Origin of the sequence: Paenibacillus sp. TCA20, assembly GCF_000732325.1 — a bacterium.
Taxonomy (GTDB): domain Bacteria; phylum Bacillota; class Bacilli; order Paenibacillales; family Paenibacillaceae; genus Paenibacillus; species Paenibacillus urinalis.
Map to the genome: position 1 here is coordinate 57672 of NZ_BBIW01000003.1, position 461373 is coordinate 519044.

Annotated in this window: 444 protein-coding genes, 4 tRNA genes, 1 other RNA gene, 3 pseudogenes, 2 riboswitches and 3 other annotated features (2 of these 457 running past the window's edge); of the genes and pseudogenes, 393 read left to right on the forward strand and 59 right to left on the reverse strand. The window is 46.4% G+C overall.

Annotated elements, in window-relative coordinates; translation table 11 throughout:
• From grpE to TCA2_RS06615, 10 genes are all read left to right on the forward strand, one after another.
• Positions 1 to 446 carry the 3' portion of a nucleotide exchange factor GrpE gene (gene grpE, locus TCA2_RS06570; protein WP_047910801.1) on the forward strand. 151 nt of this gene lie to the left of the window's left edge, so the window shows 446 of its 597 coding nt (coding positions 152–597); its start codon lies beyond the left edge, outside the window; its stop codon occupies positions 444 to 446.
• Positions 447 to 603: 157 nt separating this feature from the next.
• Positions 604 to 2454, forward strand: coding sequence for a molecular chaperone DnaK (dnaK, locus tag TCA2_RS06575; RefSeq protein WP_047910802.1), 1851 nt, complete (start codon positions 604 to 606; stop codon positions 2452 to 2454).
• A 146-nt stretch (positions 2455 to 2600) separates the two neighbouring features.
• Positions 2601 to 3722, forward strand: a complete 1122-nt coding sequence (dnaJ, locus tag TCA2_RS06580; RefSeq protein ID WP_047910803.1) for a molecular chaperone DnaJ — start codon at positions 2601 to 2603, stop codon at positions 3720 to 3722.
• A gap of 163 nt (positions 3723 to 3885) precedes the next feature.
• The gene (locus tag TCA2_RS06585; protein WP_047910804.1) at positions 3886 to 4248 is read left to right on the forward strand and encodes a hypothetical protein; all 363 of its coding nucleotides are present in this window, start codon (positions 3886 to 3888) and stop codon (positions 4246 to 4248) included.
• A gap of 25 nt (positions 4249 to 4273) precedes the next feature.
• Positions 4274 to 4465, forward strand: a complete 192-nt coding sequence (locus TCA2_RS06590) for a YfhD family protein (RefSeq protein WP_047910805.1) — start codon at positions 4274 to 4276, stop codon at positions 4463 to 4465.
• 198 nt (positions 4466 to 4663) lie between these two features.
• Complete coding sequence (prmA, locus tag TCA2_RS06595; protein WP_047910806.1) at positions 4664 to 5626, forward strand: 50S ribosomal protein L11 methyltransferase; 963 nt, start codon at positions 4664 to 4666, stop codon at positions 5624 to 5626.
• Between the two features lie 3 nt (positions 5627 to 5629).
• Positions 5630 to 6307 (forward strand): site-2 protease family protein, encoded by a 678-nt coding sequence (locus TCA2_RS06600; RefSeq protein WP_052511804.1) that lies wholly within the window; start codon positions 5630 to 5632, stop codon positions 6305 to 6307.
• An 89-nt stretch (positions 6308 to 6396) separates the two neighbouring features.
• Positions 6397 to 7161 (forward strand): 16S rRNA (uracil(1498)-N(3))-methyltransferase, encoded by a 765-nt coding sequence (locus tag TCA2_RS06605; protein WP_047910807.1) that lies wholly within the window; start codon positions 6397 to 6399, stop codon positions 7159 to 7161.
• Between the two features lie 2 nt (positions 7162 to 7163).
• Positions 7164 to 8504 (forward strand): tRNA (N(6)-L-threonylcarbamoyladenosine(37)-C(2))-methylthiotransferase MtaB, encoded by a 1341-nt coding sequence (gene mtaB, locus TCA2_RS06610; protein WP_047910808.1) that lies wholly within the window; start codon positions 7164 to 7166, stop codon positions 8502 to 8504.
• A gap of 130 nt (positions 8505 to 8634) precedes the next feature.
• Positions 8635 to 9066, forward strand: coding sequence for an NUDIX hydrolase (locus TCA2_RS06615; RefSeq protein ID WP_047910809.1), 432 nt, complete (start codon positions 8635 to 8637; stop codon positions 9064 to 9066).
• Between the two features lie 2 nt (positions 9067 to 9068).
• On the opposite strand, the gene TCA2_RS06620 is transcribed toward TCA2_RS06615, so the two are convergent.
• Positions 9069 to 10043 (reverse strand): Na/Pi cotransporter family protein, encoded by a 975-nt coding sequence (locus TCA2_RS06620; protein WP_047910810.1) that lies wholly within the window; start codon positions 10041 to 10043, stop codon positions 9069 to 9071.
• A gap of 129 nt (positions 10044 to 10172) precedes the next feature.
• Here TCA2_RS06620 and TCA2_RS06625 point away from each other — a divergent pair, with 129 nt between their 5' ends.
• The 31 genes from TCA2_RS06625 (at position 10173) to TCA2_RS26880 (ending at position 47908) form a co-directional block, all read left to right on the forward strand.
• Positions 10173 to 11555: a class I SAM-dependent rRNA methyltransferase gene (locus TCA2_RS06625; protein WP_047911212.1), complete on the forward strand. Its 1383-nt coding sequence runs from the start codon at positions 10173 to 10175 to the stop codon at positions 11553 to 11555.
• A 344-nt stretch (positions 11556 to 11899) separates the two neighbouring features.
• Entirely contained in the window at positions 11900 to 15427 is a 3528-nt protein-coding gene (gene addB / locus TCA2_RS06630) for a helicase-exonuclease AddAB subunit AddB (protein ID WP_047910811.1), read from the forward strand.
• On the forward strand, positions 15411 to 19589 hold the full coding sequence (gene addA / locus TCA2_RS06635) for a helicase-exonuclease AddAB subunit AddA (protein ID WP_047910812.1): 4179 nt from the start codon (positions 15411 to 15413) through the stop codon (positions 19587 to 19589). The genes addB and addA overlap by 17 nt, the downstream gene beginning before the upstream one ends.
• 31 nt (positions 19590 to 19620) lie before the next feature.
• The gene (locus tag TCA2_RS06640) at positions 19621 to 20808 is read left to right on the forward strand and encodes an exonuclease SbcCD subunit D (RefSeq protein WP_047910813.1); all 1188 of its coding nucleotides are present in this window, start codon (positions 19621 to 19623) and stop codon (positions 20806 to 20808) included.
• Positions 20805 to 24239 carry an AAA family ATPase gene (locus TCA2_RS06645; RefSeq protein WP_047910814.1) on the forward strand — a complete coding sequence of 1145 codons (3435 nt, stop codon included), beginning with the start codon at positions 20805 to 20807 and terminating at the stop codon, positions 24237 to 24239. Before TCA2_RS06640 ends, TCA2_RS06645 begins: the two co-directional genes overlap by 4 nt.
• A gap of 137 nt (positions 24240 to 24376) precedes the next feature.
• On the forward strand, positions 24377 to 24709 hold the full coding sequence (locus TCA2_RS06650; RefSeq protein WP_047910815.1) for a hypothetical protein: 333 nt from the start codon (positions 24377 to 24379) through the stop codon (positions 24707 to 24709).
• A 462-nt stretch (positions 24710 to 25171) separates the two neighbouring features.
• On the forward strand, positions 25172 to 25531 hold the full coding sequence (locus tag TCA2_RS06655) for a histidine triad nucleotide-binding protein (protein ID WP_047910816.1): 360 nt from the start codon (positions 25172 to 25174) through the stop codon (positions 25529 to 25531).
• 266 nt (positions 25532 to 25797) lie between these two features.
• Entirely contained in the window at positions 25798 to 25971 is a 174-nt protein-coding gene (gene rpsU, locus TCA2_RS06660) for a 30S ribosomal protein S21 (RefSeq protein WP_005547957.1), read from the forward strand.
• 16 nt (positions 25972 to 25987) lie between these two features.
• On the forward strand, positions 25988 to 26431 hold the full coding sequence (locus TCA2_RS06665; RefSeq protein ID WP_047910817.1) for a GatB/YqeY domain-containing protein: 444 nt from the start codon (positions 25988 to 25990) through the stop codon (positions 26429 to 26431).
• Between the two features lie 163 nt (positions 26432 to 26594).
• Positions 26595 to 27911: a nodulation protein NfeD gene (locus TCA2_RS06670; RefSeq protein WP_047911213.1), complete on the forward strand. Its 1317-nt coding sequence runs from the start codon at positions 26595 to 26597 to the stop codon at positions 27909 to 27911.
• A gap of 78 nt (positions 27912 to 27989) precedes the next feature.
• Entirely contained in the window at positions 27990 to 28994 is a 1005-nt protein-coding gene (floA, locus tag TCA2_RS06675) for a flotillin-like protein FloA (RefSeq protein ID WP_047910818.1), read from the forward strand.
• A gap of 14 nt (positions 28995 to 29008) precedes the next feature.
• Positions 29009 to 29545, forward strand: coding sequence for a hypothetical protein (locus TCA2_RS06680; protein WP_047910819.1), 537 nt, complete (start codon positions 29009 to 29011; stop codon positions 29543 to 29545).
• A gap of 120 nt (positions 29546 to 29665) precedes the next feature.
• Positions 29666 to 29959: a sporulation protein YqfC gene (gene yqfC / locus TCA2_RS06685; RefSeq protein ID WP_047910820.1), complete on the forward strand. Its 294-nt coding sequence runs from the start codon at positions 29666 to 29668 to the stop codon at positions 29957 to 29959.
• Complete coding sequence (gene yqfD, locus TCA2_RS06690; protein ID WP_047910821.1) at positions 29956 to 31161, forward strand: sporulation protein YqfD; 1206 nt, start codon at positions 29956 to 29958, stop codon at positions 31159 to 31161. Before yqfC ends, yqfD begins: the two co-directional genes overlap by 4 nt.
• A 6-nt stretch (positions 31162 to 31167) precedes the next feature.
• On the forward strand, positions 31168 to 32139 hold the full coding sequence (locus TCA2_RS06695) for a PhoH family protein (RefSeq protein WP_047910822.1): 972 nt from the start codon (positions 31168 to 31170) through the stop codon (positions 32137 to 32139).
• A gap of 17 nt (positions 32140 to 32156) precedes the next feature.
• Entirely contained in the window at positions 32157 to 34388 is a 2232-nt protein-coding gene (locus tag TCA2_RS06700; protein WP_047910823.1) for an HD family phosphohydrolase, read from the forward strand.
• 86 nt (positions 34389 to 34474) lie between these two features.
• Complete coding sequence (ybeY, locus tag TCA2_RS06705) at positions 34475 to 34969, forward strand: rRNA maturation RNase YbeY (protein ID WP_047910824.1); 495 nt, start codon at positions 34475 to 34477, stop codon at positions 34967 to 34969.
• Positions 34969 to 35334, forward strand: a complete 366-nt coding sequence (locus tag TCA2_RS06710) for a diacylglycerol kinase family protein (RefSeq protein ID WP_047910825.1) — start codon at positions 34969 to 34971, stop codon at positions 35332 to 35334. Before ybeY ends, TCA2_RS06710 begins: the two co-directional genes overlap by 1 nt.
• A 50-nt stretch (positions 35335 to 35384) precedes the next feature.
• Positions 35385 to 35792 (forward strand): cytidine deaminase, encoded by a 408-nt coding sequence (locus tag TCA2_RS06715; protein WP_047910826.1) that lies wholly within the window; start codon positions 35385 to 35387, stop codon positions 35790 to 35792.
• Positions 35793 to 35828: 36 nt separating this feature from the next.
• Positions 35829 to 36731 (forward strand): GTPase Era, encoded by a 903-nt coding sequence (gene era / locus TCA2_RS06720; protein WP_047910827.1) that lies wholly within the window; start codon positions 35829 to 35831, stop codon positions 36729 to 36731.
• Positions 36732 to 36867: 136 nt separating this feature from the next.
• Complete coding sequence (locus tag TCA2_RS26515; protein WP_081872295.1) at positions 36868 to 37017, forward strand: YqzL family protein; 150 nt, start codon at positions 36868 to 36870, stop codon at positions 37015 to 37017.
• 36 nt (positions 37018 to 37053) lie between these two features.
• Positions 37054 to 37806 carry a DNA repair protein RecO gene (gene recO, locus TCA2_RS06725; protein ID WP_047910828.1) on the forward strand — a complete coding sequence of 251 codons (753 nt, stop codon included), beginning with the start codon at positions 37054 to 37056 and terminating at the stop codon, positions 37804 to 37806.
• A gap of 351 nt (positions 37807 to 38157) precedes the next feature.
• The gene (glyQ, locus tag TCA2_RS06730; protein ID WP_047910829.1) at positions 38158 to 39039 is read left to right on the forward strand and encodes a glycine--tRNA ligase subunit alpha; all 882 of its coding nucleotides are present in this window, start codon (positions 38158 to 38160) and stop codon (positions 39037 to 39039) included.
• Positions 39039 to 41114, forward strand: a complete 2076-nt coding sequence (gene glyS / locus TCA2_RS06735; RefSeq protein WP_047910830.1) for a glycine--tRNA ligase subunit beta — start codon at positions 39039 to 39041, stop codon at positions 41112 to 41114. The genes glyQ and glyS overlap by 1 nt, the downstream gene beginning before the upstream one ends.
• A 164-nt stretch (positions 41115 to 41278) precedes the next feature.
• Complete coding sequence (locus TCA2_RS06740; protein WP_047910831.1) at positions 41279 to 41737, forward strand: DUF188 domain-containing protein; 459 nt, start codon at positions 41279 to 41281, stop codon at positions 41735 to 41737.
• A 47-nt stretch (positions 41738 to 41784) separates the two neighbouring features.
• Positions 41785 to 43605 (forward strand): DNA primase, encoded by a 1821-nt coding sequence (dnaG, locus tag TCA2_RS06745; RefSeq protein ID WP_047910832.1) that lies wholly within the window; start codon positions 41785 to 41787, stop codon positions 43603 to 43605.
• A gap of 44 nt (positions 43606 to 43649) precedes the next feature.
• Positions 43650 to 44780, forward strand: a complete 1131-nt coding sequence (gene rpoD, locus TCA2_RS06750) for an RNA polymerase sigma factor RpoD (protein WP_047910833.1) — start codon at positions 43650 to 43652, stop codon at positions 44778 to 44780.
• Positions 44781 to 45008: 228 nt separating this feature from the next.
• On the forward strand, positions 45009 to 45779 hold the full coding sequence (locus tag TCA2_RS06755; protein ID WP_337999880.1) for a class I SAM-dependent methyltransferase: 771 nt from the start codon (positions 45009 to 45011) through the stop codon (positions 45777 to 45779).
• The gene (locus TCA2_RS06760) at positions 45755 to 46870 is read left to right on the forward strand and encodes a Nif3-like dinuclear metal center hexameric protein (RefSeq protein WP_047910834.1); all 1116 of its coding nucleotides are present in this window, start codon (positions 45755 to 45757) and stop codon (positions 46868 to 46870) included. Before TCA2_RS06755 ends, TCA2_RS06760 begins: the two co-directional genes overlap by 25 nt.
• 62 nt (positions 46871 to 46932) lie before the next feature.
• Positions 46933 to 47342, forward strand: an RNA gene (rnpB, locus tag TCA2_RS26095) — RNase P RNA component class A.
• A 212-nt stretch (positions 47343 to 47554) separates the two neighbouring features.
• The gene (locus TCA2_RS26880; protein ID WP_047910835.1) at positions 47555 to 47908 is read left to right on the forward strand and encodes a hypothetical protein; all 354 of its coding nucleotides are present in this window, start codon (positions 47555 to 47557) and stop codon (positions 47906 to 47908) included.
• Positions 47909 to 47959: 51 nt separating this feature from the next.
• Here TCA2_RS26880 and TCA2_RS06770 read toward each other — a convergent pair whose 3' ends face one another.
• Positions 47960 to 49843, reverse strand: a complete 1884-nt coding sequence (locus TCA2_RS06770) for a S8 family peptidase (protein ID WP_047910836.1) — start codon at positions 49841 to 49843, stop codon at positions 47960 to 47962.
• 260 nt (positions 49844 to 50103) lie between these two features.
• Between TCA2_RS06770 and TCA2_RS06775 the strand changes: the two genes are divergently transcribed.
• The 6 genes from TCA2_RS06775 (at position 50104) to thiI (ending at position 54863) form a co-directional block, all read left to right on the forward strand.
• Positions 50104 to 50598 carry a YpuI family protein gene (locus tag TCA2_RS06775; protein ID WP_047910837.1) on the forward strand — a complete coding sequence of 165 codons (495 nt, stop codon included), beginning with the start codon at positions 50104 to 50106 and terminating at the stop codon, positions 50596 to 50598.
• Positions 50599 to 50752: 154 nt separating this feature from the next.
• On the forward strand, positions 50753 to 50968 hold the full coding sequence (locus TCA2_RS26525; protein WP_081872296.1) for a DUF1540 domain-containing protein: 216 nt from the start codon (positions 50753 to 50755) through the stop codon (positions 50966 to 50968).
• A 62-nt stretch (positions 50969 to 51030) separates the two neighbouring features.
• Positions 51031 to 51405: a hypothetical protein gene (locus TCA2_RS06780; RefSeq protein WP_047910838.1), complete on the forward strand. Its 375-nt coding sequence runs from the start codon at positions 51031 to 51033 to the stop codon at positions 51403 to 51405.
• Positions 51406 to 51582: 177 nt separating this feature from the next.
• Positions 51583 to 52341, forward strand: coding sequence for a lytic transglycosylase domain-containing protein (locus TCA2_RS06785; protein WP_047910839.1), 759 nt, complete (start codon positions 51583 to 51585; stop codon positions 52339 to 52341).
• Positions 52342 to 52486: 145 nt separating this feature from the next.
• On the forward strand, positions 52487 to 53638 hold the full coding sequence (locus TCA2_RS06790; RefSeq protein ID WP_047910840.1) for a cysteine desulfurase family protein: 1152 nt from the start codon (positions 52487 to 52489) through the stop codon (positions 53636 to 53638).
• Between the two features lie 4 nt (positions 53639 to 53642).
• Positions 53643 to 54863, forward strand: a complete 1221-nt coding sequence (thiI, locus tag TCA2_RS06795) for a tRNA uracil 4-sulfurtransferase ThiI (protein ID WP_047910841.1) — start codon at positions 53643 to 53645, stop codon at positions 54861 to 54863.
• Positions 54864 to 55024: 161 nt separating this feature from the next.
• On the opposite strand, the gene TCA2_RS06800 is transcribed toward thiI, so the two are convergent.
• Positions 55025 to 55708 carry a TerC family protein gene (locus TCA2_RS06800; RefSeq protein WP_047910842.1) on the reverse strand — a complete coding sequence of 228 codons (684 nt, stop codon included), beginning with the start codon at positions 55706 to 55708 and terminating at the stop codon, positions 55025 to 55027.
• 147 nt (positions 55709 to 55855) lie between these two features.
• Between TCA2_RS06800 and TCA2_RS06805 the strand changes: the two genes are divergently transcribed.
• The 6 genes from TCA2_RS06805 to TCA2_RS06830 all read left to right on the forward strand — a co-directional run bounded on the left by TCA2_RS06805 (position 55856) and on the right by TCA2_RS06830 (position 62661).
• The gene (locus tag TCA2_RS06805) at positions 55856 to 56521 is read left to right on the forward strand and encodes a TerC family protein (protein ID WP_047910843.1); all 666 of its coding nucleotides are present in this window, start codon (positions 55856 to 55858) and stop codon (positions 56519 to 56521) included.
• 246 nt (positions 56522 to 56767) lie between these two features.
• Positions 56768 to 57268, forward strand: coding sequence for a LiaI-LiaF-like domain-containing protein (locus TCA2_RS06810; RefSeq protein WP_047910844.1), 501 nt, complete (start codon positions 56768 to 56770; stop codon positions 57266 to 57268).
• Positions 57269 to 57489: 221 nt separating this feature from the next.
• Positions 57490 to 59331, forward strand: a complete 1842-nt coding sequence (gene typA / locus TCA2_RS06815; RefSeq protein ID WP_047910845.1) for a translational GTPase TypA — start codon at positions 57490 to 57492, stop codon at positions 59329 to 59331.
• A 58-nt stretch (positions 59332 to 59389) separates the two neighbouring features.
• Entirely contained in the window at positions 59390 to 59692 is a 303-nt protein-coding gene (locus tag TCA2_RS06820; RefSeq protein WP_047910846.1) for a YlaH-like family protein, read from the forward strand.
• 187 nt (positions 59693 to 59879) lie between these two features.
• A complete protein-coding gene (locus TCA2_RS06825; RefSeq protein WP_047910847.1) occupies positions 59880 to 60956 on the forward strand; it encodes an LCP family protein in 1077 nt (358 codons plus the stop codon).
• 373 nt (positions 60957 to 61329) lie between these two features.
• The gene (locus TCA2_RS06830; protein WP_047910848.1) at positions 61330 to 62661 is read left to right on the forward strand and encodes a PhoH family protein; all 1332 of its coding nucleotides are present in this window, start codon (positions 61330 to 61332) and stop codon (positions 62659 to 62661) included.
• A 92-nt stretch (positions 62662 to 62753) separates the two neighbouring features.
• Here the strand turns inward: TCA2_RS06830 and TCA2_RS06835 are convergent.
• A pseudogene (locus TCA2_RS06835) lies at positions 62754 to 63917 on the reverse strand (IS3 family transposase).
• A 217-nt stretch (positions 63918 to 64134) separates the two neighbouring features.
• Between TCA2_RS06835 and TCA2_RS06845 the strand changes: the two are divergent.
• Positions 64135 to 65415, forward strand: coding sequence for a hypothetical protein (locus TCA2_RS06845; protein WP_047910850.1), 1281 nt, complete (start codon positions 64135 to 64137; stop codon positions 65413 to 65415).
• Between the two features lie 35 nt (positions 65416 to 65450).
• Here the strand turns inward: TCA2_RS06845 and TCA2_RS06850 are convergent, their stop codons facing one another.
• Both TCA2_RS06850 and TCA2_RS06855 read right to left on the reverse strand, forming a co-directional pair.
• Entirely contained in the window at positions 65451 to 66536 is a 1086-nt protein-coding gene (locus tag TCA2_RS06850; RefSeq protein WP_047910851.1) for a hypothetical protein, read from the reverse strand.
• Positions 66537 to 66695: 159 nt separating this feature from the next.
• On the reverse strand, positions 66696 to 66932 hold the full coding sequence (locus TCA2_RS06855) for a DUF2626 domain-containing protein (RefSeq protein WP_047910852.1): 237 nt from the start codon (positions 66930 to 66932) through the stop codon (positions 66696 to 66698).
• 284 nt (positions 66933 to 67216) lie between these two features.
• On the opposite strand from TCA2_RS06855, the gene TCA2_RS06860 reads away from it, so the two are divergent.
• The 37 genes from TCA2_RS06860 to TCA2_RS07040 all read left to right on the forward strand — a co-directional run bounded on the left by TCA2_RS06860 (position 67217) and on the right by TCA2_RS07040 (position 109045).
• Positions 67217 to 67861, forward strand: coding sequence for an RsfA family transcriptional regulator (locus TCA2_RS06860; RefSeq protein ID WP_047910853.1), 645 nt, complete (start codon positions 67217 to 67219; stop codon positions 67859 to 67861).
• Between the two features lie 147 nt (positions 67862 to 68008).
• Complete coding sequence (locus TCA2_RS06865; RefSeq protein ID WP_052511806.1) at positions 68009 to 68959, forward strand: ketopantoate reductase family protein; 951 nt, start codon at positions 68009 to 68011, stop codon at positions 68957 to 68959.
• A gap of 5 nt (positions 68960 to 68964) precedes the next feature.
• Positions 68965 to 69351: a DUF3397 domain-containing protein gene (locus TCA2_RS06870; RefSeq protein ID WP_238546315.1), complete on the forward strand. Its 387-nt coding sequence runs from the start codon at positions 68965 to 68967 to the stop codon at positions 69349 to 69351.
• A gap of 155 nt (positions 69352 to 69506) precedes the next feature.
• The gene (locus TCA2_RS06875) at positions 69507 to 71171 is read left to right on the forward strand and encodes a peptide ABC transporter substrate-binding protein (protein WP_047910854.1); all 1665 of its coding nucleotides are present in this window, start codon (positions 69507 to 69509) and stop codon (positions 71169 to 71171) included.
• Positions 71172 to 71364: 193 nt separating this feature from the next.
• The gene (locus TCA2_RS06880) at positions 71365 to 72297 is read left to right on the forward strand and encodes an ABC transporter permease (protein ID WP_047911217.1); all 933 of its coding nucleotides are present in this window, start codon (positions 71365 to 71367) and stop codon (positions 72295 to 72297) included.
• Between the two features lie 3 nt (positions 72298 to 72300).
• On the forward strand, positions 72301 to 73251 hold the full coding sequence (locus tag TCA2_RS06885) for an ABC transporter permease (RefSeq protein WP_047910855.1): 951 nt from the start codon (positions 72301 to 72303) through the stop codon (positions 73249 to 73251).
• A 12-nt stretch (positions 73252 to 73263) separates the two neighbouring features.
• Positions 73264 to 74259, forward strand: a complete 996-nt coding sequence (locus TCA2_RS06890; RefSeq protein WP_047910856.1) for an ABC transporter ATP-binding protein — start codon at positions 73264 to 73266, stop codon at positions 74257 to 74259.
• Positions 74256 to 75194: an ABC transporter ATP-binding protein gene (locus TCA2_RS06895; RefSeq protein ID WP_047910857.1), complete on the forward strand. Its 939-nt coding sequence runs from the start codon at positions 74256 to 74258 to the stop codon at positions 75192 to 75194. The genes TCA2_RS06890 and TCA2_RS06895 overlap by 4 nt, the downstream gene beginning before the upstream one ends.
• A gap of 221 nt (positions 75195 to 75415) precedes the next feature.
• Entirely contained in the window at positions 75416 to 77050 is a 1635-nt protein-coding gene (bshC, locus tag TCA2_RS06900) for a bacillithiol biosynthesis cysteine-adding enzyme BshC (RefSeq protein WP_047910858.1), read from the forward strand.
• Between the two features lie 13 nt (positions 77051 to 77063).
• Positions 77064 to 78329 carry an adenosylhomocysteinase gene (locus TCA2_RS06905; protein WP_047910859.1) on the forward strand — a complete coding sequence of 422 codons (1266 nt, stop codon included), beginning with the start codon at positions 77064 to 77066 and terminating at the stop codon, positions 78327 to 78329.
• A 276-nt stretch (positions 78330 to 78605) separates the two neighbouring features.
• On the forward strand, positions 78606 to 79043 hold the full coding sequence (gene mraZ, locus TCA2_RS06910) for a division/cell wall cluster transcriptional repressor MraZ (RefSeq protein WP_047910860.1): 438 nt from the start codon (positions 78606 to 78608) through the stop codon (positions 79041 to 79043).
• A 47-nt stretch (positions 79044 to 79090) separates the two neighbouring features.
• Positions 79091 to 80041 carry a 16S rRNA (cytosine(1402)-N(4))-methyltransferase RsmH gene (gene rsmH, locus TCA2_RS06915; protein WP_047910861.1) on the forward strand — a complete coding sequence of 317 codons (951 nt, stop codon included), beginning with the start codon at positions 79091 to 79093 and terminating at the stop codon, positions 80039 to 80041.
• A 24-nt stretch (positions 80042 to 80065) separates the two neighbouring features.
• A complete protein-coding gene (locus tag TCA2_RS06920; protein WP_047910862.1) occupies positions 80066 to 80488 on the forward strand; it encodes a hypothetical protein in 423 nt (140 codons plus the stop codon).
• A 29-nt stretch (positions 80489 to 80517) separates the two neighbouring features.
• Positions 80518 to 82806: a penicillin-binding transpeptidase domain-containing protein gene (locus tag TCA2_RS06925; RefSeq protein ID WP_047911218.1), complete on the forward strand. Its 2289-nt coding sequence runs from the start codon at positions 80518 to 80520 to the stop codon at positions 82804 to 82806.
• Positions 82807 to 82913: 107 nt separating this feature from the next.
• Positions 82914 to 84896 carry a stage V sporulation protein D gene (locus TCA2_RS06930; protein ID WP_047910863.1) on the forward strand — a complete coding sequence of 661 codons (1983 nt, stop codon included), beginning with the start codon at positions 82914 to 82916 and terminating at the stop codon, positions 84894 to 84896.
• Between the two features lie 92 nt (positions 84897 to 84988).
• Positions 84989 to 86476, forward strand: a complete 1488-nt coding sequence (locus TCA2_RS06935; RefSeq protein WP_047910864.1) for a UDP-N-acetylmuramoyl-L-alanyl-D-glutamate--2,6-diaminopimelate ligase — start codon at positions 84989 to 84991, stop codon at positions 86474 to 86476.
• A complete protein-coding gene (murF, locus tag TCA2_RS06940) occupies positions 86476 to 87885 on the forward strand; it encodes a UDP-N-acetylmuramoyl-tripeptide--D-alanyl-D-alanine ligase (protein WP_047911219.1) in 1410 nt (469 codons plus the stop codon). The genes TCA2_RS06935 and murF overlap by 1 nt, the downstream gene beginning before the upstream one ends.
• Positions 87886 to 87897: 12 nt before the next feature.
• Positions 87898 to 88866: a phospho-N-acetylmuramoyl-pentapeptide-transferase gene (gene mraY, locus TCA2_RS06945; RefSeq protein ID WP_047910865.1), complete on the forward strand. Its 969-nt coding sequence runs from the start codon at positions 87898 to 87900 to the stop codon at positions 88864 to 88866.
• 3 nt (positions 88867 to 88869) lie between these two features.
• Complete coding sequence (gene murD, locus TCA2_RS06950; RefSeq protein ID WP_047910866.1) at positions 88870 to 90291, forward strand: UDP-N-acetylmuramoyl-L-alanine--D-glutamate ligase; 1422 nt, start codon at positions 88870 to 88872, stop codon at positions 90289 to 90291.
• A gap of 49 nt (positions 90292 to 90340) precedes the next feature.
• Positions 90341 to 91438, forward strand: coding sequence for a stage V sporulation protein E (gene spoVE / locus TCA2_RS06955; RefSeq protein WP_047910867.1), 1098 nt, complete (start codon positions 90341 to 90343; stop codon positions 91436 to 91438).
• Between the two features lie 5 nt (positions 91439 to 91443).
• Entirely contained in the window at positions 91444 to 92550 is a 1107-nt protein-coding gene (gene murG / locus TCA2_RS06960; protein ID WP_047910868.1) for an undecaprenyldiphospho-muramoylpentapeptide beta-N-acetylglucosaminyltransferase, read from the forward strand.
• Between the two features lie 274 nt (positions 92551 to 92824).
• A complete protein-coding gene (gene murA, locus TCA2_RS06965) occupies positions 92825 to 94096 on the forward strand; it encodes a UDP-N-acetylglucosamine 1-carboxyvinyltransferase (protein ID WP_047910869.1) in 1272 nt (423 codons plus the stop codon).
• Positions 94097 to 94221: 125 nt separating this feature from the next.
• Positions 94222 to 94992: a cell division protein FtsQ/DivIB gene (locus tag TCA2_RS06970; protein ID WP_047910870.1), complete on the forward strand. Its 771-nt coding sequence runs from the start codon at positions 94222 to 94224 to the stop codon at positions 94990 to 94992.
• A 342-nt stretch (positions 94993 to 95334) separates the two neighbouring features.
• Entirely contained in the window at positions 95335 to 96606 is a 1272-nt protein-coding gene (gene ftsA, locus TCA2_RS06975) for a cell division protein FtsA (protein WP_047910871.1), read from the forward strand.
• 82 nt (positions 96607 to 96688) lie between these two features.
• The gene (gene ftsZ, locus TCA2_RS06980; RefSeq protein ID WP_047910872.1) at positions 96689 to 97807 is read left to right on the forward strand and encodes a cell division protein FtsZ; all 1119 of its coding nucleotides are present in this window, start codon (positions 96689 to 96691) and stop codon (positions 97805 to 97807) included.
• Positions 97808 to 98008: 201 nt separating this feature from the next.
• Positions 98009 to 98974 (forward strand): sigma-E processing peptidase SpoIIGA, encoded by a 966-nt coding sequence (gene spoIIGA / locus TCA2_RS06985; protein ID WP_047910873.1) that lies wholly within the window; start codon positions 98009 to 98011, stop codon positions 98972 to 98974.
• A gap of 12 nt (positions 98975 to 98986) precedes the next feature.
• Complete coding sequence (gene sigE / locus TCA2_RS06990; protein ID WP_047910874.1) at positions 98987 to 99709, forward strand: RNA polymerase sporulation sigma factor SigE; 723 nt, start codon at positions 98987 to 98989, stop codon at positions 99707 to 99709.
• A gap of 102 nt (positions 99710 to 99811) precedes the next feature.
• On the forward strand, positions 99812 to 100594 hold the full coding sequence (gene sigG / locus TCA2_RS06995) for an RNA polymerase sporulation sigma factor SigG (protein ID WP_047910875.1): 783 nt from the start codon (positions 99812 to 99814) through the stop codon (positions 100592 to 100594).
• Positions 100595 to 100801: 207 nt separating this feature from the next.
• The gene (locus tag TCA2_RS07000) at positions 100802 to 101137 is read left to right on the forward strand and encodes a YlmC/YmxH family sporulation protein (RefSeq protein ID WP_047910876.1); all 336 of its coding nucleotides are present in this window, start codon (positions 100802 to 100804) and stop codon (positions 101135 to 101137) included.
• A 95-nt stretch (positions 101138 to 101232) separates the two neighbouring features.
• Positions 101233 to 102102 carry a peptidoglycan editing factor PgeF gene (gene pgeF, locus TCA2_RS07005; RefSeq protein ID WP_047910877.1) on the forward strand — a complete coding sequence of 290 codons (870 nt, stop codon included), beginning with the start codon at positions 101233 to 101235 and terminating at the stop codon, positions 102100 to 102102.
• Positions 102103 to 102108: 6 nt separating this feature from the next.
• Complete coding sequence (locus TCA2_RS07010; RefSeq protein WP_047910878.1) at positions 102109 to 102798, forward strand: YggS family pyridoxal phosphate-dependent enzyme; 690 nt, start codon at positions 102109 to 102111, stop codon at positions 102796 to 102798.
• 5 nt (positions 102799 to 102803) lie between these two features.
• Positions 102804 to 103271, forward strand: coding sequence for a cell division protein SepF (locus tag TCA2_RS07015; protein WP_047910879.1), 468 nt, complete (start codon positions 102804 to 102806; stop codon positions 103269 to 103271).
• A gap of 7 nt (positions 103272 to 103278) precedes the next feature.
• Complete coding sequence (locus tag TCA2_RS07020) at positions 103279 to 103548, forward strand: YggT family protein (protein ID WP_081872297.1); 270 nt, start codon at positions 103279 to 103281, stop codon at positions 103546 to 103548.
• A 35-nt stretch (positions 103549 to 103583) separates the two neighbouring features.
• Positions 103584 to 104366, forward strand: a complete 783-nt coding sequence (locus TCA2_RS07025) for an RNA-binding protein (protein ID WP_047910880.1) — start codon at positions 103584 to 103586, stop codon at positions 104364 to 104366.
• Between the two features lie 136 nt (positions 104367 to 104502).
• Positions 104503 to 105012 carry a DivIVA domain-containing protein gene (locus tag TCA2_RS07030; RefSeq protein ID WP_047910881.1) on the forward strand — a complete coding sequence of 170 codons (510 nt, stop codon included), beginning with the start codon at positions 104503 to 104505 and terminating at the stop codon, positions 105010 to 105012.
• 81 nt (positions 105013 to 105093) lie between these two features.
• Positions 105094 to 105368: a binding site (T-box leader), on the forward strand.
• A 69-nt stretch (positions 105369 to 105437) separates the two neighbouring features.
• Positions 105438 to 108527, forward strand: coding sequence for an isoleucine--tRNA ligase (gene ileS / locus TCA2_RS07035; protein ID WP_047910882.1), 3090 nt, complete (start codon positions 105438 to 105440; stop codon positions 108525 to 108527).
• 233 nt (positions 108528 to 108760) lie between these two features.
• On the forward strand, positions 108761 to 109045 hold the full coding sequence (locus TCA2_RS07040) for a DUF5665 domain-containing protein (protein ID WP_370510325.1): 285 nt from the start codon (positions 108761 to 108763) through the stop codon (positions 109043 to 109045).
• Positions 109046 to 109086: 41 nt separating this feature from the next.
• On the opposite strand, the gene TCA2_RS07045 is transcribed toward TCA2_RS07040, so the two are convergent.
• On the reverse strand, positions 109087 to 109821 hold the full coding sequence (locus TCA2_RS07045) for a TraR/DksA C4-type zinc finger protein (RefSeq protein ID WP_047910884.1): 735 nt from the start codon (positions 109819 to 109821) through the stop codon (positions 109087 to 109089).
• A gap of 224 nt (positions 109822 to 110045) precedes the next feature.
• On the opposite strand from TCA2_RS07045, the gene lspA reads away from it, so the two are divergent.
• The 21 genes from lspA (at position 110046) to TCA2_RS07145 (ending at position 134413) form a co-directional block, all read left to right on the forward strand.
• Complete coding sequence (gene lspA / locus TCA2_RS07050; protein ID WP_047910885.1) at positions 110046 to 110537, forward strand: signal peptidase II; 492 nt, start codon at positions 110046 to 110048, stop codon at positions 110535 to 110537.
• Between the two features lie 4 nt (positions 110538 to 110541).
• Positions 110542 to 111483, forward strand: a complete 942-nt coding sequence (locus TCA2_RS07055) for an RluA family pseudouridine synthase (RefSeq protein WP_047910886.1) — start codon at positions 110542 to 110544, stop codon at positions 111481 to 111483.
• Positions 111484 to 111701: 218 nt separating this feature from the next.
• Positions 111702 to 112955 (forward strand): LL-diaminopimelate aminotransferase, encoded by a 1254-nt coding sequence (locus TCA2_RS07060; RefSeq protein ID WP_047910887.1) that lies wholly within the window; start codon positions 111702 to 111704, stop codon positions 112953 to 112955.
• 805 nt (positions 112956 to 113760) lie between these two features.
• Entirely contained in the window at positions 113761 to 114315 is a 555-nt protein-coding gene (gene pyrR, locus TCA2_RS07065) for a bifunctional pyr operon transcriptional regulator/uracil phosphoribosyltransferase PyrR (RefSeq protein WP_047910888.1), read from the forward strand.
• Positions 114312 to 115226 carry an aspartate carbamoyltransferase catalytic subunit gene (locus tag TCA2_RS07070; protein WP_047910889.1) on the forward strand — a complete coding sequence of 305 codons (915 nt, stop codon included), beginning with the start codon at positions 114312 to 114314 and terminating at the stop codon, positions 115224 to 115226. Before pyrR ends, TCA2_RS07070 begins: the two co-directional genes overlap by 4 nt.
• A 107-nt stretch (positions 115227 to 115333) precedes the next feature.
• Positions 115334 to 116638 carry a dihydroorotase gene (locus TCA2_RS07075; RefSeq protein WP_047910890.1) on the forward strand — a complete coding sequence of 435 codons (1305 nt, stop codon included), beginning with the start codon at positions 115334 to 115336 and terminating at the stop codon, positions 116636 to 116638.
• Positions 116639 to 116734: 96 nt separating this feature from the next.
• Positions 116735 to 117877: a glutamine-hydrolyzing carbamoyl-phosphate synthase small subunit gene (gene carA, locus TCA2_RS07080; RefSeq protein WP_047910891.1), complete on the forward strand. Its 1143-nt coding sequence runs from the start codon at positions 116735 to 116737 to the stop codon at positions 117875 to 117877.
• 1 nt (position 117878) lies between these two features.
• Positions 117879 to 121097, forward strand: a complete 3219-nt coding sequence (carB, locus tag TCA2_RS07085) for a carbamoyl-phosphate synthase large subunit (RefSeq protein WP_047910892.1) — start codon at positions 117879 to 117881, stop codon at positions 121095 to 121097.
• A 106-nt stretch (positions 121098 to 121203) separates the two neighbouring features.
• Complete coding sequence (pyrF, locus tag TCA2_RS07090; RefSeq protein WP_047910893.1) at positions 121204 to 121944, forward strand: orotidine-5'-phosphate decarboxylase; 741 nt, start codon at positions 121204 to 121206, stop codon at positions 121942 to 121944.
• Positions 121941 to 122582 carry an orotate phosphoribosyltransferase gene (gene pyrE, locus TCA2_RS07095; protein ID WP_047910894.1) on the forward strand — a complete coding sequence of 214 codons (642 nt, stop codon included), beginning with the start codon at positions 121941 to 121943 and terminating at the stop codon, positions 122580 to 122582. The genes pyrF and pyrE overlap by 4 nt, the downstream gene beginning before the upstream one ends.
• A gap of 261 nt (positions 122583 to 122843) precedes the next feature.
• Entirely contained in the window at positions 122844 to 123617 is a 774-nt protein-coding gene (locus tag TCA2_RS07100) for an ABC transporter ATP-binding protein (RefSeq protein WP_152557676.1), read from the forward strand.
• The gene (locus tag TCA2_RS07105) at positions 123580 to 124686 is read left to right on the forward strand and encodes an efflux RND transporter periplasmic adaptor subunit (protein WP_047910896.1); all 1107 of its coding nucleotides are present in this window, start codon (positions 123580 to 123582) and stop codon (positions 124684 to 124686) included. The genes TCA2_RS07100 and TCA2_RS07105 overlap by 38 nt, the downstream gene beginning before the upstream one ends.
• Entirely contained in the window at positions 124686 to 127646 is a 2961-nt protein-coding gene (locus TCA2_RS07110) for an ABC transporter permease (RefSeq protein WP_047910897.1), read from the forward strand. The genes TCA2_RS07105 and TCA2_RS07110 overlap by 1 nt, the downstream gene beginning before the upstream one ends.
• Position 127647: 1 nt before the next feature.
• A complete protein-coding gene (locus TCA2_RS07115) occupies positions 127648 to 128502 on the forward strand; it encodes an ABC transporter ATP-binding protein (protein ID WP_047910898.1) in 855 nt (284 codons plus the stop codon).
• 21 nt (positions 128503 to 128523) lie between these two features.
• Positions 128524 to 129999 carry an ABC transporter substrate-binding protein gene (locus TCA2_RS07120; protein ID WP_047910899.1) on the forward strand — a complete coding sequence of 492 codons (1476 nt, stop codon included), beginning with the start codon at positions 128524 to 128526 and terminating at the stop codon, positions 129997 to 129999.
• Between the two features lie 123 nt (positions 130000 to 130122).
• Complete coding sequence (locus TCA2_RS27135; RefSeq protein ID WP_170862441.1) at positions 130123 to 130287, forward strand: hypothetical protein; 165 nt, start codon at positions 130123 to 130125, stop codon at positions 130285 to 130287.
• A gap of 92 nt (positions 130288 to 130379) precedes the next feature.
• Positions 130380 to 130453 (forward strand) — tRNA-Met (locus TCA2_RS07125).
• Positions 130454 to 130498: 45 nt separating this feature from the next.
• A tRNA-Ile gene (locus TCA2_RS07130) sits at positions 130499 to 130572 on the forward strand.
• Between the two features lie 670 nt (positions 130573 to 131242).
• Entirely contained in the window at positions 131243 to 132547 is a 1305-nt protein-coding gene (locus tag TCA2_RS07135; RefSeq protein WP_047910900.1) for a hemolysin family protein, read from the forward strand.
• A gap of 77 nt (positions 132548 to 132624) precedes the next feature.
• Positions 132625 to 133695: a hemolysin family protein gene (locus tag TCA2_RS07140; RefSeq protein ID WP_047910901.1), complete on the forward strand. Its 1071-nt coding sequence runs from the start codon at positions 132625 to 132627 to the stop codon at positions 133693 to 133695.
• 433 nt (positions 133696 to 134128) lie between these two features.
• Positions 134129 to 134413 carry a hypothetical protein gene (locus TCA2_RS07145; RefSeq protein WP_047910902.1) on the forward strand — a complete coding sequence of 95 codons (285 nt, stop codon included), beginning with the start codon at positions 134129 to 134131 and terminating at the stop codon, positions 134411 to 134413.
• Between the two features lie 7 nt (positions 134414 to 134420).
• Here the strand turns inward: TCA2_RS07145 and TCA2_RS07150 are convergent, their stop codons facing one another.
• Together TCA2_RS07150 and TCA2_RS07155 are read right to left on the reverse strand one after the other, a co-directional pair.
• A complete protein-coding gene (locus TCA2_RS07150) occupies positions 134421 to 134642 on the reverse strand; it encodes a DUF2905 domain-containing protein (RefSeq protein ID WP_047911221.1) in 222 nt (73 codons plus the stop codon).
• 155 nt (positions 134643 to 134797) lie between these two features.
• Positions 134798 to 135016, reverse strand: a complete 219-nt coding sequence (locus tag TCA2_RS07155) for a hypothetical protein (protein WP_047910903.1) — start codon at positions 135014 to 135016, stop codon at positions 134798 to 134800.
• A 490-nt stretch (positions 135017 to 135506) separates the two neighbouring features.
• Here TCA2_RS07155 and TCA2_RS07160 point away from each other — a divergent pair, with 490 nt between their 5' ends.
• The 6 genes from TCA2_RS07160 (at position 135507) to TCA2_RS07185 (ending at position 139676) form a co-directional block, all read left to right on the forward strand.
• On the forward strand, positions 135507 to 135908 hold the full coding sequence (locus TCA2_RS07160; RefSeq protein ID WP_047910904.1) for a hypothetical protein: 402 nt from the start codon (positions 135507 to 135509) through the stop codon (positions 135906 to 135908).
• 243 nt (positions 135909 to 136151) lie between these two features.
• A tRNA-Leu gene (locus tag TCA2_RS07165) sits at positions 136152 to 136237 on the forward strand.
• A gap of 101 nt (positions 136238 to 136338) precedes the next feature.
• Positions 136339 to 137007 (forward strand): uracil-DNA glycosylase, encoded by a 669-nt coding sequence (locus tag TCA2_RS07170; RefSeq protein WP_047910905.1) that lies wholly within the window; start codon positions 136339 to 136341, stop codon positions 137005 to 137007.
• A 27-nt stretch (positions 137008 to 137034) separates the two neighbouring features.
• Entirely contained in the window at positions 137035 to 137454 is a 420-nt protein-coding gene (locus TCA2_RS07175; protein ID WP_047910906.1) for a hypothetical protein, read from the forward strand.
• A 261-nt stretch (positions 137455 to 137715) separates the two neighbouring features.
• Positions 137716 to 138129 (forward strand): WGxxGxxG family protein, encoded by a 414-nt coding sequence (locus TCA2_RS27520; RefSeq protein WP_052511808.1) that lies wholly within the window; start codon positions 137716 to 137718, stop codon positions 138127 to 138129.
• A gap of 593 nt (positions 138130 to 138722) precedes the next feature.
• Positions 138723 to 139676: a hypothetical protein gene (locus TCA2_RS07185; RefSeq protein WP_205052600.1), complete on the forward strand. Its 954-nt coding sequence runs from the start codon at positions 138723 to 138725 to the stop codon at positions 139674 to 139676.
• An 85-nt stretch (positions 139677 to 139761) separates the two neighbouring features.
• Here the strand turns inward: TCA2_RS07185 and TCA2_RS07190 are convergent.
• Positions 139762 to 139834: transfer RNA gene (locus TCA2_RS07190), tRNA-Val, on the reverse strand.
• A gap of 136 nt (positions 139835 to 139970) precedes the next feature.
• Here TCA2_RS07190 and TCA2_RS07195 point away from each other — a divergent pair.
• From TCA2_RS07195 to TCA2_RS07225, 7 genes are all read left to right on the forward strand, one after another.
• Positions 139971 to 140192, forward strand: a complete 222-nt coding sequence (locus TCA2_RS07195; protein WP_047910908.1) for a hypothetical protein — start codon at positions 139971 to 139973, stop codon at positions 140190 to 140192.
• Positions 140193 to 140310: 118 nt separating this feature from the next.
• Positions 140311 to 140754, forward strand: coding sequence for a GNAT family N-acetyltransferase (locus tag TCA2_RS07200; protein WP_047910909.1), 444 nt, complete (start codon positions 140311 to 140313; stop codon positions 140752 to 140754).
• Between the two features lie 122 nt (positions 140755 to 140876).
• The gene (locus TCA2_RS07205) at positions 140877 to 141116 is read left to right on the forward strand and encodes a DUF3892 domain-containing protein (protein ID WP_047910910.1); all 240 of its coding nucleotides are present in this window, start codon (positions 140877 to 140879) and stop codon (positions 141114 to 141116) included.
• Positions 141117 to 141306: 190 nt separating this feature from the next.
• Positions 141307 to 141510, forward strand: a complete 204-nt coding sequence (locus TCA2_RS27525) for a hypothetical protein (RefSeq protein ID WP_047910911.1) — start codon at positions 141307 to 141309, stop codon at positions 141508 to 141510.
• A gap of 27 nt (positions 141511 to 141537) precedes the next feature.
• Positions 141538 to 141732 (forward strand): hypothetical protein, encoded by a 195-nt coding sequence (locus TCA2_RS07215; protein ID WP_047910912.1) that lies wholly within the window; start codon positions 141538 to 141540, stop codon positions 141730 to 141732.
• Between the two features lie 186 nt (positions 141733 to 141918).
• Positions 141919 to 142476, forward strand: coding sequence for a copper amine oxidase (locus TCA2_RS07220; protein ID WP_047910913.1), 558 nt, complete (start codon positions 141919 to 141921; stop codon positions 142474 to 142476).
• 126 nt (positions 142477 to 142602) lie between these two features.
• On the forward strand, positions 142603 to 142905 hold the full coding sequence (locus tag TCA2_RS07225; protein ID WP_047910914.1) for a DUF1292 domain-containing protein: 303 nt from the start codon (positions 142603 to 142605) through the stop codon (positions 142903 to 142905).
• A gap of 76 nt (positions 142906 to 142981) precedes the next feature.
• On the opposite strand, the gene TCA2_RS07230 is transcribed toward TCA2_RS07225, so the two are convergent.
• Together TCA2_RS07230 and TCA2_RS07235 are read right to left on the reverse strand one after the other, a co-directional pair.
• Positions 142982 to 144457 (reverse strand): aminotransferase class I/II-fold pyridoxal phosphate-dependent enzyme, encoded by a 1476-nt coding sequence (locus tag TCA2_RS07230; RefSeq protein WP_047910915.1) that lies wholly within the window; start codon positions 144455 to 144457, stop codon positions 142982 to 142984.
• Between the two features lie 128 nt (positions 144458 to 144585).
• Complete coding sequence (locus TCA2_RS07235) at positions 144586 to 145218, reverse strand: YktB family protein (RefSeq protein WP_047910916.1); 633 nt, start codon at positions 145216 to 145218, stop codon at positions 144586 to 144588.
• 325 nt (positions 145219 to 145543) lie between these two features.
• Between TCA2_RS07235 and TCA2_RS07240 the strand changes: the two genes are divergently transcribed.
• Both TCA2_RS07240 and gndA read left to right on the forward strand, forming a co-directional pair.
• On the forward strand, positions 145544 to 146143 hold the full coding sequence (locus TCA2_RS07240; protein WP_047910917.1) for a hypothetical protein: 600 nt from the start codon (positions 145544 to 145546) through the stop codon (positions 146141 to 146143).
• Positions 146144 to 146392: 249 nt separating this feature from the next.
• Positions 146393 to 147805, forward strand: a complete 1413-nt coding sequence (gene gndA / locus TCA2_RS07245; RefSeq protein WP_047910918.1) for an NADP-dependent phosphogluconate dehydrogenase — start codon at positions 146393 to 146395, stop codon at positions 147803 to 147805.
• A gap of 54 nt (positions 147806 to 147859) precedes the next feature.
• Here gndA and TCA2_RS07250 read toward each other — a convergent pair whose 3' ends face one another.
• A complete protein-coding gene (locus TCA2_RS07250; RefSeq protein WP_081872300.1) occupies positions 147860 to 148186 on the reverse strand; it encodes a hypothetical protein in 327 nt (108 codons plus the stop codon).
• 151 nt (positions 148187 to 148337) lie between these two features.
• On the opposite strand from TCA2_RS07250, the gene TCA2_RS07255 reads away from it, so the two are divergent.
• Positions 148338 to 148850, forward strand: a complete 513-nt coding sequence (locus TCA2_RS07255; RefSeq protein WP_238546316.1) for a shikimate kinase — start codon at positions 148338 to 148340, stop codon at positions 148848 to 148850.
• A gap of 76 nt (positions 148851 to 148926) precedes the next feature.
• Here TCA2_RS07255 and TCA2_RS07260 read toward each other — a convergent pair whose 3' ends face one another.
• Complete coding sequence (locus tag TCA2_RS07260; RefSeq protein WP_047910919.1) at positions 148927 to 149235, reverse strand: rhodanese-like domain-containing protein; 309 nt, start codon at positions 149233 to 149235, stop codon at positions 148927 to 148929.
• Between the two features lie 151 nt (positions 149236 to 149386).
• On the opposite strand from TCA2_RS07260, the gene aroA reads away from it, so the two are divergent.
• From aroA to ptsP, 4 genes are all read left to right on the forward strand, one after another.
• Entirely contained in the window at positions 149387 to 150676 is a 1290-nt protein-coding gene (gene aroA, locus TCA2_RS07265; RefSeq protein WP_047910920.1) for a 3-phosphoshikimate 1-carboxyvinyltransferase, read from the forward strand.
• Positions 150677 to 150776: 100 nt separating this feature from the next.
• Complete coding sequence (locus TCA2_RS07270; RefSeq protein ID WP_047910921.1) at positions 150777 to 151202, forward strand: CoA-binding protein; 426 nt, start codon at positions 150777 to 150779, stop codon at positions 151200 to 151202.
• Between the two features lie 184 nt (positions 151203 to 151386).
• Positions 151387 to 153273, forward strand: a complete 1887-nt coding sequence (locus tag TCA2_RS07275) for a glucose PTS transporter subunit IIA (RefSeq protein ID WP_047910922.1) — start codon at positions 151387 to 151389, stop codon at positions 153271 to 153273.
• Positions 153270 to 155012: a phosphoenolpyruvate--protein phosphotransferase gene (gene ptsP / locus TCA2_RS07280; RefSeq protein ID WP_047910923.1), complete on the forward strand. Its 1743-nt coding sequence runs from the start codon at positions 153270 to 153272 to the stop codon at positions 155010 to 155012. Before TCA2_RS07275 ends, ptsP begins: the two co-directional genes overlap by 4 nt.
• A gap of 122 nt (positions 155013 to 155134) precedes the next feature.
• Here ptsP and TCA2_RS07285 read toward each other — a convergent pair whose 3' ends face one another.
• A complete protein-coding gene (locus tag TCA2_RS07285) occupies positions 155135 to 155662 on the reverse strand; it encodes a type 1 glutamine amidotransferase domain-containing protein (RefSeq protein ID WP_047910924.1) in 528 nt (175 codons plus the stop codon).
• Positions 155663 to 155890: 228 nt separating this feature from the next.
• Between TCA2_RS07285 and TCA2_RS07290 the strand changes: the two genes are divergently transcribed.
• The 4 genes from TCA2_RS07290 (at position 155891) to TCA2_RS07305 (ending at position 158725) form a co-directional block, all read left to right on the forward strand.
• Positions 155891 to 156334, forward strand: coding sequence for a hypothetical protein (locus TCA2_RS07290; protein ID WP_047910925.1), 444 nt, complete (start codon positions 155891 to 155893; stop codon positions 156332 to 156334).
• A gap of 127 nt (positions 156335 to 156461) precedes the next feature.
• On the forward strand, positions 156462 to 156809 hold the full coding sequence (gene ytxJ / locus TCA2_RS07295) for a bacillithiol system redox-active protein YtxJ (protein WP_047910926.1): 348 nt from the start codon (positions 156462 to 156464) through the stop codon (positions 156807 to 156809).
• Positions 156810 to 156908: 99 nt separating this feature from the next.
• Positions 156909 to 157913, forward strand: coding sequence for a catabolite control protein A (gene ccpA, locus TCA2_RS07300; RefSeq protein WP_047910927.1), 1005 nt, complete (start codon positions 156909 to 156911; stop codon positions 157911 to 157913).
• Between the two features lie 116 nt (positions 157914 to 158029).
• Complete coding sequence (locus tag TCA2_RS07305; RefSeq protein WP_047910928.1) at positions 158030 to 158725, forward strand: 5'-methylthioadenosine/adenosylhomocysteine nucleosidase; 696 nt, start codon at positions 158030 to 158032, stop codon at positions 158723 to 158725.
• Between the two features lie 76 nt (positions 158726 to 158801).
• On the opposite strand, the gene TCA2_RS07310 is transcribed toward TCA2_RS07305, so the two are convergent.
• Positions 158802 to 159434 carry a GNAT family N-acetyltransferase gene (locus tag TCA2_RS07310; RefSeq protein WP_047910929.1) on the reverse strand — a complete coding sequence of 211 codons (633 nt, stop codon included), beginning with the start codon at positions 159432 to 159434 and terminating at the stop codon, positions 158802 to 158804.
• A gap of 287 nt (positions 159435 to 159721) precedes the next feature.
• Here TCA2_RS07310 and acsA point away from each other — a divergent pair, with 287 nt between their 5' ends.
• Positions 159722 to 161446 (forward strand): acetate--CoA ligase, encoded by a 1725-nt coding sequence (acsA, locus tag TCA2_RS07315; RefSeq protein ID WP_047910930.1) that lies wholly within the window; start codon positions 159722 to 159724, stop codon positions 161444 to 161446.
• Between the two features lie 111 nt (positions 161447 to 161557).
• On the opposite strand, the gene TCA2_RS07320 is transcribed toward acsA, so the two are convergent.
• Entirely contained in the window at positions 161558 to 164641 is a 3084-nt protein-coding gene (locus TCA2_RS07320; protein ID WP_047910931.1) for a transglycosylase domain-containing protein, read from the reverse strand.
• Between the two features lie 136 nt (positions 164642 to 164777).
• Positions 164778 to 165054: a binding site (T-box leader), on the forward strand.
• Positions 165055 to 165124: 70 nt separating this feature from the next.
• Here TCA2_RS07320 and tyrS point away from each other — a divergent pair.
• Positions 165125 to 166375, forward strand: coding sequence for a tyrosine--tRNA ligase (gene tyrS / locus TCA2_RS07325; protein ID WP_047910932.1), 1251 nt, complete (start codon positions 165125 to 165127; stop codon positions 166373 to 166375).
• Between the two features lie 153 nt (positions 166376 to 166528).
• On the opposite strand, the gene rpsD is transcribed toward tyrS, so the two are convergent.
• Positions 166529 to 167128 carry a 30S ribosomal protein S4 gene (rpsD, locus tag TCA2_RS07330; RefSeq protein WP_047910933.1) on the reverse strand — a complete coding sequence of 200 codons (600 nt, stop codon included), beginning with the start codon at positions 167126 to 167128 and terminating at the stop codon, positions 166529 to 166531.
• Positions 167129 to 167587: 459 nt separating this feature from the next.
• On the opposite strand from rpsD, the gene TCA2_RS07335 reads away from it, so the two are divergent.
• The 5 genes from TCA2_RS07335 to TCA2_RS07355 all read left to right on the forward strand — a co-directional run bounded on the left by TCA2_RS07335 (position 167588) and on the right by TCA2_RS07355 (position 172595).
• On the forward strand, positions 167588 to 169618 hold the full coding sequence (locus tag TCA2_RS07335; RefSeq protein WP_052511810.1) for a diguanylate cyclase domain-containing protein: 2031 nt from the start codon (positions 167588 to 167590) through the stop codon (positions 169616 to 169618).
• Positions 169619 to 169816: 198 nt separating this feature from the next.
• Positions 169817 to 170572, forward strand: a complete 756-nt coding sequence (locus TCA2_RS07340; protein WP_047910934.1) for a hypothetical protein — start codon at positions 169817 to 169819, stop codon at positions 170570 to 170572.
• A gap of 123 nt (positions 170573 to 170695) precedes the next feature.
• Entirely contained in the window at positions 170696 to 171811 is a 1116-nt protein-coding gene (locus TCA2_RS07345; RefSeq protein WP_047910935.1) for an aminopeptidase, read from the forward strand.
• A gap of 100 nt (positions 171812 to 171911) precedes the next feature.
• Positions 171912 to 172157 carry an HPr family phosphocarrier protein gene (locus TCA2_RS07350; RefSeq protein ID WP_047910936.1) on the forward strand — a complete coding sequence of 82 codons (246 nt, stop codon included), beginning with the start codon at positions 171912 to 171914 and terminating at the stop codon, positions 172155 to 172157.
• 141 nt (positions 172158 to 172298) lie between these two features.
• Positions 172299 to 172595, forward strand: a complete 297-nt coding sequence (locus TCA2_RS07355) for a YlaN family protein (protein ID WP_047910937.1) — start codon at positions 172299 to 172301, stop codon at positions 172593 to 172595.
• A 79-nt stretch (positions 172596 to 172674) separates the two neighbouring features.
• On the opposite strand, the gene cax is transcribed toward TCA2_RS07355, so the two are convergent.
• Entirely contained in the window at positions 172675 to 173736 is a 1062-nt protein-coding gene (cax, locus tag TCA2_RS07360) for a calcium/proton exchanger (RefSeq protein ID WP_047911226.1), read from the reverse strand.
• Positions 173737 to 173899: 163 nt separating this feature from the next.
• Between cax and TCA2_RS07365 the strand changes: the two genes are divergently transcribed.
• Positions 173900 to 174262: an Asp23/Gls24 family envelope stress response protein gene (locus tag TCA2_RS07365; RefSeq protein WP_047910938.1), complete on the forward strand. Its 363-nt coding sequence runs from the start codon at positions 173900 to 173902 to the stop codon at positions 174260 to 174262.
• A 118-nt stretch (positions 174263 to 174380) separates the two neighbouring features.
• Here TCA2_RS07365 and ftsW read toward each other — a convergent pair whose 3' ends face one another.
• Together ftsW and TCA2_RS07375 are read right to left on the reverse strand one after the other, a co-directional pair.
• Positions 174381 to 175652: a putative lipid II flippase FtsW gene (gene ftsW / locus TCA2_RS07370; protein ID WP_047911227.1), complete on the reverse strand. Its 1272-nt coding sequence runs from the start codon at positions 175650 to 175652 to the stop codon at positions 174381 to 174383.
• A gap of 13 nt (positions 175653 to 175665) precedes the next feature.
• Positions 175666 to 176013, reverse strand: coding sequence for a YugN family protein (locus tag TCA2_RS07375; RefSeq protein ID WP_047910939.1), 348 nt, complete (start codon positions 176011 to 176013; stop codon positions 175666 to 175668).
• A gap of 164 nt (positions 176014 to 176177) precedes the next feature.
• On the opposite strand from TCA2_RS07375, the gene TCA2_RS07380 reads away from it, so the two are divergent.
• From TCA2_RS07380 to TCA2_RS07420, 9 genes are all read left to right on the forward strand, one after another.
• On the forward strand, positions 176178 to 177368 hold the full coding sequence (locus tag TCA2_RS07380; protein ID WP_047910940.1) for a M20 family metallopeptidase: 1191 nt from the start codon (positions 176178 to 176180) through the stop codon (positions 177366 to 177368).
• A 99-nt stretch (positions 177369 to 177467) separates the two neighbouring features.
• Entirely contained in the window at positions 177468 to 177902 is a 435-nt protein-coding gene (locus tag TCA2_RS07385) for a CBS domain-containing protein (RefSeq protein WP_047910941.1), read from the forward strand.
• Positions 177903 to 177991: 89 nt separating this feature from the next.
• Positions 177992 to 179677, forward strand: coding sequence for a DNA repair helicase XPB (locus TCA2_RS07390; RefSeq protein WP_047910942.1), 1686 nt, complete (start codon positions 177992 to 177994; stop codon positions 179675 to 179677).
• 1 nt (position 179678) lies between these two features.
• Positions 179679 to 181571: a helicase-associated domain-containing protein gene (locus TCA2_RS07395; RefSeq protein ID WP_047910943.1), complete on the forward strand. Its 1893-nt coding sequence runs from the start codon at positions 179679 to 179681 to the stop codon at positions 181569 to 181571.
• Positions 181572 to 181691: 120 nt separating this feature from the next.
• A complete protein-coding gene (locus TCA2_RS07400) occupies positions 181692 to 182132 on the forward strand; it encodes a YlbF family regulator (protein ID WP_047910944.1) in 441 nt (146 codons plus the stop codon).
• Between the two features lie 87 nt (positions 182133 to 182219).
• Positions 182220 to 182486, forward strand: coding sequence for a YlbG family protein (locus TCA2_RS07405; protein ID WP_047910945.1), 267 nt, complete (start codon positions 182220 to 182222; stop codon positions 182484 to 182486).
• A gap of 259 nt (positions 182487 to 182745) precedes the next feature.
• Positions 182746 to 183183 carry a hypothetical protein gene (locus TCA2_RS07410; protein WP_047910946.1) on the forward strand — a complete coding sequence of 146 codons (438 nt, stop codon included), beginning with the start codon at positions 182746 to 182748 and terminating at the stop codon, positions 183181 to 183183.
• Between the two features lie 143 nt (positions 183184 to 183326).
• Positions 183327 to 184241: a selenium metabolism-associated LysR family transcriptional regulator gene (locus tag TCA2_RS07415; protein WP_047910947.1), complete on the forward strand. Its 915-nt coding sequence runs from the start codon at positions 183327 to 183329 to the stop codon at positions 184239 to 184241.
• A gap of 48 nt (positions 184242 to 184289) precedes the next feature.
• Positions 184290 to 185138: a PHP domain-containing protein gene (locus TCA2_RS07420; protein ID WP_047911228.1), complete on the forward strand. Its 849-nt coding sequence runs from the start codon at positions 184290 to 184292 to the stop codon at positions 185136 to 185138.
• Between the two features lie 161 nt (positions 185139 to 185299).
• Here the strand turns inward: TCA2_RS07420 and TCA2_RS07425 are convergent, their stop codons facing one another.
• Complete coding sequence (locus tag TCA2_RS07425; protein ID WP_047910948.1) at positions 185300 to 187045, reverse strand: NFACT family protein; 1746 nt, start codon at positions 187043 to 187045, stop codon at positions 185300 to 185302.
• 264 nt (positions 187046 to 187309) lie between these two features.
• Between TCA2_RS07425 and TCA2_RS07430 the strand changes: the two genes are divergently transcribed.
• The 4 genes from TCA2_RS07430 to TCA2_RS07445 all read left to right on the forward strand — a co-directional run bounded on the left by TCA2_RS07430 (position 187310) and on the right by TCA2_RS07445 (position 193935).
• Complete coding sequence (locus tag TCA2_RS07430; protein ID WP_047910949.1) at positions 187310 to 190099, forward strand: calcium-translocating P-type ATPase, SERCA-type; 2790 nt, start codon at positions 187310 to 187312, stop codon at positions 190097 to 190099.
• Between the two features lie 172 nt (positions 190100 to 190271).
• Complete coding sequence (gene dapF / locus TCA2_RS07435; RefSeq protein ID WP_047910950.1) at positions 190272 to 191105, forward strand: diaminopimelate epimerase; 834 nt, start codon at positions 190272 to 190274, stop codon at positions 191103 to 191105.
• Positions 191106 to 191234: 129 nt separating this feature from the next.
• The gene (locus TCA2_RS07440; RefSeq protein WP_047910951.1) at positions 191235 to 191921 is read left to right on the forward strand and encodes a copper homeostasis protein CutC; all 687 of its coding nucleotides are present in this window, start codon (positions 191235 to 191237) and stop codon (positions 191919 to 191921) included.
• Positions 191922 to 192069: 148 nt separating this feature from the next.
• Entirely contained in the window at positions 192070 to 193935 is a 1866-nt protein-coding gene (locus tag TCA2_RS07445) for a bifunctional homocysteine S-methyltransferase/methylenetetrahydrofolate reductase (protein WP_047910952.1), read from the forward strand.
• Between the two features lie 129 nt (positions 193936 to 194064).
• Here TCA2_RS07445 and TCA2_RS07450 read toward each other — a convergent pair whose 3' ends face one another.
• Entirely contained in the window at positions 194065 to 194457 is a 393-nt protein-coding gene (locus TCA2_RS07450) for a thioesterase family protein (protein WP_047910953.1), read from the reverse strand.
• A 201-nt stretch (positions 194458 to 194658) separates the two neighbouring features.
• On the opposite strand from TCA2_RS07450, the gene TCA2_RS07455 reads away from it, so the two are divergent.
• The 16 genes from TCA2_RS07455 to spoVM all read left to right on the forward strand — a co-directional run bounded on the left by TCA2_RS07455 (position 194659) and on the right by spoVM (position 210085).
• A complete protein-coding gene (locus TCA2_RS07455) occupies positions 194659 to 195546 on the forward strand; it encodes a YicC/YloC family endoribonuclease (RefSeq protein ID WP_047910954.1) in 888 nt (295 codons plus the stop codon).
• Positions 195547 to 195664: 118 nt separating this feature from the next.
• On the forward strand, positions 195665 to 195925 hold the full coding sequence (gene remA, locus TCA2_RS07460) for an extracellular matrix/biofilm regulator RemA (RefSeq protein ID WP_006209218.1): 261 nt from the start codon (positions 195665 to 195667) through the stop codon (positions 195923 to 195925).
• A gap of 13 nt (positions 195926 to 195938) precedes the next feature.
• Complete coding sequence (gene gmk, locus TCA2_RS07465; RefSeq protein ID WP_047910955.1) at positions 195939 to 196520, forward strand: guanylate kinase; 582 nt, start codon at positions 195939 to 195941, stop codon at positions 196518 to 196520.
• A 10-nt stretch (positions 196521 to 196530) separates the two neighbouring features.
• On the forward strand, positions 196531 to 196764 hold the full coding sequence (gene rpoZ, locus TCA2_RS07470) for a DNA-directed RNA polymerase subunit omega (protein ID WP_047910956.1): 234 nt from the start codon (positions 196531 to 196533) through the stop codon (positions 196762 to 196764).
• 125 nt (positions 196765 to 196889) lie between these two features.
• Complete coding sequence (gene coaBC, locus TCA2_RS07475; protein ID WP_047910957.1) at positions 196890 to 198101, forward strand: bifunctional phosphopantothenoylcysteine decarboxylase/phosphopantothenate--cysteine ligase CoaBC; 1212 nt, start codon at positions 196890 to 196892, stop codon at positions 198099 to 198101.
• The gene (gene priA / locus TCA2_RS07480; RefSeq protein WP_193746008.1) at positions 198088 to 200670 is read left to right on the forward strand and encodes a primosomal protein N'; all 2583 of its coding nucleotides are present in this window, start codon (positions 198088 to 198090) and stop codon (positions 200668 to 200670) included. Before coaBC ends, priA begins: the two co-directional genes overlap by 14 nt.
• A gap of 100 nt (positions 200671 to 200770) precedes the next feature.
• Positions 200771 to 201253, forward strand: a complete 483-nt coding sequence (gene def / locus TCA2_RS07485) for a peptide deformylase (RefSeq protein WP_047910959.1) — start codon at positions 200771 to 200773, stop codon at positions 201251 to 201253.
• A 12-nt stretch (positions 201254 to 201265) separates the two neighbouring features.
• Positions 201266 to 202228, forward strand: a complete 963-nt coding sequence (fmt, locus tag TCA2_RS07490) for a methionyl-tRNA formyltransferase (protein ID WP_047910960.1) — start codon at positions 201266 to 201268, stop codon at positions 202226 to 202228.
• Positions 202225 to 203673: a 16S rRNA (cytosine(967)-C(5))-methyltransferase RsmB gene (gene rsmB / locus TCA2_RS07495; RefSeq protein ID WP_081872301.1), complete on the forward strand. Its 1449-nt coding sequence runs from the start codon at positions 202225 to 202227 to the stop codon at positions 203671 to 203673. The genes fmt and rsmB overlap by 4 nt, the downstream gene beginning before the upstream one ends.
• A gap of 169 nt (positions 203674 to 203842) precedes the next feature.
• Positions 203843 to 204895, forward strand: coding sequence for a 23S rRNA (adenine(2503)-C(2))-methyltransferase RlmN (rlmN, locus tag TCA2_RS07500; RefSeq protein WP_047911230.1), 1053 nt, complete (start codon positions 203843 to 203845; stop codon positions 204893 to 204895).
• Positions 204896 to 204910: 15 nt separating this feature from the next.
• The gene (locus TCA2_RS07505; RefSeq protein WP_047911231.1) at positions 204911 to 205687 is read left to right on the forward strand and encodes a Stp1/IreP family PP2C-type Ser/Thr phosphatase; all 777 of its coding nucleotides are present in this window, start codon (positions 204911 to 204913) and stop codon (positions 205685 to 205687) included.
• A complete protein-coding gene (gene pknB, locus TCA2_RS07510) occupies positions 205684 to 207879 on the forward strand; it encodes a Stk1 family PASTA domain-containing Ser/Thr kinase (protein WP_047910961.1) in 2196 nt (731 codons plus the stop codon). Before TCA2_RS07505 ends, pknB begins: the two co-directional genes overlap by 4 nt.
• A gap of 110 nt (positions 207880 to 207989) precedes the next feature.
• The gene (gene rsgA / locus TCA2_RS07515; protein WP_047910962.1) at positions 207990 to 208898 is read left to right on the forward strand and encodes a ribosome small subunit-dependent GTPase A; all 909 of its coding nucleotides are present in this window, start codon (positions 207990 to 207992) and stop codon (positions 208896 to 208898) included.
• Positions 208899 to 208900: 2 nt separating this feature from the next.
• Entirely contained in the window at positions 208901 to 209563 is a 663-nt protein-coding gene (rpe, locus tag TCA2_RS07520) for a ribulose-phosphate 3-epimerase (protein ID WP_047910963.1), read from the forward strand.
• A 7-nt stretch (positions 209564 to 209570) separates the two neighbouring features.
• Positions 209571 to 209834, forward strand: a complete 264-nt coding sequence (locus TCA2_RS07525; protein WP_047910964.1) for a hypothetical protein — start codon at positions 209571 to 209573, stop codon at positions 209832 to 209834.
• Positions 209835 to 210004: 170 nt separating this feature from the next.
• Positions 210005 to 210085, forward strand: coding sequence for a stage V sporulation protein SpoVM (gene spoVM, locus TCA2_RS07530; RefSeq protein ID WP_006675261.1), 81 nt, complete (start codon positions 210005 to 210007; stop codon positions 210083 to 210085).
• A gap of 141 nt (positions 210086 to 210226) precedes the next feature.
• Here spoVM and rpmB read toward each other — a convergent pair whose 3' ends face one another.
• Positions 210227 to 210415 (reverse strand): 50S ribosomal protein L28, encoded by a 189-nt coding sequence (gene rpmB / locus TCA2_RS07535; protein WP_047910965.1) that lies wholly within the window; start codon positions 210413 to 210415, stop codon positions 210227 to 210229.
• Positions 210416 to 210715: 300 nt separating this feature from the next.
• On the opposite strand from rpmB, the gene TCA2_RS07540 reads away from it, so the two are divergent.
• The 4 genes from TCA2_RS07540 to TCA2_RS07555 all read left to right on the forward strand — a co-directional run bounded on the left by TCA2_RS07540 (position 210716) and on the right by TCA2_RS07555 (position 215813).
• On the forward strand, positions 210716 to 212488 hold the full coding sequence (locus TCA2_RS07540) for a DAK2 domain-containing protein (protein WP_047910966.1): 1773 nt from the start codon (positions 210716 to 210718) through the stop codon (positions 212486 to 212488).
• Between the two features lie 25 nt (positions 212489 to 212513).
• A complete protein-coding gene (locus TCA2_RS07545) occupies positions 212514 to 213377 on the forward strand; it encodes a DegV family protein (protein WP_047910967.1) in 864 nt (287 codons plus the stop codon).
• Positions 213378 to 213394: 17 nt separating this feature from the next.
• Positions 213395 to 215440, forward strand: a complete 2046-nt coding sequence (gene recG, locus TCA2_RS07550) for an ATP-dependent DNA helicase RecG (RefSeq protein ID WP_047910968.1) — start codon at positions 213395 to 213397, stop codon at positions 215438 to 215440.
• Positions 215441 to 215525: 85 nt separating this feature from the next.
• Positions 215526 to 215813 carry a stage VI sporulation protein F gene (locus TCA2_RS07555; RefSeq protein WP_047910969.1) on the forward strand — a complete coding sequence of 96 codons (288 nt, stop codon included), beginning with the start codon at positions 215526 to 215528 and terminating at the stop codon, positions 215811 to 215813.
• Between the two features lie 101 nt (positions 215814 to 215914).
• Here TCA2_RS07555 and TCA2_RS07560 read toward each other — a convergent pair whose 3' ends face one another.
• From TCA2_RS07560 to TCA2_RS07570, 3 genes are all read right to left on the reverse strand, one after another.
• Positions 215915 to 216589, reverse strand: coding sequence for an SOS response-associated peptidase (locus tag TCA2_RS07560; RefSeq protein ID WP_047910970.1), 675 nt, complete (start codon positions 216587 to 216589; stop codon positions 215915 to 215917).
• 131 nt (positions 216590 to 216720) lie between these two features.
• On the reverse strand, positions 216721 to 217062 hold the full coding sequence (locus tag TCA2_RS07565) for a YolD-like family protein (RefSeq protein ID WP_047910971.1): 342 nt from the start codon (positions 217060 to 217062) through the stop codon (positions 216721 to 216723).
• Positions 217059 to 218300 (reverse strand): DNA polymerase IV, encoded by a 1242-nt coding sequence (locus TCA2_RS07570; protein ID WP_152557678.1) that lies wholly within the window; start codon positions 218298 to 218300, stop codon positions 217059 to 217061. The genes TCA2_RS07565 and TCA2_RS07570 overlap by 4 nt, the downstream gene beginning before the upstream one ends.
• 917 nt (positions 218301 to 219217) lie before the next feature.
• Between TCA2_RS07570 and TCA2_RS07575 the strand changes: the two genes are divergently transcribed.
• The 9 genes from TCA2_RS07575 (at position 219218) to TCA2_RS07615 (ending at position 230492) form a co-directional block, all read left to right on the forward strand.
• Complete coding sequence (locus tag TCA2_RS07575; RefSeq protein ID WP_047910972.1) at positions 219218 to 221440, forward strand: hypothetical protein; 2223 nt, start codon at positions 219218 to 219220, stop codon at positions 221438 to 221440.
• A 16-nt stretch (positions 221441 to 221456) separates the two neighbouring features.
• Positions 221457 to 222653 (forward strand): HEAT repeat domain-containing protein, encoded by a 1197-nt coding sequence (locus TCA2_RS07580; protein WP_047910973.1) that lies wholly within the window; start codon positions 221457 to 221459, stop codon positions 222651 to 222653.
• A gap of 31 nt (positions 222654 to 222684) precedes the next feature.
• Positions 222685 to 224070 carry a glycosyltransferase gene (locus TCA2_RS07585; protein WP_047911233.1) on the forward strand — a complete coding sequence of 462 codons (1386 nt, stop codon included), beginning with the start codon at positions 222685 to 222687 and terminating at the stop codon, positions 224068 to 224070.
• Positions 224071 to 224107: 37 nt separating this feature from the next.
• The gene (locus TCA2_RS07590) at positions 224108 to 224929 is read left to right on the forward strand and encodes a PleD family two-component system response regulator (protein WP_047910974.1); all 822 of its coding nucleotides are present in this window, start codon (positions 224108 to 224110) and stop codon (positions 224927 to 224929) included.
• Between the two features lie 57 nt (positions 224930 to 224986).
• The gene (locus tag TCA2_RS07595) at positions 224987 to 226351 is read left to right on the forward strand and encodes a nucleotide sugar dehydrogenase (RefSeq protein ID WP_047910975.1); all 1365 of its coding nucleotides are present in this window, start codon (positions 224987 to 224989) and stop codon (positions 226349 to 226351) included.
• 8 nt (positions 226352 to 226359) lie between these two features.
• Positions 226360 to 227292 (forward strand): hypothetical protein, encoded by a 933-nt coding sequence (locus tag TCA2_RS07600; RefSeq protein ID WP_047910976.1) that lies wholly within the window; start codon positions 226360 to 226362, stop codon positions 227290 to 227292.
• A gap of 229 nt (positions 227293 to 227521) precedes the next feature.
• Entirely contained in the window at positions 227522 to 228739 is a 1218-nt protein-coding gene (locus tag TCA2_RS07605; protein ID WP_047911234.1) for an MFS transporter, read from the forward strand.
• A 147-nt stretch (positions 228740 to 228886) separates the two neighbouring features.
• Positions 228887 to 229528: a cell wall hydrolase gene (locus tag TCA2_RS07610; protein ID WP_047910977.1), complete on the forward strand. Its 642-nt coding sequence runs from the start codon at positions 228887 to 228889 to the stop codon at positions 229526 to 229528.
• Between the two features lie 313 nt (positions 229529 to 229841).
• Entirely contained in the window at positions 229842 to 230492 is a 651-nt protein-coding gene (locus TCA2_RS07615) for a cell wall hydrolase (protein WP_047910978.1), read from the forward strand.
• A 137-nt stretch (positions 230493 to 230629) separates the two neighbouring features.
• Here the strand turns inward: TCA2_RS07615 and TCA2_RS27380 are convergent, their stop codons facing one another.
• The 3 genes from TCA2_RS27380 to modA all read right to left on the reverse strand — a co-directional run bounded on the left by TCA2_RS27380 (position 230630) and on the right by modA (position 233563).
• Positions 230630 to 231490 carry an NlpC/P60 family protein gene (locus TCA2_RS27380; protein WP_052511812.1) on the reverse strand — a complete coding sequence of 287 codons (861 nt, stop codon included), beginning with the start codon at positions 231488 to 231490 and terminating at the stop codon, positions 230630 to 230632.
• Between the two features lie 5 nt (positions 231491 to 231495).
• Positions 231496 to 231633, reverse strand: a riboswitch (cyclic di-AMP (ydaO/yuaA leader).
• Positions 231634 to 232040: 407 nt separating this feature from the next.
• Positions 232041 to 232718, reverse strand: a complete 678-nt coding sequence (gene modB, locus TCA2_RS07625) for a molybdate ABC transporter permease subunit (RefSeq protein WP_047910979.1) — start codon at positions 232716 to 232718, stop codon at positions 232041 to 232043.
• Positions 232715 to 233563, reverse strand: coding sequence for a molybdate ABC transporter substrate-binding protein (modA, locus tag TCA2_RS07630; RefSeq protein ID WP_047910980.1), 849 nt, complete (start codon positions 233561 to 233563; stop codon positions 232715 to 232717). The genes modB and modA overlap by 4 nt, the downstream gene beginning before the upstream one ends.
• Positions 233564 to 233722: 159 nt before the next feature.
• Between modA and TCA2_RS07635 the strand changes: the two genes are divergently transcribed.
• Positions 233723 to 234691 carry a helix-turn-helix transcriptional regulator gene (locus TCA2_RS07635; protein WP_047910981.1) on the forward strand — a complete coding sequence of 323 codons (969 nt, stop codon included), beginning with the start codon at positions 233723 to 233725 and terminating at the stop codon, positions 234689 to 234691.
• A 68-nt stretch (positions 234692 to 234759) separates the two neighbouring features.
• Here the strand turns inward: TCA2_RS07635 and TCA2_RS07640 are convergent, their stop codons facing one another.
• Complete coding sequence (locus TCA2_RS07640) at positions 234760 to 235968, reverse strand: right-handed parallel beta-helix repeat-containing protein (protein WP_047911236.1); 1209 nt, start codon at positions 235966 to 235968, stop codon at positions 234760 to 234762.
• 345 nt (positions 235969 to 236313) lie between these two features.
• Positions 236314 to 237279, reverse strand: coding sequence for a GNAT family N-acetyltransferase (locus TCA2_RS26090; protein ID WP_052511814.1), 966 nt, complete (start codon positions 237277 to 237279; stop codon positions 236314 to 236316).
• A 217-nt stretch (positions 237280 to 237496) separates the two neighbouring features.
• On the opposite strand from TCA2_RS26090, the gene TCA2_RS07650 reads away from it, so the two are divergent.
• Positions 237497 to 239473 (forward strand): ATP-dependent DNA helicase, encoded by a 1977-nt coding sequence (locus TCA2_RS07650; protein WP_047910982.1) that lies wholly within the window; start codon positions 237497 to 237499, stop codon positions 239471 to 239473.
• A 149-nt stretch (positions 239474 to 239622) separates the two neighbouring features.
• On the opposite strand, the gene cysK is transcribed toward TCA2_RS07650, so the two are convergent.
• Together cysK and TCA2_RS07660 are read right to left on the reverse strand one after the other, a co-directional pair.
• Entirely contained in the window at positions 239623 to 240585 is a 963-nt protein-coding gene (cysK, locus tag TCA2_RS07655) for a cysteine synthase A (protein WP_047910983.1), read from the reverse strand.
• Between the two features lie 154 nt (positions 240586 to 240739).
• Positions 240740 to 241126: a hypothetical protein gene (locus TCA2_RS07660; RefSeq protein WP_052511816.1), complete on the reverse strand. Its 387-nt coding sequence runs from the start codon at positions 241124 to 241126 to the stop codon at positions 240740 to 240742.
• A gap of 170 nt (positions 241127 to 241296) precedes the next feature.
• Here TCA2_RS07660 and TCA2_RS07665 point away from each other — a divergent pair, with 170 nt between their 5' ends.
• Positions 241297 to 241698 carry a VOC family protein gene (locus TCA2_RS07665; RefSeq protein WP_047911238.1) on the forward strand — a complete coding sequence of 134 codons (402 nt, stop codon included), beginning with the start codon at positions 241297 to 241299 and terminating at the stop codon, positions 241696 to 241698.
• Positions 241699 to 241764: 66 nt separating this feature from the next.
• Here TCA2_RS07665 and TCA2_RS07670 read toward each other — a convergent pair whose 3' ends face one another.
• Complete coding sequence (locus TCA2_RS07670; RefSeq protein ID WP_047910985.1) at positions 241765 to 241995, reverse strand: hypothetical protein; 231 nt, start codon at positions 241993 to 241995, stop codon at positions 241765 to 241767.
• Positions 241992 to 243029 carry a nucleotide-binding protein gene (locus TCA2_RS07675; protein WP_047910986.1) on the reverse strand — a complete coding sequence of 346 codons (1038 nt, stop codon included), beginning with the start codon at positions 243027 to 243029 and terminating at the stop codon, positions 241992 to 241994. Before TCA2_RS07675 ends, TCA2_RS07670 begins: the two co-directional genes overlap by 4 nt.
• A 662-nt stretch (positions 243030 to 243691) precedes the next feature.
• Between TCA2_RS07675 and TCA2_RS07680 the strand changes: the two genes are divergently transcribed.
• From TCA2_RS07680 to TCA2_RS07700, 5 genes are all read left to right on the forward strand, one after another.
• Positions 243692 to 244474: a YitT family protein gene (locus TCA2_RS07680; protein ID WP_370510324.1), complete on the forward strand. Its 783-nt coding sequence runs from the start codon at positions 243692 to 243694 to the stop codon at positions 244472 to 244474.
• Between the two features lie 205 nt (positions 244475 to 244679).
• Positions 244680 to 245894, forward strand: a complete 1215-nt coding sequence (locus tag TCA2_RS07685; RefSeq protein WP_047910987.1) for an amidase — start codon at positions 244680 to 244682, stop codon at positions 245892 to 245894.
• A complete protein-coding gene (locus TCA2_RS07690) occupies positions 245891 to 246784 on the forward strand; it encodes a fumarylacetoacetate hydrolase family protein (RefSeq protein WP_047910988.1) in 894 nt (297 codons plus the stop codon). The genes TCA2_RS07685 and TCA2_RS07690 overlap by 4 nt, the downstream gene beginning before the upstream one ends.
• A 26-nt stretch (positions 246785 to 246810) precedes the next feature.
• Positions 246811 to 247860 (forward strand): ring-opening amidohydrolase, encoded by a 1050-nt coding sequence (locus tag TCA2_RS07695; protein ID WP_047910989.1) that lies wholly within the window; start codon positions 246811 to 246813, stop codon positions 247858 to 247860.
• On the forward strand, positions 247857 to 248882 hold the full coding sequence (locus TCA2_RS07700; protein ID WP_238546318.1) for an amidohydrolase family protein: 1026 nt from the start codon (positions 247857 to 247859) through the stop codon (positions 248880 to 248882). The genes TCA2_RS07695 and TCA2_RS07700 overlap by 4 nt, the downstream gene beginning before the upstream one ends.
• Here TCA2_RS07700 and TCA2_RS07705 read toward each other — a convergent pair.
• Positions 248858 to 250546: a PucR family transcriptional regulator gene (locus TCA2_RS07705; RefSeq protein WP_047910991.1), complete on the reverse strand. Its 1689-nt coding sequence runs from the start codon at positions 250544 to 250546 to the stop codon at positions 248858 to 248860. The genes TCA2_RS07700 and TCA2_RS07705 overlap by 25 nt on opposite strands.
• Positions 250547 to 250815: 269 nt before the next feature.
• On the opposite strand from TCA2_RS07705, the gene TCA2_RS07710 reads away from it, so the two are divergent.
• From TCA2_RS07710 to TCA2_RS07765, 12 genes are all read left to right on the forward strand, one after another.
• On the forward strand, positions 250816 to 251898 hold the full coding sequence (locus tag TCA2_RS07710) for an ABC transporter substrate-binding protein (protein ID WP_047910992.1): 1083 nt from the start codon (positions 250816 to 250818) through the stop codon (positions 251896 to 251898).
• Positions 251898 to 252671: an ABC transporter permease gene (locus TCA2_RS07715; protein ID WP_047910993.1), complete on the forward strand. Its 774-nt coding sequence runs from the start codon at positions 251898 to 251900 to the stop codon at positions 252669 to 252671. The genes TCA2_RS07710 and TCA2_RS07715 overlap by 1 nt, the downstream gene beginning before the upstream one ends.
• A gap of 1 nt (position 252672) precedes the next feature.
• Entirely contained in the window at positions 252673 to 253464 is a 792-nt protein-coding gene (locus TCA2_RS07720) for an ABC transporter ATP-binding protein (protein ID WP_047910994.1), read from the forward strand.
• A 1-nt stretch (position 253465) separates the two neighbouring features.
• Positions 253466 to 254116, forward strand: a complete 651-nt coding sequence (locus TCA2_RS07725) for a cysteine hydrolase family protein (RefSeq protein ID WP_047910995.1) — start codon at positions 253466 to 253468, stop codon at positions 254114 to 254116.
• Positions 254117 to 254545: 429 nt separating this feature from the next.
• Entirely contained in the window at positions 254546 to 254923 is a 378-nt protein-coding gene (locus TCA2_RS07730; protein ID WP_047910996.1) for a VOC family protein, read from the forward strand.
• 855 nt (positions 254924 to 255778) lie between these two features.
• Entirely contained in the window at positions 255779 to 256042 is a 264-nt protein-coding gene (locus tag TCA2_RS07735; protein WP_285849985.1) for a CD3324 family protein, read from the forward strand.
• A 21-nt stretch (positions 256043 to 256063) separates the two neighbouring features.
• Entirely contained in the window at positions 256064 to 258265 is a 2202-nt protein-coding gene (locus tag TCA2_RS07740; protein WP_238546319.1) for an ABC transporter ATP-binding protein, read from the forward strand.
• Positions 258265 to 258765, forward strand: a complete 501-nt coding sequence (locus TCA2_RS07745) for a DUF1854 domain-containing protein (protein WP_047910999.1) — start codon at positions 258265 to 258267, stop codon at positions 258763 to 258765. Before TCA2_RS07740 ends, TCA2_RS07745 begins: the two co-directional genes overlap by 1 nt.
• A gap of 506 nt (positions 258766 to 259271) precedes the next feature.
• Positions 259272 to 260687 carry a pyruvate kinase gene (gene pyk, locus TCA2_RS07750; RefSeq protein WP_047911000.1) on the forward strand — a complete coding sequence of 472 codons (1416 nt, stop codon included), beginning with the start codon at positions 259272 to 259274 and terminating at the stop codon, positions 260685 to 260687.
• Between the two features lie 206 nt (positions 260688 to 260893).
• On the forward strand, positions 260894 to 261757 hold the full coding sequence (locus TCA2_RS07755; RefSeq protein WP_047911001.1) for a DUF421 domain-containing protein: 864 nt from the start codon (positions 260894 to 260896) through the stop codon (positions 261755 to 261757).
• 122 nt (positions 261758 to 261879) lie between these two features.
• Positions 261880 to 262764 (forward strand): phosphotransferase, encoded by an 885-nt coding sequence (locus TCA2_RS07760; protein ID WP_047911002.1) that lies wholly within the window; start codon positions 261880 to 261882, stop codon positions 262762 to 262764.
• A gap of 24 nt (positions 262765 to 262788) precedes the next feature.
• On the forward strand, positions 262789 to 263715 hold the full coding sequence (locus TCA2_RS07765; protein WP_047911003.1) for an ROK family protein: 927 nt from the start codon (positions 262789 to 262791) through the stop codon (positions 263713 to 263715).
• A gap of 21 nt (positions 263716 to 263736) precedes the next feature.
• On the opposite strand, the gene TCA2_RS07770 is transcribed toward TCA2_RS07765, so the two are convergent.
• On the reverse strand, positions 263737 to 264156 hold the full coding sequence (locus tag TCA2_RS07770; RefSeq protein WP_047911004.1) for a DUF2188 domain-containing protein: 420 nt from the start codon (positions 264154 to 264156) through the stop codon (positions 263737 to 263739).
• A gap of 82 nt (positions 264157 to 264238) precedes the next feature.
• Between TCA2_RS07770 and TCA2_RS07775 the strand changes: the two genes are divergently transcribed.
• Positions 264239 to 265036, forward strand: a complete 798-nt coding sequence (locus TCA2_RS07775; RefSeq protein ID WP_047911005.1) for a lipid II flippase Amj family protein — start codon at positions 264239 to 264241, stop codon at positions 265034 to 265036.
• Positions 265037 to 265180: 144 nt separating this feature from the next.
• On the opposite strand, the gene msrB is transcribed toward TCA2_RS07775, so the two are convergent.
• Together msrB and TCA2_RS07785 are read right to left on the reverse strand one after the other, a co-directional pair.
• The gene (gene msrB, locus TCA2_RS07780; RefSeq protein ID WP_047911006.1) at positions 265181 to 266152 is read right to left on the reverse strand and encodes a peptide-methionine (R)-S-oxide reductase MsrB; all 972 of its coding nucleotides are present in this window, start codon (positions 266150 to 266152) and stop codon (positions 265181 to 265183) included.
• Between the two features lie 92 nt (positions 266153 to 266244).
• Positions 266245 to 266868 carry a TVP38/TMEM64 family protein gene (locus TCA2_RS07785; RefSeq protein WP_047911007.1) on the reverse strand — a complete coding sequence of 208 codons (624 nt, stop codon included), beginning with the start codon at positions 266866 to 266868 and terminating at the stop codon, positions 266245 to 266247.
• A gap of 153 nt (positions 266869 to 267021) precedes the next feature.
• Between TCA2_RS07785 and TCA2_RS07790 the strand changes: the two genes are divergently transcribed.
• Together TCA2_RS07790 and TCA2_RS07795 are read left to right on the forward strand one after the other, a co-directional pair.
• Positions 267022 to 267963: a Gfo/Idh/MocA family protein gene (locus TCA2_RS07790; protein WP_047911008.1), complete on the forward strand. Its 942-nt coding sequence runs from the start codon at positions 267022 to 267024 to the stop codon at positions 267961 to 267963.
• A gap of 39 nt (positions 267964 to 268002) precedes the next feature.
• Positions 268003 to 268302, forward strand: a complete 300-nt coding sequence (locus TCA2_RS07795) for a hypothetical protein (protein WP_047911009.1) — start codon at positions 268003 to 268005, stop codon at positions 268300 to 268302.
• On the opposite strand, the gene TCA2_RS07800 is transcribed toward TCA2_RS07795, so the two are convergent.
• A complete protein-coding gene (locus TCA2_RS07800; protein ID WP_047911010.1) occupies positions 268299 to 269120 on the reverse strand; it encodes an AraC family transcriptional regulator in 822 nt (273 codons plus the stop codon). The two genes, TCA2_RS07795 and TCA2_RS07800, sit on opposite strands and share 4 nt — an antisense overlap.
• Before the next feature lie 146 nt (positions 269121 to 269266).
• Here TCA2_RS07800 and TCA2_RS07805 point away from each other — a divergent pair, with 146 nt between their 5' ends.
• From TCA2_RS07805 to TCA2_RS07845, 9 genes are all read left to right on the forward strand, one after another.
• Complete coding sequence (locus TCA2_RS07805) at positions 269267 to 270358, forward strand: Gfo/Idh/MocA family protein (RefSeq protein ID WP_047911011.1); 1092 nt, start codon at positions 269267 to 269269, stop codon at positions 270356 to 270358.
• A gap of 56 nt (positions 270359 to 270414) precedes the next feature.
• Positions 270415 to 271497 carry a Gfo/Idh/MocA family protein gene (locus TCA2_RS07810; protein WP_047911012.1) on the forward strand — a complete coding sequence of 361 codons (1083 nt, stop codon included), beginning with the start codon at positions 270415 to 270417 and terminating at the stop codon, positions 271495 to 271497.
• Positions 271498 to 271580: 83 nt separating this feature from the next.
• Positions 271581 to 272549, forward strand: a complete 969-nt coding sequence (locus TCA2_RS07815; RefSeq protein ID WP_047911013.1) for a sugar phosphate isomerase/epimerase — start codon at positions 271581 to 271583, stop codon at positions 272547 to 272549.
• A gap of 21 nt (positions 272550 to 272570) precedes the next feature.
• Positions 272571 to 273299 carry a ThuA domain-containing protein gene (locus TCA2_RS07820; protein WP_047911014.1) on the forward strand — a complete coding sequence of 243 codons (729 nt, stop codon included), beginning with the start codon at positions 272571 to 272573 and terminating at the stop codon, positions 273297 to 273299.
• Positions 273300 to 273656: 357 nt separating this feature from the next.
• Complete coding sequence (locus TCA2_RS07825; RefSeq protein ID WP_047911015.1) at positions 273657 to 273974, forward strand: helix-turn-helix domain-containing protein; 318 nt, start codon at positions 273657 to 273659, stop codon at positions 273972 to 273974.
• 51 nt (positions 273975 to 274025) lie between these two features.
• On the forward strand, positions 274026 to 274589 hold the full coding sequence (locus TCA2_RS07830) for an NAD(P)/FAD-dependent oxidoreductase (protein WP_047911016.1): 564 nt from the start codon (positions 274026 to 274028) through the stop codon (positions 274587 to 274589).
• Between the two features lie 160 nt (positions 274590 to 274749).
• The gene (locus TCA2_RS07835) at positions 274750 to 275457 is read left to right on the forward strand and encodes a hypothetical protein (protein ID WP_052511818.1); all 708 of its coding nucleotides are present in this window, start codon (positions 274750 to 274752) and stop codon (positions 275455 to 275457) included.
• A 135-nt stretch (positions 275458 to 275592) separates the two neighbouring features.
• Positions 275593 to 276291: a hypothetical protein gene (locus TCA2_RS07840; RefSeq protein WP_047911017.1), complete on the forward strand. Its 699-nt coding sequence runs from the start codon at positions 275593 to 275595 to the stop codon at positions 276289 to 276291.
• A gap of 208 nt (positions 276292 to 276499) precedes the next feature.
• Complete coding sequence (locus TCA2_RS07845; RefSeq protein WP_052511820.1) at positions 276500 to 276883, forward strand: nitrite reductase (NAD(P)H) small subunit; 384 nt, start codon at positions 276500 to 276502, stop codon at positions 276881 to 276883.
• 80 nt (positions 276884 to 276963) lie between these two features.
• Here TCA2_RS07845 and TCA2_RS07850 read toward each other — a convergent pair whose 3' ends face one another.
• Positions 276964 to 277680 carry a Crp/Fnr family transcriptional regulator gene (locus TCA2_RS07850; RefSeq protein ID WP_047911018.1) on the reverse strand — a complete coding sequence of 239 codons (717 nt, stop codon included), beginning with the start codon at positions 277678 to 277680 and terminating at the stop codon, positions 276964 to 276966.
• Between the two features lie 236 nt (positions 277681 to 277916).
• Here TCA2_RS07850 and adhE point away from each other — a divergent pair, with 236 nt between their 5' ends.
• The 16 genes from adhE to TCA2_RS07925 all read left to right on the forward strand — a co-directional run bounded on the left by adhE (position 277917) and on the right by TCA2_RS07925 (position 300408).
• Positions 277917 to 280529: a bifunctional acetaldehyde-CoA/alcohol dehydrogenase gene (gene adhE / locus TCA2_RS07855; protein ID WP_047911019.1), complete on the forward strand. Its 2613-nt coding sequence runs from the start codon at positions 277917 to 277919 to the stop codon at positions 280527 to 280529.
• Positions 280530 to 280954: 425 nt separating this feature from the next.
• On the forward strand, positions 280955 to 283216 hold the full coding sequence (pflB, locus tag TCA2_RS07860; RefSeq protein ID WP_047911020.1) for a formate C-acetyltransferase: 2262 nt from the start codon (positions 280955 to 280957) through the stop codon (positions 283214 to 283216).
• 73 nt (positions 283217 to 283289) lie between these two features.
• Positions 283290 to 284033 carry a pyruvate formate-lyase-activating protein gene (pflA, locus tag TCA2_RS07865; protein ID WP_047911021.1) on the forward strand — a complete coding sequence of 248 codons (744 nt, stop codon included), beginning with the start codon at positions 283290 to 283292 and terminating at the stop codon, positions 284031 to 284033.
• 186 nt (positions 284034 to 284219) lie between these two features.
• The gene (locus TCA2_RS07870; RefSeq protein ID WP_047911022.1) at positions 284220 to 285602 is read left to right on the forward strand and encodes an ABC transporter substrate-binding protein; all 1383 of its coding nucleotides are present in this window, start codon (positions 284220 to 284222) and stop codon (positions 285600 to 285602) included.
• A 156-nt stretch (positions 285603 to 285758) separates the two neighbouring features.
• Positions 285759 to 286643 (forward strand): carbohydrate ABC transporter permease, encoded by an 885-nt coding sequence (locus TCA2_RS07875; protein ID WP_047911023.1) that lies wholly within the window; start codon positions 285759 to 285761, stop codon positions 286641 to 286643.
• 2 nt (positions 286644 to 286645) lie between these two features.
• Positions 286646 to 287473 (forward strand): carbohydrate ABC transporter permease, encoded by an 828-nt coding sequence (locus tag TCA2_RS07880; RefSeq protein ID WP_047911242.1) that lies wholly within the window; start codon positions 286646 to 286648, stop codon positions 287471 to 287473.
• Between the two features lie 43 nt (positions 287474 to 287516).
• Positions 287517 to 289337: a sensor histidine kinase gene (locus tag TCA2_RS07885; protein ID WP_047911024.1), complete on the forward strand. Its 1821-nt coding sequence runs from the start codon at positions 287517 to 287519 to the stop codon at positions 289335 to 289337.
• Entirely contained in the window at positions 289328 to 290920 is a 1593-nt protein-coding gene (locus tag TCA2_RS07890; protein ID WP_047911025.1) for a response regulator, read from the forward strand. The genes TCA2_RS07885 and TCA2_RS07890 overlap by 10 nt, the downstream gene beginning before the upstream one ends.
• Positions 290921 to 291088: 168 nt before the next feature.
• A complete protein-coding gene (locus TCA2_RS07895) occupies positions 291089 to 293389 on the forward strand; it encodes a copper amine oxidase N-terminal domain-containing protein (RefSeq protein ID WP_047911026.1) in 2301 nt (766 codons plus the stop codon).
• Between the two features lie 162 nt (positions 293390 to 293551).
• Entirely contained in the window at positions 293552 to 294013 is a 462-nt protein-coding gene (locus TCA2_RS07900) for a Fur family transcriptional regulator (protein WP_047911027.1), read from the forward strand.
• Positions 294014 to 294015: 2 nt separating this feature from the next.
• Positions 294016 to 294267: a membrane protein insertion efficiency factor YidD gene (gene yidD, locus TCA2_RS26540; protein WP_081872308.1), complete on the forward strand. Its 252-nt coding sequence runs from the start codon at positions 294016 to 294018 to the stop codon at positions 294265 to 294267.
• Between the two features lie 76 nt (positions 294268 to 294343).
• Positions 294344 to 294628: a binding site (T-box leader), on the forward strand.
• Between the two features lie 81 nt (positions 294629 to 294709).
• Positions 294710 to 296707: a methionine--tRNA ligase gene (gene metG, locus TCA2_RS07905; RefSeq protein ID WP_047911028.1), complete on the forward strand. Its 1998-nt coding sequence runs from the start codon at positions 294710 to 294712 to the stop codon at positions 296705 to 296707.
• A 201-nt stretch (positions 296708 to 296908) separates the two neighbouring features.
• Positions 296909 to 298009 (forward strand): metal ABC transporter solute-binding protein, Zn/Mn family, encoded by a 1101-nt coding sequence (locus TCA2_RS07910; protein WP_081872309.1) that lies wholly within the window; start codon positions 296909 to 296911, stop codon positions 298007 to 298009.
• 57 nt (positions 298010 to 298066) lie between these two features.
• Entirely contained in the window at positions 298067 to 298816 is a 750-nt protein-coding gene (locus TCA2_RS07915; RefSeq protein WP_047911029.1) for a metal ABC transporter ATP-binding protein, read from the forward strand.
• Between the two features lie 21 nt (positions 298817 to 298837).
• Positions 298838 to 299641: a metal ABC transporter permease gene (locus tag TCA2_RS07920; RefSeq protein WP_047911030.1), complete on the forward strand. Its 804-nt coding sequence runs from the start codon at positions 298838 to 298840 to the stop codon at positions 299639 to 299641.
• Between the two features lie 53 nt (positions 299642 to 299694).
• Positions 299695 to 300408, forward strand: coding sequence for a cytochrome c biogenesis CcdA family protein (locus TCA2_RS07925; RefSeq protein ID WP_047911031.1), 714 nt, complete (start codon positions 299695 to 299697; stop codon positions 300406 to 300408).
• A 93-nt stretch (positions 300409 to 300501) separates the two neighbouring features.
• Here TCA2_RS07925 and splB read toward each other — a convergent pair whose 3' ends face one another.
• Positions 300502 to 301572, reverse strand: a complete 1071-nt coding sequence (gene splB, locus TCA2_RS07930; RefSeq protein WP_047911032.1) for a spore photoproduct lyase — start codon at positions 301570 to 301572, stop codon at positions 300502 to 300504.
• A gap of 204 nt (positions 301573 to 301776) precedes the next feature.
• Here splB and mntR point away from each other — a divergent pair, with 204 nt between their 5' ends.
• Positions 301777 to 302202 carry a transcriptional regulator MntR gene (gene mntR, locus TCA2_RS07935; RefSeq protein ID WP_047911033.1) on the forward strand — a complete coding sequence of 142 codons (426 nt, stop codon included), beginning with the start codon at positions 301777 to 301779 and terminating at the stop codon, positions 302200 to 302202.
• A 136-nt stretch (positions 302203 to 302338) separates the two neighbouring features.
• The gene (locus tag TCA2_RS07940) at positions 302339 to 303925 is read left to right on the forward strand and encodes a family 10 glycosylhydrolase (RefSeq protein ID WP_047911034.1); all 1587 of its coding nucleotides are present in this window, start codon (positions 302339 to 302341) and stop codon (positions 303923 to 303925) included.
• Positions 303926 to 304021: 96 nt separating this feature from the next.
• On the opposite strand, the gene TCA2_RS07945 is transcribed toward TCA2_RS07940, so the two are convergent.
• The gene (locus tag TCA2_RS07945; protein WP_047911035.1) at positions 304022 to 304351 is read right to left on the reverse strand and encodes a hypothetical protein; all 330 of its coding nucleotides are present in this window, start codon (positions 304349 to 304351) and stop codon (positions 304022 to 304024) included.
• A gap of 9 nt (positions 304352 to 304360) precedes the next feature.
• Positions 304361 to 305365: a DUF1385 domain-containing protein gene (locus TCA2_RS07950; RefSeq protein ID WP_047911036.1), complete on the reverse strand. Its 1005-nt coding sequence runs from the start codon at positions 305363 to 305365 to the stop codon at positions 304361 to 304363.
• 287 nt (positions 305366 to 305652) lie between these two features.
• Here TCA2_RS07950 and TCA2_RS07955 point away from each other — a divergent pair, with 287 nt between their 5' ends.
• From TCA2_RS07955 to TCA2_RS07975, 5 genes are all read left to right on the forward strand, one after another.
• Positions 305653 to 306141 (forward strand): YqhR family membrane protein, encoded by a 489-nt coding sequence (locus tag TCA2_RS07955; protein WP_047911037.1) that lies wholly within the window; start codon positions 305653 to 305655, stop codon positions 306139 to 306141.
• Positions 306142 to 306274: 133 nt separating this feature from the next.
• Positions 306275 to 306730, forward strand: coding sequence for a type II 3-dehydroquinate dehydratase (aroQ, locus tag TCA2_RS07960; RefSeq protein WP_047911038.1), 456 nt, complete (start codon positions 306275 to 306277; stop codon positions 306728 to 306730).
• A 31-nt stretch (positions 306731 to 306761) separates the two neighbouring features.
• Complete coding sequence (locus TCA2_RS07965) at positions 306762 to 307832, forward strand: Xaa-Pro peptidase family protein (RefSeq protein ID WP_047911039.1); 1071 nt, start codon at positions 306762 to 306764, stop codon at positions 307830 to 307832.
• A gap of 23 nt (positions 307833 to 307855) precedes the next feature.
• The gene (efp, locus tag TCA2_RS07970; RefSeq protein WP_047911040.1) at positions 307856 to 308413 is read left to right on the forward strand and encodes an elongation factor P; all 558 of its coding nucleotides are present in this window, start codon (positions 307856 to 307858) and stop codon (positions 308411 to 308413) included.
• Between the two features lie 270 nt (positions 308414 to 308683).
• Complete coding sequence (locus TCA2_RS07975; RefSeq protein WP_047911041.1) at positions 308684 to 309937, forward strand: aspartate kinase; 1254 nt, start codon at positions 308684 to 308686, stop codon at positions 309935 to 309937.
• Positions 309938 to 310025: 88 nt separating this feature from the next.
• On the opposite strand, the gene TCA2_RS07980 is transcribed toward TCA2_RS07975, so the two are convergent.
• A complete protein-coding gene (locus tag TCA2_RS07980) occupies positions 310026 to 310763 on the reverse strand; it encodes a 2-phosphosulfolactate phosphatase (protein ID WP_047911042.1) in 738 nt (245 codons plus the stop codon).
• A 278-nt stretch (positions 310764 to 311041) separates the two neighbouring features.
• On the opposite strand from TCA2_RS07980, the gene spoIIIAA reads away from it, so the two are divergent.
• From spoIIIAA to TCA2_RS08115, 26 genes are all read left to right on the forward strand, one after another.
• The gene (spoIIIAA, locus tag TCA2_RS07985) at positions 311042 to 312028 is read left to right on the forward strand and encodes a stage III sporulation protein AA (RefSeq protein WP_047911043.1); all 987 of its coding nucleotides are present in this window, start codon (positions 311042 to 311044) and stop codon (positions 312026 to 312028) included.
• Positions 312021 to 312539, forward strand: coding sequence for a stage III sporulation protein SpoIIIAB (gene spoIIIAB / locus TCA2_RS07990; protein ID WP_047911044.1), 519 nt, complete (start codon positions 312021 to 312023; stop codon positions 312537 to 312539). The genes spoIIIAA and spoIIIAB overlap by 8 nt, the downstream gene beginning before the upstream one ends.
• Before the next feature lie 17 nt (positions 312540 to 312556).
• Positions 312557 to 312760 (forward strand): stage III sporulation protein AC, encoded by a 204-nt coding sequence (spoIIIAC, locus tag TCA2_RS07995; protein ID WP_047911045.1) that lies wholly within the window; start codon positions 312557 to 312559, stop codon positions 312758 to 312760.
• Positions 312761 to 312794: 34 nt separating this feature from the next.
• A complete protein-coding gene (gene spoIIIAD / locus TCA2_RS08000; protein ID WP_047911046.1) occupies positions 312795 to 313184 on the forward strand; it encodes a stage III sporulation protein AD in 390 nt (129 codons plus the stop codon).
• A 94-nt stretch (positions 313185 to 313278) separates the two neighbouring features.
• A complete protein-coding gene (spoIIIAE, locus tag TCA2_RS08005; protein WP_238546327.1) occupies positions 313279 to 314400 on the forward strand; it encodes a stage III sporulation protein AE in 1122 nt (373 codons plus the stop codon).
• Between the two features lie 4 nt (positions 314401 to 314404).
• Entirely contained in the window at positions 314405 to 315145 is a 741-nt protein-coding gene (gene spoIIIAF / locus TCA2_RS08010; protein ID WP_047911047.1) for a stage III sporulation protein AF, read from the forward strand.
• 32 nt (positions 315146 to 315177) lie between these two features.
• Positions 315178 to 315819: a stage III sporulation protein AG gene (spoIIIAG, locus tag TCA2_RS08015; protein ID WP_047911048.1), complete on the forward strand. Its 642-nt coding sequence runs from the start codon at positions 315178 to 315180 to the stop codon at positions 315817 to 315819.
• Positions 315820 to 315875: 56 nt separating this feature from the next.
• Positions 315876 to 316622: a SpoIIIAH-like family protein gene (locus tag TCA2_RS08020; RefSeq protein ID WP_047911049.1), complete on the forward strand. Its 747-nt coding sequence runs from the start codon at positions 315876 to 315878 to the stop codon at positions 316620 to 316622.
• A gap of 140 nt (positions 316623 to 316762) precedes the next feature.
• Entirely contained in the window at positions 316763 to 317245 is a 483-nt protein-coding gene (gene accB, locus TCA2_RS08025) for an acetyl-CoA carboxylase biotin carboxyl carrier protein (RefSeq protein ID WP_047911050.1), read from the forward strand.
• 71 nt (positions 317246 to 317316) lie between these two features.
• Positions 317317 to 318660: an acetyl-CoA carboxylase biotin carboxylase subunit gene (gene accC, locus TCA2_RS08030; RefSeq protein ID WP_047911051.1), complete on the forward strand. Its 1344-nt coding sequence runs from the start codon at positions 317317 to 317319 to the stop codon at positions 318658 to 318660.
• 113 nt (positions 318661 to 318773) lie between these two features.
• Positions 318774 to 319187 carry an Asp23/Gls24 family envelope stress response protein gene (locus TCA2_RS08035; protein ID WP_047911245.1) on the forward strand — a complete coding sequence of 138 codons (414 nt, stop codon included), beginning with the start codon at positions 318774 to 318776 and terminating at the stop codon, positions 319185 to 319187.
• A gap of 96 nt (positions 319188 to 319283) precedes the next feature.
• The gene (amaP, locus tag TCA2_RS08040; protein WP_047911052.1) at positions 319284 to 319826 is read left to right on the forward strand and encodes an alkaline shock response membrane anchor protein AmaP; all 543 of its coding nucleotides are present in this window, start codon (positions 319284 to 319286) and stop codon (positions 319824 to 319826) included.
• A gap of 13 nt (positions 319827 to 319839) precedes the next feature.
• Complete coding sequence (locus tag TCA2_RS08045; protein ID WP_047911053.1) at positions 319840 to 320073, forward strand: DUF2273 domain-containing protein; 234 nt, start codon at positions 319840 to 319842, stop codon at positions 320071 to 320073.
• A gap of 146 nt (positions 320074 to 320219) precedes the next feature.
• A complete protein-coding gene (nusB, locus tag TCA2_RS08050; protein ID WP_047911054.1) occupies positions 320220 to 320672 on the forward strand; it encodes a transcription antitermination factor NusB in 453 nt (150 codons plus the stop codon).
• A gap of 66 nt (positions 320673 to 320738) precedes the next feature.
• On the forward strand, positions 320739 to 321596 hold the full coding sequence (folD, locus tag TCA2_RS08055; protein ID WP_047911055.1) for a bifunctional methylenetetrahydrofolate dehydrogenase/methenyltetrahydrofolate cyclohydrolase FolD: 858 nt from the start codon (positions 320739 to 320741) through the stop codon (positions 321594 to 321596).
• 66 nt (positions 321597 to 321662) lie between these two features.
• Entirely contained in the window at positions 321663 to 322973 is a 1311-nt protein-coding gene (gene xseA, locus TCA2_RS08060) for an exodeoxyribonuclease VII large subunit (protein ID WP_238546328.1), read from the forward strand.
• Positions 322963 to 323217 carry an exodeoxyribonuclease VII small subunit gene (gene xseB / locus TCA2_RS08065; protein ID WP_047911056.1) on the forward strand — a complete coding sequence of 85 codons (255 nt, stop codon included), beginning with the start codon at positions 322963 to 322965 and terminating at the stop codon, positions 323215 to 323217. The genes xseA and xseB overlap by 11 nt, the downstream gene beginning before the upstream one ends.
• On the forward strand, positions 323214 to 324116 hold the full coding sequence (locus TCA2_RS08070; protein ID WP_341180734.1) for a polyprenyl synthetase family protein: 903 nt from the start codon (positions 323214 to 323216) through the stop codon (positions 324114 to 324116). Before xseB ends, TCA2_RS08070 begins: the two co-directional genes overlap by 4 nt.
• Positions 324117 to 324249: 133 nt before the next feature.
• Positions 324250 to 326157: a 1-deoxy-D-xylulose-5-phosphate synthase gene (gene dxs / locus TCA2_RS08075; protein WP_047911058.1), complete on the forward strand. Its 1908-nt coding sequence runs from the start codon at positions 324250 to 324252 to the stop codon at positions 326155 to 326157.
• Between the two features lie 135 nt (positions 326158 to 326292).
• On the forward strand, positions 326293 to 327117 hold the full coding sequence (locus tag TCA2_RS08080) for a TlyA family RNA methyltransferase (RefSeq protein WP_047911059.1): 825 nt from the start codon (positions 326293 to 326295) through the stop codon (positions 327115 to 327117).
• Between the two features lie 118 nt (positions 327118 to 327235).
• Positions 327236 to 327721, forward strand: a complete 486-nt coding sequence (locus tag TCA2_RS08085; protein ID WP_047911060.1) for a hypothetical protein — start codon at positions 327236 to 327238, stop codon at positions 327719 to 327721.
• Between the two features lie 25 nt (positions 327722 to 327746).
• Entirely contained in the window at positions 327747 to 328196 is a 450-nt protein-coding gene (ahrC, locus tag TCA2_RS08090; RefSeq protein ID WP_047911061.1) for a transcriptional regulator AhrC/ArgR, read from the forward strand.
• A 141-nt stretch (positions 328197 to 328337) separates the two neighbouring features.
• Positions 328338 to 330059 (forward strand): DNA repair protein RecN, encoded by a 1722-nt coding sequence (gene recN, locus TCA2_RS08095; RefSeq protein ID WP_047911062.1) that lies wholly within the window; start codon positions 328338 to 328340, stop codon positions 330057 to 330059.
• Between the two features lie 119 nt (positions 330060 to 330178).
• The gene (spoIVB, locus tag TCA2_RS08100; protein WP_047911063.1) at positions 330179 to 331519 is read left to right on the forward strand and encodes a SpoIVB peptidase; all 1341 of its coding nucleotides are present in this window, start codon (positions 330179 to 330181) and stop codon (positions 331517 to 331519) included.
• A 191-nt stretch (positions 331520 to 331710) separates the two neighbouring features.
• Entirely contained in the window at positions 331711 to 332520 is an 810-nt protein-coding gene (gene spo0A / locus TCA2_RS08105) for a sporulation transcription factor Spo0A (protein WP_047911064.1), read from the forward strand.
• Positions 332521 to 333044: 524 nt separating this feature from the next.
• The gene (locus tag TCA2_RS08115) at positions 333045 to 333518 is read left to right on the forward strand and encodes a hypothetical protein (RefSeq protein ID WP_047911066.1); all 474 of its coding nucleotides are present in this window, start codon (positions 333045 to 333047) and stop codon (positions 333516 to 333518) included.
• 161 nt (positions 333519 to 333679) lie between these two features.
• On the opposite strand, the gene TCA2_RS08120 is transcribed toward TCA2_RS08115, so the two are convergent.
• Positions 333680 to 334273, reverse strand: coding sequence for a thymidine kinase (locus TCA2_RS08120; protein WP_081872313.1), 594 nt, complete (start codon positions 334271 to 334273; stop codon positions 333680 to 333682).
• A gap of 199 nt (positions 334274 to 334472) precedes the next feature.
• Here TCA2_RS08120 and TCA2_RS08125 point away from each other — a divergent pair, with 199 nt between their 5' ends.
• Positions 334473 to 334691 (forward strand): hypothetical protein, encoded by a 219-nt coding sequence (locus TCA2_RS08125; protein WP_047911067.1) that lies wholly within the window; start codon positions 334473 to 334475, stop codon positions 334689 to 334691.
• Positions 334692 to 334742: 51 nt separating this feature from the next.
• Here TCA2_RS08125 and TCA2_RS08130 read toward each other — a convergent pair whose 3' ends face one another.
• Positions 334743 to 335117 carry a potassium channel family protein gene (locus TCA2_RS08130; protein ID WP_047911068.1) on the reverse strand — a complete coding sequence of 125 codons (375 nt, stop codon included), beginning with the start codon at positions 335115 to 335117 and terminating at the stop codon, positions 334743 to 334745.
• Positions 335118 to 335198: 81 nt separating this feature from the next.
• A complete protein-coding gene (locus tag TCA2_RS08135) occupies positions 335199 to 335489 on the reverse strand; it encodes a DUF2627 domain-containing protein (RefSeq protein ID WP_047911069.1) in 291 nt (96 codons plus the stop codon).
• Positions 335490 to 335644: 155 nt separating this feature from the next.
• Between TCA2_RS08135 and lpdA the strand changes: the two genes are divergently transcribed.
• From lpdA to lipB, 5 genes are all read left to right on the forward strand, one after another.
• Complete coding sequence (lpdA, locus tag TCA2_RS08140; RefSeq protein ID WP_047911070.1) at positions 335645 to 337066, forward strand: dihydrolipoyl dehydrogenase; 1422 nt, start codon at positions 335645 to 335647, stop codon at positions 337064 to 337066.
• Between the two features lie 166 nt (positions 337067 to 337232).
• On the forward strand, positions 337233 to 338261 hold the full coding sequence (locus TCA2_RS08145; protein WP_047911071.1) for a thiamine pyrophosphate-dependent dehydrogenase E1 component subunit alpha: 1029 nt from the start codon (positions 337233 to 337235) through the stop codon (positions 338259 to 338261).
• Between the two features lies 1 nt (position 338262).
• Complete coding sequence (locus TCA2_RS08150; protein ID WP_047911072.1) at positions 338263 to 339249, forward strand: alpha-ketoacid dehydrogenase subunit beta; 987 nt, start codon at positions 338263 to 338265, stop codon at positions 339247 to 339249.
• A 74-nt stretch (positions 339250 to 339323) separates the two neighbouring features.
• Positions 339324 to 340712, forward strand: a complete 1389-nt coding sequence (locus tag TCA2_RS08155) for a dihydrolipoamide acetyltransferase family protein (protein WP_047911073.1) — start codon at positions 339324 to 339326, stop codon at positions 340710 to 340712.
• Between the two features lie 66 nt (positions 340713 to 340778).
• Positions 340779 to 341477: a lipoyl(octanoyl) transferase LipB gene (lipB, locus tag TCA2_RS08160; RefSeq protein ID WP_047911074.1), complete on the forward strand. Its 699-nt coding sequence runs from the start codon at positions 340779 to 340781 to the stop codon at positions 341475 to 341477.
• A gap of 103 nt (positions 341478 to 341580) precedes the next feature.
• Here the strand turns inward: lipB and prli42 are convergent, their stop codons facing one another.
• Positions 341581 to 341682 carry a stressosome-associated protein Prli42 gene (gene prli42, locus TCA2_RS26885; protein WP_090723921.1) on the reverse strand — a complete coding sequence of 34 codons (102 nt, stop codon included), beginning with the start codon at positions 341680 to 341682 and terminating at the stop codon, positions 341581 to 341583.
• A 109-nt stretch (positions 341683 to 341791) separates the two neighbouring features.
• On the opposite strand from prli42, the gene TCA2_RS08165 reads away from it, so the two are divergent.
• Positions 341792 to 342919 carry a M20/M25/M40 family metallo-hydrolase gene (locus TCA2_RS08165; RefSeq protein WP_047911075.1) on the forward strand — a complete coding sequence of 376 codons (1128 nt, stop codon included), beginning with the start codon at positions 341792 to 341794 and terminating at the stop codon, positions 342917 to 342919.
• 96 nt (positions 342920 to 343015) lie between these two features.
• On the opposite strand, the gene mciZ is transcribed toward TCA2_RS08165, so the two are convergent.
• Positions 343016 to 343183 (reverse strand): Z-ring formation inhibitor MciZ, encoded by a 168-nt coding sequence (mciZ, locus tag TCA2_RS26545; RefSeq protein ID WP_081872315.1) that lies wholly within the window; start codon positions 343181 to 343183, stop codon positions 343016 to 343018.
• Between the two features lie 96 nt (positions 343184 to 343279).
• On the opposite strand from mciZ, the gene TCA2_RS08170 reads away from it, so the two are divergent.
• The 10 genes from TCA2_RS08170 (at position 343280) to TCA2_RS08215 (ending at position 352214) form a co-directional block, all read left to right on the forward strand.
• Entirely contained in the window at positions 343280 to 343861 is a 582-nt protein-coding gene (locus TCA2_RS08170) for an NUDIX domain-containing protein (RefSeq protein WP_238546320.1), read from the forward strand.
• Positions 343862 to 343864: 3 nt separating this feature from the next.
• Complete coding sequence (locus TCA2_RS08175; protein ID WP_047911077.1) at positions 343865 to 345070, forward strand: endonuclease Q family protein; 1206 nt, start codon at positions 343865 to 343867, stop codon at positions 345068 to 345070.
• Positions 345071 to 345148: 78 nt separating this feature from the next.
• Positions 345149 to 345766 carry a stage II sporulation protein M gene (gene spoIIM / locus TCA2_RS08180; RefSeq protein WP_047911078.1) on the forward strand — a complete coding sequence of 206 codons (618 nt, stop codon included), beginning with the start codon at positions 345149 to 345151 and terminating at the stop codon, positions 345764 to 345766.
• 126 nt (positions 345767 to 345892) lie between these two features.
• The gene (locus TCA2_RS08185) at positions 345893 to 346354 is read left to right on the forward strand and encodes a Fur family transcriptional regulator (protein ID WP_047911079.1); all 462 of its coding nucleotides are present in this window, start codon (positions 345893 to 345895) and stop codon (positions 346352 to 346354) included.
• A gap of 285 nt (positions 346355 to 346639) precedes the next feature.
• The gene (locus tag TCA2_RS08190) at positions 346640 to 346882 is read left to right on the forward strand and encodes a DUF4227 family protein (protein ID WP_047911080.1); all 243 of its coding nucleotides are present in this window, start codon (positions 346640 to 346642) and stop codon (positions 346880 to 346882) included.
• 56 nt (positions 346883 to 346938) lie between these two features.
• Positions 346939 to 347832: a site-specific tyrosine recombinase XerD gene (gene xerD / locus TCA2_RS08195; RefSeq protein WP_047911081.1), complete on the forward strand. Its 894-nt coding sequence runs from the start codon at positions 346939 to 346941 to the stop codon at positions 347830 to 347832.
• A gap of 55 nt (positions 347833 to 347887) precedes the next feature.
• Positions 347888 to 349081 (forward strand): phosphopentomutase, encoded by a 1194-nt coding sequence (deoB, locus tag TCA2_RS08200; RefSeq protein WP_047911082.1) that lies wholly within the window; start codon positions 347888 to 347890, stop codon positions 349079 to 349081.
• 39 nt (positions 349082 to 349120) lie between these two features.
• Positions 349121 to 349948: a purine-nucleoside phosphorylase gene (locus tag TCA2_RS08205; RefSeq protein WP_047911083.1), complete on the forward strand. Its 828-nt coding sequence runs from the start codon at positions 349121 to 349123 to the stop codon at positions 349946 to 349948.
• A gap of 24 nt (positions 349949 to 349972) precedes the next feature.
• Positions 349973 to 350830: a purine-nucleoside phosphorylase gene (locus TCA2_RS08210; protein WP_238546321.1), complete on the forward strand. Its 858-nt coding sequence runs from the start codon at positions 349973 to 349975 to the stop codon at positions 350828 to 350830.
• A 49-nt stretch (positions 350831 to 350879) separates the two neighbouring features.
• Positions 350880 to 352214 carry a pyrimidine-nucleoside phosphorylase gene (locus TCA2_RS08215; protein ID WP_047911084.1) on the forward strand — a complete coding sequence of 445 codons (1335 nt, stop codon included), beginning with the start codon at positions 350880 to 350882 and terminating at the stop codon, positions 352212 to 352214.
• A gap of 78 nt (positions 352215 to 352292) precedes the next feature.
• Here TCA2_RS08215 and TCA2_RS08220 read toward each other — a convergent pair whose 3' ends face one another.
• Positions 352293 to 353309 (reverse strand): cation diffusion facilitator family transporter, encoded by a 1017-nt coding sequence (locus TCA2_RS08220; protein WP_081872317.1) that lies wholly within the window; start codon positions 353307 to 353309, stop codon positions 352293 to 352295.
• A 329-nt stretch (positions 353310 to 353638) separates the two neighbouring features.
• Between TCA2_RS08220 and TCA2_RS08225 the strand changes: the two genes are divergently transcribed.
• The 27 genes and pseudogenes from TCA2_RS08225 to TCA2_RS27855 all read left to right on the forward strand — a co-directional run bounded on the left by TCA2_RS08225 (position 353639) and on the right by TCA2_RS27855 (position 380709).
• Entirely contained in the window at positions 353639 to 354826 is a 1188-nt protein-coding gene (locus TCA2_RS08225) for a D-alanyl-D-alanine carboxypeptidase family protein (protein ID WP_047911085.1), read from the forward strand.
• Positions 354827 to 354939: 113 nt separating this feature from the next.
• Positions 354940 to 355293 carry an anti-sigma F factor antagonist gene (spoIIAA, locus tag TCA2_RS08230; protein ID WP_047911086.1) on the forward strand — a complete coding sequence of 118 codons (354 nt, stop codon included), beginning with the start codon at positions 354940 to 354942 and terminating at the stop codon, positions 355291 to 355293.
• Positions 355290 to 355745, forward strand: coding sequence for an anti-sigma F factor (spoIIAB, locus tag TCA2_RS08235; RefSeq protein WP_047911087.1), 456 nt, complete (start codon positions 355290 to 355292; stop codon positions 355743 to 355745). The genes spoIIAA and spoIIAB overlap by 4 nt, the downstream gene beginning before the upstream one ends.
• A gap of 11 nt (positions 355746 to 355756) precedes the next feature.
• A complete protein-coding gene (gene sigF / locus TCA2_RS08240; RefSeq protein WP_047911088.1) occupies positions 355757 to 356512 on the forward strand; it encodes an RNA polymerase sporulation sigma factor SigF in 756 nt (251 codons plus the stop codon).
• Positions 356513 to 356676: 164 nt separating this feature from the next.
• The gene (locus TCA2_RS08245; protein WP_047911089.1) at positions 356677 to 357321 is read left to right on the forward strand and encodes a stage V sporulation protein AA; all 645 of its coding nucleotides are present in this window, start codon (positions 356677 to 356679) and stop codon (positions 357319 to 357321) included.
• A gap of 2 nt (positions 357322 to 357323) precedes the next feature.
• Positions 357324 to 357746 carry a stage V sporulation protein AB gene (locus tag TCA2_RS08250; protein ID WP_047911250.1) on the forward strand — a complete coding sequence of 141 codons (423 nt, stop codon included), beginning with the start codon at positions 357324 to 357326 and terminating at the stop codon, positions 357744 to 357746.
• A 40-nt stretch (positions 357747 to 357786) separates the two neighbouring features.
• Positions 357787 to 359345: pseudogene (locus tag TCA2_RS08255) on the forward strand (spore germination protein).
• Between the two features lie 150 nt (positions 359346 to 359495).
• Positions 359496 to 360827 (forward strand): diaminopimelate decarboxylase, encoded by a 1332-nt coding sequence (lysA, locus tag TCA2_RS08260; protein ID WP_047911090.1) that lies wholly within the window; start codon positions 359496 to 359498, stop codon positions 360825 to 360827.
• Between the two features lie 216 nt (positions 360828 to 361043).
• Positions 361044 to 361478 carry a peptidylprolyl isomerase gene (locus TCA2_RS08265; RefSeq protein WP_047911091.1) on the forward strand — a complete coding sequence of 145 codons (435 nt, stop codon included), beginning with the start codon at positions 361044 to 361046 and terminating at the stop codon, positions 361476 to 361478.
• Between the two features lie 233 nt (positions 361479 to 361711).
• Positions 361712 to 361857: riboswitch (FMN riboswitch) on the forward strand.
• Between the two features lie 226 nt (positions 361858 to 362083).
• Entirely contained in the window at positions 362084 to 363184 is a 1101-nt protein-coding gene (gene ribD, locus TCA2_RS08270) for a bifunctional diaminohydroxyphosphoribosylaminopyrimidine deaminase/5-amino-6-(5-phosphoribosylamino)uracil reductase RibD (RefSeq protein ID WP_047911092.1), read from the forward strand.
• Positions 363185 to 363205: 21 nt separating this feature from the next.
• The gene (ribE, locus tag TCA2_RS08275) at positions 363206 to 363877 is read left to right on the forward strand and encodes a riboflavin synthase (protein ID WP_047911093.1); all 672 of its coding nucleotides are present in this window, start codon (positions 363206 to 363208) and stop codon (positions 363875 to 363877) included.
• Between the two features lie 33 nt (positions 363878 to 363910).
• Positions 363911 to 365155 (forward strand): bifunctional 3,4-dihydroxy-2-butanone-4-phosphate synthase/GTP cyclohydrolase II, encoded by a 1245-nt coding sequence (locus tag TCA2_RS08280; protein ID WP_047911094.1) that lies wholly within the window; start codon positions 363911 to 363913, stop codon positions 365153 to 365155.
• Positions 365156 to 365194: 39 nt separating this feature from the next.
• Positions 365195 to 365662, forward strand: a complete 468-nt coding sequence (gene ribE, locus TCA2_RS08285; protein ID WP_047911095.1) for a 6,7-dimethyl-8-ribityllumazine synthase — start codon at positions 365195 to 365197, stop codon at positions 365660 to 365662.
• Between the two features lie 82 nt (positions 365663 to 365744).
• Positions 365745 to 366551 carry a ScpA family protein gene (locus tag TCA2_RS08290; RefSeq protein ID WP_047911096.1) on the forward strand — a complete coding sequence of 269 codons (807 nt, stop codon included), beginning with the start codon at positions 365745 to 365747 and terminating at the stop codon, positions 366549 to 366551.
• Positions 366520 to 367155, forward strand: coding sequence for an SMC-Scp complex subunit ScpB (scpB, locus tag TCA2_RS08295; RefSeq protein ID WP_047911097.1), 636 nt, complete (start codon positions 366520 to 366522; stop codon positions 367153 to 367155). The genes TCA2_RS08290 and scpB overlap by 32 nt, the downstream gene beginning before the upstream one ends.
• Positions 367156 to 367278: 123 nt before the next feature.
• Positions 367279 to 367977, forward strand: a complete 699-nt coding sequence (locus TCA2_RS08300; RefSeq protein WP_047911098.1) for a DUF2953 domain-containing protein — start codon at positions 367279 to 367281, stop codon at positions 367975 to 367977.
• A gap of 104 nt (positions 367978 to 368081) precedes the next feature.
• A complete protein-coding gene (gene ytfJ, locus TCA2_RS08305; RefSeq protein ID WP_047911099.1) occupies positions 368082 to 368540 on the forward strand; it encodes a GerW family sporulation protein in 459 nt (152 codons plus the stop codon).
• A 119-nt stretch (positions 368541 to 368659) separates the two neighbouring features.
• Entirely contained in the window at positions 368660 to 369853 is a 1194-nt protein-coding gene (locus TCA2_RS08310) for a D-alanyl-D-alanine carboxypeptidase family protein (protein WP_047911100.1), read from the forward strand.
• Positions 369854 to 369887: 34 nt separating this feature from the next.
• Positions 369888 to 370535, forward strand: a complete 648-nt coding sequence (locus TCA2_RS08315) for a nucleoside recognition domain-containing protein (RefSeq protein WP_047911101.1) — start codon at positions 369888 to 369890, stop codon at positions 370533 to 370535.
• Positions 370536 to 370541: 6 nt separating this feature from the next.
• On the forward strand, positions 370542 to 371075 hold the full coding sequence (locus TCA2_RS08320) for a spore maturation protein (RefSeq protein ID WP_047911102.1): 534 nt from the start codon (positions 370542 to 370544) through the stop codon (positions 371073 to 371075).
• Positions 371076 to 371209: 134 nt separating this feature from the next.
• Positions 371210 to 371959: a pseudouridine synthase gene (locus tag TCA2_RS08325; protein WP_047911103.1), complete on the forward strand. Its 750-nt coding sequence runs from the start codon at positions 371210 to 371212 to the stop codon at positions 371957 to 371959.
• Between the two features lie 208 nt (positions 371960 to 372167).
• Complete coding sequence (locus TCA2_RS08330; protein WP_047911104.1) at positions 372168 to 372695, forward strand: redoxin domain-containing protein; 528 nt, start codon at positions 372168 to 372170, stop codon at positions 372693 to 372695.
• Between the two features lie 24 nt (positions 372696 to 372719).
• Positions 372720 to 374396 carry a cytochrome c biogenesis protein ResB gene (locus tag TCA2_RS08335; protein ID WP_047911105.1) on the forward strand — a complete coding sequence of 559 codons (1677 nt, stop codon included), beginning with the start codon at positions 372720 to 372722 and terminating at the stop codon, positions 374394 to 374396.
• Entirely contained in the window at positions 374393 to 375661 is a 1269-nt protein-coding gene (gene ccsA, locus TCA2_RS08340; protein WP_047911106.1) for a cytochrome c biogenesis protein CcsA, read from the forward strand. Before TCA2_RS08335 ends, ccsA begins: the two co-directional genes overlap by 4 nt.
• Before the next feature lie 87 nt (positions 375662 to 375748).
• Entirely contained in the window at positions 375749 to 376465 is a 717-nt protein-coding gene (locus tag TCA2_RS08345; RefSeq protein ID WP_047911107.1) for a response regulator transcription factor, read from the forward strand.
• A complete protein-coding gene (locus tag TCA2_RS08350; protein WP_047911108.1) occupies positions 376466 to 377923 on the forward strand; it encodes an ATP-binding protein in 1458 nt (485 codons plus the stop codon). It abuts the gene before it with no gap.
• A 200-nt stretch (positions 377924 to 378123) separates the two neighbouring features.
• Positions 378124 to 380709 carry a collagen-like protein gene (locus TCA2_RS27855; RefSeq protein WP_052511822.1) on the forward strand — a complete coding sequence of 862 codons (2586 nt, stop codon included), beginning with the start codon at positions 378124 to 378126 and terminating at the stop codon, positions 380707 to 380709.
• Between the two features lie 89 nt (positions 380710 to 380798).
• On the opposite strand, the gene serA is transcribed toward TCA2_RS27855, so the two are convergent.
• Positions 380799 to 382394, reverse strand: a complete 1596-nt coding sequence (gene serA, locus TCA2_RS08360; protein WP_047911109.1) for a phosphoglycerate dehydrogenase — start codon at positions 382392 to 382394, stop codon at positions 380799 to 380801.
• A 655-nt stretch (positions 382395 to 383049) separates the two neighbouring features.
• Between serA and TCA2_RS08365 the strand changes: the two genes are divergently transcribed.
• The 55 genes and pseudogenes from TCA2_RS08365 (at position 383050) to TCA2_RS08630 (ending at position 428331) form a co-directional block, all read left to right on the forward strand.
• The gene (locus TCA2_RS08365; protein ID WP_047911110.1) at positions 383050 to 383643 is read left to right on the forward strand and encodes a CPBP family intramembrane glutamic endopeptidase; all 594 of its coding nucleotides are present in this window, start codon (positions 383050 to 383052) and stop codon (positions 383641 to 383643) included.
• Positions 383640 to 384032 carry a hypothetical protein gene (locus TCA2_RS08370; RefSeq protein WP_047911111.1) on the forward strand — a complete coding sequence of 131 codons (393 nt, stop codon included), beginning with the start codon at positions 383640 to 383642 and terminating at the stop codon, positions 384030 to 384032. The genes TCA2_RS08365 and TCA2_RS08370 overlap by 4 nt, the downstream gene beginning before the upstream one ends.
• Positions 384033 to 384143: 111 nt before the next feature.
• Positions 384144 to 384494, forward strand: coding sequence for a hypothetical protein (locus TCA2_RS08375; protein WP_047911112.1), 351 nt, complete (start codon positions 384144 to 384146; stop codon positions 384492 to 384494).
• A gap of 200 nt (positions 384495 to 384694) precedes the next feature.
• A complete protein-coding gene (locus TCA2_RS08380; RefSeq protein WP_047911113.1) occupies positions 384695 to 385312 on the forward strand; it encodes a genetic competence negative regulator in 618 nt (205 codons plus the stop codon).
• Between the two features lie 39 nt (positions 385313 to 385351).
• A pseudogene (gene prsW / locus TCA2_RS08385) lies at positions 385352 to 386046 on the forward strand (glutamic-type intramembrane protease PrsW).
• Positions 386047 to 386155: 109 nt separating this feature from the next.
• Positions 386156 to 386305, forward strand: a complete 150-nt coding sequence (locus tag TCA2_RS27150) for a hypothetical protein (RefSeq protein WP_177178677.1) — start codon at positions 386156 to 386158, stop codon at positions 386303 to 386305.
• An 83-nt stretch (positions 386306 to 386388) separates the two neighbouring features.
• Positions 386389 to 387732, forward strand: coding sequence for a germination protein YpeB (ypeB, locus tag TCA2_RS08390; RefSeq protein ID WP_047911114.1), 1344 nt, complete (start codon positions 386389 to 386391; stop codon positions 387730 to 387732).
• 121 nt (positions 387733 to 387853) lie between these two features.
• Positions 387854 to 388507, forward strand: coding sequence for a flagellar brake protein (locus TCA2_RS08395; protein WP_047911115.1), 654 nt, complete (start codon positions 387854 to 387856; stop codon positions 388505 to 388507).
• A gap of 70 nt (positions 388508 to 388577) precedes the next feature.
• Complete coding sequence (locus TCA2_RS08400) at positions 388578 to 388811, forward strand: DUF5359 family protein (RefSeq protein WP_047911116.1); 234 nt, start codon at positions 388578 to 388580, stop codon at positions 388809 to 388811.
• A 97-nt stretch (positions 388812 to 388908) separates the two neighbouring features.
• On the forward strand, positions 388909 to 389613 hold the full coding sequence (cmk, locus tag TCA2_RS08405; protein WP_047911117.1) for a (d)CMP kinase: 705 nt from the start codon (positions 388909 to 388911) through the stop codon (positions 389611 to 389613).
• Entirely contained in the window at positions 389610 to 390200 is a 591-nt protein-coding gene (locus TCA2_RS08410) for a 1-acyl-sn-glycerol-3-phosphate acyltransferase (RefSeq protein ID WP_047911118.1), read from the forward strand. The genes cmk and TCA2_RS08410 overlap by 4 nt, the downstream gene beginning before the upstream one ends.
• Positions 390201 to 390329: 129 nt before the next feature.
• On the forward strand, positions 390330 to 391550 hold the full coding sequence (rpsA, locus tag TCA2_RS08415) for a 30S ribosomal protein S1 (protein ID WP_047911119.1): 1221 nt from the start codon (positions 390330 to 390332) through the stop codon (positions 391548 to 391550).
• A 216-nt stretch (positions 391551 to 391766) separates the two neighbouring features.
• A complete protein-coding gene (gene der / locus TCA2_RS08420) occupies positions 391767 to 393089 on the forward strand; it encodes a ribosome biogenesis GTPase Der (protein WP_047911120.1) in 1323 nt (440 codons plus the stop codon).
• Positions 393090 to 393101: 12 nt separating this feature from the next.
• Positions 393102 to 393722 (forward strand): glycerol-3-phosphate 1-O-acyltransferase PlsY, encoded by a 621-nt coding sequence (gene plsY / locus TCA2_RS08425; RefSeq protein WP_047911121.1) that lies wholly within the window; start codon positions 393102 to 393104, stop codon positions 393720 to 393722.
• Positions 393715 to 394755: an NAD(P)H-dependent glycerol-3-phosphate dehydrogenase gene (locus tag TCA2_RS08430; protein ID WP_047911122.1), complete on the forward strand. Its 1041-nt coding sequence runs from the start codon at positions 393715 to 393717 to the stop codon at positions 394753 to 394755. Before plsY ends, TCA2_RS08430 begins: the two co-directional genes overlap by 8 nt.
• Before the next feature lie 118 nt (positions 394756 to 394873).
• Positions 394874 to 395149 (forward strand): stage VI sporulation protein F, encoded by a 276-nt coding sequence (locus TCA2_RS08435; protein ID WP_047911123.1) that lies wholly within the window; start codon positions 394874 to 394876, stop codon positions 395147 to 395149.
• A gap of 153 nt (positions 395150 to 395302) precedes the next feature.
• Complete coding sequence (locus tag TCA2_RS08440; protein WP_047911124.1) at positions 395303 to 395482, forward strand: DUF2768 family protein; 180 nt, start codon at positions 395303 to 395305, stop codon at positions 395480 to 395482.
• A 105-nt stretch (positions 395483 to 395587) separates the two neighbouring features.
• Positions 395588 to 396199 carry a hypothetical protein gene (locus TCA2_RS08445; RefSeq protein WP_052511824.1) on the forward strand — a complete coding sequence of 204 codons (612 nt, stop codon included), beginning with the start codon at positions 395588 to 395590 and terminating at the stop codon, positions 396197 to 396199.
• Between the two features lie 43 nt (positions 396200 to 396242).
• The gene (locus TCA2_RS08450) at positions 396243 to 396596 is read left to right on the forward strand and encodes a 2Fe-2S iron-sulfur cluster-binding protein (protein ID WP_047911253.1); all 354 of its coding nucleotides are present in this window, start codon (positions 396243 to 396245) and stop codon (positions 396594 to 396596) included.
• A 35-nt stretch (positions 396597 to 396631) separates the two neighbouring features.
• Positions 396632 to 397393 (forward strand): hypothetical protein, encoded by a 762-nt coding sequence (locus tag TCA2_RS08455; RefSeq protein ID WP_238546322.1) that lies wholly within the window; start codon positions 396632 to 396634, stop codon positions 397391 to 397393.
• A 702-nt stretch (positions 397394 to 398095) separates the two neighbouring features.
• Positions 398096 to 399574, forward strand: a complete 1479-nt coding sequence (gene spoIVA, locus TCA2_RS08460; protein WP_047911125.1) for a stage IV sporulation protein A — start codon at positions 398096 to 398098, stop codon at positions 399572 to 399574.
• Positions 399575 to 399922: 348 nt separating this feature from the next.
• The gene (locus TCA2_RS08465; RefSeq protein WP_047911126.1) at positions 399923 to 400195 is read left to right on the forward strand and encodes an HU family DNA-binding protein; all 273 of its coding nucleotides are present in this window, start codon (positions 399923 to 399925) and stop codon (positions 400193 to 400195) included.
• 83 nt (positions 400196 to 400278) lie between these two features.
• Complete coding sequence (gene mtrB, locus TCA2_RS08470; protein ID WP_047911127.1) at positions 400279 to 400503, forward strand: trp RNA-binding attenuation protein MtrB; 225 nt, start codon at positions 400279 to 400281, stop codon at positions 400501 to 400503.
• 113 nt (positions 400504 to 400616) lie between these two features.
• Positions 400617 to 401156: a hypothetical protein gene (locus tag TCA2_RS08475; protein WP_052511826.1), complete on the forward strand. Its 540-nt coding sequence runs from the start codon at positions 400617 to 400619 to the stop codon at positions 401154 to 401156.
• A gap of 147 nt (positions 401157 to 401303) precedes the next feature.
• Positions 401304 to 402164, forward strand: coding sequence for a heptaprenyl diphosphate synthase component 1 (locus TCA2_RS08480; protein ID WP_047911128.1), 861 nt, complete (start codon positions 401304 to 401306; stop codon positions 402162 to 402164).
• A gap of 25 nt (positions 402165 to 402189) precedes the next feature.
• Entirely contained in the window at positions 402190 to 402918 is a 729-nt protein-coding gene (locus TCA2_RS08485; protein ID WP_047911129.1) for a demethylmenaquinone methyltransferase, read from the forward strand.
• On the forward strand, positions 402911 to 403777 hold the full coding sequence (locus TCA2_RS08490; protein WP_047911130.1) for a UbiA-like polyprenyltransferase: 867 nt from the start codon (positions 402911 to 402913) through the stop codon (positions 403775 to 403777). Before TCA2_RS08485 ends, TCA2_RS08490 begins: the two co-directional genes overlap by 8 nt.
• Positions 403778 to 403780: 3 nt before the next feature.
• Entirely contained in the window at positions 403781 to 404383 is a 603-nt protein-coding gene (locus tag TCA2_RS08495) for a UbiX family flavin prenyltransferase (RefSeq protein WP_047911131.1), read from the forward strand.
• A 56-nt stretch (positions 404384 to 404439) separates the two neighbouring features.
• The gene (locus tag TCA2_RS08500; protein WP_238546329.1) at positions 404440 to 405243 is read left to right on the forward strand and encodes a menaquinone biosynthetic enzyme MqnA/MqnD family protein; all 804 of its coding nucleotides are present in this window, start codon (positions 404440 to 404442) and stop codon (positions 405241 to 405243) included.
• Positions 405240 to 406214, forward strand: coding sequence for a polyprenyl synthetase family protein (locus TCA2_RS08505; protein WP_047911133.1), 975 nt, complete (start codon positions 405240 to 405242; stop codon positions 406212 to 406214). Before TCA2_RS08500 ends, TCA2_RS08505 begins: the two co-directional genes overlap by 4 nt.
• A gap of 140 nt (positions 406215 to 406354) precedes the next feature.
• Positions 406355 to 406798: a nucleoside-diphosphate kinase gene (gene ndk, locus TCA2_RS08510; protein ID WP_047911134.1), complete on the forward strand. Its 444-nt coding sequence runs from the start codon at positions 406355 to 406357 to the stop codon at positions 406796 to 406798.
• Between the two features lie 36 nt (positions 406799 to 406834).
• Complete coding sequence (locus TCA2_RS08515) at positions 406835 to 407635, forward strand: protein-glutamate O-methyltransferase CheR (RefSeq protein ID WP_047911135.1); 801 nt, start codon at positions 406835 to 406837, stop codon at positions 407633 to 407635.
• A gap of 67 nt (positions 407636 to 407702) precedes the next feature.
• Positions 407703 to 407882: a hypothetical protein gene (locus TCA2_RS08520; protein ID WP_047911136.1), complete on the forward strand. Its 180-nt coding sequence runs from the start codon at positions 407703 to 407705 to the stop codon at positions 407880 to 407882.
• Positions 407883 to 408066: 184 nt separating this feature from the next.
• Positions 408067 to 409236, forward strand: a complete 1170-nt coding sequence (aroC, locus tag TCA2_RS08525) for a chorismate synthase (RefSeq protein ID WP_047911137.1) — start codon at positions 408067 to 408069, stop codon at positions 409234 to 409236.
• Positions 409237 to 409238: 2 nt separating this feature from the next.
• Entirely contained in the window at positions 409239 to 410342 is a 1104-nt protein-coding gene (gene aroB, locus TCA2_RS08530) for a 3-dehydroquinate synthase (protein ID WP_047911138.1), read from the forward strand.
• Complete coding sequence (gene aroH, locus TCA2_RS08535; RefSeq protein ID WP_047911256.1) at positions 410342 to 410719, forward strand: chorismate mutase; 378 nt, start codon at positions 410342 to 410344, stop codon at positions 410717 to 410719. The genes aroB and aroH overlap by 1 nt, the downstream gene beginning before the upstream one ends.
• Positions 410720 to 411173: 454 nt before the next feature.
• Entirely contained in the window at positions 411174 to 412724 is a 1551-nt protein-coding gene (gene trpE, locus TCA2_RS08540) for an anthranilate synthase component I (RefSeq protein WP_047911139.1), read from the forward strand.
• A 16-nt stretch (positions 412725 to 412740) separates the two neighbouring features.
• Positions 412741 to 413790: an anthranilate phosphoribosyltransferase gene (trpD, locus tag TCA2_RS08545; protein ID WP_047911140.1), complete on the forward strand. Its 1050-nt coding sequence runs from the start codon at positions 412741 to 412743 to the stop codon at positions 413788 to 413790.
• The gene (trpC, locus tag TCA2_RS08550; protein WP_047911141.1) at positions 413780 to 414583 is read left to right on the forward strand and encodes an indole-3-glycerol phosphate synthase TrpC; all 804 of its coding nucleotides are present in this window, start codon (positions 413780 to 413782) and stop codon (positions 414581 to 414583) included. Before trpD ends, trpC begins: the two co-directional genes overlap by 11 nt.
• Positions 414580 to 415266, forward strand: coding sequence for a phosphoribosylanthranilate isomerase (locus TCA2_RS08555; protein WP_047911142.1), 687 nt, complete (start codon positions 414580 to 414582; stop codon positions 415264 to 415266). Before trpC ends, TCA2_RS08555 begins: the two co-directional genes overlap by 4 nt.
• Positions 415263 to 416459, forward strand: coding sequence for a tryptophan synthase subunit beta (trpB, locus tag TCA2_RS08560; RefSeq protein WP_047911143.1), 1197 nt, complete (start codon positions 415263 to 415265; stop codon positions 416457 to 416459). Before TCA2_RS08555 ends, trpB begins: the two co-directional genes overlap by 4 nt.
• A gap of 8 nt (positions 416460 to 416467) precedes the next feature.
• Complete coding sequence (gene trpA, locus TCA2_RS08565) at positions 416468 to 417274, forward strand: tryptophan synthase subunit alpha (RefSeq protein ID WP_047911257.1); 807 nt, start codon at positions 416468 to 416470, stop codon at positions 417272 to 417274.
• A 49-nt stretch (positions 417275 to 417323) separates the two neighbouring features.
• On the forward strand, positions 417324 to 418421 hold the full coding sequence (gene hisC, locus TCA2_RS08570) for a histidinol-phosphate transaminase (RefSeq protein WP_047911144.1): 1098 nt from the start codon (positions 417324 to 417326) through the stop codon (positions 418419 to 418421).
• Between the two features lie 9 nt (positions 418422 to 418430).
• Positions 418431 to 419543 (forward strand): prephenate dehydrogenase, encoded by a 1113-nt coding sequence (locus TCA2_RS08575; protein WP_047911145.1) that lies wholly within the window; start codon positions 418431 to 418433, stop codon positions 419541 to 419543.
• Positions 419544 to 420473: 930 nt separating this feature from the next.
• Positions 420474 to 421067 (forward strand): RNA polymerase sigma factor, encoded by a 594-nt coding sequence (locus TCA2_RS08580; protein ID WP_047911146.1) that lies wholly within the window; start codon positions 420474 to 420476, stop codon positions 421065 to 421067.
• The gene (locus TCA2_RS08585; RefSeq protein ID WP_047911147.1) at positions 421064 to 421687 is read left to right on the forward strand and encodes an anti-sigma factor; all 624 of its coding nucleotides are present in this window, start codon (positions 421064 to 421066) and stop codon (positions 421685 to 421687) included. The genes TCA2_RS08580 and TCA2_RS08585 overlap by 4 nt, the downstream gene beginning before the upstream one ends.
• The gene (locus TCA2_RS08590; protein WP_047911148.1) at positions 421684 to 422283 is read left to right on the forward strand and encodes a histidine phosphatase family protein; all 600 of its coding nucleotides are present in this window, start codon (positions 421684 to 421686) and stop codon (positions 422281 to 422283) included. Before TCA2_RS08585 ends, TCA2_RS08590 begins: the two co-directional genes overlap by 4 nt.
• Before the next feature lie 104 nt (positions 422284 to 422387).
• A complete protein-coding gene (locus TCA2_RS08595) occupies positions 422388 to 423479 on the forward strand; it encodes a hypothetical protein (RefSeq protein WP_047911149.1) in 1092 nt (363 codons plus the stop codon).
• Between the two features lie 51 nt (positions 423480 to 423530).
• Positions 423531 to 423710: an IDEAL domain-containing protein gene (locus TCA2_RS08600; protein WP_047911150.1), complete on the forward strand. Its 180-nt coding sequence runs from the start codon at positions 423531 to 423533 to the stop codon at positions 423708 to 423710.
• Between the two features lie 219 nt (positions 423711 to 423929).
• Entirely contained in the window at positions 423930 to 424382 is a 453-nt protein-coding gene (locus tag TCA2_RS08605; RefSeq protein WP_047911151.1) for a DUF2487 family protein, read from the forward strand.
• A gap of 185 nt (positions 424383 to 424567) precedes the next feature.
• Complete coding sequence (locus TCA2_RS08610) at positions 424568 to 425110, forward strand: ubiquinol-cytochrome c reductase iron-sulfur subunit (protein WP_047911152.1); 543 nt, start codon at positions 424568 to 424570, stop codon at positions 425108 to 425110.
• A gap of 15 nt (positions 425111 to 425125) precedes the next feature.
• On the forward strand, positions 425126 to 425797 hold the full coding sequence (gene qcrB, locus TCA2_RS08615; RefSeq protein ID WP_047911153.1) for a menaquinol-cytochrome c reductase cytochrome b subunit: 672 nt from the start codon (positions 425126 to 425128) through the stop codon (positions 425795 to 425797).
• Positions 425798 to 425816: 19 nt separating this feature from the next.
• A complete protein-coding gene (locus TCA2_RS08620; RefSeq protein WP_047911154.1) occupies positions 425817 to 426695 on the forward strand; it encodes a menaquinol-cytochrome c reductase cytochrome b/c subunit in 879 nt (292 codons plus the stop codon).
• Between the two features lie 73 nt (positions 426696 to 426768).
• A complete protein-coding gene (locus TCA2_RS08625) occupies positions 426769 to 427437 on the forward strand; it encodes a DUF1405 domain-containing protein (RefSeq protein WP_047911155.1) in 669 nt (222 codons plus the stop codon).
• A 48-nt stretch (positions 427438 to 427485) separates the two neighbouring features.
• On the forward strand, positions 427486 to 428331 hold the full coding sequence (locus tag TCA2_RS08630) for a sporulation protein YpjB (RefSeq protein ID WP_052511828.1): 846 nt from the start codon (positions 427486 to 427488) through the stop codon (positions 428329 to 428331).
• A gap of 92 nt (positions 428332 to 428423) precedes the next feature.
• Here the strand turns inward: TCA2_RS08630 and TCA2_RS08635 are convergent, their stop codons facing one another.
• Positions 428424 to 429290, reverse strand: a complete 867-nt coding sequence (locus TCA2_RS08635; protein ID WP_047911156.1) for a YitT family protein — start codon at positions 429288 to 429290, stop codon at positions 428424 to 428426.
• Positions 429291 to 429488: 198 nt separating this feature from the next.
• Between TCA2_RS08635 and TCA2_RS08640 the strand changes: the two genes are divergently transcribed.
• The 24 genes from TCA2_RS08640 to TCA2_RS08755 all read left to right on the forward strand — a co-directional run bounded on the left by TCA2_RS08640 (position 429489) and on the right by TCA2_RS08755 (position 453144).
• A complete protein-coding gene (locus TCA2_RS08640) occupies positions 429489 to 429818 on the forward strand; it encodes a nucleotide pyrophosphohydrolase (protein WP_047911157.1) in 330 nt (109 codons plus the stop codon).
• Positions 429819 to 429868: 50 nt separating this feature from the next.
• On the forward strand, positions 429869 to 430405 hold the full coding sequence (locus tag TCA2_RS08645; protein ID WP_047911158.1) for a tetratricopeptide repeat protein: 537 nt from the start codon (positions 429869 to 429871) through the stop codon (positions 430403 to 430405).
• Positions 430406 to 430426: 21 nt separating this feature from the next.
• Positions 430427 to 431230 carry a 4-hydroxy-tetrahydrodipicolinate reductase gene (dapB, locus tag TCA2_RS08650; RefSeq protein WP_047911159.1) on the forward strand — a complete coding sequence of 268 codons (804 nt, stop codon included), beginning with the start codon at positions 430427 to 430429 and terminating at the stop codon, positions 431228 to 431230.
• A 64-nt stretch (positions 431231 to 431294) separates the two neighbouring features.
• Positions 431295 to 431723, forward strand: a complete 429-nt coding sequence (locus TCA2_RS08655; protein ID WP_047911160.1) for a methylglyoxal synthase — start codon at positions 431295 to 431297, stop codon at positions 431721 to 431723.
• 78 nt (positions 431724 to 431801) lie between these two features.
• Positions 431802 to 432968: an N-acetyl-alpha-D-glucosaminyl L-malate synthase BshA gene (bshA, locus tag TCA2_RS08660; protein ID WP_047911161.1), complete on the forward strand. Its 1167-nt coding sequence runs from the start codon at positions 431802 to 431804 to the stop codon at positions 432966 to 432968.
• A 28-nt stretch (positions 432969 to 432996) separates the two neighbouring features.
• On the forward strand, positions 432997 to 434310 hold the full coding sequence (locus TCA2_RS08665; protein ID WP_047911162.1) for a CCA tRNA nucleotidyltransferase: 1314 nt from the start codon (positions 432997 to 432999) through the stop codon (positions 434308 to 434310).
• Entirely contained in the window at positions 434300 to 435280 is a 981-nt protein-coding gene (locus TCA2_RS08670; protein WP_047911163.1) for a biotin--[acetyl-CoA-carboxylase] ligase, read from the forward strand. The genes TCA2_RS08665 and TCA2_RS08670 overlap by 11 nt, the downstream gene beginning before the upstream one ends.
• Positions 435281 to 435721: 441 nt before the next feature.
• The gene (gene panB, locus TCA2_RS08675; protein ID WP_047911164.1) at positions 435722 to 436600 is read left to right on the forward strand and encodes a 3-methyl-2-oxobutanoate hydroxymethyltransferase; all 879 of its coding nucleotides are present in this window, start codon (positions 435722 to 435724) and stop codon (positions 436598 to 436600) included.
• Complete coding sequence (panC, locus tag TCA2_RS08680; protein WP_047911165.1) at positions 436597 to 437493, forward strand: pantoate--beta-alanine ligase; 897 nt, start codon at positions 436597 to 436599, stop codon at positions 437491 to 437493. The genes panB and panC overlap by 4 nt, the downstream gene beginning before the upstream one ends.
• The gene (gene panD, locus TCA2_RS08685) at positions 437486 to 437869 is read left to right on the forward strand and encodes an aspartate 1-decarboxylase (protein WP_047911166.1); all 384 of its coding nucleotides are present in this window, start codon (positions 437486 to 437488) and stop codon (positions 437867 to 437869) included. The genes panC and panD overlap by 8 nt, the downstream gene beginning before the upstream one ends.
• Before the next feature lie 92 nt (positions 437870 to 437961).
• Positions 437962 to 438591 (forward strand): hypothetical protein, encoded by a 630-nt coding sequence (locus TCA2_RS08690; RefSeq protein ID WP_047911167.1) that lies wholly within the window; start codon positions 437962 to 437964, stop codon positions 438589 to 438591.
• Between the two features lie 132 nt (positions 438592 to 438723).
• Positions 438724 to 441594, forward strand: coding sequence for an ATP-dependent DNA helicase DinG (gene dinG / locus TCA2_RS08695; protein WP_047911168.1), 2871 nt, complete (start codon positions 438724 to 438726; stop codon positions 441592 to 441594).
• A gap of 44 nt (positions 441595 to 441638) precedes the next feature.
• Positions 441639 to 442298, forward strand: coding sequence for a redox-sensing transcriptional repressor Rex (locus TCA2_RS08700; RefSeq protein ID WP_047911169.1), 660 nt, complete (start codon positions 441639 to 441641; stop codon positions 442296 to 442298).
• Positions 442285 to 443586 carry an amidohydrolase gene (locus TCA2_RS08705; RefSeq protein ID WP_047911170.1) on the forward strand — a complete coding sequence of 434 codons (1302 nt, stop codon included), beginning with the start codon at positions 442285 to 442287 and terminating at the stop codon, positions 443584 to 443586. The genes TCA2_RS08700 and TCA2_RS08705 overlap by 14 nt, the downstream gene beginning before the upstream one ends.
• A gap of 31 nt (positions 443587 to 443617) precedes the next feature.
• A complete protein-coding gene (locus tag TCA2_RS08710) occupies positions 443618 to 444139 on the forward strand; it encodes a DUF5590 domain-containing protein (protein ID WP_047911171.1) in 522 nt (173 codons plus the stop codon).
• A 173-nt stretch (positions 444140 to 444312) separates the two neighbouring features.
• Complete coding sequence (locus TCA2_RS08715) at positions 444313 to 444840, forward strand: hypothetical protein (protein WP_047911172.1); 528 nt, start codon at positions 444313 to 444315, stop codon at positions 444838 to 444840.
• Positions 444833 to 446335, forward strand: coding sequence for an AAA family ATPase (locus TCA2_RS08720; protein ID WP_047911173.1), 1503 nt, complete (start codon positions 444833 to 444835; stop codon positions 446333 to 446335). The genes TCA2_RS08715 and TCA2_RS08720 overlap by 8 nt, the downstream gene beginning before the upstream one ends.
• A 136-nt stretch (positions 446336 to 446471) precedes the next feature.
• A complete protein-coding gene (locus tag TCA2_RS08725) occupies positions 446472 to 447341 on the forward strand; it encodes a 3-hydroxyacyl-CoA dehydrogenase family protein (protein WP_047911174.1) in 870 nt (289 codons plus the stop codon).
• Positions 447338 to 448543, forward strand: a complete 1206-nt coding sequence (locus TCA2_RS08730; protein WP_047911175.1) for an acetate/propionate family kinase — start codon at positions 447338 to 447340, stop codon at positions 448541 to 448543. Before TCA2_RS08725 ends, TCA2_RS08730 begins: the two co-directional genes overlap by 4 nt.
• Positions 448544 to 448584: 41 nt before the next feature.
• Positions 448585 to 449880 carry an asparagine--tRNA ligase gene (gene asnS, locus TCA2_RS08735; protein ID WP_047911176.1) on the forward strand — a complete coding sequence of 432 codons (1296 nt, stop codon included), beginning with the start codon at positions 448585 to 448587 and terminating at the stop codon, positions 449878 to 449880.
• A 17-nt stretch (positions 449881 to 449897) separates the two neighbouring features.
• Positions 449898 to 450605, forward strand: coding sequence for a DnaD domain-containing protein (locus tag TCA2_RS08740; RefSeq protein WP_047911177.1), 708 nt, complete (start codon positions 449898 to 449900; stop codon positions 450603 to 450605).
• 153 nt (positions 450606 to 450758) lie between these two features.
• Positions 450759 to 451367 carry an RNA polymerase sigma factor gene (locus TCA2_RS08745; protein ID WP_193746010.1) on the forward strand — a complete coding sequence of 203 codons (609 nt, stop codon included), beginning with the start codon at positions 450759 to 450761 and terminating at the stop codon, positions 451365 to 451367.
• Positions 451360 to 451830 carry a hypothetical protein gene (locus TCA2_RS08750; RefSeq protein WP_047911178.1) on the forward strand — a complete coding sequence of 157 codons (471 nt, stop codon included), beginning with the start codon at positions 451360 to 451362 and terminating at the stop codon, positions 451828 to 451830. Before TCA2_RS08745 ends, TCA2_RS08750 begins: the two co-directional genes overlap by 8 nt.
• A 30-nt stretch (positions 451831 to 451860) precedes the next feature.
• A complete protein-coding gene (locus TCA2_RS08755) occupies positions 451861 to 453144 on the forward strand; it encodes a hypothetical protein (protein WP_052511830.1) in 1284 nt (427 codons plus the stop codon).
• 136 nt (positions 453145 to 453280) lie between these two features.
• Here the strand turns inward: TCA2_RS08755 and proC are convergent, their stop codons facing one another.
• The 4 genes from proC to TCA2_RS08775 form a co-directional block, all read right to left on the reverse strand.
• Positions 453281 to 454141, reverse strand: coding sequence for a pyrroline-5-carboxylate reductase (gene proC, locus TCA2_RS08760; RefSeq protein ID WP_047911179.1), 861 nt, complete (start codon positions 454139 to 454141; stop codon positions 453281 to 453283).
• Positions 454142 to 454161: 20 nt separating this feature from the next.
• Complete coding sequence (locus TCA2_RS08765) at positions 454162 to 455409, reverse strand: glutamate-5-semialdehyde dehydrogenase (RefSeq protein ID WP_047911180.1); 1248 nt, start codon at positions 455407 to 455409, stop codon at positions 454162 to 454164.
• A 70-nt stretch (positions 455410 to 455479) separates the two neighbouring features.
• Complete coding sequence (gene proB / locus TCA2_RS08770) at positions 455480 to 456586, reverse strand: glutamate 5-kinase (protein ID WP_047911181.1); 1107 nt, start codon at positions 456584 to 456586, stop codon at positions 455480 to 455482.
• 345 nt (positions 456587 to 456931) lie between these two features.
• Positions 456932 to 458137, reverse strand: a complete 1206-nt coding sequence (locus TCA2_RS08775; RefSeq protein WP_047911182.1) for a pyridoxal phosphate-dependent aminotransferase — start codon at positions 458135 to 458137, stop codon at positions 456932 to 456934.
• 117 nt (positions 458138 to 458254) lie between these two features.
• On the opposite strand from TCA2_RS08775, the gene TCA2_RS08780 reads away from it, so the two are divergent.
• The gene (locus TCA2_RS08780) at positions 458255 to 459097 is read left to right on the forward strand and encodes a carbon-nitrogen family hydrolase (RefSeq protein WP_238546323.1); all 843 of its coding nucleotides are present in this window, start codon (positions 458255 to 458257) and stop codon (positions 459095 to 459097) included.
• Between the two features lie 408 nt (positions 459098 to 459505).
• On the opposite strand, the gene TCA2_RS08785 is transcribed toward TCA2_RS08780, so the two are convergent.
• Entirely contained in the window at positions 459506 to 460420 is a 915-nt protein-coding gene (locus TCA2_RS08785; RefSeq protein ID WP_047911183.1) for a LysR family transcriptional regulator, read from the reverse strand.
• A gap of 193 nt (positions 460421 to 460613) precedes the next feature.
• On the opposite strand from TCA2_RS08785, the gene TCA2_RS08790 reads away from it, so the two are divergent.
• Positions 460614 to 460946, forward strand: coding sequence for a DUF3889 domain-containing protein (locus TCA2_RS08790; protein WP_047911184.1), 333 nt, complete (start codon positions 460614 to 460616; stop codon positions 460944 to 460946).
• A gap of 175 nt (positions 460947 to 461121) precedes the next feature.
• Positions 461122 to 461373 carry the 5' portion of a 3-isopropylmalate dehydratase large subunit gene (gene leuC / locus TCA2_RS08795; RefSeq protein ID WP_047911185.1) on the forward strand. It continues 1170 nt past the right edge of the window, so the window shows 252 of its 1422 coding nt (coding positions 1–252); it begins with the start codon at positions 461122 to 461124; its stop codon lies beyond the right edge, outside the window.

The window sequence follows — 461373 nt, forward strand, 5'->3', positions numbered from 1 at the left end:
AAGAATTAGACAGACTGAAGGCACTTGCTGAAGAGAATGAGAAGCGCTACTTGCGTGCCCAGGCTGATTTTGATAACTTCCGCCGCCGTACTCAGAAGGAGAAGGAAGATCTGGCGAAATATGCATCGATGAAGCTGATTACAGAGCTAGTGCCTGTAATTGATAACTTCGAGCGTGCCATTGCGACAGCTCCGGCGAACACCGAATCCGATTCCTTTGCCAAGGGCGTAGGGATGATCTTCCGTCAGCTGGAAAGCGTGCTTCAGGCTGAAGGTCTTACAGCGATGCAAACCGTTGGTGAGGCGTTTAACCCTGAATTCCATCAAGCGATCATGCAAGTTGAGAGCGACGAGCATGAAGAAGGCGTTGTTGTGGAAGAGGTACAGAAAGGGTACATGCTGAAAGACAAGGTACTCCGTCCTGCGATGGTTAAGGTAAGTATGTAACGTAAGGATTTTGCATAATAACTCGAAGAACTTTTTGTTCATACCGAATTGTGCATAAATTCCGAACATAAGGAACACTACGTTTTTTCTACATGATATCAAATGAATTTAGAACAGGCCTTGTGCCTTGCATAGATTAAGAAGGAGGAAATTTTCCATGAGTAAAGTTATCGGTATTGACCTTGGTACTACAAACTCTTGCGTTGCCGTAATGGAAGGCGGCGAAGCAGTGGTTATTCCGAATCCGGAAGGTGCGCGTACAACCCCTTCGGTTGTCGGCTTCAAAAAAGACGGTGAGCGTATCGTAGGTGAAACAGCAAAACGCCAAGCGATCACGAACCCTGACCGTACTATTATCTCTATCAAACGTCATATGGGTACAAACCATAAAGAAAACATTGACGGGAAGGATTATTCTGCACAAGAAATTTCAGCAATGATTCTGCAAAAGCTGAAATCCGATGCAGAGGCTTATCTCGGACAAACTGTCACTCAAGCTGTTATTACAGTTCCGGCTTATTTCAATGACAGTCAGCGTCAAGCAACGAAGGATGCGGGTAAAATCGCAGGCCTGGAAGTGCTGCGTATCGTCAACGAGCCGACTGCAGCAGCTCTTGCTTATGGTCTTGAGAAATCCGAAGATCAAACGATCCTCGTATATGACCTTGGCGGCGGTACTTTTGACGTATCCATCCTTGAGCTTGGCGACGGCTTCTTCGAAGTAAAAGCGACAAGCGGAGACAACAGCCTTGGTGGAGACGATTTTGACCAAGTTATTATTGATTACCTTGTAAGTGAGTTCAAGAAAGAGCAAGGTATTGACCTTGGCAAAGACAAAGCCGCAGTTCAACGTCTGAAGGATGCAGCAGAAAAAGCGAAAAAAGAATTGTCCGGCGTACTGACTACGACGATCTCTCTTCCGTTCATTACTGTTGCTGATGGCGTGCCACAGCACTTGGAAGTCAACTTGACTCGTGCTAAATTCGAAGAGATCTCTGCTCAGCTGGTTGAGCGCACACTGGGTCCTACTCGTCAAGCGCTTAGCGATTCTGGTTTGACAGCAAACGATATCGACAAGATTGTACTGGTTGGTGGTTCTACTCGTATTCCTGCCGTTCAGGAAGCGATCAAGAAATTGACTGGCAAAGAACCTCATAAAGGCGTTAACCCCGATGAAGTGGTTGCACTTGGTGCGGCAGTTCAAGCGGGTGTCCTGACGGGTGATGTGAAAGACGTTGTTCTTCTTGACGTAACGCCACTGTCCCTGGGTATTGAAACTGCAGGCGGCGTATTCACGAAGATGATCGATCGCAATACAACGATCCCTACAAGCAAGTCTCAAGTATTCTCTACTTATGCGGATAACCAGCCTAGCGTTGAGATCCACGTACTGCAAGGGGAGCGCGAGATGGCTGCGGGCAACAAAACGCTTGGACGTTTCATGCTTGGTGATATTCCTCCAGCTCCACGCGGCGTACCGCAAATCGAAGTTACATTTGACATCGATGCTAACGGTATCGTTAACGTATCTGCAACGGATAAAGGGACGAACAAATCCCAAAAAATCACGATTACTTCTTCAAGCGGCTTGAGTGAAGAGGAAATCGAGAAAATGATGAAGGATGCAGAGCTGCATGCGGAGGAAGATAAGAAACGCAAAGAGCTCGTTGAAGTGAGAAATGCAGCTGACCAGTTGATCTACACTGTGGATAAGACAGTTAAAGATCTTGGCGACAAGGTCGATGCAGGTGAAGTAGAGAAAGCGAATGCTGCAAAAGAAAAATTGCAAAAAACGCTGGAATCTGACAACGTGGAAGACATCAAGTCTGCTACGGAAGAGCTTACCGAAATCGTTCAACAGCTGTCTGTCAAACTGTATGAGCAGGCTGCACAGGATGCACAGGCGCAAGGCGGAGACGATGCGAACGCAGGTGCGGGTGCAGGCGGACGCGACAATGTCGTAGATGCTGACTACGAAGTGGTTGACGAGGACAAAAAAGATAAATAAGCCTTGAAGTCCTTAATAGGATGACAGGATGTTATAAGCCTTACAAGTGACAAGCATGGGAAGGTCAGAGCCGGAGTTCTTCGCGCTTTGATCCTTCCTTTTGTCACGTATATGCGGTATTGTTATAAAGTTATGGGGGTGGAAGAGTGGCAGATAAGCGCGATTATTATGAGGTGCTTGGTGTTGGCAAAAGTGCCGGCGAAGATGAGATCAAGAAGGCTTACCGAAAGCTTGCGCGGCAATATCATCCGGACGTCAACAAGGAAGCAGATGCGGAAGCCAAGTTCAAAGAGGTTAAAGAGGCATATGACGTTCTGAGTGATGGGCAGAAGCGTGCCCGCTACGATCAATATGGTCATGTGGATCCGAACCAAGGAATGGGCGGCGGCTTTGGCGGTCAGGATTTCGGCGGCTTCGGCGACATTTTCGATATGTTCTTCGGCGGTGGCGGAGGTCGGCGTGATCCCAATGCTCCGCAGCGGGGGAATGACCTTCAATATACGATGACCATTGAATTCAAGGAAGCGGTATTCGGCAAAGAGACGGATATCACCATTCCGCGCACAGAGAGCTGTGATACTTGCCATGGTTCAGGAGCGAAACCAGGAACTCATCCGGAAACCTGTACTGTCTGCCGTGGCAGCGGTCAGGAAGAAGTGGTGCAGAATACCCCGTTTGGCCGTATGGTTAACCGTCGTGCCTGCTCCAACTGCGGTGGTTCAGGCAAGACGATTAAGGATAAGTGCAGAACTTGTCAAGGCAGCGGCAAAGTTCGTAAACAGCGTAAGATCAATGTCCGGATTCCGGCAGGAGTGGATGATGGTGCACAGCTCCGTATGAGCGGTGAAGGCGAAGGCGGACTCCGCGGAGGACCAGCAGGGGACTTGTTCATTGTTATCCGTGTGAAATCGCATGATTTCTTTGACCGGGAAGGCAATGACATTTATTGTGAAGTACCGCTTACTTTTGCACAAGCAGCACTTGGTGATGAGATTGAGATCCCGACGCTTCGCGAGAAAGTGAAGCTTAAAATCCCGGCAGGTACCCAGACAGGAACCTATTTCCGTCTGAAGGGCAAGGGAGTTCCGCATTTGCGAGGCTCTGGTCAGGGAGACCAGCATGTTAAAGTGGTCGTCGTTACACCGACCAAATTAAACGATGAGCAGAAGGATCTGCTTCGGGAATTTGCTGGGCTCGGCGGAGAACAGATGGATGAGCACGAGCAATCATTCTTTGATCGGGTTAAACGTGCTTTTAGAGGTGACTGATATAAGCAAGAAGGATTGTCCATGGTTCATGGGCAGTCCTTTTTTTGCGTTGTCTTCTGTATAGCTCTCATCCATTTGCGGCACTCTATATTATGGCTCGAACATCAGCTTCGAGCTGCGGCGATTTCATATAATGTGAAGTGACTAAAGGCGGTGTTATCTTATGGATAAGAACATTCTTGCATATTTCAATACCCCGGAGCAGGCAGAGCAGGTTGCAGCCAAGCTGAGCAGCTTGAAGCTGGAGAGTATGTCAATCGATCGTTTCAGCCGCTATCCAGGCGAAGGAAGCAATGAGCCCATATTAAACAGTGCAATAGACAGTTTGTCCTCTGCGACACTGCACGGCTCCTTTACAAGTGCATCTTCCGGGATTTTGGCTGCTGCAGACCCATCGGCCAGCGGTATGAGTGATGGAGGTGCAGGTGGTCCGACAGGCAAGGACATTTTGCTCACTGTCGTTGTAGATGAATCCGTGCATCATGAGGCACTGCGAATTATTGAGGAATCCGGTGGTCTAATTTAATTCAGTAATCAAGGAGGAATAAAGAATGTCTTCTAATCGCAGAAAAGATAGAGTGTTAAAAAAATCCGAGAAGATCAGTGAGCTGGCTTCCGCAAAGAATGAGGATGTTGAATTCAGTAGTGCAGAGGCCGATCAAGAGGATATAGAAGCTCTTCGCCGCAGCGAGGCGGCAGATCAGCGGCAGACAAAAAAGCTGGACGATTACAGATATGAGTAATGCATGGAAGCATCGGAGTCTCGGGTAGAGAGCTCTGATGCTTTTTTGTGTGTTTTTGCGCAGAGGAGCACTATATTTTCGTTGGAAAATGGAAATAACTGTGGAGAAATAAGGATGAGTTTACTCTCGTTCTTTGTGCTCGCTATTGTTTGTATAGTACAATAGAGGGTATGAATACAGGGGAGGAAGCAGCAAATTATGATATGGAATGAAATAACAATACATACAACGGAAATAGCGCAGGAGATGATCTCAAACTTCTTGCATGAAGCAGGTGCAGGCGGAGTAGCCATTGAAGAATCAGGCACGCTGGACAAGATCAGAACGACAAAGTATGGGGAATGGTATGAATACCCTCTAAATGATATTCCCAAGGGCGAAGCCATTATCCAGGGGTATTTTGCCGATACGACGGATATGGATGCCGTGATTGCTGAGATTGAGCCGAGAATCAAAGAGCTTGCCGATTATGGAATTGATGCAGGCAAGGCTGAGATTACCGTGAAGCAAGTGGATGAAGAGAGCTGGGCTACAGCGTGGAAGCAGTATTTTAAACCGCTTAGAGTATCTGAGACGCTGACGATCAAACCGTCCTGGGAAGAGTATACGCCCGAAAGCGCTGCGGAGAAATTAATTGAAATTGACCCTGGGATGGCATTTGGTACTGGAACGCATCCTACTACCTCTCTATGCCTTCGTACACTGGAAAAATATGTGCAAGGTGGAGAAGAGATCATTGATGTAGGAACAGGCTCGGGTATTCTGGCCATCGGCGCCATGAAGCTGGGGGCGAAGCACGTGCTTGCACTTGATCTCGATCCTGTGGCGGTGTCTAGCGCGAGAGAGAATAGTGCTCTAAATGGTCTATCTGATCACATTACGGTATACGAGAGTGACCTTCTGTCCATTTTGAACAAGCAGGACGGTTCCCTTGGTGTTACATTACCTGTTCATATCGTTGTCGCGAATATCTTAGCAGAGGTTATCCTTCTCTTCATTAATGATGTTTACGAAGCGCTTCAGCCGGGCGGCCTGTATATTGCTTCAGGCATCTGGAAGAACAAAGAAGAAGCTGTTCTTACCGCACTGCGGGAAGCAGGCTTTGAGATTATTGATATTCAGCGCGACGAAGACTGGCTAGCGATTGTTTCGAGGAAATAAGGGATGAGTATGGATCAGTTTTTCTTTTATCCGCTTGAACAGCTGCCCTTTTTTATTCTGACGATTCTTATTGCGTTTACGGTGCATGAATTTGCTCATGCTTACTTCGCCAATAAATTCGGTGATCCTACAGCGAAAATGCTGGGGAGAATGACCTTGAATCCGGCGGTGCATTTCGATTTCTTCGGCTTGCTGCTGCTTGTAATCGCCGGCTTCGGCTGGGCAAGGCCGATTCCGGTGAACCGGGATAATTTTGACCGAAGACGGATGATGAGTGTGGTCGTCTCTGCGGCAGGGCCTGTGAGCAATTTGCTGCTTGCCGTGATCGGTACTATTATTTATGCGCTCTTGATCCAGTTCGGAGTCATGGATTCCATTGAGAATCAGCGTTTAGTGTTTGCGATCTCGACCTTCTTTTCTATTTTTAACGTAACGAACTTTTTCTTATTCTTCTTCAATCTCGTACCTTTGCCTCCACTCGACGGATATCGAATTGTAGAGGAGCTTGTGCCGACACGTATTCGAATCAAGCTGCAGTCGCTGGAGCAATGGTCGATTCTTATATTTCTCATTATCGTCATTACGCCGCTGAACCGATGGACCATAACGCCTCTATATGAATTGTCGATGAGCTGGTATACAGGTATAGCCCAGATGGTGATGACCTTGTTTGGCGGGTAGTCAGCGACGATAAAAAGTTGTAAGATGTTATGTGGTTATTTTCTAGTTTTTGAGAATGATAGTTGGTTAAGCAGGGGGCCTATCGATCCATGCAGCGTTATTTTATTGAACAGGATCAATTCGACGGACAGACAGCCACCATTCATGGAGATGATGCCCGTCATATTACCAAGGTGATGCGGGGCAAAGCCGGGGACAAGCTCATTGTGAGTGACGGAGTTTCCCGTGAAGCTATGGTCCAGATCACACACATAGAGGCTTCACAGGTGCAGACAGAGGTCGTGGAGTGGCTTCCTATGGACCACGAACCGCGAGTATCGGTCACCATTGCACAAAGCTTGCCGAAGGGCGACAAAATGGAGCTCGTTATTCAAAAATGTACGGAAATCGGTGCAGTCAGTTTTATCCCTTTCTTATCCGAACGGACCATCGTCCAATATGATGCTAAAAAAGAGGGGAAACGCCTGGAGCGTTGGCGCAAAATAGCGAAGGAAGCGGCCGAACAGAGTCACCGCAATCGCATCCCGGCCGTATACGAATCGAGGTCGTGGAAAGAGCTGCTCGCTTCTTTTGACAGCTATGATCTCGTCTGCTATTGCTATGAGAAGGAAGACGGCCTGCAGCTGAGAGATGTAATTAAGCCGTTAGCAGCCGGATTGTCTGCGGATGAGAGTGCCTCTGTACTTGTTGTTGTGGGTCCGGAAGGTGGATTTACGACAGGGGAGGTACAGGCGGCAGAGACCGCAGGAGCGAGATCCGTCGGTCTTGGCAAACGTATTCTTCGTGCCGAAACAGCAGGCATGGTCGCTTTGACTTGTATTTTATATGAAACTGATGAAATGGGAGGAATGTAATTATGCCATCCGTGGCGTTTTACACCTTGGGATGTAAAGTAAACTTCTACGATACTGAAGCCATTTGGCAGCAATTTAAAGAACAAGGATATGAGCAGGTGGACTTTGATTCACAGACGGCTGATGTGTACCTGATCAACACCTGTACCGTTACCAATACGGGAGACAAGAAGAGTCGTCAAATTATACGGCGTGCGGTTCGCAAGAATCCGGATGCGATCGTGGCAGTAACAGGCTGCTATGCACAGACTTCACCGGCAGAGATTATGGACATTCCTGGTGTCGATCTCGTTGTAGGTAATCAGGATCGGGACAAAATCATTCCTTTTGTCAATCAGATCAAAGAAACACGCGAGCCGGTAAATGCAGTACGAAATATTATGAAGAACCGTGTATTTGAAGAGATGGACGTACCCGATTTTGCCGATCGCACGCGTGCTTTTCTTAAAATCCAGGACGGGTGCAACAATTTCTGTACCTTCTGCATCATTCCATGGGCGCGCGGACTGTCTCGCAGCCGGGATTCAAGAAGCATTATTACGCAGGCGCATCAGCTGGTAGAAGCAGGGTACAAGGAGATTGTCCTGACAGGAATTCATACCGGCGGCTACGGTGATGATCTGGATAACTATGATTTGTCGAGTCTTCTGTGGGATCTGGATAAAGTGGATGGGCTGGAGAGAATCCGCATCAGCTCCATCGAAGCCAGCCAAATTGATGAGCGGATGCTGGATGTGTTGAACCGTTCCTCGAAGATGTGCCGTCACTTCCATATCCCGCTTCAAGCGGGAGACGATGCAGTTCTTAAGCGTATGCGCCGCAAGTATACGACTGAGCAGTTCTATAATAAAATGGGGCTGATTCGTCAAGCGATGCCGGATGTGGCCATTACAACCGATGTGATCGTCGGCTTCCCTGGAGAGACTCATGAGATGTATCGTAACGGCTATGACCTTATGAAGGCCATTAATTTCTCGGAAATGCATGTCTTCCCTTACTCCAAGCGGACAGGGACTCCCGCAGCACGCATGGAGGATCAGGTCGATGATCAAGTGAAGAACGAGCGTGTAACAGAGCTCTTGGCGTTGTCAGATCAAATGAAGCTCAGCTATGCTGAGAAATTTGTTGGACAAGTGCTGGAGGTTATACCGGAAGGAAGAGGAGACCTGGCAGAAGGTCATCTTCATGGGTATAGCGATAACTATATCCAGCTTGAATTTGAAGGTGCCGATCATCTCGTTGGTGAGGTGTGCCGTGTGAAGATGACGAAGGCCGGACTTCATTCAAGTGAAGGTCAGCTTGTTCGGGTTATGGAAAATGGGCCACAAAAAGCAGCCCTCTAAGTTAATACGGACAGCATTGGATCACGGAGACGAACAAGGATTTCGTTTTCTTTTGAAGGGGTATTGGATGAGGTTCCCTGAGGAAAGAATTCGGAATCCTTGTTGTTCAAGGAGAGGAGCTAAGTTTCAGATGGCAAGAAAAGAGATTTCCGCCGGCGGCGTCGTATTCCGGCATATGGGTGATGAGCTTCAGATTCAGCTTATTACGGACCGCTATGCTAGAATATCTCTTCCAAAAGGCAAGATGGAGCCGGGTGAAACGGTTGAACAAACGGCGCTTCGTGAAATTGAAGAGGAAACAGGACTTAAGGGAAGAATCGTTGCACCTGTGGACATTATAAAATATACCTATCATCATGCTGTACACGGCAAAGTAGATAAAGAAGTGCATTACTATCTGGTTGAAGCTGTGGGCGGGAAGCACAGAGCACAGATTGAGGAGATCAAAGCAGTTGCATGGTATGCTCCCCTTGAAGCATGGAGCAGACAGCAGCATCAAGGCTACGATAACAATGATCGAATACTGCAGAGAGCTCTGAGGCAGCTCGGTATTCAGGTTTAGCGCTAGGACTTAGGCTCCAGCCGTTTCCAAATCTTAAGGTAGCATAACGGGAGAGCCAGTAAGGAACAGACAATATTAAAAATCGTCTGCGCATGTGCGATTTGTGCGCCTGGTTCAGTCGTGAACAAGGCAGCTGCCTGGTAGAGTAGTGAGATCAGAGGAGCGAACAGCAGAGCTCCTGCAACATTCAGAATAATGTGGGACCATGCTACGAATTGACCTGCCTTGCTGCCTCCTATGGCGGCCATCCAAGCGGTAACACAGGTGCCGACATTGGAGCCGAGTACAATAGCAATTCCGACCTCGGGAGGCAGGGTGCCGGTGGCAGCAAGGCCGATGGCCATGCCGATAACGGCAGCACTGCTGTGCACGAGCGCAGTCAGGCATGCACCAGCAGCCATTCCCCACCATACACTGTGGCTGGCCTGCTGGACAAACCATGGGAATAACCCGCCTTGCTCTAGGGCGGGCCCGATTCGCTGCATCATGACGATACCGAGCATAACCATGGAGAATCCGGCTCCAGCGAGACTGATATATCCAGCTGTATGTACGGCATGGGAATGCCGGCTGTGTACGACCGATTTTAATTCGCCGAGGATGACACAGATGATCCAGCAGCTAATGAAGAAGAGCAGCATGGGTAATGCATACTTGCCAATCTTTAGACTGAGCAGCTCGGTCGTTACCGTAGTCCCGACATTGCTGCCCAGAATGATACCGAGGGTACGAGCATATCCAAGCAAATTTGCATTTACGAGGCCGATGGTCAGTACGGTGACCGCTGTGCTGCTCTGCAGCAGGGCGGTTATTCCTGTGCTGAAGAGCATGCCTTTTAACGGAGTTGCGGTGGCCCGGTCAAGCGAGCTTGATAGTAGCGGGCCGCTGAGCTTATAGAGTGAAGCCTCCATCAGCTTCATGCCTAGAAAGAATATGGTTAATCCATATAATAGAGGAAACACAATAGAATGTAACATGATATTACAAGGGCACCTTCTCTCTAATCATGACTTTGTCTACTGTCCATCTTATGTTTGTAGCAGGACAACCATGACTTTCTTGTGTGAGTGAGGGGTTACTTGATGATAAAAGGAGTTGTAGGCATTTTGGCATCGGTTATTCTTACAAAGAGCCGTAAAAAAAGAGTAGAGCAGGGGCATCCCTGGATCTACAAAAATGAAATTGAGTCGGTAGAGGCAAGTGCGGAGCCAGGACAATTGGTTGAGGTGAAGAATCATCAAGGCCGTTACTTGGCAACAGGGTATTATAATCCGGCATCCCAAATTACTGTACGGGTCGTTTCCTATGAACCGGTCACGACGATGGACAAGGCCTTCTTTGTCCGTAAATTTGATCAAGCGCTGCAGCATCGTGACCGCTTTGTTACCGGGGGTGATGCTTATCGTCTCATCTATGGAGAGGCAGATTATGTTCCCGGGCTTGTGGTGGATCGATTCGGTGACGTGCTTGTCGTTCAGATCCTGACTCTAGGTATGGATCTGTGCCGTGAGGCGATCGTCGAGGCTTTGGTCGAGGTTGTACAGCCGAAGGGCATCTATGAGCGAAGCGATGTCAGTGTAAGAGAGCTGGAGGGGCTTGAACAGGTCAAAGGTCTGCTCTATGGAGAATGCCCAAGACATGTAACCGTTACGGAGAACGGACTTAAGATAAAGGTTGATATCGAGCAGGGACAGAAGACCGGTTATTTCTTCGATCAACGGGAGAACCGCGCAGCCATTGAACCGCTGATGACAGGCTGGGGTGGCAGAAGTGGAATTACAATTCAAGAGGTAGAACAAGATGGGGTGAAGACCCTCGCTCCAATCAACAAGAGCGGTAAAGTCGTAACCTTCCCTTATTGGGACGGTGCAAATGTGCTTGAATGCTTCTCGCATACAGGCAGCTTTACACTGAATGCCTGCAAATTCGGAGCTAAGCGGGTAACCTGTCTTGATATTTCGGAGCATGCGATTGAAAGTGCCAGAGATAACGTGAAGCTGAATGGCTTTGAGGATCGTGTTGAATTTGTAGTTGATGACGCTTTTCAGTATTTAAGAAATCAGGTTAAAGGTTTGGAGGAGCGTGCTGCAAGGGCAAAAGCTGACAAAAAGGTAGATACGTCGCTTGCCATGACGGCAGGAGGTGGACGTACCTTTGATGTAGTCATCCTCGACCCTCCTGCTTTTGCCAAGACAAGAGGGGCAGTCAAAGGCGCGGTTCGGGGCTACAAGGATATCAATCTGCATGGCATGAAGCTCGTTAATGAAGGCGGCTATCTTGTAACAGCAAGCTGCTCCTACCATATGCGTCCCGATTTGTTCCTTGAAACGATTCAGGATGCAGCTGCCGATGCAGGCAAAATATTAAGACTTGTAGATTGGCGTGCTGCGGGTAAAGACCATCCTCAAATTTTGGGCGTAGAAGAGGGGCATTATTTAAAATTTGCTATCTTCGAGGTTCGATCGAAAACGCCATCCGGCATAAATTAATCATAGAAGAAGCATCCTTATTCTCTTTGTAGAAAGAGTGTTCGGATGCTTTTTTTTACTGTACGTATGTTGATGTAACGACGATAAATTGAAAGTTTGTAGGAACTTATGCATGTGCTTCGATTGGAAGAAATTTAGCATGGTTTGACTTACTAGAATTACCAAACGCATGTTCCTGTTGAGTGAGATATGTTATACTTGTGCTTAGACTTTATAAGGTTTTTGGTCTCTTTTAGTTAAATATTTAGGGTGCAAAAAGGCTGATAGCAAATACATACATGTCAGTATGCTGATGATGTAGTTTCAAATATAGCTTCGAATATAGAAAGGGAGGAATTCAATAAATGCCGCTTCATATGATGATTGGACGAGCCGGCAGTGGAAAAAGCACGGCCATTATGAATCAAATTACGGCTCAGCTGCATGAGAACCCTGCAGGAAATCCTATAATCCTTATCGTTCCGGAACAGGCTTCCTTCCAGGCAGAATCCGAAATGATTCGTTCTCAAGGCGTGAACGGCTCCGTCCGAGCCCAAGTGCTTGATTTTCGCAGGCTCAGCTTGAGAGTAATGCAGGAAACGGGAGGCTCGGCTCTTATTCCGATTCGGGCCGAAGGCAAGAAAATGCTGCTCTACAAAATTATGCAAAAGCGCAAGGATGAGCTTAAAATATTCTCTGCATCGGGTACACAAATGGGATTTGCCCATCAACTAAGTTCCCTGTATGCGGAAATGAAGCGATACGGAACTCAGGAACAATCTTTGAAGGAAGAGCTTGAGCGAGTAATGGAGGTGCCTTTCGCAGGTGCGATTCTGCATCACAAGATTCATGATATTTTAACCGTATACCGGGACTTCGAGGAAGAAGTATCCCGATTATACATGGATGAAGAAGATACACTGGACAAATTGGCAGAGCGAATCCCGTCCTCGGATTATGTGAAGCAGGCTGATGTTTGGATTGACGGCTTCCGCAGCTTTACTCCGCAGGAGCTCTCCGTTATCAGACAATTACTGCTGAATGCGAACTCCGTAACCATATCGCTGACTCTGGACAAGCCTTATGATGCGATGAATATGCCGAATGAAATGAACTTGTTCTACTCTGCAGGCATGTCTTACGTCAAACTGAAAGGAATCGCTGAAGATACAGCAATAGAATGTACTACAGATCACTTACCGACCGATCCCTCTCCCTCGCCTCGTTATGCAGCTTCGGCGCTTGCGCATCTGGAAGCAGGCTTCGAGGGCCGCCGCGTCCGTATGAAGGATGCAGGTCATGAAGGAATTCATGTTTTTGCGGCCGAGAACAGAAGAGCTGAGGTCGAAGGCGTCCTGCGAGAAATCAGACGATTGGCAAGAGAAGAAGGAGTTCGTTACCGGGATATGGCAGTCCTTGTCCGCAATCTCGGTGATTATGGGCATATCGTCGCACCCTTGTTCAAGGATTACGATGTTCCCTATTTCCTGGACGAGCGCAGAGATGAGCTGCATCATCCGCTTGCCGAGTTGATCAGGTCCGCTCTGGATGTCATCAATAGACGATGGAAGTATGAGGACGTATTCCGGGCGGTGAAGACGGATCTGCTGCTGCCTCTCGATGGGTCCGTTAGTCGATACGATATGGATATGCTGGAGAACTACGTGCTGGCATCCGGAATTTCCGGCTATAGATGGACAGACGGCAAGCCGTGGAAGGGAGTGCCGAGTTTGTCCCTCGAAGAAGATGGGCCAGCTGGTTCTGAGCTTAATCGCAGCCGGTTCCTGTACTTAATGGAGAAATGTCGTGAGACGATTGTATCCCCATTGTTTACCTTTGAGAAGAGGTTCAAAAAAGCGAAGACGGCCAAGGAGCAATGTATCGCTCTATTCAAGCTGCTAGAGGATGCAGACATCGCTCGTAAACTGGATGCACTGAGCAGCAAGGCGCTGGAGGAAGGAAGTCCTGAGCAGGCTCGGGAGCATCGGGGGATCTGGACCGCGGTTCTGGATTTGCTGGATCAAGTCGTGGAAATGATGGGCACCGAGCATTTGGATGCCGAGCTGTTTGCAGGAGTCATAGAGACAGGACTGGCTGAGCTGAAGCTGGGACTGATTCCTCCTGCACTGGATCAAGTGCTTGTCGGAAGTCTGGATCGATCTCGGACAGGTAAGGTCAGTCATGTATTTATTCTTGGTGCAACAGACGGTGTCATGCCGCAAATCCAGCAGGAGGAAGGAGTTCTAACGGCTTCGGAAAGATCCGTGCTTACGGAGTATGGCATGCAGCTAGGTCCTGACGTGACACGCAAAATGCTGGATGAACGCTTCTTAATCTATGCTGCGTTTACCCAAGCGAGCCACAGTCTATGGATCAGCTATCCTCTTGCAGATGAAGACGGCAAGTCCCTCCACCCTTCAGAAATGATTCGTCATTTGAAGCGGATGTTTCCTGGGCTGGAGGAGCGTCCGCTGCTCTCCCGGCCGGGACAAGCACCCGAATGGAAGGAGCAAGCAGGCTTCCTGCTTCGTCCCGACCTAACAATGTCCTATCTGATGGGTGAGCTTCGGGAATGGCGAAGAGGAAAGAACATCGAGGAGTCCTGGTGGGAGGTATATAACTGGTACCTCGCACATCCGGAAATGCAGGTTCGACTTGAACGAATGCTCGAATCTGTATTTTATAAGAACCGTACTCGCACGCTCACGAAGGAGACGAGCTTCAAGCTGTACGGAACACAGCTCAAGACCAGTGTATCTCGTATGGAACGGTTTGCCTTATGCCCTTTCTCTCATTTTGTCTCGTTCGGTCTGAAGCTGAAGGAGAGACAAGTGTATCGTCTTAAGGCCCCTGATATCGGACAGCTGTTTCATGCGGCACTCAGCAAAATGGCGATGAAGCTGAAGGAGCAGAACTTAAGCTGGGCGAACCTCAGCCGTGAGGAGTGCGTTTCCTATGCAGAGGAGACCGTGGATGTACTAGCACCTCAGCTGCAAGGTGAAATTTTGCTGAGTACACAGCGTTATGGATATATTTTTCGCAAGCTCAAAAATATCGTAAGCCGAGCTTCCATTATACTGGGTGAGCAGTCTAGAAGGGGCAGCTTTGAACCCTTGGCACTGGAGCTTGATTTTGGTCCGGACAAGCCGCTGCCCCCGCTGACATTTACATTAGATAATGGCGTTGTCATGCAAATTGTAGGCCGAATTGACCGGGTAGATGTAGCCGAAGGAGAAGATGGCGAAATTTTACTTCGGGTTATTGATTATAAATCCAGCCAGACCGATCTGAAGCTGCATGAGGTGTTTTACGGTCTGTCGCTGCAGATGCTCACATATCTGGATGTATTGCTGACTTACGCGGAGGAGTGGATCGGAACAGAGGCTCATCCTGCGGGCGTGCTCTATTTCCATGTGCATAATCCTCTCCTTCAATCTGCCAATGGCATGGGCTCCGAGCAAGCTGAACAGGAGCTGCTCAAGCGATTTAAGATGAAGGGATTATTGCTCGCGGATCGGGAAGTGATCGGGAAGATGGATACCTCTCTGGAGAAAGGATACTCTTCAATCCTTCCGGTCGCCGTAAAAACGGATGGTGGATTCTACAGCAGCTCGTCAGTTGCGACAGAGGAGCAGTGGGATATGCTGCTGAGCTCGGTACGCGGGACGATTCAAGATATCGGAACACGAATAACGAATGGAGATGTGTCGATATCTCCTTATCGCATGCAGCAGCAAAGTGCCTGTACGTTCTGTCCGTTGAAATCGGTATGCCAGTTTGATGAGAGCATGCCAGGCAGTGAGTACAATTTACTCAAGAGACCGGACAAGAAGCAGGCTTGGGATTTATTTAACAGGGAAGGAGGAGAACAAGCATATGAACATGATTCCTAAGCCGGAAGGAAGCTTCTGGAGCGACGACCAATGGAAGGCGATTGCTTCTTCTGGAGAAGACATGCTCGTGGCTGCGGCTGCGGGCTCAGGGAAGACCGCTGTACTGGTCGAGCGGATCATTCGTAAAATATCAGATCCTGAAGCAGGGTACAGCGTGGACAGGCTGCTCATTGCGACTTTTACCAAGGCAGCAGCTTCGGAGATGCGGGAGAGGATTCGTGAAGCACTGGAAGCATTGCAGGAGCAGAGCCCAGGAAGCGAGCATCTAGCCAGACAGCTGACGCTGCTTGGCAGAGCTCCAATTACTACGCTTCATTCCTTCTGTATGGAGATCATTCGGCGATATTATCAGCTGATTCCTCTGGATCCCTCATTCCGAATTCTGAACGAATACGAAGCAGAGCTTATGCGTCAGGAGCTGCTGATGGAGCTGTTTGAAGAAAAGTACGGAGAGGAAAGCGAAGGAAGCGATTTTCGCAGGCTTGTGGATTGGTTCAGTGGAGAGCGCAGCGATGACGCCATGTATGGACTTGTCCAGAGGCTGTATGATTTTGCCCGCAGTCATTCATGGCCCGAACACTGGCTCTCCGAGATGGCAGCCGCATTTGAGGTGCAATCATTGGATGAGCTGAGCAATACGGAGTGGGTAGCAAGCATTATGAGAGATGCAGAGCTGGCTCTGGGCGGAGCATCAGATCAGCTCAAGCAGGCACTTGCTATTGCACAGGAGCCGGAGGGTCCGGCAGCTTATGCGGAGACCTTTACCGAGGATCTGGAGATGGTGGAGCGGCTGCTGAATCAGGTTCGGAGCGGATCATGGTCCGAACTGTATGATGTGTTCAACAGCGCAGCCTTTGGCAAGCTCAAATCGGTACGTAAAGGTCAGGCTGATCCGGGTCTTCAGGAGAGAGCGAAGGATCTGAGAGAATCGGTGAAGAAGACCGTGACGGAGCTGAAATCGGTCATGTTCGGCAGAACACCGGAGCAGTTTCTGATCGAGCTGTCGAAGATTGCACCACTGATGAAAAAGCTTGCCGAGATCGTCATCCTATTCGGAGAACGATTTACTCGAGAGAAGCAATCCAAAGGGGTCGTTGATTTCAGCGATTTGGAGCATTATGCGCTCCAGATCCTGCGTCATACCGATTCCACTCCTGAACAGTCGTATCCTTCGGATGCAGCAATAGAATACAGGCAGCAGTTTGACGAAGTACTCCTGGATGAATATCAGGATACCAATACGGTTCAGGAGGATATTGTGAGCCTCATCTCCCGTGAGCATCCCGGGAACAGGTTCATGGTTGGTGATGTCAAGCAGAGCATATACCGCTTCCGTCTAGCTGAGCCCGGCTTATTCCTGGACAAATACAGAAGGTATGACCATGACGGAGGCGGAGAAGGTCTGCGTATTGATCTGGCACGCAATTTTAGAAGCCGCAAGGAAGTCGTCGATGCGGTCAACATGCTGTTTAGACAGATTATGAATGCCGGTGTGGCAGAGATTGAATACGATGACGCTGCCGCACTGACCTTTGGTGCCTCATTCCCAGAGACATCCGAATCGTTAGAAGAAGAGTATACACCGGAGCTTGTACTCATTGATCGTGCCGGAACAGGCTCTCTGGAAGAGGCCGAGACGATAGAAAGCGATACAGCAGATGCCTCGTCTGAGCAAGTTGAACAGCTGGAGATGGAAACGGCGGAGCTGGAGGCGTCCTATATAGCGGCCCGCATTCACCAGATGGTCGGCAATACGGGAGAAGCAGCGCAAATCTATGACAAGCATACCAAACTCATGAGACCGGCGAAGTATGGAGATATCGTTATTTTGCTTCGATCAGCCAGAATATGGACGCCTCTGATGATGGAGGTGCTGAAACGGGAAGGAATACCGGTTACCGGTGATCAGAGCAAGGGATTTTTTGAAGCTACGGAAGTAGAAATTATGCTGTCTCTTCTGCAAATTGTGGATAATCCCCAGCAGGATATTCCGCTGGCTTCGGTGCTTCGGTCTCCAATTGTAGGGCTGGATGAAGAGGAGCTTGCTCTGGTTCGTCTGTCTGGCAAAAATATATCGTTCTATGATGCGATGATGAAGACCATTGCAGACGCAGGAAATTCAGGTGTAGCTCAGGCGAACGATAATACGATAACCGAGATTCGCGAGAACAGTGAACGACAGACAGCACAGCTGGAAATGGAATTCGCTCTCAGAGAGGCTGGTGCAGCGACAGAGGCGATAGATATTTCAGTAGATCGTAAGGAAGATCGTGCAGATGGATTTATTGAAGAACCGTCAACAGAACGATTCGTAAATGAACAGGCAGCTGCGCTGCTGGATACAACGAAAGCTGGGGAAGAGGCTGAAGATAGTCCTCCTCTGCATGAACGTACGCCTGCAGCTGGTGTCGCGCTAGTAGACAAGCTTCGGGAATTTAGCGAATCGCTTGAGCAATGGAGGAATGATGCACGTAATGGGAGCTTGAGTGAGCTGATCTGGCGGATTTATCAGGACACGGGTTATCTGGACTGGGTCGTGGGTCTGCCTGGCGGGATGCAGCGCAGCCGCAATCTGCAGGCACTGTATGACCGGGCCAAGCAGTACGAGAGCTCGACTTCCAATCGGGGCCTATTTCGGTTTCTCACGTTCGTTGCCAGACTGAAGGACCACGGCGGTGATCTCGGTACAGTCAGTGGATCAGGGGATACAGAGCAAGCAGTTCGCATTATGACGATCCATCGAAGCAAAGGCCTCGAGTTTCCGATCGTTTTTGTAGCAGGAATGTCCAAAATGTTCAATCAGCAAGATCTGAACTCTCCATTCATGATGCATAAGGAACTGGGCTTTGGTCCGAGATTCATTGATGAGGATAATCGGGTCGGCTATCCAACGCTCGCTAATCTGGCGATCCGGAGGCGTGCACATGCTGAGCTGCTGGCCGAGGAGATGCGGGTGCTGTACGTGGCGCTCACTCGTCCTAAGGAAAAGATGATTCTGATCGGAACAGTCAAGGATGCAGCTGCCCGGGCACTTGCCTGGTCGCAGATCAAGGATCTGCCAACGATGCTCCTGCCGGAAACTCTTCTTGCTTCGGGAAGAAGCTATATGGACTGGGTAGGTCCGGCATTGTTCCGTCATCCGGACGGGAAGCCGCTTCGGGACATGGCTGGGATGGAGAATATGGAGAATATGCCACATCGGATCTTCGGCGAGGATGCAGCGCATTGGATCGTTTCCATTGTGCCCAGCCAATCGGTTCAAGGCTTAGCCAGTGGAGTGCTGCCTGATGAAGAAGGAATCGATGAGGAGCGGATGCTTCGCACAGCCGCACTTTTGGAGCGCAGACCTGTGTTGACTAAGCTGGAGGAGAAGGAAGACACAGCTCAGATGATCGATCATGCTCTCTCCTGGACGTATCCATACATGGCAGCAGCGAGGACTCCGGCCAGTACTTCTGTTACCGAGATGAAGGCACTTCTGGCATCACAGGACCGCCCTTCATTGGAGTGGATGGACGAGCTGGAGCTCCATGGTGCTCGCGCGGAGTCCAGAGAGACACTCCATCTGCGGCGGCCGAAATTTATGAGCGAGGCTTTGCTCACACCAACCGAAAGAGGTACGGTCTATCACACGATTATGCAACACATGCCGATGATCTCAGAAATGAATCTTGATCTGATTAAGGAGACCATCGGAAGGTTGATAGAGATCAATATTTTGCTGCCCCATCAAGCAGAAGCCGTTGAGCCGGAACAAATATTCAGGTTCTACGAGAGTGAGCCTGGACAACAGCTGACAAGAGCGGCATGGATTAGAAGAGAGATGCCGTTCAGCTACGGGCTTCCGGCAGATGAGACAGATGAAGGTCTATTCATGCCTTCCTCTCATGAGGAGGCTTCAAGGCTGCAGAGTGAGCTAGGTCAAGAGACGGTTCTGATCCGCGGTATTGTGGATTGCTTGTATGAGGTGGATGGCAAACGTGTGCTGCTGGATTATAAGACAGACAAGGTGCTCGAGCATAAGGGCGGTGTTGCCCAGCTGGCGCATGGCTACCGATTCCAGCTTGATCTCTATGCACGAGCGTTAAAGGATATTTTAGATTATGAAATTGATGAAAAATGGCTTTATTTCTTTGATGCGGATACGGCAGTGAAGCTCTAGAAATGCGGCGTAAAGGAGTGAGAGAGACAATATGCGGATATTGCATACGGGGGATTGGCATTTCGGTAAGACGCTGGAAGGCAGAAGCAGGCTTAAAGAGCAGGAAGCATTTGTGGACGAGCTGGTTACTCTTGCGGATGAGGAACAGGCAGACGTCATCCTAATGGCAGGTGATGTATATGATTCCGTCAATCCGCCTGCGGCAGCAGAGGAGCTCTTCTACGACGCCTGTGCCCGTCTTACGTCAGGAGGAAGACCTCTTGTGGTCATCGCAGGGAACCACGATCAGCCGGAGCGTGTCGCTTCGGTCTCTCCTCTGGTAAACAATCGAGGCATTACTCTTGTTGGGATGCCAACCTCCGAGATTATAACGGTTAATGCCGCGCGAACGGGGGAAGTCGCAAGAGTCGCGGCACTTCCTTATCCTTCGGAGTCGAGGCTAAACGAGCTGCTCACAGATGACGCTGAAGAGCAGGGAATGCGTAAGGCATATAGTGAACGCGTCGGTGAGCTGATGCGGCATCTGGGCAGCTCTTTTCGGCAGGATACTGTTAATTTAGCGATGAGCCACATCTATGTCCTTGGCGGTCTTGAATCCGACTCCGAAAGACCTATTCAGGTAGGCGGTGCTTACACGGTGGATCCTTCGGCACTGGCCATAGGCGCACAATATACTGCGCTCGGACACCTGCATAGGCCGCAAATGGTCAAAGGTGAAGGGATGATGCGTTACAGCGGATCTCCACTTGCGTACAGCTTCTCCGAATCCGGACAGACCAAATCGGTTGTTATGGTTGATGTTGCACCCGGAGGTATACCTGCAGCAAGTGAGGTATATCTGAGCAGCGGCAAGCCGCTTGTTCGGTGGAAGGCTCAGGAAGGTCTCGCTCAGGTATATCATTGGCTGGAAGAGGGCAGAGACGCGAATGCCTATATTGATCTGGAGATTTCGCTGAGTGAGGCGATGTCTCTCGGAGAGATTCAGAAGCTTCGCAAGGCCCGTGAGGGGATTATTCACATCCGTCCGGTATACCCCGAAATGCTGACAGAGGAGCTGCGTTCAGCTCGTTCCGAGCTGCCTGTGCATGAGGTGTTCCGCCGATTTTACCAGCGGCAAACCGGGGGGGCCGTGCCTGATGACAGCCTGGTTCGACTATTCCTTGAACTGGTCCATGAGGAGGAGTCGTCAGCAGAAGGGGAAGAGGGGGCCGTGTTATGAGACCTGTCAAATTGAAGCTGTCTGGTCTGCAGAGCTATCGTGAAGTGCAGGAAATTGACTTTAGAACATTGACAGAAACGGGGCTGTTCGGCATATTCGGTCCGACGGGAAGCGGTAAATCCACCATTCTTGATGCGATTACCCTTGCGATGTACGGTAAAGTGGAACGGGCGGTGAACGGAACACAGGGAATTATGAATCAGGCGGAGGACACACTATTTGTCTCCTTCAGCTTTGAACTGCAGTCAGAGAAGGGTGTACAGCATTTCCGTGTGGAACGAAGGTTCAAACGGACGGGGGACGTCTCGATCAGCAATACCGTGAGCCGTTTTGTTGCTGTTACGGAGGAAGGCGAGGAAGTACTGGCAGATAAGCTTGCGGAGGTCAATCGAGCGGTAGAAGAGATGATTGGGCTGAAAATGGATGATTTCACACGGGCTGTAGTTCTTCCTCAGGGCAAGTTCGCAGAATTTCTATCCCTTAAAGGAGCGGAGCGCAGGCAAATGCTGCAGCGCCTGTTTCATCTGGAGAAGTATGGAGATCAGCTTGCGATCAAGCTGAGCCGCAAGGTAAAAGAGAACGATAGTGCACGAAAAACGCTGGAAGCGGAGCAGCAAGGACTGGGTCTTGCAAGCAGGGAGGCTGTGGAAGAGGCGGAGCGCAGGCTCAGCGAATCTGTACTCCTGGCCGAGAATGCCCGCAAACAGCTTGAAGAGCTGAACACAGCGGCTGAAGGTATGGGCAAAGTAAGAGAGCAAATGCTGGAGCGCACTAAATATCGGCAGCTTCTTGATGGGATGTCTCAGCAGGAGGCTCATATTACAGAGCTTGAGAAACAGCTTGATCTGTCTTCCAAAGCCTCAGTGCTTATTCCCATCCTGGAGGAGCTTGAGAAGACACAGGCCGAATCGGTTAAACGTCAAGCAGCTGCGGAGGCAGCCAAGTTGCAGCTTGATCAGTGTGAGCAGGCTGTCTTGGAATGTTCAAAGGCAGAGGAGCAGGCGGCGAGGGACTTGGCTGAAGAAGAGCCCAAGCTGCTGGTTCGACTGGAGCAGCTTGAACAAGCACAGGAGCTGGAGCGGGAAACAGACGCGGCCAAGAAATTCTTGGCACAGCTTGAGCAGCAGAGAAATGCAGAGGAAGCATTATATGAACAGACCCGTCAGGCATTTGTAAAAGAGCAGGACCTTCATACACGTGGACAGCAGAGACGAAAGGAACTGCAGGACGGACTTGCTTCCTGTGAAGTGAAAGCACAGGAGAGAAAGGAAGTATTAGGGGCCGTAGCCGCGAAGCATAAGCTCGATACGGCTGCCGAGAGGCTGAAAGAATCGCGTGTGCAGGGCCAGCAGGCCGATCTCAAGCTGAATACAGCAAAAGATGAGCTGGAACAGACGGCTGCTGAGGAAGTGAGGCTTGCTGAAGAGCAAGCGCAGCTGACTATTCAGCTGCGTGAGACTCAAGAAGCGCTTGCTCTAAGCGGGCAACAGCTTGATCGGGAAGTTGAGGAGCTCGGTAAGCTTGAAGAACGACTGCGAAATGAACTGAAGGAGAATGAGCGGAGGAATCTGTCCGCCCGTCTGGCAGCTGAGCTGACGGATGGCGTGCCGTGCTCAGTCTGCGGTTCGGTCCATCACCCGAATCCGCAGGAGCTTGTTCACGAGCCGGGCGATGCTCGTGAAGAGGACCTCGCACAGCTGCGCGCCATCTCGGCTGAGCTCTACGAGCTCCGCCTCGGCCTGCGCCAGCAGCTGCATGAGCTGCGCGGACTCCTCGCGCAGCTAGACCCCGGGACCGCGGACATGGACGCGGTCCCTGCCCCGCAGGCGGAAGCCGCGCCTGCGGCAGAGATCGCCGCAGCGGAGCTTGCTGCTGCGGCGCCGGAGGCGGTGGTGCGCGGCTATGCTACACGCACCCGCACTTACCGCGAGGCGGCGGATCACTTCGCCGCCTCCCTGACCGCGCTGCGCACAGAAGCCGCGCAGCAGGAGACGCGCGCTGCCACGGCACGTCAGCGCAAATGGCTGGCGCAAGCGGCATATGACGCTTGCATCAGCCAGCAGGCGGAGGCAGCAGCACGCATCGAGCTGCACACCGCCGAATACGAGGCCATTCGCGCAGATTGGGCGCGTGAATGGCCTGGCATCGCACCAGAGGAAGCGATAGAGAGGTATGAATTGCTTCAGGAGAGGGATGCTGCAGCAGAGGAGATCAAGCTCAGACTGGATAAGAGTGTCTCCTTCCTTGAAGAGAAGGCATCTGCCATGAACGAGCTTCAGCAGCAGCTGGCCTCCATTGACAAACGGCGTGCGCAGCTCGAGGCCGAATGGCAGGGCAAGAAGGAGCTGCTCACCGAACGGGAAACGCGTCTCCGCCATTTAGTGCAGGAGGAACGCGCAGAGTCCCTTCTTAAGGCAGCGGCAGCAAGGCTGACTGCCATACGCGAGGCTGCCAAATCCGCCAAATCCGCGCTCGTCACAGCAGAGCTTAAGAAGCAGGATGCGATGAAGCAGGCGGTCATGTCCCGACAGGCAGCAGACTCCGTTCAGGAGCAGCTGGCAGTTGTTTCAGGGAGGTACGAAACGGAGCTTGGCCGTTCGCCATTTACGGTAGACAGGGAAGTAAGATCAGCTTACATGTTACCGGAGACGGTTCAAAAAACAGAAGCTGCCGTTCAGGAGTTCCGTGAACGGGAGAAAGAATTAACCTTACGACTGAAGGATCTTGAGCATAAGCTGCAAGGTGCCATGCTGACAGAAGAAGAATGGCTGTCCATGAGTGAGCAGCTTCGCTTTGCCAAAGCTCGAGATGAAGAAGCGATGCGAGTAAAAGCCAGGGCAGAGCGGGATCTTGAGGATATTACTCGTCGTCATACGCGCTGGATGGAGCTTGAAGAAGGGCGTAGTGAGCTGGATCAGTACGGCGAGCAGCTGTCCAAGCTGCAATCGGTATTCCGGGGGAATACTTTCGTGGAATATATTGCCGAGGAACAGCTGATACAGGTCAGCAGAGATGCGTCCGCAAGGCTGCGTTATTTGACCAAACAGCGTTATGCGCTTGAAGTGGATTCAGGCGGCGGCTTCGTCATTGTGGATGATGCCAATGGCGGTGTGAAGCGTCCGGTCTCCACCTTGTCTGGAGGAGAGACGTTCCTGACCTCTCTATCTTTAGCTCTTGCACTGTCAGCACAGATCCAGCTTCGCGGACAATATCCGCTCCAATTCTTTTTCCTCGATGAAGGATTTGGAACGCTGGACTCTGAGCTGCTCGATACGGTGATTACCTCTCTTGAGAAGCTTCATAATGATCAGCTTGCGGTCGGCGTTATCAGCCACGTCCCTGAGCTTCGGGCAAGACTAGCCAGGAAACTGATTGTGATTCCGGCAGAAGAGGCCGGCAGCGGCTCCAAAGTGGCTATTGAACAGCTGTAATCTGATCATCAATGGGTTGAGCATGAATTAATATGGATGTAAAATGTCTATTCTTCTCCTTAAACAGTGGCAATTCGCCCAGCTCTGAATATGTTATGGGTAAGAGTCCATTGTTTATAAGGAGGAGTGTTAGTCTCATGGAGAAACAAGACAAGAAGAAAATGTGTTCCGATCATCTATATCGTTATGTGTCGGTGTGGATGGAGGATGGAACTGTGCATGACGGCATCGTGGAAAGTGTGGACGAAGAAAATGTATATTTGGCCGTGCCGATGACTTGTGATACTTATCAGCAAGCACCTGCTCACGGAATGCATGCGTATTGTGGATGTATGCCTTCCCCGTGCGGTGATTACAGAGGATTTTTTCCATACGGTGGTGGATATGGTTACGGCAGACGCCGCCGCTTCAATCGGCTGATCCTTCCACTATTTGCACTCACTGCTATTTCTTTACTGCCTTATTACTAAAAGCTCTCATCATTTGCTGCAGCTTGTATACAGACAAAGAGCCCTCTGCTTATGCAGGGGGGTTTTTCTATTCATGAAGACGCGTTGATGACGGACTCGAATTTGGGACGGTTTGTGCTTCACTCGATTCTTGAAACGAGAGGCACGAACTTGTATGATAAACTTGTCTATTAGATAGAATGAACTAATGAGTCCTTGCACTATGCCCTAAGCCCGGCTCAATATCGAATGTTAATGGATAATTTGATAGTTCATTCTAACTTGCATACATATGGCTGTACCTAGATTGAAATGACCCGCTCAGCTAGATGACAGGTGGTGAGATCCGCTGCAATTGGTACGGCTTTATATCGTTCAAGATCGTTCAAGCTTGCGGGTTATATAAGTCCACCACCTTACTTGTACTTGTGGTTAACGGGCTTTCTCATCGTCCAATTCAAATTATAGATGGAGGTAACTATTATGGACTGTTTATTTTGCAAAATCGTTGAAGGCACAATTCCGTCAAATAAAGTACTGGAGAATGAGCAGGTAGTTGTATTCCACGACATCCAGCCTGCAGCACCGACACATGTGCTTGTCATTCCGAAGAAGCATATCGCTTCAATGAATGAGGTGGAAGGGGAAGACTTTGCTCTGATCGGAGAGATACACAAAGCAGCTCAAGAAGCGGCAAAGCAGCTGGGTATTGCGGAATCAGGTTATCGCCTGATCAACAACTGCGGCCAGGATGGTGAACAGACCGTTCATCATCTGCATTATCATGTGCTTGGCGGTGCACGCCTCGGGGCGCTTACAGGTATTTCTAAATCACACAGCTAAATCTAACGTGGATTTGAAGGATTTGATTAGACCTGAATCTAGACTTAATGTAGATATATAGATGCAAATCGATATTGTTTGTCTATATATAGTCTTGAAACTACTGTTTTAATCCATCGAGAAATGGCCTCATTAAGCCCAAAAAACTACTTTTTCAGCGTGTATTCTTATAGAGGTTGACACACTAACGAATTTTCACCTATAATTAAGTTTGATGAACCGTGTTATATGCTCTTGGACGGTCTGGTCGGAGGGAGGGAAAACTGGTGTCTGAAACTAAAGTTCGCAAAAACGAGACAATTGATGCTGCACTTCGTCGCTTTAAACGTTCCATCGCTAAAGATGGTGTTTTAGCTGAGGTGAAGAAACGCAAGCATTATGAAAAGCCAAGCGTAAAGCGCAAGAAAAAGTCCGAGGCTGCTCGTAAGAGAAAGTTTTAGGAGGAATTAGAACAACATGAATCTTAGCGAACGATTGAACGAAGATATGAAGCAAGCGATGAAGAGTCAGGACAAGTTCACACTCTCCACCATTCGATTGGTTCGTTCGACGATTAAGAATCTTGAAATAGATTTGAAAAGAACTTTGGATGACAACGAAGTGCTTGATATCCTCAGTCGTGAAATCAAACAGCGCAAAGATGCCCTCCAAGAATTTGATAAAGCGGGTCGCACAGAACTTGCGGAGAATGCCAAAGCGGAAATTGATATAATCAGCAAGTATCTACCCTCACAGCTTACCGAAGAAGAAATTAAAGTCATTGTACAGCAGACCATCCAGGAAACCGGTGCTTCTTCGAAAGCCGAGATGGGTAAAGTGATGTCAGCCCTTTTGCCTAAAGTTAAAGGCAAAGCGGATGGCAAGCTGGTGAGCCAAGCAGTTCAACAATTTCTGCAATAACATAACCGTAAACACTCCCTGTTTCAGGGAGTGTTTTTTCTTTTTTGAAACGTAACACTTGCATGAAGCGTAATATACGACATATGGTGACATTATAGACTTATACAGGAGGGAGGTTATAAATTTGGCAGTCACTTTGAAAAAGTGGAATTTCTCTGTTGTCATGATGGCTGTTGTATTGCTTGCTATGTTTTCCGCTCTATTCTTGGCTCCAACTGCACAGGCTGCGAAATCGGGAGCCGTGTATGTGATACCGGTTGATCAGCCTATTGAACGCGGGCTCCACAAGTTTATGGAACGTGGGTTCAAGGAAGCTGGGGAGATGGAGGCAGGTCTTATTGTACTGCAGATTAATACGCCGGGCGGATTGGTTCAGACGACGAAAGAGATCGGTGATATGATTCAGAGCAGCAGTATCCCGGTGGCGGCTTTTATACATGGTGATGCAGCATCGGCAGGCAGCTATATCGCATTAACGGCGGATCATATCGCAATGTCACCTGGCAGCACAATCGGTGCAGCAGCACTTGTGGATGCCAGCAATAACTATATCGAGGATCCGAAAGCAGTCGCTACATGGAAGGCTAATATGCAGGCAGCTGCGGAGAAGAACGATCGGAACGGAGAAATTGCACAAGGCATGACAGACCTTAACATGGTCGTTGAAATGCCGGAGATTAACAAGACGAAGCAGCAAGGACAGGTTATTTCTCTGACCGCAAATGAGGCACTTAAGGTAGGTTATGCAGATAAGATTGCTTCGACCCCTGCTGAGGTTGCTGCATGGCTTGAATATTCCTCGGATAATCTATTTGTAATGGAGCAGACCACGTTTGAGAAGATATCCACTTTCCTTACACATCCGGTGGTATCGACCATTCTATTGTTCCTCGGTATCGCGGGTATACTGATCGAATTGTTTGTTCCTGGATTCGGTGTTCCAGGTATTGTGGGCGTTATTAGCTTTGCACTGTACTTTGGAGGCAGCTACGTAGCGGGCATCGGTGGATCGGAGACCTGGTTCCTCTTTATCATCGGTCTGGCATTGCTCATCGCTGAATTGTTTGTTCCAAGCTTCGGTATCCTGGGCATATTAGGCTCTGTAAGCTTGATTGCAGGTGTCGTTCGAGCCGCGTACGATACGGGTACGGCTTTGTTCTCCCTTGGGATTGCCGCAGCGGCCGCAATAGCGGTTGTTATTATTGTCGCAATTATATTCAAGGAACGCGGGATATGGAACCGATTTATTCTCAGAGACAGCATGACAGCAGAGCAAGGCTACTCTTCTATTCGGACTAGAGAAGATTTGATCGGCAAGAACGGAATAAGTTTGACAACACTCCGCCCTGCCGGCACAGCTGTCATTGATGGGGAGAATGTAGATGTGGTCACTGAAGGCAGCTTTATTGCAGCGAATGAACAGATAACCGTTCACAAAGTAGAAGGAACAAGGGTTGTCGTTAAGCGTATAAACCTTTAATTATGGGGCCGCCTTGATAACAATGCAAAAGGTCATACAGCAAAGTCAAAAATAATATGTTTGTGGAGGAATTTAAACATGGATTCAGGTATCGTACCTATTCTTCTGATCGCGGTTGTCGTGATCATCGTTCTGAGTGTATTCTTCAGCTTCTTCCCGGTTATGCTCTGGATTTCGGCTCTCGCATCCGGTGTTCGTATCAGCATTATCACGCTTGTAGCCATGAGACTTAGACGGGTAACGCCGAGCCGGATCGTAAATCCAATGATTAAGGCAACCAAAGCGGGTCTGGGACTCAATATTAATCAGCTGGAGAGCCATTACTTGGCCGGGGGTAACGTAGACCGTGTCGTGAACTCCCTTATTGCTGCCCAGCGTGCGAACATTCCGCTAGAATTTGAACGTGCTGCAGCGATTGACCTTGCAGGACGTGACGTTCTCCAGGCGGTTCAAATGAGCGTTAACCCGCGTGTTATCGAGACACCGGTCGTTTCTGCCGTAGCAAAAGACGGGATCGAAGTGAAGGTTAAAGCACGTGTTACCGTTCGTGCGAACATTGACAGACTCGTCGGTGGTGCGGGTGAAGAAACAATTATCGCCCGTGTAGGGGAAGGGATCGTAAGTACGAATGGTTCCTCAGACTCTCACAAAGATGTGCTGGAGCATCCGGACCGGATCTCTCGTACTGTGCTTGAAAAAGGACTTGATGCGGGTACTGCGTTCGAGATCCTATCTATCGATATTGCTGATGTCAGCGTAGGAAATAACATTGGTGCGGATCTGCAAACGGAGCAAGCTGAGGCTGACAAGCGGATTGCCCAGGCAAAAGCAGAAGAGCGCCGTGCCATGGCCGTTGCTCAAGAGCAAGAGATGAAGGCTCGCGTCGTAGAGATGAGAGCGCGCGTTGTTGAATCCGAGTCTCAAGTACCGCTTGCGATGGCTGAGGCTTTCCGTAATGGCCAGATCGGTGTAATGGATTATATGAACTACCGCAACATTGAAGCAGATACTCAAATGCGCGGCTCCATCGCAAGACCTGAGGATCGCCAGGGAGATAACGACGAATCAAACCCTAATAAATAAGGTGGTGGATGTAAATGAACCTTATCGAATGGGTGATGAATAACTTCATTTTTGTGCTGGGTGCTATATTCGCATTGGTATCCTTTATAGGAAAAAGTAAGAAGCCAAATGACGAACAGCATCCTTCTCAGAGGGCTCCACGTCCCCATCCTGCTCAGGACACTCGTCAGCAGCAACATCAGTCTGATTCCAGGTATGAGGAAGACGATGAAGAAGATGAGGATGAGGCTTACGAGGATGATTCGTCTCCTTATTCCAATCAGCCTCAGCCTGCATATGCTGCAGCTCAGAATGAGGCGCTTGAGAGTAAGCTGCGAGAGCTTGAAGTCGAGAAGATGCGTATGGAGCGTGCCAGGCTGAAGCTGGAGCATAAGGCTCAGCGTCAGTCTCAGCGTCAGGGTGCCTCCAGGATGCAGGCTGCTGCGCCGGCAACAGAGTCTAATAAGAACGATGCCCCTTTAAGCTCAGATGAGATCCGTAAAGGAATCATATGGGCAGAGATCTTAGGGCCGCCGCGTGCTAAGCAGTCCTTTACGAGGCAGCGGAAATAAGGCAGATTAAGCCGTTTTTTCTCTTATGAGAAAAGACGGCTTTTTTGTGTTTCGATGCTTTCATAAAACGGAATTTCACTGCATATGGTTTAGAGTACAGGAAGGGGGAAGACCAGCCCAATGACCCGAATCAGCCGCAATTTGCGCAAATGGACCAGCGAAGTACTCGATTTGCCGCAGGATGTTCTTTTTGATACGCCCAGGCTAACCCTGATTGGAAGTAATCAGCTATACATAGAGAATCATCGCGGTGTGGTTCACTTCTCTGAAGAACGGCTCGTGCTGGATTTATCAAGCGGGAGGCTTGAGATCAGCGGGAATAATCTGATGATTCGCACCATTCTCCCGGAAGAAGTAGCAGTGGAAGGGCGAATTACGAATATACAGTACCTGGGAACGGGGGATGAAAAATGAAGACGCCGAGTCTAGCTAACTTAAGAGGAAGTGTTCATATTGTTCTCCTGGGTGGAGACCTTGAAGCGATGATTAACCAGATGGCTGTCAGAGGTCTTCAGGTTTGGGAGATTCGTTCGATAGGTGAGAGCAGCGCCAGCATGAATATTCTACTTCGGGATTTCTTCAAGCTGCGCCCGCTTTTACGGCGGACAGGCTGCCGTGTTCGTGTGAAGAAGCGTATCGGCTTTCCTTTTTTCCTGGCTCGATTACTTAGAAGAAAGATGTTTGTTGCGGGGGCCTTTCTGTTCTTTGCCATCTTGTTCTCGATGTCATCGCTTGTATGGGATGTAGAGGTGAAGGGGAATGTGAAAATAACGGAGGAAGAGATTCTGGCTGCAGCCAAACAAGAGGGGCTGTATCCGTTTCAGTGGTCCTTTCGGCTCCCGACGCAGGACAAGCTGGCTAGAGATCTGATCAAGCAGCTGCCGGCTGCGGCATGGATCGGAGTGGACCGGGAAGGGACCAAATTCACCATACAAGTTGTCGAGGCAGACGAGCCTGAGAAGCAGCCCTTGTTAAGTCCCAGGCATATTGTGAGCAAAGCAGATGCGGTAATTACAGAAATTTATGCTGAGCAGGGTCGGCCTGTAGTACAGAAGAATACACGTGTTAAAAAAGGGGCTGTTCTCATCTCCGGCATTCTGGGTGACGAGGAGAACAGTGAATTGGTTGTAGCCAAGGGTGATGTGAAGGGACTCGTATGGCACGAATATAACATTGAGGTGCCGCTCGTTCAGAAGCAGGTCACTTATTCAGGTGAATCCAAGGAACGGAGATATATCGTCATTGGCGACTGGGCGATTCAGTATTGGGGGTATGATAAAACCCCGTACAGTAAATACGAGACGATCACGGATGTTGAGCCGCTTATGTGGAGGTCGTTCAAGCTGCCGATTGGCTGGATGACGGAGACCGACAGGGAGACGAATTATAGAGAGCTTACTCCGAGTGAGGAAGAGGCTAAGCAATATGGAATCACAGCGGCAAAAAACGATATTTTAGCGAAAAATGGGAAGGGAACGAAGGTTATAAGCGAAAAAATTTTGCATGAGAAGAAAGAGAATGGTAAAGTTTATATGAAAGTGCTTTTCGAAGTAGAAGAAAGTATAGCGGAAGAGCTTCCGCTCGTTCATAACCCAAGTCCAAGTCAAGGAGAATGAGGCTATTTGTCAGTAAATAATTACAGCATTCGAATCTCGCTTCAGAACGCGGGAGAAGGGCAGTCGTTATTTGGACCACAGGACGCTTTTCTTAAGATGATGGAATCGCAGATTCCGGCGACTGTCGACTCCCGGGAAGCAGAAATAACAATTAGAGGCAAGGAACAAGAAGTAGAGATCATGGGACAGCTGTTTGAGGTGCTGCTTGCGTTGATCCGGAATGGCCACATCTTATCCGAAAGAGATGTCCAGTACGCCATTGAACTTGCTAAGGATATGCGGGCAGATCAGCTTCTTGATCTATTTAAAGGTGAGATTACGAATACATATCGCGGCAAGCCGATTCGAGTAAAGACGATTGGCCAGAAGCATTATGTAACGACGATCAAAAAACGTGATATCGTGTTCGGCATTGGCCCGGCAGGTACAGGTAAAACGTATCTTGCTGTTGTTCTAGCGGTTGCAGCGCTGAAGGAAGGCTCTGTCAAAAGGATTGTGCTGACGCGTCCTGCCGTGGAGGCTGGCGAGAACCTCGGCTTCCTGCCAGGTGATCTGCAGGAGAAGGTGGATCCTTACCTTAGACCCTTGTACGATGCTTTGTATGACGTTATGGGACCCGATCAGACGGCCAAAGCGCTTGAACGCGGATTGATCGAGATCGCTCCGCTTGCTTACATGCGTGGACGAACACTTGATGATTCATTCATTATTCTCGATGAGGCGCAGAATACAACGCCGGAACAGATGAAGATGTTTTTGACACGGCTTGGTTTTGGATCAAAGATGGTCATTACCGGTGATGTGACGCAAATCGACCTTCCCCGCGGGAAAAAATCAGGACTCATTGATGCTAAGGCAATTCTCGAAGGTGTAGAAGAGATCGGTTTTGTCTATTTTACTGAGCAGGATGTCGTGCGGCACACACTTGTACAAAAAATTATTACTGCATATGACCGAGCCGCCGAAAATCAAGAATAGGAAGGGATTGTCGTGGGATGACCCTTAAGGAATTGTCGAAGGACAAATCTTTTCAGAATAGAAAGCTTGGATGGAAGAATAGCAGAGGGATCCGCTATCTTCTGTTTTTGTTTCTGATGATTCTGTTTTACGTCAGTCTGGCTCCTGGTCTTCTGCCTGAAAGATACGATATTGCGCAGGGAACTCGCAGCGAGAAGGAAATTAAGGCTCCGATGCAGATCCAGGATAATCAGGCAAGAGCGATTGCAGCTGAGGAAGCGGCAGAAGCCGTTCAGCCGGTTTATCAGATTGTATCCTTACGAAATGAGAACTTAGTGACCTCCATATTGGACCGGATTGACAGGCTCAATCAGGATGATATTTCCCGAGAAGATAAAATTGGGATCTATAAGGATGAAATTCCCCAAAGACTTAGTGATTCGATTACGAATTATATCAACAACAACCGGGGAACAGGCACTTATTCGGATGCACTTCTTGATGAGATTCATAGAGTAACTCAGGAGCAGTCCTACCGGATACCGGAGGAAACGTATATCAAGATTGCCCGGCTGTCCTCGGAACAGATTCAGGAAATGAAGCCTGTTGCCCGTGAGCTCGTATCGAGATTGATGGTTGATCAGATTACGGATGCTTCAACTCCGAGAGCCAAGGTAGCTGAGATGGTGAATACCAGCTCCTTGACGGATAGAACTGCACGTGAGGTCGTACAGGAGCTTACTCGGTTTGTTATAACGGCAAACAAGTTCTATGATGAAGAAGCAACGAAGGAAGCCAAGGCAAGGGCAAGAGAGAACACACCTCAGGTCTTCATTGAAGAGGGCGAAACACTTGTAGCCAAAGGTGAGATTATTACCGAAGAAGTGTACAAGCTATTGGAAGACAACAAGCTGCTTCGCGACGAAGTCAACTATTGGCCTCAGCTTGGATTGCTGCTCTTATCGTTTGGTTTGTCACTTGGAATTATGATCTACATGAAACAAATCAGCAGTCCAGAATTCAAATACAATAACGCTCAGCTTCTGATGCTGTTCTGCATCTTCGCAATTACGATCGGGTGCATGCACATCGTCAGCTTCTTACAAAATGATAACCGTGCCTATGTCGGCTATTTGGCTCCCGTAGGGATTGGTGTCATGTTGATTACGCTGCTGCTGGATATTCCGCTCGCTTACGTGTGTGCTATTATTTTCGGCATACTGAGCAGCATTATTCTGAATACACAGCTGAACGAGAATTTTGATTTTAATTTTGGGATGTTTACGATTATTATCAGCTTTGCAGCTATATTTGCAACGGATAAGGCGAGTCAGCGCTCGACCCTGCTCAAGAGCGGTATCATCGTTTCACTCATCGGCTCGCTCGTTGTGTTCATGCTGGCCATCCTTGGTAATGCAGAATGGGATCGTACGGCAGCGATGTACAGTGTAGGCTTTGCTTTTGCTGGCGGTATTCTGATGGCTGTCCTTGCCATCGGACTGATGCCATTCTTCGAATCTTTATTCGGCATTTTGTCAGCGCTGAAGCTGGTGGAGCTGTCGAACCCGAACCATCCGCTGCTGCGTAAGCTGCTGACAGAAACTCCAGGAACCTATCATCATAGTGTAATGGTCGGTAATTTATCAGAGGCTGCTGCAGAAGCGATTGGTGCAGACGGGCTGCTATGCAGAGTCGGTTCGTATTATCATGATATTGGCAAAACGAAGAGACCGATTTATTTTATCGAGAATCAGAATAATATGGAGAACCCGCATGATACGCTGGATCCGAAGCTTAGCAAGTCCATTATCATTTCGCATGCTAGAGACGGTGTGGAGATGCAGAAGGATTACAAGCTTCCTAAACGAATAAGAGATATTGCGGAGCAGCACCATGGGACAACGTTCCTCCATTATTTCTATCATAAGGCGCTGAAGCAGGCCGAAGAAGCTGGCGTAGAGCCGGATTTTACGGAAGAAGATTTCAGATACCCGGGACCTAAGGCTCAGTCCAAAGAAGCGGCCATTGTAGGCATCGCTGACAGTGTGGAGGCTGCAGTAAGGTCACTTCGGAAACCTACGGTCGATCAGGTTGAATCCATGATCGAGAAGATTGTTAAGAGTCGATTGGACGATCATCAGCTTAACGACTGTGACCTTACCATGAGGGAGCTTGATATTATTTCCAGGACGCTGAAAGAGACGGTCATGGGGATTTTTCATTCGAGAATTGAGTATCCTGAAGAGATTAAGAAGCCAAAAGAAAGTTAATACACATCGAATCCATTTCATAATACCTTTAGCTCTGCAGTTATGAAATGGATTCAATCATTCATTGAAACAAAGGAGCATGCCATATGAGTGTGCAGCTTGCATGGGATAATAATCAAGAACAATATAATATCAGTGACGAGCTGATCTCCCTTCTCACTCAGCTGCTTGAAAAAGCAGCCGAGATGGAAGGGGTAGATGAAGGTGAGGTTGCCCTTACCTTCGTCGATGATGAGGAAATTCATGAGCTGAATAAGGAGTACCGTGGAATTGACCGTCCTACCGATGTGCTTTCATTTGCGATGAATGAAACGCTGGATGAAGAGCTTGATATTGTATACGAGCTCGAGGAAGGCGAATCAATGGACGTTCCAGATGTACTTGGCGATATCATCATTTCAGTCCCTACGGCCATCGCGCAGAGTGAGGAATACGGTCATTCTGTGGAAAGAGAGCTTGGATTTTTATTCGTGCATGGCTTTCTTCACCTGCTCGGGTATGATCATCAGGATGAAACGAGCGAAGCGGAAATGATGGGTAAACAAGAAGCTGTCTTGGCAAGTGTCGGGTTGACACGCTAATGAAGCAACGGTCCATAGTGGATGTATTCCGAAATGCGATGGAAGGGCTGATGTATGGTTTTAGAACCCAAAGGAACCTGCGGGTTCATGCGGTTCTTGCTCTCATCGCCGTTACTGCCGGATGGCTTCTGGATATTTCACGTACGGATTGGATGTTCGTTTGTATGGCAATAGGTTTTGTAATGGTGACCGAGCTGCTCAACACAGCGATTGAGCTCGTTGTTGACCTTGCATCCCCTGAGATTCACCCGCTGGCCAAAGCCGCCAAAGATACCGCTGCCGGAGCTGTACTGCTGGCGGCGGTTTTTGCCGTCATTATCGGATTTTTTGTTTACCTTAAACCCTTCTTCAGATGGATTATGTAATTCATATCTATCGTCATATAAGTCCACAATAATCGAAAAGAGGTACAAATATGGATGCACATCAGCTCATGCAGGAAGCGATTGAAGCACGAAAGAAAGCTTATATTCCCTATTCCCAATTTGGCGTAGGTGCTGCGCTATTAGGAGAAGATGGGTATATATATCATGGATGTAATATTGAAAATGCAGCTTATAGTCCGAGCAATTGTGCAGAGCGTACCGCACTGTTCAGTGCGATTGCGAATGGTCATGTTCCCCGCAAGTTCAAAGCACTGGCTGTCGTAGGCGACACGGAAGGCCCTATTGCACCTTGCGGGGTATGCCGGCAGGTTATACTGGAACTGTGTGACAGCAATATGCCTGTATACCTGGGTAACCTCAAGGGCGAAATTCAGGAGACCACGATTAGCGAGCTGCTGCCCGGCGCTTTTGGACCGGAAGCTCTGGAGAAAGCATAAAAAGGATAAGGGTATTGACCCTTTTTGGAGGAAAATATGTCTAAAACCGCTTTTAAATCCGGATTTGTTGCCATCATTGGCAGACCCAATGTAGGAAAATCCACGCTGATGAATCAAGTCATCGGGCAAAAAATAGCCATTATGTCGGATAAGCCTCAAACTACGCGTAACAAAATTCACGGGGTATATACGGCAGAGGATAACCAGATCGTATTTTTGGATACACCCGGAATTCATAAACGTCAGTCCAAGCTGGGAGATTTCATGAATCAAACGGCATTTAATACGTTCTCCGAAGTAGAGGCCGTATTATTTCTGGTCGATGCTTCTGAAGGCATGGGCGGCGGGGACCGCTTTATTGCCGAACAGCTCAAAAATGTCCGGACGCCTGTGTTCCTCGTACTGAACAAGATTGATCAGGTAGAGCCTGAAGCACTGCTACCTCTCATTGATCAATATCGCAATCTGCTTGATTTTGCAGAAATTGTGCCGATCTCAGCCAAATTCGGAAATAATGTCAATACACTAATGGATCAGATCAAAAAGTATTTGCCTGAAGGTCCGAAGTATTATCCTGACGATCAGATTACAGATCACCCGGAGCAATTTGTCATTGCAGAGCTCATTCGTGAAAAAATTCTGCATATGACTCGTGAGGAAGTGCCGCATTCCATTGCCGTCACCATTGAGGATATGCGCGTGCAAGAGAATGGAACGGTGCAGGTATCTGCTGTCATTTTCGTAGAGCGCGATTCGCAAAAAGGAATTATTATCGGCAAGCAGGGCTCACTGCTCAAAGAGGTCGGAAAGCGTTCCAGACAAGATATTGAAAGACTGCTCGGTTCCAAAATATTTTTGGAGCTGTGGGTAAAGGTGAAGAAGGATTGGCGTAATCAAGAGCGTGTACTTAAAGATTTAGGTTTCCATCGGGACGCATAATTTCGGTCATCATGCATGTCAGCCCAGCCTCTCGTCAGCAAGCAATTCCAGTTAATGTATCGCATAGAAACAACAGCCCTGCACATCCTATTCGTAGATGCTTATCACGTCATTTCCGAAGAGAGGATGAATACTTGTGCGAGATTTTTCGTGGACGTATTTTGCAAAGACTGGAGATGTCGATGCCTATCTGCTATACAAGGAATCCTGTGCATGCACGGGGGAAGCAGGGGCAGAAGCTGACGCAGAGGGAGAGGCTTATGATGAATTTCAGACCGAATCTTAAAAGAGTACAGCATGACTTTCTATTGGGGGATGAGACATGCTATATAGGCTGGAAGGCATCGTCATCCGCAGTATGGACTACGGTGAGGGGAACAAAATTATTACGCTTTGCACCGAAAGTGGAGGCAAAATAGGTGTTCTGGTTCGTGGAGCCAAGAAACCGAAAAGCCGACATGCCGCGTTGACACAGGTCTTCACTCACGGAGAATATGTATTTTTTCGCAATCACGGGCTCGGAACGTTAAACCAAGGTGAGATTATTGAATCTCACCATTTGCTGCGTGAAGATATCGTCAAAGCTGCCTATGCTTCTTATGCTTGTGAGCTGCTCGATCGTGTGCTGCAGGATGAGGAGACGGGAAGCTTTTGGTTTAAGCAATTAAAGGCATGCCTTACGGCACTGAATGAGGATAAAGATCCCGCTGTTATTATATCTCTTTATGAAATGAAAATATTGCAATCCGCTGGTTATGCGCCTGAATTAACGGCCTGCATATCCTGCGGAAGAGAAAGACCGGACGAGGAATACTTTATAAGTCCAGGCCTCGGGGGCACACTGTGCAGAGCGTGCAAGCATTTCGATCCGCCTGCAATGTCCATTTCACCAAGGGCGCTGAAGCTGCTTCGATTATTTGCCTTGGTCGATCTGCAGCGTCTGGGTAACGTCTCTGTTCGCGATGAGACCAAGCTGGAGATAAAGAAGATTATGCGAGCTTTCATGGATCAGCAGCTTGGACTCAATCTGAAATCCCGTAATTTTCTCGATCAAATGGACAAATACGGCTTCTAATGGTGTAATACCGTTGTGCCCAGCTTGACAACGACCTGACATATAAGCTATTATTCATAGTAATATCTCTTTACGAGACATGTGTTGATCGAGAAAGTACTAGATAAAGGGCCTTTGGCTAATGAGCGAGTCGGAGATGGTGGAAGTCCGGCAGGTCTGGTTTAGGAAATGGCACTCGTGAGCATGAAATGGATACGGAAAAGTGGATTGTGCTCGACAGAGTGCAGTCAAGTAGGGTGGAACCGCGGGAGTAGCTCTCGTCCCTATGTCTGAACATCAGGCGTAGGACGGGGGCTTTTTGCTGTCCTTGCGCTTCTTGTAATCATTCACCTTGCAAAGGAGAGAAATGAAATGAACTTTCAGCAAATGATATTGACGCTGCAAGATTTCTGGGCACAGCATAATTGTATTATTGTCCAGCCTTATGACACGGAAAAAGGCGCCGGAACGATGAATCCGATGACTTTCCTGCGTTCGATCGGTCCTGAGCCTTGGAAGGTAGCTTATGTAGAGCCTTCTAGACGGCCGTCGGATGGCCGGTATGGAGAGAACCCGAATCGACTGTACCAGCATCATCAGTTCCAGGTGATCATCAAGCCTTCACCAGATAATATCCAGGAGATCTACCTGGAGAGCCTTCAGGCTCTTGGCATTGACGCTAAGAAGCACGATATCCGGTTTGTTGAGGACAATTGGGAGAACCCTTCACTTGGCTGTGCAGGACTAGGCTGGGAAGTATGGCTGGATGGAATGGAGATCACTCAATTCACTTATTTCCAGCAGGTAGGCGGTATTGAAACGCATCCAGTTTCCGTCGAAATTACGTACGGTATGGAGCGTCTTGCCTCTTATATTCAAGATAAAGACAACGTATTTGATCTAGAATGGGTTGATGGCATTACATACGGCGACGTATTTAAGCACCCGGAATTTGAACATTCCAAGTATACCTTTGAGGTATCCGATGTGCGCATGCTGTTCACGCTGTTCAATATGTACGAGGAAGAAGCCAAAAAAGCGATGGATCAGCATTTGGTATTCCCAGCTTACGATTATGTTCTTAAATGTTCCCACACGTTTAACCTTCTTGATGCACGAGGGGCAATCAGTGTTACTGAACGCACAGGATATATTACCAGAGTGCGGAATTTGGCTAGACAAGTAGCGGCTACCTATCTGGAGGAACGCGAGAAGCTTGGATTCCCGCTGCTCAAACAAGGAGGTGCACAATAATGTCTAGAGATTTATTGTTTGAGATCGGTCTTGAGGAAGTGCCTGCACGTTTTGTTCGGGGAGCAATTGATCAGCTCGAAGACAGGCTTGTTAAATGGCTGGACAGTGTAAGAGTTACTCATGGAGAAGTTCTGGCTTATGCCACTCCACGTCGTTTGGCTGTTATCATCAAAGACGTTATTGAGAAGCAGGAGGATGTAGAGGAAGAAGTTAAAGGTCCTTCCCGTAAAATTGCGCTCGATGACAGCGGAAACTGGAGTAAAGCTGCACTTGGTTTTGCAAGAAGCCAAGGTGTAGATCCGGAGCAGTTTACATTCAAAGAACTGGGCGGCGTAGAATATATCTATGCTACGAAGAGCAGTAAAGGTATCCAGACTTCAGAGGTGCTTGCTGACGGACTGCTTCAGGTGCTGCATGCGATGACCTTCCCTAAATTTATGCGCTGGGCTTCGTATGACTTGAAATTTGTTAGACCTATTCGCTGGATCGTGGCGATGTTCGGTTCGGATGTTGTCGACATTGAGATTGCAGGTGTGAAGTCAGGGAATGTATCGAGAGGACATCGTTTCCTTGGTTCCGACACGACGATCTCAGAGCCGTCTGCCTATGCAGAGGCCCTTCGTGAACAGCATGTCATTGTTGACATTGAAGAGCGTCGTGCCCTTATAGTGAGTCAGATCGAAGCTTTGGCCGCTAAGAAGAATTGGACGATTGCGATTAAAGAAGATTTGCTGGAAGAAGTACTGTTTCTCGTTGAAACTCCGACTGTGCTCTATGGATCATTTGAAGCATCGTTCCTGGATATTCCTCAGGATGTGCTCATTACTTCGATGAGAGAGCATCAGCGTTACTTCCCGGTTCTGGACGAGAACAGCAAATTGCTGCCGTATTTTGTTACAGTTCGCAATGGGGGAGCAGAATCCCTTGACGTCATTGCAAGAGGGAACGAAAAAGTATTGCGTGCCCGTCTGTCTGATGCGAAGTTCTTCTACGAGGAAGATCAGAAGCTGCAGATCAAGGATGCACTCTCCAAGCTTGAAAGCATCGTATTCCAAGAGGAGATCGGTACGGTCGGAGACAAGGTGCGCCGTATTCGCAAGATCGCTGATACGCTTGCAGCCAAGCTTCAGGTGTCTGCGGATCAAGTCGAGCTGGTTAGCCGGGCAGCGGATATTTGCAAATTCGATCTTGTCACACAGATGGTGTATGAATTCCCTGAACTGCAAGGTGTCATGGGTGAAGATTATGCACTGCGTGCTGGCGAACGCCCTGAAGTAGCTAAAGCGGTATTTGAGCATTACCAGCCAAGAAGCGCTTCTGATACTGTCCCTGCTTCTGTTGTAGGTTCAATTGTAAGCATAGCGGATAAAATAGATACGATTGTGGGATGCTTCTCTATCGGCATTATTCCTACCGGTTCTCAGGATCCGTATGCACTGCGTCGTCAAGCCGCAGGTATTGTACAGATCGCCTTGGATCATAGGCTGCCGATTACACTTGATGAGATTTTTGAGATCGGAATCGAAATTCATGAGAACATGCGAGTAATGAAGCGTTCCAAGGATGATATCCATAAGGATCTGCAGGAGTTCTTCGCCCTTCGAGTTAAGAAGCTCCTGTCTGAAACGATGCGCTATGATGTAGTAGATGCAGTGATCAGCGCGGGGTATGACGATATCGTATCTGTCGTAAACCGTGGTACGGCACTGACGAATACGGTGGAGACAGCTGCTGAATTTAAAACGACCGTAGATTCGTTTAACCGTGTAGGCAACCTTGCAGCCAAGGCATCCAATGCCTCTGTGACGGAGGAGGTTTTTGTCGAAGCAGGTGAACGTACATTGTATGAAGCATGGAGCTCCACAGCGCAGGCTTATCGCGAGGCTTTGGCTGCGAGAGATGCAGAGAAGGCGCTGAGCATTGCAGCTGAATGGAGAGAGCCGATCACTTCCTTCTTCGACTCTGTTATGGTTATGGCTGAAGATGAAGCCATTCGAGCCAATCGATTGGGTCTTCTTGCATCCATTGACAAAGACTTGAAGTCCTTTGCGGATTTTTCTAAGCTCGTCTGGTAATTAAATTCCTGATATTAGCTTAAAAAGGTAATGCGGTAAGAAATAAATATACGGAACGGGGGATAGGCTCCGTTCCGTATTTGTCCTTTATTTTCCATGTGGAGATTAGAGCAGGAATTACGATGCACGAAGGCGTATATAATAATATCCCGGACAGGTGATGAATATTGCATAGGAAAATTGTGGTGGACGCGGATGCATGTCCCGTAAAACGTGAAATTCAGACTGCCGCAGCATCATTTCAGATTCATGTGCTTATGGTGTCCTCCTACGACCATCGGCTCGAAGGCGGGGAAGGAACTACGATCGTACATGTTGACCGGAGTGACCAAAGTGCTGACCTGTATATTGCTAATCATATCAAGGCACAAGATATTGTTGTAACCCAGGATTATGGACTTGCTGCCTTAGCTCTGGCCAAATCCTGCAGCGTAATCACATTCCGAGGCAGAATAATCGACGATCAGGATATTGATTTTTTGCTCGATACTCGGCATTCGCACGCGAAGGCTAGGAAGAGAGGCCAGTATGGCAAGGGTCCAAGGCCTATGACAGATGAGGACAGGAAGTTATTTCAACATAAACTGACAAATCTTTTGAAGGATTTGCAGGAGATTGTGTAAGTTTAGCGAATAATTATTTACGTGTTAAAGAGATGAAGGTGGTTAAGATGAGTGCCGGACAGGGTAACATACCGGAAAGTGTTATCGAATCAGTGCTGAGTCAACATGATATCGTCGACACGGTAAGTAAGTTTGTACATCTGACCAAGCAAGGTAAGTATATGAAAGGGCTTTGTCCATTTCATTCAGAGAATACCCCTTCCTTTACGGTTACACCAGAACGCCAAATCTTCTATTGCTACGGCTGCGGCAAGGGAGGCAACGCCATCAAATTCAGGATGGAAATCGAAGGATTAACCTTTCCCGAGGCTGTTAAGACGATGGCAGAAGAGAGCCATATTCCTCTTGGGGAGTGGCAAGGGCGTGATGTCGCACATCATAATCCTGAAACAGAACGATTGCTGCAGGCTTATGAGCTTACTGCTAAATTATACCATTATTTATTGAAGAATACGGAGTACGGTAAGGCAGCAATTGAATATTTGCGTAATCGGGGTATGAATGACAAAGCGATTGACCATTTTCAGATTGGCTATGCTCCGGCCGGTTGGAATACACTTGTGCAGTTTCTAACGAAACGAGAGTTTCCGCTTGCTGAAATGGAGAAGGGCGGATTAATATCAGCCCGTAATGAAGGCGAAGGGTATGTAGATCGGTTTCGAGACCGTGTCATGTTCCCGATTAAGAACAGCAGTGGCAAAATCATTGCCTTTGCAGGCCGAATCATGGGTGATGGTCAGCCGAAGTATCTTAATTCGCCGGAGACGAGGCTCTTTAATAAGAGTCGTGTCCTCTACAATATGGATCATGCGAAGGCTTCGATCCGCAAGAAAGGACAAGCTATACTGTTCGAAGGCTACGGCGATGTGATCTCTGCTTGGGAGCATGGAATCCAGAATGGGGTTGCCGGAATGGGGACTGCCCTGACGGAAAATCAAGCCCGTATGCTTAAATCTCTCAGTGATGAGGTAATTATCTGTTATGACGGTGATCGCGCCGGTCAAGCTGCCGCACTCAAGAATTTACCGATCCTGGAGTCGGCAGGGATTCAAGCAAAGGTTGCGCTCCTGACAGATGGTTTAGACCCTGATGAATTTATTCGCAAGCATGGTGGAGACCGCTTCACTCATCAGATCATTGAAGGTGCTGTTCCACCGATAAAATTTAGACTTATAAACTTGAAAAAAAACCATATACTGCTAGAAGAAGGTGGCCGAATTGCTTATTCGCGTGAAGCCATCAAGCTGATTGCTCCACTCTCTTCTCCCACAGAGAGAGAGGTGTATTTGCGGGAGCTTGCTTCCGAAGTGCATGTGGATTTTGAGACATTGAAGCAGGAATGCAATCTCGAAAGGCAGCAAATGCAAAAAAACGAGCATTATGGGGATAATAACGACAAAAGGTGGAATAATGGTAGGCAACAAAATAGGCAGATTCCTACACCTAATTTACTTCCTGCCTATCATACGGCCGAACGAAGGCTTCTGTCCTGGATGCTTCAAGATGATGAGGCGGCCAGATATGTTGGTGAACGTCTTGGTGAAGCCTTTAACATTAGCGATCATGCAGCTATCGCTGCTTATCTATATGCTTATTACGCGCAAGGCAAACCGCCGGATTTAAGGATGTTTATGTTATCTCTTCAAGACGATCGTCTTGAGAAAACGGTAAGCTCCATTTCCATGATGGATGCGCCTGAGCAGTGGGATCACGGAGCACTGGATGATTGTATTAAAGAGGTATTAAAGTATCCGGTATTACAGCAGATCGATTCTAAAAAAGAGGAAATGATTGCTGCCGAACGATCCGGAGACTTTTTGCGTGCAGCACAAATCGCAAGTGAGATTATAACCCTAGAGAGACAATGATTGTAATTATCATACCATGTTTCTAGGGAGGAGGGAGTCGAAGTATGGCGAATGATCAGCATGCTGAACTAGAAACAGAATTGACGCTGGATCAAGTGAAAGACCAGCTGATTGAACAGGGCAAAAAGAGGTCGTCTTTGAATTACAAAGAGATTATGGAGAAGCTGTCTCCATTCGATCAAGACCCTGAGCAAATGGATGAGTTCTATGAACAGCTTAGTGATTTAGGAATTGATGTGGTAAATGAGAGTGATGATGATAACCCACTACGGCCTAATGATGACTCTGAGGATAAAGAAGGTGATGATTTTCATTTTGATGATGATCTGAGTCTTCCTCCTGGTATCAAAATTAATGACCCAGTCCGCATGTACTTGAAGGAAATCGGACGTGTTCCGTTGCTGTCGGCAGACGATGAAGTTGAACTCGCTAAGCGAATTATGAATGGAGATGAGGAAGCGAAACGTCGACTGGCTGAAGCCAACTTACGTCTCGTTGTCAGCATCGCCAAGCGTTATGTAGGCCGCGGCATGCTCTTCCTTGACCTGATTCAGGAAGGGAATATGGGTCTGATTAAAGCGGTGGAGAAGTTCGACCACAATAAAGGCTTTAAATTTAGTACCTATGCAACTTGGTGGATTCGTCAAGCGATTACTCGTGCAATTGCTGACCAGGCTCGTACCATTCGGATTCCTGTTCATATGGTGGAGACCATTAACAAATTGATTCGAGTGTCCAGACAACTGCTGCAAGAGCTAGGGCGCGAACCGACACCGGAGGAAATCGCGGCTGAGATGGACCTAAGTGTGGAAAAGGTACGGGAAATTACGAAAATTGCGCAAGAGCCTGTGTCGCTTGAAACACCGATCGGTGAAGAAGACGACTCTCATCTCGGAGATTTTATTGAGGACCAGGAAGCACTTGCTCCGGCTGATGCTGCTGCGTATGAATTGCTGAAGGAGCAATTAGAGGATGTACTTGATACACTCACTGAACGTGAAGAGAACGTCCTGCGTCTCCGTTTCGGGCTTGATGACGGGCGTACACGTACACTTGAAGAGGTAGGTAAAGTGTTTGGTGTAACGAGAGAACGGATTCGTCAGATTGAAGCGAAGGCACTTCGTAAATTGCGCCATCCAAGCCGCAGCAAACGGCTTAAAGATTTCCTTGAATAGTTAGATTAAGGGCCTTCTGCTGTGCTTGCGGCAGGAGGTCTTTTTGTTTAGATCAAGGAGTTTTTTTCTTTTTTTGGATATATTTCCTTCGATTTCTTATTACCCATTATTTTAGCTTTTTTTGATGATGATTGCAAACATCGAAACGTGGCATTGCCTGATTGGTGCGCGAAGTCACCGTTAGGTTTGCAATAATTACATTTAGTATAGAGTTGGGCGGTGCAATGCATGTTGAAATTGTCGAAAAGATTGCAGCTATTACATGATCTAATGGATCCGGGACGGAATCTTGCCGATATCGGTTCAGACCATGCTCTCTTGCCAGTCGCTTGTATTCAAAGCGGTCAGGCAGCCACAGCCATTGCCGGAGAGCTGAATGAAGGCCCATACGAGGCAGCGAAGAGACAAGTGGCAAGCAGCGGTTTACAAGCCAAAATCGAAGTCAGACGGGGAGACGGTCTGGATGTGATTGAGGCCGGCGAAGTGGATACAATCACGATCGCAGGGATGGGCGGCGCACTGATCGCTAATATCCTGGAACGCGGCAAGCCTAAGCTTAAGGGAGTCACACGTCTTATTTTGCAGCCTAATGTTGGTGAAGATATTTTGCGAAGATGGCTGTTCGATAATGACTACGTCATTGAAGCAGAACGAATTATTGAGGAAGACGGCAAAATCTATGAAGTCATTGCAGCTGTACCCGGGTATTTCAGCCACATCTCAAATGATGAAGTATATGAGCCGAAGCTGATCGGAACAGCTGACCATGAGATTGAGCTGACTTCAAACGAACTGCTCAAGATGGGGCCATTCCTGGTAGAGCAAGGTGGATCTGTATTCGTTAAAAAATGGGAGCTCGAAATAGATAAGATCCAAAAGGTGCTGACTTCCTTATCTAAATCTGATCTTCCTGAAGCAAAAGAGAAGGCAGAGGAGCTCCAGCAGGAATTGAAACGAATTGAGGAGGTGCTCACATGTATGCAAAAGGACAAACCGTAATCTCTTATATGGAGGAGCTTGCTCCTAAGCATCTAGCCGTTCCTGATGACCGTATCGGTCTTCAGCTCGGAACGCTGGCAAAAGAAATCAAGAAAGTGCTGGTTGCACTTGATGTGACAGATGAGGTCGTTGAAGAAGCGATCCGTTTGGAAGCAGATCTTATTATCGCACACCATGCCATCATCTTCAGACCACTCAAATCGCTGAATACCGATTCGCCGATGGGCAAGCTGTATGAGAAACTGATCAAGCATGATATCGCCGTTTATATTAGTCATACGAACCTAGACGTAGCAGAGGGCGGCATCAACGATTGGATGGCAGAAGCGATTGGTATACAGGATGTCGCACCACTAGAAGATCTGCACACGGATCATTTGTACAAGCTGGTTGTATTCGTACCAAAGTCTCATCACCAAAAGGTGCTTGATGCCGTACTAGGCGCGGGTGCGGGGGCAATCGGGGACTACAGTCATTGCAGCTTCAATATTGACGGATATGGCACTTTTGTTCCGGGTGATGCTACGAAGCCATTTATCGGCAAGCAAGGGCAAATGGAGCGGGTAGAAGAGGTTAGAATTGAAACGATTGTTCCGCATAGCATTTGGAATAAAGTCGTGCAGGCGATGCTTAAGGCTCATCCCTATGAAGAAGTGGCTTATGATCTGTACCATATGGATATGAAGGGCAGAACACTTGGGTTGGGACGGGTCGGCAAGCTGTCTGAGCCTGTTCTGCTTAAGGAGCTAGTGGATATCGTGAAGAAGCAGTTCGAAGTGAAGCAAGTACGAGTTGTGGGCGATCTGAATCGTCAGATTAAGAAGGCCGCTGTGCTTGGCGGCTCCGGCAGCCGATATGTGAATCATGCGCTGTTTAGAGGCGCGGATGTCATAGTTACAGGCGATATTGACTATCATACGGCTCAGGATGCGCTGATGGCGGGGATAGCTATTATAGACCCCGGTCATAATATCGAAAAGATCATGAAGCCGAACACGGTGAAATGGCTTAAAGAGAAGCTGGAGAAGGGCCGTTATGCAACAGAGGTGCATGCATCTGAGATGAATACAGAGCCTTTCCAATTTGTATAGTCGATCCCAGTAATTTCACTTGAATGATAAAGCGAGTCCTAGTATAATATGAATGTTGTCGGAAAGTTTGACAGACAATCGCTGGTGGCCTTGTTGCCACGAGAGGAAAGTCCGGGCTCCACAGGGCAGGATGCTGGATAACGTCCAGTCAGCGCGAGTTGAAGGATAGTGCCACAGAAATGGACCGCCGATGGCTGGCTATATGGCTAGCACAGGCAAGGATGGAACCGAGGTGTAAGAGACCCCGAGGAACGCTGGTGACTTCGTTCCTGGTAAACCCCATCTGGAGCAAGACCTAAAGAGACACTGTCTTCCGTAAGGAAGGCAGCCTTAGCCCGAGGTGTGTCTAGGTTGGTCGCTTGAGCTGTTCAGCAATGAATGGCCTAGATAGATGATTGTCGCTTGTGGTGGGAGGGTAGTTCCCGTTATGACCACGAAGAGCACAGAACCCGGCTTACGTAAAACTTTCCAAACTGCAACACAGCATATGCGATGATATAACGGTAATTTGCCTGCCTAGTGCAGGACATATTACCGTTTTTTGTTATGTAGCAGCTCGCCTTTTTCTATGCCAATATGAACGAATAGACGTTTTTCTTAATTATTTGACCTATGGACGAACATCCAAGCCATTAAGGGAGTGAGGAATAGATTATACTATCACTTGAAAAGGAGTTGTTCAATATGTCTCAACGTAGTGGTCATCACATGAAAAAATGTTTCCCTCCTCTTAAGCCTATCGTTTGTGATCCTGTAAATGTAGTGAAAAATCATTATCATCCTCAAATCCAGCCTGTAATTCACCCTGTACAAATCATTAACAAACATCATCCGGTACCAGTTCCAGTTCATGAGTGGGTCGTTGCTGAAACTGAAGAAGTGGTAGGCGGCATGAGCACAGGCATGAATGGTATGAATGGTGTTGCTGGAACAAGCACAATGAACGGTGTAGGCGGCATGAGCACAATGAATCACGGCATGGGTGGCATGCATGGCAAGGGCTGTCATCATGACCGCAACAGAAGAGGCCGTAGATAATTAAACAACGCAAAGAGCAGACGAGATGAACTCGCCTGCTCTTTTTGTTTATTACTTCATAAATCTGTTGATTGTATCCTCAAGCTTGTCGCGAACATTCTGAGGCCATAACTGAAGGGGGGCCTGCTCTCCAGATGCTCCTGCAGCTTCCAGCGCCTTGTACACATCGATTTGACCGTAGCCAAAGTATTTATCGTATCCCGGGTCTCCCAGGTCGATGACACTGCTGCGCATCAGATCCATTACTTCTTCGTTAGACAGATCAGGATTATAGGAACGGATTAATCCCGCCAGTGCGGCAACATGAGGGCTTGCCATCGACGTTCCTGACAGGGCAGCATACTGATTGCCCGGATAGGTGCTGGCAATGCTTGCCCCGGGTGCCATGACATCCACGTAATCACCATAATTTGAGAAGTCCGCCCGGTTCATAGATGCATCCGTGGCAGAAACAGCAAATACTTCGGGATAGGCGGCCGGATAGCCAGGCCGTTCGGTATTGTCATTACCCGTCGCTGCAATCAGGACGACATCATGGTCATAAGCGTATTTGATCGCATCATGCAGGAATTCAGCATCTGCATAATTACCAAGGCTCATATTAATCACTTTTGCACCGTGATCGGTCGCCCAGATGATTCCCTCAGCTACGGCATAGCTTGTGCCCGACCCGGATTGGTCGAGTACTTTAACTGGCATGATTTTGTTATACCAGGTCATGCCTGCAACACCTTCATTATTATTCACCTTGGCAGATACGATTCCTGCAACATGGGTACCATGTCCGACATCATCGTAAGGCTCTGCTTCCCCATCAATAACGTTGTATCCCTCGACCAGCTGCCCTTCCAGATCAGGATGATCAAGATCTACGCCTGTATCAATAACAGCAACAATGACATCCTCACTGCCTTTGGACAATGTCCATCCCTTGTTTGTTTCGGTCGCAGGCAGGTTCCATTGATAACGAGAGAACAACAGGTCGTTCGGAATATTGTCAGCCAGCTCATTTTCAGGTACCGTTTCGTTGGTTAAATATAAATAGTGGGGCTCGGAATATACGGGATTCCATTTGTTCTTAAAATAAGCCTGCAACTTAGCAAAATCCATCTTTTTAGATCGAAAAACATACGCCTGGCCAACTTGATGCGTATGATCCAGATCAATATCTTTCTCGATCTGTTTAAGCTTCTCTGATGTCAATTTCTCATTGAATCTAACGACGATCTCATCTTCATAATAATGACTTGCGTTCTGATTATCGTGTCCTGTCTTGACGGTGATATCCTTTAAGGTGTTAGGAAGAACAGATTCTACGCTGTATTTGCCTTCTTTGGGATAAGGGATCATCCTTAGGTTCCGGCGCTGATGCTCTTCCACATCATTCAGGATATGCTGACTCATAACTGCGATAACCGCATGCTTGCCGTCAGAAGATGGTTCGCCAAGAACAAAATACTTATCCTTATTGAGCGTAAGCGAAGTGGATTCATACGATTTATGCTTCTGAAGAGCTTGCTTGGCGGAGTCAATACTTGCTTGAAGCTGTTTATTCTTCTGTAATGAATCCGTATTCTTCTGAATACTGAAGGATTGCTGCTTGTTTTGCTCCAGATCCATCCAGAGCAAGGTATGAATGTGACTATGAGTTTTTTCCAATTGATCCATATAAGCTGACAGTTCTTTACGATCTGAAGCCTTTAATTCCTCCAGCATTTTTTGAAGATGCATTTGGGCATCCATCCGGGATAAACGGTCAGTTGCTTGAACGTCCTGTGCTTTGATTCGTTGTTTGAGCAGCTGCTCCTGCTGTGGCTCATTAGGGGTCTGCTGCTGTTCAGCGGTATTCTCTTCCCCGGGAAGTAACAGGGTGGTCATCACCAGAACGGCAGCGGCGGCGCCAATCGCCCAATATGTCCAATTGCTTCTAGCCATTATTTTAGTACTCCTCCTGCTGTCTAATAGTAGTTATAGCGTGAGAAGATGAGGCAGTTTTTATACGAAATGATTTGCAGCTCTGACGAAAATGAACTGGGGAATGGAAATCGCAGTTATAGGGGTTATTTAAGTACCGCTCGTCACATTTTTATGGTAGGATAGTAGCTGAGAAATAATGGTCAGTAGATGCAGTTAAATCTTGGCCGGTCATAAGAAGTCTATATGAGGGACTTATTCTTTAAGGGGGAACTACCTTTATGTCAGCAAATGTGCAGAAGTTGTGTGAATCGGCACGAGAGAAATTGAAACCCGCAATTGAAAAACTGGAAACATTTCTAAACGAGAACTCACTTGCTCAGCTTGCCGCTGACCAGGATCAGGAGACGATTCCATTTTACAAAGGATTTCTTTCCGACCTTCGGCACCTGCTCGTCTTTTCTGAGGTATCGTATGAGAAGCTCGGAACAGCACTCCGTCGTGCGAATTTTGACGTTGATTTTGCGGAAAAAGCATTGTATAACCTTTATCATCAGGGAATTAACAGCTTCTTCTATCCAAAGAATGAATGCTACTCTGAGGATGGACGTTACGCATATACAGGTCAAGACGCCATTCGTTTTCGGATTAAGCCGGTAAGACCTGCTCGCGATATCATCATGGAAATTACGAAGACTTATGAAGAGCTGCGTGATGACCTGAACTATTACGAAAGTGATTATCTGACTCAGCGCAGAATGAAGAGCAGAGCTTAAGCGCTGCTGAGTCGATTTTTGAATACAAGTTATACCTTAGGGCCGTGTACACTACACGGCTTTTTTCATTTGCAAGCAAAAGGCAGCGTTGCATGATAATGCTGGAGTATAAGGGTCAGGCGATGAGGGTACCATACCATTTGAGGTGATAATAATGACTATACCCATCGTAAAATGCAGCGTATCAAACTGCAGTTATTGGGGAGAACAAAATGTTTGCAAAGCAGATCTGATTATGATTGACATTGATGCGCATGCCAGAAACCATCTCAAGGAAGAGTATGCTGGAGAAACATTTGATTCCGAACATCAAGATTATGCAAGCACTTCTTCAGCGACTTGTTGTCACACGTTTAAACCCAAGGCATAGTCAACCGAATCTTTGCGGCTTCATAACCTGACAGGCTTCTAATGCTTCGGAGGTGCGAAAAAATGGACAAACCGAACCAGGAAAACAAAGGAAAGGGAAATCGAGATCGTATCGATTTTCCTCGCAAAGAGCATCATGACCATCAGGAGGAGTACGCAGCTGAGATCAGCCCATCAGTAAGGGTTGATTCCACCGGGGAGACTTCTAGGGCTCGTGAGCGAGATGAAGACACAACGTCTAAACGAATAGGATATCTGGCTCTTGCCGTATCCATTGTGTCCTTGTTTTTATGGTCTTATGTGGTAGGTGTCATAGGTATCGTTCTCGGGTATTATGCCTTCAGCAAAGGGAGACGTACAGCTGGCGGCTGGGCAATGGGCATCGGGATTGCGGCTCTGGTGAGCTATGCGTTCCTAGTGATGTTCACTTACTATTAGAAAAGTAATGCAGGCAGCTCTTCGATTCATGCGGGGCTGCCTGATTAGTTTATTCACATGAGGAAAAACAAGACTTGGCATGCAGGATGGCAATTGTTACAATAGATCAATGGATAATGAATGAATTTTATTAAAATTTAGATATGGGTAGATAGTATATTGGAGGCCTGTTTACATATGCAAATCGATCCTGTAGGAAAATCGCTGTGGTATGATGTTTCCTTTTCTTCAGGAACCAATTCCAAATTGGCAGATTCTTCTGCAACTTCTGCGCCTGAATTCGCTGAGATATGGGCTGAAATTAAACGAGATCCATCAACGGATCGTCAAGAAGACAACAGCACTAACAGCTCTTATATGTCGTCAACGGACGGACTGCTGTGGATTAACCTCAGAACGGGTAAAGTATCCGGCGGTTCAAGCGATATGAATACAAACACGAATGTAAATGCAAGTGCCGTATCCGCTTCGAATTTAGGCATCGCATCTTCTTCATCGGATCAGCCTTCACAGCTTGGAAGAACGGCCTATGAGTCATTGATCAAGGAAGCCAGCGCTAAATACGGCGTACCTGTGTCCCTCATTAAAGCAGTTATTGATACAGAGTCCGGATTTAATTCGAACGCGGTATCGGGAGCCGGAGCTAAGGGCCTGATGCAGCTCATGGATGGAACCGCAGCAGGATTGGGTGTAACGAATCCATTCGATCCAGCACAAAATATCGATGCTGGAACAAGATATCTGTCATACCAGCTAGAACGGTTTGACGGTCAAGTGAAGCTTGCTCTCGCTGCTTACAATGCGGGCCCAGGCCGGGTAGGCCAGCTGCAGGTTAACACGGATGAGCAGCTGATGAATGTACTCCATTTATTGCCTAAGGAAACGCAGGACTATGTTGCTAAAATAGAAAAAGCAGAAGCAGGATACAGAGCATAAGCTGCTATTTATTTCAGTCCTTCTGCTTCATTAAAGTTATCGGATCTGAACAAAAGATCAACTTGGACAGTCGGTATGAGGCTTCGACTGGCTTGTCCATTTTTGATCTTTTTCACGTTTAAGAAAGGAGGCAGGTTGACAAAATATGCAATACTTTGATTATGCGGCTTCAGCTCCGCCATATGAAGATGTAATTCGAACCGTGTCAGAGGTAATGAAGCTGCATTATGGGAATGCCTCCTCAATTCATGCTTACGGAGAAAATGCAGGGCGACTATTGAATAAATCTCGTTTTGTTTGTGCTGAGACTTTGAATGTAAAACCGGATGAAATTATATTCACATCTGGTGCTACGGAGAGCAATAACCTTGCCATAAAAGGAGCGGCGCTGCGATACCAATCCAGAGGACGTCATATCATTACGACCAGGACGGAGCATGCCTCTGTGTATGAAAGCATCAGGTTTTTGTCCGAAATCGGGTATGATATTACTTATGTGCCGGTTGATGCGCTTGGCAGAGTAAAGACGGAGGATGTATTAAATGCGATCAGCAAAGAAACGATTCTGGTAAGTCTGATGCATGTCAATAATGAGACGGGAGCCGTGCATCCTGTCGTTGAAATTGGGCGGGCTCTTAAGCAGAACCACCCGAAAATTGTGTTCCATGTGGATGGGGTACAGGCTTATGGTAAAATCCCTGTTCAGTTAGCAGAGACGGGCATTGATCTGTACAGTATCTCGGGACATAAAATCCGTGGACCTAAAGGTGTGGGACTCTTATATATTCGGTCTGGACTGGAGCTGACGTCCTTAATGTCAGGCGGTTCTCAGGAGCAGGGGATGCGCGCAGGAACCGAGAACATTCCGCTGATCGTAGGCATGTCCAAAGCCATACGTCTTGCCGGGGAACGTCAATCCGAGCTGAAGGCACAATTGGAAAGACTGCAGCTCCTGCTTCTTGAAGAAATCAGACAGCATCCGGAGTGGGTACTCAACAGCTCGGAAGAAGGGGCCCCGCATATTGTGCATTTCTCTTATCCTGGCAAGAAGGCCGAAGTGATGCTGCACATGTTAGAGCAGCTGAATGTCATTGTTTCCACGCAATCGGCATGCTCGTCCAAACAAGCCATTCCAAGCCGGGTGCTGCTCGGTATGGGCAAGTCAGAGGAGATTGCTGACAGCGGAATTCGAATTAGTCTGGGAGATGAACACACAGAGCAAGATATATTACAGCTGATTCAAGCGATGAGACAGATGAAGGAAAGGCTTGCTTCTTTTGAAGGGTGGAATAGGTAAACCGATGAAATATGATATGCTATTGCTCCGTTTTGGAGAGTTTACACTGAAAGGTAAGAACCGAAAGCGGTTTGAGAGAACTGTTATTAAACATGTAAAGTCCAAATTAAAGGCCTATCCGGGAACCTCAATAATTGAGGAATATGGGAGAATGTACGTAGACCTGGGTGGGAATGATCATCATGCTATAACAGATAGTTTACGCAAAGTATTCGGAATTGTCTCCATTAGTCCGGTTAAGGTAACCCCTTCTGTAGCAGATGAGATCGTGGCAGCCTCCCTTGGTTTTATGGAGGAGCTCAATCCGCAGCAAGGAACGACCTTCAAGGTAAATGCGAGAAGGGTCTGGAAAGCGTTCGAGCATTCTTCTCATGAAACGAACCATTTGGTGGGAGCTCCGATCTTAAGACAATTCAGTGCACTTAAAGTGGATGTGAGAAATCCGGATATTGAGCTTAAGGTTGAGATTCGCGAGGCAAGAACTTATTTGTATTATGAATCCGTTCCTGCCGTCGGAGGTTTCCCTCGCGGTTCTAATGGCAAAGCCATGATGCTGCTATCAGGGGGAATTGATTCACCTGTTGCCGCCTGGTCTTCCATGCGCCGGGGACTAGAGCTGGAGATGGTTCATTTCTTCAGCTTCCCGTTTACAAGTCAAAAAGCAAAAGATAAAGTTATCGAGCTGGCAAGGATTCTAGCTGATCATGCCGGTGAAGTGAAGCTTCATCTGGTTCCTTTTACTGAGGTTCAAACCTCCTTTACGAAAACGGGGCAGGATAATTTGATGATTACGCTAATGCGCCGTTCCATGCTTCGAATCGCAACTCAGCTGGCCGAACGGGAAGGGGCACTCGCTATTGTAAGTGGAGATAGTCTTGGACAGGTAGCGAGCCAGACGCTTGGAAGCATGAATGTCATTGGGAGAGCGACTGATCTACCATTGTTAAGACCGCTTGTCATGATGGATAAGAGTGAAATTGTAAAGATTGCTGAGGACATTGGTACGTACGCAACTTCCATTTTACCTTATGAAGATTGCTGCACCTTGTTTGTACCCAAGTCACCGACAACGAACCCGAATTTGCGGATTGTCGAAAAGATTGAAGCGTCTATTCCGGAGCTTCCTGAATTCATTGCGAGGGCAGTGGAGCAGACTGAGACACTGGTACTGCGCAGTAACGACGACACAGCTATGCCTGATTCGATACAGGAAGACTGGTTCTAAGGGTCCTCAAGTTCTAAGATAAGGTGTAATATCAATAATAAAACGAAAAGGCTTATCGCTGATATTATCAGTGATAAGCCTTTTTTTGTTCTTGCGATTCCCTTTGATGATAGAAGCTTGTCCAGAACTAATGTCTTCTGTTATCTTTGCTTGTTCTCATCTTATGAATAGGAATGTTCTCTCTTCATATTCTGCTGTTTCCGATAACCAGCGAACAGAACACCGCCGATGACAAGAACAATAAATAGGATCCGCAGAACGGGATGAGAGATAAAGAAGGTCTCAAATCTTCGTTCTTCTGTAATCATATTCGAGGCGGTATAAGCGAGTACAGCAGCGCCTATATACATGACCCAAGGGAAACGATCAATGAGCTTGATAAACAAGGTGCTGCCCCATACGATGACAGGAACACTGATCAGCAGACCCAAAATAACGAGAATCAGATTCTGCTCTGCTGCCCCAGCAACAGCGATTACATTATCAATCCCCATGGCCGCATCAGCGATGATAATGGTACGTACAGCCGACCATAACGAGCTGCCGGCTTTGATATCACTATGTTCATCGGCACCTTGATCAGCCAAAAGCTTGTAGGCAATGCCCACGAGCAGCAGCCCGGCAACCAGCAGCAGCCATGGAATTTGCAGCAGCCACAGCACGATGATTGTCGCCAAGATCCGAATCAGAACCGCGCCGCCAGTACCATAGACAATGGCTTTCTTCTGTACACTTTGCGGCAAATTACGGGCAGCGAGTCCAATGACGATTGCATTATCCCCCGCAAGGATTAAATCGATAAAAACAATTTGTAGCAAGCTGATTAAAAACTGACCGATATCCAATTCTTGTCACTCCTTTACTCTAACCATGATTCCGAATCCTCCGATTGCATAAATCGGAGTTCATTATATTCCTCTGATATCGCAGCGTCAAGCATAGCTCGGACAACCTGGGCATACATCTAGTGTATGGAGGTGTTTACCCTGTTCATGGACGATGTTTGGCTTATACTGCAGATACTGATGATTAACCTTGTTTTAAGCGGCGATAACGCAGTTGTCATTGCAATGGCCAGCCGCAATTTGCCTGAGCAGAGCCGGAATCGAGCAGTATGGTGGGGAGCATTTGGTGCGGTTTTGTTAAGATGTATTTTAACCTTTATCGCGGTGCTCATACTCGGCATTCCGTTTATACAAGCGGCTGGCGGACTTATGCTACTGTATATTGCGTTTAAATTGTTGTCTGAAGAAGACGGGAATGTGAACGTCAAACAATCTACAACCTTATGGAGTGCGGTATATACGATACTCGTTGCAGACTTTGTCATGAGTCTAGACAATGTGCTGGCCATAGCTGCAATCGCAGACGGTGATCTGGCGCTCATCGTGATCGGTATCGCGATCAGCATCCCTATTGTTGTATGGGGCAGCGGAATTATTGTTAAGCTGCTTCACCGCTTTCCGATATTGGTCTTTGCCGGTTCAGCTATTTTAGCTTATACCTCCGGAGAGATGGTCCTTCGTGATCCGAAGCTGGGGTTATGGCTGCAGGAGATTTTTGCAGGCTATGAGGCCTTGCTGCCCGCACTGTGTGTTATTTTGGTTATGCTCGGAGGTGCATTTCTCAAAGTGTTAAGATATCGGATAGATACATAAATGAATGATAAAAGAATGACGAACCGGCAATCGCGATGGACTGCCGGTTTTTTGTATTGTTAAGAGAAAGTGTGGAAGAGGCTGGAAATGTAATGTTCTTATCAAATATGAAGCATGACAGTAGTTTTTTGCAAAAACATCGGATAAACTAGAAATATATACGCTAATACAGTTCCTAGTGAACGTAGATCTTGAACTACCTTGGATAGAAGCAGAGATCATCATACAAACGGGGTGAAGTGTGAAGTGAAAGGAAGAAACGAAAGGTTGGTTGGCATCTTTATCGTCATTGCCGGTCTTGTCATCTTACTTGGTCAATTGGGCTTTTTCAGCTTTCTTGGACGAAATTTCTGGCCGCTGATATTAATCATTCCAGGAATCCTTCTCCATCTTTTTTACTTCTTTAGAAATACGAGTGCCGTTATTTTGGTGCCGGCAGGAATTTTAACGGTGTATGGTATTTTCTTCCTCATATGCAGCATTTGGGGATGGCATCTGACCGCATCTCTATGGCCTGTCTTTATAACAGGGGTTGCGCTGGGATTGTTCGAATATGCTTTATTTGAATACCCGCGGCCTGCAGTGATCTACCGGACATCCATTATTTTGCTTGCTGTGTCGATCGTGCTCTTGTTCATAACCATGCTCACAACCGGATTTATATATGTCATCGCTGCTATACTGATCTTCGTGGGAATTTGGCTAATCTTCGGAAGACCTAAACCGACCCGGCGGCGCTTTAGATAAGCTACTTGATTTTTAACATTTTTCGTCTATAATATAAGGGATATATGTGCGTCGGAGTTATCACCCGGCGCTTCTTTTGTGAGTAGGTCGTTATATATGACAAGAATCGAACTTTATGACTTTGCATCATGAACTTGATTCAAGAATCAAACTTCATGACTACATTATCATGAATTTTGATTCAAATAGAAATGATTTTGGAAAGGATATGGATATAAACCATGCATGTAAGAGAGAATATTCGCAATATTGCGATCATTGCCCACGTTGACCACGGCAAAACAACACTTGTAGACAAACTGCTTCAACAATCCGGAACCTTCCGCGAACATGAGGCCGTACAAGAACGCGCCATGGACTCCAATGATCTGGAACGTGAACGCGGGATTACGATCCTTGCCAAAAATACTGCGATCAATTATAAAGATTTCCTTATCAACATTGTGGATACACCAGGACACGCCGACTTTGGCGGCGAAGTAGAACGGATTATGAAAATGGTTGACGGCGTACTGCTCGTAGTCGATGCGTATGAAGGCTGCATGCCGCAAACCAAGTTTGTATTGCGCAAAGCTCTGGAGCATAACCTGACGCCAATCGTTGTTGTTAACAAAATTGACCGCCCGGCAGCTCGTCCGGCTGAGGTTATTGATGAAGTGCTTGACCTGTTCATCGAGCTTGGCGCTAATGATGAGCAGCTTGACTTCCCGGTTGTATATGCTTCTGCACTTAACGGTACTTCAAGCATGGATCCTGAGAAACAAGATGATAACATGATGAGTCTGTATGAGACGATTGTAGAACACATTCCTCATCCGACAGAAAGTGTTGACGAGCCGCTGCAGTTCCTCGTAACACTGATGGATTACAATGAATATCTGGGTCGTATTGCCATTGGACGCGTAAACAGAGGCGTTATTCGTCAAGGACAGGCTGTAACAGTTATTCAACGTGATGGATCCTTTAAATCTGCACGCATTGAGAAATTGTTTGGATTCCAAGGGCTGAAGCGCGTAGAAGTAGCTGAGGCGGGTGCAGGGGATATCGTTGCTATTGCAGGTATTAAGGATATTAATATTGGTGAAACGATTGCTGATCCAGCTAACCCTGAAGCGCTGCCGGTTCTTAAGATTGATGAGCCAACGCTTCAAATGACTTTTCTTGTGAATAACAGTCCTTTTGCTGGACGCGAAGGTAAATGGGTAACGTCCCGTAGACTTCGTGACCGTCTGTTCAAAGAGCTTGAAACGGACGTAAGTCTTCGCGTCGAAGAAACAGACAGCCCGGATGCTTATGTTGTATCTGGCCGTGGTGAGCTTCACCTAGGTATCTTGATTGAGAACATGCGCCGTGAAGGCTATGAGCTTGCGGTATCCAAACCGGAAGTTATCATTAAAGAGATTGATGGTAAGAAAATGGAGCCGATTGAGCGCCTAATGATCGATATTCCTGAAGAGAGCATGGGTGCGGTCATGGAGAGCCTGGGTTCCCGTAAAGCCGAAATGGTCAATATGATCAATTCTGGTAACGGCCAGGTTCGTCTTGAGTTCCTGATCCCTGCACGCGGCTTGATTGGATATCGTACGAACTTCTTGACACTTACTCGCGGCTATGGCGTAATGAACAATGCATTTGACAGCTATGGTCCACTCGTAGGCGGCCAAGTTGGCGGACGTCATCAGGGCGTTCTCGTATCCAGTGAGAATGGTACATCAACCTTCTATGGTATGATTGGTGTTGAAGACCGCGGTATGTTATTCCTTGATGTGGGTACGGAAGTTTATGAAGGAATGATCGTTGGTGAACACAATCGTGACAATGACATCGTTGTAAACATCTGTAAGGAGAAACAATTGACTAACGTTCGTTCCGCAACCAAGGACGATACAGTGAAGATGAAGACTCCTATAATCTTCTCCTTGGAGCAAGCTCTGGAGTACTTAAATGATGATGAACTGTGTGAGATCACACCGAAGTCCGTTCGTCTTCGTAAGAAGCTCCTGAATAAGAGTGAGCGTGAGCGTGCAGAGAAGCATCGCAAAATGTCCCAAGCTAATCTATAATATGTAAATAATACGCTTGGAAAAGAGAGCATGAACTTGAAAGGAGCTGAACGCCGCCATGCAGGCATGGTTTGCGTCACACCCGATCGTAAGTTATGTGGTTATATTTGTACTGATTACTTATGTCTACAATAAGGTATTTCGCCCGCAGCAGAAAATGCCATTACTCAAGGAGATATTACTGTACATTTTGATGGCCATCGGCTCCTTCATGCTGCTCGTTTTCCAAATTGATAAATTGCCGATTATTCAATGCTTGCTTGTCGCAGTAGCACTGATGCTGCTGGTCAGAATCCGTTATTTTGTGGAAGCAAGGCAGAAGAAAAAAGCGGAGTCTTCTGGAGAGACTAGTAAGATGTAGCTTTAGTAAAGACAACTTCATATGCGCACATTAGAGAGACCGCCCTAATCAGCGGTCTTTCCGTTCTTCTTGGAGCTGTAAAACATATTGTCATTTTGGATGATATGTCCAGATTTGAAATGCGCCAGCGGTGGCGGTAATATGTAAGAGCAACCATAGAAATGTATAAAGGTGTTGAGTTTATAATATGAGTATGGGATCTAATGGATTGCCTCCACGGAATAGAGGCGGCAAGAACAACGAGAACAATGCAGCGCAGACAACGCCCAAGCAGAAAGTGAAAGTGAAGAAGAAGAGTCCAGTAAAGACATTTATGAAGTTGGTATTATCCCTCATTGTTATAGGATTGATCGCAGGTATAGGCTATTTGTACATGGTATTTAATGATGTGATCGACACAGGGAACAACGACCCCGTAGCAGCTGAAGATTCAGCCAAGGTGAAGCCGCAGACGATGCTGATCTTAGGAACAGACTATCGAGAGGAGACAGGTACTCATCTGTCTGACGTGGTGATGGTAGCCTCACTGCATCCGGAGACGAAATCTGCGACCATAGTATCACTGCCGCGTGACACGCTGGTTCAGCTCGAAGGTTATACGGAGAGGAAGCTGAATGAGTTCTATCCTCGCTTTAGAGCTGCGGCGAATGAATCAGGTATTTCAGCTGAGGAAGAAATGCGGGTTATGCTCGGCAAATACTTGGATGTGGACATTAATTACGTCACCGTGCTGAACTTCAAGGCGTTTGAAGAGATCGTGGATGCCTTGGGCGGAGTCGATGTGAATGTGAATCAGAACATGTGCTATAGGGATACCGCGGATGATACCGATATTAATCTCACTGCGGGTCAACAGACCTTGAACGGAGAAGATGCACTAGGCTATGTACGCTACCGTAAATCAAACTGTGATCCCAAAACGCCGGCTTCCGACGATTTCTCCCGTAACCAGCGTCAAAGCGAAGTTCTTCACTCGCTGATGGATCAAATGAAGTCTCTTGGCGGTGTCACGAAGATTGGTAAAGTCGTGGGTGCTGTCGATGACAATATGACGACAACGGTAGAAAGTGATCAGGTTAAGAATTTCATTTCAACCTATTGGAACCTTCCAAAAGAAAGTGTAAACTTTGTGCCGGTGACAGGAACATGGAACAGCCCCTATGTATATATTAATCAAGGGGAGTTAGACCAAGCGAAGCAAGCACTAGCCAAAGAGCTGGCAGGCGAGCATACATCTGCAGCTGCTGAAGCTTCGGAGAAATAAAGCATCTGCAAAATATCTGTTCAAACCATGGAGAAGTAGTGATATAATGTGGATGTATCCCATAGATGGAAATTCATTAGCGGAGGTCCTGTCTATGTCCAATTATGCTAATCGAATGGAATATCGCTCTCTTCATATGAATATGCTGACAAATGCACTGTTTTGTCATGAATACAAGCCCGGTGAACGCTGTTCACTGGGCTTTTTGTATTTCATGTGATGAACGATCATATTCCACGGATATTTTCAGGAAATTGTACAATTATTTGCTCCCGGTCGAATACATTTAGATATGGGATACACGATTGTCCTTATCGCTGCCCATAGCTTGCCCTAGCTGTGCTTAAAAGACGCCGCCTTGGAGGGGATACCAATGAAAAAAATTTTTGTGTTGGATACGAATGTGCTGCTTCATGATCCGGGCGCCATTTATGCTTTTGACGAGCATGAAGTTGTCATTCCTGCCGTAGTGCTGGAGGAAATCGACTCCAAAAAGCGTAATGCAGATGAAATAGGGAGAAATGCGAGATATGTCTCGCGTTCATTAGATGGATTAAGGGAGCAGGGACATTTGCACAGCGGAGTACCATTACCGAATGGCGGAAACTTAAAGGTTGAACTAAATCACCGCAGTTTCATAAGAGTACAGGAGATGTTTGGCGAAGTAACGAATGACAATCGTATACTGGCCGTTGCACTCAATTATCAGCTGGAGCAGGAGGATAAGGAGGAGCCGCGGGATATTGTATTAGTTAGCAAGGATGTACTCGTTCGTATCAAGGCAGATGTACTAGGCCTCAATACACAGGATTATTTGTCTGATCGTACTGCAGATCCAAGTGAATTATATCCGGGGTATACTGCGATTAGAGTCCATCCTTCCGTAATTGATGAATTTTATACGTATCGTTTTCTGCCAATTAAGCCATTGCAGCTAACCTATAATCTGTATCCGCACGAATTTATTATATTAAAGGACGAGATGGGCACGGGAAAATCAGCCCTCCTTAAGGTGAATCAGGAGGCTACCAAGCTGGAGCCTCTATATCTCAGCAATGATCCGGTCTGGGGGATTGTCGCACGTAATGCACAACAGAGAATGGCATTAGAGCTGCTCTTAAATGATGATATACCCTTGGTGACAATTACAGGTAAAGCCGGGACAGGGAAAACACTGCTTGCCCTTGCCGCAGGACTTCTAAAGGTTGAGGATGAGCATAAATACAAAAAGCTTCTTATAGCAAGACCCGTGGTTCCGATGGGTAAGGACATTGGTTACCTTCCAGGAGAAAAAGAAGAGAAGCTTCGCCCTTGGATGCAGCCGATCTATGATAATCTGGAATTTTTGTTCGATACAAAAAAAGCGGGGGACATCGATAAAATACTCATGGGACTCGGCAGTATTCAAGTAGAAGCACTCACTTATATCCGGGGCAGATCGATTCCTGGACAGTTTATCATTATTGATGAGGCTCAGAATCTATCGAAGCATGAAGTAAAGACCATTGTCTCTCGTGTAGGTGAAGGAAGCAAGATCATTCTGATGGGTGATCCAGAGCAAATAGACCATCCATATCTTGACTCAGCAAGCAACGGCTTAACATATATTGTGGAGCGATTCCGTCAGGAAGGGATCAGCGGACACATTATGCTGGAAAAAGGCGAACGCTCCAAGCTCGCTCAACTGGCAGCAGATCTTTTGTAGGCCATTTATTTCCCGGAAAATGAAAAAAAGCGAAAAAGAACCGGATGCTATGGTCATAACCCTGTCAAGTAGACAAGAAAAAAGAGACACTATTATGCTGCGACCGTTTCTCGGTATTCCACCGGGGAACGGTCGTTTAGTTTCTTCTGAAAGCGTTCGTGGTTATAAAATGAAACGTATTCTTGGATAGCCTGTTCCAAGTCAGAAACCGATTCTAGATGTGTTAAATATATTTTTTCGGTTTTCAGATGTGAAAAGAACGATTCAATACAGGCATTGTCAAAGCAGTTTCCACGTCTAGAATGGCTGCCGACGATTCCCAGCTTGGTAAGTTTACTGTTAAACGGCTTTGAGGTGTATTGAAATCCCTGATCAGAATGCAGGAGGACACCTGTTAGATCTGTTTTCTCACAGAGCATGTCTACTGTTTTTGTGACAAGCAAGAGATCATTTCGCTCGGACAGATGCCAAGCCACAACCTCGTTGTTAAATAAATCCTGGATTGCGGAGAGATACACAAAACGCTCTCCCACACGAATGTATGTAATGTCAGTGACTAGTTTACGTAGCGGTGCCTCAGCATGGAATTGACGTTCCAGCCGATTGGGATGAACCACCGAAGCTTGCTTGCCGAAAAAGCGTCGTTTCTTCCGGATCACAGAGCGAATCCCCAGCTTCTTCATAAGTCGGTAAACGCGTTTGTGGTTAACGTGTAGCCCTTCTCGTTTCAAAGCCACCGTCATACGCAAGTAGCCAAAATACGGGTGCAGTCGGTGTATGGCCATGATATGCTCTTCCAGCAACTTCTCTTGCAGCATAAGGGATTTCAAATGGCTTCCCCTTTTACGCCATTTGTAGTAGCCTGCGCGTGAGACTTCCGCTAATTTTAGGAGCCATCCTAATGGATATTTCAGCCGCATCTCCTCAACGATTTCATACCGACTCGATTTACTCGTCACTCCCCGTGTAGATTTGGATACCGCTTTTTTAAGTACTCGATCTCAGCTCTCAAATATGCCATTTCTTCTTCTATTGCTTGTAAACTTCGATTTCGGTCGTCCTTTACGAGGTGCCTCTTGCTTAAATGGCTGGCCTTCACGGTACCGCTTTACCCACACTACTACCTGTGACTTATTTCGAATTCCAAGTTGTCTGGCCACCTCTCTGTACGATATATTTCCCTCGGTAACCAGTCTAACGGCTTGCATTTTTAACTCTTCAGGATAACTGTTATTAATACGGCCTGTTTTCCCCACAAAAAATCCCCTCCGGTCTCCAACGTTTAAGTCCATCTTACCAGATGTCTTTTTTACGTTGTCTACCATGAGGGGATAATACCAGCTATTCCGGTTCTTTTCTTTGACTAGCTAATCACTAGATTGAAATGAGAGAGAAGTTAATAGGACAAGCGGACTATACATTTGGTACAATAATGGGGTGAGGTTGGATATGTCTAGGGGAGGTACAGAAGCTGTGAAGCGAAGAAACCACTGGATACTATTTGTTATATTATTGCTGTCATTAACCATATTGTCGCCAAGCCTTGATATATCACGAGACCCGGTAACGGATGAGAACGATCAGAGCACAGATCCGTTATATCGTCCAGCTCCACCAGATCCACAGGAGCAGCAGCCATTGAAGATCGCAGTATCGATGCAGGAGCAGGAGTTTGCCGTTTTTCAGCGCCTCGCTGTAGAGATCGGAAATAGGATTGGCAGCGATATCGAAGTACATAACATGGAAGAAACAGATGCAAGCGAGGAGTATGAAGCGATCCGCAAAAGCTTTGTGTTAGGTGATAGTGCAGACATTACCTTGTTGAATAATCGTTATGTTCGACTGTTTGCCATGCAAGGCTATTTGAGACCGATTACAGGGAATGATCTGAACGGAATGGCAGCCGATCCTTTCCCACAGGTAATGACGGTGAATGAATGGAATGGGTATCGCTGGGCTGTTCCTCTCGATATAGATCCATATCTCTATGCTGAGGCCCGCAGCGACAACGCGACGTCACCGCCATTGCAATCAATGAGCACAGATGAGGATTGGATGAACCGAATGACAACTTGGGCTGAAACGGACGATAAGCCATTCTTCTTGGATGTGGAGGATCCGCTGGCGTTTGCCTCCTGGCTTGAATTTCGCGGAATTATTCGTCAAACGGAGGAGCTCTTCAATGCTGCTGAGCAGAACGAACAGCTGCAGTCTAGGATGCAGGAGCTGGAGATCCTGCTTCCGTATATTGAGACAGACTTCAAGGACTCCGCCTCCGGTCAACTGAACTGGACGTCTGGAATTGTGAAGCTGTCTGATATGCTGCCGGAGTATCGTGGAGAACTCACCGAGTACATTAACAATGATGTGGAAACTCAGGCACTTACCGTGACGGGTCGCAGCTTCGCCCTCTCCTCTCGAACAGGACAAACAGAACTGGCTACGGAATGGATTAAGGCAATGACATCCCCTGAATCTGTACAAGACTGGTTTGAAGAAACAGGGAATCTGCCTATATATAGATCGCTTTATGATGAGCTGGAGATGCGGGACATTACAAGAGCGGTTCCTGTTCAGGCTCTGGAACAAAGTCTCGAGGCTGCTTATCGTGATAACTCGCTGGATGGGGATATGCTGAATCGTGCACAGCCTCTAATCACACAGTTTTTGCGTGGTGATATTTCGGCTGAAGCTTATTATTCGCGTGTTCAATCCTTCATCTCAGAGCAGGAGGGCGAAGCGGTGCCAAAATGAGTCTGTGCAGAATCCGCAGTAATGATAGGTGCATGTTATCTCAGGGCTAACTCCAGCGTTACTTCCAGCGTCTGATCCTCTGTCGAGACATCGGTTGCCTTAATGAAAGACATTAGCTTTTGCGGGTAAAATCCGAGATCAAATTCCTGCTGAAGCATGCTCCGTGTTGTATCCGGAAGTTCAAATCCGTTAAATACGAGCTTGTCTACATGAAACAGAAGGGCGTTAGCCGGCTCATCAATGACGGTGTAATGACCTTGTACTGCAAGCTCAAGATTGTCTCTTTTCCCACTGGCAATAATATAATCATCCGTAAATTCAAAAGCAAAATCGTTGAAAATTTCATTCTCTGATCTCAGAAAATCGTTCAATTGCTCTTCATTAATCCGGATCGAATAGGTTCGGCCATTGGTCGATAGAATGCCCTTCTCCTGCTGAACAAATGAGGGCAGATTATTCATAGCGGAGGCAAGTGCGCCGAAGTAACGTTTCACCTCATGAATGCCTACATTGCTCCAGTAAGTATTCAGCTCCTCAATCAGCTTCTCCATCAGTTCCCGATTATCACTGCTTGCCAGTGTATTCTCAACCTCCTGCTCCAGCGTAAGCACTCTCTCCCGTTGATCCTGCAAATTTTGTTTAAGCAGGCTTAGCTCCGCATCATTCTGATTCAATCTAACTGTCATTTCCTCAAATTCCTGCTGTCTCGAATGATATGCATGAAGTACTTCTTGATCTCTGCCTATTATAATTTCATAATAGCTTGCCAGAATTTGAATAGAGCGCAGCGACTTTGCCTTCAAAAAAACTTGCAGCAGTTGATCACGTTCCCCCATATAATAGGATCTCACAATAGAGGCTGCACGGTCCTGATGAGCTTCCATTTCTTCCTTATGTACAGACATTTGGGCTTCTAATGACACCCTGCTGTCTTCAATTTGCTGTTGCTGCACTTCTATGCGCTCAATTTCGTGATCAATTTCGACGATAGACAGGCTGTTCTGCAGAACATCTCTCGTAGTCTCGTCCATAGCAGGTTCAGCATGAATAGGGGAGATATGGAGCAAGATCAGTAGAATAGAGCAGCAGACGATCACATAATATGTAGAACGATTTCTCATCTCATATATTTCCTCCCTATAGCTTGTACTAGTAAATTGGAACTGAATAACGACAAACTTCCTATATCATATACTTAAAACATACATATGAAAAAGAAAACAAATAAAGAACGGACCAGCTAACATCGCTGATCCGTTCTTTATTTGCTATAAGATGCGTTATAGAGGTTTGCCCATTTCGAATACAGTCCAGTAGCTGAAGCCTGAAAAGGTGATAATCATGTAAGCCCAGAACAATAAAATATAGGTTCTCTCCGTGAATTTCAAATAACCGAGAATGACGAAAAAAGCGGTTTGAAGGAAAAATAACAAAGCCATCTCCAACATATCACCTGCAAAGGCCATAAGACCAATCGTTAGAGTGAAAAATCCCAGTACACGAAACATGCGCGCCACGATGACTTACCCCCTCTCTTAGGAACGCTCGTCTATTTGCTAAGTAACATTATAGCGGTTAAGGAAAATGATGTAAATAAAAATTGGATATGAAAGCGAAATCTTTTAGGGTATGTCCAGGGAGCAATTTGGAAATACATTTTAGTATGAAATAGATTCTATGAACTCTATGAAGGGCATAAGAATGATTAAAGCTGAATTTTTATAACCGGCTTCTCATCTCATAGCTTGTTGATGCTGAGAGGTGAGGCTGTGATTATGGATGTCGTTAGGAGGTTTATAGCATGACTGCTGTTAGACAGGATGCATGGAGCGCGGAGGATGATTTGATCCTGGCTGATGTTACGCTTCGCCATATCCGGGAAGGAAGCACTCAGCTGGCCGCTTTTGAGGAAGTAGGTGAAAAAATCGGTAGAACTTCGGCCGCGTGCGGTTTTCGCTGGAACAGTTTCGTTCGTAAAAAGTACGATGAAGCGATAGGCATTGCTAAGGCGCAGCGCCAAAAACGAAGCTATTCGAAAAGACATGCTGCAGTTCAGCCTCAAGTTGCAGCATTATCGGTAACGGAGACCGATGAGCTTATGTACAGAACAGAGGGATTCTCTGAGGAAACCTTGTCTATTGACGCTGTGATCCGCTTCTTAAGGCAGTGGAAGGGAATGGTTCAAGAGAATTCTAGACAACTGAAGCTTATCGAGAAGGAACTGCGTGAAAAAGAGGAAGAATTGAACGAGCTTCGATTCGAGAATGATCGCTTATCCAAGCAAGTGAATGAAGTACAAACCGATTATCGGGTAGTTAACGATGATTATAAAGCGCTCATTCAAATTATGGATCGTGCCAGAAGACTCGCCTTTTTATCTGAGGAAGAAGAAGAGAAAACTCGGTTCAAAATGGATGCTAACGGCAACCTAGAGCGAATTGAATAAACTTGGATTTGCTGTAGCAATTCTAGAAATGAGATTGTGGAACTCGGAGCCTGTTTGACTGCGTAATGCGTGGTCAAACAGGCTTTTGTCATATGCTCCTAACTAATATATAGTAAGAGAGAAAGGTTTATTGGAGGTGTACATAATTTGATTATTGATGTCATCGGTGCGGGATCGCTTGGTCTAATGTATGGAGGGGCCCTCATATATGCTGGAGAAGAAGTAAGGTTTTGGACTAGAACAAGTGCACAGGCTGTACAATTACTTGAAACGGGGATGAAGATAAATCAGCCCGATGGACAAGTATGGAGGGTACAAGCGGGAAGTTTTGAAGCGAGAGAAATTGCATCCCTGCCAGAAGTATGGAACAAGAAGCCTGGACATATGATCCTGCTTATGACTAAGCAAGGGGGCCTGCAGGAAACAATGCAGATCCTGACAAAGGTCAGCAAGCTGGATACGGCTTTATTTTGCTTTCAGAATGGAACAGGCCATATCCCTCTCATTGCCAAATCGCTCCCGTCTGCCCGGGTATATGCTGCCATTACAACAGAAGGAGCTAAACGAACGGACAAGGCTGAAGTGACGAGGGCTGGTTACGGAGAGACGCAGATCGGCTGGTCGAATCACCCAGGAATGCCTATCGAATCAGAAGTGGACACGCTAGTCGATAAACTGATGAAAGCAGGATTTGACACACAATCGTCGAATGAAATCGATAGATTGATCTATCGGAAATTAGTCATTAATGCGGTAATTAATCCACTGACCGCTCTTTGGAGAATACCGAATGGGGAATTACTGACAAACCAAGAGAGAAGGGAAGCAATGAAGCAGCTCTACAGTGAGGCTGTGGCTGTCTATGATGCTCATCAGATTGAATATGATACGAATCTATGGGAACAAGTTGTTGCTGTTTGTCAATCGACCTCGAGCAACTGGTCTTCCATGTGTATGGATGTTCTCCATGGCAGGCCGACGGAGATCGCTGCTATAAATGGCAGTATTGTTGCTATGGCCAGAGAGGCGGGAATGCGTGCGGAAGTCCATCAGCTTGTATGTTCACTTATTGAGGGGATGCCACTAGGGGAGGAGTAAAGGAATTGAACGCTATCGGATCATTTCTTATTGTACTTAGCATGCTTCCGTTTTTTCCTTTTTTGATCGTGTACTATGGGATGGTTTATTTCAAGAAGCCGAAGAAGACGGCTCTTCATATGGCAATGGATGTGACGACCATCTTTTTGATTGCAGCAGTTGCTGCTCTTTTTAACAGCACCTTTAATTTGAATTTTGGTGTTTATCTAATCTTGCTGGTGATGCTGATCGCCTTGGGTTTAATTGGAAGTGCACAAACTCGTTTAAAAGGGAAGATTAACTACAGAAGAATGATAAGAGCCGTTTGGCGCATGGCTTTTGTCGTAATGGGATTCAGCTACATAGTACTTTTAGCCTTTGGATTATTCAGCTACATAATAGATTTCATGTAAGAAAACATAACGTAAATTGTGTGCAAATTGTGTCGAATGTGTCGAATGGTGAAAAAAAGTAGTGTTTCAGAAAAAGTTATGTAGATTTTTTTGACCGCTGGTTGTATAATCTATAAACATATATACCACATCATCTTTTTAGGGGGAAATGCTTGATGAAAAGGAAGAGTTTGTTAGTCCTTTTGACGCTAGTTCTTGCATTTGGTTCCGTACTTGCAGCGTGCGGTTCTGACAATAGCAATGAAGGCAGTCAATCTGGTGAAGGTAATGCACCAGCAGAACAGGTTTTGAACATTAATTTGAGTGCTGAACCGCCGACTTTCGACCCGGCACAGGCTCAAGACAGCCAGACTAACACGGTATTGAAGCTTATGTATGAAGGCCTAGTTCGTATGGGCGAAGATGGTAACCCGGTTCCAGGTGTTGCGGAATCTTGGGAAATTTCTGAAGATGGCAAAGAATACGTCTTCACACTTCGTGAAGATGCGAAATGGAGCAATGGCGATGCAGTAACAGCAAACGATTTCGTGTTCGCTTGGAAGCGCGTCCTTGATCCAGCTTCTACACCAGCTCCACCTTATGCTTATCAGCTGTACTACATCGAGAATGCAGAACAATTCAACACTGGCGAGATCACAGATTTCTCCCAAGTCGGCGTTGAAGCAGTAGACGAGAAGACTTTGAAAGTAAAATTGGTTAACCCAACTCCTTACTTCCTGGGTCTGACTTCCTTCTACACTTACTACCCAGTTCATTCCTCTGTTGATGGCAATGACAAATGGGCGACGAACAAAGATTCGATGGTTGTTAACGGACCATTCACACTTACTGAATGGACTACAGGACAAAAGATCCAAGTTACGAAGAATGAACAATACTGGGACAAAGCAAGCATTAACCTTGCTCGCGTAGATATGTCCTTGACAAACAGCGGTGCGACAGAACTTTCTTCTTATAGAAATGGTGAAATCGATTACGCTGGTGCACCTAACGGTGAGATCCCTACGGATCAAATTAAAGGTGTTCAAAGTGAACTTCCTGACGAATTTAATGTAAAAGGTATCGCTAGTACGTACTACTATATGTTTAACGTAACAGCTGAGCCTTTCCAAAATGCTAAAATCCGTAAAGCCTTTGCAATGTCTATCAATCGTCAAGCGATCGTTGACAACGTAACTCTTGGCGGACAGCTGCCAGCATTTGGATTTGTACCTCCAGGTATCAAAGGTGCTTCTGAAGAATTCCGTACTGAAGTTGAAGATGCATACTTTGAGGAGAATGCAGAAGAAGCAAAACGCTTGCTTGAAGAAGGTATGAAGGAAGAGGGCTACACTACACTTCCTAAAGTTACGCTGATCTACAACTCCAGTGAAGCTCACCAAAAATTGGCTGTAGCTGTAGCGGATATGTGGAAAAATGTTCTTGGAGTAGAAGTTGCCACTCAGAACCAAGAGTGGGGTGTGTTCCTTGAAACTCGTAAGAACCTGAACTATCAAGTAGCACGTGCTGGCTGGTCTGCTGACTACAATGATCCGATGACATTCATGGATATGTGGACTACTGGCAATGGTAACAATGATTCCGGTTATGCAAACCCTGAGTACGATGCGCTTATCAAACAAGCCGCTGTAGAGCAAGATACAGCTAAACGTAATGATCTCTTTGCTCAAGCTGAGAAAATGCTCGTTGAAGAGGACATGGTCATTGCACCGTTGTACTACTATACAAATGTTTCTTTAACTAAGCCTTACCTTAAAGGCGTTAGCCTTGATTTCAGTGGAGCCATTGACTTCACTAGAGCTTCTGTTGAGGGTAAGTAAGGATATAACTGTATAGAAGCTTCGGGATATATATGCGGGCTAACCCTTATATATCCCGATTTTTTTGTATGTCGTTCATATTTGGTAAGTAATAGTAAAATTCGCAAATAACTAGAATAGATTTAATTCTCTAGTTTCTATAAAATTGTACTAGTACGACTGTTATTTTAATTTGCGGGGGGTGTCCATGATCATGATAAGATACGTGATCAATAGGCTGATTTTCATGCTGATATCTCTATTTATTCTCATCTCCGCTACGTTCTTCCTGATGAAGGCGATTCCGGGTAACCCGTTTATGAGTGAGAAGGCGACATCACCTGAAATTCAAGCCAGACTTATGGAGCAATATGGTCTCGATAAGCCAGTGTTCGTGCAATATATTGATTATTTAGGAAATATCATTACAGGAGATTTGGGGATCTCCATGAAGCGACTAAATCAAGATGTGGCCGATATTATTGGTCAAACCTTTGGCGTTTCACTCAAGCTTGGACTTGTTGCTATCGTTGTCGCTGTCGTTGTAGGTATTCTGCTTGGAATGGTGGCAGCAATGAACCATCGCAAGCTGATCGACAACGTAGCTATGGTGCTTGCGGTTATTGGAATCGCGGTTCCGAGCTTCGTGCTGGCATCACTCCTGCAATTTTATCTGGCCCAAGAGCTTGGGTTGTTCAAAGTAATGGGGCTTAACGGTCCGCTCGATTATGTTCTGCCGGTTGCGGCGCTCTCAGCCCAGCCTATTGCATATATCGCGCGTTTGACACGCTCCAACATGCTTGAAGTATTGCACGCTGATTATATCAAAACGGCCAAAGCCAAAGGCTTAAACAGCTTCACCATTATGTTCAGACACATTATTCGTAATGCGATCATGCCAGTTGTAACTTATATTGGCCCAATGACGGCTAACGTAGTTACAGGTTCTGTCGTGATCGAGCGCGTATTCGGTATCGGCGGTATCGGTAAGGTATTCGTTGAGAGTATTACGACGCGTGATTATACCATGATTATGGGGATTACCATATTCTATGGCGTTATTCTAATGCTGGCTCGTTTCCTGACGGACATTGCATATGTTCTTATCGATCCACGCATCAAACTTTCGAATGGAAAGGAGGGCTAGGTAGTGTCTGCAAATCAATCTAGCATCGATCCAAACAACACTCAGCTTACACCTGAAGATTTTAGAAGAATCGGGACGGATGAGAAGCAAGCAGAGGTCATTCAGCGTCAAAGTGTGTCGGCTATGCGCGATGCATGGGAGCGGCTTCTTAAAAACAAGCTCGCAATGACCAGCCTAGTCATCCTCGTTGTCATTATTATTATGTCGATTGTTGCACCATTGATGTCCAGCTACGACTATCAAACCAATGATCTGATGAATGCCAATCAGCCTCCTTCCAAAGAGCATTGGTTCGGAACAGACGATCTTGGCCGCGATATGTGGGTACGTACCTGGTCAGGTGCGCAGATCTCGCTCATTATCGGTTTTGCAGCTGCCTTGATTGACCTTTGTATTGGGGTTATCTACGGTGGAATCATGGGCTTCTATGGTGGACGTGTCGGAGAAATCATGAATAAATTCTCTGAAATTCTGTATGCCATTCCTTACCTGCTCGTTACTATTTTGCTGCTGGTCGTATTGGAACCAAGCGTTGCCACGATTATTATAGCCCTATGTATAACCGGCTGGATTAACATGGCCTGGATCGTACGGGGCGAAATTATGCAGCTCAAGAACAGAGAGTTCGTACTTGCTTCCAAATCCATGGGTGCAAACTCGTCTCGCCTTATCTTCAAACACCTGCTGCCCAATGCAGTAGGACCAATCATCGTAACACTGACTCTGTCTGTACCGAGTGCGATCTTCAGTGAGGCGTTCCTCAGCTTCCTTGGTCTGGGTGTACAAGCGCCTAGAGCGTCCCTGGGTTCCATGATCGAGAACGCACTTACAGGATGGATGTATTACCCTTGGCGGATGTTGTTCCCGGCAGGTCTGATCAGCTTAATCATGTTAGCGTTCAACCTCTTCGGTGACGGACTCCGTGACGCACTTGATCCAAAACTGAAAAAATAGGAGGTGGACATAATGGATCCGTTGTTGCAGGTTAAAGATCTTAACGTTTCATTTAAAGTAAGAGACGGCGAGGTAAAGGCCGTACGCGGCATGAATTTTGAAATCGGCAAGGGTGAGACGGTTGCGATTGTCGGTGAATCCGGTAGTGGTAAGAGTGTAACAGCCCAAACCATTATGCGTTTGATTCCTTCTCCACCGTCCATCATTAATAAAGGTGAGATTATTTTCCAAGGACAGGATTTGCTGAAGAAGACCAACAAGCAAATGGAATCCATTCGTGGTAAAGATATCGGCATGATCTTCCAAGATCCGATGACATCCCTGAACCCTACCATCAAGATCGGTAAACAGATTACTGAGGTATTGATTAAGCATCAGAACATGTCCAAAGATGCTGCGGCTAAAGAAGCGGTCAAAATGCTCAAGATGGTCGGCATCAAAAATGCGGAAGAGCGCTTTAATCAATATCCACATGAATTCTCAGGCGGTATGCGTCAGCGTGCGATGATCGCGATTGCACTCGCTTGTAAGCCGGCCCTGCTGATTGCCGATGAGCCGACAACGGCTCTAGACGTAACAATCCAGGCTCAAATTATGGATGTTATGAAGGATATGCAGGAGCAGCTTGGAACTTCAATTATCCTGATCACGCATGACCTTGGCGTAGTAGCCGGTATTGCAGACCGCGTTATCGTTATGTATGCTGGAGAAGTGGTAGAAACAGGTACGAAATACGAGATTTTCAAAAATCCGCAGCATCCATATACAAAAGGTTTGATGCGTTCCATGCCTCGTCTTGATCAGAAGAAGGACGAGCCGCTCATTCCGATCGTAGGTACACCGCCGGATCTGATCAAGCCGCCGCTCGGCTGCCCGTTTGCAGCACGTTGTGATCGTGCAATGAGCATCTGCGAGCGTATTGATCCGGGTGCTACGGTATTCAGCGACACGCATATGGCGCGTTGCTGGGAGCTGCATCCTATGGCGAAGGAGGTACATTCTTCATGAGCAAGAACTTGATTGAGGTTGAAGGTCTTAAGAAATACTTTAATGTAGGGAAGAATCGTACGCTCAAAGCCGTAGATAATCTTAACTTTTATATTCGTGAAGGTGAGACACTCGGAATGGTAGGAGAATCCGGCTGTGGTAAATCTACGGCTGGACGTACAATCCTTCGCTTGTATGAGCCTACAGCAGGCAGTGTGCGCTTTAACGGCACAGATATCTACAAGCTCTCACCAAATAAGATGAAGGCGATGCGCCGGGACATGCAGATGATCTTCCAAGATCCTTATGCATCACTCAATCCGCGCTTCACTGTATCTGATATTATTGGTGAGGCTCTGGATATTCACAAGATGGCTGGAAGCAGCTTGGAGCGCAAGAAACGGATCGAGGAGCTGCTTGATCTCGTTGGTCTGAACGCAGACCATGCGAACCGTTATCCGCATGAATTCTCCGGCGGACAGCGTCAGCGGATCGGGATTGCCCGCGCACTTGCGGTAAATCCTAAATTCATCATTTGTGATGAGCCGATTTCAGCACTTGACGTATCTATTCAAGCGCAGGTAGTTAACCTTCTGAAGGATCTTCAGAATCGTTTGGGCCTGACGTACTTGTTCATTGCCCATGACCTTTCCATGGTTAAGCACATCAGTGACCGGGTTGCTGTTATGTACATGGGTAAAATGGTAGAGCTTGCGGACAGCGAAGAGCTATATGCAAACCCAATCCATCCTTACACCAAAATGCTTCTATCCGCAATTCCGATTCCGGATCCGGACATCGAAGCAAATAAAAAGCGCATTATTATGCCTGAGGACAATTCGGGTCCAATCAGTTCAGGCAATGAAGGAGAGGCAGCGAAGAGTGCCTTTAACCTGGATAATGCGAAGCTGATCGAAGTATCCAAAGGCCATTTTGTGGCTGAGCCATACGCTTGATCTAAAAAAATATGTAGTTTAGTGCCGCCGATGTGATCATCGGCGGTTTTTTGATTCAGAATCAAATTCACGTTAGAGGTGTAGTGTAATTCATACCAGAATGAATTCCACCACCTAGAGGTGTAATGTAATTCATACTAAGTATATAATTATTACTTTGACGGAATATAAACCATTCGGTACAATCGAATAAGGCTTTAAATGAATAGGAGGATGACCTCATGAATCTAATTCCTGAGGCGCTGCGTAGTGGATCACCTCTGGCGGAACATTATTTGCGTTACGATGAAGCCGTGCATCATTTGTACGAGTATAATTTTCGCGACGTTTCCAGCTACATAGCGCGTGCCGAGTGGCTTGATCGAACCGGAGACACACGAGTAGACCGACAGGCAATTGTTAATTGCCTGCGTATATATAATGAAAGTCGAAATCCGCACCCTGCAGTGAAGGCATCTCTCACCCGGCTGGCACAGGAGAATGCTTTGGTCGTAACCGGCGGACAGCAGAGTGGATTGTTCACCGGGTCTTTGCTTGTCATATACAAGGCAGCAACGATTATTAAAGAGGCCAAGATGGCAGAAGAGAAGCTTGGACGTCCTGTCGTGCCCATATTCTGGATTGCCGGCGAGGACCACGATTGGGATGAGGTAGATCATACTTACTTGATGAGTTCAGATCTCTCGGTAACCAAAGTCAAAATGCCCGGCAAATATGAAGGGCGTTCTTCCGTGAGCGATGTTGCCGTAGAGAAGGAGCACTGGATTGCCGCTATTCAGGAGCTGGAAGAGCTGCTGCCTGATTCGGAGAACAAACCGGAACTCATCGCTTCTATTAAAGAAGCAGTTCAGGACGAATATACTAGCTTGAGTGATGTGTTTGCCAAATTGCTCGGGCAATTATTCGGTTCGTATGGACTTGTACTTATGGACTCGGCAGATCCAGAGCTAAGAAAGCTCGAAGTGCCTGTATTCGAACGTATTATCGAAGATAACGACATGCTTGAGCAGTGTTACCACGAGTCTTCCGGCCGGGTTGTAACCAGCGGCTTCACAATGCAGGCTGATGTTGCCTCCGGAGGAGCAAATTTATTTTATATCCATGAGGGCTCGAGATTGCTGCTATTCAAGGAAGACGGTAGATTTGTTGATCGCAAAGGGTATGTCTCTTTTTCCAAAACAGAGCTGCTTGAAATTCTTCATCAGCATCCGGAGCGATTCAGCAACAATGTTCTGACCCGGCCCCTAATGCAGGATTCATTATTCCCGGTGCTGTCTACGATACTTGGACATGCCGAGATTGCTTACTGGGCGCTGACCAAAGATGCCTTTCACCGAATGGGCCTTCGTATGCCAATACTTATGCCGCGTTTGTCATATACGATTTTGGATCATCATATACAGAAGCTGATGGATAAATACGATTTGAATTTTGCAGATATCCAGTTCACTTTTGATGAGAAGAAAGAAGCCTGGCTGCTCAGCTTGGATGAATTTGATGTTAACGGACAGTTTGAGGATCTAAAGACTTCTTTCCGCAAGCTGTATGCGCCTTTAATTGAACAGCTCGGTCAGCTGGAGTCGGGACTTGGACGACTGGGATTAACCAACAGCGAGAAAATAGAAGAGCAGATTGAATATATGCAAAAGAGAACGAAGCAGGCCATTGCACAGCGACATGATGCTTCACTTAAGCAATGGGATTGTATAGAAAGATCACTGTTCCCTTCAAAACGACCGCAGGAAAGAGTCTACAATGCTTACTATTACCTTAACCGGTATGGAACGGGCTGGTTGAAGGAATTAATGGAGGTTCCTGCTGATATGAGCGGTAACCATCATATTTTGTATATATAATTGGAGGAACAAGATGAGCACGGATGTGATTAAGAACAGTATCGTTGCAGATATGAACCTGGCCCCTGAAGGACATCTGAAGATTGATTGGGTGGAGGCTCATATGCCGGTATTGAACCGGGTGCGTAAGGAGTTTGAAGCAGATCTGCCCTTTAAGGGACTTAAAGTGACGATTTGCCTTCACTTAGAAGCTAAAACAGCGTATCTTGCGAAGGTTATACAGGCGGGCGGTGCTGAAGTAACGATTACGGGAAGCAATCCACTGTCTACTCAGGATGATGTATGTGCAGCATTGGTGGAGGACGGTATCACGGTGTTTGCCAAATATAATCCTGATCCGGTGGAATATAAGAATTTGATCCTGAAATCACTGGAGACGAAGCCTGACTTCATTATTGATGATGGTGGAGATCTTGTAACCATTCTGCATTCCGAGCGTCCGGATCTGCTGGAGACGATTCGCGGGGGAGCAGAAGAAACGACAACGGGTATTATTAAGCTGAAAGCCCTCGAAAAACAGAAGGTGTTAAACTTGCCGATGGTGGCTGTAAATGACGCATATTGCAAACACTTATTCGACAATCGTTATGGGACAGGGCAATCTGCCTTTGATGGAATAATCCGGACTACAAATCTTGTCGTTGCCGGAAGTACTGTCGTAGTCGTCGGATATGGCTGGTGCGGTAAGGGCGTTGCGATGCGTGCCAAGGGACTTGGTGCGAATGTTATCGTAACTGAAGTGGATGCCATCAAGGCTGTTGAAGCTCATATGGATGGATTCCGTGTCATGCCGATGGTCGAGGCAGCTAAGCTGGGTGATTTCTTCATCACGGTAACCGGAAACAAGGCTGTTATTACAGGTGAGCATTTTGATGTCATGAAGGATGGTGCCGTGCTGGCGAATGCGGGACATTTTGATGTGGAAGTGAGCATACCTGAGCTGAAGAAGCGTTCTACATCAGTACGGACGGTGCGGAAAAACATTGAGGAATACCAGTTTGCAGATGGGCGCAAAATGTATCTGTTAGCAGAAGGACGTCTCGTGAACCTGGCTGCGGCAGATGGGCATCCGGCTGAGATCATGGACACGACTTTTGCCCTACAAGCACTGGGGCTCCGGTATGTAAGGGAAAATTATGAAACTCTCGAACCGGCAGTAATTAACGTCCCTTATGAGATTGATGAGAAGGTAGCCAGGTACAAGCTGGAGAGCCTGAACATCGAGCTAGACACATTGACCGATGAACAAGTTCAATACTTGGACAGCTGGAACGTCTAACCTATGAAATGCTGAGCTGGGAATGCTTGGTACATGAAATATGGAATTGGAACGCCAAAGAGTGATGCTTATAAAAGCCGTATCCGGCTTTTGGCATCGCTCTTTTTTGCTATGAGCGAACCTGATTTTTCAACCTGAGTCAAGGTAGCTTTCTAACATCTCTTCCAAAAAGTTTCATATGCAGAGAAGGGTTTTGATTTTTCAAAGCGAATCAATTATGCTTAAGTGGTGGAAAGTGGAGCAAAGTGGTGAGCAGGAGCTAAGGAGTGGTAGACAATGTTTATGGGGGAGTTCCAGCATAGCATTGACGATAAAGGCCGAATGATTATTCCGGCCAAATTCCGTGACGCTCTCGGCCCGAGCTTTGTTGTCACTCGCGGATTGGACCAGTGTTTGTTCGTATATCCAATGAATGAATGGTCCATTCTGGAGCAGAAGCTGAAGGCTCTGCCGCTAATGAAATCCGATGCGCGTGCTTTTACCCGGTTTTTTTTCTCAGGAGCGACTGAATGCGAGCTTGATAAACAGGGCAGGGTAAATTTACCGATGAATTTACGCGATTACGCCAAGATGGACAAGGAATGCGTCGTACTCGGTGTATCCAATCGGGTAGAGATCTGGAGCAAAGGCATATGGGAACAATATTACAGCCAATCTGAAGAAACGTTTAACGACATTGCCGAAAAGCTGGTCGATTTCAATTTTGAGTTTTAGGATTTATGAACAATCCGTAATTACAAAAATGTCTGGAGGACAAACAAGTGTTTCACCACATTACCGTACTCAAAGAAGAAGCAACCGAAGGCCTTAACATCAAGCAGGACGGGATTTACGTGGACTGCACATTAGGCGGGGCAGGACATAGCTCGCTGATTGCCTCACGACTGGGACCCGAGGGACGACTGATCGCCTTCGATCAGGATGACTGGGCACTTGAAAATGCAAAAGAAAGACTCGGAGAATTTGGGTCCAAGGTTACACTTGTTAAGACCAATTTCAGAGACCTCACTGCGGTATTAAGTGAACTGGATGTTCCGATGACTGAAGGAATTCCTCAAGTCGATGGCATTCTGTACGATCTGGGAGTATCTTCTCCACAGTTTGATGAAGGCGAGCGGGGATTCAGCTACAATCACGATGCGCCGCTTGATATGCGTATGGATCAGTCAGGTGATCTAACAGCAAGAGACATTATAAACGAGTGGTCTGAAGAAGAAATTGCTCGAATTTTGTATGTTTATGGCGAAGAAAAGTTTTCAAGACGGATTTCAAGGGTAATAGTTGAAAAAAGGCAATCTGCAGCTATTGAAACTACGGGCGAATTAGTCGATATCATTAAAGAAGGTATTCCGGCAGCTGCCAGAAGAACGGGCGGACATCCTGCCAAACGGAGCTTCCAAGCTTTGCGAATCGCCGTGAATGATGAGCTCGGTGCGTTTGAGGAGGCTTTGCATCAAGCAGTTCGCTGCTTGAAACCAGGCGGCAGAGTATCTGTTATTACGTTTCATTCCCTGGAAGACAGGATATGCAAACAGATTTTTAGCAGTTATTTGGAGAAATGTACATGCCCACCTGACTTCCCGTTATGTGTATGCGGCGGTAAAGGGACGCTCAAGCTCGTTAATCGCAAGCCGATTGTGCCGAGCGAGGCGGAACTTGCGCAGAACCCCAGAGCGCGTTCAGCTAAGCTGCGTGTAGCGGAGAAATTGTAATTAGAAACGTAAGGAGAGTCGAATATGGCCTATACACGTGGCAACCTGGCAGTTAAGGAAAGAGTGCAGGAGCAGCAAGCACAGCCCCAGCGGTATAAAGAGACGACAAAAGTCGTTACTCGAAGGACAGGTCTGCCGACAAGAGAGAAGCTGCTGTATCTGATATCTGTGATCGTATGTGTCGTTGTTGTCAGTGTTATGGTTGGCAGATACGTGAACATCTATGACCTCAACAAGCAGACGCATACTGTCGAACAAGCAACGGTATTAGCCAATAAAGAAATTGCTGTTCTGGACGTTCATAAGGAGAAGCTGGAGAACGAGATCGTAGCGAAAGCGCGCGAGCTTGGTTACGTGGAGCAAACTTCGGATCGTGACGTGATTCGAGTGCCGAGAACTGCAGTTAGTCCGACTTCATCTGAACAAGGCTCTTCAGACGGCAAGTAAGAAATGTGAGGTTTTGGACTATGGGGAAAATCAATAAAAGAATAAAACTTCGCACGTTACTCATTGGAGGGATCATCACCCTCTTTTTTCTTGTACTTATGGGCAGAGTCTTCTGGATCCAAGTGGTCAACGCAGGCGTCTGGCAGGACTATGCCGCTCAATTGATAGAGAATTCCAAGACGATCCCGGCAAAGAGGGGGACAATTACAGACCGCAATGACAATGTTCTGGCCACGGATGCGCCTGCCTATACAGTAGCGGTAAATCCGGAGCTCATTCATGAGAAGGAGATTGAAGACGTAGTCGTCGAGGGTCTTCATGAATTGCTGGGCAAGGATGAAGCAGGGCTGAGGGAGGATATCACGGCTACAAGAGAAAACGGCAGCCTCAGGCCGCATAGAGAAGTACGCAGCGAGGGTTATAAGATTGATCAGGAGTTAAGAGATAAGGTCGAAGAATTTCGAGATGAGCTGGACAAGGAATACGGTGCGAAGAATGCCATCGTATTAATGGATGAGTCCAAGCGCTTCTATCCTAGAGATAATTTGGCATCCCATGTGCTTGGTTACTTGAATAAAGAGGGAGACCCGGTTTATGGGCTTGAGCTGTACTACGATGAAGAGCTCAAAGGAACCGATGGCAAGCTTCTATATCAGAAGGATGGTATAGGTCTTGAGCTGACGAACTCGGACAGTGCCTATACAGCACCGCAGAATGGTAAAAAGTTAAAGCTGACCATTGATGATACGATACAGTACTACATCGAGGAAGCGATGAAGGAAGCTTATGATAAATATGATCCGATCAGTATGACCGTCATTGCAGCCGATCCGAATACGATGGAGATTCTGGGCATGGCAAATCTGCCGAATTATAATCCGAACTCCTATTGGGAAACACCAGACAATTATTACAATCATGCGATTCAATCCATCTATGAGCCGGGATCTACGTTTAAGATCGTGACACTGGCTGCTGCGGTTGAGGAGAAATTGTTTAATCCGAATGCGACCTTTGAATCAGGTAGTATTCAGGTTGGCGGCAGAAATATTAGTGATATTAGTCGCAATTGGGGGACAATCAGTTACTTAGAGGGTGTAAAACGCTCCAGTAACGTCGCCTTTGTCAACCTTGGTTACAAAATGCTCGGTGGAGAGAAGCTTCGCGATTATATTGATAAATTTGGTTTTGGTGTGAAGACCGGCATTGATCTTCCAACGGAGTCCGCTTCGCCGATCAGAGAGCTGGTATATGCTGCAGATATTGCGGCTGCTTCCTATGGTCATGGCCTTGTACAGGTAACCCCTATTCAGCAGGTAGCTGCTGTTTCGGCTATAGCTAATGGTGGTAAGCTGCTTGAGCCGCATCTGGTGAAAGAAATATCAGATCCAAACAACGGTGAGGCAGAGTCAATTCAGCCAAAAGAAATACGTCAGGTGATATCACCGGAAACAGCAAGAACGGTCGGTAGTTACTTGGAGCAGGTTGTTGCCGATCAGGATCATGGATCAGGCCGTTATGCCTACATTGATGGCTACCGTGTAGCCGGCAAAACAGGGACAGCGATTAAATACATTAACGGAGAATACGATCATACGAAGTCCGTCGTTTCCTTTATCGGCTACGCACCTGTGGATGATCCTAAAATCGCAATGCTGGTTATGATTGACGAACCTAACGATCCAAACCTGGGAGGCGGTTCAGGAGCGGCTCCAATATTCAAAGAAATCATGTCTAAATCACTCACTTATCTCGGTGTTCCGAAGGAAGCTGTAACCAGCGAGGATGGAGCAGAGAGCACACAGCAGCTGGTACGCAAAAAAGCGCCTGATCTGGTGGGCAAATCCGGTAAGGATGCTCGGGCACAGCTCTTGGAAGAGGGGATTGCCTATGAGACGCTCGGCAAGGGGAGCAAAGTGATCCAGCAGTATCCAAAGGCGGGAGCCGAGCTTACTGCTGGACAGCGAATCTACCTGCTTACTGAGCAGAGCGACACCATGGAAATTCCGGATTTGACAGGCGAATCTTTACGTGATGCGCTGGAAGTCCTAACCTTGCTTAAGGTGGGAGTCAGAGTTGAGGGTGAAGGTTATGTCACCAAGCAAAAAGTGGAAGTGACAGGAGAAAATCGTACGGCAGTACTTACACTGCAGACAGCGAAGGATGCTGTAACTGGTGAATCCACGGAGGGATCAGCAGATGAGGAAGGAAGCGCAGCCGATGAACAGGCGGCTGATCCCGATAACTCAGAGCCTGACAATTCCGATGCCGAAGATGCGGATACATCGAACACAGCTGCAGGCAGTCCAGAAGAATGAGACGGTAACGTAATAGAGTAAAGCTTGTTCTATTCCCTGGTTGTCCCGAATATTCATGATTAAGCATGTCATTGTGAATACGAAAGACAAGTAGGGGGGAGATACATATGGCCAAAGTATCCAGCGTGACGCTTCGCCGCCGCTTGCTGTGGTGCATGCTGATACTGCTCATTCTTTTTGCGGCGCTTGCAATTCGTCTAGCTTATGTGCAGCTTGCCAAAGGACCGGAATTGGCGGAGGAAGCCGAGAATCTGTGGCGGAGACAAATTCCATATACTGCTAAGCGTGGAGAAATTCTTGACCGTAACGGCACAGCACTTGCTTATAATATTACGACACCGACCGTTATGGCTATTCCGGTTCAGGTGAAGGAAAAGGAAAAAACGGCTGAAGCCCTAGCGCCGCTTCTTGGGATGACGCAGGAGAAGGTGCTCGGCATCATTTCCAAGACCGAAAGAATAGTCGAGATAAAGCCCGGTGGCCGAAAAATTACGATGGAGAAAGCACAGGAAATTCGTGATTTGGAGCTTCCGGGCATTGTTGTTGCTGAGGACAATAAGCGGTTTTATCCATACGGTGATTTGGCGGCACATATTCTCGGGTTCACAGGAATTGATAATCAAGGGTTAACCGGGATTGAGAAGAAGTACGATGATAACCTTAAGGGCATCGGAGGAGGAATTGAATATTTGTCGGATGCAGCAGGCAGGCTGATGCCAGGATCATCCGATGAATATGTCGCACCAAAGGACGGGCTCAACCTTCAGCTGACTATTGATCAGCCGATCCAATCCATTATCGAACGTGAGCTGGATCAGGCGATGGTCAAATTTGAGGCGAATTCTGCCCTTGCGATTGCCATGAATCCGAAGACCGGAGAAATTCTTGGCATGTCGAGTCGTCCAAGCTATGAGCCGGGTAATTATCAGGAATATCCTGCAGAAATATATAACCGAAATTTACCTGTATGGATGACCTATGAGCCGGGTTCTACCTTCAAGATTATTACCCTCGCTGCTGCACTGGAAGAGAAGAAGGTGGATCTTGTTAACGATCATTTCTTCGATCCAGGCTACGTTGAGGTTGGCGGAGCCCGACTTCGCTGCTGGAAAAAGGGCGGACACGGCAGCCAGACCTTTTTACAGGTTGTGGAAAACTCATGTAATCCGGGGTTTGTTGCTTTAGGGAACAAGCTTGGCAAAGAGACGCTTTTCGAGTATATTAAAAACTTCGGTTTCGGTGCAAAGACAGGAATAGACCTGAGTGGAGAAGCTTCTGGAATACTATTCAAGCTATCCCAGGTTGGACCTGTCGAGCTTGCGACGACTGCCTTTGGTCAGGGTGTTTCAGTAACTCCGATTCAGCAGATCACCGCAGTCTCTGCTGCGATCAACGGCGGGAAATTATACAAACCGTTTGTTGCCAAAGCATGGGTCGATCCCGTCACGGGCGAAGTTGTTGATGAAACCGAGCCGGAGATGGTAAGACAGGTGATCTCGGAGGAGACGTCCAAACAGGTTCGTGAAGCGCTCGAAAGTGTGGTTGCGAAGGGGACCGGACGCCCTGCCTTTATCGACGGTTATCGAGTTGGAGGCAAGACAGGTACTGCTCAGAAAGTCATTAACGGTCGTTATTCAACAACCGAACATATCGTTTCATTTATCGGTTTTGCACCAGCGGATGATCCTCAGATTGTGGTATATACCGCGGTAGACAATCCGAAGGGGATTCAATTCGGGGGCGTAGTTGCAGCTCCGATCGTCCAGAACATATTAGAGGATTCATTACATTATTTGCAGGTTCCGCAGCGGAAGGATCAGCTTGAGAAGAATTACAAGTATGGGGAAACACCGATTGTAACCGTACCAGACCTTACAGGAGCAACGGTACAGGATCTGTATGAAGATCTGAATATGAACTTTATGCTCGTCAAATCAGGAACTGGTAATACGGTCATCAGTCAGGCACCAAAACCAGGAGCCAGGGTCGAAAGAGGCTCGACCATACGAATTTATATGGGAAGTCATCCGGAAGATGCTCACGAGCATGACACCAATACATCCTCTGGCAATGAAAAAGAAGGAAGTTGATGTTTTTACTTCGCTTCCTATGGACCATAATGCTAGGTAACGGATACAATAGGGAAGGATGACGTTTTAATTTAGGGAAAGAAGGAATACATGTGCTTTTAAAACAATTTGCTTCCTTGCTGCAGACAAGTAAAGTCACAGGCAACGGGGATACGGAGATTACAGGAATACAAACAGATTCTAGAAAAGTAACTGCAGGAGATCTGTTTATTTGTCTGCCTGGTCACACGGTGGATGGGCATGATTACGCTCAGACAGCGGTGGATCAAGGGGCTGCTGCGCTTGTTGTTGAACGGGAGCTCGAGGCTCGTGTTCCCCAAATTATAGTAAATAGCAGCCGTTTAGCGATGGCCGTTTTTTCTAATCATTTCTTTGAATCGCCAAGCCAGCGCTTGAACATGATCGGGGTAACCGGTACGAATGGCAAGACGACAACGTCTTATCTCATTGAGAAAATACTAAACGATGCAGGTCAAAGTACAGGTCTCATCGGTACAATACAAATGCGGTACGCAGGCAAAGAGTTCCCTATGTCAGGAACGACACCGGAGGCACTGGAATTGCAGCGCAGCCTGCATCATATGGTGCAGGAAGGGGTCGAGAACTGTGTCATGGAGGTCTCCTCACATGCGCTGGAACAGGGACGTGTTAAAGGGACCGACTTCCGTACGGCGGTGTTCACGAATCTTACACAGGACCATCTGGATTACCATCTCACGATGGAATCCTATCGAAGTGCCAAAGGTCTGTTGTTTGCTAGAATGGGCAACGCGTATACAGAGGAGCTCTCGAAACGTAAATATGCAGTCTTGAATGCCGATGATGAGGCATCCAAGTATTTTGCCAGCCTGACAGCAGCGGAAGTCGTGACTTACGGTATTGATACAGAAGCGGATGTGAAAGCGTCCAATATCAGGATTACAGCACAAGGTACATTCTTCCATGTAGATACATTTAAAGGCAGCGCTGATATTGAGCTCCGCATGGTAGGTAAATTCAATGTATACAATGCGCTGGCCGCAGCCACGGCTGCACTACTGGAGGGGATTTCCCTCGAAGCCATTAAGCAGAGTCTTGAATCCATTCCTGGCGTGGACGGGCGGGTTGAAGCCGTTGCCTGCGGTCAGGACTTTGCCGTAATCGTTGACTATGCCCATACACCAGACGGACTCGAAAATGTGCTTCGAACGGTTAATGAATTCGCGGAGCGCAGGGTACTCTGTGTCTTTGGCTGCGGGGGAGACCGCGACCGCACTAAGCGTCCCATTATGGGGCAGATTGCTGCTAAATACAGTGACAAGGTATTTATTACGTCCGATAATCCCCGTACAGAGAATCCGGATGCCATTCTTGAAGATATTAAACAGGGACTTGTCGATATGGGGACCGAGCCTGACAAATACGAACTTATCGTGGATCGGAAGGCGGCAATTCATCGTGCTATTGAGCAGGCAAGCTCTGGCGATGTAGTATTGATTGCGGGTAAGGGTCATGAGACGTATCAAATTCTTGGTACGACAAAAACAGATTTTGATGATCGTCTTGTAGCGAAAGAAGCGATAAGGGGCATAGCAAAGTGATAAAAAGAACGTTATATCAAATTGCACAGATGTGCGGCGGCACACTCTTGAGAGATCAAGACAGTGAATTAAATATAAATGGTGTGTATACAGATTCACGCAAGACTGTTGAAGGACGGCTGTTTGTCCCTTTGGCTGGTGAGCGTTTTGATGGACATGAATATGCTGCAGAGTGTCTGGCTGCCGGTGCAGCCGGTATTATGTGGCAGAACGATCATGGCACACCTCCCGTAGGACCGGTTATTCTCGTAGAGGACACCCTTCTGGCATTGCAGGAGTTATCTGCGGCTTATTTAAGGGAGAGTGGAGCATCCGTAGTAGCCATTACGGGAAGCAATGGCAAGACAACGACCAAGGATATGGTGTATTCGCTGTTATCCACTACCTTTAAGGTGCATAAGACGCAGGGGAATTTCAACAATCATATAGGTCTGCCGTTAACGATCCTTGATATGCCTCAAGATACGCAGATTGCGATTCTGGAGATGGGCATGAGCGGCCGGCATGAAATTGAGCGACTGGCGGAAATTGCACGTCCTGATGTTGCTGTCATTACGAACATTGGAGAAGCTCATTTGCTGCAGCTCGGTTCCAGAGAGGAAATTGCACGTGCCAAGCTCGAAATCGTAAGCGGGCTGAAGAACGACGGCCTGCTCATCTACAATGGTGATGATTCACTAGCAGATCGTGTTCTTGCCGAGCCGTCTACGAAGAAGCCGAAGGAGTTCAAACGATTTACCTTTGGAATGAATCAGACCAATAATGATTTCCCGACGGGAATTACGAATCATGCGGGCGGGATGATCTTTACTTCGGTTTCCTTGGGCGAAGAGGCAATGCAAATTCCTCTTATTGGCCAGCACAATGTGATTAACTCACTCGCTGCGCTTGCCGTCGCAAGACATTACGGTGTATCCCATGATGACATGCACAAAGGCTTGGCTGAAGTGAAGCTGACGGGAATGCGCATCGAAGTTATGAAGGGCGTCAGTGGAATTACGGTGCTGAATGATGCATACAATGCGAGTCCGACTGCGATGAAGGCAGCGGTTGATGCCCTGAGCGGTCTTGCAGGCTATGAACGCAAAGCGGCAGTCCTTGGAGATATGCTGGAGCTTGGACCAAGAGAAGAAGAGCTTCATGAGGAGATTGGACACTATCTGACACCGGCCAAGCTTGATCTGGTATTCACATATGGTTCCTTGTCTTCGAACATCGCAAAAGGCGCGTTACGGAATATGCCGAGCCATGCGGTGCATGCTTTTGAGGATAAGGCTGCTTTAATTGCCCATTTGAAGGCAAAAATGACACCTAGGGATGTTGTTCTTGTCAAGGCTTCCAGGGGCATGAAGCTGGAGGAAGTTGCTAACGCACTAATCAATGAACCATTACAGATCGAAGTTGACTAGAGAGGTGTTATCATGGATTTTCAATTAATGCTGCTAACGATCGGTGTGTCATTCATCCTGGCGGTGATTGCCGCACCGATTCTGATACCACTCCTGCGCCGCATGAAATTCGGGCAGCAGGTAAGAGAAGATGGACCTCAGAGCCATCTTAAGAAATCGGGAACGCCGACGATGGGCGGTGTCGTCATCGTGCTTGCCTTTACGCTTGCCTTCCTAAAGTTTGCACCTGCGAAGAACACGGATTTTTATGTGCTGATCGTGGCAACTTTAGGGTTTGGCCTGATCGGTTTCCTGGACGACTATATTAAAATTGTGTTTAAACGTTCGCTGGGGCTTACCGCAAGGCAGAAGCTGTTTGGCCAGCTGCTATTTGCGGCGATTATGTGCTTCTTGCTTATACAGAATGGTCACAGTACAGAGATTGCCTTGCCTGGAACATCATGGGCATTCGACCTTGGTCCGTGGTTCTACTATCCGTTCATTGTTATCATGATGCTTGCTATAAGTAATGCAGTGAATTTCACGGATGGTCTGGACGGACTATTGTCCGGCGTAAGTGCCATAGCTTTTGGTGCATTTGCCATTGTAGCGATGCAGGCTACTTCACTACCGGCTGCCGTTTGCGCAGCAGCGATGATTGGAGCCGTACTTGGATTCCTTGTCTACAATGCGCACCCAGCCAAAGTATTTATGGGGGATACCGGCTCGCTTGCGATCGGGGGAGCCATCGGAGCTATTGCCATCGTCACAAAGACAGAGCTCTTATTCCTCGTGATCGGCGGTATCTTCGTCATTGAGATGCTGTCTGTCGTTATTCAGGTCGTATCTTTCAAGACAAGAGGCAAACGTGTGTTTAAAATGAGCCCGATTCATCACCATTTTGAATTGTCGGGATGGTCTGAATGGCGTGTAGTAATTACTTTTTGGGCCGTAGGACTGCTGCTCGCTGGTCTCGGACTTTATATCAACAAGGGGTTGTAATTCATGAAGCATCCGGAGAGTTATAAAGGAATGGACGTCGTTGTTCTTGGCCTGGCCAAGAGCGGCGTACAGGTGGCTAAGGTGCTGCATCAGGCTGGTGCCCATGTTATCGTTAACGATCAAAAGGACAGAGCACAGTGTCCCGAAGCATCCGAACTGGAGGCTTTGGGAATTTCTGTTATATGCGGAGGGCATCCGGATGATCTGATTCATCCTGGAGTGCAGCTTCTGGTCAAGAACCCGGGGATCCCATATAAGATTGCGCCGATTCAAAAAGCGCTGGAGCTGGGCATCGAAGTCGTCACTGAGGTTGAAGTGGCTTATCATATTTGCAAAGCTCCCATCATTGGAATTACAGGCTCTAATGGTAAAACAACAACAACAACCTGGGTAGGTCTTTTGCTCGAGAATGCAGGCTTGTCGCCGATTGTGGCGGGCAATATTGGTACTCCGTTATCCGAGGCAGCACAGGCGGCCAAAAAAGAGGATATCATGGTCGTGGAGCTTAGCAGCTTCCAGCTCAAGGGAACGACGGATTTTCGTCCTGCCGTCAGCTGCCTGCTGAACGTTTCGGAGACGCATCTTGATTACCACGGCGGGATGGAGGACTATATTACTTCCAAAGCCAAACTGTTTAACAATCAAACACCAGAGGATTATGCGGTTATCAACTGGGATGATCCCGTATGCAGACAGCTTGTGCCCTACATCGAAGGGAGAATCCTGCCATTCTCACTGACAGAAACACTGCAAGTCGGTGTATACGCAGACCCTCCCTACATACCGGATGTTGAAGATGATATTGAGAGAACCATCATGTACCGTGATTTTGATGGTGGAATCCATCCGATTATTTCTGTTGATGAGATCAAACTGCCGGGCCGTTTCAACGTTGCCAATGCACTGGCCGCTTGTGCTATAGCCATCGCAGCGGGTGCGGCTCCTACAGCACTATCTGCTCCTCTCTCAACTTTCCGCGGTGTGGAGCACCGAATGGAATATGTACAGAATCATGCAGGTGCAGATTACTATAACAATTCCAAGGCGACGAATGCGAAGGCAACACTTAATGCGCTTACCTCTTTCAAAGAGCCCATCGTGCTGATTGCAGGTGGCCTTGACCGTGGATCCGATTATATGGATATGCTGGAAGTGTTCAAAGAGAGAGTGAAGGCTGTCGTTTTGCTGGGGCAAACGAAGGAGAAGCTGGCTGAAGTTGCGAAACTTGCCGGTCTAAAGGATATTCGGATTGTCGATAATGGGGAGGATGCCGCCGCAGCGCTTGTCGAAGCGGTTAAAAATGCTTCCGAGCTGGCACAATCAGGTGATGTTGTTTTATTGTCGCCTGCATGCGCGAGCTGGGATATGTTTAGCTCCTATGAAGAGCGTGGACGCATTTTTAAAGAGGCGGTGCATAATCTGTAAGTAGGGGGGTGGATAAGCCCCTACTACTTATGTAAGAGGTGGCCTCCTAATGAAACAGACCCGACCGGCGCCTGATTTGTGGCTCGTTATCTGCATTGTGTCGCTGCTCTCCATCGGAATTGTGATGGTATACAGTGCAGGTGCCGTCCTTGCCTTTCGTGAACACGGCGACTCTTTCTACTTTGTAAAGAGGCAGCTGCTGTTCGCGGGGCTTGGGCTACTCGCCATGTTCTTTACGGCAAATGTGGATTACCGGATATGGCGCAACTACGCAAAGTATGTACTCATCCTCTGCTTTATTCTACTCATTATCGTACTGATTCCGGGCATCGGCGTCGTTCGCGGCGGCGCAAGAAGCTGGCTGGGTATCAGTTCGTTCGGTATTCAGCCCTCAGAGTTTATGAAGCTTGGCATGATTCTGTTCCTGGCCAAATGGCTCAGCAAGGATCCTGCCGCAATTAAGAACTTCACTACCGGCTTACTTCCTCCATTAGGTCTTATTGGTCTTGCTTTTGGCCTTATAATGCTTCAGCCGGACCTCGGAACGGGCGCGGTTATGCTTGGCGCATCGATGCTGATCATCTTTACGGCAGGGGCGAGGATGAAGCATCTGATGTTCCTGGCGCTTGGCGGTGTACTTGGTTTTGCCGGATTGATTCTCGCAGCCCCTTATCGCTTAAGACGGATTACCGGGTTTCTGGACCCTTGGTCTGATCCGCTCGGTACAGGCTATCAAATTATTCAATCGTTATATGCGATCGGCCCAGGGGGACTTGGAGGGCTTGGTCTTGGTATGAGCAGGCAGAAATACAGCTATGTTCCTGAGCCGCAGACCGATTTTATATTTTCCATATTGGCTGAAGAGCTCGGCTTTATTGGCGGATTAATTGTACTGCTGCTCTTTCTGCTGCTGGTATGGAGAGGAATGCGGGTAGCGATGACCGTCCCGGATGCGTTTGGAAGCTTGCTGGGTGTTGGGATTGTCGGTATGGTTGCTGTACAGGTTGTTATTAACATTGGAGTTGTTATCGGCCTGATGCCGGTGACGGGAATTACACTTCCCTTAATCAGTTATGGGGGTTCATCTCTGACGCTGATGCTTACAGCACTGGGAATTCTACTTAATTTATCACGTTATGCGAGGTGACTTATATGCGCGTTGTACTTACAGGCGGCGGGACAGGCGGACATATCTATCCGGCTGTCGCTGTCGCAAGGCAGCTGGAGTCTGAGGACAAGAACGCTGAGTTTTTATATATAGGGGGAAAAAGAGGGCTGGAAAGCAAGCTCGTTCCCGAGGAAAATCTTCGGTTTGAATCTATTGATATTACGGGGTTTCGCCGTAAGCTGTCGGTGGACAATGTTAAAACCATCCTCCGCTTTTTGCAGGGAGTCCGCACATCCAAGAAACTGCTGCGAGAGTTCAAACCCGATGTGGTGATAGGCACAGGTGGATATGTGTGTGGTCCTGTCGTTTACGCCGCAGCTAAACTCGGCATTCCGAGCATTATTCATGAACAGAATGCAATTCCTGGTTTGACCAATAAATTTCTGAGCCGTTATGTGGATACCGTAGCCGTAAGCTTTGAAGGCTCGGAGAAGCATTTTCCCGGCGTGAAAAATGTTCTCTACACAGGCAATCCGCGTGCGACTACCGTGCAACATGCGAGCCGCGAACGCGGATTTGCTTCGCTCGGAGTACCAATGGGCAGCAAGGTCGTGCTTGTCGTAGGCGGAAGCCGGGGAGCGAAGGCGATCAATGACGCAATGATCGACATGAGTGAACGCGTAGCAGCACTTAAGGATGTCCATATGGTATATGTTACGGGGGATTCCTATTACGAACCTACACTTCAGGCTGTAAAAGAGCGTCTGGGCAACATTCCAAGTCATATGCATATTTTGCCGTATGTAAATAATATGCCTGAGGTGCTTGCAGCGACCTCGCTGATTGTGAATCGGGCAGGGGCTTCCTTCCTCGCCGAGATTACATCCCTTGGTATTCCGGCTATCCTGATCCCGTCCCCGAACGTAACAAATAATCATCAGGAGGCCAATGCAAGGGCGTTAGAGAAGGCTGGGGCGGCGCATGTGCTTCTGGAGAAGGATATGAACGGAAATACCCTGTTCCAATCGATCGAGGCTGTTATCGGCGATGAGGACCGCAAGCGTTCAATGTCCAGTATCTCTAAGCAGCTTGGAAAGCCTGATTCAGCGGCCGTACTTGTCGCTGAGATGAGACGGATTGCGAAGAAATAAATCTAACAAGATTAGATCACGGATACGTAAGAAACAGTCCAGTAGGCGATTGTCACACACAGAGGCCTCTTTACATAAGATACCTTATCAAATGTGACAATCACTCTGGGCTAACAAAAGTCCATAGTGTGTTACAACAAATTTTTTATCCGCTTAAGGACGTTCATTCCCTATGACTGCCTATTCAAAACGCATATACATCGGACGGTATGCGCTGGAGACGATTCATGGGCGTTAATAGTCAAGGGGGGCGGTAAACTCGGAGGTGATACACTTGGACAAATTGGTGATTGAAGGCGGGAAACCCCTATCAGGATCCATACGTATCCACGGAGCGAAAAATGCTGCATTGCCCATCATGGCGGCAAGCCTGCTGGCGGAAGGGAACACTGAGCTTCATAATGTTCCTCACTTGCTCGACATTGAAGTGATGCTGCACATCCTTGAAAGGCTCGGCTGTAATACGAGACATGAACAAGGCGTCGTAACGCTCGATACTTCTTTGGTTAGCTCATCAAGAGTTCCGGAAGATTTAATGAACAAGATGCGCTCATCCATTTTTCTGATGGGTCCGCTGCTGGCGAGATTTGGCGAAGTATCCATTTATCAGCCAGGCGGCTGCGCTATTGGGGAACGTAAGATTGATCTCCATTTGAGGGGACTCGAAGCACTTGGGGCGGTTATTGAGGAGAAGGATTCGCAGATTACTTGTCGGGCGAAGAAGCTGATCGGTGCAGATATCCAGCTTGATTTTCCAAGCGTAGGTGCTACAGAAAATATCATGATGGCAGCAGTAACGGCTTCTGGAACAACGACGATCACAAATGCGGCTAGAGAGCCCGAAATCCAGGATCTTCAAAATTTCCTCAATGCGATGGGCGCTCATATTATTGGAGCAGGCACGAGCACAATTACGATTCATGGTGTTGATCGGCTGACTTCCTGCACGTATGAGATTATTCCCGATCGAATCGTGGCAGGCACTGTGCTGATTGCTGCAGCTGCTACACGTGGGAATGTTACGTTAACGCGCAGTAATCCAGCACATCTCACTTCACTTATACACGTGCTGAAGCGTGCCGGTGTTCAAACAAGTGTATGCAATGATATAATAACCGTGAGCTGTATGGGAAGACCCAAGGCAGTCGATCGTATCGTTACATCACCATATCCGTCATTTCCTACAGATCTTCAATCACAGGTTATGGTTCTGCTCAGTTTGGCTGATGGATTCAGTATTATGAAGGAAACGGTCTTTGAAGCCAGATTTAAGCATGTGGATGAACTCAACGTGATGGGAGCCGATATTTCAGTGGATTTGAATACCGCATTCATCCGCGGCGTACCTCGTTTATATGGGGCAACGGTTGAGGCTACGGATTTACGGGCAGGTGCGGCACTGGTTATTGCAGGACTCGCAGCGCAGGGCAAAACAGTGGTGGAGCAGGTGCATCATATCGATCGCGGTTACGACCGGATTGAACAATTATTTCAGTCCCTGGGTGCTTCGGTTGAACGACAGCCTGTAAGTTTTGTTGCACCGTAAATTCGAATACCTTCATGGTCATTATATTCAAGTATATTCATGCTACATCAGATTTAAGCACAATATTGCCCTGAAAGTCCCCTCTTTTTGGAGGGGACCTTAAGGCTTTTATGGAGCGGACGTCAATGCCAAAAGGTCAAATTCCTGCTCTCAAAAAAGAGAGCACCCCAAAAATGAAAACAAGCCGGAAAATTATCTTTATTTTGGTGTTGTTATTTATCGTTATTTTTGCAGTGATCTTCTTTAGATCTCCCGTAAGCAAAATTTCCCAGGTTCAGATAGAAGGAAATGTGTTTAGTACTAGAGAAGAAATTTTATCTAAGAGCGGTCTAGCGGTAGGAAGTCCTTTTTTCGGAGCCAATGCATCGGATATTGAAGGGGTGCTGGAGGACAGTCCTCTTATTTCTGAAGCAACGGTGGACAAGCAGTTCCCTGGAATTCTTATCATACACGTCAAAGAGTATGAGACTGTCGCCTACGAATTAGCTTCGGATGGTCAGATTCAAGCCATATTATCCAGCGGTGCCAGCGTCAATCTGGAGGGAAGAGGCATTGCAGTAGAAAAACCGATTCTTACTCAGTGGAAAGCAGACGATCCGCTGAAGACCGAGCTCTCGAATGTGCTCAAAGAAATACCAAATGAGCTGACAACCGATATTTCGGAGATACTGCCATCGCCGACACCTTCGTTTCCCGACCGGATCAAGCTGTATACCAAATCACAGTTTGAGGTCATCACAACCATTTCTTTGCTTGGAGATAAGGTGAGTTATCTAAACCAAGTCATTGAAACAGAAGAGCCCGGTCTTATCACCATGCTGGAGGCTGATTCCTATGAGCCCTTTCAGCCGGATGAAGAGGACACCGGGGAAGGCGAAGCGGGAAGCACATCCTGAAATAATGGAATCAGCAGTCTATGAAGATAGCACTTTCTGATTGATTAAAAAAATGTTACACTTTAAGCTATGTGCATCTTACTAACGTATCCTTCTTTTTTCTTCAGAATTTAATAGAATCATCGAGGCGGTTCAAACCGTTAATAGACATAGACATACAGCAGAGTGAATCATGCAGCTATTAGGCTTGGAATCAAGCGTAAAGTTCATAATTACACCTAAGATGGTGGCACCTAAAAAATTTGTAGAAAAAAGAGGGAAAGCCTTAAACGTGTTGAATATGTAGAGAGTGTTGTAACTTGAGAACGTATATTACTATCGGAGTCAGGAGGTGCCACAGACTTGAGCAACAATGACATCATTGTTAGTTTGGACATCGGTACATCCAAAGTTCGAGCTATTATTGGGGAAATTAACAATGGAACCTTTAATATTATTGGAGTTGGATCTGCCGACTCAGAGGGAATTCGTAAGGGATCAATTGTAGACATTGACCAGACTGTACAATCTATCCGCAATGCAGTAGATCATGCGGAGCGTATGGTTGGTATTCAAATATCCGAAGTATATGTCGGTATCTCCGGAAATCATATCGGACTTATGACAAGTCACGGCGTTGTGGCAGTATCGAATGAAGACCGTGAGATCGGTGAAGAAGACATGGAACGGGTGTTGAAAGCGGCAGAAGTGATTGCTATTCCGCCGGAACGTGAGATCATCGATGTAGTGGCAAGACAGTACGTAGTGGACGGTCTTGAGGGCATTCAGGATCCACGCGGCATGATCGGTGTAAGACTTGAGGTTGAAGCGACGATTATTACGGGTGCCAAGACTTCCATACATAACTTGCTTCGCTGCGTAGAGAAGTCGGGTCTGAAAGTGAAGGATCTTGTACTGATGTCTCTCGGAGCAGGGCTGCTGTCTCTGTCCAAGGATGAAAAGGGTATGGGATCTGCATTGATCGATATTGGTGCAGGCTCGACCACGATTGCTGTGTTTGAGGAGGGCTCAATTGTCGCCACTTCTACACTCCCGATCGGCGGAGAGTTTGTTACTAATGATATTGCATATGGTCTCCGTACTTTGACTGAACAAGCAGAGAAAGTAAAACTGAAGTATGGATGTGCTTGGCTTGATGATGCAGCCAGAGATGTCGTATTCAAAGTCACTCGTATCGGCAGCAATGTGGATAAAGAGTTTACTCAAGAGGATCTGGCAGCCATCATTGAACCTCGTGTGCAGGAGATATTCCAGATGATTCATCAGGAAATGAAGAGACTCGGTTACACGGAGCTTCCCGGAGGTTATATATTAACGGGCGGCACGGTAGCTATGCCTGGTGTCTTGCAAGTTGCTAGGCATGAGCTTGCGGCTTCAGTAAGAGTGGCCGTACCAGACTTTATCGGGGTGCGTGACCCGGGTTATACTAGCGGTGTGGGTATCTTGCATAACGTGATCCGCAGTGCTAAAATCAGACCCGCAGCACCAACGAGCGGCGGAGGAAGCAATAACAAGAAACCTACGAATCGTGTTAAGCCGAATCCGGCTCCGGAAGAAGAACATAAACCAGGGTTTTTCGAACGCATAAAAAATATGTTCAGTGAATTGATTTAGAACCGATATATGAAATGGACAGAATTCATTTTTGATAAGTGGACGAGCCATCCATGCACACATGAGGGGGAGATGGGAAAGTATGTTGGAATTTGATTTCGAGATGGAGAGCTTGGCTCAGATAAAAGTAATAGGTGTCGGTGGCGGCGGAAGCAACGCTGTGAACCGAATGATTGAGAACGGTGTGCAGGGAGTCGAATTCATTACGGTCAACACAGATGCTCAAGCATTGCATCTTGCCCGTTCTGAACACAAACTGCAAATCGGCGATAAGCTGACAAGAGGGCTTGGTGCGGGTGCTAATCCTGAAGTTGGTAAGAAGGCAGCCGAGGAATCTCGTGACCTTATCGCTAACACGCTCAAAGGCGCGGATATGGTATTCGTGACAGCAGGTATGGGCGGAGGCACAGGAACGGGTGCAGCTCCTGTGATCGCTGAGATTGCTAAAGAATGTGGAGCACTAACTGTGGGTGTCGTTACTCGCCCGTTTACGTTTGAAGGACGCAAGCGTTCGAATCAAGCAGAGCACGGTATAGAGGCGTTGAAAGAAAAAGTAGACACACTGATCGTTATTCCTAATGATCGTTTGCTCGAAATTGTGGATAAGAAGACTCCGATGCTGGAAGCCTTCCGTGAAGCAGACAACGTTCTTCGTCAAGCGGTACAAGGTATTTCCGACCTTATCGCTGTTCCTGGATTGATTAACCTTGACTTTGCTGACGTGAAGACGATTATGACGGAGCGCGGTTCCGCCTTGATGGGGATCGGGATGGCAACAGGTGAGAACAGAGCAGCTGAGGCTGCCCGTAAAGCCATCATGAGTCCGCTGCTTGAAACTTCCATTGAAGGAGCTCGCGGTGTAATCATGAACATAACAGGTGGTGCTAACCTGTCACTATACGAAGTGAATGAAGCAGCTGAGATTGTAACCTCTGCATCAGACCCAGAAGTGAACATGATTTTTGGTGCCATTATTGATGAGAATTTGAAGGAAGAAATTAAGGTTACGGTGATTGCGACAGGATTCGAGAATAAGCCTGCTGCAACTGCACCACCGGTACGCAAGCCTGCTCAACCGGAAGTGCAGGATAATCGTTCTTCTAACCTGAAGCCATTTGGCAATCAGCCTAGCTCTGATCAATTGGATATTCCGACGTTCTTGCGTAATCGCACCAGAAACAACGGCAATAATAACGAATAAATATCATTCAAAAATGCAGCCTGCACAAGGCTGCATTTTTTTGTTTCCTGTCACTATACGCCTTGTTCACGTCTTGAATAAGGTGAAAAATCCGACAAAAAAAGTTGCAATCCTCCTCCCAAGTTTAGACAGACTTTGAAAGTCTCCCTCCTTATACTGGTTATATTCTTTGATTCGATGATACAAGGGTGGTGAGAAAAACTGGTTGTATACATCGACTTGATTTTTCTGACCAACCTGCTGATTGACTGGGTCTTGTTATTCTTAACAGCTTGGATGCAGCGCCAGAGGCCAAAGTGGTGGCGAATGGTTATTGCAGCGGTTATTGGAGCGTTATATGTGGTCATGATGTTCGTACCCGAACTTACCTTTTTGTACACCTTTCTCATCAAGTTCGGCTTGTCATTATTGATGATTTGGACCGCCTTCGGATTTCATAGCCTGCAGAGCTTTATGAAGACGATCGGCTCCTTTTACGTCATCAATTTTGTGGCTGCAGGCGGTATACTCGGAGTGCATTATTTACTGCAAAGCTCAGGTGAGTTGTTCAACGGAATATTATTCACAACAACGGGAGGCGTGTCGTTTGAACTGCAAGTAGGGTTCTGGTTTATGTTTATTGTTTTCTTTAGTGTTCTATTCATCTTTAGAGCGGTTCATAAGAACAAGAGGAAAGCAGATCAAATGACAGCGTTCTTCGGTGAAGTGAGCGTACGTATTGGAGAAGTGGAAGTGAGCTGCACAGGACTTGTGGATACAGGCAACCAGCTCACAGATCCGTTGACCCGCACGCCAGTCATGGTCATGGAAGCCGCATTATGGGATTCCTACCTGCCTGAGAACTGGAAAGGAAGGATCTCTCAGGTACCCGCTGATCAGCTTGTTATGGAGCTTAGCGATGGCTTCGAATGGCAGGATCGATTAAGGCTTGTCCCCTTCCGGGGAATCAACAAAGGAACGTCGTTTATGCTTGCATTGAAACCCGACTCGGTCATGATCAAGATGAATGGGACGTGCTATACGCCGGCTCGCACATTGATCGGTCTTGATGGAGGAACGCTCTCATCTGAAGGGAAATACAGGGCGATCATTCATCCGGAATATGTGCAGGACCCCATTATCAAACCATCAGCCAGTCAATCAGAAAAGCCGCTGAACGTGGTATAGGAGGAAGTATACATGCTTGTGAAATGGAAGCTCGCCGCACAGCTGCAGTATTACCGGTTCCTGTTTTTGTTCGGGCTGAAGAGTGAGGAGATTTATTATATTGGGGGGAGTGAAGCACTCCCGCCGCCGCTTACCCGGGAAGAAGAAGACTATTTGCTGCAAAAGCTAAAGACAGGTGACCCAGCCATCCGGGCGATGCTAATCGAGCGCAACATTCGGCTTGTCGTCTATATTGCCCGCAAATTCGAGAACACGGGCATTAACATCGAAGATCTGATCTCCATTGGCGCCATCGGTTTAATTAAAGCCGTGAACACATTTGATCCGGAGAAAAAAATCAAGCTGGCTACCTATGCGTCCCGTTGTATCGAGAATGAAATCCTGATGTATCTTCGCCGCAACAGCAAAATACGAACCGAGGTTTCTTTTGATGAGCCGCTGAACATTGATTGGGATGGCAATGAGCTGCTCTTGTCCGACGTGCTTGGTACGGAGAATGATACGATCTATCGCAACATTGAAGAACAGGTCGATCGCAAGCTGCTGCACAAAGCATTAGACAAGCTGACGGATCGGGAACGGATGATCATGGAGCTTCGTTTCGGTCTTCAGGATGGGGAAGAGAAGACGCAGAAGGATGTTGCGGACATGCTGGGTATCTCTCAATCGTACATCTCCAGACTTGAGAAACGTATCATCAAGCGACTGCGCAAGGAGTTCAACAAAATGGTCTAAAATCAAGTCTTGGGTATAACTGGTAAGCGGTTCTATTTGGAATAAAAATACCTCTCCCGGAGATAATGTACATTAATGTTTCTCCTTGGGAGGTAAATCACGATGACCCGTAATAAAGTCGAGATTTGTGGCGTGGATACGTCGAAACTGCCGGTCCTAACCAACGTAGAAATGCGTGAGTTATTTACGAATCTTCAGCAAAATAATGAGCGCTCAGCTAGAGAGAAATTAGTGAATGGGAACCTGCGCCTCGTGCTCAGCGTCATTCAACGTTTCAATAACCGGGGAGAATTCGTTGACGATTTGTTCCAGGTTGGCTGTATAGGCCTCATGAAAGCCATTGATAACTTTGATTTGTCTCAGAATGTGAAGTTCTCCACTTATGCAGTACCGATGATTATCGGTGAAATTCGAAGATACCTGCGGGATAACAACCCGATTCGAGTTTCCAGATCCCTCCGGGATATTGCATATAAGGCATTGCAGGTTAGAGATGCGCTGACCAATATGAACTCTCGCGAGCCGACCATTTTTGAGATTTCCGAAGTGCTCAATGTGCCTAAAGAGGATGTTGTATTCGCGCTTGATGCGATTCAGGACCCCGTGTCCTTGTTTGAGCCGATATATCATGACGGCGGTGACCCGATCTATGTGATGGACCAGATCAGTGACGATAAGAACAAGGATGTGTCGTGGATTGAGGAGATCGCGCTTAGAGAAGCAATGCAGCGGCTTGGGAAGCGTGAAAAAATGATTCTATCCATGCGCTTTTTTGAAGGAAAGACCCAGATGGAAGTGGCTGATGAGATCGGTATTTCCCAGGCGCAGGTATCAAGACTTGAGAAATCAGCCATTCAGCAAATGCAAAAGCATGTGAAAACCTAATCGCAGAAATAAGAGCTTGATTTAAAAAAACGGATTGTATTGCATCATTTTCCAACTAACCTCCACTTTCGCGTATGCAGCGCGGAGCTGGAGGTTTTATTATGTCAGAAAGCCGACCAAGCCTTCATAAAAAAAAGGACATTTTGGGCGTTCCAAACATATATTGATATAAGGATTCAATTTATAAGAGCGGGATGTGAGGATAAGATGAGCTCAGGAGATCTGACGGTGAGAGCGATGAAAATATCAGATTTTCAAACCAAGGATGTCATTAATATTGTGGATGGAAAAAGACTGGGCCAAATCAGTGATCTGGAGCTGGACCTTCGGCAGGGACGCATTGAGGCCATTGTTGTACCGAGCTATAGCCGGTTCATGGGGCTGTTTGGTGGAGGCTCAGATCTGATTATCCCTTGGCGAAATATTGTCAAGATCGGCTCGGACGTCGTGCTTGTGAAGATGGATGAAGTGAAGGAAGCAAAGACCGAGGATGCCTATAACGAACGTGTGGAGCGGCGCGAAGGGGAACGAAAGGGATTCTAGTATGAGTCCGGCATCCCCTAAAGAGACATGAGGGCTGTTTTTTTGGTACACTGGTGTATAGATGTTTCTAAAGAAGAACGAGGTGATACACAAGCATGGAACCTTTTGTGCTGAATAATAAGGACAGTGGACCGAAGCTGTTTGCAATAGAGCCATGGAATTCCTATTCAAGAAGTAACGGACTTGTAACGGGATATACAAGCCGTGCCGGAGGTGTCGGTACTGCGCCGTACAGCAGTCTCAACTGTGCTTATCATGTGGGAGACAGCCCTGAGGATGTCATTGAGAATCGCAGGCGCATTGCTGAGGAGATTGGAATACCGGCAGAGGCGTGGACATGCGGTGAGCAAGTACATAAGAGTGAGATTGCCATCGTAACAGAAGCAGATCGAGGCAGAGGCTTCTTGAATCGGGAGTCGGCGATTCAGGATACCGACGGATTACTGACGAACGTCCGCGGTGTGCTGCTGACTTCATTTTACGCGGATTGTGTACCGCTCTATTTCTATGATCCGGTCAACGATGTGGTCGGTCTGGCGCATGCCGGATGGAAGGGAACAGTTCAGAAGATAGCAGAACGTATGATTGAACGGATGGAAGAGCATTATGGAAGTAAGCGAGCTGATATTCGGACGGCTATTGGCCCGTCGATCGGAAGCTGCTGCTATGAGGTTGATGATTATGTAATGGACCGAGTGAAGGTTTTGTACGATCTTGAACAGGGTAAAGATGAATATGAGGATTCTGCATACAGGAAGGCACATCAGCCTGCACCAGAAGGAAAAAGCATGCTTGACTTGAAAGAAGTCAATCGACACATTATGATGAAAGCAGGAATATTGCCGGATCATATCGAATGTACATCATGGTGTACAAGCTGCCACCCTGAGCTATTCTTCAGTTATCGTAAGGAAGGCGGCATTACAGGCAGAATGGCAAGCTGGATTGGATTGGAAGAGAGGTGACCCTCCTTGTCACTGGAGGAGAGAATACAGCACGTGGATGAACGCATCCAAGCTGCTTGTGAAACAAGCGGACGCAATAGAGATGATGTGAATGTCATCGCGGTAACCAAGTATGTATCTGCCGGGATGACAGAGAAAGTGCTTGGCAGCGGACTGGTACATATTGGCGAGAACCGATGGCAAAATGCCGAGGAGAAGTGGAATATGCTCGGACATCGGGGAGTATGGCATTTTATCGGACATCTTCAGACAAATAAAGTGAAGGATGTAGTTGGCAAATTTCCATATATCCATTCATTAGACCGATTGTCTCTCGCTCGTGAGATCGAGAAGAAGGCAGCGCAGCTGGACATTAAAGTGCAGTGTATGCTGCAGGTGAATATCTCAGGTGAGGAATCGAAGTATGGTCTTCAGCCCGAGCAAGCCGTTCCGCTGCTCAAAGAAATTCGAGAATTTAATCATATTCAAGTCGCCGGACTTATGACAATGGCCCCCTTCGAAGAAGAATCGGAACGTACGCGTCCCGTATTTCGCGGACTTCGTGAACTTAGAGACGACTTGAATAGACAAGCCTTGACCCATGAACCGTTGACGGATCTGTCGATGGGAATGTCCAATGATTTTGAGATAGCGATTCAGGAAGGTGCAACGTGGGTGAGACTGGGAAGTGTTCTCGTAGGTAAAGAGGAGGGCTAAAGGAGATGAGTGTAGTGAATAAATTTATGAATTTTTTCGGTCTTCAGGAGGAAGAAGAGGTTGTAGAGCGAGAGCAGGTCAATACGCGTGTAGAGGAATCGGAACAAGAAGTTGAAACGCCGAGCTTTGATAAACGTAGAAACCAGAAGGGCAATAATGTCGTAAGCATTCATTCCCAAAAAAATGTAAAGGTCGTTCTGTACGAGCCGCGTAGTTACGATGAAGCACAGGAGATCGCCGATCATATCAAATCCCATCGGACCGTTGTTGTCAATTTGCAGCGTGTGCGTAAGGATCAGGCTCTTCGCATTATTGATTTTCTAAGCGGAACCGTTTATGCGCTTGGCGGAGGCATTTCCAAAATCGGCGGAAACATTTTTCTCTGTACACCCGACACCGTTGAAATACAAGGAACCATCGCGGAAATACTTACAGATCACGACAGCGAAGTAGATTACAACAGAATGAGGTGACAGGTTTTTGGAATTCGTATTTCAATTTGTTAACAGCTTGGTTAACATTTACTATTGGATGATCATTATTTACATCCTAATGTCTTGGCTGCCTAATGCGAGAGAGTCCAAGTTCGGAGAAATATTAGGCAAGCTTGTAGAGCCCTACCTAGCTCCTTTCCGCAGATTTATACCGCCTATTTTCGGGATGCTCGACATTTCGCCGATCATAGCCATCATTGCGCTGAGGTATGCTGCAACAGGACTGTTAGCTATATTACAAGGAATATTTGCTTAGACCAGTTTTAAATGAATAGACAGGGTGATTATGAAATGCGTACAGACATTTATGAACATTTTCACCCCGATGAACGGGATTTTGTAGATAAGGCCTGGGAGTGGGTGGAACGTGCCGGACAGTATCATGAGATGAAGCTGACGGACTTTCTGGACCCGCGCCAGGCCTATATTTTGGATACGCTGGCGAATCGCAGAGGAGATGTACAAGTGCGTATGGAAGGCGGCTCTGTAAATGCGGAGCGTCAAAGAGCACTGATCGCTCCTGACTATGCTTATCTGGATGATGAGGATATGGGACTTGCCGTTCTAAGCATTACTTCGGCGGATCAAAAATTTCTGCAGCTCGATCACGGGGATTATATGGGGGCACTGCTGAGCCTTGGGCTCAAACGTGGGAAGCTCGGTGACATTCACGTCCTGGATGACGGATGCCACACCGTGGTTGCCATGGAAATCGCAGACTATTTCTCGCTTCATCTGCACCAAGTGCATCGGATGAATGTATTTACGGACATACTGCCGATAGATCAGCTTCGGACGAGTGATGTTGCTCTCCAGATGATGGATCTGACGGTGGCTTCTTTGCGTTTGGACGGAATTGCAAGCGATGTGTATAGACTGAGCCGGAGCAAGATTCTTACACCAATTAAGGCAGGACGCTGCAAAGTGAACTGGAAGGTGGCAGAGGATCCATCCAAAATACTGCAGGCAGGGGACGTCGTATCTGTCCAAGGCTTGGGGCGTTTTAAAGTGATGGAAACCGATGGAATGACCAAAAAAGGTCGGTTCCGTGTGAAAGTGGGTAAATTTGTGTAAATATATTTGCAGGAATTCTTGTTTTCTTGTCGAAATCTTTAGGTCAGAGTTTATGAAATGATGTGCTGGACCGATAAATAAAATGAAGTTCAATGCCTCTCTAATCAAGAGGTTAATACTATAGGAGGTGGACAGCATGCCACTAACGCCGCTGGACATACATAATAAGGAGTTTGCCCGCCGTATTCGTGGTTATGATGAGGATGAGGTCAATGAGTTTTTGGATCAAGTAATCAAAGACTACGAGGCTGTTATCCGTGAGAACAAGGAGCTAAGCACACAGTTGCTGTCCGTGCAGGAGAAGCTGGATCATTTTGCTAATATTGAGGAAACGCTCAGCAAGACCATTATTGTTGCGCAGGAAGCTGCTGATGAAGTGAAGAACAATTCGAAGAAGGAAGCTCAGCTCATTGTGAAGGAAGCAGAGAAGAATGCAGACCGGATCGTGAACGAAGCTTTATCTAAGTCACGCAAGATTTCGCTTGAAGTTGAGGAACTTAAGAAACAGGCTTCTATTTACCGAGCTCGTTTCCGCACCCTTGTTGAAGCTCAATTGGAGCTGTTGAATATGGATGGCTGGGAAGCTCTGGAGAACCGGGAGCAGGAAGTTCGTGAGCGCGAGCGCGAAATGAAGGAAATTTACTAATACCACAAATACACAGGTCATCTGTCAGGTTGACTTTTTGCTGTAAAGAGGCTATAAATATTGTTATATGTAATTTATAATACAGGTTTGATGATGGGAACCAGTAAGCTCATGAGCATTCGTTTACAGAGAGTTGGCGGTAGGTGCGAGCCAATGAAACGGACCATGGCTGAATATCATCCCGGAGAAGTGAAGCCGAAAGCATGCTGCAGCAGCTGCAATTAAGCCGAACCGTGTGCCGAACGTTACATCGGCTCCTTATGGCAGTCACATAAGGATTAGAGCGCCGTTTATTTGTCACATGCAGACAGATGACGGAACTAGGGTGGTAACGCGAGAACAGTCTCGTCCCTTTTTGGGGCGGGGCTTTTTTATTTTTCTTGGAGTTGTATTACACATAGGTAACTGATGAAAGGAAGAGATGGATGAAACGAGTTGACGTCAAGGAGAAGGCTCGCGCACGTGAGCAGCGAATCCTGGGAAAATGGCAGGCGGAAGATACATTTAAGAAATCAATCGAGAATCGTGAAGGCAGACCTAATTATGTCTTCTATGAAGGACCGCCTACAGCGAATGGAGCACCACATATCGGTCACGTGCTGGGCCGTGTAATTAAGGACTTTGTCGGCCGCTACCAAACGATGAACGGATATCGGGTTGTCCGCAAGGCAGGCTGGGATACGCATGGTCTTCCGGTGGAGCTCGGTGTAGAGAAACAGCTGGGAATCAGCGGAAAACAAGAAATTGAGAATTATGGTGTGGAAGAATTCATTAAGAAATGTAAAGAGAGCGTATTCGTATATGAGCATAAATGGCGTGAGCTCACGGAAGCGATCGGATACTGGACGGATCTGGATCATCCTTATGTAACACTGGATAACACCTACATCGAGAGTGTATGGAACATCCTGGCTACGATTCATGACAAAGGTCTGCTCTATCGGGGCCACCGGGTAAGTCCTTATTGCCCTTGCTGCCAGACGACACTTAGCTCTCACGAAGTGGCACAAGGCTATGAGGATGTGAAGGACCTTAGTGCAACAGCGAAGTTCAAGCTTCATGACCGTGATGAGTATATCCTGGCTTGGACAACGACGCCTTGGACACTCCCGTCTCACGTTGCGCTTGCTGTTAACCCGGAGATGGAATACGCACGTGTTAAACAGGAAGACGGAATCTATATCGTAGCAAAAAATCTCGTCGAGAAAGTAATGAAGGGTGACTACGAGGTGCTGTCCACCTTGCAAGGCTCTGAGCTTGTTGGCTTGACTTATACTCCGCCGTTCAACTATATTTCAGCCGAAAAAGCGAATATCGTGGTTGGAGCAAGCTTTGTTACGGATGCCAGCGGCACAGGGATTGTTCATATGGCTCCGGCTCATGGTGAGGATGACTATAAGACTTGCCGTGAGAATGGAATCAGCTTTGTGAGTGTCGTGAATTCGGAAGGGAAGTATACCGAGGAAGTTACCGATTTCGCCGGACGTTTTGTTAAGGATTGCGATCTGGATATTGTGAAGCATCTGTCCGAGCAGGGACTGCTGTACAGCAAGGAAAAAATTGAGCACAGCTATCCATTCTGCTGGCGCTGTAAATCTCCTCTTCTGTACTATGCTATGGACAGCTGGTTTATCGAAACGACGGCAGTGAAGGATCAGCTGATTGCCAACAACAATACGGTGGATTGGTATCCAGGACACGTACGTGAAGGACGCTTTGGTAAGTTCCTTGAGGATTTGGTGGATTGGAACATTAGTCGTAACCGTTACTGGGGTACTCCGCTGAACGTGTGGGTATGTCAGGATTGCGGAGGTCAGTTCGCTCCTCACAGCCACGAAGAGCTGCGCAAGCATGCGACCACTGAAGTAAGTCCGGAGCTTGAGCTTCATAAGCCTTACGTTGATGAAGTGAAGGTACATTGTACACACTGTGAGCATGGAGTTATGGAACGGACCTCAGAAGTGATCGATGTGTGGTTTGACAGCGGGTCGATGCCGTATGCACAGCATCATTATCCGTTTGAGAACAAAGAGACGTTCGAACAGCAATATCCTGCGGACATGATCTGTGAAGGAATTGATCAGACCCGCGGCTGGTTCTACAGCCTGCTGGCTGTTTCTACCTTGTTCACAGGTAGAGCACCTTATAAGGCTGTTATGGCAACAGGTCATATTTTGGATGAGAACGGACAGAAGATGTCCAAATCCAAAGGAAATGTAATTGATCCTTGGGAAATCATTGAGGAGTATGGTACGGATGCATTCCGCTGGGCGCTCCTTGCAGACAGTGCTCCATGGAACAGCAAGCGTTTCTCCAAGGGCATCGTCGGAGAAGCCAAATCCAAGGTCATTGACACGATTGTTAATACCCATGCCTTCCTTGCGCTCTATGCTGACATTGATGGATATGATCCAGAGAAGCATCCATTCGAAGGATCCGAGAATAAGCTGGATCGCTGGGTGCTGTCACGTCTGAACTCCCTCATTGCAAAAGTAAGCAAGGGACTTCAGGTGAATGACTTCCTGAATGCGGCAAAAGCGATCGAAGTATTTGTCGACGAATTGAGCAACTGGTATATCCGCCGTTCCCGTGATCGGTTCTGGGGCAGCGGTCTGACTGAAGATAAGCTTGCAGCGTATGGCACACTGACGGAGGTTCTCTTAACGTTGTCTAAGCTGATGGCGCCATTTACACCGATGCTGTCCGAAGATGTCTACGGTAACCTTGGAGGAAAGGGCAGTGTGCATCTGACCGATTATCCGGCAGCGAATGAAGCTCTGATTGATGAGAAGCTGGAGCAGGATATGGAAACGGCACGTAACATTGTTGAGCTTGCAAGGAATGTCCGTAACGAGACAGGGATCAAGACTCGTCAGCCGTTGTCGGCGCTGATTGTATCACTCAGCCATGACTTTGATCTCCCAGGCTATGAAGAAATCATCAAGGATGAGATTAATGTGAAGAGTATTGAGGTGGAGACGAGCGACAGCGGGTTTGTCGACTTTACTCTTAAGCTTAATCTGAAAGTAGCAGGTAAGAAATACGGCAAGAATGTAGGCTTCCTGCAAAATCATTTTAAAGCGATGAGTGCAGAAGATACTCGTTCAGTTGTTGAAGCCGGGCAGTTCAATATCGTTTCACCGGACGGAGCAGAGCTGGAAGTGACAAGCGAAGAGCTGTTGATTGAGAAAAAAGCAAAAGAAGGCTTTGCGGCAGCTTCCGGCTATGGACTGACCGTTGCATTGAATACGGAGATAACGCCTGAGCTTGAACAGGAAGGTCTGGTTCGTGAGGTGGTCCGTGCGGTACAGGATACGCGTAAGAAGCTTGATCTTCCGATTGAGAAGCGTGTGAACCTGACTCTGGATGTGGATCATGAGCTGAGAGCTGCAATTGAAGCTTTTGAATCCGTCCTTCGCGAGAACGTATTGGTTACAGATTTGACGTTTGGTGCATCGGATGATATGGAACGGGTTGAAGCCGGTTCGAGAACGATTGGCGTTAAGATTCACTAGAAAAAATAAGGAAGCTTTTCCGGCTAAAATGCCGGCAAAGCGGACATAATAGCAAAGAATTGCATGTGAAAGCGAGCCGCTAATGCCGAAGGATAACTCCCTCGTCTTACGGCTCGTTTCATATTTACTGAAATAATTGAAGGAATGAGGCCTTTTTCGTTATGAACAATATTCGGCGAAGATCACGCATTCGTCAGCATTATTCCGCAGAAGTGAAGCAAATGGACGAACAGATGGATGAGATGCATAGTGTTCTTCAGAAGCTCGCTCTTGATCTGGAGAAATCAAGGATTGCAGATTATACGAGACTGCTGCACAAGCCTCTGCGACTGATCTGGCTTAATTTGTTATCCGGAACAGCAAGAGGGGTCGGGATTGCGATCGGATTCACCTTTTTTGCTGCGACAATTGTGTATGTTCTTCAGCTGCTTGGCGCGCTGAATTTACCGATTGTCGGGGATTACATTGCCGATATTGTACGCATCGTACAGAGACAATTGGAGCTGGATACATATTAGAGCGCTTAAGCATTAGATGGAATTCGCTTTAGGAAGACGAACTATAGTTCATCTTCAATAACATCCGGCTCCAAAATGCTCATGCCCTCGTGATTCTCCAAATATCTTCTGTACTGCTTGTTGCGTACAACGGATACGTTTTGGCCGTATATGTCTGTCGCGAGAAAGCTCTCATACGCTTCAACACAGCCATCAATCTCCTCGGCAGCCTCCATGTACATGGCATCATAATCATCGTTATTGTTGCCTTCCTGAAGAGCGGGCGTGTTGGAATTCCCGTAATTTTCGAGAATCTGCCAGGTATCTTCACCATCGAATCCATTCTGGGTATCCTTTTCATCCAGGCTTGTTCTGCCGAATGGAGGACTTAGGAATTCCTCCTCAATCGGACGGTCCTCCGATACCGAGGTTTCAGGAGCATGCTCTCTGCAATAAATGGTATACGGTACTGCATTAAGGCGTTCATAAGGAATAGGCTTGCTGCATACGGCGCAAATACCGTAATCGCCCTCTTCCATATGATTCAGCGCGCTTTTGATTCGTTCAAGCATAAATTCATCGTGCTCGTTTAGCGAAATATCTTTTTCACGTTCATACATTTCTGTTGCAACATCACCTGGGTGATTATCAAAAGTCGTTAACTCTCCGGCTTCATAACGTGTTGATCCACTAAGCCCGTAATGATCGGATTCCTTCTCGCGCTGCTCGATATCGTGTTGCTGCTCAAGAAGCTGCTTCTTCAAGCTGTTCCATTCCTGCTTCGTCAGATGCGTCATGGCGGTCTACTCCTTTAGTTGAACTTATCCTTCATCGGTTTGTCTGTATAGAGTGTGCTGATTTGTTCAATTTTAGAGAAGGAGGATTTTGCAAAAATGATTCACCATGGCCGTCCATTCCCAGGAGCCAGCTTAAAATAGACGCTGTTCGTGACCTTGTGCTACAATATACGAGGCATTACCCATGGAATGGTAAAAGAGAAGGATCGGAGTGACAAAAAAAGGTGATATATTATGTCATTGCACTAATTGTTTTTCTAGTGGACCAGGGTACAAAATGGCTTGTTGCAACTCGGATGACCATTGGGGAGGAAATATCCGTAATTGGCGATTTCTTCTTGATCACTTCCCATCGGAATCGTGGAGCGGCCTTCGGCATTTTGCAGGGTCAGACGTGGTTCTTTATTGTGGTAACAACGATTGTAGCTGTAGCCTTGATCTGGTATATCTACAAGGTGAAATCACAGCCGGATAAAATATTACCTGTAGCTCTTGCTATGGTGCTTGGCGGTGCACTGGGCAACTTTATCGATCGACTGCTGATGGGCGAGGTTGTCGATTTCTTTAAATTTAATTTTGGAAGCTACACCTTTCCGATCTTTAACATCGCCGATTCTGCGATTGTCGTCGGTGTAGGCTTGATTATATTGGACACACTGCTTGAAACAAGACGTGAGAAGCAGGCGGCACAGAGCCAAGAGGAAGGGAAGGAATAAATCTATGACAGATCGGTCCGATCAGGAATCAGGCCAGGACATCCAAGAATGGACCGTTGAGGCGGATTTCGCTAAGGAACGAATTGATAAATATATTGCTGACAGTATGGAGGGCGTATCGCGTTCCCAGGTTCAAATCTGGATTGGTGATGGTCAGGTGACCGTTAACGGCAGCCAAGTAAAGTCGAACTATAAACTGGCAGCAGGAGACAAGATTGAGCTTGTTGTCCCCGAGGTTGCCGCGGTTGAAATACTGCCCGAGAATATCCCGCTTGAAGTGGTTTATGAAGATTCGAGTGTCATTGTGGTAAATAAGCAGAGAGGTCTCGTTGTACATCCCGCACCAGGCCATGCCTCGGGTACGCTAGTAAATGCGCTGATGTATCATTGCCATGACCTGTCTGGCATCAACGGAGAACTGCGTCCTGGCATCGTGCACAGAATTGATAAGGATACGTCAGGACTTCTGATGGCTGCGAAGAATGATAAAGCCCATGCATCGCTTGCGGCGCAGCTTAAAGACCATAGTGTCAATAGACGTTATATTGCATTGGTCCATGGACATGTTCAGCATGATCAGGGGACCATTGATGCGCCTATTGGCCGTGATGCACACGATCGGAAGATGTTTACCGTAACGGAGCGTAACAGCAAGCATGCAGTGACTCATTTTTCCGTGATGGAGCGGCTTGGGGACTACACCTTGTTAGAGCTCAAGCTGGAGACGGGCAGAACCCATCAAATTCGGGTGCACATGAAGTTTATTGGTCATTCGCTAGTCGGAGATCCGATGTATGGACGAAGCAAGGGTGTGAAGATGAACGGACAAGCACTGCATGCAGCAACGCTGGGCTTCGTTCATCCGGATTCAGGCGAAACACTGGAATTTAACGCCCCTCTGCCTCAAGATATGGAAGATGTACTCGCTTCACTCCGAAGCAGATAAGCTGTTCATTTATATGTTCGAGTCTTATATAGAAACTGAAAGGGCCGCAGTGATGTGCGGCTCTTTCTTTATGATTTTTTGAGAAGAGAAACTTACAGAATGCCTGAATATTTCATGGTGATTGAATGCAAACTGGTGGAAAACCTCAATCCAATGGGTAATAAGTGTGACAGGCATTTTCCGAAATGCAAACTGGTTACAAGGGAGGATGGACACTCATGAGCATTGACAAATACCAAGAAACGTATATTCAGAATTGCTTTGCTGATCGTATCGGCGGTCCGAACTATGGTAAATCGCCAAACAACAATAAATTGGATAAAATCAAACGCGCAATTACAGCGGCGAATAAAAATTTTCCCGACATTGAACTGATAAACCTGGGAGCTTACGAGCCAAATGAAATGATGGATACCGGAATCGCTGCGACACTAGCTGCAGAGGCTGCGAAGCCGGAAAATCGCGGGTATGCAAATAATGGAGTTCCAGAATTTAAAGAAGCGGCTGCAGCATATCTTGCAGAGGTATTCAGTGTAGAAGATATCGATCCTGTGACTGAGGTCGTTTATTCCTCCGGCTCCAAGTCCGCTCTGGCCATCATCCCTTCTGCATTTATCAATCCAGGTGATGTTGCCGTTCTGACTGTACCGGGTTACCCTGTTATGGGTACGCATACGAAGTATCTGGGCGGAGAAGTTTACAATGTTCAATTGACCAAAGAGAACCATTTCCTGCCTGACCTCACTTCGATTCCAGAAGAGATTGCTCTTCGTGCGAAGCTGATTTATTTGAATTATCCGAACAATCCAACAGGTGCTAGCGCAACAGCTGAATTCTTCACTGAAGTGATCGAATGGGCTAAGAAGTACAATGTGATGGTAGTGCATGATGCCACTTATGCAGCTCTTACGTATGATGGCGTCAAGCCATTCAGCTTCTTGTCTGTGCCAGGTGCCAAAGATGTGGGCGTAGAGCTCCATTCCCTCTCCAAATCGTTCAATATGACAGGCTGGAGCATGGGGTTCGCTGCGGGGAATCCGCTTGTTATAAAGGCGTTCAGCGAAATAAAAGACAATCATGATTCAGGGCAATCTACGGCTATTCAAAAAGCAGCTGCCTATGGACTTGCACATCCAGAAATTACGTTAAAAATGACAGAGAAGTACTCCCGTCGTCATGATTTGCTGGTCCAGGCATTGAATGAGCTGGGCTTCCGAGTAGAGAAGCCAAAAGGCTCCGTCTACTTGTACGTTGAAGCTCCATCTGGAATTGCGGGGGGGCGACGTTTTGAATCCGGTGAAGATTTCTCTCAGTTTCTCATTCGTGAGAAGCTGATCTCTTCTGTACCGTGGGACGATGCCGGTCATTTTGTCCGTTTCTCTGTTACATTTGAAGCAAACGGTGAAGAAGAGGAGCAGCGTGTAATCGGTGAAATAAAACGCCGGCTAAGTGATGTTCAGTTCGAATTCTAATCCTAATCTTAATCCAAATATATCCAAGTGGTATCTTTCATAGTTTTGTCACGGATTGATTAATAAAAGTCCTCCGAATTGAGGTAGACTAGATCTATAAGAAATCCATGAAGGAGGCATAATTTTATGGAATTTATCGCAATGATCGCAGTTATTATGGTCTTGGGCGGAATCGGTATTACAGCTATGTTCCGCAGACTTGCCAAGGATGACCATTAATTATTAAATACGTACGGTAAGAGACCCTTTGCTGAGGGTCTCTTTTTTTGTGTGCATTGCCAAAGTTCTTTAAACTCGGATCGCTTCTAAGGTCACACTATGCCGATCCCAAGCTTCAAAAAAGAACAGTGGATAAATATACGGAGTTATTGTATAATTATTAAAAATAATGAATGTTTAATGTATATTCCTCTGATAATTTTGTATAAATCTCATCGCTGTGTAACGTTTATTACTTCACTTGGTGCTTCTTTTTGGTTAAGGTGTTGACAGAGGATAAGCTTTCTGTCATAATTCATGTCGATGAAAAATTGCCTAGGAATGTGAGTAATCCAGAGAGGTTACACGCCTGCGCAATAACATGAATAGCACCTTTAAATCAGTCCCGTGAGACTGGCAAGGTAACGTGATTGGACCCGGATCTGTAGCTGCGGCTGCTGCTTCCGTATGTCCTTTAGAGCTTAGTGACCCGGCGTGCGTAGCCGCGGTTTTGAGACTCCTTGCCCAAGTTTTATCGGCAGGGAGTTTTTTTTATCTCGTCACGGGACCATAAGAAAGCAAGGAAACCCAGGAGGAGGTTAAACACATGAGCGGTGAAGCACACGTCATCATGGATGAGATTGCAATTCGCAGAGCACTCACTCGGATTGCACATGAGATTTTGGAGAAGAACAAAGGAATCGAAGGCTGTATTCTTGTCGGCATCCGCACACGCGGTGTATATCTCGCAGAACGCATTGCAGCAAAGATTGAGGAAATTGAAGGGAAAAAGGTTCCCTGCATTGACCTCGATGTCACCCCTTATCGGGATGACCGGAATGTGGAGGCAGATGTAAGACGAAGCATGAAGCAGCAGCTGGACATTGACATTCACAATAAAAAAGTAATTCTGTTCGACGATGTCCTCTACACAGGCAGAACCATTCGTGCTGCAATGGATGCTTTGATGGATATCGGCCGTCCCCAAATGATACAGCTTGCCGTACTTGCAGACCGCGGTCATCGCGAGCTGCCGGTTAGACCTGATTTTATCGGGAAGAATGTCCCTTCCTCAAGATCGGAATCGATCGAGGTTGCTCTGATCGAAGTTGATGGTAAAGACGAAGTCACCATTAATCAGAACCGGGGGAATGAAGCATGATACTAACCGCGAAAAGTATTAGAGAGCGCAGCCTGCTGGGACTGAAGGATCTGGCAGCAAGTGAGATCGAGTCGATTCTGGATCGGGCGGCACACTGGGATAAACAAGAGGAGAAGCTAGTGCCGGTTCTTGCGTCCAGATTCGTTGCAAACATGTTTTTTGAGAACAGCACGCGAACGAGATTTTCTTTTGAGATGGCAGAGAAACGACTGGGTGCTGAGGTATTGAATTTCGCTGCGGCGGCTTCCAGTGTAGCCAAGGGAGAATCAATCTACGATACGGTACGCACACTTGAATCAATGGGAATTGATGCTGGAGTGATTCGATTGAAGCCGGAAGGTGTACTTGCACAGCTTGCTGAGAAAGTGAAGGTACCTCTGGTTAACGCAGGAGACGGAAACAACGAGCATCCAACCCAGGCGCTGCTGGATCTGTACACGATGCGTCAAACCTTCGGCAGTCTCAAGGGACTGAATGTCTCCATCATCGGCGATATCAAGCACAGCCGGGTAGCGCGCTCCAATCTGTGGGCATTGCAAAAACTCGGAGCGAACGTAAAGTTCTGTGCTCCAGACATGATGAAGGCTCCTGAGCTTGAAGCACACGCGCCTTATATCAGCATTAATGAAGCTCTCAAGGCGGATGTAGTCATGATGCTGAGAGTCCAGCTGGAAAGACATGATAAAGGCATTGATATGAAGGCAGAGGAGTATCGTGAGCAGTTCGGACTTACAGAAGAGCGTGCCGCGAAGCTGAATCCAAGCACAATTATTATGCACCCTGCTCCGGTAAACCGGAATGTTGAAATTGATGACGCGGTCGTAGAGAGTCCGGCTTCCCGGATCTTCCCGCAAATGTCGAACGGAGTTCCAATCCGGATGGCGGTTATGGAACGCGCATTGCTTCTATAAATAGGCATGAAGTAGAAGACAAGACAGAGAAAAATATCAGCTACCAACATTAAACAGGTACAAACATCTTGAATAACGTAGATGGGTGACCGGAGCGGAGGATATAAATGAAAGCTTATTTTATAAAGAATGCAAACGTGCTGAATCAAGAAGGGGAACTTGAACGGAAAAGCATTATGATAGCGGATGGCAAAATTCTTGACATCATGGATGAAAATGCAGGCTACTTCGCTTCAGAAGATACAGATGTAGAAGTGATTGATGCGGCAGGCAAGCTGGTTGTCCCAGGGCTGATCGACATGCATGTACATCTTAGGGAGCCGGGATTTGAGCATAAAGAGACGATCGAAACCGGCAGCCGTTCTGCTGTAAAAGGCGGGTTTACCACCATCGCCTGCATGCCGAATACGAGACCTGTCACAGATGATCCGGAAACGGTGCAGATGGTGCTGAAAAAAGCACAGGAAGCAAATCTGGCAAAAGTACTGCCCTATGCAGCTATTACGATCAATGAACTGGGCCGTGAGCTGACCAACTTTGAAGCACTTAAATCAGCAGGTGCGATCGGCTACACAGATGACGGTGTTGGTGTGCAGAGCGCGCAGATGATGAAGGATGCGATGGCCTTAGCGGCTTCGCTGGATATGCCGGTTATTGCTCACTGTGAAGATAACTCTCTGGTAGAAGGCGCATGTGTAGCCGAAGGAGAGTTCGCAAGGAAGCATGGGCTCAAAGGGATTCCAAACGAGTCTGAGGCAATCCATGTAGGACGCGACATTCTGCTGGCAGAAGCCACAGGCGTGCACTACCATGTCTGCCACGTAAGTACAGAGCAATCCGTAAGACTGATCCGCCAAGCGAAAGAAATCGGAATTAAAGTAACGGCTGAGGTATGTCCGCACCATCTGATACTGGCAGATGAAGACATTCCGGGTCTGGATGCGAATTGGAAGATGAATCCTCCCCTTCGTTCCCGCCGTGATGTAGAAGCCTGCATCAAGGGGCTTGAGGACGGAACGCTCGATATGATCGTCACAGACCATGCACCTCACAGCGCGGAGGAGAAAGCCAAAGGGATGGAGCTCGCTCCGTTCGGAATTGTCGGGTTTGAGACCGCATTTCCGCTGCTCTATACCAAGTTCGTGGAGACAGGAAAATGGACGCTCAAGTTTCTTGTTGACAAAATGACAGCTGAGCCTGCTCGGGTATTCAGACTGGATACAGGTCGTCTTGAGAAGGATGCCATCGCGGATGTCACCATCATTGATCTTGAAGGACTTCGCGCGGTTGATCCGAACGAGTTTGCGACCAAAGGACGCAATACTCCATTCACAGGCTGGGAGCTCAAAGGCTGGCCGGTTATGACTTTTGTAGACGGCAAGAAGGTATATTCTGATCCAACATTAAGCTAAACAAGTAATCAATATGGTTTACGCACTATTATCTTATCAATTCATTATGTAAGCACATTTTAAATATGAAACAGATACAACGAAGGAGTGAGTTGGATGCAGGCACAAGCAAGATTATTACTAGAAGACGGCACATTGTTCACAGGCAGAGCATTCGGGGCTGAAGGTGAGCAAACAGGTGAGGTCGTTTTTAATACAGGAATTACGGGCTACCAAGAGGTGCTCTCTGATCCTTCTTACTGCGGACAAATTGTAACAATGACCTATCCGCTGATCGGAAACTACGGAATTACCCGGGATGACTTTGAATCCATCCGTCCATACGTGCATGGTTTCGTAACTCGCCGTTACGAACCGGTGCCAAGCAACTGGCGCGCTGAATACAGCATTGACATGCTGCTCAAAGAACATGGGATTATCGGTATCAGTGATATCGACACACGGATGCTGACACGCCGCATTCGTCACCAAGGAACGATGAAGGGGATTCTAACAACAGGCTCCAAGCCGGTTGAAGAGCTTCTGGAAATGATGGGTGATACGACGATTGATGAGCTTCGCAACCAGGTGCCAATGACTTCTACGAAACATGTATATAACAGCCCTGGCATCGGTGAAAAAATCGTACTTGTTGACTACGGTGCGAAAACAGGGATTTTGCGTGAGCTGAACAAGCGCGGCTGTGACATTGTGGTCGTACCTCATGACACGACGGCAGAAGAGATCCGTAGATTGAATCCGGACGGAATTCAGCTCTCTAACGGCCCTGGGGATCCAAAAGACGTGCCTCATGCAGTCAAGATGGTATCTGAGCTTCTGGGTGAATATCCGATCTTCGGGATCTGTCTGGGACATCAGCTGTTCGCTCTGGCAGCAGGTGCAAATACGGAAAAACTGAAATTCGGACACCGCGGCGGTAACCATCCGGTGAAGGAGCTTGAAACAGGACGCTGCTATATTACTTCCCAGAATCACGGCTATACGGTTAACGAAGAATCCATTAAAGGAACAGATCTGGAAGTTACACACATCAACAACAATGACAAAACGATTGAAGGGTTGAAGCATACCAAATACCCTGCTTTCTCAGTGCAGTATCATCCAGAAGCAGCACCAGGTCCACAGGATAATTCCTATCTGTTCGACCGCTTCCTTGATATGATTCGTGAACATAAACAAAACAACCCGCAGAAGCCGCGCCAAGCCGTTCTTGCCGCAGCAGGGAAAGGAGCACGCTAACATGCCTATTAATAAAGACCTCAAGAAAATTCTTGTCATCGGGTCCGGCCCGATTGTCATCGGTCAGGCTGCAGAGTTTGACTATGCCGGGACCCAAGCGTGCCAAGCGCTCAAAGAAGAAGGCGTGGAAGTTGTTCTTATAAACAGCAACCCAGCTACGATTATGACAGACACCAATATGGCAGACAAAGTATATATCGAACCCATCACGCTCGACTTTGTCACCCAAATCATTCGTCAGGAGCGTCCGGATGGACTTCTTCCAACGCTTGGCGGCCAAACGGGCCTTAACATGGCCGTGGAGCTGGCTCGTGCCGGCGTACTGGAAAGTGAAAATGTAAAATTGCTCGGAACTCAGCTTACTTCGATTGAGAAAGCGGAAGATCGTGATCTGTTCCGTGAACTGATGCGTGAGCTGGAACAGCCGGTACCAGAAAGCACGATTGTAACAACAGTAGAAGAAGCAGTAAAATTCGCTAATGAGATTGGATACCCAATCATTGTTCGACCTGCTTATACGCTGGGTGGAACGGGAGGCGGTATCTGTGCAGATGAAGAAGAGCTTCTTGAGACTGTAGCTTCGGGTCTTCGTTACAGCCCGATTACACAGTGCCTCGTTGAGAAGAGTATCGCGGGAATGAAGGAAGTCGAATATGAAGTCATGCGGGATGCTAACGATAACTGTATCGTTGTCTGCAACATGGAGAACTTTGACCCGGTAGGCGTGCATACAGGCGATAGTATCGTTGTGGCTCCAAGCCAAACGCTGTCCGACCGTGAATATCAAATGCTTCGCTCGGCATCGCTTAAAATTATCCGCGCCTTGAACATTGAGGGTGGATGTAACGTGCAATTTGCGCTGGATCCGCAAAGCTTCCAATACTATGTTATCGAGGTTAATCCGCGTGTCAGCCGCTCTTCTGCTCTGGCTTCCAAAGCAACGGGATATCCGATTGCTAAGATGGCGGCCAAGATCGCACTCGGCTATACACTGGATGAGATCATTAACCCGGTAACAGGTCAAACCTATGCATTCTTTGAGCCAACGCTTGATTATATCGTAAGTAAAATTCCACGCTGGCCATTTGATAAATTTACATCCGCTAACCGTAAGCTGGGTACTCAGATGAAAGCAACCGGCGAGGTTATGGCGATCGGGCGTACTTTTGAAGAGTCCATTCATAAGGCTGTCCGCTCTCTCGAGATTGGTGTGAACCGCATCTATCTAAAAGAAGCGGCAACACTCGAAGATGAGGTACTTAGAAACCGCCTTGCTAAACCGGACGATGAGCGAATGTTCTTAGTCGCTGAAGCATTCCGTCGTGGATACACGCTCCAAGAAATTCAGGATATTACGAAGATTGACTGGTGGTTCCTGGATAAGATTGAAGCCATCGTCAAATTCGAAGACCAGATTCGGTCAGAGAAAGAACTGACTGCGGAAACATTGTATCAAGCGAAACGCATGGGCTTTACAGACCGTTCTATTGCCGAGCTTCGTGCTGAAGGTCAACCAGGGACAGCTCATACGAAGGAAAGTGAAGTCCGTGAATTGCGTGAGGCTCAAAACCTGCGTCCTGTCTACAAAATGGTAGATACCTGCGCAGCAGAGTTCGAAGCAACCACACCATACTACTACTCAAGCTATGAAACCGAGAATGAGGTTCTTCCTTCCGACAAGGAGAAGATTGTGGTACTCGGTTCGGGTCCGATTCGGATCGGCCAAGGTATCGAATTCGACTATTCAACAGTACACGCGGTATGGGCGATTCAAAAGGCGGGATACGAAGCGGTTATTATCAATAATAACCCTGAAACAGTATCCACGGATTTCAATACGTCTGACCGACTCTACTTTGAACCATTGTTCTTCGAAGATGTAATGAACGTAATTGAGCAGGAGAACCCGATCGGCGTCATCGTGCAGTTCGGTGGACAAACCGCGATCAACCTGGCTGCACCGCTTGCCGCAGCAGGAGTGAAGATACTGGGTACAGATCTTGCGAGCATTGACGAAGCCGAAGACCGCAAGAAATTTGAAGCACTGCTGTCCCGATTGTCAATTGCACAGCCGCAAGGCAGCACAGTTACTTCTGTTGATGAGGCCGTTGGCACTGCACAAGGTTTGGGCTATCCGGTACTGGTGCGTCCTTCCTACGTACTTGGCGGACGCGCGATGGAGATTGTATACTCCGACAGCGAGCTGCTCAGCTACATGGAGCAGGCAGTGAAGATTAATCCTGAGCACCCGGTGCTGATTGACCGCTATATGCTGGGTAAAGAGGTTGAAGTCGATGCGATCTGTGACGGTGAAACGGTTCTGATCCCGGGAATTATGGAGCATGTTGAACGGGCAGGTGTTCACTCCGGTGACTCCATTGCAGTATATCCTCCGCAGCACCTGGAAGCACATTTGAAAGAAAAAATTGTAGATATCACGATTAAAATTGCGAAGGAACTCAAGACGATCGGGCTCGTGAACATTCAGTTCGTTATCTATCAAGATGATGTGTATGTTATCGAGGTTAACCCTAGATCTTCAAGAACCGTTCCATTCCTGAGCAAAGTAACCGGCATTCCAATGGCGAATCTGGCGACCCAGGCGATTCTTGGCAACAAGCTTGCGGATCAAGGCTATGTGGATGGTCTATGGCCGGAGAGTGATCATGTATCGGTGAAAGTGCCGGTCTTCTCCTTTGCGAAGCTGCGCCGTGTAGAACCTACGCTGGGACCTGAAATGAAATCTACGGGTGAAGTTATGGGTCGTGATGTGCTATACGCGAAGGCGCTGTACAAAGGACTGATCGGAGCCGGCATGAAGATTCCTTCTTCCGGCGCGATTATCGCCACTGTAGCAGATAAAGACAAGGACGAGGCTGTATCTCTGCTCGGCGGCTTCTACAAGCTTGGCTACAAGATCATTGCAACGGGCGGTACTGCGGATGCACTCGCTAAGGCGGGAATTCCGGTTCAAACCGTCAACAAGCTCAGCGAAGGAACACCGAACATTCTGGATATGATTCGTACAGGTGAAGCGAACTTCGTATTCAATACGCTGACAAAAGGTAAAACACCGCAGCGTGACGGGTTCCGTATTCGCCGGGAAGCTGTTGAGAACGGGGTTGTATGTATGACGTCTCTGGATACGGTACGCGCACTTCTGCAAATGCTGGAGACCATTAACTTCTCCTCCGAATCCATGCCAGCGTTCAGCCGCTGATTCGCATAGACAATATCTTAGAGGACATCGATAAAGCTCTGAATCAGCGGGCTTTATCCGATGTCCTTTATAACGAATAAAAGAAATGGATGGAGGAGAGCGGCAGATGCAATTATCTTCTGAATATAAAGAAATGGCTGGACGCCTGATGGTAGCGTTGGACTATCCTGATGCAGACGGTGCGAGACAGCTGATTGACCGTCTTGAGGGAATACCTTGCTACATGAAAGTCGGAATGCAGCTGTTCTATTCGGCAGGTCCGTCCTTTGTGAAAGAGCTTAAGGAGAAAGGGTATTCTGTATTTCTGGATGTGAAAATGCATGATATCCCCAATACAGTGAAGGGTGGCTCACATAGCGTTACCCGGCTGGGTGTGGATATGTTCAACGTTCATGCCGCTGGGGGCAGAGAGATGATGTCCGCTGCACTGGCGGGAGCCAAACAGGCAGCGGAAGAGGAGGGACTTAGAGTTCCGACGATTATCGCAGTAACTCAGCTGACAAGTACGAATCAGGCGACGATGAACGATGAAATTGGCATTCCAGGCGATGTAGAGACGGCTGTTGTACGCTATGCCTCGCTCGCCAAGGAAGCGGGACTTCAAGGTGTAGTTGCATCACCGCTAGAGGTAGCTGCAATCAGAGAAGCATGTGGAGATCAATTTTATACGGTTACACCGGGGATTCGCCCTGCGGGAAGCGCGGTAGGCGACCAGTCCCGAATTCTTACACCTGGACAAGCCATCGCTGGAGGCAGCAGCTACATCGTTGTGGGCCGGCCTATAACTGCCAGTGAGAACCCAAGAGCGGCAGCAGAGCAAATTATTGAGGAGATGATGAATCAATGACAACATTAACGCAAATTCCAGAACAGCTGGCATCCAAATTGCTACAGATTAAGGCAGTGGCACTGCGTCCGAATCAGCCTTTTACCTGGACCTCCGGCATTAAATCTCCGATCTATTGTGACAATCGGCTCACGATGTCCTATCCCGAAATTCGAGATCTAATCGCTGAATCGTTCGCAGCAGTTATCCGCGAGCAGTATCCGGAAACAGAAGTCATCGCTGGAACTGCAACCGCCGGTATCCCTCACGCTGCATTCGTTGCGCAGAAGCTGGGACTTCCGATGATTTACATTCGTGACAAGGCCAAAGGGCACGGGAAAGAAAACCTGATCGAGGGACTTGTTCGCGAAGGTCAAAAAGTCATCGTCATTGAAGATTTGATCTCCACAGGAGGAAGCTCTTTGAAGGCTGCAAAGGCGGTACAGGAAGCTGGAGCAGAGGCACTTGCCGTACTGGCAATCTTCAGCTATCAGCTGGATCGGGCATCGAAGGCTTTTGAAGAAGCGGGAATTCCACTGCAAAGCTTGTCCAATTATACAGCGCTGACTGAGGTGGCTCTGCGTGAAGGAGCTATTGCCGAAACGGACCTGGAATTGCTTCGCTCCTGGCGTGAAGATCCAAATTCATTTGGATTGTAATATAAAAGTTTCTATAGATAGGCGGCCCTGCGGAGGGCCGTTTTTTTGTTGTCCCGAACAAATGAAAATTATCTTTAAAAGGTTGTAACTTATTCCTGTTTTATGTCGTTTATAATGCAGATAGAAATATTTGTAATTATATTCTAGTTATTTCCTTGTGATGTTTGGGGGCTGGTTGTTATACGAATACCATTTCGCAGCAGAAAAACGCAGGATGAGGACAAGAGTTCTTCTATATTTGCTCAGGAGAAGGATGATGCACTGCCGCCAGAGAGAGCACCTGTACTTGAGATCATCAGCAAGGAAGAGGAGAGCGAGGTTATCGGGCGCTCGGATTCGGATTCATCCCGATTGGAGGCCGGTGAGACTGTTCTTAAGGTGTGCAATGTTCATCGCAGCTTTGAGACGGGAGGCAAGGCCATTCATGTACTGAAAGGTATCGATCTGGAGGTCCATGCGGAGCAGCTTGTTATGCTGAAAGGAAGGTCAGGCTCGGGAAAGACGACTTTGCTAAATATGCTGGGAGGTCTTGATCAGCCAACCAGTGGTGAGATTTATTTTGATGGCAGGGCTCTGCATGATACAGGAGACGGGAGTCGAACCAAGCTCAGACGGCAGGATATTGGTTTTATTTTTCAGGCGTATGCTCTGATGCCCTTACTGTCTGCATGGGAGAATGTAGAGCTGTCCCTTCGGATGGCAAATGTTCCAAGGAGTGAATGGAAGGAGAGGGTGGCTTATTGCCTTGAGATGGTGGGCCTTACCAAACGGGCGAAGCACCGGCCCTTTGAGCTGTCAGGCGGAGAGCAGCAGAGAGTCGCAATAGCCAAGGCCATAGCACATCGTCCGAAGCTTCTGCTCGCGGATGAACCAACGGCAGAGCTTGACTCCAAGATGGGAGCACAAGTGATGGCGGTTTTTCGAAATATGATTGCAACAGAGCAAGTAACGATCTGCATGACGACACATGATCCTACGATTTTGGAGGTTGCAGACCATGTTCATGAGATGGTGGACGGTAAATTTATTACATAACGAATCCTATACCAGCTGGAAGAGACGCCTTCGGAGCATTGCACTAGTTGGTGCAGCAGGTCTTATGCTCAGCGGCTGTTCCTTACTGCCGGCAGAACCAGAAGAGGAGGTACTACCCCCAATCACACCGCCGACCATATCCAAGAAGCCGGAATATGAAGTTCGTACAGAAACGATTGAAACCAAGGTTTCGGGTTCCGGCAAGCTGATGAGTCAGAGAGAGGAGAAGGTTTATTTTACACTTGATGGCATGCACGTCAAGGAATTGTTCGTCAAACCGGGAGATAAGGTGAAGGCTGGACAGCAAATTGCTGTGCTGGATGTGGAGGAGCTGGAGAAGCAAATTCGCCAGAAGAAGCTGCAGATTCGAAAAGCGGAAGTGCAGATGAAGGAGACACTCCGCAAAAAAGACGAGATGGACCCAGTCGAATATGAAGAAGCTGTAATTACGTTTGAAGAGCAAAGACAAGAGTTAGCGGATCTGGAGGAGCAGGTAGGCAAATCAACGCTGTCAGCCCCTTTTGCAGGCACCGTGCTGAGTGTTCAGGTGGAAAAAGGAGCTGCTGTGAAGGCATACGATCCGATTGCGACCATTGCTGACACATCTAATCTCGTCGTTGCCGCTACTTTTGCCAAGAAGGATCTGGAAGTGATTGCACAAGGAATGAAGGCTGATGTGGATATTAACGCGGCTGGAACGCATACAGGTACCATTCAGGTAATGCCTATGGAATTAGCCGAAGAAACGGGCTCTGGAGGAGATGGCGGAGCAGGGACACCTCCTGCTCAGGAATCACTGGACCAATATGTCATTGTTGAGCTGGATGATTGGCCGGAAGGGCTGAATCGCGGTACTCCTCTTACCGTATCAATTGTAACTCAGCGCAAAGAGAATGCCGTGTTAATACCGATCTCTACACTTCGATCCATTGGATCCAGAACGTATGTACAAGTTGTAGAGGCGGATGGTAGCAAGAGGGAGGTTGACGTTGAGGTAGGTCAGCAGACATCGACGGATGTTGAAATCCTCAAAGGTCTGACGCCCGGACAGAAGGTGGTCGGAAGGTAATGAAAGGAATGCCCTTGTTGCGCCTCTTGGCTCGAAAAATGTGGAATACCCGATGGCTCACGCTAAGTACCTTGCTTGGTCTTATTGTGGCTGTAGGTTTCACCGTCAGCATCCCTATGTATGCAGATGGAGCGTTAAAGCGTGTCGTTGCTCAGTCTTTGGAGGAAGAGAGCAGCGGTATGCCTGCAGGTTCTCTGCTCATGAGCTATCAGGCGGCAGGAGGAACGAAGACAGACCTTGCCTCGCTGAACGAAGTTGATCGATATATTAGGGAAGATGTTTCGAGCAGCATCGGCTTCGATCACAATACTTATCTTAACGTCCGTACGATCCGCAGCACGGAAGTTAGTCCTGAAGATCCTACCAAAGTTGACGCCAGCAGAATCAGGACCATGACCGCTGGCGCAATGACTGATCTAGAAGATCATGTAACAGTGACTCAAGGTGTTATACCAGGGAATCAGGTGCGGGATAACGTGATTGAGGCAGCGATGCTCGAGGAAGGTATGTATCGAAACGATCTGCATGTCGGTGACATCCTGGAATATCCCGTATACAGCGGGCTGGATCTGACGCTGAGGGTCAAGATTACAGGTGTCTTTACTCCAGATGATCTGACTGATCCTTATTGGTTCCAAGGATTTGAAGGAATGATGAATGGACTGTATGTCGATCCAGAAGTGATGAATACTTATTTGCTGGGAGAAAAAGGCGTTCCGCTTCAGACTTCGAGATGGTATTACGCCTTTGACTTGGGTGAGATTCAAACGAGCCAGCTGCCAGGGCTGGGAAGAACACTCGAACGATTGGACATCGAGCTGTATCAACGATTAAAGGATACTAAGGTCGACATCTCTTTCGGTGATTTGCTTGCTAACTTTAGAGCCCAGAGCCTGCAGCTGCAGACCATGCTCTTCACACTTGCGGTTCCGATGATTGCCATGGTCTTCTATTTTATCGTCATGAACGCAAGACAATCGCTTCAGAAGCAGGAGAGTGATATTGCTGTTCTGCGGAGCCGGGGAGCATCAGCCAGACAGATTATTTTGTTGTATTTGCTGGAGGGTTTGATTCTCGGCGCAGCAGCAATGATGGCAGGTCCGTTTCTTGGCTGGTTTATGGCGAAGAGCATAGGCTCTGCTAGCGGATTCCTGGAATTCGTCGATCGCAAAGCGATACCTGTAGGAGTAACGCAGGATGCACTCTGGCTGGGGCTTGTTGCGGTAATTGCGTCTATGATCGCTTCCGTTATTCCGGCAATTAATTATGCAAGAGCGACAATTGTGGATGCCAAGCGCCGGCAGGCGAGAAGTGATCGTAAGCCGATATGGCAGCGGTGGTATCTCGATATTTTATTGCTCGGTATTTCTGGCTACGGCTACTATCTGTTCTACGAACGCCAGATGCTGACCTTTCAAACAGGAATGACAACCGATCAATTGCAGGTGCAGCCTTTTTTATTTTTTGTACCCGCCATCGCGATATTTGCTATGGGTCTGTTCTTTCTGAGGTTATTCCCGTTGATTCTCAAACTGATCCAGTTGATCGGCCGCAAAATTTTTCCGGTTCCGCTCTATCTGACGTTGACTCAGCTCTCTCGGTCTTCATCTTCTTACTACCCGCTTATGATCCTGCTGGTTTTGACTCTGGGACTGGGCGTGTACAATGCATCTGCTGCAAGAACCATTGATCTGAATTCCACAGAACGTACGCTGTATGAATATGGTACGGATGTTGTTATGCAGACCGTATGGGAGGGTTCACCTGAATTGACTCCAGTCAGCGGTGGAAACGCGGGCGGAGGTGGTAATCCGAATGAGCCCGGAGGCAGCGCTGGGGGCGGAGGAAATAACAATGGTGGAAATACAGGCGGTAATCCCGGAGGAAATCCAGGAGGCGGGGGCAATCCTGGCGGTGGAGGAAATCCAGGCATGGGCGGAGGCGGTACAGCGCCCGGAAGAATGATTTACTCTGAACCGCCGTTTGAAGTATTCAGGCAGCTGCCTGGCGTAGAACACGCTGCCAGGGTCCTGCAAACCAAAGGCAATGTCATTGTCTCAGGTAAATCAGCAGGTCAGGGAATGATTGTAGGCATTGATAATGTAGATTTTGCCGAGGTGGCCTGGTTCCGTAATGATCTATTTCCAGCTCATCCGAATCGTTATCTTGATCTGCTCGGTCATTATGAAGGGGCCGTCATAATTCCTTCTAATCTTGCGGAGAAATATCAGCTGGAAAGTGGAGACATCATATCCATTGCTCTGCAGGAGCAGATGATCGAATTTGTTGTATTTGGTATTCTGCCATACTGGCCGGCACAATACCCTGATCAGACACCGTTCTTCATCACCAATCTGGATTATATTTACGACCAGGTGCCGATGATTCCGTACGAGGTGTGGCTCAAGATGGAGCCTGATGCCTTAGTTGCTCCTCTGATGACGGAATTAGCCAATGCAGGGATTGAATTGTCCTCTGTCAAGGATGTCCGTACCGAGCTTGTAGCAGAGAGCAAGCATCCATCGCGAGGCGGAGTCTTTGGCATATTAAGCCTTGGATTTCTTGTTTCCATTATTATTTCATTAATTGGTTATGTACTGTATTGGTTCTTTAATCTGTCAGGCAGAGTCGTTCAGTTCGGTGTGCTGAGGGCGATGGGACTCTCCAGAGGTCAGCTGAGCGGGATGCTGCTGCTTGAACAGGTATTTACGGCGGGGTTATCCATCGCACTAGGGATCGGTATAGGTCAGCTGGCGAGCAGATTGTTTCTTCCATTCCTGCAAACGACGGATAATGTAGAGACTCAGGTGCCTCCGTTCCGGATCGTGTTCGAAGCCAGTGATACGAATCAGCTGTATATCGTAACCGGAGTCATGCTCTTCATTGGAGCAGTGATGCTGTTATGGCAAATTCGCAGACTCAGAGTACATCAGGCTGTGAAGATGGGAGAGGAGCGCTGATATGATTCACTGCGAAGGCTTGGTCAAGATTTATAAAACCAGCGAGGTTGAAGTCGTAGCTCTTCAAGGTCTGAACCTGACTGTCGAAGAGGGTGAGATGATGGCAATTATCGGCAACAGCGGCAGCGGTAAGTCAACACTGCTCAACATCCTTGGGGGTCTAGACCGCCCCTCTGCTGGAACAGCTGTCGTAGGGGATTGGGATCTGCTCAAGATGACGGAAGCACAGCTTGTGGAATACAAGAGACACACCGTCGGCTTTATTTGGCAGAACAACGGCCGGAATTTGCTTCCCTACATGACAGCTCTCGAAAATGTGGAAACACCGATGATGCTTGGCGGGAAATATGATCGGAGCTATGCAAAACAGCTGCTTGAATGGGTAGGGCTTGAGCACCGAATGCACAGCAGACTGCACCAATTATCAGGGGGAGAGCAGCAGCGGGTCGCCATTGCGATTTCTCTGGCCAATCGGCCTCGTTTGCTGCTTGCTGATGAACCTACAGGTTCTGTTGACAGCGAGACAAGTGACCGGATCATGGATATTTTTCGGAAGCTGAATCGGGAACTGGCCGTCAGTGTTGTCATCGTCACCCACGATATGGCACTAGCGAATAAGGTAGACCGAATTGTTGCTATTCGTGACGGGCTTACCAGCACTGAATTTGTTAAACGCAACGCCAATTTGGACACAGAGGTTGTCCCAGGCAGGAGCGAGGTGCATGAAGCATTTGTCATTATTGATCGAGCTGGCCGTCTTCAGGTGCCGAGAGAGTATTTAGAAGCGCTGTCTATTGATAATCGGGCTACTCTTGAGTTTGATGGTGAGCGTATCGTCATTACGCAGCCGAAGTAACCATAGAAAGGGAGAATGGGAATGATAAAGAAATCTGTATTTCGTCGACCGGTCATCGCGATGCTGACATGTATGACTTTGCTGACTCCACTTCTTGCAGCATGTACTTCTAATGAACCATCTGATGATCAAGAGGAAAGAGTGCTTCGAATTGGTACCTTGTATGGAAGTAATGATGATACCTATTTTAGACAGCAGTATACGGATATTTTTGAGGTGCTGAATGACAATATAACGATTGAAATTGTACCTGCAGTGGACCAGGATCAGTATCAATATTTCGACTACACCAAGAATGAACAGCCAGAGCAGCCAGATACCCTCGAAGCGGTCAAGAAGCTGATGACGGGTGACAATCCGGTGGATGTTATTGTCGGAGACACCTCTGTATTTAAGTCGCTTATTCAGGAAAATATGCTGACACAGCTTGATCCTCTAATTGCCGAGGATGAGTTTGATACGACGGATATTGTCCCGACCGTGCTGGACGGGATCAAGGATATGGGAGATAACAATCTGTATGCCCTGACACCTACTTTCTCATCATCTGCATTGTTTTATAACAAAGCGATTTTTCAAAAGGCAGGGGTGGAACCGCCAGCAGATGGAGCGACATGGGAAGATATATTTGATCTTGCAAGACGGGTAACGAGCGGTGAAGGTGAGGATCGCGTGTATGGCTTTTCCTTCAATCAATACGGCGGCGATACTTATTACAATGTTCAAACATATGCATCACCATTGCAGCTGCGAATCTTTGATGACAAAGCCGAAACGATGACCGTCAATAACGAATCCTGGGAGAGAGTATGGGATACCGTAGCTACGCTGACTCGGGACAAAATTGTGCCTGGTCAGGAGGTTTATGAATATCAGACAGATCAGACCGAATTTAATCCTTTCCAAGGCAATATGTTTATGGAAGGAAAGCTCGCTATGGTTGTTTCGGACTACAGCTATGTCACCAGGCTGATTAATGATAACAAGTATGCTGAGACGGATGATAAGTTTGACCCGATTGATTGGGATGTTGTTACCCCTCCTGTACATCAGGAGAAGCCGGGCATTGGCGGGAATGTATATCTAAGCAGCCTGATGGCTATTAATAGTAACGCTCAAAATCCAGACGATGCCTGGGAATTCATCAAGTTCCTGAACGGTGAAGAATGGGCCAAAGTCAAGGCAAGAAGCAGCTATGAGATGGTGTCACGTAAGAGCTACATCCAGCCAAAGGAAGGATTGGATTATAATATTGCTGCTTTCTACACATTAAAGCCGATCCCGCCGACAAGCACGGATATGAACACACTGTACCAGAAGATGCCGAATTTATGGCAGGTGGACTCCGTAGGCCAGAAATACTTCAATGAAGTTGTAGAGAATAAGAAGACACCGAAGGAAGCGCTGGAAGCCTGGGAGCAGGATGGAAATGAAATGCTGCAGAAGCTGAAGACAGATCCGAAGGCGAGCTTCGAGGATAAATTAGCCGCAAACTAAATAAGCTTAATTCAATAGCCGCTTGATTAAATTTCATCTCGCGGCTATTTTTTGTGCTTTTGGGTATCCTAATAGTAGAAAGGAAACAGCATCCATTATGGAGTCAAAGGAAGATGAACAAGAGTGAAATGGGTATATTATTCAAGATTATACGGTAGTAAGTTTCAGGCAGGTTGCTTCGCGAAGCGGATGGAGCAGGACGGATGGATCTATGGGCATGATGAACCGCAGCAGGTAGAGGTATACAAATCACGCAAGGGGCGCTATGGTGTCCGTTTCATTCCATAAGGAGCAGTCTTCGTTTCTCCAAAAAAAGTGCCTTGACAATTCTATTACACATCATGTATATTATTAGATGTCGCTGTTTTAAGTTTTATTGACGCGGGGTGGAGCAGCTCGGTAGCTCGTTGGGCTCATAACCCGAAGGTCGCAGGTTCAAATCCTGCCCCCGCAATAGTTACATACAGCGCACTAATATGTGTAATAGAATATTGATTCAGGGCCCTTAGCTCAGTTGGTTAGAGCGGTCGGCTCATAACCGATTGGTCGGGGGTTCGAGTCCCTCAGGGCCCATACCTGAACAGCCTTTGCGTAATACGCAAAGGCTTTTTTATTTGTAGTTTCCTGAACTATTTTTATAATGATATGAAACTGATTCTCTTCTCTTACAATATTGTAAGTAACGTGGGATTCAACTGCATAGCAGAGAGCAGAGAATCAAGTGCGTTTATGCATAGCGAGTCCTAATGTTGGTTTAAAATAGGGCAAGTTTTGTTTAAATGATCCATATATCGTTTATATAAATTAGACTTTTCAATATATTGTAGAAGAAATGAGTTTTATGCATTCTTAATAAATTCATATACTGGACTATATCAAGGTACGATAACCGTACCTTTTGTATAAGAAGTGAGGTATCTGCAGCGACTATAAATCTGCAACCATGACGTTGAACTGGATGGTCAGCAATCAATCATGATATACTTGTAGGAATATTACGGAGGGGAGGTGGACACATTGGGAAGGCGTTACTGTATTTTGAACCGCAGACGGAATTAAACGAACGGAAAATATTCAAGCGGGCTGATCATGATGGCATGAACAAGGTTCTTCTCATGAACACCGCCCCTCATCGGCCGAAGTTGTTATGTATACTTTATTCGAATTATAAATTTTAATACAGTAATTCATTAGAGATGCTGTAAATATTCCTGGAGGTGAATCCCTCTTAAGAGGGAAATTATTGGACATTATCACGATTACCAATTTAATATTACTTGTCATACTACTTGCGCTTACCGCGTTTTTCGTTGCTGCGGAGTTTGCTGTAGTTAAGATCCGGATGTCACGTATCGATCAGCTTATCGCTGAAGGAAACAAGAAAGCAGTGGTTGCCAAAAAAGTAGCTTCAGATCTCGATTATTACCTGTCTGCTTGTCAGCTCGGTATTACGGTTACTGCACTTGGTCTGGGGGCGCTGGGTAAACCGGCTGTTGAGAGTCTGCTGTATCCAGTGTTTAACTACTTTGAATTGTCCGAAGCTGTTTCATCTGTGGCTTCTTATGCGATTGCGTTTATCTTAGTTACCTTCTTGCATGTGGTCGTAGGTGAAATGGCACCGAAAACATTGGCGATCCAATTTGCGGAGAAGATGACTCTGCTGCTCGCAGCACCTCTCTATTGGTTCGGTAAGATCATGTCTCCATTCATTTGGGCACTAAACGGTTCTTCCCGGGTTATGCTGCGTGCGTTCGGTGTTAAGCCGGCAGGACACGAACAGGCGTATTCCGAGGATGAGATCAAGATCATTATGAATCAGAGCTACGAAGGCGGCGAGATCAATCAGACAAAGCTTTCTTATATGGAAAATGTTTTTTCCTTTGATGAGCGGGACGCAAAAGATATCATGGTTCCGCGTGTGGATCTGGTAACGCTCGATATAGACATGGTTTATGCGGATATTGTTCCTATTTTTGACGAGTATAATTATTCACGTTATCCGGTTGTTGAAGCTGGAGATAAGGATAAAATTATCGGTGTGGTTAACGTGAAGAAGATGCTTCCTCATATTGTGGACGGAAGTGAGCATCGCCTTGAAGAATTTGTACGTGAGCTGCCGTATGTCTCGGAAATTACACCGATTCAGGAAGCGATGATCAAGATGCAGCAGCAGAGGGTGCATATGGCAGTCGTTATTGATGAATACGGTGGTACGTCCGGGATTATAACGATGGAGGATATCCTAGAGGAGATCGTTGGTGAGATTCGCGATGAATTTGACAGCGATGAGAAGGCTGATATTCAGCAGCTCGGGGACAACGAGTATCTAATCAGCGGGCGAGTCTTATTGGATGAGCTGGAGAAGCAGTTTGGCTTCATATTTGACGGTGCGGATGAGGTAGATACAATCGCCGGCTGGATTCAGTCCAAACGAGGGGCATCTCTCGAGGAAGGCGATATCGTTGAACAGGATGAGCAGATGTGGAAGGTCAAGGAAATGGATAATTTTCAAATCAAGCAAGTCGTGTTACGTAAAATTCAACAATAATATTGTTCTTTGTGGATCTTAAATATATAAAATACTATAGGACTCTGGAGGTGAATCCCTCTTAAAGAGGGAAATCATTGGACGGAATAATTGCATTAAATTTGTTTTTAGTAGCTGTATTCATTGGACTGACAGCATTCTTCGTCGGAGCTGAATTTGCGATTCTCAAGGTGAGGATGTCACGGATCGACCAATTGATTGCGGAAGGCAACAAGAAGGCTGTTCTGGCCAAAAAGGTCGCACATGAACTGGATTATTATCTGTCGGCGTGTCAGCTGGGAATCACGATTACGGCACTCGTGCTGGGAGCATTGGGTGAACCAACTGTTGAGAAAATGCTTCATCCGGTATTTGACAGCTGGAATCTGCCGGCTGCCCTATCGACGGTATTGTCCTATGTCATTGCCTTGTCGGTTGTTTCCTTCCTGCACGTTGTTATTGGTGAGCTTGCTCCCAAGACACTGGCTATTCAGTTCTCAGAGAGAATGACTCTGCTGCTGGCAGGTCCGCTGTATTGGTTCGGTAAGATTATGTATCCTGTAATCACTGCACTGAACAATTCAGCTCGCCTGTTGTTGAAGATTTTTGGTGTGAAGCCTGCCGGTCATGATACCGTGTATTCAGAGGAAGAGCTGAAGCTGATTGTTAACAACAGCTATGAAAGTGGAGAAATTAATCAGACAGAGCTTGATTATTTGAAGAACATTTTTGATTTTGATGAGCGCATCTTGAAGGAGATTATGATTCCGAAAGGGAAAATAGCTACTTTTAGCAGTGATATGTCTCTTGAGAGCATGCTTGAAGTCATTCATCAATATGAGTACACCCGTTACCCTGTTATTCATAAAGGGAATAAAGAGCAATATCTCGGCTTTATTAACACGAAAGAAATGCTGACAAGCATTGCTGCCGGCAGAGAATGGGATCTGAGCGGGTTTATTCATCCGATGCCAAGTCTTAAGGAGACCTCCCCTATTAAGGATGTTCTTACTAAAATGCAGCAGAATCGGGTTCATATTGCACTTGTAACTGATGCTAGCGGCCAAGTTACAGGGCTCGTTACGATGGAAGACATATTGGAAGAGATCGTAGGAGATATTCATGACGAATATGATGATATTGCAGTGAACAGTGTACCTGCTCTTTAAAGGACGATCCGTTACGTGAAAGTTTATATAAATCTCATATCGTTGGACAAAGACCCTTGCATATTCGTATGTAAGGGTCTCTTTGCGGTACGAACAAGTCTAGTGCATCTTAATCAAAGAACTGAATTCTTAAGGTGGAGCAGCCAAATTTTACAGTTGATAAAAGAACATATGTTCCTATATAATATATACAAACAAATGTTCTTATTGGGGTGAGCTTATGCCGCGTAAATATATTGGCAAGGTTGTAGAAATTGTTTATCTGGATCGAGCAGGGCAGGTTAGTCAACGTAATATTGAAATTCATCGAATAGTAAATGGCAGAATCTATTCTACATGTCTTCATACAGGGGCTCCGAGAACCTTTAACGAGGAGAATGTGCTGGCTTGGCGACCTGTTAGAGCAATAATAACAGCTTAGGGAGTGATGAGGATGATGCCTGATTTTGAACGCAAACTGCTGAGGATTCTATACAATTTTTGTGGGCAGCGGAGACGCATGCCTCAAATGATGGAACTGGAAGTCAAGACCGGGAGAACAGAAAGTGGTATTCGGAAAGCTCTAAGAGAGTTAGAAAGACAAGGATTTATCAAGTGGCAGGACCAATCGTCGACAGAACACATTGTGATTCTAGAGGGCTGGGAGCCAGAGGAGCAAACGTCAGTGCGTTCGATGCCAGCTTTATCAGATGGGATGGATTATTGGACGAAATACTAGCTGCTGCTTATTTCATAAAGTGACGGATAATCCAGGAGATCAGCGTAAGGATAAGACTGATCACGATACAAGTAACAATGGGGAAATAGAATTTAAAGTTCCCTCGATCTACATAAATATCTCCTGGCAATTTACCAAGTTGTATAAATCTTCCGAGTACCATCCAGATCAATCCGACAATAATCAGTGCAACCCCAGCAAATATGAGAAGCTTAGGCATATTGTTCATGATTAGCTCACCCCCGTTAAATAATAAAATAGCCAGAGCCATGTGCCAAGCCCCAGCTAATTCATATCTATGATTTACATCTAATTATAAATTTATGAACAGTACATTGTAAGATCACTTTAAAGGGAACAGTATGTTATGGTAAATAGAGCAACTTAAGATAAAGCTAATTTTCTGGAGCGGTTAATACTAATGATCCGGGTAATTTGCTCTACTTCCTCATAAGGAATCCAAACCGGACCAAAGGTGGTTCTTAATACAAGCTTTGATGAATGATCTGTAGGAACAGGATACCCGGTTAAGGTCTCTCCATCTTTGCTTCTTACCATGATCTGCTGATTACGTTTCATCGCAATAATCGCTTCTTTATTCATAAGCCTATTCTCCCTATGCCAGTAATTGATGTAAAGAATAAGAATCAGGTCTAATTACATTGCAAACTGGTTGTTTTATCACATGCTTTTCACTTTCATGTCTACGAATAGTCTATCAGAACTAGTTCTAAATTTCTACAATAATCCAGAAATAAATATCTTAAAGTTAAATAAACCAATTCGGGTGAAGCTTAAACATTCGTTGGATCACATGAGGAAATGAGTGAGCAAGTTTAATGTAGCAGATAATATGGGTATAACTATCATAGGAGGAATGCACAATGAATATTCATGGATGGTATATCGTTATATTTGCTGTAATTATTGCTGCGGGTGTTGGCGGCGTTGCTTGGTGGATGAGAATGGCGAGCAGAAAGAAAGGGTACAAGGAAGAATAGGAAGAATAATCCGAAGATATAAGCTAAATATAGGTAGCTCGTCTGCTTTCTATTTCAGGATGCGTGATTAACTTCTCAGAGGGAGCAGAAATATGATGAATGTATTAAAATTCGGGATCGTAATGATATGCTTATTATTTCCTGTTGCTTGCGACACGGACTCTGCTGAGCGGGAAGAATTATCCGCAGATATAGCACGAACGGAGAACAACGATCCTTTTGTTACATGGTCCGGTGGAATTCCATATAAGGTGATTACCGAGGAAGCTCTTCCTGATAAGTTAGCAAGCAAAGAGCTGGGTGAAGTAACGATGGAAGTAACTTCATCGGAATTAACAGAGGATATTCAGCTAATAGGTCAAGATGGCTTAAGCAATTATTTGAAAGCGGGATCGCTGATATTTCAGTTAAAAGATGCGAACACGAATGAGGTTATTCTTGTCGAACATGAAGGCAAGATGTACAAAGCCGTGCGATTAGATCAAGAAGAATAAACCGTTCTTCAGGGCGATGCAAATGTTAAGGAGTCCATCTCAGAGAGGTGGACTTTATTGCGCTGTTAAGCTTGATTAGAAATTGATCTATAAAAGTACACGCAGAGCTTGTCAAATCGTGGCTGTTCATATATAATAAGAGATACCGGATTTTTGAGCATATTTGCTGGGAAAATTCGAAAGTGGTTGTGGATTGTTCATTAACTTTACCAGTGAGTTTGGTTAAACAGTCTATACACATACGCCGGGGTGGCGGAATTGGCAGACGCACAGGACTTAAAATCCTGCGATGGGTGACCATCGTACGGGTTCGACCCCCGTCCTCGGCATACATTTATATGAAATAGGCTGGCTCCTAACAGGAGTCCAGCTTATTTTTTTAGATACCTATATGTTGTATAAAGGGATTGGAAACGAGGAGAGCCGATATATGTTTAATAATGACTGGGACGCACTGCTGCAGGACGAGATGAATAAAGATTATATGCAGGAGCTTCGATTGAAGCTGGCTGCTGAATATAAGACGCAAACGATATATCCTCCGAAGGACGACATATTCAATGCGTTGAAATTAACCTCGTATGCGAATACAAAGGTCGTGATCATTGGTCAAGATCCATATCATGGAGCAGGTCAGGCAGAAGGGCTAAGTTTTTCTGTCAAAAAAGGGGTTAGAATCCCTCCATCTTTGCGAAATATATATAAAGAATTACATAGTGATCTAGGAGTATCCATTCCTGCACATGGGTCTCTTCAGGATTGGGCGGAAGAAGGAGTTTTGTTATTAAATAACGTATTAACTGTGAGAGAGGGAGAACCTGCTTCACATCGCCATATCGGATGGGAGCGGTTTACTGACGCGGTAATCGAGAAATTAAATGTTCGGGAGCAGCCTATGGTGTTTATGCTCTGGGGAAGTCACGCACAGAAGAAGGGGGCGTTCATAGATCGTTCCCGTCATCTGGTTATAGAATCGGCTCATCCAAGTCCGCTTGCAGCTCGGAATGGTTTTTTTGGAAGCCATCCGTTTTCTCGAGCGAACGCCTTCTTGGAAGCAGAAGGAATCAAACAAGTAAACTGGACAATCTCGGACAATTAACAAGAAGACACGGAGGTGAACGGGAGAATGAAACATTGGGTAGGCCAAAGAGTGCTGGTGGAACGAGCAGGTGGTCGTAAAGATCCCGTTCAAGGGATATTGCTGAAGTGGGATGCAGATGCCGAAATCATCGTCGTTGGAGCGAAGAGAGTCAAGATTCCGTTTAGTCAAATTATACGAATTCATCCCTTGGCGGAGGATGCCTATGGAAAAGGCAAGAAAAGAGCAAGGTCCTCAATTCATACGGTCGGATATGTGATGCGCCAATCGATTCAATTTGATAACGCAATTTACTTCAAATCTGCGGTAACGGTATGGAAAGGGGCTAAGCTTATTAAGTACCGGACGACGATCAGCTCACATGACAACCATAATGTGGTGCTGGAGGACGGGACCGTTCTTGATAAGGAATTGTATACGTTTGTTGTGAGATCAAGACGCGGATAGGATCTCATTATTATGTTTAATTGAAATTTTATGTTTGTATCATGCTGCGTTAATAATTATGCGGTAATCTGTACTCGTAACCCTTCAAGAGATGATTGGTATATATGTAAACTCACCGGCTGCAAACGGTGGGTTTTTTGCTGTACATAAAAATTAGGATTTGCCCCATTTTTCTCCCACACTTAGGCTTGTATAACTTTAATTTTGGAAGGGGATTATACAAGCGACAGGCCAAAACAATAATCAGTGGGGTGAATGAAGATGAAAAAGCAATGGGCAGCCACTTTAGCAGCTGCAAGTATTTCTATGGTAATTGCTGTTCCGGCAATGGCTGAAACGAACACAAACCATATGAACGATAATCCGGTTAAGAATTCGGTTAATCGTTTGGAAAAAAACTTGGGCATTGATGGAAAAGACAACGGCACTACGGACATGAATCGTACGCGCACGATGAACAACATGAACAATAACATGTACGATGGCAGAGGTACTGGTACCGGTACTTACAATACCAATGCTTATAACAATGGTACTTATGGTACCAATAACGTTCGCGCCAATGCTACGACAGATCGTGGAAATGGCTGGGGATGGCTTGGCTTGTTAGGACTGTTTGGTCTTGCTGGACTTCGCAAAGAGAAGCATGAGGGAACACCTCATCACGCGAAATAATTGCTTTGCACTAACTAGGATTATTGGAGATGAATTACAAAAAAAGTTTGGAAAATCAGGATACCCGCCCTGTCATCTAATCTAGGTATTCATATACTATCTCATACCTTAGAGCTAAGGAGGAGAGCAGCATGAGTGAAGTATCTAGATCTGGATATTGTGGAGGATACAATGGTTGGTCTTCCATCGGCGCAATCCTTGTTCTTTTCATTCTACTTGTCATCATCTCCAAAACCATCCTCTACTAATCATCAGAAATAAAGGATCCCAGGGTATCTGCGGGTCCTTTATTTTTTTGTTATAATCTCTTCAAGTATCTCAATATCGAAAATGGGAGAAAGAAATGCATGGATATCAACTTACATTCCGCAGCAGATATGTTGCTCGAGCTTGATGTAGAACCATTTTGGTTAGGATTTCGAAAGGTCGCCTACGCAATATATAACTCAAGCGAAGTCCTTCTATTCCATCATCCCAAGTTTCAATCACATACATTTCATCAATTGAAATGGGACAAGCGATTCGTCGGCAATACGTTAATTATGTATGAGGACTATCCAACAGCAATCGTCAGCATCGAAGGAATTGAGTATATGGCAGAGCTCAAGTCACTTCTTGTGCATGAGTTGTTTCATGGATTCCAGTATCTTTGCGAGGAGAAAAGGTTCCCAGATGAGCTATTGGGTTTAACGTACCCTCTAGTTGAGGAGAACGTGGAGCTAAGAAGTTGGGAAAGGCAGTGTCTTTCTCATGCGCTGGAGGCAAGTGATACACAAATAAGGGATGCCCATTTATCCCATTTTTTTCAGATTCGAAGTAGGAGAAAAGAGCTGCTGGGTACATATTTTACATATGAGACAAGGGTGGAGACGATAGAGGGGCCTGCTTATTATGTGGAACTGAAGGCGTATGCCGAAGAGTCAGCACAATCATTGCGAGCTATACTGAATCCGTTTAGACAAGAATTGATAAATTCTAATGCCGCTGTACTTCATTTAAGAAAAAGCTGCTACTACTCGGGCTTGTGGATGTGCTTACTACTCGATGAGTTCTCGGAACGATGGCAGGAGGATTTTTCACATTCGGAGGATGATTTGTACGAATTTCTAAGATCTCATGTCCATCCGGTAGAGAAAAGTGAAATAAAGGAAGTTAAAGTAAGTGAAGAGACGGAGGCAACTATAGAAAATGTTAAAGCACACAGAAAGGCTGCCTTCGAGCTGTTTGAAGAGAATATAGGATTCCATGTAATTATTGAAGGAGATCTAGCCGTGAGGAGCATTGATCCGCAAAATATAGATGCACTGCCTGGCAGGCTTCTTCATCATAATTATATTAAAGTTGCATTTGGCACCGACGAATTTTTGATACAGCAGCCTATTGTTTCTTATTACGAGACCGATCTCTGGCAGGCATCAAAACTCTATGTGATTGTAGAAGCAAGACCTGTAATCTGCGAGGATAAAGTAATACTGGATGGAATCGGTGAGATCAAGGGAGTACATAAATGTAAAGAAGAGGGCAATATTTTTCAATTGCACGTGTAAACGAAATTGATGACACGAGTCAAGGGTTCTATAGTTCGTATGAGAAAAAAGAAGAAAACCCTTGATATTCAAGGGTTTTCAGTGATGATCTGTAGTGGGCTCGAACCACTGACCCCTACCCTGTCAAGATAGTGCTCTCCCAGCTGAGCTAACAGATCATGGAATATCTATAAAAAAGGAATAAATTTATATTATCAGGCTTAATAAGCAATGTCAATCCCTGTCCTATGTTTAATTTTCCCTGAAATGAGCAACCTGAATAGGATGAAAATTACAACAAGAGGATGGGGTTCCATGAACAGAAGAGTGACTCGTAGTATAGCCATACTTACGATCTGCGGATTTATATTAACCAACATAACAGGATGCACCTTAACTCCTTCACAAGAAACAATTAACCTGCAGCTGATCGAGCCAGCTGAATCCGATCTGCCCGTAATAGATGAGGTATATCGAAGATCTGTAGGGGATGAGGTTTATTCCAAGCCATCAAATGAAGAAACATTTTTACCGTAGGATAGGTACACATGCTTGCTTTAATTATCCATATCGAATACAGACTATACGATCACTGCTGCTGTAGTGTATAATGGTTTGGATTTTTGCATTTTTGGATAGTAAGAGGGGGAGACGTATGCCAGCCGAGATTATTAATGTTACCACACAAGAACAGCTTGAAGCTGGGCTGAACATTCGCAAAACGGTGTTCGTAGAGGAACAGAACGTTCCAGTAGAAGAGGAAATTGACCAATATGATGTTCTGAGTCCGGATGCACACCATATTCTAATTCAGGATGGACAAGAGATGGTCGCAACCGGCCGCTTGATATATTATAAAAAAGATACTGCCAAGCTGCAAAGAATTGCTGTCCTGAAGCCTTATCGGGTTAACGGATATGGTCGTGTGCTGATTATGGCGCTTGAAGAAAGAGCTAAAGAGTTGGGATTAGCCTACTCATTATTAGATGCACAATGTCAGGCAGAAGGCTTCTATAAGAAGCTCGGATATGAAGTAATCTCGGACGAGCCTTTCTATGATGCAGGTATACTGCACGTACGGATGCAGAAAAAGCTCTAAGTGAAAATGTTATCTTTCATAAGAAGTCAACTTATTGGGCACAATCATAGTGTCGGAGATCAGGTCATCCTGAGTCCGAGCAGGTTACAAACTATGGCTGCAAAAAAGGAGTGTATGTTCTTATGGAAAATAACACACGCGAGCAATTTGTTGCCGTTCAGAAAAACGGAGACGGGGATTTAACCGCATTTAAGACATCAACGGGCCGAGTGCTTGATTATAATCAAGCGTTGAATGAGATTCAAACCGGCTCCATCGCAGGAGTTAATGTATTCAAAGCAAAAGATGGCTCCCTTCGTATTCGCGGAGATGCCGATGGAGATCCGACGAATAATTTGGATCAACTGCCTATCTTTCAATAAAAATCCTGATCGTTTGTTATATCTCTAATGTTATCAAAGGGAAGCCCAAATGCTGGGCTTCCCTTTTTATTTGCTTTTTTATAATTGACTATGTCCATTGGCAGAACATAGTTTAGTCTTTACACCTTCAGCGGAATTTTTTGGATCCCGAACGACTTTTGCGGAGCAACCGGAGAGAGGGAGCCGAAAAATGGAGCGCCTGAGAGGGAGCCAAAAAATGGAGCGCCTGACTTTTGCGGAGCAACCGGAGAGAGGGAGCCAAAAAATGGAGCGCCTGAGAGGGAGCCAAAAAATGGCGCCAAAATGGGCGTCAAATCACTCTCTTATGCACCTTCTCCGCAAATCCCCATACAATGCATTACCAGGCACGAAGCTGCAGATGAACATGCCTTAAACACCTACGAAAGAAGGGAAAGCACCCATGGCAAAGGGGAAGGGCAGTAAAGGCGGGTCAAGCAAGGAAAAGGTGCGGACAAGTATGAAGCTGGTGACGTCCGAGGTGTGTGAAGTCTGTAAAACACCGTGTGAACGCGGAATGGCATACGCTGAGCGCATGCGGGAACCGGGAGCTGTAGGGAAGGGCGTCCCTTGTATCTTGACCAAGCCTAAAGTTTAGGCCCAAATGCCATGCACCGGGCCCTTTCAAGGAACGGTGCATGGTAAACCGAGCATAGAAGAAGTCGACAAATACATATTTCGTAATTTTTTCTGAAAAATTTTCCAAACGTACCGCAACTTGTTCTCAAGGATGAAGTATAAATAGACATACTATATTCTCATTGCTGGAGGGGAACAAGAGCTTATGAAGTGGAAAAGAACGCTTGCCCTTGCGATTGTGTTCTCGCTCTTGGGCAGCGGATCCATGTTGTTTGCTGACTCAGTTACCGAACGAATTCGTGTCATTATTAATGGGCAAGAGGTAAGCGGTGGTGGTTATTTTATAAATGGAACGACATATGCTCCTGTCCGCGAGATTAGTGGGCTTGCTTCATGGGACTCAGGAAATGGCAAGGTTACAATCACCAAGCCAAACGTGCACATCACTTTGTTCAAAGGTGAGACGGTGTTCGGGAATGTCAATGTAGGTAAATTAAAGTTTAACGTGTTAAGTCAGGTTGATAGTCTGGATGGTAAAATTTCCGAGGTTAAAGTTGCCATTACCGCCCCCTCCGGAAATGTGAAGAATATACAATCCGAGAAGCTGGGCAGCGGCTCAAAGGATAATTTTTGGTTCAGAACGAATGATTTTACTTATGATTTTAAAAAAAGCGGGAATTATAAAGTAGGGTTCTATATGAAACCGTCAGGCAGTAATTCGTTCTTCCTTGTTTCGGAAAAAGTGATTACAGCATTGGATTAGAGTTTCATTGATTTTGTCCCGTAATAGTGTTACGATACGTCCGTATGATTACAAGTGCGACCGTAGTATGATGTTACAAATGCCTATCGTATGATTACAATATAAATATAAAAGTGAGGTATTCTCATGAGCGATCACAATCATGTTCACGATGAACATTGCAACCATGACCACGATCATGAACACGAAATGGCTGTTCTTACCCTGACAGACGAGAATGGTGCAGAGGTCGAAATGATCCTGGCGCAAACTTTTGATGTAGACGGCAAAGAGTATGCGGTACTGCTCGAGCGGGATAACCCTGAAGCGGACGGATTGATTCTTCGTCTTGAAGAAGAGAACGAAGAAGTTGCACTGTATCAAATCGAAGATGAAGAAGAGTGGAACCGCGTTGAAGCAGCTTTCAACGAAATGGTCGAGAACGAGTAATCGACGCCATCTTCTCAACAGACGAAAAGACCAGACAAGTTGTCTGGTCTTTTCTGTTGCGCTAAAGCGGCATGTATTAAAAAATAGGCTCTGCTTCGACGATCACTTTGACATTCTGAATCGTCCGGTCCTCGGGTCCCTTAACAGGTAGACCGACCTCGACATGCTCAACGATGTAGTCGATATTATCCTGAGAAATGACCTCACCCGGAAGCAGAATCGGTATACCTGGTGGATACACATAAATAAATTCGGCAATAATGCGACCCTCCGATTCCTTGAATGGAATCACCTCGGTGTCACCATAGAAAGCCTCGCGCGGTGTCAGCATCAGCTGCGGAATTTCCGGAATCTTGACGACAAGCTCATTAGCTTGATTCACATTATAATAGGTGTTCGACAGCTCCTGAAGTGCACTAAGCAGTGTATTGACAGTGTCATCATTATCGCCTGGTGTGATCAGGCAGAGAATGTTGTACATATCACTCATTTCCACTTCAATGTTGAAATGCTTGCGAAGCCAGTTCTCTGTATCATAGCCGGTGAGCCCCAGATGGCGAACATGAATGGTAACCTTGGTTGGGTCGTAGCTATAGGTTGCTTCTCCGCCCAGTATTTCTTCGCCGAAGCAGTACAGCCCTTCGATATCATTAATTGCCCGGCGGGCATACTCTGCAAGGTCAATGGCTTTCTGAGCCATGCTGTGTCCATGGAGTGCAAGATTACGTCTTGCTGTATCCAGTGAAGACAACAAAATATAAGATGTAGAAGTTGTAGTCAGCATACTGATAATCGTCTGTACCCGCTCTGGATTAACGAATCCGTTCTTGGTATTCAGGTTCAGGACCGAGCTTTGCGTCATCGAACCGCCTAATTTGTGTACACTCGTAGAGGCTAGATCTGCACCAGCTTCCATAGCAGACATAGGAAGATCCTCATGGAAATGAATCAGTACACCATGCGCCTCATCCACAAGAACGGGCACTTGGTAACTGTGAGCCAGCTCTACAATCTCCTTCAAATTCGCACAAACACCGAAATACGTTGGATTAATGACGAGCACACCCTTCGCATCAGGATGGCGTTCCAGTGCGCGGCGTACCGAACCAACTGTAATTCCGTGATCAATACCGAGATTTTCGTCACTGACCGGAGAGATAAAGATAGGTTTGGCTCCGGAGAAGATGATGGCAGACATGACCGATTTATGCACATTCCGCGGCACGATAATCTTCTCGCCAGGTCCGCATACGGACAAGATCATGGTCATAATCGCACTGCTTGTCCCCTGTACACTAAAGTAGGTATAGTCTGCCCCGAAAGCATCGGCAGCCAGCATTTGTGCTTCTCTAATTACTCCAGTCGGTTGATGCAAATCGTCAAGTGGCGCGATATTGATCAAATCTATGGAAAGGGCATTATCCCCAATGAATTCGCGAAACTCTGAGTCCGTTCCAAGTCCTTTTTTGTGACCAGGGATGTGAAACTGTACCGGATTGTTAGCCGCGTGGTTCTTAAGTGCTGTAAAGAGCGGCGTACGACGGTGATCCATGGATGCTGTCACAACCTTTCATTATTAAGAATAATCAAACCTAGATGAGTATAGCAAAATGAAAAGGGAATGAAAATGGATTTTTTATGATCTGGCATTTTATTTGTAAATTATGGCATTTTTAAGATTTAAAATGACATTTTGTACAAGGGCAGCAGGGCTGTGAAAGTCTCTTCTATGGTCTTGCCAAACTTCTGGCCGTCCAAGAGGATCGGATCATTCTTGTCGATACGAAGTCCGCATAAAACCTCGGATTTCTTCACATTTTTGAGTCGCTCCGCCATACGCTGGAAATCTTCCTTCGTCATGTCTTCGTGATGGGTTCCTTCCGGGATCATATGGTCGGTAGACCAATAGAAATGTTTGGGTATATTCTGCGCTACTTCTTCAAACTGACGGGACAAAGCTTCAGCGAACACTTCTTTATTGCTGCTCTCATATATGATGGCGAAGATCACAAACGCGTGTGTCCCGAACATTCCAACTTGGAAATGGGGGTATACCTTATATCCTCTTTTATTGTTGGCTATTGCAACCCAGGTATCGTTCGGTGGATTCACCTTTCGACGGGCATGCTTCGCAACGTGGACAAACATATCTTCACCGCACAGTTCGCGGAGGAATGGTGCTGAGGCCGCCCCAATGACCTCAAGCTTCGGCCGAACCCGTTCAATCAGCAGCTCCATGCGCGGCTCCAATCCGGGTACTTCAAATACTTCAAAATCCGCTTCATTTAATGAGGGATATGTGAGTTGTGACATTATAAGTAATCCTCCTTATTAGGTAAGCATGAACCTAAACACTATCCAATATAATAGTATACACAATATTACGCGACTCATTATAACACAGGAGTACCCGCTTCCCCTCGCTTGAAGTTTGTACATTTGCTGGATAGTTGATGAAGATTATCGGGTGAAAAAATAGTCAAACGACTAAGTACGCTTCCCTTGAAGTCAGTATAAAATAGGGTAAGCCGACTTATGGTGGAGCGAAGAATGGCAAGGATACCAAGGCGGCAAGTCTCATTTCTAAATAAGTAAGATTCGGATCACATGATCGTAAAAGAATGGAGGAGGAAGTGCCATGAACAAGAGCTATGAAGTGGAATACTGCAATTTAGAGCTCCGGTTTAGCCGCCTTCGTATCCAACAGCTCATTAAGGATCTCATTCAGGAAGGGTATTCGCTATATTGGAGCGAGGATGAGGATTACTTTATTTTGTCCATACGTACAGGCCGCAAATTGGTAAAACTGAAATTTCAGCAAATGAGAACTGGTGATTATAAGTTGATTGGTGACTATATCATCAAGGATGCAAAGCTTGCAGAATATATGGAGAAATTGATCGGAGACACGAGAGGGCATGCTGTCGTTCGCAGATTCAAGGATCATATTATCGTTATAGAAAATATTTTGTTCGGTGAGGTCATTAGGCTCGTCGAAGTGTCAGGCTTCAAGCAGAAGGTGATCTATCAGAAGGGACCGGCGCCAACGCTCGAGGAAATGGAAGAGATGTTCACCTCGACGGAGGGGGAATTGAGACTTACCCTGCTGCGGATGGAGATTGACGATGAGCTGGAACGGCTGTATGAGGCCATCGGTGCTAGTGATACAACAAAGGCAGACAAATGCCGCGCCAAGCTTCATCAAATGCAGGATCGAATGCTGATGCTTGAATGGTAAGGCTGCCACAACTATATAAGGTAAGAGCAGAGAGTTTGAGCATTTAATGAACACCTCGTGAACAGAGGTGTTTTACCCTTGTTTTGAAGGCCCCGCCATTTTACTTCCAAAACTAAACACGATAGAATAGGGGTATTGTTGAAGCGCCCTTCATTTTATTACATAGATAAAGGACTGCAGACGTCATGCTTCCTCTTGAAGGCGATCGACAGTGGAGTCAAAAAAAACGAAGCAAAGGATGGAGATAGAGTGGCAAAACAACAAATTGGTGTTATCGGCCTCGCCGTTATGGGCAAGAATCTGGCCTTGAATATTGAAAGTAAAGGCTTCTCAGTTTCTGTATTCAATCGTTCCCCGGAGAAAACGCAAGATCTTCTAAAAGAAGCTGACGGCAAAAACTTAGTAGGAACGTTCTCTATAGAAGAATTCGTACAATCTTTGGAATCTCCTCGTAAAATATTGATTATGGTACAAGCTGGTCCTGCGACAGACGCGACCATTGAGCAGCTGGTTCCGCATCTGGACCAAGGCGATATTATTATCGACGGAGGAAATGCTTACTTCCCTGATACACAACGCCGCAGCAAGGAGCTTGAAGAAAAAGGCTTCCGCTTCATCGGTGCAGGGGTTTCCGGTGGTGAAGAGGGCGCTCTGAAAGGTCCATCCATTATGCCTGGTGGACAAGAAAGTGCTTATGAGCTTGTGAAACCGATTCTGACTTCGATTGCAGCTCAAGTGAACGGCGAGCCTTGCACAACTTACATCGGTCCTGACGGTGCAGGACATTATGTGAAAATGGTGCATAACGGTATCGAGTACGGCGATATGCAGCTAATCGGAGAAGCCTACCATCTGCTCAAGGATGTGCTTGGACTGAACGCTGAACAATTTCACGAAATATTCAGCGAGTGGAACAAAGGGGAGCTCGACAGCTACCTGATCGAAATTACAGCAGATATCTTCTCGAAATATGATGAAGAGACAGGCAAGCCTATGGTAGATGTGATTCTCGATGCTGCGGGTCAAAAAGGTACAGGTAAATGGACAAGCCAAAGTGCCCTGGATCTTGGCGTGCCTCTGTCCATGATTACAGAATCCGTATTCTCCCGTTTCCTGTCTGCGATGAAGGAAGAGCGTATTGCTGCAAGCAAAGTGCTGAGTGGTCCGAAGACAGAAGCATTCACAGGCGACAAAGCGGAGTTTATTGAGAATGTTCGCAAAGCCCTGTTTGCAAGTAAAATCGTATCCTATGCCCAAGGCTTCGCCCAAATGCGTGCTGCTTCTGACGAGTACGGCTGGAACCTGAAATACGGCAATATCGCAATGATCTTCCGCGGTGGCTGTATTATTCGTTCCCAGTTCCTGCAGAACATTAAAGATGCTTATGACAAGGATGCCGAGCTGAAGAATCTGCTCCTCGATCCATATTTCAAAAATGTGGTTGAATCCTATCAGGATGCATGGCGTAAAGTCATCTCCGTAGCTGTTGCAAATGGTATTCCGGTACCTGGTTTTGCAAGCGCCCTGTCTTATTATGACAGCTATCGTACGGAAAGACTCCCAGCCAACCTCCTGCAAGCACAGCGTGACTATTTCGGTGCTCACACCTTCAAGCGAGTGGATAAAGAAGGTACATTCCATTACAACTGGATGGGGAACTAAGAATCCTTCCGTATTAATCAGGTAAAGAGTCCTGAGCGGTTTTGGTGATATAGGTTATGAACTGTGTTCTTCATAGAGGCCGAACAGTGCTTCCTTAAGACACTTCTTTAACCTCTCCTGTGTGCAGTGATGGGAAGCATGCTCATCCAGCAGCAGCAGGGAAGCTTCACTGAAATACTGGAAGCTCTGGATAAGACGTGGCTTTGGAAGATCTACGAGAAGTGGATCCTCCGAAGCCACTTTTTGTTGTACATAATGAAGCACGAACAGCACATCATCTCTACAGATGACATGACCTGTCTGGAAAATCCGAGCGATTCGGCTGGGCGAGGGCTTTTTGACAGCTGCTTCGAGGCTTGTTGTAATTTGAATGGTGTTCACACTCCCTACAGGTATGCTATAGACAACTCATTACTATCATGAGTACGTGATAGGATGTCCTTTTATGACTTCTTGGCGGATGATTTTATCTGTGATATGTTTAAATGAAAAATAGCGACTGATAGTTCTATTAAAGGGGTGGCAAAGGTCTTTGAGCAGGAGTAATAAAAATATCGTCCTTATCGGGATGATGGGTACAGGTAAAACAACAGTATCTAGTCTGTTGGCGGATAGGCTGGGGTATAAGCTTGTTGATATTGATGCAGAAATAGAGGCACAGGAAGAATGCCCGATCCCGGTGCTGTTTGAACAAAAGGGAGAAACGTATTTTCGTGAGGTAGAAACAAGCGTATTGCTACGCGTTCTTGACGAATCTTCACAAATTATCTCCACAGGCGGTGGTTCCGTGCTGAAGCCGCTCAATTGTGACGCAATGAAGAAGGCAGGGTGGGTGGTTGCTCTTACTGCGAGCGCAGAAGCGATTATAAGACGGGTTTCTGCCAATCGTGATCGTCCGTTGTTAGCAGGAAATGTGGAAGAGCGTGTACATCAGATCATGCAGGAGCGCGAGTCGAAGTATTCTTTTGCAGATCTAACAGTGGATACATCAGAGATGGAACCGGAAGAGGTTGTTCATTATATTTTAGCGCATCACCGCGTTTAAGCTGTTGTGCTTTTAAGGTGTGTTGTTGTATGATAAGTAAAAAAAGGACAGGCATGAATGCCTGCCCCTTCGTTGATTAGCCTTCTTGTTCGTTCCAGGCAATCATTCCGCCGACCAGGTTAGTGCAGCCATTATAGCCTTGCTGAGCCAAATACTCACAGGCTCTTTCACTGCGATAGCCGCTGCGGCAGATGAAGATAATTTCGCCCGTATTCTCAATCTCAGAGAGTCGGTCCGGAATCTGACCGAGCGGAATATGCTTAGCTCCGGAGATCATGCCGGCTGCGACCTCTTCGTCTTCACGGACATCAATCATCTGTAGAGCTTCACCGGATTGAAGCCGGGCTTGCAGCTCGGAAGGTGTAATTTCAGGTACTTGGTTCATAAGGTAGAAACCTCTCTTCTATATAATTTAACGATAGGCAAGTTCATGAATGTACAACAATTCAATGATAACGAAGACAGATGGAGCATGTCAATTTGTTGATGGATTCCACACTCGATATATTCTTTCATAAAAAAGGAGCTATGACACGATGGACGTTCTAGTAAACAACACCCCTTCACTCGCCGGAGAGATTAATGCACTTTCCTCCAAAAACTATACGACCCGCTATTTGCTGGTAGGTGCGCTTGCAGAAGGAACCAGCACGATTTACTATCCGGCTCACAGTGAGGACAGTGATGCGATGCGCCGCTGTATACAGGAGCTGGGGGCTGAGCTGATTGAGGATGAGGAGAAAATAACGATCACTGGCTTTGGTGCCTCCCCAAGGCATGTTTCTGAGCTTAATGTAGGCAACGCAGGGGCAGTTCTGAGGTTCCTTATGGGTATCGCAGCACTTGGTGAAGAAATTCATTTTGTGAATACATACCCCGAATCACTCGGGAAACGTCCGCATCAGGATTTAATTGATGCACTTGAGCAGCTTGGCGTGGAAGTGGAGCACCAGGATGGAAGACTGCCGATCACGATTCGCGGAGGGAAGCCTCAAGGCGGAGCCATTCGGGTATCAGGTTCTGTAAGCTCCCAATATTTGAGTGCATTACTGTTCCTGACACCGCTATTGCCTAAGGACAGCACGATTGAAGTTCTGGGAGATTTGAAGTCCAAGGTCGTTGTTGGACAGACGCTGGAGGTTCTCGAGCAGGCAGGCATCACCATTCATGCAGATGAGGATTATATGCACTTCACAGTGCCTGGCGGACAAAAGTACAAGCCTGCTGAGTACACGGTGCAGGGAGATTATCCGGGTTCGGCCGCCATACTGGCTGCTGCAGCAGTTACGAATTCTGAGGTTACGGTAACAAGATTAATGGAAGAGAGTAAACAGGGAGAGCGCGCGATTGTTGATGTGCTTCGTATGATGGAGGTTCCCCTCACGCATGAGAACAATATCGTCACCATCAAGGGCAATGGCATATTGAAGGCCGTGGAGTTTGATGGCGATGCTGCAACCGATGCCGTGCTTGCTATGGTTGCCGCTGCTGTATTTGCAGAAGGAACATCCCGCTTCTATAATGTTGAGAATTTAAGATATAAGGAATGTGACCGGATTACAGATTATTTGACTGAGCTGGCCAAAACCGGAGCGAAGGTAGAAGAGAAACAAGCCGAGATTATTGTACATGGAAGACCGGAAGGTGTAGAGGGCGGAGTAGAAATCAATGCCCATTATGATCATCGGGTTATTATGGCCCTAACGATTGTTGGGCTTCGCGCTAAGCAGCCGATTCGCATTAAGGATGCTCATCATGTAGCCAAATCCTATCCGGGTTATTTTGACCATTTGCAGACGCTTGGCGCTAACGTAGAATGGGTATAATATAGAATCAATTTCATAATACCTTTGGCTACCTATGAAATTGATTCACGATAGAAATGTAATGAATGAATCTGTTTTTACGAGAGGAGCGAATGCTCAAATGACTTTTACTAATCCTTCACGTGAAGAGATCAAAGAAATTTTGGCTTCTGCTGGCAATATCGCGGTCGTTGGCTTGTCTGACAAACCGGACCGCACCTCTTATATGGTGTCGCAGGCGATGCAATCCAGAGGTTATCGAATCATACCCGTAAATCCTGGAGCGGATACCATCTTGGGAGAGAAAAGCTACCCTGATTTGAAGAGTGTTCCTGAGCCTGTCGATATCGTCAATGTGTTCCGCCGCAGTGAATACTGTGCGGATGTGGCAAGAGAGGCGGCAGAGATCGGGGCCAAGGTATTGTGGCTGCAATTAGGCATTGTTAACGAAGAAGCAGCGCAGATCGGCGAAGAGCATGGAATGACGGTGATTATGGACCGCTGCATTAAAGTAGAGGATTCCATTCTGCAGCCCAGAACTATATAAGTGAATTCGAAATAAGGCTGTTACCACAAACAAGACTGTGGGGACAGCCTTTTTCATATACATTATTCAAGTGTTGAATCCATTCAAAGAGTCTTGCAGGTTATGAAATCGATTCAAGTTTATTCTCATTTTGACAAAAGGACGCCTAACGCTTACCATCAATGATAGAAAGGAGAGGATCGCCATGAATTGGCTCGGTTCCTTGCAGCAGCTTGGAAGAGCTGTCATGCTTCCGACGATGGTACTGCCTGCAGCGGCGATTCTGCTAAGCATAGGCAGTCTTCCTTGGGAATCATGGGGATTTGAAAGTATAAGCGGTATAGCTACCGTCGCAGGACAGAGCCTGTTTTATTTTTTACCTTATCTGTTTGCTGTCGGTGTCGCGCTCGGACTGTCCAATCAGGCGGGTCAAGCAGGACTTGCAGCGCTTGCAGGCATGATTATTTATGACCAAGTCGTAAGCCATTTCGGTAACGGGGCTGTTCAGCCCGCATCTCTGATCGGAATTATACTCGGCGCAATCGCCGGGTTTACTCATAACCGTTTCAAAAGCATCAAACTACCGGAAATATTGCAGTTTTTTGGTGGATCCCGATTTGTTCTACTGATTGTGGGATTGTTCTCCGCCTTGTTCTCCTGCATTATGCTCGGCTTAGCTCCTCTATTGCAGCAGCTGTTGGATTTGATTGCTTCCATGGAATACAGCCTCGGCGGTTTCGGGCTGTTCTTGTACGGTATTCTCTATCGGGTGCTTGTCGCATTCGGGCTGCATCATCTGCTTAATAATGTATTCTGGTTTCAGCTGGGGTCATACGAGACACCGGAAGGACAGATTATGACTGGAGATTTGCCGCGGTTTTTTGCCGGGGATCCTTCAGCAGGCTATTTTATGTCGGGATTGTTCCCGATAATGATGTTCGCCATTCCTGCTATTGCATTTGCCATTATTCAGGAAGCACGGGAAGATTTGAAGCCCAAGATACATAAGACCTTCATGACTTCTGCGCTCGTTTGTTTTCTAACAGGGGTGTCGGAGCAGATCGAGTTTGCCTTTTTGTTTGCAGCTCCCTATCTGTTTTTTGTACACGCCGTTCTGTCAGGGCTCGCCTTATGGATCAGCTATGTACTTGAAATAAGACATGGGTTTTCTTATTCGGCAGGTGTTATTGATTACATACTGAATTTCCATTTGTCTGAAAATGCACTCTTATTGATTCCAATCGGGATCATATATGGCCTGGTATATTACTTTTTATTCCGGTGGGCCATCCGCAGATTCCAGATCCCGACCCCGGGACGCGAGGAAGGCTCTGTGCTTGAGGACTGGGCAGGCAGTATACCATATCAAGCACCGCTTATTGTGGAGGCGCTTGGAGGGAAGGCCAATATTGTTCAGGTTGAGGCATGTATTACACGACTTCGGCTGACTGTGCATAATGACCGTCTTATCGACAGCAGCGCGATGAAGGCACTTGGCTCAGCCGGTCTTATTAAGCTCGGCGCAGGCAACGTGCAGGTCGTCTTCGGCACCTACTCTGAGTTAATTCGTGAAGAAATTGCCAAGCTGCTGGAGCGTGATTTGCCGCAAGTGCTGTTTAGCAGTCCTGTACAAGGGAAGATGCTCCCCATTGAAGAGGTGCCTGACAAAATATTTGCAGGCAAGCTGGTAGGGGACGGTGTCGCTTTTGAGCCGGAGAATGGAGAATTGCTGTCACCGGTGTACGGGACGGTCATGCATTTATATCCGACTATGCATGCAATTGGAATTCAAACCCCGGAGGGACTTGAGGTTCTGCTTCATATCGGCATTGATACCTCACAGCTTAAGGGGAATTTTGAAGCTGTTGTCAGCGAAGGAGATACGGTAGAGCCAGGTCAGCTGCTCATTCGCTTTAACTATGCTGCCTTACTCAAGGAAGCGCCGTCTCTCGTTACTCCGATGGTCATTACCAACCCGGATCGTGTGAAGTCATGGAGTTATGCACCGTTTAAGCACGTTAGAAAAGGCCAGGCATCTGTCATGTCGGTCGTACTATATGAAGATAGGAACGTTGGAGGGGTAGAAGCATGATACAAGGCATCTCAGGAGCGGCTGGTGTAGCCATCGGCAAAGCATTTGTTCTTCCAAGCTGGGAGTGGGATTTACCGGATCAGAAGATGGACGCTGTAGACCTGGCTCGGGAGTTCGAACGGCTGTACGAGGGGATTAAAACATCCCGTGATGAGATTCAGCATATTAAGCAGGAATTCAATGAAGTGGTGGGTCCCGAGGAATCGAGCATTTTTGATGCTCACTTGGCCATATTAGAAGACCCGGTGTTCATGAATGAAATTCAGGGGATTATTGAACGCCAATATAAAGCGGCTGAGGTCGCTGTAAAGGAAGCGATTGACCACTTTGTCACGATGTTTGACCTCTTGGATGATGAATATATGAAGGAACGGGCACTGGACATCAAGGATGTAGGAAACCGTCTCTTGAAGCATTTATTGGGTGCTCCAGAGATTACACTTCCTCTGGATACACAGCCCTATATTCTGGTAGCGAACGAGCTGTCTCCATCCCAATTGGCGCACTTGAATCCCAATTATGTGCTTGGTATCGTGACGCTGATCGGCGGCAAGACCTCGCATTCCGCAATTATGGCTAGAGCTCTCGGAATCCCCATGGTATCAGGCCTTGAGAATAGTGTTAATCTTCCGGTTCAAACAGGGGATGTTCTCGTTATTAATGGCGATGAAGGAATAGTGTATGTTAATCCGGATTCCCTCATCATCGAGAAATATACGGAAATCCGTGATCAGCAGCTGCGGAAGAAGGAGCAGCTTCAAGTTCTGGCGGAGGTGGATGCTGTCACCAAGGACGGAACACAGCTGAATCTGGCCGCCAACATCAGCTCTGTCAAAGAGCTGGACATGTCGCTTCGATCCGGGGCTAAGGGGGTCGGCCTATTCCGTACGGAGTTCTTATATATGGATCGTCATTCATTCCCTAGTGAAGAGGAGCAATATGAAGTATACCGGCATGTAGTGGAGAAGACAGGCGGGAATGCTGTAGTTATACGTACACTCGATATTGGCGGGGATAAACAGCTTGATTATTTCCCTCTTCCCGAGGAAGACAATCCTTTCCTTGGATACCGGGCGATCCGAATCAGCCTGGAGCTCAAGGATCTGTTCAAGACGCAGCTGACGGCTATTTTGCGGGCAAGCGTACATGGCAAAGTGAAGATCATGTATCCAATGATTTCATCACTCGATGAGATTAGGGAAGCGAATCAGATCTTGAATGAAGTAAAGGCAAGCCTGTCGGAGCGAGGAATCTCTTATGACCCCAACATTGAAGTAGGGATTATGATTGAAGTGCCGGCTGCCGTAGTTATCGCCGATCTGCTGGCCAGAGAGGTGGATTTCTTCAGCATTGGAACTAATGATCTTGTACAGTATGTTCTGGCTGTTGATCGCATGAATGAACAAATTGCCCACTTATATCAACCGTTCCACCCTTCTGTATTAAGACTTCTACGTATGACGGCAGAGGCTGCGCATGCAGCAGGAATTAGTGTCAGTGTCTGTGGAGAACTGGCCGGTGATGAAAGGGCGGTTCCGATCTGGCTGGCGCTGGGCATTCACAATTTGAGCATGTCTCCTCAATCTCTACTGAGAGTGAAGCACCGTGTGCTGAATACGGAAGCAGCGAAGGCTGTAACCGTGGCGAAATCTTGTCTAACCATGTCGACCGGTAAAGAAATTGAGGCAGAGCTGGAGAAGTATAAACGGAATTCGACACAAAGCACTTCATTGTCTTAATTTGACAGACAAGCTTCTGTAATACATGACAATGCAATATAAATAAGCATTAATCTGTACCAAAAAGAGGATGAACCGAGGCGGGCTGCCTGAATTCATCCTCTTTGTCATTCATATAAATATCAGGATTCATCTGCGAGCAGATCACAGAAGGCTTTGCCGTATGGCGGCAAGTCAGGTGGTCTGCGAGCGGAAACAATGTTTCCATCAATGACCACAGGCTCGTCCTTCCAGATCGCACCTGCATTCTCCATATCATCACGGATTCCTGGTGTTGAAGTGACCGTCACACCCTGCAATATCTTGGCAGAGATCAATACCCAGCCGGCATGACAGATCTGACCAATGATCTTGTGATCCCGATGCATTTCCTGAATAAGCTCTATGACCTTAGGATATCTCCGCAGCTTATCCGGTGCCCAGCCGCCGGGAACGAGTATACCGTCGTAGTCTTGACTATTCAGCTCGTCGAAACTGTATTCAGCCTTGGCCGGGACACCGTACTTGCCTACATAGGTCTTGTCTTTTACTTCTCCGGCAAGATGAACCTCGGCGCCTTCTTCACGCACCCGATGAACAGGGTACCATAATTCCAAATCTTCAAACTCTTCATCCACCAGTGCAATGACTTTTTTACCTGCTAATCTCATGTATTTGTAACACTCCTTCCTAACCGTATACAGTGCCATTGTAACTGAAATGACACGTGAATCCAAATTCGCTGTAGGCTAAGAGAAATAGTTACGCTATGGAAAATAGTACATCCCTCATAGGGAAGGATTTATGCTACATTAGTCGAAGTAAAGTAGTAAAAAAGATGAGATGAAGTCGAAAAAACTTGAATATTGAGATTGGAACAGATAGGTGGGGTTAGGGTTATGCGCAGATGGTGCAAATGTAAATTGACAATGAACTTGGAGCTCCGAAGCGTAATCTATGCTAAGAGAGTAGAGATTAGAGATGTCCCCGTATTTTCCTGCATGACATGTTCAACTTATGAAGTCCTTAAGCCTGTTAAACCCGATTTGGTTCAGCTGATCGGCAGCTTAACTCCCGGAAGTGAATATGCCTCCGTTTCCTTTGCAGATTCGAATGAAGTTGCCAAGCTGATTACAGAACTATTAGAGCATCATCCTGATATCGACATTGATGCCATGGGCAAAGAGATTGAACAAGCCAAGCAGGAGAGGATCAACCTGCTATTAGATTTGTATCAGTATGCGCTGAGTGCCGGCGATGAACATTGGATGAATGATGTGGAGCGAAGACTTGAACAGCTCTCTCAATTTCGGTGGGAGGAGCATTTTTCAGAGGCAGGCTGATGATACAGTACCAAATCTTATGAAAATTGGCTTTTCGACTCGTTTTTTGTTAATATATTGGGAGTGTAAGTTTTTCTGAAAAGAATGAAAACGAAAAACGGAAGTGACAAAGGGGGATGTATAGGCAATGAAAACGATGACAAGACTGACTAGTATAGAACAGCTTGAAGAAGCAGTTACACAGTCTTCAGAGACTCCGCTTCTGCTATTTAAACATAGTACTCGTTGTCCCATCAGTGCACATGCATATGAAGAGGTACAAGCCTACCTGGAAGCCGCACCTAATGAACAGATTAATTACTCCATTGTATTGGTCATTGAGGACCGGGCCGTATCTACAGCCGCAGCAGAGCGTTTGGGAGTTCGGCATGAGTCTCCACAGACGATTCTGGTGAAGAATGGGCATCCAGTCTGGCATACTTCCCACTCCGGAATCACTTCAAGAGACCTTAGTTCGGTTTTGAGCTCGACTTAAAGCCTGTTTATGTTTATTGCAAGTCGCAATAATATGTCGTATCATAATTTTTAACATGAAAATGGGAATGAAAATTTATTGCAAATGGAGAGAAGGAATGTGACGGTAACCATTTACGACGTAGCACGTGAAGCCGGAGTATCTATGGCAACGGTTTCGCGGGTTGTGAACAACAACCCTAACGTTAAGCCACAAACGCGTAAAAAAGTATATGAAGCCATAGAAAGACTCGGGTATCGTCCGAATGCAGTAGCAAGGGGGCTTGCTAGTAAGAAGACGACAACGGTCGGAGTCGTTATTCCGGATATCTCGAATTCGATTTTTGCCGAAATTGCTCGGGGAATTGAAGATATCGCGAATATGTACCATTATAACATCATCCTATGTAACGCCGATAAGAAGAAGGAAAAGGAAATTCGTGTTATTAACACCCTTCTGGAAAAACAAGTGGACGGGCTTCTGTTCATGGGCGGTACAGTGACCGATGAGCATATTCAAGCTTTTCAAACAGCGGCAGTGCCGATTGTTCTTTGTGCGACGAGTGACGAGAAAGGAACGTTCCCTTCCGTCGATATCGATCACGAAGCAGCCGCTTTTGATGCGGTAAGCACACTGGTACGCCATGGTCACCGTGAAATTGCGATGATTAGCGGGACACTCCAAGACCCAGCGAATGGTTATGCAAGATTCCAGGGCTACAAGCGTGCGCTTGAAACAGCCGGGATCGAGTACCAGGAAGATTTGGTACGCATCGGCAACTATCGTTATGAGTCTGGTGTGGAAGCAATGAAGTACTTCCTTGGATTGAAGAAAAAACCAACCGCAATATTCAGTGCAACCGATGAGATGGCGATTGGTGCGATCCACAGCATTCAGGATGAGGGGCTCAAAGTTCCAGACGACTTCTCGATCATCAGTGTCGATAATATTCGAATGGCTTCTATGGTTCGTCCACAGCTGACGACTGTAGCTCAGCCGATGTATGATCTTGGCGCGGTAGCGATGCGTCTGCTCACCAAGCTGATGAAAAAAGAGAACGTGGAGAATCCGCGTGTTATTTTGCCGCACGAAACGATTCTGCGTTTGTCAGTTAGTCATGTGTAATTAGCAACCGTATAGGTTAACTGGTAGAAAGCTCCGTTTTTGCGGAGCTTTTTTGCTGAACAAAGGATGTGCTGATTCATAAACCAAGCCGAGCCAAAGGAGATGAATATGAAGTTATGGCACAAACAATTGGACTCATTGGAGCGATGGATGAAGAGATTGAGCTGTTGCTGTCGGATATGGAGAATATCGTACGCACCGATTTTGCAGGCATAACGTATACCGAAGGAGATGTCTATGGCAAGCATGTGGTCGTATGCAAATCAGGGGTAGGAAAAGTGAATGCGGCTGTAACGACTCAAATTTTGATTGAGAAATTCAGCGTGTCTCATATTATTTTTACAGGGGTAGCTGGTGCTGTACACCCGGATTTGGAGATTGGAGATATCGTCATCTCGACGGCATGTATCCATCACGATATAGATGTTACCCCTCTAGGCTACAAGCGGGGTGAAATTCCTTACCAGGAAACGTCGGCTTTTCCGGCGGATGCCGAATTGATCAAACGGGCGGCAGAAGCATGTGAGGAGTTGTCAGCGAGATATATTAGCGGGATTGTGCTGTCTGGTGATCAGTTTATTGCAAGCAAAGAGGTCGTGAGCAGTCTGCGGGATGAGTTCGAAGGAGCGTGTGCCGAGATGGAGGGGGCTGCAGTCGCACAGGTCAGCTTCATGAATAAAATTCCTTATGTTATTTTGCGTGCCATGTCGGATAAGGCAGATGGCTCAGCCCATGTGAATTTTGCTGAATTTACAGTGGAATCCGCTCAGAAATCCCATCGGATCGTAGAACACATGCTGGCAAATATGTAAGCAGGCAGCTCAGATGATTAACCGATAAAAGACAGGAAGCAGCCCGGGTGTCACCGGGACCAGGCTCCTGTCTTATTTAGTACATATAGCGTTGTTTAAACCGTACGTGATCGAATTGTTCTTTGGAGGCAAGGGGGACCTTGCTGCCGATTCTCACCATGAGACAATTGGCTGGATGTGCACAAATTTCAGGGTCATCCGTAGCGTACCAGACCATATCCACCGTCTTCATTAATCGCTCCATCATTTTACGGTAGTCCCATACGGATAGTCCGCTTCCTTTCAAATCCCAATGCCAGTAATATTCCGTCGTAAAGACGATATATTCCTCCATTTGTTCATGTTCAAAAGCGTGCTGAATGAGTGCGCGGCCGATCCCGTAAGAGCGGTAATCATTTGCAACCTCAATCGCTCCCAGCTCAATCAAATCCTTCATATTCCCTTCAGACCAACGCTCCATCTCATCAGGATAATGAAAAGTCACATACCCGATAATCGTGTCTTGTTCTCTGGCAATGATAATTCTTCCTTCCGGAAGCTCAGATATTTGAATGAGAGCCTCTTGCTGCTCATGAGGTCTTCGGAACGCATCAAGATCCGGATGCATGACTAGATCCTGCAGCAATGCAGCAGGAACAGGGCCTTCAACAACAATTTCCCTGCTGTTCTTAACAAGTGAGTGAGCGTGGTGATGTTTGGTATGGTTCATTGTTCATCAGTGCTCCTTCTGGAGTGTCATAGCGTGTTCTCTCTACTTATAACAAATAACCAAAAAAATGAAAAGGAAATATTAACACAATCTCAAACTATGCTATAATATTCCAGACATAAAGTTTTCACATTTCTAGCAATAGCCGCAGTAACTCGGATACGTCGGTAAGTTGAATCAAATTTTGCATGAAAGTGAGTTATGAATTTGATTCAGGTCATCACAAATTTGTAAGCGCTAACTAACCTGTACATTGTGAAAATGTAACTGAGGAGGCTCTGAAGGCAATGAGTCATGATCAAAATGAATTTATCGCGACTGTCGTAGAGCGTAGTAATCTGGGAGATTACACACAGGCTCGTGAGCAATTTAGCTGGGAAGAAGTGAAGAAGCACTTTACGTGGTATGAAACAGGCAAAGTAAATATGGCATATGAAGCGATTGATCGTCATGTGGACGAAGGTAATGGGGCACGTACAGCGCTCCTCTACAGTGATGCGGTCAGAGAGGAAGCGTACAGCTTCCTGGATCTTAGTGAAGGCTCTAATCGATTTGGTAATGTACTCCGTAAGTACGGAATATCCAAAGGTGATCGGGTCTTTATTTTTATGCCAAGAAGCCCTGAGCTGTACTTGAGTCTGCTAGGTACATTGAAGGTCGGAGCTATAGTGGGTCCGTTATTTGAAGCCTTCATGGAAACGGCAGTGAAGGATCGTCTGCTTGATAGTGAAGCGGTAGCACTGATCACCGTTCCGCAGCTGCTGCCGCGTATCAATCGTGACGAACTGCCTCAGCTGAAGCATATTTTCGTCGTGGGCGGCGGAGCACAGGAGCAAGAGGGCTTTATTGACTACGATGCAGAGATGGCAGCGGCTTCAGATGAGCTGGAGCTGGAGTGGCTTAGTCTGGAAGACGGTATGATTCTGCACTATACCTCCGGATCGACTGGCAAGCCCAAAGGGGTCTATCACGTTCACAACGCAATGATTCAGCATTACTATACAGGGAAGGTCGTCCTGGATTTACGAGAGGATGATATTTATTGGTGTACCGCGGATCCTGGATGGGTGACGGGTACGTCTTATGGTATTTTTGCGCCTTGGTTGAATGGAGTCACGAACGTGATCAGAGGCGGCAGATTCAGTCCACAGGATTGGTATCAAACGATTGTCAATAATAAAGTTACGGTGTGGTACAGTGCTCCTACAGCATTTCGAATGCTGATGAGTGCAGGGGATGAGGTCATTAAGCAATTTGATTTGTCTACTCTGCGTCATGTACTCTCCGTAGGCGAGCCTTTGAATCCTGAGGTGGTCAGATGGGGAACCAAAGCCTACAATCAGCGCATTCATGATACCTGGTGGATGACGGAGACCGGAGCTCAGCTTATCTGTAACTATCCAGGTATGGTGATTAAGCCGGGCTCAATGGGTAAACCGCTCCCGGGTATTGAGGCTGCAATTATTAATGATCAAGGGGAGGAGCTTCCTCCGTATTCCATGGGTAATCTGGCAATTAAGACACCGTGGCCTTCCATGATGAGACAGGTGTGGAACAATCAGCCCAAATACGACGAATATTTTCGTATTCCTGGCTGGTATGTATCCGGGGATTCAGCTTATATGGATGAGGACGGGTATTTTTGGTTCCAAGGCAGAATTGACGATGTCATCAACTCTTCTGGCGAACGAATCGGTCCTTTTGAAGTAGAGAGCAAGCTCGTAGAGCATCCAGCAGTTGCAGAAGCGGGCGTAATTGGTAAACCGGATCTCGTTCGAGGTGAGATTATTAAGGCCTTTGTCTCCTTACGAGAAGGCTATGAACCTACACAGGAATTGAAGGACGATATTTACCGTTTTGTAAAAGAGGGCTTATCGGCTCATGCAGCACCTCGCGAAATAGAGTTTAAGGATAAATTACCGAAGACTCGATCAGGGAAGATTATGCGAAGAGTGCTTAAAGCGTGGGAGCTTGATTTACCTGCTGGCGATTTGTCCACGATTGAAGATTAGGATGATCGTCCGTGTTAATATTATGACTTAATCAAAAAACTCGAATATATAACAAAAAGCTAACGTAAGTTTAAGACTTACGTTAGCTTTTTTTACTTCTATAGCCAATGTTTAAGGACTTACTGGTGCTGACGGACTGGATTCTCCAGCCGCGTTAACCGCGGTTACTCTGAATGCACCCTTGGCTTCCGCATTATTGTAAGTGAATGCCGTGAAACCAGCAGTTCCAACATGCTGGAAAGGCTCCTGCCCCGTTTCACTATAGTAAACATTGAATCCTGTTACGCCTTCCTGTTCCGCCCAAGTGATAACAATGCCTTGCTCTGTAATCTGGGCTGAAACGCCGCTAGGGGCTGCAGGCGCACCTGACGCATCGGTATTGCTGTTCGCTCCAGTGTCACCGTCCGGGTTCGCATCTGGATCGACGACCGTACCTGGAACCTCAATAGGAGTGTCAGGTGTCTCTTCCACTGGAGGAGGAGCCTGACCGCCGCTGCTGACAATTGCACTAGGTGCTGATTCTCTGCCAGCCACATCGACGGCAACGATGTAGAACTGTACGCTGCTGCCGGCATAGCTGCTAAATGAAGTCGGATTGCCTGCAAGCACAACTTTACCCTGATTCTGGAACGGACCACCGTTCATGCTCCGATATAGTCTGTATCCGACGACATCGCCAGCTGCGCTTGGATTAAAGGTGATGACTGCATTTCCGTTGTTCACCGTCATTCTGACATTACCAGGAGCATCTGGATTCGCTCCATCGTCCTTACGAGGGTCAACCTCCTTAGGCATGTCTTCATCGGCATCGTCCGGCAAGTAGTAAGATAATGGCTCATGCTCAGCCATAACTTTAAATGCTTCCTGGAGCTGCTTAATCAGCTCAGAGATTGGACGTTCACGCTTCACGACGGTTTGCTCCTTCAGCATATCTGAAGGTGTCTCGTCTCTAGGAATATAATTCACACCGTTGTAAGTAATGTACTTCGATTTAGCGACCGCATCGTCGCTTTCGGTCGGTACATATTTCGTGTTGAAGATATCCGTTACGAATTTGTCGGTAAGTGAAGTCGGGAGCTTACCGCTGTATGCGGATACCGTCTTGGTTGTAATATTCTCAGGCTTCGTAAAGGTCTTGGTAGGGAACAGGTCAGGCTCAGCCTCGTTGACTTCGTTTAATATTTTAGCCCAGAGTCTGCGGGCCCGTTCTCTTTCAGCACCTTTAGCGAGTGTGGATAGAGTCTCCTTGTTGTTATAGCCCACCCATACGCCGAGAGTCACATCCGGTGTATATCCTTGGAACCATACATCTGCATAGTTCTGCGTCGTTCCTGTCTTGCCGGCAATTTCAATTTCACCATACTTATTGAAATTGTCTCTGACGAGCTTACCTGTACCGTCCGAAATAACCGTGCTTAACATGTCTGTCATCAAATAAGCTGTTTCCTTAGAGAAAACTTCCTTCGGTGCTGCTTCATGGGAGTATACGATGTTCCCTTGTGAATCAACAATTTTCTCAATCATGTAGGCATCATTAAAGACACCATTGTTCGCAATTGCACCATATGCATTCGTCAGCTCTTCTACGGATACACCGTAAGTGAGACCTCCGAGTACACCGGTAGTTGCATTCGTATAATCTACATCCGTCAAGGTAGTGATACCTAAACTCTTCGCGAAATCCCAAGCCTTCTGAAGACCCAGCTCTTCATTAAAGATTTTGAGGGCTGGAATGTTAAGAGATTGGTTCAACGCGTATCTTGCTGTCACAAGCCCATTATAATTTCCGTTTGAGTTCTTCGGAATATGATAGCCCTTCTGACCATCCTTCAAAATGATCGGCGAATCATCAAGAATGGAGGCTGGTTGTATAATTCCTTCTTCAAGCGCCGGAAGAAATGCGGCAATCGGCTTCATGGCTGAACCCGGCTGTCTCACCATCTGTGTGGCAAAGTTCAAATTCTCAGTATTAAAATCGCGGCCTTCGATCATGCCGAGAATTTTTCCGGTCTTGTGATCAATCATCATGGCAGCCGTCTGCTCTAAGCCTTTGCTCTCGTTATACGCTGAGAAGTTGCTATCATCCTCGGCGATGGCACGCATCGTCTTATAGACATTTTTATTAATTGTCGTATAGACGCGATATCCGCCGGTACGAAGCTTCTGCAGCGCTTCCTCTGTCAGCTCACTGTCCGATTTATCCGGAGCTTCTCCTTCAGGATAGAGCACATCTATGAGCACCTTGGCAGCCTGTCTTTCGGTTTCAAGCATAAGGTAAGGATACGTATTGTATGCCTTGGCCACTCTTGGTGCAAGCGATGACTTCAGATCAAACGCTAATGCCTCATCATGTTCATCCTGTGTTATCTTGCCCAAAGCAAGCATACGTCCGAGCACACGCTCCTGACGCTCAATGGCATTGTCGAAATTGTCCTCATTGAACTCACCTTTACCGTTAAAAGCGGAGTAGGCGGAAGGAAGCTGAGGCAGACCCGCCAAATAGGCAGCCTGTGCAATGTTCAGATCATTTAGATCGTTCACATTAAAAATACCTTTGGCTGCAGCTTTGATCCCGTATACGTTGTATCCGCTGGAGCCATTCCCGAAAGGAACCTTATTTAAATAAGCTGTAATGATTTCATCCTTGGTCAAAAACCGTTCTAAACGCAAGGATAGTAAAATTTCCTTCACTTTCCGATCTTCCGTCTTGTCCAGACTCAGGAAGACCCGTCTTGCCAGCTGCTGAGTTAATGTGCTCCCGCCTGTTTGTACAGGCTCGTTAAGCACCCTCTCCTTGACAGCTCTAAGAGTACCTGTTATGTCTACGCCTTTATGTTCATAAAAAGTATCATCCTCGATAGAAGTCACTGCATCAAGCACGATTTGAGGAATGTCCTCCAGTTCCACAATACGCCGGTCTTCTTCTGTCCTAAGTTGACCGATTGCTGAACCGTCTGCAAAATAAGCAAAACCCGTTAGTGCATTCTCACTCACCGCTTGTTCGATTGCAGCTCTGGAGCGGACAGGCTCGTCTTTAACAATGGATGCTATGTAACCTGTAAGTGCACCGCCGACAAACAGGATACCTACGAAAGCAAGAACGACCATCCATTTTACAAAACTACCCAACCTGCTTAAGAATTTTCTTTTGCGGGAAGGCTGCTCATCAGGTTTTTTATCCTTATCATCAACCATCAAATGTCTTCCTCCTTTTAACAGGCATTATTATAGCATAAAATCACTCTTTTGAACCCCCGCAAATGGTGGCAAGGGTCGGAAATTGACATCCCTTCTCGGAATATGTTATATATAAAGTCAAAACTTGATACGGAAAAAAGCTGTGAAGGACTCCAGTAGGAGGCGGATAACACATAGTCAGAGAGCCGGTGGGTGGTGTGAACCGGTATGTGCCGCTTGTCGAATTACCGTCCGGAGCTGTCCAGATGAACAGGAATAGCAGGTTGAAATTACCATGAGCTATTGCAGGATTAGTCTGGTACCGGGTTGAAATCCCGTTATGTCAATGAAGTGGAAGTGCCTATCTTTTTATTTGTAGAGCAGGCACTTTAATTAGGGTGGTAACGCGAGCGCTCCTTCTCGTCCCTTGGGATGAGAAGGAGCTTTTTTGTGTCCAAATAGATCGAGCAGGATCGAACATATTATAGGAGGTACGTTAGGATGAAATGGGAAGAACTCAGCAAGACCCAGCAGGAGGAAGTGAACCGTCAGCTGGATGTGATATCAAGAGGAGTATCCGAAATTGTTCCAGAAGAGGATCTGAAGCAGAAGATCATGAAATCGGTGGTCAGCGGAGTACCGCTTCAAGTGAAGCTTGGCATGGATCCATCCGCACCTGATTTGCATATTGGCCACACTGTAGTTATGCACAAGCTGCGTCAATTCCAGGATCTCGGTCATGAAGTGCAGCTGATCATCGGGGACTTCACAGGCCGGATTGGCGACCCGACAGGGAAATCCGAGACACGGAAGCAATTGAGTGAGGAAGACGTCATACGCAACGCAGAGACATACAAGAAGCAGTTGTTCAAAATATTGGATCCGAACAAAACAAAAGTATACAACAACTCCGATTGGCTTGCGCCGATGAACTTCTCTGAAGTCGTGAATCTGGCTGCCAAGGTAACCGTTGCCCGGATGATGGAGCGCGATGATTTCACAAAACGTTTCCAGAGCGGCCAGCCAATCAGCATTCATGAATTTTTCTACCCGCTTATGCAAGGAACGGATTCTGTCGTTCTCAAGAGTGATATTGAGCTTGGCGGAACGGATCAGAAGTTCAATCTATTGATGGGACGTACATTGCAAAAGGAAAATGGAGACGAAGCACAGGCCACCATCATGCTACCGCTTCTGGAAGGTCTGGACGGGGTTCAGAAGATGAGCAAGAGCCTTGGCAACTACATCGGTATCGATGAGGAGCCAAACGAAATTTACGGTAAATCGATGTCTGTTCCCGATGAGCTTATGATGAAATACTACACGCTGGCTACCGATCTAAGTGCAGAGGATCTGAAGGCACTGGAGCAAGGTATTGAAGACGGCAGTGTTCATCCGCGCGACGCGAAGATGAAGCTCGCTTACACCTTTGTTCGTATGTACCACGGAGAAGAAGCGGCTGAAGCAGCTCAGCAGCACTTTGTGACGGTATTCCAGCAGCGCGCACTTCCGGACGATATTGCGGAAGTCGTGATTCCGGCCGAATCGCTGGAGAATGGAAATATACGTCTGATCAGCCTGCTTACGACACTTGGATTTGCGGCTTCTAACGGAGAAGCTAAGCGCAGCATTCAGCAAGGCGCTGTCAAAATTAATGAAGAGAAGTGGGGAGATCCGAATAGTGAGTACACCCCGCAGGATGGCGATATCGTACAGGTCGGTAAACGCAAGTTTGCCAAAATCAAGCTGTAAAGTATTGAGAGCTTCGTTATAAGCTGAATTAGAAAAAGAGTGCCTTGAGTCAAATGACATGACAGGCACTCTTTTTCTATGTTCACAGGGAAAAGGAACAACTAAAAATCCCTCGAAAGCAAGCTTTCGAGGGATGTGTTCTCCAGTTAAATATTAACGGTTGTAGAACTCGACGATTTGCTTCTCATCGATATCTTGAGAAAGCTCAGCGCGTTCTGGAAGACGGATGAACTTGCCTTCAAGAGCAGCTTCGTTGTACTCAAGGTAAGATGGAAGATGTGTACGGTTTTCCAAAGCTTCTTTAATAGAGGAAAGACCGCGGCTTCTTTCACGAAGACCGATTACATCGCCAATGCTTACTGCATAAGAAGCGATATCTACTTTTTTACCGTTAACAGTCACATGACCGTGAGCTACCAGCTGACGTGCACCTGCACGAGAGTTGGAGAAACCAAGACGGTAAACGAGGTTGTCAAGACGGCTTTCCAGCAGGAACATGAAGTTCTCACCGGCAATACCTTGCATTTTTTGTGCTTTTGCAAACAAAGTACGGAATTGCTTTTCACCCAAGCCGTACATATGACGCAATTTTTGCTTTTCTTGAAGCTGCATACCGTAGTTGCTGATTTTTCTGCGTTGGTTAGGACCATGTTGACCCGGAGGGAAGTTGCGTTTCAGTTCTTTACCAGTTCCGCTCAGGGAAATGCCGAGACGGCGACTCAATTTAAATTTAGGACCAGTGTAACGTGCCATTGTTATAGTAACTCCTTTTATAATAAATTTCATATGATGGGGCTCTATTTGCGCCGCTCATTGTATCGCAAGCCTTATAAGGCAATACATTCTGATCCAGAGAGTTCAGCCGCTGTCCGGGTCAGCTACAATAAGCTGTGAGGGTGACACAACGTTACGCCCAAATTTAAAGACCATATCGGTCTCATTCAACAATATATATTATATTAAATGTACTAGTGAAGTCAAGAAGATGTGGTTATGAAGCTAAGAAAAAGGAGAATCCATATTTTGTCTAAAATTGTCGATAGGACTTATGACCTAAAAAGATAGGACAATTTTCTCTTAAACTCCGTGCAAATTGCGACGAAAGAGGGTAAAATAGATTTGTATCTTAATTTTAAACATTCGTGTACATTAATAAAATGCTGGTTAGCTATTCTTGGTTTGAACTGAAAGGTGCAAAGGAGTGCCGCTTTTATGACAAAACACCTTCATAAATCCGCTTATAAGATGGAAGATCTCTTGCTGGAGGGACCTGAACCGGAGAAATATAACCGCAACTCTAATGAGGACTTCAATGATCACCGTCTAGAACAACACTGGCTGGAATTTTTGGACGTCAACGTATTTGATACGGATCACATCGAACGGATCCTTAAGGATGCTTTTGAGGAATGGCGAATTCAACTGCTTACAATCCCTTCCTTTAATGAAGCCATTTTTTCGATATGGAACGGAAGTGGTACATGTCTTGCTGTCCAAGGTGAAGGGTCTTCTTCTGTAAAGAAAGCGGCTCAGCAGAAGATTCAACATTTCTTGTCCGAGCGAATGGGGCAGTCGGAGCCTATGGAAGTGGTCATCGAGCTTAGCTTGTCAGAAGAAACATTTGCTGAAGATTACAGTCTGTTTCTGCTCCCTCTGTATTCCCGCAGCGAGCAGAAACAGTTAGGGATCTTATGTATTGCCGTCAAGAAGAATAGGGTGACAGAGGGATTTGCAGACTTGCTCTTATCCTCCAAGTATCACTATCAAACTTGCTTTTACCGGCGGTTTGAACATTTATTTCTAGCCGATATGCTTCATATCCACAAGCTGTCTGATAATGAAAACCGGCGCAGATCCATCCTTCTTCAAATTGTGCAGCGGATGCAGGAGAAGATGGATGTGAGCGCAGTGCTTGAAGAGGTGTTCGACAGTGTTGCTTTTCTTTTTCCCGCGGTCCATCTTACGCTATATATGTCCCAGGACGGCGGCATGGATGACCCGAGAGTTAAGCCCTTGTATCTGCATGGAGACAATAGCTCCGTATGTGTTCGTGCCTTTACTGAAGAACGGATTATTACCCAGCCTTCCACTCGGCATCAATATGAGATTGGCATTCCATTCAGAGGTAAACAAGGGACATATGGTGTATTTCATATCGAAGGCAATCAGGAATGGATTGAAGATGTAGATCTGAAGCTGATTACCATGATGGCGGACACGGCGGGCACTGCTTATGAGAACGCCAAGCTGCATGAGCAATCCGGCACGCTCATTCAAGAGCTGCGGATGATTGACGAGCTGACCAAACGTCTGAACCGGAGTTTGCAGCTCACGGATATATATGAGTATGCAGTTCAGCAGCTGATTCGGATATTCAAGGCCCAATCCTGCTGTATACTCAAGCTGGACCCGGAGGATCAGCGATTTCATGTAATGTTCTCCAATGTCCCTGCACTTCGGAACGAGACGTTTTCTTTATCAGGAATCAGCGGGCAAGTTTACAAGAGCGGCGAGCCTTTTATATTGTTTAATTATGAGAGCTATAATGGTCCAAGCTCCTTCTTCATGGAGACAACAGGCTCCATGTCAATGATGGCGGTTCCTTTGAGGATCAGCGGACAGGTAGAAGGCACCGTGCTCGTAGCACATCAGAAGAAGCAATATTTCTCTTATAACAACTTTCGATTTCTGGATATGCTAGCCGTCCATATCGGGCTGGCTGTTACGAACGCAACGCTGCACGCTGAAGTGAAGCGGCTTGCGACTGTCGATGCACTCACCGGACTATACGTCAGACACTATGTAGACCGAATGATTGAGGAACGACAGAGCACAGATTTTTGCGGCTCCCTTCTTATCATTGATATTGATCAATTCAAACAAGTGAACGACAGCTACGGCCATCAGGTGGGAGATGCCGTTCTCAAGCAGGTAGGGAATATTATTCGCGAGTCGGCTGGACCAAATGATCTGTGTGCGCGATGGGGAGGCGAAGAGATCGCGATCTATTTGCCTCAGGTAAGCAGTGAGCAGGCCAGAATGATCGCTGAAACGATCCGGCAGCGGGTTCCTGAATCGACGACTCCTTCCATCACAGTATCGATAGGCATCGGGGAATGGTGCTGGCTTGATGACCAGGTAAGCCTGGAATCCCTCTTTTATCGTGCGGACATGGCGCTCTATGCAGCCAAGAATGGTGGCCGAAATCGAATCGTAGTAGAACATAAAATGATTGACCGATAAAGAACATTCGCTCGAAGCAGTATAACGGCGGATGTTTTTTAATTTGCCTGTATTGGATATTGGCGAAGTGCATCGGGAAACCTAACCACCGACGATACTATAGCCTGAAGGGCAGTGACTTACATGCGAGGATTAAGATTACGCACTTTTCTAATATTGATATTGACTTTATCGCTATTTAGCATAAGTGGATGCGGGATGTTCAACAATTCCCTTGATGCGGAGGAGACATTTCATCGGGCTCTTTCTGGTCTTGCCGGGAAGGAAGAAATGACCTTTGAGGGCCATGCAGGAATTAGAACTTCAACTCAGGGCGAGTTTAATCAGCAATTTGAATATAAGGGGACTTTATCTAACCATAACAAGCTGGTCGTAACAAATCAGGAATACAAGGACCGTTTGGAGACGAGCAGCAGCAACGCAGAGACCGACTCTCATCCTGTTAATATGGAGCGCAAGGCCGGCATGTGGAGGATGTCGGATCGTACGGAAGACAGCTCGTATGGCGGCTTGACCCGATTGAACCCGGTCGAACAGCTGGAGAAGATCGGTTATATGAAAGGGAAGACATTCAGCAATGAATCAGGAACTCCTCGCGGAACGCAGATGATTCGAATTGAGCTTGCTGAAGATGAAGCTAGCAAATGGGTAGCCGATCAACTGAAGAAAGAAATGCAGATGCTGCATGATGAGCTGCCAGAGCTAGCAAACCAGGTAGACAGCAGCAAACGCCAGCAGTGCATGAAAGAGCTGGAGAAAATTTGGAAAGAAGAGAATGATGGACTGAACCAAAGATTGAAGAATACAACTGTCAAATCCGTTTATCATCTTACCGTGAATAAGAAATCAAGCTTACCGATCCGACTCTCTTCGGAGAATGAAGTCACCGATAACAATAATAAGGAAGAGAAAGAAATGCTTATTACAGACATTTATTTTAGTAAGTATCACTGAGCAATGGATACCCATCCTGAAAACCAGGTTGGCTGAAGGGGGTCTAGTTCCCTCAAACAGATACCCCAAAACACAAAGGGGTGCTACAATAGACAAGAACCAACTTGAAGGAGGAGCAATACAATGAAAGATCCTAGAATTCAAAAGCTGGCGCAAAATTTGGTGAACTATTCAGTGAATGTACAGCCAGGCGAAAACGTACTAGTTGAAATGATCGGTTCTGAGCGAGATCTCATTAACGCGATTATCGAAGAGGTCGGTAAAGCAGGCGGAAATGCTTTCGTTCAGCTTACAGATAAGACCGTACAACGGGCGATGCTCAAGAATGCTACTGAAGAGATGTTAAAGACCTGGGCAGAGATCGATTTGAAGCGTATGGAGCTGATGGATGGTTACATAGGTATCCGAGCTGGCGAGAACGCGAATGACCTGTCTGACGTACCTGAAGACAAGATGAAAATGTATAACTCTCTCTATTCGCATCCCGTACATAGTGAAGAGCGCGTTAAACGCACCAAGTGGGTTGTCCTGCGCTATCCGAATGCAAGTATGGCTCAGCTGGCCAACACGAGCACAGAAGCTTTTGAAGACTTTTATTTTGATGTATGCAACCTGGATTATGCCAAAATGGATAAAGCTCAAGATCCGCTGGCAGATCTTATGCGCAAGACCGACAAGGTTCGAATTACGGGTCCGGGAACAGACCTCACTTTCTCAATCAAGTCCATTGGTGCAGAGAAATGTGCAGGAGAGAAAAACATCCCTGACGGTGAAGTTTACAGCGCGCCTGTGCGTGATTCTGTAAATGGAACGATCAGCTACAATACACCGACTCTGTATAACGGCATTACTTTTGAGAACATCAAATTCCGATTTGAGAATGGGAAGATTGTGGAAGCAACGAGCAATGATACGAAGCGTCTGAATGAAATCCTAGATTCGGATGAAGGAGCACGTTATATTGGGGAATTTGCAATCGGCTTTAATCCGCATATCCTGCATCCAATGAAAGATATTTTGTTTGATGAAAAAATTGCAGGAAGTCTTCATTTTACACCAGGTCAGGCATATGATGTTACAGACAACGGAAACACCTCATCCATCCATTGGGACCTTGTTCTGATTCAGCGTCCTGAGTATGGCGGCGGGGAAATCTACTTTGATGATGTTCTTATCCGCAAGGACGGATTGTTTGTGATTCCAGAACTGGAAGGATTAAATCCGGAAAATCTCGTTTAATGGATGTAATGGAAAAATCAGTTGCTAAGAAAGCGGATTCAATGTATCATAAAGCTGGTTATATTACATTAGAGATCTGATATTAGACGGAGGGATTCCTATGTCGAGTAACAATGCAGCGGTTGTAGAAATTGCTCAAACTGCGAGTAAGTTCACTTCTTCTATCGTACTTCACTCAGACAGCAAGTACATTGATGTAAAAAGCATTCTTGGATTGTTTACTACGCTAGTGGGCAATAAGACTTATGAACTTCATGTTCATGGACCGGATGCCGATGAAGCGAAACGTGAAATCTCTGAAGTCTTTGCTAAGCATGGTTTGACGGTGGTAATAGCAGCCGAATAACAGCTTATGCAGCAATTGAAAGCACCTTTACCTTGATGGTAAAGGTGCTTTTTTTAGCAGGTTCTTGTCTTGAGCGTGGTTTTCGTCTAATATTAATGATATATTGTCGTACAAGATTCTGGACATAGGGGGGAAGAGTGCATGACTTCATCAAATCTGCAAGAACAACTGAATTCTAAAGCGATGAGTCTTCTTGAAGAAGATGCAGATAAAATAAAAAAGCTTATTCAAGTACAGATGGAGAACCTGGCAACACGTTACTGCCCTCTCTATGAGGAAGTATTAGATACTCAAGTATTTGGATTCTCCAAAGAAGTTGATTTTGCTGTTCGTGCAGGACTTCTTCCAGCGGAAACAGGCAAGCAGCTGGTGAATAACCTTGAACGTAATTTAGCCGTTCTCTATGAAGCGCTGAATAATAAAGGGAATCTGGAGTAAGCGCAAGGTCATTTATAGAAGCATGCATGGAGAGATGCATGCTTTTTTCGTGTGTTTTTTAGACTATAGCGGTCAGCGGTCAGATAAGAAAAAAGGAGACGCCGAGAATACAATATACCGCCATGAGAAGCAGTCCCTCATACCAGTTCGTGGAACCGTCCTGCGTGATGGATTTGGATATGAACACGGCAACTGCAATGGCAGCAAGTTCAATAGTGGTGAAAACGATATCCATTGTATTACCGGAGAAGAAGCTCACAAATACGAGAATGGGAGCAACGAACAAGGCGATCTGCAGGCTGCTGCCAACGGCAATTTCTACAGCTGCGCCTATTTTGTTCTTCATGGCAAGCAGGACAGCAGCACTATGCTCGGCGGCATTTCCGATAATGGCGACAAGAAAGGCTCCTACGAATACTTCACTGAAACCGAATTGAGTCGTAAGCGACTCCAGCGTTCCGACAAGCCATTCACTGACAAAGGCAACCATTACGGTAGCAGCAACAAGATAGATAATCGAACGTGTCTTGGACCATTTGGGCTTTTCACCATGATCGGGCTCAGCCCCGTCCGAGTAATCCGTCAGAAGGTCCTTGTGAGTGACCATGGAGAACAGAATCCAGGCTAGATAGGATACAATCAGGATGCCGGCCACGAGCAAGCTTAAGGTTTTCGTCTGATTTTCTGTAATCGTATGGGTGTTAAGAAAGACGGCTGGGACGAACAAGGCGATAACGGCAACGGTCATGAGAGAGCCGTTCATCCCGGCGAGCGATTCATTAAAGTTCTGTGTTTTGTATTTCAAACCCCCGAGGAATATGCTGAGTCCAAGCACAAGCAGAAGATTCCCGATGATAGAGCCGGTCAAGCTTGCTTTTACCATATCATACAGACCTTCCCGAACGAGGAAAATCGCAATGATGAGCTCTGCAGCATTTCCGAATGTTGCATTGAGAAATCCGCCGAGCCGCTCCCCTGCATAGTGCGCCACGCTTTCGGTTGCTTTTCCTAAAAAAGCAGCTACGAAGATGACGGCAATCGAAGATAGGATAAACTGTATAAGCGGATCAAGGTGCAGATAATGTGCTGCAGCGCTTAAACAGAAGGTAAGGATGAGCAAGACTGAAGTCAATTTGTTCATAAAGATCGCCCCCTGATAGAACAGAAACATACTTGTTATAATATCCCCTCATTCAACTAAAATATGAGCAGGCTTTGCTATGTAAGTGATTAGATATATAGATTTGCTTTTTAGGGGTGAAAGGCTTTAAAATATGGGTAATGAAGCCAAAGGAGGATTCGGCATGGCAGAACAGCTCGAAATCGAAACAGGCAACATACGTATCTCTAATGATGTTGTAGCTAAAATTGCTGGTCTTGCGGCACTCGAAACTCCGGGAATTGCAGCAATGTCCGGAGGGTTGTCCGAAGGCTGGGCCAAGCGCCTCAGCGGTAAGAATGTACAGAAGGGTGTAACCGTGGAGGTTGGATCCACAGAGGCGGCAATTGATCTAAGAATTATCGTCCTGTATGAAACACCAATTCACGAGGTGTCCCGGATGCTTCAGCAGAACGTACGTGTAGCCGTAGAGAGTATGACAGGGCTGCGGGTAGTTGAAGTGAATGTGAAAGTCGAAGGCGTGTCATTCAAGGGAGATGAGCAGTAAGTCTGTTACAGTAATGAAAATGGCAGCTTTCTGATCTTCTGCAATGGAATCGGATAATGACAGAAGAGGACAGTTTGGTCAATGTGACCAAACTGTCCTCTTGTCGTTATTACAACACTTATTTCGATGTTGTTCTCTTCTGAGCTTTGCGATTAACGAGAGCAGGCGAGGTGCGCTGCTCCTCTGTTATGGTGCGAACGGACTTGACCCTTTCCTGCGGCTGATCAAGATTATTCTCTCGGGAGATACTAAGCATAATACCAATGCTGGCCATCGTAATCAGCAGCGACGTACCTCCATAACTGATGAATGGAAGGGTAACTCCAGTTACAGGGATAGTCTGTGTTACCCCGCCGATATTAATGAAGGCCTGGATGGCGATTAGCCCCATAATACCGACGCCGACTAGAGTCCCGAAGGAGTCTTTGCAGCGAAGTGCAATAATAAAGCCGCGCCAGATAAAGTAGACATAAACCCCAAGGAACAATATCGTTCCGATCAGACCTAATTCCTCTCCGATAACGGCAAATATAAAGTCATTAAAGGCATTCGGTAAATAGTGCAGCTTAATCACGCCTTGACCAATGCCAGTCCCCGTCAGCCCGCCTTGTCCAATTGCAGTCAAGGAGTGAAGCAGGTTGTAGGATGAATTCGTAGGATCAGAGAACGGGTTCAGGAATGATGTAAACCGGGCGAGCTGATAACTGCCGGAATTGCCGGATGTACTGCCTGTCATTAAGTCGATAAGATATTTTGCCCCGATGACAATGCCTGCTCCGACAACTAGGAGTCCTATTGAACCCATAATATGCTTCATACTTGCGCCGCCTGCATAGATAATAAGGCCGCAGGTAGCGACTAGAATGAAGGTTGTACCAAAGTCAGGCTGCAGCATGATCAGTCCGGCGACAAAGCCGACAATAATCATGACCGGAATATAACCGGTTCGCAGATCGCGGAACCGCTCCCCCTTCTTGGTGATCAGCGCCGAGAGATACAAAATGAGAGAAATCTTGGCGATTTCAGAAGGCTGAAGATTCATTGGGCCCAGAGAGAACCAACTCTTCGCATTGTTAATTTCCACACCTACAACTAACACAGCTAACAGTAATATGATAGTTAGCAGAAACAATGGTATATATAATTGCTTGTACTTTGCAAAAGGAATGTTCATGGCAACAAACATGCCAATAACTCCGAGGATCGCAAAGACCACTTGTCGCTTGGTGAAATAAAGAGCATCATTGTTGTAATCTTCTGAGACGAGGGCTATGCTTGCGCTCGAGCTGTAAACCATGATCAATCCAAAGCCTACTAATAACAAGGTGAGGATGAGTAACTGAAAGTCAGGCATACCTCTTCGCACTGGCCTTGTTTCTTTGGTCTTCATAGGCTGTTCCTGATTACGCTTCAAGCAGTTCCTTGAGCTGCTTAATCTTCTCGTTAGCAACGTTCATCACAGGCGTAGGAATTTCACTTTCGTATTCCAGTCCGTGAGGAAAAGTTGCCCTTCCGATATATACAGCTTCTACAGATAAAATGGTGTCTGGTTTCTCCAGCTTGCCCTCGATTACACGCGTGTTAATACGTAAGAAATATTCATTTTTTGATTTGCTATCTTCAATTTTGTAGTCGTATGTAGCACGGTAGTATTCCCATTGCCAACGAACAAAGCCAGCCTTTTCCGCGCTTTCATCTAAGTACGCAAGATCGCTTTTGAGACCGTCCAAGCCCGTGTTCTCAAATATCATAGAAGATGAACCCTCCTTATACAATGCTCCTTTGTGTTCACAAATATCATGATAGTATGTTTCCTCAGCATGTGCAAGCTTTCCATAACCTGCCATTTCATATCGTTTAAGCATAATTTCTGTTACAATGATAGGAAAACATTAGAAGGGGTGGAGAGCGTTTTATGAGAGAGCGCAGTTTAGACGAGTGGCTTGACCAAATGATTGTGTGGAGACGTTATCTTCACCAGAATCCAGAGCTTTCCTTTCATGAAGTGAATACGTCAAGATTTATTGCCGAGCAGCTTGAATCCTTTGGTCTTAAGGTTGTGAAAAATGTGGGTGGACACGGTGTAATCGGCATTCTGCACACGAATGAACCAGGGCCTGTCATTATGCTTCGTGCAGATATGGATGCACTCCCTATTCAGGATGAGAAAGAGACTTCTTATAAGTCCCAAGTAGACGGAGCAATGCATGCTTGCGGTCATGATGGACATATGGCAACCCTGCTGGCTACTGCAGGATATATGAGCGAGCACAGAGAGGATTTTATTGGCGAAGTGCGGTTTTTGTTCCAGCCTGCCGAGGAGCTTCTTCCTGGAGGAGCGGCAAAAGTGATAGCGGACGGAGCCTTAACGGATGTCGATGTGATTTACGGTATTCATTTATGGACACCAATTCCACTCGGCCAATATGCCAGCACTCCTGGAGCAATGATGGCCGCGGCGGACGACTTTTATATAGAATTAACAGGTAAAGGCGGGCATGGCGGAATGCCCCATACCAGTATTGACAGCATTGTAGCCGGGGCTTCACTTGTGCTCCAGATGCAAAGTGTTGTCAGTCGATCCGTAGATCCGCTTCAGCCTGCAGTATTAACAATAGGGACAATTAAAGGCGGCTCTGCACAGAATGTAATTGCAGAGAACTTTACAATCAGCGGTACGGTTCGTACTTTTGATGAGGAGACACGTTATGTAATGAAGGAACGTGTTCATCAGCTTACAGGGCAGGTAGCTTCTGCATATGGAGCCGCCTATAACATCAATTATGTGATGGGATACCCGCCTGTCGTTAATGATGACAAGGAAGCGGCCCGTTTTTTTGATACAGCAACGAAGGCATTTGGTGCAGATCGAGTGCGTGTAACGCCAAAACTGATGCCGGCTGAGGATTTTGCTTATTATTTGCAGGAGATTCCGGGCTGCTTCATGTTTGTAGGTGCGGGCAATGATAATACCGGAGCGATCTATCCGCATCACCATCCCAAGTTTGATTTTGACGAGCAGGCCATGCTCGATGCCATGCTATTATTCATACAAATGACAAAAAGCTATGCTGAAGAGTATATTACATCAACTGTGCATGCATAATGTTTAATAAGTGAATCAATTTCATAATACCTTTAGCCTAATCGGGTTAACCTAATGATGAAATGAAAGGCTTAAATTTCATGATTAGGAGGTCTTCGGATGACGAAGAAATTGGTGTCAGAAGTGATGTCTACCGGAGTAGCGACGGTTTCGGCAGATAAACATATTTATGATGTAGCCGTGAGGATGAAGGATCAAGATACAGGCTTTATTCCGATCGTAGAAACGGAGAGCAGCTCTAAGCTGGTTGGTGTCGTAACAGACCGCGATCTTGTGCTCCGAGGGTATGCGGGCAAGCATTCCGGGTCAACCGGTGTTGAAGAGGTCATGACGAAGAAGGTTCATACCGTGACGAAGGATACCACAGCAGATGAAGCAGCTGAGCTGATGGCTAAATACCAGATTCGCAGAGTTCCCGTCATCGAAGGGGATCAGCTGATAGGGATCGTCTCTTTGGGTGATTTGGCGGTCACTCATCTGCTTGCTGATAATGCCGGGGAGGCATTGACGCAAATTTCGGAGCATTTACATTGATCCAGCATCCACTTGCATGAAATGTACCAGAAAAGTTCATTTTCGCCCATGCGAAATTGGACTTTTCTTTCTTTGGAAGGAGAAGAGATATGAACACAGACAAAGCTTGTATTGTGCAGCGGGATTTTACGATATTACTTGAAACAGGCCATCCAAGCTATGAGACCGCTAGAGAACAAATTGCACCCTATGCGGAACTGGTGAAGAGTCCTCCTGCTTTTCATACATATAAAATGACCCCACTCACCCTGTGGAGTGCTGCAGCTATGGGGTACAGTGCTGACGATATTATTGAGAGCCTTGTGATGGTGTCCAGGTGGAATGTTCCTGCGTCACTGATTCAGGATGTTCGCGGAATTGTAGAAAAGTATGGGAAGTTAAAGCTTCAATCGGATGATGAGACTGGAGAATGCATACTTGTAAGCGAAGAGGCCAAATGGATTGACCAAATTCAGTCACATAAGGCGCTATCCTCGTATTCTTTTGAGCGATTAACCGATACGAAGCTTCTAATACCTGCGAAGGATCGCGGGCTAATTAAACAGCAGCTCATTCGTATCGGATATCCTGTTATGGACCAGGCGGGGTATAAGCATGGAAGTCCACTTGCCTTCTCGTGGAAATCAATAGAGCAGGGCAAGGGGACCCAGGAATTTCAACTTCGGGACTATCAGATGGAAGCGGCAAACGCCTTTGAAGGATCAGACGGACTTGGAGGAAGTGGAGTACTCGTACTCCCTTGTGGCGCGGGCAAGACGATTATCGGAATCGCTGTGATGGAACGACTGCAATGTGAGGTGCTCATTCTGACCTCCAACACGACCTCTGTTAGACAGTGGATCAGGGAGATTAATGAGAAGACGACAATTCCGGAAGCCTCTGTAGGCGAATACTCCGGGCAGACGAAGGAAGTAAGGCCCGTTACTGTGGCAACCTATCAAATTATGACTCATCGTAAAAACCAAAAGGATGAATTTACACATATGAAATTGTTCGGAGAGCGCAGCTGGGGGCTCATCATATATGATGAGGTGCATTTACTTCCTGCCCCTGTATTTCGGGCTACAGCTGACATCCAGGCTACGAGAAGACTTGGTCTCACTGCCACTTTGGTCCGTGAGGACGGCTGTGAGCAGGATGTATTTTCACTTATCGGCCCCAAACGTTATGACATGCCCTGGAAAGAGCTGGAGCTGCAAGGCTGGATTGCTGAGGTGGACTGCAGAGAGATTCGTGTACCTATGGAGGAGGAGCTGAAGCAAAAATACTTGTATGCCGAACCAAGGCAGAAATTTAGACTGGCCTCTGAGAATCCTGCTAAGCTCCCAGTAGTGAAGCGATTGCTTGACAGTCATCCGGATCTGCCGGCACTCATTATTGGCCAATACGTAGGCCAGCTGAAGCTGCTTGCTGAAGAATTACAGGTGCCGATTATAACAGGTGCAACCTCTCAGCAGGAAAGAAACCGCCTGTTTGCCGATTTTCGCAAGAAAAAGATTACTACGCTGATTGTCTCGAAGGTCGCTAACTTTGCCGTCGATCTACCTGATGCTGCGCTTGCGATTGAGGTATCGGGAAGCTATGGGTCACGACAGGAAGAAGCACAGCGTCTTGGGAGAATTTTGCGTCCCAAGGAAGGGGCCAATAAAGCTTATTTCTATACCTTGGTATCCAAGGATTCAAGAGAACAGGATTTTGCGTTAAAGAGACAAATGTTTCTTATTGAGCAGGGGTATGAATATCATGTAGCGGCTGAGAAGGAGGCCACCCTATAAAATGGCGAACCCAGAACGAATGGCATTCGAGAAAAGTGTAGAGCAATTAAATCAGCAGGAGAGGCTGCTGTATTTGACAGCCTTTCGGCTGTTCGGCAGCTCGCCGCTGCAGCTGGACTCGCTTCGGGCGGAGCTGTCGGGTCAGCTAAGCGGACTCGAGCTGGATCTTGCGGTTCTTCGGTTAAGAGGTCTTCAACTGTTGAAGACGGTAAAGAAAACGTGGGGAGAACAAATCTATTATATTCCTTCTGCGCATTTAGTATGGCTGACAGAACTAAACTTACTGCCTAAGTTGTCACTGTCAGGTAATCATGATTCCAAGGCGGAGCATGTCCTGCTTGAAGCGAAATCGGATATTACAGGGGAAGTCCTTCATATCCTGTCTTATATTGCGATTCATGGCATGCCTCTGACTGCCAAAGGGACGATACATAAGAAGACATTGGGCAGGCTGGGGGAAATGACCGTTCTCCAGTCTTCCGATTTCGAAGGGCTTGCTCTATCTTACGCTCATCCTGATGTTTATCCGGTGCATATCGCAGTGATCATGGATCTGCTGTTCAGCCTGGGTCTGGTTCGCAAAGAGGAAAGTCTGATCACGATTGTTGAGGATGTATTGAACAGTTGGCTGGACCTGTCAAATGAACAGATGAGGCAGAACATTTATCAGATTGCGGTAGAGAGGTATGGATCATCGAGCCCGGGAGCTCAGCACTTTCGTAGTCTGCTGACCTGCTGTGGAAGAAGAGATGCCGGACGGTCATGGCTCAATCTGGATATGCTCTGCACATGCTTAGTGGATAATGGATTTGCAACACAGATAACATCCACTGAGCTTGCTGATGCTGCCACAGGCTGGGCACGTCTGCTGGCTGCCTTTGGCTATGGAGAATTAGGTTCCTCTACGGACGGAGCTTATTATTTTCGATTTGAGGAGCCTGTTGATGAAGATGCGGATCGGGCCGAGGATCGAGATGAGGATCGATCGGGGATCTTTGTCCAGCCCGACTTTGAAGTCATGGTGCCGCAGAGCGCTTCCAAACGTCTAACATGGATATTGGAGGGCTGTGCAGAGCTTAAGGCTAGGGATCGAATGACGATATACAAATTGACCAAGGAAAGGCTTCATCTTGCGGCTGAGCATGGACTTGAGCCGGATACGGTCATGGAGTGGCTTGATCAATACAGCGAGACCGGTGTACCCGATCAAGTCCGGTTAACACTGAAGCAATGGGGAGCTGAGCTCGGGAAGACGACTTTTGAAGCGGTTATTCTGCTAAGATGCGCCAATCTGAAGGATGCGGATGCGATTGAGGCTCATCCTTCTTATTCGGTATGGCGCTCAGATATGGAGCGCATTGGCCCGAACCATTTTATTGTAAACAAGGACAAGCTAAATGAAATACAGAAACACCTGACTGCGATGGGCCTCTCTCCTGCAAAGGGCATTAAAGGTCTTAGTCCTGATACCCGGGTCTATCCGCTGACGAAGGAGCAGGCGGAGCTCCCTGTGAGGTTCTGTGCAGAAACAGGCAGACAAGGCTTCGTATATACCGGAAACAATCTGCACTATTACGAAAAGGTAGAAGATACACCCGACATTTCCAGTCTGCTGCCTGATTTCAAATCGATACCGAAGTCCTGGTATGAGGAATGGCGGGAATATCATCCTTCAACAGCTAAACAAATGGTTCAGCAGGCTATTTCCTGGCGGATTCGGCTCGGCATCGAATGTGCAGGAATACGAAGAGAATTTATCCCGGAGTCGATTGGCAGAGGCGAGCCTTGGTCAGTGAACGGCTATTTTGCGCCGGATAGAGCGGCGAACGTATCCGAGAAGAGTACACTTGTACCTTCAGAATGGACAAAGATGTCCCTTATTTTACCAAAATAAGTTAATTATCCAGCAAGATGGAGACAAAAACTCTTCTTATGTATAGGCTGATATGTTATGATAGATATAGTCCTTTTCCGAAAAGAATTGGAACTTTGATATAGATCGGGATGAATTTTCATGAGCGTATCTGAGCTAAATACGGTTGATATGGCCCAAGTGCTGTCATACGCCTATGAACTAGGCGATATGATTAACCAATCTACGTTAGTAACAGATTATTTATATTGGAAAGAGCGGGTTCAGCAGAATCCAGAGATTCAAGAATGGGTCCGACGTCTTTCGGACAAGAAGGAGCTATTCGCGGAAACGGAGCGCTTTGGGCATTTCCACCCCAATTATCATAGTGCCAAAGACGAAGTTAAGGCTGTAGAGGATCAGCTTGAAACTTATGAAGAAGTTAGACGTTTTAAGGAAGCTGAGGCACAGTTAGACGATATGCTGCATCAGATGTCTGAGACGATCGCTTTCTCTGTTTCTAGTTCCATTAAAGTTCCTAGCAACGATCCTTCACCAAAAGGCGGCTGCGGCGGGGGCGGAAGCTGCGGTTGCGGCGGCTGATTTGTTCTTCATGAACGCCGATGCCGGTACAAGGAGGATTTTGCAATAGACAGATATAGCAAAATCTGAAGAAGAGGTGAATTTCGCATGTTTGCACAGCGAACAGGATATATCATATGGGTCAGTGATCTAAAAGCTGCTCGCAATCTAGAAAAATATGGCACAGTACATTATATCTCAAGAAGAATGCATTACGTCGTAATGTATGTGAACGCAGAGCGCGCAGAGGATACAATGAAGAATGTCAAAAGACTATCCTATGTTCGCAAGATTGAACGTTCATACCGAAATGAGATTAAAACGGAGTACAGTAAGGACATTCCGGACAAAACCAGCTTTTACGGCGGGATTTGACCTGGTGTAAATACATCGGGAGGGAATTTCATATACAATCCGGCGGAGCGGCCCAATAGGCCGCTCTTTATTTTCATAAATTTGAATCCCTCCATCGATCAGATAGGGCTGCCGTCGGATGATTTTTTTGATTAACATACTAACAACTCAAATTTCTTATCACAGGAAGCAATTTTACCTTGAGCTATCGGGACTTATGTTGTAATATATTGGTTAAATATGTAGATAGAAAGACCTATCTTGTGGAGAGTGATATCCCATGCGAGACAAGTTGATGCAGCGCTGGAGCACTTACGAACCTTTTTATGTGGCTCTAGGTGATAAGAGAGTAGCTGATGTTGTCATTACGAACCATGCTAAGCTAAGATATGCGGACCGAGTAAGACAGGATAATAACGATATTGAGAACATTGCAGCATGGCTCTGGGAGTGCCTCAAGCAGAACAGGATTTCACCCTACTATCGGAATGAGCAAGATGTTTATCTCATTGATGGTGATCTGGTCGTGGTTGCTGAATTCTCTGAGTTGCCTGGTGAATATGATATTACAGGGAATCCGCTTCACAAAATGATCATTGTCACTTTCCTTGGACGGATGTCAGAGACGATTGAACTGCGTGATTTGAAGACTTACTATTCCTGGCTGCGGCATTCTAGACGAATGACGCTGGTGAAGAACAGCCGTAAGAGAAAGTAACACTGAGCCTAGCTAGCTTTGTAGCTTTGTTTGAGAAAGAGCTTTCCTTGGAATAATCGCTTTGTTCGAAAAGTGTGCATATATGCACACTTTTTTTTGTGGATCGGTTACAATAAGTAAAGTTTAAGGGGGAGTAGACCAAGATGAACTTTCACCAGCTACACATTTTTTATACCGTTGCGGACAAAGGGAGCTTCTCTGCAGCAGCTCAGGCTTTACATATGACACAACCGGCAGTCACGATGCAGATTCAATCACTGGAGGATTACTTCGGAACGAAGCTGATACATCGCTCTACGAAGAGGATCGAGTTATCGGAGGCTGGAGAAGCATTGCTCCCTTATGCCCTGCGCAGCATGGAGCTGTTTCGTGAAACGGACGAAGCGATGTCCTCCTTTACGGACAAGCTTCAGGGGAGACTGCTGATTGGCGCCAGCCTGACCATTGGTGAATATGTCCTGCCCCGTCTGCTTGGACCCTTCGGCAAGAAGCATCCCGATATATCGATTGTCATGAATGTGATGAACACGACTCAAATTATTGAAGGAATTATGAAGCATCAGCTGAATTTTGGAATGATTGAGGCGCCGCTCTCGCATCCGGATTTAATCGTTCAGCCTGCCATGCGGGATGAGCTGAAGCTGATCGTCCCAGGGAATCATCCGCTGACCTATAAAGAAGAGATTGGGCTGCATGATCTGCTTGAGTATCCATTTATTGTGCGTGAGAAGGGATCAGGAACAAGGCAGGTCATGGAGGATGCTATTCGTGAGCATGGAGTGGACCCGGCAAAGCTCAACACAGTGATGGAGCTGGGCAGCACAGGAGCTATTAAATCCGCCGTCGAGGCAGGTGTGGGTATAACAATAATATCTCCTTCCTCAGTGAAGCATGAAGTCACACTCGGTCTTCTCAAGGTACTGGAGCTGAAGGATATTGAGTTCAAACGAGAATTTTATGAGGTGTATTCTAAATCATCGATGCTGCCTATTTCGGCGGTGACCTTCTTGAATTACTTGAAGAAGCAGGCACAGTCTTTAGACGAGAGCTTCGATTAAAATGGCTCTGACAAGCGGAATAACGAAAGGTGTGCTCTAATTATGTCTATGGAAAACGGAATAAACCGCTGTGATTTGCATACGCATACGCTGGCTTCAGACGGTATGCAGTCACCTGCAGACAATGTCCGGCTTGCATCAGCTAGAGGTCTTGTGGCTGTGGCGATTACAGATCATGACACCGTCTCGGGTGTGGAGGAAGCCGTGAAGGCGGGGGAACAATATGGCATCCAGGTCGTTCCAGGTGTCGAGATCAGCACCCGGGCCGGAGGTAAGGATATCCATGTGCTTGGATATTTTGTTGATATACACAACGCTAAATTTCTAGAGCGGCTCGAATCTCTCAGACGTACTCGGGAAGGGCGGAATACGCGTATTCTGGAGAAGCTGCAGGAGCTTGGGCTGTCGGTGACGATGGATGACGTAATCCGTGTCATGAACAGACCTTTGGACAAGGATGAGACGATTGGACGTCCGCACATTGCCGATGCACTTGTTCATAAAGGTTATGTTAAGAACATGCGCGAAGCATTTGATCTCTATCTGGCTGAAGGGAAGCCGGGGTTCGTTAGTGTTCCTCGTGTATCACCTGCTGAAGCGATGGAATGGATTAGAGAGGCCGGCGGTAAGCCCGTTCTGGCGCATCCAGGTCTGTATGGGGACGACGAGCTGGTGAAGGGAATGATTGAGCAGGGCAAGCCCGAGGGTATTGAGGTCTACCATTCCGATCATGGCCCGGCGGAAGAAGCACGGTACAGAGCTATGGCTGAAAAATATAGTCTTGTCATGACAGGTGGATCAGACTTTCACGGGGAGAGACAGGGTGTCGTCTTTCACGGAGATTTGGGCAGTGTGACCGTGGATGCAGAAGTTCTGGAACAGTTAAACGGAAAGTAAACTGCAGCGTAAGATGAAACGGAAGCACCAAAAATACCTGCAGCAGTCTGAGCCATCCCTAATCTAAAAAACACCTTCAAAAGTGCCGCCATCCTGTAAATTGGCTGCATTTTATGAAGGTGTTTTGTCTATCATTAGTTCTTCACATGATCTGCTCTAGGTCAGGATCCGTTCTTGATCGTACTTGGGAGCTGTTTGATACGCTCCTCATCAGGGGTAACAAATAACGTCTTTTGGTTGTCATAAATAACAAAACCGGGCTTTGCGCCGTTCGGTTTCTTCACATGTCTGACCAGGGTGTAGTCTACAGGGACACTGCTTGATTCCTTGGCTTGGCTGTAATAGGCAGCCAGCTGAGCAGCTTCTTCAAGCGTCTCCTCACCAAAAGAACTCGACCGAATCACAACATGCGAGCCGGGAATATCCTTCGTATGCAGCCAGGTATCTCCTGAGCTTGCAAGACGGTTAGTTAAATATTCGTTTTGCAGATTGTTTTTGCCCACACAGATCTCAATGCCTTCGGATGATGTGAACACATGCAGGGTCGGCAAATTATTTTTCTTCTTTTTCTTCGAGCCTTTTTTGCTGCGATCCCTTAAGTATCCCTGAGACACTAGTTCCTCGCGAATTTCCTCAATATCGCTCATGGAGGCGATGGACAGCTGCTGCAGCAGATTGTCCATATAATCAATCTCTTCACGAGTCTTCTTCAGCTGATCCTCGATGATCTGCAGGCTGTTCTTGTATTTGTTGTACTTCTTGAAGTAGCGCTGTGCGTTGTCTGATGGTGTAAGAAGCGGATCCAGCGGAATTCTTACTTCCTTCTGCTCCTCATCATAGAAGTTGGGAAGCACAGCTTCCTTGTCCCCCTTCTGGATCGCATACAGCGATGCGAATAGAAGCTCTCCGTAGATTCGATATTGATCTGCATCATCAGCTTCGGCAAGATCCTTCTGCAAGTGGTCCAGCTTCTTCACATTTTTGTTGCGCTCGTTCTGCAAAAAGCGGAGCAGGTCGCTCACCTTCTGTTTGACTGCGTCCCGTTCAGCCTTCTCGCCGTAATACGCCTCCATGCATTTGCTGATGGAAGAGAATGGGGTGAGCTCTTCGCTCAGATGTGTAAGAGGAATGGCTGAGAACACCATTTTCCCCTTTGGATTTTGACCGATCACAGGACTGAGCTCATCCGAAGATACAAGGCTCATCACCTCATTGAAGGCCTGGATCAACCTCGGCATTGCCTCAGACTTCGGCTCTCCGCTAAGCTGGGCTCGATACACGATTTCCTCAGCTATTAGCGGACTTATACCGCTGAAGGTATCGACGAGCCACTTAGCAGCTGTCCCTTCATAGGCTGTATAGGCTTCAAATACGGCTGAGTCGGCCATTAATGGATGATGCTTGTTCTGCTGAGGCGGCTCGGTATAAGAAAATCCGGGCATGATCACCCGATAGCTGCTAATCGCCGGAGTGACGTGATGAATACCATCCATCATGGTACCTGATGAAGGATCCAGCAAAATAATATTGCTGTGTCGTCCCATCAGCTCAATAATGATCCGTTTTACAGATACATCCCCCAGCTCGTCTCGCTGCCTTACGTCAATGTGAATAATTCTTTCCATACCGACCTGACTGATCTTCTCAATAATCCCGCTCTCACAGTGCTTGCGCAGCAGCATACAGAACATGGGTGCTTCCGTCGGATTAATGAAGGTTTGCTCTGTAAAATGAACCCGCGGGTAGGTAGGGCTTGCTGACAGCAGCAGCTTGGCATTCTCCCGGCCTGCTCGAAGGCTGATCACGATATCATGCGTATTAGGTTGATGTATTTTATTGATGCGTCCGCCAACACAGGCTTGCAGCTCGTCTACAATAGCGCGGACGACGATTCCGTCTAGTGCCATATTTTTAGTGTTCTCCCATCTTAAGCTTTGATTCGTAGCCGAGTACGGCTAGATTCACTTCTTACTATCATGCCATAGTTTTGACAAAAACTTAAGAGCTCTTTAGATGTGATAATTCAGTCCTTGTCCGAATACAGTAATGTTAGTAGTTTGTCCGGCATTATTGACGGTGCTTACTGAAGAACCTGAATCCTATTTTGACTTGGGCACGTCATGACACTGGACAGGCACAGGACTATAGACCGGGAGGGGAAACTGCACGTGATGGAGCATAAGAATTGGCATCAGATGAGCATAGAGGATCTTGGGGCCAGCCTGGATGTGGACCCGCAGATAGGTCTGACAGAAGCCGAAGCGGAAGAAAGACAAAAAAAATCAGGAGCTAACGAGCTGTCCGAAGGGAAAGGAATCTCACCGATCACCCTTTTCCTGAATCAATTCAAGGATTTTATGGTGCTTGTTCTGGTTGGTGCCACACTTGTATCCGGGCTGCTGGGCGAATATCTGGATGCTATCACCATTATCGCGATTATTCTGCTGAATGGAATCCTTGGGTTTGTACAGGAGTTTCGTGCCGAACGATCGCTCAGCGCGCTCAAGAAATTGTCTGCGCCGACTTCTAAGGTGCTGCGGAACGGTAAGGTAATGCAAATACCGGCCAAAAACTTGGTCCAGGGAGATATTGTCATACTGGAGAGCGGAGATCGCGTTCCGGCCGATATTCGCTTTGTTGCAGCCAGCAACTGTGATGTTGAAGAATCTGCGCTCACGGGAGAATCTGTGCCGGTTAGTAAGCATAGCAGAATCATTCAGCAAGAGGAAATCCCGCTCGGTGATCAGAAGAATATCGGTTTCATGGGCACGATGGTGACCAGAGGAACAGCGAAGGGAATCGTAATTCGCACCGGCATGGATACCGAAATGGGCAAAATCGCTGATCTGATCCAGAATACCGAAGCGCAGGAGACACCTTTGCAGCGCAGACTTGAGCAGCTAGGCAAAATATTAATCGTCGTTGCCCTGGTACTTACCGTTCTGGTTGTTGTGGCAGGTATTCTGCATGGACAACCGGCAGTGGGGATGTTCCTGGCAGGTGTGAGCCTTGCTGTAGCCGCAATCCCTGAAGGTCTGCCTGCGATTGTAACGATTGCGCTTGCGCTTGGTGTACAGCGTATGATCAAACGGAAGGCCATTGTCCGCAAGCTTCCTTCGGTTGAAACACTGGGATCGGCCTCGGTCATTTGCTCGGATAAGACGGGAACACTGACGCAGAACAAAATGACGGTAACGGATGTATGGCAGGGCGGACGTCATCTGAAGGTGTCCGGGGAAGGATACAGTCCTTCCGGAGAAATTACGTATCAAGACCAAATCGTGGACTTGAAGAGTGATCAATCTCTTCGCAGACTGTTCCAGATTAGTGCACTTTGCAACAATGCGCAGATCGAAGAGGTTCCGGCCGGAGATATGCGAAACGGCAAAAAGCTGCTGGAGGAGACGGAGTGGAGACTGAAGGGGGATCCAACAGAAGGAGCCCTGGTTACGCTTGCCTCCAAAGCCGGTGTATCACCGCAAAGCCTGTCTGGCTTATATGAGCGTGTGCAGGAGTTTCCATTCGACTCGGAACGGAAGCTGATGTCTGTCATGATGAAGCATCAAGGCGGAAGACTGATCTTTACTAAAGGTGCGCCGGACGTATTAATCCAGGAATGCACCTACATCATGTGGGAAGGCAAGGTAGTGCCATTTACAGGGACGCTGAGACAGAGGGTTACGGCAGCGGGAGAGAGAATGGCAAGCTCGGCTTTGAGAGTGCTGGGCATGGCCTATCGTGAAGTGAAGCCGGAAGAACACGTCGATTGTGAACAGAAAGCAGAAAGTCAGCTGATCTTTGTTGGCCTAGCCGGGATGATTGATCCTCCACGCAAGGAGGTACGTGATGCGATTGCAACCTGCAGAAGAGCCGGAATCAAGACAGTCATGATTACGGGTGACCATTCCATGACAGCGGAGGCGATTGCACATCAGCTTGGCATATTGCCGCGGGATGGTAAGGTACTGACAGGTCAGCATCTTGCTTCATTAAGTGATGATGAGCTGGACAATGAAGTCGAGCAGACCTATGTTTATGCAAGAGTATCTCCGGAGCATAAGCTGAGGATCGTAAAATCACTTCAGCGCAAAGGCCACGTGGTTGCTATGACAGGAGATGGTGTTAATGACGCGCCTGCGATCAAAGCCGCAGATATCGGGATTGCGATGGGGATCACAGGTACGGATGTAACCAAGGAAGCCTCTGCTCTCATACTAAGTGATGACAATTTCTCTACCATTGTTTCGGCTATTGAGGAAGGGCGAAATATATATGAGAACATAAGAAAGTTTATTCGTTATTTGCTGGCTTCCAATGTCGGAGAGATATTAACGATGTTCTTCGCCATGATGGCAGGTCTACCACTGCCACTGTTGCCGATTCAGATTCTATGGGTCAATCTTGTGACCGACGGGCTGCCAGCGATGGCATTAGGAGTCGACCAGCCGGAGAAAGATCTAATGGAGCATAAACCGCGTTCTGCGAAAGAAAACATTTTTGCAAGAAGACTGGGCTGGAAGATTATTAGCCGTGGTGTGCTGATCGGATTATGTACGCTGGGGGCATTCTGGTTAACGTTACAGGCCGCACCCGATAGTGAAGGGCAGCTTGTTAAAGCCCAGTCCGTAGCTTTTGCAACCCTTGTCATGGCGCAGCTCATCCATGTATTTGACTGCCGAAGCTCAAGATCTATATTCCATCGCAATCCGCTGCAGAATAAATATTTGGTTCTTGCGGTTCTGTCATCTGTCATTCTGATGCTTATCGTAATGTACACGCCTCAACTGCAGCCGATCTTCAAAACTGTACCGCTTGATCTAAGAGAGTGGGCGCTTGTTATCGTTGCTGCCGGAATTCCTACATTCCTTCTTGGAATCGGCAGTGTATGGGGAGGACGCCGTAACCGTAGGAGATTGACAACCGGAGGCTACACACCAAAAAATACAAAGTTTTCAGCATAAAGTAGATTTCCTTCGCTCCTTGAGGTATGCTATCCTGAAAAAGTCAAATGCTTATCATATTTTAGTAGGATACTTGAGATAAACAGCTTGGCTGGAGAGAATGAGCTTATTTATGATAGCTATCATGAATGGTTCTTTCGATCTGGAGTGCCAAAAGGAGCGGAGTTACGTCATGGAATTTACGAAAATGCATGGACTGGGTAACGACTTTGTTGTCGTATATGGAGAACAAGAGCTTCCCGCTAACGCGGCTGAGCTGGCGATAAAATGGTGCGATCGATTCTTTGGGATCGGTGCAGATGGGCTTGTATTTATTTTGCCTTCCGATACTGCGGATTTCCAAATGCGCATCATTAATTCGGATGGTACAGAGGCTGAACAATGCGGTAATGCAATTCGCTGTGTTGCCAAATATGTGTACGATAAAGGACATATTGACCGGGAAGAGATTACGATTCGTACGATTGGGGCAGGCGTACAGCCCGTTCAGCTGACTGTAAAGGACGGCAAAGTGGAGACGGTGCGTGTTGATATGGGAGAACCTCAGCTTGACGGTCTTAAGGTGCCGACGACAATTGATGCAAATCCAGTTGTGAATGAACCTATAGAGGTGGGAGGCAGCGGCTTCCGGTTCACTGCAGTATCTATGGGTAATCCACACTGTGTAATTTATGTTGATGATGCCGTGAGCTTTGATCTGGCCGCATGGGGACCTAAAATGGAAGTGCATCCGTTGTTCCCTAACAAAACGAATGTGGAGTTTGCAACGGTGAAGGATCGCAGGCATGTAGATATGCGGGTGTGGGAACGCGGCGCAGGACCGACGCTCGCCTGTGGAACCGGGGCTTGTGCTACCTTGGTATCCTCTGTTCTGAACGATGTAACGGATCGTGAAGCCTGGATCAGTCTAAAGGGCGGTGACCTGTATATTGAGTGGAGTGAGGAAGATAACCATGTATACATGTCAGGACCTGCCGAGATTGTATATACAGGAACTACGAACTGATGTAATCGGAATACTATTATAAAGTTATAAATCTGAAGGCATCCCCATTAACCATTGTTTTGGTTGATGGGCGTGCTTTTTTTATGGAATCATACGGAATACCGACAAATGGGTAAGGAGTGATTAGTTATGCTGTTAGAGATTATAGCAACGACCGTGGACGACGCCGTTACGGCAGAGAAGTGCGGTGCCAATCGCTTGGAGCTGATTACGGCCATTACTGAAGGCGGATTAACTCCAGGAATCGGTCTTGTCTCCCAAGTGGTGAAGTCTGTTAGCATTCCCGTGCATGTCATGGTGCGTCCACATAGCCGTTCCTTCGTTTATAGTGAGACCGATGTGGAAACGATGGCTGCCGAGATTGAGGCGATCCGGCAGACAGGTGCGGCAGGCGTTGTACTTGGAGCGCTGACAACAGATGGCAAAATCGATGTTAGAACGTTAGAGCTGCTGCTCAAGTCAGCTGGTGATCTGCAGGTGACGTTTCATCGTGCCTTTGATGAGCTGGAGGATCAGCTGGAGGGTCTCAGTACTCTTGCGAAGTATCATGCAGTAACGAGAGTTCTCACCTCCGGTGGTCCGAAGCCGGCCCCCCAGTCGATTCCACAAATTCGCAGACTTGTGGAACAGGCAGCAGGAAGCCACCTTTGTATTCTAGCGGGCAGTGGCTTGAAGAGAGAAATGATCACGAACTTTATTGAGCAAACCGGTGTAACAGAGATCCACTTCGGCTCTGCCGTCCGCTACGATCAGTCCGGTCTACAGCCGATCAATCCGGCCGAGCTGCGTGCCCTCTCTGATTGCATCCATAAATAAAAGGGGCAGGAAAAAGTAAATGCTGACAAGCAGATATTTGTCTATTATCTAAGTAATGGGACAGCAGCAGCCTGCTTTTTTTGCTTAAACAATCCTCCCATTTGTGTTACATTAGTGTGAATAAATTGGAATTGGCGGGAGGAGAACGATGGCGGATTTACGTGAAGTGTTGAAGAATGAAGTCATTATTGGCGATGGCGCTATGGGAACACAGCTCTATCAAATGGGTGTGCCGGTCGGAGTTTCTTACGAGGAATTAAACCTGACATCCCCCGAGATGGTCAAGGATGTTCATCGCAGATACATTGAAGCGGGAGCTAGGCTCATTGAAACAAATACATTTTCTGCGAATTACGTTAACCTATCCAAATATGGACTTGAAGATCAAGTCGAGGCAATCAACCGGGCGGGTGTGAGGGTTGCGCGGGAAGCCATGGGGAATAAAGGGTTTGTGGTTGGCGCAGTCGGAGCCATTCGCGCCGGTAAGAGAGCAGATATTTCCGCTGCCAAGCTGAATCTTTATTTCGAACAGCAGATATCCGCTCTAGTGGGAGAGGGAATTGACGGGGTATTGCTTGAAACCTTCTATGATGTGGAGGAGCTTGTCATTGCTGTTCGACAGGTTAAGAAGTTGACTGATCTGCCGATCATTTGCCAGTTTGCTATTGATGATGTCGGCCGTACGTTCGATGGATTCACAATGCCTGAAGCGTTCTCGATTCTGCATAAAGAAGGCGCGGATGTAATCGGATTTAATTGCCGGACAGGTCCTAATGGTATTATGCGGGCAATGGAATCTGTTCAGAATTTAGGAATTCCGATGTCGGTATTCCCGAATGCGGGTCTGGCGGAATACGTTGACGGGGAATACCGGTATGGTGCTTCTGCTGAATACTTCGGTCAGAGCGCCGTCCGGTTCGCTGATTTGAATGCACGGATTATCGGCGGATGCTGCGGTACGACACCGGAGCATATTAAAGCCATGGTATCAGCTCTTGATACTTATGAGGCAGCTCCATTAACGGTAGTCGATGATGAGCTTCTGCCGGTGCCGGACTCCGTATCCGAGACGCTTGCCGATGGAAGTGCAGCAGGCACGATTCGAACAGATCCTACAATTGTAGACTTGGTTAAAGAACGCCACACCGTCATCGTTGAACTTGACCCTCCGCGTGATCTTGATATTCAGAAATTTCTAACCGGAGCGAAGAGTCTGAAGAAGGCTGGAGTTGATGCGTTGACACTGGCTGATAATTCTCTCGCGGTAACCCGGATGAGCAATATGGCGCTTGGATATTTAGCGAAGGAGCAGACCGGCCTGAGACCGCTGATTCATATCGCCTGCCGGGACCGCAATATGATCGGAACCCAGTCCCATCTCATGGGCTTTGATGCGCTGGGCATTGATCATGTGCTGGCAGTAACCGGGGACCCTGCAAGGTTCGGAGACCTTCCGGATTCAAGCTCTGTCTATGATCTGACATCATTTGAAATCATACGAATGATCAAGCAGCTGAACAGTGGAATAGCGTTCTCCGGTAAACCGCTTAAGCAAAAAGCCGACTTCATTGTAGGTGCCGCATTCAATCCGAATGTGAAATATTTGGAGAAGGCGGTACAGCGTCTCGAGAAGAAGATTGCTGCAGGTGCAGACTATATTATGACCCAGCCAATCTATGATCCTAAGCTGTTTGTACAGCTCAAGGAAGCAACGAGCCATTTGGATATTCCGATATTTGTAGGAATTATGCCGCTCGCAAGTGGTCGAAATGCAGAATATTTGCACAATGAGGTGCCAGGTATTCAATTATCGGACGCAGTCAGAGAAAGAATGGCGGGGCTCGAAGGCGAAGAGGGCCGCAAGGTGGGTACGGCAATAGCGAAGGAGCTGCTGGACGTAGCGATGGAGCATTTTAATGGAATCTATATAATGACTCCGTTCATGTTCTATGGAATGAGTGAAGAGCTGACTCACTATGTGTGGGAGAAATCAGGCCGTGTAATTAAGACCTAAAATCCGGCCAAATAGAGTATCACGAATGAAATCGAAAAAAAGTCCGTGCCTGCTGTGCTGAATACTGCAGGTACGGACTTTTGTGCTGTTGCTCTATACTATGATGGTTAAGTTTAAGCAATTGATTGATCATGAGAAAAGGTTCCGGAGCTGTTCCGGTATCGGTCTGCTTTTTCGAGTGGAAGGGTCGATGGTCACGCTTGTAATGAGCGCGTCTGCGCAGATCTCCTGGGCTTCATTTAATATCGTTTGTCTAAGCACATAACTTGAATTCCGGGCACTGTCCTGTTCTGTTGTGACCGTAAGGAGCTGGCCCTGATAGCATTCCTTGCGATAGTTGATATTGATATTAACGGTGACCGTCTGACAGCCAAGCTCAAGCAGTGTTTTGTATGACAGCCCTCCCGCTTCATACCATTCATCTCGTGCCCATTCCAGATATTCTAGATATTTCGCATTATTTACGTGGCCGTTAACATCAATCTCGGTGGGACGAACAATAAGGTTCAGTTCTGTTTTCATTAAGCAGCTCTCCTGTTTAAGTTTTTATGGGGCGTTACTAGGAAGGCGGTGCCTGAAGTGCAAATAAATAATGTATGCAGATTCTAATAGGAAGCCCTGAATTAGGCAATAATGGTATGAATTAATGGCAAATCCCCCATGATTATCGTACTTGTTTAAGCCTGTATTATCCGATACAATAGTATAATGGATGTGATGCCGATGTCATTCAGTATGACCGGATACGGTCAATATTTGCTCAGCTATGGCGGGTATAAGGTACAACTTGAAGTTAAATCTGTCAACCATAGATACTGTGAAGTTGTCTTTAGGATGCCAAGGGAATGGAGTCGTTTCGAAGACGGGCTTCGCAGAATGGTACAGCGTAAACTTGCACGAGGCAGAATTGATGTTTTCATTACGAGAGAATTGGATGACAGCAGCAGAGGTACTGTGCTGAACAAGCAGATGGCTGCTTCCTATCTTGAGGCTTCAAGGGAGCTTGAGTCCAGCTTCGGGATGAAGGGGAACCTGACCATTTCAGAGATGCTGCAGCTGCCTGGTGTGTTAGTGAGTTCTGAGGAGATGAGCAATCTTACAGTCTTTGAGGACGAGAACTGGGAGACTGCGCTGCAGGAAGGACTAGCACTTGCACTTGATGAGCTGCTTGATATGCGCTCTCGTGAAGGAAGTCATCTTGCCGCTGATTTGAAGTCGCGAATATTGAGTCTGCAGGCTCATCATGCAGCGATGGTTCAGTTAGCGCCTGCTGTAGTGACGGAGTACCGAAGCAAGCTGAGACAGCGATTAACCGAAATTTCTGATGCACCATTCGATGAACATAGATTTGGTATGGAGATCGCGATTTTTGCCGACCGATCCAACATAGATGAGGAACTGACTCGTCTCTCTAGTCATATGGCTCAGTGCGAAGAGCTGCTCACCGTGCGTGAGCCTATAGGGCGCAAGCTTGATTTCTTGATCCAGGAGATGAATCGTGAAGTCAACACCATCGGCACTAAAGCTCACCACCTGGGGCTGGTTAATCTGGTAGTCGAGATGAAGGCCGAGCTGGAGAAGATCAGAGAACAAGCTGCGAATTTAGAATAGGCAATGAACACTAAGTTGAATCAATTTCATAATACCTTTAGCTGCTTTTTTAATGATTTTTATGAAATTGATTCAGTTTTGCAAAGATTACACCAGTAATAGGGGGACGAACCTGAATATGGCAATTAAACTCATAAATATAGGATTCGGCAATATCGTTTCGGCGAATCGCATCATTTCTATTGTTAGTCCTGAATCCGCCCCAATCAAAAGAATTATACAGGAAGCACGGGATCGTCACATGTTGATTGACGCTACATATGGACGCAGAACTCGTGCGGTAATAATTACAGACAGTGATCATGTGATCCTGTCTGCAGTGCAGCCGGAGACGGTTGCCCATCGTTTATCTTCTAAAGACGATGACAACGACGAATAAAATGGAGTGTAATATGTCTAAGGGATTACTAATTGTATTATCAGGACCGTCCGGTGTAGGAAAAGGAACCGTGTGCACTGCTCTAAGAAAACGAGTTCCTGAACTCATCTATTCAGTGTCAGCGACAACTCGTCAGCCAAGACTTGGTGAAGAGAACGGAGTCAATTATTTTTTCAAGAGTCGAGAGCAGTTTCTTGATATGATTGAGAAGGATCAGCTTCTGGAGCATGCGGAGTATGTAGGCAACTATTATGGAACCCCGCGTGATTTCGTAGAGGAGACTCTTAATTCCGGTAAAGATATCATTTTGGAGATTGAAGTCCAAGGAGCTCTCAAAGTTAAAGAGAAGTTTCCAGAAGGAATTTTCGTATTTCTGCTGCCTCCGTCTCTTGATGAATTGAAGGATCGAATTCAAGGCAGAGGCACCGAGAATCAGGCGACCATTGATCACCGCATGTCTGTAGCCGAGCAGGAGATCAGTTTGCTGCAGCAATATGATTATGCAGTCGTCAACGACGAAATTGATTTGGCTTGCAAACGAATAGAATCGATCATCATCGCCGAACATTGTAAAATAAATAGTAAATCGAAATGAGGAGTGCTCCATGCTATATCCATCTATTGATGAAATGATGAACAAGGTAGACAGTAAATACTCTCTGGTGGTTGCAGCTTCGAGACGCGCCAGACAGCTGCGTGAAGGTGAGAAATCCGAACTCAGAAACCCGAAATCCCATAAGCAAGTCGGTATTGCACTTGAAGAGATCTATGGTGATTTTGTGCGTGTGGAGAAAGGTCATGACGAAGAGGAAGCAGAACAACAAGACAGCCAGTCATAATCTATACGCGAAATACGAATAAGGTACAGCCCTGATAAAAGTGACAACCGCAAGGTTGTTATTTTTTTCTTTAGACGCGTAATTCGCATAAGTCCCAAATCTTAATCAGAACAGGGGGAGCGCATATGCTGAACGGTAAAAAAATTGTGCTCGGTGTTTCAGGAGGGATTGCAGCTTATAAGGCCGCTGCGCTGACAAGTAAGCTCGTCCAGAAGGGAGCAGAGGTACACGTCATCATGACGGCATCCGCCAAGGAGTTCATTACAGAGCTGACCCTTCAGTCATTATCACGAAATCCGGTATATACAGATACCTTTGATGAACGTGATGCATCCGTTGTCTCACATATAAACCTAGCGGATACAGCAGATCTGGTCCTTGTTGCACCCGCAACAGCGAATGTGATTGCCAAGATGGCTCATGGACTTGCAGATGATATGCTGACAACGACATTGCTGGCAACGACAGCGCCGGTAATGGTCGCGCCTGCCATGAATGTACACATGTATGAGCATCCTGCCGTGATCCATAACATGAATACGTTATATTCACGTGGTGTGCATTTTATCGAGCCGGGTGTAGGACAGCTTGCCTGTGGGTATGTCGGAAAAGGACGGCTCGAAGAGCCTGAGACCATTGTGGATGTAATCGAGCGTTTTTTTGGTGAGGAAGAAGCAGGCAAGCCCCTCTTAGGCAAAAAAATGGTAGTTACTGCAGGCGGTACCATTGAACGAATTGACCCAGTTAGATACATTACCAATGATTCCTCGGGTAAGATGGGAGTTGCTTTTGCCAAAACAGCTAAGGACATGGGCGCAGAGGTCACGTTAATTGCAGCTAATATACAGGTCAAGTACCCAGAAGGAATAACCGTCGTTCCAGTTCAGTCTGCAGATGATATGCATCAGGCAGTATTTGAGCGTTTGGAACAGAGCGATATCGTTGTTAAGGCAGCTGCGGTTGCTGACTATCGTCCGATGGAGGCGGCGAAGCAGAAGATTAAGAAGAGCGGCGAGACGCTCACACTGGAGCTCGTCAAGACGGTTGACATTCTTGAAGCACTGGGAAAAGCCAAAACACATCAATTCTTAATCGGGTTTGCGGCGGAAACCAATGACCTGGAGCTGCATGCAGCATCTAAGCTCGAACGTAAAAATGCGGATCTGATCGTTGCTAATGATGTCACTCAAGAGGGTGTTGGATTCGGGACAGATACGAATGCAGTTAAGATTTTTGACAAGCAGGGCTTGGTCAAGGAAATACCTGTGACGGCCAAAGAAGAAGTAGCACGGCAAGTACTGCTGATTGCAGCCTCCCGAATGGATGGGAGGAAGTGAGCTTGTGAATATAGCAAAAGTGATAGTAGACGTGCCTGCCAAAGACGTGGACCGCACTTTTGATTACTTGATTCCGGAATCGCTTAAGGGCTGGGTAGAGGTAGGAAGTCGTGTCGGGGTGCCTTTTGGACATCGAACGGTTCAGGGCTTTGTCGTCGGGCTGGAAGAGGCAGTAAACACAGATTTTAAGCTGAAGCCAATTGCCGAACTCTTGGACCTGGTTCCACCCCTGTCGCCAGATCTGGTGGAGCTTGGAAGATGGATGAGCAGGCATTACGCCTGCAGTGCGATAATGGCCTTACAGGTCATGATTCCGACTGCGCTGAAGGGCAAATCCAAGCGTTATGTTTCTGTTTCGGAAGGGTTTGAATCATTAGAGGAGCAGACCGTGCAAGAATCTCAGGCTTCGAGCGACGGCCCTGTATTATTTGCTATGCCGGATTCACCGGAGAATGTGTCCATCCAGGATGAAATCATCCGATATGTACGGAGCAAGGAACAAGTGACACTTGATCATCTAAGTGATCGGTATCCGGATCATTCTAAGGAAATCAAGCGTTTAATTCGCAGCGGCATTCTGCATGAGGAACAGATGATCAAGGACAAGCTGCAGAAGAAGATGCTGAAGGCGGTCCATCTTGCTGTAAGTGAGCAAGAGGCTGAAGATGCGCTAGCTGACTTCCCGGCTAAAGGGAAACGGCAGAAAGAGGTTTTGTCTTTTTTGCTCGAAGCAAAGGAGCTTCTTCCCATGCCGCTTAAAGACGTGCTGTCTGCACTTCAAGTATCTGCCGCCACAGTGAAAGGGCTTGAAGACAAGGGCTTAATCTCGATCTCTGAAGTGGAAGTGTTCCGCGATCCATACCGTGGACGTGATTTCAAGCCAACTGAGCCGCTTCCTCTCACATTGGAACAGCAGGCCGTCTATGACCGGATTGCAAGACAGTTAGATGAACGTGAGCAGGGTGTATTTCTGCTGCATGGTGTAACAGGCAGCGGTAAGACGGAAGTATATCTGCAAGCCATTCAGCGCTGTATTAAGCAGAATCGCCAGGCGATTGTACTGGTTCCTGAGATTTCACTTACACCGCAGATGGTTGAAAGATTCAAGGGGCGTTTTGGTGACCAGGTTGCCGTCATGCACAGCAGGTTATCGGGCGGAGAGCGATATGATGAATGGCGCAAAATCCGTGAGGGTAAGGTCAAGGTGGCGATCGGTGCCCGATCTGCTGTGTTTGCTCCCTTCGATCAGCTGGGACTGATCATCATTGATGAAGAGCATGAGACCTCCTATAAGCAGGAGGAGACGCCGAAATATCATGCAAGAGATGTAGCGGTGGAACGCTCCAAGCAGCATGGAGCAGCCGTTATTTTAGGCTCGGCCACGCCCTCGCTTGAGAGCTACTATGCTGCCAGGTCTCAAGCTAGTGATGAATTTGCTCCGGTTCTCATGGAGATGAACTATCGTGCCTTGGGCAATGAGCTTCCAAAGGTACGGATCATTGACATGAGGGAGGAGCTGAAAGACGGGAATCGGTCGATGTTCAGCAGAGCTCTGCACCAAGGAATTGCCGAGCGGATTGAACGCGGAGAGCAGACGGTGCTTCTCTTGAATCGCCGGGGTTACTCAACCTTTGTGATGTGCCGCAGCTGCGGCTATGTGGCGAGCTGTCCAGAGTGCGATATTTCTCTTACGTATCACCAGCGAAGCAACAATTTGAGATGTCACTACTGCGGTTATGCGGAAACGGCTCCCCAGATTTGTCCGGATTGCGGCAGCGAGCATATCCGATATTTTGGCACGGGGACTCAGCGCGTAGAGGAAGAGCTTGCGAAGCTGTTTCCTGGCGTGAGGGTCATTCGGATGGATGTGGACACCACGACTGAAAAAGGCTCCCACGAGAAGCTGCTCAAAGCTTTTCGCGAGAAGAAGGCAGATATATTGCTTGGAACACAGATGGTGGCCAAAGGGCTTGATTTTCCGGATGTGACGCTGGTGGGTGTGATCACCGCAGATTCAGCGCTGAATCTGCCTGACTTTAGAGCGGCTGAGAAAACATTTCAGCTGCTGACTCAGGTTGCAGGCCGTGCGGGCCGTCATCAGCTGCCAGGAGAGGTGTTCGTACAATCCTACACACCGGATCATTATTCCATAGTGCATGCAGGAAGCCATGATTATCTCTCATTTATCAAGGATGAACTGGGTCACAGGCGTGCTCTGCAGTATCCGCCGTACTGCCGGCTGATCCTGGTGACGTTCTCTCATGAGCAGCTTCCTGTTCTTGTAAGGGCAGCGGAGAATTACACGAGACTTCTCAAGGAGCAGGCGCAGAAGATGGGGCTGCTCGGCAGTCTGGATCGGTTTAGTTCTGATGCATTTGATGTGCTGGGTCCGGTTGCCTCGCCCATGCCGCGATTAAAAAATAGATACAGGTTTCAATGTATGATAAAATGGCGTGGGGAAATTGATGCCATCGGCCTTGTGAAAAATATGGCGAGGAAGATGGAACAGGATTTTCAGGGTAAGGATTTGCTTATAAGCCTTGATGTCGATCCACAGATGCTGATGTAGTGATGTAGTTCAGGATCGGGATTTTAGACCATATAATTTAACATGACGCAGGATGATTCAATCCTGAAATGATTACGTTCATAGGAAGGTGTTTAGCAGCATGTCAATTCGATTGATTGTAAAAGAACCGGATGAGGTATTGCACAAGGTAGCCAAGGAAGTAACGAAGATCACACCTAATGTCCAAAAATTGCTCGATGATATGGCGGAGACAATGTATGATGCGGATGGTGTAGGTCTTGCTGCACCGCAGGTCGGCATCTTGAAGCGGCTGATCGTAGTCGATGTTGGCGATGATCACGGTTTGATCAAAATGATCAACCCTGAGATTGTAAGCTCGGAAGGAGAGCAATTTGGACCGGAGGGCTGTCTGAGCATTCCAGGCTACAACGGAGATGTCCGCAGAGCTGAAACGGTAACAGTAAAGGGTCTTGACCGCGATGGCAAAGAATTTACGGTTACGGGCAGTGGTTTGTTCGCGAGAGCGTTCCAGCATGAGATCGATCATCTCAATGGTGTTTTGTTTACAGATCTCGCAGAAAAAGTGTATGAAATCGGAGCTGAACCGAATCGCGGTAAATAAGGAGGTATGGAAATGAACATCGTTTTTATGGGAACACCGGCCTTTGCTGTGCCTTCACTTGAGAGATTGCTTGAGGAAGGATACAACATCAGCCTTGTAGTGACTCAGCCGGATAAACCTCAAGGACGAAAAAAGGTTCTGACACCGCCTCCGGTCAAAGAAGCTGCGCTGAAGCACGGTATTCCCGTGTTTCAGCCGGCAAGGCTTCGTAATGAAGAATCTGTAGCAGAGCTTGCCAAATGGAAGCCGGATCTCATTGTTACTGCTGCCTTTGGACAAATCTTGCCGAAATCCGTGCTCGATATGCCTCAGTACGGATGTGTTAACGTTCATGGATCGTTACTGCCGAAATATCGGGGAGGTGCACCGATCCAGCGTTCGATCATGAATGGTGAGAAGGTTACGGGAGTAACGCTGATGTACATGGCTGAAGGTCTAGATACCGGTGATATGATCTCTAGGGTAGAGGTCGCAATTGAGGATGAGGATACTTCAGGTACGATGTTTGAGAAGCTCAGCCTTGCTGGAGCAGAGCTGCTGATGCGCGAGATGCCCAATCTGACTAAGGGAAAAGTGCAGGCCACTCCTCAGAAGGAGGATGAGGCAACTTATGCGAAGAACCTATCCCGAGAGGATGAGAAGATCGACTGGTCTCGTCAATCACGTCAAATTTATGACCAGGTACGGGGGCTTACTCCATACTCTGGAGGATTTACATTATGGGACGAGCAGGTATTCAAAGTCTGGGGCACTATCAATCCTTCCAAGCTACCAGAGCCTTACCTTCAAGCATCAAATGCCAGCAAGAATGCAGAGCCCGGAACGGTGCTTGGGATGTCCAAGCTTGGCATTGAAGTGAAGACAGGCGACGGCTCTCTGTGGCTGTCAGAGGTGCAGCCTGCCGGGAAGAAGGCGATGGCTGCCGGTGATTTTGCCCGCGGCGGATCGCTCACAGCAGGGACGGTGCTGAAGTGAAGTCAGGAGACAACAATAATCCGCGTCTTGGCAATACATCCAATAAGGGTAGAGGGAAGAGCGGTGCTCAGTCGGCAGCTTCTAGTAAGCGCAAGGTATCCAGCAGAGAAGCGGCGCTTCAAGTCTTGGCTGCGGTTGAACAGGAAGGAGCCTACAGCAATCTGCTTCTGAATCAAGTGCTGAAACAGGCAAATCTCACCCCTGCTGATACGGGACTAGCCACGGAGCTGGTATATGGCACCATTGCTCGTCAAAAGACATTGGATTACTATCTTGAATCCTATGTAGCCAAAGGACTTGCCAAGCTTCAGCCCTGGGTTCGCAGTCTGCTTCGGCTGAGTCTGTATCAAATTCTATATTTGGACCGCGTGCCGGATCATGCGGCGGTAAGTGAAGCGGTAAATATCGCCAAGCGCAAAGGCCATCAGGGTATATCCGGAATGGTGAACGGTGTGCTGCGCAACATTCTGAGAAACCGGGACAAGCTGACGATTCCAGAAGATCTTCCTGCCGCAGAACGCATCGCACTGATGCACTCCCATCCTGAATGGCTTGTGCAGCGCTGGATTGAACAATACGGAGAGCAGGAAGCTGAAGCGATGTGCAGGGCTAACAACGAGGCACCTCCGGTCAGTGTAAGGGTGAATACGACCATGATCTCGAGAAATAAGCTAATTCAAGAGATGCAGGAGGAAGGACTTGTCGTGGAGCCTTCTCTTCTCAGTGATGATGGGATTATCGTCAAGAGTGGGGGGAATATGGCTCTTACCGACTGGTATAAGGAAGGGATGCTCTCTGTACAGGATGAGAGCTCCATGCTTGTGGCCGGAGCGGTGGATCCGAAGCCAGGCATGACCGTTCTGGACTGCTGCGCTGCACCCGGAGGCAAGACCTCGCATATGGGTGAGAAGATGGAAGATCAAGGCCGTATTATTGCTAATGACATTCATCCTCACAAAGTAGAGCTTATTCATAGACAAGCGGAAAGGCTGGGGCTCGCCAGTATTGAGACCGTCTGCCATGATGCGCTTGATCTGGCTTCCAACTACAAGGAAGCTTCGTTTGACCGCATATTGCTCGATGCACCTTGCTCTGGATTTGGGGTTATTCGCAGAAAGCCGGACCTTAGGTGGACCAAATCCCCAGAGGATGTTGAAGCCATCAGTGCGCTGCAATATGAGCTGCTAAGCCGTGTATCCAAGCTGTTGAAGCCTGGAGGAACGCTTGTGTACAGTACTTGTACGACAGAGCATGCTGAGAATGGCGGTGTCGTAGAACGATTCTTGAAGGAGAACGATCAATTTGCCCCTGCAGGTCATCTGTCGCTGAGAGAAGAGCTGCGGCACTCTGCCATATTGGATGAGTACGGAATTCAAATTCTGCCTCACCAGTTTCATAGCGACGGATTTTACATTGCAAGATTGACAAGGGTAGAAACATCGTAAAAAAGTGGATCAATAACAAGACTGCCGCCAGTAACCGTCAGGTATTGGCGGCTTTTTGCAGTTGCCGGCATAAAGACCTGCATAGATGAATACTGAATTATGTGCTAAAATGGGTAGAATGAGAAATAATATGTCTATAGATCAATTGGAAAGAACAGGTGTGAATGAAATGACAAAGCCTTTTATATATGATTACACGCTCGAAGAGTTAGAGCAGTGGGCAGTCGAGAATGGGGAGCCGAAGTTTCGTGCTGCTCAAATCTACGATTGGGTTTATGTAAAGAGAGTGAATGATTTTTCAGAAATGACAAATCTCTCGAAAGCTTTACGCGAGAAGCTTGATGATCAGTTTCAATTCGTGACGCTTTCGGAAATTACGAAGTTTGAGTCCAAGGACGGTACTGTAAAGTTTCTGTTCGGACTGCATGATGACCACGCAATTGAGACGGTCATTATGAAGCATAACTATGGCAACAGTGTATGTGTGACGACACAGGTCGGCTGCAGAGTCGGCTGTACTTTTTGCGCCTCTACACTGGGCGGTTTGAAGCGGAACCTGACTGCTGGTGAGATTATTGCTCAAGTCGTGCGCTCCCAGCAAATACTGGATGAACGCAATGAACGTGTGAGCAGTATCGTAATTATGGGTACGGGTGAGCCATTTGAGAACTACGATGAGACGATGAAGTTCCTTAGAACGATGATTCACGAGAAAGGTCTGAATATTGGTCAGCGTCATATCACAGTGTCGACAAGCGGTATTGTTCCAAATATTTATAAATTTGCTGATGAGGACACCCAGATTAACCTGGCTATCTCCATCCATGCACCGAATGATAAGCTGCGTTCGAAGCTGATGCCTGTTAACCGCCGGTTCCCATTTGATGATGTAATGGAGTCCCTTCGCTATTACCAAGGCAAAACAGGACGACGTATTACATTCGAATATGCCTTGATCGGCGGCGTTAACGATCAGCCGGAGCATGCCGAAGAGCTTGCGGGTGTTCTGAAGGACATGCTGTGCCATGTCAATCTGATCCCGGTAAACTATGTGCCGGAGCGTAAATATATCAGAACGGCTCGCAAGGATATATTCCAGTTCCAGCGTATCCTCGCTGATCATGGAGTTAATGTAACAATCCGCAGAGAGCAGGGTCATGATATCGCAGCCGCTTGTGGTCAGCTGCGTGCGAAGCATATGGAGAAGCACAAGGAAGCTTGAGGTGAGGATATGACTGTGATGAATACAGTGCATGTGAGTCACGTAGGACGAGTTCGTTCGGTAAATGAAGATTCCGCCTGGATAAGGCATCTGGATCAGGGATATATATTAGGTATTGTCGCAGACGGTATGGGCGGACATCTTGCCGGGGATACAGCAAGCAGACTGGCTGTAGAAACGGTATCCGATGACCTCTCGGTGCTTGAGCCCGGTTTGTCAGAGGCATCGCTGAGTGCTGCGCTGAGCGATGCCATTCTGCACGCGAATGAAGTCATCTATCGTACAGCGGCTGGGGATGAGAAGCTGCACAACATGGGAACAACCGTCGTTGCGCTCCTTATGAGTAATGCTTCCGGCATTATTGGCCATATTGGCGACAGCCGTGCTTACAAAATAACAGGCGATAAGGTCGTCCAATTGACAGATGATCATACATTAGTTAATGAGCTGTACAAGAATGGTCAGATCAGTGAAGAAGAGACGCATGTACATCCGCTCAAAAATGTCGTTACCCGAGCGCTTGGAACGGATGAGGATGTGTCTGTGGATCTGTACCCTGTCATTCTGGAAGCCGGGGATGTAATTATGCTCTGCAGTGATGGCTTAAGCAACCTGGTCAGCAGTGTGCAGATGGCAACCGTGATCGGGCAATCGGATCTGCCTTTGTCTGAACGGGCAGACAGGCTGCTGCAGCTCGCACTCCTGGCCGGAGGGGACGATAATATTACGGTTGCTTTATTTGAAATGCCAGCGGGCCCTTTAAGTGTTGTTGAAGAGGGGGTTGAATCATGATCGGACATCAGCTGAGCGGACGTTATGAAGTGATTGAGCGCGTCGGCGGAGGCGGAATGGCCCTGGTATACAAAGCGCACGATATTTTGCTCGGACGTAATGTTGCTATCAAGGTGCTTCGTCAGCAATTCGTTCATGATGACGAGTTTATTCGTCGGTTTAGACGAGAAGCCCAATCGGCTGCATCCTTGTCTCATCCGAATGTAGTTAGTATCTATGATGTAGGTCAGGAAGAAGACATCCATTACATAGTGATGGAGTATATCGAAGGTCAGAACCTGAATGAAATTATAAAAGAACGTGCACCGCTTCAAGTCGATGAAGCTGTCAGAATTGCTGCACAGATTGCGGATGCACTGGATCATGCCCATCATAATCAAATTATTCACCGCGATATCAAGCCGCATAATATTTTGATTGGCAAAAATGGAAGGGTCAAAGTTACAGATTTCGGAATCGCTCGTGCAGTGACCTCGACGACGATTACGCAGACCGGCTCAGTCGTCGGCTCAGTGCATTATTTTTCTCCCGAGCACGCCAAGGGTGTTGTAACAGGTGAGAAATCCGACTTGTACTCACTTGGTATTGTTATCTATCAAATGCTGACCGGACAGCTTCCGTTTCTTGGAGAGAGTCCGATCAGTGTAGCGCTGAAGCATCTGCAGGAGGAATTCGAGGAGCCGAGTGCTGTTAATCCGCTGATTCCACAGAGTGTTGAGAATATTATTCTTAAATCAATGCGCAAAAATCCGAATGAGCGTTATCAGTCAGCGCTTGAAATGTTGACCGATCTGGAGACCTGTTTGCTGCCGGATCGCCTGAATGAGGAGAAGCTTGTATTCGATGATGAGTTCGATACAGATCAGACCCGTATCATTCCTGCGATCAAGCCGGAACCACGCGGGCCATCCTATACGGATGCACCTGAAATGGCTCCAGACGAAGCAGTGACAGACGGCAAATCCAAGAAGAAAAAATCCAAGAAGCGGGCAGCGTTTTGGGTCTCGTTGACACTGTTCATCCTGATTGCACTAGCCGGTGTTGTCTGGTATGTCGAGAGTGCGCTTGTTGTGCCTGAAGTAACCGTGCCCAGCGTTATTGATAAGACCGAGGAAGAAGCCAGAGCCTTGCTTGCTGAGCAAGGGATAGAGGTTAATCAGGTTCTCCAGGAATATAAAGAAGGTGTCGATCCGGGAATTGTCTACGAGCAGAGCAGGCCTGAAGGAGCTGTCGTGAAGAAAGGTTCGCTAATTGACCTTACTGTAAGTGTGGAGAAGCCGAAGGAAACCATGCCTGGGCTTACAGGTCGAAATTATGAAGATGCAGTTCAGGAATTGCTGGCACTTGGCATGAGTGAAGATCGAATCAAGAAAACGGAGGAATTCAGTGAAGAGTCCGTTAATGAAGTGATTGGACAATCGGTTACCGAAGGCCAGCCTTTTGACCCGGAGGTAGATACCATCACCCTGAGGGTAAGTAAAGGCCAGGAAATGGTCGAAATGCCTGATCTGATCAATAAAACTCGCGCAGAGGCAGAAGAGTTGATTCGAAAGAATAAACTGACTGTTGCACCGGTTAAAGAAGAGCCAAGCTTTGAAGTGGAGAAAGGCAGGGTTACCCAGCAATGGCCTTATGATGCTGGGGCTGCAGTTGTTCCGGGTGAAGAAATTACGATCTATGTAAGCACGGGGTATTCACCAGAGACGATCGAGTACAATTATCATATTTCGGTAGCTCCTCATGAAGAAGGCAAGAACAGCAAGATCCGTATCACGTTCACCGATGCCAGAGGAGAGAACCAAGAGCATGGTACGGAGACGATCAAGAAGACAGAAACGCTGACCGTACCGCTAGTTCTGGCTCCGAACAAGGATGGAGTGGTATCCGTTTATCGTGATGGACAGCTGATGGATACATTTGAAGTGAGATATTTTGATGCGAAGAACGGAACGGTTACCACACCGGAGATTGGACCAGCTGTTACTCCTGACAACAATTCGGGAGATGGTGAAGAAGGGTCGGGTCCGGATGAAGAGCCGAACCCAGAGGATCCGGGTAACGAGAGCAATGAAGGTAATAATGGCAATAATGGTAATGGTAATGATGAGGGCAATGAAAACAACGATAACAACGGCAATAACAGCAATGGCCGTGGAGACAATCAGAATGAAGATGAAGACGGTGAAGAGTGACCTGGCTACTGAAATTCAGCTGCATTCCTCATTCTAGGCGCCTTAGGGGCGCCTGTTCTTCATTAAGAATCAGAATTCAATTTTTTTCAAACCTAAAAGGGCGGTGAATTATGCTGGAGGGAGTTATTATCAAAGCGTTAAGCGGATATTATTACGTTAAACCTGCTCCAGGTCGCGGAACACCGGATACGAATGTATCTGCTGTTCAATGCAGAGCTAGAGGCGTTTTTAAGAAAAGAGGGATTACTCCTCTTGTAGGTGACTATGTAAAATATACGCTTACCGAAAACGGGGAAGGAACGGTTGAAGAAATTCTGCCGAGAGATACCGAGCTGATCCGCCCTCCTGTGGCCAATGCGCATCTCGCCGTATTGGTATTCTCGCTCAAGGAACCGGATATGAATGTTCAGCTGCTGGACAAGTTCCTGGTTCATATTGAACAGGCGGGTCTTCAAGCAGTGATCTGCCTTACAAAAATGGACCTTGCTGACGAATCTGATGATCGTTATGCGCAGCTTGTCCGTCTGTACGAGTCTATAGGGTATGAAGTCATCATTACCAGCTCTCGTCAAGGCACAGGAATGGATCGCTTGAAGCAGCGGCTGGCTGGAGAGATCAGCGTCTTCTCAGGTCAATCAGGTGTGGGCAAGTCCTCGCTTCTGAATGCACTGCTTCCAGGGCTGGAGCTTGAAACAGGTATTATAAGCATGAAGCTGGGCAGAGGTAAGCATACAACCCGGCACGTAGAGCTCATTCCACTGGATAATGGCGGGTTTGTTTCAGATACACCAGGCTTCAGTCAACTGGATTTTCTGGAGATTGGCGTAGAGGAGCTGAGCGATTGCTTCAGAGAATTCCGTGAATATGCCGGCGGCTGCAAATTTCGCGGCTGTACCCATACGCATGAGCCAGGCTGTCAAGTGATCAGAGCCAAGGAAGAAGGCGACATTGCCGAGAGCAGATACACACACTATGTGCAGTTCTTGGAGGAAATGAAAGATAAGAAACGGAGGTACTAAACATGTCAGTATTAATCGCACCATCTATCCTGTCCTCAGATTTCGCCCGTCTGGGCGCAGAAGTAGCCGAAGCAGAGGCTTCCGGCGCAGATTGGATCCATGTTGATGTCATGGATGGGCATTTCGTTCCGAACATTACGCTGGGAGCACCCATCGTACAGTCCCTCAAGCCGCATACCAGCTTGCTGCTGGATGTCCACTTGATGATTGAGAATCCTGAGAACTACATAGCCGACTTCGTTAAGGCAGGCGCAGGAATGATTACAGTTCATGCCGAGGCTTGTGTCCATCTGCACAGAGTCATTCATTTGATCAAAGAGCACGGCATCCTGGCTGGGGTAGCTATTAATCCAGGAACACCTGCCAGCGCGATCAGCGAAGTGCTCGGAGATGTTGATATGGTGCTTGTGATGACAGTCAATCCTGGCTTTGGGGGACAAGCCTTCATTCCGAGAACGATCCAGAAGATCAGACAAATCCGGAATGAGCTTAACGAATTGGGCCGTTCAAACGTTCATATTGAAGTAGATGGAGGCATTACGAAGGAGACAGCGCCTTTAGTCGTGGATGCAGGTGCTGACGTCCTCGTTGCAGGCAGCGCGGTGTTTGGCCGTACAGACCGTGCAGAGGCCATTAGAGAAATCCGGCATAGTATTGGGGGATAACGAACCAATGACACTTAAAGAAGCGCTATGGACTTCGCTTGCCAGTATGGTTACAGGAATACTGCTGGGCTCATTCACACTGCTGCCCTCTCCAATTAATGCAGTGGTATCCTTACTCGGTATTATCCTTGTTATATGGTTCTTTAAAAAGTTTGATAAAAAGTCAGTGAGAATATCATTTATCATATTCACTGTGCTTTATTTCATCCTTTTTATCTTCATTTTATCTGCTTATATTTTTATGACCAATCCTCCAGAAGGATTAAGTTAGTCTTAGTGGTATAGGCTGAACACATGCTGCATAAACATGGTTACATGAGCGCGATTCTCATGTAGCCTTTTTTTCGTTTGCATCGTTGCAGTTAGGGATAAGCGGAGTAGAAGGAAAGGCTTCTGGCACGATAAAAGGTGGAGCGCATGAGGATGATGGGAGGGTGAACTATGAAATTTTACACATTTAAGCTTCCAAAGTTTTTGGGGGGTTTTGTAAAAGCGATCCTTAACACGTTCCAGAAAAGCTAACAGGTTCAAAAAGGGGTTTCCATAGCGTCTAGTAACGTAAAAAAGGCTGCAGTTGAAGGATCGCAGGCGAACATACGGGTATGAAAAAAGCACCTATGTCATATAATGGCAAGGTGCTTTTTGCTTTGTATTCAAAATCAACTATACGCGAGTAACTTTACCGGCTTTCAGAGCACGAGTGCTAACATAAACGCGTTTTGGTTTACCGTCCACCAGAATGCGGACTTTTTGAACGTTTACGCCCCAGGAACGGCGGTTACGGTTGTTAGCGTGAGACACGTGGTTACCGCTACCAGGTTTCTTACCTGTCACATAACATTTGCGAGACATAGATTACACCTCCTATTCTGAAAGTAACCGTTATCCGCAAGGTCAATGGTTGTAATCAATCCAATATACCTGCATAAAACAATACTCAAATATAATATCATATAGGAAAAAGCTTAGTCAATAAAAACAAAAACTTTATTTATTTCTATACTTGATTATAGTACAATGATGTATAGTCCATAATACTGCGGAAGAAAGCCGCTGCCCGTCTGATGACGGGAACAACGGATGTTAAGTGCATGCTTAGTCTTTAGTACTGGTAGTGTACTTATGCATCATGCTAGGAAGGGGAATTCTCACTTGAGTAAACGTTCTTTAAATGGAACAGATTTTAACGCAATGGTGTTGGCCGGTGCGGATCAATTGCAGAAGCATGCTGAACACGTCAATTCCCTTAATGTATTTCCTGTCCCAGACGGTGATACAGGAACGAATATGAATTTGACGATGAGTGCCGGTGTGGCCGAATTAAAAAGAAACAGTGCAAGCTCCATTGGCAGCTGTGCAGGTATTTTATCGAAAGGCCTGCTTATGGGCGCACGCGGAAACTCCGGCGTTATTCTATCGCAGTTGTTCCGGGGCTTTAGCCGTTACGCTGCCCCATATGAGGAGCTGAATACTCTTCAGTTTGCTGCTGCTCTGCAAAGCGGTGTGGATACAGCTTACAAGGCAGTAGTTAAACCCGTAGAAGGTACGATTCTTACTGTCGCAAAGGAAGCTGCGAAGCATGCCGGTTATTATGCGAGACGGACCAATGACATTACGGAACTCATGAGCGAAGTGCTTAAAAAAGCAAACGAAACTCTTGCCTTGACCCCTGAGATGCTGCCTGTACTTAAGCAGGTTGGTGTTGTAGATTCAGGTGGTAAAGGTCTTGTATATATTTATGAAGGCTTTATGGAGTACCTGCTGAACACAGAGGGGAAAACCGTTTCTACACCAGTGAAGGAAGCGACTCCAGCGCCTGTAATGCCGCCTGCTGCACCGAAGACTCCGATTTCTCCTGAAATGCCGATTTCGGCACAAGCAAGACTTGAGACAGAGGATATTGAATTCTTGTATGATATGGAATTTTTTATCAATCGGCAGCTCGGAGATGCAGGCGGAACAAATTTTGATGAGGAAGATTTCAGGAAAGCGCTGTCAGTAAATGGAGATTCGATTATTATCATTTCTGATGATGAAGTCATCAAGGTTCATGTCCATTCGAAGCAGCCTGGAGACGTGCTGAATCTGGCACTTCGCTATGGCGAAATTACCCAGATCCATATTCTGAACATGCGTGAGCAGCATCGTGATCTGCTGACTGCCGGAATGGATATCGCGCCAGCACCTGAATTGTTTGCAGATATTCCGCCTGAACAAGAGGCAGCACCTGAGCCGTCGATTCCTCCAGCGGATGAGCTTGCCCCATTTGGTTTTATCTCGGTTGCATCCGGTGAGGGAATATCTGAAGTGTTCAAGAGTCTCGGGATAGATATTGTATTGTCCGGTGGACAAACGATGAATCCGAGTACAGAGGATTTTGTAAAGGCGATTCATTCCATTGATGCGAAGCACGTCTTTATCCTTCCAAACAACTCGAACATTGTGCTGGCGGCCAAGCAGGCCCGAGATCTGCTGGAAGGCGAGCGTGAGGTAACTGTTGTTCCGAGCAAGACAATTCCGCAAGGGATTTCAGCTGCATTCGCGTTCCAGGAGGATGAAAGTGCAGAAGTAAACGAGTCGAATATGCTTGAAGCCATTGCCCATGTCCGTTCGGGACAAGTGACTTATGCAGTGAGAGATACTACATTTGATGATCTTGAGATTACAGCTGGCCATTTCATCGGGATTCATGACTCCAAGATTGTGGCTACCGAAGAAGGACTTCTGGATACATGCGAGCAACTGCTTCGTAAGATGATTGTAAGCGGTGATGAAGTTATCACAATCCTTGCAGGTGAAGAAGCGAAAGAGACGGAAACGGACCGCCTCGCGTCATGGCTTGCTGCTGAATATCCTAATGCGGAAGTGGAAGTGCATCAGGGAGGACAGCCTGTCTACTCTTATCTGTTCGCTGTAGAAGCCTGAAATTAGATAAGGAGGCCAGCGCTTCATGAGCAAAGTATTTATTGTGACGGATAGTACTGCTGATATTCCAGATCAGGTGGTGGATCAGTACGGAATTAAGATCGTACCCCTGCGTGTCGTGTTTAGTGAACAGGAGTCCTATCTCGACGGAATTGAACTGAGTGCATCCAAGTTCTATGAGAAGCTTGGGGAAGTTAAGGCTCTGCCAACGACTTCCCAGCCATCTCCGATTGAATTTATGAATGTATACAAGGAACTGAATGAGGCCCATCCGGGCTGTCAGATCGTTTCTATACATTTATCTTCAGGAATGAGCGGTACGTACCAGTCCGCTGTGCTTGGCAAATCCATGCTTGAAGACGAGAGTGACGCGGATATTACCGTCATTGACTCGAAGTCGGCCAGCTATGGATACGGGCTGCTTGTGGTGCATGCTGCCCGGCTTGCCTCTGAAGGGAAGAACGCGGCGGAGATAACTGAAGCGGTCCTTACGCTTCATAAGGAACGCAAGCTCTATTTTCTAGTTGATACACTGGAATATTTGCAAAAAGGCGGACGTATTGGCAAAGCCTCTGCGATTCTTGGTACACTGCTGAACATTAAGCCAGTCCTCTCTATTGATGAAGAAGGCGTGATTTATGCCGTTGAGAAGGTAAGAGGGCAGAAGAAGGCAATGGAACGCATCGTCCAAATGTTCGAGAGTGATTTTGCCGGGAAACGAATCAATATAGCTGTCGGTCATACCGCCAATCCGTCATCGGCAGAAACCTTCGTGGAGCTGATGAAGACACGGTTTGAGCTGAACGAGGTGGTGTATCCGAACATCGGCGCGGTCATTGGAAGTCATGTCGGTTTCGGGACTATCGCGATCTTTGTGTGGCCGGCTTAAGATATGAGGGATGCTTTATGTTGTTAGAAGAAACATCGGTGAAGCAGGTCAGCGGCGTGAGTGCTCTTAAGGAAGGAGAGCTTCACGCCTTTGGCATTTATACGATCAAGGATTTGCTTGAATATTTTCCTTTTCGTTATGAGGATTACCGTCTCAAATCACTGACTGAGGTGAAGGACGGGGACCGGGTGACGGTTCAAGCCAAAATTATGGGTGTGCCTGTACTTCAACGATATGGTAAGAAATCAAGATTGACCTGCAGAATGATGGCAGAGGATTTTATGTTTACGGCGACTTGGTTTAACCGGCATTTCTTGAAGGACCAGCTGACGCCGAACCGGGAGATTACGCTTACCGGCAAATGGGATCAAAAGCGGATGCAAATGACGGTATCGGAGTCAGAATTCCCTGATAAGGGGGCCGTGCGCTCGGGCTCCGTTCAGCCTGTCTATTCTGTGGGGGGGAAGATTACGCAGAACTGGATGCGCAAGACGATTAACCAGGCGCTGCTTCAGTATGGAGAGATCGTGCCTGAACTGCTTCCGGAGGAGCTGCTGAGGAAGTACAAGCTGATGCCCCGGAAAAAGGCGATTGCCCTGATTCATCAGCCAGGTGATCCTCAGCTGGGACAAGAAGCTCGTCGTCGCATGGTGTTTGAGGAGCTTTTTTTGTTTCAGTTAAAGATGCAGGCTTTTCGGGCCATCAATCGTGGGAAAACGGACGGAGTCGTACATACCGCTTCCAATGCAACGATCCGCGAGTTTGTGCGCAGCCTGCCTTTTGAGCTGACAGATGCCCAGAAGAGGGTAGAGCTTGAAATTTTGCAGGACATGCGCTCCCCTCACTGTATGAACCGGCTGCTTCAAGGGGATGTGGGCTCAGGCAAAACTGTCATTGCTGCTATTGCACTGTATGCGGCTGTTCGTTCCGGATTCCAGGGTGCCTTGATGGTGCCGACCGAAATTTTGGCAGAGCAGCATATGCGCTCCCTGGAGAAGCTGTTCACTCCATTTGGGATCGAGGTTGCTCTGCTGACAGGTAGTACACCAGGGAAGAAGCGAAAAGAAATTCTGTCTGGACTGCAAATGGGAATGATTGATGTTGTCGTTGGCACCCATGCCTTGATTCAGGAGGATGTGTACTTCAGAAATATCGGACTTGTCGTTACAGATGAGCAGCACCGGTTTGGTGTCAATCAGCGAAGTGTTCTCAGACGTAAAGGCTATAACCCGGATGTGCTGACCATGACGGCAACCCCGATTCCGCGAACGCTGGCTATTACGGCGTTTGGGGATATTGATGTCTCTACCATTTCCGAGCGGCCGAAGGGCCGGATTCCGATCTCGACGTATTGGGTCAAGCATGACATGATGGATCGGGTCATCGGCTTTATTACCCGGGAGCTGGATCTGGGACGCCAGGCATATCTGATCTGCCCGCTTATTGAGGAATCGGACAAGCTGGATGTTCAGAATGCCATAGATTTGCATGTGGCTATGCAGCAGGCGCTTCCCCAATACAGGGTGGGTCTTCTGCACGGCCGGATGACTCCATCCGAGAAAGACGAAGCGATGAAGCTGTTTTATGAAAATGAAACACAGCTGCTGGTATCCACGACGGTTGTGGAAGTTGGCGTCGATGTTCCGAATGCCACATTGATGATCATTATGGATGCAGAGCGCTTCGGCTTATCCCAGCTGCACCAGCTTCGTGGGCGGGTCGGTCGGGGCGCCCATGCCTCCTATTGTATTCTGATTGCCGATCCGAAATCGGAGGTAGGCCAAGAACGAATGAAGGTCATGACCGAGACGGAGGACGGTTTTGAAGTGTCCAGACGTGACCTGGATCTTCGTGGTCCGGGTGACTTTTTCGGTACGAAGCAAAGCGGGCTGCCCGATTTCAAGCTGGCAGATATGGTCAGTGATTTTGAAGTGCTTGAAATGGCCAGAGATGATGCAACCTCGCTTGTTGGTAATGAGGCGTTCTGGACTTCGCCAGCCTATGCACCGCTGCGCGATTATTTACAGCGGGAGCAGATCTTCCAGGGCGAAGTAATGGATTAGCATAAAAAATAAGGTCAAGTGGACGAGCTGCCCCGGCATATAGTAGTGGAGGACTACGATATAGGCGGGGAGGTGCGATGTTCTGTTGAGCTATCAAAAATATGGGATTAGTCCACAGCTGGTGGAACGGGTGAAGACCAAAATGAAGAACCCGGTGATGAAGGAAAAAGTTAAAGTGCTGATTGACGGCGTGACCAAGGCCGATTTGCAAAATAGTGCGAAAGTCAGACGGTTGGTCAAATCATCTGCAGCCATTCTGAATGAAAAATTTACTTCCGCAGATGAAGATAAGCTCGTTAAATTCGTAATTGATCAAAAAATTGATCCGAACAATACCCTGCATCTCATCAAGCTGTGGGGAATGTTTCGTTAAAAGTAAGGGACCTCGCGATGTCTGCGAGGTCCCTTGCTTATTGAGAGTATAACGAAACGAACGATTTTTATTATTAATTACCTGGTTCTATAGTGCTGGTCCTACGCCAAAGGATGTGTTAATTCAACACTGTCATTCGCGACCCGATTCACGGCACGTGATACGGGATAAGCCTCCATCTCTTCCTCCGGATAAGGACGCAGAAGCGGAAGGAGCTCTTCTGGCTGCTGCACGGTGCGATCCAGCCACAGCTGCTCCTTGCCAGGAGAGAGAATGACCGGCATCCGATCATGTATACGGCTCATAAGCGTATTTGGGCTTGTGGTCAGAATCGTACAGGTGCTGACACGCTGCCCTTCAGGATCCATCCATGTATCATACAGCCCGGCAAAGCTGAACAAGCCCGTCCGGGGGATGATGCGATAAGGTGTTTTGGTTCCATCCTCCTCTTTCAGCCACTCGTAAAAGCCATCGGCGGGAATAAGGCATCGCTTGCGAAGAAACGATTCCCGAAATGCAGGCTTATCCAGCACGGTTTCACTGCGCGCATTAATCATTCGGCTCCCTATGCTGAGGTCCTTGGCCCAATGAGGAACGAGTCCCCATCTCAGTGTTCCGGCACGTCGCTGTGATCCATCATGAATGACAGCCATAATTTGCTGTGTCGGCGCAATATTATAATGAGGCCTGTAATCAATATAATCCGGAATCTCCTCCAGCATATAGCGGAGCATCAATTCTTCAAGTGATATTCCAAGCGTAAATCGTCCGCACATTCATGAAGCCCTCCTCTATTTTCAAGCAGCCAGCGCTGTCTATCCATCGTCCCTATCTCCTGGTCAAAGGGTCTTAGGTATCCACTGACTAGGCATCCTGACTAAGGGATTACGAATAAAGTATAACGCATTTAACGGCCAGAGCGAACTTCGATAATATGCCGCATTCGAATGTCATGAAGCGTACCTTCTTCATCCTGAAGGCGGATTGAGCGTGAAGCCTGATCGAATTTGACCACGATGCCGCTCATCAGTATATCTTCCCACTCGTCAAACAGGACAAGGGTTATCTCTGTATACAGCATAAGAGACTCAGCAAGCAAACGCGACATTTCTTCAGCTGCTTGAGAATCCAGCTGAGGGCGAGCCTTGGGTGCGAGTCTTTGCTGATGCGTAACATAGGCCTCCCGGTGCTCAGGAAGCATCATACGTGAGGATTCAAACAATCCATTGCGTTCTAACTTTTTACTCATCGGTAATGACCTCCAATTTTACGAGAACGATCATGTGCCTGCCCGGCCTTTTGCAGAGAGGAAGCACGCATAATAGCGGTGTCTCCAAATCTTCGTTTAATCTCATCAGTTGCCTTCTCCAGCTCCCGCTTCTGTTCACGCTCATCAAACCATGTCAGCTGATATTCTGTATCAGGTACAAGGTCGGTTAGTGATACGCCGATCCGCCGTACAGGCTCACCATCCCAGTGACGCAGGAAGAGCGTCTTGGCTGCTTCATAGACCTCATCGGTAATGTGAGTAGGCTCTTCAATCTTCATCTGGCGGGAGAAGCCGGTCGGTTTATCAAAATCGATGCCCCGGCAGCCTACAGATACAACACTTCCCATGAGACTTTTCTCCCGGGAACGTCTGGCTACAAGCTCACATAGTTCGAGCAGCACAACCTGAATTTCTGACCAGGTCGTATAGTCTCTTGGCAGCGTCATTTGATGTCCGATACCTTTTTGCTGCTGGTGGAAGGTGCTGGGCATGACGGGCGATTGATCCACGCCGTTTGCAATGCGCCACAGCACCTCTCCGTTAACTCCCCAGCGGTCACGGAGTCTCGGCAGCGGGGTTCGGGCTAAATCGCCGATCGTATGAATCCCCATCTTGTAAAAATGGCGTGACATCCGAGAGCCGACCATAAACATGTCCCGAATGGGCATCGGCCACAGCGTATCTGCAATTTGTTCTTTGGGAAGAACATAGATGCCGTTTTTATTTTTTTTGGCAAAAAGATCACAGGCCATCTTGCTCACAACCTTAGTATCGCTGATGCCTAGTCGTACATATACGCCGGTTTCCTGCATGATCTGCTGCTGAATACGGAGAGCAATGTCCTCAGGACTGCCGAACAAGCCGAGGCTGCCGGTAACATCAAGGAACTGCTCATCAATACTATAGGGCTCAACGAGATCGGTATAGGACTGGAGAATATCCGTAATATGGAGAGAGACACGAATATATTCTGACATCCGGGGCCGAACCACCACAACATCCGGACATTTCGCAAGCGCATCGGACAGGCGTTCTGCCGTTGTAATTCCGTAGGACTTCGCAATAGGGCAGGCAGCCAGTATAATGCCGGAACGCCGGGCAGGGTCACCTGCTACGACAAGCGGCCGGTTTGCATACTCGGGATGGGCCGATTTCTCCACGCTCGCATAAAAGGATTGGCAGTCTGCCAGCATAATAACGCGTTTCATTCGTTCCATAACGCAGGCCTCCTCTCCATTTGGGATTAAATTGAACCAAGGAACGTCACGGTTATAGCAGAGTTGAGATTAAACGGAACACATGTTCTTATTTTAATAGGATAACGGAGAAATATACATACAGCAACCGGAATTTTTTTGAAAACGTATGAAAGTTCAAAAGTTTGTCAAAAAGAACAGCGAATTAGGAAAATAGACTTGGATTTTTACATAACATGTCAGTTATTTGAGACCTTTGAGTTATGAAAAGGCATACAAAAATGGGAATGTAAATTAATATTAAATACGACCCAGGCCTATACAGGACTCACGTCCTTTTTTGCTAAAAACGAAAAAAATCGAAAATGCTGTTATATCAAGCTTTTTCGCTATTTTGTTATCGGACTATTGTATCAATTTTGTAATAACTATGGGTAAAAATGTAAAAACATAAGTAACTTTGGGTAGGGATATGCGTTAAACTATAGGAGGACAGCGCAAACCGATTCCTGAAATCACTCTTTTGCAGTAGTGAGATGGAGCCGATCGGCGTAGTAACCACAGGCGTTCAGAGGATTCTTCACTGCGGACAGCAAAGGGGCAGGGCTCATAAATAGGCTGGGACATAGGCTGGGGTGCAGGTAGAGAGGGAAGTACAAGGAGGAAAAGGCAAGGTCTTAGGCAGACAGCAAGCAAAATGGGCAATAGTATCCATCTCCATCTTTCCTTCCATTAGCCTAGTTACAAAAGTGAAACCATGACGATATAGTTATTTATGAACCGTGCAGGTGTCACGGGCTGGATTTAAGAGAAACGCATTCGAGCGCTTATCTTAAAAAGTAAGCAAAAAATTTTAAGGCAGTTGAACGATCAGCATGAGATTCATGTTTTGATACGGAGAAATCAACATTTTAGAGAGATGGAGCGAAACAAAAGCCATGAGCAAACGAAAAAGAAAACGTCTTGCCCTATGGATTTTGGCAGGCGTCCTGCTAATCGGCGGGGGAGGAGGGCTTGGCTATTTTCTGCTTAAACCAGCTCAGCTCACCTATGCTGCTGAAGATGGGACGAGCATGAAATTCCGGACGGAGGGCGATCGTTTCCTGCAGTACACCCAAGAGGGCGTGTGGGAGGAGATGTTCGTCAAGGGAGTTAATCTGGGCTCTACCAAGCCGGGGTACTATCCGGGGGAATTTCCGCTGGACAAAGAGGACTACTTAAAGTGGTTCGAACAGATTGAGGAAATGGGTGCAAACGTCATTCGTGTGTATACCGTTCATCAGCCTGTATTTTATTCCGCACTTGTTGAATACAACAGGGGGAAAGAGCATCCGCTATATTTCATCCAAGGCATTTGGTCACCTGAGGAACAGCTTATCGAGCAGCAGGATGCATTTGCGGAAGGCATTCAGGAGAAGTTCAAGTCAGAGATTGAGAAGGCCGTTGCAGCAGTATACGGTGATGCCGATATCCCTCCAGTACAAGGAGAGTCGAGCGGAAAGTATACGGCCAATGTTGGACAATATTTGATGGCATGGCATTTAGGCACCGAGTGGGACCCGCATATGGTGGATAACACCAATAAGCAGTATAAGGATCATCCTCGTTATGTCGGGAATTATTTTGCCGGTACAGAGGATGCAACGCCGTTTGAGAACTGGCTTGCGGAGCTGCTTGATCATGTAGCGAGCGAAGAACAGCAATATGGCTGGGAGCATCCGATGACCTTTACGAACTGGGTGACAACCGACGTGCTTTCTCATCCAGGTGAGCCGCTGTTCGAAGAGGATCTGGTTAGTGTGGATGCCAGACACATTGAGCCGCTGGATTGGCAGGGTGGATATTTTGCAGCATACCATGTGTACCCGTACTACCCTGATTTCTTCCGTACCGATGAAACACTTCAGACCATTAAGGATGACAATGGGGAGTACAACACCTACAAAGCCTACTTGCAAAAGCTTAAATCCGAGTATACCGATATGCCTGTAATGATTACAGAATACGGTGTTCCGGCTTCCTTGGGAATATCCCACTATGGATTAGGCGGAAAGGATCAGGGAGGACACAATGAGCAGGAGCAGGGCGAGATCAATGTATCCCTCACCAAGGACATATATGACGAAGGATATGCAGGAGCGATCCTCTTCATGTGGCAGGATGAATGGTTTAAGAAAACGTGGAATACGATGCCGCTTGAGATTCCTGCAGATCGAAGATCGTTCTGGCTGAACGTGCTGACAAACGAGAAGATGTTTGGCGTGCTCGCAATGGAAGCCGGGAAGCAGAATCAGTTATTTATGGATGGAAGCCTCGACGATTGGAGCTCACTTGCCGAAGGAGAGGTCAAGCAGTGGCAGGGAAAGGTTGAGGGCATCGAAAGCATGAAGATGACTCATGATGAAGCTTACGTATATATCGGAATTACGCTGGATGAGGCTTTTGATCCGGATAAGACAAAGCTCAGCATTGGAACAGACACATTAGCAGGAGGTAATCAGCCTGCTGAGGAGCTGCCTGGCAAAAAGATGGAAGGCGGAGATCTAGAAACGGTCATTACTGTCGGCAAGGATGAGGAATCAGCGGTTAACATCGCGAAAAGCTATGATTTCAATCAGCGGATGTACGGGCCTGAAGGATATTGGATGCTTGAGGAACAGCCGGCGGACACGCCTTCCTTTGTGCCATGGAAACTAGCCATCAGTCTGATGATGTCACCGCCGGATACCAAATTTGCTCATCCTTACATGGATGAAGTGATAGGTAAACTGAATAGAGGAAGCTCGGACCCTGCGTCCGAGGACTTTGATTCACTTACATTGTGGCAGTATGAAGGCCGAGAAATTGAACTGCGCATTCCGTGGATGCTGCTTGGGTTTGGTGATCCGAGCTCGCATCAGGTGATTGATTACAGTCCGGTAGGCGAGGAGCGTGCCTTCAAGACCGTTACTACAGAAGGAATAAGATTTATCCCTTGGCTTACAGAGAGAGAGACAGGGGCAGTATCCTGGCCGGGAGGCTCAGAGGAGAGTCTTGATCTGACGACGATGACTCCATACACATGGAATTCGTGGGAAGCTGTCCAGTACAGTGAGCGCCTCAAAGAGAGCTACTACTCGATGCAGAAGGCATTCATGGATATTACGGAGCAGGAACGATAAAGGAGGACACATACTCATGTTTTCAAACATAGCCCTAGCGTACGCGTTCTTGTACCTGTGCGCAGGACTGATCGTGGCAGGTATCATCATTTTATTCGCGTTAAAAAATTCACACAATTCAAAGCTTAGAAAAAAAGAACTGTACGCAAAGAAGCATCAGGATTACTTCGTATACGTTCAAGCTAATCTGACAGGCAGCGAACCCATCCGGCTTCCGATTGGCAAGCTTACCAAGCTTGAGAGGGAAGTCATTATGGACAAGTGTATTGCATGGATCGACCAGCTGAAGGGAGAGCATGCAGACAAGCTGCGTGATCTTACGCGGGAGACCGGCTTCGTAGATGAGCAATTGAAGCTGCTGAACAGCTCTTGGACAGGTACGGCTATACAGGCTGCTTACCGGCTGGGCGGTATGCGAAGCACCGAAGCGGCAGAGCCGATTCTAGAGCTGTTAAAAGAAGAGAAGAAAGTCAACTACGCTATTATCTACGCCCGGGCGGCAGCAAGATGTGCAGAGCGTCCGGCGCAGCTGAAGGAAATGCTGGGTTATCTGCTCAGTAAAGGCAAGCCTATACATCGCATGGCCGCAGATATTCTGATGGAGACAAGTCTTGAATCAAGCAAGCTGTTATATGAATTACTGGAATCTGACGATCCGGATTTCGTCAAAGTTGGTATTGTCGCAATGTCTGGACATGCTATTCCGGAAGTGATGCCGGCAGTAACACAGCTGTTTGGCTCCAAGGATCTGCATATCCGTTCTGAAGCGGTTAAGCTGTACCTCAGTACGAATCCCGTGCTTAAGGAACGGAATATCGTAGAGTGGATGGGAGATCCTGTGGCAGAAGTCAGAGCCGAAATGGCCAAGACGTTAGGGGCAGGCCATCAAGCCGGCAGCATTCCTCTCCTCAAAAATGCACTTGGAGATGAGGACTGGCTCGTTAGACATAACAGTGCGAACAGCCTGATGCAGCTTGGTGAGGAAGGCTTCGAGGCGCTGTGCGAGACAGCCTTGAAGGGAACTGGAGTCGCCAAGGATACGGCACTGGAATATGCAGAACGCGCCATAGAAGCGGCGAATGAGCATGAAGAGATCGAGAAGATGATGACCTTCAACAAGAAAAGGCTGATCTACAATCGTTACTTCGGCACCGCGCCGCAAGCAAATGCAAACCGGATGTCCGGCGTGATTGGAGGAGATTTCACTGCTTAGAGATATTTTGCTGGGTTACGGCACAATCATTATATATTACGTCGTGTTTGTTACTGTCTTGTATTTTGGTATTCTTTGTTTCTCATACAAGGATATATGGTCCATCCGGCGCAGGTCCGAGTTTTCAAGCTTTAAGAGCCTTGCAGGATCAGACGTGGTGCCTCCGGTATCGCTGCTGGTGCCGGCTTACAATGAAGAGCTGACCATTATCGAGAATGTAAAATGCTTGATGACCTTAAATTATCCTACTTATGAAGTTATCGTCATCAACGATGGATCTAGCGACAGAACCGTTCAGGTGCTTGTCAAAGAGTTTGGTCTTACAGAAATTAAAAATCCAAGCTTCCGCGGCACCATTAACGTCGAGCCGATCCGCGGGGTATATCACAATCCGGAATATCCGTTCCTGTACCTGATTGATAAAGAGAACGGAGGCAAAGCGGATTCACTTAACGCCGGAATTAACTTCTCGCATTATCCGCTGATTTCTTCCATTGATGCAGATTCCCTGCTGGAGAAGGATGCACTGATTCGCATGGCCCGCATGTACCTGGAGAATCCGGAAGAGACTGTGGCCATCGGCGGCGATGTAAGAATCGCGAACGGCTGCAAGATCGAGAACGGTGCAGTCAAGGAAGTGTCACTGCCTAGGAAGATGTGGCCGATGTTTCAATCGATTGAGTATTTAAAAGCTTTTCTTGGAGGACGGATTGGCTGGAGTCAGTTAAACGGACTCATTATCGTATCGGGAGCCTTCGGTTTATTCAGCAAAGAGGCGGTTATCGCTGTCGGCGGATACCGGGGGGGTTATCCTGGGGAAGACATGAACATTATTATTAAGCTGCATCGTTACATGCTGGAGAACAAGATTAAATATCGGGTTGCTTTTTGCCCTGAAGCGGTATGCTGGACTCAAGCACCTGACACGTACAAGATCATTTCCAACCAGCGCAAGCGCTGGGGCCGCGGTAACTTAAAAAATATGATTGAGAACGGCAATATGATGTTTAGACCAAAGTATAAGACCATGGGTCTGCTGACGATGCCTTATAACATATTTTTTGAAGCGTTGAATCCTTATTTCCGTATTACGGGGCTGCTTGCTCTAGCGGGTTATGTAGCCTTGGATATGACAGCTTGGCCTGTACTTGTTATCTTCGGGCTGCTGAACTTCCTTAGCGGATATCTTCTCAGTGTAGCTGCGCTGATCCTAGAGGAGATTGCTTTCCGCCGTTATCCGAAGCCAGCTGATCTTGTAAAAATGTTAACCTTCTCGGCCTTGAAATTCGTAGGATATCACCAGCTTGGCGTGCTGTGGAGAGTACAAGGGCATATCCAATATATGCAGAACAACAACTCCTGGGGCGCGATGACAAGACAGAGCTGGGAAGAGCCGAAAGTGGAAGAGGCCGCGTGAATATCTCAGTATTAACAGATGAAAGGGAGGAATAACTTTGGCAAATACGGTCACGCTTGAGCGTCAAATGACGGTGAATGTGTACGACATTCTAGAGGAGCAGCTAAAAGGAATGGGGAGCAGGCCCAGTGGTGTCGTGTTTGTACATTGCAAGAATATGGAGCAGCAGCCGGAGGCTGAAGTGAATGAAGCTCTAGAGCGTACTTGCGAAACAGAATTTCAGCTATGGAAGGACAGCAAGACGAGCACAATCGCTGTGTTTCTTCCTGGCTTGACACTGAACGCTACGCATTACCAGGCACTGCTCATCAAGCAGGAGCTCTTGGAGCGTCTCGGTGAGGCGGATCCGCGGCTGACGATTGCCGGCTTCCCTGAGATGGGCAGCCCAAGCAGGCATATGCTCAAAAATATGGCAGAGTCAGCGAAGCTTAGTCAAAGCACTGACATTCAGCTGTATACCAAGAATGAGACGATGACAGCACCGGGGAAAATTCTGATCGTTGATTATGACGAGACGACACGCGAGTTTTTGAGAATACGACTGTCTATGCAAGGCTATGAAACCTTTGAAGCGGTCGACGGTCTCTCCGCTATAGAACTGGCTAAGAAGATTAACCCGGATTTGATCTTGACCGAGCTTAATTTGTACGGCGTAAGCGGACTGTCGTTTATCCATCAGATTCAGAGCCTCGAGCTGCAGATACAGCCTAAGGTCATCGTGCTGACAGATCAGCGGGTTGAAGACACGATCAGCAAGTGCTTCGAAAAAGGAGTAGACGACTATGTTACCAAGCCGTACTCTCCGGTTGAGCTGGATGCGCGCATTCGCCGCTGCTTCCAAAGTAATGCAGTTTCTTAATTAGGCAACTCAGATTCAACATATAGATTATAAATTCCATCTGGAGGGTGAAGTACTGTGACAGAGCAATTCCATACTTTAATGAATGCGATTGAGAACAAGAAAGCGGTGCTTGGTGTAGTAGGATTAGGTTATGTTGGGCTGCCGCTGGCCGTAGAAATGGTAAAACAGGGTTTTACCGTTATCGGTATTGATTTGGACCCATCCAAAGTGGAACGAATTTATCAAGGGGATTCCTACATCCATGACATTACTTCCGAGGATCTGAAGACCGTAATGCAAAGCGGACGCTTTCAACCAACAACAGACTACAGCATGCTTCGCGTTATCGATGCACTGAGCATTTGTGTCCCAACGCCGCTTAGCGAGAATCAGGATCCGGATACATCTTATATCGAGACTGTTGTAGATAATATTAAGCAGCATATGAAGAAGGGCATGCTGATTACACTAGAGAGCACAACTTATCCAGGTACAACCGAAGAGCTGATTGAGCAGGAGCTTGAGGCAATTGGTCATAAAGTAGGTGAGGACTACTTCCTGTGCTTCTCGCCGGAACGCGTCGACCCGTCCAACGGAAGGTTTACGACATTCAACACACCTAAGGTGATCGGCGGCACAACGGAGGAATGTCTGAAGCTGGGTGTTGCCCTGTACAGCAAATATGTACAGACCGTAGTTCCTGTCTCCAATCCGAAGGTAGCTGAAATGTCCAAGCTGCTGGAAAATACATTCCGCAGTGTAAACATTGCTTTTGTAAACGAGATGGCGATGATGTGTGACCGCATGGGCATCGACATTTGGGAAGTCATTGATGCGGCTGCAACGAAGCCGTTTGGATTTATGCCATTCTACCCGGGTCCTGGAATCGGTGGCCACTGCATTCCGCTTGATCCGATGTACCTGTCCTGGAAAGCGAAGGGCTTCCGATTCTATAGTCAATTCATTGAGCTTGCTCAAAATACAAATGATAATATGCCTTACTATGTAACGAACAAGACAGCGACGATCTTGAACGAGTATGCCAAGTCGGTCCGCAAATCAAATATCTTGCTGCTCGGTATGGCTTATAAGCCGAATATTGCCGATCTACGCGAATCACCTGGACTTGAAGTGTACGAGCTGTTCAAGGAAGCAGGAGCGAATGTTGAGTACTACGATCCGTATGCAGACACATTCCGTGACAAGCATGGTTCTACCGTATACAGCGTGAAATACGATCCGGAGAAGTTCAAATCATACGACTGCATCGTGCTGATTACGAACCATAAGAATCTGGAATATGACGTTATTGCATCCCTTGGCGTGCCGGTACTGGATACTCGTAATGCGTTCAAGGATTATCCGCTGCCTCACATTTATAAAATTGGCCATTCCGTACAACATCCGGTGACACAGCAGGAAGAAGCGGTACTCGCATAAAACCATCCATGATTAGAGGAGGAAAAGCATGGAATGCATATCCTGCATGGGTAAAATGGAGCCTCATGATTGTCATCGTTGTAGTTTTACTCATTCTGTATTTCATGCTGAAGTCACCGGTCATGGATGAGAAAAAAGCAACCTGGCTCTGGGATGCCTCACTTATTGAGCAGCATACGGAGGAGATCGTGCAATTCCTGAAAGAACAGGAGGTGGACACGGTCTTCCTCCAGACGCAGCAAGAAGTAAGTGATGAGGCTTATCGGTCATTCAACCGTTCAGCGCATGCTGCTGATATTACGGTTCATGCGCTGAACGGACATGCAGACTGGGCTTATGCGGAGAAGCGAAGTGAAGGAACGGCATGGATTGAATGGGTGAAGACCTACAATGGGAATGCAGCCCCTGAAGAGAAGTTCGACGGTGTTCAATTCGATGTTGAGCCCTACCAGCTGAGAAGATGGGAACGGGAGGAAGCAGCCGTCATTGCCGAATGGAGCGAGAACATGGAGGAATGGAGCCGGGAAGGTGCAGAAGCCGGGTTATACATGAGTGCTGCTGTACCGTTCTGGCTTGACTCCAGGGAAGCTCCTGATGGCAGCGGCACGTTCAGCCGCTGGGTGATTGACCGGTTCGATGCCATCGCCATTATGGCTTACAGGGACAGCGGAGAGCAGATGTATGAGCTGTCCAAGGAGGAGCTTGCGGAGGCGGACGAGCTGGATAAGAAGGTGTGGATCGGCGCAGAGCTCGGCCATACCGACGAAGGCGAGCATTTAACCTTTTTCCGTAAGCCGGTAACGAACATGGAATCGGAGATCGAAATTGCCGGCAAGCTGGGCACGACCCATCGTTCCTTCGCAGGACTTGCGATCCATCATTATGAGGCATGGTACCAAAAGGTAACAGGGGATTTAACCTTTGCACAAAAAAACGAGTAGCCAAGGAGAACAGTAGCTATGAGGCTGACTGTTCTCCTTTTTATATTAAATAAAGGTTGACAGTTTGGCAGAATCCATTATAAATAGTTTGATGGGTTATTTAGCATGAACTGAAGATATAAACTGGAGAAGGATGGGAAGAATCTATCCTAAGACCGGCGAAGCAAGATCTTTAGTTCAAGTGGATGTTGATTCATTCAAATACATAGATAGGGAGCAGAACCTTACAATGAGTAATTTAGAAGTATTGCGTAATCCGAAGCAGCGCAAGCTGCTGTTCAGCGCAGGGCTCAGCTGGATGTTCGATGCAATGGAAGTCGGCATGATGTCCTTTATCGTTGCGGCACTGGCCAAAGAGTGGCTGCTTACGCCGGGTGAAGTTGGACTCGTATCGAGCTCCACCTCCATCGGCATGGCGGTAGGTGCATTGCTGGCAGGAACGATGGCAGATAAGTATGGACGTAAGGCGGTCCTCATGTGGACACTGCTTATTTTCTCTGTAGCAAGCGGAATTTCGGCACTGGCTACAGGTTACGTGTTTCTATGCATTATCCGGTTCATTGCCGGGGTCGGACTTGGTGGAGAGCTTCCTGTAGCCTCTACGCTCGTATCGGAGTCTGTACCGGCCAAAGAGCGGGGACGAGCCGTTGTGCTGCTGGAGAGCTTCTGGGCAGCGGGATGGATTCTATCTGCGCTGATCTCCTTTTTCGTTATTCCCGAATACGGATGGCAAGTGGCTTTTCTGATCGGGGCGCTGCCTGCCCTATATGCACTCTACTTGCGAAGAGCCATCGAGGATTCACCTCGGCTTGAGAACAAGCAGGAGCTGCGTAAAGTTCCGTTTCGCGAGAAATTTGCATCGGTGTGGTCCACTGAGCATCGCAAGACGACGCTGATGCTATGGATTCTATGGTTTACAGTGGTGTTCTCTTACTATGGGATGTTCCTGTGGCTGCCAAGCATTATGCAGATCAAGGGCTTTGAGCTGGTCAAGAGCTTTCAGTATGTGCTGATTATGACATTGGCCCAGCTTCCGGGATATTTCACAGCAGCGTACTTCATCGAGAGGTTCGGCCGCAAGTTTGTTCTCGTTGTATATTTGGTAATGACTGCGATAAGTGCGCTGTGGTTCGGTAATGCGGAAACAGAAGTCAGCCTGATTCTGGCAGGGATGTCATTATCATTCTTTAACCTTGGAGCCTGGGGAGGAATGTACGCCTATACACCGGAGCTGTATCCCCTTAAGGCGCGTTCTACAGGTGTCGGTCTTTCAGCCTCAATCGGTCGGGTCGGGGGGATCCTTGCACCGCTGCTCGTAGGACTATTGGTGCAAAAAGGGGTCGCTGTGGAATCCATCTTCGTATTGTTTTTCGTTACCGTGCTAATAGGAGCAGCGGCGGTTCTTATCCTTGGCCGAGAGACTAAAGGGCTTGAGCTCGAAGATTAGGACCATTGTCAGATATGACAAATTTGTAACCTGTGATATAGTGTAGTTCGTAGGTGAACGTTTGTGTTCCGCCTTTTCAAGTAATGAAGTCAGTCGTCCTTGATGATACAGACTAACATGAATGAAACTGGAGGATATCTGATCTTAATGAAGAAGAAAATAACAACTCTATTAATAACATGTGCCTGTGCACTTTCCGTGCTGGGCTCAGCGGCATCAGCAGATGCGGCGACACTGCGCCTTGGCAGTCAAAGTGCAGAGGTCGTGGAAGTACAAGAAAGACTGCATAGCAAAAATTATTTTACGGCTGGAATCAGCGGTTACTATGGTAACCATACGAAAGCTGCCGTCAAGTCATTCCAGCGAGCTTACGGATTAAGTGTGGATGGTGTTGTCGGTCCTAATACGAAGTCCAAGCTTGAGGCTGTTGCTCCAATCAATAACAAGGTGCTTCGGCATTTGGCAGGAATTATACAGGATGAGGCTGGCGGTGAATCCTTGACAGGTAAGATTGCGGTGGGTGCCGTTATTCTGAACCGGGTTCAGAGCAATGCTTTTCCGGACTCCATAACCAACGTCATATTCCAGAAGAATCAATTTACGCCGGCAATGGACGGTAAGCTCAGCAGTCCAACGGCTGCATCCTATGAGGCTGCCCGCAGGGCGCTGACGGGCTATGATCCCTCCAAGGGTGCTCTGTATTTCTATAACCCTAAGACAGCATCCTCGTCGTGGATTAAATCCCGGCCTGTGACGCAAACACTTGGGAATCATGTATTTACGAAATAGCGGATGGATCCAATTCGCTTCTGTATAAAATGCAACAGTTTACTGTAAAGATGGAGATTGTACTGTAATTGGAAAAAGAATGATCCGCTGAAGGATATCATTAGTACTCGATATTGGTAGCTTTCAGCGGATTAATCATAATATATCTGCACTGACATATAGGCAGTGACATCATCGCTATATGAGGCGATTTGTATCCAAATATATCTAAATATACACTTATCTATATTTATAGATACATTCAATTGAATGCAGAACTATGACAGGTGTTGCTTCGGCGACACATTCAAACACAACTGGAGGAATGACATCAATGAGAAAACTGACAAAACGACTAATGATCTGTGCTGCGCTTCTGGGAGCGTATGGAACGGTTGCTGCACCGGCAGGTGCAAGTGCTGCGGTAATGCAGCAGGGAATTCAGAGTGCTGATGTGCTGGACTTGCAGGAAAGACTAAGCAGTATCGGATTTATGAATGCAGGGTCAACAGGATATTACGGTAAGGCAACGGAGCAGGCCGTTCGCTCCTTCCAAAAGCAATTTGGACTCAAGATTGACGGAATCGCAGGGCCAGAGACGATCAGCGTGCTTAAGAAAAAAGCACCGATTAACCAAACCTCACTGAATCAACTAGCCAAGGCCATCCATGGCGAGGCCCGGGGAGAATCCTTTGAAGGTCAAGTAGCGGTCGGAGCAGTGATCTTAAACCGGGTTCAATCGGATGCATTCCCGGACTCCATCACAGAGGTCATTCTGCAGCCAAGACAGTTTACCGCCGTAGATGACGGCCAATACAATTTGGCTCCTGATGAGACTGCGATCAAGGCGGCAAAGAGTGCGCTCAATGGCTGGGATCCGTCAGGTGGAGCTCTGTACTACTATAACCCTGAGATCGCAACCTCCGAATGGAGCAAGGAACGTCCAGCGATCAAGCAGATCGGTAATCATCTGTTTACGAACTAATCCAATATCATATATAAAAAGAAGCTGCCACAAAATTACTGTGGCAGCTTCTTTGCTATAGGTATCAATACAGAGCATACATAATGAACCTCTTTGCAGGCAAGCAGCAAAGGGGTTTTAATTATATACATTTCATTTTATAGAACTCTTTTTGCACCGACGTATTTAGGACCCCAATAGGTATTGTCCAGGCTGTCGATTTTTACACCGGAGGAACTGGTAGCTGAAATAAAATTATTGTTTCCTACATAGATACCGACATGAGAGATCGAGCTTCCTGTTGTCTTGAAGAAGACCAGATCGCCTTGCTGCAGGTTTCCTTTGGATACAGATGAGCCTTGGTTATATTGGGTAGCTGCTGTACGCGGCAGGGATACTCCGTATTTATCGAATACATATTTAACCAGACCAGAGCAGTCGAACCCGCTTGTGGTTGAACCGCCGTAAACATAAGGAACGCCGATGTGATTCATCGCTTCATTTACAATGCTGGTGCCTTTGACATGGTCGTTTGGAATAAGTGCAGGGCTGTATGTTTTACCGGTTGTGCTAATCATGGCCAGCATAAGATCCTTTTTCCAAGTTACGTCATAGCCCATGGCTTCTGATACAAAACGAATGGGTACATATGTACGGTCATTTCGGATGAACACTTGCGTGCCAAGACTTACTTTGCTGCTATTGACCATCGCAGTCGTCTGGTTGGTTTGAATACGAATGGTTGTACCGCCCTTGGACAGCTTGACCACCGTTTCTTTTCCGCTCTTAAATACTTTAATCGTATAGTTCATTTCGTCAGCAAGCATGCGGACCGGCACTTGTGTACTGTAATTCTGATCCAGGAATGGCTCCGCATCTGGGAAATCGATCAGATTACTGTTCACTTGAATATTTACCGTATTGGTACTGGATGAGGATGCATCTGCTTGTCCATTACCCATGATTAACCCAGCTGCGAGCAGGGATGAGAACAACATATATTTACCAAACTTCTTCATTCTGAAAATTTCCTCCAATTGCCTCCGAGGTTAGTTGTCGGGTTCGAGTAGAAGGTACTCTAGCATTTCTTAACTGCTGCATTCACCCCAAATGTTGTAAATCGTCCCCCGTACTATTCTGATAGATTCGGCACACTTTTTTAATATGAATTAACTGTAATTAATATATAATAAATTAAGGTTAAAAAGTATCAAAAATGTTACCTTTGTTTTACTTTTTGTACACCAATTACTGGAATAAAACATAGAAAGAACCGGATTTTTTCGAATAATTTCCGCTAAGTCGGGTAATAAATTGTCATTGATTTGAAACAGGTATCCATTAAAGTAACAATATTGTAACTAAATAAATTGTTTTCGGGACCCATTTTATATCCATATATTGTAATAATTCCAAAAACGAAAATATATTAATAAATTGAGCACCAAAAAACCCTTCGTTAAAATCAACTAAGGGTTTGGTTTGAACTATTATTTATGCTGCATACACTGATTTCACTGATTTCCTGCCGCTGCATTGGAGTGGTTCTGTTTATATATATATACAATGCTAATTCTTTTTTCTGCGTCCTGTCAGAAGCAGCAGCAGGAACGACATAAGTACGATCGCAATCGTCCAGGCCCAAGCCATGACCGTATTCCCGCTGTCCACAGCAATGTATATGGCAGTAGGGACGGTTTGAGTTTTTCCTGGAATATTGCCTGCAAGCATCAGCGTTGCGCCGAACTCACCAAGCGCTCGTGCAAATCCGAGAATATAAGCAGAAATAACAGAAGGCCAGATGAGTGGAAGTGTAATATACCGGAATACCTGCCATTCATTCGCACCGATCGAGCGTCCGGAAGCTTCAAGCTCGGAATCAATGGACGTAAATCCGACCTTCATCGTCTGATACACCAGTGGAAACGAGACGACAACGGCGGCGATGACACAGGCTGTCCATGAGAATACGACAGGTGCGGCAAAGATGGCCTCAATCCATGCTCCGATCCAGCTATTTCTCCCCAGCAGGACGAGCAGCAGAAAGCCTACAACCGTGGGTGGAAGGACCATTGGCAGCATAAACGCTGTTTCTAGCAGCAGCTTTCCTTTGAACTTGCTCTTGGACATCCATCTTGCAGTAAGCCCGCCCATCACAATCGTGATAACACTGGACAATAGGGCAACCAGTAAGGATAAGCGCACAGGAGCCCAGAAGTCATGCCAGTCAAATGAAGCTGACATCATTCAGGCACCGAGAACCCGTATTTAGTAAATACAGCTTGGGCTTCAGAAGACTGTAAAAAGTCATAAACCGCTTTTGCCGCTTCGGGATGCGCACTGTCCAATACCACACCTACAGGGTATGTAATTGCTGTGTAGCTTGAGGGATCGACAGTGTGCACGATCTTCACTTTGCTGGAAGTAAGTGCATCTGTTTTGTATACAAATCCGGCATCGGCATTCCCGGTTTCGACATACTGTAATACTTGCCGCACATCCTTGGCCTGAACTATTTTGGGTTGGAGCTGTTCATATAAGCCAAGCGAAGTAAGCGCCTCTTGTGCATAGCTTCCTGCAGGTACACTTTCAGGTATGCCGAGGGCAACAATCTTGATATCTTCAGCAGTGAGATCCTGCTCAGAGGACATAGGCAGCTCGTTGCTGCTGGATGTAATCAGTACGATCTCGTTGGTTAACAGCGTAGTCGTATTTTCTGTATCCATGAGCCCCTTATCTATAAGGGCCTGCATATTTTTCTCAGCTGCTGACAAAAACAGATCAGCCGGTGCCCCTTGCTCAATCTGCTGCTGAAGAGAGCCGGAGCCGCCAAAGTTGAAGCTGAGCTTTATACCAGGATGAGCTGTCTCAAAGCGAGGCTGTAGTTCCTCCAGTACATCAGTTAAGCTTGCAGCCGCTGAGATCGTCAGCTCTGTGCGTTCAGATGAAGGAGTCGAGGATGCGCTGCTGTCCGAATTGTTATGGTCTGCTGAAGGGTTTGGTGAAGAAGCATTGGGTGATGCACAGGCAGATATGAATACCAGAGCTAGAAGGAAGAAAGAAATCATACTAAGCTTCGTTTGTTTTAACATAATCTCCATCCAATCGATATATTTGATTATAATTAGATATAATTAAATATATTATATTGGTTCTTTGAACAATTACAATACGAGGGTAAGAAAAGAGTATGGTACAATCAATAGCATTAATCATTTGTTATTGCATACCTGACAAGAGGGGTGGTAGATGTGACTGATATTTCCTATACAACCGAGGAAATCGCCCAGCTACTAAAAATATCAAAATTAACGGTGTACGATCTGATTAAGAAGGGGCAGCTTACAGCCTATCGTGTAGGTAAGCAGATGCGGGTCGACCACTCTGATCTTGAGGCGTACAAGCAGCGCTCCAAAGGGGTTGGTCAATATTCTAGTGAGGAGACAAGATCTTTAACTCCGGTGATCGATGCTCCTGCGAATCCACCAGCTGTTCAGGTGACGACTCAGGGAGTAAGGCAAGTGGTGATTACAGGACAAGATATGAGCCTCGATATTTTGGTGCGGCATATAGAGAAGCGCTCGCCTGGCATCAGGCCGCTTAGATCCTACGTAGGCAGCCTGGACAGCTTAATTTCCATGTATCAGGGACATTCCGATATTGTCAGCACCCATCTACTGGACGGAGATACCGGAGAATACAACATTCCTTATATTCGCAAATTGCTGATCGGCTGCTCTTATAAAGTTGTGAATTTGATGAGCAGACGAGCAGGACTATACGTTCAGCCTGGCAATCCTCATGAACTGCATGAGTGGAAGGATCTGGCCAAGCCGGGAATTCGTATGGTGAACCGGGAGCGGGGTGCAGGAGCACGGGTGCTGCTTGAGGAACAGCTTCGTATGCATGGGATCGCTGCCCGAGAGCTAATGGGCTATTATGACGAGGAATCCAATCATTTGGCTGTGGCCGGAAGGGTCGCTTCCAAACAGGCAGATGTCGGAGTAGGCATCGAGAAAGCGGCAACGATTGTGCAAGGGGTGGAATTCATTCCGCTGACGATAGAGAGATATGACCTTGTGTTAATAAACAAGCCCGAGAATGAAGTGCTTATCCGAACTGTTCTGGATATATTGCGTTCCGAGTCCTTTATCCGGGAGCTGGGTTCAATATCGGGATATAATCTATCCCGGACAGGGGAAGTGCTGTTTGAGGCTTGAAATCTGTGAATATATGTAAGAAGGAGCCGAACGCTTGTCGGCTCCTTCTTGCATGTTTGTAGTAACAATTAACGTGCTCCAATATTTGTACCGCTTGGTGTCCCGGCTCCGATCAAATCACTGCCTGAAGCCAGTTTCAAGAAATTGCCCAATACCGGATTTCCGTTTGCGTCACGAGCAACTGCGGGAACAAGAGACTGAAAATCTTCACTGCTGGCGAGCAGCCCCTTCGTATTGACGCTTTTTTTGTTTTTCCACCACACGTTGCTGGATGCTACGTCTGTTCCGCTCGTCTTATCGCTTGCTCCTCCGGCAAAGGATAAATTGTTTGTGAAGATATGCGTACCCTCATCAAATGCAAAATTACTCTGTCCGTTGCTCCAGGATGTATTGTTCTTGAAGTTAATGGAGCCGGGATTGCTGTTAAAAGTAAAGCCGTGCTTCTTGTTTTGGAAAGCAATGCTGTTAACCACCGTATGATTCACCCCGATATCCTCTCCACCCAGCTTAAATCCGTTGCCGTCACTGCTCGTAGTAGACGTTCCGTCCGAGGTTTGACCGTTCTTGTAGGCAATGCTGTTGCGAATCGTTACCGTCCCAATCGGGCCTGTATCATCCTTCGTATAGAGATCCCAGCCATCATCGACATTATAAGCCGCTATACATCCATCAAATACGTTGCCGGGGCCGACCGTAAGCTTAGCAGCAAAGCCGTCAGCATCTTCGCCATTATCAGGGTCGTAATTGTCATGTGAATATGAATTAATAACTTCATTATAAGCGGGCCATTCGCTGTATCCTGCAGTGGACGCATAGCGGCCAAGCTGAATTCCAGTATCTCGGTTATGATGCGCTTCTATATTTTCAATACGGTTATAGTTACCGGCTATATACAGTCCGTTATCACCTGCGCCTTTAATTTCCAAACCTTTCACAAGCCAGTAACTGCCAAACAGCTGCAAACCGCGATTGGTCGAGGCAAAGGATTGGGCTGAAAAGTCAAGGACAGGCTTCTCATTTCCGTAGGCAGCCAGTGTTTTTCTTGCCGTGGCAGAATTGCCGCTGTTATTTCGATCAATTGTAATGGTAGAGGGATAGCTGTAAGTACCGCCGCGCATATAAATTGTGTAGCCTGCTTCAATTTGCGTGAGTGCATGTTCAAGGGTTGTCGGACTTTGGAGTGTCCCGGGATTGCTTGCAGAACCGTTAGGAGCTACATATAAATTCCCGGCAGCTGTGAGAGCCTGTGTATTTTGAGGTCCAGCCTCGGCAATCATTACAGCAGAAGTACTCTCAGCAGATAAACTCGTTAGGGGAAGTAAGGGAAGGGCAAGAGACAGGCTGATTCCGGATACAAGCGTTCGGAAGGCGACAGACTTCCGTTTTGTTTTGTAGTCAAGCAGATTCAATTTCGTCACTACGATTCCTCCTAAAATTTGATATAGATTGGCACCCGTGGTTTGGTAACGGTTGCAATCTGAATCATACGTGATATGGAGGGGTACAGGAATAATCATCTTCACTGCTCATGAGGAATGGAGGTTATATCGGAGACGAGCGGCTCCATCGTTACAGAGCTCACATCATCATAATCATTGCATCAGATGTTATGTCTTGTTCTATCAGCACACATCAAACTCAACAGGCCAAATAATGGAGCCGCGAGGGATGCTACCCTCCTCAAAGGCAGTGAAATGATGATGCAGCTTGGAGTGATGAGGACCCTCTAATATTTTGACCATATATTCGGCGTAAGTGCTGATGTTAACATCAAAGGTTGTACCAAACCGTTCGAGTAAATAGGAGGTTGCTGGTAACGGCAAAGATAAGTGAGAAGCCGTAAGCGGGTTTAACTTTTGTTTGAAGTAATTTGCAATGAGGAGCAGGGAATGACTGTCCTGTGCCACAATGAAGCTGATTTTCTCCGGGTCTGTGCTGGAGTATCTAATATATCCGCTAAGTTTCTCATCAATTAATAAGGCAGTGCTGATCGTACCTGCACCGGGGCTGATCCAATCCTGAATAGATGAACCTGGAATAAGTGCCAGCGGAGAGGAGGCATGCAGATGCTCCCACATCAGTGAGAAAGACGGAATATCTCCCAGCTCAATACGGCGTTCCCTTACTACGGCAATACGATCGGTATAGATGCTCTCCAAAGGAATGTGGACCTGTTCGTCCATCCATGCCTTTCCTTGATATCCGAAGCGAACGTAGTAATGGGGATGACCCAGTACAACGGATAAGGCAAAGTTTTTATGTAAGGCACGATGATGGCCCGCTTCGATTAATGCAGATCCGATACCTTGTTTTTGATAATTAGGATGAACTGCTAGTGGAGACAGAATCAGACCTTGGTAGGTGCTGCCCTGGATACGTATAGGCTGGGGGGTGAATAAAATGTGGCCGATAATCTGCCCATCCAGCTCGCAAACGAGAGACAGCTCCGGATCAAAAGTGCTCCGTGCTCGCAGTATATTGACAAGAACGGCCTCACCCATTCCGTAGCTGTAAGAGAAGGTGAGAGCATGCAGTTCTGTAATGGCATAATAGTCGGATGGATACTCTTGGCGGATGGTCCAATTCATTCGTTCATAGCGCCCCATTTCTATATACTATGCGTACCTGGTTACTTTTTGAGCATAGCTTAAGCAAGCTGCTTCATTTTAATGCATCTAATCAACAATAAAAAAGAATTGCTATCATCTTGGATTTATGAGATAATTGATGTTTGCCTGAATTGGTATTTAGATATCATGGCGTGGATTTACCTTATAAGAAAAATGTTAATGTGGGGGAGTAACCGTGGAGCGATATCCTTTCTCCTATAATCCGACCGAGCCTTTCGTGAAGCAAGTGGGCGATTGGGTGGCGGATGTATTTTATGATATGTTGCCCGAGCATGGTTTTGAAGTGCGGGATGAACAGATTTATATGGCGTATCAGCTGGAAAGAGCCTATGCCGACAAGAAGACGATATTTGCAGAAGCAGGTGTCGGTACGGGGAAGACGCTCGTGTATTTGCTGTATGCGGTGAACTATGCCCGTTATACCCGTAAACCAGCTGTAATTGCTTGTGCGGACGAATCGTTAATTGAGCAGCTCGTCAAGCCGGAAGGCGATATTGCCAAGCTTGCACGCTACTTGGGATTGAACATTGACGCAAGACTGGGGAAATCCCCGGATCAATATATTTGTCTTAAAAAGATGGACGGCGCCCGCCTTAAGGATGAGGATGCCGGTGTAATTGAAGAGGTATATGACAGTCTGCCGGACTTCGTCCATTCGCCTGGAACGCTGCAGACCTTCTCGCCCTATGGGGACAGGAAGGAATATCCCCATCTAAACGATGAGCAGTGGGACAAGATCAGCTGGGATTCTTTCCAGGATTGTTTTGTGTGCGACAAAAGGCATCGCTGCGGGATGACCCTCTCGAGAGATCATTACCGTAAGTCCACCGATCTCATCATTTGTTCTCACGATTATTATATGGAGCATGTCTGGACGTATGAAGGGAGAAAGAGGGAAGGTCAGCTTCCGCTGCTTCCTGAGCACAGCTCTGTCGTGTTTGACGAAGGCCATCTGCTGGAATCTGCTGCACAGCATGCGCTCAGCTATAAGCTGAAGCACACCGCTTTTGAAGAGATGATTACAAGGCTTCTGGATGGAGAAATACGTGAAACGCTCGCTGAGCGGGTAGAGGATGCCATTGACCAAAGTAAAGTGGTATTCAGCTTGGTTCAAGAGCTCAGTACTACCATTCCGGGATCAGATCGAAAAAGAGTGGGTGTTAATGAGGCTTTGCTCATACAGTTAAATCACTGGAATGATACGCTTGAGGCGATTGACGAGGAGCTGGTGTTCGAAAGCGGCCTGCACACACTCAATGAATATAAGCTTCGAATTGTGGAGGTGCACCTTGAGATGATTCAAACTGCTCTCCAGCTGTTCAGACAGCCTGGCAGCTATATTTGCTGGGCAGAAGAGAGCGAGGATGGCGACGTAACGCTAGCTGTTATGCCGCAAAAGGTCAAAGAAGTGCTGGAGCAGCGAGTATTCGGGCTGAATATGCCGATCGTATTCTCCTCTGCAACACTATCCGTAGGACAGTCTTTTGATTATGTCGCTGATAGTCTTGGTATTACCGATTATTTATCGTTCTCCGTGAATTCACCATATAATTATGCCGATCAGATGAGACTGATTGTACCTGAAGAGCTCTGCGAGGCGGGAGAGCTTCGAAGTGAGGTTCTCTTTGCCAAAAAGCTGGCGAGTGCCGCCAAGCTGCTCGCACACTCCGAAGGACGAGCCCTTCTTCTGTTCACTACAATGGAAGAGCTGCGAAGATTCAAGCAGGCTGCAGCCCAGCACCCTTATTTCGCTTCCTATAAGATGCTGTTCGAAGGGGACAGAGAGATCAGCAGCCTAATTGCAGACTTCCAGAACAATGAGGAAACGGTACTCTGTGCAACGAGCTTGTGGGAAGGACTGGACGTACCGGGACCCTCCTTATCCAACGTCATGATCTGGTCACTTCCGTATCCGCCGGAAGATCCGGTATTTATGGCCAAGAGGGAGGCAGCAGAGTCCAGCTATGAGGAAGTGGACATGCCTTATATGCTTCTTAGACTGCGGCAAGGGCTCGGGCGATTGATTCGTTCGTCGTCGGATCAGGGAATTGCCGCTGTGCTTGATCCTGAGATTGTCGCAGATTCGAAGGTCAGAGAACGGGTGGAAGCTGTGCTTCCTCAAGGAGCAGTACTCAGAGTGGAGAAGATATAGCTGCTGAACCACAAACCATTGGCTTGATTTAAATTGAAACGATTAATATAGATAATAAATAAAGGTCAGTGATCTGATTCTTGTAAGTCTCTTGCAGACTTCACGAAGGAGCAGTTACTGACCTTTTTTATACAGGATGTATAGGCTTCCTACTTATCAAAAAAACCTGTGCTGAGGTAGCGTTCGCCTGTATCCGGAGCGATACAGAGCACTTTGTGACCAGCTCCCAGCTGCTTGGCGATCTGCAGCCCGGCCCACACCGATGCGCCGGAAGACGGACCGAGCAGAAGTCCTTCCTCAGCGGCCAGTCGCCGCATGATATCTAGAGCATCCTCGTCCGTTACTTGAATAATCTCATCCCACACATGGGTGTTGACGATGGAAGGAATAAACCCGGGGCTCGTCCCGACCAGTTTATGAGGGCCAGGCTCACCGCCGGACAATACGGGGGACCCCGCAGGTTCAACTGCATAGATCCGAATGTCTGAAATCTGACGGCGGAGCTCTTCACCGGTTCCTGTAATGGTTCCGCCGGTTCCCGAAGTCGCTACAAAAGCATCTAATTTCCCATCCATCTGGGTCATGATTTCGAGTGCTGTTGTCGTTCGGTGAGCATCCGGATTGGCTTGATTCTCAAATTGCTGCGGGATGAAGCTCCCCGGTATGGCTTCTTTAAGCTCCAGCGCTTTTTGAATCGCTCCGGGCATACGCTCGGCAGCAGGAGTGAGTACAACCTCTGCGCCGTACGCCTTGAGTATGTTAATTCGTTCTTTGCTCATGTTATCAGGCATGACTAGAATTGCTTTATACCCTTTGGCTGCGGCGTTCATAGCCAGACCGATGCCTGTGTTTCCGCTGGTAGGCTCTATAATGGTTGCGCCAGGCTGAAGAAGGCCGCGGAGTTCCGCCTGTCTGATCAGATTGGCTGCCGCACGGTCCTTCACACTGCCGCTGGGATTGAAGTATTCGAGCTTGACGTATACATCAGCATGATCGGCTTTCGGTAGACGATTCAGCCTGACGACCGGAGTGTTACCGATCAATTCGGTTACATTGTTTACAACGAGGCGCTTGCCTGATTTCGGCACGGCAGAATGATTTTGATCATGCATGTGAAAGTCCCCTTTAGTTAATACCCTATTATTTCAGTAGGAATATATATCTTCTAATATCATACGAACAGAAAGACAGCTCCGTCAAGACAGCTCCGTCAAGACAGCTCCGTCAAGACAGCTCCGTCAAGACAGCTCCGTCAAGACAGCTCCGTCAAGACAGCTCCGTCAGGTCAATGCCCAGCCGTTCGCTCATTTCCTTCATGACTTCGGTCTTGCAGAAGGTCCACAGTAAATATAGGCGCCGGTGATATCCCCGGCACAGGTAGCGCATTTCAAATCCTTCCCTCAGCTTGTTCTCCTCGTAAATGCGGATCCCGCCTCTACGCATCTGTATCCGGATATCCGTCAAATTTCGGGTTACATCCATCTGGATGCGGGTTAAATGATGGACATACAGCTGAGGCATATGCAAAGAAACATGCTGTATGGTATGAATGTCCTGTTCAAGCACATCCAGCATGAGAATGTGCATCATATATTTTTTGACCAGCAAATGATCTGCTTCACTGGGGACCGGGGCGGTGGATGATGTAGACATCCCGTTCACTTCCTTACTGATATGTAGTTGAATCCGTTTCATACTATTCTTTGAATTATATTTACAGAACATATGTTCCTGTAATATTATATTCAATATAAGATCTGTTTATGCGGTCTGACAAGTGGAAATTGCATACATACGGATGGGGAGAGGGGTTTGATGAAGCGATGATTCATCATCTAGAGATCTATGTCTCTGATTTGGAGAGAAGCACTGAATTCTGGGGATGGCTTCTAACGGAGCTGGGATATGAGCAGTATCAGAAATGGGAGAAGGGAATAAGCTGGAGATTTGGAGCGGCTTATCTTGTATTTGTACAGGCCGAGGACCGATTTCTTGATGTCCCGTATCACAGATGCAGAGTAGGGCTTAATCATCTTGCTTTTCACGCCGAATCAAGAGCGCAGGTCGATTCGCTTACCCGTCAGATGAGGGATAGAGGAGTTCCGATCTTGTACGAGAATCTTCACCCTTATGCGGGAGGAGAGCAGTATTACGCTGTATATTTTGAAGATCCTGACCGAATTAAGGTAGAGCTTACAGCACCATCGGAGAATACATACAGCTAATTGACAATGGATAAGAGAAAGGCAGCATCGATCAATGATGATCAATGCTGCCTGGATTAATCGGTTTTATGCCATATATTGCGGTTTATCGTAGAGTGCGTCCTTCTCTAATATGACCTTGTACGGGCGTTCCTTGCCTTTCAAGGAAGGGCCAAGCGTGACAATGGGCACCTCGGGCTTCTTGAAACTGTTGCCGCTGTCACCTTCCGGTACAGATCCGGTTGTTTCGCGGGCGGCACTCAGACGTACCTTTGGGGCTCCTCTTTTTTTGGTGAGCCTCTGTCTGATTGGTTTCATCCCAACTCTCCTCCTAACAGGTCGTGAATAGCACTAAATAATTGACGATTATCGCGGTCAATTTGCTGGAATAGATCATCACCTGCCTCGAGGTGTCCAACAAGATGCACGGTAAATACATAACCACTTGCTACAGGATAGCACAGCATATACTCTTTCTCAAGATAATCATCGTACAGATTCACCTTAATTTTGTTCTCCTTGTACGCATCAACGACAAGAATTCGACTGGGATCATCCGGCGTTTTGCCATCATTGATATTCATAGGATAACGCCTCCCGATCTCACCGACATTTCCGGCTACCTGCTCAATATATCCGGATAGAGACACCCGGTGCACCGTGGTACCGCGTACGAGAAAGTGCGGCCGAGATACAAAGGCTGTTCTTAGTGTATCGCTCATACGATGGAGCATTTGATCATCGATTTTGCGGGAACGCAGCAGTTCACGAAAGAAACGAAGCAGCTTCAGGAGCTGAATGCGTTTATTCTCTTCCTCCTGCTTTACTTTATTCACTTTCTCTGTTAAATACATATCCGACCAAGGGCCTAATCTTTCCATCATGTCTGCAATTTTGTGACAGGCTACCGATACAGCGGGTGCCCAGTTGCTATCTGAACGAATCTCATAAGTCAGGGAACCTAGACCAAGAAGATCGCTGGGCATTCGCATGCCTTCGATATCCTTACTGCTATCCAGCTCGTTAACATGCTCAGGTAATATAAAGAATATGCGTCCTCTTCCCAATCGGCTCATAAAAAGACCCATTTCAAACAGGGTATTGTCCCGTACCGTGGCGTACATTTTTCCTCGAATACTGGTGATGTCATCCGGGTGGAAAATAAAAATGGCGAAATCACTGCTTCGAACCTGCTTCTCCAGATCCTCCATCGTATAGCTGCTAGGGTTAAAAACGCCGGCATACCATGGAGTGACTTCAGCAGCATACCTTAAATTCTCATGTACAGCTGCGGCAATAGGCTTCGCTTCAAGGGAACATCCGATGAACGCTCTAGGCTTTATCGTCTTCATAGTCCGCTCCGCCTCGCTTACGGGATATGTTTTTTAAGATCTTTTTCTATATTATACCATTTACCCGAATTTGACGAACCGAAAAGCATCACATTCTGAAGAAAGAGACGTAAGAACTAGAAGTATGAGACTTAAGACGATATTATGATTATTAATAGTCTATTCGCCGTTACATGAAGTGGACATGATGCATGTAATAAAGTGAGTATAAATTACCAAGCAGGCACCGTTTCTGGTATGTTATAATTAGTTTAATCATATATTAAAGAACTGACTCTATGCACGAATATATGATTACTAACAGAAAGGATCTGGATACCATGAGTCCCCGAAGGATGAAGCCCCAAAGGACAATTTGGAAACGAAACGATTCCTCGTATACGTAGCTTCCCTTACGCGATTAGTAAAAGTCACTAGTTAAATGACCAACTATGCGTAGGGAGAGGTAAGCCAAATGAATATTCGAAGGATGAACTCCTCTCAGCTTTCCTTACGCATTAGTTTCGGTCTGTTTCTGACCAAACTACAAACAATGCGAGGGAATCTGTATGAGGACAAAGCAAAAACTTCTGTTTTGGAATAAGACGGCTGTAACATCACAAGAACAACCTGTTTCATTCGAAAACAGAAAAAGGACGGCTGTAAGTGAGGCCGTACGATCAATGTTTAATTTGAATGAGCTCAAAAGTATCGGATTGATGCTGTTTGGGACGATGCTGATGGCGTTTGCCTTTTATCACATCAACTATGTGAATCATTTGTCGGAAGGTGGATTTGTAGGATTAGCCCTGCTTGGCAGTTACGTGGCCGGTTGGTCTCCTGCACTTACCAGCTTGCTGCTGGATATTCCAGTCATTCTGATTGCCTGGTATTTCATGGGCCGGAAGTATATGCTCAAAGCCATGCTGGGAGCTTTATCTTTCTCCTTATTTTATGAATGGTGCGAACGGTATTCACCTCTCGTCATTGATCTCCAGGGAAGTCTGCTGGCAGCGGCCCTTATATCTGGTATTCTAACCGGAGTCGGAGCAGGGATCGTTATTGCGAGTGGAAGCGCGACGGGCGGAGATGACATTCTGGCGGTGCTCGTCAGCAAGTGGAGCCGAATGAAGATCGGATCGGTGTTCTTTATTTTTGACGGGATTGTACTTCTATTGTCACTACTCTTTATGCCGCTCAAAGAAACGCTGTATACGGTGCTTGCGGTGTGGATCGCAAGTAAGTTCATTACCCTGATTACTCAAGCAGCAGCTAAGAAGAAGCGGCCCAAAATTGAGAGGGAGATCTTACAGCCGAAGCCGGCCAAGACCGATGTTACACGATTACTATTACCGAAGCCTGCAGCTGCAACTGCGTCTGTTTCGTATTTACCAATTAGAACGAAGGATACCAAGCATCACGTATCCACCGCGGTGGTCAAGAAGTCAAGTGCTGCCGGAGGATAGACGATATTTTGGTATTGATAATACAGTTGAACATTGATGATAAGATTAAGAAGGATCTGCATGCATGCAGATCCTTTTTTGCGTTGTCTTCACAATAGTCGCTGCTTCTAAAAATCGGATATCAAATTTAGTCACAGGTGCCAATGTGAATACAGCGCAGCTCTTCTAAAATAAAGTAAATCAAAGGAGAGAGGAGTACAAATGGATGGATCGTTGGGGAGCATTCGTGAAGAGTATGGGAGACATTTCGGTTCATGAAATAGGGGGAAGTCTGAAAGGTCTTCGATTTGCAGTGAAGGACGTCTATGATATTCAAAATCATGTGAGCAGTGCTGGAAATCCTGACTTCCAACGTACACATCATCCAGCCAAGAATTATGCACCTATCCTGTTACGAATATTGGAAGAGGGAGCTCAACTCGTAGGTGCAACACATACGGACGAGCTCATGTTCGGACTGAACGGCGAGAATGAACATTGGGGTACTCCGGTTAATCCTAAGGCACAAGGCCGTATTCCAGGAGGGTCGTCAAGCGGGTCTGCTGTGTCGGTTGCTGCTGAGATGGTTCATTTTGCGTTAGGAACAGATACAGCGGGATCTGTCCGAGTTCCTTCCAGCTATTGCGGAGTATACGGTATTCGGCCTACATGGGGATGCCTGTCATTGACTGGAGTCGTCCCTCTAGCCCCTAGTTTTGATACGCCGGGCTGGATGGCAAACGAAATAGAGACCATGCTGAAAGTGGGAAAGACGTTATTTGAAGGTGATGCGCGAGAAGATGATCGGAACGAGCTTAGGTTTGTATGGGCATCGGATATGTGGGATCTGGTAGACGAGCAAGTACAAGAAGAATTGGGTGTGAGATTTGGGCAACTACGCTCAGCACTGAATTGTGATGAAGAAGCGATAACCGAAGGGATGCAATTCGAGCTAATGGATTGGGTTCGAGCCTTTCGTACATTACAGGGATATGAGATATGGAGAACACACGGACCTTGGATCGAGGAAGTAAACCCGCGATTTGGAGCTGCTGTTCGCGAGCGTTTTGAATGGGCTGAAGGAATACAAGCTGAAGATGCCGAGTTGGCACGGGAAGATGTCAAGCAAGTCCGAGCATTTCTTCATGAGAAGCTGCAAAAGAATACGGTGCTAATTGTGCCGACAACTCCGAGCATAGCCCCTCAAATTGGACTCACGGGCAAGGAAGCAGAACGGATAAGAATTAGCACAATGCAGCTCTGCTGTGTAGCTGGAATAGGCGGGTTACCCCAAGTTAACGTTCCATGGATGGAGGTTCAGGGATATCCTTTCGGCTTATCATTTATTGCTGGACCGGGCCGGGATATGGATCTCTTGCGGCTTATCGCTAATATCGAATCTGAGCTGAAGCTGGTTCTCCGAAAGGGGCATATTCGATGAAATATGTGAGCTTTATTCAGGATGGAATAGAGCAGGCTGGCATTCAAGTTGAGCAGGGTGTCATTTCAATAGAGATGATGAATCGAATCTACAAGACGGACTGGCCGACAGATATGATGTCCTTGCTGCGAGAAGAAAGGCTTGATGAGCTGAATAGCTGGATCATGAGCAGATCTTTTATTAATGAATTACCAGGTCTCGAAATGGCTTCCCCGGATGAGATTTACTTTGCTCCCTTGTATCGTAATCCTGGAAAAATATATGGAATAGGCTTTAACTATACCTCCAGTTATGAAGAACTTACTGCGTTCAGGAATCAAAAAGAACGTGAGGAACCTGTAGGATTTTTCAAACCAAGCACCAGCTTAATTGGTCCCGGGGACGATATTCGGCTTCCAGAGCAATCTAAGCGAGTCATCGCAGAGGCAGAGCTTGCGATCGTTATTGGCAAAGCTTGCAGTCATGTGTCCGAAGAGATCGCGACTGGCTGTATTGCAGGCTATGTTGCCGTGCTTGATATTGGTGCGGATGATATACATCAAAAAAACCCCCGATTCTTAACTCGCTCCAAAAGCTTCGATACTTTCTTCAGTCTGGGTTCTGAGCTGCTAACACCGGATGAGGTCGATCCGTTTGCGGAGATCCAGATTGCGACGATAAGAAATGGACAGGTTGAAGCACAAAAAAAGGCTGGCCTAATGAGGTACACACCTGCACATGTAGTATCTTTTCATTCCGAGCACATGACACTTCTTCCCGGAGATATCATCATGACGGGAACTCCTGGAGCCTGCATTATTCGTGAGGGTGATCATGTCGAATGTCGAATAGATGGTTTTATGCCTCTCGTCAATGGCGTTTCAAGAACAATCAAACGGACAGATGCTTAAAAAATTTGCAGGAAAGGAAGATAGAAATGAGTTATGAACTAATGAAATTTACAATGAAGCACCCAGGAGATGTAAGTGAACTAGAGGAACAACTTGAGTCCGGCCAAATCAAGGCCGCTCATATCAAAGCCATCATAGCTCAAACAGAAGGAGATAATTATGCAAGAGGATATAGTACACTTGCTTTCCAAGTGTTATTGTCCAAATATTTAGGCAAAACCCATGATGCTATTTTTGAAGAAATTCCGATGATGATGATTGGTAAGACTGGCGGTTATATGAGTCCGCATTATACCGTATTTTTGAGAAACGATCATCATCTGTCTGATTCAAGAGCGGGAAGCAAACGATGGGTATTCGGCGTAGCTTCAAGTCGAACGCTTCTTCCGGAAGAAATCGGCACTTGCGTTCAAGTGGATCTGGCAGCAGAAGCGGTACGTGATGCAATCAGAGACGCAGGAATCACAGATCTCAGTGACGTGCACTGTGTTGAAATCAAGTGTCCCTGGGGGGAAGGAGGGGTTCGATCCAAAGCTTCTTCTGCACTCGGCTCTGCGGTAGCTTTAAGGGAGGTCGATCGGGAAAAGATTACGGATGAAGTGATTAATGGGGACCATCGTTTATATACAGTCAAAACCTCTGTCTCCGCAGGCGGAGAACAGACAGCCATTCGTGTAATTGTGATGGGTAACAGAGACGGGGCAGACAGTTCACTTGTTATCGCATCTGGCATGATGGAGGACGGATTTGATCTGAGAGGACTTTATCGTGTCTTCGCATCTCTGGATATGGCCGTTGATCCTTTGCTTTCACCCAAGGAGCAGGGGAGGATTCGGCAAATATTTGTAAATGCCGGTGCGGATGCTTTGCCTCATATTAGAGGCCAGCGTCACACCATTCACACCGATGCACTAAGCATGCATGCAGGAGTCGTTGCCAAATCAGTGGCTCATGCGGTTGTGGCAAGCGTTGTCAATGATGCGGCCATCTTGTGCTCAGCCGGTTCAGAGCATCAGGGCCCGCGGGGAGCTAATCTAATCGCAGTTATCGCTGAAGCCAGAGGGGATGAGGAATGATGAGTGAGATCTGGAAATGTAAAGGATTTGCTAATGCGCATACACATCTGGATAAGGGGATGCTCGTTCCCGAGGTAGTCTATGTGGATGCTCCCGCGAGCATTCGTGGCGGATGGACGAGGGAGAAAAAAGCTGAGTTTACTAAAATGGATATATATGACCGCGCTGAGAAGGCGCTTCTTCAGATGATTCGTTATGGAACGACTTATGTAAGAACACATGTAGATGTAGATCCGGTTGTCGGCTTGAAAGGAATAGAGGCTATGCTTGAGCTGCAACAAGCATTTGCCAAGCAAATCGTTATTGACATTACAGCTTTTAATCAGGAAGGCTTTGATCGCTACCCAGAGACAGAGAAACTGCTGCAGGAAGCACTCACTATGGGGAGGATGGGACTTGGCGGACATACGCTAGTTGATGTAGATGGTAAATTACACATTAGAAAAATGATGGCGTTGGCTGAGCAATTTGATGTTCCCTGGTTAGAATTCCATACAGATGAGAGTGGGAAGCCGGAGGACTTTCTTCTGCCCTTTCTTGCAGAGCAAGCCTTAGAGCAGGAATGTGGAGATAAGATCTATGCCATTCATTGCAATTCTCTGGCGACTGTACCCGATCTAGAAGCGGCAAAAACGATAGAGCTTATGGCAAATGCCAAGCTTCATGTTACAGTGTGTCCTACAGCAGTAGCTACAAGACCCATTACAAGAACGAAAGAGCTCTTGAAAGCAGGAATTCCAGTAGCACTTGGAAGTGACAATATGGGAGATCTATTCAATCCACTTGGAGGAGGCAACATGCTCGGCTATGCGCAGCTTCTGGCTTACGTGCAGCGGTTTTATGAGCCTGAGGAACAGCTTGCTCTATTAGATATGATTCGAAGAGGTCCCGCTGATCCGCTATCGGCTTCTTCGCATCATGAGCTTAACATATCCGTCGTATTTGAAACACAGGAGACACGCGAGTTATTATCCCACGTGCCTCTCCCTCATATTGTTCAGGACAAAGTATGTTCAGCTTGAATTTCATGAGATTTAAGAATGTGATGAATCATGACGGCCATTTGCAGCTTGAGGAGGTCCACAGGATCTTTAAATGAAAGCTGAAGAAGGGATTCACATTTATTTAATCGATAGAAGACGGTATTGCGGTGCAGGAAGAGCACCCTTGCCGTCTCTTTGACATTGCAGTTTTGCTGTAAGTACACATCGAGTGTCTGCAGTAGTTCTATATTTTCATCTGATTTCGGAAAAGCAATCGATTTGAGAATACTGCCGCAAAACTCCCTTAATTTATGATAAGGCAGCATCCGAATCAGATCAGGAACCTGCTGAACTCGGTAAGCATGTACTGAAGTGGAGCTATGACTGTCATTTGCATGTTTTAATGCCAGGACAGCTTCCTGATAAGCCCTGGCCAATCGGTCAAGCTGATCGGCATGATTGCTGAGTCCAATGGAGAAGAGGTGATTATCATTGCTTTTTCGAAGATGGGAGAGTGCACTTTGCAGCAATTGAATCATTCGTCCCTCTTGCTGTGAAACCGACAGATCATTAGAAGTCAGAATGATGACAATATGATCTCCTTTGACGGTTGTTATGGCATTCATATGTTTAGCATCAAGGTAGGCTTGAATCTGCTCCTGCAGGTATTCATAACCCCTGCTATTAAAAGGAAAGGAAATCCGTCCGTCCAATGAAGAGTCAACTTGGCAAACAGCGACCCAATAGATGCCTTTTGATTGTAATCCATATTTCTCGCCGCGTTTCATAATCTCCTGTACTGATGTATAACCGTTATCTAATAACTCACTGAAGAATTCTTCTCTAAGCCGGTTTGACCCCTCCATTAGAGCAGCTTGCTTGACGCTCTCAAGAGCAATGACCTGAGCAGCTTGTTCCAGAGGCATCAGCAATGTTTTTAACGTTTCATCCGTATGCATGACAATAATGTAGCCCTTTAAATTTCCAGAAGAATGAATGGGATACACTCCGAGCCGTTCTCCGCTTGTTGTTTTATAGTACGAGAGGCTGTTTTCAGTAGGGCTCTGATTCACAATGAATTGAAGTAATTCTTCGCGAAACTCCTCGGATACTGCCCAGGAGCGAGCAGAAGCCGACCATCCGACCATGGTCCGCTTGCTGTTCGTAATCAGAATCGGATGATGAACTACGCTTGTCAGTGTCTGGGCGATGTCTGACATGGTAGCACCATTAAGGAAGAGTTTGGAAAATTTACGATGAATCTCAAAAGTCCGTTCAAGCTCAACCTGCTTTTCATTCAGTAAAATGCTCATGACTTGACTCATCATATCCCCGAGACCCTTTTCATTAGGAAGTACAGCGATTGGCATTTGCAAGGTTGAGGAAGCGGAGAGCATCGTTTTTGGAAGAGGGCTGATGTGGTGACTGGCTTTAATAATCATACCTGCACATCCAGCCTCGGACATTTGATGAATGAATGCGGAAAGTACACGGTGATTGCTTAAAATTACATGTTCTGTGGTGAATAGAAGCTGCCCTCTACACAGCCATGTCGCAATGTCAGGAGATGCAGACTCTTGATGTGGAAGTTTGACCATGACATTAACGGACTCAATGGTTGAATCCAATCCGTTCTCCCCGGCAACAACGGAAGCGCCGTAGAAGAACGGCAGCTTTAAAATTTTTTTCAGTGTTAGTGCCATTTCCATTCCTCCAATGTAAGGTTTGATCACGCTATGAATTCAATCTAGGAAAAAAACGGACCTGAACAATAGAGTTTTTAACCATTATGCCCTATCAAATAGAGTGGATCTAGATATATGAGCCATTTTTGTAAGTGCTGCTGAAGTTCATAGCCATGATCTTGTGCACTGAGGACATAGGCTTGCATCGTATATCTCGCTATCATGTGTTTATCAAGTAAAAGAACAATGTCAATAAACCTGACACTAAAGAGAAGGAGTGGGAAAAGATGAGAAAGATTTGGATCGTCATGCTTGTAACGGTTATGCTGACAGCTTTGGGATGTGCTAATCAAAATCAAGGTGTCCGCGAAACAGCCAGTACAGCTGCGAATGCCAGCTCAAGTACAGGTCTTGGAACTGACTTGCCTCCAGCTGAACAAGATGAACTCACACTACGTCTAAATTGGAAATTCAAAGGTGAATTCGCTCCATTTTTTGTAGCCAAGGAAAAAGGCATATTTGAAAAGTATGGACTTAACGTGAATGTGTTGGAGGGATCTGGATCAGTGTCGGTATTGCAGGTGATTGCCCAAAACAAAGAAGAAATTGGGGTAACTTCAGCTGTAGAACCCGTACAGGGGATAGAGAAAGGGATGCCAGTGAAAATGATTGCATCTTACATGACTCGCTCACCCATCATTCTGCTGTCCTATCCGGATAACCCAGTACGCTCACCCAAGGACTTGGAAGGAAAGTCATTGGCCTCCTCATCTGGATCAACCTTCACCAGCGTGTATGAGAAATTTCTGGAGTATAATGGCACCGATTATGAAAAAGTAGAGCACATGATGGTGGAAACAGGTGCACGAAATACGTTGTTCCAGAACAGAGAGGCAGATGCGATAGCGGTATTCTCAACAAATGAGTATCCATTGTTCGAGAAGAATCTAGGTCAAGAGCTAGTACCGCTTTATTTAGCGGATTATGGTTTTGACCTATCGGGACTCTCACTTATTACTAACAATAAGTTTGCTGAAGAGAATCCTAATACGTTAAAACGATTTCTGATTGCAGTCGATGAAGCCTTTGCCTATTCTATGGAGCATCCTGAAGAAGCAGCAGCTATATCCAAACGATTATTTCCGGATGTGGTTGATGAACAAATTACAGCTGAACAAATTGTAAGAACAGGGGAGCTGGCTGTACGTCCTGAAGGAAAGCCGTATGGATATGTTAATGCAGAGCATTTAGAGCAGATGACACTGCTTATGCAAGAGACTGGCCTTATTAAGAATAGAGAGAAAGTAGATACGTATTATACGAATCAGTACCTTCCTGACCAATCTGCGGAAGCAGGGGGAGAAGAATAATGAGTAATACTGCGAAGTTTAAGTCTCTGCTGTCCGTATCGCTTACCGTAATTGCGCTTCTTGCTCTATGGCAGCTGTGCTGCATGGTGTTCGGTATTCCAGAATACTTACTGCCAACTCCGCTTAATATCGTTGAACGTATGGCTCAGGATTGGCAAGTATTGCTTAGGCACAGCGGGATAACCATAGTCGAAATTCTAGCTGGGTTTGCCTTATCGGTTGGGTTTGGTGTTCCGTTCGCTATCATCATCGTATATTCGAAATATTTTTCCAGGTCGTTTTTTCCAATCATGATTGGTCTACAGTGCGTGCCTATGATATCACTTACCCCGCTTTTGATTACTTGGCTTGGATTTGGGATGGTCACGAAGGTCATTATCGCTTTTCTCATCGCGTTCTTCCCGATCATTGTGAATAGTGTAGTAGGTCTGCGTTCATCGGAGAAAGAGATGCTGATGCTTGCCCAGTCCATGAAAGCCAGTACGTTCCAGGTGTTTATGCATTTCCGGCTGCCAAAGGCACTTCCTAGCATCTTTGGAGGCTTCAAAGTAGGAATTACGCTGGCTGTTGTCGGAGCCGTTGTAGCGGAATTCGTCTCCTCAGACAGAGGACTAGGCTATCTTCAGCTTGCTGCCAGTGCCAATCTAGATATTACGATGCAGTTTTGTGTGGTTGTCATGCTGGCAGTCATCGGACTCATTTTTTACAATTTGGTCGGATGGATCGAAAGAGCAGCAATACCTTGGTACAGAGCTGCCAGAGGAGGAGAATAAGATGGCTGGAAAAACAATCGCAATTCAAAATGTAGAGAAAAGATTCGAGACGCGTACAGGTGTCGTTCAAGCGCTGAGCAAGGTCAGTTTAAATATTGAGGCATCTTCATTTGTTTCTGTTGTGGGACCGAGTGGCTGTGGAAAAAGCACGCTGATGAATCTACTTGCAGGTCTGGATCAACCAACAGGAGGCACCATCGAGATGGATGGAAGTACGATGAATGGGCCGCAGTCGGGGAATGCGGTAGTTTTTCAGAAGGATCTATTGCTGGAATGGAGGACAGTACAGGGGAACATCCTGCTGCCTTATGAACTGGAGAACAGATTAAACCGTAAACAGCTGGCTGAGCAAAAACGCAAAACTAACGAGCTGCTAAGCATGGTTGGACTTGATGGTTTCGGTGACAAATATCCATTTGAGCTGTCAGGAGGAATGAAGCAGAGAGTATCGATCTGCCGTGCTTTAATTCAGAACCCGTCGTTACTGATGATGGACGAGCCTTTTGGTGCGCTTGATGCACTAACTCGTGAGCAGATGATGTATGATCTGTTAAAGATTTATACGAAGTATAAATGTACTATTATTTTTATTACCCATAGCATTGAAGAGGCGGTTTTCCTTTCTGATCGGGTCATCGTCATGTCACCTAGACCTGGCTCAATCTTAAAAGATATTTCAATTCAGTTAGAAAGGCCGCGCAGTATGGAGACAAGAACGCATCCGAAATTTTTTGAGCATGTTCGGGAGATACGGGAGGTCTTTCAATCTCAAGGTATTCTGACGGAGGTATGAGATGAGCGAATATACAGAGTATAGCTTAACTAATGTATTGAAAGAAAAGACGGCTCTCATGATTATCGATATGCAGAATGATTTTATTCATGAAAAAGGTGTATTCGCTCAGTATGGCTATGATACAAGCATGTACAGTGGGATCGTCCCCGTAATTAGTCAATTAGTGAAGGAAGCGAGGCAGGCAGATATTACCATCATATGGGTTGGGATGTCTCACAACCAGCTGAACGACGGACAGGATGCCTGGATAAGGCGGCGTATAGGCAGAAGCCATCCTCCGAGCTGCCGGACTGGAACCTGGGGGGCAGATTTTATTCAGGAGCTCGATATTCGCACAGAGGATGTATTGGTGTGGAAGCATCGTTATAATGCCTTTGTGGGTACGGAACTAAAAAGAGTATTAAAGGGTATGGGAGTAAAGACGCTTATTGCTGCTGGGATCAATACGAATACTTGTGTCGAATCCACACTTAGGGAGGCTCATTTGATAGGGTACCATGTTGTGCTTGCAAAGGATGCTACCGCCTGCCTTTATTCGGACGCTTACGAACCGAGTCTAACCAATATAGAACGGCACTTTGGCTTTGTTGAAGCCTCCTCCACCATCACTTCTCTCTGGAACAACGTTGGAAATGTCACATCTACCTGATCAGCCAATACAATGTTATTCATAAAAGATTACAGATGAATGGAAACGTTTGGGTCATCCCAGACGTTTTTTTATTATTAGATGAATCCATATGGAGGGAATATTCGTGAAGAGTTCAAATATACAGCTTTCAAAATTAATGGGCATAGTTCTGGTTATAGCCGGATTCATGATGATCGTGACGAAACTCTCAGTTGAAGCCGGAGCTGAGGAATTTCGAATTCAAGTCTCTGGGACCGGGGAGACAAAAAGTAACTTATAGCGACAAGGAATCCGAAATATTTCCCCTTTACTCAGAGACATAACTACAGAACAAAAAAACACGATAGCTCTTTCCTTCCAAATTAGGTAAAATGGTATTTAGGGTAGTATTTAAAACTTAGTTTCATCTAATGAAACCAGAAAGTGTTCATGAGGAGGAAAAGGACGATGTCATTTAGGTTTGTTGGTCTTGATCATGTTCAGCTTGCTGCACCGGAAGGCTGTGAATCAGAAGCACGTCATTTCTTTAAAGAGATTCTAGGGTGGACCGAAATTCCTAAGCCGGAGCCATTACAAAATCGCGGTGGTATTTGGTTTAAATGTGGGATTCATGAAGTACATATTGGAGTGCAGAAGGATTTTACACCTGCCTCTAAAGCCCACCCTGCATTTCATGTTCACAATATAGAAGCTTTAAAGGAGCATCTGACGAAGGAAAATATAACTATACTCCATGATGAGGCACGTACAGAAGAAGGCATCACACGCTTCTATACTCATGATCCATTTGGCAACCGAATTGAATTTCTTGAATTTAGCAGATAAATATATAGCATACGCTTGGAGATCAGGATAGTTGGATGACAATATTGCATATGACTTGGTTTAATTGGAATCGCTTTCTTGTCAGTCGTGTTACGGTGTGCAATTGAGGATCTAATGAGAAATCAGGGCTTAAGATGTGATTACGGTAAAGATTAGTTATAACTTTTCTTTCTCTACCCTGGTGCGAATTACAGGTTATATAATGTAGTTGTCGGGGCCGACGAAATACAAGGAAAGGAGATGATCCAATTGATCAATGAGCGCGAGGTGACTTTCGCTTAAGTGCGAAAGTTGTGCGTTTAGCATGGGAGGAGGCTGATGCCTCCTCTCATTATTCATCCATACCGTATCTTTTTGACCCTGTGTGATAAAATTTGTAAATTTTAAAAACTATTTCTTGCCTATATAACAATGGTTTCATTATAATAAGTTTAGTTTTACATATTGAAGATTTTGCCACATGCTAACTTGCTAAGTAACCGGCGGAATCTAATCTTAAGAAGAGAGGAGAAAGTACAATGCAGCCGTCATTTAAACTTCAACAACAGGAACAACTGAATATGCTCAAGCCAAGGTACCTCTATACCGATACGCGATCATGACAAGGGACTCTTAATGAATCGTGAGAAGGACTGTGTATTGTGTGAATTTTAGCCTATGAATATAATTTTGAGGACTGCCTATGGACATTTGTAAACGTTCAGGGTTTTTTTATTTTTTTAAGGGCATAGTTTCCGTGAGAAGGTTACAACAACCAAAAATGAACGAAAGGAGAGGCGAACATGATTTTAAATGTCTTTGTAAGTGATGATGTGAGTGGCCAGAGAACCGTATTTGAGGAGGATATTTATCGTGATGTACAAAAATGGAAGAGATGCGCTTCCCCCTAGCTTATTGAAAGAGATTCAAAAGTATATACAAGGAGATCTCATCTACATCCCAAAAGCTACCGAAGAGCGTGCACGCTGGGGAGAAAAGAGCGGAGCCCGCAAGCAGCTAGCTCAGCGTAATGCAGAAATTTCACTATATTATTCCAAAGGATGGTCTGTTTCGGAGCTGGAGCAGAAATATCATCTATCAAGTGAGAGTATTCGCAAAATTGTAGTAAAGTCCAGGTAATTAGGATGGTTAGATGGGAGAGTGCCTTCATTGTCGATTGTTCAAGGGCTTCCGAGCTCGATTAGTAGTCAAATTGAAGGTCCATTGTTATTCAGCGCACGGACAGATTTATTACACAATGGACATTTCGGAGAACAGTGGACCGTGATCACTAGGGAAGAGGTCACGGTCTGGACTCCGGAAGGAATCAATATAAGCAGGCTGGAAGTACAGCAAATGACAGAAGCCCGAGCCGTCAGTGGAATAGGCGGCGGCTCCTTCATTGCGGATACATCCAAAGGTCCTGTAGTTATCGCGAGATATACGGCCGCCCTTACGGCGGTCTATAGCTTCGCAGCTAAGCTTGTGTGTGCAGTAATTCAGCAGGAAGAGCTGCCGACTGCTTCGGAAAAAGAACTTCCGCGTTATTGCCCGAATTGCGAGCATCCACTGGCGGAAGGAACTCAGACATGTCCTGTCTGTAAGGATAATGGAAAAGTACTTCTTCGCATGCTCCGGTATGCAAAGCCATATAAGGGACAAATGATTGTGGCTGGAATTTTACTTGTATTAACTACGCTTGTTGAACTCATCCCGCCTTATTTAACCAAGATTATGATAGACGATGTTTTGAAACCGGATTCATTATCCGCTTCGTTGCTGTGGCTGGTCATCGGACTAGGAGCAACCATGCTCGTTACATCGGTAATGCAAACGGTTCGCGGATTGCTGGGCGTATGGGTCGGCTCCAAACTAATGGGAGACATTCGGAAGGATATATACCACGCATTAATGAAGCTGTCCCTGTCGTTCTTTGACCGGAGGCAAACCTCGCAATTTATTGGCCGGGTTAACAGTGACTCGGAGGCAATGCGGCAATTCATGACAGACGGTATTATCTGGGTAACTGGAGAATCTCTCCGAGTGGTTGCCATCTTCGCCATTATGTTTGGACTTGACTGGAAGCTGACGCTCTTTGCATTATTGCCTATGCCTGTGATGGTGTTTGTGTCCTTATCTCTATGGCCTAAGATCGGACGGCGTTGGTATCAGCAATGGAGATCCATTTTTCGACTGAACGTTATTGTGGGTGACTCGCTTCAAGGGATACGAGTAGTAAAAGCTTTTGGACAAGAGAAGGCAGAGATATCCCGATATAGTGAAGTGAATGAACAGCTTGTGAAGCATAATATTCGTATCGAGGGCTTGTGGCAGGGAATGTTCCCGTTATTTTCCTTGATCGCTGGGATTGGGACACTGCTCATCTGGTATTACGGCGGAGCATCGGTTATACAAGGGGAGCTTCAGCTTGGTGTACTCATGGCATTGATATCCTACCTTGGTATGCTGTTTGGTCCGCTGCAATGGATCAGTCAGATGATTAATTGGTCCAGTAATGCATTGGCTGCTGCGGACCGAGTATTCGAAATTCTTGATACGACACCGGATGTACCTGATGCACAGAACCCGCGTGATATTGGCAGCATGAAGGGACATGTCCAGTTCAATGAAGTAACCTATGGCTATGAGAAGCATCACCCTGTATTGAAAAAGGTGAACCTTGAGGTACAGCCGGGAGAAATGATTGGGCTGGTAGGACATTCGGGAGCTGGTAAATCGACATTCATTAATCTGATTTGCCGTTTCTATGATCCAGATGAAGGCAGCCTTTATATCGATGGAGTTCCGCTAACAGAGATTAGTCAAACTGATCTTCGGAATAAGATCGGGGTTGTGCTGCAAGAGACATTCTTATTCGATGGAACTATAGCGGAGAACATTGCTTATTCCAAGCCGGATGCTTCTCCGGCTGAAATTATGCGGGCAGCTAAGATTGCTAATGCGCATGATTTCATTGTTCGTCTGCCGGATGGCTATGATACGCGTGTCGGAGAACGAGGGCATAGGCTGTCTGGGGGAGAAAAGCAGCGTGTTGCTATTGCCCGGGCAATTATTCATGACCCACGTATTTTGATATTGGATGAAGCAACGGCTTCCGTAGATACAGAGACCGAGCGTCAGATTCAAGAAGCCATTTCAAGACTTATACAAGGGAGAACAACATTTGCTATTGCACATCGTCTGTCAACTCTGCGAAATGCGGATCGTTTGGTCGTACTTGATAAAGGAAGAATCGTTGAAGTGGGAACCCATGAAGAATTGTTCTCGATCGAAGAGGGAGCTTATCGTAAACTCGTTGATGCACAGCAAGAATTGTCGAAGATCAAGGGGGTCGAGGGTTAATGGAACGAGATCCTTACGATATTCACTTTCTTCAGCCAGCGGATGTCATGTTCAGCCGGGGGCCGGGAGGTGTTTTACAGGGAGTTATAGAAGGCGCACTGTATTCTGAAATTTTAGTCTATCGAACTTTTCCTTTCAAGTACACTTCTCAATATATCTCCATTCGTAATGCGAAGGGAGATGAACTCGGAATTATTGAGGATATAAGTCAGCTGGATGATGAAAGTGCAGAGGAATTGGGGAGAGAACTGCAATTTCGATATTTCCTGCCGAGAGTAACCCGAGTAGATAGTGTCAAAGAAAAATCAGAGCTCTGGGTCTGGGAGCTGCAGACGACACTCGGCCCAACACGCATGGCCATGCGTAATTTACACGAGCATGTGCAGTACCCTGGCGAGGGACGATTGATATTAACGGATATAAACGGTAAGCGCTGCGAAATTCTCGATTGGAGAGCGCTTGATCAGCATAGTAGAAAGCAACTGACAGACGTAATCTAAATACCGTTTATGACAAAGACCGATACAGCGGTGTAAATGTATCGGTTCTTTGTATGCTTGTTTGTTTCAAAAATGGAACGCCCGCCGAGAAAACGAACTCGGTTCTCCTCCCGAGTGGAACTTCTGGAACCTGAACGACTTTTGCGAAGCAACCGGAGAGAGGAGCCAAAAATGAAACGCCCGCCGAGAAAACGAACTCGTTCTCCCCTACCGAGTGGAATTTTTGGAACCTGAACGACTTTTGCGAAGCAACCGGAGAGAAGGAGCCAAAAATGGAACGCCCGCCGAGAAAACGAACTCGGTTCTCCTCCTTCGAGTGGAATTCTTGGAACCTGAACAACTTTTGCGAAGCAACCGGAGAGAGGGAGCCAAAAATGGAACGCCCTATACATGATTTTTTTAGAGAGAACACATACTTCACAGAGGAACCATTTTGTTACGGGAGGAGACTGCATTAATAATGCAGATCCTGACGGTTAAATCTTATCGACAAGTGAGGAGAAAGAATGCTTAAAACAAAAATAATCTGTACGATGGGGCCGGCATGCGACTCCATTGAGCTGTTAAAGCAAATGATTCAGCAAGGAATGACCGTGGCGCGTTTGAACATGGCACATGGCGAACCAGATGACCATGTTCAGCGGATGAAGAGAGTACGGCAGGCAGCAGAGGAAATGAACACATTTGTACCGATTATGATTGATATCAAAGGACCTGAGATTCGTATCGGAAAATTAAAAGAAGCCTCTGTCCAGCTCATGACGGGGGAAGAACTCATATTAACTACAGAAGAAATACTCGGTGACACCAAACGTATCAGTGTGAATTATGCCGAGATGAATCTCGTCGTTAAACCAGGTAACATCGTACTCATTGATGACGGATTGATAGGACTTGAAGTGATGGAGGTTACTGGACCGGATATACACTGCAAAATCCTGAATGGTGGAGTACTAAAGCCTAGAAAAGGTGTGAATCTTCCGGGAATTAAAACGACACTGCCAGGGGTAACCGAGCGAGATAAAAAGCATATAGCTTTTGGGCTCGAGAACAATGTGGAGATGATTGCCGCGTCCTTTGTGCGCAAAGGAGCAGATATCGAAGAGATCCGATCAATTCTTAAACAAAACAAGGCAGAGCATGTCCAGATTTATGCCAAAATCGAGAATCAAGAGGGCGTGGATCGGATCAATGAGATTATTGAAGCGTCGGACGGGATTATGGTGGCTCGAGGTGATTTGGGAGTCGAGGTGCCGATTGAGGATGTTCCGATGGTTCAGATCGAGCTTATCCAAAAATGCAATCTGGCAGGGAAGCCTGTCATTGTGGCTACACATATGCTGGATTCCATGCAGGTGAATCCTCGCCCAACCCGTGCTGAAGTCAGCGATGTATCAAATGCAGTTCTGCAGGGAGCCGACGTCGTGATGCTGTCGGGAGAATCAGCAGCCGGGAAGTACCCGGTGGAATCTGTGAGGACGATGGCTGCTGTAGCTAAGAAGGCTGAATCACTTATTGATTATAGAAGTGAATTCTTTAAGAAAAGAGAGCTGCATGCAACTAAAATTACCGAGGTTATCAGTCAAAGTGCAGTAAGTGCATCACTTGAGCTGGGAGCAAAGGTAATTATTACATCTACAGGCAGCGGGTTTACTGCGAGAATGATATCGAAGTATCGTCCGAAGGCTCCTATCCTGGCAATCACATCCAACCCTGAGGTGCTGCCTAAATTATGCTTGTACTCAGGCGTTTTTCCGTACTTGGGTGAGAAGGTGACAACAACAGACGAGATGTTTGAATCGGTGACACGAAACGCAGCGATGAAGGGGTTTGTGGAGCCAGGGGATACGGTAGTGTTGTCCGCAGGTGTGCCGATCGGAAGATCGGGAACGACAAATTTGATCAAAATTGTTGAGGTATGATGAATTCATATCCCATGTATTAAGGGATCTGAATTCATCAAAATGGAATTCATATCCCCTGTAATGAGGGATATGGATTCATCAAAATGGAATTCATATCCCATGTAATGAGGTATCTGGATTCATCAAATGGGATTTGTATGCCTTTTACAGAGGACATATGGATTCATCAAAATACAAACCATCCATTAGGGAGGCGAACAAATATGCCTGATTGGCTGGAGGTTTCGATCAGAACATTGGCATCGGTAACCGTCCTGTTCCTGATCACCAAAATATTAGGTAAACGTCAGATTTCCCAATTATCACTATTTGAATATATTACAGGTATTACACTCGGAAACTTGGTCGGTTATATCTCGCTTGACGTTGATAATACATGGTACTTAGGGTTTGTAGCTTTGTTTGTATGGGTTGCCGTATCTACAGTAGCTGAGTATGCCACGATGAAGAGTAAAAAATTAAGGGATATCGTAGACGGCAAAGCAACGGTGTTGGTTGAGAAAGGGGCTTTGCTTGCAGACAATTTGAAAAAAGAACGTCTCACGGTGGATGAATTTCTAGAACAGCTGCGTAAAAAAGATGTGTTCAGGGTAGCTGATGTGGAGTTCGCAGTGATGGAGCAGAGCGGAGAAATTAACGTGCTGCTCAAAAAAGAGCATCAACCTCTTACTGCCGATCTGTTAGGCTATCAGCTGTCTTCCGAGCAAGAGCCAAAAACCATTATCATCGACGGACATATTTTACCTGATTCGTTATCCTCTTCGGGACATAATGAAGATTGGGTTCATAAAGAGCTCCGCAGACTGGATCTGCCGCTGAAAGAGGTATTTATAGGACAGGTAGACAGTCAAGGAGAGCTTACCGTACAGACAGGAAAGGACTCTTTGCCTAAACCGACGACCTCGAAGCCAAACGATCAGATTGCAGAGCTGGTCAAGCGAATGCAGGATGATTTAATCATGCGAAGACAGTTATCGGTTTATGAGAAAGACAAGCTGGAATACCAGCAAGCATTAGATCAACTGAACAATGCAATGCATGCTTATAAATCTCCACACAAGCCGTAACATTATTTAATGTGCGGCTTTTTGCTTTTCCTATGGAGTCACTTTACATATTCTTACTTTAAAGGATAACATAGAGGGACTGGAAGGTGTTATTCTTTACAATTTTAAAAAGGAGAAACAAATTGCATATTTCAGAAGGGTCTCTGCTTAGAAGCTTAGAAGCACACTATGAGCTCGAAGAAGTCAAAGGGCTTGTTCCTATATCTACTGGGCGTACATCTGATGCCCGCCTTTTAGAAACCGCACAAGGACAACAATTCGTTATAAGACGACTAAGAAGTAAACATCAAGCGACCTGCGAATTTGAAATATCTCATAGAACTGCAGCGAATCAGATTAGTCCATACATGCTTCCTGGTCGAAATGAAAATGGATATATAGAGGTTCAAGGCAGTATATACAATCTTCAGCAATATTTAAAGCCGGATAAGGTCTCTGTTCAGGACAAGTTCCTGCAAATGGGCAATGCTATGGGCATCCTGCATACCGTATTGAGGTATACGACAATTCAAGAGCAAGAAGACCGATTTTCTCTGGAATGCAGCTGGAATACTGCAACGGTATCTCACAATATATCTGATAATTTAAAGACGTCTCTTGAACAATATGTAACCGCTTGTCTTGAGACGCAGCAACGAAGAGAAGAAATTATTCATGCCGATCTTGGCATCTGGAATGTTATTTTTCATTCATCATCGGTGTATATTATTGATTTTGGAGAAGTGAGAACAGGTGATTATCATTTTGATGCAGCTGCACTATTAACTTCGTCAATCAGTAAGGCATGGACAGATCAACAGGCTGCTAGTTCTATTTCAGATTTTAAAAAAGGTTATGAACAGAGCGGTGTAAAACTGGAACAAAGCTTGCTTCTCGAAAATATGATCCTGTGGTTGGTAAGGGGAGCAGCAGCCGTTCTTGCGGAGTACGGCGAAACAGAACAAACGACGAATTACGTTAATCAAATGATGGCAGACATAACGAAATATAAACGATTATTGGGCTGAATGCGAGGAAGGGAGAGGACGGTTATGCTTCAGGCTGCAGTGGGACTGGATATTGGAGGAACGAATATAAAGGCCGGGCTTGTACGAGAGGATGGAGTCATTCTGTACGATATGATGGCTCCGACAAATGCAGAGAAGGGCAAGGATCAGCTGCTTGACTCCATTGCCGAAGCGGCTGCAAGCTGCATGGAGCAGGCCCGGAATTATACAAATATCGAAGTAACAGGAATCGGAATGGGAACAGCAGGGTTCATCACGTTAGACGGGGCCATCGGTAGTGCAACAGCGAATTTGCCAGATTGGAAAGGAACTCCGTTAAGAGCGGAAATGGAGCGAAGACTCCACCTCCCTGCACAGCTGGAGAATGATGTGAACGTACTCGCCATTGGAGAAATGTGGCAGGGCGCAGGCAGAGGTTTGACTGATTTTTTATGTGTTAGTCTCGGAACGGGTGTAGGCGGCAGTATCATAACAAACGGCCATACCTATCGGGGAAGAAGTGGATACGCAGGTGCCTTCGGACATCAGATTATCCATAGGGGTGGTAATCCCTGTACATGTGGATCGAAAGGCTGCTGGGAGCAGTATGCTTCAGTTACAGCCCTAAAAAGACAGGCATTGGCAGCGGGACAGCCTGCTTGGGCTGATGATCCCAGACAATTGTTTGCCCAAGCTGAGGTGGGAAATGAAACTGCAAAAATCCTTATCCACGATTATGCCGAGTTCATCGCCATCGGTCTAACAAATCTCATTCATCTCTATAATCCACCCGCTATTATTATCGGCGGTGCGATTTCAGAACAGGGGGATGCCTTGCTCCGCCCGGTACGCAAACATATAGAGAGGTACACGATGGATGGATTTGCGGATCATCCGCCGCTTCCGATCCTGCCCGCCATATTAGGAAATAGAGCTGGGATTATAGGAGCAGCCAAGCTGATCCTTACATAGCTTAGCTGCTCAGTAACAAGCTTAGTGATAGATCTTGGAGGTCATAATTTTACCTTGTTTATCATGGATAATGACTCTCATATCTTTACCTGACGCGATTTTCTGGGCCGCATCCTCTGCTTCATTTTTTAAGTGATACGTATCCTCTGGTTTGTCTTTGCCTTCTTTTTTGATCGCCCAGCCATCTTCGTAGGGTACAACATGAAGATTCTGGTGATCACCGGATGAATGAACGGGTCTGTCTTTGCCGCCGCCAGAGCTGTTCTTTCCTTCAGGATGATTCTCATCCCATTCCTTGGCTTGAGCGGTAGCGATGGCAATCGCCCGGCCTTCCTCATATCCGTCTTCAAGTAAAGCATTGGCAATTTCCACTGCTTTCTCACGGATTCTGGGGTCAAGATTTTTCATGGATGGAGGGTAGTCGTTTTTGCTCCATGGCATAATGGTTCTCTCCCTTCACTAGATATCTCCTATCTATTTACCCGATAACAAATTGACAAAAACATGAGGAGGGGAATCGATCATGCTGCTTCAACTGGCTCTGCCGTTTATATTTACGATGATCATTCACGCTGCAGACAGCCTGTCTTATGCGCTGAGGCTAGGCGGATTAAGAACGAAGCGGATCACGATTGCTTTGTCTTTATCTGGCATGCTGCTCCTTGTCTCAAGATCTTCGAATATGGCACAAGGGCCGCTGCTTGGCTCAATGGTGGATAAGGCGAATGGCGTAGACAGCAGTATGCTGCAAACTCAGCTTCACTTAATATTAGGAGCGGCAGCAGTGGGGACGGTCATTGCCATTCTCATGTTTCCAACCATGGTAAGATGGTCCTCAAGGCTGGTGGTTCATTTGGAGAAGTCAGGATCCATTCCTGGAATGTTTGCTTCTTTATGCTCCATGAATAAGATGAAAAATGCACTCCACTACATTTCTTGGCCTAGGTTCTCCATGCTTCAGACGTGCTTCGGTGGGAATCTGCCGAGAAGGCTGATGGTCCTCAACATGTCGGTGACGGCTATTTATACGGTTGGCGTTCTTGCCACTTTATATGCAGCCTATCTAAACCCCGAACAGGCGATGGCTGCTTCACAATCTTCGGGCTTAATTAACGGTATGGCAACGATTCTGCTGACTCTGCTAATCGACCCGCGAATCGCCCTTCTAAGTGATCGATCACTTAGGGGAGAGATTCGTTTGGAGCAGATGAACCGGGTATATGGCTGCATGCTGATGTCACGTCTTGCCGGCACGCTGCTAGCCCAGCTGCTTCTAGTACCCTTCGCTCTGTGGATTAGTCTTGTAGTGGGCTGGATTTAGTTAGTGCAGGACATTTAACTAGTCCAGAGCTGCTAGACTCAGCATTAGTATCCTAACATCAATTTCAACGGCAAAAAAACGCAGGGCTTTTCAGCTCCTGCGTTTCTAATGCTCCTGCGTTTCTATTGAATGAGGCTAATATGCTCAGCTGTTCTCTTTCTCAAATAAATGGACGTACTCAGCGTAGCCTTCTTTCTCTAGATCCTCTTTTGGAACGAATCTTAGTGCTGCAGAATTGATGCAGTATCTAAGGCCGTTCTCGCCAGGACCATCGTCAAATACATGACCCAGATGAGAATCAGCTTCACGGCTTCTAACCTCGGTACGAATCATGAAATGAGACAAGTCGGTCTTTTCTTTAATACTGTAGTCCCGAAGGGGTCTCGTAAAGCTGGGCCAGCCGCAGCCTGCATCGTATTTGTCACGTGAGCTGAACAGAGGTTCTCCGGATACAATATCCACATAGATTCCCTCTCCTTCATGATCCCAGAATTCATTCTGGAAAGGAGGCTCAGTCCCATTATTCTGAGTGACATTGTATTGCATCGGGCTCAGCTGCTCTTTCAGCTGTTCCTTGCTCATAGGCCGGGACCAATGGTTTTCGATGAAATCCACACGTCCTGAGCCTTTGCTATAACGTTTGTAATGAGCTGGATTTTTCTTATGATAGTCCTGGTGGTGCTCTTCTGCTTCATAGAATGTCTGAGCAGGCAGAATAGGCGTAAAGATTGGTTTATCAAATCTGCCACTTGCTTCAAGCGCTTGTTTGGATACTTCCGCCTTCACCTTCTGCTCTTCCGTATGATAAAAGATGGCAGTTTGGTATGAAGTCCCGCGGTCATGAAATTGTCCTCCGGCATCGGTCGGATCAATCTGCTGCCAGAACAAGGCTAACAGCTTCTCATAAGGGAATACTTTCGGATCATAAGTGATCTGAACAGCCTCCACATGACCTGTCGTTTCAGAGCATACCTCTTCATAGGTCGGATTCTCCGTATGTCCTCCGGTATAGCCTGATCTTACCTTCAAAATGCCGGGAAGATCTTCAAAGGGTGAGACCATGCACCAGAAGCACCCTCCCGCAAATGTAGCCTTTTCTGTAAATAGTGGTTCCATCCTATATTCACTCCATTCGATGAAGAATAATGAGATCAACTTGTCCTTGAAGTATTATATCTTAAAAAACCGATATTATACAAATGAAGAGGTTATCTCGGTCCTTCTATTTGCTTTAACCTTATTTTGTACGCGGCAAACGCGCTGGCGAGCATAATAACATAAACCAGAGCTATACCTGCAGTTTGCAGCGGGTGCTCAAACAGGTTCCCTCCTGCATAAGCATACAGCGCAATACTGGGGATTTTGCCAACAGAGGTTGCCAGCAGATAGCTCCAGAAGGGCAATGAGGCCGTTCCAGCGTAAATGTTAACTCCCATCTGCGGGATGACAGGCAGCATTCTTGCAATAAGAATCGTACTGAACGTATGCTGGCTGAACAGGGCAGAGAGCTTTGAAATAACGGGAATTCGCTCCAAGTATAACCGACCTTTCTCCTGAAACAACCATCTGAACATCATGTACACCGCGATAGAGGCAATCGTAGTCCCCAGCCACGTAACGATACCACCCATAACAGCACCGAAGGAGTAACCCAGCAGCCCGATCACAAGCTTATAAGGGAGCACGGGAAACAGAGCGAATAAGGTGGCAATCAGCGTTAAGTTGAAGTAATTTGCATGCTCCTGTGCCCAAGCCATGACTTCATTGCGATATAATAGAAGAAATATTAGTGCTGGCAGATAAAGCAGTGTAAGGAGAAGCCATTTTTTCATGTTATCATCCTCGATGAATTCGTCATTCTTTCATTATACCGGATGCGTGCGAGACTTACATAAGGAAGCCTGCGTGCACTTTGCTAGTTGGGCCGGCCCTTGTTACACTAGAGCAGGTGATTAAGAAGGAGACAGGAGGAAGTTAAGAATCAGATGAGAACAACACATCGAAAAAGAATTGCGATCGCAGGACTGGGTGACATCGCAAATAAAGTATATCTGCCGCTGCTTACGGCTCATCCTGAGGTGGAAGTTGCCGGGGTAATGAATCGATCGTTGTCCAAAGTGGAGGAGATTACCTCACTATATCGGCTTGAGCGGGGAACAACCAAACTGGACGAGCTGCTCGACTGGAAGCCGGATGCCGTATTTGTACATACCTCAACAGAAGCTCACCATGAGATCGTTATGGCCTGTATCGAACGGGGAATTGCGGTATACGTAGATAAGCCCTTGTCCTATAATCTTAAGGAATCCATAGAAATGGCGGCTTTTGCCGAATCCATGGGTGTACTCCTTGCTGTCGGATTCAATCGCAGGTTTGCTCCACTATACCGTGAGGCACGAGATTGGATCAGTCAATCCGGAGAGATTGAGAGCATCGTCTGCCATAAGCATCGGATGAAGCTGGACAGCCGCTCCAGCCGTGTTACCGTCTATGATGATCTCATTCATATGATAGATACTCTGTTATGGCTTAGCGGTGAGGATCACGAGCTCATATCGCATCAGCTGAAGACGAACGATCAGGGAGCGCTGCTCCAGGCTTCAGGCAGTATTGTGACAGGAAATAAAGGAGTGGGCTCGTTTGGCATGGTGCGTTTTGCAGGGGCGGACACCGAAACGATAGAGCTTCATGGAGCTGGCAGAACAGCATCAGTTCACCAGATGGAAACACTGCAGCTTCATGCAGCAGGTGCACCGGGGATCATCCGAACACCGGGAAGCTGGGAAACAATCCTCACTCGCAGAGGATTTACGGGCTGCGTACAGCATTTCCTGGGCTTTCTCGGCAAAGATCCGGAAGGCTGTGAGCTTCATGCCGGCCGAGTGCTTGCAAGTCATGAGCTGTGTGAAGAGCTTCTGATGCCGTAATACTTAATGATAGATCATATAAGACAGGAGAAATGAGCCTTGAATAAAAAAGAAATGGAAGAACAAATCATTGAGAGCTACAGACAGGATGAGGATATGATGATTCTTGTCTTCGCCCAGTGGTGTGTCAACAATGAACAGAACCCTGAGGAGCTGTATCGTAAAGCATATCCTGACCAAAAGAACAACGAACGACTTCAGCATGTGTTAAATCTCGTCGTTCCTAAGGAAGAAGCAGGTGACATTGCAGACGATACACTCCTTGGTGTTCTCTCATTATACGGTAATGATGATCTTGCGATGGTTGTAGCTGAGGTTATCCAGCAGCGCAAGCGTTAGAGAATCTGTTCTCGGTGAATGGAACGGAATTCCCTGGGCGACATTCCGAATCTTGCCTTAAACACGCGATGGAAGTAAGTATAACTGTTAAAGCCGGAGGACTCCGCGACGTGTTCAAGTGACATCGGACTAAAAATAATGCGCTCCCGCGCCATATTTAACCGGATATCCAGCGTATATTGCATAATACTTGTATCAAATGCCTCCTTAAACAAATGAACAGCTCTCGAGACACTGATGCCGATGCTGGAAGCTACATCCTCCAGTTTAAACAGTGTAGAGGCATTCTCTACAATGTAATTTTTTATTTGATAAGCCAAATAGCTGGTTTGTGTCGTTATCGGATGCTCTGAGAGTAAACGATCAATTTCAAGGCATAATATGCGCATATAATAGCTTGGGATCTCCGGGAATGGATTTGCGATCCGGCGCTGTTCAAGCACGATTTGACGAAATAGGCTAAGTAGGCTTTCGGTCAGCTCGACCTTGATCCGCGTCGGACGTTTTTTTCTGTGCCACCATTCATCCGCCCAATCTCCAGTGAAAAAAATATGATAATCTCCACTTTCCACAAGGGAATTACCGGCACCATTCTCCTCATTGTCAATCTTGAGTTCATACGGTTCTGTCGGATGAAATAGCAGCAGATCACCTGATTCTATAAAGGTCATTTGGTCATCAACCCGGGCTCTGCACCTCCCATCGGTCTGAAGACGAAACAGATAATTTTTGACTCCTTCGGGCTGTGAGAAATAGTAAGGCTTCCGGTGAAAAGAAAAGCCGGCTGTAAGAACTTGGCAGGATTGTTCAACTGACATAACTACTGACTCCTTGAAATAAAAATATTGACCAGATTGTTCATGTTTTGATCATATACTTCATTTTAATTTATAAACGAATCGAATACTATAGTACCAGTTAAGAATTACCTTAAAGGTCAATCACCAGAGGAGTGACAGGATCAGTGGATAAAATGAAGGCAGGCATTATCGGGTGCGGAAATATCAGCAGCATATACCTCACGAACCTGAAAAAGAGTCCTGTAATTGAAGTAGTAGCGGTAGCGGATATCATTATGGAACGCGCCGAAGCGAGAGCAGCCGAGTTCGGTATAGCAAACGCTTACACCGTTGACGAGCTTTTGCAGAATGATGAAATTGAGCTTGTATTAAATTTGACGGTACCCGGCAGTCATGCCGTAACCAATATAGCTGCACTAGAGGCAGGTAAGCACGTATACGGCGAGAAACCATTCACCATCTCTCTTGAGGATGGCCGCAGAGTGCTTGAGCTGGCAGAAGAAAAAGGGCTTTATGTTGGAACCGCCCCAGATACTTTCTTGGGATCGGGTATTCAGACTGCAATCAAAGCCATTCAAGACGGAGTCATTGGAAGACCGGTATCTGCAACCGCCTTTTTCATGGGGGGCGGGCCTGAGTCCTGGCATCCTGATCCGGAATTTTTCTATGCCTACGGCGGAGGACCAATGCTGGATATGGGACCGTATTATTTGACAGCACTCGTTAAGCTCTTAGGACCGATTCGCAGGGTAAGCGCTTCAACCGGAGTTCAAATTCCAGACCGTGTCGTTGGATCCGGTCCGAAGCAAGGGCAGAAACTTCAGGTACAAACGCCTACCCATCTGGCCGGAACCATGGATTTCGCCAATGGAGTGATTGGGACGATGATCGCAAGCTTTGATGTTCGCGCAGGTTCCGGACTGCCGCTGATTGAAATTCATGGAACAGAAGGCACGCTGCAGGTACCCGATCCAAACTTCTTTAACGGCGATGTTAAAGTGAAGCGAATTGGATCAGATGCTTGGGAAGTGATCCAGCCAGTAACGGCCAGTGAGCAGAATGAGCGTGGTCTCGGTTTGAACCAGATGGTAGAAGCGATCCGTGGCGGAAGCGAGGCAGAAGCGAGTGGTAAGCTTGGATACCATGTGCTTGAAGCGATGCATGCGTTTGAGCGCTCTTCAATTGAAGGCAGACATGTACTGCTGGAGAGCACGACGCAGGTTTACAAGAAACCTGAGCTTGTTTCCAACAACTGATTAAGACTTACTAAGCATACACCTAAATTAACTAGCTGCAAGCGGAGGTAAAGTTCATGACCCAAACATTAAAAGTAGCTATTATCGGCTGCGGTGGTATCGCAAACGGTAAACATATGCCATCTCTTTCTAAACAAAAGAATGCTGAAATGGTTGCATTCTGTGACATTGTTGAATCCCGTGCAGAGGAAGCAGCAAGCAAATTTGGTGCCGAGGGAGCTAAAGTATACACAGACTATCAAGAGCTCCTTAAGGATAAGAGCATTGATATCGTCCATGTGTGTACGCCAAACGATTCCCACTCGGTTATTACTGTGGCGGCTCTAGAAGCAGGTAAGCATGTCATGTGTGAGAAGCCGATGGCCAAAACTTCGGAGCAGGCCCTGGAAATGATCGAGGCGGCAAAACGGACGGGCAAAAAACTGTCCATCGCTTACCAGAACCGTTTCCGCAATGACAGTCTGTATTTGAAGGAGCTTATAGAAACCGGAGAACTCGGGGATATCTACTATGGCAAAGCGATTGCACTTCGGCGCCGCGGTGTTCCTACTTGGGGCGTATTCCTTGACGAAGAGAAGCAAGGCGGCGGACCTTTGATTGATATCGGCACCCATGCGCTTGACCTAACCTTATGGCTGATGGATAACTACAAACCTAAGAGTGTAATGGGCTCTGTATTCCATAAGCTTAGCGGACGGGAAAATGCAGCCAATGCATTTGGTCCTTGGAATCCGGAGGAGTTTAATGTGGAGGATTCAGCCTTTGGCTTTGTGACAATGGAGAACGGGGCTACCATTCAGGTGGAAGCGAGCTGGGCTCTTAATGTGGTGGAGACGGGCGAGGCACAGACTCTTCTTGCAGGGACAGAAGGCGGAGCGGATATGAAGAACGGTCTTCGTTTGAATGGTGAGAAATTAAGCAGACTGTATGAACAGAATATCGATCTTAATGCCGGCGGTGTTGCCTTTTTTGCAGGCGAGAGTGAGAGTGACGCGGATCGGGAAGCTAGAATGTGGATCGAGGCGATTCTTGAAGATAAGGAACCTCTTGTTAAACCAGAGCAGGCTTACGTCGTAACTCAAATACTTGAAGCGATCTATGAATCAGCACGTACTGGAAAAGCGGTATATTTCGAGTAATAAGCAAAACTTCCTTATTCATTTAGAAGCAGCAGTTTAAATATAGTTGAAGTACTCATTACAATACAGGAGGGATTTAGTTTATGAAATTAGGCGTATTTGCAGTTCTATTCGGTGGTCGTAAGTTTGAGGATGCATTAGATTATATCGCTTCCAAAGGTCTAGGTGCGATAGAGATTGGTACAGGAGGGCATCCGGGCAATGCTCATTGCAAACCGGCTGAGCTTCTGGAGAATGAAACGGCATTGAAAGAATTCAAGAAGGCAGTTGAATCTCGTGGTTTGATCATTAGTGCGCTCAGCTGTCACGGTAACCCGCTACATCCGCAAAAAGAGATTGCTAAGAAGTTCCATGATGATTTTGTTAACACAGTGAAGCTTGCTGAGAAGCTCGAAGTACCTGTTGTTAACACGTTCTCAGGCCTGCCTGGTGATCATGAGGATGCGAAATATCCGAACTGGCCTGTCGCTCCGTGGCCAAATGATTTCCAGGAAGTATTGAAATGGCAATGGGAGAATAAACTGATACCATACTGGACGGAATGGGGTAAGTTCGCTTCTGATCACAATGTAAAAATCGGCCTTGAACTGCACGGCGGATTCTCGGTTCATACGCCAGCTACACTGCTTAAATTGCGCGAGGCAGCGGGTGAAGTGATCGGGGCAAACCTAGATCCTTCTCACATGTGGTGGCAAGGTATTGATCCTGTGGAATCCATCAAAATTTTGGGTCGTGAAGGAGCGATTCACCATTTCCATGCCAAGGATACAACGATTGATCCTGTTAACGTAAATATGTATGGTCTTACGGATATGCAGGATTATACAAATATGCAAACCCGCGCATGGCAATTCCGCACCGTCGGATTTGGTCATGATATCAAAACCTGGGCAGATATTATCAGTGCCCTGCGACTTGTCGGATATGATTATGTTGTAAGTATTGAACATGAAGACGGACTGATGTCCGTTGAGGAAGGTTTCTCAAAAGCCGTCCACAATCTCAAGCAAGTACTTATTGAAGAACCGCTTGGCGATATGTGGTGGGTCTAACATCAACAGGGGGAAATAAGAATGATTAACGTCACGATCTGGAATGAATTTGTTCACGAAAAAATTCATGATGAGGTTAGAGAAGTATACCCGGAAGGCATTCACAAAGCGCTTGCTGATGGTCTTTCAGGAGAAGGATATGCGATTCGTACAGCTACTCTAGATGAGCCGGAGCATGGTTTAACGGATGAGGTCTTGAATACGACGGATGTATTAATCTGGTGGGGTCATATGGCTCATGACAGAGTAAGCGACGAAATCGTAAGCAAGGTTGTGAAGAGAGTATTAAATGGTATGGGGTTTGTTGTTCTTCATTCGGGACATTTCTCCAAACCGTTCAAAGAGCTGATGGGTACTTCCTGTGACCTGAAGTGGCGGGAAGCTGGGGAACAAGAAATTATATGGACTGTAAATCCGAGTCATCCGATTGCAGAAGGAATCGACAGCCATATCATATTGGAACATGAAGAAATGTATGGTGAATTCTTTGATATTCCAACGCCGGATGAGCTTGTATTCTTGAGTAATTTTCAGGGCGGAGAAGTGTTTAGAAGCGGATGTACGTTCAAACGAGGTGAAGGTAAGATCTTCTACTTCAGACCAGGACATGAAACGTATCCAACGTACTACCGTCCGGAGATTCTAAGAGTGATCAGCAATTCCATTCGATGGGCTTATCCTCTTCATCATACCAAACCGGTATTTGGTAACAGCGAACCGGTCAGAGCATTAGGTAACGTGCTTGTATAAGCGAATTTCAACAATAATACCATGGACTTACATCTAAGTGAGTCCATGGTATTTTTAAAATTATATAGGTACAAAGAACTGGTTATTCAAATATCAGCGTGATATAATAGAAATGCTTATGAATCCTGATCTTAAAGCCTTCTAAAGTGTGTGGACTGTCTTTGGATGGTCTTTTTTAATTGAAGCGGTTGACTGATTTCACAATTGGGTCATTAGCTTCATTTTTGGTTAATGGTTATAGTATACTTCATGGGATATGGTATAGTTTCTTTCCATACACCAAGAAATGTGCTATTATGATATGTACTAACTAATTGTAAGTTTGTGTTGATGGAAATATTTAAAGAGGTGAATATAATGGAAGGTCAACATCTGAAGATGTGTCCAAGATTTGAGTCGGCCTTTTCATTCCTGGGCAAACGATGGAATGGTCTCATTATTCAAACATTGATGGATGGTCCTAAACGATTTAAGGATATTTCGAATCTCATACCTCAAATGAGTGATAAAATGCTGTCAGAGCGAATGAAGGATCTGGAGAGCGAAGGAATCTTAATAAGACACGTATATCCGGAGACACCCGTCAGAATTGAATACGAGCTTACCGACAAAGGGAAAGCACTCCAGCCTGTAATGCAGGGAATTCAGCAGTGGGCGGAGCAATGGGTTGAATAGCCGAAGCTAGGCTCGTGGCGTCATGAATCTTGTGTGGAGAGGATGAAACTCATGGCAGATATAATTGTTGTTGGTGCAGGTCCTGCAGGAGGCAGTGCAGCTATTTTTGCGGCTAAGGCAGGCAAAGAAACGATCGTTCTTGACAGCGGTGCAAGTATGACAAAGCGCGCCTGGATGGAGAACCATTATGGAACAGAGGGCATATCAGGTCCGGATCTGTTAACATCAGGCAGAAAGCAGGCAGAGAAGTTTGGCGCTGTTTTCTACGATGAGAAGGTGACCTCGATCACCTCCGAGGATGGTCAGGTCAGGCTTACAACAGAATCAGGTAAAGAATACACGGCACTGCACGTAATTCTGACCACCGGTGCTAATCCTGAACTGGCCGCAAATAGTGGGATCCGTATGATTGAAGGACGTGAGCCAAGAATAAAATCGGTTATTGAGGTGGATCGTCTCGGCAGAACAAGTATGCCAAATGTCTGGGCTGCTGGAGTCATTGCTGGAGTCAGTGTCCATACCATCGTGACATCCGGTGACGGAGCAAGAGTGGCCATTGAGGTGCTCAGTGAGCTTAACGGTGAACGGTATGTTGACCACGATATACTTAAGTAATGACTTCAAACTCTTTATTTTTCTGAAGAAAGATAAAGGGTTTTTTTATTAGCACTTGAGGTATGATCTTCGTATTTATTTGTCGTCCTTGCACAAGTCAGTGCTTTTCGTAGTATAATTGCAGAAAGGTCCTAAAAGGCTTAAAAGGAGGGCGATCTACTTGAACAAAATCGTCGTATCTCGTAAAGTGAATTACTTTCAACAAGATGTTGCCGAGCTTGAGCAAGCATCCCTCCGCGTTCAGTCGATCTATGAGAAGGCAGCCAGAATGGTGAAACAGTACTTTTCTCCAGCAGCTGCTGAGAAGCTTGAAGCAACAGTCCTGTCCCAGCGCTCATACTTTCAAAAGTGGATACACACGAGCAAAGGATGGAAATTCATTGGAAGTGAATATCAGAATGAACAAGCAGAAGCCCGTCCCCCATTAGCTGATCTGAAAACGGATACAAGCATGGGCGAGTCTACAGCTGTATCGACCAAACGTGGCGGAACTTTTGCGAGCTTAATTCTACAGGCATTCATATGGTCTCAGTATGAAGAGATTCAATTGTTTCATCCGTTTCTGGGAGATGAATCCTTTTATACGGGAGAAGAGATGGATGTCATTGCTGCTTACTTTGTGCCGACTTATTTGACGGAGAGACCGCTGTATGAGAGTGGAATCCAGTATCGAAGAAGAGATTACGGAGTTACGATCTTCCAAGAGGATGTACCAGCTCCGTCTGTCGTATTTGATTCAGAGTGGGGAACGATGGAAGGTAAGCTTATGACAGGAGTTTATGTGTCAGGTCTGCAATTTAAGGGACTTGGTCCTTATTTAAAAAATATGAGCGGTAACCGAATATATATGCAGGCAGCAGTTCAGTAGTAACATCATACTGGTCATATCAGAAGAGCCCAATCTTGGGCTTTTTTCTATTGGAGTTGAAGTTAAACACAAGATAATAGTATGCTATATAAATAGATTGTAGAATAATGCAAAAAAAAGTAAGGCGGTGATTGCATGAAAGTGCGGTACTCATTTACAATTTCAGCAATAATTCTACTCTTGTTCATATTTACGGGCTGCAGTTCGGTAGATAAAGGGACAAGCCTGGCGGAGGATCAAACGCCGGGAACTGTTGAACTCCGTGTAGAAGGTGGCAGCTACATACCGGCATTGACTCAACCTGTACAGATTAGAATTAATGAAGGACTTACAGTACATGATGCAATCGATCGTGTTGCTGAATTTAATGAAGGATCGAATGCCATTGCTTCCGTTGGCTCGTATGTATTAGATGAGTCTCTTGAGTGGAGATTAAAATTAAATGATGAGGATATTGGCTCCGATGCATGGGGAAATTCTTTAGATAGTAAAGATTCACTAATTCTATACATTCAACCTATTGCCAAGATTGAGAATATGGAGCCATCGGCTGTAACCTTAACGATTTATGGCGGGGTAAGTCAGCCGGATTTGCGGGGCTCCATTGCTAGTCTTTATTTTCCTAATTTGACCGTAAGAGATATTTTGGAGAAGAATGAGCGGATTCAACTGACGGATAACAAACGATACGTTCATTCGATTGATGGTTATGTTCCGTTAATTACGGAAAGATGGAAAATTGAAGTGAACAATAAAGAGTTGATGGATAATGGACTGGATATGGTGCTTAGTCCGAGAGACGAAATAAGATTAGAGCTTGCTGAACGACAGTAGTCGGTGGCAGGCTTTTTTTGTCGATAACAAGACCTAATGCATCTGTATTGGGAATATTCACACATTCAAATATCCTACCATGGTATCATTTTGAAATATTCGCCAAAATATGATTTTCATTTCAGAATCTTTAATTTAAAATAATAAAAGATGAATCAATCACTTTGAGACAAAGACATTACCGTATCTTGGAAAGAAGGGTTAACCTATGGGTGTAATCAAGGGGAGAATGAAGGAACAGCAGGTGCCTGTTAATGTATCAGAAGTTATAAAGGCCAAGGCTTATCCAGTAGGAGACGAGCGGGATTTCTATTCATTGATCGGACGTATGGTTACTCTACAGAATCGCGAAATTGGCGTGTTCAGGACAAGTGACGGTGGTCTGTTTGCTCTCGATAATGTAAGAATAAATCCAGAGGGAATCAGGCTCACGGAGGGCATTGTGTCTGGACATACGGTGTATGATCCTTCCGACGATTGGAAGGTTGATCTGGAAACGGGAGATGTCACAAGGGAAGCTAGTAATATAACCAAGGTGCCAGCTTATAGGGTGCATATCATGAAGAGCAAATTGTATATTGTGCTTGCTTAAAATGGGTGGTCTATTTCCATCTTCATATAAAAAAACGAAGCCGATCTTTCTCTAAATCAGAAGGTCGGCTTTTTGTCTTGTTAAATCCTGCAGATTTCTACCGGGCATTGCTCGCAGCGGCAAATCTGTTGAAGAACGCTTAATTCCTTGATCACGATGCAGCCATCATCATATGCCAGAGCGCCTTTCTTGCGCAGCTCAGCGAGCATTCGATTGACACTTTCCCGGGTTGCACCAATCATATTCGACAGATCCGTATGTGTCATCTTTTTGTTAATCCGAATATCCTTGCCATCCACTTCTCCATAAGTATTTCCGAGCCGGATTAGTGTTGAGCAGAGAGCTCCCTGCTTGCCGTACATCATAAGATCGCGGAATTTCGTCTGTGTAATTCGATGGTATATACCCATCCATTTCATAAAATCAAGTGCAAATCCGCCGTTGATCTCAATGAGCAGCTGAAGCTCTGAGGTTTCTGCATATCCAATCTCGCTCTCTTCCAATACTTCAGCAGAATAGCTGTGCCTAGAAGAGAAGAAGGGGTCGGCATGACCGATCAAATCCCCGTCCTGATGAATATACATGATTAATTCTTTTCCTTCATCTGTGAATTTCGTAATCTTGATGCGCCCGTGCTTAATAAAAAACAGCTTGTCGGCAGGATCCCCCTCCCAGAACAGATGAGAGCCTTTTGGTAATGATCGATACTTCAATAAGTTGAGTAAGAGCTGTTTGTTCTCTGATGTGAAGCAGCGGATATTGCCTTCTTTTTGTTCAAGTAATGCTAAGTGAGTCATATGCGATTCCCCCTTGCACTGTTCGATTTACAAGTTCAGTATATACCTTCGTTAAGAGGGCGGGAGAAGCAAAGTATGGCAAAATTCCAACATTGTGATTCATTTCACTATCGAATCCGAAGTTTTTATACATTGTGAATAAATTCACAAACAAAGAGAATCATGCATGATATGATGACTTCGTAATCCAATAGAGAGACAAAAAACTCAGAATTTGGGTAGGAGGATGATAGGAGATGGCTGTTAAGAACGAGGCTGTATCCAAAGAAGTTACTGCGGCGGAATATATTAATGAGCTGGTAACCAAGGGCAAGAAGGCGCTGGAAGCATTTATGCAATTAGATCAAGAGGCGGTTGACCGTATTGTTCAGGCGATGGCACTGGCTGGTCTTGATAAGCACATGAATCTAGCCAAGCTGGCTGTGACGGAAACAGGCCGCGGAATTTATGAAGACAAGATTATCAAGAATATTTTTGCTACAGAATATGTCTACAACAATATTAAATATGACAAAACGGTCGGCGTCATCGAAGATAATGAGTTTGAGAACTATCAAAAAATAGCGGAGCCGGTAGGCGTAATTATGGGGATTACCCCTGTAACCAATCCTACCTCTACAACGATGTTTAAGGCACTGATTGCCATAAAGACACGAAACCCTATCATATTCGGTTTCCATCCATCGGCACAGAACTCAAGCCGGGAAGCAGCACGCATTCTAAGAGATGCAGCGATCAAAGAAGGCGCACCAGCTGATTGTATTCAGTGGATTGACGCCCCGTCGATGGAGAAGACAAACGAGCTGATGAATCATCCGGATGTTGCACTCATTTTGGCTACCGGTGGTGGAGCGATGGTTAAGGCAGCTTACAGCTGCGGTAAACCGGCACTTGGCGTTGGACCAGGAAATGTTCCTTGCTTTATAGAGAAGACGGCGAATCTTAATCAAGCAGTGACAGATTTGATCTTATCCAAATCCTTCGATAACGGAATGATCTGTGCATCAGAGCAAGCGGTCATTGTAGAAGAACCCGTCTACGATGAAGTGAAGAAGAGAATGGTGGCGGATGGCTGCTACTTCGTAACCAAAGATGAAGCGGCGAAATTAACGACTTATGCTATCTCCGCTGACAAATGTGCTGTTAATCCGAAGATCGTCGGCCAGTCGGCTGTCGATATTGCGAAGATGAGCGGAATCGTCGTTCCAGAGAATACCAAGATTCTGGTTGCTGAGCTGGACGGTGTTGGAGAAAAATTCCCATTGTCCGCTGAGAAGCTGAGTCCGATTCTGGCCTGCTACAAGGTTAAGACGGTAGAGCAGGGGATAGAACGTGCCGCAGAAATCGTTTCTTTTGGAGGAATGGGACACTCTTCGGTTATTCATTCAAATGATGATGAAGTGATCAGCCGTTTTGCAGATCATCTCAAGACCTGCCGGATTCTTGTAAACTCTCCTTCAACTCACGGTGCAATTGGGGACATCTACAATACCAACTTACCATCATTGACGCTGGGCTGTGGTTCATACGGACGGAATTCAACCTCTTCGAATGTAACCGCAGTGAATCTAATCAACGTGAAGAGAGTGGCGAGACGTACAGTGAATATGCAATGGTTTAAGGTTCCAAGCAAGGTTTATTTTGAGAAGGGGGCTACCCAGTATCTTGCGAAAATGCCTGACATTTCTCGCGTACTCATTGTTACAGATTCCATGATGGTGAAACTGGGCTACGTTGATAAAGTGGAGCATTACCTGCGCCAGCGCCGCAAGCCTGTGTTCATTGAAGTGTTCTCCGATGTGGAGCCCGACCCTTCAACAACAACCGTAGAGAATGGCACGAAGCTGATGAACAGCTTTGAACCGGATTGTATTATTGCGCTCGGCGGCGGATCCCCAATGGATGCGGCCAAGGCGATGTGGCTGTTCTACGAGCATCCTGATGCCGAGTTTGATCATATGAAACAAAAATTTATGGATATCCGTAAACGGATTTACAAATATCCTAAGCTGGGACAAAAGGCAAAATTTGTGGCGATCCCAACAACCTCGGGAACAGGCTCAGAAGTAACCTCATTTGCAGTTATTACAGATAAGAATAAAGGGAATACCAAATATCCGCTGGCCGATTACGAGCTGACACCGGATGTAGCCATTGTAGATCCCGATTTCGTATACAGCCTGCCACGGGTAGCTGTTGCAGATACGGGTATGGATGTACTGACTCACGCGATCGAAGCCTACGTATCTGTCATGGCAAATGATTATACAGATGGCCTCGCGATCAAAGCGATTCAGCTCGTATTCGAATATCTTGAAGCATCTGCTCTTACGGGAGATAAGCTGGCGAGAGAGAAAATGCATAACGCATCTACGATTGCCGGAATGGCCTTTGCCAATGCATTCCTTGGTATCAATCACAGTCTTGCTCACAAATGGGGCGGACAGTATCACACGGCACATGGACGAACCAATGCCATTCTGATGCCGCATGTTATAAGATACAACGCGAAGAAGCCGACGAAATTCGCATCCTTCCCGAAATATGATCATTTCACAGCAGATCTTCGTTATGCCGAAATTGCACGTATCCTGGGATTACCTGCGAATACGACAGAAGAAGGGGTTAACAGCCTGATTCAGGCAATACGTGATTTGAATAAGAAGCTCGGTATCCCGGCTTCGTTCCAGGAGCTTGGCTTTGATCCGAAGGATTTTGAAGCAAGAGTCGATTATTTGGCAGACCGGGCATTTGAAGATCAGTGTACTACTGCGAATCCGAAGCTGCCACTTGTCAGTGAGCTGGCAGATGTGTACCGGAATGCTTTCTATGGAAGATTTGATAAATAACCGTGTTCTTCATCGTAAATGGTGAAGCTGTGCTGAGCAGAAGGAATTTCCTTCGTTCAGCACGGCTTTTTTTTCGTATGCTTGTTCCGCACAATATAGGAATGGGAAGCATGACTACAACAGTAAAAATAAAATGGAGTAACAGGCTTAACTTTGTGATATTCATCACATAATTAATGTGATCTGTATAATATAATTTGAAATGTAAGAGAGAAGAAATCCATTTCATAGAACCCAAAAGGCAATTTCACTTCCCTATAAAGAGTGGAGAGAAGGGGAGTGAGCAGGCAGATTAGTGAAAATAATCACAAATAACCTTACCACAATAACAGAGCCGAGGGAGAAAGAGTAACAGCAGGGATGGAATTTCGTACCTGCCTTCATGATCTGTCTAGTGTAACCACGAATCTATTGGAGGGATTACCATGGCGGTAACCGAAAAAGAAATGCAAAACGTACAATCCGGCTGGAGAAGCTTCAAGTCCGGAAAATGGACAAAAGAGGTTAATGTTAATAACTTTTTAGAGAAAAACCTCATTCCGTATGAGGGTGACGAGAGCTTTTTGACAGGTGCGACAGACAATACAAAAGCGCTGTGGGAGATCGTTATGGATCTAACCAAGAAAGAGAGAGATAACGGCGGAGTACTGGATGTGGATGTCAACACCCCTTCAACAATTGTATCCCATCAGCCTGGATACTTGGATAAAGAGAAGGAGCAGATTGTCGGCGTTCAGACGGATGCACCATTTAAGCGTTCCATTCAGCCGTTTGGCGGTATCAAGATGATGATCGATGCTTGTGAAGCCTATGGCTTTAAGCTTCCTGAGCCGATTATTGAAATGTTCACCACGATCAGAAAAACACATAACCAAGGGGTATTTGATGCCTATACGAGTGAAATGAGAAATGCGCGGCGAGCCGGCATCATCACAGGCCTGCCAGATGCCTACGGCCGCGGACGTATTATCGGTGACTACCGAAGAGCAGCGCTGTATGGAATTGACTTTTTAATCAAGGACAAGATGAGAGAGCAGGCTGAGCTGGAAGTTGATGTGATCGATGAAGATGTCATCCGGCTTCGTGAAGAATTGTCTGAACAGATACGAGCGCTGAAAGAGCTGAAGCAGCTTGGTGAAATGCACGGATTCGATATTTCCGGTCCTGCACGTAATGCCAAAGAAGCCTTCCAATGGGTTTACTTCGCTTATCTGGCAGCAATTAAAGAGCAAAATGGTGCAGCGATGTCACTTGGACGTGTCTCTTCCTTCCTGGATATCTATATCCAGAGAGACCTTATAGAAGGAACACTGACTGAAGAGGAAGCACAAGAGCTGGTGGATCATTTTGTCATGAAGCTGAGAATTGTAAAATTCCTGCGTACACCGGATTATAACGAGCTGTTCAGTGGAGATCCAACATGGGTCACGGAATCCATTGGCGGCATGGGGATGGATGGCAAGACACGCGTCACGAAGAACAGCTTCCGCTTCCTGCATACGCTGTACAATCTCGGACCCGCACCAGAGCCAAACTTGACGGTGCTATGGTCAGAGCAGCTGCCAGAAGGGTTCAAGAAGTACTGCGCCAAGGTATCTATCGAAACCAGTTCCATTCAATATGAGAATGACGATCTGATGCGTCCGATCTATGGAGACGATTACGGTATTGCCTGCTGCGTATCTGCAATGCGGATCGGGAAGCAGATGCAATTCTTCGGTGCACGTGCGAACCTTGCTAAGGCGCTGCTGTATGCAATTAACGGCGGTAAAGACGAGAAATCAGGAGCCCAGGTGGGTCCAGAGTATCCGCCAATTACATCTGAAGTACTGAACTATGACGAGGTTATGAAACGCTTCAAGCCGATGATGGAGTGGCTCGCGAAGCTGTATATGAACACGCTGAACGTGATTCACTATATGCATGATAAATACAGCTACGAACGGATTGAAATGGCGCTGCATGATCGTGACATTCTGCGGACGATGGCCTGCGGTATCGCTGGACTGTCTGTAGCAGCCGATTCGCTTAGTGCCATCAAGTATGCAACGGTTCGCCCCATCCGCAACGAGAATGGAATTGCCGTGGATTTCGTTATAGAAGGCGAGTATCCTTGCTACGGTAATAACGACGACAAGGTAGACCAGATCGCAGTGGAGCTTGTCGAGTCCTTCATGACGATGATCCGCAAGCACAAAGCCTATCGCAATGCGATGCCGACACAATCGGTACTGACGATTACATCGAATGTTGTGTATGGCAAGAAGACGGGTACGACCCCGGATGGACGTAAAGCAGGAGAGCCTTTTGCCCCAGGAGCGAATCCAATGCACGGACGCGATAAAAAAGGCGCACTGGCTTCCCTCAGTTCCGTTGCCAAACTGCCTTACGAACACAGCCTGGATGGTATTTCCAACACCTTCTCGATCATTCCGAAGGCACTTGGCAAAGAGGAAGAAGCCCGTAAGACCAACCTGACAGCAATGATGGACGGATATTTTGGAAGTGGAGCCCATCACTTGAATGTCAATGTCTTTAATCGAGAGCAGCTGATTGATGCAATGGAGCACCCTGAGAATTATCCACAGCTGACCGTACGGGTATCGGGTTATGCGGTTAACTTTATCAAACTGACACGTGAGCAGCAGCTTGATGTTATTAACCGGACATTCCACGGCAATATGTAACAGCTAACTGCTAGCTACTCAACAATCTGCACAGACGCACAAAGCGGATGCGATAGGAAAAGGGATGGTATAAATGGTCAAAGGTCATGTACATTCACTAGAAACATTTGGTACGGTTGATGGTCCCGGCATCCGCTTCGTGCTGTTCATGCAGGGATGTCTGCTGAAATGCCAGTACTGTCATAACCCTGACACCTGGGCACTGGATGGCGGGAACGCAATGTCACTGGAAGAGGTGATCGCTGAGATTGAGCCTTATATTCATTATTATAAGAGCTCTGGTGGAGGCTTGACTGTCTCTGGCGGTGAACCTACGCTTCAAGCGGCCTTTGTTACTCAGCTGTTCCGCGAGGTCAAGGATCGCTGGAATCTGCATACGACGCTGGATACGAACGGATTTAATGATATGGATCGTATAGATGAGCTCCTTAAGGTAACGGATCTTGTGCTGCTCGATCTGAAGCATATCGATAATGAGAAGCATGAGCGCCTGACAGGCAAATCGAATGTAAGAATGCTGGAGACGGCACGCTGGTTATCGGAACATGGCAAGCAGATGTGGATCCGCCATGTGTATGTTCCTGGCATTCATCATGATGAGAAGGATCTGCTTAATCTGGGCAGGTTTATAGGAACACTGGATGGAGTAGAAAAATTTGAGATTCTTCCCTATCATCAAATGGGAATTTATAAATGGAAGCTGCTAGGCAAAGAATATCCCCTTGAGGGTGTCCCCTCTCCTGAACAAGCGGAAATAGACCGTGCTTATCGTCTCATTGAGACGGGACGCAAGGAAGCAAGCAAGATCGAAATTTGATAAACGTGTCGTAATAACGAACTCCCTTCTAACATGAGAAGGGAGTTTTTACGTATTTTTCGAGGATTTTATCCCTCGATCTTTAAATTGTAGTCCTATCGGACACACAGCAATGTTTTTATAATGAAAATTGTAAAGCAAGTAAGTTACATACAATACAAGCTCATAGAAAGCGGGGGCAAACGAATGTTGAAGAAAAAGTTTGGTTCTATGATGTCGTTAATGCTGGCAGTGTCACTGACACTGGCAGGCTGTGGAGGCAGCACTAATACGGAAACACCTGCTGCGGAGCCTGGAACGTCTGGCGAAACACCGCCGGCAGCTTCGGCTGAGCCGTTTGAAATGACACTTCGGCATACGCAGGTCGGTGCGGACAAGGAACGCCGGCTTGCGATCCTGCAGGACGTGGTTAAGAAGGTGGAGGGGGAAGTCGAAGGCGCATCTTTTACCCTGGATGGAGTTGATTCTGACGTTAACCGCAAAGAAAAGCTGCGGGGCGAAATGGCTGCAGGTAATCCGCCGGATATCTTCGACCTGTTCGGCAGCCCAGATGCGAAGGTATACGCCAAAGAAGGCATGCTTCTCAATCTGACACCGATTCTTGAAGAGCTCGGAATTCAGGATAAATTCTCTTCACTTGAGCCGTTCACTTATGAAGGCAATGTATATGGTCTGCCGGTCGGAGGATCTGGCGAAGGGTTTTTCTACAACAAGGAATATTATGAGTCGAAGGGATGGCAGCCGCCGGCTACCTTTGCCGAATTTGAGCAGCAGCTGGCTGATATTAAGGCAGATGGCAAAGTGCCGCTGGCTGGAGCTTCGAAGGCAGGCTGGGTACCTCTTATGCTGACGAACCATCTCTGGTCGCGATACGCAGGCTCTGATATTACAAACAAGTTTGTTACCGGCGAAGCGGCTTGGACCGATCCGGGTGTTGTCAAGGCCTTTGCTAAGCATCAGGAATGGGTTGATAAAGAGTACTTCAAGAAGGGCGAGCTTGGATTTGAGTATGCGGAATATACGACGCAGTTCACGAGCGGTGAAGCTATCCTGATGTATGACGGTACATGGAAATCCTCCGTATTCAAGGAAGGGCAGTCTGGTGAAGGCTTGATCGGAAAGGTTGGATTCTTCAACTTGCCTCCTGTTGATGGAGGAGTCGGAGACCAAACCTCTCTCATGCGCGATGTGAATAACGGATATGGCTTTGCAGCTTCGGTTGCGGACGATCCACAGAAGCTCGCAGCAGTGAAATCCTTCATCAAGAATATGTTTAATGAAGAAATGCAAATTAGAGGTCTGGTTGAAGACGGTGTACTGCCGGCTATGAAATTCGATGAAGCTGTACTAACCGAAAGTATTACCGATGATTTGATGAAGGAGATCGTTGCTGTCCTTAATGCTTCCGCTACTTCTTTCCCTGCATTTGACTCGCTTGTTCAAGCGGATGTAACGACTGAGATCAGTAATATTCAGATTCAGAAGCTGATTGGCGGCCAAACGACCCCTGAGCAAATGGCAGAGGATCTGCAGAAAGTTCAAGAAGAAGCAAACGCAGCAGTGGAATAAAGAGGCTTAAGCACCGTTACCATTCATAATCGTGATCAGCATAAAACGATAAAATAACAGGACTGCTTACCCCGGATCAGCGTCCGGGGTTTTTTTACACACTAATATGGTATGAGACTGTACATTATTGGCTCTTCCATGGGAGGCTGTTGGCACATGAACAAATCACTCAAGAACCCTTGGGTATACTCCATGTTTATATTACCTGCCTTGATATTGTTTATATTGTTTTTTATTTATCCGATCTTGAATTCGATATACTACAGCTTTACCAGCTGGAATGGCGTATCTGAGAATCCGAAATTTATTGGGTTCGAAAATTATATAAAAGCATTTGGAGATGAGAGATTCTGGGAGTCGGCATTGAATAACGGATGGTTTATTCTTTTTTCGTGCGGTATTCAGGTTCCGCTGATTGTGCTCTTCTCTCTTCTCATTGCGAATGTGAAGCGGCTTAAAGGCCTTTACAAAACGGCGGTGTTCCTTCCCTCCATTATGTCTACAGCAGTTATAGGGATTCTGTGGGGCTTCATCTATGAACCGAATATCGGCTTGTTCAATCAGATATTGGGGTTGTTTGGCATCGAGCCGATCTACTGGCTGTCAGACGAGAAATACGCGATGTTCTCCATCCTGCTGACAAATGCCTGGCAATGGACTGGCTTCTACATCATCATGGTTCTCGCAGCGATTCTCGCCATTCCGCGTGATCTGGATGAAGCAGCTGAGATTGATGGAGCAAACCGGCTGCAAAGAGCATTATCCATAACACTGCCGCTCATCAAGCCTATCATTTCTGTTGTCATTATGCTGTCGATTGCAGGTGCAATGAAGGCAGCAGATATCGTCATTGTCATGACAAAAGGCGGTCCAGCCGGGTCCACAGACGTGCTAGCAACCTACATGATCAAATATGCGATCACGAATTTTAAATACGGCTATGGAAATACCATCGCTGTCCTTATCTTTGTATTTACACTCATTCTGACGGCTCTCTATCAAGTCATGATCGCCCGCCGAAGTGAAAGGATTGAATACTAATGATGCGAACCTTGAGTAAATCAATCCCCCATGTATTTCTGCTCAGCTACTTGCTTGTAATTCTATTTCCATTTCTATTTGTCATCTTCTCATCCGTCAAGAAGGATAACAATGCGATTGCGCTTAATCCGTTTGGCATCCCGCAAGAGTTTGCATTTGAAAATTATGTAGAAGCCTGGGTTAATGCCAAGATCGGAACGTACTTCTTTAACAGCTTATATATTTCAATCCTAGCCTCGGTGGTATCCATCTTGCTTGGCGCGATGTTTGCCTTTGCGGTAACAAGAATGAAGCATGGAAAATGGAACGCTGCCTTCTTCAGCCTGATCCTGGTCGGCATGCTCATTCCGAACAACTCCCTGATGCTGCCCATCTATCTGCTTGTCCGCAAGCTGGGTATCCTGGATACGCATCTCGCGCTCATCATTCCTTATATTGCAAATGCGCTTCCGTTTACGATTATTATACTGGCTGCTTTTATGCGTTCGCTCCCAAGTGAAATCGAGGAAGCTGCCGTTATGGACGGGTTGAGGGCACAGGGGATATTTGCTAGAATAGTGTTACCTCTAACCATTCCAGCGATCGTTACGGTATTTATCGTTAACTTTCTTGGCAACTGGAATGAATTTCTTCTAGCCAACTACTTTTTATCCACGGACACACTTCGTACCCTGCCTGTAGGAATGGTGCAGTTCAGAGATCAGTACCAGATGAACTACGCCCAGATGTCAGCGGGAATTGTCTACAGTGTCGTGCCGGTTATCATTATTTATTCCATTTTGCAAGAGCAGATCATTGAAGGTGTAACCGCAGGTAGCGTCAAAGGGTGACGAGACTTACGCTTATGCTCTTCGACCGGGGAGAAATGCGTTCTTGAACTTGCGTAGCAAACTTGTCGTGGCGTTTCTGGCATTGATCATCATCCCGATGTGTGTCATGGGCTTCGGAACCTTTCTCGTGACATCGAGTACAATTGAGAAAAAATACAGCGAGCAGGCTGAGTATGCGCTGAAGTCGATCAGCTACAGCATCGAAAGCGTGTTTCAGGAAATGAACAATGTAACAGACAATGGAATTGCTACGTCTGTGTTTCAGATGGCGCTTGAATCCGAGAAGCCCGTGAACCTTGGGGAGAGCGATCAGCTCTATCTGAATGCGAGTCAGCGGAATTTTCGCAGCATGCTCTATAATTATCCCGCAATCAGCTATGCATTTCTCTATAATTTGGAGTATTCCGCCAGGGAGAGGATTGTCTCTATTTTTACGAAGGAAGACTTCAAGGCACTGCCTTTCGGGGAGTTTACCAACCATCCGCTCTACAATCAAGTGAAAGAGTTAAATGGTGTGCCTCTGTGGATTGCTCCGCTGGAGCATCCGGAATTCACGGGCTATGAGCCTGTATTTACTCAAATCAGGCTTGTAAAAGAGCTGAGTTTTTTCCAGAACATTGGTGTTCTGGTCGTGCAGATCAAGAATTGGGAAATTGACCGGATCTTCCGTAATCTCAGCATGAGCGGGAATCAGGATACGGAATTCATGATGGTGAACCAAGACGGGCTCGTTGTATATGACCCTTCCGGTTTTTATATTGGACGATACATGTCGGAGCTGATGAGCGAGACCTTTGCAGGCGGGGACGGATATCGCAGCAGCAGGCTGAATTTCGATGGAACAGAGAGCATCCTGTCTCAATACCAGATGAAGGGATATCCATGGCAGCTTGTCTCTGTAACTGAATGGAACTCCTTGGCGAAAGAAACGAATCAGCTGGTCAGCTGGTATGTGATTATTATTATATGCTGTCTATTTGCCGCCCTTATGTTCAATGTCTTTTTTATGAATCGGATTACCGGAACGATTGCAGTCCTTGTACGCTTTATGCGCAGAGTTGAAGATGGGGATTTGAGTGCAAGGATTGAGGGCAAAGGCTACGACGAGCTCCAGCTGCTGGCACAAGGCATCAATGATCTTATGGACAAAATCAGCAGCTTGTTCCGCAGAGTCAAGGCCGAGCAGATGCAGAAGACAAGAGCCGAGCTCCGGGTGCTGCAGGCCCAGATCAAGCCGCACTTCTTGTTCAATACACTAGAGTCCATTAATGGACTTGCGCTTCGCGGGGAACGAAGGAAGGTCAGCGAGATGGTGAACAGGCTGGCTAGCATTTTACGTATCAGCATTCAGGATGTGGAAGAAATTCCGATCAAGGAGGAAGTGAAGCATCTCGAGAACTACTTGGCGATTCAACAATACAGGTTTGCTGAGCTGTTTGAATATGAGATTGATATTCCTGAGAAGCTTGAATCCTTTCCTATTCTTAAGCTTACCCTGCAGCCCCTTGTCGAGAATAGCATTCAGCATGGGTTTGAAGGAATTGATTACGTTGGATTCATCCGGGTAACAGCATGGGAAGATATGGGAAGAGTTGTGCTTGAAGTGCAGGATAATGGAATCGGGATGGCTAACACCGTCCTTGAACGGTTCGAATACATGGCGAAGACGACGGAAATGGAGGATGAACCGATATCACCGGCCATGTCTGAACGTCGTGGTCTTGGAGTGCGGAGTGTAGCCGACCGAATTCGCATTCAATATGGAGAACATTACGGTATATTTATCTGTTCTGCGAGTGGGGCAGGAACGACAATCCGGTGTGTGCTGCCCAAAAACGATTGGGGGGATTCGTCTTGGAATTGAGTGCGCTGCTAATTGATGATGAACAGCCTATACTTGATAACTTGAAGGAGTTTATTGATTGGGAATCGCTCGGAATCAAGGTGGCTGGAGCTGCCCGTACCGGAAATGAAGCGTTAGAGCTGAGTACCCATGTTCAGCCTGATCTCATATTATGTGATATTCGAATGCCTGTCATGGACGGACTAACATTCATTGAACAGTATCGGATAAGAGGCGGGAAAGCAGAGATTCTGCTGCTTACCGGCTACCAGGAGTTTGAATATGCGAGACTTGCATTGCAGCAAGGCGTTCGTGAATACATATGCAAGCCGATCGATTATTTTGAGCTGGAGTCAACCATTGGCGCACTTGCAGTCCGTATCCGCAATAAGAAGCAGCAGGAGCAGCAGGGCACGGTGCGAGAGCTGTATATGAGCAAGTGGATTCGTCGAAAATGGCTGCAGGAAGTATTGCTTGGTGAATCCCATAGTCCCAATCCATGTGAAGATGTGAAGTCAACCGCAGGTGGAAGTCGTTATACACTCATCTTGCTCGTTGCACAGGATTATTTCCTCAATTCCTTGTTATGGTCAGAAGAAGAGCGTAAGCATTGGCATGAGTTGGTTGGTGCAGTAATCGACGATCATTTGGCGGCTTCAACGCCAGCAGGAGAAGTAATCCAGACGCGGGATGGAGAATGGTGTATTGTTATTGAACATGATTCCTCCTTGTCTGAGTCTACTTCCCGTGTCCCTGATCCTGACTTACTCGAAGAGCTGGAACGTAGGTTTACAGATGCATCTGGCATGGCTGCAGAATTGTATGCTTCCGGCAAGAAGGTCTTTGATTACATGCTGGCCGAAGAATATAGAGATGCCCAGCGGGCGCTGATGATGTCTGAGCATTCAGGCACAAGGATTGCAAATATTGATGAGCAGGAGTCAGGCGAAGAGCTTGAATGGATGTCTCGTGTATGGTCGGATCGGTTGACCCTGGCGGTGAGGCAAAAAAATAAAAATGAGGTTACATCGGTGCTGAAGCAAATTTACAGCTTGATGTGCACCGACAAAGGGAGTAACAACGGCAAGGCCATCAAGTATTTCCATTACATTGTTGTTCTCATGCTCCGTGATATGCACGAAATGAAGCTGCTGAAGACAGAAGCAGAAGAACGGATCTGGAATGTGATGTTACAAACGCTTACACTCCGGGAATATTTTGAGCTGTCACTTACCTTGGCAGAAGCTTGTGCAAGCGAGCTGCCGAGGCGCACGGCAGGAGAGCTGGTGGCTACCGCAAGGGATTATATCGCGGCAAGGCTGGATAAAGATCTGGGTATTGAAGAGATGGCAGACCAGCTTGGGATCTGTTCAAGCTACTTCTGCCAGCTATTCAAGAGCCATTTTGGTGTCACTTTTGTTGAATATGTAACGAGAGAAAGGATGGAGTCTGCGAAAGCCATGCTCACCGGAACAGATCGGAGCATCGCTTCGATTGGAGCTGCCGTGGGGTATCGGGAACGGAGATATTTCTCAAAAGTATTTCATAAGTATTATGGAATGAAGCCTTCTGAATTTCGTGAGATGGCAGCCAAGACAAACTGAACTCTTCCAAATCATAAGTAAATGGCGACATAAGAGCAGCGTTTCCGACTTAGGGGATGTTGCTTTTTGTCATTTTTTAGAATGTGTAGAGCAACTTTTTCAGTATAACTGCGTCTAATAATGAGACATGCATCGTGATACAACTAAGTGATTAGAAGGAGTCGAGGAATGAATTTCAAGAAATTATCTATTCTCACCGTCTTTGCCGTTTCACAGGTACTGATGGCTTTTCCAGTGAGTGCACAATCAGACACAGCAGAAGTTCAGCAGGGACAAGCACTTGATCAACAAGCAGCAAGTGTGCAAGAAACCCTGTCCCAAGATGTTAAGAATGACGAGAGTACTTCACACACCAATAACGAAGTGAAGCAGGACACAGAAGCCGCAGAAGGATCCGTAAGCGGAGCTCAGGACATATCTGATGAAGCAGAGCTTCCAGATGATTCTCAAAGTGATGAATCCTCTGAGAAAGACCAGGCTTCACTTCCCGAAGAGGATTCTATAGAGTCGGATGCTGTAGAGCAGCAGCCGGTTTCACAGCAAACTGCTCAGGAGACAAGCTCGGTCAAGGCAAATACAGCAGCGAATACAGCTGTCAGCGCGAGCCAGCTGATCTTATTTTATAATAGCAGCAAGATGATTCAGGACGGTGTTACTTACTACGCTCCACAGCCGATGGTTGTGAAGAGCGGTGTTTCCTATGTGCCTATTCGCGCATTGGTTGATCGAGTCGGATACAAGGTATCATACAATTACAGCACCAAGGAAACGCTGATCATCCAGGGCAGCAACGAACTTCGCTTCAAAACGAACAGCAGCAGCTATACGGTTAACGGCGTTTCGAAGAGCATGAAGGGCGCTTCCTATCAGACGAACAATACATTTATGGTACCGCTGACATCCATTACCCAAGCACTTGGCATAACCTACAGTGTGGATAACATCAATAAACGGATTATTCTGAACCTGTCGAGTAAGCCGCTTGCTAAATTCAGCATTCAGCCGAGCAAGGTGTACGCAGGAGATCAGGTAACTTATGTAACAGCTCCTTATTCTCCGAAAGGTCTTGCGATCATTAATGAACGCTGGGAAGGCAGACAGGATGTATTTGAATCAGAAGGGAACTATACGGTCAGCTATTATGTTCAGGATTCAAGCGGTACATGGAGTGATGCCTATACCGTTACCATTAATGTAGAACGGCCGAATCAGCCGCCGATTCCGATGTTTACAACAGATAAAGAAGAATATAAGATGGGCGAGCTGATTACGTACAAGGACGAGAGTACAGATGACGAGTATATAGTAGATACACAGTGGGACAATAATGCAGCAGCGTTTTTCACACCTGGACCCAAGACGATTCGATTAACGGTTACTGATAATAAAGGGGCAAGCCGGACTTACGAAAAAACGATTATTATCACAAACGAAACGTTGTACACGCTCAATGAGTTTAATCGTCTCTTTACACCGGTTGGGGAGGAATTTGCCTTTGACGGTTCGATTGTCCCGACCTGGGATAAAGTGAGTTATACGTACACGGATCAACCAGGCACACTGATACGAAGCAATAGTCCTGAAACGGTAACCCGTGAAGGGATTCTATATCAGGATCGTGCCGTCGGCAACACGAGATTTTTGCTTCACCATCTCAATAACACCGGCAAAAAAGTGAAGATGTACGTGGTCGCAACGAACAACAACTCGGCTACAGCTACACTTCGCACAGAGAATCTAGGCTTCGCAGGTCCGACCAACATTGCACAGGCTGCAGGCAAAAAAGCGGTGCAAAGATATTTTGAAACGATGCAGGATGGTTCAAAGTGGTCGACTACTCAGCTGAAGCCGGGAGAGAGCAAGCTGATCCTTACCGATCTGAGCATGTCGAGTCTTGGCCAGAGTCAAATTATTTCACTGTATTCTGATGTTTACAGCAATTATCCAATTGACTACAAAGTCATTATGATTGATGAGAAGCTGGATCCGCTGTCTGCAGTGAAGAAGCTGCCGGTTCTTGATCGGGATGGTGTTCATAACCGCGGAACTTATGATAATCCAACTCGCATCATCAGATACAGCGAGACAATTGGCGAGAAGTCACAGCGGCTTGTGATTGGGGATAACAAGGATGACCCGAACGTGGCCGGCGTGGATCCGATGGTAGGGGTAACAGCCTCCAACTCGGGTAACTTCGGTGTCCTGTACAAGATCACACTGGACTCCGTAGCTCCTAATACACTGATCTCCTTTAATCCTCGCGGAGGAACCTATTCGGGCTATGCGATGGTGAATGGAATGCTCATACCTCTGGCGAAGAGTGGAGGAGTAAGTGCTCCGAATGAGCAGGTTGTATTATACCGAACAGGCAGCTATGAGCAAAAGGTCGAAATCTGGTTCACTGCTGCGCCGGCAAGCAGTCTTCCAATCAATCTGTTGTTTACGGCATTGCCGCAAATAGAGGAGTAAGAATTCATTCATACAAGAAAAGAGCTCTACATCAGAGTTCTTTTTTTGTTACGTTTGTGTCGAATACGAATCAATGTACTATACGTGTTCGTTGACGTGACTCTTGATTTCAGGCATTATAAGGGTATGACACAAATAGGTATGACAGGAGGGTTAAGAGTCATGCTGTCCACGGATCAAATTATTGAAGCTATGTCCGGTCAAGGACTTCGAATTACAGATCAGCGCAAGACGCTGGCAAGGCTTTTTGCCGAATCAGAAGGTTATTTGTCACCAAAAGACGTTTATGAATATATGGGCAAATCATACAGCGGACTAAGCTTTGATACGGTCTATCGCAACTTGAGAGTCATGCAGGAGCTCGGCGTACTGGAGCAGGTTATTTTTGAAGACGGGGTTAAATTCAAAGCTTCATGCAGCAGCGGTCATCACCATCATCATTTGATATGTCTGAACTGCCAGAAGACACTGCCGATCGAGTTTTGCCCGATGAATCTTACAGACACGCCGGATCAATTTCAAGTTGTTGAACACAAGTTTGAAATTTTTGGATATTGCAGAGAATGTCAGACTGAAGGCAAAGGCTATAAGAGTACGAAGAAGCCTGCTTCCAAAGGTCATTAATAATGAAGCCTGCTAGATTCATCGCGAAGGCTCCGGTTCAGTTCTATCGCAAATTCATCTCACCACTGACGCCGCCCAGCTGTCGTTTTTATCCGACCTGTTCTGCTTATGCACTCGAAGCCATTGAGGTGCACGGTGCAGTGAAGGGATCACTCCTTGCGGCGAAACGGATAGCGAAGTGTCATCCTTTACACCCGGGGGGAGTGGACCTCGTCCCTCCCAAGAAGGGCAGTGAAGGAAATACGCCTTCATAGGCTGCGGAACCTTGACATTGATGCTGCCGTTTTGTATGATTTTTCTGAATAAGCTCAATATTATAGATGTACGCATATTTTTCCTATGAAGGGATAAGTACGATCATGCATGCTTTAGTACAGAGAGCCGGGGGAGCTGCAAGCCGGTCTGAAGCAGAGTTCGGAAAATGGTCCTGGAGGAACTGCTTTCGAGCCATATCCGTCCTAGTAGATGGAAGGTAAGGGAGCGGCGCATGCCAGCGTTAGCGGGCACAGTTAAGCAATGAGCTTGACTGGTATGAGCCTGATTTCTTACTTGAGTGTGAAGTGATCAGGGAATTTGGGTGGTACCACGTGAGTGTAACAGACTCTCGTCCCATATGGGATGAGGGTCTTTTTGTGTTGTTTTTACATGGTACCGCAATCCCTTGATTACATATTAATCATTAGGAGGCATACAAAAGTGACAGACAAAAAAACATTCTACATTACAACACCGATTTACTATCCAAGCGACAAGCTGCACATCGGTCATGCTTACACTACAGTAGCGGGAGATGCGATCTCAAGATATAAGCGCCTAAGAGGCTATGAGGTACGTTACCTGACAGGTACAGATGAGCATGGTCAAAAAATCGAGCAAAAAGCGAAGGCAGCAGGCAAAACACCGCAGGAATTTGTTGACCATATTGTCGCAGGAATTCAGGATTTGTGGAAAAAGCTTGATATCACAAACGATGATTTCATTCGGACGACAGAGCCGAGGCATACATCCGTCGTTCAGGACGTGTTTGAGCGACTGGTGCAGCAGGGCGACATTTATAAAGGGGAATACGAAGGCTGGTACAGTATACCTGATGAAACCTATTACACGGAAACACAGCTGGTGGATACCGAGAAGGATGCGAATGGCAAAATTATTGGCGGAAAAAGTCCGGACAGCGGTCATCCCGTCGAGCTCGTCAAAGAGGAAAGCTATTTCTTCAAAATGAGCAAATATGCAGACCGGCTGCTTCAATATTATGAGGAAAATCCGGATTTCATCCAGCCTAAATCCCGCAAGAACGAAATGATTAACAATTTCATCAAGCCGGGTCTTGAGGATCTGGCTGTATCCCGTACAAGCTATGAATGGGGAGTTAAAGTATCCAGTGATCCTAAGCATGTGGTCTACGTATGGATTGATGCACTGCTGAACTACATTACCGCTCTGGGATATGGCAGTGAGGATGCTTCCTTGTACGATAAATTCTGGCCGGCAGATGTTCATCTGATGAGTAAAGAAATCGTCCGCTTCCACACGATATATTGGCCGATTATGCTGATGGCGCTGGATCTTCCGCTGCCGAAGAAGGTATTTGCCCACGGATGGCTGCTGATGAAGGATGGCAAAATGTCCAAATCCAAAGGGAATGTCGTTGATCCCGTGACACTGATTGACCGCTACGGACTGGATTCCCTGCGTTACTACCTGCTGCGTGAGGTACCTTTTGGATCGGATGGTACGTTTACTCCGGAGAGCTTCGTAGAGCGTGTTAACTCGGATCTCGCGAATGACCTCGGCAATCTGCTAAACCGTACTGTGGCGATGGTGCACAAGTATTTTGACGGCAAAACGCCTGCATACCTATCCAGAGTAACTGAATTTGACAGCACGATTGAAGAGCTTGCGCTGAGTACTGTGGAGAAAGTGGAAGAGGCGATGGAGAATCTGGAATTCTCTGTAGCACTGACACTGATTGGTCAATTCATCAGCCGGTGCAACAAATATATTGATGAAACTCAGCCATGGGTGCTTGCTAAGGATGAGGCAAAACGCGAGGAGCTTGCTTCCGTTATGGCCCATCTGGTGGAGAGCTTGCGTGTAGCATCCATCTTGCTGCAGCCGTTCTTAACTCAGGCTCCGCGCAAAATTTGGGAGCAGCTTAACATTCAGGAGGGAGAGCTTACAAGCTGGGACAGCACCAAGCAGGCAGGATTGGTTCCAGCAGGAAATGAGCTTCGCAAGGGTGAGCCGATCTTCCCGAGACTTGATGTAGAGCAGGAGGTTGCCTATATTGCGGGTGCTATGTCAGGCGGAACCAAAGCAGAGCCAGCCAAAGCGGTAGAAGCCGCAGCAGAAGCAACGGAAGGACTGCCGGAGATCGGAATTGAGGACTTTGCCAAAGTAGAGCTGCGTGTTGCTCAGGTTACCGCGTGCGAGCCGGTGAAAAAGGCAGATAAGCTGCTGAAGCTGCAGCTTGATCTCGGTTATGAGCAGCGTCAAGTAGTATCGGGTATTGCGAAGTTCTATACGCCGGAAGAAATGGTAGGCAAGAAAGTCATTTGTGTGACGAATCTGAAGCCGGTGAAGCTGCGCGGCGAATTGTCTCAAGGGATGATTCTCGCTGCCTCTCATGGAGATCAATTGACTCTGGCTACGGTGCCTGAAAATATGCCGAACGGGGCAATCGTGAAGTAACCCCCTTTTTAATGAGTTATGAAATGGGTGCATCCTGCACATAATCTTAAAAAGAGGATTTTAAGCTTATACAATGAAGAGCGTTCCTTTTAGGGAACGCTCTTTTTTTCAGTAAATAGTATTGACAATCTTGGGAGGGATGCTATACTACTATTTGCTAGTAATCATTACGATTACGATTAAATAGATGCGGAGGTCATTATGAAATATAGTTTGACTGGAAAAAAAGTGCGGAATATGGCCGGGGGAGTATTACTTAGCGCTATCATGTTATTTACAGCCGCTTGTGGCAATGATTCAAACGGCAGCTCTCAAGGGCAGATTGAGGAAGATAAGTTCAACGTCGTTACGAGTTTTTATCCAATATATGAATTTGCTAAGACGATAGGCGGGGAAGATGCGAATGTAATCAATTTGCAGCCAGCAGGAGTAGATCCTCATAGCTGGACTCCACGCAGTCAGGATATCGTCAATACATCCAATGCAGGACTGTTTCTGTACAATGGTGCAGGACTTGAAGGATGGGTACCCAACTTCTTGAAGGGACTCGACAGCGATTCTAATGTGAAATCTGTAGAAGTAAGCGAAGGGATCGAGCTGATCGATTCAGAAGGTCATACCCATGATCATGCAGCAGAGGAAGCTGCTGATGAGCATGCCCATGAAGGCGAGGAGCACGCTCATGAAGAAGAGCATGCACATGAAGGTGAAGAATCTCATGAAGAGGAGCACGCTCATGAAGAAGAAGCTCCAGCTTCAGATGATGGTCATAATCATGGTTCCACCGATCCTCATACTTGGATAAGCCCCAAATCAGCTCTGATCATGGCAGAAAATATTAAGGACAGCCTAGTTGAAGCAGATCCTGAGCACCAAGCAGGTTATGAAGAACGCTATGAGGGTCTTAAACAGGAGCTAGAGGATCTGGATGCCAAATTTACAGAGGAGCTCGCAAAAGTACCCAATAAAGAGATTGTAGTATCTCATCAAGCATTTGGTTATCTTGCACGAGATTACGGACTGACTCAGCATTCGATCATGGGGTTATCTCCTGATGCAGAGCCAACGGGACAGGACATTGTGAAGCTAGCTAATCTCGTTGAAGAAGAAGGAATTAAATATATCTTTTTTGAAGAGCTGGTATCGGATAAGCTGGCCAAGACACTTGCTTCAGAAGCGGGTGTACAAACGATGGTACTCAATCCGGTTGAAGGATTGACTGAAGAGCAGCTGCAGAACGGAGAAACTTATTTTACTCAAATGGAGAAAAATTTACAAAATTTAATCACCGCTTTAAAATAAGCGAAGATAATGCTAGGATGATAATAGATTGAACTTGAAATAAAGGATGGAACGTCGATGCAACCAGCTACAGCACTATGCCATGATCCAGTCCTTGAGCTTAACAATCTATGTTTTTCTTACGGTGAACAACAGGTAATTAAGGATCTGAATCTTACCGTGAAAGAACGAGATTTCGTAGGAGTGATTGGTTCGAATGGAGCGGGAAAAACGACGCTGATGCGAATGCTTGTTGGACTGCTGCCCCAAGGATCCGGTGATATTCGGATGTTTGGTACACCGATCGCCAAATTTAAGGACTGGGAACGAATTGGATATGTACCGCAAAAAAATGCCTTTAATCCACTGTTTCCGGCTACAGTAAGAGAAGTCGTACAGTCTGGGCTGTACAACAACAAAAACATATTCCGCAGATTGAGTCAGAAGCATAAGCAGCAATGCGATGATGCGCTTGAAGTCATGCGGATTCAGGATTTGGCTGATAAGAGAATTGGCCAATTGTCTGGCGGTCAACAGCAGCGTACTTTTTTGGCCCGGGCGCTCATTAACCGTCCAGATTTGCTCATTCTTGATGAACCTACAGTAGGTATTGATGCGGAGACGCAGGCAAGCTTCTTCGAGCTGATCACGCATATGCATCAGCATCATCATATGACCTTCTTAATGGTATCGCATGATATCGATATGATTGAAGGTTATCTCGGAAGTGAGCCGGATCAGCAGAACGGCAAGATCAAGTTCTATGTTCGCCATTCACATGATCTGGAGAACTGTGCTCAGACTGATTTACAGCATACATTGTTATAAGGGCCGAAGGAGTCGTGGAAATTGGAAATATTAACGAGTGAATTTTTTCAGCGGGCGCTGGCTGGCGGGATACTGATCGGTATCACAGCCCCGCTGATTGGTTTGTTTCTTGTGCTTCGCAGATTATCGATGATCGGGGACACCTTGTCGCATGTAACCATTGCGGGGGTGGCCCTTGGCTTTTTGCTGGGGGTATATCCGATTGCGGTTGGACTTGTCTTTGCGGTCTTAGCCTCATTTGCCATAGAGAAGCTGCGTAAAGCCTACAAGAGTTATGCTGAATTATCGATCGCCATTATTATGTCCGGGGGAGTAGCGCTGGCTTCTTTATTCTTTACTCTTGGTAAAGGCTATAATGGGGACGTAATGAGTTATTTGTTTGGTAGTATATATACATTGGATATGACGGATTTGACGGTTGTTGGAATCGTAACGGTTATTGTTATTGCTGTAGTGTCTATTTTTCATAAGGAGTTCTTCCTTCTAAGCTTTGAGGAGGATGCCGCTGCCGTTACCGGACTTCCTACAAAATTGTTGAACATGCTGCTTACCGTGATGACAGCACTGGTAATCAGTACAGCTATTAAGATCGTCGGAGCGCTGCTTGTCTCGGCACTGCTGACCATACCGGTTGCCGTCAGTCTCTTGATTGCGAGAAGCTTCAGATCTTCCATTATATTATCTGTCATTATTTCGGAAATTGCCGTTATTGCAGGACTTATCATTGCAGGGGTATGGAATCTCGCTCCTGGAGCAACGATTGTTCTCTTGCTTATTGCGATGCTTATTGTCATTATGCTTGGTAAAAAAGGAATTCGGGCTTAAGATATTTATCTTACCCGAATTCTTTCATTCGTTCTTAGGGAGGCGTTATAGTCATGCCTGATGTGAACGTATTATTAGCCTTCTTGGCAGGGGTTGCTTCCTTCTTATCACCCTGCAGTCTGCCGCTGTATCCGTCCTATCTGTCCTACATAACCGGTTTATCCGTGCAGCAGCTTAAGCACGAGCAGAATAAGCGCGAGGTCCGTATGCGCACGTTAAGCCATACTCTAGCTTTTATCCTGGGCTTTTCCGTCGTATTCTACACACTCGGACTTGGCGCAGGCATCTTTGGAGAATTTTTTCACGAATACAAGGACCTCATTCGAATGCTGTCAGCAATACTTATTATGGTCATGGGCTTATTTCTCATTGGGCTCTTTCAGCCGCAGCTATTGATGAAGGAAAGAAAGCTTGATGTCAAATGGAAGCCGGCTGGCTACCTTGGCTCTTTTATTTTTGGCATTGGCTTTTCTGCTGGCTGGTCTCCTTGCATCGGACCTATTCTTACCGCAATCATCGCGATTGCAGCAACCGAGCCGGGAACCTGGGTTACGCTTATTACAGGCTATACTATAGGATTCGCACTTCCCTTTTTCTTGCTGGCATTCTTTGTTGGAACGACGAGATTTATCAGTAAATATTCAGGTGTACTAATGAAGGTCGGGGGTAGTGTTATGGTTCTGATGGGCATATTGCTCTTTACAGACCGAATGACACAAATTACGATTTGGCTGCAACGAATTACACCGGAATGGATGATATTCTAAAAAATAGTTTCGTTATGTAAGCCCATCAGTCGCTGACTGATGGTTTTTTCACATTATGCAGATGATTGGCAGTGGCTTTTGTCGAAGGCAAACTTAGGTGAAATATTCAATTTTAGCTTGTGGAAAAGCATCGAAGATACGTTCCGTAATAAATTCACGGAGTGCCTGCTGCTGATCTTTAGGGTATACATATTTATATTGTCCCCATTTTCCCCATTTGGTCTCACGTTTCGCTATATCCATTTCCAGCTTGGATTTGGGATAGCGCTGTTCAATCACATTTTTGGCCGTCTTGGTAAAGCGGTGCTGAATCATCTCAAAAGTCAAATCTTTGGTTGCTTCCTGTGGAAGATTTTCTTTAAGCCTTTCCAGCAGCTCGCTATAGCCCTCTTCCCACCCGTCGTACCAAATGATCGGAGCGATAATAAAACCGAGGGGATATCCGGCGTGAGCGATTTTTCCTGCGGCTTCTATACGTTCCTCGAAGCGGGAGGTGGCAGGCTCAAAATTTTTAATTACATATTCAGCATTTACACTAAATCGAATGCGCGTATGGCCGTTATGCTTGATGTTCAGCAGAGGATCTACATGATGATACTTGGTAACGAACCGAAGTCGTCCAAACTCTTCATCCGCCATAAAGCGAATGAGATCACCGAGGCTCCCAGTAATATGTTCGAGCCCGACAGGGTCAGAAGTACAAGCAGCCTCAAACCGGGTGATCTCCGGCTTGCGCTCTTCAATGTAATCCTTCGCTGCATGCAGAATGTCCTCCGTGTTTACATAGACACGAATATAAGGTTTGCTGCCAAGCGTGGTCTGCAGATAGCAGTAGTGACAGTGTCCCATACATCCTGTAGATATCGGAATCGCATATTCGGCAGAGGGCTTGGACTGATCGAATTTAAGCGTTTTGCGAAGGCCCACCACGAGCGTTCTTTTGGCTATACGGTATTTCTCCTGATCTGTCTCTCCCGGCAAGTTCGTAATTCGGTTGTGCGAAGTGGTCATACGATATTCAATATTATTCGCTTTAACCCATTCCATAATGCGTTTGCCTTTTTCATATTCCAATGCCTGTGGTTCAAAATAAACTAAATCAGGAACAAAGGGAGCTGTTGGCTTAAGCTTGCGTTTAGGCTTTTCCGGAACGAGTATTGTCATGGGCAGTTGGCTCCTCTCCCTGTATTCAATTCTTAGTTATTGTGCCATCAGTTTGCACCCATTAAGCGTGGTAAGTTCAGTCATGTAAGAAGTGCTTGTCAGGCTTTAAGACTTGCAAATCGCAAGTGATAACATGTATCATTACAAGAGCAAAGTTGTGCGATCGATCAGACGCTAGTTCATAAATGAAAAGAGGTAAGGCAAATGCCAACGCCCAGTATGGAAGATTATTTGGAGCGAATTTACAAGTTAATTGACGAGAAGGGCTATGCGCGTGTATCCGATATAGCTGAGGGACTGGAAGTCCATCCTTCCTCTGTAACCAAGATGATCCAGAAGCTGGATAAAGATGAATATTTAATCTATGAAAAATACCGCGGACTCGTGCTGACGCCAAAAGGCAAAAAGATTGGCAAGCGTCTAATGGACCGTCATGAGCTGCTTGAGGAATTTTTAACGATGATTGGCGTTAAGAATGAGAATATCTATACCGATGTTGAAGGAATTGAGCATCATTTGAGCTGGGATTCCATTACTTGCATCGAAACCCTTGTCGAATATTTTCGCAGAGACAACACCCGACTAGAGGATTTACAGAATGTTCATAAAGAACTGACCAACGAATCATAGAAGAGCACCGTCCTGATTTATTTGCGGGACAGGTGTTTTTTCTTTTTATACGCAACTATCAGAATAGAATCCGCGTCTATATTCATAGGAAATGGTTTATTTTTCTAATACCAAAGCTATGGAGGACAAGGGTTGTATGAGGAAATGGAAACAATGCATCGCATTATTGCTAGTCTGTTTGCTGGCATTTCAAGGGGGCTCTGTGACATTCGCAGCCAGTACGGCAGGAATTACGATTTATTTGGATGGTGAGGAGCTGGAGTCTGACGTTGCGCCTTATATCGTACCCAAAGTCAATGTCACGATGGTGCCGCTTCGTGTAATCAGTGAAGGCATTGGCGCTTCGGTTAAGTGGAATCAGGCGTCCAAAACCGTTCGGATTCAAGGATTTGGCAACGACCTGTCTTTGACCCAAGGGAAGAGCACGGCGATTGTGAACGGAAAAACGGTACAGCTGTCCGCGAATGTGACCAACACCAAAAACCGTGTGATGGTGCCGATTCGTTTTGTCAGCGAGCATCTGGGCCTGATTGTGAAATGGAATCAATCCGCCAAAACGATTCATCTCACCTCTACGAATTTGTGGCCGACAGATCCGGAAATTCCGGTTGTACCTGGAGAACCAGAGGACAGCGATATGAGAGGCGCATGGATCTCCACCATTAATGGAGACTGGCCGAAATCAGGATCTATGAATAATGTGGAGAAGCAGAAGAGTGATTTCATCCAGGAGCTTGATAAGCTGGAGTCTATGGGAATCAATGCGGTATTTGTTCAGCTGAGAGGTGCCGCTGACGCGATCTATCCTTCCACACTGGTTCCATGGAACAAAGTATTGACTGGCACCCAAGGGGTGGATCCAGGGTATGATCCTGTCAGCTTCATGATCGAGGAAGTACATAAACGGGGGATGGAATTCCATGCCTGGTTTAATCCTTTCCGCGCGAATACGACGGCAGACATTAGCAAGAATGCAGCCAATCATGTAGTGAATGTACATCCGGATTGGATCGTAACCGCTAAGAATCAGATGTACATTAATCCGGGTATCCCAGATGCAAGACAGCATATTATTGATGCCATCATGGAAGTGGTGAATCGTTATGACATCGATGGCGTTCATTTGGACGACTATTTCTACCCATCTAATGTCACTTTTAATGATGCAGCTGCCTTCAAAGCGTATAATTACAACAACTATAAAGATATTAATGACTGGCGTGTAGATAATATTAACAGGTTCGTTCAGTCACTGGGGGAACAGATACAAGCTGTGAAGCCTGGAGTCGAGTATGGAATTAGTCCATTTGGCGTGTGGAGAAACATCGCAGATGATCCGACAGGCTCGAATACGAAGGCAGGCGTGACCGCCTATGATGATATGCATGCGGATGTGCGTACTTGGATTCAGAAAGAGTGGATTGATTATGTTGCACCGCAGATTTATTGGAGCATGTCACTCCAAGCGGCAAGATACGATATTCTGGTTGACTGGTGGGTCGATGAGGTGTCAGGGACCGATGTGGATCTGTATATAGGTCACTCACCTTACAAGCTGGGAACATCCGAAGCGGGCTGGCACACCGCAAATGAAATCATTAATCAGCTCAAATATAATGAGCAGTATGAAGAAGTTGATGGCGACATCTACTTTAGTGCACAATACCTGACCAAGAATCCTCTTGGCTTGATCGGTTTACTGCAAAACTATTACGGAAAATGAAATGACTTTTCTAGAATATTAAAGGCTTCATAAACTGCTGATCTACAACATAAAAAGTCCTTTGACCTTTAGCAGGTCAAAGGACTTTTGCTTTTGCTAATGATATTTAGGAAGCTCATCGTCATTTTTGCTTTTCTTCTGTCCTTCAATGACATGAAAAGGGTAGCTCTTGCGCTTATTCATTGTCTGTCCGGGTTTATGTCCTGACTTACTCCGTTCGAGCTTCGCCATCGTTGCTTTGGAAGGCTTCACTTTAGGGTGTCTGCCGGTCAATGCCCGAGGGGGACGCTTATAGAACCAGAAGATGAGTCCTCCCAGGATCAGGGGGAAGATTAGTTCACTCCATAAACCAGATCGAATAATATCATATAAGCCGAAGACCGCCAATATCATGATGATCCAAAAAGCTACTGCATGCTTAACCATGTCAGATCCTCATCCTTTCACAGGATCAAGATTACCGCTAGTTACACTGAACGTTGCGGGTGATTTTTCAAATTCCGCATCAAGCTCACGCATACGGTTAAAGGAGGCAATCGATACCTCAACCTGCTCGTTCGTTGGTTCTTTGGTTGTAAGAAGCTGAAGCCACAGGCCCGGATAACCAAGGAAGCGAAGAACCGGTATGTCTCTTACTGCGTTTGTAAACTTTAATACTTCAAATGAAACACCGAGTACGATCGGCAAGAGCATGAGCCGCTGTCCTACACGCTCCCATACATTATCGTAAGGAAACGGGATCGAGAATACAGAATAGACAAGCACCCCGACAATGACACTGAGCACCAGGAAGCTGCTTCCGCATCTGTAATGGAGACGGCTGAATTTCTGTACACTCTCCGGAGTGAGCTCAGCTCCAGCTTCATAAGCACTTATTACCTTATGCTCTGCACCATGATATTGAAACAATCGCTTGATGGTTGGTGTCATGGATAAGAAGTACAGGTAAGCAAAGACAAGCAGGATCTTAATAATTCCTTCAATGAAAGTATGACCGAACTGGCTGATCGACAGGCTGCCGAATAGAAATTCCTCTATGAATACCGGAACCGCCGTCAACACCACTTTACCAAATACAAAGGATAGGATACCTACGGCAGCAACGCCGATAATCATCGACAGACTCCAGCCAGAATCTTCATCCTCTTGATTCTTCGCACGTTCTTCCGGTGTCAGCTCGTCGTCAGCATATGCATCTGCCGAGTAATTTAAATGCTTCGTTCCCTTGGCGCTGGAGTCAATGAGACTGACAATCCCGCGCAGAAAAGGGACCTTACGCAATTTGGTAACCCAGGATTTGTCCTGCTTAGGCACTTCAAGAAAAGTGATTTCTTGGTTTTTGCGACGTACTGCAGTGACATTCACATGCTTCCCGCCGAACATGACCCCTTCAATTACGGCTTGACCGCCATAAGCCACTCTTTTTGATTCTTGAGGCAAAGAACTCACCTTCCTATTCTTAACTTCGATTGTCTACATTGTATCGAATTCCGCCAGCAATTTCTAGTTCTGACTAGTCTTCAGTAATTTGAACATACTACAAGTTATAACAAGGTTTTACATGAGAGTATGCATAGTGACATTTGCTGCAGCTAGGGCCATTCATTGCTTTTGGTTATCAGATGCAAAAGTGTGATCGTGTTTATGTACGAGCTGCAGCCCAAAAAGTTGCGGATCTCTTACTTCCGAGAAGATAAATAAATACATAAGCTGCAGGAGGATGAATCATGAGTCACTTAGAACAGCGCAGAGAGATTACTAATAAATTTGTATTTGCGTTGGAAATCGGTTTTTTTGCAGGGTTGATCTGGGGAGGTATTCAGTGGATATTTTACTACTTTAACTTTACTGTCATACCGATAGGTTTTCTGGCAGAGCCTTTTTTCAAGCATGCTTATATTTATAAAATACAGGGACATTTTATCGGGTGGCTGTTTTTCATTGTCTTCTCACTGCTTGCCTCCATTATATATACTTATCTGTTCCGCAAGCTGAAGGGGCCTATACCTGGCCTGATCTATGGGATAGTCTGGTGGGTCATTCTCTTTGTATGGATTGGTCCCTGGACAGGGATGATGAAGCCTCTAAACCAGCTGACCTGGGATTCCATCTTTAGCGAAGTCTGCTTGTTCCTGCTGTGGGGATTGTTCATCGGTTACAGTATCGCAATGGAGTTTACGGATGAACGTAAAAGAGACACCCAGATGGGCTCATAATAAATTGCTAGCTAATATGTAACTACACCGATCGCTCACCACTTCTGTCTTGATGCAAAAAAGCTTCTCAATCCAATATCCGGTATGGTAAAATAGCAGATGGTTATTTGCAGGAAAGGTGGTGCGCGAGGATATGAAACGGATTCTGGTCATGAACGGCCCGAACCTGAATATGCTTGGTGTGCGTGAGCCTGGTATTTATGGCAAGCAAAGTCTTCAATCCATTGAAGAAATGCTTCGTGCTCAGGCGGAGAAGCTTTCCGTATCCATTACTTTTTATCAATCGAATCATGAAGGCGAACTTATCGACCGAATTCATGCTTCCTTGGGGGAAGTTGACGGAATATTGCTTAATGCAGGTGCCTTTACTCACTACAGCTATGCTATTCGTGACGCTTTGAGCACAGTTAAAATTCCTACCATCGAACTTCATCTGTCTAATATTCATGCGCGGGAGTCTTTCCGGCATACGTCGGTCATTGCAGCGGTAACGATTGGTCAAATTTCTGGCTTCGGAGCTTACAGCTATGAACATGCTCTAAACGCGATGTATCGCTATTTGGAGACACAAGACGCTTCGATGGATTGAATGAACGAGAGCGAAGAAAGAAGGTATAATCATGGGGAACAACCGAGTGTTGAAATTGCGTAAAGCGATGCAGGAGTCTCAGCTGGAAGCGTTCTTGGTCACCAGTCCTATTAATAGACGATATATGACCGGATTTACGGGTTCAGCCGGATATGTATTGATTACGCTTGAACAAGCCTATTTGCTTACGGATTTCCGTTACATGACACAAGCTTCTCAGCAGGCAGCAGGTTACACGGTAGTGGAACATGCAGCCAAGCCGATGAGTACGGTTAAAGAGCTCCTGGATAAAGAGGGTATCAAGTCTCTTGGATTTGAGCAGGATCTCGTCACTTTCTCTACGTATGGGGTCTATTCAGAGCAATTGAAGCCCGTGTCTCTCGTGCCTGTCAGCGGCCTGGTGGAGAAGCTGCGGATTTACAAGGATGAGAACGAGATTGCCATAATGCAGCGTGCTGCAGACTTGGCTGACTCAACTTTTTCGCATATCCTGAATGTGATCAAGCCGGGAATGACAGAGCGTGAAGTAGATCTGGAAATGGAATTCTTCATGCGCAAAAATGGTGCAGCATCATCTTCGTTCGATACGATCGTAGCTTCTGGCGAACGTTCAGCAATGCCGCATGGGGTTGCCAGTAACAAAGTGATTGAAACGTCAGACTTTGTTACGTTTGATTTTGGAGCGCTGTATGACGGATATTGTTCAGATTTGACGCGGACCATTGCAATCGGCAATCCTGCAGCTAAGCTGCTGGAGATTTATGATATTGTATTGGAAGCCCAATTACATACTTTGGAACATATAAAGCCGGGTATGACAGGAAGAGAAGCAGACGCTCTCGCAAGAGATGTGATTACGAAATACGGCTATGGAGACCAGTTTGGCCACAGTACCGGACATGGTCTGGGCATGGAGGTTCATGAATCTCCCAGACTGTCCAAGCTGAGCGATGATATTCTTGAGCCTGGTATGGTCGTTACCGTGGAACCGGGCATTTACCTGCCTGGAATCGGCGGTGTACGAATTGAGGATGATGTCGTGATTACAGAATCAGGGATTCGCCTGCTCACGCATTCCAACAAAGAACTTTTGAAGCTGTAACTATTATTAGGAGGGGTTTTTTAGTGATTTCAGTAAACGATTTTAAAACAGGCTTGACAGTAGAGGTTGACGGAGATATCTTTACGGTTCTTGATTTCCAACACGTTAAACCAGGTAAAGGCGCGGCATTTGTTCGCTCTAAACTCAAAAACCTGCGTAATGGCAACACGGTAGAGAGAACTTTCCGCGCGGGTGAAACGATTGGACGCGCTCAAATCGATAACCGCGGTGTATCTTACCTCTATGCAAGCGGTGATGAGCATACCTTCATGGATAACGAAACTTACGATCAATTTACATTGACCAGCGATCAGCTCGAGTGGGAACTGAACTTCCTCAAAGAGAACATGAACGTGAACATCATCAGCTACCAAGGAGAGATCCTGGGTATCAACCTGCCTAACTCTGTAGAGCTGAAGGTTGTTGAAACCGAGCCTGGAATCAAAGGCAATACAGCAACAGGTGCTACCAAAAATGCAAAAGTGGAAACGGGTCTGAATGTTCAGGTTCCTCTTTTCATTAACGAAGGCGATGTTCTGATCATCGATACTCGCGAAGGTAAATACAACTCCCGCGCGTAATAAATAGACATTTGTAAGATAATAAATATGTAATATCATGCTGTACTATCCTCTGCTTAAGCATTATTCAGCAGAGGATATTGTTTTATTAAGAGAAAGAGAATCCATTTATCGCGAGTTCCATATTTTCACATTAACATCTTTACTGATTTACAGTAAAAAAGGGTTACAACAAAGCGCTATTCGTATTATACTGTTTAGAAGCAAGGTGAGCTTATGCTTACCATGGTTTACAATCTTACGTTACATACTGTAGGGAGTGAGTTCGGTTTGTCTTTGTTCGTAATGAAATTCGGAGGCAGTTCTGTTGGAGATACAGAACGGATGCAACGGGTAGCCAAACGTGTTGCCGAGAAACAGGATGAAGGGCATAAATGTGTAGTTGTCGTTTCCGCAATGGGAGATACAACTGACGATTTGATTGACCAAGCGAAATTGTTAAATAGTAAGCTTCCGGCGCGGGAGCTCGATATGCTGATGACGACAGGTGAGCAAATATCGATCGCGATGCTGTCCATGGCTATTCAGCAGCTCGGCCGAGAAGCAGTTTCATATACAGGCTGGCAGGCAGGATTTGTGACAGAGCCGGTACATGGCAAAGCAAGAATTACGGATATTAACCCGGAGAAGGTGCTGCGTTCACTTGATGAAGGCAAGATCGTCATTGTTGCAGGTTTCCAGGGTATTACGGCGGATGGAGAAATTACGACACTTGGCCGGGGCGGCTCGGATACAACAGCTGTAGCTTTGGCTGCTGCAATCAAGGCGGATGCTTGCGAGATCTACACCGATGTAGACGGTGTATATTCGACAGATCCCCGAATCGTCAAAGTAGCTCGTAAGCTCAAAGAAATTTCGTATGATGAAATGCTTGAATTGGCTCACCTGGGTACCGCGGTTCTACATCCGCGTGCAGTAGAATATGCGAAGCATTCGAAGGTGCCTTTGGTTGTACGTTCAAGCTTTAACTATAATGAAGGAACGGTTGTGAAGGAGGAAGCGGCATTGGAACAGGGAGTAGTGGTAAGCGGCATCGCTTATGATAAAAACGTAGCACGAATTAGTATTCTGGGAGTAGAGGATATTCCAGGAGTGCTGGCCGGTATGTTCGGTGCACTGGCTCAAGCACAGCTAGACGTAGATATCATCGTACAGAGCGGTATTAGTGACGGTAAAGCGGACTTCTCCTTCACTGTAGCCTTGGATGATCGCGAGCGTGCAATTGAGGTTATCAATAGCATGAAGCAGGTGCTTCCTTATCGTGAAGTTACTTTTGAAGAGAACCTGGTTAAAGTATCTATCGTGGGTGCAGGAATGGTCAGCCATCCTGGCGTAGCCGCTCAAATGTTTGATGTTATTTCTAAACAAGGGGTCAACATTAAGATGGTGAGCACCTCTGAGATTAAAGTCTCTTGTGTCATCGAAGGCAACAAGCTGAATGAAGTTATTCAAGCGCTGCATACAGCTTATAACCTGGACACCGATGTCAAAGCATTTGTCGGTGGTCCGCAGGACCGCAGATAACCTATTGCGTGAAGCGTTAGCCGTATACTAGTTATATGATATATATGATAGCTGTCAAAAAACTTATCGACAGCCTGGGATCTGCACATTAATTGTGCAGATCTTTTTTTGTTGTCCAAGGCCGGATCACTTGGTTACTCTCTAGTACAGGCACAATGGAGCTGCTATTCATCTCTAAACAGTAGTCCACATCCAGGGCGTGGCCTTGCTTGATAAGACGTTTGGCCTCGTTTCCTTCATACACTATTTTCTTCAGCTGATCCTTGTTGTGAAGGTACGCCTGATGAACGGTTATACCGAGATCATTGGAACGCACATGCTGCTGGGTCATATGTTTTAGATCATCGATAAGCATCCCGGCACATAATCCATCCTCAAGGGCAAATCGATCCTGACTTCCCGCACATAAGAGGACAACATCTCGATCAAGATGAACCAGGATCTCCGCGCATGCCCTCGCATTGAGAAAGGATGCAGAGAAGACGGTTAAGGCCTTAGAAGCCTTTATGAGCGCTCTTGTTCCACTTGTGGTCGTTAAGATCACATTTTTTCCGTGAATCAGTTCTTTCGTATATTCCAAAGGTGAGTTACCCGCATCAAAGCCCGTTATTTTTTTGCAGAATCGTTCTCCTCCAAGAATCATATCCTCATATTGAAGCTGTTTGGCCTGCGGTACGGTTTCAACCGGAATGACACAGGCTGCCCCGTGGGCAAGCGCCGTAACAATGGTGCTGGATGTTCGAAATACATCAATAACGACAGCACTTCGGTGTACCAGATCTTCAGATCTTACCTCACTGACACTCGCAACGACATCTATACGCAAAGAAATCACCTCCCTAACTTGCTTCTTCCACCTCAATCAATGAAATGGGAGTCTGTTAGCTTACCATATGCACAATGAACAGGGCAGGTGCCTATAGTGAGTAGACATTCTCTTAATAGAGGTGATATAGACGATTGCTATATTTCCTCTTAATTAATGAAAAAATTGATAGATTCCCGTCATAAAAAACAGGTACAGGCATACATATGGGTTAAGACCAACAAAAACGACCCGGAAGTCGCTCTCAGAAAAAGTGCACGAGTTAAGGGGGTGCTTATATGAAATGGCTGGACCTGTTCCCGACTCCATTAAAAACAATATTGGAATATATTCCCCTGCCGCTGCTAGAAACGCTTGAAGAAATAAGAATTCGGGAAGGCAGACCGATGGAGATCAATACCCATGGTGAACATTATTTCGTTACAAAACAAGGTAGCCCGTCTAAGAAGCCAAGTGAAGCGTACAAGCCTTCAAGAGATGACACCTATCGTTTCCTGGATCTAATCAGCAATCATTCCCTTTATACATTGGAAGAAGAATTGAGAAAAGGCTTCATTACAGTTCCAGGAGGACACCGGATTGGACTAGCTGGCAGAACCGTTCTAAAGGGCGGAAAGGTTGAGCACCTGAGGGATATTAGCGGGTACAACATTCGAATTGCAAAAGAAGTCAGAGGAGCAGCGGACAGGCTGATGCCACACCTTCTGGACCCACAGACCTCACGAATCAAGCATACCCTCATCCTATCTCCTCCGCAGCAGGGGAAGACAACGCTTCTCCGGGATATGTCAAGGCAGATCAGTATGGGCAGCAATGAACGAAAGAGCTTTAAGGTCGGCATTGTGGATGAGCGCTCGGAGATAGCAGGCAGCTATAAAGGGGTTCCGACATTTGATGTGGGTCCAAGAACCGATGTCATGGATGCTTGTCCGAAGGCCGAAGGAATGATGATGCTGATTCGCTCCATGTCACCGGAAGTACTTATTGTAGATGAGATCGGACGGGAGGAAGACGCAGAGGCGATTAAGGAAGCGCTGGGTGCAGGGATATCCGTCATCGCTTCAGCCCATGGAAGAGATATAGCCGAGCTTAAACGCAGACCCGCGCTGCATCAGCTGATGAGTGAAGATTATTTTCAATTAATCGTTATTCTGGATCGCACAGGAAAAAGGTTTCAGTACAAAATCTCCGATATGAGGCACAAGAGTCTGCATCCTCAAGGCATGCATCAGCAAGGAATGACCACAGGAGGCACTTATGCTTAAGCTGATTGGTTCCGTCCTTATTTTATTGTCAGGGACGCTTGCTGGTTTTTATCAAGCGAATCAATTTGCCTCACGACCGAAGCAGATCAGGGAGCTTACATTGATGCTGCAGCGACTTTTGACAGAGATCAATTACAGCTACAGACCTCTTGCCGAAGCCTTGAGTCAAATTGGTAAACAGGCAAGTGAACCGCTTGGGCGTTTGTTTATCTCGGCTGCGGACCATATGAATTCCTCACAAGGCCTGTCGGCCCAAGAGAGCTTCCAGCATGCGATAAATCGCTATTGGAGCCAAACGGCGATGAAGCAGCCGGAAAAAGAAGCGATTCGCCAGCTCAGCTTCAGCCTGGGAACGAGTGACCGGGAAGAGCAGAACAAGCATATCACCCTTGCCATTCAGCAGCTGAATCATGAGGAAGCTTCGGCCCGGAACGATCAAATAAAGTATGAGAAGATGAGCCGCAGTCTTGGACTTCTGGTCGGGGCGCTGATCGTCATCCTGATCTTATAGCGAGGTGCCATTCTCAAATGAATTTAGAAGTAAATGCAATATTTCAGATCGCAGGCATCGGAATTATCATAGCGATGATCCATACGGTGCTCAAGCAAATGGGCAAAGAAGATATGGCACACTGGGTTACCGTAATCGGATTTGTTGTTGTGCTCTTCATGGTCGTTCGCATGCTCGACAATTTGCTTCAGGAGATCAAGTCTATATTCTTGTTCCATTAAAGCAGGCTTAAGGTGAACAAAAGGTGATCATAACATGGAAATTATACAAATCGTAGGACTTGGACTAATCGCAACCATCCTGATCTTGATTGTGAAAGAGCAAAAGCCCATGTTTGCGTTTCTAATTGCAACCACAGCCGGGATTCTCATCTTTCTGTTCGTCATTGGCAAGATTGGCAGTGTTATTGGCGTTCTGGAACGAATGGCAGAGTCCTCAGGAATGGATGAAGTACATCTTAAGACCATTCTCAAGATCATTGGCATTGCTTATATCGCAGAGTTTGGAGCACAAATTGTAAGAGATGCAGGTCAAGAAAGTATTGCTTCAAAAATCGAGCTTGCCGGCAAAGTGTTGATTCTGGTACTGGCCGTACCGATCATCAGCATTATTATCGAAACGGTACTGAAGCTGCTGCCGGTATGAGTGGAGGCGGAGGATAAAGGATGTGATAAATAAGAGCTATCACTGTCAGGATAAACGAATCGTTATCGTATTTGTCATCTGTTTTTTCTTCGCCTTGGGTACGAATGTATTCGCCAGCTCGCCCGTTACAGACTGGGCAGGAGAACAACTGGAGCAGCTGCCCACAGAGCAGGTAGAGAAATATTGGCAGTCACTCATTAATGATTATGGCGGTTTTTTTCCTGAAGGACAGCTGCCCTCCTTCATGGACATGCTCCTTCCTGGAGGAGAAGGACTCAGCCTGAAAAATATATTCAGCGCGATCGGCAGATTCCTGCTCCATGAGATCCTGTTTAACGGAAAGCTGCTGGTCACCATCATTATGCTGAACATTATGAGCATGATTCTAGAAACGCTCCAGACGGCTTTTGAGAAGAGCACGATCAGCAAGGTCGCCTATTCCATCTGTTACATGGTTATCGTCGTCATTTCGATCAACAGCTTCAACGTCGCTATCGGCTATGCAAAGGGTGCCATCGACCAGATGATTGACTTCATGCTTGCGATGATTCCGCTGCTGTTTGCGCTTCTCGCATCCATGGGAAATATCATTACCGTATCGGTGACGCATCCACTGATCGTGTTTATGATTCACACCATCAGTATGGTGATCTATAAGATTGTATTTCCGCTGCTGTTCTTCTCGGCAGTATTGCACCTGGTCAGCTCATTAACTGACAAATTTAAGCTTACTCAGCTTGCGAATCTGCTGCGAATAATCGGCGTGGGGCTGCTCGGTGTGGTCCTGACGATCTTCCTCGGTGTCATATCCGTGCAGGGGGCTACCAGCTCCGTAGCAGATGGCGTGACCATCAGAGCTGCTAAATATGTATCCGGTAATTTCGTTCCTGTTGTGGGGAAGGTGCTCGCCGATGCAACAGATACGGTCATTTCCGCTTCGCTGCTCGTGAAGAACTCGATTGGACTCGCGGGAGTGATCATCATCTTGTTCATCTGCGCATTTCCTGCATTGAAGATACTGACACTGGCACTGATCTATAACGTCGCAGCAGCGATCATGCAGCCACTTGGCAATACACCTATTGTTGGATGCCTCCAAGCGATAGGAAAAAGCTTAATCTATGTATTCGCTGCCCTTGCGGCAGTGAGTCTCATGTTCTTTCTAGCCATCACGATTATGCTGACTGCAGGAAATATGACGGTGATGTTGAGGTGAGAGGATGGAATGGCTCAGCGGCTGGCTCAGGGAATTAATACTGGTGGTGCTTCTCGCCACATTCGTGGATATGCTTCTACCGAACAAATCCATGGAACGATATGTCAAATTAGTGCTGAGTCTGCTTATTCTGCTTACTCTGATTTCACCGATCATCAATTTAATTAACCAGGATTCGAATGAAAGATTAAGTGCCGCCTTAACGGATTGGGGCGGAGGCTCTACAGAGGAGCAGGACATGACACTATCTGAAATTATGGACAAAAGCAGAGAGCTCACACAGCAGCATGAAATGAGTGCCATGGACTGGGCAGCCAATGAGGTTGCGGATCAGATGAAGGCACAGATTGAGCAGGAATCACAGCTGCCCGTAAAGTCGGTTACTGTGCAGCTCGGAGCTCTTGAGAGGTCGGGAAAGAAATCAGGGGAGACCGGGATTACAAGTGTGGAGGTCGCTATTGCTGACACCTATTCAGCGCAACAGGAAGAGCAGCGTCCTCCTGAAGAGACGGATGATGAGCTTGGACCGATCTATATTCAGCCGGTGGAACCAAGTGATATTCATGTGAATGCATCTGAGACGATGAATGCAGAGGATGATCAAGGAACCACCACAGATGACGAAGCCGTTTCAGCCATGACAATGACAGAGATCAGTCTGATTGAAGAGCTGCTTAAACAGGAATGGGAAGTGAATCCTGAGCGGGTTCGGATTCTTATTCCTTCTACAGATAACAATTATTGAATTCAGAATGATATAAGCGAGGTGAATATAACATGGGGAAATTCAGAGATCAGTTAAATAAATGGCTTGGATCAAGCGAGGATGGAGCTGCTAAGCGAGGACAAACGTTTCGCTGGCTAATCATTGTGGGGTTGATCGGCGTTGCCATCGTGATTCTTAGCTCCTTTGTTAACGTCAAAGAGATTGAACCAGAGAACGTAGGGCGAGAACCGCCGCAGGAGACCAGTGTACAGTCAGCCTTTGAGTCTTCCGTCAATGAGGCCACCCCTTTTGATACGATCGAAAGATCGTTTGAGGATAAAATGAAAGGAATTCTTGAGCAAATCGTTGGTGTAGGAACCGTGGATATTATGGTGACTATTGACTCTACCGAAGAGATCATCGTTCAGCGTAACATGCAGGACTCCCAGCAAAACACGGAGGAGACCGACGCGAACGGCGGTGAGCGAAACATTACCCAATATACACGCAACGGTGAGATTGTTACTTACAATGAATCCGGCGATGAGGTGCCGATCATTACGAAGAAGATCAAGCCTCAGGTTCGAGGGGTACTCGTTGTTGCCAAGGGAGCAGAGAACAAAGTGGTTAAGGACCTTATCGTTGAAGCGGTGGAGAAAGGTCTGAACGTTCCGTCGTACAGAATTTCAGTCGTACCCAGAAAACAGCAATAATGCACTGAATTAGTGCCTAATCTTAATCTTGATCCAATGTGGGAGGAATATAAAAAATGAAAAACAAAAGACAAACGATATGGCTCGTATCGATGCTGAGTCTGATGGTTGTTCTATCCGCTTATTATCTATTCACGGATGATTCAGGATCGTCCAATCAGACTGCAGAGTCAGGGCAGATGAGTAATGCCGAAGAAGCTTCTGCTCAAAACACACTGGAAGGGCTTGTCTTGAACGAAGTTGTAACTGAGGAACCAGCAACAGGTGAGCAAACAGACGAAACAGGAGCACCGGTTAACACTTCGGAAGAACCAGCAGCAACCGGGGAACAAACGGATGCGGCAGCACCAAGCACTGAAGGCACAGGTACAGAGACAGAGGCAGCAACGGAAGAAGCAAAGACAGATGAAGATGTACTGAACCAGCTGGAAGCTCAGGATGACCCTAATTCAGCAATCACGGTCTTCGAGAATTACCAATGGGAACGTTCTTCAGAGAATAGCAAGCTCTCAAATGATTTGATGGCTGCAGCATCCGACGCGACAAAAACACCGGAAGAAAATGCAAAGGCTTTGGAACAATTGCGTATATTAGAGGAAAAAAATGAGAAAATACTAGGTATTGAGGAACAGCTCTCCCAGCAGTATGCAAACGCTATTGTTCAAGAGGAAGAGAATGAGTACAAAGTGGTTGTGATCAGCGAGAAGCTGGAGGCGATCGACGCGGTAAACATTGTTGATCTGGTTATCAGCGAGCTGGATGTAACGCAGGACAAAGTCCGGGTTCAATATGTCAAAGAATAAATAAGCTGCAAGCAAGTTGGGAAGCGCCCAGAATCCCTTAATTCTTGGGCTCTTTCCATTTTTAGTGTTTGTGATATAATACATAAAGTTATGACTGTCCGAGTGAATATGGCAGTATGCCGAAGGAGTGAAAATAACAAATGTTTAAATTAAATGAAATCAAAGAATTAATTAAGGTTATTGACGAGTCTTCCGTACAGGAGCTTGAAATTGAGAATGAAGGGTCCAGACTGACCATTCGTAAACCAGGCAAGACTGAAATTGTCCAAGCAGCGGCTGCGGTCAGTGCTTATCCAGTAACAAGCCAGGTTCAGCCTGTACCACAAGCAATCGAAACACCGGCTGCTGCGCCCGTACAGGAACAAGCGACTGCAAACAGCAATTTACATAAAATTGTGTCTCCGATGGTCGGTACGTTCTACTCTGCACCTTCCCCTGAAGCTGGCGTTTTTGTCAATGTTGGCAGCAAGGTTACAGAGAAGTCAACCGTTTGTATTGTAGAAGCGATGAAGCTGATGAATGAAATTGAAGCTGACGTGAAAGGCGAGATTGTAGAAATTCTTGTACAGAATGGACAGCTCGTTGAGTATGGTCAGCCTTTGTTCTTGGTCAAACCGGAGTAAGCTCCTGTTGGTGAAATGACTATAGATAGCAGCGTAAATAGGTCAATGCTCCAAAGGAGGATATGGTAATCATGAAATTTCAAAAAATATTGGTAGCAAACCGCGGAGAAATCGCCGTTCGGATTATTAGAGCTTGCAGGGAAATGGGTATTGCAACGGTAGCTGTTTACTCAGAACCGGATCGTGACGCACTCCATGTCAGACTTGCAGATGAAGCTTATTGTATCGGACCGACTTTATCCAAGGACAGCTACCTTAACATAACTAATATTATGAGCGTAGCCACATTAACTGAATGTGACGCAATTCACCCTGGCTACGGTTTTTTGGCTGAGAATGCAGATTTTGCGGAGATTTGTGAATCCTGCAATGTTGCCTTTATCGGCCCTTCCGCTGATGCCATCACGAAGATGGGGGACAAAGCGGTAGCCAAACAAACGATGAAGGATGCGGGTGTTCCTGTCATTCCGGGCTCTGATGGTCTCGTGGAGAGTGTCGAAGAAGCAGTTATGATCGCCAGAGATATCGGTTATCCTGTAATTATTAAGGCGACTGCAGGCGGCGGAGGTAAAGGAATCCGAATTGCTGAAGACGAGGAAGATCTTGTGAAGCAGATCGTGGCAGCACAGCAGGAAGCCCAGAAGGCTTTTGGCAACGCTGGTGTCTATCTGGAGAAGTTTTTGACGGGAATGAAGCATGTTGAGATTCAGATCATTGCTGACAAGCATGGACATGCGGTTCATTTAGGGGAGAGAGATTGCTCAATCCAGCGCCGAAGACAGAAGCTTATTGAAGAAGCGCCTTGTCCAGTATTGGACCCAGAAACACGTACGAAGATGGGTGATGCCGCCGTACGTGCAGCACTTGCTGTCGATTACTGTGGAGCGGGTACACTGGAATTTCTCCTCAGCCCGAACGGTGAGTTCTACTTCATGGAGATGAATACACGTATTCAGGTTGAGCATCCGGTCACCGAGATGGTCACAGGGATTGACCTGATTAAGGAAATGATTTCAGTCATTGAAGGAAGCCCGCTCTCCTTTGCACAGGAGGATGTCGTCATTGACGGGTGGTCCATTGAATGCAGAGTCAATGCAGAGGATCCGAGCCGTAACTTCATGCCTGCACCGGGTAAGATTGATTTCTATCTTGCACCGGGTGGACCTGGTGTACGGGTAGACAGCGCAGCATATCAAGGCTACAGCATTCCGCCTTTCTATGATTCCATGATTGCCAAGCTGATCGTGTGGGCACCGACTCGTGATGAAGCGATCGCGAAGATGAAGCGCGCCTTGTCCGAATTTGCTGTAGAGGGCATCCCTACGACGATTCCTTTCCATCAAAGACTGCTTGATCATCCGGCCTTCTCCAAAGGTGACTTTGATATCAAATTCTTAGAGGAAAATGAAATTTAAATTTGGCAAGCTTGTTTGTCATAAAGTCCCTCGAATGCTATAGTATGAATAATAAGTACGCATGTCTTTCTTGTGGACGAGGAAACTTACTATTGAAAGGTGTGTTAAATGAGATGAGCACAGTGCCGACTGAATTTGAGAGAACGGACATTGGCGAGATCCAAATTGCGCCGGAAGTCATTGAAGTCATTGCTGGACTTGCAACCCTTGAGGTTGGCGGCGTGGCTGGCATGAGCGGTGGTTTTGCAGGTGGATTTGCTGAATTGCTAGGACGTAAGAACCTCTCAAAAGGCGTCAAAGTTGAAGTAGGCCAGCGCGAGGCTGCTGTTGATGTTTCTGTAATTATTGAATATGGACATCGTATTCCGGAAGTCGCTTCCGCAATTCAGCAGAATGTTAAGCGCTCGATTGAGAATATGACAGGACTTACGGTCGTCGAAGTAAACGTTCAGATTCACGATGTTCAATTCAAGAATCAAGAGAAGCTTGACGATCAACCTGAGATCAGCCCTCAGCGCGTGAAATAAAATGATCTGAAACTTATAAACCCCCGGCGTCATGCGCCAGGGGTTTAGTCCATCTTTTTTATACTAGTTGTTGATGTTGGGAGGTTGAATACGTTCGTGGCTAAAATACTGGACAGGCTTCTGTTATTTTTATACAGTTTAGTTGTTGGTGTAGTATCTGTAATTATCATCCTCCTGTTTAGCGGACTTGTACCTGATTTGGATATGTATATTCAGAATGAACAGATGCTCATGGCAGTCATTCTGACTGTGGCGATCATCTTGTTTCTGCTTAGTATCCGATTCTTCTATATTTCTGTACGTAGGGACCATAACACTTATCCTTCGGTTGATCAGAAGACGGAATACGGGGATATTCAAATATCCATGGAGACGATTGAAAATCTGTGTCTGAAAGCTTCATCCAAATTCCGTGGCGTGCGTGAGGTGAAATCGCGTATCCAGGTCGCCCAGTCTGGTCTTGAAATTACAATCCGTGCTGTAGTTGACGGTGAAAGTTCCATTCCGGAGCTGACAAGCGAGCTTCAAAAGGCAGTACATGATCATGTACAAGACATTACTGGGATTCCGGTAGCAGTCGTATCGGTATACATCGCCAATCTTGTGCAATCACCGAACTATAAGAGCCGAGTGGAATAGAGGTGGTTGATGGATGCCGTGGAAGGAAATCTGGGACAGTTATAAAGGCCGGATTTTAGGCATTGCCGGTGGGATTTTTTTAGGTATTATTTATTTGATGGTTGGTTTTTGGGATATGTTGTTCTTTGCACTCGTGGTGTTTATCGGATATACGCTTGGCAGAAGAAGCGATCAGAAGTTTAGCAACGTCATTCCATGGCGGAGCTGGCTTGACTATCTGCTTAATGTTTGGCGTCCGTTCAAATGAACCCTGTGATATGCTTTTCTTACTCCAAAAAAGAGCTGCAGTCTTCATGCCCGTTTTTGGGAAGAATAGCATAAGCACAGGTTTTTTTGTGTGAAGAATACATTGTAAATCACGGATAGATTAGATATGAAAGCAGGAGGCAGGAAATGAAAAGACGTTTGGCAAGGGGAATCGTGGTTCAAAGTCTGTATCAGATGGAAATGAATGAGGTCGAGGCGAAAGCTGCAGTGGATATGCTGTTTGAGGAAGCTGCAGAAGAAAATGAAGGTGAAGTGGTTATCAAGAATGAGGCGGTAATGCATGCCTATGTGCTAGAGCATGTACGCGGCATCTGGGAGAACAAAGAAGCACTCGACAGTCTGCTGGCTGATTATCTGAAGGGCTGGCAGGTCAGCCGTTTGTCCCGCGTAGACCGCCAAATTCTGAGACTGGCTGCTTACGAGATGTTGTATCGTGAGGACGTCCCTGCCAAGGTAGCAGTAAATGAAGGGATTGAGCTCTCTAAACATTTTGGAACAGATGAGTCAGGGAAATTTGTAAATGGGGTATTAGGAAAAATGATTCAGGATGTTGAAGCTCTGAAGGCTCGTGTTAAATAATAGTGTAAGATGATTCTAATGCATAACGATTGTTTATAAAGTTTGGATCCAAGGGAGAGAAGAGACATGACGGCAACAATTATTAGCGGAAAGCAAATTTCAGAAGATATTCGAAATTCGATTACAGAAGAAGTTCAGCAGCTGAAGGCAAAAAATATTGTGCCAGGTCTGGCCGTGGTACTGGTCGGCGAAGATCCTGCATCACAAGTATATGTTCGCAATAAGGAAAAAGCATGCCATGATTTGGGCTTCTATTCAGAGGTTCATCGTCTTCCAAGTGATACAAGTGAAGAGGATCTTCTTGCTCTTGTTGACAAACTGAATCGTCAAATGAGCATTAACGGTATTCTGGTTCAATTGCCTCTTCCGGGTCATATTGATGAGAAGAAAGTAATCAATGCCATTGCGGTTGAAAAAGATGTGGATGGGTTCCATCCTGTCAATGTGGGTAATCTGGTAATTGGGGACGATAGTCTTCTGCCATGTACACCTGCGGGCGTTATTGAGATGATCAAACGTACAGGAATTGAGATTGCAGGCAAGCACGCTGTTGTGATCGGACGCAGTAACATTGTCGGCAAACCGGTATCACTACTCCTTCAGCGTGAGAACGCTACGGTGTCGATGTGTCATTCTCGTACCTCAAATATGAAAGAAATTGCACGTCAGGCTGATATTCTTGTTGTCGCTATTGGACGGGCTAATTTCATCGATGCAAGCTACATCAAGGAAGGTGCCGTTGTTATAGATGTAGGAATGAATCGGCTTGAGAACGGAAAGCTTGCAGGCGATGTGGATTTTGCGAGTGCTAGAGAGGTGTCTGGACCCATTACCCCTGTTCCAGGCGGAGTTGGCCCTATGACAATAACGATGCTGATGCAGAATACGCTGCTGTCCGCTAAGCGTGCTCATGGTCTTGTCTAAAAAGGAGTGATTCCTCTGGCTGAAGAGCGCATTTATTCAATTAAAGATTTGAATCGATATATACGAATGAAGCTGGAATCCGATTCTGTCCTGACAGATGTATGGATTCGTGGTGAAATCTCCAATTTCACACATCATTCCAGCGGGCATATGTACTTTACACTGAAGGATGAAGGCAGCCGGATTAAGTCTATCATGTTTGCGACGCACAATCGCAGGCTGCCCTTCATTCCGAAGGAAGGCGCCCGTGTTATTGCACGGGGCAATGTGTCCGTATATGAACGGGATGGACAATATCAATTCTATGCAACACATATGCAGCCTGACGGTATTGGCAGCCTGTATATGGCTTATGAGCAGTTAAAACAGAAGCTGGACGAGGAAGGGTTGTTTGCGGCTGGACGCAAGCGGCCTCTGCCCCGCTATCCTAAATCCATAGGCGTGATTACCTCACCGACTGGAGCGGCAGTGAGAGATATTATTACGACTATCACTCGCCGATTTCCACTGGCTGAGGTTTATTTATATCCTGTGCTTGTCCAAGGCAAGACGGCCGTACCTTCAATCGTACGTGCACTTGATCTAGTCAATGAGATGGCAGAAGTTGACGTCATCATTGTCGGGCGTGGCGGCGGCTCATTAGAGGAGCTGTGGGCCTTTAACGAAGAAATGGTAGCAAGAGCGATTGCAAGATCCGAAATTCCGGTTATTTCTGCAGTCGGTCATGAGACGGATTTTACGATTGCAGATTTTACCGCAGATGTGAGAGCAGCCACACCGACAGCTGCCGCAGAGCTAGCCGTGCCCCATCAGATGGAGCTGAAGGAACAACTCGCTGGTTATCAGCGTAGGCTGAATCAGAGCTTGATAACAAGAGCCAAGCACAATCGAGATAAGCTTGAACGTTTATCCAAGTCTCCGGTTCTCATGAATCCGCGTAGAAGTCTGGTGCAGCATACGGAAAGGCTGGATCAGCTCCATATGAGGTTAACAAGGGCGATGGATTCTCGTAAAAGGTTTGCAAGAGAGAAGCAGGAACGGATGCGGATCTCACTCGTTCGTTTTAACCCTTCTGCACAGGTGTCTTCCGCGAAGAAGGAGATTTTGTCATACAAGAAACAGCTAGAGACGGCGATGACATCTCTTGTGAAGGTGAGTAGGCAGCAGCTGCACGGAAATATGAGGCATCTCGATGCACTGAGTCCGCTGAAAGTTATGTCAAGAGGCTACAGCCTTGTATATGATGAGCAGGATAAAAAGTTAGTGAAATCAACCAAAGAGGTCGCTCCAGGTGACTTGGTCAAAATTAAACTGGTCGATGGGCAGCTTGCCTGCCAGGTCTGGGAGATAAAGGAGGCAAATGAAGATGGCAAATGAGCAGGAGCTGAATTTTGAAGCTGCGATGGCCGAGCTTGAAGAAGTTGTGAACCAGCTCGAACGGGGAGACGTTCCCCTTGAGCAGGCGATCGAGCTGTTCCAAAGAGGGATGAAACTGTCTCAAATGTGCAACCAGAAGCTCGAACAAGTGGAACGTAAGATTGAAATGATCGTAGAAGAGGATGGAGAGTTTCGAAAGCAGCCTTTTGGAGGTAATGAAGATGAAGGCGGTGTCTCTTTGTGACTAGACCATCCATAGAATTGTATATTCAGGATGTCGCCGACTTGATGGCGCGAGAGCTGAGAACCGTTTTTCCTGAAGCTTGGGATATTCCTGAGCATTTAAAAGAATCGATGCAGTATTCGCTGATGGCCGGAGGAAAGAGACTTCGCCCAGCGCTTGTAATCGCAGCATGTGAAGCATTTGGCGTGGAGCGGGAAGCCGCTCTGCCCGTTGCTGCTGCCGTAGAGATGATACATACGTACTCTTTGATTCACGATGATTTGCCCGCCATGGATAATGACGATTATCGCAGGGGACGTTTGACCAATCATAAGGTATACGGGGAAGCGATGGCTATTCTTGCAGGTGATGCACTCCTCACCCATGCTTTTTACAGCGTGATTCAGGCAGCTCGCAAGTTCAATATTCCGTCAGATCGCGTACTCACTATTGTGGAGGAGCTCTCTATTCATGCAGGTGCACGAGGTATGGTCGGAGGACAGGTGGCTGATATGGAGGGCGAGCAGGGGATGACTTCCTTATCACAGCTTGAATACATTCATCTTCATAAGACGGGCGACCTCATCATCTTCTCCCTCATGGCTGGAGGCAGAATTGGCGGGGCAGATGATGTACAGCTGGAGGCGCTTCGTTCGTTCGGCAGAGACCTTGGTCTTGCCTTCCAGATTCAGGATGATATTCTCGATCTAATCGGAGATGAGCAGAAGCTGGGCAAGAAGACACAGAGTGATGTGAACCAGCAAAAAGTAACTTATCCGTTCTTTATAGGTATGGATCAATCCTTGGCTGAGGTGGAGCGGTTAACGTCTTCTGCAAAAGAAGCGCTGATTACGGGACAGATTCCTGATCCATCTCGACTGCTGGAATTGGCGGATTATTTGATGAAGAGAGATCATTAGTCGTCAAGCGAAAGCATAGACATCAATTCACCTCTATCTGGCGAAATTTATGATTTAAAGTGGATTGTGGTATAATGTAGGCTATGACAATAACTAATTTACAAAAAATTATGAAGGAAAGCGGGGGGTTCACGTGCTCCTTCCACAAATTAAGGGACCAAACGATCTGAAAACATTATCTGTGGATGAACTTGTTTCATTATCGGGGGAGATTCGTCAGTTCCTGATAGAAACAATTTCTCGTACAGGAGGGCACCTGGCATCCAATTTGGGAGTGGTAGAGCTTACGATCGCCCTGCACTACGCTTATAATAGCCCTAAGGATAAAATGATATTTGATGTAGGCCACCAGGCTTACGTTCATAAAATATTGACTGGACGTATGGACAAATTTGACACGCTCAAGAAGTATAAGGGTCTGTCAGGCTTTGTTAAGCGTAATGAAAGTGAACATGATGTCTGGGAAGCTGGACACAGCAGTACTTCCTTGTCAGCTGCTATGGGAATGGCTTATGCAAGGGATCTCAAAGGCGAGGACAACAAGGTTATCGCAATTATTGGGGACGGAGCCCTGACTGGCGGTATGGCTTTTGAAGCGTTGAACCATATCGGACATGAACAGAAGAAGCTCATGGTCATTCTGAACGATAATGAGATGTCTATTGCTCCTAACGTTGGAGCAATGCATAACTATTTGAGCAAGATCCGATCGGACAGACATTATTTGAAAGCCAAGGATGAAGTTGAGCTTGTATTGCGTAAGATTCCGGCAATCGGCGGTACACTTGCGAAGTCTGCAGGCCGGCTCAAAGACAGCTTGAAATATATGATGGTTCCGGGTGTGTTATTTGAAGAACTAGGCTTTACTTATCTAGGACCGGTTGACGGGCATGATATGTCTAAGCTGATCGAGACCTTCAGACAGGCGGACAATGTCAATGGCCCGGTATTCGTTCACGTTCTGACCACCAAAGGCAAGGGATATAAACCGGCTGAGGCGGATTCTTTCAAATGGCACGGTATTTCGCCGTATAAGATCGAATCAGGACAAGTGCTTAAATCCGTAGGCAATCCCATGTATACCGACGTATTTGGAGAAACACTCATTGAGCTCGCTAGAGAAGATGAGCGGATCGTCGCTGTTACTCCGGCCATGCCGGGAGGTTCAGGACTCATTCCATTCAGCAAGGAATTCCCTGAACGGATGGTTGATGTTGGGATCGCGGAACAGCATGCAGCAACGATGTGTGCAGCGCTGGCAATGGAAGGATTAAAGCCGGTATTTGCAGTTTACTCGACCTTCATGCAGCGTGCATATGATCAGATCGTCCATGATATTTGCCGACATAATGCGAATGTGATGTTTGCAATTGATCGGGCTGGCTTTGTCGGCTCGGATGGCGAAACGCACCAAGGTGTTTATGATGTGGCGTTCTTACGTCATATTCCAAATATTGTGGTGATGATGCCGAAGGATGAGAATGAGCTGAGACATATGATGAAGACAGCGCTGGATTACAATGAGGGTCCAATCGCTTATCGATATCCAAGATTGAATGGATTGGGTGTGCCGCTTGATCCAGAGCTGAAGTCCATTCCGATTGGTTCATGGGAAACTCTGCGGCAAGGGGAGAATTACGCGATCATTGCAGCTGGACCTATGATTCCAATTGCGGAAGAAGCGGCAGAGCTGCTGAAACGTGAGGGAATGCAGGTAAGTGTCATTAATGCCAGATTCTTTAAACCACTGGATCAAGAGATGCTGGTATCCTTACATGCGAACGACACGAAAATGATCGTGCTGGAAGAAGCATCTGCAGCGGGGAGCCTCGGAAGCAGTATTCTTGAATTCTATTCAGAAGCAGGGCTGTACGACACCAAGATTCACATCATGGGAATCCCGGATGAGTTCATCGAGCACGGAAGTGTCAAGGAGCAGCGCGAGGAAGTGGGGCTTACGGTACAGGCGGTTATTGAAGAGATGCGGAAGCTGAAGCTTGAGTTCGCCTATGATCTTCCAAAGACCAGCACACCTTCATGATGAATGTGTTTCCGTAAAAATTTAGAAGATGAAATGATATAAACCAAGCCCGAGAATTATAGAGTCCAATAAGGGCAGTTATGCTCATATTGGGCTCTATAGCTATGTGGTTTAATCTACACGACAGGAGAAATTATGTCAGTTCCCAAAGAAAGAATGGATGTCCTGCTGGTAGAGCAGGGATATTACGAAAGCCGCGAGAAGGCCAAGGCAGCAATTATGGCAGGTCTGGTCTATGCCAATGAAGAACGCATTGAGAAACCAGGAATGAAAATTCCCCGTGAGGCTGTCATTCGAGTGAAAGGCGCAGTACATCCTTATGTGGGGCGCGGAGGACTTAAGCTGGAAAAAGCAATTCGTCAATTCCATATTGAGATGAAAGGGCGAACGATGCTTGATATTGGTTCTTCAACAGGCGGGTTTACAGATTGTGCACTGCAGCATGGTGCATCACATGTGTATGCGATCGATGTAGGTTACAATCAATTGGATTGGTCGCTTCGCAACCATCCACAGGTCACGGTTATGGAAAGAACCAATTTTAGGTATGTGACACCTGAGCATTTGACAGGTCCTGTACCGGATACCGCGAGCATTGATGTATCCTTCATCTCTTTAAAGATTATACTTCCACCTCTTATTCAGCTGCTTAAGCAGCCGGCTGATATTGTAGCCTTGATCAAGCCGCAGTTTGAGGCGGGAAGAGAAAAAGTTCCGAAGACAGGGGTTGTCAAAGATCCCAAGGTCCATGCAGAGGTTCTGCGTTCTCTTCTCGAATACGGAAGTGAGCTTGGCCTGGCATTGTCTGATTTGACATTCTCGCCGATTACAGGTGGAGAAGGAAATATTGAGTTTTTGGCCCATTGGCGTCTTGGTGGAGAAGATGTGGAATCTGCGGGACCTGATATTGATCATCTGATTGAGGCCGTGGTTAACGAAGCGAGCCATACCTTTCATTGAAACTCATCTTTTTTAGATGGGTTTCTTTTGCTGGATTCATAAAACCAGCGCATTTCCTAAATTCACAAGAGGATATTTTTTCTGGTTAACGAATATCTCCTTGTGAGAGGTGAGATGGATGGAAGGCCAATATGATAAATTTGTTATCGCTTTTCTCGGGATCATTATTGTATTCTGGGTGTTGTATGGCATTCGCAGATGGCTTCAGGAGCCGGTTCCTGAACAGCTGCCAGAGCTTGTACTCAATGAAGAAATTCAAGAGCATCCCGCACTCGAAATTTTGGAAAGAGAAGGTTATGAGGTCATTGGAGGAAGACTTAAAGTCCCGCTGACCTTCCAGGTAGATAAACAGACTCTGTACAGCCGGCTGTTCATTGATTACGTGGCAGAGAAAGAAGATGAGGTGTTCATTGTGAAGACCTCGAGAAGCCGGATGCCGCAGGAATGGACAGGCTCTGGACTTAGAGACCGCCTGCTGCCCTATTTGCTGCTGTACCCGAACTGTAACGGTTTACTGTATGTAGATACGGACGATAATAACTTGAAGCTAATCACGCTTATAGATGAAGATGATTATATTTGGGAGCATGAAGACGAATATTAATTTATAGCATTGGATGGAGGCAAGTATGAAGGGACAACGACACATCAAAATCAGGGAAATAATTAGTCAAAATGACATTGAGACTCAGGATGACCTTGTCGAGGCATTACGGCAGGCAGGTTATCAGGTAACTCAGGCAACTGTATCTCGTGATATTAAGGAATTGCTGCTCATAAAAATTCCGACCGACGATGGAAGGTATAAATATTCACTCCCTACGGACCAGAGATATAACCCAGGACAAAAATTGAAACGGGCCCTGGTTGATAATTTTCTCAGCGTCGATTATACGACAAATCTGGTGGTCATGAAGTTTTTGCCAGGCACGGCCAATTCGGTGGCCGCACTTCTTGACAGCATTGAGTGGCCGGAAATTATGGGTACGATCAGCGGTGATGATACCATCCTGGTAATATGCAGAAATGAAGAGAACAGCAAGACGGTTATCAATCAAATCATGAGTTACATTTCTTAATCAAAATTTCAAAAAAACAGACGAACGTATGTTTCTTTTTGGTGAGAAATAGTGTAAAGTATACATCGAAGATGAAAATAGCAACAGGTGTTCCCTTCCCTGTAGAAGGGCTGCCACAGTTATCATTGGAGGTGTTGGAACATGCTTTCCACATTATCAATCCGAAATTTAGCCGTTATTGAAGCAGTTGATGTACATTTTCATTCAGGATTTCACGTGTTGACCGGGGAGACGGGCGCAGGTAAATCAATTATTATAGATGCTTTGGGACTGATTGCAGGAGGACGAGGCTCCGCAGATTTAATCCGCTATGGCTGTGACAAGGCCGAGATGGAGGCCTTATTTGAGCTTTCTGCTCATCACCCCGTATGGAACACGCTTACCGAGCTCGGAATACAGGCGGAGCCGGATGAACATCTGGTTATTCGCCGTGAGCTTACAGTTTCCGGTAAGAGCGTATCCCGGATCAATGGTCAGCTCGTGAATCTGACAATGCTTCGCGAAATCGGAGAACAATTAATTAATATCCATGGACAGCATGAGCACCAGAGTTTACTTAGAGCAGAGAAGCATTTAGGTCTGCTCGATACATACGGAGAAACGATCATTCGACCCATCAAGATAAAGTATAGTGAGCAATACAGAGCTTTTGTCAAAGTAGAGAAGGAGCTTAGACAGCTTCAGGAATCCAGTCAAAAAGCATATCAAATGCTTGATATGTATCGATTTCAGCTGGAAGAAATTGCAGCTGCGAGCCTTGTTCCCGGTGAAGATGAATCCCTCGCCGAAGAAAGGGTCAAACTATCTCATAGCGAAAAGATGATGGATTCGGTATCAGGTGCGTATGAGCTGCTTCATGGTTCACAGGGACTCGAAGCCGTGAGCTACGCGATCTCGAAGCTCGAAGATATTAATGAATATGATCACAAAGGTATTCATCCCATACTGGAACAGCTTCAATCTGCATTTTATCAACTGGAGGATGCGGCATTTCAGCTGCGGAGCTACCGGGATGGGATCGAATTTAATCCTGTTCGGTTATCGGAGGTCGAAGAGCGCCTTAATATGATTACCGGATTGAAGCGTAAATATGGTGAAAGTGTAGAATCCATACTTCAGTATTATGTTCAGATTGAACGGGAAACCGATCATTTGGAAAATAAAGATGAACGCTTAGAGAAACTGCTTGCAGAGCGTAATCAATTATTAGAGGGATTATTGGAAACTGCAGAAGAGATGAGTGAGGCACGCAAAATTTGTGCTGAAGAGCTGTCCAATCAGGTGGAGCGTGAGCTCAAGGATCTGCAAATGGAGCGAACTACAATGCGTGCCCAGATTTCCATTATGGAAGATCCTAAGGGTGTGGAGTGGAAAGGGAAGCGCATTCGAATAACCAAGCATGGAATAGACAATGTAGAGTTTCTCATTTCAGCTAACCCTGGAGAGCCCCTAAGACCATTAGGCAAAATTGCATCCGGAGGTGAAATGTCGCGTATTATGCTGGCTCTAAAAAGCATATTTGCACGCCACGATCAAATACCGGTTCTCATATTTGATGAAGTTGATACAGGTGTCAGCGGCAGGGCAGCTCAGTCGATTGCTGAGAAATTGTTTATTTTGTCCTCAACATGCCAAGTGTTCTCAATAACACATTTACCTCAAGTTGCATGTATGGCAGATCATCAATATCTCATTGAGAAGAATGTCCACGATGAACGGACAATGACGCAGGTCGAGTCCTTATCAGAACAGGGCAGAGTGACAGAGCTTGCCCGTATGCTGGGCGGTGTTGAAATTACAGAAAAGACATTGCATCATGCTCAAGAAATGCTGAAACTTGCTGAAGCCAAAAAAGGGGCATAACTGCTGTACGGAACAATGATTGACAGTAATAAAAGGACCTGGCCAAGGTTATGTTATAGTTACGCAATTGGCGACCACCTTTCGTCAAGCGAACGAAGCAAAGGGAGCGTGACAGCCACTTGAAGCCTAGCCTTGGAAAGAAACTAATCGGTCTTATTGTTGTCTTCTCTATCTGTCTTATTGGACAGACCCTATTGCCCGTATTTAGTTACGCATCTTTGCCGGATGAGCTTCATCTGTTTGCCGGACGCGAAACGGATCTTAAAGTAGCAGCTCCAGTCGATGCAAGTGTGTCTGAACATCCTGAAGTTCTGCAAGTCAATCTCAGTAAGAATGGCGGCGGTCTTAAGGATGAATCCAAGTCCCACTCTGTTCATCTGTATCCGCAGCGTGAAGGTGCGACCAAGCTTACTTGGAAGCTATTTGGCAAAATTCCGTTCAAAACAACGGATGTCACGGTCGTTCCTGATCTCAAGGTTGTGCCAGGCGGCCAAACTATTGGTGTCAAAGTAAAATCAGCAGGGATATTAGTGGTGGGTCATCATTTGGTTCATTCCGCTAATAAGACACCGATATCTCCTGGAGAAACCGCGGGTATTAAGCTCGGTGATTTGATTACCCATATGAATGGAAAATCGTTAACTGGGGTCAATGGAGTGGCAGATGCAGTTCTTGAAGCTGGGAAGTCTAAGAAGCCTATTGAGATTACGCTAACTCGTCAAGGAAAAGTGTTGAAGACCAAGCTTACACCAGCATTTGACGAAGAAGATCAGGTATGGCGGCTTGGACTCTACATTAGAGATTCAGCAGCTGGTGTAGGGACTTTAACCTTCTATGCTCCCGATCAAGGTGTGTATGGAGCATTAGGTCACGTAATTACGGACATGAACACACAAACTCCGATTGTTGTGGGTAGTGGAGAGATTGTCCAATCCAATGTTACCTCGATATCCAAGAGTGAATCTGGAGATCCTGGAGAGAAGAGAGCTCATTTCTATAAAGAGAGCAAGATTCTCGGTAACATTGAGCGCAATACTCATTTTGGTATTTTTGGCAAAATGTCAGATAATCCAGAGCACAGCCTATATGGTAAACCGATTCCTGTTGCCTTTGCTCATGAAGTGAAAGAAGGTCCAGCAGAAATTCTTACTGTTGTCGACGGGCAGAAGGTTGAACGCTTTACAGTCGATATCGTTCATGTATCAGATCAGTCGCAGCCGGCAACCAAAGGGATGGTTATTCGAATTACAGATAAACGTCTCATTAACAAAACAGGTGGGATTGTTCAAGGCATGAGTGGAAGCCCGATTGTGCAGAATGGGAAATTGATTGGCGCGGTTACTCACGTGTTCGTGAACGACCCAACGTCAGGATATGGGTGTTTTATTGAATGGATGCTGCAGGATGCTGGTGTGGTCATTCCTCAGAAAAAACAAACAACGAATCTTAAGGCCAGTTAGAGCCTTAAGATTTTTTTGTCGAAATAATAAGAACTTCATCATAAATTGAAATAAAATAAAATATTATAAATCAACGCATATAAAAAATAAAGAAAAATAATTTTCGACAGAAGGATTTTCCTCCCCTATGTCGAAAATCTAAAGAGGTAAGGGAATGACAAATCAATAATCGTCTAAGGGAGGAAATACACTTGCAAAAAATCGAAGTATTATTGGCTGATGATAACAGAGAGTTCACGAATCTGCTGGCTGAATATATATCGGAGCAAGAGGATATGGAGGTAACGGGAATCGCTTATAATGGCGAGGAAGTTCTTCAGCTGCTTAGTGACGGAAGAACCGTTCCTGACGTTTTGATACTTGATATTATTATGCCGCATTTGGATGGCCTTGGTGTTCTGGAGCGTTTGCGCGAGATGGATTTGTCACCGCAGCCTAAAGTGATTATGTTAACTGCATTTGGTCAGGAGAACATAACGCAAAGAGCTGTTCAATTAGGAGCTTCGTATTACATTTTGAAACCATTTGATATGGAAGTGTTGGCAAATCGTGTTCGTCAGCTCATTGGTACTCAAACCATTACAAGCAGCAGCTCACAAGTAATCTCCTCCTCCAACAAGTCAAATGTCGTTCCAATCGGAAAAACAAAAAATCTGGATGCAAGCATTACATCGATTATTCATGAGATTGGTGTGCCTGCTCACATCAAAGGCTATCAGTATTTGCGTGAAGCGATTACGATGGTTTACAACAACATCGAGATCTTGGGCGCAATTACCAAAACATTGTATCCTGCGATCGCTGAGAAATTTAAAACAACACCATCCCGAGTCGAGCGAGCTATACGTCATGCGATTGAAGTCGCTTGGACAAGAGGGAATATTGATTCCATAAGTCATTTATTTGGTTACACCATCAACATCAGCAAATCCAAGCCAACGAACAGCGAATTCATTGCGATGGTAGCGGATAAGCTGAGAATCGAACATAAAGTGTCTTGAAAGGATAAAGATAGATAAATAAGCAGTGCATATGATCTGTTATGGTTTTCCTTGTCCTGAGATAGACGTAAATGAATAAATATACATGCGCTTGCCGAAATTGGAGGTAGGCGCTTTTTCTAGGGAAAAGACACAGGGGAGCGAGGGTACGCTGATGATGTATATGATGATTAGCGTTGCGGTCGTTATTATAATCATTACTGTCCTGAGATGGAAGAAGAGGCAGCGAGCCAAGTTAAGGAGCAATGTCATTTACTTGAAGAATGTTCGGAAACAGCGTACATTACAAAAGTGCTCCAAATGTAATAAAAAAGGTGAGCTTCGATTTTACTCAGACCCAAGTGGAAATGTTACCGGTATGTGTAAAGAGTGTAAGGGGGAATTCAAACACTCAAAAAATGCTTCCGCTATGACAATTAACCACATAAGGAGCGTTATGGTATTATTGGTGGTTATTACATTACATTTTGCTTTGCTTTCGTTTTACAATTGTAGTACATTAGCAGAGAATAAGGAGGATTCTAATGTACTCAAGTAGACAAGACGATACGTTATACATCATGACATACACACTAAGCAGCGGAATTAAGGGGACCGTTCCTTTGTCTAGCAAGCAAATTCAGGATTGGCTCCAATGCTATAAAAGCGATACGAAATTCATTGCTGAGATTGGTAAAGAGTTCTTTGGATTGAATCCAACACTCGTATCGGATTTTAAAGTTCATAATCAATTTTCAGATTATCAGAATGTGATTATGCCGGTACAACAGGACAATATGGATCGTTTATCTACCGCATACCGCGCGAACGAAATTCTGATGAAGATTGATTGCAAATGCGGAACCGCTTATGTAACGGAATCTCCTTATAAGCGAACGAAGTGGTACTGCACTAAATGTAAGGAAATTGTATTCCTCGATATGAAGAAGGGCATGGTGGAAACGTCACGAGGAGATGCATATTACATGACCAATAAATATTTCGTGACAAGAGAATAGCCATGCGAGTCCAATATGGTGATGAGGCTTGTCCGACAGCCGAAATATAAAAAGGAGTGACCGACATTTCATACGGACACTCCTTTTTATTAGGTGCTGATTCTCATTCTAATCGAAGTTTGATGCAAAGCGAGTATTTGCCTATTTCCCCTAATGGATATCTAGCACTTAACCTTATGGGGAGGTACGAAGCATTTTCTGCATCTCGGCTCATAGGCTTCTGAATCCCCGATCATGATGACCGGTCCGAGTGTCACAGGTTCTCCATTGACAATTCTTTGAGTGAATACAGCCTCAGGACTTCCGCATACCGCACAAAAGGCAGTTAACTTTTCAATGTCATCGGAAATAGCTAGTAATCCGCCGATATAGCCGAACTCCTTTCCACGATAATCCATATTTAATCCATCGACGATGACATGCTTTCCACAGTAGGCCAGTTCCTCCACAATATCCATAATTTCACGGCTGAAAAACTGTACTTCATCAAAAGCAACCACATCAGCATCCTCGGTTTCGGTCATGATTTGTTTTATAATGTTAGGAGTCAGCTGTTTAGGAATGGCAATGGCAGGCAGCTTATAACCAATTCGGCTTACGATTTCATTGACTTCAAAACGATCATCTTCTGCAGGCTTATAAGCGACTACTTTGCGTCGTCCATACTTGATTAATTTTTGACAGCGTCGAATAAGCTCACCTGATTTCTCGCTGAACATGGGACCTGTAATGACAGTAATGCGACCTTTAGGCACGGTAATAATCTTCCTCTCTCTGTTACTATTCCGCTATAAATATAATTAAAATGGATTCAGTTAAGTATTGAAAAAAAGTGCCATTCTAGATTAACACATTCAAATGCGTAGAAGCCACTTTTTTATCATCATTTAGGAAGTAATACTTGGAAGTGAAGCATACCCCGTGGTATTGTTTTAAAGTTGAGGTGAAATAACAGTGAATAACGATAATAATGTACAGAAGCTGCGACAGAAATATGAGCAGCTACGCGATCATGCTGAGCTGTCAGAGCCGGCTTCTAAATTGTTTGAAGAAATACTGGACGAGCTGGAGCACACGGCAGGTCAGAATGAACGACTGCGGAAAGTGATACTCAAGCAATCCGGAAACAGCAATAGAATGAACTCGAAATTGCGGGATGCTCTGATGGAGTAAGGAGTGTTAATAAAAAATCTCTTCCATTGGGAAGAGACGAAAAGTGGAATTTTATTTATCATCAGGAGATTCCACAGGCACGACTTCTTTAGGTTTGGCGGACAACCGATCAGGCACGATGATGCCAAGAGTGATCCGGGCGATCATCCCAAATGTGATACCGATGCCTGCAAACATATAAATCACGGTAAAGATTTTGGCAAAGGTCGTTTGCGGTGAAAGCTCTGGATGACCCACCGTCGTTAATGTCACAGCAGAGAAGTACAAGGCGTCAATCCAGTCCCATCCTTCTGCGCTGGAATAAAAAATAGTACCTGAAAGCAGTGTCGCAAGCATAACAACGAACAGAGCTAGAAACTTTTTGTCCTTGAAGCCGTGATAAATGCCTTGCAGCAATCTTTTGAGGGTTAATATGAAGGATATCATGTAAAAAACGTCTCCTATCCGTATAAGATGTTAATAGAACATTATACCGGAATACGGGGAGAAGGTTAAGCCATGAATATACTATGAGGCCGTATCGGTGTTTCGTTTACCTTTGAAGCGTGGACCTACATAATTACGTTTGCGGTCACGGAACAGGATCCAGCCGCCAAGAAACGTCATACAGCAGCCGAATAGTACAAGTCCGAGTGAAAAAGAAAGCCACTCAAAGGCAGGTCTGGCTACCTCATCATTTCCATGCTCTGCATAATAGTGAAACAAGGAGTCTTTCATCATAAGGAAGCCCTTCATGGCTCCAAGGCCAGGAATGACAAGAATGATTATGGCGATAAATCGGGAAAGCATTAGCCGCATAAGGAGATACCCCTTTTCATTCGCGCGTATTTTCTATATGATACCTTGTCTTCTAGTAACTGTCTATTGGAAGCAGGATTTTTGTTATTCAATAAGCAGAAGAGTACAATAATGCTATATTGGTTAGTTACGATAGATTGGAGGATTTTATAATCATGGCAATTCATTGCGATGTCGCTATATTAGGCGGGGGAACGGGCGGATACGTAGCCGCGATTCGCGCTGCACAGCTCGGTAAAGAGGTTGTCCTCATCGAGAAAGACAAATTAGGGGGTACCTGCCTTCATAAGGGCTGCATTCCGAGTAAATCATTGCTGCGGAGTGCTGAAGTGTATGCAGAGATTAAAGATAGTGCCAGCTATGGGATTGAGACCACAGAGGCCACACTTGTATTCCCTAAAGTACAGGAACGCAAAAATGCAGTGGTGGAACAGCTTCACCAAGGGGTCCAGTATCTGATGCGCAAAAATAAAATTACCGTGCTGCAGGGCAAAGGCAGAGTCGTTGGCCCCTCTATCTTCTCTCCGAAGAGCGGCGCTGTGGCTGTGGAGCTGGACAATGGGGAAATGGAGAATGTCGTTCCCAGCCATCTTATTATTGCGACAGGTTCTCGTCCAAGAATATTGCCGGGACTCGAGCCGGATGGCCGGTATATCCTCAGTAGTGACGAGGCACTGAATCTGGAGGAGCTTCCGGAATCGATCATCATCGTAGGCGGAGGCGTTATTGGGATTGAATGGGCTTCTATGCTGAATGATTTTGATGTGAAGGTAACCGTGGTGGAGGCTGCGGACCAAATTCTGCCGCAGGAGGATGGGGACATCGCTGCTGAGATGCAGCGGCAGCTGACGAAGCGCGGAGTGAGGGTTGTTACCGGCGCAGCTGTCGAGCCATCGACATATGGTATACAGGATGGACGAGCTGCAATTGAGATGAAGACAAAAAAGGGAACAGAGACGCTTATGGCTTCTCAAATTCTCGTATCGGTTGGACGTACGGCCAATGTGGAAGGAATCGGTATAGAGAATACCGATATCAAAACAAAGAACGGCTTCATCCAAGTGAATGGCAATTTGCAGACAGGGGAGCCGCATATTTATGCAATCGGTGATTGCATAGGGGGACTTCAGCTTGCTCATGCAGCGAGCCATGAAGGCATTCGTGCTGTCAATCACATCGCTGATGCTGCCATGCATGTGTCACCTGACCACCTCATTCCGCGTGCCATCTATTCAAGACCAGAGGCAGCGAGTGTAGGCTACACAGAACAGCAGGCAAGGGAGCTCGGCTTCTCGGTCAAGACAGGGAAATTTCCGTTTCAAGCCATTGGAAAATCGCTGGTTTATGGCAATCGGGACGGATTTGCGAAGGTTATCGCAGATGAGGCCACAAATGATATTCTAGGGGTCCATCTTATCGGTACGCATGTGACGGATATGATCAGCGAAGCTGCGCTGGCCATGCTGCTGGATGCTACTCCATGGGAAGTTGGACAACTGATTCATCCACATCCATCCTTGTCCGAAATTATTGGCGAAGCGATGCTGGACGTGGATGGTAATGCAATTGGCATGTAACATGAAACATCAAGTGTTAGTATCAAACGAAATATCAACAAACTTCAAAACGTCTTTTCTTTTTGGAAAGAAAACGAGTATAATGAATTTAAGCCAAGTCTTAGTACCAGGTTTTAAGACAAGACAGTACTTAATCTTGAGCTGCTCTCAAAAGGAGGTTTGAAGTTTGAATTCAGACACGACATCTAAACAACACAAACATACGAAGCTTGGGCTCTCAGACGGTCAAGTCATTGATATGTACAAATATATGCTGCTTGCACGGAAGTTCGATGAACGCTGCTTGCTGCTGCAACGGGCAGGGAAGATCAATTTCCACGTATCGGGGATTGGTCAGGAGACTGCACAGGTGGCAGCGGCCTTTGCTCTGGATCGTGAGAAGGATTATTTCCTTCCCTATTACCGTGATTATGGGTTTGTTCTCGCTGTGGGTATGACGCCGCGTGAGCTGATGCTGTCGGCTTTTGCCAAGGCTGAGGATCCGAACAGCGGGGGACGGCAGATGCCGGGCCATTTTGGCAGCAAGAAGCTGCGAATTGTGACAGGCTCAAGTCCGGTGACTACACAGGTTCCACACGCGGTGGGCGTTGCTCTGGCTGCGAAGATGCAGAACAAGGATTTCGTTTCTTTTGTCACCTTCGGAGAAGGCTCCAGCAACCAGGGGGATTTTCACGAAGGAAGCAATTTTGCCGGCGTACACAAGCTGCCAGTCATTATTATGGTGGAGAACAATCAGTATGCTATCTCTGTACCTGTTCACAAGCAGCTGAGCGGTAAAGTAAGTGACCGTGCTCTAGGTTATGGATTCCCCGGCTTCAGAGTCGATGGCAATGATGCCCTGGAAGTTTACGCAGCCGTTAAGGAAGCTAGAGAGCGTGCAGTTGCGGGTGAAGGCCCAACCTTAATTGAAGCGATGATGTACAGACTTTCTCCTCATTCTACCTCGGATAATGATCTGGCCTACCGGACCAAAGAGGAAGTTGAGGAAAATTGGAAGAAAGACGGACTCGTCAAAATGAAGCAATACCTTATAGATTGTGGTATATGGGATGAAGAGCGTGATGCTGATCTGGCGGCACAGCTTGCGCTGGAATTAAAAGAAGCAACGGAATCTGCAGATGCGGCCCCTTATCCAAAACCGGAAGATACACTGCTTCATGTGTATGCTGACGATCACTTGGGAGGAGGACGATAAGATGGCAGTTATGGAGTATATTGACGCAATTAGACTGGCTATGAAAGAAGAAATGGAGCGGGATGAATCCGTATTTGTGCTCGGAGAAGATGTAGGCGTTAAAGGGGGCGTGTTTACCACGACCAAGGGTCTGCAGGATCAGTTCGGAGAAATGCGGGTCATGGATACTCCGTTATCCGAATCAGCAATTGCTGGTGTTGCAATCGGTGCGGCGATGTACGGAATGAAGCCGATTGCCGAGATGCAGTACTCGGATTTCATGCTTCCGGCAACGAATCAAATCATCAGTGAAGCTGCCAAGATCAGATATCGCTCAAATAATGATTGGAGCTGTCCCGTTGTGATTCGTGCGCCGATTGGCGGGGGAATATTCGGAGGACTGTACCATTCCCAGTGCCCAGAATCCATCTTCTTTGGTACTCCTGGACTCAAGATCGTAGCGCCTTTTACGGCCTATGATGCCAAGGGCTTGCTCAAAGCAGCAGTGCGTGATCCGGATCCAGTTCTATACTTTGAGAATAAAAAAATGTATCGCTTAACCAAAGAGGAGGTTCCTGAGGACGATTATATCGTACCGATCGGAGTCGCCAATCTGCTGCGTGAAGGGGAAGATATTACCGTAATCGGGTATTCCCAGCCCCTGCATTTTGTGATGCAGGCAGCGGAGGAGCTGGAGAAGGAGCAAGGGATTACAGCTCATGTTTTGGACCTTCGTACACTGCAGCCCCTCGATAAGGAAGCGATTATCGCAGCCGCGAAGCACACAGGAAAAGTACTCATTATTCATGAGGATAACAAAACTGGCGGCGTAGGCGCTGAAGTTTCTGCTATAATTAATGAGGAGTGCTTGTTTGATCTGGATGCGCCGATAGCGCGTCTATGCGGTCCGGATGTTCCGGCCATGCCGATCAGCCCTCCGATGGAAAAATTTTATATGCTCAGTAAAGACAAAGTGAAGGACGCAATGCTTAAACTGGCGATGTATTAAAATAAATGGCCTACTCTCGGTGTTTCGATGAGCAGGCCATTTAAGGTAAAGTGACTTGATTGGAGTGAAAAAATATGGCAGGACAAAAAAAATGGATTGAAATCGTAATGCCCCAGCTAGCTGAATCCTTAGTGTCAGCGACCATTGCAAAATGGCTGAAGAAGCCAGGCGATCCTGTGGAGCAATATGAACCGATCTGCGAAGTCATTACTGATAAGGTTAACGCTGAAATTCCTTCCACTGTGGAAGGAATCATGGGCGAGATTGCAGCTGAGGAAGGGAAAACGGTGGCTGTAGGCGAGCTGATCTGTCGTATGGAGGTTCATGCGGCTGCAGGAACAGGCATTGTTGCAGATTCCTCAACAACGGAGAGCAGCAGTACTGCAGCATCGGAATCCGGACATCAAGAACCCGATGGTTCTATGCGCGGCCGTTACTCCCCTGCAGTGCAGAGCCTGGCAGCAGAGCACGGTCTGGATTTGAAGGATGTGCCTGGAACAGGAATGAACGGCAGGGTTACTCGCAAGGATGTATTGGGATATATTCAAGAAGGTGCGCATCGGAATCAGCACGCGGGGATCTCAAATCATGTGGAGCGAGAGTCCACCCAGCAAGAGCCAAATGGGAGACAGCAGGATTTGCGTCCAGCTGCCGATTCAACCGGATATGCGGCTGAGCAGGCTATGCCTGTACGTCACTCAGGGATCCATTTATCGGAGACACCTAAGATTCCAAAAATCGAGATGGAAGGCTTCCCTCAAGGCAGAGCCGAGCAGTACATTGATGTTACACCTGTACGGAACGCGATCGCCCGGAATATGCGTCAGAGCGTCTCTGAAATTCCACATGCCTGGACGATGATTGAGGTAGATGTGACGAACCTGGTCACCCTTCGCAATAAGCTGAAGGACGAGTTTAAGCGCAGCGAAGGCATTAATCTGACGTACCTGTCATTTTTGCTCAAAGCAGTCGTTAACGCAATCAAGGATTATCCGATTATGAACTCGGTGTGGGCAGTGGATAAAATTATCGTCAAGCGAGACATCAATATTGCACTGGCGGTAGGAACAGAAGATTCCGTCATGACACCGGTCATTCAGCGTGCAGATACGAAGAACATTGCAGGACTGGCACACGAAATTGACGATTTGGCGAGAAGAACGAGAGAAGGCACATTGAAGCTGGATGATATGCAGGGAGGAACCTTTACGGTCAACAACACGGGATCCTTCGGATCGATTCTGTCCTACCCGATTATCAACTATCCGCAGGCAGCGATTCTGACATTCGAGTCCATTGTGAAGCGGCCTGTGGTCATTAATGACATGATCGCGGTACGCTCGATGGCCAATCTCTGTTTATCGCTGGATCATCGAATTCTGGACGGAGTCATATCCGGTCGTTTCCTGCAGCGGGTCAAAGAAAATTTAGAGAGCTACTCGCTCGAAACAAAGCTTTATTAATTCGTAATTATAGACTTACTTGCAGCAATCCCGGAACGTAATTTTCTCGAAAGGGTGTATATGCGCATGAGCAGACCGCTTGTAGTGAACTATACAGACTTGATGGATTACGAAGAGGCTTGGAATTTGCAAAAAAAGCTCGTTAAAGAGCTGGATGAAGAAGAGCAGCAGGAACATCTGCTGCTCTTGCAGCATCCACCGACTTATACAATCGGAACACAGCGTCACCCAGAGCACTTGTTGTATAGCCCGGAAGAGCTTGCACAAAAAGGCATTACCCTTTTTCAAATCGATCGCGGCGGCGATATTACATATCATGGACCCGGACAGCTAGTAGGTTATCCCATACTTCGACTCGGCCGAGAAGAGGCTGTTGACTTGCATGGATATCTGCGGCTGCTTGAAGAAGTCATCATTCAGTATTTAAGCCGATTTGGAATTGAAGCCGAACGTAAGGAGCAGTATACAGGAGTATGGGTGGGCAATCATAAAATATGTGCAATTGGTGTTAAATTTAATCGCAGCAGACGGACTAGAGGCTTTATTACGAGTCATGGATTTGCGTTTAATATTAAGTCAGGGATTCAGCATGAGGGATTTTCGGGTATTATTCCTTGCGGAATTGAAGAGTATGGGGTAACTTCGCTTGAGGATTGCACAGGCCGAATTTTCTCCGTCGAAAAAGTAGCGGATGAGCTGGTAACCATCTTTGCAAGCTTGTTCTCATACAAGCCCACTTGGATGCAGGTGATGGCTTCAAAATGATTGAATGATGCAAGATAGATCCTGTGCTCTATGAATTCGCATAAAAAAGCTCTCTTCCCCTGATTACGAGAAGAAAGCTTTCTAGTGAGCAACTTGGTATTGATTATCCATATAACAGAGGCTCAATGACTATCAATAGAGTAGATGCAATCATAGCAATGAGCATGAGATAGACAATGATTTTGAACCATTTTTTCTGCTGCATTCATTAAAGCTCCTTTATAAATTAAATGTTGTGAATCTATTTGTATAATAAAGTCTATTGTAACTTATCTGCACTAGTTGTGGAAGTCATTGAAGAAGGGAAGTTAACCATGATTAAACAGGAACGGATTGTTGAGGAATTTATCGAGCTTGTCCAGGTGGACAGTGTTACTACACATGAACAGAACATAGCCAAAGTGCTGACAGACAAATTCAGTAAGCTTGGACTTGAAGTAACAGAGGATCAATCCAAGGAGCGTACAGGGCATGGTGCCGGCAATCTGATTGTGACATGGAAGGCACAAGGCGTGCAGTCAGCACCGAACATATTTTTTACCTGCCATATGGACACGGTAGCTCCTGGTGTAGGCATTAAACCTGTCGTATCCGAAGATGGTTATATTCGCAGCGACGGAACGACCATTCTTGGGGCTGATGATAAAGCCGGAATTGCTGCCTTGTTTGAAGCAATTCGCGTCATTCAAGAGAATGAAATTCCTCACGGGCAGATTCAATTCGTCATTACAGTCGGAGAAGAATCGGGTCTCATTGGTGCAAGAGGTATGGAGCGGGATGCAATTGACGCGGAGCTGGGCTTTGCTCTGGACTCCACTGGAGAAGTAGGCGGTATTTGTGTCTCTGCACCGGCTAGAGCTCAGATCAAAATGAAGATTACGGGTAAATCCGCTCACGCCGGCGTTAATCCGGAGGATGGAATCAGTGCCATTCAAGTCGCTGCCAAATCGATTGCCGCTATGAAGCTGGGCCGTATCGATCATGAGACAACCGCTAATATTGGCAGCTTCTCTGGCGGCGGTCCGCTGAACGTCGTATGCGATTATGCAGAGATTGCTGCCGAAGCGAGAAGCATTGTACAGGGGAAAGTGGAACAGCAGGTGGAGCACATGCGCGAATCTTTGCTTAATACTTGCCGTGAGTATGGTGCAACTGGCGTATTTGAGAGCGAAATTGCTTATCCTGCATTCAAGCTGACGGAACAAGATGAGGTGGTACAGCTTGCTGCTGCAGCAATCGAGAGCGCTGGGTTGAAGGCAGGCACCTTCCCATCCGGCGGCGGCAGCGATGCTAATATATTTAACGGATTTGGAATTCCAACCGTCAATCTTGCTTTGGGCTATGAGGATATCCATACGACAAACGAACGAATTAAGGTAAGCAGCCTTGTTGATGCGGCGAAGGTCGTTGTATCTATCGTGCAGGAAGCAGCTAAACGTTAATCCATTATGTTTGTTCATGAAGGTCTGGTTAGGGTGTTTCCTTCCAGGCCTTTTGAAAGTATTCAAGAAAGTTCAGATTCTTAAGGATCGATAAGATTACTTCTTAATCGTTTGTATGAGTGGGGATACGGCTTGTCCACCCTTCATCAGCTCTTTGAGATGGGTGTCAGGACCGTAATCTGAAATCCAGTGCTGAAGCGTCGTTTTTATTTGATCCGCTTGTCCAATCATAAATACGCCATGATTTGTCTTATAGCTCTTCATAAGTTGGGCCACTCCTTCAAATTGAGGTTCTTATTACACCGTATGCCCACGTCCCTTGAACTATACACATGAAATCATGCTGAGGAGGTCTTTATTTTGAAATCGAACCCGTATTTGAAGCACCCGACATCGAATCCTGCACTAGTAGAAGAAACCATTGCAAGCAAAGAGATTTTTGACGGCAAGATCATTTCACTTCAGGTGGACACCGTAAAGCTGCCAAATGGGCAGACGGGAACCCGTGAGATTATTAAGCATCCGGGGGCTGTCGCCGTGCTTGCTCTTAAGGGAGACAAGATGCTTGTTGTAGATCAATACAGACAGGCGCTTGGCAGAACCCAGGTTGAAATTCCGGCAGGCAAGCTGGATCCTGGAGAAGACCCGATGGAAGCAGCCGGAAGAGAGCTGAGGGAAGAGACAGGGTATCATGCTCAGGAGCTCAAGCCGCTGCCGGCGTTTTATACTTCACCCGGTTTTGCGGATGAGGTTATCTACATGTTTATGGCAGAGTATCTTGAAGCAGGCCACATGCAGCTGGATGAGGATGAATTTCTGGAAGTGATCGAGGTGACACTGGAGGAGGCCTATGAGCTGATCCGGGAAGGACGTATCAGTGATGCGAAGACGATCGTTGCGGTATATGCATGGCACTTGTATCAGCTGACAGGGAAGATATAAATCATGAATCCGAACGAGATAAAGACGGATCCTGTGCTGTCTACCTACTATGCCGATCTTCACATTCATATCGGAAGAACCGGTTATGGCGATGCTGTAAAAATTAGTGGGAGCCGTGATCTGACCTTTGTGGGCATTGCCAAGGAGGCGGCTGAACGCAAGGGGATCGATCTAATTGGTATTATTGATGCCCATTCTCCTGTCGTTCAGCGGGATATTAGAGAAGCGCTTGATTCGGGTGAAATGACAGAGATTGATGGCGGAGGAATTGGTTATAAGGGTACAGTCATTCTGCTGGGAACCGAGCTAGAGGTGAGGGAGCCGGGTCGGAAAGAGTTCCATCTTCTTGCCTATTTCAGAACCTTGAGGGAGATGGAATCCTTCACAGACTATCTTTCCCGCTATATGAAAAATGTGAACCTCAGCTCTCAGCGTGTGTACGTGCCGGCACTGGAATTACAGCGAGAGATCATATCCCGCGGCGGCATATTTGTCCCTGCACATATTTTTACCCCGCACAAAGGAATTTACGGAAGTACGGCGCATCGAATGGAAGAGGTGCTTGATTTAAGCCTGATCTCTGCCGTGGAACTGGGACTTAGTAGCGATACTGAAATGGCCGGTTATATTAGTGAATTGGACCGATATCCGTTCCTAACGAATTCGGATGCGCACTCCCTTGCCAAGATAGGCAGAGAGTATAATGAACTGGCTATGGCTGAAGCTTCATTCGATGAATTTAAGCGGGCACTTCAGTCACAGGCGGGACGCAGAATTGAAGCTAACTACGGTCTCAATCCGCGCCTTGGCAAATATCATAGAACCTACTGTGCTCTTTGCAGCAGCATATTAGATGAAGAGCAAATCTCAGAAGAACGATGCCCGTATTGTGGAAGCACGAAGTTAATACACGGGGTGCTGGATCGGATTCTGTCGATCTCGGACCGTGAAACTCCTCTGGTGTCTGATTATAGACCACCGTATCACTATCAGGTGCCTCTTGAGTTCATTCCCGGTCTTGGGAAGGTGAAGCTCCGAATGCTGATTGAAGCCTTTGGTTCTGAGATGGCGATATTGCACCGTGTATCCGAGGTGGATCTGGCGAGCATCGTGGGTAACGAATTAGCCGGACTTATCGTTCGGGCAAGGAATGGTGAGCTTGGTCTATCCGCTGGTGGAGGGGGAACCTATGGAAGAGTCTCTCTATAGATTTCATTTTTAGAGTCATAGAGTAACGGACAAGTTCATAATGTAAGGTATGTAATGAGAAAGGGGACGACCTTAACCATGTTATTTCTCAAGCATACCTTCCGGGATCAAACTCCGCTCTATGTATTTGTCGCTGTTCTGTTTTTAGTCGGGGTCATTTTTGGTGCATTAATGGTGGGTGCGCTTACCCTTGATCAGCAGCAAGATCTGGCAGGGTATCTGGACAACTTTTTTGTTATGATGAATCAAGGAAATAGTTCAGGCAGCACATATATGGATATTGCGATGCTTCATTTAAAGTGGGTTGGTCTGATCTGGGTGCTTGGGCTGTCTGTTATCGGACTACCGGGCATACTAATATTGGATTTTCTAAAGGGAGTCCTTATCGGATTTACCGTTGGCTACATGGTGGGTCAATATTCCTGGAAAGGACTTCTCCTTGCCATGGTCTCTGTAGCACCACATAATCTGCTCGTCATCCCTGTTATTCTCATATGCAGTGTGGCAGCCATCACCTTCTCGCTTCATATGATCAAGAGCCGTTTCTTCATGAACAGAAGCCGCGGGGTCAAGAGACCGCTGACAAGCTATATCGGGCTGACGATTGCTATGGCCGGACTAATGCTTGCCATTTCATCATTTGAGACTTGGGTAACGCCTCTCCTTATGCAGTGGGTTGCGCCTCTGTTTGTATAATGTGACAAGTTGAACAGCCCTCTCTCTCATCGCTTGATATAGTTGACTTTATTAAAGATGAGACCCTATAATAATACAAGTGAGTTTTCGATCATGATGCAGTGATTTCCTAGGGGGAGGGAGAAGATGGAAGCACGAATCGAGAAAATAAAGCAGCAGTTACAATCCCAAGGCTATAAATTAACGCCCCAGCGGGAAGCCACAGTAAGAGTCTTGCTAGAGAATGAAGAAGATCACTTGAGCGCAGAAGATGTGTTTATGCTCGTCAAGGAAAAAGCTCCCGAAATCGGTCTTGCTACCGTATATCGAACCCTTGAGCTGCTAAATGAGCTGCATGTCGTTGAGAAGATTAACTTTGGTGACGGAGTAGCACGCTATGATTTGCGCGGTGATACGAACAAGCATCATCATCACCATTTGATATGCGTTCAATGCGGCAGCATGGATGAGATACGTGAGGATTGGCTAGGACCGCTTGAAGAACGCTTGGAACGTGAGTTTAATTTTACAGTTCTCGACCATAGGCTTGATTTTCAGGGGATTTGTTTCCGCTGCAAAGACAAGAACGACCAGAAGCCTAATCAATAACATAAAGACTAGCAGATCAGACAAGCTCTCACCGGCTTTTGTTCGGGGGAGCTTTTTAGCGTTCTTATTCATAAATATGTGGTGAGCTTCTATTCTAAAGATATACATTTAGTATCCTGTTAGGTAAGATGGAGATAGAGTGAGAGCAAGCCTGTTTTTCCTTAAAATTTCGCGTTCGTCATAAAGCATGTGAATCGGTCATAGCCTAGACATAGCATGAGTGTAGGCTGGGAAGACTATCCGTGTAAATAAAGGACAAGACGTGAATGAAAGGCGGGATAATTCATGGTTTTTTCACTCCGCAGAATGTTTCGACTCGTTCGATTTCTTATCGTATTTGCTGCACTTGTATACATGTTCTATAATGTGTTCAATCTATTTTCGGAATGGATTACACCGGTGGATCACTACAAAATTCCAGAGGGAAATGCGCTTAAAGTATTTCATCATGAGGAAGGCACAGGCCTTGTTATGGAGAAGACGAGTATGCTCGAACGACTGCGCTTCTTCTATTGGTATGGTGAATAAGGGTGTTGATCTAAAGTCATAATGAAAATTTGTAGTAAGGGAGCGTAATAAAGCCGATGAGGAATTATGTGCAGCCTTACATGAATTATTTACAGGAAGACAAGGGCTCTTCCTTAAGTACACTGGAATCCTACAGACGTGATATAGAGCAGTTTATTGGGTATATGGATAAGGAACAGATTACACAGGCTCAGGACGTTTCACGCAATCAAATTGTGCTGTACATGGGATATTTGAAGAAGCAGAAGAAGGCAGCTTCAACGATTGCTCGTAATGTGGTTTCGATCCGTTCTTTTTTTCATTATTTGATGTATCAGGGTGTTGTGCAGAAAGATCCAACGTATCATTTGGACTCACCCAAATTAGAAAAGTCTCCTCCCAAAATTCTTACCATTGCAGAAGTGGACAGACTACTATCGCTGCCTGACTCTTCAACACCGCCTGGGGCAAGAGACAAAGCCATGCTTGAGCTGCTGTATGCGACGGGGATTAAAGTCTCTGAATTGGTACAGCTTAATGTGAAGGATTTAAATCCGCAGCTGAAGTTTTTGAGAACCGGCAGCAACAGTGCCAAGGAGCGGGTAATTCCTATAACAGGGGTTGCTGCCCAAGCGACAGCCGAATACGTGAATCATGCCCGGAGTGCGCTGTTGAAGGCGAATGGAGAAGAAGAGGCACTGTTCGTGAATACGAATGGTGCCAGGCTGACCAGGCAGGGAATCTGGAAGATGATTAAGAAGTACGCTGAAGGTGCTGGACTCGCTGAAGGAAGAATTACACCACATACGTTAAGGCATTCCTTTGCGGCTCATCTACTGGAGAATGGCGCCGATTTAAGATCGGTACAGGAAATGATGGGACATGCAGATATTTCAACAACCCAGATGTACAGCCATGTAGTAAAACGAAATATGAAGGACGTATATGATCATTATCACCCGAGAGCGTAATCAATGCTGGGCACTAGATTGAATTGATAATACAGGAAGGGGTATTACGTACATCATGACAAACAATAAACCTAGATTCAAACGCATATGCTTTATCGTACTAGACAGTGTTGGGATTGGAGCATTGCCGGATGCACCCGAATTCGGCGACGAAGGTGCTCATACATTAGGACATATTTTGGAAAAAGTTCCTCATGTGAAGCTGCCGAACATGCAGAAATTAGGACTTGGTAATATCGCCGAAATTCCTCCGCTTGATCCAGTGGACAAGCCTCAGGCTTATTATGGCAAGATGAAAGAGGTATCGGCAGGTAAGGACACGATGACAGGCCATTGGGAGCTGATGGGTCTTAAGATTGACACGCCTTTTAATACATATCCTGATGGATTTCCTCAAGATTTGATTACCGAGTTTGAGAAGCAGACTGGCCGTAAGGTCATCTGTAACAAGCCTGCTTCGGGAACAGAAGTGCTGGACGAATACGGAGAAGAACAGATGAAGACCGGAGCCTGGATCGTATATACTTCGGCGGATAGTGTGTTCCAGATTGCTGCTCATGAAGATATCATCCCTCTCGAGGAACTGTACAAAGCCTGCAAGATTGCCCGTAAGCTGACGCTCGCTCCTGAGCATTCGGTAGGGCGTGTCATTGCACGTCCGTATGTCGGAACTCCAGGTGCTTTTAAACGGACCTCCAATAGACATGATTATGCGGTCAAGCCGCCAGAGCCTACCGTCATGAATGCGCTGCATAGTGCAGGGTATGATGTTATTGCCGTTGGTAAAATCAATGATATTTTTGACGGTGAAGGTGTAACTGAAGCGTATCCGACAAAAAGCAATGAGCATGGTATTGAAGTCACGATCCAGCAGCTGGGACGAGATTTCAATGGTCTTTTGTTCACGAATTTGGTCGATTTTGATTCATTATATGGACATCGCAGAGATCCGGAGGGTTATGCGGGTGCACTAGAAGTGTTCGATCAGGAGCTCCCTAAGATTATGGAGCGTATCAGTGAAGAAGATCTATTGATCATCTCGGCTGATCATGGGAACGATCCGATTCATCGCGGAACAGATCATACACGGGAGTATGTGCCGGTACTTATTTACAGTCCAGCTCTCAAGCAGCCGGGTGACACGATAGGAGTACGGGAGACGTATTCGGATCTGGGAGCTACGATCTCCGATAATTTCGGCGCAACGGCTCCGCTTCATGGGGAGAGCTTTCTGAATCAATTGAAGTAAGAAGAATGGAAATTCAAGCAAAAGGGGCTATTTAGCAAAATGGTAAAAATTCTAACACAAAGCATGGTACAAGAAGCAGCAGCTTTTATTAAAGAAAAAACAAGTGTGAAGCCCGAAATCGGGCTGATCCTTGGTTCCGGACTTGGCATTTTAGCAGAGCTTATTGAGGATGCGGTAGCGATTCCGTATGAAGATATACCTCATTTTCCCGTATCTACGGTTGAGGGACATGTGGGAGAGCTGCTGATTGGTAATATACAGGGCCGCCCGGTTGTCATGATGAAGGGCAGATTCCACATGTATGAAGGCTACGGTCCGGAAGTGACTGCCTTTCCGGTTCGAGTTATGAAGGAGATCGGCGTTGAAAAAATGCTGGTAACCAATGCGGCAGGCGGTGTAAATACCCATTATCATGCAGGCGATCTCATGATTATCTCTGATCATCTGAACTTGACCGGCCGTAACCCATTGGTTGGACCGAATGAGCCTGCTTTTGGTGTTCGTTTCCCTGATATGTCAGAAGCCTACAGCGGTAGATTGCGCAGTCTGGCTAAAACAACAGCTGAAGCACAGGGCTTTAACATTCAGGAAGGGGTATATGCAGGACTTCTCGGTCCCAACTATGAAACTCCAGCCGAAATTGTGATGCTGCGCAAACTTGGGGCAGATGCTGTCGGGATGTCAACCGTCGCAGAAGTCATTGTAGCGCGTCATACTGGTATTGAAGTGCTGGGTATCTCCTGTATTACGAACATGGCAGCCGGAATTCTGGATCAGCCTCTCTCACACGATGAGGTTATGGAAACCGCAGAACAAGTTAAAGGGAAGTTCCTTGGATTAGTTATGGCACTGATCCCATACATGTAAATTTACGAAGAGGGGAAATACACAATGAACCAAGTGAATACGACGATGTACGCTGGAAATATCGAGGAAGCCGCTGCATACATAACAAGCAAGCTGGGTAAATATTCTCCCAAAATTGGCTTGGTGCTGGGCTCAGGGCTCGGAGATTTGGGCGATCAAATCGAAGATGCCGTATATATTCCCTACGATGAAGTACCGCATTTTCCTAAATCTACCGTTGAAGGACATGCAGGACGCTTTGTGATCGGTCAGCTCGAAGGCAAGGATGTTATTATCATGCAGGGGCGTTTTCATTACTATGAGGGATATGACATGCGTACCGTTGTTATGCCCGTTTATGTAATGAAAAGACTTGGTATTCAGACTCTCGTATTAACGAATGCAGCAGGCGGCATGAACCGTGCTTTCAAGGCAGGAGATCTCATGCTCATCTCCGATCATATCAATATGACGGGAGCTAACCCGCTCATCGGACCCAATGATCCGAAGCTGGGAGTTCGTTTTCCAGATATGTCAGCAGCATATGATCCTGAATATCGCATATTGGCGAAGGAGCTGGCTAAAGATATACATGGTGAAGATGGATCCGTACTTGAGCTTCAAGAAGGCGTCTATTGCGGCATTAGTGGACCTACATATTCAACGCCTAAAGAATCCACGATGTTTGCTCTGCTTGGCGGGGATGCAATCGGGATGTCTACTGTAGGCGAAGTCATCGCGGCAAGTCATGCGGGACTGCGTGTACTGGGTATCTCCTGCATTACCGATATGGCGATTGGCGAAGAGCTTGAGCCGCTGACACATGAGCAGGTTGTCGCTGTAGCGAACCGGACAAAGCCGAAATTTATTGGACTGATCCGTGCATTTGTGAGCCGCGTGTAATTCTTTGAATTTGTTAAAAATAAAAGCAGCTAAAGGTGTGATCTAACGTATGAGAGCCGTTGATATCATTCAGAAGAAGCGAGATGGACAGGAGCTGTCAACAGAGGAGATCTCCTATCTGATTCAAGGATACAGCCGTGGAGACATTCCGGACTATCAGATGTCAGCTTGGGCGATGGCTGTCTTTTTCCAGGGCATGACAGCGAAGGAAACCGGGGATTTGACGATGGCGATGGCTAAATCTGGTGATCAGGTGGATCTGTCTCCGATTGCAGGCATTAAGGTAGACAAGCATTCAACGGGTGGCGTTGGTGACAAGACGACCATTGTTCTTGCCCCACTCGTGGCTGCAGCTGGTGTTCCGGTTGCTAAAATGTCCGGACGTGGTCTTGGTCATACCGGCGGCACATTGGACAAGCTGGAATCGATAAGCGGATTTCAGATTGAACTGGATCAAGAGCAGTTCTTCAAGCAGGTTAATGAGGTGGGGGCCGCGGTCATCGGACAAAGCGGCAACATGGCTCCAGCAGACAAGAAGCTGTACGCATTAAGAGATGTGACGGCAACGGTAAATGCGATTCCGCTGATTGCCAGCTCAGTGATGAGTAAGAAGATTGCAGCCGGTGCAGACGCAATTGTACTCGATGTCAAGACTGGCAGCGGTGCATTCATGAAGACGCTTGATGATTCAATCAAGCTGGCAGAAGCGATGGTCGATATCGGGACCCATGTAGGCCGTGAGACGGTAGCTGTCATCAGTGATATGGATCAGCCGCTCGGTCATGGCATCGGTAATGCCTTGGAAATTAAAGAAGCAGTAGAAACGCTGCAAGGAAACGGACCTGAGGATCTGGAAGAGGTCAGCCTGTTCCTGGCATCACATATGCTGGTTCTTGGCGGCAAAGCGGAGTCTGTAGAGGAAGCCCGCGAGAAATTGCGGGATATTCTATCACAAGGACTTGCGTTTGATAAGCTCAAGCAGATGGTCAAAGCGCAACAGGGAGATGTAGGACAAATTGAGGATTTGTCTCTTCTGCCGACCGCTAAGCGCACAATTGAAGTGAAGGCTCCAACGGATGGGTATGTGGCTGGGATTGAGGCTGAGGCCATTGGAATTAGCGCCATGCTGCTTGGCGCCGGCCGTGAAACGACCGATTCCGTCATTGATCATGCGGTTGGAGTAACCCTTGTCAAAAAAGTCGGCGATCAGGTGAAGGCTGGTGAGGTGATTGCGATGCTTCATGCCAATGATGGAAGCGACAGCAAGCTTCAGGAAGCAGAGCAGAAGCTTCAGCAGGCATATAAGATCTCAGAAGCTCCCGTGCCTGAGCAACCTTTGATCTATGCTTTGGTGACGAAGGATGGAGTTCAGCGCTTTGTATGATATATAGGTGGTATAACGAACAAGAAGCTGAAGGGCAGCATCACTGTCCTTCAGCTTCTTTTTATATTCATCTAGCTCTCAATTACATCTTTCGTCGCAAATTTTTAAATCCCCTTCGATTTGAACGGTGGAATGCTGGATATGAAACTCCTGACGCAGCATGTCTTTAGCTTGTTTTAGCAGCAGATCCCGATCGGCCGAATTCGATACAACCAGATGAACAGTCAGCGCTGTATAATCAGAGGTTATTGACCAGCTGTGGAGGTCATGAAGTTCAACTACACAAGGCAGACCAAGAAGCTTGCTGCGGATATCACTTAGATTTACGGATTCTGGCTTGCCTTCCATCAGTACATGCATGGAATCTTTGGTAACTCGGTATCCACTGACAAGTATAAGGACGGCTACGAGCAGACTGGCGATGGGGTCGGCAATAGACCATCCGAAGAACATCATCAGAAGACCTGCTGCAATAGCTCCGATTGATCCTAATAAATCTCCCAGGACATGGAGAAATGCACCTCTCAAGTTCAAGTTCCCTTTGACATCACCACCTGTCATTAATACAACGGCTACGATGACATTAATGATCAGGCCAAGCACAGCAATGGTCAGCATCCCTGTACTTGCCACTTCAGGTGGCGCAGCAAACCGCTGAATCGCTTCCCATATGATCAATACAGAAATGACAAGCAGGGTAATCCCGTTCAGAAAAGCAGCGATAATCTCGAATCGCTTATAGCCATAGGTTTTTGAGCTGCTCGCTGATTTCTCACCAAATTTAAACGCAAAAAGAGCGAGTGCCAGTGCGATCCCGTCGCTTAGCATATGTCCTGCGTCAGCAATCAGGGCCAAGCTATGTGTGATGAGCCCTCCAACCACTTCAATCAACATAAAGCCGGTGATAAGTAAAAAGGAAATTAACAGAGCCTTTTTATTATCCGTATGAATATGAGAATGACCAGGCCCATGGCTGTGATTATGACTGTGGCTGTGATCATGGTTGTGATCGTGTTCATAATCGTCGTGATCGTGATGATGACGCTGTTCGTGAACAGGCCGCTCATTGTGGTCATTTTGATGTGTATGCTTCATCGTCATTCCTCCGCATGATAATTTCTATGATTAGTGTTGTTGCAGACGATAGTGAATCTAAATTTACCTTACCCTTGACCCGTTATTCTATGTAAAGCCGAATGTATGAGAAGCTCTTCATTGGACTTACTGTACTTACTTACCCCTTATGTGATGTTCAATATCTTGTAATTGTAGGAACTGCTATTTTTCATAGACAGACGAATCAATTTCATAATTGATTCAGACAAGGAATAATTTGGAGGATTCCTGACGACAATGAATAGCAGTATAACGAATCAAGCTATCAAGCTACAATGTAGCATTCACATGAGGAGGATAATATTGCCATGAAACAAGGAGCTAGGCTACTCACCGCTATAATATTGTCGGCAGCACTGATCGTTCCAAGCAGCGCATATGCGGAAGAGCCTGCAGGGCCGCAAACGGAGAAGACAACCCCGGCAGTGGATCTTGCGGAAAATGCAAAATCAGCGGTCATGCTGGATGCGGACACAGGAACGATTATTTATGAGAAGAACGGCCATGAGAAACTGCCTCCTGCCAGTATCACGAAGATTATGACCATGCTGTTAACAATGGAAGCCATTGATTCCGGCAAGCTCAAGTGGACTGACAAGGTTCGAGCGAGTGAATATGCATCTTCCATGGGCGGATCTCAGATCTTTCTGGAGCCGGGCGAAGAGATGACCGTGGATGAGATGTTAAAAGGGATTGCCATGGCATCGGGAAACGATGCTTCCGTAGCAATGGCCGAGAAAATTGCCGGCTCTGAAGAAGCATTTGTACAGATGATGAACGATCGAGCAAAAGAGCTGGGCATGAATGATACCCATTTTGCCAATTGTAACGGTCTTCCGGTAGAGAATCATTATTCTTCAGCACATGATATTGCTATTATGAGCAGAGAGCTGCTTAAACATAAAGACATTACCAAATATACCGGAGCCTATCAGGACTATCTGCGAAAAGACAGTGCCAAGCCGTTCTGGCTTGTGAACACGAACAAGCTTGTGCGTTTCTATACTGGTGCCGATGGCTTAAAAACAGGCTATACCTCGGAAGCAAAATTTTGCTTGTCCGCCACAGCAATGAAGGATGGTATGCGTGTCGTCGCGGTCGTGCTGGGTGAGCCTAATACGAAAACGAGAAACAGCGAAGTGTCGAATATGTTCGATTACGCCTTTTCACAATATACGATGAAGCCTATTTATAAACAAGGGGACGTTATCGGTAAAGTGAATATTGAGAAAGGAAACATCAAAGAGCTGGAGCTGGTGGCTGATGAACCTTACAGTGTACTGATGAGAAAAGGCAGCGCCGGGGAAACGACGCAGCAGCTGACTGTCCCTTCTGAAATCAAGGCCCCGATCAAAAAAGGTCAGGTGCTGGGCAAGCTTGTAGTATCTCAGGATAACAAGGTACTCAAGGAGTTTGACATTACAGCAGCGGTAGACGTTGATAAAGCAGGCTTCTGGAAGCTCTTCAAACGGACAACCTCTGATCTTTTCCGCTAAAATAAGCAGCTTTGTTGATTCATGAGACATTTCTTCTAGTTTTGTCGGAGTGCAGGAAAGCTGCAAATCGGCGTAGAAATGGTTGGTCATGACAGGGAGGAGAGTGAGCAAGCATGAATTTACAGGTCAGTATGGAGTATGCACATGGGGTGCTTATTGTACGATTATCTGGAGAGCTCGATCACCACACAGCAGATCTGGTACGTCTACAGATGGATGAGGCGATTGCAAGACAGAACAGCAAGCACCTGATTCTTAGCTTGAAAGACCTTGACTTTATGGATAGTTCAGGACTGGGTGTCATTCTTGGACGCTATAAGTTGATACATCATAAAGGTGGAAAAATGGTCATATCCGGAGCCAATCCTGCTGTATACCGTTTGCTTGAAATGTCAGGCTTGTTCAAAATTATGCCGGTGTTCGAAAACGAGGGAAGCGCCCTCTCGGATCTGGAGGTGGTCTCATGAGCAGTGAGCAGCTATCAAATTTTATGAATTTGCAGTTTGCAGCCAAGTCGGAGAATGAATCATTCGCCAGAGTCGCGGTAGCAGCCTTTATTTCTCAGCTGGATCCGACAATGGACGAGCTGAGCGATTTGAAAACGGTCGTATCCGAGGCCGTGACGAACAGCATCATTCATGGCTACAACAATGACTCTGCCGGGGTCGTAACCATTAAGGCAGAAATTATTGGAGATATGATTACGCTTGTCATTGAAGACCAGGGTCAGGGAATTGAGGACTTGGAGCTGGCGAAGCAGCCGCTGTACACTTCTAAGCCAGAGCTTGAGCGTTCAGGTATGGGATTCACCATAATGGAAAATTTCATGGATGAATGTGAAGTGGTGAGCGAGCCTGGGCGAGGTACTTCGATCATGATGAAGAAACGGATAGAATCCAAGAAAGCACTGTATAATTAGGGGTTGGACCTATGGAAGCAGAAGCGAAACAATCTTCACATACGTATCTGGAGGATGCGGAAGTCAAGCGTCTTATCGCTCTATCCCAAAGCGGAGACCAGGTGGCGCGTGACACGCTTGTCAATTGTAATATTCGTCTCGTATGGTCTGTCGTTCAGCGGTTTATGAACCGGGGATACGAGCCGGAGGATCTGTTTCAGATCGGCTGCATCGGGCTTCTCAAATCAGTAGATAAATTTGATCTGAGCTATGATGTCAAATTTTCGACTTATGCGGTTCCCATGATTATCGGCGAAATTCAGCGTTTCCTGCGTGATGATGGGACGCTGAAGGTCAGCCGATCCCTGAAAGAGACCGCCAATAAGGTTCGCAAGAAGAAGGATGAGCTCTCTAAATACTTAGACAGGCTGCCCACCATCAAGGAGGTTGCAGACGAGCTGGGGATTACCCCTGAGGAGGTTGTATTCGCTCAGGAAGCGAATAAGCCTCCAACTTCCATACACGAAACGGTATTTGAGAATGACGGGGACCCGATTACACTTATGGATCAGATTGCTGATGAATCTCAGGAGCGTTGGTTCGACAAGATGGCCCTTAATGAAGCGATCGGAAATCTGTCTGAGCGGGAGCGACTGATCGTATACCTCCGGTATTACAAGGATCAGACGCAATCTGAAGTAGCTGCCAGACTGGGCATATCGCAGGTTCAAGTGTCTAGACTGGAGAAAAAAATACTGCAGATTATCCGGGAACAAATCGCACAGTAAATATGAAGTGCATATAACAACGACTAACACATATAGGGAGTCTTTTCTCGTTAGAGAAAAGACTCTTTTTTTGTGGGTCAGCTCGATATCAATCCCAAGGAATAGAAAAGCGGAGGAGTCTCCATACTATGAATAATTTCACAGTATAAAGGGGTGAGGTTAGGATGACCGCACCATCCACTCCTATCATTTATGTAAGGCTGCACAGCCGGATCAAGATGAAGCTTGGCGTTACACTCAAGATCAGGCATGTGGCACATGTGCTCACAGATCCGCCTGGCTTGGAAGACAAAGTGCTGGAAGCGGAACTGATGCAGACGGAGAAAAAGGACGGGAGCCTGCTGCTTGTTGATGTGCTTCAGATTATTGGTCAAATACAGAAGACGGTGCCGGGAGCAACGATTGAAACATTGGGCAGCAGCCATACGCTTGTCGAGCTGATCCCTCATGATCGGCCGCCGTCCAAATCGCTGTTTATACTTGTATGGCTCCTGCTGTTCTTTGGCTCGGCGCTGACCATTATGAACTTTCACGCGGATGTAAACATGAAGGAAGTGCATATTCGAATCGTTGAGATGCTGACGGGGTATCGGGATGAGAATCCTTACTTGTTTCAGACGGCATACTCTATTGGTATCGGTTTTGGCATGGCTGTATTTTTTAATCATTTGTTCAAGAAAAAATGGAATGATGAGCCTACCCCGCTGGAGGTCGAGATGTACCTTTACCAGCAAAATGTGGATCAATATGCAGTGAATGAAGAGTACGAACGAATTAAAAAAGAGCGTGCTTCTTCGGGTCAGAAATAATGATGACGGTTCTGGATGGCTGCATACTCATTGTTCTGGGCATTGCAGCAGGAATTGCTGTGGGGAGCGGAGTCATTGCTCTCTTCATCGTACTGGACATGATCCCTCGCTTAGCCCAGCTTACACGTTCATATGACAAAGCATATGCCTATGAAGGAGCTATGATTGCCGGTTCATTCGTTGGAACAGTCGCTGACTTATGGAACTTGAAGGTTTACGGTCTTCCGATTATTTCGATATTCGTTGGCCTGCTGTGCGGTATATTTATCGGTTTGCTCGCAGCAGCTTTAACTGAGGTATTGAACGTCCTGCCCATATTAGCCAAGAGACTGGGTATGAAATCTTATTTATTTGGATTATTAATGGCCATGGTGTTCGGCAAAGTTGCCGGTTCATTATTTGATTGGTTTGTGTACACCAGATAACAGCTGAATGCATACAACAGAAGGAGGAGACATCAAACAAATGTCAGATGAATCGCAGCAAATGACCGAGGAAGAGAAGCAGCTCCAGGAAAAAAAGGAACAAGAAATGTCAGATTCCATTGTGGAGTCGATTGAGTACTGGCAGAATGAGGACGTCATTGATCCTGATTTTGACGTACTGCGAAAGACGCTCAAGTATGTCATGGGCTTTGGAGAAACTTTTGATGTCAATTTCCGCGAGATGACCTTCGGTGGACGTCATACCGGACTTTTGTTCATCACGGGACTTACCAAAGATACGATTTTGACTGAAATTTTAAAGAGACTGTCCTATGTGCCCGAGGATGAGATGACATCCGATGCCTTGGAAAAATACTTTGAATTCTACATTCCCCATATCCAGGTATCCAAGGTAACGAAGCTGAGCGAAGCGTTCATCCAGGCAATGAGCGGTATGAGCGTCTTCTTTGTGGAAGGCGAAACAACAGCACTGATCATTGATACCCGTAGTTATCCTTCACGCGGTCCTGAAGAACCATCATTAGAGCGAGTCGTCAGGGGAGCCAGAGACGGATTTACAGAAACGATGCTGACCAATGTGTCCCTTGTCCGCAGACGTCTGCATGATCCTGGATTTAAGCTGGAGCTGTTCCGTGTAGGGGAAAGACCAAAACCGATGTGTGCCTTGCTTATATCGACGATATCGTGGACAAGGTCCAGGTTGAGACGATTCGCAAAAAGATCGAGACTATCGATATTGATGGTATTCCGCTTGCTGATAAGCAGCTGGAGGAGATCATCATTAATCGAGGCTGGCATCCGTATCCGCTGGTACGTTATTCCGAGCGTCCCGATTCGGTTGCTTCCCACTTGCTTGAGGGCAGGGTGGTCCTGTTCGTGGATACTTCTCCTAGTGTTATGATTATGCCTACAACCTTTTTTGATCTGTGTCAGCATGCCGAGGAGAACAGGCAGACCCCGTTCATGGGCTCCTATCTGCGAATTATAAGAATTATCGGGATACTAGCCTCGTTGTTCCTGCTGCCTCTATGGATGCTGTTCGTCATTGATCCGGGATTAAAACCGGAGGGTCTGGACTTTATTGGTCCTCAGGAAAATGTAAAGCTTCCGATCATTCTGCAATTTCTCATTGTGGAGTTCGGGATCGATTTAATGCGAATGGCCGCGGTGCATACACCAACGCCGCTTGCCTCGGCAATGGGGCTTGTTGCAGCTATATTAGTCGGAGATGTAGCGGTGAAGACAGGTTTGTTCGTTAATGAGGTCCTGCTGTATATGGCGGTAGCAGCGATCGGGATGTTCGCAACTCCAAGCTATGAACTTGGGCTCGCAAATCGTATGGTCAGACTTATTCTTCTGGCACTCGTCGCGATCTTTAAAGTGCCTGGTCTGGTGGTTGGGACCACTGCAATCATTATTGGTCTCACGCTGCATCGTTCATACAATTCGTCTTATCTATGGCCATTTATACCCTTTAATGCAAAGGGGCTGGCAGCAACGTTCGTTCGTTCTCCAGTGCTTACAGGCAAGAAGAGACCTTCGTTTAACAAGCCTAGAGACAATACCAAGATGCCTTAATGCTGTTAAGATATCAGGCTTATGCCAATCAATATAATACAAATGATCTGCCGAATAATCCATTTCTAACAAAATCAAGAGTCTGCTATACTGATGTAAAAGTTCGATGGAATCTTTTTTCATTCCAGGAAAAGTGGAGGACTAGCGAATATGTATTTACACGGTACTAGCAAAGTTAATGAATCAGGACATCTCGAAATTGGTGGATGCGATACAGTTCAGCTCAAAGAAGAATATGGGACTCCACTATATATCGTTGATGAAACACTTGTCCGCAAGCGGGCTAGAGAATATATGGACGCATTCAGAGCTTCAGGCCTGAAATTTCAGGTAGCTTATGCGAGCAAGGCGTTCAGCGTAACGGCGATGTGCGCACTGGCCGAGCAGGAAGGCCTGTCTCTGGACGTTGTCTCGGATGGAGAGCTCTATACAGCTCTGCAGGCTGGCTTCCCGACAGAACGCATTCACTTCCATGGGAACAACAAAACACCGAATGAAATTGAAATGGCGCTGGATGCCCGTATCGGCTGCTTTGTCGTGGATAATCTGATCGAGCTGCAGATGCTTCAAGCCATGGCTGGTGAGAGGAATCAACAGGTCAATATTTTGCTGCGGGTAACCCCGGGTGTTGAAGCTCATACGCATGAGTATATTTCCACGGGTCAAACCGACTCGAAATTCGGCTTTGATATCGGAAACGGAGCCGCCCTTGAAGCAATAGAACGGGCTGTGAAGCAGCCGAACCTGAAGCTCCTTGGACTCCACTCCCACATTGGTTCGCAGATCTTCGAAGTGGAAGGCTTCCAAATGGCTGTAGAGCGAGTGGCTGCTTTTGCCAAAGAAGTGAAGAGTAAACTGAATGTGGTGTTCCCGGTTGTCAATCTTGGTGGTGGTTTTGGTATCCGTTATTTCGAAGGAGATACACCCCTTCAGGTATCCCAGTATGTCAAGGCGATCACGGATGGAGTGAAGCTGCATTTTGCAGGGATTGCAGAAGAGCTTCCGGAAATATGGGTTGAGCCGGGCCGCAGCATGGTAGGGGAAGCCGGTACAACGTTGTATACGGTAGGTGCAATCAAGAACATCCCTGGTGTACGCAAGTATGTATCGGTGGATGGAGGTATGACAGATAACCCGCGTCCAGCACTCTACGATTCGAAATACGAAGCGATGCTGGCTAACCGCGCTACTGAAGCAACAGAAGAGACTGTCTCTATTGCAGGTAAGGCCTGCGAGAGCGGAGATATGCTGATCTGGGATTTAGACCTTCCTCAGGTGGAATCAGGTGATCTCCTCGCCGTTTCCTGTACAGGTGCTTACAACTATTCCATGGCCAGCAATTACAACCGGATCCGTCGCCCAGCCGTTGTCTTCGTACAGAACGGTGAAAGTGATCTCGTTGTCCGTCGTGAAAGTCATGAAGATATCGTGCGTAACGATATTATCCCGGCAAGAATGAGCAAACAGACCATTAACAGTTGACTTTATACGCACTCTCCTCAAGGCTGTGTCTAGAACGTCAGCTTGCGGGGAGTGTTTTTTAGTTCGAGGTGACTTGGTTCCTGGCTCATCAGCCTCCCGAATAATTGCAAATTGTGGTCAAAGTAGATACAATCAGATAGTGATGCTTGAATTAAGGACAAGGCTTATGTATGGATCATGGCCTGCCTTAGAAAATAGTTGAAGGAAGTGACGCACATGAAAAAAGGAATTATCGAACTTGAAAATGGCGGAACCGTAGAAATTCAATTCCTGCCGGAAGAAGCACCAAATACAGTAGCAAACTTTGAAAAACTGGCTAACAGCGGTTTTTACAACGGCCTTAGCTTTCACCGTGTAATTCCAGGCTTCGTAGCTCAAGGCGGATGCCCGGTTGGCAACGGTACTGGTGGTCCTGGATACTCCATCGACTGCGAAACTGCAACTAACACAACGAAGCATGAAAAAGGTGTTCTCTCCATGGCACATGCCGGCAAAAACACAGGCGGAAGCCAATTCTTTATCGTGTATGAGCCACAGCCGCATTTGGATGGAGTGCATACTGTGTTTGGTAAAGTGACCAAAGGTATGGAGTACATTGACGGCGTGAAGCAAGGCGACAAAATGAAGAGCGTATCTGTATTTGACGCTTAAGTTGAAGCCTCTGTAACGACATAGCAAGAGCAGATTACGACATCCCGCATTCTATATGCGGGATGTTTTTTTATGCCGAGTATCTCGGCGAGAATTTATGTAACTGCATTCCACACAGGGAGAGTAAGTTTTTTAATCAAGTAAGCGTATTCTTATTATTGGATGAGAGCTCAGCTGTTGATTTTTCAGTATAGGAGTGCTACTATTTTTCTATTACTAATGTTTCATAAGCTGTAATCCTTCGGGGCAGGGTGAAATTCCCTACCGGCGGTGATGACTTGTCTTCAAGTCTTAGTCCGTGACCCGTGAGCTGGAAGCTAGCGGTGGATCTGGTGCAACTCCAGAACCGACAGTATAGTCTGGATGAGAGAAGGAGAATAGGTACATAACAGACGACTCTATTTGTTGGCGTACCCAGCAGGACTTCTGCCTGTGTGTCAGTAATGATACTCGTGGTTTATTTGCCTTACCTTTAAAGAGATATCCTTAAGGTAGCGGCAGTGTTCTGCTGTATTTTCTATTGAACTCTCTAGCCCCTAGTCTGGCAGTTTAGCCGGATAGGGGCTTTTTTAATTAATGTCTTTTGCTGAAAAGAGGTAAGCATGATGGAAATGATGAATGATGAATTCTACATGTCGCTTGCTCTGGATATGGCAGAAAGAGCGCAGGGACAGACGGGTATCAATCCTGTTGTAGGCTGTGTCGTCGTGAAGGATGGACGAATGGTTGGTCTTGGAGCCCATTTGAAAAGGGGCACAGGCCATGCCGAGGTTCATGCCTTGAACATGGCGGGCAGTGAGGCGGAGGGCAGCACTGTCTATGTTACCCTTGAGCCCTGCAGCCACTACGGAAAGACACCGCCATGCAGCGAAAGGCTGATCAGTGAGAAGGTCAAGAGGGTGGTTGTCGCTTGCGAGGACCCTAATCCGCAGGTGGCAGGCAAGGGGTTTGATATGCTCCGCAGACACGGTATTGAAGTCAAGGTCGGCGTGCTGAGAGATCGGGCCAGACGGCTCAATGAGAAATTCATTAAATATATTACAACGGGCCTGCCCTTTGTAACGCTCAAGACGGCCTCAACGTTAGACGGAAAGATCGCAACCAAGAGTGGAGACAGCAAATGGATTTCTAACGAACAAGCGAGAGAGCATATTCATATGCTTAGGCATCGTCACCAAGGAATTATGGTCGGGGTAGAAACCGTCATCGCTGATAATCCCGAGTTAACGACCCGGTTATCTGTAGATGGAATTAGTCCCATTCGGATTGTCGTAGATTCAAAGCTGAGAATTCCAATAGATACAAAGCTTGTTCGTGACGGAAATGCCAAAACCGTGATTCTGACGACAGATGAAGCGGAGGCTGATCGTGAGAAGGATCTGGAAAGTTATGGCGTACAAGTGATCCGATGCGGTCCGGGACCGAGGGTTGATCTACTGAGAGCGATGAGCTTGTTAGGTGAAATGGAGATCGGTTCAATATTGCTTGAAGGCGGCGGCACCTTGAACGGCGCGATGCTGGAGGCCAAGCTGATCGATCGCTTGCTGATGTTCATTGCACCGAAAATCGTCGGAGGATATGAGACTCCAGGCAGCTTCCGATTTGAAGGCGTGGAGCGAATGAATGATGCAATTCAATTAAATAAACTCGAAGTCGAGACCGTTGGAGATAATATTTGTGTGACAGGTTTACCTGTGTGGCCGTAAGGCTGATAAGGAGTGGATGCCATGTTTACTGGGCTGATTGAAGAAGTTGGACGAATTCGCAGCGTTGGCCGTAAAGGGGAGGCCATGGTCCTTGGAATTAGTGCCAAGCGAATAATGGATGATCTGAAGATCGGAGACAGTGTAGCTGTCAACGGGGTATGCTTAACCGCCACCTCTATAGAATCTGGAGGCTTCCTGGCAGATGTGATGCCCGAAACGTTCCGTCATACGACCCTACGTCATTTGGGAAGCGGCAGTCCTGTTAATCTTGAGCGGGCCATGTCAGCCGGAGGCCGTTTTGGAGGGCATATTGTACAAGGCCATGTAGATGGAACGGGACAGATTACTGCGATAACCCGAGACCAGAATGCGGTCGTGTTCGAAATTTCGCCGGTGAACAGTGATGTATTCCGGTTTATTATTCCGAAAGGCTCCATCACGATTGAAGGCATCAGCTTGACGGTTGTCGACACGACAGCTTCCTCTTTTACCGTATCCATTATACCGCATACATTAGGGGAGACTGTGCTCGCTCATCGTAGTATTGGAGATATCGTTAATCTTGAGTGTGACATTCTCGGCAAATATGTGAATCATTTGCTGCACTATGGACAAGGAGCCGGTCCAGCTTCTGGAACGAGTGAGAAGTCGAAATTAAGCTTCGAATTTTTAAGCTCACACGGTTTTAACTGATAGAAATGAAGCAGTAACAAGGAGGGGAATGACATGGATGAGGAATCCATTTTTCATACAATAGAAGCTGCACTTCAGGATCTGCAGCAAGGCAAAGTGGTCATTGTCGTTGATGATGAAGACCGTGAGAATGAGGGTGATTTTGTAGCTCTGGCGGATAAAGCCACTCCGGAAGTCATCAATTTTATGATTACTGAGGGAAGAGGACTTGTCTGTGTTCCGATTACGCACGAACGCGCAGAAGAGCTTGACCTGAAACCTATGGTTCAGCAAAATACGGATTTTCATGGCACAGCCTTCACGGTATCCGTTGATCATAAGCTTACGACGACAGGAATATCGGCACATGAACGTTCCATTACGGTCAAAGCGCTGATCGACTCGGAAGCCACTGGAGCGGATTTCAGAAAGCCTGGCCATATGTTTCCACTGATTGCTAAGAAGGGCGGAGTGCTCAGACGGGCTGGGCATACAGAGGCTGCTGTAGATCTTGCCAGAATGAGTGGATCCTATCCTGCGGGTGTGATCTGTGAGATCATTAAGGAAGACGGATCCATGGCCAGACTACCTGATCTGAAGGAAATTGCGAAGCAGCATGATCTGAAGCTGATCAGCATCAAGGACATGATTGCCTATCGTAACGCCAAGGAGAAGCTGGTTACTCGTGAGGTTTCGGTGAGAATGCCGACTGATTTTGGTGAGTTTCAGGCGATAGCCTATACGAATGAAGTGGATAACAAGGAGCATGTAGCTCTTGTCAAAGGCACACTTAATACGGATGAGCCGGTTCTGGTGCGTGTACATTCCGAGTGTTTGACCGGAGATGTGTTCCATTCTCATCGTTGTGACTGCGGACCACAGTTTGAAGCTGCCCTGCGTCAGATTCATGAGAATGGGAGCGGCGTGCTGCTATATATGCGTCAGGAGGGCCGAGGGATCGGGCTCATCAACAAGCTCAAGGCCTACAAGCTGCAGGAGCAGGGACTTGATACGGTGGATGCGAATCTGAAGCTGGGCTTCCCCGCTGATCTTCGAGATTACGGCATCGGCGCGCAAATTCTCAAAGACTTGGGAATTCGCAAGATTAACCTGCTGACGAACAACCCGCGAAAGATCAAAGGGTTAGAGGGATACGGTCTCGAAGTTGTTTCAAGAGTACCGATTCAAATCGCAGAAAATAAAGATAATTCTTCTTATCTGCATACCAAGCAGTCCAAGCTGGGGCATATGCTGAAGTTTGATGATATTGAGCAGAACGAGCAGGAATTCAAATCTTAAGTTAAATACTACTTATTTAAGAAGGGCAGATGAATAATAATGGCTAACTATTTTGAAGGTAATTTAGTCTCCGAAGGATTAAGATATGGCGTTGTGGTAGGACGCTTCAATGAATTTTTAACGAGCAAGCTGCTGTCTGCATCCCTGGATGCGTTCAAACGTCATGGTGTGCAGGATGATGAGGTTGATGTGGCTTGGGTTCCAGGAGCGTTTGAGATTCCTTTGATTGCTCAAAAAATGGCCGAGAGCGGCAAATATGATGCGGTGATTACACTCGCCACTGTCATCCGCGGCTCTACAACGCATTATGATTATGTTTGTAATGAAATGGCCAAGGGGGTCGCTGCAATTAACCTGAAGACAGGCGTGCCGACCATATTTGGACTGGTTTCTACAGAGAATATTGAACAGGCGATTGAGCGCTCTGGAACAAAAGCAGGAAATAAAGGCTGGGACGCTGCCGTAGCAGCAATTGAGATGGCAAACTTGACGAAACAGCTAAAATAGTGTTTTTTTAATATAAAGCCCTGTACTCAGGCTTCTCTTAGCCGGGGCAGGGCTTTACGTATTTTGTAACATTAGCGGGAGGATGCGTCCATTGACGGTTGTGACTTATAAGCTTGAATCGTTTGAAGGCCCGCTGGACCTTCTATTACATTTGATTGACAAACATGAAATTGACATCCAGGATATACCCATCAGCCGAATAACGGATCAATATATGGATTACATTCACACCATGCAGGAGCTGGAGCTTGATATTACAAGCGAATTTTTGGTGATGGCAGCTACGCTGCTTGCGATCAAGAGTAAAATATTGCTGCCCAAGCCTCCTGTGTTTCATGAATTTGAAGATGATCATTTCATGGAGGAAGAGGATGAAGATCCCCGTGCCGAATTGGTTCAGAAGCTTATTGAATACCGAAAATTCAAGAGCATCGCGCGTCATCTGCATGAACGGGAATCGGTTCGCAGTCTTATTTTCTCCAAAGAGCCGGAGGATCTAACGCCTTATGTTCATCATGAACCGTCGAATCCGGTTGAAGGGCTGCATACAGCCGATTTGATTGTGGCGTTTCAGAAGGCACTCAGCCGGGCCGCAAGAAATACGACGGTGGCTAGAATTCATCGTGATGAAATATCGGTTAAGGATCGGATTCGGGATGTAGCGGGGACGCTTGGACGTAAGGGATATGGCGGCAAAATGCTGTTCTCCAAACTGCTGAACGAGGAGATGTATCGTCAAGAGATCGTTGTTACTTTTTTGGCTATTTTGGAATTAATGAAAATGAAACAAATTGTATGTTACCAGGAACGATTGTTTGAAGATATCGTGATGGAATGGAGAGGGGAAAAAGAAAGCGATGGACTTTCAGGCATTGAAGTCGATTATTGAGGGCTTGTTATTTTTATCGGGTGAAGAAGGACTAGGTGTCAAGCAGCTCTCCGAAATTGTCGATCAGCGTCCAGAAGTCGTAACTGATGCGCTTGAGGAACTGAAAAGGGAATATACCAAGCAGGGAAGAGGTCTGCAGATATTAAAGATTGCAGGAAACTACCAAATGGGAACCTTGCCTGAGCATGCGGTTTATTTTGAGAAGCTTGCTTACTCCCCTTCCAGATCCTCGCTCTCTCAAGCCGCGCTTGAAACGTTATCCATCATTGCTTATCGGCAGCCGATAACGAGAGTGGAGATTGAAGAGATCCGCGGAGTTAAGGCAGAACGGGCACTTCATACTTTAACAAGCAAGGATTTGATTCAAGAGGTTGGACGAGCTGATGCCATCGGCCGCCCTATTTTATATGGCACAACGAAAGCCTTCCTTGATTATTTTGGTCTTGGTACGATTAAAGATTTGCCTGAGCCGGCTGTATTCGAAGATGCTGACCCGCTCGAAGAAGAGACACAGCTCTTGTTCGGCAAGCTGGGACAGAACATGTTTGAAGAAGAGCCTTCTAGTGAAGCTCTGGTTGACAATGAGCGTAATAAAGCGGAGTAGTGGTAGAATCGATGTCCTTGAGAGGGCATCGTTTTTTTATGTCCAAAAGGTTCGCATGGTTTCCATAATTAAGAACATACTAATGGGGAGTTTTTAATTTTACATATACCAGGGGGAAGTCTCGTGTGGATCTGGATTGGGGCAGGCATACTGTTCGTTATCATTCTACTTATTGTGCTCGTACTTGTATCAAGAATACATATCCATCTGGTTGTGAAGTCTGCAAATAATAAGCAGGAGGTTCATGTTCAGCTCAAAATGCTGTACGGAATTCTCCGAATGACCAAGGAAGTCCCCGAACAGAAGATTCAAGAGCTCAAAGCCAAGCTGCTTAAGAAGCTTGAGGGTGCCATGTCAGATCAGCTGAATGGCAGCAATGAGCAAAAAGAATCGGTATTGCCTGATGAGAAGCATGGGAAAAAGGGGATATGGCATCAGTCCTTAGCTTTGCTCAAGAGTGCTTATGCTCTGAAAATATGGGATACGGCTCCTTTTGCATCGATTCGAATCCTGCAGCTCAGATGGAATACTCGTATAGGGACAGAGGATGTTGTATTGACTTCTGTTGCTACAGGTATCTTGTGGGGGATCAAAAATACGCTTCTCGGCTGGTTGTCTCACAAGGTGAGGCTTCTGGAGATGCCGCAGCTTGATATATCGCCGAATTGGACAGAACAATGGGATTTGAAGACGGATTTTGAAATAAGAGCCTGTATTCGCTTTGCCAAAGCGATGCGGCTCAGCAATATGCTCACCAAGCGGTTAGCTGAAGCTCATGGAGGTATTATGGCCTGGCGCAGAGATTTAGAGGAAGAGGCTTAGTCATAGAAAATATTTTAATTTCCAGTCCGCTTTTTGCACATACTGCTCCTGTACCTTGGGAAACCTATAGTTGTCAAACCATTGTTAGAAGGAGGCAATTTATCATGTCGGATCATCCAATTCAAGGATTAATGAAAACAGCGATGGAAAACATCAAGGCGATGGTCGATGTTAACACTATCGTAGGTGATGCAGTTGAGACACCGGATGGCACTGTAATACTGCCAATCAGCCGTGTTGGATTTGGCTTTGCAGCAGGAGGAAGTGATTTTCATCTCGATGCTGAAGCGGAATCTAAGAGCAGCAACAGCAGTGGAAATTCCGCTTCCAAGGCTAACCCGTTCGGAGGCGGCAGCGGCGGAGGTGTATCGATCCGGCCTATCGCATTTCTTGTTGTCGGTAAGCAGGACGTACACATTGTTCCTCTAGATAATCAAACTCATCTGTTTGAGAAGATCATTGATTCTGCACCTCAGGTCATCGATCAAATTCAGAGCATCTTCCAGAAGAACAATGCGGGTTCAGGAATGGCAGGATCTACAGCTCCAACTTACGAAGTGTAAAAGAAGATGAGTCCCTTCCGAGGCATACGCCTACAGGAGGGGACTTTTTGTTGGACATACTTCCGCCTGTCCATACATAGAATAGTACAAGTTGAATCGAAGGACCCGGAGGGAAGCAAATGAATCTGTTTAAAAAAATGACTATATTGCCTTTGGTATTCTCGTTATTTACCTTACCATTTACAGCTCATGCTGACCATAAACCTGGTCATGTTGAAGCTCCTATGCTCAGTACTCATGCACAGACAGCCGCTCTCATTGATGTAACCTCAGGCCGAATCCTTTACAGCAAAGATGGAGAGAAGGAGATGCGAATTGCCAGTTTGACCAAAATCATGACGGCAATCGTGGCGATTGAGCAAGGGGATTTGAAGAGTACGGTTACAGTTAGTAAAAATGCAGCCGGCAAAGAAGGCTCGTCGCTGTACTTGAAACTAGGAGAAAAGATGACGCTTGAGAATATGCTCTTTGGCTTGATGCTTCGATCAGGCAACGATGCCGCAACGGCCATCGCAGAGCATATCGGAGGTTCAGAGGAAGGCTTTGTATATCTGATGAATAAGAAGGCAGACGAGATCGGACTTGTACATAGCCAGTTTAGAAATCCGCATGGGCTGGATGCTGAAGGGCACTATTCAACGGCTGAGGATATGGCCAAGCTGACTGCTTATGCACTGCATAACGTGGATTTTAAGCGGATTGTAGCAACACCGGAACACAAAGCCCCTAATCCCGAAGAATCCTGGGACTATGATTGGCACAATAAAAATAAAATGCTTCGATTGTATGAAGGTGCAGATGGAGTGAAGACCGGATATACCAAAAAGGCTTTGCGCTGTCTCGTAAGCTCTGCAACACGCAATGGACAACAGCTGGTAGCTGTTACATTAAATGATGGTAATGATTGGAATGATCATGCGAGCATGCTGGATTACGGCTTTGAGCATTATCCGCTGAACGAACTGGCAGCCAAGGGACAATCCATTCAGCAGTACGAGTATATTACAGGGAATACGTTCAAATATCCACTGCTGGCAGGAGAGACCGGTGAGGTTCGAACCAAGCTGGTGCTCTACAATCAGCGGTCGGAATCAGAGTCTCGGAGTGAAACGGCAGACGCCAATTTTGGCCTGAAGGGCCGAATTGAATTTTCATTGAATGGTGTGAAGATCGGTGAGGTTCCGGTCTATGAAAAAGGCAGCTTTATTCCAAAGGACAAAGCAGCAGAAACTATTGCGCTTCCTTATGATCAGTTAAAAGAGAATTCCCTGTTCGGCTCTCTAAAGAGAGTGCTTGACCAGCTCTTTAATTAGAAGGAGCAAGTGATCGAAGTGGGAGGGATCGCCGATGATTAACCTGATTTGGCTTGCCATGATCGTTATCGGATTTGTATTTGCCGCAGCGAAGGGAAATATTGAGCTTGTCACCCAGGCGGCTTTTGATGGGGCAGCGACAGGAGTTACCGTATGCTTCGGATTGATCAGCGTTCTCGTATTCTGGATGGGGATGATGAAGATTGCGGAGGACTCCGGTCTGCTGAGTAAAGTAGCGAAGCATCTAGGTCCCATTGTATCTTATCTGTTCCCGGATGTGCCGAAGCAGCATCCGGCAATGGGATATATCTTATCCAATATGAGCGCGAACCTGTTTGGACTCGGAAACGCAGCGACACCCATGGGGATTAAAGCGATGCAGCAGCTTCAGGAGCTGAATCCGGACAAAACGACAGCCAGTCCGGCCATGTGTACCTTACTGGCTCTGAATACAGCAAGTATCACCATTATTCCGACCACCCTGATTGCGATTCGTCTGAACTATCATTCGGCTAATCCCGCTGAAATTGTAGGCACGACACTGATGGCGACAGCAATTGCTACATTTGCGGCTATCGCAGCAGATCGATATTTCCGAAGCAGAACACCGACACCTAAGGCACCATCACCTCCAAAAAACCGCCTCAATAAGCCGATCATTGAATCATCCTCGAAAGGGTGAGCTTACATGTTGTCCTTTATTAATCTCATTTCGACATGGGCGATACCTGTCATGATTGCCTTCATTCCTGTATATGCCTATTTCCGAAAAGTGCCAGTATACGAATCATTTGTCGATGGGGCAAAGGAAGGCTTCGGCACGGCGATATCGATCATTCCAAGCTTGGTCGCTATGATGGTAGCCATCAGTGTATTTCGGGCATCAGGCGCACTGGACTTTTTTATAGGGCTCATAGCACCTCTGTTTCAGTGGATGGGCGTTCCTCCCGAGGTGCTTCCGCTGGGCATACTTAGACCGTTAACAGGGACCGGCTCCCTTGCTTTTACGACAGACCTAATTCAAACGCATGGCCCTGACTCTATGATTGGCCGTATTGCTTCCACCATCCAAGGCAGTACGGACACGACACTTTATGTATTAACCGTATATTTTGGAGCCGTTGGAATACGGAATGGCAGATATGCCCTAAAGGTAGGATTGTTCTCCGATATTGTTGGATTTGTGGCTGCCATCACGATTTGTCTGCTCGTATTTGGATAATTGCTGCTTAATAAATGGCCTTCTGAATACCTCTCATACAACGGATGAGAGATTCAGGGGCTATTTTCCTGTCCTTGACCTTGTTATTTCTCTGTCTGATGGGTATCATTAATCCCTGAGGTGACTTATTTAAAATGGAGAGATTACAAAAAATTATCGCACAGGCGGGAATTGCTTCCAGACGCAAGAGCGAAGAGCTCATACTGTCCGGCAAAGTAGAAGTGAATGGAGAAGTTGTGACTGAGCTGGGTACGAAGGCAAATCCCGATGAAGATATCATTACGGTGAACGGCAAGCCGATTCGAAGTGAGAAGAAGATATACCTGATCATGAATAAACCCAAAGGTGTCATCACAAGTGCTTCTGATCCTGAGGGGAGAAAGATTGTTTCGGATTATCTTAAGGGAATCAAGGAGCGCGTCTACCCTGTAGGCCGACTTGATTACGATACAGAAGGGCTTCTACTGCTTACAAACGATGGTGAGTTTGCTCATTTGCTGACACATCCGAAGCACCATGTGCCGAAGACCTATCTGGCGACGGTTAAGGGAGTACCGCACGGTACATCGCTGGACAAGCTCCGTGATGGAATTATGCTTGAGGACGGGATGACTTCTCCGGCTGAAGTGGAGTACAAGGATGTAGATACGGAGAAGAACGAGGCTGTTATTCAAATTACGATTCATGAAGGAAGAAACCGTCAGGTTAGACGGATGTTTGAAGCGATCAATCATCCCGTGACTAGACTGAAGCGGATCTCCTTCGGAGGGCTGCTGCTGCAGAATTTGAAGCGGGGCTTATATCGTCACCTGACAGCAGAGGAGATCAATAATCTTCTTCAGGCGGCCAAATCCGATCCTTCCAAGAAGAAATCACGCAGATAACAACAAAATAGCAGCCACATAGATAACGACGAGAAAGAACTAAAGTGCAGATAACTTGATGCTTTAGTTCTTTTTTTGTGTTCATTCCACTCTAATCATTTCAAGACACATAATTTTCAAAAAACAGACGCAGATTTGTGACAATTTTCGTTATAATTAGGCTAGAAGTTGAATTGGACAAGATTGTCATAAAAGGAGAGTATTTACGATGGGGAGATCAAAGAGAACCGTTCAGGTTGTTATTTTGATATTCATTGTCATTTTAGGTGCTTATGCAATATTCTCTTCTACAGCCAAATCGGATGGCAAGCCTGTTGTAGGGGATTCGGTTCCTGATTTCGAACTGTTGGGCATAGATGAAGCGGTTCACAAGCTGGATCAATTCGAAGGTCAGCCGATGGTCATTAATTTCTGGGGAACCTGGTGTGAGCCCTGTGTTGATGAGATGCCGGCACTGCAGGAGCAGTGGGAGAAATGGAAAGAGCAGGGAGTTGCCTTTATCGGTATCAATGTAGGTGAAGATAAGATGACGGTTAACAATTTTGTGCGTCAGGTTGGGGTTGATTTTCCGATTATGTACGATGAGAAAAAGATCGCGACAAGCCGTTTTGCTGTGGGTCCAATGCCCTCCACTTTCTTTGTTTCCAAGGATGGAAAGATCTCCGAAATATTTGAAGGTCAGCTGAATTTAGACACGCTCGAGTATCATATCCAGCAACTGGTGAATTCAAACTGAGCAAACAGGGGGATTTGAGACATCATGATCCAAAATACAAAATGTGAATGCGGCCATCAGAATCCAGTAGGAACAGTGCTCTGTGAAGCATGCGGCAAGCCTCAGCACCAGGAGGATCTTGAGTCGAGAGAACCGCTGGAAATGCGGTATGACGGGATAGCCAGACGTTCACAGAAGAGCGATCCGACTATCATTGATCTCGTCTGGAATTTCTTCTCCTCCGTCAAAGTAGCTATCTATCTGATTGTAATCACTTTGCTCGGAGCCATGCTGGGGACTATTTATCCGCAGGAAAATGCGTTTATCAATATGGACCCTTCCGTGTATTACAAAGAGACATACGGAACACTCGGGCATATTTATTATTCACTTGGCTTGTCTCATACATACGAATCCTGGTGGTTTATTCTGCTGCTGGTTATGATCGGAGCTTCATTAGTTATATGCAGCTTAGATCGGGTACTACCGCTATACAAGGCATTGAGCAAACAGCGTATTCCGAAGCATATTCAATTCTTAACCAGGCAGAGGGTTACATACCAAACTGCGTTTCCAGATGAGGAAGCAGAAGAATGGATTAAGAAAGCGGTTGCGCCGCTCAAAAAGAAAGGCTATCGAGTAAAAACAGACGGCTCTGCATTGCTTGCTGAGAAATATCGATTTAGCCGCTGGGGACCTTACGTCATTCATATTGGTCTGATCATCTTCCTGCTGGCTGTTCTTGCCAGAGGACTGCCTGGACTGCATATGGACGAGCATATTTCGTTTCCGCAAGGGGAGATCAAGAACATTCCTGATACCACTCTATATCTTGAGAACATTGATTTTAGAGTGGAGTATTACTCGGAGGAAGAAACACCAGAGGAGTTCAGGAATCTTGGCAGGATTGTTCCTAAGCTGTTTGAGACGGAAGCTAAATTGTACGAGTGCACTGCGGATTGTACGGATCCATCCAGGACGCCTCAGCTTCAAGAGGTCACGCATCACTTTATAAGAGTTAACGACCCGCTGGATTATGAGGGCTTAAAGGCTTATCAATATGACTTTGACCTTACGCCGATCCTTCGCTCCGTATCTCCTGAGGTCATCGATCTTGACACTGGAATTTCCTACGGAAAGATTCAATTGGATATGCAGAATCCGGAGCAGCATTTTGAGGCAGGTCCTTATTCACTAACACTGAAAGAGAAGTACATGGATTTTGGACTGAATGATGAAGGAGTACCCGTCTCTAAGTCACCGAATCCGAACGCGCCGGCCTTTTTATTCGCCATTACCGGTCCTGACCTTCCGGAAGAAGGGATACAGTATTTATATTTTCCACTCGAAATTGATAAGGAGCGCTTCCAGCAAGATGTGATTAACGAACGTCTTAACGGTGGCAGTATGCCCCTTGAGCTGAATGTGGATGGAATGGAAAATGTGGATATTATCGAATCGACCTCATATTTGAATATACGAATTGATAAGGCGATGCCGTTTGTATGGGTCGGAGCTTCCATTGTGATGCTTGGTCTGGTTCTCGGATTCTACTGGCAGCATCGGAGAGTATGGATTCGAATAGATAACGGAACTCTCGTGCTGGGTGCACATACGAACAAGAACTGGTTTGGTTTAAGGCGTGAGGTAGCGGATGTGCTACAGCAGCTAGATATTATCGTTGACGAAAAACTCTTGGATAACGGAGGAAACAAAGCGTGAATAACTTACTCGATCTTAGCAGCAATGCGTTTCTGATCTCATTTTTCTTATATTGTGCTGCGTTTATTGTATATGCGATTGCCATTATGGGCCGTAAATTCAGCAACCGGGATCCAATCGTCCATGTGAAAAAATGGGGTAAAATTGGACTGATTACGACCTCGATTGCACTCGTGGCCCAACTGATCTACTTCTTTACACGTTGGGTTGGTGCGGGGCATATTCCCGTGAGTAATATGTATGAGTTTATGTCCTTCTTGTCAATGATGGTCATCATCGCTTTTATTGTCTTGTTTGCGATATACAAAACACCGCTTCTGGGACTGTTTGCACTTCCGATTACCATTATCTTAATGGCCTATGCAGCCGTATTTCCACAGGAGGTTCAGCCGCTTGTTCCTTCCTTGCAGTCGATTTGGCTTAATATTCATGTTACTCTAGCGGCGCTTGGAGAGTCCTTTTTCGCCGTTGGATTTGCGGCAGGTCTTATGTATCTATTGCGGACCGTTAAATTTGACAGTTCTGCGAAATCTGATAAGAAACAGCAAGGATGGGTTGAATTCACGCTGATTGTTATTATTATTGTAATAGGCTTTATCGGTACCGTGTTTGCATTTCGGGCTAGTGGATATGAGGCGGTCTTCACGCAGCAGGAAGTGGCTGACGTTGACACTGGGGGGACCGATAATAGTACAATAGAAAAAGTAATTTATCATATGCCGCCGATTGTGGCACCATACAATAGTGAAACCGAGAGCTACACATCATTCCTTGGAATGAAGGAACCTTTATTTGAAGCTCCTTCCTGGATGAATGGTGTTAATGCAGGACGCAAGCTTAATACAGTGATATGGTCAGTTGTTTCTGGTCTTGTTTTATATGGATTGCTGCGACTTATCGTTCGCAAACCTCTAGGACGAGCGATCAGTCCTCATTTGAAAGATATTGATCCGGATGATCTGGATGAGATTAGTTACCGTGCTATTGCGATTGGCTTCCCGATCTTTACGCTCGGAGCACTCATATTCGCTATGATATGGGCTGAGATCGCATGGGGACGTTTCTGGGGATGGGACCCTAAAGAAGTCTGGGCTTTGATTACATGGCTGTATTATAGTGCTTATCTGCATCTGCGTCTGTCAAAAGGGTGGCAGGGAAGAAATTCAGCGTGGCTTGCAGTGATCGGATTTTTAATTGTGATGTTTACATTAGTTGGCGTGAATTTAATTATCTCAGGTCTCCACTCCTATGCAGGAACAGAATAATACAATCACCGTCATTTTATATATTGTACATTCAACTAGCGCATACTACGGAGACTGGATTTTGGGAAAGTGGGGCGAATCTTGCTAATGGCAGAACATGAGAACCGAATATTGGTCGTCGATGACGAAGAAAGAATTAGAAGATTGTTAAAGATGTATTTGGAGAAGGAAGGCTATGAGATCGACGAAGCTGAGGATGGAGAAACGGCGCTACATAAAGCGACATCTGAAGATTATGGTTTGATTCTGCTTGATGTTATGCTGCCTGGTATCGACGGAATTGAAGTGTGTACCCGGCTGCGGCAAGCCAAGTCAACTCCGGTACTTATGCTGACAGCAAAGGGTGAAGAGATTAACAGAGTCCAAGGATTTGAAGTCGGAGCAGACGATTATGTGGTCAAGCCCTTCAGTCCACGGGAAGTGATATACAGAGTCAAGGCGATTCTTCGCCGTTCATCTGAAACAGCTTATCTATCCAAGGAGAACAACTCGAGCAATAACATCGTGTTTCCACACCTTCTGATTGAGCATGATGCCCACCGGGTTACAGCGAACGGCGAAGAGATCAGCTTAACACCCAAAGAATATGAGCTGCTTCACTATTTGGCCATTTCTCCGGACAAGGTATTCTCACGTGAGGACCTCTTGAAGGATGTTTGGAATTATGAATTTTTCGGAGATCTTCGTACCGTAGATACTCATGTTAAACGTCTGCGCGAAAAATTAAATCGCGTCTCTCCTGAAGCGACTTCCATGATCACAACGGTGTGGGGCGTTGGCTATAAATTGGAGGTTCCGAAATAAGTGAACTTTTGGAAATCACTCGTTGGAAAGCTATGGTATACGATTATTTTGCTCGTCGCCTGTGTCCTAATGACATTAGGGGTGTTCCTGCTCCCTTATATCGACATTAATTTTTCGGCGGATGAATCCGGTGAGATCAAAAGAATGTTTGTGCTTGTGTGTATCATTGGGTTTAGCTTGACAACGTTCTTTGCGCTGTTTCTATTCACCAAAATTACGCAGCCTATGCAGCAGCTTATTCAAGCCACGAATGATATCCGCAAAGGCAACTATGGGACAAGACTGTCTCTTGTAACGAGTGACGAAATCGGTGAGCTTGCGAGTACATTTAATCATATGGCTGATGAGCTGGAGGATACGATCCGGAATCTGAATCATGAGAAGGAGCGTGTGGCAAGTGTCCTTCGGAGTATGACCGATGCCGTCGTATCCTTCGATGGAGAAGGAAGGCTGATCTCGACCAATCCTCCTGGAGCAAAAGTGATGTCGGTATGGCAGGGTATTGACTGGACTGAGGCAGATGAGAAATTTGCCTCCCAGGTTCATCCTTTTTCGAACATTCAGGATGTTCCTCCACCGCTCAGACCTTTATTTTATTCCGTAGTTACTGAAGGTCAGGACCAGAGTGCTGAGGTTCATGTGAAGCAGAGTGTATGGTCAATCCAAATGGCGCCTCTGCACGTCGAGCAGGGTAGCAGAGGTGCTGTGGCGGTGCTTCGTGATGTGACAGAAGAAGCCCATTTGGAAAAAATGCGGAGTGATTTTATTGCAAACATTTCGCATGAAATTCGAACTCCCCTTTCCATGATTCAGGGATACAGCGAGGCTCTGCTGGACGGTATGGCAGCCTCCCCCAAGGAAAGTGAAGAGCTGTTACAGGTTATACATGATGAATCGCTGCGGATGGGCAGATTGGTTAAGGACTTACTGGATTTAGCTCGTATGGAAGCTGGACATACAGATATTAACTTGCAAAAAATTGATTTGAATCAAATGCTGGAGAGAGTGTATCGGAAGTTCAGCGTAGCGGCCAAGGAACAAGGACTAATCTTAGACTATACTCATCCGGATGAGAGCCTTGTCCTGGAAGCGGCAGATGAAGACAAGCTGGAGCAAGTATTCACGAATCTGCTTGATAATGCATTTAGACACACACCATCCGATAAAAGGATTCAAATTATGGCGAAACAGATGAATGCAAGCTTTATCGAAATTCGAATTAAGGATGAAGGTAAAGGCATTCCACGTGATGATCTTCCCTTTATCTTTGAACGCTTCTACAAAGCAGACAAAGCGAGAGTGCGGGATGTAGGCAGAGGTACGGGTCTCGGGCTGGCGATCGTAAAGCATATTGTTGATGCACATCAAGGAACGATTGAGGTCGACAGCATCCCTGGGGAAGGTACAGAGTTCCGACTTCTTCTTCCTGTGAAGGCAGTTCTGCATCATAAAGCTTAGATCATTAGGTCATTTATATTCGAAATATAGTACATGCATCGTATGAAGCACCCTTATAGGGTGCTTTTTTTGTTGAACAATAGAGATTAATCTTGTTTATCGTGGAACATTTTTGATTTTGCCGAATATATTCAGAGCAGTATGTGTAGGTAAGTGTTGGAGAAATACGTCATAGAAATGAAGTAAGGAGGTTGTGAATAATGTCAAAGAAACGCAAACGAGTCAGTATTCGGTCACTTCTGGGAAGAGGCCCTGATGGCGACGCTTCTAATGACCGTTTTGTCGGGATTTCGATGCGGCTGGATGAATTAGAGCGTTACAGTCAGCTCTTGACCGCTTTACAAAAAACAGCTCCGGCTGCCATATCACAGTCGATTATATTGAACATATCTGCTCTTCAGCGAACTTTGCGGGATCTACTGCAATTTGTCAACAATTCTTCATTTCCTGGCGTCGTAAAGGCACAATTACAGTCTATTCTGGAGCTCACCATTGCCAGTTCAGAGGTAACGCCTTTCGTTAAATTGAACACCATCATTAATTTACAAGACCTGTTGGATGACTTGTTAGAAATTACTTTGCTGCTGCTCATCCTACCTGAAGAGAAGGACCGATTGGTTGGTATTATAAGAGCTACGGGAGTAGCACTGACCACAGCTTCTGAAGGCTTAGGCGGCGGTGGCCAAGGAGCTGCCGGACCACCTGGACCCCAAGGACCACCAGGGCCGCCGGGTGTTCCCGGACCAGCAGGCTCACAAGGTATTCCGGGACCGGCTGGTCCTGCAGGGCCTCCAGGCTTAACTGAGACGGTTGATTTTAATCCAGTGGATTCTGGTGCTTATGAGCCCGGTCAAATTGTAACTTTTGAAGGAAGCTCATATATTGTAAACACAGCGAACCCAGCAGGTATACCCGGATTTTCACCTGAATTTACGCTTCTCGTAAGTGTTGGTCAAACTGGTGCAACTGGAGCTACAGGTTCGACAGGTGCAACTGGGGTAGGCCTAGGTGGAGTAATTACGTATGATCCCTTTGTGGCCCCAGGTTATCCCGCAGGACAGGTGGTTACGTACCTCGGCAGTACGTATATCACGAAAGTGGCAGCACCAACCGGCACGCCAGACACGTCACCGGACTACACGCTGCTAGCAGGAGCCGGGGTAACGGGCAGTCCAGGTGCGACAGGAGCAGGCGTTACGGGAGCGACGGGAACAACAGGGGTCACAGGAGCCACGGGAGCCACAGGAGCAGGGCTAAGTGGAGTAGTGGCATTTGATCCACTGGCAGCACCTGGATATCCCGCAGGTCAGGTGGTTACGTACCTCGGCAGTACGTATATCACGAATGTGGCGGCACCAACCGGCACACCAGGTATATCAGCGAACTACACGCTGCTTGCAGGAGCCGGTGTAACGGGCAGTACAGGTGCGACTGGAGCAGGCGTTACGGGAGCGACGGGAATCACAGGAGTCACGGGAGCCACAGGAATAGGGCTAAGTGGAGTAGTGGCATTTGATCCACTGGCAGCACCTGGATATCCCGCAGGTCAGGTGGTTACGTACCTCGGCAGTACGTATATCTCAAATGTGGCAGCACCATCTGGCACACCAGGTACATCACCGGATTACACGCTGCTAGCAGGAGCCGGGGTAACTGGAAGTACCGGTGCGACCGGAGCAGGCATTACGGGAGCAACGGGAATCACAGGTCAGACAGGAGAGACTGGAACGACTGGTGCTACAGGAACAGCGGGAGCTACAGGAAGTACTGGAGTTACAGGATCTACCGGACAGACAGGAGAGACTGGACCGACTGGTGCTACAGGAACAGCGGGAGCTACAGGAAGTACCGGAGTTACAGGATCTACCGGACAGACAGGAGAGACTGGACCGACTGGTGCCACAGGCACAGCGGGAGCCACTGGAAGTACCGGAGTTACAGGATCTACCGGACTGACAGGAGAGACTGGACCGACAGGTGCCACAGGCACAGCGGGAGCCACTGGAAGTACCGGAGTTACAGGAGTCACAGGTCTGACGGGATCGACTGGACCGACAGGTGCTACAGGCACAGCGGGAGTCACAGGATCTACAGGATCTACCGGAGCCACAGGAAGTACTGGAGCTACAGGAGTCACAGGACTGACGGGATCAACAGGAGTAACTGGTGCCACAGGAACAGCAGGAGTCACTGGAAGTACAGGAGCCACCGGACTGACAGGAGCCACTGGTTTAACGGGTACAACTGGATCAACAGGACTGACGGGAGCTACCGGAATTACCGGGGCCACAGGGACAATTGTAGGTACAGATGGATTCTCAGCGTTTCTTCCTGCGCTGTCGACTGCAGCTAGTACTCAATTGGCAGGATGGACGGTTACAACGCCTTATTATGATAGTGCGACATTTGATGAGGTTACAGGAAACTTTACGGTTCCGACAACAGGTCGTTATACGATTAATGCGACGATCAATTATTCTACTACCGCAGCGCTCTCTATATCCTTAGGAGCAGGAGTTAATCCCGCATTTGTTGTACAAAGAACCTCTCCAACAACGACACCATTGATTAGTGGCTTGTTCCCTGTTCTCAACGTTAACGTCGCTTTGCTTCTTACTTTAAGAGCTATTCTTGGAAATGGAACCGTCACACTTACAGGAGATGTCCAGCTTACAGCAGGGGACGTTATAGGACTCTTCTACGCAGCCAATGGGTTAGCTGTTGCTTTGGATCTTGGTGGAGCAGGTACTCCAGGAATTGTCTGGTCCATTCATCGTATTTCGTAACTTAATTAGAGGTTAGATCCGATTGAAAAAGAGCTGGCCGATTGGCCAGCTCTTCTTACTGCTTAAACTATGAATACGATAGCTTAGTCCTATTTTTTGAGAATAATTTCTTTGGCAGAGTTCAGCTCAGGCAGCTGAGTGAGCTTCCCAAGGACTTCTTTAGGCACTTCCTTGTCGACAGTCAGGATCATGATGGCTGCTCCACCCACAATTTTCCGTCCTACCTGCATGGATGCGATGTTAACATCGTTCTCACCAAGCAGAGTACCAACACGGCCGATAATACCCGGTTTATCATTATGCGAGATGAAGATCTGATGTTCTTCCGGCGCGAAGTCGACAGGGAAATGATCAAGTCTTACGATCCGCTCGCCATATCCCGCAAGTAAGGTTCCAGCGATACGACGTTCTTGTTCCTTTTGATTTTTGAGCGTTACGGTAATCAGGTTTGTAAATCCTTTCGTACGAGGTGCTTGAGATACAACTACATTAATTTCCCGAGTCTTGGCAAGATGCAGGGAATTAACAATATTCGCTTCACTTCCAAGATGGCGTTCAAGAATCCCCTTCAAAATGTAACGCGTCAGCTGCTGAGTGTCCACCTCTGACAATTCTCCTGCATAATCAACATGGATCTCTTGCACAGCTTCATTAGAGATTTGAGCAGCAAAACTACCCAGAGTTTCACCCAGTTTGAAATAAGGCTGGATTACATTCATGACACTTGCTGCAACAGGAGGCATATTAACCGCGTTCTTGAACGGTTCGTTACGCAAAATGTGGAGCACCTGCTCCGATACATCGATTGCTACATTTTCCTGCGCCTCAACAGTGGATGCCCCTAGATGCGGAGTTACAATAATCTTGGGATGAGTCAAGAAAGGATGATCCGCTTGAGGAGGCTCGCTTTCAAATACGTCAAAAGCAGCTCCTGCCACGATCCCTTCGTCAACCGCCTCAACGAGTGCCATTTCATCTATAATCCCGCCGCGAGCACAGTTAATAATACGCATGCCTCTTTTCATAACCTCGAATTGAGGACGGGCAATCATATGCTTGGTTTCAGGTGTCAGTGGTGTATGCACCGTCATGAAGTCGGCCTGACGCACAATTTCATCCACAGTAGCAAGCGTGATTCCCATCTTCTCAGCACGCTCTTGTGTAAGGAATGGGTCATAGCCCAGGATGTTCATACCAAACGCTTTTGCTCTCTTCGCGACTTCGCTTCCGATTCGGCCCATGCCGAGTACGCCAAGCGTCTTGTTTCTTAGCTCAACGCCAAGGAAGGTCTTGCGGTCCCAGGTCCCGTTAATGGTCTTGGCATAAGCTTGGGGAATATGTCTGGCCAGAGCCATCATCATTGCGAAGGTATGCTCACAAGTGGTAATTGTATTGCCGTCAGGTGCATTAATAACGATAATTCCTCTTTCCGTAGCAGCTTCCAAATCAATATTATCGACCCCTACACCTGCACGCCCAACAACCTTCAGGCGAACTCCTGCCTGCATAATCTTACGTGTTACTCTTGTCTGACTGCGGACAAGAAGGGCATCATAGTCACCGATAATTTGTACAAGCTCCTCTTCGCTAAGTCCCGTTTTCTTGTCAACCGTCACATCTTCAGCATCCACCAGCTGCTGAATTCCCAGATCACTGATCGGATCAGATACCAATACTTTTAACATGAATCTCTTCCTCCTTGATCGTTGTAACTAATATAGATTAAGAAGCGGCGCTCTAATATAACATTTGAGCAGGGCCATTTCATAAACTCGGTAAAATAGTAATGCGTCGCAGTAATAGAGTGTGATGCTGTAAGGATGTACACTTCGTGGAAATATTCTGGATACACAAAAAAACTCCCAATCCTCATACTATCTCCGTAGTAAGGGACGAGAGTTGTCGTGGTACCACCCTAATTCGCGATTGCTCTCACAAGCAAAAGCCTCATTGGTCATTCATATATGACCGAATTCTTAACGGGAATCATTCGATTGCATCTACTTAGCGTTCAATGCAATAACTCAGGAGTGCTAAAGGTTCTCCGATTAATTACCGATTTCCACCTGCCATCGGCTCTCTGTTATATTACCCGGGCCTTCTCTCCGTCTTCGTATTTCGCATTCATATTGAATTTTTTCATAATGTATCATGGGTTACATCACCATGTCAATAGTTGATGCACTAATCAAGTAGAACGTCGTTATACGTCGATTCGCCTCTGGCTTTGGCAGCTCTTCCGATGTGTTTCTTGAATCTCTCATCTATTTTGGCTATCATTTAATTAGACTACAATTGTTCATTATACAATTTCTAGAATAGGAGTAAGAAGAGGCGATAATGAAGAAACAACAGCGCAGGAAATTTAAGTTGCAAAGGATAGAGCCTCATCAACTGACAGATCGCCTTTTGCTTATCAACTTGTATTTGACACAGGGACTTACCCTAATCATCGGACTGGTATGGATTTTCTTTCAGAAGCGTAATCCGCTTGATATCCTTGCATTACCGGACGGGTGGACCTTCGTCATATACGGCCTAGGTCTTGCTGCGGTTATGCTTATCATTGATTTTCTCTTATCATCCTTCATGCCCGAGGACAGCATGGATGATGGTGGAATTAATAACATGCTGTTTCAGAACAGGCCGATTTGGCATATTGTATGTATAGCCGCTATTGTCTCTGTCTGTGAGGAATTATTGTTCAGAGGAGCAATACAGCATGCCTTTGGTCCATATTGGACAAGCATTATTTTTGCATTGATTCACTTCAGATACCTTAATCACTGGCTTCCAACCGGTTGGGTATTCTTGTCAAGTTATGGTTTGGGATACATCTATGAGCAATCCGGAACACTATGGGCCCCAATATTGTGCCATTTCTTAATTGATTTGATATCCGGACTCGCCATTCGTTTTCGGAGGGGAAAATGACTAATCAACTTAGCAGGGCGGAAACTTACGGCCATCGTAAAAAGAGAGAAACCAAGCAGCGAAGCAAGAAGGATCATCACCAGCCTAATAAACAGGCTCGCAGTGATAACAAGGCGCAGAGCACAAAGCACAACTCATCAAAGAAGGCAGCTTCTGCTCCTGCTACATTATCAAGAGTGCAGAAGAAACAGCAGCCAAATACAAAAAAATCATCGCAACAAATACAGGAAGCAGAAACTCTCCCTACAAGGTCTGACTTATTTCCTTCGCAGCGAGTACGTCTAAGCAAGTGGTTTGTAAATTCACTCATTATCATATTTATATTGCTTACTGGAGCTCTTGTATATTGGGGGATCATTGGCGCACCGCCGCTTCGTACATTGTTATGACTTATAAGTTCTAATCAATTTTGAAGAACTTCCTGTATTTATTACGCATGAGTTTGTCGCCATAAGCGAACAATAGATGTGCATTAATCATACAAGGAGGTTTTTATCAAAATGAGAACATCTTCTTTTCTGCTCGGTATAACACTGGGTGCTGTCGCAAGCTCGCTGCTCGCTAGAAATGTACACATGCCTACATCTAAGGATGCCCGCAGAATGCTGAACAACACGAAGGAAAAGATGATGGACATGACCTTTCCTGGTATGGAAAGCATGCTGAGCAAAGCAGGAATTGACTCACATGTCATTGATGCAAAAAGCACTGTTGTAAAGAAGCAGGTTTCACCGAAAGAAAGAGAAGAGAACATGAACTTGATCAAATCCTTTATTCGATCAAACCCTGATGTTAAGAAAGAAGTCGAGCAAGTGCTTAAAGAATCACATACCGTGATTCCAGGCGTGTAAAAAAGCAAGGGATTTGACATGGAATCATTACAGATCCTTTTTTCAAAAGGGCTGCTAATGATTCTTTTTTTATCATTTTTATTGCGTGCAATTGTGGGTATAAAATGATAACATACTTACATAATCCATTTTCAGCACACAACACGAATTAGCAACATATTTTATTTATAACACATGCAGATACAAGGGGAGGATCCTGTATGAAAATAGAACGCTTAAGCCACGATAAGATACGGATTTTCCTTACTTTTGACGATTTAAGCGAGCGAGGCATCCAAAAGGAAGATATGTGGCAAGAGGAGCCTAAAGTTCACGAACTGTTTACAGAAATGATGGATCAAGCATATACAGAACTTGGATTTGATGCTACAGGCCCACTAGCTGTTGAGGTTTTTGCTTTGCCTGCTCAAGGAATGGTCGTTATTGTGACCAGAGGGAAATATGATCGCGAACGTTATGGCGCAGGGCATGAAGATGACATCGCGGATGAAATTTACGAAATGGAAGTGACACTGGAGCAGAGTGATTCCGTCATGTACACTTTCAAGGATTTTGAAGTACTGATTGAAGCAGCTCATATGCTTCGCAATAAAGTGACTGGAGCCGGTCGATTGTATCACTATCAGGACAAATGGTTCCTGCACCTTGAACCGGATGAAGTTGACTCAGAGCAGCACGGTGCGTTAATTGCTCTGCTTGCTGAATTTGGAGAAGGCAGCTCCGTAACGACGGCAGTCCTTCAGGAATATGGGAAGCTGGTAATGGCGGAGAATGCGATCGCCACAATTTGCGAGCATTTTAAACGTCATGACGCATAATAAATAAATGTTAAGGAAAACAATTTGGAGGGATGAACGGTGCTTCTGTTTTCGGTCTTAACCGCAGCAATTGCTCCGGGACTCGCCTTGCTGACCTATTTCTATCTCAAAGACCGTTACGATGCAGAGCCGCTTCATATCGTTATTCGGATGTTTTTTTCGGTATGCTGACCGTATTCCCAATTATGATTATCCAGCGGGGTCTTGAACTATGGCTTGGTCATAATCCATACCTTCATGCTGGGCTCATCTCAGCTGGTGTGGAAGAAGTGATTAAATGGCTCGTTATGTTTCATTTTATTTTTCACCACACAGAGTTTGACGAACCATATGATGGCATCCTTTATGCAGTAGCCATATCACTTGGATTTGCTACAGTAGAGAATGTATTGTATTCATGGGCTGGAAATGCCTCATTTGGACTTATGCTGTTTCGTGCTCTATTACCGGTCTCGGGACATGCGATGTTCGGTGTTATTATGGGGTACTACACAGGCAGAGCCAAATTCTCTGACTCCCAGAAACTTAGGAACAAATTCCTCGCCATGTCCCTCACCTTGCCAATATTCTGGCATGCGATATATGACATTGTGTTGAATAAGGGCGGAGGCTGGTATTGGTCTATTGTTCCCATTATGGTCATTCTCTGGTATGGTGGGATGGGCAAGGTATACCGGGCAAACAATCGCTCTCCGTTTCGATTCGTTAAGCGAGAAGAAGAGGTTAATCTGTAATTTATATGGACACACTTGTTGTATTCAAGCAGTTTTATAGCTGCTTACAACGAGTGTGTTTTTTTGTTGTCTACATGAATTCAAATGTGCTGAGGAAGGCGGCTTATTGATGAGAGTAAAGGTGAGAATCCGCTGCAAGCAGTGTGGCGAAAGATTTGTGCTTCGGGGGAAGAAGGAACGTGGAAAGATCGAAACCGGCTTCAAGCAATGCATTTGTGATAATCGAGATCGGTTTGAGATTGAAGAAGACGTAATTTGAATTTTAAGCACGATGATGCATAAGCTTCCTTTCTTCTTGTCACAATAAGGTCATCTTACCTGAAGGAAGGAGTAACGATTAAGATGTACAGACGAATAAGCTCGGTTCTGTTTCCTATTATGACAGTGCTGCTCATAGGTGCTATCATCTGGGGATATCAGCTAAACCAGCAAAAGAACAGCGTCATGGTTCAATCCGAGAATCATTATCAAAGAGCGTTTCACGACTTATCCTATAATATGGACCGGATTCACTCCGAGCTGGGAAATACACTTGCGGTCAGCTCTGCATCTGAGGGGATGCATCGTAAGGGACTCATGAATGTTTGGAGACTGAGTAGTGAGGCACAGAACGAAATCGCGCAGCTTCCAATCAGAACACTTCCATTTACGGAAACAGAGGAGCTTCTATCTCGCATTTCCAAGTTTGCTTACCAAGCATCAATTCGTGATTTAACCAAAAATCCGCTGACGGATGAAGAGAAAAAGAACTTGCAAACCTTGTACAAAAATACGGAAGAGATTAACAAAGATCTGGATAATGTACAAATGAGCGTACTCAATGATCATTTGAAGTGGTCGGATGCTGAAATGGCGATGACGAGTGATAAAGAAGTGAAAAATGGAATTGTGGATGGATTCCGCTCGGTCAATAAAAAAGTCGGGGAATATCCACCGCTTGAATGGGGTCCTTCGGTATCGAGCTTGTATGAACAGCGCCAGGTCCGCAAATTGAACGGTGTACCGGTGACCACTGCCGATGTTAAACGCAAAGCACAAAAATTCGCTGACCTGAATCAGGAAGAGATTCAAGTGACCGAGAACGGGAAGGGTACAGATCACAGATCTTATACTGCTTCTGCCGTTCAATCGAATGGACATAAAGTAAGTATGGATTTTACAGCTGACGGTGGTTTGCTCATTTCTTACAATGATGAGAGAGAAGTGGGTCCGAAGAAGGTAGACCGAGAGACGGCAATGAATAAGGCAGATCAATTTCTGGAGAAGAAAGGCTATCGCGAGATGGAGGCGGTTGCTTACAACGAATACGATAATCTTGGGAACTTCACTTATGTTCGTCAGCATGAGGATGTACTGGTATATCCCGAAAAAATTACGGTGCGTGTCGCTCTCGACAATGGCGAAGTTATTGGTCTACAGGCAACAGAGTTTCTGAATGAACACCAAGAGGATCGGGAATTCCCTGCACCGAAAATGAAAATGAAGGATGCCAAGGCGAAGCTGAATCCTGACTTCAAAGTCAGTATGGTACGTAAGGCGCTCATTAAAAATGAGTTCAGCGATGAAGTGATGTGCTATCAGTTTGTGGGCAAAATCAATGGTTCGCAGTATCGGATCTACCTGAACAGCGATACAGGTATAGAAGAAGCAGTAGAGGTTGTCCCAGGACAAACCAACCGCTTATAGTGTTCTTAATATAAGCTTCTCTCTTGTAAAGAGAGGAGCTTATTTGCATATACGTATGATCTTCATCACATGGTATAATATCCCTTAGTGTTATGAATAAGTTCTAAGGTGGAGATTGGCATTGAATCCGAAAGTGAATGAAGTGTTATATGTTCAAATCCCTTCAACAGAGGACAAAGAAAAGAAGCTGGAATACAAGTCAAGAATCGCAGAGGTTGAAGAAGATTTTATTAGTATGGAAGTTCCTATGCTTGAGGGCAAATATTTGCACAGATTGAGAATAGGGGATGAACTGGCGGCTAGCTTTGTGACGGAAGGCGGAGTTAAGCATTTTTTTAATACATATGTAACCGGATTTAAAGAGGATGTTATTCGACTCATCAAGATACGCAGACCTTCAAAAGATGAAATATCTCAAATTCAGCGCCGTAATTATTTACGCGTTCAGGCGAAGCTGGAGCTCGCTGTCAAATTCAAGCATGACTTCACAAGGTTCCTAGCCCACACAGACGATGTAAGCGGGGGAGGACTTTCCTTCTTCGAACACAGCAGCTACAGCGTAGAACAAGGACAGAGTCTGTCGTGCTGGTTATTGCTTCCCTACAAAAATGGCGAGATTGAACATGTTCCCTTTGAAGCTGCAGTTGTAAGAATTCAAGAACTCGAAAGCGGACGACGCTTAGTCATGTTAGAGTTCATAAGCATCACAGATATGGAGCGCCAAAAAGTAATTAAATACTGTTTCGAGCGACAGCTGGATTTTCGTGGAAGATAAATGAAGCCATGGAATAAGCTCATCTCCCTTAGGGCATAATTTACCAAACTCAAAGTCGGAGGGACTGCAGATGAGCCGCGATCAAGAAGTTAGTCAGGAATATGAGAAGCTGTTCGCCGAATTCAGCAATAAAATGGAGTATGTTATTAAGAGGATAATTATCGTGCTAATCACCCTGTTGGTTATTATTCAAATACTGCTCCATATACCCGGGATCGCCCCTTTATTATCCCCTGTGTTCGACATGGAAGGAATTCCTCTTCAGCCCGCTTTACGATCAGAAATTAAGGGTAATGAAGAGTGAACGCTTTTGCATCAGCTTAGGTTGTGTGGTATAATTTTCACGTCGCAGGCAATGCCTGCTTTTTTCTTGAGGCTTAAGTTTGAGGAGGAATGGCCCGTTGACAAGCCAGAAAGCAGCAGAGAACGGGAAATTGAATGTGGCTATTGACGGTCCGGCAGGTGCGGGAAAGAGTACTGTGGCCAGACGAGTGGCGAGTGAACTCTCATACATATACGTAGATACCGGAGCTATGTATCGAGCGGTTACCTACTATATGCTTCGACATGAAATTGAACCAGAAGATGTAGATTCAGTTCTTAAGCACTTACGGGAGCTCAGCATAGAGCTTGTCCCGGATGCGAATGGGCAGAAAGTACTTCTTAACGGTGAAGATGTGTCAGGACCTATCCGATCAAGAGAAGTAACCGGGATTGTGTCTCTATATTCTCAGATTGAAGATTTGAGAACGCATCTGGTTGAACTGCAAAGAGTTATGGCACTCCGTAAAGGAGTGGTTATGGATGGCAGAGACATCGGTACTACCGTGTTGCCAGATGCAGAAGTGAAGATTTTTATGACTGCCAGCGTTAAGGAACGTGCACTTCGAAGGTTCAATGAATTGGAGAAGACCGATGATCTGACATTGGAACAGCTTGAATCAGATATTGCTGCTCGGGACAAGCTTGACCAGGAAAGGGAGATTTCTCCACTCCGTCAAGCAGATGATGCCATCGTACTAGATACGACTTCGATGAGTATTGATGAAGTTGTTGAGCATATTGTGTCACGCTGTTACGAAGTCGGGAGAGAGGTCGATTTATGATTTATTCAATCGGTCGGGGTTTGCTGAGATTCATTTATACAGTATTATTCCGTTTAGAAGCTGTAGGTAGAGAAAATATTCCCCGAGACGGTGGAGTGGTGTTATGCTGTAATCACATCAGTAATTACGATCCGCCTACACTTGGGATTAAGATTGAACGCAAGGTAAGGTTTATGGCGAAGAGCGAGCTTTTTGATGTTCCGGTGCTCGGCCCGGTTCTTAAGGCTGTTGGTGCTTTTCCTGTAAAGCGTGGAGGCGTCAGCAAGGAATCGATCAAGACGGCCCTTAACATACTGCGAGACGGACAAGTGCTCGGTATTTTTCCACAAGGAAGCCGTAACAATGATGGAGGAATTGGCAAGAAGGGAGCAGCCAGCTTTGCTTTGCGCAGTGGATCAGCAGTGGTGCCGGCCGCAATCATCGGTGAATATAAGCTGTTCCGCAAGATGAAGATTGTTTATGGTAAACCTGTGAATCTTGATGAGTTCAAAGATGATCCTTCAGGTGATGCGCTGGAAAGGGCTACAGAGAAGATTATGTCCAAGATTGACGAGATGACCAAGACGGGAGTACCTTCTCAGCCATAATAAACGTAGATGCATGATTCATTATATTTTATGGAAAGCTACGAAAGATCAGGTTTATGCAGTCATGTTTTGAACTCTGCCATGGCAGGTTTAAATAAATGGGGTTTTTGAATTGAGGAGGGTATTGATATGTCGGAAGAGATTAAAAATCAAGAAGTAACAGAAGCAGCAACCCAAGATGAGCTGGATTCATTCGTATCTTTGAAAAAAGGGGATACTGTTAAAGGAACCATTGTCAAATTGGAGGATAACCAGGCTTATGTAAGCATTGGATATAAATATGACGGTGTGATTCCAGTTCGCGAGCTTTCTTCTCTGCATGTGGATAACATTGGCGATGCTGTACAAGTAGGCCAAGAGGTAGAATGCAAGGTTGTAAGCATTGATGATGAGAAAGAAAGACTTGTTCTGTCCAAACGTGCAATCGACAGCGAAAATGCATGGGAACAGCTTGAGAAACACTTTGAATCTGGTGAAGTATTCGAAGTTACCGTTTCTGATGTTGTTAAAGGCGGCGTGGTAGCAGACGTAGGCGTACGCGGATTTATCCCGGCTTCTATGGTAGAACGCCATTTCGTAGAAGATTTCAGCGACTACAAAGGACGTACACTTCGCGTTAAAGTTAAAGAGCTTGATCGTGAAGCGAACAAAGTTATCCTTTCCCAAAAAGATGTATTGGAAGCTGAATTCGAAGCGAACAAACAAAAAGTGATCGCTGAGCTGAAAGAGGGCCAAGAGATCGAAGGAACCGTACAGCGTTTGACTCAATTTGGCGCATTCGTTGATGTAGGCGGCGTTGATGGTCTGGTTCACGTATCCGAGATTGCTTGGAATCATGTGGATAAACCAGCTGATGTCCTTTCTGAAGGCGATAAAGTGAATGTTAAGGTTCTGAAAGTAGATCCTGAGAAAGGCAAGATCAGCCTCAGCATCAAAGCAGCTCAACCAGGTCCATGGGAAACGGCTTCTACACAATTTAACACGGGTGATATCGTGTCTGGTGTTGTTAAACGTCTCGTACAATTTGGTGCGTTTGTAGAAATCGCTCCAGGCGTAGAGGGTCTTGTTCATATTTCCCAGATCTCTCACAAGCATATCGGAACTCCGAATGAAGTGCTTAAAGAAGGTCAAGAAGTGCAAGTGAAAATTATGGAATTGAGCACTGCAGAACAACGTGCTAGCTTGAGCATCAAGGAAACAGAAGAAGCTCCGGCTCCAGCTCCTCGTGCAGAGAAGTCCAAAAATGCACCTCGTGAAGAAATTGACAACCCTAACGTTTCACTGAGTAACCAAGGGCTTAGTATTACACTTGGTGAGCGTTTTGGCGACAAGCTTAGCAAATTCAAATGATTATCACTTTAACATAAGATTTATATCTGGCAGTGTATAGTGGCTAATGGAATTGGCGAACCCTCCGGGGTTCGCCGATTGTCGTTCGAAGCGTGTTTTTTGGATATCAAGGTATCAAAATGCCTGCGTTTTGTTTCGAATCTTTAGTTCTATGTATATAAATGAACTATTTTTTGCTATGATATGAGCGTAAGATGTGACAGGAGGAGTGTATTTATGGCAAGACCCGTTGTGGCTATAGTCGGGCGACCGAATGTGGGGAAGTCAACGATCTTTAACCGAATCATCGGCGACCGGCTGGCCATTGTGGAAGACAAGCCGGGTATCACCCGTGATCGGCTATATGGTGTTGCAGAATGGAACGGCAAGCCTTTCAGCGTCATCGATACCGGAGGTATTGAGATTGACGGTGAGGATATTATTATCAAATCCATCCGTATGCAGGCTGAACTCGCCATCGAAGAAGCGGATGTTATTGTATTTATGTGTGACGCGAAGACAGGTGTTACGCAATCCGATGAAGAAGTAGCTCAAATGCTGTATCGCTCAGGCAAGCCGGTAATTGTAGCTGTTAACAAGGTGGACAATATCGGTAGAAGCGATCTGATCTATGAGTTCTACTCATTAGGTTTCGGGGATCCGATTGGTGTATCAGGAAGTCATGGTACCGGAATTGGCGATCTGCTGGACGCCATTACGAACAATCTGCCTGTACTTGAAGATGATGAATACGATGAGGATGTTATTCGTGTTGCTCTAATTGGACGTCCGAATGTGGGGAAATCATCGCTGGTTAATGCGATTTTGGGCGAGGAACGAGTGATTGTCAGTGACATTGCGGGTACAACCCGGGATGCCATCGATACTCCGTTTGAAAAAGATGGACAACGTTATGTATTGATTGATACGGCGGGTATGCGTAAACGCGGGAAGGTATATGAAACGACCGAGAAATACAGCGTAATGCGTGCGATGCGTGCTATTGAACGAGCGGATGTTGTTCTCATCGTGATTAATGGTGAAGAAGGCATTATTGAGCAGGACAAGCATATTGCAGGGTACGCTTATGAGGCGGGCAAAGCCTCCTTGTTTGTTGTGAACAAATGGGATGTTGTCGACAAGGATGACAAAACAATGCATGAATTTGAGAAGAAGATCCGTGATCATTTCCTATTCATGACGTATGCTCCTATCGTATTTTTGTCTGCAAAAACGAAACAGCGTTTACAAAAATTGCTTCCTGTTGTGCAGCATGTTTCTCAGCAGCATGTTATGCGTGTACAGACGCATCTGCTTAACGATGTTGTATCCGATGCAGTTGCAATTAATCCGCCACCAACGGATAAAGGAAGAAGGCTGCGGATTAATTATGTAACACAAGTAGCCGTTAAGCCTCCGACAATCGTTGTATTCGTGAATGATCCAGAATTAATGCATTTCTCATATGAGCGCTACTTGGAGAACAAGATCCGTGCTGCTTTTAATTTTGAAGGTACACCGATTAGAATATTTACTCGGCGCAAGTCTGATGAGAGTTAGGAGAGAATCAATGTGGTTTGGTCAATCACAGCTATAATCGTCAGCTATCTTCTGGGATCGGTAAGCTTTAGCTTTTTATTTGGTAAGCTGATGAAGGGTATTGATATTCGGGATCATGGAAGTGGAAATGCAGGTGCCACGAATACGCTGAGAACACTTGGTAAAGGGCCGGCCATTCTTGTACTGGCCCTGGATATTGCTAAGGGCGTTGCTGCGGTATGGATCGGCAAATGGCTGGGAGGCGATTCGGCCTGGGTGCCAGCACTTTGCGGTATTAGTGCCATTATAGGTCATAACTGGCCGGTATTCTTCCGATTTCGTGGTGGAAAGGGGATCGCGACAGCCATTGGTGTATTAGCGACTCTCTGCTTTTTGCCTGCATTGTATGCAGGGATTATTGCGATTCTATCGATTTTCATTACAAGATATGTATCGCTCGGTTCTTTAATCTTCGTCTTTTTGACGCCATTATTTTTACTTATTCTTCTATATCCTTGGCCCCTCTTCTGGTCAAGCTTCATTATTTGTATCTTTGCATTTTGGAGACATCGTACAAATATTACGAAGTTGATTCAGGGTAAGGAGAACAAGTTAGGATCCAGTTCATCGAAGGGAGGAAACCGGGTTGTCTAAAAAAGTAACGCTATTGGTAGCTGGAAGCTGGGGAACCGCACTTGCAAGTGTGCTCGCTGATAATGGACATGATGTATATGTGTGGACGAGAAGTGAACAGCAGGCGGCAGAAATCAATCTGCAGCACACAAACAGTCGTTACCTGCCCGGCGTCACCCTGTCAGATCGTATTGTAGCCTCCAGTGATATGGAAGAAGCAGTAAAGGGCACGAGCGCTATAATTATCGTGGCTCCTTCTTCTGCGATGCGAGCGGTAGTTCTGCAGTTGAAACCGTACTATACGAAGGGTACCCTCATTATTCATGCAACCAAGGGATTTGAGCTTCCCAGCTTGAAAAGGATGTCCACCGTGATTGCGGAAGATTTGGACTGCGCTGAGGGCGATATTGTCGTCTTGTCAGGGCCGAGTCATGCCGAAGAAGTAGTGAAGCGCAATCCTACGACGATTGTTGTGGCAGCATTAAACGATGACAAGGCAAACTACGCAAGAGATCTGTTTATGAATGTTAACTTCAGAGTCTATACCAATCGGGATCAAGTAGGTGTTGAACTGGCTGGGGCACTCAAGAACATCATTGCTCTCGGTGCAGGAATGTCGGATGGTCTCGGATTTGGAGATAATGCCAAGGCCGCGATTATAACGAGAGGACTTGCCGAGATTTCGAGAGTAGGCGTCCAGATGGGAGCGAATCCGCTCACCTTCTCTGGCCTTGCGGGTGTTGGGGATCTTGTCGTGACAGCGACGAGTAAACATAGCCGGAACTGGCGGGCTGGATACGCGCTTGGTCAGGGCAAACCACTGAATGAAGTACTTGAAGCAATGGGGATGGTGGTGGAGGGAATCCGTACAACGGAGGCCGCACACGCCATATCGATCAAATACAATGTACAGATGCCGATTGCTGACCAGCTCTATCAAGTGTTGTTCACAGGCAAGGACAGTCGTACGGCAGTAGAAGCACTTATGGGTCGCGATCCCAAGACGGAGATGGAAGTTATGAAGCTTGAGACCTGGGAGCAATGGCATAAATAACAGATTTAAGCTCGTTCGTTCTTTTCGTAGGCTGGAGCCCTAGAATTGTGGAGTCCATCACCTTTCCCTAAGACAGCTCATATGATATTGTGAGTTTTTGTCTTGAGGAGGGGAATAAATGGGAGATTTTTCTAAGGATGCTTTGGATGCGATTAACAAGAAGACCGGTAAGAAAATATCCGAAGGGGCCGTCAAAAAATTGGCCAATACGGTTAAGCCTTCTACAATGCAAAATGAAGCACAGCTGCGGACACTAATTAAACAGGTCTCTGCAATGGCCAATATACCGGTCAGTGAAGAAACAATTAAAGAAATCGTAAATGCTGTTAAAAAGAGCGGTATGAATCCAAGTAACATGGAAGCAATCATGAAAATGATGATGAAAAAGAAATAAGGTTTGATCTAGAACAAAGAGCGAGGCAGCAGCCTGTGATCTTTGTTCTTTTTTTCTTTTATTTGGAAGTTTAGGTCTGCTTTTCGTGATATAATAGGTCGTGTTTATGGACAAACGTACCTAAAATAATGTTGCAGCGAAAGGGAGCAAATCATGAGTGCAATGGATAAAATGTGGCTGTCCATTATCGCAATTTTGATTATGGGAGTGTCTGTTTTTCTCATTACTTTTGCCAGAGCCAAAACTAAGGGTATAATAAAAGGGATTTTATCCGTCATTGCTTTTATTATCATGTTAGTTGGTTTCTTCAGCGGCGTAGTGTCAATCATGTAGCAGCTATGAATTAGTTTTTGATTGATCCCTGCTATAACATATAAGCGGCAAGCTTACTGAAGCATCAAGATTTGTACTTAAAGGATAAAAGGGAAGGTGAGCCGATTGGCAGGGCTATTTTCACCAAATGAATGGAGTCATGATGAGGTGCTGGATCGATCTTTGAAATTGTTAATCAACATGTGGAATACAAATGACTATCTCTGGTTATTGGGAGGAAGCAGCAGTTTAATGCTCCAGGGCGTTGAGCTCTCTAAACCACCGAATGACATTGATATTTATGCTGAGCTTCGGGTTGCCAAATTACTGCATAGACTCGCTCGGGACAAGCAAATAGATGAACAGGTTTTGGACCGCAGCGGCACCTATACTTCCCTGCTAAGCCATTACCGCATTGAGGATATCGCAGTTGAGCTGTCCGGCGGGTTTGAGATATGTACTGAGGGGTCGTTTTATCGCACAGAAGTTGAACTGTTAAGCTCCTATGCTGTACCTTACAGTGTCCAGGGAGCGGCGATGGTTAAGCTAACTCCGCTCAGTCATGAGCTGCTATTCAATGTATTACGCCAAAGAGAGGATCGTTATATTCCCATCGCCGCAAAAATGAGCAAGAGCTTGGAGCAGCACATGCCCCTCATTCAAGAGCTCATCGGAAGGAATGTATGGTCCGATCATGATGTAAGAAGGGTAGAGGAGCTGCTGAATACTAGAATTTAAACGATGGCTCCAGTAGGAAACTGGCTCAGGAAGGAAGTTAATGATGAATGTGAAGGTAACGTTTTTGCCGGCGCGCAAGGAAATTACAGTCAAGCAGGGCACAACGTTGCTTCAAGCTGGGCGAAGTGCAGGAGTCCATATTCCTACCCGCTGCGGGGGGAAGGTTGGCTGCCTGATGTGCAAGGTAAAGGTCCAAGAGCAGGAACGCAAGAACCTGAGTGATCCGAGTACGGCTGAAATAAACAAACTGGGAACTTGGCTGAATGATGGAACCCGGCTTGCTTGTCAGGCGGTGATCCGTGATTCAGTTGTCGTAGAGCTTCCAGAGGACAAATTAAAGGCCGCCATCCGCAAGCAGCTTGAGAAACAGCAGGCTGAACGTGATGAATTGTGGTGATTTTAGATATTGATTCAGAATAGGAAGGACTTGCGATGTCACATAATCAAGTACGAATCGGTATGGGGAAGCTTCGGTTTGTTGTGCTCGGCGTATTTCTTCTGGCCCTGGTCATGTTGACAGGCTGTATGTATCCGGGGACAAGCAGTGAATCAGAGGCTGTAATTGTGAACTATGATGACAGTGTTAATAGAATTCAGAATGCGATTGACTCCTTCCAGTCAGACCAGCATATTTTGCCGATGATTACGGCTGGTAACGAGACGCCAAGATACGAAAAGTTTCGAATTGACCTGAACAAGCTGGAGCAGCAGGGATATCTGGATGATATACCGAATACTGCATTCGAAAAAGGCGGCAGCGTATATTATCTGCTTCAGAATGAAGAGACAGACCCGGTTGTGAAGGTGATGGAGCTTACGACGGTGCAGCGTGTAAACGATGTTCATCGTTCCGTTCAGACATACAGATCTACACATAATGAGTGGCCTGTGTCAGAGGAGGTTTCCCCGGGTGTATTTCGGGTGGATCTGGACAAGCTGCAGAGCGGTGCCAACCAGTTGCAGGAGTTAAAGAGTGTATACTCCGGAGAAGTTCTTCCGTATCTGCTTGATGATCAAGGAAATGTATATGCCGATTATGCAATAGATATTATGCAGGTGATTGAGCGGGAGAAGCTTACCCCTTCTCAAACTGAGGATCTTAGAGAGATACTTACAGAGCGATCGCATCATGTACCAGTCAAATCATTGCCTTATCATTGGGATGGCACAGCCCCTATTGCAGTACTAGAATAAATATATCCGAAGCCGCCAGATTGGCGGTTTTTTTTGTGCATAGAGATGGAAGCGCCTTGCCCCCTCGAGAGAGTGCCTCTTTAAGTGAATTACTAGCCTCGAGCCACCAACAAATAACTTCAGTGGAATTTTAGATCCCGAACGACTTTTGCGAAGCAACCGGAGGGAGGGAGATAAAAATGGAACGTCCTGAGAAGGAGCAATAAACGGAACGCCTGCGAGGAGCTAAAGAAGGAACGTCTTGAGCTTTCAAGTGAATTACCAGCCTCGAGCCACCAACAAAAAAACTTCAGTGGAATTTTTAGATCCCGAACGACTTTTGCGAAGCAACCGGAGAGAGGGAGATAAAAATGGAACGCCTAGATGAACGTTCTAAAAAGCGCCCGCGACTCATATATTGAGTGTGGATGGACTGCAGAGGGTGACGTCTATCATCAAAGAAATCAGGTCTGGTGATAGAAATTTTAGAAAAGGCGTCATACCGCAGTGGTCATGTACATACTATGATACTAGTCCAAAAGCATGTACGAGTTACGCCGCTCATCTTCTCTCTTTGATCAGAATGTGATTGTCGGCGGCGGACGACTTCCGGGCAATTTTTATAAGCTGTTCTACCGCTTACAGGGTTTAACGTCTGATTGAAAACGAAGCGGATGCTCTTTAGCATTTTTCCTTCGGAGTATTTTTAGGAGGGGATTTCACTTGGAAAAAGTAGACATTTTCAAAGACATTGCCGAACGCACTGGCGGGGACATTTATCTTGGTGTTGTCGGCGCAGTTCGCACAGGAAAATCCACATTCATTAAGCGCTTCATGGAAACGATCGTATTGCCAAACATTACGAGTGATTCCGATCGTGTCCGTGCAGTAGACGAATTGCCGCAGAGCGCTGCGGGTAAGACCATCATGACAACAGAGCCGAAGTTTGTGCCTAATACGGCAGTACAGATCAAAGTGGCCGACGGCCTGGATGTCAATGTGAGACTGGTAGACTGTGTAGGCTATGCGGTAGAAGGAGCGAAAGGCTACGAGGATGAGAATGGACCGCGGATGATATCGACGCCTTGGTTCGAAGAGCCGATTCCTTTTCAGGAAGCAGCCGAAATTGGCACACGCAAGGTAATTCAAGAGCATTCAACACTAGGCGTTGTCGTAACGACAGATGGAACCATTGCCGAAATTCCGCGGGAGTCCTATGTGGAGTCCGAAGAGCGAGTCATTGCTGAGCTCAAAGAGGTCGGCAAGCCATTTGTTCTGATCATCAACTCCATCAAGCCAAAAAGTGAAGAAGCACAACAGCTTCGTGCCGAGCTCGCAGAGAAATATGATATTCCAGTAATGACCGTAAGCGCAGCGACCATGACAGAAGATGATGTAACCGGCGTACTGAGAGAAGTACTCTATGAGTTCCCGGTTCATGAAGTGAATGTCAACTTGCCGAGCTGGGTCATGGTATTGAATGAAAATCACTGGCTGCGTTCGAATTATGAAAATTCCGTGCGCGATACAGTCAAAGACATTCGCCGGTTGAGAGATGTCGATCGTGTGGTCTCTCAGTTCATGGAATATGAATTCATTGACCGCGCTGGACTCAGCGGAATGAATATGGGGCAGGGCGTTGCAGAAATTGATCTCTATGCACCCGATGAATTGTATGATCAGATTCTGTATGAAGTGGTGGGCATTGAGATTCGAGGCAAAGACCATCTGTTACAGCTCATGCAGGACTTTGCTCATGCGAAAAAAGAATATGATCGCTTTGCCGAAGCGCTCGAGATGGTGAAAACGACAGGCTACGGCATCGCCGCACCTTCACTGGCTGAAATGGCGCTTGATGAGCCGGAGCTGATCCGTCAAGGAACCAGATTTGGTGTGAGGCTGAAAGCGACAGCACCTTCGATTCATATGATTCGCGTGGATGTCGAGTCTGAGTTCGCGCCGATTATAGGCACAGAGAAGCAGAGTGAGGAGCTTGTCCGATACCTCATGCAGGACTTCGAGAATGATCCGATCAAGGTATGGGATTCAGATATGTTTGGCCGTTCGCTTCACTCCATCGTGCGTGAGGGTATTCAAGGCAAGATTGCCATGATGCCGGATAATGCAAGATACAAGCTGCAGGAAACACTCGGACGCATTATTAACGAAGGCTCTGGCGGACTGATCGCCATCATACTGTAAGCTCCAGCATAGTTACTAAAATAACCGAAAGGAAGTATCCTTTTCGGTTATTTTGCTTGTCCATAAACGGTGAAATGGCCTATTAGCTCATAAAATGGCGAAGAATCTATCAATTTTAACTATATATAGCGCTGAATTCACTTGAAATTGTATTCTGACTGTATTACTATAAAGTTTGTCCGTTCAAGAGAAATATAGTCCTGTGACTAGATGTTTACCCCTCTTTGCAGCGGATGTAATGAGCCGGGCATATGAACCTATTAGTATAAAAATAGCCTAGCCACGTATATTTTGCGGTAAAACGGAAACACAGTATAACACTTAAGATATTTCAGGAGGTGAATACACTTGAATAAATCTGATCTGATTGCACAAGTTACAGAGGCAACTGAATTGTCGAAGAAGGATGTTACGAAAGCAGTGGATGCTGTATTCGAAGCGATTTCCGAAGCTCTGCAAAATGGAGATAAAGTACAACTCGTTGGTTTCGGTAACTTTGAAGTACGCGAGCGTTCTGCACGTAAAGGACGTAATCCGCAGACAGGTGAGGAAATCGAAATTCCTGCGAGCAAAATTCCTGCTTTCAAACCAGGTAAAGCGCTCAAAGATGGAATCAAATAAGATTTCTACATACGAGCAGGTAACCAAAAAGACCGTGAATACGTTCACGGCTTTTTTCATTTAACTGAAAAGGGGCAGTGAGCATGGAAATTCCATTAGGCGGCGATTATATCGTGATTAAGGCAAAAGAGAACGGTGTGCACGTCATTGGACTGACCCGAGGACATGATACAAGATTTCATCACACCGAGAAGCTCGATAAAGGTGAAGTCATGATCGCCCAATTCACAGATCATACTTCAGCAATCAAAGTACGGGGCAAAGCAGAAGTGATGACCAAGCATGGGAAGATCGAAACAGATCAATAACCGCTTATTTTTACGCGACTTCAAATTGCAGGCATAGCCTGCTTTTTTTCTTTGTACAATGAGGTATGGGCCTTGTCTTACGGGCTCACAATAGGAAATGGGAGGCGAATTTTTTGAAGAAGAAAAAAGTCATTCTCATAGTCCTTTCCATCTCATTAAGTACACTCATGCTGCTGGCCACTTTTGTTTCCATTCAAAAAGACTCCTTTCTTCAGGACTCCCGTGAGGTTCTGCAGAGCAGGAATCCGATTAGACTGGAGGATCATAATTTGGTCGATTACTTGCATGAATTGAAGCTTACGGCACAGATCAGCAAAGTGAAGTGGAACAGCGGTGTTCTAACCCTTGATTTGAGAGCGGGAGATGAATCAAGTGATCCATCGGATATATATGAAGATATAGCGACTGTCGCGTCCTTTTCCTTTGAGGAGACCGTTAATGTGCAGCAGCTGATGCTGCGGGTTATGGCTGAGGATGAATGGATGGGAAGCCGTCACTTGCTGTTATCTGCAGATATTAGGCGGAGCGAGTGGAGTATTGAAGCGCTGCAATTGCTCGAAACCTGGAAGAGCGCTAAGCTCCCTGAGGAGCTTAAAATATGGTTTCATATGTCAGAAACGAATTTATGGCGCAGACAGTTCATTTTGCGTTGAAAAGGGTTAATGATGCTTGTGCGATCATTTCGATCGTATGCTATAATAGATAAGATTGTGAATATATTCTATTTGAAACAATTTCATATCACCTTTATGGAGTTATGAAATTGATTCGTTACTTATTTAATGGCTCGGAGGATCAGGATGACTACATACCGCGTACCTAATCTTGCAAAAAAATATACAAACTATGATATGATTCAGCGGCATACGGAAATTCCGAATTTTCCTGATGGCCGTGTACGGCTGCTTGAGTTTTTTTTGAATCGTGGACCGGTTTGGTCAGCGGAGCATAGTGAGTTATATTCCCTCGTTACTGCGCTTGTACAAATGGGACTCGATACACATGAGATGATCGATGTTCATGAGGAAGATCTGAAGGAGCAGGAGATGCGATCTCGACAGCTAAAAGTGCTTGGCGGAGATTATTTCAGCGCGAGGTTCTATCAACTGCTGGCTGCAGCAGGTCAAATCTCCGTTGTTGCGTCACTTAGTGAAGGAATCTGTATCGTCAACGAACGGAAAATGAATCTGTACAATCGCATGAGACGACAGCTGGTTACAGCTGAGGAATACGTTAACGAATCCGTGCAGCTGAAGAAGCAGCTGTTTCTTTCGTTCCAGAGCATGATTTCCCCAGGAGAAGTCTCGTTGTTCGATCGACTGCTCAGCGCATTTAGTTTATTTGATATGCTTATTGAGGAAATCGAACATGTGAGAGATATGGAGCGCTCTCGTTATCGTCTTGCCTATTATCAGATTCTAAGCCATACGGATTCGAGTGTTAAGGAAGCCCTCAACAGGAATGAGCTTGAGCCTAATGAGTGGATTCAGCTTACACTTAAGCACAGAACACAGGAATTTTTAACGGACAAGCTTCGTCATTCGGTGAATGATACTGAACGATTTATTGAGAATGAAGTAAGCGATCAGGTGGTTGTACAGGAGATCATGAAGATGATGGAATCGTACCGTACATACAGAGCACCTGGCAAAGTTGTTTGATAAGTGAATAAAAGGTGGTTCGAACATGCAGCATGAAGGGGAGAATCCGAAGGAGCAGCACGTTCATTCGGTGTTTCAAAGCATTGCTAGTAAATACGATTTTATGAACGATACGCTCAGCTTCAGGCGTCACAAGGCTTGGCGAAAGTTCACAATGAAGAAGATGAATGTGCAGCGTGGGCAAACGGCACTGGATGTATGCTGCGGGACCTGCGACTGGACGATCAGTCTTGCAGAAGCAAGTGAAACAGGTCACATCAATGGACTGGATTTCAGCAGCAATATGCTTGCAGTCGGACAGGAGAAGGTGGCACAGCAGGGCCGAGATCAGCAAATTACGCTTGTTCAGGGGAATGCCATGCAGCTTCCTTATGAAGATCATTCTTTTGATTATGTAACCATCGGCTTTGGTCTCCGCAATGTCCCGGATCTAAGACAAGTGCTGTTAGAGATGCAGCGGGTCGTCAAGCCGGGCGGAATGGTCGTATGTCTGGAGCTGTCAAAGCCGACCTGGCAGCCATTTAAGGGGATTTATTATTTTTATTTTAGACGTATATTGCCTGTTATGGGTAAGCTTCTTGCTAAACGCTACGAACAGTACAAATGGCTGCCTGACTCTCTAGCGATGTTTCCTGGAAGAGAAGAGCTTGAACAAATCTTCAGAGAAACGGGACTCAAGGATGTGAGGTCCTATCCGCTGACCGGCGGAATCGCAGCATTACATATTGGGAGCAAGGAGAGTCAGCATGTTTAAAAAGATCGGTATTTTTCTGGAAATGATTAAAATAGAGCATACCTTGTTTGCTCTGCCATTTGCGTTTATGGGAGCCATCCTTGGCTCTACTGAAATCAATGGAAGGCTGCCATTCTGGGCAGAGATTGGGTGGATTCTGCTCGCCATGGTGGGAGCCCGAAGTGCAGCCTTCGGTTTAAACCGAATGATTGACCGGGTTATCGATGGCAAAAATCCGCGTACAGCCGGAAGAGCCATACCTGCAGGACTGCTCAAGATAAGTGAAGTTGTTATTTTTGTAATCATATCGTTTATTCTGTTATTCTGGGCCGCATCACAGCTCAATCCCTTATCGGTGAAGCTGCTGCCGATCGCGGTGTTTATGCTCGTTATTTACTCTTATACCAAACGGTTTACATGGCTGTGCCATGTTGTTCTCGGTTTGACGATTGGTCTAGCCCCGCTCGGTGGGTGGGTTGCAGTGACCGGGGAAATAAATCTTACTGCGATGGTGCTGTATCTCGCTGCCGCTTTTTGGACGGCCGGCTTTGATATTATATATGCTTGTCAGGATATCGATTTTGACCAGAAGGAAGGCGTGTATTCCATCCCTTCCCGATTTGGAACCCAAGGTGCACTGAATATCGCAAAATATTTTCATATCATAACGGCGATCGGATTTATTGCCTTATTCTTCATGACGGATTTGAGCTGGATATATGCAATAGGTATACTAATATCATGCGGACTTCTTATATATGAGCATATGATTGTGTCACCAAACGATATGAGCCGGGTACAGACCGCATTCTTTACGCTGAACAGCTGGGTCAGCATGGTCATTCTATTGTTTACTCTGATCGATGCGGTGGTGATCTAACCTATGAATAGATTAAAAAGACTCGCAGTCGGCATAACAGGCGCGAGTGGCAGTATATACGGAGTCAGGTTGATTGAGACATTGCTTGATCAGGAATACGAGATACATCTTGTCGTTTCGAATGCAGGCTGGCGTGTGTTAAAAGAAGAACTAGGCTGGAATGTTTCGGACCGGGAAGGGATTTTGAACGAGAAGTTCGGGAACCGTCCCGGTTCTCTTATATATCACCCTGTTAGCGATATAGGAGCTTCCATTGCGAGCGGGTCCTTCTTAATGGATGGAATGATTATTATGCCGTGTTCGATGGGGACGTTGTCAGCGATCGCGCACGGAGCCTCGGATAACCTGATGGCTAGGGCGGCTGATGTCATGATGAAGGAAGGACGTCCACTCGTACTGGTGCCCCGGGAAACACCGCTTCATGCGATTCACCTGGAAAATATGCTGAAGCTGAGCCGGCTTGGTGTCAAAATGATTCCAGCGATGCCGGCATTCTATTATCATCCTAAAACGATGGATGACCTTATCCATTTCTTGGTGGGTAAAGTACTGGATGTTCTTCACATCGAGCATAACTTGTTTAAGAGATGGGGGGAGGAGAATTGAAGGAATTACATCAAGTAACCACCATCGGAAAAATAAGCTATACCAATGCATGGCCCATGTATCATTACTTCGAGCCGGCTGCCCTTATGAATCCGGCAGAGCTGATTACAGAGGTGCCGGCCAGGTTGAATGAACGTATTCATGAAGGAACGCTGGACTTAAGCGCGATGTCGTCCTTTGCATACGGCATGGCATCTGATCGATTACTTCTGTTACCGGATATTTCAGTGAGCAGCCGCGGAGAAGTAAAATCCATCTTGCTATTCAGCAAGGAGCCCATCGAATCTATCGTAAACCGTACGATTGCTCTGACCAATACTTCAGCAACCTCAGTAAATTTGCTCAAAGTGATTATGACGAAGTTCTATGAGGGTAATCCTGATTATATTACGATGGAGCCTGAGCTTGAGCGTATGATGGAAAATGCAGATGCGGCTCTGCTTATTGGAGATCACGCTATCAAAGCGTCCTGGGCAGACCATCCTTATCATGTTTACGATCTTGGTGAGTTATGGTATCGGTATACCGGGCACCAGATGACTTATGCCGTGTGGGCAGTAAATCGAAGCTTCGCGGACAATAATGCAGACACTGTCAAAGAGATAGCTGAGGCGTTTTATAACAGCAAGACAGCGAGCCTGCGGGATCTTGCACCCGTTGTTAGGCATGCAGTACAGCACATTGGCGGTTCTGAAGCCTATTGGTATGCGTATTTTAGAAATTTGGTTTACGATTTTGGCGAAAATGAGTTGCGAGGGCTGCAGCTGTATTTCCGTTATGCACATGAGCTTGGTCTCATGGAGCATGAGGTCCAGGTGGATCTCTGGAATGAGAATAAGCTGATACGGGTGACGGAATGAAACTACTTGATATTTTGACTGCACTAAAGAAGGATATAAGTTATATAGAGAAAGAGTTATACCGCGGTGTAGAAACGAGTGAGCCTCTGCTTGCGGAAACTTCGCTTCATTTGCTTAAGGCAGGCGGCAAACGGCTCAGACCGGTCTTTGTCCTGCTTGGGGGAAAGTTCGGGAACTATGACATTGAGGTATTGAAGCACGTGGCAGTTCCGCTTGAACTGATCCATTCCTCGTCGCTTGTTCATGATGATGTAATCGACAATGCAGAAACAAGACGAGGGCAGCTTACCGTCAAATCGAAATGGGACAATCGTATCGCGATGTATACGGGTGACTACATCTATGCACGTGCCATGTCAATTATAGCGGAGCTGCCTAATCCGCTGATCCATCAGACGATGGCGAAGGCGATGGTGCAAATGACGATCGGCGAGATGGAACAGATCAGGGACTTCTTTAACACCGATCAAAATGTGCGTAACTATTTGCTGCGGATACGCCGCAAAACAGCACTCCTCATCGCAATCAGCTGTCAGCTTGGGGCTGTGGCGGCCGGTGCGGATAAAGAGGTGTGCAGAAGACTCTACAGCTATGGCTATAATGTAGGCATGGCCTTTCAGATTCAGGATGATTTGCTTGATCTAAGAGGCACAGAGAAGCAGCTCGGCAAGCCGCCTGGAAGTGACATGCTTCAAGGCAATATTACGATACCCGTTATTTTCGCATTGCAGGAAGAGCGTATTCGGGAGGATCTGCTCCAGCTTATTCACCGGATTCATGAAGATGGAGACAAGGGGTCCGTGCAAGCTGCAGTAGGCATGATTCGTGAAAGCGATGGAATGGCTAAAGCAGAGGCACTGGCTGACCGATATATGAATAAAGCTCTTGATGCGCTGGAAGGACTTCCTGACATTAAGACGAAGAAAAATCTACGGGATATCGCTCATTTTGTTGTAAAACGTTCATATTAACCTGGCAGGAACATCAAGAAAGCAAGTCGAAAGTCATTATGCAGCTAGCTGGGGCGTGTCTTAAAAATCACTGGAGTGAAATCTGTTTTAGAGTTTAAGACACGCCCTGATTCTTAAACAAAGCCTGGAGGGAATAGACGATGGAGCGTACTTTTTTAATGGTGAAACCAGATGGGGTTCAGCGTGGATTGATTGGGCGCATTATTAGCCGGTTTGAGGACAAGGGGTTTAAGCTGGTGGCAGGCAAGTTTGTACAGGTCACAGATGAACAAGCTAAACGTCACTACGCCGAGCATGATGGCAAACCTTTCTTTGATGACTTGGTGTCCTTCATTACTTCCGGACCTGTATTTGCGATGGTATGGGAAGGCGAAGACATCATCACTCTATCACGGATGCTCATCGGCAAGACGAATGTGAAAGAAGCGCTTCCTGGGACGATTCGGGGGGATTTTGCGGCGATCACACCACATAATTTGATTCATGGCTCTGATTCACCAGAGAGTGCGGCCAGAGAACTCCGTAACTTCTTTGCAGAAGAAGAACTTGTAGCTTATGACAAAACGATTGCTGTCTGGACTTAAAATGTGCGGTTCTTTTCCTAAGAAAGAAGGTTTCAGGTGTCCAATCTAGAGATTGAAACTACGCAATCCGATTACTTGCTATTTATTCGTAATGTAAAACAGGCCACGGGTATTGATCTTTCGCAATATAAAGAAGCTCAAATGAAACGAAGACTTACGACGCTTCGTAACAAGCACGGGCATGAGAGCTTTGCATCCTTTTTTGAAGAAATGACCCGCAACAAAGCTTTATTTCTTGAATTTCTGGATCGGATGACCATCAATGTCTCTGAATTTTGGCGTAACCGGAACAGATGGGAAGTGCTTAAAGATCGCATTCTGCCTAGTCTGACCCGGGATCACCAGAAGCTCAAGATCTGGAGTGCCGCCTGTTCTACTGGGGAAGAGCCTTACACATTGGCTATGATTGTGGATATGTTAGGCTTGTTAAACCAGACGGAATTGCGTGCTACCGATATTGATGAAGGTGCTCTGGCCAGAGCCAGTAAGGGTACATATCTGGAGCGTTCACTGAGAGAGGTACCTGAGTCCGTGTGCAGACGTTATTTTACCGAGGATGGGCTTCAGTATCATATTGATCCTAAGCTGAAACAGGCGGTGCGCTTTAGCAAGCAGAACTTGCTGTCTGATCCATTCGAAGAAGGCTTTGATCTCATTGTTTGCCGAAATGTAATGATATATTTTACGGAAGAGGCCAAGCATTTACTGTATCAAAAGTTCGCCAAAGCGCTTAGACCTGGCGGGGTATTGTTCGTGGGAAGCACAGAGCAGATTTTTTCTCCCGCTCAATATAATCTGGTTTCGGTGGACACCTTTTTTTACCAAAAGTCTGTATAAGTATAGTTCGAGTATGAATTGACCTATACTGGAACTATCTGTGTGAAGACTTTTTGGGGGTAATGAAATGGATAAAAGAACGGTAATCGCTGCATATAGACAAGGACTTATCAATATCCGGGAATGTGCCCAGATTATCGGGCTGGACACGACTCAAATGGAGCGAATGCTTGGTGAGATCAAGCCTCAGTCAGACGCTGATCGACATGAGCTGTCATGGCGGGCCGGACTATCTGCTGGCAAGTAATGAAACCTATACGGAAACGCCTGTCCTATGGTGAGGATAGGCGTTTCTTTGTTTCGCCAATCGCATAACTGGAGTGAGGCGAAATCAGATCCATTCTTGTCAAACATAACATGCTATACTATAATGATCAAAGATTAAACATTTTAGCAGTTTAAAGCTTAACAGTATAAAGGGGGAACGTATTATGAGTCTTCGTTATTTAACCGCAGGGGAAACGCACGGACCCCAATTGACAGCAATCGTAGAGGGACTTCCAAGTAATATGAAAGTGGATTTTGAGGAGCTGAATTTTCAGCTGCATCGCCGCCAGAAGGGATATGGACGCGGGCGTCGGATGCAAATTGAGAAAGATACAGCTGAATTTGTTGGCGGTATTCGCCATGGATATACAACAGGAGCCCCGGTAGCTCTAGTCGTGGAGAACAAGGACTGGACGCACTGGCGCAACATTATGAATATTGAACCGATTGAAGGTACAGATGAAGAGAAGCGCAGAGTGCATCGTCCAAGACCAGGACATGCTGATCTGAATGGCGGACTTAAATACAATCTGAAGGATCTCAGAAATGTGCTTGAGCGTTCCAGTGCTCGGGAAACGACGGTAAGAGTAGCGGTTGGAGCCATTGCACGTCAGCTTCTGGCAGAGTTCGGCATACAGATTGCGGGCCGTGTGCTGCGAATCGGTGAGATTGAAGCTCCGTATGAGGAACTGCCGATTGAAGAGCTGCGCAGCCGCACAGAAGCTTCCTCGGTCCGTGTAACGGATCCTGAAACAGAGAAGAAGATGGAAGCTTACATTGATCAGATCAAGAAAGATGGGGACTCGATTGGCGGCATTGTAGAATGTGTCGTGGAAGGTGTTCCTGTCGGGCTTGGAAGCTATGTACAGTATGATCGTAAGCTTGATGGACGTATTGCTCAGGCTGTCATGTCGATTAATGCCTTCAAAGGTGTCGAGATCGGTATTGGATTTGAAGCGGGTACGATTCCGGGATCACAGGTTCATGATGAAATCCTGTACAGTGAGGATAAGGGATACCATCGTGCATCCAATCGCCTGGGCGGATTTGAAGGCGGTGTGACGAACGGCATGCCTGTCGTTGTACGCGGTGTAATGAAGCCGATTCCTACGTTATACAAACCACTGCAAAGTGTAGATATTGATACAAAAGAGCCGTTTACAGCTCAAGTGGAACGTTCAGATGCTTGCGCAGTTCCTGCTGCCAGTGTAGTCATGGAGCATGTGGTTGCCTGGGAGATCGCAAAGGCATTCCTGGAGAAATTCGGCGGCGATTCCATTGAGGAGATAAGAGCCAATCTGGAGAACTATAATGCCCAGTTGGAGCGTTACTAATCATGAAGACGCTGAATGTTGACCTGGGCGAACGTTCATACCCTATTTATATCGGCAGCGGGCTGCTTGCTAAGACAGGCAGCCATCTGGCTCAGCACGGAGTAAGCAGCAAGAGTCCGATCATGGTTATTACGGACGATCAAATCGCTCCGTATTATTTGCAAATTGTGAAGGACTCCTTGGAGCAAGCAGGCTACAAGGTTGTATCCGCCGTGGTTCAGAGTGGAGAGACGTCCAAGTCTCTCACCGTTTACACGGAAATGATGACCCTAGCGATTGAAGGAGGTCTTGATCGAAGCTCTGCTATTCTAGCCCTTGGCGGTGGAGTCGTCGGTGATTTGGCTGGCTTCGTTGCTGCTACTTATATGCGTGGGATTCGATTTGTGCAGATTCCGACAACAATCCTTGCTCATGACAGCAGCGTAGGGGGCAAAGTAGCGGTCAACCATCCGCTTGCCAAAAATATCATCGGAGCATTTCATCAACCCGAGTTTGTTCTGTATGATGTGGACACGCTGAAGACGCTGCCTCCACGGGAAGTTTCGGCAGGTCTTGCAGAAATGCTGAAGCACGGACTGATTCAAGACGAGGAGTTTGCCTACTGGTGTGAAGAGCATGCGAATAAGCTGCTCTCCTTAGATAAGGATTCACTCGTATATGGTTTGCTGCGCGGCTGTTCGATCAAGGCAGATATCGTATCCCAGGACGAAAGAGAAAATGGGATTCGGGCTACACTGAACCTGGGTCACACCATCGGTCATGCGATTGAAGCGATCGCAGGATATGGCAAATTTCTGCATGGTGAGGCCATCTCGATCGGAATGGTTGGTGCCGCACAGCTCGGCGTATTAAGAGGAGCCGATCCGGTGCTGTACACAACGACGAGGCGCATGCTCGAATCATTGAATTTGCCTACATCACTTCCGGCTGACATGAGTACAGATGATATTCTGGCAGCTATGATGCATGACAAAAAATTTAGAGAAGGCCTAATGGTCTTTATCATCCCGACCAAGATCGGTGAAGTTGTCGTTGCGAATGATGTTCGAGTACAGGACGTCAGGGATGTTATCGATGGGCTGAAAGAAAGAGGCGTAAACGCATGATGTACACAAGAGGTATACGAGGTGCAACAACGGTAACGAGCAACACGGAAGCAGAGATTATGAAGGAAACTTCCAAGCTGCTTCAAGAGATCGTAGAACGTAATCAGCTTGAGCCGGAAGCCATCTGCAGCGTATGGATTACACTTACTCAAGATCTTGATGCTGCCTTTCCGGCCAAGGCGATTCGTGAGCTGACTGGATGGGAGCTAGTGCCCTTAATGTGTTCCTTGGAGGTTCCGGTCAAAGGAGCACTGGAGAAGTGCATTCGCTTTATGATCCATGTGAATACAGAGAAATCACAAAAGGAAATTCAACATGTTTATTTAAACGGTGCGAAGGCACTGCGTCCTGATTTGGCCGCTTCCTCTGGAAGCTAAGGGCAAATCGAACCTTGCCAAAATGGATTAAACTATGTATAGTGAACTGTAGCAGAGATGAGAAGAGTTAAGACGTTTGATGAGTAGAGCAGAGCTTAGCCATTTTCAGAAGGCTGTGGCCGATAGTGCATTCGCATGACGGTAGCATGGCTGGTGAAATGGGAGAAGTCCTTGGCCTTTAAGCATAAGGCAAGGCTTTTGAAGAGTTGAGAAACAAAGAAGAATATGGATACCCTGATGATCTGTAAGTACAGGATTATTGAGCATATATTCTGGTACTGAACTTATGGGCAATCATTGTAGGGGAAGTATATTTTCTTTAGGTTTCTTATTGCCTACATACTCATATAATCGTTAATGAACCTCTACAGTCTCGTAGAGGTTTTTTTGCATACACGCATACTTCTTGAACTTCATCTTTCGCCCATCTTAAGCTCAAGGGAGTGTTTTAAGGATGTTGAATATCGAAGCACAAGAGGTACTTAGGCAAGCCAGGGAATATAATCTGATTCCTGTCGTTAAGCGAATTCTTGCTGATATGGAGACCCCCATCCGGTTATTCAGCCGGTTCGCAGAGCAGGAATACGCATTTTTGTTAGAGAGTGTAGAGGGCGGGAGCAACTGGGCGAGATATTCATTTATCGGCACCGATCCTTTTATTACAATCTCCGGTAAGAACGGAGTTATTACTGTAGAACACGACGGACGTAGACAACAAATGCAAGGCAAACCGATAGAAGAGCTAAAGGTGCTGCTCAGACAGTACCGCAGTCCTATGGTGGACGGATTACCGCCGTTTACGGGCGGAGCGATCGGGTTTTTCGGATATGACCTGCTGCAGTATTACGAGAAGCTGCCGAAGCACGCGGTTGATGATCTTCAGATGGATGATATTCAGTTTATGTTCTGTGATCAGGTCATCGTATTTGACCATGTGAAGCAGCAGCTACTGTTAATAGGCAACGTACATGTTGCACCAGGGGATCGCGATGAGGATATCCTGCGTAATTATCAGCTAGTGGATGAGAAGCTGGAGAAGCTCGCAAGGATCTTGGCAGATGAAGGACCGAAGGAGAATGCCAATCGTCATGCTATGCCAAGTGGAGTTGAACTCGGTGATGTGAAGTCCAACCTGACAAAAGATCAATTTATTTCCAATGTAGAACAGGCTAAGGAATATATCCGTGCAGGGGATATTTTTCAAGTGGTGCTGTCCCAGCGCTTCCATATTGAGACCGAGGTATCTCCGCTTCAGGTATACCGGGTGCTCAGAACACTGAATCCATCACCATATATGTATTATTTAAAGCTGGGTGAGGAAGTGATCGTAGGCACTTCGCCAGAAGCGCTTGTCAAGGTCGATGGAGGAAGGGTACAGACTAGGCCAATCGCTGGCACGAGACCGAGAGGAGAAACGGCTGCGGAAGATGAGCGTCTAGCACAAGACCTGCTTCAGGACGAGAAGGAACGTGCAGAGCACCTGATGCTCGTTGATCTCGGCCGTAATGATATCGGAAAGGTCAGTCAGTTTGGTACCGTAAAGTGCGACTCTTTTATGGAGATTGAGAAATACTCGCACGTCATGCACATGGTGACGAATGTATCTGGCACGATAAGGGAGGATAAGGATTTCTTTGATGCTTTTCTATCCTGTCTTCCGGCGGGTACCGTATCCGGTGCACCGAAGCTGAGAGCCATGCAGATCATTGCGGAGCTGGAGCGTGAAGCACGCGGTGCCTATGCCGGAGCGATCGGATACTTGGGCTTCAGCGGGAATATGGACTCCTGTATCACGATTCGCACGATTATATTCAAGGAAGGCAAGGCCTATGTTCAGGCAGGGGCTGGCATCGTCTGGGATTCGGTTCCCGAGATGGAATATGAAGAGACAGTAAACAAAGCGAAGGCACTCTTAACTGCAATCCGTTATGCTGAACAAATGTTTCCAAAAGCAGCTGTGCCCCTGAGCTACGCGAATCAAGATTATATTTATACACCTAATTGATAAGGAGGAGATCACGATGAGCACCATCATCACTGGAAATGCCGTTCAGCAAAGCCTCATGAACATCATGGAAGGCAGAGATCTGACGCAGATTGAAGCGAGGAATGTCATGAGCCATATTATGAGCGGAGAAGCGACTGCAGCACAAATCGGGGGACTGCTGACGGCTCTGCGCCTAAAAGGAGAAACGGTCGACGAAATCACCGGATTTGCAGAAGCGATGCGTGAATCCTGTGCCAGAGTACTCACAGAGCAGAACAATCTGCTGGATACCTGTGGAACTGGGGGATCAGGGATCAGCAAATTCAATATTTCAACGGCTTCCGCAATCATCGCCTCCTCTTTATCTGTGCGGGTTGCGAAGCATGGGAATCGTTCTGCAAGCGGAAGAGCGGGAAGTGCGGATGTGCTCGAAGCACTAGGAGTTAACATCCATCTGAATCAAGAGCAGGCGAGAGACTGCCTGGATGCGATCAATATTTGTTTTTTATTTGCTCAGGTATATCATCCTTCCATGAAGTACGCAGCTGCACCGCGAAAGGAATTGGGGGTAAGGACGATCTTTAATCTGCTTGGGCCACTTACCAATCCAGCTGGAGCAGACCGCCAAGTACTCGGAGTGTATGACGTAACCAGAACAGAAGCCATTGCAGAATCGCTTGGCAGACTTGGACTGAAACGGGCGCTCGTCGTTGCAAGCTATGACGGACTTGATGAGATCAGTATTTCAGACCGGACGAAGATATCGGAATTAAAGGATGGAGCTGTTCAAACCTACGATATTCATCCCGATGATTTGGGACTCAAGACGTATCCTTTGCAGCAGGTACTTGGAGGAACAGCTACCGAGAATGCAGACATTATTAAACGTGTGCTCTCCGGCGAACAGGGAGGATATCGGGATATCGTTCTAGCGAACGCAGGGGCTTCCATTTATGTAGCAGGACTTGCGGGAAGTATCGCAGAAGGGGTCCACTTGGCCAAAAATGCAATTGATTCCGGCAAAGCATCTGATAAATTGACACAGCTTATTCAGAAGACGGGAGAGTATGATTATGTATCTTGATCGCATTGTAGCAACGAAGAAGGAAGAGGTTGCAGCATTATCCAGCGTATTCGATATAAATGAAGCGGAAAAAAGAATCGCAGCACTACCTGCTGCAAGAGGCTTCGAAAGAGCATTGTCCAAGGAACATGTGAGAGGCATGGGGCTGATCGCTGAAGTAAAGAAAGCTTCTCCATCAAAGGGATTAATCCGAAGTAATTTTGATCCTGTCGACATCGCAAAAGCCTATGAGGCCGCAGGTGCAGATTGTATGTCGGTGCTGACGGATATCCATTACTTTCAAGGGAAGCCCGAATATTTGACAGCAATCCGTCAGCAGGTAAACGTTCCGCTGCTGCGCAAAGATTTTATAATTGATGAGAAACAAATTGCGGAAGCCCGGATCATAGGTGCAGATGCAGTTCTGCTGATTGCAAGCATACTGGATTCAGCTCAGCTGTCCAGATATATAAGCTATGCCCGGGATTTGGGTCTGGATGCACTTGTCGAAGTCCATGATAAGGAGGAGTTGCTAAGTGTTCTGGATATTGGCAGTGCCTCTCTAATCGGGATCAACAACCGAAATCTTCGCACTTTTGAAACTCGCCTTGAGACGACGGCTGAACTGGCAGAGCTTGTGCCTGAGCATGTCACCTTAATCAGCGAGAGCGGTATTCGCACACCGCAAGATGTGGAGTATGTGAAGCAGGCAGGTGCAAAAGGCATCCTTGTCGGCGAGCAGTTTATGCGCCAGGATAATGTGAGTCAGGCTGTTCTTGAGCTTATGGGTGCAGGGGAACAGGTGAGAAAATGACGGTACAGCAGGCTAAACCGCTTCTAAAAATATGTGGACTTCAGGACGTTGAAGTGCTAAAATCAATGAAGCACTTAACTGTCGATTTTATTGGTTTTGTATTCGCGAAGTCGAGGCGCCAAGTATCTGCGGAACATGCAGCACAGCTCTGTAACGTGCTGAATGAATGGGAAGCCGTACCTTCTCCCAGATCAGCAGGGGTTTTTGTTAATCCTGACTGGGAAGAGCTTACAGCAATACTAGATCAAGCTCCGCTAGACGTGATTCAGCTGCATGGACAGGAATCCCCGGATTTTTGTCAGAAGGTCAGAGAAGTGCTTGGGGTACAGGTGTTTAAAGCTTTCTCCATTCACGAGAATCAGACTCCAGGCATGAGTGCCCATGATCAGCTGAACCCGTATAAAGGTAAAGTAGATGCCATTCTGCTCGATACTTACGATGGAGTATATGGCGGAGGATCCGGTAAGACCTTTGCTTGGGAGAAGAGCCTGCCCTATCAGCAGTGGGCTGATCGTACGGGAATTCCGCTGTTTGTAGCCGGCGGACTTGATGCGGAGAACGTAACCGGGCTTGTGCGTCGTTATGCTCCGGACGGAGTAGATGTTTCAAGCGGCGTTGAGACAGATGGACATAAAGACATCGTTAAAATGACAGCTTTTGTGGAGAGGGTGAAGAAGGCATGACGCAATTACCGGATGAATATGGTCGTTTTGGTCCTTTTGGAGGGCGGTATGTGCCGGAAACGTTAATGAATGCCCTGATCGAATTAGAGCAGGAGTATAAGCGTTTTTCAGAGGATCCTGAGTTTAATGAGGAATTGAACTATTTGCTGAAGCAGTATTCGGGCAGGGAGACTCCTCTTTATTATGCAGAACATTTAACCCAGCAGCTTGGCGGGGCCAAAATATATTTGAAGCGTGAGGATCTAAACCATACCGGCGCTCATAAAATTAACAATGCACTGGGGCAAGGCCTGCTTGCTAAGCGCATGGGTAAGAAAAAGGTCATCGCTGAAACAGGAGCAGGACAGCATGGGGTGGCAACGGCAACGGTTGCTGCGCTGCTGGGCTTGGAATGCAAGGTGTTCATGGGAGAAGAGGATACGAAGCGTCAGCAGCTTAATGTATTTCGGATGAACATGCTGGGAGCCGAGGTCGTTCCCGTCACATCAGGTACCCGGACGCTCAAGGATGCAGGGAATGAGGCTCTTAGGTACTGGGTCAGTAATGTAGAGGATACCTTCTATATTCTCGGTTCAGCAGTCGGCCCCCATCCATATCCACTGATGGTTCGTAATTTTCAGCGCGTCATCGGAGACGAAACGAGAAGACAGATTATTGAAGCAGAAGGAAGACTGCCTGATAAGATTGTAGCAGCTGTCGGTGGAGGCTCAAATGCAATCGGCATGTTCTACCCTTTTATAAATGACGACTCCGTAGAGCTTATTGGCTGCGAAGCTGCAGGCAAAGGCGTCGATACGGAATATCATGCGGCCACGATGAGCAAGGGAACACATGGCGTATTCCAAGGCTCCATGAGTCTCTTGCTGCAGGATAAATACGGACAAGTTCAGGAAGCACACTCGATTTCAGCAGGATTGGATTATCCAGGGGTAGGACCCGAGCATTCTTATCTCAAAGAGATCAAGCGTGCTCAGTATGTGCCGATTACTGACAAGGAAGCGCTGGATGCACTTCAATTGCTCAGCCGCACAGAGGGAATTATTCCTGCGCTCGAATCCGCTCACGCAGTGGCAGAGGTGGCCAAGATTGCTCCATCCATGGACAAGGACCAGATTGTGGTTATCTGTTTATCTGGCCGGGGAGACAAGGATGTTGAATCCATCATGAAGTACACGGGAGGTCAACTCTCATGAGCATACAGTTGAATTTAATGGATCTTACGTTTGAGAGACTCAAGTCTGAGAACAAAACAGCACTGATTCCTTTTCTTACGATTGGTGATCCTGACATTGAGACAAGTATCGAAATAATACTCGAGCTGGAAGCAGCAGGAGCTGACGTCATCGAGCTGGGTGTTCCCTACTCGGACCCTCTTGCAGACGGGCCTGTGATCCAGCGGGCTTCTGAGCGTGCCTTGAAGCAGCATATTACGATTCGCACCTGCATGGAGGCAGCAAAACGAGCCAGAGAAGCAGGGGCGAAGCTGCCGTTTGTGCTGTTTACTTATTATAATCCTGTGCTTCAAACCGGACTTGAGACTTTCTTTGAACTGCTGAAGGATCACGATATCAGTGGCATCATTATACCTGATCTGCCAATTGAGGAGTCGGAAGAAATCAGAGTTTATGCAGACAAGGCTAATATTCACCTTATACCCCTGGTGGCACCAACCTCAAAGACTAGAATTGAGAACATTGTCAAAAAAGCAAGAGGATTCATCTACTGTGTTTCATCGCTCGGTGTGACAGGAGAAAGATCCTCGTTCCACCTTGAAGTTGAAGAGTTTATTGACACGGTTAAATCGTACACTACTCTTCCTGTCGCCGTTGGCTTTGGTATTTCAAGCCGTGAGCAGGTGGAGCGATTCTCGAAGCTATGTGACGGTGTTGTCGTAGGGAGTGCGATCGTTAGACAAATTGAGACGAGCATTCCATTACTGTCAGATCCTGCAACCAAGCAAGAGGGGCTTTTGCAAATCCGGAATTTTGTGGCACAATTAAAGCTGTAGCGAATGCTGCAGCTATTCTTATTAAGCATACAGAGGAGGGGCTTTAACATTGAAACCTAAATCACAGATCGTTAACATACCCGTCTATAAACCAGGGAAGCCCATTGAAGAAGTCAAACGTGAACTAGGGTTAAGCGAAGTGATCAAGCTGGCCTCCAATGAGAACCCTTATGGCAGCTCACCAAAAGCAAGAGAAGCAATACAGGCTGAGCTGATGAATTTGAGTATTTATCCTGATGGAAGCGCTGGAGATTTGACTGCTGATCTGGCTGAACATCTTAACGTAGGCAGAGAGCAGATTATTTTCGGTGCAGGCTCGGATGAAGTCATTGCCCTCATTACTAGAGCGTTCCTTGTGAGCGGGGATGAGACAATTATGGCCGACCAGACATTCTCCGTTTATAAGAGCAATGCTGATATTGAAGGTGCGGTAAGCATAGAGGTTCCGCTGGTTGAAGGCAAACATGATCTTGAAGGAATGCTGGAGAAAGTAACCTCAAAGACGAAGATCATCTGGGTATGTAATCCGAACAATCCAACGGGAACGATTGTATCTGAAGCTGAGCTCGTATCTTTCCTGGACCGGGTGCCGCAGGATGTAATGGTCGTTCTTGATGAAGCATATTATGAGTACGTCACGGATGCAGCGTATCCGCAAACGATTCCTCTTCTCGCTAAATACGCTAATCTTGTGGTGCTGCGCACTTTCTCTAAAATATATGGACTTGCTGCGCTTCGCATTGGCTACGGTGTCGCACAGCCTGAGATAATCTCGCTCATCAATAAGGTTAGAGAACCGTTTAATACGAATCGATTAGGACAGTCCGCAGCCCGTGCAGCCCTGAGTGATCAGGCCTTTGTTACGCAATGCCGTGACTTGAACCGTGAAGGAGTAACGTATTTACAGGGCGAATTCGAGCGTCTGGGACTCCACTACTATGCAACACATGGCAACTTTATAATGGTTGATGCAGGCAGACCAGCAGGTGAGATGTTTGATGCGTTGCTGAGACAAGGGATTATTGTTCGTCCTGGTTTTCAAGTCTATCCTGCCTATATCCGAGTTTCTATTGGTACCAAAGAGCAGAACGAGGCTTTCATCAAGGCGCTGGAATATGTGCTGAAGGCTGAAACTACTGGAGTGTAACGGCTGCTTATGAATGAATCAGACAATCATACACAAAAAATAGCCATTTTCGGGGTGGGACTCATTGGTGGGTCCCTTGCCTTGTGTTTCAGAGGAAAACCCGGAATTACCGTCGTAGGATATGCTCACGAGCCTGCACTCCAGGAGCGATACATGCAGAGTGGAGTATTGGATGAAGTAACGTTGTCAATTGAAGAAGCGGCTATGGATGCGGATTATATATTTTTAAGCGTACCGGTGGGCATGCTGAATTACTATCTTGAACTACTTAGCAAGCTTCCACTTAAGAAAGGCTGCATCATTACAGATGTGGGAAGCACCAAAGCTTCGATTACCTCAGCCGCAAAATCGCTTGATTTTCAGGATGCCTATTTTATTGGCGGGCATCCCATGGCTGGCTCTGAAAGATCGGGTGTTGAAGCGGCTTCGGCTTTGCTGTTTGAGAATGCATATTATGTATTAACTCCTTTAGAAGGAATTCCTGAGCATGTGTACAATTCGCTCAAGGAGCTGCTTACCCATACGAAGGCACAGGTCATTCGAGTTGATCCGAAGCATCATGATGATATCGTCGGAGCCATCAGTCATTTGCCGCATATTATCGCTGTAGCTCTGGTCAATCAGGTCAGCGGGTATAACGAGGCAGAGCCGCTGTATCAGCTGCTTGCTGCCGGAGGCTTCAGGGATATAACCCGGATTGCATCCAGTGATCCTCTTGTATGGAGAGATATATTGTTAAGTAATCGGGAAGTGCTTCTGCGATTGTTCAAGGATTGGAATATGCAGATTCAGCGGTTTACGGATATAATAGAGCATCAAAATGGGGAAGCGATTGAAGAAGCATTCCGGTCTGCAGGTGCGTTTCGTAATCAGCTGCCAGAGAGAAGAAAAGGTGTTATTACCTCATTGTTTGATATTTATATTGATGTACCGGATACGCCAGGTATTATTGGCAGGATTGCAACAGAGCTAGGTACAGCGGCTATCAATTTGAGCAACATGCAAATTATCGAGAGCCGGGAGGACGTGCCGGGGATCTTAAGGCTGTCATTCAGGCAGGAAGAGGACATGGAGCGTGCGGCACAGCTGCTGATCTCCCAGAATTACACCGTTAGAAGCTAGGAAGCGTGCAAGCGGCTTTCTGGCTTTTTATATTGCCTTCTACATGGTTTTTAAACCTAATAAAATCGCTTTAACTGAGCAAATGAACAAGAAAATAAATTAATGTATAATAATGGTTGACAAAATGAAAACGTATACATATAATAAAAGTACAGTATGGTTTCTCTCCACTCCTATCCAATAACTGAGTTGCTCTGAAAATGGGCAACGGGTCGTGAACTCGGTTCACGGCCTCTTTTTTTGTTAGAAGTGTGGAAATTTTATCCCAGCAAAAATGAATCAGTATCATGCGTCAATCGCTTCAGTGAACCTTTCGTTACATCGTCTAAATTATTCAATATTGAAGAGTCGCTCATAAAGAGCGGCTTTTTTTGTATATTATATATTTCTTCTGTGCGATCCAGTTCACAACCCCACTAAAAATCGTGATATCGCTTCATCAGAAAAATTAAATTCCAATTTACCTGCAACTATTTCCAGTTCAATTCCGTCACTAATTTAGTGGGATTTCAAAAGATGGGATATGAAAAAGAGGCTGACCTAGGCTGAAAGTAATGTTGTAACTGAAGTTTACAAAAATTTAACTATTTTATTGGGAAACTATGGTCGGTTGTATGGTATAATGTTCCTTGGTCATAAAGTCATGTTTAGGAAAGTGTTACTACATATGGGATGGAAATATACAGCAAGAACATGCTGCGGCTCCTAACGACCATTACATTTCTGTCATTTATTTATAATTTTTCAATTTAGATTAAGGTGTGAAATTCCTTTCAAACACAATATGTCATACCGTTTCATACGGTCTATCTTCATAACGAATTGTTAGATGTAATTATAGAAATGCGTGATCCCAATTTACTTATAAGTTGTTCTTAGATGCCTTACATGGGAGCAGGCTAAGGATAGGCAAGGAGGAGCATAGGCCTAATGGATGATTCAGAGCTGATCAAGGAGATTAAAGAGGGGAATATTGATTTATATTCAGAATTGATGAAGCGTTATGAGCGTAAAATGTATGCATTTGTATATCACATGTTGAGAAGTTCAGGGCTTGAACATTTAGCTGAAGATCTAGTATCTGAAACTTTTTACAAAGCTTACCGGAGCTTGCATTCTTTCCGTGAAATTGATGCATCCTTCTCTACATGGGTGTATACTATTGCTAGAAATACGGTTCTTAGCGAGCTTCGCAAACAACGAACTGCAAATATTCCACTGGAAGAGAGCGGCTTCATGCCAATCGCTTCTGCAGACACTGCGCCTGAACAGGCGATGCTTACGAGTGAACGCGTTGTGAAGGTGCGTGAAGCGATCAACAATTTGCCTGACAAGCAGCGTACTGCAATCATTTTAAGAGAGTATGACCAACTAGACTATCAAGAAATATCAAATATTTTAGGACAGACCGTAAGTTCTGTTAAATCCTTGTTGTTTCGTGCTCGAATGAGTGTCAAGAATCAATTGCAGTCTTATTTCTTTGAACCGATTTACGAGGAATACGAGGGGATGAAGAATCAATGAATTGCAGCGATGCCCGAGAGCATATGGCAATGATTTGGGATCTGCCTGCACATCACCCAATAAAGCTAGAATTTACGCAGCATATTCAGGGATGTAAAGCATGCAGGACAGAGTATGAGGAATGGACTGAGTTGTATGAGCTGATCCCTATGACTGCTGAACAAATACCTGAGAAGAAGATCCAATCCATGCACGCCAAAGTTATGGAACGGATCTATAAGGATAATCCGAATATTCAGAAGAGCGATGTGAGAACCTATCCATTGTTGCCACAGACGGTGAATCATCGGTTATCTATTTGGATATCTGCATGTCTGGCTTTGTTCTTGTGCAGTGTTGTCTTTATGACTTCAAGTCTGGGCTCTGACATGGGAGAAGCTGCGAAGCAGCAATCGGGTATCGTTCCGACGGCTGTAGCGAGTACTTCCACATCGTTATCTATCTGGCATCATGATGAAAGTAGAACAAGCGGTATAATGGAACCATTGGTTGTTGGAATGAAGGCTTATCCTGAGCATTGGATGATACTGTCTTTAATTGCTCTGGGAGTGGCGTTATTCTCTCTTCGCCGCATACATCATGGACGGGCGATCACTTCTCGAGAAGGGAGCAAGCAATGAGAATAGGTCTTATTCGTCATGGATTGACTGACTGGAATGTACTAGGTCGTATACAAGGTCAAAGTGATATTCCGCTGAACGAGGAAGGCAGGCAGCAAGCAAGACTGCTGGGTAACAGACTTCTTGAGGAACCTTACAAGTGGGATTATATCATTACCAGCGGATTGTCACGTGCGCAGGAGACAGGTGAGATCATTTCTGGTATTTTGAGTACACCTATGCTTCCGCCAGATGAGCGCCTCAAAGAAAGATCCTTTGGCCAGGCTGAAGGACTTACTGCTCTGGAACGTGAAGCGAAATGGGGGACCGACTGGAACCTGCAGGATCTGGGTCAAGAGAAAGAACCCGCAATGCAGGCAAGAATCCTATCCTTCATGCATGACTTAGCAGAGCAATACCCTGATCATCATATTCTTGTGATATCCCACGGTGCACTGCTTGCTCAGTTGTACAGAGCTCTGTATGAAGATCAATATTCTGAGCGGATCGGCAATTTATCACTAACGATTCTGGAGAAGTCGGAGTCGGATTGGAACCCGCTATTGTATAATTGCACGAAGCATTTACTAGCAGCAGATTCTGTTAACAAGAAATAGGTTTAAGCGGTAACCCGATAATATTCGGGTTATTTTTTTGCGATTTTGGAATAAATGTTGTAATAATTCCCATAATGGTAGTAAAACGGCGAGGCGATGGAACAATGAATTTAGCGGATCTTCTCACATATGCCGATATCGGTCAGCTGAACCGCATTGCGAACCATTATGAATGCTCAAGCAAGACCAATTCAAAACATGAATTGATTCAGAGCATCTTAATTACGTTAGGCAGCAAATCCTTTGTTGAAGAACAGGTGGAGAAGCTTCCGATCGGACATCTTTGTTTTTTGAATGCGTTGTTGTTCGACACAAGAGCCAGGTTCAGTATGGAAGAGCTCACTGCGCTGGCTAGACAAGCCATTGATCCGAAGGGTGGACAACCCGGCTCTTATTTTAGAGATATTATTGTCCATTTCACCAAGTCCGGATGGTTATTTAATGGCTCGACTCATCAGACCCGGTATTTGTATCAAGTACCTAATGATCTAAAACTTAAATTTCTTCGCATATTGCAGGAAAGATTTAAACAGATGATGGTAAACATAAATGAACCCTCTGCATATCGAGATGAACACCACTTGCTTGCCGAGGATCTCAGACAGATGCTAAAGTTCGTTGATCAATATGAGATCCCTTTGAATCAGGAAGGATTTATGTACAGGCGAACTCAACAACAGCTGATGGAATTTCTGAACATTCAGGAACCTCTTCTCGGAAAGGGCGGCTGGCGCTTTGGATATGGCCGTACTTACAAAGAATACCCAGACCGATTAGCTCTGCTGTACGACTACGCGTATCATCGTCGATATGTAACTGAACATAATGGGCTGCTTGAACTGACTACAGAGGGCAGAGCATCGATGGAGACAGCGCGGGAAGAAGAGATGATACAGCTATTCCGCTTTTGGTTAAGACAGTATAAAGGGGCTATACCTAATGTAGCATCCGTCGTTTATTGGATTGGCAGGTGTGCTGAGAGGTGGGTCACAGTATCATCGCTATTGGAGAGCATAGGGGATTTGGTACATCCGTTCTACTATGATTCCAAGGAAGTCGTTTTTACGCAGCGCATATTACAGATGCTCTTGCATTTGGGGATGATCCGATGCGGAGATACCGAGCAGGAAGGGCAGGTTATACAAATAACGGCCTGGGGGAGTAAAGTATCCAGCTCCCATATTATCCTTCTTTAATGATCGGAACAGAAATTTGATTAAACAAACAATTGGTTGGAGGTGCATCCTATGGATAAAATGAAAGTTACTTACGAGGTCATGTTAGGACTGGCTGCTGAGATGGTGTGGGACGAGGCGTTAAAGAAACATCGAAGTGAAAAGCTCTTGGATGAAATTGATAAAGCACTGGCATCGGGGGATGAAGTGGCTTTTCGTAACCTGACGGATGAACTGAGATTAATTAACTAACAAACGCAAGCAAGTCATATTTTGCCTATAACCTAAATCAATTTCACAACTGATTTAGTCAACCCTACTTACTATATGGCTGGAGTCTACCCATATAATAAGTGGGTTTTTTTGCTTTTTATAATAAATCATTCAATGAATTGAAGCTCTTCCCAACGGGTGAAGACTAGCTTTATAATAGAGGGAAAATAACACAAACGATAGGGAGGAATACTGGCCTTGAAATTCAGCGAGATCAGTCAAGACGAATGGATGGAATGGAAGCCATACTTGGATACATGTATTATCCCATATACAGGCCTGACAGGACAGGAATCGCCTCTTGAAGCTGTAAGCGCTTTAGAAGATTTGAGAGATTTGCTTGATATCGTAGAAATTCCATTCAAAGGACGGGTAGTCACCTATCCGGCATTCCATTATACAGCGAAGGAGCATCAGGAGTCCTTGAATGATGTATGCAGACAATTGAAATCAAGCGGGTTTAAGTTTGTCATCATCATGAGCATAGGTCAAGAGATTAATCCCTCCGTGGTTACTGCTTCAGATTTGATATTTACTTTCCCTAAATGTGAAATTTCAGTGAGCAAGAGCAAGGAGGAGTCAGCTGAAAAAATCAATCAATTGTCACAAAAAATACATCGTGACGTGTATCGACTATGGGGATTACAATAGCTTGAAATAAATTGTGACAAAATACCAACATTTTCAATATAACGCTTCCATTCTTTATTTTAAAATGTGTGACAAATTCTTGACGGTCAATGGAGGCTAATATATGATAATGTATGTCCTAGTAATTTGTGGAATATTTTAAAAGAACAATGAAATATTTGGATGAAAAAGGGGGTTGGAAGAGGATGAGCAATCACAAAGACAAAGAGCACCAACTGCCTAAACCACCCGGTCGTAAAGAGATGTCACGCAGACAGTTTCTAACTTACACTTTGGGCGGTGCGACGGCTTACATGGCTGCGGGTGCAGCTCTGCCGATGATCCGTTTTGCTGTAGACCCGATACTGCAGAAGGACGATGAAGGCGATTTTGTGAAAGTCATTGAAGTGAGTAAGGTCACGGAAGAGCCTCAGGAAGTGACTTTTGAGCTTAAACAGCAAGATGGCTGGTATCTTAGCAATTCGTCCTTGGTTGCCTGGATCAGGAGAGGTGAGGATGGAGTCATATACGCCTTATCACCGATCTGCAAGCATCTGGGTTGTACCGTGCGTTACAATAACAACCCGACATATCCAGACGAATATTTCTGTCCGTGTCATGGTGCGCATTATACGAAGGAAGGCAAGCAGCTGGAGGTTGCTTCAGCGCCGCTTGATGAATACACCGTCAAGGAAGAGGAAGGCTGGGTGTATCTCGGAAGCATTGTTCCAAATACTAGAGTCCAATAGGGAGGGCGTGAGTAGATGTTTAAGAATATTTACAACTGGGTCGACGAACGTCTGGACATTACCCCGATTTGGCGTGACGTTGCTGACCATGAAGTTCCTGAACACGTGAATCCCGCTCATCACTTCTCGGCTTTTGTTTATTGTTTCGGCGGACTTACGTTTTTCATTACGGTAATACAGATTCTGTCCGGGATGTTCCTCACGATGTATTACGTACCGGATATCATTAACGCTTATGCGAGCGTAGAGTTCTTACAGACCCAGGTTGCATTCGGTCAAATTGTACGGGGCATGCACCACTGGGGAGCTAGTTTGGTAATAGTTATGATGTTTCTACATACGATGCGGGTGTTCTTTACAGGTTCATACAAAGCACCTCGCGAGATGAACTGGGTAGTCGGGATGCTGATCTTCTTTGTTATGCTTGGCTTGGGATTAACGGGATACCTGCTGCCTTGGGATAACAAAGCGTACTTCGCAACGAAGGTTACACTAGAGATTGCGAATACGGTACCTGTGCTTGGCCCGGTTATCAAAGAACTTCTACAGGGCGGGTCCATTGTCGGAGCGGAGACCTTGACCAGATTCTTTGCTCTGCATGTATTCTTCCTTCCGGCTGTTCTGCTCATTCTGCTTGTTGGACATTTTATTATGATTCGCAGACAAGGAATTTCCGGACCACTATAATCGAAGGGAGGATAAGCCTATGGCACACGGGAAGAAATCGGATGAGAAGGTTGTATTTGTTGGTGATTCTCGGGTTCGCAAGGGAGAGGGCTTTATTACTCCACCCGACTATACGTCATATCCGGGTAAGTCCGAAGCGTTCATTCCTAACTTCCTATTGAAAGAATGGATGGTAGGTGTCGTCGTTCTGGTTGGTTTTTTAGTACTGACCATTTCGGAGCCTGCTCCACTCGGATATCCGGCTGATCCAAGTGCTAACGTCATTCCGATGCCGGACTGGTACTTCTTATTCTTATACCAATATTTGAAATATCCATACGCTTCTGGCGATTACGTCGTTCTCGGTACCCTGGGTGTTTCTGGAGTTGCGTTCGGTGCACTGCTCCTGGCCCCTTTTCTTGATACGGGTAAGGAACGCCGCTTCTATAGAAGACCGATTGCCTCCTCGCTTATGCTGTTGTCGATTGTTTCGGTGATCTACTTGACGAATGTTGCCTGGACTCACTACAAGCATGAGCTTGAAGCTACGGGACAGGAGCCGGAGCATATTCAGCGGGAGAAGGAAGCGGAGGAGAGGCATGCGGCAGGCGAATCCACATCATTTGCTCCGTCTCAGGAGGAGGATGAGATCGCGATTGTCGAGCCTGATGCTGCGGGAGCTGAGATCTATAAGAAAGCGACCTGTGTAAGCTGTCATGCCGTGGACTTGAAAGGACAGGGTGCTCCGGCGCTGCTCGGAATCGGTGACAAGCACAGCCAGGAAGAAATTCTCACGATCATCAAAGAAGGTGTAGGTGGAATGCCGGCACAATATGATGGTAATATTGCGCAAGGACTCACAGACGAAGATATTAACACCTTAGCAGAGTGGCTTGCACTTCAGAAAGCAGAACAGTAAAATATAGGTTATAGCTGAAAGCCTGACTGCAGCCGCAGTCAGGTTTTTTTCGGAATGTAGAAATAATGTACATATGATACTTCATATTGCAATTTGTCAGAGGGGGATACAGGTGTTTTCGATTTCTTTCTTATGGAGCCGGGCCTTTCTCATGCATCGAGGCTTTCTTTGGTTGTTATTTTTGTGTAACCTACTGGGAACGGTATATGGTTATATATGGTACGGAGCGCAGCTGCAGTCCACGCTGGACCATTATCCTGCATGGCTGATTGTATTCGTTCCTGACAGCCCGACAGCAAGTCTGTTTTTTACCATATCACTTCTATTCTTATTGTATCCTGCTTCATCGTCTTGGCTGAAGAAAACAGGACATGTCATTCAAGCTTTGGCTTTTGTCACTTCATTTAAATATGGTATATGGGCAGTTGTCATGATCGTAGCAGGCTGGTCTCTTGGAGTGGATATGATCTGGTCGGATTTTATGTTGATTGCTTCTCACCTGGCCATGGCTGTTGAAGTGCTGCTGTATGCTCGATTCTTCGGTTTTAGACTGGGCAGTCTTGTGTTTGCTGGTACATGGACATTACTTAATGATACGCTGGATTATACGAAAGGCATCTATCCAGGTCTTCCGAATGCTGTTGACGTCTACATAAACCGAGTTCGTAATTTCACAGTAGTTCTCTCACTGGCTTCCATTCTTACCGGCTTCATCGCGCTCAGACAAACCAAACGATTATAGTACTAGGCTCTCACATCCCCTCATACGATAAGGTAGGAGGGGATGTCCATGTTTTCGCTTATAAAACGATCTTCCTGTGTGATTACAGCTATGCTCTGCTGCACGCTGCTCAGTGGTGCGATTGTTTCCAGTGTGTCTGCTGCAAGTGCTCAGGAGACACAAGCTGATTCAGAGCTCATGAAGCGGCTGAACGATACAGCGACTTCATTGTACCGGAAATCCCTCGAGAACAATCTAGTCGGTGTTCGGGAGGATGTTCAGTTGATAACTACCCAGGTTGGGCGATTGTCCTATGATGGGGTAACGAGTGTGGAAGGGATGCATGCATTGACTGAAACGATCGTTGAAGTCAAAGAGGCATCCGCGAGTACGGATGCAGCTGCCGATTCGCTGCAGCATGCTTCTGCTAAATTAAGACTGGCTGTGGATACCCTCGCACATCCTGAGAAACCGCTGTGGCTGCAATATTATAAAATATTGAAAGAGGATATTGCAGCGGTTCAAGAAGGGGCACTAAACCAACGAGCTGATCTACTCATGGTTACATATGGAGAGTTTGAGCAGCATTACGAAACCATTCGTCCAGCGGCAATTATCAAGAAGCAGCCATATGAAATTGAACGTTTTGACTCGTGGATGTCCTATTTAAAGGGGCTGACCATGCGTTCAGAGCCGAACTATGAAGCGGTTGCTGAAGCCTTGCAGCAGGGAGATGAATTTGTAAATGCTCTGTTCGGCAAGGAAAAGGATGAAACGGCCTTTACTCCGTTTGCGAGTGGTCCTGAGCCTTGGGCTGCCGAGCTGTTCATAGGCTCCACCATTATGGCGGTATTGGCTTATGTCGGATATCGTAAATTTCAAGGCACAGAAACAGCTCCATTCACAAGAAGATAGGCTATTGAAGATTGTGAATCGACGATATTTATTGGAAATCGATGTAATAGTCTCATGTCATTCCGTATCATTAAAAAGCCCGGTGATCCGGGCTATTCCTCTTTAAATCCCTCGCCATATACATCTTGCACCTCCGAAATAATAACAAAGGCTTTGGCATCTGCTAATTTAATAATTTCCTGCAGCTGTCTGATCTCTTGTCTGGCAACCACACAATAAGCCACATGCTTTGCTTGTTTAGAATAAGCTCCGACCGCGGGCACCAATGTCACTCCTCTATCCATTTCAATCGTAATTTTCTGTGCAATCTGATCCGCCTGATCACTTATAATAGTAAAGGATTTAAGGGAATAGGCGCCTTCCTGAATAAAATCAATTACCTTAGAGCTGATAAAGACGGACACCAGCGTATATAAGATCTTATCCAAAGGAATGAAAAAAAGCGAAGAACCAATAATGATAATATCGATGCCGAGCATCACTTTACCGATACTGATTCCTGATCTGCGGGATAAAATTCTTGCAATGATATCTGATCCACCGGTAGTGCCTCCGGCGCGAAAGACAATTCCAAGTCCTGTCCCAATCGTTACCCCTGCGTATAGAGCGGCGAGCAGATAATCATGTTCTGTCTTAAACGGAACAATATAGTCTGCTTCAATAAGTCTCTCGAACAGGCCAAGGAAGAAAGTGAGCAGAACAATCCCGATGCCTGTGTAGAGAATTTGTCTTCCGCCGAGTACCTTCCATCCCAGGATGAATAGCGGGATATTGATGACCAGGGTTGATAAAGAGGGAGATATACCAAACGCATAATTGAGCAGGACGGTTATTCCCGTTACTCCACCTTCCATCAGCTGATTCGGAATAATAAAGTACAGCAGTCCAAATGCAAAAACGGCAGTGCCGAGCATAATGGGAAGGATGATTTTTAATTGGTCCATCCATTTATTTTTCATTATCAATATACCTCACTGAGCTGTTTGTTCTTTCCATGCACTTTATAACCATAATTTTACTCGCTAGAAATGGTCTGAAGGGTGTACAAACGTAGTATGCCTGTTTCCTCCTCGTATTAAAAAAATGATTTGTTTTCACTATCTCAATACGTTAACATTGGAATAAAGCAAATTTATCGGTAAGGAGCTACAACTGGTATGGAGAAAAGTCTTGCTGAAATCCAACGGGAAGTGGACCGTTACATTTCACAGTTCAAGGAAGGGTACTTCAGCCCGATGACAATGCTTGCGAGAATGACAGAGGAAGTAGGGGAGCTTGCCCGTGAGGTTAATCACGAATTCGGGGAGAAGCCCAAGAAATCTACGGAGGCTGACAACTCCATTGAGCTTGAACTTGGGGACATTTTATTTATTACCCTTTGTTTTGCGAACTCACTCGGCATTGATCTGACGGAGGCTCATAACAAAGTAATGCATAAATTTAATACAAGAGATGCGAATCGCTGGACCAAAAAGGACACCGAATAATCCATCCTTACATATGCTGTACTAACCCATATTCGGGAGGGACAGCACGCATGAAATCTTATCCTTATATCCAAGAAGCATATAAAGCTATTCTGCATGGTGATTACGAGCTTGCGGTGTACTGGTTCGAAACGGCAATAGAGAAGGAACCAAACAATGCCGAAATTCATTATCGCTGCTCGATTACCTATGCACGCAATGGGAAGCTGGAGCAGGCTTTGCTACATGCTCAAAAAGCAGCAGAACTTGCGCCAGACCATGGTGAGTATATTATGCACCTAGGAAGCCTTGAGGCGAAGAAGCTGACTGCAGGTGCAAGACAGCTCATTGAAGCATCGGCGTCTGATTTGTCTAAGGCCAGAGAGGATATACTCGCACAGCTGAAGAAGTCAATTGAGCTTGATCCGCTCTATACGGATGCTTACGTATGGCTAGCCATTGCCTATGCCGAAATGGATGAGTACATTCTAGCGATCGCGGTGCTCAAAGAAGCGATATCGCTGGAGCCGCAGAATGAACAATTAACACAACTGTTGCAGGATTTTCACAATCGAATGAAGTCTAATAAGAATAAATCATCAAGCTAGAATATAAGGAGTGTTTCTAAAGTGGCAGAGAAATTGAAGGTTATTGTTGTAGGCGCGGGAGGGCGTATGGGACGTGAAGTCGTCAAGCTAGTTCTGCAGGATGAAGAACTTGAACTGGCTGCAGCCGTCAATCGTTCCAGAGCAGGCGAGGATGCAGGCAGACTGGTTGGTCTGGAGCCTTGCGGTGTACTGGTTACAGATCAGTTAGAGGATGCGCTCAGAGACTCTAATGCGGACGTTATGGTTGATTTTACTACACCCCAGTATGCTTATGAGCATACCTCCCTCGCCATTTCATACGGTGTAAGACCAGTAATGGGGACAACGGGATTTACTCCAGAGCAAATTCAAGATTTGGACAAGCAATGCCAAGATAAAGGAATTGGCGGGCTGATTGCACCCAATTTCTCCATCGGGGCTATTCTGATGATGAAGTTCGCAGCGCAGGCTGCCAAATATATGCCTAATCTCGAAATCATTGAGTACCATGGCGATCAGAAGCTGGATGCACCATCAGGAACAGCGATCAAAACTGCCGAAATGATTGCAGAGAACCGAGAGGAGCTTCGCCAAGGTAACCCGAATGAAGAGGAAACGATTGAAGGAGCAAGAGGCGGGTACTACAACGGATTCCGGATTCATAGTGTCAGGCTGCCAGGTGTATTTGCACAGCAGGAAGTCATTTTTGGTGATTTCGGACAAACCCTGAAGATTAGACATGATTCTTATGAACGGGCAGGATATATGCCAGGTGTTAAGATAGGAGTCCAGAAGGTCATGGAATATACTGGCATGATTTACGGTTTTGACCATTTTATTGACTAAATAGAATCGTTTTCATATTGCTGTTAAATCTAATTATATAGATATCAAAAGGGAGAGAACATAGATGCTTAATATCGCTTTTATTGCTCATGATCGTAAGAAGGATGAAATGGTTAACTTTGTAACGGCTTATGAAAAAGCTTTTGAAGGCAATAACTTGTTTTCTACAGGAACAACCGGTCAACGTATCATGGAAGGAACGAATTTAAAGATTCATCGCTTTATGTCCGGACCTCTGGGCGGCGATCAGCAGATTGGTGCGCTTGTGGCCAAAAACGAGATGGATCTAATTATCTTCCTACGTGATCCGCTTATGGCACAGCCGCATGAACCGGATATTAATGCGCTGTTAAGACTATGTGATGTGCAGGGAATACCGCTGGCTACCAATGTAGCGACGGCTGAAATCCTTGTTAAGGCTTTGGAGCGTGGTGATTTTGGCTGGCGCGAGCTTGTACATAAATATAAGCCAGGATCAGATATGGAAGTATAGGTCCATACAGCTCTTCTCATTTATTATTAAATAGATCCGCATTATATATAGACATCATCATAAAGGAGGCCCTTCCCTTTGAATCAAGCGGGCAGACATCTAAAAATCGGGATCACCTGTTATCCGTCTCTGGGCGGTTCGGGAGTCGTAGCAACAGAACTTGGTAAGCGACTCGCCGAAAAAGGGCATCAAGTTCATTTTATTGCGAACAGCATCCCTTTCAGACTGGGCAAATTCCATCGCAATATCTTTTACCACGAGGTGGAAGTAAATGATTATTACGTGTTTCGTTATCCACCTTATGATTTATCACTAGCTACCAAGATGGCGCAGGTTGCCAAAGCCCAGCAGCTGGATTTGCTTCACGTTCATTATGCAGTTCCTCATGCCGTGTGTGCTTACCTGGCTAAGCAAATGCTGCCTGATGATCTGAAGGTCGTAACCACACTGCATGGTACGGATATTACCGTGCTGGCTCAGGATGAGTCGCTGAAGGACTTGATTGAGCTAGCCATTAATAAGAGTGACGCGGTGACCGCGGTATCGCAGGATCTCATCCGTGAGACGCATGAGCTGCTTGATGTTAAACAGAAGATTGATTTGACCTACAATTTTATTGATAACAAAATATATTATCCGCGTAACAGCACATCACTTCGGGCGGAGTACGCTTCCAAGGATGAGAAGGTGCTGATGCATATCTCGAACTTCCGTCCCGTTAAACGAACGCTGGATGTCGTCGATATCTTTGCCCGGGTGAACAGAGAACTTCCGACAAAGCTTATTTTGGTCGGGGAAGGACCTGATCTGCCCAAGATTCAGTGTAAAATTCAGGAGCTGGGACTAACAGATCGAGTACACTTGTTAGGTAAGCAAGATGATGTTGCTCAGGTCATCTCCATGGCTGATCTGCTGCTCCTCCCCTCGGAAAAAGAGAGCTTTGGCCTTGTAGCCCTTGAAGCTATGGCTTGTGGGGTTCCTACGATCGGCTCAATGGCTGGGGGAATACCTGAGCTGGTCACGCATGGAAGTACAGGACTTCTTGCCGGTATTGGAGATACGAAGCAAATGGCAGAATATGCATTAATGCTGCTGCGTAATGAAGAAATGATGAAGAGCTACAAACAGGCATGCCTGGACAGAGCGAGCGATCATTTTGATATCGATAAAATTACAGCTCAGTATGAGCAAATATACAGCCGCGTACTTACACAGCAAAATGTGGGGGTCGGACTGGAGCATTGATCGGGAGATTCATAAAGGAGTTTAGGAAATGAACAATTGGAAGCATGTCGATCCTGCCATGGCAATTCAAGGAGAAGAAGTGCTTAGAAGGCTTAATGATCATCGCCATCAAGCCTATTTCGTAGGTGGCTGTGTTCGAGATGAGATCATGAATAGGCCCGTAACGGATATGGACATAACGACCTCGGCCAAGCCAGAAGAAGTGATGGCGCTGTTTGAGGGCTCCATTCCGACAGGGCTGCAGCATGGAACCGTAACCGTTCGAATGAACGGTTTTCATTTTGAGGTGACGACTTTTCGTACGGAAAGCGGTTATGAAGATCACCGAAGACCATCGGAGGTTCAATTTGTTGATCAGGTGGAAGAGGATCTCAAGCGTAGAGACTTCACCATGAATGCCATTGCACAAGATTATGCTGGGCAGATCATTGATCCCTTTAATGGTGTAACAGACATTGAACGGCGGATTGTTCGCGCTGTCGGGCTTGCAGAGGAACGATTTAGAGAAGACGCTCTTCGGATGCTAAGGGGCGTTCGTTTTGCTTCCATTTTTGATTTTGACATTGACTCCTTAACCTGGGATGGACTCTTGGCGGAACGAGACAAGCTCCCTCACATCGCAATGGAAAGAGTACGGACCGAAATGGACAAAATGTTGGCAGGACCATATCCTGCAAGAGGTGTCCGTTTGCTTATGGATAGTGAACTGCTCCATTATGTAAAAGCGCCAGTCAAATTATCCGGGCTGGATCGTACGGCTCTCAGTCTGTTAGATAAGCTGCCACAGGCAACAGAATTCAGATTGGGACTTCTATTGCTGCTGCTGGGTGCAAATTCCAATGATGCGGATCAGAAGCTCAGAGCCTGGACTTACTCGGGTAAAGTGAAGGATAGAATGACGAAACTTCTTGATCTTCATGAAGCTGTTCTGAACCTTATTTCAAAGATAGTGAAGGAAGCTCATATGGAACTTCGTAGTCGATATTTAGAAGAAGAATGGAAACGATCCGTTCTTCAGCACGGTGTTACGGCAAGTGAAGACTGGCATGCCCTTAATTCTCTGCTGCCTCAGTCATTCTATGACATGTCCAATGAGGAATATCTGCTGCTGGACGAACTGATGGAGCATGCAGCAGAATGGCGAATTGAGATGGGGATATACAGCTTGAAGGAGCTTGAGCTGTCAGGCTCTGATCTGCTTCGTGTCACTGGCCGCAAGGGTGGTCCTTGGCTGGGTGAAACGATGAATTGGCTGCTGCTGCAGGTGGTGACTGGACAACTCGTCAACAAACATGACATATTGCTTGAGGCAGCGAAGAAGGTGATATCGGATGAAAAATAAGTTGCTGCTTGATTTATTTATACATTCCTCCCAAACCTTTATTTCGGGTGAGGAAATTAGCAAAAGACTGAAAATCAGCAGAACAGCGGTCTGGAAACAGATCAACCAATTGAGAGACATGGGCTATGAATTTGAGGCGGTATCTCGGAAGGGATATCGAATGACATTTATTCCGGATTTTTATAAAGAAACTGATATTGACGTGAATCTAAACACCAAAATATTAGGCAGGAAGATCCATATTATGGATTCCACCGCTTCGACACAAGTGGATGCCATGACCCAAGCGGAGAACGGAACGGAGGAAGGGTCCCTGTTCATTGCTGAGCAGCAGACTTCCGGACGAGGCAGGCTCGGTAGAAAGTGGTTCTCTCCTTCAGGCAAAGGTATCTGGATGAGTCTCGTGCTTCGGCCGGAGCTTCCTATTCGATATATGCCTCAGCTTACACTACTGACTGGAGTTGCTGTCTGCAAGGCTATTCGCCGCGTGACAGGAGCAGAAGCAGCGATCAAGTGGCCTAACGATATTTTGATTCATGGGAAGAAGGTATGCGGGATTCTACTGGAATCGGCGACTGAGGATAACAAAGTAAAATACTGTATTGCGGGAATTGGGATCGACGTCAATCTCTCCGCAGAAGATTATCCAGAGGAATTAACGGAGATTGCCACATCGCTCAAGCTGGAAACAGGACATACTATAAACCGAGCGCTGCTCATTGCAGAAATTCTAAATGAAATGGAGCTTCTCTACGATCGTTATACCAATGAAGGGTTCAACCCTATTCAAGTGGAATGGGAAGAGCATTCCGTATCGATCGGTCAAGCGGTGCGGACTGAGACTTTGACGGAGACCATACAAGGAGTCGCGAAACGGCTTGATCCGAGCGGAGGACTGGTTATTGCTGCACCCAGCGGTGAGGAGAGAGTAGTATATTCCGGTGAGGTTGAAATTATTAAACAGCAGTAAGCGTTTAGCTTGCTGCTGTGTCCTTTTTGAGATGGATTAGCTAAAGCACGATTCGGGTTATTCAATTAGAGAGAACCAATTTTTTAACTTTTTATAAGTAGACAATTACTTTATTTTTGGTATACTTTCTTGGTGAGGCGGTATTGATCAATCATCGAACTGCACTCGTTAGTTAGTTATCCTGAGCTTTAAACAATTGAATCGTATGCCAAGTTGTTGGATTCTGCTCTGAGCCGAAGAGGACCGAGACAGAAGGGACGATCGCAAGTGACTCTTTTTTGACTTATGGGACCTTTTTAGTTTGATACTAAAAGGTTTTTTTGTGCGTCTGGAGTAGACGCCATCCCCGTTAGATCGGCTGAAGCACATCCGTAGGATCACAGATTTTTAGACATGGCATCAAAACTTACGGTATTTTCAGAACAGAAGGGAGCCACTTGTATGGCAGCAACTAAAAAACCGCTTAATATTGTGAAAATGAAGAAAATGAAAGAAAATAAAGATCCGATTACGATGCTCACTGCATATGATTATCCTTCTGCTGTGCTGGCTGAAGAAGCTGGCGTAGATATGATCCTGGTAGGGGATTCTCTTGGAAATGCAGTACTCGGATATAATTCCACCATCCCGGTTACTATTGATGATATGGTATATCACTCCCGTGCCGTTGCAAGAGGTGCACAGAGCACGTTTATCGTAACCGATATGCCATTTATGACGTATCACGGCGGTATAGATGAGAGCCTGAAAGGTGTGCGCCGCATCATGCAGGAAGGCCATGCCCATGCGGTGAAGCTTGAAGGCGGTGCTGAAATAGCAGACACGGTGAGGGCTGTTGTGAAGGCGGGCGTACCTGTGCTTGGACACATTGGACTGACACCTCAGTCCGTGAATCAAATTGGCGGTTTCCGAGTGCAGGGGAAGGATGCTGCAGATGCCAAACGACTGCTTGAGGATGCAAAGGCACTTGAAGAAGCCGGGGCATTTGCCATCGTACTGGAGCTGGTTACCGAGGCGGTGGCCGAAGCCATTTCCAATGAACTGTCGATTCCAACGATTGGAATTGGAGCTGGACGTGGTACGGATGGTCAAGTGCTCGTCTTCCACGATGTTCTTCAATATGCATCTCCATATATGCCTAAAAGATTCGTGAAGACTTATGCAGATGTAGGTACCATTATTCGTGATAGCATCGGTAATTATGTACAGGATGTCAAAAATAAATCTTTTCCTGCTGAGGAGCATGTATTCACTGCTGAAGATGGCGTAGTTGACTCCTTATATGGAAGCAGTAAAGCAAAGGTGGAGAACAGATCATGATAACAGTTCGGAATATTGAAGAACTGCGAGCACAAATAGCCTCCATGAAAAAGAATGTTCTTGGAAAAGAACCGGCAGTTGGACTCGTACCAACAATGGGATTCCTCCATGAAGGACATGCAAGCTTGATGCGTGAAGCCAGAAAGAACAATGACATCGTTGTTCTGAGCATCTTCGTGAATCCTATTCAGTTTGGTCCGAATGAAGACTTTGAAACGTATCCACGGGATGAACAGCGGGATCTGGGGATTGCTGACAAAGAAGGAATAGACATCGTATTTATTCCGACTGTAGAAGTCATGTATCCTCATCCGACCAAGACCAAGATTAGAGTGGCTGATATTACAGACCGCCTGTGCGGCGCATCGCGCCCTGGTCACTTTGATGGTGTAACGACCGTGGTCGCGAAGCTGTTCAATATGGTTCAGCCGGACAACGCATATTTTGGAATGAAGGATGCACAGCAAGTGGCTGTTCTGTCGCAGATGGTATTAGACCTGAATATGCCGATCAACATTGTGCCTTGCCCGATTGTCCGCGAAGCAGATGGGCTTGCCCTCAGTTCACGTAACGTGTATCTGAGCTCTAAGGAGCGCAAGGAAGCCCTTGCTTTGTCCCGTTCACTCAAGCTGGCTCAATGGAAGACGGAGCAGCAGGAAGATGCGACTGTGGGTCAGATTCGCAAGCTTATTATAGATGAGATCAACACGTCCGAAACGGCTGTTATAGATTATGTGGACATTTTAACTTTCCCAGGACTTGAGCCGATTGAAGATCGTGTGCAGATTACAGAGCCGGATGATGTAATTATTGCGCTGGCTGTTAAATTCGGAAAAACAAGGCTGATCGATAATCATCGGCTGCAGAAAACGGAGGTGCTCTCCCGTGTTTAGAACATTGATGAAATCTAAAATTCACCGTGCAACGGTAACGGAAGCCAACTTGAATTACGTAGGCAGCATTACCATTGATCGTAACTTGATGGAAGCTGCAGATATTCTGGAGAATGAAAAGGTTCAAATTGTGAATAACAACAATGGAGCCAGACTTGAGACTTATGTCATTCCTGGGCCGCGCGGAACAGGTACAATTTGTCTCAATGGTGCTGCTGCACGACTGGTTCAGCCTGGAGATACGGTAATTATTATTGCTTATGCGATGATGACGAATGAAGAAGCGGTTCAGCATAAGCCGACGGTTGTATTTGTGGACGGAGAGAATAAGCCGGTTCAAACCATGCATGAGGAAGTTCACGCAACGATTTTGTAATCCATGGAATGAAGAATGAAAAGTGCCCAAAGCGCAAAAAATGTGATTAGGTTACTGCACTAATCCATTTTGCTAAGGGTGGGATGCATGCCATGTTTCAACATCTATTTGCGGAAATGAATCAATCGCTTGATGAGATTGCCACTTACTACACCGCCGCACCCGTCGAGAAGAAACAGGAAATGCTCCAGCGATGGAACCTGCTTAAGAAAATGAGCGACGGCATTATCGACGAATGGATGTCATTTGAAGAGAAAATGGCCAAAATTCGCGAAAGTGGGATTTTCCGAGGTACGGATCCTTTCACTTCCATTCCGGAGCTGGAACTTCATGCCTTTGTTAAAGGACTTGGTTATTTTAAACTGCTTATGTATCAGCATGCTGCCGAGGAGTTTGGCAAAGTGGTGGAAGTATATCCGGATAGCCTGTTGTCGAGGCTGTACCTGGCTATGTGCTATCTCCACCTGGAACAGATGCATACCGCATCTGCGGAGCTGAATCGGATCATTCTAAGCTGTGAACAGCCTAGAATGAAGGCCATGGCATACAATGCACTTGGTTGTGTTCATGCCAAGCAAATGGAGCTCAAGCAGGCCCAGTCCTGCTTTGCCCTTGCTTTGGAACATGATCCCTCCCTGCCGGAGCCGCTCTACAATTTGGAAGCATGCCGTTCCAAAAATGCCGTGCTCCAGTACGGAACACAGCTGCTTGCCCTCTCCTAGGTATTACTGAAACAGCGCAATCGCAAAAGGCGATGTCCTGACAAGACATCGTCTTTTTGTCTGTTTCATGTTCAAAAGTCTTTTTTTTTGCTATGCTACTAAAGAGACTGTAGAAGGGAACGTTTACTCATCATGAAATTTGCTGTGCTTGATTTTGAAACAACAGGTACTCAGTCGCTTGGTGAAATTATCCAGGTTGGACTTGCCATCATAGATCATGATTATACAATTAAAGACACATTCAGCTCCTATGTGAATCCCGGCGTTCCCATTCCTCCTTTTATAACGGGGTTGACGGGAATTACGGACGATGATGTGAAGGATGCTCCTGAGCTTGAGGAAATGATGATGGAGCTCGTTCCATTGCTGGATGATGTCGTACTCGTAGGACATAATGTAAGCTTTGATTTTCATTTTTTACAGAATGCGCTTGACCGATGCGGGTACTTGCCATTTACAGGCCGGATTTTGGATACCATGGATTTCCTCAGAATTTGCTTTCCTTCCTTATCCTCCTATCAGCTGGGATATGTAGCAAGCGAATTTGGATTCGCCCATGACCGTCCTCATCAGGCGGATAGTGATGCGATGGCAACAGCGCATATTTTCTTGAAGAGTCTTGAGGAGCTTAAGAGCCTGCCATTGATCACTTTGCAGCGGCTTACCGATCTATTTGCTGCGGAAGATAGTGATTTGGGCTGGTTTTTTGATGGGATTCTTACAGAAAAAGAAATGGAGCCTATTCACGATCTGGACAATCAGACCTATTATAGGCAGCTCGCTCTAAAGATCGACGATTGGTCACAGATTGCTCCGCCCAGGGATGAACATGAACCCAATCCATTAGAAAAATTAACTTTTCAGGAATTTATGGATGAGGTTCAGCTGCGTCTGAAGCAAACACTGCCTCATTATGAGGAACGCGAGTCCCAGAATATGATGTTCGCAGAAGTGACGAAGGCGATGGAAGAGGACAAGCATTTACTAATTGAAGCCGGGACAGGCACGGGTAAGTCACTCGGTTATTTGCTGCCTTCGATTTATCATAGTGTCAGACAGGAGACGAAGGTAACAGTAAGCACACATACGATCAATCTTCAGGAGCAGCTTCGTGAGCGGGATATTCCGCTCCTCACGGAGGTGGTTCCTTTTCCGTTCAAAGCAGCTGTGTTTAAAGGCAGAGGACATTACCTGTGTCTGCGTAAATTTGAGCAAAAGCTGAACAACAAGGAGTTTGTAACTCCGAAGGAGGACGTATTTACTGCTGCGCAGATGCTGGTATGGCTCACGCAAACCGAAACCGGAGATGATGAGGAGCTCAATCTGAGTCATCGCGGCGGCGATTTTTGGGAGACTGTACAAAGCGATTCGGATTCCTGCCTGGGACGAAGCTGCCCTTGGTTTAAGAAATGCTTCTATCATCGTGCAAGACATGAGGCGGGCATTGCTGATGTAGTCATCACCAATCATTCCAAGTTGTTTACGGACGTTAAGGCTAGTCACCAATTGCTTCCTGCTTATGAGCATCTCGTCATAGATGAGGCGCATCAATTCGAGGAGGTCGCCGGTAAGCATCTTGGAATGCATATGAAATATTTCACGGTGGTTCATGCGCTTACCCGATTATTTAAAGATAGTCGGAACGGTCAATTCCCAGCTCTGCGTCAAAAAATAGCGCAGTCCAGTCATGAGCAAATGGTGGAGTGGACCTCTGCCATTGATCAGCTGTTCCCATCCGCTCTGGAAGCGAAGGAAGCCTGGGACCAGCTCAGTGAGATGCTGTTCAGCTTACTGCCAGAACGAAGTGATGCTGCCCCTGGAGAAGCAGGACAGTTTACACTAAGACTGAAGCCGCAGAACAAACCGAAGAAATGGGATAAGCTCGCTGCGGTTGAGAATCAGTTCTATGTGACCGTATCCGAATTGGTTCGGAAGGCAGATAAGGTCCTTAGTGAAGTAAGGGAAGATCTCGATGACTATACGGCCGACAGCCTTATCACTGACGTAACAGGGCTTGTTAAGGATCTGGCTGGCTTCAAAGACCAATTAAGACATTTCATGCGCCTTGATGATGCAGGGACCGTATATTGGCTGGAAGCCAGCGGACAATTCAAGAGCAAGTCGCTTCAGCTGTATGCCGTTCCTGTAGATGTAAGTCCTCAGCTGAAGGAAATGTTCTTTGATAAGAAGCGAAGCGTTATTTTAACCTCTGCTACTTTATCGGTAGATAAATCGTTCCAGTTTATGATAGATCAGCTCGGATTGACCGAAGCACAGGAGCAGCAGAGGTTGCTCACATCACAGCTTCCATCTCCTTTTAATTACCGGGAACAAGCCCTTCTTGTAGTTCCGCGTGATTTTCCAAGTGTGAAGGGCAGTGTGGGTGATGATCACTTTGTCAGTATGCTCGTCAAGTCTCTGTCAGAGGCCGCGCAGGCGACTAAGGGCAGAATGCTTGTCCTGTTTACTTCTTACAAGATGCTGAGACAGGTACATGAGCCGCTGAAGGAAGCTTTGGCTTCAAGTGATATCTCCGTGTTTGGACAAGGGGTGGACAGTGGAAGCAGGACGAAGCTGACGAGAAGATTCCAGGAGGCCAAGGCTTCTGTACTGCTTGGAACGAGCAGCTTCTGGGAAGGTGTCGATATACCAGGAGAAGCTTTATCCTGTTTGGCTATTGTACGTTTGCCCTTCCAGCCGCCTAACCATCCAGTTGTCGAAGCCAAGAGCGAGCTGCTGCAGGCGGAGAAGAAGAATCCGTTTATGAAGCTCTCCGTACCGCAGGCGGTTATACGGTTTAAGCAAGGTTTTGGAAGACTGGTGCGGACCGCTAAGGACCGAGGCATCGTTATCGTGTATGATACAAGAGTGATTGAATCGTATTATGGCAAGTACTTTTTATATTCCCTGCCAGGTCCTAAAATGGAGCATATGACAACGGACAAGATGGTTCCGCGTATAAGCGAGTGGTTAGAGGAACATATAACGAATGAAGAGAAGTAATATTAAGCACGGACACTGCTTGCAGGTGTGAGGGGGAATTATAATTGAAGTCGGACAAAATTTCAGAGGCTGTTGTAAGAAGACTGCCTGTATATCTGCGTTATTTACAAGAGCTGTACAAAAGAGAAGTGACCACAGTATCGTCACAGGAGCTTGGTCTCAGACTGGATTTGAATCCAGCGCAAATTCGTAAGGACCTCGCTTATTTCGGGGATTTTGGACGCAAGGGTATCGGCTATGATGTGGCATATCTCATCGATAAGATCAGACAAATATTGAAGCTGGATCAACAGATCAATGTGGCACTTGTCGGTGCCGGTAATCTGGGTCATGCCTTGTCGAACTATAATCGATATGTAAAAGACAATATGAAGATTGTCGCTGTATTTGATTCCCAGCCTTCGAAGATTGGCTCCAAGATTAATACACTGACGGTTCTGCCTATGGAAGAGCTGGTGAAGACAGTGAAAGATCTGAGCATTAGAATCGGCATTATAACGGTTCCGGATTCGGAAGCTCAGCGTGTGGCGGACTATCTGGTGGAGGCGGGAGTCGAAGCGATCCTTAATTTTGCCCCGATTATTATCAAGGCGCCTGCTCATATCCGGATTCATACAGCGGACTTCACTACAGATCTGCTTAGTCTGGCTTATTATCTAGAGAACGAAGCAGGCAAAGAGGAGGAAGAGGATGTCAAGTCATAAGTGGCTCATCAAGAACGGCAAATTTGCGGTAAGCGATCCTGAATGGCGAATCGTCAGCGGTTATATGCTGATTGAGGATGACCGCATTTCATATATAGGCGAAGATCTGCCCGAAGGAACAGAGGGCATTCCAGTTCATGACGGCAAGCATCAGCTGTTTATTCCTGGCCTTATTAATACGCACGGTCATGCTGCAATGTCCCTTCTGCGCGGCTATGGCGATGATCTTGCCCTTCAGGTCTGGCTTCAAGAAAAAATGTGGCCAATGGAGGAAAAGTTCACAGCTGAGGATGTCTACTGGGGAACCTCGCTATCTGTGCTGGAAATGCTGAGAGGCGGCACTACTGCCTTTCTTGATATGTATGACCAGATGAATCAGGTGGCAAAAGTAGCAGAGGAGTCGGGCATTCGCGCAAGTCTGATGCGGGGAGCGATTGGCTTCGGCTCAGATGAGCTGCGTGCTTTCAAGCTGAAGGAAGCAATGACCTTTGCCCGGGAATGGCATAATCAGGCTGACGGACGCATCACGACGATGCTGTCACCACATTCGCCATATACTTGCGGACCAGAGTTTATTGAGAAATTTGTAGAAGCGGCACATGAGCTGGACTTACCGCTGCATACACATATGTCTGAAACGGCCGCTGAAGTAGAACAGAATGTAAAAGAGTATGGACTGCGTCCAGTAGCTCATCTGGAGAAGCTCGGCTTCTTCTCTAGACCTTCTCTCGTGGCTCATGCCGTGCATTTAACGGATGAAGAAATAGAGGTGCTTGCCAAACACAATGTGGCTGTGGCTCATAATCCTGGAAGCAATCTGAAGCTGGCGAGCGGTGTCGCGCGAGTACCTGAGCTGTTAAAAGCAGGGGTTGTTGTGTCCCTTGCCACAGACGGTGCAGCAAGCAACAATAATTTGGATATGTTTGAGGAAATGCGTCTAGCTGCATTGATTCACAAAGGAGTCAGCGGTGATCCAACCGCCGTACCTGCTACAGAAGCGCTGCGTATGGGAACAGAATATGGAGCGAAATCCATCTACGTCAAGGACACAGGAGTGCTGGCGCCAGGCAAAAAAGCGGATTTCATTGCAATTGACCTGGATCAAGCTCATTTCCTGCCTTACACCGATTTGATATCACATGTCATCTATTCTGCGAGCAGCAAGGATGTTCAACATGTCTGGGTGGATGGTAAGCAATTAGTTAAGAACGGTGAGATGCTCACAATGGATGAAGAACGGATTAAACGTGAAGCACAAGCTGCTTTCGAAGGACTGACGTCCCGCTGATTGATGCTGGGGGCAAGAAGGGAGTTCAGCCTTGAGAAAAAAAAGAAAGTGGATCCTCATAAGTATTGTGGCTTTTATACTCGTGCTCTTAGGCATTTATATATTTTATGAATATGTAATGAAGGATACATGGGTAGAAGAAGAAGCTGCAATCGCTATTGCGAAGGAAAAAGAAGACCTGGTTACAGTAACGAAGACGCAAAAATCGGTCTGGTCTGAGGATGCCATTTATTGGACAATTGAAGGTGTAAATGCGGATAATGAGCCCATTATGGTATGGGTACAGTACGGTACTGACAAGAAGCCAAAGACAGATGAAAAGAGTGTACACAGCGAGAAGATTGAAGAAGGAACGTCTGAGGAAGAAATGCGCTCCAAGATCAGCTCACAGCTGCCTGGAATTGAAATCGTCAGACTGCAGCCGGCAGTTTATGATGAGACGTATGTCTGGCAGTTATTTTATAAAGAGAATGATCGTTACTACTATCGCTTCTATCGTTTCAGTGATGGAACCGAGCTAGAGGAAGGATTTCAGCTTCCGGTCAAAGAATAATGCACTCAAAAAATACCCTGAAGTGGTCTCCATTGGCCATTTCGGGGTTATTTGGATTGGAAACTTTGAAAAATAATTCATAGTTTAGATTTGGACGTCTGTATATGGTATGCTATATCTATATTCCATTTTGATAGGAATAGAGTGGGTAAAATAGATGAGGAGGTTGTCACTTGAAATTACGTCCTATTCGGATAGCAATTACAGTTATGGTTACGGCTACGCTGCTGTTTGGAGGATGGTTTGTGTACCGTCAGGTGGCCCTTGAGAAGCCAATCGAAAAGTTGGTTGCCGAGTATGACGGCGTAAACGATGTTCAATTAGATATTAACCAGAATCAAGTTGTTTTGAATCTCGATCTCGAACCGAATACCAATATAAGAGGTCTTGTTGATTATATCCGCACAGATGGCAAGGAGCTTCTGAACGGTAGAACGATGCAGCTGGAGGTTAAGGATCATTCGACGGAAACGCTTGATGATTTCTGGTCCAGCGCTTTATTTACCGTCGCTGAAGCGATGGAGACTAGACAATACACGCAAATTCCTGAGAAGCTGAAGGAAATGAGCGAAGGCAGCATCCAGGTTGACTATGATATTGATAATGAGAACGTATATGTAAGCCTGTCAGATGGAGAAGCAAGCAAGTATATTATTCTGCCGAGACAGCCGGCTACGATGGGAGTGTGGCCTAATGCCTAATTGGTTGAAGGAGATTTTAATCGGGGTCGTTCCGGTCGTACTTCTTTTTCTGGTCTTTATAGGAGTTAATATTATTCCAGTACTGCTTATTGCCCTGCTTGCAGGGGGCGTGGTGTTCCTGATGCAGACACGCGGCGGACTCGCGGTCGGTGCCAGCAGTGAGAAGAAGCGCAAGAAGGCTGGTCCCGCCAAGCTTACCTTCGAGGAAATTGGAGGACAGGACAGCGCCAAGCAGGAGCTCCGTGAAGCGCTGGACTTTTTGGTTAGACATGAAGAAATTCAGAAGTTTGGCATTCGCCCACTAAAGGGTATTTTGCTGACAGGCCCTCCGGGTACGGGGAAGACACTGATGGCGAAGGCGGCTGCACATTACACCAATTCTGTATTTATTGCAGCTGCCGGCAGTGAGTTTGTTGAAATGTATGTTGGTGTCGGGGCAGGACGTATCCGTGAATTATTTAAAGATGCCAGAGCTCGGGCTGCCAAGGAAAACAAAGAAAACGCCATTATTTTTATTGATGAGATCGATGTCATCGGCGGCAAAAGAGAGGGCGGCCAGCAGCGTGAATATGATCAGACTCTGAACCAGCTGCTTACGGAGATGGACGGTATATACAACTCTGATGCACCCCGCATTCTGATTATCGCAGCGACGAACCGCAAAGAAATGCTCGACAGCGCACTTCTTCGTCCGGGTCGTTTTGACCGCCATATCCAAGTGGAGCTTCCGGATAAGAAAGGGCGCAAGCATATTCTGGAGCTGCATGCCAAAAATAAACCGCTTGCTGAGGATGTAAGCTTGGACAAAATAGCTGAAGAATCGTATGGCTTCTCCGGGGCGCAGCTCGAGAGCTTGATGAATGAGGCTGCAATCTATGCAATGCGGGATAGTCTGGAATTTATTACGCAGCGGAACCTGTCTATGGCTATAGATAAAGTGATGATGGGTGAGAAGACAGACCGTGAATCCAATGCAGACGAGAAGAAGCGGGTTGCCATTCATGAGCTCGGACATGCGATTGCAGCAGAAGCAGTTCGACCGAACAGTGTGGGCCAGGTAGCACTCAGTCCGCGGGGACAGGCACTCGGTTATGTTCGACATAATCCGCAGGAAGAGCAGTACTTATATACGAAGGATTTTCTTGAAGCTCAGATTATGATTGCACTCGGTGGTGCTGCTGCCGAGGAAATTTATTATGGAGGGCGGAGCACCGGTTCCAGAAATGACTTTGAGCAATCGCTCGATATTGTCAAAACCATGATCAGCTCTGGACTGACCTCGCTCGGCATTGTTAATCTTGACATGGTATCCCAGGAAGACATGATGCGTGAGAATAACTACATCTTGAATGAGCTGTTTGCCCGTACAAAAGAGCTGCTCCATGAGCACGCAGCCATCTTTGATGAGTCGCTGGACATTCTCATGAAGGAAGAAGTGTTGTCCGGTGGTCAATTCCGTGAATTATTTAAGAAAAATGCACTTTTGCCAGCATAATTATTTATGCTGGTTATTTTTTTTACTTTTGATTCATGCTAAGATATTATTATATGTTGGGTCATAAAAATGTATTTTTCGACAAAGAAGAATACAAACTATTCAGAAGAGACCAGGAAGGGATGGAGCAGTAACCATGTTGTTTAAAAAGATAGGAGTTATCGGCGGAGGTACGATGGGTCAAAGTATTGCTGAAATGCTGGCAGCTAAAGGCCTCGACGTTATGCTGGTAGAGCTTTCCCCGAATAAGCTTGATTATTCCATCGGAATGATCGAGACAGGGTTAGATAAAAAATTGGAGAAGTGGGCAATTACCCAAGCAGAGAAAAAATTGATCTTATCTAGAATTCATAGAGCGAATCTTAGTGATCTGTCTGCTTGCGACTTGATTATAGAGACCATTACTGAAGACCTGGAAGCAAAGATCAAATTGTTCAAACAGCTTGAGGAGATTGTGTCTGAAGATATCATTCTAACAAGTAATACTTCAACACTGAGCTTGACTGAACTTGCAAGTTCTACAAATCATCCTGAGCGTGTGATCGGCCTGCACTGGATTTATCCGGTATCAAGTATCGATGTTGTCGAAATCATTCGTGGTCTTAAAACATCAGATGATACATTTGAGTTCACGAAGAAGTTTGCTGAGGAAGTATTGGAGAAAAAAGGCGTCATGGTCTATGAGTCTCCTGGATTCGTAACTTCCCGGCTTATTTGTCTGCATATCAATGAAGCCCTTCATCTGCTTGAAGAGGGCGTTGCATCTGCCGAGGATATCGATCAAGCGGTTCGGATTGGATACAAATTCCAGCATGGCCCATTTGAAATGGCAGATCGTTTTGGCCTCGATTCCGTTCATGCTGCACTTGACGGTATGTTCCGTGAGTTCGGCGAATTGAAATACAGACCTTCCACTATACTTAAGAAAATGGTTCGCGCAGGGCAATTAGGTGTGAAGACGGGCGAAGGCTTCTTCAAGTATGACAAGGATGGTGACCGGATATGAAAGTATTAGTAATTAATGCGGGAAGTTCTTCCCTGAAGTATCAAGTGTATGACATGACTGACGAGTCTGTTCTGGCTAAAGGCTTGGTTGAGCGGATCGGAATGGATTCTTCCATTCTTACACATAAGCCGACAGGCAAAGAAGAAGTGACCGAAGTAAGCGAGATTCTGGAACATACGACAGCGATCCGTAAAGTATTGGACAAGCTCGTACATGCTGAGCACGGCGTACTGTCTTCAATCGAAGAGATTCAAGCTGTCGGACACCGTGTTGTTCACGGCGGTGAATTCTTTAACGGATCTGCATTGGTTACAGATGAAGTCAAAGCGAAGATTCGTCAATTGATCGACCTTGCACCGCTTCATAATCCAGCTGCGATTATGGGTATTAATGCCGCTGAAGCCAATATGCCTGGAGTACCGCAAGTGGTTGTATTTGATACCGCATTCCATCAAACGATGCCGGAGTCTGCTTATCTATACGCAATTCCACGTGTACTGTATAACAAGTACAAGGTTCGTCGTTATGGAGCCCATGGTACATCCCATTACTATGTAAGCCAGATCGCTGCTGAATTCTTGGAGCGTCCGATTGAGGACCTGAAGATCATAACGTGCCATGTAGGTAACGGGGGAAGTCTTACAGCGATTCAAAATGGCGTGTCTGTCGATACATCCATGGGAATGACGCCTCTGGAAGGACTTATGATGGGAACGCGCAGCGGAGATCTTGATCCTGCGATTGTTCCATATGTCATGAACAAAGAGGACTTAACGCTGAATGAAGTGAACTCTATGCTTAACAAGCACAGTGGACTTCTTGCCATCTCTGGAATCAGCAGTGATATGCGTGAAATTACAGAGGGTATGGAGAACGGAGATCCGAATTCTACACTCGCATTCAACATGTACGAATATCGTCTTCGCAAGTACATCGGTTCCTATGCTGCGGCGATGAACGGAGTAGACGTCATTGTCTTCACTGCTGGGGTCGGAGAGAACTCTGTAGTCCTTCGTCAAAGAGTACTGGAGCAGTTGACTTATCTCGGAGTAGAGCTTGACGAGGAGCTGAACAAGATTCGTTCTGGCGAGCCTCGCCGTATTTCTACTGCGAATTCCAAAGTCGAAGTATTGATCATTCCAACGAATGAAGAGCTTGTTATTGCTCGCGACACGAATCGCATTGTAGAAGAGTCAAAGTAACATTTGAATTTGAATTTTAATAGAACGGGGAGAGATGAGACATGAGCACAAAGAGCGACATTCGCCATGTCAGTCAGCACGTTGGAGAAACGGTAACGATTGGTGCTTGGATTAACAATAAGCGCTCCAGCGGCAAAATACAGTTTTTGCAGCTTCGAGATGGTACGGGCTATATCCAAGGGGTTGTTGTAAAAAGCGAGGTTTCTGAGGAAATCTGGAATAATGCGAAGAGCTTGACTCAGGAAAGCTCACTATATGTAACAGGTGTGATTCGAGAGGAGCCACGCAGTCAATCCGGATATGAAATGACCGTGACGGATATCGAAATCATTCACTTAACAGAGAATTATCCGATTACTCCTAAAGAGCATGGGGTCGACTTCCTAATGGATCATCGCCATCTGTGGCTGCGTTCATCCAAGCAGCGTGCGATTATGATTATCCGTGCCGAGATCATTCGTGCGGTTCAGGAGTACTTTGATACGAACGGATTTACGATCGTGGATCCACCGATTTTGACTCCTTCTTCTGCAGAAGGAACAACGAATTTATTCCATATCAAATATTTCGATGAGGATGCATATTTGACGCAGAGCGGTCAGCTGTACATGGAAGCTGCTGCAATGGCGCTTGGTAAAGTGTATTCCTTCGGACCGACGTTCCGTGCAGAGAAATCCAAGACACGCCGTCATTTGATCGAATTCTGGATGATTGAGCCGGAGATGGCCTTCGTAGATCATGAAGAGAGTCTGCGTATCCAGGAGCAATTCATCGCTCATGTTGTACAGTCAGTAGTGAAGAACTGCCGTACAGAGCTTGAAAGTATCGGACGTGATGTTTCCAAGCTGGAGAATGTTACAGCTCCATTCCCGCGGATCACTTATGACGATGCGATCCAATTCCTCCAAGGCGAAGGCTTTGATATTCCTTGGGGTGAAGATTTTGGTGCGCCGCATGAAACGGCAATTGCAGAGAAATATGACAAGCCTGTATTTATTACCCATTATCCAGCCGGAATCAAAGCATTCTACATGAAGCCAGATCCGAATCGTCCTGAGGTCGTTCTATGTGCTGATATGATCGCTCCTGAAGGCTATGGAGAAATTATTGGGGGCTCCCAGCGTATTGATGATCCGAAGCTGATGGAAGAACGCTTTGAGGAGCATAATCTCTCACGTGAAGCTTATCAGTGGTATTTGGATCTTCGTACGTACGGCTCAGTACCTCACTCCGGATTCGGACTTGGACTTGAGCGGACAGTAGCTTGGATTTGCGGACTTGACCATGTTCGTGAGACGATTCCGTTCCCACGGATGCTGTATCGTCTATATCCATAAGTCCAGGAGGAATATGAATGAGCGAACCTAGCGTAGGAACTTGGGCGGACGGTGTCGCTTACGGCATGGCAACGGGAAGCATCCAGCTTCCCTATGCACTGCTTCGTTATCATGCCCGGCTGGGATTATCAGAAGGAGAAGTACTGCTTATAGAGCATTTGCTTGGATTTCAGCAGGTGGAGGGAAATGAATTTCCGACGCTTCAGGAGCTGGCAGATCGAATGGGAATCATGCCTGATGAGATAGCCAAACGGCTTCAGCGGCTTATGAAGGAAGGGTTTATTCGGATAGAAGAGGACATGGATGCTGTGCAAGGCATTCAGTATGAACGATATAATCTGATCGGGTTGTATACCATATTGGCTCAGTGCTTGTCAGAGGACCGAGCCACTTCTCTGTCGAAGTCATCTGTCCGCAGCCGTTCCTTGGAGAATGCCATGAATCCGCCTGCTGAGGAGCAAGAGGAGAAGAACATCTTCCGTATTTTTGAGAAGGAATTCGGCAGACCCTTATCTCCAATGGAGCTGGAGCGGATTTCCAGCTGGCTGGATCAAGATCGATATCCTGATGAGTTAATTCTGCTGGCGCTAAAAGAAGCGGTATTTGCCGGCAAAGTGCACTTTACGTATATCGACCGTATATTGCTTGAATGGAGCCGCAACCGGGTTAGAACACCACAGGATGTTAAAGCTTATGCAGCTCGTTTTCGCAATGGAGGTCGTTAAATAAATATCTGTTATTTATTCGAGATAGACATTCCTTAATTTGAGGGGTGTCTATTTTTGTTGCAATACTTCAGAATAACAACCATAGAAATCTATTTCAAAAACACCTATAGATTTATGAAATTGATTCACACGAAGTTTTTTTTGATAATAATGCAGGGTTATTCAAATCGCGGTCGTCTATTTAAGTGGGGAAGGAGGAGAGAAGCCATTGATGAAGCAAGTTTGATCGATCAAATATTAAAGGGTGACCATGCCAAGTTTCGCGAAATTATTGATCGCTATGGAAGGCATGTGTATCAGGTAACTTACTCCGTGCTTCACCAGGCACAGGATGCGGAGGACGCAGCACAGGAAGCGTTTATTCAAGTCTTTAAATCTCTCCCCCAGTACCGATCTGAAGGATTCAAGACATGGATCACCCGAATTGCTCTACATAAGGCAATTGACTTAAAAAGAAAATTAAATCGCAGGGAGGCAGAGGTGGTTGGCCGTGAGGATGAGGTTGTACAAATGGCCGATCACCAGGCTGATATCATACATCAGCTGTTAAAGAAGGAGAGAAAAGAGACGCTGCTTCACAAAATATCTTCACTTCCGGCTCAGCATCGCGATATTATTGTTGATTTTTATCTGAAAGAAAAAAATTATGAACAAATTGCAGAAGAATCACAAATTGCCATAAAAACTGTAGAATCCAGACTATATCGGGCACGTCAGTGGATTAGAGCGCATTGGAAGGAGGGATCTTGGCGTGAATAAACAAGAACAGCAAGACTGGAAACGATATATTCAAGGCGAACTGCCGGCGCACGAGCGTGAAGCGATGGATCAACGTCTGCTAGAGGATCATGAAGCACTTGAGACTTATCTGGCCGTACTTGAACACTTCTCAGACACAGGATTAAGGGATGCAGAAGCCTTTGAGCAGCAAGTCATGAGCCAGATCGAGCGTGAGTACAAGCAACTACAATCAAGCTCCAGTCGTAGAAACATCCAGTTCAGAAAATGGTCGAATAATAAGCTGGTCCATTATACCCTTGCCGCCTCCATAACGCTGCTATTCTTATCTACAGGCGTATTTGACCGAATGTTACCCGGGCAGTTAAACGTGGATTCAGGAGATAAACAGCCCTATAGCGAACAAATGGTGAGGAAAGCAACCCATTGGCTTGATGAAATTAAGCCTGAGCCGAATCAATTTCATCAATCAATAAAAAGGTGAATTTGAAACTATAATTAAAAGGTGAAAGGAATGAAGAATGTGCAGCAAGATCGCAGCAAGCTGCTGGCTTTTCTGCTTAACATGGTGCCTGGTTTGGGGCATTACTACTATAGAAGCCGCGTGAAGGGATTTATTTATGGATTTATATTTTTTGGGCTGTTAGGGATCGGTTTTCTTTCGCTTATTGGTGGAGGGGAGGAAGTGACCTTACTCTGTATTTTTGCTGCAGGAATTATATGGTTAATCAGTATGTTTGATCTCGTCATCAAGCTCATCCGAGAGCCGGATCCGCAGGCATATCCACATTATCCAGGGTACCCGAATCACATTCCGCATGAGAAAATGTACTACGGACATGAAGGAATACAAGGTGAACCCGATATTCCCTTTCATAATCCGGAGGATCCGGGAGTTCCTCCTTCATACGGATTTCCGCCGCACGAAGGATATGTTTATCCAGATCAGGGAAGGGGACGCGGCAAGGAAAGTGAACGGTTCTATACCATTCTCTTATCCTTTGTTCCCGGCTTAGGCCATTTGCATCTTGGACTGCTGCAGCGGGGATTATCCTTTCTCATCGGGTTCTTTGGACTCGGTATTATGCTGGTTTTTGTCACTGCCATTACAGGACAGGAAATCTTTCTTCTCTTCCTGCTGCTGCTGCCGATCATGTGGCTGTACTGTATGTTTGATGCGGTGCAGCATGTGAACCGGAAGCAAGCCGGTGAGATTCTGGAGGACAAGACGTTATTCGAGCAGCTTGAACATGGCACAAGCACAGGCAAGAAGAGCAAAGTCATTGCAACCCTGCTGGCAGCATTTCCAGGAGCAGGACATATGTATCTTGGACTGCAAAAAAGAGGATTGCAGCTAATGCTGATCTTCCTAGGAAGCATTTATGTTCTAGATTTACTTGGTTTGTCCTTGTTTCTTTTTCTCATTCCGATTATTTGGTTTTATAGCTTTTTTGATGGATTACAGCAGTCGAGTAAGTATGGAAGAGAGCGCCTATATGATAAACCGGTCATTGAGAGCTGGACCCGATATCAGAAATGGATTGGGATTGCCCTGTTGTTCCTGGGTGTTTACTATATACTAGTCCGGCTTGTTGTTCCTGAGTTTGGAGATCCGTTTGGAGCTTACATCTATCGCATCCAGTCGCACATGAATACGATCATTGTATCTTTGCTGCTCATTGGCGGAGGCATCAAATTGTTATTTAAGCCGAGTAGAAGAGAATATGATGGGGAGCAGCTTCTTAGAGATTTGGAACGTGATTTCGAAGGCTCGCCATTTTCCGACGAACGCAAATAAGAGTGGTTCAGAAAAAAGACCGGAGGAAGCATCACCGTTTAACAGGTGATCTTTCCTCCGGTTCTCTATTATAACTAGCCTGCATAGCCGCATCATACATAGGATGATCCAAATAGATGATCTGCTTATTCTATCCTTACCTGGCGGCTTCCTTTAATTCTTCGCCCATCTCACGAGATCGTTCGGCACACCGCTGGACTGCTGCAATAACCGTCTCATTAAAATGGCCTTTAGCCATAACCTCAATGGCAGCCTGGGTTGAGCCATTAGGTGATGTAACGTTCTTCCGAAGTGTAGCAGGGGCCTCACCTGTGAGCTGCACCATACGTGCTGCTCCCAGGACAGTCTGGACGGTCAGATCATGCGCTTGTTCGGCTGTAAGACCGCCTCTTACGCCTGCTTCCACCATTGCCTCCATCATATAGTAGATATAGGCCGGGCCGCTTCCTGAAATTCCGGTCAAGGTCTCAAACTGCTCTTCTTCGATCAAAGTAATTGTTCCAATCGCTTCAAAGACGGTGTTTACAATCTGGCGATCCTCGTCCGTCACTTCAGGCGAGAAGGCAATTCCTGTCGCACCGAGTCCGATGGAACTGGATGTATTGGGCATCGTGCGAACGACAGCTGCAGTACGTCCAAGCAGGCTTTGAATCGTTTCTATGGTAAGCCCGGCAATGACAGAAACGACAACTTGTCGTTTGGATAGCAGAGGTCCCAAATATCGAAGCGATTCAGCCGCATCCTTCGGCTTCATAGACAAGATGATCAGATCAGCTTGTGTAAGCGCAGCTTCTTTGCTAGCCGCATCTGCAGCAGTCGTCACGTTGTATTTGCGCTGCAGCTCCGTTAGCCGGTCTTGGTTGCTGCGATTGAACATCGTTATTTTTTCGGAAGAGACTACTTTACGTGCGATGAGACCTTTAGCAATGGCTTCAGCCATAGCCCCGGCACCAAAGAAAGTAATCTTACGATTGATTAGAAATTGATTTCCACTCATATTAATTCCCCCAGCAATGTCTAGTGTTTGATTTGTCCAGAACCGTAGATTCGATACTTTGTAGATGTCAGCGCTGGAAGCCCCATTGGACCACGTGCATGCAGCTTCTGAGTACTGATGCCGATTTCTGCACCAAAGCCAAATTCGAACCCATCTGTAAAGCGAGTAGAAGCATTATGATACACGGCAGCGGCATCTACTTGCTCCATAAACTTGGCGGCAGTCTCAGGATTTCTAGTCACAATGCATTCAGAGTGCATGGTTCCATATTTTCGGATATGATCTATCGCTTCTTCTATATGATCAACCATTCGAACGTTCAGGATATAGTCGTTATATTCCGTAGCATAGTTTTCCTCAGTTGCAGCTGTCGCCCAAGGCACCAGCTTAAGGAAAGATTCGCAGCCTCGGAGCTCGACAGCGGAATTTCTGAATTGCTCCGCAAGCTCCAAGATTGCATCAGCACCGTAATCACTGTGAATTAGGAGTGTCTCCATCGCATTGCACACAGAGGGGCGTTGAACCTTCGCGTTAAGCGCAATTTGCAGTGCCATTTCCGGATCAGCCGCAGCGTCGATATAGGTGTGACAAATACCGGCTCCAGTTTCAATAACAGGAACCGTCGAATTTTGTACGACATTTTGAATTAAGGACGCTCCACCTCTTGGAATGATGACATCAAGATATTCATTACATCTCAGCATCTCATCCACGCTGGAGCGATCCGCATCCTCCACCAGCTGTATTGCATCGGCAGGCAGGTCTGTTTTCGCTAGCGCTTGCTTCAACACATGGATGATTTGCTTGTTGGATGACAAGGCAGAAGAGCCGCCTCGCAGCAGAACGGCATTACCCGTCTTCAGCGACAAGCCGACAGCGTCAACCGTCACGTTGGGACGAGCTTCATAAATGATGCCGATCAGACCGAGAGGAACACGTTCCTTCTCAATGCGAAGCCCGTTAGGCCGTTTGATGACTTCCAGAATATCGCCAATCGGATCTGGCAAATCGATGATTTGACGCAGTCCTGAGGCAATCTCTTCGATTCGCTCATCCGTCAGGGAGAGTCTATCCAGCATAGGTAGAGCGGTTCCGTTCTGTCTTCCCCGTTCAAGATCTTCTGCATTCGCATGGATAATGGATGCCTTCTCAGCAATCAAAGCATCAGCCATTACCGACAGTGCTGCGTTCTTCTTCTCTGAGCTCAAGCGGCCCAGTACCAGGGAGGCTTCTTTGGCAAGTCTTGCTTTATCATTAACTTCACTCATCATATTTACACTCCTATCTGTATTAAATGAATATCATCGGGTTGCACATATCAGTACACTAGCAATAAAATCACTTTAAAGTAATCCATTCATCGCGATGAACGACCTCAAGCCTGTGAAGTGATCCCTCCAGCTTCTTAAGCACATCAGGACTCGGCAGCCCAATAATGCTCCGCAGCTGTTCTGCATCATAATTAACGATGCCGCGTCCAATCAGAGAACCCTGAAGATTAACCACCTCGATTACATCACCTGTATGAAATTGTCCTTCAACCCGTCTGACGCCAACTGGAAGCAGGCTGTGTCCACCATAGATGAGCGCTTCTTCAGCACCTGAGTCAACTTGAATGGAGCCTAACGGTGAGGAGATGAACCCAAGCCATTGTTTTTTTCGAGATAGTGAATTCAATCGTGTGTCAAAATAAGTACCCTTGCCATGGCCTGTTGTAGCGTTAAGAAGATCTCCGGGCTCGCTTACACGTCCTACGAATACAGGGACTCCGCCCCGGGTAGCGACTTTGGCTGCATCTACTTTGGAACGCATCCCTCCAGTGCCTACCGCAGAGCCGCTTCCTCCGGCCATTTCGTATATTTCAGCCGTTATTTCATCAATGCGTTCATAGCGCTTCGCATCCGCATGATATCTTGGATCTGCTGTGTATAATCCGTCCGTATCGGTTAATATGATCAGTTTCTTGGCTTTGGTCAAGCCGGCAACCAGGGCAGACAGCATGTCATTATCCCCGAATTTGAGCTCGTCGACAGATACAGTATCATTTTCATTAATAACCGGAATTACGTTCTGTTTAAGAAGCTCATCGATCGTCATTCCGGCATTACCCATTCGCTTCCGATTCGTAAAATCTGTACGTGTAAGCAAGATCTGCGCTGTTTTGATGTGGTGATGTGCAAAAGCCTGTTGATATGCCTGCATAAGCAGTGCTTGACCTACAGCAGCTGCGGCTTGCTTCTCATGAAGCAGCTTAGGCCTGGTCTCGTAGCCGATATGTCCAAATCCTGCAGCTACAGCCCCTGAAGTGACCAGCAGGACTTCATGCCCGGCTTGATGGAGAGCCGCAATTTCGGAGGCGTAAAACGACACGGCGTCGTGATTCAGTGATCCGGAATCCGTAGTGAGCGAGCTGCTGCCGATCTTGACAACAATTCTAGATGACAAGAAGCATCAACATCCTTTCTTGTGATAAAAAAACTAAAAACTTTCATCCTTGGCTGCTTAGCAAAGGACGAAAGTTTATTCTTCCGCGGTACCACCTTTATTGATGAGGGTATCATCCGACTCTTAAGCCTTATAACGTTAAGGCAACGTCCTGTATGAACAGGCCGCTCAAGGGGTAGGTTTCAGAAAAATCCGCGGTAAATTCTCTCAGCCTACTGGAATTTACTCTCTGCAAGCACGGAATTCAATTTCTTACTGGTCCCTGTCAGCACGTTTTCGCAATTTAAATTAATGATAGAATACCATGGAACCTTACATGATGCAAAAAGAATCTGATAAAAGATGTTAAAACAAATTTAGTCTGCCTATTCGTTGAACCGCTTCACGCAATCGTTCCTCATCACTGAGGAGGCCGACTCTGACATAGCCTTCCCCATGCCTGCCAAAACCAATCCCAGGTGCGACGGCAACCTTCGCCTCTCTAAGCAACAAGTCAGCAAAGGAGTCTGAGGAATATCCGGCAGGAACGGGCAGCCAGCTGAAGAAAGAACCGCTGGGTCGATTGGCCTTCCATCCGATCTGATCCAGTTCACTGAAGAGCGCATTCCGACGAGATTCATAGCGGTGAACAAGCTTATTTACACTATCCTGTGATGAAGTCAGCGCAGTTGCGGCCGCGGCCTGGATCCCGCCGAATAAGCTGACATACATATGATCCTGCAGTAAATTGATGAGGCTAATGACCTCTCTGTTACCAAGTGCAAATCCGACACGCCAGCCTGCCATGTTGTAAGACTTGGATAGCGTGTAGAATTCGATTCCGACCTCTTTAGCGCCCGGTGTTTGAAGAAAGCTTACAGGCCGTTTTCCGTCAAATCCGATGGCTCCATAGGCAAAATCGCTTGCTACGACGATATTGTGCTGTGCTGCAAATTCAACGGTGTCTTGATAAAATGACAAAGGAGCCGTGACTGCTGTCGGGTTATTCGGATAATTTAGAAACATAAGCTTTGCTTTTTGAACCTGGGGGCTGGGGATTTCATTATAATCAGGTAAAAAGTTGTTTGATTCAAGAAGGGGCATGCCTACCATTTCTGCTCTGGCCAGCGCAATACCTGACCAATAATCAGGATAGCCTGGATCAGGCACAAGACAAACATCCCCTGGATTAAGCAGTACTTGAGGAAGCTCGACCAGCCCGGACTTCCCCCCGAACAAGATGGCTACTTCCTTCTCCGTGTCGAGCTCAACTCCGTAATCCTCCTTATACCGATGAACGATCGCTTCCTTCAAAAAGGAATATCCGCGAAATGGCGAATATTTATGATACAAAGGATTGGCTGAGGCCGATTGAAGAGATTCTACAATGTGGTCCGGTGTTTTTGTATCCGGATTTCCTTGTCCAAGATTAATGACATCATGTCCTGCAGAAATTTCTTGGTTGACTTTTTGAACGAGTGCAGCAAAAAATTGAGTAGGTAAGCTCTTCATGACCTCTGCAGGTTCGATATGAAATGCGGAGGCAGTGAAGGATTCTCGAGCAGATTTCATTTCATCACTCCGGTTCAGTTTGTTAAATAAATTATTATTAATCTAGCATGCTTATTCCAAGCTGTATAGATGGTTTAAAGTGCTGAAGAGTGATCAGGGATCGGAAAGGGGTGCAGGATGAACATACAGAGTATGGATACCGAAACCGTACAGCAGCATGACAATATGAAGCTGGCATTACTGCAGTGCGATATTAAGATTGGTGATACAGCAGCTAATCGGGAACGGATACAGCAATTGATTCATGAAACAATACAGAAGCACCCTGATGTGAAGGTGATTCTTCTGCCGGAAATGTGGAACACCGGTTATGCCTTGACCGAAATTCATGAGCTTGTCGATGATGAGGGAAGGGTCGAACGAGAGTGGATCAGCGAGTATGCTAAACACTACAAGGTAAATATTGTGGCTGGCTCCATTGCAGAGAAAAAGAATGGGAAAATATATAACAGCATGTATGTGTTTGACATGTATGGAGAACAGGTGGCACGTTACGCAAAGCTGCATTTGTTTCGATTAATGGATGAGGAAAAGTATCTCACGGCAGGAGATGAACCCGTTACCTTTACCTTAGATGACAAATGGTGCTGCGGAGCGTCGATCTGTTACGATATTCGATTCCCCGAGCTTATTAGATCGCTCGCTCTTAAGGGGGCAAAAATGCTGTTTGTACCGGCAGAATGGCCGCAGCCTAGACTTCACCACTGGCGGACTCTGCTGATGGCTCGAGCGATTGAAAATCAGATGTATGTTATCTCCTGTAACCGGGTGGGAACAAGCGGAAGCACTTCCTTCTTTGGTCATTCGATGATTATTGACCCGTGGGGCGAAATTGTCGCTGAAGGTAAAGAGAATGAAGAGATTCTGGTGGGAAGCATAGATCCTGCTATGGTAGATGCAGTGAGAGAGCGGATTCCGGTATTTGAGGACAGAAGACCAGAAATCTATCTAAAAAAATAAATAAAAAATGGAATGGTGATGTTTCGTTTCCTTGGGACAGGTTAATATATAGTATCCCGTCACCAAAGGAGGATGATCACCATGGATTACCGCAAGGCTAACCATCTGGAAGACAAACTCAGGCGACAGGTTCACAAATTCGTAAGAGATGATAGGCACAGGCCTTTCTTAGAGAGCCGTGAGGGAGATTTATCACCCCCGTGAGTACTTTGAACCGCCGGATACAAATCAATCAAACCGATTGGATTCCGGTAAAAGATTTCAAACCTACCAATGAAGATTGACACTTTGTCCTTAGAAAGTAAGATTACTGTAATGAAATAGACAGGCGGTCCGGGAATGTATCCCGGGCCGCCTGTTCTGTGTATGGTTCGTATTTTTTATTACATAATTACATAGCTCGGCACGTTAGTCTAACAGGGTCTGCATCGTGTCCTTAAAGGTTTGAATGAACGCTTCTGCTGCACCGGAGAGATACCGTCCCTGCCGATAAGCAATAACGAGTGTACGGCTAGGAGCAGGTGCAGTTAAAGGAAGATAAACCGGGACAAATTCACTGCGGGGAGCTCTTGCAATAAAACGGGGGACGAGCGTAATGCCCATTCCGGTTGCAACCAGTGATTTGACCGTTTCCATATTGTTGCTCTCAAACACGACTTTGGGCTCGAAGCCCGCTTGCTGACACAGATCAAAGGTCAGCTTGCGAAAGCCTTGTCCCTTCTTAAGAACAATGAATGATTCATCCACGAGCTCTGCGATGTCGACCGTCAAGTCAGGATACTCCTCCCATTTACATGCAAGCGGATGCTCCTTCGGAACAGCAAGATCAATTTGCTCTTCTGCAATTTCTACATAAGAGAGGGAGGACTCCTGAAGCGGAAGTGAGAGCAGGCTTAGATCCGTCTTTCCGATGGCTGTTAACTTCTCCAGATTCATAGAAGAGTCCTCAAGCAGCGTAATTTCAATATCAGGATAATGGTCACGAAAAGCCGGGAGAACATAAGGCAATAAATGAGAGCCTGTAATCGGCATACTGCCAAAAATAACTTTACCCTTTCGCACTTGGGAAATATCGGCCATCTCTTGCTTCAGCAGCTCCACAGCATCTAAAATGTCGCTTGCCTTGGATACGAAGGAAGCTCCCGCATGTGTCAGCTCTACCGAGCTTGTATTGCGCTGAAACAAGAGAACGCCAAGCTCCTTCTCCAGCTTAGACAGCTGCTGACTGAGTGATGGCTGTGCGATATGCAGCTTCTCGGCCGCTCTTGAGAAGTTTTTTTCGGATGCGATTTGTAAGGCGTATTGTAATTGTCGAAGTTCCATGGGAAGGTCACGTCCTTAAGAAGATTTCCGAATGTTGAGTACCATGTTTATCTATTATATAGGAAATTCCTCTAAAGCGATAATTAGCTAATCATGATAATTAATAAGGGATAATATCTTGATTCTTACAGAACAATAAATAGATGATTTCCTTTCTAGAGGATCAAATGAAGCTGACTAAGGAGTATATCTTATGAATAGGATCGTTTACCGTCTGGTAACAGCTGTGTTGATGACAAGTGTGATTATTGTTTATACGGCCCTTATGACCAATCCAACAGCTGCAGCAGCGGCGCAGCCTGAGTATGCACAGTGGGGTAACATCGCCGTGCAGGAGGCAAAGAAGCATTATAATGCGGTGATCACCGATTATCAGCATTTGGGACGCAGGGTGCTGACAAACCAAATAGCAGAAGAGAGATTTCGCTTAATCGTGAAAAAGGACGGTTCTGAGTTTCCAGTTACGGTTATCGTAAAATTTAATTCACGCAGCAATGAGCTGATTGATGTGTTATTCAGCGAATAAGAAAAGGATACGGAATTAGTACATGGACTGGAATTTGTCTATAGGGCAATCCTATCAGATCTATAGTTTTTATATCTTGGAACAATATGTCTTGCTCATGTTATATTGGGTCTAATAAAGCACGGCATGACCTTGCCGTCACAATAGATCGAATAATAACTTTGAGGTGAGAATAATGAGCAAAAAGACGATGTTCGAGAAAATCTGGGATAATCACGTCATTACGCAGGAGGAAGGAAAACCAAGCATCCTCTATATTGATTTGCACCTTGTACATGAAGTAACGTCCCCGCAGGCGTTTGAAGGTCTTCGTCTCAGCGGTCGCAAGGTTCGCCGCCCAGAGCTCACTTTTGCAACGATGGATCATAACGTGCCAACACAAGACCGATTCAATATCAAGGACCCAATCTCTAAGCAGCAGATCGAT

Excerpts from the sequence above, each read along its gene's own strand:
- TCA2_RS07925 (WP_047911031.1), top strand. The coding sequence starts at position 299,695 with ATGCCTGATGTGAACGTATTATTAGCCTTCTTGGCAGGGGTTGCTTCC.
- dnaG (WP_047910832.1), top strand. The coding sequence starts at position 41,785 with ATGAGTGCCGGACAGGGTAACATACCGGAAAGTGTTATCGAATCAGTG.
- TCA2_RS07965 (WP_047911039.1), top strand. The coding sequence starts at position 306,762 with ATGGGGAACAACCGAGTGTTGAAATTGCGTAAAGCGATGCAGGAGTCT.
- TCA2_RS08625 (WP_047911155.1), top strand. The coding sequence starts at position 426,769 with ATGATACTTCATATTGCAATTTGTCAGAGGGGGATACAGGTGTTTTCG.
- TCA2_RS08630 (WP_052511828.1), top strand. The coding sequence starts at position 427,486 with ATGTTTTCGCTTATAAAACGATCTTCCTGTGTGATTACAGCTATGCTC.
- TCA2_RS07425 (WP_047910948.1), bottom strand. The coding sequence starts at position 187,045 with ATGGCACTAGACGGAATCGTCGTCCGCGCTATTGTAGACGAGCTGCAA.
- TCA2_RS08665 (WP_047911162.1), top strand. The coding sequence starts at position 432,997 with ATGAACAATTGGAAGCATGTCGATCCTGCCATGGCAATTCAAGGAGAA.
- TCA2_RS07640 (WP_047911236.1), bottom strand. The coding sequence starts at position 235,968 with ATGATTGCCGAGGCTGGACCTCAAAATACACAGGCTCTCACAGCTGCC.
- bshC (WP_047910858.1), top strand. The coding sequence starts at position 75,416 with ATGAATCTAATTCCTGAGGCGCTGCGTAGTGGATCACCTCTGGCGGAA.
- sigE (WP_047910874.1), top strand. The coding sequence starts at position 98,987 with ATGCTTGTGAAATGGAAGCTCGCCGCACAGCTGCAGTATTACCGGTTC.
- TCA2_RS07820 (WP_047911014.1), top strand. The coding sequence starts at position 272,571 with ATGATTAACGTCACGATCTGGAATGAATTTGTTCACGAAAAAATTCAT.
- TCA2_RS07235 (WP_047910916.1), bottom strand. The coding sequence starts at position 145,218 with ATGTCACAACTCACATATCCCTCATTAAATGAAGCGGATTTTGAAGTA.
- TCA2_RS27380 (WP_052511812.1), bottom strand. The coding sequence starts at position 231,490 with ATGAAGAAGTTTGGTAAATATATGTTGTTCTCATCCCTGCTCGCAGCT.
- sigG (WP_047910875.1), top strand. The coding sequence starts at position 99,812 with ATGACCCGTAATAAAGTCGAGATTTGTGGCGTGGATACGTCGAAACTG.
- TCA2_RS07170 (WP_047910905.1), top strand. The coding sequence starts at position 136,339 with ATGTTTAATAATGACTGGGACGCACTGCTGCAGGACGAGATGAATAAA.
- TCA2_RS08520 (WP_047911136.1), top strand. The coding sequence starts at position 407,703 with ATGGATAAAAGAACGGTAATCGCTGCATATAGACAAGGACTTATCAAT.
- TCA2_RS07670 (WP_047910985.1), bottom strand. The coding sequence starts at position 241,995 with ATGAAACCAATCAGACAGAGGCTCACCAAAAAAAGAGGAGCCCCAAAG.
- TCA2_RS08775 (WP_047911182.1), bottom strand. The coding sequence starts at position 458,137 with ATGAAATCTGCTCGAGAATCCTTCACTGCCTCCGCATTTCATATCGAA.
- folD (WP_047911055.1), top strand. The coding sequence starts at position 320,739 with ATGACGGCAACAATTATTAGCGGAAAGCAAATTTCAGAAGATATTCGA.
- remA (WP_006209218.1), top strand. The coding sequence starts at position 195,665 with ATGGCAATTAAACTCATAAATATAGGATTCGGCAATATCGTTTCGGCG.
- TCA2_RS07715 (WP_047910993.1), top strand. The coding sequence starts at position 251,898 with ATGAGTAATACTGCGAAGTTTAAGTCTCTGCTGTCCGTATCGCTTACC.
- TCA2_RS07725 (WP_047910995.1), top strand. The coding sequence starts at position 253,466 with ATGAGCGAATATACAGAGTATAGCTTAACTAATGTATTGAAAGAAAAG.
- TCA2_RS07845 (WP_052511820.1), top strand. The coding sequence starts at position 276,500 with ATGGGTGTAATCAAGGGGAGAATGAAGGAACAGCAGGTGCCTGTTAAT.
- spoVE (WP_047910867.1), top strand. The coding sequence starts at position 90,341 with ATGAAACAGACCCGACCGGCGCCTGATTTGTGGCTCGTTATCTGCATT.
- qcrB (WP_047911153.1), top strand. The coding sequence starts at position 425,126 with ATGTTTAAGAATATTTACAACTGGGTCGACGAACGTCTGGACATTACC.
- mtaB (WP_047910808.1), top strand. The coding sequence starts at position 7,164 with ATGCCATCCGTGGCGTTTTACACCTTGGGATGTAAAGTAAACTTCTAC.
- TCA2_RS07580 (WP_047910973.1), top strand. The coding sequence starts at position 221,457 with ATGTTTTCAAACATAGCCCTAGCGTACGCGTTCTTGTACCTGTGCGCA.
- TCA2_RS07055 (WP_047910886.1), top strand. The coding sequence starts at position 110,542 with ATGACAGATCGGTCCGATCAGGAATCAGGCCAGGACATCCAAGAATGG.
- trpE (WP_047911139.1), top strand. The coding sequence starts at position 411,174 with ATGTTGAATATCGAAGCACAAGAGGTACTTAGGCAAGCCAGGGAATAT.
- TCA2_RS06770 (WP_047910836.1), bottom strand. The coding sequence starts at position 49,843 with ATGGCTAGAAGCAATTGGACATATTGGGCGATTGGCGCCGCCGCTGCC.
- TCA2_RS07240 (WP_047910917.1), top strand. The coding sequence starts at position 145,544 with ATGAACAAGAGCTATGAAGTGGAATACTGCAATTTAGAGCTCCGGTTT.
- priA (WP_193746008.1), top strand. The coding sequence starts at position 198,088 with ATGGGAGGAAGTGAGCTTGTGAATATAGCAAAAGTGATAGTAGACGTG.
- pyrR (WP_047910888.1), top strand. The coding sequence starts at position 113,761 with ATGAGCGGTGAAGCACACGTCATCATGGATGAGATTGCAATTCGCAGA.
- TCA2_RS08640 (WP_047911157.1), top strand. The coding sequence starts at position 429,489 with ATGGAGAAAAGTCTTGCTGAAATCCAACGGGAAGTGGACCGTTACATT.
- glyQ (WP_047910829.1), top strand. The coding sequence starts at position 38,158 with ATGAACTTTCAGCAAATGATATTGACGCTGCAAGATTTCTGGGCACAG.
- addB (WP_047910811.1), top strand. The coding sequence starts at position 11,900 with ATGCCGCTTCATATGATGATTGGACGAGCCGGCAGTGGAAAAAGCACG.
- TCA2_RS08185 (WP_047911079.1), top strand. The coding sequence starts at position 345,893 with ATGGAAGCACGAATCGAGAAAATAAAGCAGCAGTTACAATCCCAAGGC.
- TCA2_RS07105 (WP_047910896.1), top strand. The coding sequence starts at position 123,580 with ATGTTCATGAGATGGTGGACGGTAAATTTATTACATAACGAATCCTAT.
- pyrF (WP_047910893.1), top strand. The coding sequence starts at position 121,204 with ATGCAATTATCTTCTGAATATAAAGAAATGGCTGGACGCCTGATGGTA.
- TCA2_RS08740 (WP_047911177.1), top strand. The coding sequence starts at position 449,898 with ATGAGCGAACCTAGCGTAGGAACTTGGGCGGACGGTGTCGCTTACGGC.
- TCA2_RS06790 (WP_047910840.1), top strand. The coding sequence starts at position 52,487 with ATGCAATACTTTGATTATGCGGCTTCAGCTCCGCCATATGAAGATGTA.
- TCA2_RS08610 (WP_047911152.1), top strand. The coding sequence starts at position 424,568 with ATGAGCAATCACAAAGACAAAGAGCACCAACTGCCTAAACCACCCGGT.
- prmA (WP_047910806.1), top strand. The coding sequence starts at position 4,664 with ATGATATGGAATGAAATAACAATACATACAACGGAAATAGCGCAGGAG.
- TCA2_RS08330 (WP_047911104.1), top strand. The coding sequence starts at position 372,168 with ATGGGGAGATCAAAGAGAACCGTTCAGGTTGTTATTTTGATATTCATT.
- TCA2_RS08755 (WP_052511830.1), top strand. The coding sequence starts at position 451,861 with ATGAAGAATGTGCAGCAAGATCGCAGCAAGCTGCTGGCTTTTCTGCTT.
- TCA2_RS07450 (WP_047910953.1), bottom strand. The coding sequence starts at position 194,457 with ATGAAAACAGAACTGAACCTTATTGTTCGTCCCACCGAGATTGATGTT.
- mtrB (WP_047911127.1), top strand. The coding sequence starts at position 400,279 with ATGGAAATTCCATTAGGCGGCGATTATATCGTGATTAAGGCAAAAGAG.
- TCA2_RS06780 (WP_047910838.1), top strand. The coding sequence starts at position 51,031 with ATGGACAAACCGAACCAGGAAAACAAAGGAAAGGGAAATCGAGATCGT.
- TCA2_RS06715 (WP_047910826.1), top strand. The coding sequence starts at position 35,385 with ATGGATGCACATCAGCTCATGCAGGAAGCGATTGAAGCACGAAAGAAA.
- xseB (WP_047911056.1), top strand. The coding sequence starts at position 322,963 with ATGGCAAATGAGCAGGAGCTGAATTTTGAAGCTGCGATGGCCGAGCTT.
- TCA2_RS08165 (WP_047911075.1), top strand. The coding sequence starts at position 341,792 with ATGATTAAACAGGAACGGATTGTTGAGGAATTTATCGAGCTTGTCCAG.
- TCA2_RS07110 (WP_047910897.1), top strand. The coding sequence starts at position 124,686 with ATGAAAGGAATGCCCTTGTTGCGCCTCTTGGCTCGAAAAATGTGGAAT.
- TCA2_RS26880 (WP_047910835.1), top strand. The coding sequence starts at position 47,555 with ATGTCTCAACGTAGTGGTCATCACATGAAAAAATGTTTCCCTCCTCTT.
- TCA2_RS07060 (WP_047910887.1), top strand. The coding sequence starts at position 111,702 with ATGAGCATTGACAAATACCAAGAAACGTATATTCAGAATTGCTTTGCT.
- asnS (WP_047911176.1), top strand. The coding sequence starts at position 448,585 with ATGAGCACAAAGAGCGACATTCGCCATGTCAGTCAGCACGTTGGAGAA.
- TCA2_RS08635 (WP_047911156.1), bottom strand. The coding sequence starts at position 429,290 with ATGAAAAATAAATGGATGGACCAATTAAAAATCATCCTTCCCATTATG.
- TCA2_RS07215 (WP_047910912.1), top strand. The coding sequence starts at position 141,538 with ATGGCAAAGGGGAAGGGCAGTAAAGGCGGGTCAAGCAAGGAAAAGGTG.
- TCA2_RS07355 (WP_047910937.1), top strand. The coding sequence starts at position 172,299 with ATGACTTCATCAAATCTGCAAGAACAACTGAATTCTAAAGCGATGAGT.
- TCA2_RS08435 (WP_047911123.1), top strand. The coding sequence starts at position 394,874 with ATGGGAGATTTTTCTAAGGATGCTTTGGATGCGATTAACAAGAAGACC.
- TCA2_RS07880 (WP_047911242.1), top strand. The coding sequence starts at position 286,646 with ATGCGAACCTTGAGTAAATCAATCCCCCATGTATTTCTGCTCAGCTAC.
- TCA2_RS06665 (WP_047910817.1), top strand. The coding sequence starts at position 25,988 with ATGAATCTTAGCGAACGATTGAACGAAGATATGAAGCAAGCGATGAAG.
- TCA2_RS08175 (WP_047911077.1), top strand. The coding sequence starts at position 343,865 with ATGAATCCGAACGAGATAAAGACGGATCCTGTGCTGTCTACCTACTAT.
- TCA2_RS07705 (WP_047910991.1), bottom strand. The coding sequence starts at position 250,546 with ATGGCACTAACACTGAAAAAAATTTTAAAGCTGCCGTTCTTCTACGGC.
- nusB (WP_047911054.1), top strand. The coding sequence starts at position 320,220 with ATGAAAAGACGTTTGGCAAGGGGAATCGTGGTTCAAAGTCTGTATCAG.
- aroA (WP_047910920.1), top strand. The coding sequence starts at position 149,387 with ATGGACGTTCTAGTAAACAACACCCCTTCACTCGCCGGAGAGATTAAT.
- TCA2_RS08440 (WP_047911124.1), top strand. The coding sequence starts at position 395,303 with ATGAGTGCAATGGATAAAATGTGGCTGTCCATTATCGCAATTTTGATT.
- TCA2_RS08720 (WP_047911173.1), top strand. The coding sequence starts at position 444,833 with ATGCCTAATTGGTTGAAGGAGATTTTAATCGGGGTCGTTCCGGTCGTA.
- TCA2_RS07195 (WP_047910908.1), top strand. The coding sequence starts at position 139,971 with ATGAACAGAAGAGTGACTCGTAGTATAGCCATACTTACGATCTGCGGA.
- ypeB (WP_047911114.1), top strand. The coding sequence starts at position 386,389 with ATGTACAGACGAATAAGCTCGGTTCTGTTTCCTATTATGACAGTGCTG.
- TCA2_RS08370 (WP_047911111.1), top strand. The coding sequence starts at position 383,640 with ATGACTAATCAACTTAGCAGGGCGGAAACTTACGGCCATCGTAAAAAG.
- TCA2_RS06920 (WP_047910862.1), top strand. The coding sequence starts at position 80,066 with ATGGCCTATACACGTGGCAACCTGGCAGTTAAGGAAAGAGTGCAGGAG.
- TCA2_RS08155 (WP_047911073.1), top strand. The coding sequence starts at position 339,324 with ATGGCAGGACAAAAAAAATGGATTGAAATCGTAATGCCCCAGCTAGCT.
- msrB (WP_047911006.1), bottom strand. The coding sequence starts at position 266,152 with ATGGAACCACTATTTACAGAAAAGGCTACATTTGCGGGAGGGTGCTTC.
- TCA2_RS07400 (WP_047910944.1), top strand. The coding sequence starts at position 181,692 with ATGAGCGTATCTGAGCTAAATACGGTTGATATGGCCCAAGTGCTGTCA.
- TCA2_RS26525 (WP_081872296.1), top strand. The coding sequence starts at position 50,753 with ATGACTATACCCATCGTAAAATGCAGCGTATCAAACTGCAGTTATTGG.
- TCA2_RS06880 (WP_047911217.1), top strand. The coding sequence starts at position 71,365 with ATGATAAGATACGTGATCAATAGGCTGATTTTCATGCTGATATCTCTA.
- TCA2_RS06760 (WP_047910834.1), top strand. The coding sequence starts at position 45,755 with ATGTATGCAAAAGGACAAACCGTAATCTCTTATATGGAGGAGCTTGCT.
- TCA2_RS06670 (WP_047911213.1), top strand. The coding sequence starts at position 26,595 with ATGATGGCTGTTGTATTGCTTGCTATGTTTTCCGCTCTATTCTTGGCT.
- TCA2_RS08670 (WP_047911163.1), top strand. The coding sequence starts at position 434,300 with ATGAAAAATAAGTTGCTGCTTGATTTATTTATACATTCCTCCCAAACC.
- pyrE (WP_047910894.1), top strand. The coding sequence starts at position 121,941 with ATGACAACATTAACGCAAATTCCAGAACAGCTGGCATCCAAATTGCTA.
- TCA2_RS08480 (WP_047911128.1), top strand. The coding sequence starts at position 401,304 with ATGACTACATACCGCGTACCTAATCTTGCAAAAAAATATACAAACTAT.
- TCA2_RS07775 (WP_047911005.1), top strand. The coding sequence starts at position 264,239 with ATGCTGCTTCAACTGGCTCTGCCGTTTATATTTACGATGATCATTCAC.
- recN (WP_047911062.1), top strand. The coding sequence starts at position 328,338 with ATGCTTTCCACATTATCAATCCGAAATTTAGCCGTTATTGAAGCAGTT.
- recO (WP_047910828.1), top strand. The coding sequence starts at position 37,054 with ATGCTATATAGGCTGGAAGGCATCGTCATCCGCAGTATGGACTACGGT.
- TCA2_RS07395 (WP_047910943.1), top strand. The coding sequence starts at position 179,679 with ATGGCGAACCCAGAACGAATGGCATTCGAGAAAAGTGTAGAGCAATTA.
- TCA2_RS06860 (WP_047910853.1), top strand. The coding sequence starts at position 67,217 with ATGACTGCTGTTAGACAGGATGCATGGAGCGCGGAGGATGATTTGATC.
- TCA2_RS07815 (WP_047911013.1), top strand. The coding sequence starts at position 271,581 with ATGAAATTAGGCGTATTTGCAGTTCTATTCGGTGGTCGTAAGTTTGAG.
- ftsW (WP_047911227.1), bottom strand. The coding sequence starts at position 175,652 with ATGAAGACCAAAGAAACAAGGCCAGTGCGAAGAGGTATGCCTGACTTT.
- TCA2_RS08490 (WP_047911130.1), top strand. The coding sequence starts at position 402,911 with ATGTTTAAAAAGATCGGTATTTTTCTGGAAATGATTAAAATAGAGCAT.
- rpe (WP_047910963.1), top strand. The coding sequence starts at position 208,901 with ATGTCAGTATTAATCGCACCATCTATCCTGTCCTCAGATTTCGCCCGT.
- TCA2_RS27520 (WP_052511808.1), top strand. The coding sequence starts at position 137,716 with ATGAAAAAGCAATGGGCAGCCACTTTAGCAGCTGCAAGTATTTCTATG.
- TCA2_RS07720 (WP_047910994.1), top strand. The coding sequence starts at position 252,673 with ATGGCTGGAAAAACAATCGCAATTCAAAATGTAGAGAAAAGATTCGAG.
- acsA (WP_047910930.1), top strand. The coding sequence starts at position 159,722 with ATGAGTCATGATCAAAATGAATTTATCGCGACTGTCGTAGAGCGTAGT.
- der (WP_047911120.1), top strand. The coding sequence starts at position 391,767 with ATGGCAAGACCCGTTGTGGCTATAGTCGGGCGACCGAATGTGGGGAAG.
- TCA2_RS07830 (WP_047911016.1), top strand. The coding sequence starts at position 274,026 with ATGGCAGATATAATTGTTGTTGGTGCAGGTCCTGCAGGAGGCAGTGCA.
- spoIIIAB (WP_047911044.1), top strand. The coding sequence starts at position 312,021 with ATGCTTAAGCTGATTGGTTCCGTCCTTATTTTATTGTCAGGGACGCTT.
- TCA2_RS07605 (WP_047911234.1), top strand. The coding sequence starts at position 227,522 with ATGAGTAATTTAGAAGTATTGCGTAATCCGAAGCAGCGCAAGCTGCTG.
- yqfC (WP_047910820.1), top strand. The coding sequence starts at position 29,666 with ATGACCCGAATCAGCCGCAATTTGCGCAAATGGACCAGCGAAGTACTC.
- TCA2_RS07160 (WP_047910904.1), top strand. The coding sequence starts at position 135,507 with ATGATGAATGTATTAAAATTCGGGATCGTAATGATATGCTTATTATTT.
- TCA2_RS07440 (WP_047910951.1), top strand. The coding sequence starts at position 191,235 with ATGCTGTTAGAGATTATAGCAACGACCGTGGACGACGCCGTTACGGCA.
- murG (WP_047910868.1), top strand. The coding sequence starts at position 91,444 with ATGCGCGTTGTACTTACAGGCGGCGGGACAGGCGGACATATCTATCCG.
- spoIIAB (WP_047911087.1), top strand. The coding sequence starts at position 355,290 with ATGAGCAGTGAGCAGCTATCAAATTTTATGAATTTGCAGTTTGCAGCC.
- TCA2_RS07340 (WP_047910934.1), top strand. The coding sequence starts at position 169,817 with ATGTTCAACAATTCCCTTGATGCGGAGGAGACATTTCATCGGGCTCTT.
- TCA2_RS08620 (WP_047911154.1), top strand. The coding sequence starts at position 425,817 with ATGGCACACGGGAAGAAATCGGATGAGAAGGTTGTATTTGTTGGTGAT.
- TCA2_RS08730 (WP_047911175.1), top strand. The coding sequence starts at position 447,338 with ATGAAAGTATTAGTAATTAATGCGGGAAGTTCTTCCCTGAAGTATCAA.
- ribD (WP_047911092.1), top strand. The coding sequence starts at position 362,084 with ATGGAAATGATGAATGATGAATTCTACATGTCGCTTGCTCTGGATATG.
- panB (WP_047911164.1), top strand. The coding sequence starts at position 435,722 with ATGGCAGCAACTAAAAAACCGCTTAATATTGTGAAAATGAAGAAAATG.
- TCA2_RS08290 (WP_047911096.1), top strand. The coding sequence starts at position 365,745 with ATGCGTCCATTGACGGTTGTGACTTATAAGCTTGAATCGTTTGAAGGC.
- spoIIIAD (WP_047911046.1), top strand. The coding sequence starts at position 312,795 with ATGGAAATTATACAAATCGTAGGACTTGGACTAATCGCAACCATCCTG.
- mciZ (WP_081872315.1), bottom strand. The coding sequence starts at position 343,183 with ATGAAGAGCTATAAGACAAATCATGGCGTATTTATGATTGGACAAGCG.
- ytxJ (WP_047910926.1), top strand. The coding sequence starts at position 156,462 with ATGAAAACGATGACAAGACTGACTAGTATAGAACAGCTTGAAGAAGCA.
- spoIIM (WP_047911078.1), top strand. The coding sequence starts at position 345,149 with ATGTTATTTCTCAAGCATACCTTCCGGGATCAAACTCCGCTCTATGTA.
- TCA2_RS07260 (WP_047910919.1), bottom strand. The coding sequence starts at position 149,235 with ATGAACCAAGTACCTGAAATTACACCTTCCGAGCTGCAAGCCCGGCTT.
- dinG (WP_047911168.1), top strand. The coding sequence starts at position 438,724 with ATGAAATTTGCTGTGCTTGATTTTGAAACAACAGGTACTCAGTCGCTT.
- TCA2_RS07185 (WP_205052600.1), top strand. The coding sequence starts at position 138,723 with ATGGCAGAGCTCAAGTCACTTCTTGTGCATGAGTTGTTTCATGGATTC.
- spoIIIAA (WP_047911043.1), top strand. The coding sequence starts at position 311,042 with ATGAAATGGCTGGACCTGTTCCCGACTCCATTAAAAACAATATTGGAA.
- TCA2_RS07155 (WP_047910903.1), bottom strand. The coding sequence starts at position 135,016 with ATGAATAAAGAAGCGATTATTGCGATGAAACGTAATCAGCAGATCATG.
- TCA2_RS06825 (WP_047910847.1), top strand. The coding sequence starts at position 59,880 with ATGAGTATGGGATCTAATGGATTGCCTCCACGGAATAGAGGCGGCAAG.
- rsgA (WP_047910962.1), top strand. The coding sequence starts at position 207,990 with ATGCTGGAGGGAGTTATTATCAAAGCGTTAAGCGGATATTATTACGTT.
- TCA2_RS07690 (WP_047910988.1), top strand. The coding sequence starts at position 245,891 with ATGAAATATGTGAGCTTTATTCAGGATGGAATAGAGCAGGCTGGCATT.
- TCA2_RS08780 (WP_238546323.1), top strand. The coding sequence starts at position 458,255 with ATGAACATACAGAGTATGGATACCGAAACCGTACAGCAGCATGACAAT.
- TCA2_RS06785 (WP_047910839.1), top strand. The coding sequence starts at position 51,583 with ATGCAAATCGATCCTGTAGGAAAATCGCTGTGGTATGATGTTTCCTTT.
- TCA2_RS08555 (WP_047911142.1), top strand. The coding sequence starts at position 414,580 with ATGACGGTACAGCAGGCTAAACCGCTTCTAAAAATATGTGGACTTCAG.
- TCA2_RS07665 (WP_047911238.1), top strand. The coding sequence starts at position 241,297 with ATGATTCATCATCTAGAGATCTATGTCTCTGATTTGGAGAGAAGCACT.
- TCA2_RS07745 (WP_047910999.1), top strand. The coding sequence starts at position 258,265 with ATGGAACGAGATCCTTACGATATTCACTTTCTTCAGCCAGCGGATGTC.
- TCA2_RS07840 (WP_047911017.1), top strand. The coding sequence starts at position 275,593 with ATGAAAGTGCGGTACTCATTTACAATTTCAGCAATAATTCTACTCTTG.
- TCA2_RS08310 (WP_047911100.1), top strand. The coding sequence starts at position 368,660 with ATGAATCTGTTTAAAAAAATGACTATATTGCCTTTGGTATTCTCGTTA.
- TCA2_RS08375 (WP_047911112.1), top strand. The coding sequence starts at position 384,144 with ATGAGAACATCTTCTTTTCTGCTCGGTATAACACTGGGTGCTGTCGCA.
- prli42 (WP_090723921.1), bottom strand. The coding sequence starts at position 341,682 with ATGCAGCAGAAAAAATGGTTCAAAATCATTGTCTATCTCATGCTCATT.
- TCA2_RS07205 (WP_047910910.1), top strand. The coding sequence starts at position 140,877 with ATGGAAAATAACACACGCGAGCAATTTGTTGCCGTTCAGAAAAACGGA.
- TCA2_RS08690 (WP_047911167.1), top strand. The coding sequence starts at position 437,962 with ATGTTTCAACATCTATTTGCGGAAATGAATCAATCGCTTGATGAGATT.
- lpdA (WP_047911070.1), top strand. The coding sequence starts at position 335,645 with ATGGCAATTCATTGCGATGTCGCTATATTAGGCGGGGGAACGGGCGGA.
- TCA2_RS07305 (WP_047910928.1), top strand. The coding sequence starts at position 158,030 with ATGGCACAAACAATTGGACTCATTGGAGCGATGGATGAAGAGATTGAG.
- TCA2_RS06930 (WP_047910863.1), top strand. The coding sequence starts at position 82,914 with ATGGCCAAAGTATCCAGCGTGACGCTTCGCCGCCGCTTGCTGTGGTGC.
- TCA2_RS07755 (WP_047911001.1), top strand. The coding sequence starts at position 260,894 with ATGCCTGATTGGCTGGAGGTTTCGATCAGAACATTGGCATCGGTAACC.
- TCA2_RS07870 (WP_047911022.1), top strand. The coding sequence starts at position 284,220 with ATGTTGAAGAAAAAGTTTGGTTCTATGATGTCGTTAATGCTGGCAGTG.
- TCA2_RS06805 (WP_047910843.1), top strand. The coding sequence starts at position 55,856 with ATGGACGATGTTTGGCTTATACTGCAGATACTGATGATTAACCTTGTT.
- rlmN (WP_047911230.1), top strand. The coding sequence starts at position 203,843 with ATGACAAAGCCTTTTATATATGATTACACGCTCGAAGAGTTAGAGCAG.
- TCA2_RS08150 (WP_047911072.1), top strand. The coding sequence starts at position 338,263 with ATGGCAGTTATGGAGTATATTGACGCAATTAGACTGGCTATGAAAGAA.
- sigF (WP_047911088.1), top strand. The coding sequence starts at position 355,757 with ATGGAAGCAGAAGCGAAACAATCTTCACATACGTATCTGGAGGATGCG.
- TCA2_RS08495 (WP_047911131.1), top strand. The coding sequence starts at position 403,781 with ATGAATAGATTAAAAAGACTCGCAGTCGGCATAACAGGCGCGAGTGGC.
- ptsP (WP_047910923.1), top strand. The coding sequence starts at position 153,270 with ATGATACAAGGCATCTCAGGAGCGGCTGGTGTAGCCATCGGCAAAGCA.
- TCA2_RS07765 (WP_047911003.1), top strand. The coding sequence starts at position 262,789 with ATGCTTCAGGCTGCAGTGGGACTGGATATTGGAGGAACGAATATAAAG.
- TCA2_RS07025 (WP_047910880.1), top strand. The coding sequence starts at position 103,584 with ATGCGTACAGACATTTATGAACATTTTCACCCCGATGAACGGGATTTT.
- TCA2_RS07800 (WP_047911010.1), bottom strand. The coding sequence starts at position 269,120 with ATGTCAGTTGAACAATCCTGCCAAGTTCTTACAGCCGGCTTTTCTTTT.
- spoIIIAF (WP_047911047.1), top strand. The coding sequence starts at position 314,405 with ATGGAATGGCTCAGCGGCTGGCTCAGGGAATTAATACTGGTGGTGCTT.
- murD (WP_047910866.1), top strand. The coding sequence starts at position 88,870 with ATGAAGCATCCGGAGAGTTATAAAGGAATGGACGTCGTTGTTCTTGGC.
- TCA2_RS07700 (WP_238546318.1), top strand. The coding sequence starts at position 247,857 with ATGATGAGTGAGATCTGGAAATGTAAAGGATTTGCTAATGCGCATACA.
- pflA (WP_047911021.1), top strand. The coding sequence starts at position 283,290 with ATGGTCAAAGGTCATGTACATTCACTAGAAACATTTGGTACGGTTGAT.
- aroQ (WP_047911038.1), top strand. The coding sequence starts at position 306,275 with ATGAAACGGATTCTGGTCATGAACGGCCCGAACCTGAATATGCTTGGT.
- TCA2_RS27150 (WP_177178677.1), top strand. The coding sequence starts at position 386,156 with ATGAGAGTAAAGGTGAGAATCCGCTGCAAGCAGTGTGGCGAAAGATTT.
- TCA2_RS07390 (WP_047910942.1), top strand. The coding sequence starts at position 177,992 with ATGAACACAGACAAAGCTTGTATTGTGCAGCGGGATTTTACGATATTA.
- TCA2_RS08080 (WP_047911059.1), top strand. The coding sequence starts at position 326,293 with ATGTCAGTTCCCAAAGAAAGAATGGATGTCCTGCTGGTAGAGCAGGGA.
- TCA2_RS08590 (WP_047911148.1), top strand. The coding sequence starts at position 421,684 with ATGAGAATAGGTCTTATTCGTCATGGATTGACTGACTGGAATGTACTA.
- TCA2_RS08190 (WP_047911080.1), top strand. The coding sequence starts at position 346,640 with ATGGTTTTTTCACTCCGCAGAATGTTTCGACTCGTTCGATTTCTTATC.
- TCA2_RS06620 (WP_047910810.1), bottom strand. The coding sequence starts at position 10,043 with ATGTTACATTCTATTGTGTTTCCTCTATTATATGGATTAACCATATTC.
- TCA2_RS08380 (WP_047911113.1), top strand. The coding sequence starts at position 384,695 with ATGAAAATAGAACGCTTAAGCCACGATAAGATACGGATTTTCCTTACT.
- TCA2_RS06645 (WP_047910814.1), top strand. The coding sequence starts at position 20,805 with ATGAGACCTGTCAAATTGAAGCTGTCTGGTCTGCAGAGCTATCGTGAA.
- TCA2_RS08245 (WP_047911089.1), top strand. The coding sequence starts at position 356,677 with ATGACCGCACCATCCACTCCTATCATTTATGTAAGGCTGCACAGCCGG.
- TCA2_RS06585 (WP_047910804.1), top strand. The coding sequence starts at position 3,886 with ATGGATAAGAACATTCTTGCATATTTCAATACCCCGGAGCAGGCAGAG.
- TCA2_RS08210 (WP_238546321.1), top strand. The coding sequence starts at position 349,973 with ATGAACCAAGTGAATACGACGATGTACGCTGGAAATATCGAGGAAGCC.
- TCA2_RS08215 (WP_047911084.1), top strand. The coding sequence starts at position 350,880 with ATGAGAGCCGTTGATATCATTCAGAAGAAGCGAGATGGACAGGAGCTG.
- glyS (WP_047910830.1), top strand. The coding sequence starts at position 39,039 with ATGTCTAGAGATTTATTGTTTGAGATCGGTCTTGAGGAAGTGCCTGCA.
- TCA2_RS07040 (WP_370510325.1), top strand. The coding sequence starts at position 108,761 with ATGGATGAGATGCATAGTGTTCTTCAGAAGCTCGCTCTTGATCTGGAG.
- serA (WP_047911109.1), bottom strand. The coding sequence starts at position 382,394 with ATGTTAAAAGTATTGGTATCTGATCCGATCAGTGATCTGGGAATTCAG.
- trpD (WP_047911140.1), top strand. The coding sequence starts at position 412,741 with ATGAGCACCATCATCACTGGAAATGCCGTTCAGCAAAGCCTCATGAAC.
- TCA2_RS08035 (WP_047911245.1), top strand. The coding sequence starts at position 318,774 with ATGAGCACAGTGCCGACTGAATTTGAGAGAACGGACATTGGCGAGATC.
- ribE (WP_047911093.1), top strand. The coding sequence starts at position 363,206 with ATGTTTACTGGGCTGATTGAAGAAGTTGGACGAATTCGCAGCGTTGGC.
- proC (WP_047911179.1), bottom strand. The coding sequence starts at position 454,141 with ATGAGTGGAAATCAATTTCTAATCAATCGTAAGATTACTTTCTTTGGT.
- TCA2_RS08500 (WP_238546329.1), top strand. The coding sequence starts at position 404,440 with ATGTATCATTACTTCGAGCCGGCTGCCCTTATGAATCCGGCAGAGCTG.
- TCA2_RS07710 (WP_047910992.1), top strand. The coding sequence starts at position 250,816 with ATGAGAAAGATTTGGATCGTCATGCTTGTAACGGTTATGCTGACAGCT.
- TCA2_RS07225 (WP_047910914.1), top strand. The coding sequence starts at position 142,603 with ATGAGCGATCACAATCATGTTCACGATGAACATTGCAACCATGACCAC.
- TCA2_RS07270 (WP_047910921.1), top strand. The coding sequence starts at position 150,777 with ATGACTTTTACTAATCCTTCACGTGAAGAGATCAAAGAAATTTTGGCT.
- TCA2_RS07850 (WP_047911018.1), bottom strand. The coding sequence starts at position 277,680 with ATGACTCACTTAGCATTACTTGAACAAAAAGAAGGCAATATCCGCTGC.
- TCA2_RS07420 (WP_047911228.1), top strand. The coding sequence starts at position 184,290 with ATGGAAAACGGAATAAACCGCTGTGATTTGCATACGCATACGCTGGCT.
- TCA2_RS07335 (WP_052511810.1), top strand. The coding sequence starts at position 167,588 with ATGACAAAACACCTTCATAAATCCGCTTATAAGATGGAAGATCTCTTG.
- dnaK (WP_047910802.1), top strand. The coding sequence starts at position 604 with ATGAGTAAAGTTATCGGTATTGACCTTGGTACTACAAACTCTTGCGTT.
- TCA2_RS08020 (WP_047911049.1), top strand. The coding sequence starts at position 315,876 with ATGAAAAACAAAAGACAAACGATATGGCTCGTATCGATGCTGAGTCTG.
- TCA2_RS07045 (WP_047910884.1), bottom strand. The coding sequence starts at position 109,821 with ATGACGCATCTGACGAAGCAGGAATGGAACAGCTTGAAGAAGCAGCTT.
- TCA2_RS06615 (WP_047910809.1), top strand. The coding sequence starts at position 8,635 with ATGGCAAGAAAAGAGATTTCCGCCGGCGGCGTCGTATTCCGGCATATG.
- TCA2_RS07875 (WP_047911023.1), top strand. The coding sequence starts at position 285,759 with ATGAACAAATCACTCAAGAACCCTTGGGTATACTCCATGTTTATATTA.
- trpB (WP_047911143.1), top strand. The coding sequence starts at position 415,263 with ATGACGCAATTACCGGATGAATATGGTCGTTTTGGTCCTTTTGGAGGG.
- ybeY (WP_047910824.1), top strand. The coding sequence starts at position 34,475 with ATGAGTGTGCAGCTTGCATGGGATAATAATCAAGAACAATATAATATC.
- TCA2_RS08580 (WP_047911146.1), top strand. The coding sequence starts at position 420,474 with ATGGATGATTCAGAGCTGATCAAGGAGATTAAAGAGGGGAATATTGAT.
- deoB (WP_047911082.1), top strand. The coding sequence starts at position 347,888 with ATGACAAACAATAAACCTAGATTCAAACGCATATGCTTTATCGTACTA.
- TCA2_RS06650 (WP_047910815.1), top strand. The coding sequence starts at position 24,377 with ATGGAGAAACAAGACAAGAAGAAAATGTGTTCCGATCATCTATATCGT.
- rpsD (WP_047910933.1), bottom strand. The coding sequence starts at position 167,128 with ATGGCACGTTACACTGGTCCTAAATTTAAATTGAGTCGCCGTCTCGGC.
- TCA2_RS07070 (WP_047910889.1), top strand. The coding sequence starts at position 114,312 with ATGATACTAACCGCGAAAAGTATTAGAGAGCGCAGCCTGCTGGGACTG.
- TCA2_RS07940 (WP_047911034.1), top strand. The coding sequence starts at position 302,339 with ATGAGGAAATGGAAACAATGCATCGCATTATTGCTAGTCTGTTTGCTG.
- carA (WP_047910891.1), top strand. The coding sequence starts at position 116,735 with ATGCAGGCACAAGCAAGATTATTACTAGAAGACGGCACATTGTTCACA.
- TCA2_RS06820 (WP_047910846.1), top strand. The coding sequence starts at position 59,390 with ATGCAGGCATGGTTTGCGTCACACCCGATCGTAAGTTATGTGGTTATA.
- TCA2_RS07680 (WP_370510324.1), top strand. The coding sequence starts at position 243,692 with ATGTTTAATTTGAATGAGCTCAAAAGTATCGGATTGATGCTGTTTGGG.
- TCA2_RS07955 (WP_047911037.1), top strand. The coding sequence starts at position 305,653 with ATGAGTCACTTAGAACAGCGCAGAGAGATTACTAATAAATTTGTATTT.
- TCA2_RS06680 (WP_047910819.1), top strand. The coding sequence starts at position 29,009 with ATGAACCTTATCGAATGGGTGATGAATAACTTCATTTTTGTGCTGGGT.
- TCA2_RS08280 (WP_047911094.1), top strand. The coding sequence starts at position 363,911 with ATGGATGAGGAATCCATTTTTCATACAATAGAAGCTGCACTTCAGGAT.
- TCA2_RS07445 (WP_047910952.1), top strand. The coding sequence starts at position 192,070 with ATGGCGGATTTACGTGAAGTGTTGAAGAATGAAGTCATTATTGGCGAT.
- TCA2_RS07660 (WP_052511816.1), bottom strand. The coding sequence starts at position 241,126 with ATGTCTACATCATCCACCGCCCCGGTCCCCAGTGAAGCAGATCATTTG.
- rpoD (WP_047910833.1), top strand. The coding sequence starts at position 43,650 with ATGGCGAATGATCAGCATGCTGAACTAGAAACAGAATTGACGCTGGAT.
- TCA2_RS06590 (WP_047910805.1), top strand. The coding sequence starts at position 4,274 with ATGTCTTCTAATCGCAGAAAAGATAGAGTGTTAAAAAAATCCGAGAAG.
- carB (WP_047910892.1), top strand. The coding sequence starts at position 117,879 with ATGCCTATTAATAAAGACCTCAAGAAAATTCTTGTCATCGGGTCCGGC.
- TCA2_RS08410 (WP_047911118.1), top strand. The coding sequence starts at position 389,610 with ATGATTTATTCAATCGGTCGGGGTTTGCTGAGATTCATTTATACAGTA.
- TCA2_RS08645 (WP_047911158.1), top strand. The coding sequence starts at position 429,869 with ATGAAATCTTATCCTTATATCCAAGAAGCATATAAAGCTATTCTGCAT.
- TCA2_RS07120 (WP_047910899.1), top strand. The coding sequence starts at position 128,524 with ATGATAAAGAAATCTGTATTTCGTCGACCGGTCATCGCGATGCTGACA.
- TCA2_RS07825 (WP_047911015.1), top strand. The coding sequence starts at position 273,657 with ATGGAAGGTCAACATCTGAAGATGTGTCCAAGATTTGAGTCGGCCTTT.
- TCA2_RS07410 (WP_047910946.1), top strand. The coding sequence starts at position 182,746 with ATGCGAGACAAGTTGATGCAGCGCTGGAGCACTTACGAACCTTTTTAT.
- TCA2_RS08455 (WP_238546322.1), top strand. The coding sequence starts at position 396,632 with ATGTCACATAATCAAGTACGAATCGGTATGGGGAAGCTTCGGTTTGTT.
- cysK (WP_047910983.1), bottom strand. The coding sequence starts at position 240,585 with ATGCATGATCAAAATCATTCTGCCGTGCCGAAATCAGGCAAGCGCCTC.
- TCA2_RS08135 (WP_047911069.1), bottom strand. The coding sequence starts at position 335,489 with ATGCGGCTAATGCTTTCCCGATTTATCGCCATAATCATTCTTGTCATT.
- TCA2_RS08725 (WP_047911174.1), top strand. The coding sequence starts at position 446,472 with ATGTTGTTTAAAAAGATAGGAGTTATCGGCGGAGGTACGATGGGTCAA.
- TCA2_RS06970 (WP_047910870.1), top strand. The coding sequence starts at position 94,222 with ATGCCAAAAGGTCAAATTCCTGCTCTCAAAAAAGAGAGCACCCCAAAA.
- TCA2_RS07175 (WP_047910906.1), top strand. The coding sequence starts at position 137,035 with ATGAAACATTGGGTAGGCCAAAGAGTGCTGGTGGAACGAGCAGGTGGT.
- TCA2_RS27855 (WP_052511822.1), top strand. The coding sequence starts at position 378,124 with ATGTCAAAGAAACGCAAACGAGTCAGTATTCGGTCACTTCTGGGAAGA.
- TCA2_RS07730 (WP_047910996.1), top strand. The coding sequence starts at position 254,546 with ATGTCATTTAGGTTTGTTGGTCTTGATCATGTTCAGCTTGCTGCACCG.
- TCA2_RS26090 (WP_052511814.1), bottom strand. The coding sequence starts at position 237,279 with ATGAATTGGACCATCCGCCAAGAGTATCCATCCGACTATTATGCCATT.
- TCA2_RS06700 (WP_047910823.1), top strand. The coding sequence starts at position 32,157 with ATGACCCTTAAGGAATTGTCGAAGGACAAATCTTTTCAGAATAGAAAG.
- TCA2_RS07790 (WP_047911008.1), top strand. The coding sequence starts at position 267,022 with ATGAGAACAACACATCGAAAAAGAATTGCGATCGCAGGACTGGGTGAC.
- TCA2_RS08485 (WP_047911129.1), top strand. The coding sequence starts at position 402,190 with ATGCAGCATGAAGGGGAGAATCCGAAGGAGCAGCACGTTCATTCGGTG.
- TCA2_RS08220 (WP_081872317.1), bottom strand. The coding sequence starts at position 353,309 with ATGAAGCATACACATCAAAATGACCACAATGAGCGGCCTGTTCACGAA.
- TCA2_RS06710 (WP_047910825.1), top strand. The coding sequence starts at position 34,969 with ATGAAGCAACGGTCCATAGTGGATGTATTCCGAAATGCGATGGAAGGG.
- typA (WP_047910845.1), top strand. The coding sequence starts at position 57,490 with ATGCATGTAAGAGAGAATATTCGCAATATTGCGATCATTGCCCACGTT.
- yqfD (WP_047910821.1), top strand. The coding sequence starts at position 29,956 with ATGAAGACGCCGAGTCTAGCTAACTTAAGAGGAAGTGTTCATATTGTT.
- floA (WP_047910818.1), top strand. The coding sequence starts at position 27,990 with ATGGATTCAGGTATCGTACCTATTCTTCTGATCGCGGTTGTCGTGATC.
- TCA2_RS08130 (WP_047911068.1), bottom strand. The coding sequence starts at position 335,117 with ATGATATCCTTCATATTAACCCTCAAAAGATTGCTGCAAGGCATTTAT.
- TCA2_RS07610 (WP_047910977.1), top strand. The coding sequence starts at position 228,887 with ATGAAGAAGAAAATAACAACTCTATTAATAACATGTGCCTGTGCACTT.
- TCA2_RS07430 (WP_047910949.1), top strand. The coding sequence starts at position 187,310 with ATGGAGCATAAGAATTGGCATCAGATGAGCATAGAGGATCTTGGGGCC.
- TCA2_RS07150 (WP_047911221.1), bottom strand. The coding sequence starts at position 134,642 with ATGAACAATATGCCTAAGCTTCTCATATTTGCTGGGGTTGCACTGATT.
- TCA2_RS07030 (WP_047910881.1), top strand. The coding sequence starts at position 104,503 with ATGCCACTAACGCCGCTGGACATACATAATAAGGAGTTTGCCCGCCGT.
- scpB (WP_047911097.1), top strand. The coding sequence starts at position 366,520 with ATGGACTTTCAGGCATTGAAGTCGATTATTGAGGGCTTGTTATTTTTA.
- TCA2_RS06655 (WP_047910816.1), top strand. The coding sequence starts at position 25,172 with ATGGACTGTTTATTTTGCAAAATCGTTGAAGGCACAATTCCGTCAAAT.
- TCA2_RS07945 (WP_047911035.1), bottom strand. The coding sequence starts at position 304,351 with ATGGTTAAGCATGCAGTAGCTTTTTGGATCATCATGATATTGGCGGTC.
- TCA2_RS07115 (WP_047910898.1), top strand. The coding sequence starts at position 127,648 with ATGATTCACTGCGAAGGCTTGGTCAAGATTTATAAAACCAGCGAGGTT.
- ribE (WP_047911095.1), top strand. The coding sequence starts at position 365,195 with ATGGCTAACTATTTTGAAGGTAATTTAGTCTCCGAAGGATTAAGATAT.
- TCA2_RS07415 (WP_047910947.1), top strand. The coding sequence starts at position 183,327 with ATGAACTTTCACCAGCTACACATTTTTTATACCGTTGCGGACAAAGGG.
- TCA2_RS08585 (WP_047911147.1), top strand. The coding sequence starts at position 421,064 with ATGAATTGCAGCGATGCCCGAGAGCATATGGCAATGATTTGGGATCTG.
- pknB (WP_047910961.1), top strand. The coding sequence starts at position 205,684 with ATGATCGGACATCAGCTGAGCGGACGTTATGAAGTGATTGAGCGCGTC.
- TCA2_RS08335 (WP_047911105.1), top strand. The coding sequence starts at position 372,720 with ATGATCCAAAATACAAAATGTGAATGCGGCCATCAGAATCCAGTAGGA.
- TCA2_RS08365 (WP_047911110.1), top strand. The coding sequence starts at position 383,050 with ATGAAGAAACAACAGCGCAGGAAATTTAAGTTGCAAAGGATAGAGCCT.
- TCA2_RS07525 (WP_047910964.1), top strand. The coding sequence starts at position 209,571 with ATGACACTTAAAGAAGCGCTATGGACTTCGCTTGCCAGTATGGTTACA.
- TCA2_RS08250 (WP_047911250.1), top strand. The coding sequence starts at position 357,324 with ATGACGGTTCTGGATGGCTGCATACTCATTGTTCTGGGCATTGCAGCA.
- TCA2_RS06640 (WP_047910813.1), top strand. The coding sequence starts at position 19,621 with ATGCGGATATTGCATACGGGGGATTGGCATTTCGGTAAGACGCTGGAA.
- TCA2_RS08320 (WP_047911102.1), top strand. The coding sequence starts at position 370,542 with ATGTTGTCCTTTATTAATCTCATTTCGACATGGGCGATACCTGTCATG.
- TCA2_RS07570 (WP_152557678.1), bottom strand. The coding sequence starts at position 218,300 with ATGGAACGAATGAAACGCGTTATTATGCTGGCAGACTGCCAATCCTTT.
- spoVM (WP_006675261.1), top strand. The coding sequence starts at position 210,005 with ATGAAATTTTACACATTTAAGCTTCCAAAGTTTTTGGGGGGTTTTGTA.
- tyrS (WP_047910932.1), top strand. The coding sequence starts at position 165,125 with ATGAAATGGGAAGAACTCAGCAAGACCCAGCAGGAGGAAGTGAACCGT.
- TCA2_RS06600 (WP_052511804.1), top strand. The coding sequence starts at position 5,630 with ATGAGTATGGATCAGTTTTTCTTTTATCCGCTTGAACAGCTGCCCTTT.
- TCA2_RS08765 (WP_047911180.1), bottom strand. The coding sequence starts at position 455,409 with ATGAGTGAAGTTAATGATAAAGCAAGACTTGCCAAAGAAGCCTCCCTG.
- TCA2_RS07600 (WP_047910976.1), top strand. The coding sequence starts at position 226,360 with ATGATTAGAGGAGGAAAAGCATGGAATGCATATCCTGCATGGGTAAAA.
- era (WP_047910827.1), top strand. The coding sequence starts at position 35,829 with ATGTCTAAAACCGCTTTTAAATCCGGATTTGTTGCCATCATTGGCAGA.
- TCA2_RS07915 (WP_047911029.1), top strand. The coding sequence starts at position 298,067 with ATGCAACCAGCTACAGCACTATGCCATGATCCAGTCCTTGAGCTTAAC.
- TCA2_RS08085 (WP_047911060.1), top strand. The coding sequence starts at position 327,236 with ATGGAAGGCCAATATGATAAATTTGTTATCGCTTTTCTCGGGATCATT.
- TCA2_RS08225 (WP_047911085.1), top strand. The coding sequence starts at position 353,639 with ATGAAACAAGGAGCTAGGCTACTCACCGCTATAATATTGTCGGCAGCA.
- TCA2_RS06850 (WP_047910851.1), bottom strand. The coding sequence starts at position 66,536 with ATGAGAAATCGTTCTACATATTATGTGATCGTCTGCTGCTCTATTCTA.
- thiI (WP_047910841.1), top strand. The coding sequence starts at position 53,643 with ATGAAATATGATATGCTATTGCTCCGTTTTGGAGAGTTTACACTGAAA.
- TCA2_RS07385 (WP_047910941.1), top strand. The coding sequence starts at position 177,468 with ATGACGAAGAAATTGGTGTCAGAAGTGATGTCTACCGGAGTAGCGACG.
- spoIIIAC (WP_047911045.1), top strand. The coding sequence starts at position 312,557 with ATGAATTTAGAAGTAAATGCAATATTTCAGATCGCAGGCATCGGAATT.
- gmk (WP_047910955.1), top strand. The coding sequence starts at position 195,939 with ATGTCTAAGGGATTACTAATTGTATTATCAGGACCGTCCGGTGTAGGA.
- TCA2_RS07320 (WP_047910931.1), bottom strand. The coding sequence starts at position 164,641 with ATGGTTGATGATAAGGATAAAAAACCTGATGAGCAGCCTTCCCGCAAA.
- pgeF (WP_047910877.1), top strand. The coding sequence starts at position 101,233 with ATGGAACCTTTTGTGCTGAATAATAAGGACAGTGGACCGAAGCTGTTT.
- aroC (WP_047911137.1), top strand. The coding sequence starts at position 408,067 with ATGAGTCTTCGTTATTTAACCGCAGGGGAAACGCACGGACCCCAATTG.
- TCA2_RS07685 (WP_047910987.1), top strand. The coding sequence starts at position 244,680 with ATGGATCGTTGGGGAGCATTCGTGAAGAGTATGGGAGACATTTCGGTT.
- TCA2_RS06830 (WP_047910848.1), top strand. The coding sequence starts at position 61,330 with ATGAAAAAAATTTTTGTGTTGGATACGAATGTGCTGCTTCATGATCCG.
- coaBC (WP_047910957.1), top strand. The coding sequence starts at position 196,890 with ATGCTGAACGGTAAAAAAATTGTGCTCGGTGTTTCAGGAGGGATTGCA.
- TCA2_RS06905 (WP_047910859.1), top strand. The coding sequence starts at position 77,064 with ATGAGCACGGATGTGATTAAGAACAGTATCGTTGCAGATATGAACCTG.
- ahrC (WP_047911061.1), top strand. The coding sequence starts at position 327,747 with ATGAAGGGACAACGACACATCAAAATCAGGGAAATAATTAGTCAAAAT.
- TCA2_RS08600 (WP_047911150.1), top strand. The coding sequence starts at position 423,531 with ATGGATAAAATGAAAGTTACTTACGAGGTCATGTTAGGACTGGCTGCT.
- TCA2_RS08315 (WP_047911101.1), top strand. The coding sequence starts at position 369,888 with ATGATTAACCTGATTTGGCTTGCCATGATCGTTATCGGATTTGTATTT.
- rpoZ (WP_047910956.1), top strand. The coding sequence starts at position 196,531 with ATGCTATATCCATCTATTGATGAAATGATGAACAAGGTAGACAGTAAA.
- TCA2_RS08325 (WP_047911103.1), top strand. The coding sequence starts at position 371,210 with ATGGAGAGATTACAAAAAATTATCGCACAGGCGGGAATTGCTTCCAGA.
- TCA2_RS07375 (WP_047910939.1), bottom strand. The coding sequence starts at position 176,013 with ATGATATTTGAGAACACGGGCTTGGACGGTCTCAAAAGCGATCTTGCG.
- TCA2_RS07290 (WP_047910925.1), top strand. The coding sequence starts at position 155,891 with ATGCGCAGATGGTGCAAATGTAAATTGACAATGAACTTGGAGCTCCGA.
- accB (WP_047911050.1), top strand. The coding sequence starts at position 316,763 with ATGTTTAAATTAAATGAAATCAAAGAATTAATTAAGGTTATTGACGAG.
- fmt (WP_047910960.1), top strand. The coding sequence starts at position 201,266 with ATGAACATCGTTTTTATGGGAACACCGGCCTTTGCTGTGCCTTCACTT.
- pflB (WP_047911020.1), top strand. The coding sequence starts at position 280,955 with ATGGCGGTAACCGAAAAAGAAATGCAAAACGTACAATCCGGCTGGAGA.
- modA (WP_047910980.1), bottom strand. The coding sequence starts at position 233,563 with ATGTTAAAACAAACGAAGCTTAGTATGATTTCTTTCTTCCTTCTAGCT.
- TCA2_RS07075 (WP_047910890.1), top strand. The coding sequence starts at position 115,334 with ATGAAAGCTTATTTTATAAAGAATGCAAACGTGCTGAATCAAGAAGGG.
- dapF (WP_047910950.1), top strand. The coding sequence starts at position 190,272 with ATGGAATTTACGAAAATGCATGGACTGGGTAACGACTTTGTTGTCGTA.
- TCA2_RS08505 (WP_047911133.1), top strand. The coding sequence starts at position 405,240 with ATGAAACTACTTGATATTTTGACTGCACTAAAGAAGGATATAAGTTAT.
- TCA2_RS08045 (WP_047911053.1), top strand. The coding sequence starts at position 319,840 with ATGCCGTGGAAGGAAATCTGGGACAGTTATAAAGGCCGGATTTTAGGC.
- def (WP_047910959.1), top strand. The coding sequence starts at position 200,771 with ATGTCAATTCGATTGATTGTAAAAGAACCGGATGAGGTATTGCACAAG.
- TCA2_RS08705 (WP_047911170.1), top strand. The coding sequence starts at position 442,285 with ATGTCAAGTCATAAGTGGCTCATCAAGAACGGCAAATTTGCGGTAAGC.
- TCA2_RS07695 (WP_047910989.1), top strand. The coding sequence starts at position 246,811 with ATGAGTTATGAACTAATGAAATTTACAATGAAGCACCCAGGAGATGTA.
- TCA2_RS07675 (WP_047910986.1), bottom strand. The coding sequence starts at position 243,029 with ATGAAGACGATAAAGCCTAGAGCGTTCATCGGATGTTCCCTTGAAGCG.
- TCA2_RS07220 (WP_047910913.1), top strand. The coding sequence starts at position 141,919 with ATGAAGTGGAAAAGAACGCTTGCCCTTGCGATTGTGTTCTCGCTCTTG.
- aroB (WP_047911138.1), top strand. The coding sequence starts at position 409,239 with ATGAAGACGCTGAATGTTGACCTGGGCGAACGTTCATACCCTATTTAT.
- modB (WP_047910979.1), bottom strand. The coding sequence starts at position 232,718 with ATGATGTCAGCTTCATTTGACTGGCATGACTTCTGGGCTCCTGTGCGC.
- TCA2_RS07810 (WP_047911012.1), top strand. The coding sequence starts at position 270,415 with ATGACCCAAACATTAAAAGTAGCTATTATCGGCTGCGGTGGTATCGCA.
- TCA2_RS07785 (WP_047911007.1), bottom strand. The coding sequence starts at position 266,868 with ATGAAAAAATGGCTTCTCCTTACACTGCTTTATCTGCCAGCACTAATA.
- TCA2_RS07910 (WP_081872309.1), top strand. The coding sequence starts at position 296,909 with ATGAAATATAGTTTGACTGGAAAAAAAGTGCGGAATATGGCCGGGGGA.
- addA (WP_047910812.1), top strand. The coding sequence starts at position 15,411 with ATGAACATGATTCCTAAGCCGGAAGGAAGCTTCTGGAGCGACGACCAA.
- TCA2_RS06895 (WP_047910857.1), top strand. The coding sequence starts at position 74,256 with ATGAGCAAGAACTTGATTGAGGTTGAAGGTCTTAAGAAATACTTTAAT.
- TCA2_RS08575 (WP_047911145.1), top strand. The coding sequence starts at position 418,431 with ATGAATGAATCAGACAATCATACACAAAAAATAGCCATTTTCGGGGTG.
- TCA2_RS07895 (WP_047911026.1), top strand. The coding sequence starts at position 291,089 with ATGAATTTCAAGAAATTATCTATTCTCACCGTCTTTGCCGTTTCACAG.
- TCA2_RS06875 (WP_047910854.1), top strand. The coding sequence starts at position 69,507 with ATGAAAAGGAAGAGTTTGTTAGTCCTTTTGACGCTAGTTCTTGCATTT.
- ndk (WP_047911134.1), top strand. The coding sequence starts at position 406,355 with ATGGAGCGTACTTTTTTAATGGTGAAACCAGATGGGGTTCAGCGTGGA.
- TCA2_RS08655 (WP_047911160.1), top strand. The coding sequence starts at position 431,295 with ATGCTTAATATCGCTTTTATTGCTCATGATCGTAAGAAGGATGAAATG.
- TCA2_RS07365 (WP_047910938.1), top strand. The coding sequence starts at position 173,900 with ATGGCAGAACAGCTCGAAATCGAAACAGGCAACATACGTATCTCTAAT.
- TCA2_RS07200 (WP_047910909.1), top strand. The coding sequence starts at position 140,311 with ATGCCAGCCGAGATTATTAATGTTACCACACAAGAACAGCTTGAAGCT.
- lipB (WP_047911074.1), top strand. The coding sequence starts at position 340,779 with ATGAGCAGACCGCTTGTAGTGAACTATACAGACTTGATGGATTACGAA.
- TCA2_RS07455 (WP_047910954.1), top strand. The coding sequence starts at position 194,659 with ATGTCATTCAGTATGACCGGATACGGTCAATATTTGCTCAGCTATGGC.
- TCA2_RS07545 (WP_047910967.1), top strand. The coding sequence starts at position 212,514 with ATGAGCAAAGTATTTATTGTGACGGATAGTACTGCTGATATTCCAGAT.
- TCA2_RS07575 (WP_047910972.1), top strand. The coding sequence starts at position 219,218 with ATGAGCAAACGAAAAAGAAAACGTCTTGCCCTATGGATTTTGGCAGGC.
- TCA2_RS07230 (WP_047910915.1), bottom strand. The coding sequence starts at position 144,457 with ATGGATCACCGTCGTACGCCGCTCTTTACAGCACTTAAGAACCACGCG.
- TCA2_RS07285 (WP_047910924.1), bottom strand. The coding sequence starts at position 155,662 with ATGAGATTAGCAGGTAAAAAAGTCATTGCACTGGTGGATGAAGAGTTT.
- ytfJ (WP_047911099.1), top strand. The coding sequence starts at position 368,082 with ATGTCGGATCATCCAATTCAAGGATTAATGAAAACAGCGATGGAAAAC.
- TCA2_RS08785 (WP_047911183.1), bottom strand. The coding sequence starts at position 460,420 with ATGGAACTTCGACAATTACAATACGCCTTACAAATCGCATCCGAAAAA.
- trpC (WP_047911141.1), top strand. The coding sequence starts at position 413,780 with ATGTATCTTGATCGCATTGTAGCAACGAAGAAGGAAGAGGTTGCAGCA.
- mraZ (WP_047910860.1), top strand. The coding sequence starts at position 78,606 with ATGTTTATGGGGGAGTTCCAGCATAGCATTGACGATAAAGGCCGAATG.
- TCA2_RS08205 (WP_047911083.1), top strand. The coding sequence starts at position 349,121 with ATGGTAAAAATTCTAACACAAAGCATGGTACAAGAAGCAGCAGCTTTT.
- TCA2_RS07145 (WP_047910902.1), top strand. The coding sequence starts at position 134,129 with ATGATGCCTGATTTTGAACGCAAACTGCTGAGGATTCTATACAATTTT.
- TCA2_RS07350 (WP_047910936.1), top strand. The coding sequence starts at position 171,912 with ATGTCGAGTAACAATGCAGCGGTTGTAGAAATTGCTCAAACTGCGAGT.
- aroH (WP_047911256.1), top strand. The coding sequence starts at position 410,342 with ATGTACACAAGAGGTATACGAGGTGCAACAACGGTAACGAGCAACACG.
- spoIIIAG (WP_047911048.1), top strand. The coding sequence starts at position 315,178 with ATGGGGAAATTCAGAGATCAGTTAAATAAATGGCTTGGATCAAGCGAG.
- TCA2_RS07310 (WP_047910929.1), bottom strand. The coding sequence starts at position 159,434 with ATGAACCATACCAAACATCACCACGCTCACTCACTTGTTAAGAACAGC.
- xseA (WP_238546328.1), top strand. The coding sequence starts at position 321,663 with ATGAAGCTGGAATCCGATTCTGTCCTGACAGATGTATGGATTCGTGGT.
- TCA2_RS08790 (WP_047911184.1), top strand. The coding sequence starts at position 460,614 with ATGAATAGGATCGTTTACCGTCTGGTAACAGCTGTGTTGATGACAAGT.
- TCA2_RS07000 (WP_047910876.1), top strand. The coding sequence starts at position 100,802 with ATGAGCTCAGGAGATCTGACGGTGAGAGCGATGAAAATATCAGATTTT.
- yidD (WP_081872308.1), top strand. The coding sequence starts at position 294,016 with ATGAAGCCTGCTAGATTCATCGCGAAGGCTCCGGTTCAGTTCTATCGC.
- spoIIAA (WP_047911086.1), top strand. The coding sequence starts at position 354,940 with ATGAATTTACAGGTCAGTATGGAGTATGCACATGGGGTGCTTATTGTA.
- TCA2_RS07770 (WP_047911004.1), bottom strand. The coding sequence starts at position 264,156 with ATGCCATGGAGCAAAAACGACTACCCTCCATCCATGAAAAATCTTGAC.
- TCA2_RS06890 (WP_047910856.1), top strand. The coding sequence starts at position 73,264 with ATGGATCCGTTGTTGCAGGTTAAAGATCTTAACGTTTCATTTAAAGTA.
- TCA2_RS08115 (WP_047911066.1), top strand. The coding sequence starts at position 333,045 with ATGTACTCAAGTAGACAAGACGATACGTTATACATCATGACATACACA.
- adhE (WP_047911019.1), top strand. The coding sequence starts at position 277,917 with ATGGCTGTTAAGAACGAGGCTGTATCCAAAGAAGTTACTGCGGCGGAA.
- ftsZ (WP_047910872.1), top strand. The coding sequence starts at position 96,689 with ATGTTGGAATTTGATTTCGAGATGGAGAGCTTGGCTCAGATAAAAGTA.
- TCA2_RS08400 (WP_047911116.1), top strand. The coding sequence starts at position 388,578 with ATGAGCCGCGATCAAGAAGTTAGTCAGGAATATGAGAAGCTGTTCGCC.
- lysA (WP_047911090.1), top strand. The coding sequence starts at position 359,496 with ATGTATTTACACGGTACTAGCAAAGTTAATGAATCAGGACATCTCGAA.
- TCA2_RS07615 (WP_047910978.1), top strand. The coding sequence starts at position 229,842 with ATGAGAAAACTGACAAAACGACTAATGATCTGTGCTGCGCTTCTGGGA.
- mraY (WP_047910865.1), top strand. The coding sequence starts at position 87,898 with ATGGATTTTCAATTAATGCTGCTAACGATCGGTGTGTCATTCATCCTG.
- TCA2_RS06775 (WP_047910837.1), top strand. The coding sequence starts at position 50,104 with ATGTCAGCAAATGTGCAGAAGTTGTGTGAATCGGCACGAGAGAAATTG.
- TCA2_RS07405 (WP_047910945.1), top strand. The coding sequence starts at position 182,220 with ATGTTTGCACAGCGAACAGGATATATCATATGGGTCAGTGATCTAAAA.
- TCA2_RS06755 (WP_337999880.1), top strand. The coding sequence starts at position 45,009 with ATGTTGAAATTGTCGAAAAGATTGCAGCTATTACATGATCTAATGGAT.
- TCA2_RS08345 (WP_047911107.1), top strand. The coding sequence starts at position 375,749 with ATGGCAGAACATGAGAACCGAATATTGGTCGTCGATGACGAAGAAAGA.
- TCA2_RS07345 (WP_047910935.1), top strand. The coding sequence starts at position 170,696 with ATGAAAGATCCTAGAATTCAAAAGCTGGCGCAAAATTTGGTGAACTAT.
- TCA2_RS08265 (WP_047911091.1), top strand. The coding sequence starts at position 361,044 with ATGAAAAAAGGAATTATCGAACTTGAAAATGGCGGAACCGTAGAAATT.
- pyk (WP_047911000.1), top strand. The coding sequence starts at position 259,272 with ATGCTTAAAACAAAAATAATCTGTACGATGGGGCCGGCATGCGACTCC.
- xerD (WP_047911081.1), top strand. The coding sequence starts at position 346,939 with ATGAGGAATTATGTGCAGCCTTACATGAATTATTTACAGGAAGACAAG.
- rpsA (WP_047911119.1), top strand. The coding sequence starts at position 390,330 with ATGTCGGAAGAGATTAAAAATCAAGAAGTAACAGAAGCAGCAACCCAA.
- recG (WP_047910968.1), top strand. The coding sequence starts at position 213,395 with ATGTTGTTAGAAGAAACATCGGTGAAGCAGGTCAGCGGCGTGAGTGCT.
- accC (WP_047911051.1), top strand. The coding sequence starts at position 317,317 with ATGAAATTTCAAAAAATATTGGTAGCAAACCGCGGAGAAATCGCCGTT.
- TCA2_RS07275 (WP_047910922.1), top strand. The coding sequence starts at position 151,387 with ATGAATTGGCTCGGTTCCTTGCAGCAGCTTGGAAGAGCTGTCATGCTT.
- rpmB (WP_047910965.1), bottom strand. The coding sequence starts at position 210,415 with ATGTCTCGCAAATGTTATGTGACAGGTAAGAAACCTGGTAGCGGTAAC.
- TCA2_RS07560 (WP_047910970.1), bottom strand. The coding sequence starts at position 216,589 with ATGTGCGGACGATTTACGCTTGGAATATCACTTGAAGAATTGATGCTC.
- mntR (WP_047911033.1), top strand. The coding sequence starts at position 301,777 with ATGCCAACGCCCAGTATGGAAGATTATTTGGAGCGAATTTACAAGTTA.
- TCA2_RS08450 (WP_047911253.1), top strand. The coding sequence starts at position 396,243 with ATGAATGTGAAGGTAACGTTTTTGCCGGCGCGCAAGGAAATTACAGTC.
- TCA2_RS08745 (WP_193746010.1), top strand. The coding sequence starts at position 450,759 with ATGCAGGGTTATTCAAATCGCGGTCGTCTATTTAAGTGGGGAAGGAGG.
- TCA2_RS07015 (WP_047910879.1), top strand. The coding sequence starts at position 102,804 with ATGAGTGTAGTGAATAAATTTATGAATTTTTTCGGTCTTCAGGAGGAA.
- ileS (WP_047910882.1), top strand. The coding sequence starts at position 105,438 with ATGAAACGAGTTGACGTCAAGGAGAAGGCTCGCGCACGTGAGCAGCGA.
- TCA2_RS07380 (WP_047910940.1), top strand. The coding sequence starts at position 176,178 with ATGAGAGAGCGCAGTTTAGACGAGTGGCTTGACCAAATGATTGTGTGG.
- TCA2_RS07565 (WP_047910971.1), bottom strand. The coding sequence starts at position 217,062 with ATGAGTAAAAAGTTAGAACGCAATGGATTGTTTGAATCCTCACGTATG.
- TCA2_RS07735 (WP_285849985.1), top strand. The coding sequence starts at position 255,779 with ATGTACAAAAATGGAAGAGATGCGCTTCCCCCTAGCTTATTGAAAGAG.
- cax (WP_047911226.1), bottom strand. The coding sequence starts at position 173,736 with ATGAACAAATTGACTTCAGTCTTGCTCATCCTTACCTTCTGTTTAAGC.
- panC (WP_047911165.1), top strand. The coding sequence starts at position 436,597 with ATGATAACAGTTCGGAATATTGAAGAACTGCGAGCACAAATAGCCTCC.
- TCA2_RS07900 (WP_047911027.1), top strand. The coding sequence starts at position 293,552 with ATGCTGTCCACGGATCAAATTATTGAAGCTATGTCCGGTCAAGGACTT.
- TCA2_RS27525 (WP_047910911.1), top strand. The coding sequence starts at position 141,307 with ATGGAGCGCCTGAGAGGGAGCCAAAAAATGGAGCGCCTGACTTTTGCG.
- TCA2_RS06605 (WP_047910807.1), top strand. The coding sequence starts at position 6,397 with ATGCAGCGTTATTTTATTGAACAGGATCAATTCGACGGACAGACAGCC.
- TCA2_RS08595 (WP_047911149.1), top strand. The coding sequence starts at position 422,388 with ATGAATTTAGCGGATCTTCTCACATATGCCGATATCGGTCAGCTGAAC.
- splB (WP_047911032.1), bottom strand. The coding sequence starts at position 301,572 with ATGACAATACTCGTTCCGGAAAAGCCTAAACGCAAGCTTAAGCCAACA.